The 326057-nt window shown below is 68.1% G+C and carries 268 protein-coding genes, 1 tRNA gene and 13 pseudogenes; 112 read left to right on the plus strand and 170 right to left on the minus strand.

Annotated elements, in window-relative coordinates; genetic code table 11:
- Nucleotides 1-446 precede the first annotated feature (446 nt).
- Nucleotides 447-1790, plus strand: a complete 1344-nt coding sequence (gabT, locus tag ACWEQQ_RS11460) for a 4-aminobutyrate--2-oxoglutarate transaminase (RefSeq protein ID WP_452348137.1) — start codon at nt 447-449, stop codon at nt 1788-1790.
- A gap of 24 nt (nt 1791-1814) precedes the next feature.
- Here gabT and ACWEQQ_RS11465 read toward each other — a convergent pair whose 3' ends face one another.
- A complete protein-coding gene (locus ACWEQQ_RS11465; RefSeq protein WP_452348138.1) occupies nt 1815-2792 on the minus strand; it encodes a zinc-binding dehydrogenase in 978 nt (325 codons plus the stop codon).
- Nucleotides 2793-2882: 90 nt separating this feature from the next.
- Nucleotides 2883-3473 carry a TetR/AcrR family transcriptional regulator gene (locus tag ACWEQQ_RS11470; protein ID WP_452348139.1) on the minus strand — a complete coding sequence of 197 codons (591 nt, stop codon included), beginning with the start codon at nt 3471-3473 and terminating at the stop codon, nt 2883-2885.
- 232 nt (nt 3474-3705) lie between these two features.
- On the opposite strand from ACWEQQ_RS11470, the gene ACWEQQ_RS11475 reads away from it, so the two are divergent.
- A complete protein-coding gene (locus ACWEQQ_RS11475; RefSeq protein ID WP_452348140.1) occupies nt 3706-5142 on the plus strand; it encodes a cytochrome P450 in 1437 nt (478 codons plus the stop codon).
- Here ACWEQQ_RS11475 and ACWEQQ_RS11480 read toward each other — a convergent pair whose 3' ends face one another.
- From ACWEQQ_RS11480 to ACWEQQ_RS11495, 4 genes are all read right to left on the minus strand, one after another.
- A complete protein-coding gene (locus ACWEQQ_RS11480; RefSeq protein WP_452348141.1) occupies nt 5143-6057 on the minus strand; it encodes an AraC-like ligand-binding domain-containing protein in 915 nt (304 codons plus the stop codon). It lies immediately after the preceding gene.
- Nucleotides 6058-6275: 218 nt separating this feature from the next.
- Nucleotides 6276-7211: a hypothetical protein gene (locus ACWEQQ_RS11485; protein WP_452348142.1), complete on the minus strand. Its 936-nt coding sequence runs from the start codon at nt 7209-7211 to the stop codon at nt 6276-6278.
- Nucleotides 7212-7519: 308 nt separating this feature from the next.
- On the minus strand, nt 7520-8536 hold the full coding sequence (locus ACWEQQ_RS11490; protein WP_452348143.1) for a GAF domain-containing protein: 1017 nt from the start codon (nt 8534-8536) through the stop codon (nt 7520-7522).
- 14 nt (nt 8537-8550) lie between these two features.
- Nucleotides 8551-9366, minus strand: a complete 816-nt coding sequence (locus ACWEQQ_RS11495) for an SDR family NAD(P)-dependent oxidoreductase (protein ID WP_452348144.1) — start codon at nt 9364-9366, stop codon at nt 8551-8553.
- A 155-nt stretch (nt 9367-9521) separates the two neighbouring features.
- Between ACWEQQ_RS11495 and ACWEQQ_RS11500 the strand changes: the two genes are divergently transcribed.
- The 3 genes from ACWEQQ_RS11500 (at nt 9522) to ACWEQQ_RS11510 (ending at nt 13698) form a co-directional block, all read left to right on the plus strand.
- Nucleotides 9522-9986: a cupin domain-containing protein gene (locus ACWEQQ_RS11500; protein ID WP_452346312.1), complete on the plus strand. Its 465-nt coding sequence runs from the start codon at nt 9522-9524 to the stop codon at nt 9984-9986.
- A 133-nt stretch (nt 9987-10119) separates the two neighbouring features.
- A complete protein-coding gene (locus ACWEQQ_RS11505) occupies nt 10120-10863 on the plus strand; it encodes an SDR family NAD(P)-dependent oxidoreductase (RefSeq protein ID WP_452348145.1) in 744 nt (247 codons plus the stop codon).
- 1032 nt (nt 10864-11895) lie between these two features.
- A complete protein-coding gene (locus ACWEQQ_RS11510; RefSeq protein ID WP_452348316.1) occupies nt 11896-13698 on the plus strand; it encodes a serine/threonine-protein kinase PknD in 1803 nt (600 codons plus the stop codon).
- Nucleotides 13699-13781: 83 nt separating this feature from the next.
- On the opposite strand, the gene ACWEQQ_RS11515 is transcribed toward ACWEQQ_RS11510, so the two are convergent.
- Both ACWEQQ_RS11515 and ACWEQQ_RS11520 read right to left on the minus strand, forming a co-directional pair.
- The gene (locus ACWEQQ_RS11515) at nt 13782-13976 is read right to left on the minus strand and encodes a hypothetical protein (RefSeq protein ID WP_452348146.1); all 195 of its coding nucleotides are present in this window, start codon (nt 13974-13976) and stop codon (nt 13782-13784) included.
- Between the two features lie 281 nt (nt 13977-14257).
- Nucleotides 14258-14330, minus strand: a tRNA-Asn gene (locus ACWEQQ_RS11520).
- Nucleotides 14331-14506: 176 nt separating this feature from the next.
- Between ACWEQQ_RS11520 and ACWEQQ_RS11525 the strand changes: the two genes are divergently transcribed.
- Nucleotides 14507-14752 carry a hypothetical protein gene (locus ACWEQQ_RS11525; protein WP_354835413.1) on the plus strand — a complete coding sequence of 82 codons (246 nt, stop codon included), beginning with the start codon at nt 14507-14509 and terminating at the stop codon, nt 14750-14752.
- 124 nt (nt 14753-14876) lie between these two features.
- Here ACWEQQ_RS11525 and dnaG read toward each other — a convergent pair whose 3' ends face one another.
- Nucleotides 14877-16790, minus strand: a complete 1914-nt coding sequence (gene dnaG / locus ACWEQQ_RS11530) for a DNA primase (RefSeq protein ID WP_452348147.1) — start codon at nt 16788-16790, stop codon at nt 14877-14879.
- Nucleotides 16791-17072: 282 nt separating this feature from the next.
- Here dnaG and ACWEQQ_RS11535 point away from each other — a divergent pair, with 282 nt between their 5' ends.
- The 3 genes from ACWEQQ_RS11535 to ACWEQQ_RS11545 are packed head-to-tail and all read left to right on the plus strand — an operon-like array spanning nt 17073 to nt 18922.
- Nucleotides 17073-17663, plus strand: coding sequence for an energy-coupling factor transporter transmembrane component T family protein (locus ACWEQQ_RS11535; RefSeq protein WP_452348148.1), 591 nt, complete (start codon nt 17073-17075; stop codon nt 17661-17663).
- A 33-nt stretch (nt 17664-17696) separates the two neighbouring features.
- Nucleotides 17697-18245 carry a biotin transporter BioY gene (locus tag ACWEQQ_RS11540; RefSeq protein WP_452341359.1) on the plus strand — a complete coding sequence of 183 codons (549 nt, stop codon included), beginning with the start codon at nt 17697-17699 and terminating at the stop codon, nt 18243-18245.
- Entirely contained in the window at nt 18242-18922 is a 681-nt protein-coding gene (locus tag ACWEQQ_RS11545) for an energy-coupling factor ABC transporter ATP-binding protein (RefSeq protein ID WP_452348149.1), read from the plus strand. Before ACWEQQ_RS11540 ends, ACWEQQ_RS11545 begins: the two co-directional genes overlap by 4 nt.
- Before the next feature lie 58 nt (nt 18923-18980).
- On the opposite strand, the gene ACWEQQ_RS11550 is transcribed toward ACWEQQ_RS11545, so the two are convergent.
- From ACWEQQ_RS11550 to ACWEQQ_RS11565, 4 genes are all read right to left on the minus strand, one after another.
- On the minus strand, nt 18981-19709 hold the full coding sequence (locus ACWEQQ_RS11550; protein ID WP_452348150.1) for a HalD/BesD family halogenase: 729 nt from the start codon (nt 19707-19709) through the stop codon (nt 18981-18983).
- 5 nt (nt 19710-19714) lie between these two features.
- The gene (locus tag ACWEQQ_RS11555) at nt 19715-20983 is read right to left on the minus strand and encodes a deoxyguanosinetriphosphate triphosphohydrolase (protein ID WP_452341357.1); all 1269 of its coding nucleotides are present in this window, start codon (nt 20981-20983) and stop codon (nt 19715-19717) included.
- A gap of 3 nt (nt 20984-20986) precedes the next feature.
- Nucleotides 20987-21565 (minus strand): YdcF family protein, encoded by a 579-nt coding sequence (locus ACWEQQ_RS11560; RefSeq protein WP_452348317.1) that lies wholly within the window; start codon nt 21563-21565, stop codon nt 20987-20989.
- Between the two features lie 119 nt (nt 21566-21684).
- Nucleotides 21685-22362, minus strand: coding sequence for an MBL fold metallo-hydrolase (locus ACWEQQ_RS11565; protein WP_452348151.1), 678 nt, complete (start codon nt 22360-22362; stop codon nt 21685-21687).
- A 78-nt stretch (nt 22363-22440) separates the two neighbouring features.
- Here ACWEQQ_RS11565 and ACWEQQ_RS11570 point away from each other — a divergent pair, with 78 nt between their 5' ends.
- Nucleotides 22441-24450 (plus strand): TPM domain-containing protein, encoded by a 2010-nt coding sequence (locus ACWEQQ_RS11570; protein ID WP_452348152.1) that lies wholly within the window; start codon nt 22441-22443, stop codon nt 24448-24450.
- 255 nt (nt 24451-24705) lie between these two features.
- Here the strand turns inward: ACWEQQ_RS11570 and ACWEQQ_RS11575 are convergent, their stop codons facing one another.
- The 7 genes from ACWEQQ_RS11575 to ACWEQQ_RS11605 form a co-directional block, all read right to left on the minus strand.
- Nucleotides 24706-25311, minus strand: coding sequence for a response regulator (locus ACWEQQ_RS11575; protein WP_379378751.1), 606 nt, complete (start codon nt 25309-25311; stop codon nt 24706-24708).
- A complete protein-coding gene (locus ACWEQQ_RS11580) occupies nt 25308-26444 on the minus strand; it encodes a sensor histidine kinase (RefSeq protein ID WP_452348153.1) in 1137 nt (378 codons plus the stop codon). The genes ACWEQQ_RS11575 and ACWEQQ_RS11580 overlap by 4 nt, the downstream gene beginning before the upstream one ends.
- Nucleotides 26445-26625: 181 nt before the next feature.
- Nucleotides 26626-26946: a hypothetical protein gene (locus ACWEQQ_RS11585; RefSeq protein ID WP_452348154.1), complete on the minus strand. Its 321-nt coding sequence runs from the start codon at nt 26944-26946 to the stop codon at nt 26626-26628.
- A gap of 91 nt (nt 26947-27037) precedes the next feature.
- Complete coding sequence (locus tag ACWEQQ_RS11590; RefSeq protein WP_452348155.1) at nt 27038-28477, minus strand: molybdopterin-dependent oxidoreductase; 1440 nt, start codon at nt 28475-28477, stop codon at nt 27038-27040.
- 84 nt (nt 28478-28561) lie between these two features.
- A complete protein-coding gene (locus tag ACWEQQ_RS11595; RefSeq protein WP_452348156.1) occupies nt 28562-41968 on the minus strand; it encodes an amino acid adenylation domain-containing protein in 13407 nt (4468 codons plus the stop codon).
- Nucleotides 41969-41977: 9 nt separating this feature from the next.
- Nucleotides 41978-42688, minus strand: coding sequence for a DUF6875 domain-containing protein (locus ACWEQQ_RS11600; RefSeq protein WP_452348157.1), 711 nt, complete (start codon nt 42686-42688; stop codon nt 41978-41980).
- Between the two features lie 190 nt (nt 42689-42878).
- Nucleotides 42879-44270: a glycine--tRNA ligase gene (locus ACWEQQ_RS11605; RefSeq protein ID WP_452341349.1), complete on the minus strand. Its 1392-nt coding sequence runs from the start codon at nt 44268-44270 to the stop codon at nt 42879-42881.
- A gap of 148 nt (nt 44271-44418) precedes the next feature.
- Here ACWEQQ_RS11605 and ACWEQQ_RS11610 point away from each other — a divergent pair, with 148 nt between their 5' ends.
- Both ACWEQQ_RS11610 and ACWEQQ_RS11615 read left to right on the plus strand, forming a co-directional pair.
- Nucleotides 44419-44814, plus strand: a complete 396-nt coding sequence (locus ACWEQQ_RS11610) for an ArsR/SmtB family transcription factor (RefSeq protein ID WP_040861788.1) — start codon at nt 44419-44421, stop codon at nt 44812-44814.
- 3 nt (nt 44815-44817) lie between these two features.
- The gene (locus ACWEQQ_RS11615) at nt 44818-45228 is read left to right on the plus strand and encodes a Fur family transcriptional regulator (protein ID WP_354835448.1); all 411 of its coding nucleotides are present in this window, start codon (nt 44818-44820) and stop codon (nt 45226-45228) included.
- Nucleotides 45229-45298: 70 nt separating this feature from the next.
- Here ACWEQQ_RS11615 and ACWEQQ_RS11620 read toward each other — a convergent pair whose 3' ends face one another.
- Nucleotides 45299-46264, minus strand: coding sequence for a hypothetical protein (locus ACWEQQ_RS11620; protein WP_452348158.1), 966 nt, complete (start codon nt 46262-46264; stop codon nt 45299-45301).
- Between the two features lie 101 nt (nt 46265-46365).
- Between ACWEQQ_RS11620 and ACWEQQ_RS11625 the strand changes: the two genes are divergently transcribed.
- Entirely contained in the window at nt 46366-46998 is a 633-nt protein-coding gene (locus ACWEQQ_RS11625; RefSeq protein WP_452348159.1) for a TetR/AcrR family transcriptional regulator, read from the plus strand.
- A 30-nt stretch (nt 46999-47028) separates the two neighbouring features.
- Here ACWEQQ_RS11625 and ACWEQQ_RS11630 read toward each other — a convergent pair whose 3' ends face one another.
- From ACWEQQ_RS11630 to recO, 4 genes are all read right to left on the minus strand, one after another.
- Nucleotides 47029-47436, minus strand: coding sequence for a hypothetical protein (locus tag ACWEQQ_RS11630; protein ID WP_364617732.1), 408 nt, complete (start codon nt 47434-47436; stop codon nt 47029-47031).
- Nucleotides 47433-48236, minus strand: a complete 804-nt coding sequence (locus ACWEQQ_RS11635) for an isoprenyl transferase (RefSeq protein WP_364617730.1) — start codon at nt 48234-48236, stop codon at nt 47433-47435. The genes ACWEQQ_RS11630 and ACWEQQ_RS11635 overlap by 4 nt, the downstream gene beginning before the upstream one ends.
- Nucleotides 48237-48363: 127 nt before the next feature.
- Nucleotides 48364-49590 (minus strand): arylsulfotransferase family protein, encoded by a 1227-nt coding sequence (locus ACWEQQ_RS11640; protein ID WP_452348160.1) that lies wholly within the window; start codon nt 49588-49590, stop codon nt 48364-48366.
- A 112-nt stretch (nt 49591-49702) separates the two neighbouring features.
- On the minus strand, nt 49703-50494 hold the full coding sequence (gene recO, locus ACWEQQ_RS11645) for a DNA repair protein RecO (RefSeq protein ID WP_452341344.1): 792 nt from the start codon (nt 50492-50494) through the stop codon (nt 49703-49705).
- 301 nt (nt 50495-50795) lie between these two features.
- Here recO and ACWEQQ_RS11650 point away from each other — a divergent pair, with 301 nt between their 5' ends.
- The gene (locus ACWEQQ_RS11650; protein ID WP_452348161.1) at nt 50796-52211 is read left to right on the plus strand and encodes an amidase; all 1416 of its coding nucleotides are present in this window, start codon (nt 50796-50798) and stop codon (nt 52209-52211) included.
- 190 nt (nt 52212-52401) lie between these two features.
- On the opposite strand, the gene era is transcribed toward ACWEQQ_RS11650, so the two are convergent.
- The 10 genes and pseudogenes from era to hemW all read right to left on the minus strand — a co-directional run bounded on the left by era (nt 52402) and on the right by hemW (nt 62507).
- Nucleotides 52402-53355, minus strand: a complete 954-nt coding sequence (gene era / locus ACWEQQ_RS11655) for a GTPase Era (RefSeq protein WP_452341342.1) — start codon at nt 53353-53355, stop codon at nt 52402-52404.
- A gap of 149 nt (nt 53356-53504) precedes the next feature.
- Nucleotides 53505-53810, minus strand: a pseudogene (locus ACWEQQ_RS11660) (cytidine deaminase); the annotation flags it as partial.
- On the minus strand, nt 53803-55128 hold the full coding sequence (locus tag ACWEQQ_RS11665) for a hemolysin family protein (protein WP_452348162.1): 1326 nt from the start codon (nt 55126-55128) through the stop codon (nt 53803-53805). The pseudogene ACWEQQ_RS11660 and the gene ACWEQQ_RS11665, both read right to left, overlap by 8 nt.
- Nucleotides 55125-55682 (minus strand): rRNA maturation RNase YbeY, encoded by a 558-nt coding sequence (gene ybeY, locus ACWEQQ_RS11670; RefSeq protein ID WP_357004316.1) that lies wholly within the window; start codon nt 55680-55682, stop codon nt 55125-55127. Before ybeY ends, ACWEQQ_RS11665 begins: the two co-directional genes overlap by 4 nt.
- A 22-nt stretch (nt 55683-55704) precedes the next feature.
- Nucleotides 55705-56775, minus strand: a complete 1071-nt coding sequence (locus ACWEQQ_RS11675) for a PhoH family protein (protein ID WP_379380332.1) — start codon at nt 56773-56775, stop codon at nt 55705-55707.
- A 209-nt stretch (nt 56776-56984) separates the two neighbouring features.
- Nucleotides 56985-57725 (minus strand): 16S rRNA (uracil(1498)-N(3))-methyltransferase, encoded by a 741-nt coding sequence (locus ACWEQQ_RS11680; RefSeq protein WP_452348163.1) that lies wholly within the window; start codon nt 57723-57725, stop codon nt 56985-56987.
- 4 nt (nt 57726-57729) lie between these two features.
- Nucleotides 57730-58884: a molecular chaperone DnaJ gene (gene dnaJ / locus ACWEQQ_RS11685; RefSeq protein WP_452341339.1), complete on the minus strand. Its 1155-nt coding sequence runs from the start codon at nt 58882-58884 to the stop codon at nt 57730-57732.
- Between the two features lie 37 nt (nt 58885-58921).
- Nucleotides 58922-59965, minus strand: coding sequence for a heat-inducible transcriptional repressor HrcA (gene hrcA, locus ACWEQQ_RS11690; RefSeq protein WP_379399297.1), 1044 nt, complete (start codon nt 59963-59965; stop codon nt 58922-58924).
- 219 nt (nt 59966-60184) lie between these two features.
- The gene (locus ACWEQQ_RS11695) at nt 60185-61042 is read right to left on the minus strand and encodes an alpha/beta fold hydrolase (RefSeq protein WP_452348164.1); all 858 of its coding nucleotides are present in this window, start codon (nt 61040-61042) and stop codon (nt 60185-60187) included.
- Nucleotides 61043-61283: 241 nt separating this feature from the next.
- On the minus strand, nt 61284-62507 hold the full coding sequence (hemW, locus tag ACWEQQ_RS11700) for a radical SAM family heme chaperone HemW (RefSeq protein ID WP_452348165.1): 1224 nt from the start codon (nt 62505-62507) through the stop codon (nt 61284-61286).
- Between the two features lie 148 nt (nt 62508-62655).
- Between hemW and ACWEQQ_RS11705 the strand changes: the two genes are divergently transcribed.
- The 7 genes from ACWEQQ_RS11705 (at nt 62656) to ACWEQQ_RS11735 (ending at nt 69534) form a co-directional block, all read left to right on the plus strand.
- The gene (locus ACWEQQ_RS11705; protein ID WP_452348166.1) at nt 62656-63519 is read left to right on the plus strand and encodes an immunity 49 family protein; all 864 of its coding nucleotides are present in this window, start codon (nt 62656-62658) and stop codon (nt 63517-63519) included.
- A 165-nt stretch (nt 63520-63684) separates the two neighbouring features.
- Entirely contained in the window at nt 63685-63777 is a 93-nt protein-coding gene (locus ACWEQQ_RS11710) for an Ms4527A family Cys-rich leader peptide (RefSeq protein WP_354835468.1), read from the plus strand.
- A gap of 121 nt (nt 63778-63898) precedes the next feature.
- Entirely contained in the window at nt 63899-65689 is a 1791-nt protein-coding gene (locus tag ACWEQQ_RS11715; RefSeq protein ID WP_452348167.1) for a nitrite/sulfite reductase, read from the plus strand.
- Nucleotides 65690-65704: 15 nt separating this feature from the next.
- Complete coding sequence (locus ACWEQQ_RS11720; protein WP_452348168.1) at nt 65705-66415, plus strand: phosphoadenylyl-sulfate reductase; 711 nt, start codon at nt 65705-65707, stop codon at nt 66413-66415.
- Nucleotides 66412-67347: a sulfate adenylyltransferase subunit CysD gene (gene cysD, locus ACWEQQ_RS11725; protein ID WP_452348169.1), complete on the plus strand. Its 936-nt coding sequence runs from the start codon at nt 66412-66414 to the stop codon at nt 67345-67347. Before ACWEQQ_RS11720 ends, cysD begins: the two co-directional genes overlap by 4 nt.
- Complete coding sequence (locus tag ACWEQQ_RS11730) at nt 67347-68636, plus strand: sulfate adenylyltransferase subunit 1 (RefSeq protein WP_452341334.1); 1290 nt, start codon at nt 67347-67349, stop codon at nt 68634-68636. Before cysD ends, ACWEQQ_RS11730 begins: the two co-directional genes overlap by 1 nt.
- 181 nt (nt 68637-68817) lie before the next feature.
- On the plus strand, nt 68818-69534 hold the full coding sequence (locus ACWEQQ_RS11735) for a sirohydrochlorin chelatase (protein ID WP_452348318.1): 717 nt from the start codon (nt 68818-68820) through the stop codon (nt 69532-69534).
- Between the two features lie 5 nt (nt 69535-69539).
- Here ACWEQQ_RS11735 and ACWEQQ_RS11740 read toward each other — a convergent pair whose 3' ends face one another.
- Nucleotides 69540-70247, minus strand: coding sequence for a TIGR00266 family protein (locus ACWEQQ_RS11740; protein WP_452341332.1), 708 nt, complete (start codon nt 70245-70247; stop codon nt 69540-69542).
- Between the two features lie 136 nt (nt 70248-70383).
- Between ACWEQQ_RS11740 and ACWEQQ_RS11745 the strand changes: the two genes are divergently transcribed.
- The 3 genes from ACWEQQ_RS11745 to ACWEQQ_RS11755 all read left to right on the plus strand — a co-directional run bounded on the left by ACWEQQ_RS11745 (nt 70384) and on the right by ACWEQQ_RS11755 (nt 72503).
- The gene (locus ACWEQQ_RS11745; RefSeq protein ID WP_452348170.1) at nt 70384-70950 is read left to right on the plus strand and encodes a hypothetical protein; all 567 of its coding nucleotides are present in this window, start codon (nt 70384-70386) and stop codon (nt 70948-70950) included.
- A gap of 24 nt (nt 70951-70974) precedes the next feature.
- The gene (locus tag ACWEQQ_RS11750; RefSeq protein WP_452348171.1) at nt 70975-71622 is read left to right on the plus strand and encodes an HAD family hydrolase; all 648 of its coding nucleotides are present in this window, start codon (nt 70975-70977) and stop codon (nt 71620-71622) included.
- Nucleotides 71623-71738: 116 nt separating this feature from the next.
- Nucleotides 71739-72503, plus strand: coding sequence for an SDR family NAD(P)-dependent oxidoreductase (locus ACWEQQ_RS11755; RefSeq protein WP_452348172.1), 765 nt, complete (start codon nt 71739-71741; stop codon nt 72501-72503).
- 580 nt (nt 72504-73083) lie between these two features.
- On the opposite strand, the gene ACWEQQ_RS11760 is transcribed toward ACWEQQ_RS11755, so the two are convergent.
- The 7 genes from ACWEQQ_RS11760 to ACWEQQ_RS11790 form a co-directional block, all read right to left on the minus strand.
- Nucleotides 73084-75327, minus strand: coding sequence for an Hsp70 family protein (locus ACWEQQ_RS11760; RefSeq protein WP_452348173.1), 2244 nt, complete (start codon nt 75325-75327; stop codon nt 73084-73086).
- 690 nt (nt 75328-76017) lie between these two features.
- On the minus strand, nt 76018-77601 hold the full coding sequence (locus ACWEQQ_RS11765) for an FAD-dependent oxidoreductase (RefSeq protein WP_452348174.1): 1584 nt from the start codon (nt 77599-77601) through the stop codon (nt 76018-76020).
- A gap of 16 nt (nt 77602-77617) precedes the next feature.
- Nucleotides 77618-78622 (minus strand): AurF N-oxygenase family protein, encoded by a 1005-nt coding sequence (locus tag ACWEQQ_RS11770; protein ID WP_452348175.1) that lies wholly within the window; start codon nt 78620-78622, stop codon nt 77618-77620.
- A 157-nt stretch (nt 78623-78779) separates the two neighbouring features.
- Nucleotides 78780-79802 carry an Hsp70 family protein gene (locus ACWEQQ_RS11775; protein ID WP_452348176.1) on the minus strand — a complete coding sequence of 341 codons (1023 nt, stop codon included), beginning with the start codon at nt 79800-79802 and terminating at the stop codon, nt 78780-78782.
- 321 nt (nt 79803-80123) lie between these two features.
- Nucleotides 80124-81896: an N-acetylmuramoyl-L-alanine amidase gene (locus ACWEQQ_RS11780; RefSeq protein WP_452348177.1), complete on the minus strand. Its 1773-nt coding sequence runs from the start codon at nt 81894-81896 to the stop codon at nt 80124-80126.
- A 364-nt stretch (nt 81897-82260) separates the two neighbouring features.
- Nucleotides 82261-82722, minus strand: coding sequence for a QcrA and Rieske domain-containing protein (locus tag ACWEQQ_RS11785; RefSeq protein ID WP_452348178.1), 462 nt, complete (start codon nt 82720-82722; stop codon nt 82261-82263).
- 132 nt (nt 82723-82854) lie between these two features.
- The gene (locus ACWEQQ_RS11790; RefSeq protein ID WP_452341322.1) at nt 82855-83412 is read right to left on the minus strand and encodes a sigma-70 family RNA polymerase sigma factor; all 558 of its coding nucleotides are present in this window, start codon (nt 83410-83412) and stop codon (nt 82855-82857) included.
- 184 nt (nt 83413-83596) lie between these two features.
- Here ACWEQQ_RS11790 and ACWEQQ_RS11795 point away from each other — a divergent pair, with 184 nt between their 5' ends.
- Nucleotides 83597-83977 carry a hypothetical protein gene (locus ACWEQQ_RS11795; RefSeq protein WP_452348179.1) on the plus strand — a complete coding sequence of 127 codons (381 nt, stop codon included), beginning with the start codon at nt 83597-83599 and terminating at the stop codon, nt 83975-83977.
- A 136-nt stretch (nt 83978-84113) separates the two neighbouring features.
- Nucleotides 84114-84866 (plus strand): alpha/beta fold hydrolase, encoded by a 753-nt coding sequence (locus tag ACWEQQ_RS11800; RefSeq protein WP_452348180.1) that lies wholly within the window; start codon nt 84114-84116, stop codon nt 84864-84866.
- Nucleotides 84867-84960: 94 nt separating this feature from the next.
- On the opposite strand, the gene ACWEQQ_RS11805 is transcribed toward ACWEQQ_RS11800, so the two are convergent.
- The 4 genes from ACWEQQ_RS11805 to ACWEQQ_RS11820 all read right to left on the minus strand — a co-directional run bounded on the left by ACWEQQ_RS11805 (nt 84961) and on the right by ACWEQQ_RS11820 (nt 89260).
- The gene (locus ACWEQQ_RS11805) at nt 84961-86334 is read right to left on the minus strand and encodes a bifunctional lysylphosphatidylglycerol flippase/synthetase MprF (protein ID WP_452348181.1); all 1374 of its coding nucleotides are present in this window, start codon (nt 86332-86334) and stop codon (nt 84961-84963) included.
- 112 nt (nt 86335-86446) lie between these two features.
- On the minus strand, nt 86447-87409 hold the full coding sequence (locus tag ACWEQQ_RS11810; protein WP_452341318.1) for a DUF5996 family protein: 963 nt from the start codon (nt 87407-87409) through the stop codon (nt 86447-86449).
- 52 nt (nt 87410-87461) lie between these two features.
- A complete protein-coding gene (locus tag ACWEQQ_RS11815; protein ID WP_452348182.1) occupies nt 87462-88118 on the minus strand; it encodes an FMN reductase in 657 nt (218 codons plus the stop codon).
- An 8-nt stretch (nt 88119-88126) separates the two neighbouring features.
- Nucleotides 88127-89260 carry an LLM class flavin-dependent oxidoreductase gene (locus ACWEQQ_RS11820; RefSeq protein ID WP_452348183.1) on the minus strand — a complete coding sequence of 378 codons (1134 nt, stop codon included), beginning with the start codon at nt 89258-89260 and terminating at the stop codon, nt 88127-88129.
- A gap of 306 nt (nt 89261-89566) precedes the next feature.
- Between ACWEQQ_RS11820 and ACWEQQ_RS11825 the strand changes: the two genes are divergently transcribed.
- A complete protein-coding gene (locus ACWEQQ_RS11825; protein ID WP_452341315.1) occupies nt 89567-89929 on the plus strand; it encodes a hypothetical protein in 363 nt (120 codons plus the stop codon).
- Between the two features lie 180 nt (nt 89930-90109).
- Nucleotides 90110-91174 carry an AraC family transcriptional regulator ligand-binding domain-containing protein gene (locus ACWEQQ_RS11830; RefSeq protein WP_452348319.1) on the plus strand — a complete coding sequence of 355 codons (1065 nt, stop codon included), beginning with the start codon at nt 90110-90112 and terminating at the stop codon, nt 91172-91174.
- Here the strand turns inward: ACWEQQ_RS11830 and ACWEQQ_RS11835 are convergent.
- Nucleotides 91101-91832: a DUF998 domain-containing protein gene (locus ACWEQQ_RS11835; RefSeq protein WP_452348184.1), complete on the minus strand. Its 732-nt coding sequence runs from the start codon at nt 91830-91832 to the stop codon at nt 91101-91103. The two genes, ACWEQQ_RS11830 and ACWEQQ_RS11835, sit on opposite strands and share 74 nt — an antisense overlap.
- Before the next feature lie 2 nt (nt 91833-91834).
- Nucleotides 91835-92587: an SDR family oxidoreductase gene (locus ACWEQQ_RS11840; RefSeq protein WP_452348185.1), complete on the minus strand. Its 753-nt coding sequence runs from the start codon at nt 92585-92587 to the stop codon at nt 91835-91837.
- 331 nt (nt 92588-92918) lie between these two features.
- Between ACWEQQ_RS11840 and ACWEQQ_RS11845 the strand changes: the two genes are divergently transcribed.
- Complete coding sequence (locus tag ACWEQQ_RS11845) at nt 92919-94370, plus strand: DUF1254 domain-containing protein (RefSeq protein ID WP_452348186.1); 1452 nt, start codon at nt 92919-92921, stop codon at nt 94368-94370.
- A gap of 89 nt (nt 94371-94459) precedes the next feature.
- Here ACWEQQ_RS11845 and ACWEQQ_RS11850 read toward each other — a convergent pair whose 3' ends face one another.
- The 3 genes from ACWEQQ_RS11850 to ACWEQQ_RS11860 are packed head-to-tail and all read right to left on the minus strand — an operon-like array spanning nt 94460 to nt 97872.
- Nucleotides 94460-95572, minus strand: a complete 1113-nt coding sequence (locus ACWEQQ_RS11850; protein WP_452348187.1) for a zinc-binding dehydrogenase — start codon at nt 95570-95572, stop codon at nt 94460-94462.
- Nucleotides 95572-96696: an acyl-CoA dehydrogenase family protein gene (locus tag ACWEQQ_RS11855; protein WP_452341309.1), complete on the minus strand. Its 1125-nt coding sequence runs from the start codon at nt 96694-96696 to the stop codon at nt 95572-95574. Before ACWEQQ_RS11855 ends, ACWEQQ_RS11850 begins: the two co-directional genes overlap by 1 nt.
- 9 nt (nt 96697-96705) lie before the next feature.
- On the minus strand, nt 96706-97872 hold the full coding sequence (locus ACWEQQ_RS11860) for an acyl-CoA dehydrogenase family protein (protein ID WP_357004228.1): 1167 nt from the start codon (nt 97870-97872) through the stop codon (nt 96706-96708).
- Between the two features lie 127 nt (nt 97873-97999).
- Here ACWEQQ_RS11860 and ACWEQQ_RS11865 point away from each other — a divergent pair, with 127 nt between their 5' ends.
- Both ACWEQQ_RS11865 and ACWEQQ_RS11870 read left to right on the plus strand, forming a co-directional pair.
- Nucleotides 98000-98953 (plus strand): patatin-like phospholipase family protein, encoded by a 954-nt coding sequence (locus ACWEQQ_RS11865; RefSeq protein ID WP_452348188.1) that lies wholly within the window; start codon nt 98000-98002, stop codon nt 98951-98953.
- Nucleotides 98950-99534 carry a QsdR family transcriptional regulator gene (locus ACWEQQ_RS11870; protein WP_452341306.1) on the plus strand — a complete coding sequence of 195 codons (585 nt, stop codon included), beginning with the start codon at nt 98950-98952 and terminating at the stop codon, nt 99532-99534. The genes ACWEQQ_RS11865 and ACWEQQ_RS11870 overlap by 4 nt, the downstream gene beginning before the upstream one ends.
- 31 nt (nt 99535-99565) lie before the next feature.
- Here the strand turns inward: ACWEQQ_RS11870 and ACWEQQ_RS11875 are convergent, their stop codons facing one another.
- Complete coding sequence (locus ACWEQQ_RS11875; RefSeq protein ID WP_452348189.1) at nt 99566-100720, minus strand: alkaline phosphatase family protein; 1155 nt, start codon at nt 100718-100720, stop codon at nt 99566-99568.
- A gap of 37 nt (nt 100721-100757) precedes the next feature.
- On the opposite strand from ACWEQQ_RS11875, the gene ACWEQQ_RS11880 reads away from it, so the two are divergent.
- The gene (locus ACWEQQ_RS11880) at nt 100758-101360 is read left to right on the plus strand and encodes a GNAT family N-acetyltransferase (protein ID WP_452348190.1); all 603 of its coding nucleotides are present in this window, start codon (nt 100758-100760) and stop codon (nt 101358-101360) included.
- Nucleotides 101361-101653: 293 nt separating this feature from the next.
- Here ACWEQQ_RS11880 and ACWEQQ_RS11885 read toward each other — a convergent pair whose 3' ends face one another.
- Together ACWEQQ_RS11885 and ACWEQQ_RS11890 are read right to left on the minus strand one after the other, a co-directional pair.
- A complete protein-coding gene (locus ACWEQQ_RS11885; protein WP_452348191.1) occupies nt 101654-103993 on the minus strand; it encodes a heavy metal translocating P-type ATPase in 2340 nt (779 codons plus the stop codon).
- A 134-nt stretch (nt 103994-104127) separates the two neighbouring features.
- On the minus strand, nt 104128-104421 hold the full coding sequence (locus tag ACWEQQ_RS11890; protein ID WP_452348192.1) for a hypothetical protein: 294 nt from the start codon (nt 104419-104421) through the stop codon (nt 104128-104130).
- A 209-nt stretch (nt 104422-104630) separates the two neighbouring features.
- Here ACWEQQ_RS11890 and ACWEQQ_RS11895 point away from each other — a divergent pair, with 209 nt between their 5' ends.
- Genes ACWEQQ_RS11895 through ACWEQQ_RS11905 form a run of 3 tightly spaced genes read left to right on the plus strand, consistent with a single transcriptional unit; the run spans nt 104631 to nt 107371 of the window.
- Nucleotides 104631-104984 (plus strand): YciI family protein, encoded by a 354-nt coding sequence (locus ACWEQQ_RS11895; protein WP_452348193.1) that lies wholly within the window; start codon nt 104631-104633, stop codon nt 104982-104984.
- Nucleotides 104981-106213 (plus strand): RNA polymerase sigma factor, encoded by a 1233-nt coding sequence (locus tag ACWEQQ_RS11900; protein WP_452341300.1) that lies wholly within the window; start codon nt 104981-104983, stop codon nt 106211-106213. Before ACWEQQ_RS11895 ends, ACWEQQ_RS11900 begins: the two co-directional genes overlap by 4 nt.
- Before the next feature lie 42 nt (nt 106214-106255).
- Nucleotides 106256-107371, plus strand: a complete 1116-nt coding sequence (locus tag ACWEQQ_RS11905) for an alpha/beta hydrolase family protein (RefSeq protein WP_452348194.1) — start codon at nt 106256-106258, stop codon at nt 107369-107371.
- Nucleotides 107372-107482: 111 nt separating this feature from the next.
- Here ACWEQQ_RS11905 and ACWEQQ_RS11910 read toward each other — a convergent pair whose 3' ends face one another.
- A complete protein-coding gene (locus tag ACWEQQ_RS11910) occupies nt 107483-108931 on the minus strand; it encodes a DHA2 family efflux MFS transporter permease subunit (RefSeq protein WP_452348195.1) in 1449 nt (482 codons plus the stop codon).
- Nucleotides 108932-109045: 114 nt separating this feature from the next.
- Here ACWEQQ_RS11910 and ACWEQQ_RS11915 point away from each other — a divergent pair, with 114 nt between their 5' ends.
- Nucleotides 109046-109705 (plus strand): TetR/AcrR family transcriptional regulator, encoded by a 660-nt coding sequence (locus tag ACWEQQ_RS11915; protein WP_452341297.1) that lies wholly within the window; start codon nt 109046-109048, stop codon nt 109703-109705.
- 79 nt (nt 109706-109784) lie between these two features.
- On the opposite strand, the gene ACWEQQ_RS11920 is transcribed toward ACWEQQ_RS11915, so the two are convergent.
- The 4 genes from ACWEQQ_RS11920 to ACWEQQ_RS11935 all read right to left on the minus strand — a co-directional run bounded on the left by ACWEQQ_RS11920 (nt 109785) and on the right by ACWEQQ_RS11935 (nt 111847).
- Complete coding sequence (locus ACWEQQ_RS11920) at nt 109785-110156, minus strand: hypothetical protein (RefSeq protein ID WP_452348196.1); 372 nt, start codon at nt 110154-110156, stop codon at nt 109785-109787.
- Between the two features lie 95 nt (nt 110157-110251).
- Nucleotides 110252-110719: a hypothetical protein gene (locus tag ACWEQQ_RS11925; protein ID WP_452348197.1), complete on the minus strand. Its 468-nt coding sequence runs from the start codon at nt 110717-110719 to the stop codon at nt 110252-110254.
- An 82-nt stretch (nt 110720-110801) separates the two neighbouring features.
- Entirely contained in the window at nt 110802-111113 is a 312-nt protein-coding gene (locus ACWEQQ_RS11930) for a hypothetical protein (RefSeq protein WP_354835563.1), read from the minus strand.
- Nucleotides 111114-111205: 92 nt separating this feature from the next.
- Nucleotides 111206-111847, minus strand: coding sequence for a TetR/AcrR family transcriptional regulator (locus ACWEQQ_RS11935; RefSeq protein ID WP_452341294.1), 642 nt, complete (start codon nt 111845-111847; stop codon nt 111206-111208).
- A gap of 109 nt (nt 111848-111956) precedes the next feature.
- Here ACWEQQ_RS11935 and ACWEQQ_RS11940 point away from each other — a divergent pair, with 109 nt between their 5' ends.
- Together ACWEQQ_RS11940 and ACWEQQ_RS11945 are read left to right on the plus strand one after the other, a co-directional pair.
- Entirely contained in the window at nt 111957-112679 is a 723-nt protein-coding gene (locus ACWEQQ_RS11940; protein WP_452348198.1) for an SDR family NAD(P)-dependent oxidoreductase, read from the plus strand.
- A gap of 145 nt (nt 112680-112824) precedes the next feature.
- Complete coding sequence (locus ACWEQQ_RS11945; RefSeq protein ID WP_452341292.1) at nt 112825-113475, plus strand: double zinc ribbon domain-containing protein; 651 nt, start codon at nt 112825-112827, stop codon at nt 113473-113475.
- 7 nt (nt 113476-113482) lie between these two features.
- Here ACWEQQ_RS11945 and ACWEQQ_RS11950 read toward each other — a convergent pair whose 3' ends face one another.
- The 5 genes from ACWEQQ_RS11950 to ACWEQQ_RS11970 form a co-directional block, all read right to left on the minus strand.
- Nucleotides 113483-114805 (minus strand): serine hydrolase domain-containing protein, encoded by a 1323-nt coding sequence (locus ACWEQQ_RS11950; RefSeq protein ID WP_452348199.1) that lies wholly within the window; start codon nt 114803-114805, stop codon nt 113483-113485.
- 120 nt (nt 114806-114925) lie between these two features.
- Nucleotides 114926-116227, minus strand: coding sequence for a CHAT domain-containing protein (locus tag ACWEQQ_RS11955; protein ID WP_452341290.1), 1302 nt, complete (start codon nt 116225-116227; stop codon nt 114926-114928).
- Nucleotides 116224-117738, minus strand: a complete 1515-nt coding sequence (locus tag ACWEQQ_RS11960; RefSeq protein ID WP_452348200.1) for a tetratricopeptide repeat protein — start codon at nt 117736-117738, stop codon at nt 116224-116226. Before ACWEQQ_RS11960 ends, ACWEQQ_RS11955 begins: the two co-directional genes overlap by 4 nt.
- A 1-nt stretch (nt 117739) precedes the next feature.
- Nucleotides 117740-118858, minus strand: coding sequence for a hypothetical protein (locus ACWEQQ_RS11965; protein ID WP_452348201.1), 1119 nt, complete (start codon nt 118856-118858; stop codon nt 117740-117742).
- Entirely contained in the window at nt 118855-120375 is a 1521-nt protein-coding gene (locus ACWEQQ_RS11970) for a hypothetical protein (protein WP_452348320.1), read from the minus strand. Before ACWEQQ_RS11970 ends, ACWEQQ_RS11965 begins: the two co-directional genes overlap by 4 nt.
- Before the next feature lie 148 nt (nt 120376-120523).
- On the opposite strand from ACWEQQ_RS11970, the gene ACWEQQ_RS11975 reads away from it, so the two are divergent.
- Nucleotides 120524-121090, plus strand: a complete 567-nt coding sequence (locus ACWEQQ_RS11975) for a lipoprotein LpqH (protein ID WP_452341287.1) — start codon at nt 120524-120526, stop codon at nt 121088-121090.
- 105 nt (nt 121091-121195) lie between these two features.
- Nucleotides 121196-121984: a hypothetical protein gene (locus ACWEQQ_RS11980; protein ID WP_452341286.1), complete on the plus strand. Its 789-nt coding sequence runs from the start codon at nt 121196-121198 to the stop codon at nt 121982-121984.
- An 83-nt stretch (nt 121985-122067) separates the two neighbouring features.
- On the opposite strand, the gene ACWEQQ_RS11985 is transcribed toward ACWEQQ_RS11980, so the two are convergent.
- Together ACWEQQ_RS11985 and ACWEQQ_RS11990 are read right to left on the minus strand one after the other, a co-directional pair.
- Nucleotides 122068-122634, minus strand: a complete 567-nt coding sequence (locus ACWEQQ_RS11985) for a YbhB/YbcL family Raf kinase inhibitor-like protein (RefSeq protein WP_452348202.1) — start codon at nt 122632-122634, stop codon at nt 122068-122070.
- A gap of 28 nt (nt 122635-122662) precedes the next feature.
- The gene (locus ACWEQQ_RS11990; protein WP_452348203.1) at nt 122663-123532 is read right to left on the minus strand and encodes an alpha/beta hydrolase family esterase; all 870 of its coding nucleotides are present in this window, start codon (nt 123530-123532) and stop codon (nt 122663-122665) included.
- A 280-nt stretch (nt 123533-123812) separates the two neighbouring features.
- Here ACWEQQ_RS11990 and ACWEQQ_RS11995 point away from each other — a divergent pair, with 280 nt between their 5' ends.
- Entirely contained in the window at nt 123813-124637 is an 825-nt protein-coding gene (locus ACWEQQ_RS11995; RefSeq protein WP_452348204.1) for an SAM-dependent methyltransferase, read from the plus strand.
- A gap of 115 nt (nt 124638-124752) precedes the next feature.
- On the opposite strand, the gene ACWEQQ_RS12000 is transcribed toward ACWEQQ_RS11995, so the two are convergent.
- Together ACWEQQ_RS12000 and ACWEQQ_RS12005 are read right to left on the minus strand one after the other, a co-directional pair.
- Nucleotides 124753-125571, minus strand: a complete 819-nt coding sequence (locus ACWEQQ_RS12000; protein ID WP_452348205.1) for a GNAT family N-acetyltransferase — start codon at nt 125569-125571, stop codon at nt 124753-124755.
- Between the two features lie 174 nt (nt 125572-125745).
- On the minus strand, nt 125746-126573 hold the full coding sequence (locus ACWEQQ_RS12005) for a helix-turn-helix domain-containing protein (RefSeq protein ID WP_452348206.1): 828 nt from the start codon (nt 126571-126573) through the stop codon (nt 125746-125748).
- A 162-nt stretch (nt 126574-126735) separates the two neighbouring features.
- On the opposite strand from ACWEQQ_RS12005, the gene ACWEQQ_RS12010 reads away from it, so the two are divergent.
- Entirely contained in the window at nt 126736-127170 is a 435-nt protein-coding gene (locus ACWEQQ_RS12010; RefSeq protein ID WP_452348207.1) for a DoxX family protein, read from the plus strand.
- 18 nt (nt 127171-127188) lie between these two features.
- Here the strand turns inward: ACWEQQ_RS12010 and ACWEQQ_RS12015 are convergent, their stop codons facing one another.
- Complete coding sequence (locus tag ACWEQQ_RS12015; RefSeq protein ID WP_452341279.1) at nt 127189-128178, minus strand: cyclase family protein; 990 nt, start codon at nt 128176-128178, stop codon at nt 127189-127191.
- A 90-nt stretch (nt 128179-128268) separates the two neighbouring features.
- Here ACWEQQ_RS12015 and ACWEQQ_RS12020 point away from each other — a divergent pair, with 90 nt between their 5' ends.
- The 4 genes from ACWEQQ_RS12020 to ACWEQQ_RS12035 all read left to right on the plus strand — a co-directional run bounded on the left by ACWEQQ_RS12020 (nt 128269) and on the right by ACWEQQ_RS12035 (nt 130760).
- Nucleotides 128269-128703, plus strand: coding sequence for a T6SS immunity protein Tdi1 domain-containing protein (locus ACWEQQ_RS12020; RefSeq protein ID WP_354835595.1), 435 nt, complete (start codon nt 128269-128271; stop codon nt 128701-128703).
- Nucleotides 128704-128748: 45 nt separating this feature from the next.
- Entirely contained in the window at nt 128749-129918 is a 1170-nt protein-coding gene (locus ACWEQQ_RS12025) for an alpha/beta hydrolase family protein (protein WP_452348208.1), read from the plus strand.
- A 75-nt stretch (nt 129919-129993) separates the two neighbouring features.
- Complete coding sequence (locus tag ACWEQQ_RS12030) at nt 129994-130341, plus strand: DoxX family protein (protein WP_452341277.1); 348 nt, start codon at nt 129994-129996, stop codon at nt 130339-130341.
- Nucleotides 130342-130367: 26 nt separating this feature from the next.
- The gene (locus ACWEQQ_RS12035) at nt 130368-130760 is read left to right on the plus strand and encodes a nitroreductase/quinone reductase family protein (RefSeq protein WP_452341276.1); all 393 of its coding nucleotides are present in this window, start codon (nt 130368-130370) and stop codon (nt 130758-130760) included.
- Between the two features lie 9 nt (nt 130761-130769).
- Here ACWEQQ_RS12035 and hutU read toward each other — a convergent pair whose 3' ends face one another.
- Together hutU and hutH are read right to left on the minus strand one after the other, a co-directional pair.
- Nucleotides 130770-132419 (minus strand): urocanate hydratase, encoded by a 1650-nt coding sequence (gene hutU / locus ACWEQQ_RS12040; RefSeq protein WP_452348209.1) that lies wholly within the window; start codon nt 132417-132419, stop codon nt 130770-130772.
- Nucleotides 132416-133960, minus strand: a complete 1545-nt coding sequence (hutH, locus tag ACWEQQ_RS12045; RefSeq protein WP_452348210.1) for a histidine ammonia-lyase — start codon at nt 133958-133960, stop codon at nt 132416-132418. Before hutH ends, hutU begins: the two co-directional genes overlap by 4 nt.
- 158 nt (nt 133961-134118) lie before the next feature.
- Here hutH and ACWEQQ_RS12050 point away from each other — a divergent pair, with 158 nt between their 5' ends.
- Nucleotides 134119-134910 carry an SAM-dependent methyltransferase gene (locus ACWEQQ_RS12050; RefSeq protein ID WP_452348211.1) on the plus strand — a complete coding sequence of 264 codons (792 nt, stop codon included), beginning with the start codon at nt 134119-134121 and terminating at the stop codon, nt 134908-134910.
- Between the two features lie 50 nt (nt 134911-134960).
- Here the strand turns inward: ACWEQQ_RS12050 and ACWEQQ_RS12055 are convergent, their stop codons facing one another.
- Nucleotides 134961-136001 (minus strand): hypothetical protein, encoded by a 1041-nt coding sequence (locus ACWEQQ_RS12055; protein ID WP_452348212.1) that lies wholly within the window; start codon nt 135999-136001, stop codon nt 134961-134963.
- Nucleotides 136002-136123: 122 nt separating this feature from the next.
- Here ACWEQQ_RS12055 and ACWEQQ_RS12060 point away from each other — a divergent pair, with 122 nt between their 5' ends.
- Complete coding sequence (locus ACWEQQ_RS12060) at nt 136124-136477, plus strand: hypothetical protein (RefSeq protein WP_452341271.1); 354 nt, start codon at nt 136124-136126, stop codon at nt 136475-136477.
- Nucleotide 136478: 1 nt separating this feature from the next.
- On the plus strand, nt 136479-137495 hold the full coding sequence (locus ACWEQQ_RS12065; RefSeq protein ID WP_452348213.1) for an alpha/beta hydrolase: 1017 nt from the start codon (nt 136479-136481) through the stop codon (nt 137493-137495).
- Between the two features lie 23 nt (nt 137496-137518).
- On the opposite strand, the gene ACWEQQ_RS12070 is transcribed toward ACWEQQ_RS12065, so the two are convergent.
- A complete protein-coding gene (locus ACWEQQ_RS12070; RefSeq protein ID WP_452348214.1) occupies nt 137519-139024 on the minus strand; it encodes an MFS transporter in 1506 nt (501 codons plus the stop codon).
- A gap of 182 nt (nt 139025-139206) precedes the next feature.
- Here ACWEQQ_RS12070 and ACWEQQ_RS12075 point away from each other — a divergent pair, with 182 nt between their 5' ends.
- A complete protein-coding gene (locus ACWEQQ_RS12075; protein ID WP_452348215.1) occupies nt 139207-143094 on the plus strand; it encodes an arabinosyltransferase domain-containing protein in 3888 nt (1295 codons plus the stop codon).
- A 197-nt stretch (nt 143095-143291) separates the two neighbouring features.
- Here ACWEQQ_RS12075 and ACWEQQ_RS12080 read toward each other — a convergent pair whose 3' ends face one another.
- The 7 genes from ACWEQQ_RS12080 to ACWEQQ_RS12110 form a co-directional block, all read right to left on the minus strand.
- Nucleotides 143292-144422, minus strand: coding sequence for an alpha/beta hydrolase (locus ACWEQQ_RS12080; RefSeq protein ID WP_379399372.1), 1131 nt, complete (start codon nt 144420-144422; stop codon nt 143292-143294).
- 163 nt (nt 144423-144585) lie between these two features.
- A complete protein-coding gene (locus tag ACWEQQ_RS12085; RefSeq protein ID WP_452348216.1) occupies nt 144586-144966 on the minus strand; it encodes a cyclophilin-like fold protein in 381 nt (126 codons plus the stop codon).
- A gap of 84 nt (nt 144967-145050) precedes the next feature.
- Nucleotides 145051-145416 carry a hypothetical protein gene (locus tag ACWEQQ_RS12090; RefSeq protein ID WP_452348217.1) on the minus strand — a complete coding sequence of 122 codons (366 nt, stop codon included), beginning with the start codon at nt 145414-145416 and terminating at the stop codon, nt 145051-145053.
- A gap of 118 nt (nt 145417-145534) precedes the next feature.
- Nucleotides 145535-146074 carry an LOG family protein gene (locus tag ACWEQQ_RS12095; protein WP_452341265.1) on the minus strand — a complete coding sequence of 180 codons (540 nt, stop codon included), beginning with the start codon at nt 146072-146074 and terminating at the stop codon, nt 145535-145537.
- Between the two features lie 48 nt (nt 146075-146122).
- The gene (locus tag ACWEQQ_RS12100; protein ID WP_452348218.1) at nt 146123-146473 is read right to left on the minus strand and encodes a nitroreductase/quinone reductase family protein; all 351 of its coding nucleotides are present in this window, start codon (nt 146471-146473) and stop codon (nt 146123-146125) included.
- Between the two features lie 476 nt (nt 146474-146949).
- The gene (locus ACWEQQ_RS12105; RefSeq protein WP_452341263.1) at nt 146950-148146 is read right to left on the minus strand and encodes a glycosyltransferase 87 family protein; all 1197 of its coding nucleotides are present in this window, start codon (nt 148144-148146) and stop codon (nt 146950-146952) included.
- 83 nt (nt 148147-148229) lie between these two features.
- Entirely contained in the window at nt 148230-148865 is a 636-nt protein-coding gene (locus ACWEQQ_RS12110; protein ID WP_452341262.1) for a TetR/AcrR family transcriptional regulator, read from the minus strand.
- Between the two features lie 174 nt (nt 148866-149039).
- On the opposite strand from ACWEQQ_RS12110, the gene ACWEQQ_RS12115 reads away from it, so the two are divergent.
- Together ACWEQQ_RS12115 and ACWEQQ_RS12120 are read left to right on the plus strand one after the other, a co-directional pair.
- On the plus strand, nt 149040-149975 hold the full coding sequence (locus ACWEQQ_RS12115; protein WP_452348219.1) for a metal-dependent hydrolase: 936 nt from the start codon (nt 149040-149042) through the stop codon (nt 149973-149975).
- Nucleotides 149975-151114: a hypothetical protein gene (locus ACWEQQ_RS12120; RefSeq protein ID WP_452348220.1), complete on the plus strand. Its 1140-nt coding sequence runs from the start codon at nt 149975-149977 to the stop codon at nt 151112-151114. Before ACWEQQ_RS12115 ends, ACWEQQ_RS12120 begins: the two co-directional genes overlap by 1 nt.
- Nucleotides 151115-151148: 34 nt before the next feature.
- On the opposite strand, the gene ACWEQQ_RS12125 is transcribed toward ACWEQQ_RS12120, so the two are convergent.
- From ACWEQQ_RS12125 to ACWEQQ_RS12135, 3 genes are all read right to left on the minus strand, one after another.
- Complete coding sequence (locus tag ACWEQQ_RS12125; protein ID WP_452348221.1) at nt 151149-152864, minus strand: BTAD domain-containing putative transcriptional regulator; 1716 nt, start codon at nt 152862-152864, stop codon at nt 151149-151151.
- Nucleotides 152865-153024: 160 nt separating this feature from the next.
- On the minus strand, nt 153025-154050 hold the full coding sequence (locus ACWEQQ_RS12130) for an AraC family transcriptional regulator ligand-binding domain-containing protein (RefSeq protein ID WP_452341258.1): 1026 nt from the start codon (nt 154048-154050) through the stop codon (nt 153025-153027).
- Nucleotides 154051-154172: 122 nt separating this feature from the next.
- The gene (locus ACWEQQ_RS12135; protein ID WP_452348222.1) at nt 154173-154574 is read right to left on the minus strand and encodes a hypothetical protein; all 402 of its coding nucleotides are present in this window, start codon (nt 154572-154574) and stop codon (nt 154173-154175) included.
- 345 nt (nt 154575-154919) lie between these two features.
- Here ACWEQQ_RS12135 and ACWEQQ_RS12140 point away from each other — a divergent pair, with 345 nt between their 5' ends.
- The 3 genes from ACWEQQ_RS12140 (at nt 154920) to ACWEQQ_RS12150 (ending at nt 158770) form a co-directional block, all read left to right on the plus strand.
- Nucleotides 154920-155771, plus strand: a complete 852-nt coding sequence (locus tag ACWEQQ_RS12140) for an SDR family oxidoreductase (RefSeq protein WP_452348223.1) — start codon at nt 154920-154922, stop codon at nt 155769-155771.
- A gap of 12 nt (nt 155772-155783) precedes the next feature.
- Nucleotides 155784-157049: an MFS transporter gene (locus ACWEQQ_RS12145; protein WP_452348224.1), complete on the plus strand. Its 1266-nt coding sequence runs from the start codon at nt 155784-155786 to the stop codon at nt 157047-157049.
- A gap of 92 nt (nt 157050-157141) precedes the next feature.
- Nucleotides 157142-158770, plus strand: coding sequence for an MFS transporter (locus tag ACWEQQ_RS12150; protein WP_452348225.1), 1629 nt, complete (start codon nt 157142-157144; stop codon nt 158768-158770).
- Between the two features lie 65 nt (nt 158771-158835).
- Here the strand turns inward: ACWEQQ_RS12150 and ACWEQQ_RS12155 are convergent, their stop codons facing one another.
- Together ACWEQQ_RS12155 and ACWEQQ_RS12160 are read right to left on the minus strand one after the other, a co-directional pair.
- The gene (locus ACWEQQ_RS12155) at nt 158836-159444 is read right to left on the minus strand and encodes a GDSL-type esterase/lipase family protein (RefSeq protein ID WP_452348226.1); all 609 of its coding nucleotides are present in this window, start codon (nt 159442-159444) and stop codon (nt 158836-158838) included.
- The gene (locus tag ACWEQQ_RS12160; RefSeq protein ID WP_452348227.1) at nt 159438-160655 is read right to left on the minus strand and encodes a glycoside hydrolase family 1 protein; all 1218 of its coding nucleotides are present in this window, start codon (nt 160653-160655) and stop codon (nt 159438-159440) included. The genes ACWEQQ_RS12155 and ACWEQQ_RS12160 overlap by 7 nt, the downstream gene beginning before the upstream one ends.
- 148 nt (nt 160656-160803) lie before the next feature.
- On the opposite strand from ACWEQQ_RS12160, the gene ACWEQQ_RS12165 reads away from it, so the two are divergent.
- From ACWEQQ_RS12165 to ACWEQQ_RS12175, 3 genes are all read left to right on the plus strand, one after another.
- On the plus strand, nt 160804-161541 hold the full coding sequence (locus tag ACWEQQ_RS12165; protein ID WP_452348228.1) for a hypothetical protein: 738 nt from the start codon (nt 160804-160806) through the stop codon (nt 161539-161541).
- A 26-nt stretch (nt 161542-161567) separates the two neighbouring features.
- The gene (locus tag ACWEQQ_RS12170; protein WP_452348229.1) at nt 161568-162329 is read left to right on the plus strand and encodes a hypothetical protein; all 762 of its coding nucleotides are present in this window, start codon (nt 161568-161570) and stop codon (nt 162327-162329) included.
- A 66-nt stretch (nt 162330-162395) separates the two neighbouring features.
- A complete protein-coding gene (locus ACWEQQ_RS12175) occupies nt 162396-163625 on the plus strand; it encodes a lipase family protein (protein WP_452348230.1) in 1230 nt (409 codons plus the stop codon).
- Nucleotides 163626-163630: 5 nt separating this feature from the next.
- On the opposite strand, the gene ACWEQQ_RS12180 is transcribed toward ACWEQQ_RS12175, so the two are convergent.
- The gene (locus tag ACWEQQ_RS12180; protein WP_452348231.1) at nt 163631-164248 is read right to left on the minus strand and encodes a TetR family transcriptional regulator; all 618 of its coding nucleotides are present in this window, start codon (nt 164246-164248) and stop codon (nt 163631-163633) included.
- 128 nt (nt 164249-164376) lie between these two features.
- On the opposite strand from ACWEQQ_RS12180, the gene ACWEQQ_RS12185 reads away from it, so the two are divergent.
- Nucleotides 164377-165708 carry a family 1 glycosylhydrolase gene (locus tag ACWEQQ_RS12185; protein WP_452348232.1) on the plus strand — a complete coding sequence of 444 codons (1332 nt, stop codon included), beginning with the start codon at nt 164377-164379 and terminating at the stop codon, nt 165706-165708.
- Nucleotides 165709-165738: 30 nt separating this feature from the next.
- Here the strand turns inward: ACWEQQ_RS12185 and ACWEQQ_RS12190 are convergent, their stop codons facing one another.
- Nucleotides 165739-166548, minus strand: coding sequence for an SAM-dependent methyltransferase (locus ACWEQQ_RS12190; RefSeq protein WP_452348233.1), 810 nt, complete (start codon nt 166546-166548; stop codon nt 165739-165741).
- Between the two features lie 172 nt (nt 166549-166720).
- Between ACWEQQ_RS12190 and ACWEQQ_RS12195 the strand changes: the two genes are divergently transcribed.
- Nucleotides 166721-167287, plus strand: a complete 567-nt coding sequence (locus ACWEQQ_RS12195; protein ID WP_452341245.1) for a hypothetical protein — start codon at nt 166721-166723, stop codon at nt 167285-167287.
- A gap of 321 nt (nt 167288-167608) precedes the next feature.
- Here the strand turns inward: ACWEQQ_RS12195 and ACWEQQ_RS12200 are convergent, their stop codons facing one another.
- Nucleotides 167609-168364: a Mut7-C RNAse domain-containing protein gene (locus ACWEQQ_RS12200; protein WP_452341244.1), complete on the minus strand. Its 756-nt coding sequence runs from the start codon at nt 168362-168364 to the stop codon at nt 167609-167611.
- A 161-nt stretch (nt 168365-168525) separates the two neighbouring features.
- On the opposite strand from ACWEQQ_RS12200, the gene ACWEQQ_RS12205 reads away from it, so the two are divergent.
- Together ACWEQQ_RS12205 and bfr are read left to right on the plus strand one after the other, a co-directional pair.
- A complete protein-coding gene (locus tag ACWEQQ_RS12205) occupies nt 168526-168717 on the plus strand; it encodes a (2Fe-2S)-binding protein (protein ID WP_379427007.1) in 192 nt (63 codons plus the stop codon).
- 57 nt (nt 168718-168774) lie between these two features.
- Nucleotides 168775-169254, plus strand: a complete 480-nt coding sequence (gene bfr / locus ACWEQQ_RS12210; protein WP_379399429.1) for a bacterioferritin — start codon at nt 168775-168777, stop codon at nt 169252-169254.
- Nucleotides 169255-169283: 29 nt separating this feature from the next.
- On the opposite strand, the pseudogene ACWEQQ_RS12215 reads toward bfr, so the two are convergent.
- Nucleotides 169284-172025, minus strand: a pseudogene (locus ACWEQQ_RS12215) (aminotransferase class I/II-fold pyridoxal phosphate-dependent enzyme); the annotation flags it as partial.
- A 290-nt stretch (nt 172026-172315) separates the two neighbouring features.
- On the opposite strand from ACWEQQ_RS12215, the gene ACWEQQ_RS12220 reads away from it, so the two are divergent.
- Entirely contained in the window at nt 172316-172798 is a 483-nt protein-coding gene (locus ACWEQQ_RS12220) for a hypothetical protein (protein ID WP_452348234.1), read from the plus strand.
- Between the two features lie 34 nt (nt 172799-172832).
- Here ACWEQQ_RS12220 and ACWEQQ_RS12225 read toward each other — a convergent pair whose 3' ends face one another.
- From ACWEQQ_RS12225 to ACWEQQ_RS12305, 17 genes are all read right to left on the minus strand, one after another.
- A complete protein-coding gene (locus ACWEQQ_RS12225; protein WP_452341241.1) occupies nt 172833-173294 on the minus strand; it encodes an anthrone oxygenase family protein in 462 nt (153 codons plus the stop codon).
- A gap of 24 nt (nt 173295-173318) precedes the next feature.
- Entirely contained in the window at nt 173319-178805 is a 5487-nt protein-coding gene (locus ACWEQQ_RS12230; RefSeq protein ID WP_452348235.1) for an ATP-binding protein, read from the minus strand.
- A gap of 47 nt (nt 178806-178852) precedes the next feature.
- Entirely contained in the window at nt 178853-179302 is a 450-nt protein-coding gene (locus ACWEQQ_RS12235) for a hypothetical protein (protein ID WP_452341239.1), read from the minus strand.
- A gap of 14 nt (nt 179303-179316) precedes the next feature.
- Nucleotides 179317-180477 (minus strand): FAD-dependent monooxygenase, encoded by a 1161-nt coding sequence (locus ACWEQQ_RS12240; protein ID WP_452341238.1) that lies wholly within the window; start codon nt 180475-180477, stop codon nt 179317-179319.
- Complete coding sequence (locus tag ACWEQQ_RS12245) at nt 180474-180920, minus strand: nitroreductase/quinone reductase family protein (protein ID WP_452341237.1); 447 nt, start codon at nt 180918-180920, stop codon at nt 180474-180476. Before ACWEQQ_RS12245 ends, ACWEQQ_RS12240 begins: the two co-directional genes overlap by 4 nt.
- A 2-nt stretch (nt 180921-180922) precedes the next feature.
- Complete coding sequence (locus ACWEQQ_RS12250) at nt 180923-181684, minus strand: alpha/beta fold hydrolase (RefSeq protein ID WP_452341236.1); 762 nt, start codon at nt 181682-181684, stop codon at nt 180923-180925.
- Complete coding sequence (locus tag ACWEQQ_RS12255) at nt 181681-184005, minus strand: beta-ketoacyl synthase N-terminal-like domain-containing protein (RefSeq protein ID WP_452348236.1); 2325 nt, start codon at nt 184003-184005, stop codon at nt 181681-181683. Before ACWEQQ_RS12255 ends, ACWEQQ_RS12250 begins: the two co-directional genes overlap by 4 nt.
- Nucleotides 184002-185294 (minus strand): beta-ketoacyl-[acyl-carrier-protein] synthase family protein, encoded by a 1293-nt coding sequence (locus ACWEQQ_RS12260; protein ID WP_452348237.1) that lies wholly within the window; start codon nt 185292-185294, stop codon nt 184002-184004. Before ACWEQQ_RS12260 ends, ACWEQQ_RS12255 begins: the two co-directional genes overlap by 4 nt.
- Nucleotides 185291-185695, minus strand: coding sequence for a 3-hydroxyacyl-ACP dehydratase FabZ family protein (locus ACWEQQ_RS12265; protein ID WP_452341233.1), 405 nt, complete (start codon nt 185693-185695; stop codon nt 185291-185293). Before ACWEQQ_RS12265 ends, ACWEQQ_RS12260 begins: the two co-directional genes overlap by 4 nt.
- On the minus strand, nt 185692-186948 hold the full coding sequence (locus ACWEQQ_RS12270; protein ID WP_452341232.1) for a beta-ketoacyl-[acyl-carrier-protein] synthase family protein: 1257 nt from the start codon (nt 186946-186948) through the stop codon (nt 185692-185694). Before ACWEQQ_RS12270 ends, ACWEQQ_RS12265 begins: the two co-directional genes overlap by 4 nt.
- A complete protein-coding gene (locus ACWEQQ_RS12275) occupies nt 186945-187385 on the minus strand; it encodes a hypothetical protein (protein WP_452348238.1) in 441 nt (146 codons plus the stop codon). The genes ACWEQQ_RS12270 and ACWEQQ_RS12275 overlap by 4 nt, the downstream gene beginning before the upstream one ends.
- Nucleotides 187386-187390: 5 nt before the next feature.
- The gene (locus ACWEQQ_RS12280; RefSeq protein WP_452341230.1) at nt 187391-187789 is read right to left on the minus strand and encodes an acyl carrier protein; all 399 of its coding nucleotides are present in this window, start codon (nt 187787-187789) and stop codon (nt 187391-187393) included.
- 45 nt (nt 187790-187834) lie between these two features.
- Nucleotides 187835-188605: a 3-oxoacyl-ACP reductase family protein gene (locus ACWEQQ_RS12285; protein WP_452348239.1), complete on the minus strand. Its 771-nt coding sequence runs from the start codon at nt 188603-188605 to the stop codon at nt 187835-187837.
- A complete protein-coding gene (locus tag ACWEQQ_RS12290; protein ID WP_452345552.1) occupies nt 188602-189114 on the minus strand; it encodes an ester cyclase in 513 nt (170 codons plus the stop codon). Before ACWEQQ_RS12290 ends, ACWEQQ_RS12285 begins: the two co-directional genes overlap by 4 nt.
- Complete coding sequence (locus tag ACWEQQ_RS12295; RefSeq protein WP_452345553.1) at nt 189104-190291, minus strand: FAD-dependent oxidoreductase; 1188 nt, start codon at nt 190289-190291, stop codon at nt 189104-189106. The genes ACWEQQ_RS12290 and ACWEQQ_RS12295 overlap by 11 nt, the downstream gene beginning before the upstream one ends.
- 240 nt (nt 190292-190531) lie before the next feature.
- Nucleotides 190532-190894, minus strand: coding sequence for a transposase (locus tag ACWEQQ_RS12300; RefSeq protein ID WP_452345554.1), 363 nt, complete (start codon nt 190892-190894; stop codon nt 190532-190534).
- 5 nt (nt 190895-190899) lie between these two features.
- Nucleotides 190900-192468 carry a DHA2 family efflux MFS transporter permease subunit gene (locus ACWEQQ_RS12305; RefSeq protein WP_452345555.1) on the minus strand — a complete coding sequence of 523 codons (1569 nt, stop codon included), beginning with the start codon at nt 192466-192468 and terminating at the stop codon, nt 190900-190902.
- 130 nt (nt 192469-192598) lie between these two features.
- Between ACWEQQ_RS12305 and ACWEQQ_RS12310 the strand changes: the two genes are divergently transcribed.
- Nucleotides 192599-193186: a TetR-like C-terminal domain-containing protein gene (locus tag ACWEQQ_RS12310; RefSeq protein WP_452345556.1), complete on the plus strand. Its 588-nt coding sequence runs from the start codon at nt 192599-192601 to the stop codon at nt 193184-193186.
- Nucleotides 193187-193199: 13 nt separating this feature from the next.
- Here ACWEQQ_RS12310 and ACWEQQ_RS12315 read toward each other — a convergent pair whose 3' ends face one another.
- The 4 genes from ACWEQQ_RS12315 to ACWEQQ_RS12330 form a co-directional block, all read right to left on the minus strand.
- Complete coding sequence (locus tag ACWEQQ_RS12315; protein ID WP_452348240.1) at nt 193200-194735, minus strand: phytoene desaturase family protein; 1536 nt, start codon at nt 194733-194735, stop codon at nt 193200-193202.
- On the minus strand, nt 194735-195832 hold the full coding sequence (locus ACWEQQ_RS12320) for a 3-oxoacyl-ACP synthase III family protein (protein WP_452348241.1): 1098 nt from the start codon (nt 195830-195832) through the stop codon (nt 194735-194737). Before ACWEQQ_RS12320 ends, ACWEQQ_RS12315 begins: the two co-directional genes overlap by 1 nt.
- Nucleotides 195833-195895: 63 nt before the next feature.
- Nucleotides 195896-196873, minus strand: coding sequence for an ACP S-malonyltransferase (gene fabD / locus ACWEQQ_RS12325; RefSeq protein ID WP_452348242.1), 978 nt, complete (start codon nt 196871-196873; stop codon nt 195896-195898).
- 123 nt (nt 196874-196996) lie between these two features.
- Complete coding sequence (locus ACWEQQ_RS12330) at nt 196997-198061, minus strand: transcriptional regulator (protein WP_452348243.1); 1065 nt, start codon at nt 198059-198061, stop codon at nt 196997-196999.
- A gap of 609 nt (nt 198062-198670) precedes the next feature.
- On the opposite strand from ACWEQQ_RS12330, the gene ACWEQQ_RS12335 reads away from it, so the two are divergent.
- Genes ACWEQQ_RS12335 through ACWEQQ_RS12345 form a run of 3 tightly spaced genes read left to right on the plus strand, consistent with a single transcriptional unit; the run spans nt 198671 to nt 201238 of the window.
- Complete coding sequence (locus ACWEQQ_RS12335; protein WP_452345561.1) at nt 198671-199333, plus strand: winged helix-turn-helix domain-containing protein; 663 nt, start codon at nt 198671-198673, stop codon at nt 199331-199333.
- Nucleotides 199330-200658: a sensor histidine kinase gene (locus ACWEQQ_RS12340; protein ID WP_452348244.1), complete on the plus strand. Its 1329-nt coding sequence runs from the start codon at nt 199330-199332 to the stop codon at nt 200656-200658. The genes ACWEQQ_RS12335 and ACWEQQ_RS12340 overlap by 4 nt, the downstream gene beginning before the upstream one ends.
- A gap of 31 nt (nt 200659-200689) precedes the next feature.
- Nucleotides 200690-201238 carry a TetR/AcrR family transcriptional regulator gene (locus ACWEQQ_RS12345; RefSeq protein WP_452348321.1) on the plus strand — a complete coding sequence of 183 codons (549 nt, stop codon included), beginning with the start codon at nt 200690-200692 and terminating at the stop codon, nt 201236-201238.
- Here the strand turns inward: ACWEQQ_RS12345 and ACWEQQ_RS12350 are convergent.
- The 14 genes from ACWEQQ_RS12350 to ACWEQQ_RS12415 all read right to left on the minus strand — a co-directional run bounded on the left by ACWEQQ_RS12350 (nt 201189) and on the right by ACWEQQ_RS12415 (nt 219299).
- A complete protein-coding gene (locus tag ACWEQQ_RS12350) occupies nt 201189-203012 on the minus strand; it encodes an acyl-CoA dehydrogenase (protein WP_452348245.1) in 1824 nt (607 codons plus the stop codon). The two genes, ACWEQQ_RS12345 and ACWEQQ_RS12350, sit on opposite strands and share 50 nt — an antisense overlap.
- A gap of 34 nt (nt 203013-203046) precedes the next feature.
- Nucleotides 203047-205206 (minus strand): 3-hydroxyacyl-CoA dehydrogenase NAD-binding domain-containing protein, encoded by a 2160-nt coding sequence (locus tag ACWEQQ_RS12355; protein ID WP_452348246.1) that lies wholly within the window; start codon nt 205204-205206, stop codon nt 203047-203049.
- Between the two features lie 4 nt (nt 205207-205210).
- Complete coding sequence (locus ACWEQQ_RS12360; protein ID WP_452345565.1) at nt 205211-206422, minus strand: acetyl-CoA C-acetyltransferase; 1212 nt, start codon at nt 206420-206422, stop codon at nt 205211-205213.
- A gap of 82 nt (nt 206423-206504) precedes the next feature.
- Nucleotides 206505-207029, minus strand: a complete 525-nt coding sequence (locus ACWEQQ_RS12365; RefSeq protein ID WP_452345566.1) for a hypothetical protein — start codon at nt 207027-207029, stop codon at nt 206505-206507.
- Between the two features lie 162 nt (nt 207030-207191).
- Complete coding sequence (locus ACWEQQ_RS12370; RefSeq protein WP_452348247.1) at nt 207192-208244, minus strand: zinc-binding dehydrogenase; 1053 nt, start codon at nt 208242-208244, stop codon at nt 207192-207194.
- Between the two features lie 11 nt (nt 208245-208255).
- Entirely contained in the window at nt 208256-209347 is a 1092-nt protein-coding gene (locus ACWEQQ_RS12375; protein WP_452345568.1) for a hypothetical protein, read from the minus strand.
- A gap of 30 nt (nt 209348-209377) precedes the next feature.
- A complete protein-coding gene (locus ACWEQQ_RS12380; RefSeq protein WP_452348248.1) occupies nt 209378-210232 on the minus strand; it encodes an enoyl-CoA hydratase in 855 nt (284 codons plus the stop codon).
- Complete coding sequence (locus ACWEQQ_RS12385) at nt 210229-211731, minus strand: aldehyde dehydrogenase family protein (RefSeq protein WP_452348249.1); 1503 nt, start codon at nt 211729-211731, stop codon at nt 210229-210231. The genes ACWEQQ_RS12380 and ACWEQQ_RS12385 overlap by 4 nt, the downstream gene beginning before the upstream one ends.
- Nucleotides 211728-213398, minus strand: coding sequence for an acyl-CoA synthetase (locus tag ACWEQQ_RS12390; RefSeq protein ID WP_452345571.1), 1671 nt, complete (start codon nt 213396-213398; stop codon nt 211728-211730). Before ACWEQQ_RS12390 ends, ACWEQQ_RS12385 begins: the two co-directional genes overlap by 4 nt.
- Nucleotides 213399-213483: 85 nt before the next feature.
- A complete protein-coding gene (locus ACWEQQ_RS12395) occupies nt 213484-215181 on the minus strand; it encodes a thiamine pyrophosphate-requiring protein (RefSeq protein WP_452348250.1) in 1698 nt (565 codons plus the stop codon).
- Between the two features lie 32 nt (nt 215182-215213).
- Nucleotides 215214-216146 carry a TIGR03620 family F420-dependent LLM class oxidoreductase gene (locus tag ACWEQQ_RS12400; protein WP_452348251.1) on the minus strand — a complete coding sequence of 311 codons (933 nt, stop codon included), beginning with the start codon at nt 216144-216146 and terminating at the stop codon, nt 215214-215216.
- Nucleotides 216143-217396, minus strand: coding sequence for an amidohydrolase family protein (locus ACWEQQ_RS12405; RefSeq protein ID WP_452348322.1), 1254 nt, complete (start codon nt 217394-217396; stop codon nt 216143-216145). The genes ACWEQQ_RS12400 and ACWEQQ_RS12405 overlap by 4 nt, the downstream gene beginning before the upstream one ends.
- A gap of 36 nt (nt 217397-217432) precedes the next feature.
- Nucleotides 217433-217927, minus strand: a complete 495-nt coding sequence (locus tag ACWEQQ_RS12410) for a VOC family protein (RefSeq protein ID WP_452345574.1) — start codon at nt 217925-217927, stop codon at nt 217433-217435.
- Between the two features lie 730 nt (nt 217928-218657).
- Nucleotides 218658-219299 carry a TetR/AcrR family transcriptional regulator gene (locus ACWEQQ_RS12415; RefSeq protein WP_452345575.1) on the minus strand — a complete coding sequence of 214 codons (642 nt, stop codon included), beginning with the start codon at nt 219297-219299 and terminating at the stop codon, nt 218658-218660.
- A 287-nt stretch (nt 219300-219586) separates the two neighbouring features.
- Between ACWEQQ_RS12415 and ACWEQQ_RS12420 the strand changes: the two genes are divergently transcribed.
- Both ACWEQQ_RS12420 and ACWEQQ_RS12425 read left to right on the plus strand, forming a co-directional pair.
- Nucleotides 219587-219925, plus strand: a complete 339-nt coding sequence (locus ACWEQQ_RS12420; protein ID WP_452345576.1) for an NIPSNAP family protein — start codon at nt 219587-219589, stop codon at nt 219923-219925.
- 30 nt (nt 219926-219955) lie between these two features.
- A complete protein-coding gene (locus ACWEQQ_RS12425) occupies nt 219956-220723 on the plus strand; it encodes an SDR family NAD(P)-dependent oxidoreductase (RefSeq protein ID WP_452345577.1) in 768 nt (255 codons plus the stop codon).
- Nucleotides 220724-220786: 63 nt separating this feature from the next.
- Here the strand turns inward: ACWEQQ_RS12425 and ACWEQQ_RS12430 are convergent, their stop codons facing one another.
- Entirely contained in the window at nt 220787-221236 is a 450-nt protein-coding gene (locus ACWEQQ_RS12430) for a hypothetical protein (RefSeq protein WP_452348252.1), read from the minus strand.
- A 105-nt stretch (nt 221237-221341) separates the two neighbouring features.
- Entirely contained in the window at nt 221342-221839 is a 498-nt protein-coding gene (locus ACWEQQ_RS12435) for a flavin reductase family protein (RefSeq protein WP_452346254.1), read from the minus strand.
- 388 nt (nt 221840-222227) lie between these two features.
- On the opposite strand from ACWEQQ_RS12435, the gene ACWEQQ_RS12440 reads away from it, so the two are divergent.
- From ACWEQQ_RS12440 to ACWEQQ_RS12490, 11 genes are all read left to right on the plus strand, one after another.
- Nucleotides 222228-223220 (plus strand): alpha/beta hydrolase, encoded by a 993-nt coding sequence (locus ACWEQQ_RS12440; RefSeq protein WP_452348253.1) that lies wholly within the window; start codon nt 222228-222230, stop codon nt 223218-223220.
- A gap of 29 nt (nt 223221-223249) precedes the next feature.
- Nucleotides 223250-225208 (plus strand): acetate--CoA ligase, encoded by a 1959-nt coding sequence (gene acs / locus ACWEQQ_RS12445; RefSeq protein WP_452348254.1) that lies wholly within the window; start codon nt 223250-223252, stop codon nt 225206-225208.
- Nucleotides 225209-225530: 322 nt separating this feature from the next.
- The gene (locus tag ACWEQQ_RS12450; RefSeq protein ID WP_452348255.1) at nt 225531-226724 is read left to right on the plus strand and encodes an acyl-CoA dehydrogenase family protein; all 1194 of its coding nucleotides are present in this window, start codon (nt 225531-225533) and stop codon (nt 226722-226724) included.
- A complete protein-coding gene (locus ACWEQQ_RS12455) occupies nt 226717-227898 on the plus strand; it encodes an acyl-CoA dehydrogenase family protein (protein ID WP_452348256.1) in 1182 nt (393 codons plus the stop codon). The genes ACWEQQ_RS12450 and ACWEQQ_RS12455 overlap by 8 nt, the downstream gene beginning before the upstream one ends.
- A 190-nt stretch (nt 227899-228088) precedes the next feature.
- Nucleotides 228089-229078: an oxidoreductase gene (locus ACWEQQ_RS12460; RefSeq protein ID WP_452346259.1), complete on the plus strand. Its 990-nt coding sequence runs from the start codon at nt 228089-228091 to the stop codon at nt 229076-229078.
- Nucleotides 229079-229207: 129 nt separating this feature from the next.
- A complete protein-coding gene (locus ACWEQQ_RS12465; protein ID WP_452346260.1) occupies nt 229208-229714 on the plus strand; it encodes a hypothetical protein in 507 nt (168 codons plus the stop codon).
- Between the two features lie 164 nt (nt 229715-229878).
- A complete protein-coding gene (locus ACWEQQ_RS12470) occupies nt 229879-230562 on the plus strand; it encodes a TetR family transcriptional regulator (RefSeq protein WP_452348257.1) in 684 nt (227 codons plus the stop codon).
- Nucleotides 230547-231599, plus strand: coding sequence for a hypothetical protein (locus ACWEQQ_RS12475; protein WP_452348258.1), 1053 nt, complete (start codon nt 230547-230549; stop codon nt 231597-231599). Before ACWEQQ_RS12470 ends, ACWEQQ_RS12475 begins: the two co-directional genes overlap by 16 nt.
- 78 nt (nt 231600-231677) lie before the next feature.
- Entirely contained in the window at nt 231678-232667 is a 990-nt protein-coding gene (locus ACWEQQ_RS12480) for an alpha/beta hydrolase (protein ID WP_452348259.1), read from the plus strand.
- Between the two features lie 175 nt (nt 232668-232842).
- Nucleotides 232843-234003, plus strand: a complete 1161-nt coding sequence (locus ACWEQQ_RS12485) for a zinc-binding dehydrogenase (protein WP_452346592.1) — start codon at nt 232843-232845, stop codon at nt 234001-234003.
- A gap of 93 nt (nt 234004-234096) precedes the next feature.
- The gene (locus ACWEQQ_RS12490; RefSeq protein ID WP_452348260.1) at nt 234097-237336 is read left to right on the plus strand and encodes a protein kinase domain-containing protein; all 3240 of its coding nucleotides are present in this window, start codon (nt 234097-234099) and stop codon (nt 237334-237336) included.
- Between the two features lie 5 nt (nt 237337-237341).
- Here ACWEQQ_RS12490 and ACWEQQ_RS12495 read toward each other — a convergent pair whose 3' ends face one another.
- From ACWEQQ_RS12495 to ACWEQQ_RS12510, 4 genes are all read right to left on the minus strand, one after another.
- Complete coding sequence (locus ACWEQQ_RS12495; protein WP_452348261.1) at nt 237342-237596, minus strand: hypothetical protein; 255 nt, start codon at nt 237594-237596, stop codon at nt 237342-237344.
- Entirely contained in the window at nt 237590-237820 is a 231-nt protein-coding gene (locus tag ACWEQQ_RS12500; protein WP_452348262.1) for a hypothetical protein, read from the minus strand. The genes ACWEQQ_RS12495 and ACWEQQ_RS12500 overlap by 7 nt, the downstream gene beginning before the upstream one ends.
- 266 nt (nt 237821-238086) lie before the next feature.
- On the minus strand, nt 238087-239619 hold the full coding sequence (locus tag ACWEQQ_RS12505; RefSeq protein WP_452348263.1) for a GAF domain-containing protein: 1533 nt from the start codon (nt 239617-239619) through the stop codon (nt 238087-238089).
- 255 nt (nt 239620-239874) lie between these two features.
- Nucleotides 239875-241200: an amidase family protein gene (locus ACWEQQ_RS12510; RefSeq protein ID WP_452348264.1), complete on the minus strand. Its 1326-nt coding sequence runs from the start codon at nt 241198-241200 to the stop codon at nt 239875-239877.
- A gap of 119 nt (nt 241201-241319) precedes the next feature.
- Between ACWEQQ_RS12510 and ACWEQQ_RS12515 the strand changes: the two genes are divergently transcribed.
- From ACWEQQ_RS12515 to ACWEQQ_RS12525, 3 genes are read left to right on the plus strand one after another with little or no spacing between them, the layout of a single operon-like run.
- Nucleotides 241320-241952, plus strand: coding sequence for a DUF1989 domain-containing protein (locus ACWEQQ_RS12515; protein WP_452339235.1), 633 nt, complete (start codon nt 241320-241322; stop codon nt 241950-241952).
- Nucleotides 241949-243070, plus strand: coding sequence for an oxidoreductase (locus ACWEQQ_RS12520; RefSeq protein ID WP_452348265.1), 1122 nt, complete (start codon nt 241949-241951; stop codon nt 243068-243070). The genes ACWEQQ_RS12515 and ACWEQQ_RS12520 overlap by 4 nt, the downstream gene beginning before the upstream one ends.
- Nucleotides 243067-243936, plus strand: coding sequence for a polysaccharide deacetylase family protein (locus ACWEQQ_RS12525; protein ID WP_452348266.1), 870 nt, complete (start codon nt 243067-243069; stop codon nt 243934-243936). Before ACWEQQ_RS12520 ends, ACWEQQ_RS12525 begins: the two co-directional genes overlap by 4 nt.
- 60 nt (nt 243937-243996) lie before the next feature.
- Here ACWEQQ_RS12525 and ACWEQQ_RS12530 read toward each other — a convergent pair whose 3' ends face one another.
- The 3 genes from ACWEQQ_RS12530 to ACWEQQ_RS12540 all read right to left on the minus strand — a co-directional run bounded on the left by ACWEQQ_RS12530 (nt 243997) and on the right by ACWEQQ_RS12540 (nt 247477).
- Nucleotides 243997-245571 carry a PucR family transcriptional regulator ligand-binding domain-containing protein gene (locus tag ACWEQQ_RS12530; RefSeq protein WP_452348267.1) on the minus strand — a complete coding sequence of 525 codons (1575 nt, stop codon included), beginning with the start codon at nt 245569-245571 and terminating at the stop codon, nt 243997-243999.
- 90 nt (nt 245572-245661) lie between these two features.
- Nucleotides 245662-246636: an aldo/keto reductase gene (locus ACWEQQ_RS12535; RefSeq protein WP_452348268.1), complete on the minus strand. Its 975-nt coding sequence runs from the start codon at nt 246634-246636 to the stop codon at nt 245662-245664.
- Between the two features lie 184 nt (nt 246637-246820).
- On the minus strand, nt 246821-247477 hold the full coding sequence (locus ACWEQQ_RS12540) for a response regulator (RefSeq protein WP_452348269.1): 657 nt from the start codon (nt 247475-247477) through the stop codon (nt 246821-246823).
- Between the two features lie 193 nt (nt 247478-247670).
- Between ACWEQQ_RS12540 and ACWEQQ_RS12545 the strand changes: the two genes are divergently transcribed.
- The 5 genes and pseudogenes from ACWEQQ_RS12545 to ACWEQQ_RS12565 all read left to right on the plus strand — a co-directional run bounded on the left by ACWEQQ_RS12545 (nt 247671) and on the right by ACWEQQ_RS12565 (nt 250567).
- Nucleotides 247671-248381 carry an MIP/aquaporin family protein gene (locus ACWEQQ_RS12545; protein ID WP_452348270.1) on the plus strand — a complete coding sequence of 237 codons (711 nt, stop codon included), beginning with the start codon at nt 247671-247673 and terminating at the stop codon, nt 248379-248381.
- A gap of 31 nt (nt 248382-248412) precedes the next feature.
- Nucleotides 248413-248604: pseudogene (locus tag ACWEQQ_RS12550) on the plus strand (catalase); the annotation flags it as partial.
- A gap of 119 nt (nt 248605-248723) precedes the next feature.
- Nucleotides 248724-249206 carry a Dps family protein gene (locus ACWEQQ_RS12555; protein WP_452348271.1) on the plus strand — a complete coding sequence of 161 codons (483 nt, stop codon included), beginning with the start codon at nt 248724-248726 and terminating at the stop codon, nt 249204-249206.
- A gap of 154 nt (nt 249207-249360) precedes the next feature.
- Nucleotides 249361-250236, plus strand: coding sequence for an NAD(P)-dependent oxidoreductase (locus ACWEQQ_RS12560; RefSeq protein ID WP_452348323.1), 876 nt, complete (start codon nt 249361-249363; stop codon nt 250234-250236).
- A 202-nt stretch (nt 250237-250438) separates the two neighbouring features.
- A complete protein-coding gene (locus ACWEQQ_RS12565; RefSeq protein ID WP_379439127.1) occupies nt 250439-250567 on the plus strand; it encodes a hypothetical protein in 129 nt (42 codons plus the stop codon).
- A 77-nt stretch (nt 250568-250644) separates the two neighbouring features.
- Here the strand turns inward: ACWEQQ_RS12565 and ACWEQQ_RS12570 are convergent, their stop codons facing one another.
- Entirely contained in the window at nt 250645-251103 is a 459-nt protein-coding gene (locus ACWEQQ_RS12570) for an anthrone oxygenase family protein (protein WP_452348272.1), read from the minus strand.
- A 15-nt stretch (nt 251104-251118) separates the two neighbouring features.
- A complete protein-coding gene (locus ACWEQQ_RS12575) occupies nt 251119-252363 on the minus strand; it encodes a M24 family metallopeptidase (RefSeq protein ID WP_452348273.1) in 1245 nt (414 codons plus the stop codon).
- Nucleotides 252364-252482: 119 nt separating this feature from the next.
- Between ACWEQQ_RS12575 and ACWEQQ_RS12580 the strand changes: the two genes are divergently transcribed.
- Nucleotides 252483-255212 (plus strand): helix-turn-helix transcriptional regulator, encoded by a 2730-nt coding sequence (locus tag ACWEQQ_RS12580; protein WP_452348274.1) that lies wholly within the window; start codon nt 252483-252485, stop codon nt 255210-255212.
- Here the strand turns inward: ACWEQQ_RS12580 and ACWEQQ_RS12585 are convergent.
- Both ACWEQQ_RS12585 and ACWEQQ_RS12590 read right to left on the minus strand, forming a co-directional pair.
- Nucleotides 255204-256202, minus strand: coding sequence for an MBL fold metallo-hydrolase (locus ACWEQQ_RS12585; RefSeq protein ID WP_452348275.1), 999 nt, complete (start codon nt 256200-256202; stop codon nt 255204-255206). The genes ACWEQQ_RS12580 and ACWEQQ_RS12585 overlap by 9 nt on opposite strands.
- A gap of 161 nt (nt 256203-256363) precedes the next feature.
- Nucleotides 256364-257686, minus strand: coding sequence for a family 1 glycosylhydrolase (locus ACWEQQ_RS12590; RefSeq protein ID WP_452348276.1), 1323 nt, complete (start codon nt 257684-257686; stop codon nt 256364-256366).
- Nucleotides 257687-258109: 423 nt separating this feature from the next.
- Here ACWEQQ_RS12590 and ACWEQQ_RS12595 point away from each other — a divergent pair, with 423 nt between their 5' ends.
- Nucleotides 258110-258973: an Ig-like domain-containing protein gene (locus ACWEQQ_RS12595; protein WP_452339220.1), complete on the plus strand. Its 864-nt coding sequence runs from the start codon at nt 258110-258112 to the stop codon at nt 258971-258973.
- A gap of 110 nt (nt 258974-259083) precedes the next feature.
- On the opposite strand, the gene ACWEQQ_RS12600 is transcribed toward ACWEQQ_RS12595, so the two are convergent.
- The 3 genes from ACWEQQ_RS12600 to ACWEQQ_RS12610 form a co-directional block, all read right to left on the minus strand.
- Nucleotides 259084-263040, minus strand: a complete 3957-nt coding sequence (locus tag ACWEQQ_RS12600; protein ID WP_452348277.1) for a patatin-like protein — start codon at nt 263038-263040, stop codon at nt 259084-259086.
- 311 nt (nt 263041-263351) lie between these two features.
- Nucleotides 263352-264650 carry an acyltransferase family protein gene (locus ACWEQQ_RS12605; protein WP_452348278.1) on the minus strand — a complete coding sequence of 433 codons (1299 nt, stop codon included), beginning with the start codon at nt 264648-264650 and terminating at the stop codon, nt 263352-263354.
- A gap of 114 nt (nt 264651-264764) precedes the next feature.
- A complete protein-coding gene (locus tag ACWEQQ_RS12610; protein WP_452348279.1) occupies nt 264765-265388 on the minus strand; it encodes an alpha/beta hydrolase in 624 nt (207 codons plus the stop codon).
- 261 nt (nt 265389-265649) lie between these two features.
- On the opposite strand from ACWEQQ_RS12610, the gene ACWEQQ_RS12615 reads away from it, so the two are divergent.
- Both ACWEQQ_RS12615 and ACWEQQ_RS12620 read left to right on the plus strand, forming a co-directional pair.
- On the plus strand, nt 265650-266063 hold the full coding sequence (locus ACWEQQ_RS12615; RefSeq protein ID WP_452348280.1) for a hypothetical protein: 414 nt from the start codon (nt 265650-265652) through the stop codon (nt 266061-266063).
- On the plus strand, nt 266020-266553 hold the full coding sequence (locus ACWEQQ_RS12620; RefSeq protein WP_452348281.1) for a hypothetical protein: 534 nt from the start codon (nt 266020-266022) through the stop codon (nt 266551-266553). Before ACWEQQ_RS12615 ends, ACWEQQ_RS12620 begins: the two co-directional genes overlap by 44 nt.
- 152 nt (nt 266554-266705) lie before the next feature.
- On the opposite strand, the gene ACWEQQ_RS12625 is transcribed toward ACWEQQ_RS12620, so the two are convergent.
- Together ACWEQQ_RS12625 and ACWEQQ_RS12630 are read right to left on the minus strand one after the other, a co-directional pair.
- A complete protein-coding gene (locus ACWEQQ_RS12625; RefSeq protein WP_452339216.1) occupies nt 266706-267149 on the minus strand; it encodes a PIN domain-containing protein in 444 nt (147 codons plus the stop codon).
- Nucleotides 267146-267376 carry a ribbon-helix-helix domain-containing protein gene (locus ACWEQQ_RS12630; protein WP_452348282.1) on the minus strand — a complete coding sequence of 77 codons (231 nt, stop codon included), beginning with the start codon at nt 267374-267376 and terminating at the stop codon, nt 267146-267148. The genes ACWEQQ_RS12625 and ACWEQQ_RS12630 overlap by 4 nt, the downstream gene beginning before the upstream one ends.
- Before the next feature lie 458 nt (nt 267377-267834).
- On the opposite strand from ACWEQQ_RS12630, the gene ACWEQQ_RS12635 reads away from it, so the two are divergent.
- The gene (locus ACWEQQ_RS12635; RefSeq protein ID WP_452348283.1) at nt 267835-268743 is read left to right on the plus strand and encodes a replication-relaxation family protein; all 909 of its coding nucleotides are present in this window, start codon (nt 267835-267837) and stop codon (nt 268741-268743) included.
- A 374-nt stretch (nt 268744-269117) separates the two neighbouring features.
- A pseudogene (locus ACWEQQ_RS12640) lies at nt 269118-270250 on the plus strand (IS3 family transposase).
- A 696-nt stretch (nt 270251-270946) separates the two neighbouring features.
- On the opposite strand, the gene ACWEQQ_RS12645 reads toward ACWEQQ_RS12640, so the two are convergent.
- From ACWEQQ_RS12645 to ACWEQQ_RS12660, 4 genes and pseudogenes are all read right to left on the minus strand, one after another.
- Nucleotides 270947-272809, minus strand: a complete 1863-nt coding sequence (locus tag ACWEQQ_RS12645; RefSeq protein ID WP_452348284.1) for an LppP/LprE family lipoprotein — start codon at nt 272807-272809, stop codon at nt 270947-270949.
- Between the two features lie 17 nt (nt 272810-272826).
- Complete coding sequence (locus ACWEQQ_RS12650) at nt 272827-274098, minus strand: hypothetical protein (protein ID WP_452348285.1); 1272 nt, start codon at nt 274096-274098, stop codon at nt 272827-272829.
- A gap of 579 nt (nt 274099-274677) precedes the next feature.
- A complete protein-coding gene (locus ACWEQQ_RS12655) occupies nt 274678-274824 on the minus strand; it encodes a hypothetical protein (RefSeq protein ID WP_452348324.1) in 147 nt (48 codons plus the stop codon).
- Between the two features lie 30 nt (nt 274825-274854).
- Nucleotides 274855-275498 (minus strand): annotated as a pseudogene (locus tag ACWEQQ_RS12660) (IS5 family transposase); the annotation flags it as partial.
- A 278-nt stretch (nt 275499-275776) separates the two neighbouring features.
- Between ACWEQQ_RS12660 and ACWEQQ_RS12665 the strand changes: the two are divergent.
- A pseudogene (locus tag ACWEQQ_RS12665) lies at nt 275777-277164 on the plus strand (IS1380 family transposase).
- On the opposite strand, the pseudogene ACWEQQ_RS12670 reads toward ACWEQQ_RS12665, so the two are convergent.
- Nucleotides 277150-277464: pseudogene (locus ACWEQQ_RS12670) on the minus strand (transposase); the annotation flags it as partial. The pseudogenes ACWEQQ_RS12665 and ACWEQQ_RS12670 sit on opposite strands and share 15 nt — an antisense overlap.
- 156 nt (nt 277465-277620) lie before the next feature.
- A pseudogene (locus ACWEQQ_RS12675) lies at nt 277621-278598 on the minus strand (IS256 family transposase); the annotation flags it as partial.
- Between the two features lie 108 nt (nt 278599-278706).
- Between ACWEQQ_RS12675 and ACWEQQ_RS12680 the strand changes: the two are divergent.
- The gene (locus ACWEQQ_RS12680) at nt 278707-279024 is read left to right on the plus strand and encodes a DUF3310 domain-containing protein (RefSeq protein WP_452348286.1); all 318 of its coding nucleotides are present in this window, start codon (nt 278707-278709) and stop codon (nt 279022-279024) included.
- A gap of 171 nt (nt 279025-279195) precedes the next feature.
- Here ACWEQQ_RS12680 and ACWEQQ_RS12685 read toward each other — a convergent pair whose 3' ends face one another.
- The gene (locus ACWEQQ_RS12685) at nt 279196-279714 is read right to left on the minus strand and encodes an ATP-binding protein (protein ID WP_452348287.1); all 519 of its coding nucleotides are present in this window, start codon (nt 279712-279714) and stop codon (nt 279196-279198) included.
- Nucleotides 279715-279798: 84 nt separating this feature from the next.
- Here ACWEQQ_RS12685 and ACWEQQ_RS12690 point away from each other — a divergent pair, with 84 nt between their 5' ends.
- Nucleotides 279799-280443: a GNAT family N-acetyltransferase gene (locus tag ACWEQQ_RS12690; protein ID WP_452348288.1), complete on the plus strand. Its 645-nt coding sequence runs from the start codon at nt 279799-279801 to the stop codon at nt 280441-280443.
- Here the strand turns inward: ACWEQQ_RS12690 and ACWEQQ_RS12695 are convergent.
- The 3 genes from ACWEQQ_RS12695 to ACWEQQ_RS12705 form a co-directional block, all read right to left on the minus strand.
- Nucleotides 280357-281031 carry a hypothetical protein gene (locus ACWEQQ_RS12695; protein ID WP_452348289.1) on the minus strand — a complete coding sequence of 225 codons (675 nt, stop codon included), beginning with the start codon at nt 281029-281031 and terminating at the stop codon, nt 280357-280359. The two genes, ACWEQQ_RS12690 and ACWEQQ_RS12695, sit on opposite strands and share 87 nt — an antisense overlap.
- Nucleotides 281032-281095: 64 nt before the next feature.
- Complete coding sequence (locus ACWEQQ_RS12700) at nt 281096-281377, minus strand: hypothetical protein (RefSeq protein ID WP_452348290.1); 282 nt, start codon at nt 281375-281377, stop codon at nt 281096-281098.
- An 84-nt stretch (nt 281378-281461) separates the two neighbouring features.
- Nucleotides 281462-282742, minus strand: a complete 1281-nt coding sequence (locus tag ACWEQQ_RS12705; RefSeq protein WP_452348291.1) for a hypothetical protein — start codon at nt 282740-282742, stop codon at nt 281462-281464.
- Between the two features lie 197 nt (nt 282743-282939).
- Between ACWEQQ_RS12705 and ACWEQQ_RS12710 the strand changes: the two are divergent.
- Nucleotides 282940-283737, plus strand: a pseudogene (locus ACWEQQ_RS12710) (IS5 family transposase); the annotation flags it as partial.
- A gap of 618 nt (nt 283738-284355) precedes the next feature.
- Here ACWEQQ_RS12710 and ACWEQQ_RS12715 read toward each other — a convergent pair.
- Nucleotides 284356-285783, minus strand: a complete 1428-nt coding sequence (locus ACWEQQ_RS12715; protein WP_452348292.1) for an alpha/beta hydrolase — start codon at nt 285781-285783, stop codon at nt 284356-284358.
- 921 nt (nt 285784-286704) lie between these two features.
- Here ACWEQQ_RS12715 and ACWEQQ_RS12720 point away from each other — a divergent pair.
- From ACWEQQ_RS12720 to ACWEQQ_RS12735, 4 genes and pseudogenes are all read left to right on the plus strand, one after another.
- Nucleotides 286705-287130 carry a hypothetical protein gene (locus ACWEQQ_RS12720; RefSeq protein WP_452348293.1) on the plus strand — a complete coding sequence of 142 codons (426 nt, stop codon included), beginning with the start codon at nt 286705-286707 and terminating at the stop codon, nt 287128-287130.
- Nucleotides 287131-287449: 319 nt separating this feature from the next.
- Entirely contained in the window at nt 287450-287671 is a 222-nt protein-coding gene (locus tag ACWEQQ_RS12725) for a hypothetical protein (protein WP_452348294.1), read from the plus strand.
- 328 nt (nt 287672-287999) lie between these two features.
- Nucleotides 288000-288281 (plus strand): annotated as a pseudogene (locus tag ACWEQQ_RS12730) (acyl-ACP desaturase); the annotation flags it as partial.
- 178 nt (nt 288282-288459) lie between these two features.
- A complete protein-coding gene (locus ACWEQQ_RS12735; protein WP_452348295.1) occupies nt 288460-288687 on the plus strand; it encodes a hypothetical protein in 228 nt (75 codons plus the stop codon).
- Nucleotides 288688-288842: 155 nt separating this feature from the next.
- Here the strand turns inward: ACWEQQ_RS12735 and ACWEQQ_RS12740 are convergent.
- Nucleotides 288843-289073: pseudogene (locus ACWEQQ_RS12740) on the minus strand (cytochrome ubiquinol oxidase subunit I); the annotation flags it as partial.
- 330 nt (nt 289074-289403) lie between these two features.
- Between ACWEQQ_RS12740 and ACWEQQ_RS12745 the strand changes: the two are divergent.
- Together ACWEQQ_RS12745 and ACWEQQ_RS12750 are read left to right on the plus strand one after the other, a co-directional pair.
- Nucleotides 289404-289952 carry a flavodoxin domain-containing protein gene (locus tag ACWEQQ_RS12745; RefSeq protein ID WP_452348296.1) on the plus strand — a complete coding sequence of 183 codons (549 nt, stop codon included), beginning with the start codon at nt 289404-289406 and terminating at the stop codon, nt 289950-289952.
- A 72-nt stretch (nt 289953-290024) separates the two neighbouring features.
- Nucleotides 290025-290669 (plus strand): PAS domain S-box protein, encoded by a 645-nt coding sequence (locus ACWEQQ_RS12750; RefSeq protein ID WP_452348297.1) that lies wholly within the window; start codon nt 290025-290027, stop codon nt 290667-290669.
- Here ACWEQQ_RS12750 and ACWEQQ_RS12755 read toward each other — a convergent pair.
- Genes ACWEQQ_RS12755 through ACWEQQ_RS12790 form a run of 8 tightly spaced genes read right to left on the minus strand, consistent with a single transcriptional unit; the run spans nt 290615 to nt 298184 of the window.
- The gene (locus ACWEQQ_RS12755) at nt 290615-291739 is read right to left on the minus strand and encodes an MSMEG_0565 family glycosyltransferase (RefSeq protein ID WP_452348298.1); all 1125 of its coding nucleotides are present in this window, start codon (nt 291737-291739) and stop codon (nt 290615-290617) included. The two genes, ACWEQQ_RS12750 and ACWEQQ_RS12755, sit on opposite strands and share 55 nt — an antisense overlap.
- Nucleotides 291739-292590 (minus strand): carbon-nitrogen hydrolase family protein, encoded by an 852-nt coding sequence (locus ACWEQQ_RS12760; RefSeq protein ID WP_379390080.1) that lies wholly within the window; start codon nt 292588-292590, stop codon nt 291739-291741. Before ACWEQQ_RS12760 ends, ACWEQQ_RS12755 begins: the two co-directional genes overlap by 1 nt.
- Nucleotides 292591-292600: 10 nt before the next feature.
- The gene (locus tag ACWEQQ_RS12765; RefSeq protein WP_452348299.1) at nt 292601-293872 is read right to left on the minus strand and encodes an MSMEG_0569 family flavin-dependent oxidoreductase; all 1272 of its coding nucleotides are present in this window, start codon (nt 293870-293872) and stop codon (nt 292601-292603) included.
- Nucleotides 293869-294189: an MSMEG_0570 family nitrogen starvation response protein gene (locus ACWEQQ_RS12770; RefSeq protein WP_379390076.1), complete on the minus strand. Its 321-nt coding sequence runs from the start codon at nt 294187-294189 to the stop codon at nt 293869-293871. The genes ACWEQQ_RS12765 and ACWEQQ_RS12770 overlap by 4 nt, the downstream gene beginning before the upstream one ends.
- Nucleotides 294182-295105 carry a carbon-nitrogen hydrolase family protein gene (locus tag ACWEQQ_RS12775; protein ID WP_452348300.1) on the minus strand — a complete coding sequence of 308 codons (924 nt, stop codon included), beginning with the start codon at nt 295103-295105 and terminating at the stop codon, nt 294182-294184. The genes ACWEQQ_RS12770 and ACWEQQ_RS12775 overlap by 8 nt, the downstream gene beginning before the upstream one ends.
- Nucleotides 295102-296568: an MSMEG_0567/sll0787 family protein gene (locus ACWEQQ_RS12780; RefSeq protein ID WP_452348301.1), complete on the minus strand. Its 1467-nt coding sequence runs from the start codon at nt 296566-296568 to the stop codon at nt 295102-295104. Before ACWEQQ_RS12780 ends, ACWEQQ_RS12775 begins: the two co-directional genes overlap by 4 nt.
- A gap of 1 nt (nt 296569) precedes the next feature.
- Nucleotides 296570-297628: an MSMEG_0568 family radical SAM protein gene (locus tag ACWEQQ_RS12785; protein ID WP_452348302.1), complete on the minus strand. Its 1059-nt coding sequence runs from the start codon at nt 297626-297628 to the stop codon at nt 296570-296572.
- A gap of 10 nt (nt 297629-297638) precedes the next feature.
- Nucleotides 297639-298184 (minus strand): MSMEG_0572/Sll0783 family nitrogen starvation response protein, encoded by a 546-nt coding sequence (locus ACWEQQ_RS12790; protein WP_452348325.1) that lies wholly within the window; start codon nt 298182-298184, stop codon nt 297639-297641.
- A gap of 603 nt (nt 298185-298787) precedes the next feature.
- On the opposite strand from ACWEQQ_RS12790, the gene ACWEQQ_RS12795 reads away from it, so the two are divergent.
- The 4 genes and pseudogenes from ACWEQQ_RS12795 to ACWEQQ_RS12810 all read left to right on the plus strand — a co-directional run bounded on the left by ACWEQQ_RS12795 (nt 298788) and on the right by ACWEQQ_RS12810 (nt 317546).
- Entirely contained in the window at nt 298788-299468 is a 681-nt protein-coding gene (locus tag ACWEQQ_RS12795) for a hypothetical protein (RefSeq protein WP_452348303.1), read from the plus strand.
- A gap of 140 nt (nt 299469-299608) precedes the next feature.
- A pseudogene (locus ACWEQQ_RS12800) lies at nt 299609-300355 on the plus strand (IS3 family transposase); the annotation flags it as partial.
- A 295-nt stretch (nt 300356-300650) separates the two neighbouring features.
- Nucleotides 300651-317003 carry an amino acid adenylation domain-containing protein gene (locus ACWEQQ_RS12805; protein ID WP_452348304.1) on the plus strand — a complete coding sequence of 5451 codons (16353 nt, stop codon included), beginning with the start codon at nt 300651-300653 and terminating at the stop codon, nt 317001-317003.
- Nucleotides 317004-317414: 411 nt separating this feature from the next.
- Entirely contained in the window at nt 317415-317546 is a 132-nt protein-coding gene (locus ACWEQQ_RS12810; protein WP_452348305.1) for a hypothetical protein, read from the plus strand.
- A gap of 125 nt (nt 317547-317671) precedes the next feature.
- Here ACWEQQ_RS12810 and ACWEQQ_RS12815 read toward each other — a convergent pair whose 3' ends face one another.
- From ACWEQQ_RS12815 to ACWEQQ_RS12840, 6 genes and pseudogenes are all read right to left on the minus strand, one after another.
- Nucleotides 317672-318094, minus strand: a complete 423-nt coding sequence (locus tag ACWEQQ_RS12815; protein WP_452348306.1) for a hypothetical protein — start codon at nt 318092-318094, stop codon at nt 317672-317674.
- 549 nt (nt 318095-318643) lie between these two features.
- Nucleotides 318644-319309, minus strand: a complete 666-nt coding sequence (locus ACWEQQ_RS12820; protein WP_452348307.1) for an anti-sigma factor family protein — start codon at nt 319307-319309, stop codon at nt 318644-318646.
- Nucleotides 319306-319854, minus strand: a complete 549-nt coding sequence (locus ACWEQQ_RS12825; protein ID WP_452348308.1) for a sigma-70 family RNA polymerase sigma factor — start codon at nt 319852-319854, stop codon at nt 319306-319308. The genes ACWEQQ_RS12820 and ACWEQQ_RS12825 overlap by 4 nt, the downstream gene beginning before the upstream one ends.
- On the minus strand, nt 319854-320336 hold the full coding sequence (locus ACWEQQ_RS12830) for a COG4315 family predicted lipoprotein (RefSeq protein WP_452348309.1): 483 nt from the start codon (nt 320334-320336) through the stop codon (nt 319854-319856). The genes ACWEQQ_RS12825 and ACWEQQ_RS12830 overlap by 1 nt, the downstream gene beginning before the upstream one ends.
- A 524-nt stretch (nt 320337-320860) precedes the next feature.
- A pseudogene (locus tag ACWEQQ_RS12835) lies at nt 320861-321076 on the minus strand (methyltransferase); the annotation flags it as partial.
- A 519-nt stretch (nt 321077-321595) separates the two neighbouring features.
- Nucleotides 321596-322066 carry a DUF2269 family protein gene (locus tag ACWEQQ_RS12840; RefSeq protein ID WP_452348310.1) on the minus strand — a complete coding sequence of 157 codons (471 nt, stop codon included), beginning with the start codon at nt 322064-322066 and terminating at the stop codon, nt 321596-321598.
- Between the two features lie 278 nt (nt 322067-322344).
- On the opposite strand from ACWEQQ_RS12840, the gene ACWEQQ_RS12845 reads away from it, so the two are divergent.
- From ACWEQQ_RS12845 to ACWEQQ_RS12860, 4 genes are all read left to right on the plus strand, one after another.
- Nucleotides 322345-323298: a GlxA family transcriptional regulator gene (locus ACWEQQ_RS12845; protein WP_452348311.1), complete on the plus strand. Its 954-nt coding sequence runs from the start codon at nt 322345-322347 to the stop codon at nt 323296-323298.
- A gap of 543 nt (nt 323299-323841) precedes the next feature.
- Complete coding sequence (locus tag ACWEQQ_RS12850; RefSeq protein ID WP_452348312.1) at nt 323842-324522, plus strand: DJ-1/PfpI family protein; 681 nt, start codon at nt 323842-323844, stop codon at nt 324520-324522.
- 36 nt (nt 324523-324558) lie between these two features.
- Nucleotides 324559-324888: a hypothetical protein gene (locus ACWEQQ_RS12855; protein WP_452348313.1), complete on the plus strand. Its 330-nt coding sequence runs from the start codon at nt 324559-324561 to the stop codon at nt 324886-324888.
- Nucleotides 324885-325676, plus strand: a complete 792-nt coding sequence (locus ACWEQQ_RS12860; protein WP_452348314.1) for a DUF3159 domain-containing protein — start codon at nt 324885-324887, stop codon at nt 325674-325676. The genes ACWEQQ_RS12855 and ACWEQQ_RS12860 overlap by 4 nt, the downstream gene beginning before the upstream one ends.
- Before the next feature lie 66 nt (nt 325677-325742).
- Here the strand turns inward: ACWEQQ_RS12860 and ACWEQQ_RS12865 are convergent.
- Nucleotides 325743-326057 (minus strand): MarR family winged helix-turn-helix transcriptional regulator (locus tag ACWEQQ_RS12865; protein WP_452348315.1); only part of this gene is annotated, 315 nt, incomplete at its 5' end.

The raw sequence follows: 326057 nt of genomic DNA on the forward strand, positions 1-326057 counted from the left end.
GGCCTTTTTTTTTGGGGTTTTCTTAACTTTGTTCCTCGGCCCCGGGGACGCCCCCCCCCCAAACCCTACCGCCGGGGGGGGGGGGGCCGCTCCCCCCCCCCCCCCGCCCCTCGTGTGCCGACAGCCTTGCGCGTGATGAGGGGTCCGCACAATCCTGCCGCCACGACGCCGTCCCCACGGCGCCCTCAGCCGCAGGTGGTCTACGGCCCGAGCTCTTTCTACGTATCTACTAAGTAGATACGTAGAAAGATAGCAGCCCTTGCCCCGCCGATCAATCGGCTTCGGCGAGCAGGACGAGGAGGAGTTCGGCCCGGGTTCGGGCATTGTCGAGGTCGCGGTCCAATTAATTCCTGCCCGGCGTGTTGTCAATTCGGCACGGGTGATCGCGGGTGCCGTGGCGCAGACTGAGGACCGGCGCCACCGACCCTCGACCGGGAGAATTCCGCATGCCCTCGATCGACTACCGCCTGCCCCAGCGTCGCGACCTCGTCACCGCGCTGCCGGGCCCGCGTTCCCGGGCGCTCACCGCGCGCCGGACAGCGGCCGTGGCGGCCGGGGTCGGATCGTCGGTGCCCGTCTACGCGGCCGACGCCGACGGCGGCGTCATTCTCGATGTGGACGGCAATTCGCTGATCGATCTGGGCTCGGGCATCGCGGTCACCACGGTCGGCGCGTCCCATCCGGAGGTGGCGGCCGCGGTCGCCGAGCAGGCCGCGCGGTTCACCCACACCTGCTTCATGGTCACCCCCTACGAGGAGTACATCCGCGTGGCCGAGGTACTGGCCGCGCTCACGCCCGGCGCCTTCGACAAGCGGACGGTGCTGTTCAACTCGGGCGCGGAGGCGGTGGAGAACGCCGTTAAGGTGGCGCGGCTGGCGACCGGCCGGCCGGCGGTGGTCGCGTTCGATCACGCGTATCACGGCCGCACCAACCTGACCATGGCGCTGACCGCGAAATCCATGCCGTACAAGGCGCATTTCGGCCCGTTCGCACCGGACATCCATCGCATGCCCATGTCCTACCCGTACCGCGACCAGCCTGGGCTGACCGGGGAACAGGCTGCGCGCCGGGTCATTTCGCGGATCGAGGTGCAGATCGGGGCCGATTCGCTGGCCGCGATCGTCATCGAGCCGATCCAGGGCGAGGGCGGATTCATCGTGCCCGCCCCGGGATTCCTTCTCACGCTGGCGAACTGGGCCCGTGAGCACGGGGTGGTGTTCATCGCCGACGAGGTGCAGACCGGATTCGCCCGCACCGGAGCATGGTTCGCGAGCGAGCACGAGGGCATCGAGCCGGACATCGTCACCATGGCCAAGGGCATTGCGGGGGGCATGCCGCTGTCGGCCGTCACCGGCCGGGCCGAGCTACTGGACGCGGTGCACCCGGGCGGGCTGGGCGGCACCTACGGCGGCAACCCGGTGGCGTGCGCGGCGGCCCTGGCCGGCATCGAGGTGATGCGGTCGCTGGACCTGCCGGCCCGGGCGCGGGCCATCGAGGCGGTCGCCGCGCCGCGGCTGCGGGAGCTGGCCGCCGCGACCGGCGTGATCGGTGACGTACGCGGCCGGGGCGCGATGCTCGCCATCGAACTGGTCCGGCCGGGTACCGACACCCCCGATCCAGACCTCACCAAAGCCATTGCCGCCGAGGCGCTCTCACGAGGCGTGGTGCTGCTCACCTGCGGCACCTACGGAAACGTCATCCGGCTGCTGCCCCCGCTGGTGATCGGTGACGACCTGCTCGCCGACGGCCTCGGGGTATTGTCCGAGACGGTGCGGGATCTGACCCGCTGAGTTCGCGGCGCGAAGCAGTCCGGACTAGCCGACGGCAACCGTCATCTTGCCGCCGGCGGTCCCGGACTCCATCACCTCGTGCGCCCGCACGATCTCGCCGAAGGTGAAGGTGCGCACCGGTTTCGCGTGGTACACACCAGCTTCGGCCTTGGCGACGAAGTCCGCGAGCGGGACCGCCGAGAGCGGGAATCCGGGCGTACCGAAGACGAAGCTGCCGAAGAAGGACAGCTGGACTCCACTGGGCAGGTCGGCGATCGGGTTGAACTCGGGCACGGGGGCCAGGCCGCCGAGGAATCCGGCCTGGCAGACGCGCCCGCGCGGTCGCACGGTCGCGACCGAATCACGTAGGACGGAGTTTCCGACCAGGTCCAGCAGGGCGTCGACGACGAATCCGGCCGCGCGCACGCGCTCCGACAGATTGCCGTCCTCGGTGAGAACCACTGCGGCACCGATCTTTTCGAGCATCGCCGCATTGGCCTGCGATCGGGTGGTGGCGATGACCGTGGCCCCGAGGTCGGCGGCGATGTTCACCGCCGCCTGTCCCAGTGCCGAGGTCGCGCCGCGCACCAGCACCGTCTCACCGTCCGTGACGGCGAGATTGTCGTGCAGGGTGGTCCACACGGTGGCGTAGACCTCCGGGACGGCGGCGAGATCGGTCCAGGCCAGAGCGGTGTCGACCGCCACGACATTGTCCGCGGGCACGGTGACCAGCTCGGCGTAGGAGCCATTGCGGGTGCGGCCCATGCCACCCATGATCGCCACGACCGAGGTCCCAGGGGCCAGCTTGCCCGAAGGGTCGGCAGCGACGACGCCCGCGGCTTCGATACCGGTCACCTGGGCGACATCGCCCCACTGCCCCGACCGCATGTAGGTTTCCGCATGGTTGAGCCCGAAAGCCTTGACCTCGACCAGGATTTCACCCGCGGCCGGTACCGGATCGGGCAGTTCGGTCACGGTGAGCACCTCGGGCGCACCGTAGTGGGAGATGGTGATCGCCTTCATGACATACCTTCATTCTTGAGTGAGTGTTCAAATATTGGTGGGAAAAGGGGGCCGTCCACAAGGACGGCCCTGCAAAGGTTTTCGCCGCGCCTAACCGGGCGACAGCCCGGCGAAGGCATTGTCGACGATCGCGCGCAACACCGGCTCGTCGGGATTGGCCTTGCCGACCACCATCAGCCCCTGCGATGTGGCCACCAAGCCCTTCGCAACGGTGACGGGATCGACGTTCGATCGAACCTCCTTGCGACGCACGGCATTCCGCAATGCATCCCGCATCCGATCCTCCAGCCGCGCCAGATGCCCGCGCACCACGGCAGCGGCCGCGTCATCGGTGGCGGCGTTCTCGATGGCGGTGTTCACCAGCAGGCAACCCATCCGCCCCTCCGGTGAGAGCAGGTCGGCCACCAGTCCGTCGAAGTAGCCGCGCACCTGCGCCAGGGACGCGTTCGGATCATCGAGTTCGCCCAATTTCTGGGGCACGATCAGGTCCGAGTAGCGCCGCAGCGAGGCCAGGAACAGCGCGTGCTTGCCGCCCGGGAAGGCGCTGTACAGGCTGCCGGGTTTCACGCCGGTCGCCTTGACCAGGTCCTCCACCGAGGTCGCCCGATACCCGCGCTCCCAGAAGCGGCGCATGGCCGCATCCACCACGTCATCGGGTTCGAATTCGCGAGTGCGGGCCATAGGCGCACAGTACTTGAATGGTTGCTCAAGAATCAAGGGCGCAGCCGTGACCGATCCCGCGACCCGGCGGACACGGATACACCACATCGCCTGCGCGAACTCCTACTCCCCAGTAGCATTCGAGCGTAAGCCCCACGGGGCGAACGACTTTCGATCGCACGGGATGGTCCCCATGACAGCACCGGCCACAGGAAGCACAGAACTCCACCCGCCGCGGTGGCAGCCCGCACCCATGCGCTGGCACAACACGCCGGTCACCTGGGGGCAGTCCTGGCGGCTGGCGCTGGGACTGCCCGGGCGGATCCGGGAGCGCACCATCATGCAGTACCTGGCGGCCGAGCTGCCGGGTCAGGACGATGTGCTGATCGCCCGCCTGCCGATGGCGAAGTACGTCGTCGTGCGCAGTCCGGAGCTGGTCCGGCACGTGCTGATCGCCAATCACGAGAACTATGTGCGCGGCGCCGAATTCGACATGCTCGCCGTGGTTTTCGGCCAGGGCCTGGTGACCCAGCGCGACGATCGCCTCTACTACCGCAACAAACGCCTGGTGCAGCCGATCTTCGCGCGCAACGCCATCGACCAGTTCGATGTGCCCATGGTCGAGGCGGCCCAGGAGACGGCCCGGCGGCTGCGGGCGGCCGGGGCACCGGTCGACGTCGGCGTGGAGATGACCCGCCTCATGCTGGATATCGTGGCGCGCACCATGTTCGGCACCGACCTGGACGGGCCCATCTCCAAGATCAAGCTCGAGCGGCTGCTCAAGTTCTTCGGCGTGGGCGTGGTCACCAATGTGAGCCGGACGCTGCGGCCGCTGTCCATGTGGCTGGTGCGCCGCACCGAGAAGCCCGAGAAGCAGGCGGGCTCACGGATTCCGATCCGGGCTCTCCGCGCCGCCTCCTGGATGGTGGCCCCGCACATCATGTTCGAGCTACGCGGCATCGAGAAGGCCGTGGCCGGAATCATTTCCGATCATCGCGAGGGCCGCCTCACCCGCAAGGACAATCTGCTCGGCCTGCTGATGGCGGCCACCGATCCCGAGACCGGGCACAGCTACACCGATCTCGAAATCCGGGACGAGCTCATGACATTCATCGGGGCGGGCATGGAGACCTCGGCCACCGCGCTGACCTGGGTGTGGAAGCTGCTCGCCGACCACCCCGAGGTACGGCAGCGCCTCCACGAGGAGCTCGACACCGTGCTCGGCGGGCGCGCCCCCACCGCCGCCGACGTGGACAAGCTGGTGTGGACCAGGGCCGTCTTCCTGGAGACGATGCGGCTGTACCCGCCGATCATGGCCTTCAGCAAGGTGGCGCTGGGCGAGGACGTGCTGGCGGGCTATCGCATCAAGCGCGGCACCACCATCATGATCAGCATGCACGGGGTGCACGGCAATCCGCGGGTCTGGGATCGAGCGGGCGAGTTCGATCCGACGCGCTATCTGCCGGAGAACATGACCCGGCCGCATCGGGAGGCGTCGCTGGCGTTCGGGGCGGGCAAGCGGATCTGCATCGCGCAGAACTTCGCGACCATGGAGGTGGTGCTGTCGATCGCCACCATCGCTCAGCAGCTGGATCTGCGGATCGCCACCAGCGAGCCCATCCGGCCGCAGCTTTCGTTCATCGGCGCGCCGGACAAGCCGCTGCTCATGCAGGCCGTGACCCGGGACTGATCAGCGGGTGCGGGCGGCGCCTCCGGTCGCCCGGTAGGCGGCCGGGGTCATGCCCAGCTCGATGCGGAAGGCGCGGTAGAACTGCCGTTCGGTGGCGAAGCCGGAGTTGCGGGCGACGGCGGTGACGGGGAGATCCGGTCGGGCGGTGAGCAATCCGCAGGAATACTCGATTCGCATCCGGCGCAGCAGGGTCGCCGGGCCCTCCTCGAATTGTTCGAGGACGCGGTACAGGGTCCGGCGTGACACCCCGCAACCGGCCGCGATGCCGTCGACCGTGAGGCGCGGATCGCGGCAGTGCCGTCGCATGAATTCCATGACCTGCCTTCGGCTCAGCGTCTCCGCCGGCTCTCCCCGGACCGTCCGACCGATGGTCAGGGAGATGGCCGAGGCCAGCAGGTCCACCGCCGAACCGGCCAGGACGGCTGCCTGTTCGGGTGCGGTGTTCTGCAAATCGGTCAGGTCGCGGAGGAAGCCGGTGACCACGCCGGCCGGACTGCGCTGCGCCACGGCGGTCGCGGTCGGGATCTCGCGCGGGGTGATCGCGGCCCGCTGCCGCAACCGGCTCAGCGGCACCTGTACCGCCGCCATCTCCCAATCCCCCTCGAACTCCCAGTGATACGGCCGCGTGCTGTCGTAGAAGACCATCTCTCCCGGCCCGACCTCGGCGACCCGGCCGTCCTGATGCAGCCAGCCGCGGCCGGTGAGCTGAATGCTGGTGTGCAGGAACTCGTCATCGGTGCGGGCGATCAGGGTCCGGGTGCGGTCCACCCGCTGCCGGGTGGCCCCCAGTTGCGACAACTCCACATCGCCGTAGGTTCCGTGCACGATCCACCCCGTGAACCGCTCCGAAGTTCGCGGCGAAACCGCAAGCGGCACATAGGCTTCGCTGAGCCCCGCCTCCCACTGCTCGAACACCCGGCCCGAGTATTCCCCGTCCCCTCCCCGGACCTCGATCCGCCGAACCCCCGACAACCCGACCACTCCGAACTCACCCGACACCACGATCAGTACCCACCCAGTCTTTCACGTCCCACATAGGCAGGTATGAAGCGAGCCAACGCCTTCGACCGCATCGGCACCTGTACGCGGCGCCGGCTGTCACCGACCCGATCGAACGCGATCGGATCGAGCTGTCACGCGGCAGTGGTCTTCTCGGCCGCGGCGATCCGGCTGGCGGATCGAGCCAGTGCGGCCCAGTGCCGGGCCTGCTGGGAGGCCAGTTCGGCGACCAGGGCGGCGCAGTACGGCGGGAGATCATCGGCCAGGTCCGCCCAGGCCACGGGATCCGCGGGCAGCTCGTCGAACAGGCGTAGTAGTTGCCTGCCGGATTCGGTGCGGGTCAGCGCCGGGTCCGAGCGCAGATTCCACAGTGCGCGAGCGGGATACGACAGGTCTTTCGCGGCAGCCCCGGGACCGGCCTGGGGACGCTCGTCGCGGATTCGCTCGGGGTGACACCGGCGCGGCGGTGGCGCGGGAGCCGCGAGTGCGCGCCGGGTGAAGTGGCGGCCGGGGCGCGCCGCCGACCGCTTCCGGACCGCGGCGATGGTCCGTTCCGGCAAGCCGATCACCTCGGCCAGCTTGCGGTCGGACCAGTCGGGGTAGAACGAGAGCGCCTGTTCGGCCGCGGCTTTGCGGTCGGCCGCGGACAGGGGCAGGCCGTGCCTGCTGTTCAGGCGGACCGCGAGCAGCAGGGCCTGCCCGTCGTCACCGTCGAAGTAGACCGCGTCGATCCACTGGGACCCGCTGCAGATTGCCGCGCGCACGCGATGGGCGCCGTCGATGACCGTCATGCGCGATCGGTGCACGACGATCGGCGGCAGGGCCGCGGCGACCTCCGACAGCGCCGTGACATGCCGGGAGTTCTCGCCGGATTGCCGGATCGTGGTGTCGATGTGCAAGCGGTCCAGCGGAATTCGTACGATCTCCGTGGGATTGGGCTCCAGCAGTGGAAAATTCACGTCCAGGCGTGGCCGCGCGTAGTTCTCCCCCACTCGGACCGCCCGGGTGACGATCCACTGCCAGATGCGGCCGCGCGGGTGCACCCACCACGCGTATGTCGGTCCGAGCACTGCGTCGCCTCCCAACGCCGAGCAGCCCCGATTCCCGGAGCACTCCACGAGCGTTCCCGGGCAGGGCTTTCCTACGACGCGACAAGCGGCATCACAGGGATCACCGGCAAGATTCCCGCTCACGCGGGTGCGTGTACGCGGCAGTGTATCGAGGCTCACACAGTGTGATCAATTGAGCAAATCGTGTGCCTGCCTGCGTATTTACTGGCGAAACACGCTGACCTGGAGCAGCAGCCCGGGACTGATTCGGACGGTGTTAGATACACAACAAACATTGCCACTGGTCTGTTTGCTGGCGGTCGGGCGACCTAGTCCACGTCCGGCATATCCGGATCCCGGACGGTGACCAGCGCGGCCGTCGTGTGCTGGTCCAGCGCCATGAGCACGGCCCGGGCACGCACCGATTTCCAGCCCCCGTCGAGCGTCCGGAGCCGCAGCCGCCCGGCGGTGCGGGAGTGAGCGAGGTTGCGGCTCATGGTCTTCGCCGTCTCGATATCGTCCGGGTGGATGGCCGGCTCCGGTTCGCCCGCCAGCGACTGCCAGGCGATGCCCGGCATGGGCGGACCCATCCAGCGCAGCAGCCGCAGGGTGCGCAGGTCGACAATGGCCCGGAAATCACCCTCCGCGGCGGCCGCGTCGAGCACCCGGTGTTCGAGGATCACCGGCGGCGGTGCCGCGCTGACGTCGGTGGCATCACCGATGTCATGGGTGACCCCGCGCATGAACACCTCGGAATTCCCGGCGGCGTCGGTCTCTTCGATGATGCGGCACGAGAAGTGCGCCGCCCGCAGAGCGCCGTCGTCGCGGCGGACCGTCCACACCGCCTGATGCTCGGTGCCCGGCGCCGACCGGACCACCTTGGCCAGGGCGTCGGACTCGTCGCTATTGGTGATGACGCGGGCGAACACGCCGGCGATGGCGTGCTCGCGCGCCCGATTCTCGGGCGCGACACCGTAGAGGTCCAGCAGATCGTCCGAGCGCGTGGACTTCGAGGTGGACAGGTTGAAGTACCACGCCCCCACCGGATCTCGCGGCGGCACCGTCTCCTCCATCGGCCCCGACCACACCAGCACGGCGTGCATGCGCTCCGGGGTGATCAGCAGCGGCGCGGTGAGAGTCCGACGGCGGCCGCCGTCGCTCATGACCTCCACCGGCGCGAGCGCCTCCGCGGTCGCCGCCACCGCCCCGCGGATGGTCGCCAGCGTCTCACGCTGCCGGAAGATCTGCGTCAGCGGCACGAACTTCCTTGGCGCACTGCCCAGTCCGATGACGGTCGGCTCCCCGCCGCCGAACGTCTCTATCAACAGCCATCGTGTACCGGCCATCGTGTCTTCCCCTTTTATCCCCTGATCACGAGCCGAATCAGCTTCTCGTACTGCCCGCCTGCCACCCTGGCGGCGACTTCGGCAAGGATCGCGTCGGGTCCTATCAGTACACGACTCTTCCCCCGCGCGACACCACGCAGAATCACCTGCGCCGCAACGTCGGGATCGGTGCGGGCCACATACCGGTCGAACCGCTGCGCCGCCCGCTCCGCGTCCACCCCCGCCGCCGCCAACGCCGACCAGGCGATCCCGGTCTTCACCCCACCCGGAAACACGCAGCTGACAGCAACATTCGGCTGTCCACGCAACTCCGACCGGAGCGACTCGGTGAAGCCGCGAATCGCGAATTTGGCCGCCGTGTAGGGCGCGGACCCGCCGAGCCCGATCAACCCGTACGCCGAGGAGAGATTCGCGATCCGCCCCGCGGGCGACTTCACCACATACGGCAGGAAGGCTTTCGTACTCACCACGGTCGCACCGAAATTCGCCCGCATCACCGCCTCGAAGTCGCCCGGCTCGGACTCGGCCACCCCACCATAGAAAAGCTTCCCCGCATTGTTGATCAACACATCCACTCCTCCGAGCCGCCCGACCACCTCGGCCGCAACCTCCCCCATCCGCTCCGGATCCGCGACATCGGCCACCATCCCCACCACCTCCCCATCCCCACCCCTGACCATCCCCGCCGTCTCCCCCAGCGCCCCTTCATTCGTGTCCAACAGCACCACCGACGCCCCCTCCCGCCCCAGCCGCACCGCCAGCTCCCGCCCGATCCCGGCCCCCGCCCCGGTAACCACAGCAACCCGACCCGCATAGAAACTACGATCCATACCCGTGAGTCTGCACAGACCACTGGCATCCCGCGAGACATGTTCCGCGCCAACCCATCCGATCTCCACGCCGGTCCATCGACATGTCGTAACGTCGGGACAAGATCGCAGCAGAGACGTCAACGCTGCCCTGCGGCAACCGCTCGAGTCGAAAGATGGTGCTGAACATGGCAATACCCGGCGACGTGCTCACTATCCCCGGAACCGATTTCACGTTGCGGTTCATTACCACCGGGGAGGAAACGGGCGGTCAGCTGCTCGTGACCGAGTGGTCCACGCCGATCTGGAGCGGTCCACCGGCACACTGGCACAAGTCGATGACCGAGTCCTTTCACGTGCTGGCCGGAGTCATGACCTTCACCCTCAACGGCGTCACCCGATCCCTGAGAGCCGGCGACAGCGTCACCATCAACCCGGGCGAGCACCACGACTTCAGCAACGACGGACCCGGCATCCTGCGCTGGCGCCAGGAGAACCGGCCCGCGCTCCAGCATGAGGAACTGTTCGAGCTGTTCCACGCCATCATGTTGCGCGAGGGCATATCCGGTGCGCCGCAGATGGGAGAAGCCGTTCGCTTGTTCCGGTATCTGGACGGAGGAATCAGTAGAAGTCAGAGCTGACTGCCCCAGCGCCCTCGTCCCCCACTGTCACGAGCTCTCCGGCAAATACCTCCGCGCCTTGCCGGACTCCGATGGCTCGCGCCACATGAAGTAGTTTCAGCCCGAATACGATTCATCAATCAGGGGAGGAACGATGACGCGACGCGCGATCGTCACCGGCGGTGGTACCGGAATCGGGAAGGCAGTGGCACGACGCCTGGCCAGCGACGGTGTGTCGGTGACCATCATCGGACGCCGGCCAACCGTGCTGGAAGCCACCGCCAAGGAGATCAACACCGGCATCGGGGCCGACCGCGTCACCACCGCGACCGCCGACCTCACCGCACCCGATCAGGTCAAGTCCCTTGCCGGACAGATCGCGGCAGACGGGCTTGTCGACATTCTGGTCAACAACGCGGGCGGTAACCCCGCGCACACACCCGGCGACCTGGACGGCCTCGCGGCCGCCTACACCAACGCTTTCCAGCTGAACGTGCTCACCGCGGTACTGCTGACCGAAGCGCTGATCCCACACTTGACCCGCCCCGGCGGCCGAATCGTGTCGGTGAGCTCGATCGCCGCACTACGCGGAGCAGGCCCCTACGGGGCCGCGAAAGCCGCCCTCCACGGCTGGGCATTGGGCCTCGCACAACAGCTCGCCCCACAAGGCATCACCGTCAACACTGTCGCCCCCGGCTTCGTCCCCGCCACCGAATTCTGGACCGACCGGCTCACACCGGAACTCGAAGCCGACCGAATCTCCCAAATCCCCCTCGGCCGCGCCGGCACACCCGACGAAATCGCCGCAGGCATCGCCCACCTCACCTCCCCCGAGGCCGGCTGGACCACCGGCCAGATCCTCCAGATCAACGGCGGAGCACTCCTCGGCCGCGGCTGAAAGGCGCTGCCACACCCCCCGATCGCGGCTGGGGATCGTCAGCGGGCGGCGGGGCTACGCCGAGTTATAGCGGGAGCGCGAGACCACGGTGGCTCGGCGCGGCCTTCGCCAGATCAAGTCGAAGCGGTCGCAGACCTGTGCCTATCTGCATCAGGAATGGTCCCCACCTCCGTACTTCTAATAAGTACGCTTCTATAGCTGATCGCCGCGGCGAGATTGCCCGCGATGCAACCGGTGAACTGCACGGCATTTCGGAAGTGGTTGCAGACCAACCTACTTGCGGGCCGCTAGGCTCATCGAATAAACAAAAACCCTCGATCGGAAGACAATCGAGGGTTTTCAAGCTCTCCCATCTGGATGCGAACCCGAAACTTACCGAGTTACTAAGCCGTTCGCTACCAAATACAACCAGGAGTGCGCGAAGCTACGCCAAATCCGCTATCTCCCTTGGGCATAGAATCAAAGGTTCGCAACTGCACACGGCTGAAGGCGATCACGCGCAACGACCACGCGGCGGGAATTCCTGGACAGTTCCAGGACATGCAAGCCCGATCCTGCGGCGGCCACTTCCCACGACTAGGTTGTACCGCCCCGTCCGTCCCATCCAGGTCAGGGGCGGTATCCCGTCAGCCCGTACCGCTCCGTCCAGTTCGCGCCTGCCTCAGCAAGCTCTTGGCAAGATGGCGGAGACAGGAAACCACACTCTTTATTCGAGATGGACCGGCCTCCGAGTGGTGCTGGACTGCCGGATTCTTCACGAAGTTGGCCGTATGGCTCAGGGGTACGCTGAATTTGCGACAGGTTTGTTCGCGGATTTCTGGGCACGATCCGCGTACTCGCACCGGTGGCGGGGCAGTGCCTGGCCGCGTACTTGCCAGCATGAGCATCGCTGGGAAATTCGCGCGCCGACGATAGCGCCGACTCTCGACTGTCTGGCCTGGCTAAATCAACTAGTGTGGGCCCGCTCGCGGGCGGGGATTGGAATGCAAGCAAGTACACCGTTTGCCAGTCGGGTGGTTACGGGACGGCGCAATGGATGACAAGTCAGTGCGTGGCGTGGACGCCACTTGGGGGCCAGCGCAGACGTTCGGACGCTATCGGCTGCTGTCGCTGCTGGGTCAGGGCGGCATGGGCCAGGTGTGGCGGGCGCATGATTCGCTGACCAACCGGGTGGTGGCGGTCAAGGTGTTGCCCGAGCGCTTCGCCGATGACGAGCGGCTGCGCGAGCGCTTCCGCCGGGAGTGCCGGGCGGTGGCACAGTTGACCGAGCCGCATGTGATCCCCATCCACGACTTCGGCGACATCGACGGTCGGCTCTATCTGAATATGCGGTTGATCGAGGGCACCGATCTGCGCAAGATGATCACGCGAGAAGGGGCCTTGTCGCCGCAGCGGGCAGTGGCGATCATCACACAGGTGGCCGGCGCGCTGCAGGCGGCCCACGACGCCGGGCTGGTCCACCGCGATGTCAAACCCACCAACATCCTGCTAGCGGCCGATGAGTTCGCCTACCTGATCGACTTCGGGATCGCTCACGCCGCCGACGACCGTACGCTGACCGCGATCGGCGAGGCCGTTGGCACCGTCGCCTACATGGCGCCGGAGGAGATCGGCGCGGAGGTCAAGGCCGATGCCCGAGTGGACGTGTACGCGTTGACGTGCGTGCTGCATGAATGCCTGACCGGCCGGCCGCCGTTTGCGAGCTCATTGGGCATGGAGGGTGTGATCGCCCATCATCTGCACACCCCACCCCCGCGTCCCAGCACCACTACACCCGATGTACCGACTGCGTTCGATGCGGTCATCGCCAAGGGAATGGCCAAAAACCCCGACGATCGTTACCAGACCATGCGCGAGCTGGCCGCAGCGGCCCGCGCCGCGGTGGGCGATTCCGCGGTCAGCACCACCGAGGGCGTGGCTGCGCGCCATGGGCGGCGAATCAGATTGTCGCCCAAGACCGCCGGGCTGCTCGCGGCCGCGGTCGCGGTTACGGTGGTGGCCGCCGTGGCTGTCGTCATCAGTGTCGAACGAGGATCAGGCGGCGGTGGCAACTCGCCCACACCCATCGCCCCGGCCTACTCGTCACAGACTCCACTGCCGTTCACCGGCGTCAGCCTGCCCACCGACGTGGCGGTCGACGCGGCGGGCACCGTATACGTGACTGACATGGGTAACGATCGGGTGGTGAAATTGGCGGCGGATGCGTCGACGCCGAGCCCGTTGCCGTTCACCGGCCTGAAGAATCCCCAGGGTGTGGCGGTCGACCCGGCGGGCAACATATACGTCACCGACACGAGTAACAATCGGGTGGTGCGGTTGGCGACGGGCTCGGCGGCACCGACCACGTTGCCGTTCACCGGGCTCAAAGATCCCCGGGGCGTGGCAGTCGATACGGCGGGAGACGTGTACGTCGCCGACCGGGCTAACGATCGGGTGGTGCGGTTGGCAGCGGGCGCGCCGGCACCGACGACGCTGCCGTTCACGGGGCTCCAAGATCCCCAGGGCGTGGCGGTCGACACGGCGGGCAACGTATACGTCACCGAATTGGGTACCGAGCGGGTGTTGAGGTTGGCGGCGGGCGCGTCGGCACCGACCACGTTGCCGTTCACCGGGCTCAAAGATCCGCGGGGCGTGGCAGTCGACACGACGGGAGACGTATACGTCGTCGACTGGGGTAACGAATCGGTGGCGAGGTTGGCGGCGGGCGCGACGACGCCGACCACGTTGCCGTTCACCGGGCTCAAAGATCCCCAGGGTTTGGCGGTCGACAAGGCGGACAACGTATACGTCACCGACCGGGGCCCCAATGCGGTGGTGAAACTCCCGGTCGGCTGAAACCCCTTCCGCGGCAGATACGCCGTCATGTTCCCCCTCGTCGGACGAAGGCCGCGTCCAGCCACCGCCGTCTCGCGCTCCCGCTACATCTCGGCGTAGACAGTGTTCAGATCGACCATCATCGGGGCGTCCGCATCCCAGGACCGCTGCTCGGGGGCGATACCGGCGGTCTGGAGGTTCTCCTCGAATCCCGCCCGGCTGTAGCAGGTCAAAATCGTTTCGCTGGTGTCGTATCCCTTGGCCGACAACAATTCTCGTACATGGCGCAGTCGGTCCACATGCCCGATGGTGCGGCCCCACTTGACCTCACCCAGTCCCGGCAGGTCCCTCGAAATGCGGGCCCACCACCTGTGAGAGGAAGGCGGCGCGCGAATTGCGCCATGCCGCTTCGGGATTCCTACGCCTCAATCGGGTCCACTCCCTGCGCATGATCGCGCAGCTGGTCGTCCGTGAAGCGGACCCGTTCAATCAGCCAAGGCGTCCAACAACCTATTTGCGGGCCGCTGAGCTCATCGAACAAACAAAAAACCCTCGATCGGAAACCGATCGAGGGTTTGAGCTCCCCCATCTGGACTCGAACCAGAAACCTGCCGATTAACAGTCGGCTGCTCTGCCAATTGAGCTATAGGGGATTGTTTCCCTGGCTGACCCTCTCGGACCGGCCGGGGAAAACTTTAGCGTATCGGTTGTACAGTTCCCAAATCGCGGCTCTACCTGCGGGGATGTAGGTGGGGTGCCGGATCGACAGGTGGGGGTGGGGTCGGGCAGGATGTGGGGGCAGGCTGGTCTATGGGAGGAGCTTCTCGGGATGCTGCGGTTGATCATCGGTGTTGCGGCCGGGTATGTGCTGGGCGCTAAGGCCGGGCGGGCTCGGTATGAGCAGATCAGTAAGACGACCCGCGCGATCAGCGAGAGCCCTGTCACACGGAAGGTCGTGATGATGGGGCGGCAGAAGCTCGCGGACAAGCTGAGCACCCAGCCGAAGCTGGAACCGATGGTGCCGCTGGACGAGCGGACCACCATCCTCGTGCCGCAGGATCAACTGCGGCGCTGAGGGATTGGGGCGTTGCCCCACCCCAGCCGAGATTCGAACCGGAAGCCTGCCGATCCAGCGTCGGCAGGCTTGTCAGCGCACCCTGAAGGGCACCGGCGGCGGGCTCCGCCGCCCGCCACCGGGGTCAGCTACTTACGAAGTCGCCCGAGTTGCCCATGGCCTGGGTCAGCAGGCTCTTCCGGTACTGCTCCAGGGCGACCAGGTCGCCGAACAGGGCCATGTAGCCGTCGGGCTGCTCGGTCGAGGAGATGCGCTGGAGTTTGGACTTCAGTTCGGCGATCTGGCGGCCGACCCAGGACTCCTGTGTGCGGGCCAGGACGCCGGTGACGAAGCGGGGGATGTCCTCGGCGGACTTCACCGGGAGGGGCTCGGCGGCCAGTTCGGAGACCAGGGCCCGCAGGGTGAGGTCTTCGGTGTTGTCGGCGACCGTGGCGACCCATTCCGCGCCGGTCAGACCGCTGGCGGTGCCACCGGCCTCGGCGATGGCGGCGCGGACCGCGATGTAGGCGGGCTGGGTGAAGGCTTCCGGCTCCAGGGCATCGAAGACGGGGCCCGCGAAGGCGGGGTATTGCAGTGCGGCGGCCAGGGTTTGACGCTGCGGGAGCAAAGTCGGGTCGTGGGGGTTGGGGCGGGCGGCGGGGTGCTCGGTGACCTCTTGGCGCGCTTGGCGTTCGGGGATGCCGGGTTTGGCGCCGGTGCGGGCGCCCTTGCGGGCTTCATCGCCGACGCGGCGTACGACCTGCTGGATGTCGTCCCAGCCGACCCAGCCGGCCAGTTTGGTGGCGTACGCCTTGCGGAGGGCGAAGTCCTTGATCTGGGAGACGACGGGGACGGCGCGGCGCAGCGCCTCGACCTGTCCCTCGGGGGAATCCAGATCGTGTTCGGCGAGCAGGCCGCGGATGACGAACTCGTACAACGGGACTCGGCGGGCGACCAGGTCGCGGACCGCGCCGTCGCCATTGCGCTGGCGGAGCTCGCAGGGGTCGAGGCCGTCGGGGGCCACGGCGATGTAGGTCTGGCCGGCCAGTTTCTGGTCGCCGGAGAAGGCCTTCAGGGCGGCGGCCTGGCCCGCCTCGTCGCCGTCGAAGGTGTAGATGATCTCGCCGCGCCAGAAGTTGTCGTCCATGAGCAGGCGGCGCAGGATGGCGAGGTGCTCGTCGCCGAAGGCGGTGCCGCAGGAGGCGACAGCGGTCTTGACGCCCGCCATGTGCATGGCCATGACGTCGGTGTAGCCCTCGACGACAACGGCCTGGTGGCCTTTGGCGATCTCGCGCTTGGCGTGGTCGAGGCCGAACAGCACCTGAGACTTCTTGTACAGCAACGTTTCCGAGGTGTTGATGTACTTGGCGGTCATGGTGTCGTCGTCGTACAGCCGGCGCGCGCCGAAGCCGATGACCTCGCCGCCGAGATTGCGGATGGGCCACAGCAGGCGGCGGTTGAAGCGGTCCATGGGGCCGCGCTGGCCCTGTTTGGACAGGCCCGCGGCCTCCAGCTCCTTGAAGTCGAAACCCTTGCGCAGCAGATGTTTCGTGAGCGTGTCCCAGCCGCCGGGGGCGTAGCCGCAGCCGAACTGGCGGGCGGCGTTGTGGTCGAAGTTGCGGTCGGTGAGGTACTTGCGGGCCGCTTCCGCACCGGGCTCGCCGAGCTGGGAGACGTAGAACTCGTGCGCGGCGGCATTGGCGGCGACCAGGCGGGAGCGGGTGCCGCGGTCGCGCTGCACGGAGGTGCCGCCACCCTCGTAGTTGATCTTGTAGCCGATGCGGTCGGCCAGCTGCTCGACCGCCTCGACGAAACCGACGTGCTCGATCTTCTGCAGGAAGGCGAAGGCGTCGCCACCCTCACCGCAGCCGAAGCAGTGGAAGACGCCGTGATTGGGGCGCACGTGGAAGGACGGGGACTTCTCGTCGTGGAAGGGGCACAGGCCCTTCATGGAGTCGGCGCCGGCGCGTTTGAGAGTGACGTACTCACCCACGACATCCTCGATCCGGACACGTTCACGAATCGCCGCGATATCGCGGTCAGGAAGTCGGCCTGCCACGGAGCGAGTCTAGCGCTCCCCCACCTCTCCGCGATTCGGCGCACAATCCCGCCTCCCCGAAACTTCAGCGCACAATCCCGCCTCCCCGAAACTTCAGCGCACAATCCCGCCTCCCCGAAACTTCAGCGCACAACTAGGAGCCGTTGCCGGTTCCACACGCGTGCCGGCGGTCAGATACTACGAAAATTTCGGACGTACCCGACGAGTTACCCCACTCGCAGCGAGATCAGTTGTCCCGTCCCCAACGACCAACTATAGAACCGGGGTGCGAGGATCTACCGGGTGCTCAGCCTCTATCACGACGCCCGGACGCCGGTGCACGACGTGCCCGCCGGGGTGAAAGTGCTGGTGCTGGCGGTCGCGGGGACGGCGTTGTTCTTCGTGCCGTCGATCGTCTGGGTGGGGGTCGCGCTGGCGGTGGTGCTGGGTTTGTATGCGGTCGCGCGGATTCCGTGGCGGACGACCGGGCGGCAGGTACTCGGGCTGGCACCGTTTCTGGCGTTGATCGTGGTCGCGCAGGTGATCTTCACCGGCCGGCACACCGCGATCCTGGTCGGCGAGCGACTGCTCACGCTGGTCCTGCTGGCCAATCTGGTGACGCTCACCACACGCACCTCGGCCATGGTCGAGACCATCGAGCGGGCGCTCGGTCCGCTGCGGCCGCTGGGCGTCCGTCCCGAGCGCGTGGGCCTGCTGGTCGCCATGACCATCCGATTCATCCCCGTCATCCGTGACCAGGCCGAACTCGTCCGCTCGGCGCAGCGCGCCCGTGGCATCGAGCGCAGCACGGTGTTCCTGGTTCCGCTACTGATCCGCACACTCCGCATGGCCGACGGGGTCGGCGAGGCGCTGGACGCCCGCGGCCTGGACTGAAGAGTCCGAACCGGGGCCATTTAGGATGCCTCGGTGCGTAGTAGGGATTTGGCGCAGATCGCGCTGTTCGCGGCAATCATGGTGGTGTTGGGATTCTTCCCGCTCGTTCAGCTGCCGGGAGCCTTCGCGCCCTTCACTTCGCAAACCCTGGGCGTCATTCTGGCGGGGTCGATTCTGGGCGCCAAGCGCGGTGCGCTGGCCATCCTACTGTTCGATGTGCTGGTCTTCGCCGGCCTGCCGGTGCTGCCGGGCGGACGCGGCGGGCTGTCGGTGATCATGGGCCCGACGGGTGGCTTCGTGATCGCCTATCCGATCGGCGCACTGGTGATCGGGCTGCTCACCGAACGCCTGTGGCGGTACTACAACCTGCCCATCGCCCTGCTGATCAACTTCCTGGGCGGCGCGATCGTGCTGTACGTCATCGGCATTCCGTGGATGGCCGCCGCCGCGCACATCGCCCTGGGCAAGGCGATCACCACCTCGGTGGCGTTCCTGCCCGGCGACGTGTTCAAGACCGTGGTCGGCTCGCTGGCCGCGGTGGCGGTCCGCAAGGCGTATCCGATGATTCCGGCGCGGGCATGATCGAACTCGACGGCGTCTCGCATCGGTTCGGGGAGCGCGCGGTGCTGCGCGACCTCCATCTGCGCCTGGGCGAGAACCGGATTGCCGTCATCGGTTCCAACGGGTCCGGCAAGTCCACGTTCGCGCGGCTGCTCAACGGGCTGCAGGTGCCCACCGACGGCCGCGTGCGGGTCGACGGGCTCGATACCCGCAAGCAGGGCAGGGCCGTTCGCAAACTGGTCGGATTCGTCTTCCAGGATCCGGATGTGCAGATCGTCATGCCGACCGTCGCCGAGGATCTGGCCTTCGGGCTCAAGCACCACGGCGTCGCCAAATCCGAGATCCAGGACCGCGTCGCCGCGACCCTCGCCGAATACGGTCTCACCGAATTCCGCGACCACCCGGCGCATTTGCTCAGCGGCGGGCAGAAGCAGCTGCTCGCGATCGCCGCGGTGCTGTCGGTGGGACCGAAGTACGTGGTGTTCGACGAGCCCACCACGCTGCTCGACCTGCGCAACACCCGCCGCATCTCCCGTCTGCTGCACGAACTTCCGCAGCAGCTGATCGTGGTCTCACACGATCTGGACCTGCTCGCCGACTTCGACCGCGTGCTGGTCTTCGACGAGGGCCGCATCGTGGCCGACGGCCCGCCGGGCGAATGCATCGCGCACTATGTGGCCATGCACGCCGCGAACTGATCAGCGGGACCACCCGATTCGGAGCCGGCGCGGACGCGCGCCCCACGATGGGTCGGTATCACTCTTCGCGCCCGAACAGATGCCGCCGCACATGGGCATTGAGCCGTTGCCCCGGCCGCGAATTGAACGCCATGTGCACACTCACCCGCGGAATCTCCCCCTGCACCGGTGTCACCCGATGCCGTGATCGCCGCCCGGCGTGCAGCACCAGCGTCCCCGGCACGGTCGGCAGCATCTTCACCATGTGCCGGTGCCGCATGGGCAGCCCGCCCCCGCGCTCGATGAAAGCCCCGGGCAGCGGAATGTATTCGAGCGCCCCGCCCCGCTCCGGCGCGACGATGTGCAGCATCACCGTGTAATCGGACATGTCGTAGTGCCAGTCCTGCACATCCCCGTTCTCGTGGATCTGCACCGTCATGGCCCCCAGCTCGTCGGCCGAGCGGTAGGCCTGCTCCCCCACCAGGTGGGACACGAACTCCCGCAGTGGTTCCCAGTGGTAGAGCGCCTTCAGCGGCGAGGAATCCGGAATCCGGTCGCATGCGACCGTGTACTCGAACCGCATGGCGTCGCCCAGCCCGTCGGAGAGCACATCCGCGGCCATCTCGGTCACCGCGGCGGGGCGCAGGAATTCGGGCAGCACGGTGACACCGCTGACCAGGAAGTCCGCCTGCGCCCGCTCGATCACCTCGCGCAGCCGTGCCATCGACCTCCGGTCCAGCGGGTACCGATCCAGGTCGACTATGCCGTCCACCTCGCGGGTCATCGCGCCCCCTGCCGCCGGTTCCACCGGATTCAGGGTATCGCGGCGGCGACCCGTTCCAGGCGGCTCTCGGTGTAGGACGCGATCTGGTCGACGATCACCCGCACCCGTGCGGTGTCGTCGCCGGCCGCCTCCCACCACGGCAGCAGCAGCCGGTCCAGCCCGTGCGGGGCGGCTTCCAGCAGCCGGTTGGCGACCAGCAGGATGCGTTCGCGCTGCCCGGCCTGGCGCACCCGGTGGATGGGGTCGGAGAGCACGTAGCGCAGCGCCATGGTCTTGAGCACCGCGACCTCGGCGGCGGCGATGCGCGGCACCTCCAGATCGGCGGTGTAGCGCGACAATTGGCGGCCGCCCCAGGCGGCACGGGTGGCCTCGACCGCGGCGGTGGCGAAACGGCCCACCAGGTCGCTGGTGAGTCGTTTCAGGGCCACGGAGGCACGCAGGGAGCCGTCGTATTCGGCGGCGGCGGCGACCACCGGCATCTCCGAGAGCCGCTGCGCGGCGGCGACCAGCTCCTCCAGCGCCAGCGAAGGATGCTGGCGCGCACCGAGTTCCGCGAGCGCGACCTGTTCGACCGGGTCGGCCAGCGCCCGCAGGTCGATGCGGCCCACGATCACCCCGTCCTCGACATCGTGCACGGAGTACGCGACATCGTCGGACCAGTCCATGATCTGCGATTCCAGGCACTGGCGGCGATCCGGCGCACCCTTGCGGACCCAGTCCAGGCGGTCCATGTCGATGCCGTACGCGCCGAACTTGGAGCGGGGACCCGTTCTGCCCCAGGGATATTTGATGACGGCGTCCAGTGCGGCCCGGGTCGGGTTGAGCCCGAAGCTGACGCCCTGATCGTCGATGACCTTCGGCTCCAGCCGGGTGAGGATGCGCAGGTTCTGCGCATTGCCCTCGAAACCGCCGTGCGCGTCGGCGAATTGGTCGAGCGCCTGCTCGCCATTGTGGCCGTAGGGCGGATGCCCGATGTCGTGCGCCATCCCGGCCAGATCCACCAGATCGGGATCACAGCCCAGGCTGTCGGCGATACTGCGGCCGATCTGGGCGACCTCCAGCGAATGGGTCAGCCGCGTGCGCGGGGTGTCCCCGTCACGCGGCCCCATCACCTGCGTCTTGTCCGCCAGCCGTCGCAGCGCCGCGGAATGCAGCACCCGCGCCCGATCCCGCGCGAATTCACTGCGCCGGGCCGGGCACGGCGACCAGCTCAGTCCCGCGGTCCGCTCGGTTTCGGGCACCATGCGCTCCCGATCGGCCTCGGAGTACACACCGTCATAGTCGATACGTGCGTTCATCGCTCACTGATCCGCCGTGTATTTGAAATCCGCCGAGAAATGGGTCAGCTGGTACCAGAGCAGGGCGAAGGTCTCCCGGAAGATGCCGTGCGCCTGCGATTCCCGGGTGTACACCGCCGGGCCGGTGCGGGTGGGCGCGGTCCAGGCGGACAGCCCGGCATCACGCATCATGGTGCGGGTGCGCAGCGAATGCCACGGGTCGCTGACCAGCACCACCGACGACTTGCCGCGCGCCCGTAGCGCTCTCGACACCGCCTCCACGCTCTGCAGGGTGTCGGAACCGGTTTCGACGGCCAGGATCCGATCCTCCGGCACGCCACGGTCTTTCAGGTAGTTCTTGCCCGACGCGGCCTCGGTGTAGTTGTCACCGACCTGCTTGCCGCCCACGGTGACGATCATGGGCGCGATCTGCTTGCGGAACAGCTTGTACGCCTGGTCGAGTCGCGCCTCGAACACCGAGGACGGCGTGCCGTCGTATTGAGCCGCGCCCAGCACCACGATGGCGTCGGCCGGGGAGTAGTCGTCGATGCGGGCCACCTGCCAGACCCGCACGGCGGTACCGCCCACCACCAGGACGCCCATGAGCAGCGAGCCGATCAGCAGTCGCCGGGCCCAGCGCAGCACACCGTGTCCGCCCGGGGGGTTGACGGAGGTGGTGTCCCGGACCGGACAGTCCGGTTCGGTTGGGCGGTTCCGGAGTTTCACCAACCGCGTCGCCGCCACTCGGGCAACTGCGGGCGCTCCACTCCGAGGGTGGTGTCGGCGCCGTGGCCCGGGTACACCGCGGTGTCGTCCGGGTAGCGGCCGAAGAGTTTGGTCTCGACATCGCCGAGCAGCGAGGTGAACTGCTCGGGCGAGAGGGTGCGGCCCACGCCGCCCGGGAACAGCGAGTCGCCGGTGAAGAGGTGCGTGCGGCCGGCCCCGTCGGTGAGCGCCAGCGCGACCGAGCCGGGCGTGTGCCCGCGCAGGTGGATGGCCTCCAACTCCAGCTCACCGACCTGGACACGGTCGCCGTCCGCGAGCAGCCGGGCCGGGGTGACGGGCAGCGGGTCGGCGTCCAGCGCGTGGGCGGCGGTGGGAGTCTCGATCGCCTTCACGACATCCGGCAGCGCGATCCAGTGGTCCCGGTGCTGATGCGTGGTGACGATGAGTTCCACCCGGCCCGGCGCCTCCTGACCGATGAGCTCGAGAATCCGGTCCGCCTCATTGGCGGCATCGATGAGCAGCGTCGCGCCGGTGGCGGCGCACTGCACCAGATAGGTGTTGTTGTCCATCGCGCCCACCGACATTTTCACGATGCGCGCACCCGGCACCTCACGCTGCTGCGGGTTGGAGCCGGGCGAGACGTGTCCCGTGTAGGGCGAATCGATCGTGATCACTCCCCGATCGTAGTCATGGCCCTCGACACAGTGTGCAGAAGAAACCGACCCTCAGCGTTCCGGAGTTAGATTCGGAGCATGCGGCTATCGAAGCAGCTGTTCCTCCTCGTGATCGGCTTGCTCCTGGCCTCGGCCCTCGTCGGCGGGTGGGCCGCACCGGCCACGGCCGACGCGCCGCTGCGGTTGCCCGGCTATGTGACCGACAATGCCGGCGCGCTCGATCCGGGGCAGACCGCGGAACTGCAGCAGGCCATCGACTCGCTGTACTCGCGCGACCGCGAGCGGCTGTGGGTCGTCTACGTGCGCAATTTCAATGGGATGGACTCACATTCGTGGGGTGAGCAGACCGCGGGGCTGTCCGGGTTCGGGGATCGGGACGTGCTGCTGTCGGTGGCCGTGGACGATCGGGCCTACGCGTTCACGGGCACGCTGCCCAAGTCGGTCAGCGACAAGGACCTGGACAAGCTGCTGATCGACCAGGTCGAACCCAAACTGCGGGCCGGGGATTGGGCCGGGGCCGGGCTGGCCACGGCGAGCGGGCTGTCGCACGCCATGAGCGGGTCCGGCGGTGTCGGTCTCGGGCCGCTGCTGATCCTGGCGCTGGTGGTGGTGCTGGCGATGCTGGGTGTGTGGCTGTGGTCACGGCGGCGCAAGACGCGGCGCGAACGCGCGGTGATGGAGTCGGCTCGCAAGACCGATCCGACCGATACCGCGGCCTTGGAAGCCCTCCCCCTCGTGGTCCTGGACGCGCTGTCCAAGGAAACCCTCGTCGACACCGACAACGCCATTCGCACCAGCACCGAGGAATTGCGGCTGGCCACCGACGAATTCGGGACCACCGCCACCGCGCCGTTCACCGCCGCGCTCACGGGCGCGAAGAACGCGCTGGCCAAGGCCTTCTCGATCCGCCAGCAACTCGACGACGACATTCCCGAGACGCCCGACCAGCAGCAGCGCATGCTGGTCGAGCTGATCAGCAGCTGCGGCAGCGCGAATCGGGAACTCGACGCCAAGGTCGGTGAATTCGACGCCATGCGCGATCTGCTCATCAATGCCGGGGAGCGGCTGGACGCGCTGACCCGGGCCATGGTGGAGCTGACCGCGCGGCTGCCGAAATCGCAGGCCACGCTCGCTCAGCTGGTGGCCGGCCACCCGGCCTCGGTGCTCGCGCCCATCCGCGACAACGTGAGCATGGCGCAGGAGCGAATCGGGTTCGCGGAGAAGACGATCGAGGACGGCCGGGCCGCGGTCGCCAAACCCGTCGGCCAGCAGGGCGCGGCGGTCGCGGACATCCGCACCGCCGAATCCGCCGTGGACGCCGCGCGCACACTGCTCGACGCGGTCGACACCGCCGCCACCGATATCGACCAGGCCCGCGCCGGATTGCCCGCGATCATCGAGGAACTGCGCCGCGACCTCGTCACCGCGTCCGGGCTCTCCGAACACGGCGGGACCGAATTGCCCAGCGCCACAGCGGCTGCCCGCACCGCGCTGGACCAGGCCACCGCCGACGCCGCCACCAACCCGCTCGGCGTCTTCCGGCAGGCCATCGCCGCCGACACCGCCCTCGATCAGGCCATCGCGTCCGCCACCGACCGCAAGCGGGCCGCCGACGACCTACGCCGCCGCCTCGACCAGACCCTCACGGCCGCCCGCGGCCAGATCAACGCCGCGGCCGACTTCATCAGCACCCGCCGCGGCGGCGTGGACGCCGAACCCCGTACCCGCCTCGCCGAGGCCCAGCGCAGCCTCGAGCAGGCCGAGCAGCTCGCGCCCGCCGATCCGGAGCGCGCACTGCAATCCGCCCAGCGCGCAGCCGAACTCGGCGCCCGCGCCCTCCACACCGCCCAGGCCGCCGTCCGCGACTGGCAGGCCCAGCAGCAGCGCGTCAGCTCCGGCTCCCAAACCGGCGCCATCCTCGGCGGCATCCTCATCGACGGCATGCTCCGCGGCATGGGCAACGAATACCGCCGCGGCGGAGGGGGTTTCGGAGGAGGAGGTTTCGACGGCGGGGGCAGCAGCTACGGCCCGGGCTCCTTCGGCGGCTCCGATGGCTCCCGCCGCATCAGCCGCGGCGGGAGGTTCTGAGGTCTGGCAGTACGCCACCACAAAGCGCGGACCGCTGGCCCGGCTTCCACTCGACCGCCCGCATGCGCGTGAATCGGCTGCGCGCAGCATCGCCCGCGCAGCCAGCTTGATCGACGCACCGTCGAAGATACCGAACCTGTCCCGCCATAGGGAGATTCATCTAGTGGGCATACGGCTCGATCGGTCCGGGCGCGGACGCCAATGGCGCCGACTGATGCGCCCGTACGCCGGTCTTCAACGCGGGGCGAGCGCGAGTCAGAGCCAGCCGAGGCGTTCGGCGGCGCGGACTGCTTCGGCGCGGGTTCGGGTGCCGGTTTTGCCTATTGCGGAGGAGAGGTGGTTGCGGACCGTGCCTTCGGACAGGTGGAGTTGTTTGGCTATCGCGCCGGCGGTTGCGCCGTTGGCAGCAGCGGCGAGGACTTCGCGTTCGCGGGCGGTCAGGGGTGAGGTTCCGGCGGTGAGGGTTTCGGTGGCGAGAGCGGGGTCGACGACGCGCAGGCCCATGTGGACGCGGCGCACGGCATCGGCCAATTCCCGGGCGGGCGTGTCCTTGACGACGAAGCCCGAGGCTCCGGCGTCGATGGCGCGGCGGAGGTAGCCGGGCCGGCCGAAGGTGGTGACCATGAGGATACGGACTTCGGGGTGGGCCGCGTGCACCTGCGCCGCGGCCGAAATGCCGTCCTGGCCCGGCATTTCCACGTCCAGCAGGGCCACGTCCGGGGCGGTGCGCGCGACGGCCGCGAGGACCTCGTCGCCCCTGCCCACCTCGGCGACCACCTCGAGGTCGGGCTCGAGGCTGAGCAGGGCGGCGAGGGCGCCGCGCACCAGGGCCTGGTCGTCGGCGAGCAGCAGTTTGATCATTCCGGCTCCTTGATGGTCGCCGGAAAGCTTGCCAGCACCCGCAATCCGCCCTCCGGCCGGTTGGCGAGGGTGAGCGTGCCGCCGGTGGCCTGCACCCGCTCGCGCAGGCCGGCCAGGCCGGAGCCGGTGCGCGCCGAATCGCGCATGCCGACACCGTCGTCGGACACCTCGATACTGGTGGGGGTGACCCGCACCCGGCAGTGGGCGGCGCCGCTGTGCCGCACCACGTTGGTGACGGATTCGCGCAGCACCCAGCCGAACACCACGCTGTGGCGGATCGGCAGATCGTCGGAATCCGGTAGCTCGGCCTCGATCTCGGCGGCGCGCAGCGCGGTGCGGGCATTGGCCAGCTCACCCGCCAGCGACATCTCACGCAGGCCGCCGACGGTGGTGCGCACCCCGGCCAGCGCCTCCCGGGCCAGCCGCTCCACATCGGCCATCTCGGCTTTCGCCCGGTCCGGGTCGAGATCGACGAGTCGTTGCGCCAGTTCGGTTTTCACCGTGATGACGGTCAGCGAGTGGCCGAGGATGTCGTGCACGTCGCGCCCGACCCGCAGCCGCTCCTCCGCCACGGCCAGCTCGGTGAGCTGCTTGCGGGCCAGGTACAGCTGGTGATTGCGCACCAGGATCACGCGAATCCCGCCGACCGCGAAGCCCGCCAGCGCGATCGACTGGATGAGCCCCCAGTCCGGTGGCCGGCCGGTGGCCAGCTGCGGTGCCACCCCGAACGCCACGATCAGCGCCAGCTCCAGCGGGATCGCCAACCGGACCGGCGCGCTGAAGCCGATGTAGGAGGCGAGGTAGACGCTCATGCTCAGCACTGAGGAGTGCAGCATGACCGCGGCCGCCAGGATCAGCGCCGTCTGTGCGACCAGGGGAATCAGGACCGTCCGCAGCTCGGGGTCGGGCGGCCACGCCCCGCCGACCGGCCGGCTGCCCCGCACCAGCGTCCAGTAGGACCAGATGTAGCAGGCGCCGAAGGCCACGATCACCGCGAGCGTGTACGCCCGGGCCACCGGATTCTCGAGCTCCCAGCCCCGGCGCAGCGGCTCGATCAGATACACCGCCCACACCGCCGCGAACAGCGACCCGAACCGCCGCCGTCGCCGAATGCCCTCTTCCTCCGCGTCCACAGAGCCGGACGCTACACCGAACAGGACCGGTCGCGGCGACAGTCGCGGACCGCCTGTGCCGTGGACGGATCGGTCCGTGTCCGGGCCGCCGTGATCCGGGGAGCCGCTCCACGCCGCGCGGACAGATGCGCCGAGGCCCGGCCGGGCGGTGCGCTCGGCCGGACCGGCGGGGCCGAATCGTTCAGCGGGCGGTGTCACGGCGGAAGAGGTAGGCGGAGCCGAGGGTGAAGACGGCCGCCCAGGTCAGGACGTTCACGATGGCCAGGACGATGCCCGCGGCGCTGGGCTGGGCGAAGGGGGCGCGGGCGAGGACGGCAATTCCGTTGGTGGGCACCAGTTTCGAGACGATCTCCCCCGGCCGCACCGTCAGATCCAATGCGTCCACGGCGCGCACCGTCCCACCGGGCGCGGCGAAAGTCTTGACCAGTCCGCGTATCTCGATGGCCGGGGCAGTCCCGTGCCCGCGCCGCTGGACCGCGATGCCATCAGCAGTAGCGTTCATAGCTCTACTGTCGGCAGCCGGGGTCCACGGCACCTCCGTCGTCCGTCACGACTCGGCCATGACAGATGTCATGGCCGGTGCCCGTGGTGGACTACGAGGTGACCGTGACCGTGTGCAGGCCGCCCGGGCCGAACGGGAAGGGCGGACGTTCGGCCGAGTCCTGGACCTCGCCGGAGCGGCTGATCACGCGGGCCTGCAGGGTGTGGGTGCCCGATGGGAGATCGACGAGGGTGCGCCAGCGCCGCCAGGCGGCCGGCGCCAGCTCGGAGCCGAGTTCGACCGGGAGCCATTCGGTTTCGTCGATGCGGATCTCGACGCCCGCGACCCCGTGGGGCGGGGCCCAGGCCACGCCCGCGACCGTGAACTTGCCGGAATGCGTGCCGCCGCAGGTCGCCACATCGATGCGGGCCTGCGGGCGCACCCACAGCGGCTCGACCGGCCAGCCGCGCTTGCACCAGTAGTCGACATGGGTGTCGTCGGCGAGTTCGAGCTCGGTGATCCACTTCGCCCCGGAGTACTGCCCGTAGATGCCGGGCACGAAAACCCGTGCGGGGAAGCCGTGTTCGGGCGGCAGCGGTTCGCCGTTCATGCCGATGACCAGGTAGCCGGGCCATTCGCCGGTGCGCAGCGGTCCCAGCGGCAGCGAGATGGTGTAGCCGTCGGCGGCGCGGGTGACCAGCCGGGTCGCCCCGGCTTCGGGGACGGCGTGGTCGAGCAGCGCGGTCAGCGGGACACCGAACCAGCGGGCATTGCCGCAGCGGCCCGAGCCGGCCGTATTGTGCACGCACACCATGACGGCATCGAATTCCACGGCCTGCTCGGCCAGATCGGCCAGCGACAGCCGCAGGTGATGGGCCACCCGGCCCCCGATGGCCAGCCGCCACTGGGCGGGATCGATGCGCGGCGGCCGCGAATTCACGTCCGCCACATAGAATTTGCCCACGGTTGTGATCAGGGGCGACAGTCCCGGTTCCAGTCCGAGGCCGTCCTCGGGGACAGGCGCGTGCGCACCCCACGACCCGGCCCGCCGCGCCACCTCGCGGTACCGCAGGTCCTCGCGGCGCACCAGCACCTCGGCGGCGGCGAGCATGCCGGTTCCCGCTGCCGCCCACAGCAATCCGTGACGGGGCGCGGTGGAGCGGCGCAGTCCCGCGCGCAGTAGCGCCGCCGCGGCCACGCCACCGGCCGCGCCGGGCACCGACCGGTTGGCGCTGCGCAGTGCCGCGGCCGCCGTTCCCGCGCCGAAGGCCACCGCCGCGGGGGTCCGCAGCCGCGGCGGCAGCAGGGCCATCCCGGCGGCCGCGGCGACCCCGCCGAGGGCCACCCCGAGCCGGGTCATCTCCTTGTCGTGCTCCCCGGCCTGCGCCACCATGGTCTCGACCACCGGCACGGGCGCGTAGTCGGCGGCCAGCCGCCCGATTCCGTCGAGCACGGACCCGCCCCTGGCCGCGGCGAGCAGCTCACCCGCGCCGAGCGCACCCAGCCCCACCGCCGCCGCGCCCAGCAGCCGCCGTTTCCCGTTCACCGACACTTGCCCGAACCTTCCGTAGCCGACCGGGTTTCCAGCGCCCATTCTTCCCCAGCGGCGGCGCGAGATCGCGCGCTTTGTGCGGCATCACCGCCGCAGGTAGGTGTCCACGAGGGGTCCGATGACGGCCAGCGCCTCGGCGGTGATCATCTCGTTGTGGCCGTGCGGGAGCGGCCGGTCCTCGATGCTGCCGCCGATGTAGGGCCGCCAGGTGGTGACGTTCGGTTCGGGGTCCGGGTTGTGGGCGGCGGTGAAGAAGAGCAGGTCGCCGTCGAAGACCTCGTGCTCGTGGGCCGCGATCTGGCGCAGCAGGTGTTGCAGATCGCTGTAGAAGTTCTCCAGATCGGTTGCGGTGAAGGTGATTCCGGACGCGGCCAGCAGATCCGCCGCCTGGGCGGGCGTGAGGTGCTCGAGCTCCGGCGGGATGTCGATCCCACCGAATTCGGCCAGCAGCATCGACAGCGGCGGGAGGGCGCTGTCGTCGGGCACCGCGACGTCGGCGCGCGCGTCGATCATGACCAGGGACGGCACCTCCGCACCGCGGCGGCGCAACTCGACGGCCATGGCGTGCGCCAGCGGTCCGCCCGCCGAGTACCCGAGCAGGTGGTACGGGCCCTCGGGCTGGACGTGGAGGATCTCCTCGACGTACCGCACGGCCAGTTCGCGCACGGTGCGGTCGGCGGTGCCGCCGTCGGTGACGCCCGGCGACTGGATGCCGTAGATGGGGCGGTCACCGTCGATGTACTGCACCAGTCCGCCGTAGCACCAGGCCAGTCCGATGGCCGGGTGCACGCAGAACAGGGCCGGCGCGTCGCCCTGCGGGCGCATGGGCAGCAGCACCCGCATGGACGCCTCCACCCCCGGCTGGTCGGCGGCCGCGACCAGGCGCTCCGCCAGCGCGGCGGGCGTCGGGTCGAGGAACATCCACTGCAGGGGCATGGGGATGCCGCTGTGTTCGCGCACCAGGGTGACCAGGCGGACGGCGCCCATGGAGTTGCCGCCGATATCGAAGAAGTTGTCGTCCACGCCGATTCGCGGGGATTCCAGCACGCTCTCGAAGGCGTCGACGAGCGTGCGTTCGGCGTCGGTCCGCGGGGCGCGGTAGGCCCGGCGGGCAGGGGCGGGCTGCGGATTCACCACGACGGTGGCTTCGTCGTGGGGATGCGCGGTGAGCGCGGGCAGCGGGGTGCCCCCGGCGGGCGTCACGACAAGTGTGCCGATCGCCGCCGCCGGGGCACCGGTTGCCGCGTCCAGCAGCGCGAGGAAGCCGTCCACCATGGTGGCGGCGGTGCCGCGGTCGAACAGGTCGGTGGTGAAGGTGAGGGACGCGGTGATGCCCGCCGGTTCCCCGGCCGCCCCGAACTGTTCGGCCAGCATCCATTCCAGATCGAACTTGGAACCGGGCGCGGGCGCTTCCAGGGGTCGAATCTCCAAGCCGGGCAGCGTGGTTGCCTCGGTCTGCAGGTTCTGGAAGGCGAGCAGCACCTGGAACAGCGGGTGGTGCGCGGTGGAGCGGGCCGGCGCCAGCGCCTCCACCAGCCGCTCGAACGGCAGGTCCATATTGCCGTAGACGGCCAGGTCGGCCTGCCGCACGGCGTCGAGGGTGTCGGCGAAACCGGCGGCGGGATCGAGCTGCGAGCGCAGCACCACGGTATTGACGAACATGCCGACCAGGTCGTCGAATTCGCCGTCACCGCGGCCCGCGACCACCGAGCCGATGGCGATGTCGGTGTGGCCGGACAGCCGCCCCAGCAGGACGGCCAGCGCGGTGTGCACCACCATGAACGGGCTGGCGCCGTGGCGGCGGGCGAGTACCTGGATGCGGTCGTGAACCGGTGCGGGAATGGTGAATTCGATGCGGTCGCCGGACCCGGAGGGAGCCTCCGGGCGCGGGCGGTCGGCTGGCAGCGCGTGGACCTCGGGCATACCGGCCAGGGTGGTGCGCCAGAACTCCAGCTGACGGCCGGCCAGGCTGTCGGGATCGCGGTCGGAGCCGAGCAGTTCGTGCTGCCACAGCGCGTAGTCGGCGTATTGCAGCGGGAGCGGAATCCACTCGGGCGCCACCCCGGTCGAGCAAGCGACGAAGGCGTACATGACATCCCGGGCCAGCGGGGCCATGGACCAGCCGTCCGCCGCGATGTGGTGCACGGCCATGGCCAGCACCGTGCGGTCCGGTGCGACGCGGAGCACGCAGACCCGCAGCGGCGTCTCGCGGGTGATGTCGAAGCCGCGGGACAGCTGGGCGATCAGCGCCGCCGCGATGTCCGCCTCCGCCACCTCGAGTTCGGTGATCGGCAGCGAACCCGCTGTCGCGGGCAGGATCTGCTGGTACGGACGCCCGTCCGGCCCCACCGGGTAGATGGTGCGCAGTGTCTCGTGCCGGGCGATGACATCGTCGAGCGCCTCATGCAGCACCGAAATATCCAGTGCACCAGTGATTTCGAAGGCGCCGGGGATGTTGTAGAGCGGCGAGGCGGGGTCGTAGCGGTTGAGGAACCACATGCGCTGCTGTGCCGCCGACAACGGGACGCGCTCCGGGCGCGGGCGCGGTCCCGGGCGCGGACGATCCGACGCGCCACCGGAGGCGACCAGCGCCGCCAGCTCGGCCACCGTCGGGGCGTCGAACAGGGCGCGCACCGGGACGGCCGTGTCGAGCGCCGCTCCGAGCCGCGCTACCACCCGGGTGGCGATGAGCGAATTGCCGCCGAGGGCGAAGAAATCGTCGTCACGCCAGACCTGGTCGACGCCGAGGACCTCGGCGAAGGCCGCCGCCACCGCGGTTTCGACGGACCCCTCGGGCGGTCGCTGCTCCCCTGCCACCAGCTGCGGTGCGGGCAGGGCATCGAGGTCCAGTTTGCCGTTGGCGGTGCGCGGCAGGTCGGGCAGCACCGTGATGGCGGCCGGCACCATGTAGGACGGGAGTCGTTGCGCGGCCGCCTTCTTCAGAGCCGGCGGTTCGGGTTGCGTGCCGTCCGCGGCGACCACGTAGGCGGCGAGCATGCCGCCGCGCCCGTCGTCGCGGACCACCGCGACCGCGCGCGCGACCGTGGGCTCCGCGGTCAGCGCCGCCTCGACATCGCCCAGCTCGATGCGCAGGCCGCGCAGTTTGACCTGGGTGTCGGTGCGGCCCAGGTATTCCAGGTTCCCGTCGCGTCGCCGCACCAGGTCGCCGGTGCGGTACATGCGCCGGCCGACCGGGCCGTGCGGGTCGGCCACGAATCGGGCGGCGGTCAGGTCATAGCGGTCGAAATAGCCTCGCGCCAGGCCGATTCCGGCGAGGTACAGTTCGCCGACCACGCCGTCCGGAACCGGGCGCAGCCGGTCGTCGAGGACGAGGGCTCGCATGCCGGGCGCGGCCCGGCCGATGGTGATCGGCGCACCGGGATGCACGGGCGCGCCGGCGGCCGTCACCGTGGCCTCGGTCGGCCCGTAGTCGTTGAAGTGGTTGCGGCCCTCGGCCGCCCACGCGGCCACCAGCTCCGGCGGGCAGGGTTCGCCGCCGGTGACGATCAGGCGCAGATCGTCCAGGCCGGACGGATCCACGGTCGACAGCGCCGAGGGTGTGAGTGCGATGTGTGAAACCCGTTCGCGTGACAGCAGTTCGCCCAGCTCGGGTCCGGCGAAGACGGTGGGGGGCGCGATCACCAGAGTGGCGGCCGCGCCCACCGCCATCAGCAGTTCCACGACAGAGGCGTCGAAACTCGGTGACGCCACGTGCAAGACCCGGGAATCCGAGGTGAGTGCGTCCCGGTCCCGCTGCGCGGCAGCGAGATTCGCCAGACCCGCGTGGGAGACCACAACCCCCTTGGGTGCGCCCGTCGATCCCGAGGTGAAGATGACGTACGCCGGATGGGCTGTGTTCCTGCTGATTTCATGAACCGCGACCGGATACTCCTCCGCGTCGCGGTCGTCCAGGCACCACCATTCCACCGTGCCCGGAAGTCGGTCCCACTGCGAGCGCACGGTGAGACCGAGACATACCCCCGAAACGTCGATGATCCGGGCGATCCGATCCGGCGGATAGGCCGGATCCACCGGGACGAAGGCCGCCCCGGCCCGCGCGACGGCCCAGACCGCCAACACCGATTCGATGGACCGCGGAATGCCCACGGCCACCAGTGTTTCCGGTCCGGCACCGGCCGCGATCAGCCGCCGCGCCAGCTGCCCGGCCCGGGCGTCGAGCTCACGGTAGGTGAGCCGGCGGTCCCCGCAGATGACGGCGAGGCCGTCCGGATTCGCCGCGACCGCGTCGGCCATGAGGTCGGCCAGCAGGCGCGGGGACGCGACGGGTTCGGCGTCCGCGTGCAGCCGCTCGTGTTCCGCCGCGGTGAGCAGGTCGAGATCGCCGACCGGGCGGGCGGGTTCGGCCGTGATCTCGGCCAGCACACGCACCAGCCGGCCGGTGAAGTCCGCCATGGTCGGCGCATCGAAGAGGTCGGTGGCGTAGCAGCACCGCAGTTCCATGCCGTCGGCGTCGCCGATGACCGTGAGACTCAGGTCGAAACGGCTGTTCGTCTGCGGCAATTCGAGCGGGGACACGGTCAGCCCGGGCAGCTGGAGCTCCGGCATCGCCAGGTTCTGGAACACCAGCATGACCTGGACGAGCGGGTGCCGCGACTCCGACCGGGCCGGGGCCAGCACCTCCACGAGCCGCTCGAACGGCACGTCCGCGTGTTCGAAGGCGGCGAGATCGGTGTCCCGCACCCGATCGAGCAGCTCGGCGAAACCCTCCTCCGGGCGAATGCCGGTGCGCAGCACCAGCGTGTTCACGAACATGCCGACCAGGTCGTCGAGTTCGCGCACGCCACGCCCCGCGACCGGGGTGCCGACCACCACGTCCGCGGTGCCGCTGAGGCGGGACAGCAGCACGGCCAGAGCGGCGTGCACCACCATGAACGGGGTCGCCCGATGCGCGCGGGCGCAGCGGTCGATCGCGGCGGTCAGATCCCGGTCCACGCGGGCGGCGCATTCGGCCGCCCGATGCGAGGCGCGGGCCGGACGCGGCCGATCCGTCGGCAGCTCCAGGTGATCCGGCACCCCGGCGAGGGTGTCCGACCAGTACCCGAGCTGCCGGGCGGCCAGCGAGTCCGCGTCCGCCTCGGCGCCGAGCCGATCCCGCTGCCACAGTGTGTAATCCGTGTACTGGACCGGCAGCGGCTCCCACGCCGGCGCCTGCCCGGCGGCCCGCACCGCATAGGCGGCGGCCACATCGCGGGTCAGCGGGGCCATCGAGAAACCGTCCGTCGCAATGTGATGCGCGACCAGCACGACCACGTGCTCTTCGAACCGGCCGTCCATCGTGGCGCGCGGGCCATAACTCCGTGCGGCCGAGCTGATTTCGCGGTCGTCGACGACGAAGACCCGGACCCGGAGCGGGACCGCCGCGGTGACGTCGAACCCGCGGCCGATGGTGTCCGCGACGACCTCGGGTAGCCGGTCGAGGGACACCGGCACCGGGTCCAGGTCGAGCGGGACGTCCTCGGCGGGGAGCACCCGCTGCATGCCGACGCCGTCGACATCGGGGTAGACCGTGCGCAATGTCTCGTGGCGGGCCAGCACATCCCGCAGCGCGGTACGCAGGGCGTCCTGGTCCAGGTGGCCCGAAAGACGCAGCGCCACCGGCACGTTGTAGGCCGGGGAGGCGGGGTCGTAGCGGTTGACGAACCACATGCGCTGCTGGGCCGGGGAGTGCGGGACCAGGTCGGGACGCTCGGTCCGAGTGAGAGCGGGTGCGGCGGTGCCGATCTCGGCGGCCGACAGCCGCACGGCGAGGTCGGCGACCACCGGAGCCTCGAAGAGCAGACGGACCGGAACGGTGCGGCCCAGGTGCGCGGTGAGACGGGCGGCGACGCGGGTCGCGATGAGCGAATCGCCGCCGAGCGCGAAGAAGTCGTCGCGGGCACCGACGCGATCCAGCCCCAGTACCTCGGCGTAGGTCTCGGCGATGGCCACCTCGGCACCGGCCGGAATGACGTATTCGGCCTGTACCAGCTGGGGTTCGGGCAGGGCACGCAGGTCCACCTTGCCGCTCGCCGTCAGCGGCAGCTCCGGCAGCACCTGCAGGCCGGCGGGCATCAGGTAGCGCGGCAGCCGGCCGGAAGCCCAGGCCAGTAGCTCCGGCACCGAAGCCGGATCCGACAGTGCGACATACGAGCACAGCGTCATCGCGCCGGCGGGATTGCGCCGGGCGACGGTCACCGCCGCCTCGATGCCCGGATGCGTCAGCAGGACGGCGTCGACCTCACCCGGCTCCACCCGGATGCCGCGGATCTTCACCTGGAAGTCGCTGCGACCGGCGTACTCGAAACCGTCCGCGGTGCAGCGCATCAGATCGCCGGTACGGTACATGCGCTGCCCGGCGGTGAACGGGTCGGCGACGAACCGGCTCGCGGAAAGCGCTGCGCGACCGGCATAGCCGCGCGCCAGCCCCGCACCGCGCACATACAGTTCGCCGACCGCGCCCAGCGGTACCGGGCGCAGCCAGGCGTCCAGCACGAGCAGGGTCGTCCCCGGCACCGGGTCGCCGAGCAGGGTCGAGGTACCGGCCGTCATCGGGTCGCCGAAGCTCGCGGCGATCGTGGTCTCCGCCGGGCCATAGGAATTCACGAACGCGCGACCCTGGCCCAGGCGTGTCACCAGCGCGGGCGGGCAGGGTTCGCCACCCATGACGACCGTCCGCACACCGTGCAGGTCCGCGGCATCGAGGGTCGCGAGCACGCTCGGCGTACAGGTCAGGTGGGTGGCAGCGCCTGCGCGGACGGCGGCCGCCAGCTCCGCACCCGCACTCGCCTCCGGCGGTGCGACGACCAGCGTCGCGCCGGCGGCGAACGCGGACATCCACACCAGCATGGCCGCGTCGAAAGCCGGGTTGAGGCAGTGCATCACGCGCGAATCGCGATCGATGCCACCGCGTTCCGCCATGGCCGCCGCCATATTGGCCAGCCCGGTGTGCGAGACCACGACACCCTTCGGCGTGCCCGTGGACCCCGAGGTGAACACCACGTAGGCCGCATGCTCCGGGCGCAGGGGCGCGAGCCGGTCGGCATCGGTGACCGGCTCGGCGGACATCGCCGCGCGCTCGGCGACCAACGCGTCGCTGTCCAGCCGCAGCCATGCCACGTCGCCGGGCAGATCCGTCACCTGATCCGAGGTGATCCCCAGCACCGCACCGCATTCCGAGGCGATGGCGCTCGTCCGCGCCGCCGGCTGCGTGACATCCACCGGCACGAACGCCGCCCCGGTCTTCGCCACGGCCCATACCGCGACCATCGACATCACCGATCGCGGCAGAGCCACCAGCACCGCCCGCTCGGGCCCGGCACCGGCTTCGATCAGCCTACGGGCCAACCGATTCGACACGGCCGCCAGCTCGGCGTAGGTCAGCTCGGCAGCGCGGTCGGCCGGTGAGGCGGCGCTGACGATCGCCGGTGTGCCCGGGTATCCGTTGGCGGACAGGAGATCCGGGAGGAGCTGTACCTCACGGGACTCGGCCCCGGGCCGGATCGCGACCAGCGCATCGGGGTCCGTGCCGCGCAGCCCGGCGGCGCGGCGGCGCGAGTCGCCGGTGAGGTCGGTCAGCAGGCGGGACAGCGCCGCTGCCAGCGCATCAGCCTCGGAGGCACCGAAATAGTGTGGGGAGCGGGTCAGTTCGAGGCGAAGGCCGTTGTTGGCGTAGGCGGCCAGCGAGAGGGGGTAGTGGGTGCCGTCCTGGGCGCGCAGGGACGTGACGGTGAGATCGGCCTGGCGGGTTGCGGCGGTGAGGGTCGCGGCGTCCACCGGGTAGGACTCGAAGACGGTGGCGGTGTCGAAGAGCGGGCCCAGGCCGGTGGCGGCCTGGATCTCGTCGAGGCCCAGGTGCTGGTGGTCGGCGAGGGCGGCCTGCTCGCGCTGCACGCGGGTGAGCAGGTCGGCGATCGATTCGGCCGGGTCCAGAGCAATGCGGACCGGGACGGTGTTGACCAGCATGCCGACCATGCGCTCGGCGCCGGCCAGTTCCGGCGGGCGGCCGGACACCGTGGCGCCGAAGACGATGTCGGAGCCGCCGGTCTGCTCGGCCAGCAGCAGCGCCCAGGCCACCTGCACGAGGGTGTTGACGGTGACCTGGCAGGCCGCGGCCGTGCGGCGCAGGGCGTCCGGCAGACCCTCGGGCAGGGGCACCTCGTGGGCGACCGGGGCGGTCGCGGCGTCGGCGCGCGGCGCGGTCGGGGCGATCAGGGTCGGGCCGTCGAGGCCGGACAGGGACCGCGCCCAGGCTTCCCGGGCCAGGTTGTCGTCGCGGGCGGCCAGCCACTCCAGGTGCGTGCGGAAGGGGGCCGGGGTCGCGAATCCGGTATCGTCGCCGGAGGTTTCGTAGAGGGCGATGAGTTCCGCGAACAGCATCGGCATGGACCAGCCGTCGAGGATCAGGTGGTGGTTGGTGATGACCAGCCGGAAGCGCCGCTCCCCCGCCGCGATGCACAGGAATCGGATCAGGGGCGGGTGGTCGACCGAGAACGGCTCACGCAGTTCGGCCGCCGCGATCTCGTCGAGCTCCGCCGGCGTGGCGCCGACCGCCTCCCGATAGGCGCACGGCACCGCGACCTCGGCCGGAATCACCTGCACCGCATAGATATCCGAGGCCAGGAAGCCGGCGCGCAGCACATCGTGCCGGCGGACCAGCGCCTCGGCGGCCGCCGTCAGCCGGTCGCGATCGAGGTCGGCCTCGACATCGATGATCGCCTGCACCGAGTAGCCGTCCGGGCCGCCCGCGGCCAGTTGTGCCTGGAACAGCAGGCCGCGCTGCAGCGGCGTCAGCGGCCAGGCATCGGCCAGACGGCCGAAAGCCCGCTCCCACGACTCGATCTCCGGCTGCGCGACGGTCAGCAGCGGCAGATCGGCGGGGGTGAGGCCACCGGCGTCGGGCCGCCGCACCAGCTCGGCGATCTCACCGACGGCCGAAAGCCATTCCCGCGCGATCGCTTCCACGTCCCCGGCCGCGATCGCGTGGCCGGCGAACTGCCACACCGCCCGGATCCGCGGCCCGCTTCCCGACTCCAGCGTGACCGCGTCCACCGAGATGACCGCTGCCAGCGGCATATCCGGATCCGCGTGCCCGCCCAGCCGATCCCCCATCGCGACCGGCAGCCAATCGCCCGCGGCGAGCTCGGGAATCTGCCCGAGGTAGTTGAATCCGATCTGTGGATCCGGCAGTGCCGCAAGTTCCGGGGCCGTCCGTGTGTTCAGGTAGCGCAGCAGCCCGTAGCCGAAGCCGCCGCGCGGCACGGCCCGCAGCTGTTCCTTGACCGTCTTCAACGCGCAGTCCACGTCGACCGCACCCGAATCTCCATCCACGGCAACGGGTCCCAGCCGCACCGGCACCTGCGTGGTGAACCAGCCGACCGTCCGCGAGAGGTCCGCCCCCGGCACCGCGGCCTCGTCGCGGCCGTGCCGCTCGACCGTGACCACCGTGCCGGCGGCCACCGCCTCTTGCCCGTCCAGCCAGCGCGCCAGGGCCAGCGCCAGCGCCGCCAGCAGCGCGTCCTCGACGCCGCAGCGGTAGGTGCCCGCGAGCCGGGCGATGAGCGCCGCCGACACCTCGCCCGGCACCTCGATATCGATCCGCCGGGCGGTCCGATGGGTGTCCACCGCCACGTCCAGCCGGCGCCGCCCGATCAGGGCATCCGGGGCCAGCACGTCCCGCCAGTACCCGAGTTCGCTGACCGGCCAGGGTGATTCGACGGCGGCCGAGTCATCGGCCGGCACGCTCGGGATGTCCGGTGACGCCAGCGCCTCCAGCGCATACGCCCAGGTGCGCATCGAGGTCCCGGTCTCCCGCAGCTCGGGTTTCGTCCCCGCCGCGGCCTGCGTCCAGGCGGACATCAAGTCGGGCAGCAGAATTCGCCATGAGACCGCATCACAGGCCAGGTGGTGCACCGCGATCGCCAACCGGCCCGGCCGCGCCGGTCCGGCGTCCAGCCAGTTCAGTGCGATCATCACGCCCACACGCGGATCCAACCGACCGGCGGCATCCGTCAGCGCTCGGTCGACCGCCGCCCCGGACACATCGGCCGCCGTCCACTCGAAGTGTGTCAGCAGCGTCGCCGCCTCGGTGTCATCGGCCGGCGGAACGTCCAAGCGGAGCCCGTCGTCGGTGTCGACCAGGCGGGCGCGCAGCACATCGTGGCGGTCGAGCAGCGCCTGTACCGCGCGCAGCAGCACCGGGAGTTCGACCCCGGCCGGCACCTGGACCACCATCGACTGGGCGAAATGCCGCCAGCCGGGACGGTCGAGCAGCCAGGCCGCGATCGGCGTCAGCGGCAGGCGGCCGACGCCACCGCCCGCCAGTTCGGGCAGCCGCTGCGGACGGTCCTCCAGCCGGGTGACCACGGCCGCCAGGGCGGCCGGGGTGCGGTGCTCGAAAACCTCACGGGCGGAGAAGACCAGGCCCGCGGCGCGAGCGCGCGACACCAGCGTGATCGCCATGATCGAATCGCCGCCCAGGGCGAAGAACGAGGTGTCCGGACCGGCCTCGGTCCCGAGAACCTCCGCGAACAGGCTGCAGAGCAAGCGTTCGGTGGCGGTGGCGGGCGCGCGCCCGGATATCGATTGCGCGACCACGGGTTCCGGCAGCGCCCGGCGATCCACCTTGCCATTGGCGGTGAGCGGCAACGCGCCCAGCACCGTGACGGTCGCGGGCACCATGTACGGCGGCAGGCGGTGGGTGGCGTGGTCGAGCAGCTCGGGCTCGGTGATCACCTGACCGGCGTGCGGAACCACATACGCGGCCAACACGGTGCCGCCGCCGGGACCGGGCCGCGCCACCGTGACCGCGATCTCCACCGACGAGTGCGCGTTGAGCACGGCGTCGATCTCACCCAGCTCGATCCGCATACCGCGCAGCTTCACCTGGAAGTCGCTGCGACCCACGTACTCGAGCACGCCGCTCTCGGTCCAGCGCACCAGATCTCCGGTGCGGTACATGCGGGCCCCGGCCGGACCCGAGAGGGCGGGCACGAAGCTCTCGGCGGTCAGCCCGGGACGGCCGACGTACCCGCGCGCCACCCCGGGCCCGGTCACGTACAGCTCCCCGGCCGCCCCGATCGGCACCGGCCGCAGCCAGCGATCCAGCACCAGCATCCCGGCGCCCGGAATGGGGTCGCCGAGCCCGGCATTCACGCCCGGCACCAGCCCCCGGGTGTAGGTGACGGCCACCGTGGTCTCGCTGGGACCGTACGAATTCAGCAGCTCCCGCCCGATCCCGAAGCGCGCCACGATATCCGGCGGCGTCGGCTCCCCGCCCGACGACACCGCGCGCACCCCGTCGAGCGCGTCCGGCTCCAGCGTGGACAGCACCGCGGGCGTCGAACAGACCTGAGTGATGCCGAAGTCCCGGACCAGTCCGGCCAATTCGGCGCCCACCACCGGATCCGATTCGGCCACCACCAGGGTCGTGCCCGACGCGAACGCCATCAGCCATTCCAGCACCGACGCATCGAAACTCGGGTTCAGGCACTGCAGGACCCGCGCACCCGGCGCGACCCGGTACGCCGCCACGATCGCCGCGGCCAGTCCGGCCAATCCGGCGTGGGGCACCGCCACACCCTTGGGCACCCCGGTCGATCCGGAGGTGAACACCACGTACGCCGGATTGCCGGCCCGCGGCCGCCCCCGCACCTCCTCCGGGGTGAGCGGCGGATCGGCCGGCGCCACGTCCTCGTCGAGCAGGTCGTCGAGGGTGATCCAGTGGACCGAATCCGGCAGCGCGGCAGTCGATTCCGCGAGGGTCAGGCCGATCGTCGCGCCCGCGTCCGCGGCAATGCGCGCCATGCGGTCGGCGGGCAGCGCGGTACCCAGCGGCACGAACGCCGCGCCGGTCTTGGCCACCGCCCACAGCGCGACCATCGCCTCGATCGAACGGGGAAGTGCCAGCAGCACGGTCGATTCCGGTCCGACGGCCGCGGCCTCCGATATCCCGGAACCGGATTCGGCAGCTGTCGCCCGCACGATCCGGCGCGCCAGCCGATTCGACAGCGCGTCCAACTCGCCGTAGGTCAGCCGCCGGTCGCGGCCCATGACGGCGACCGTCTCGGGTCCAACGCGGCGCAGGCCGTCCGCCAGGATCTCCGGCAGCAGCCGCGGCCGCGGCGCCGCCGGCCCGTGCGCGCCCAAAAGCACCGGCTGCTCGTCCGGCACCGTGTAATCCAGTGCCGCGACCGGTGTTCCGGCCCCCGCCTCCAGCAGCGAATCCAGCACGGCGAGGAATCGCCGGTGATGCCGGTTCAGCGAATCCGCGTCGTACAGGCGCGGATTCGCGGCGAAGTCGACATGGATCGGCGCGCCCGCACCGTGCTGGTAGAAGTTGACGAACAGGTCCTCGATCGGGCCCGAGGTGACCACGTGCAGGCTCGACTCCAGGCCCTCGAAGTCGATCCCGGCCGGGAACATCATGATGTTGATGACCGGCCCGGTCATGCCGCGCCCGAACTCGTCCTGGTCGCCCTCGTCCCGCATGTCCTCGTGGCGGAAGCGCTGATGCCGCAAGGCCCCCGACGCCGCCACCCGCACGGCATCCAGGACCTCCCCGACCCGTCCCGCGCGCGGCACCGGCACCCGCAGCGGCACCACATTGGCGATCATGCCGCCGGAACGCCGCAGCACCGCGGTGGTGCGGCCGGACACGGGCAGGCTCAGGACCACGTCCTCGGTGGCCGTGAGCCGGGCGTAGTACAGCGCGACCGCGGCCATCACCACGCCCGCCGCACTGGTGTCGAAACGGCGGGCCGCGCTCGCCAGCCGCTCGGCCGTCCGCGCCCCCAGCTGGGCGCGCGCCTCGCGGGCCAGCGCGCTCGCGGGCGCGGTGGCCCCGACCAGGCTGCACCGGTCGGGCATGCCCGCGGTGACCTCGCGCCAGTAGCGCTCGTCGGTGGCGTACCGGCTCGATTCCCGGTACGCCATCTCCGACTCGTGCACGTCCAGCAGCGAGGCCGCGGTGCCGGGAGGCGCCGTTTGCCCGCGCACCGCGGCGTTGTACAGCTCGGCGACCCGATACAGCATGGTCATCGAGCCGAATCCATCGATGAGAAGGTGGTGTGCTCTGGTGTACCACAGGTGATGGGACTCGCCGACCCGGATCACGGTGGAAATCCCGGCCTGTGCACCGAACAGCTCGATCGGCGCCGCCACATCCGCGCGCATCCACTCCAACGCGTCCGCAACCGGGTCCGGTCGGTCCTGGAAGTCCAGGAAGCCGACCGTGGCGTCCAGTTCGGTATCGACCACCTGATACGGCCGATCCTCGATCTCGACGAATCGCAGGACACCGGAACCGAATTCCCGCGCTGCCTGTGCGCCCACGAGCCGCAGCACCGCGATATCCAGCGGTCCGTGCATCTCGATGTACTGGGCCTCCGACAGCGGTACCGCCGGATCCAGTTGCTGCGCATAGAACATCCCCAGCTGAGCCGGGGAGAGCGGGAAGACGGTGGCGGTGCGATCCGCCGCGATCTCACGCGTCATAAGAACTACCTAACTGCCGGCCGAGCAGGATGCGTCGTCGTCGGCGCCCAACTCGTAGGCGGGCACCAAGGCGGGATGAGATGTCAAGCGCTCCACCATGACCGAGCGCACGTGCGCGGGCAGCCCCGGCGCGAACTTGCGCACGAAGGCGTCGGCCCACTCCGGCCTGTCGAGCAGGAACGGAAAATCGGTCGTCATCATGCTGCGCACCACCAACATCGGCATCGGTGCGTCCAACGGCCGAAAATCCTTGTTCCACAGGCCCGCTTGGTCACAGCCCGGATAGAATTGCCCGAGCATGATGCCGCGTTCCACGAATTTGGTCTTGAATTCATCGTGGATCTCATCGATCAGCGAACAATCCGTCAAATTCGGGAATACGGTGATCAATGCGCGCAGCACGGAGGTGGAACTGCCGTTCCCCGTGGGCAGTCCGGAATAGACCTCCAGCGCGTCACGGATGATCGCGCGCACCGACGTCGGCCGCGGCTCCACCGCTGGAACCTGCGCCAGCCACATCAGGTCTCGCCGCATGGCCGGTCGGACATACGGGCAGACCGGCCCGTCGCGGCCCAGTTCGTCACTGGGTCGGGTCAGATAGGACTCGGCCCATGATCGAAATGCCGCCACCGTGGATCGGGCGGCAGGGCACGATGATCCGGTGTCCCCCAATGAGACCCATTGCAGCCCCGAGCGGGGGCCGATAACACGCTCGCTCATGACTCACCTCGGATGATCGAGCTACGGCAGAGATGCGCCGTTGCCCACATCCTTAAATAGTGCTCCGGTCATGGGCCGTTAACGTGAGTAGTCGGTTACCCAATTTCGTGACACCGCCCCGGATTTCGGGGGCAATGGAATAAAGAAAAGACCGGTCAGGCATTGACCGGTCTTTCCTGTGAACCTGGGATCAGGCGCCGATGAGGCGCGCCGCCAGGTAGCCCTCCACCTGGTCGAGAGCGATGCGCTGCTGGGCCATCGAGTCCCGCTCGCGCACGGTGACGGCCTGGTCCTCCAGCGTGTCGAAGTCGACCGTGATGCAGAACGGGGTGCCGATCTCGTCCTGACGACGGTAGCGGCGGCCGATCGCCCCGGCGTCGTCGAAGTCCACGTTCCAGTTCCGGCGCAACTGCGCGGCCAGGTCCTTGGCCTTCGGCGACAGGTCCGCATTACGCGACAACGGCAGGACAGCCGCCTTGACGGGCGCCAGGCGCGAGTCCAGGCGCAGGGTGGTGCGAGTCTCCATGGTGCCCTTGGCCGTCGGCACCTGCTCCTCGTGGTACGCGTCGACCAGGAAGGCCATCAGCGAGCGGGTCAGGCCGGCCGCCGGCTCGATCACGAACGGGATGAAGCGCTCGTTGGTGTTCTGATCGAAGAAGCTCAGATCCGTGCCGGAATGCTCGGAATGGGTCTTCAGGTCGAAGTCGGTCCGGTTGGCGACGCCCTCGAGCTCACCCCACTCGGAGCCCTGGAAGCGGAAGCGGTACTCGATGTCCACCGTGCGGGTGGAGTAGTGCGAGAGCTTGTCCTTCGGGTGCTCGAACAGCCGCAGGTTCTCCGGGTCGATGCCCAGGTCGGTGTACCAGGCCAGGCGGGTGTCGATCCAGTACTGGTGCCACTGCTCGTCCTCGCCCGGCTTGACGAAGAACTCCATCTCCATCTGCTCGAACTCGCGGGTGCGGAAGATGAAGTTGCCCGGGGTGATCTCGTTGCGGAACGACTTACCGATCTGCGCGATGCCGAACGGCGGCTTCTTGCGCGCGGTGGTCTCGACGTTCTTGTAGTTCACGAAGATGCCCTGCGCGGTCTCCGGGCGCAGGTAGTGCATGCCTTCTTCGGATTCGACCGGGCCCAGGTAGGTCTTCAGCATCATGTTGAAGTCCTTGGGCTCGGTCCACTTGCCCACGGTGCCGCAGTCGGGGCACACGACGAGCTCCATGGACACCGAGTCCGGGTCGTCGATCTTGTTCTTCTCGGCGTACGCCTCCTGCAGGTGGTCCTGCCGGTGCCGCTTGTGGCAGTTGAGGCATTCCACCAGCGGGTCGTTGAACACCGCGACGTGGCCCGAGGCCACCCACACCGGACGCGGCAGGATGATCGACGAGTCCAGGCCGACCACGTCATCGCGGCTGGTCACCATGGACCGCCACCACTGCCGCTTGATGTTCTCCTTGAGTTCGACGCCCAGCGGACCGTAGTCCCAGGCCGACCTCGTTCCGCCGTAAATCTCACCGCTCGGGTACACGAGACCCCGACGCTTGGCGAGATTGGCGACGGTGTCCACCTTCGACTTGGGTGCCACTGAACAGTTCTCCATCCGTGTCCGGAAGATTGCAAAGGATTCGGTCCAGACTATCTGCCGCGTGCTACGGGTTTAACACCGTGTCGCGTTTGACATGCATACACATGCATATAAGAATGGCATCGGTTTCCAATAAGGAGTTGGTTCGATGACCACGGACAGCGGCGCGCCCCTGCGGCGCTCCCACGTCGCGACGGAGACCCCGGCCGCGATCCCCCACGACCCGTACCCCTACCGGTCGCCCCAGCCGCCGGCCGTGCCGTCGCGCACCATTCTGGACTCCGCCGGAGAACTGTTGCGCGCACTGGCGGCGCCCGTCCGCATTGCCATTGTGCTCCAGCTCCGGGAGTCGCCGCGCTGCGTGCACGAACTGGTCGATACCCTCGGAGTGACCCAGCCGCTGATCAGCCAGCACCTGCGCATCCTCAAGTCCGCCGGGGTGGTGCGCGGTGAGCGCACCGGCCGCGAGGTCATCTACGAACTGGTCGACGAACATCTCGCGCACATAGTCATCGACGCGGTCGCACACGCCGAGGAAGGGTGATCCGTGGGAACAAGCGAGAAGACCGTTGGGGTCCGCAGCACCCGTCAGCGCAGTGCCATCGCCGCCCTGCTCGCGGACATCGACGAATTCCGCTCCGCACAGGAGCTGCACGACGAACTTCGCAAGCGCGGTGAGGGCATCGGGCTGACCACGGTGTACCGCACCCTGCAGTCGCTCGCCGACGCCGGGATGGTCGACGTGCTGCGCACCGACACCGGGGAATCGGTGTACCGGCAGTGCTCCACCGGGCACCATCATCACCTGGTCTGCCGCCAGTGCGGCCGGACCGTCGAGGTGGAGGGGCCGACCGTGGAGGCCTGGGCGGACTCGATCGCCACCGAGCACGGGTTCACCGATATCAGCCACACCATGGAGATCTTCGGCACCTGCCAGAACTGCTGCCACAAGAGCTGACAGCGAGAAGCCGCGCGCCCCTTGCCCATTGGGCGGGAGGCGCGCGGCTTTTGCTGTCCGGATGCCGAGTTCAGGCCGCGGGCACCAGGTCCGGGGTGAGCGCCGGGACGGTCCGCCGAGTGCGGGCGATCCCCGCACCGAGGAGAGCGAGACCGGCCGCGGCCCAGCACAGCAGGACCGTCAGCGGGCCCGCGATGGCGGCGTCACCGAAGAAGGCCGTCGAGCGGAGCAGGGTGGCGGCGGCGCCGGGCGGCAGCAGCTGGCCGATCTCGCCCCACGGCTTGGGCAGCAGTTCGGGCGCGGAGGTGGCTCCGGAGAAGGGGTTTCCGACCAGCAGCATGGTGAGCGCGCCCAAGCCGATGCCGGCCTGACCCAGCACGGCGGCCAGACCGACCACGGTGCCGGCGACGGCGAGAGACACCAGTCCGCTGATCGAGGCCATGGTCAGGTACGCGCCGGGCAGCAGATGCAGCCAGCCCTGGACGATCGACATGCTCAGCAGCCCACCGGCGATCGCGAAGACGGCCAGGCCGAGAGCACGGGCGCGCAGCGACGGCACCAGCAGGGTCAGCAGCACGCCACCGGCCAGGCCGGACATGACCAGCGGGAGAACCATTGCGCCGAAACCGCTTCCGCGTGGATCGTGGACGTCGGCGGCGACCACGTCCTGCACCGGTGCCGCCTGCGTGCCATTCAGCTGTTGCGCGAAAGCCGAGAGCTGCTGGGCCACAACCGGACTCGCGGCCGAGGCGATCAGCACCCGCGGCTGCCCACCGGTCAGGATGGCCCCGTACACATCTCGATGCTCGATGGCGGCGCGAGCGGTGGATTCGTCTGCGACGGTGCGGATGTCGAAGCCGCCGGGCTCGCGATCGGTCAGCTGCCGGGCAACCGCGGCGGCCTGCGGGCCGGTGATGGCGATGGGTAGATCCCGCGGCGCGACCCGGGCGGCGGGCCAGGCGAAGGCGATGAGCATCAGGGCCTGAATGGCGGCCGCGGCGAGACCGAGGGCGAGGGAGCGCTGGACTGTGTTCATGACCCATCCAAAGAAAGCGAAGGTTCGTTCTTTTATTGGGGACAAGGCTGACATCCCAATGTCCCCTTGTCAAGAACGGATATTCGTTTTACTTTGGGCCCATGCCCAGAGTCAGCGAGGAACACCTGCAACGCCGCCGGCAGCAGATTCTCGACGCCGCGCAGTCGTGCTTCGCCCGCAAGGGCCTGCACGCCACCACCATGCAGGACGTCTTCGCCGAATCCGGACTGTCGGCCGGGGCGGTCTACCGGTACTTCAAGTCCAAAGACGACATCATCAAGGACCTCGCCACCGACGCCACCGTCGACCTGCGCGCGGCCCTCAGCGAAGCCGTCTACAGCGACCCGCTCCCCACGCCCCCGGACCTGGTCCGCATCATGTGCGAGGCCATCGTCCGGCTCAGCGTCCCCGGCGGGCCGGTCCGCATCATCCCGCAGGCCTGGTCGCTGGCCCTGACCGACGCCAATATCGCCGACTACGTCCGCACCAATATCCTCGGCATCCGCCGCCTCTGCTTCGACTACGCCGAGCGCATGCGCGACGTCGGCTGGCTCCCCCCGGACGCCGACACCGACGCGGTGGCCAAGATCTTCCTCGGCCTACTACCCGGCTTCATCCTGCAGCACCTCATCCTCGGCGACGTCGACCCCGACACCTTCGCGCGCGGCATCACCGAGATCCTCCCCGACCACCGTCGCGCCGCCGAGGCCGCGACCGAATCCGCCCGAGCCTGAACCGATCCCGGGCGGCACCGGGTACCAGTGTCAAGGCAGCAGGCCCTGGCGGGCACGGCCCGCCCCGGAGAGGGTCAGCAGCAGGATGGTGGCCAGGGGCTCGTCCTCAAGCCCCGCGGCCGGGAAGGTGTAGCGCAGGATGACATCCGCGAGCTTCTCGCGGGACACCACGGTGAGCGTGCCGAACTGCAGCGCGGCATTGCGTTCGGCGACCCGCTTGTGCAGCTGCGGTTTCACCGGGCGATCCCAGGCCAGGATGCACATGAGCGCCAGCACATCCAGGCCGGGCGAGAGGTTGACGCCGCGCAGCGAGCACAGCGCGCCCTCGTACTCGAAGCCGAGGCCGCCGTCCTCCTCGCGAACCTCCACGCCGTAGCGCAGCAGCAGCGCGCGGGCGCGGTCCTGGAGCGCCTCGGCGGGGGTGAGCTGGTCGGTCATTTCACGCCTCCGAAGCGACGGTCACGCTTGGCGTACTCCAGGCAGGCGTCCCAGAGGTTGCGGCGGTCGAAATCGGGGAAAAGCGTTTCCTGGAACACGAATTCGGCGTACGCGGCCTGCCAGATCAGGAAGTTGGAGGTGCGCAGTTCACCCGAGGGACGCAGGAACAGGTCCACGTCCGGCATATCGGGTTCGTCGAGGTAGCGGGCCACGGTGGCCTCGGTGATCTTCTCCGGGTCGAGTTCCCCGGCGGCCACCCGGCGCGCGATTTCCCGTGCGGCGTCGGCGATCTCGGCACGACCGCCGTAGTTGACGCACATGGTGAGGGTCATCACCGTATTGTCCCGGGTGAGCTCCTCCGCGATCTCCAATTCCTTGATCACGCTGCGCCACAGGCGCGGTCGGCGGCCGGCCCAGCGCACCCGCACCCCCATCTCGTGCATCTCGTCGCGACGGCGGCGGATCACATCGCGATTGAAGCCCATCAGGAAGCGCACCTCGTCGGGGCTGCGCCGCCAGTTCTCGGTGGAGAAGGCGTAGGCCGACAGCCACTTCACGCCCATCTCGATACAGCCCTCGACGGTGTCCATGAGCACCGCCTCGCCGCGCTCGTGGCCCGCGGTGCGGGGCAGCCCGCGCTCCTGGGCCCAGCGGCCGTTGCCGTCCATCACCAGCGCCACATGCCTGGGCACGAATTCCGCCGGAATCGCCGGCGGCTTCGCCCCCGACGGATGCGGCGACGGCGGCCGCACAACACGCTGCTCAGTCGATGACTTCCGGTTCCCGATCACGACCACCATCCTGCCCGACGCTCCGCGAGGCCGGACGGCGCCCACACCATTGCCACCGGACCTCCACATTTCCTCCACCGGACGGCGTACGGCGGCGGGGAAACCGGCATTTCCCCGCCGCCGAGCGCCCGGCCGGTCAGCTGGGGAGACTATCGAGGTAGGCGCGGTAGCTGCCGAAGGGCAGGACGGCGTCGTAGACCAACTCGCCGCTCGGGGTGAACTCCGAGATGCGGGGCGTCATACCCCAGCTGACCAGGGTATTGCCGTTCGGCAGGGCCTGGGCGTTGCCCATGGCGGGGGCGACCAGACCGTCCGGGTGCTCCTGATTGCGCACCAGGGTGGCGCGCCCCGCGGCCGGGTCGAGGTGGATCCACTCCACGCTCGACTTCCCGCGCGATTCCACACCGCTGGAGTTGTTGTCGAACAGCCGCAGCGTCGAGGCGTCGGCGAACTCGGCGTCGTGCTGGAAGGCGAACTGCACGTCCGGATCGGCGATCAGGGTCGGATGCTTGCCGCCGAGCTGCCACCGGATATCGCCGGTGTTCGGGTCGACATCGTAGACAGCGGACGTATTGCGCAGGGACACAACCAGATTCCCGGACGGATCCTGGCTGATCGAGTTCATGTGATAAGGGTCGTAGACGTCGCCGGACAGCTTGCCCGAGGTCTCCGAATCACTCAGCGGCACGTGCTCGGCCGCGCTCCAGCGGAACAGCTGCCGGCCCGAGGCGACATCGATCACCAGGGCGACGGTGTCGAACATCTTCCCGTTCGCCGGGCCGCCGATGGCGGTGAGATCGGCATCGACCTGCGGGTACGAGGTGAGCAGCGCGTGACCGTCGGGGGTCAGCCGGAATTCGTGCACATCAGCGCCCGCCCCACCCGGGTCGACGGTCGCCAGCACGTTGAAGTCCTCGTCCGCGATGATTCCCACACCCGAGCCGTGGCCGGCGACCGTGCTGCCCTGCCACCAGGTGAGCACCTTGCGCCCCTGGTAGATCTGCGTCCGGAAGTTCGAGACATCCTGTCCCGCAGGCGGTTCGTAGCGTTTGATCTCCTTGCCGGACCGGTCGGCAATGACGTTCGCGGGCTTCCCGCCCGGCAACACCTGGGCCACGGTACCCAGCCCCGGCACCAGCGCGGCGGCGCTCACGCCGGTGGTGTAGTAGATGAATCCGTCGCTCTCGCCGGGCTTTTCGACCTTCACCGTGTACGCGAGCCCGCCGAACGGCGAACTCGGCAGCACCGGCTGGGCCGCGGCGGTCGCGGTCGCCGAGGCGGCAAGCACGGCGGCGACGGCCAGCGACACCGGCAGGCGGCGGACGGCCGCGGGCGAGGACTTTCGATGAGGAGAACCCGACACGCCGTGAACTTTAGGCTCCCTAACGTTCGATGGCTCTGTATCGAATCTCACTGATCCGGACCCGCTTTCCCGCGCCCGCTCACCGGGACTCCCAGGGTGATTCGCCCAGGCGTCAGCCGATGGCGGCACGGGGACGCTCGGCCACCGCGTCGCGCTCGACGGCCTCGTGCGGGCGGGTGCGCTCGATGAGCGGCAGCGTGCGCAGCTGCCGTTCCAGGTGCCACTGCAGATGCGCGGCAATGAGACCGCTGGCCTGGCGGCGCATGGCGTCGGAGACGGCGTCGACGCCGGACCAGTCGCCCCGATTGAGAGCGCTCATGTGGTCGAGAACGCCGACCATGGGCGTGGCCGCGCCGGGCGGACGGCAGTGCACGCACACCGCGCCGCCCGCGGCCACATGGAAGGCGCGGTGCGGGCCGGGGGTGGCGCAGCGGGCGCAGTCGTCGAGGGCGGGCGCCCAACCGGCGAAAGCCATGGCGCGCAACAGGTATGCGTCCAGGATCAGTTCGTGGGGGCGGCGGCCCAGCGCGATGGCGCGCAGCGCGCCGGCGGTGAGGGTGTGCAGGCGGGCGGCGGGTGCGCCTTCCTCGCCGGCCAGGCGCTCGGCGGTCTCGAGCACGGCACAGGCGGTGGTGTAGCGGCCGTAGTCGGCGACGATGTCGGCGGCGAAGGTCTCGACCGTGTGCACCTGGGTGACGGTGTCGAGATTGCGGCCCGGATACAGCTGTATATCCACGTAGGCGAACGGTTCCAGCCGCGCCCCGAATTTGGAGCGGGTGCGCCGCACACCCTTGGCGACCGCGCGCACCAGGCCGTGCTGGCGGGTCAGCAGCGTGACGATGCGGTCCGCCTCGCCCAGCTTGTGCTGGCGCAGCACCACCGCCTGATCCCGATACAACCGCACCGCAACAGTCTCGCACGCGCGACCGACCGGACCACGACGAGTCACCGGGTGTGTGCCGATTAGAAGTTCGTTGGCCGGCGATTGGCCGCGCGGCGCACGCTGAGCGCGACCCTCGGACCGAGGATTCGGATGCGCTGCACCGGTACGCCGCCGGTGTGGATCGCCGTGGGACACATCGGCCGCGCCCTCGCCGCCGATGAGGCGTGATCGGCCACTGCCCGGTCGATCACGCCGCCACACGTTGGACGTGTGACCAGAATCGCGCTAGGTTACTCCCGAGTACGGGAGAGACGGGATTCACATGACACTGGCGTCGGTTGGCGAGCTCGGGCTGGCGGAACTCGCGGCGGCACTGGCGGCAGGCACACTCACCTCGGTCGAGGCGACCAGCGCGGCGCTCGACCGGATCGAGGCCAGCCAGGGGGCGCTCAATGCCTTCCGGATCGTGCGACGGGCCGAAGCGCTCGCCGAGGCCGCCGACGCCGACCGCAAACTCGCCGCCGGGCACCGCGAGCCCCTGCTCGGAGTGCCACTGGCCATCAAGGACGACACCGACTTGACCGGCACCCCAACGGCTTTCGGCTGCGGTGGCGAATTCCCCGCCAAGACCGAGGACGCGGAGTCGGTGCGGCGGCTGCGTGCGGCCGGGGCGGTCATCGTCGGCAAGACCAATACCTGCGAGCTCGGGCAGCTGCCGTTCACCAGCGGAGACGCCTTCGGGCACACCACGAATCCCTGGAGCGCCGGGCACACGCCGGGCGGGTCGTCCGGCGGATCCGGCGCGGCGGTGGCGGCCGGATTGGTGCCCGCCGCACTGGGATCCGACGGCGCGGGCTCGGTGCGCATCCCGGCCGCCTGGAACAACCTGGTCGGCATCAAGCCGCAGCGCGGCCGCATCTCCACCTGGCCGCTGCCGGAAGCCTTCTACGGGCTCACCGTGAACGGCCCGCTGGCCCGCACCGTCGCCGATGCGGCGCTCCTGCTGGACGCCGCCGCCGGACCTCATCCGGGCGACCGGCACACCCCGCCCGCCCTGCGCGTCTCCGACGCCGTCGGCCGCGATCCCGGCCGCCTGCGCATCGCGCTCTCCCTGCGAATCCCGTTCACCGCCACCAGGACCACGCTCGACCGCGAGGTGGAGGCCCGGGTGCACGCCACCGCCGCCACGCTGCGCCGCCTCGGTCACGAGGTCACCATCGCCGACGTCCACTACGGCGTGCTGATGGGTGCGACCTTCCTCCCGCGCTCCATGGTCGGCATCCGTGAGGCGCTGGACCGCCTCCCCGGCGCGCAGGTGGATCCGCGCACCACCCACAATGCCGCCGTCGGCCGCATCCTCTCGCCGCTGCTGTCCGCCGCCCGCCGCGCAGAACCCCTGCTGCGCATGCGAACCGGCCGCATCTTCGACGACTTCGACCTGGTGCTGGCCCCGACCACGGCCACCCCGCCCCCGGGCGTCCACGAGATCGACGACATCGGCAGCTGGGCCACCGACGAACTCATCACCGCGGCCTGCCCCTACACCTGGCCCTGGAACGTCCTCGGCTGGCCCGCGGTCAACATCCCCTCCGGTTTCACCGCCGCCGGCCTCCCCGTCGGCTCCCAGCTCATGGGCCCCGCCAACTCCGAACCGCTCCTGGTTTCCGTTGCGGCCCAATTGGAATCGGAGCTGGAATGGCACAAGCACCGCCCGACACCCTGGTGGCCCCAGCCCTGACCCGCGGCCAGGAGGCGACCCGTCCGATGCGCTGACAGCCTGGACTACGCGCCGACGCGTCCGTGCCACAGGGACTTACGCCCAGCCGACACCTGGCCCCGAGCCGCGGCGATGGCGAAATCGCCGACAGCACAGGGTGATCCGCTGAATCTGCCCGCGGCCGCTCAGGTGGCCGCGGGCAGGTAGCAGGTCAGAAGCCGAGCTTGCCGAGCTGCTTCGGGTCGCGCTGCCAGTCCTTGGCGACCTTCACGTGCAGGTGGAGGTAGATGCGGGTGCCGAGGATGTGCTCGATCTGCTTGCGGGCGTTGGTGCCGACTTCCTTGAGGCGGGCGCCGCCCTTGCCGATGACGATGGCCTTCTGGCTGGGGCGTTCGACGTAGAGCAGGGCGTGGACGTCGAGCATGCCCTCGGCGGAGCGGCGGCCGTCGGTCTCCTGGTCCTCGTTCTCCTCGCGCTCGAGGACCTCCTCGATCACCACCGCCAGCGAGTGCGGGAGCTCGTCGCGGACGCCCTCGAGGGCCGCCTCGCGAATGAGCTCGGCCATCAGGACTTCCTCGGGCTCATCGGTGAGTTCGCCGTCGGGGTAGAAGGCCGGGCCCTCGGGCATCTGGGAGGCGATCACGTCGACGAGCACCTCGACCTGCTCGCCCTTGACCGCGGAGACCGGGACCACCTCGGCCTCGGGGCCGAGCAGCTGGGACACCGCCATGAGCTGGTGGGCGACCTGGTCGCGACTCACCTTGTCGATCTTGGTGACCACACCGAGCAGGGTCGTCTTGGGCGCCATGGTCTTGATCTGATCGACGATCCAGCGGTCACCCGGGCCGATCTTCTCGTCCGCCGGAATGCAGACGGCGATGACGTCGACTTCCGAATACGTATCGCGCACCAGGTCGTTGAGGCGCTGGCCGAGCAGCGTGCGCGGCCGGTGCAGACCGGGGGTGTCCACCAGGATCAGCTGCGCGTGATCCCGGTGCACGATGCCGCGAATGGTGTGCCGCGTGGTCTGCGGCCGCGAGGAGGTGATGGCGATCTTCTGCCCCACCATGGCATTGGTGAGCGTGGACTTGCCGGTGTTCGGCCGGCCCACGAAACATACGAAGCCGGACCGGAATTCACCGCTGTCCTGACCCTGGCCGCTCACTCGAAGACCTCCGATTCGGTGTCCAGATCGAAGCCCGCCGGAATCTCGCGCTCGCCGGCCGCGTCGCCCTCCGTGGACCGCTGTGCCGCAATGGGATTCTCGACGCCGTAGTCCGCGGGCGTACCGGCCTCCAGTACCTCGAACACCGCGCCCTTGGCATCGGTGAAAATGATGCGCGCCGATGGCGAAACCTCACGCACCGCCGACACCCCCGGATCCGACAGCTTGCCCGCGACCACCACGGCCGCCTCGAAACCGCCTGCGCCACTGGAGATCGCGGCCGCCACCGCCGACTGCAACGCGGTCAGCTTCAGCGCGGTCAGCTCCACGGTACCGGCCGCGTAGGTGCGGCCGTCCGAATCACGCACGGCCGCACCGCCATTGCCGCCGGTGCGGCCCATGGCGCCACGGGCGAGGACCAACAGCTTGTTGTCCTCCGCATCCAACTCAATCATCGGCCTCTCCATCCTCGTGTGTGTCATCGGCCGGTTCGTGTTCCGCCGGTTCGGTTCTCGTCTGCTCCGGGCTCTTGCGCACCACCACGGTGTGGATCCGCATGCGGCCGCGCGCGTCGGCCGCGCCCTCCCCCTTCAGTTGCAGGCCGTGGATGACGGCCTTGGAGCCGGGCAGCGGGACGCGGCCCAGGGCGTGGGCGAGCAGACCGCCGACGGTGTCGACGTCCTCGTCCTCGATCACCGTGTCGAACAGCTCGCCCAGGTCGTCCACCGGCAGTCGCGCCGAGACCCGGAACTTGCCCGGGCCGATCTTCTCGATCGGCGCGATCTCGTCCTTGTCGTACTCGTCGGCGATCTCGCCCACGATCTCCTCGAGGATGTCCTCGATGGTGACCAGCCCGGCGATGCCGCCGTACTCGTCCACCAGCACCGCCATATGGTTTCTGCGCCGCTGCATTTCGTCCAGCAGCGCGTCCAGCGGCTTGGAGTCCGGCATGAACACGGCGGACCGCATGACCTGCCGCACCTTCACCTTCCGGCTCCGATCCGCGTACGGCACCAGGTCTTTCAGATAGACGACGCCCAGAATGTCGTCGACGTTCTCGCCCACCACCGGAATTCGCGAGTGCCCCGACCGCACCGCCAGCGACATGGCCTGCGCCGCGGTCTTCTCCGCCTCGATCCACACCATCTCGGTGCGCGGCACCATCACCTCGCGGGCCGGGGTGGTGTCGAGCTCGAAGACCGACTGGATCATGCGGCGCTCGTCGGCGTCCACCACGCCGCGCTCCCCCGCCAGATCCACCACCTCGCGCAGCTCGATCTCGGAGGCGAAGGGGCCGTTGCGGAAACCCTTACCGGGGGTGATCGCATTACCGATCAGAATCAGCAGCCGGCTGATCGGGCCCAGCAGCGAGCCGATGGCCTGCAACGGCAGCGACGCGCCCAGCGCCAGCGAATACGCGTGCTGGCGGCCCAGCGTGCGCGGCCCGACACCGATCACCAGATAGTCGACCAGCACCATGATCGCCGCGGTGATCAGCAGCGCCGGGCCCTCGTCCAGCCAGTCCATGAGCACCGCCGCCAGCAGCACCGTCGCGGTGATCTCGCACGTGAGACGCAGCAGCACCATGAGATTCACATAGCGCGGCCGATCCGCGATGATGCGCGCCAGCCGCGCCGCCCCGGTCCGGTCGGCACGCACCAGATCCTCCACGCGCGCAGGCGAAATCGTGTTCAGCGCCGAATCCAGCGCCGCGAACACGCCACCGGCGGGGACCAGGACGATCGCCAGCAGGAGCAGAACGAATGAATTCACGCCGGGCCCAGCGGATCACCGGTGGTATCGGTGAATCCGGTCTTGCCCAGCAGCCGCTGGTCGCGCTCGGCGAGCTCCGCGCGGCGCATTTCCTGGCGCACGTTCTCGTACCAGCCCTCCAGCAGGGAGGCCTGCAGCGCGAACATCTCCTTCTCCTCCTCCGGCTCGGCATGGTCGTAGCCGAGGAGGTGCAGGACGCCGTGCACGGTCAGCAGCGCCAGCTCGTGATCCATGGAGTGCCCGGCCTTCTCGGCCTGCTGGGCCGCGAACTCGGGGCAGAGCACGATGTCGCCGAGCATGGAGGGGCCGGGCTCGGCGGCATCGGGCCGCCCGCCCGGCTCCAGCTCGTCCATGGGGAAGGACATGACATCGGTGGGACCCGGTAGGTCCATCCAGCGCATGTGCAGATCCGCCATGGTGTCGAGATCGACCAGCACCATCGACAGCTCGGCCGCCGGATGCACATCCATCTGACCGATGACGAACCGCGCGACGCTGACCAGTTCTTCTTCGGATACCTCGATACCCGATTCGTTGGCGATCTCGATACTCACCCGATCAGCCTAGAGGGAGAGGTCAGTGTCGCTCTCCTCGGCTCGCGGCACGTCGCTGTGCCCGATTGCCGGGATAGTGGACCGCGGCCGGGGGCCGCGACTCCGCCTCGAACCGGTCGTAGGCGTCGACGATCTCCCCGACCAGCCGGTGACGGACCACATCGGCGCTGGTGAGCTCGGCGATATGGATGTCGTCGATGCCGTGCAGGATCTCCGTCGCCGCGCGCAGACCCGAGCGCGCGCCGTGCGGCAGATCGACCTGGGTGATGTCACCGGTCACCACGATCTTGGACCCGAAGCCCAGGCGGGTGAGGAACATCTTCATCTGCTCGGCCGTCGTGTTCTGCGCCTCGTCCAGAATGATGAACGAGTCGTTGAGCGTGCGACCGCGCATGTAGGCCAGCGGGGCGACCTCGATGACACCGGCCTGCATGAGCTTCGGGATCGCCTCCGGATCCATCATGTCGTGCAGGGCGTCGTAGAGCGGGCGTAGGTACGGGTCGATCTTCTCGTTCAGCGTGCCCGGCAGGAAGCCCAGCCGCTCGCCCGCCTCGACCGCGGGCCGGGTCAGGATGATGCGGTTGACCTGCTTGGTCTGCAACGCCTGCACGGCCTTGGCCATGGCCAGATACGTCTTGCCGGTACCGGCCGGGCCCACCCCGAACACGATGGTGTGCGCGTCGATGGCATCGACATAGCGCTTCTGATTGAGCGTCTTGGGCCGGATGGTCCTGCCGCGCCGGGACAGGATGTCCAGGCTCAGCACCTCTGCCGGAGAATCCGAGGAGCCCTCGGTGAGCATGGAGTAGGTGTGCCGCACGGCCTCGGGCGAGACCACCCGATTGCGCGCGGTGAGCGCGACCAGCTGCGCCACCACTCGTTCCGCCAGCGCGACATCGGCCGGTTTGCCGGTCAGCGTGACGGAATTGCCGCGAACGTGGATGTCGGCATCGAGGAGGCGCTCGAGCTCACGCAGGTTCTCGTCAGCCGAACCCAGGAAACCGAACACCGATTCCGGTGCCAATTCGATGCTGGAACGAACGGTCCGCCCCGCCGGTCCGGAACCGTTGACGCCGGCGCCGATGCCGGCAATGGGTGTGCTCTGATCGCCGATTTCGCCTGGTGTTCTCAAAAGTGGCTATGGCCTGCTTTCCGGTCTCGATGCCGTTTTCGTTGACAGAAGTTTACCGCCGCCCACCGACACCGCCCAGTGAATAGACGGCTACCAGCAGGGGCAACACACCGGTGTCATCCAACTGCCGCACCCCCGAATCCATTCCGTGGCGAACCGGCGCGGGCGGCCTACCAGCGCGGGGTGAGCGCGCCCAGCGCGCCGAGGGCGACGGCGGCCGCGGTGGAGGTGCGCAGCACGGTCGGACCGAGCAGGACCACGTCGGCGCCGGCGTCGGCGAGGGCCTTCAGTTCCGAGTCGTCGAGGCCGCCTTCGGGGCCGACGATCAGGACCACTTCGGGGACGCCGGCGAAAGAAAGGTCGGTCAGGCGGGATTCGCCGGACTCGTGGAGGGCGGCGACGATCGCGCCGTTCGCCTTCGCGGTGCGGACCAGGTCCATGAGGTCGCGGGTGGTGTGGAGGTCGGCGACGTCCGGGATGTAGGCGCGGCGGGATTGGCGGGCGGCCTGTCTGGCGGCGGCACGCCACTTCTCGACGCCCTTGCGGGCCTTGGCTTCCCAGTTGGAGACGCAGCGCAGGGCCTGCCAGGGGACGATGGCGTCGGCGCCCGCCTCCGTCATGAGTTCGACCGCCAGTTCCGAACGGTCGGACTTGGGCAGGGCCTGGACCACCGTCACCTGCGGGGTCCAGGGCGCGGCCACCCGTTTGGCCAGCACCTTCAGTTCGAGGCGATCCTTCTGGGCCGCAACCACTTCCGAGTCGGCGAGGATCCCGTGCCCGTCGGAGAGGGTGATGGGTTCCCCGACCCGGATGCGGCGCACCGTGGCGGCGTGGCGGCCCTCGGGGCCGTCCAGCACCGCGGTCGCACCCGGTTCGGGAATGTCGTCGAGGTAGAAGACGGTGGCGGCCAACGGATCAGCGTCCGCTGAAGGAGGCGCGCAGGCGCGCGAACAGGCCCGAGTTGTGCTCGGACTGCGCCGAGAGGACCTCCGTGTGCTCGTTCGCCCGCATGCCCTTGTACTTGCGCAGCAGGTCGGCCTGCTTGGAGTCGAGCTTGCTCGGCACCACGATGTCGAGGTGCGCGATCAGGTCGCCGCGCGAGTTGGCGCGCAGCTTGGGCATGCCGTGGCCGCGCAGCACCGACGCCTCGCCGGGCTGGGTGCCCGCCGGGATGGTCAACTCCACCGGGCCGTCGAGGATGGTGTCGATGACGACGGTCGTGCCGAGCGCGGCGTCCACCATGGGGACGCGGATGGTGCAGTGCAGGTCGTCGGCGTCGCGCACGAAGGTGTCGTGCGGCTGCTCGACGATCTCCACGTACAGGTCGCCGGCCGGGCCGCCGCCGGGGCCGACCTCGCCCTGCGCGGCCAGCCGCACCCGCATGCCGTTGGCGACACCGGCCGGGATGGGCGCGGCGATCTCGCGGCGCGAGCGCACGCGGCCGTCGCCGCCGCACTTGCGGCAGGGGTCGGGGATGGTCTCGCCCGCGCCCCGGCAGGTGGGGCAGGGGCGGGAGGTCATGACCTGGCCGAGGAAGGACCGCTGCACGGTCTGTACCTCGCCCGCGCCGCCACAGGTCTCACAGCGCACCGGCTTCGAATTGCCGTTGGTGCCGGAGCCCTGGCACAGGTCGCAGAGGATGGCGGTGTCGACGGTCAGGTGCTTGGTGACACCAACCGCGCACTCCTGCAACGACAGTCGCGTGCGCAGCAGCGAATCGGCGCCCGGCTGCACGCGGCCGCGCGGCTTGCGGGTGCCGCCGGAGGCGTTCATGCCGCCGAAGAACGCCTCGAATACGTCGCCGAGGCCACCGAATCCGGCGCCGGAGAAGCCGCCGCCCATGCCGCCGGCGGATTCCAGCGGGTCACCACCGAGGTCGACGATGCGCCGCTTCTCCGCGTCGGACAGCACCTCGTAGGCCGTGGAGACCTCGCGGAACTTCTCCTGGGCCTCCGGGTCCGGATTGACGTCGGGATGCAGTTCACGCGCCAGCTTCCGGTAGGCGCGCTTGATCTCCTGGTCGGTCGCACCGCGTGCGACTCCGAGCAGTGCGTAATAGTCCCGTGCCACGTGCGCTCTCTAGTCCTGTTTCGTCTTCTGGGCCTGCTCACCGTTCGGCGAGCACCTCACCGATGTATCGGGCGACAGCCGCCACCGAGGCAATGGTCCCCGGGTAGTCCATGCGGGTCGGTCCGAGCACCCCCATACCTCCCAGCACCGTACCGGTCAGCCCGTAACCGGTGGACACCACGGCCGTCCCGCGCATCTGCTCGACCTTGGTCTCCTCGCCGATCTGCACCGTCACGGTACCCGGGACCTGTGCCGCGGCCAGCAGCTTCAGCACGATCACCTGTTCCTCGAGGGCCTCCAGGACCGAACGCAGCGAACCCGGGAAACCGTTCCCGGCGAAGTCGGAGGCATTGCGGGTGAGGTTGGCGGTGCCGCCCAGCACCAGGCGCTCCTCCGGATGCTCGACCAGCGTCTCGACCAGCACGGTGGAGACGCGGATGAGCACATCGCGGAGCTTGGGCGACGGGGAATGCTCGGGGAGTTCGGCTACCGACACGGACGCGGCGGCCAGGCGCTTGCCGTCCATGGCCTTGCCGAGCATGCCGCGCAGGGCGGCCAGATCGTCCTCGCTGACGACGGTGCCCAGATCGACCAGGCGCTGATCGACGCGGCCGGTGTCGGTGATCACGACCAGTAGCAAGCGGGCCGGGTTGAGCGCGACGACCTCGATATGGCGCACGGTGGACGCGGACACGGTCGGGTACTGGACCATGGCGACCTGCCGGGTCAGCTGGGCCAGCAGGCGGACGCCGCGGCGCAGCACGTCGTCGAGATCGACGCCGCTCTCCAGGAATTCCATGATCGCGCGGCGTTCCGCGCCGGACAGCGGCTTGACCTCGGAGATGTGGTCGACGAACTGCCGGTAGCCCTTGTCGGTGGGGATGCGGCCGGAGGAGGTGTGCGGCTGGGCGATGTAGCCCTCGGCCTCGAGCACCGCCATGTCATTGCGGACAGTGGCGCTGGAGACTCCCAGATTGTGCCGCTCGACCAGGGTCTTGGACCCGATGGGCTCCTTCGTCGCGATGTAGTCCGCGACGATGGCCCGCAGGACCTCGAGCCGTCGTTGCTCGGTGCTCGACATGATGGCCCCACCTCCTTGCTCGCCCTCGGGTACGCCTCGTGCACGCCCGAGCCCTCCGCGGCAGGAAGCAGCCGATCATTCGGCACCGGCCACGCGGATTTCCCGGATTATCTCCTCCAGTTTAGTGTCCCCGACGCAAGTCGCTGTGCCACCGCCCGCCACCTGGGCGGAGTCGGCGCACGTGCGGTGCCGGGTGTCCGCACGTGCCGTGTCCCGGTGTCACTGACCGGCGGCGGCCTCCACGACTGCGGCCACGTCGGCCGGGTGGGAAACGAGGCCGGCGTGGGAGGCGTCGATCGAGGAGGTGTGGGCGTTCATGCGCTTGGCCATATCCCATTGGGACGCAGGGGGAATCACACGGTCGGCGGTGCTGACCAGATACCAGCTCGGCGTGGCGGCCCAGGCGGGCGAGCCCGAGGGTTCGAGGTTGGCGGACAGGGCCAGGGAGTGCTGGCGGGCGGCCATGGCGGCGGCGGTGGCCGGATCGACGTCCTGGGCGAAGACGTCGGGGAAACTGGCGGGGTCGATGTAGGCGTCCACATTCCTGTCCGCGATCCCCTGCTCGTCGGTCACCACCTTCAGCCGCAGGGCGAGGGTGAGTTGCGAGCCGGGGTACTGGATCGGATTCAGTTCCAGCAGTGCGGCTTCCCCCTGGGTCGGCGCGAAAGCCGAGATGTAGACCAGGGATTCGATCTTCGAGTCGTGCACGTTGCTGATCACGGTGCCGCCGTAGGAGTGGCCGACCAGCACGATCGGACCCGCGAGGCCGTCGATGGTGTGCTGGATCGCCGCCGCGTCGTAGGCGGGACCGCGCAATGGATTCTCCGGCGTCACAACGGAATAGCCGTCGGCGCGCAGCTGGGCAGCGACCCCGTCCCAGCTGGAGGAGTCGGCGAAGGCGCCGTGCACCAGCACGATCGTGGGCAGGGCCGCGGCCGTGACCGGTGCGGCGGCGAGCGGGGTCACGGCCAGCGCCAGGGCCACCCCCGCCGCGCACACGGTTCGGGAGGCCGCGCGACCGGCACGGATACGGAGGCGATTCAGAAGCTCGACGTGTCGCACAGGTGGCTTCACCATGAGATGTCCTCGGGCCGAAGGTTGTTCGGGGCGCTGCCGTAGGTTGCTCCGGGGCGCTACGGGCCGCGGCCGAGGCTCCGACCGCGATACAGACCGGCTGTACGAAATCTCCGTCCGTCAATCTAGTCCGGACCGACCGGTTCTACCCGTTGTTCGCCGATCTCCGCAGGTCACAGCCCGAGTCCGACCGTCGGAACGCAAACGATCAGTCCGGCCGGCCCCATCGGGCGACGGCGCCGAATCAGCCCAGGAGGGTGCGGACAACACCGTCCGCGAGCAGCCGGCCGCGGTCGGTGAGAATCAGGTGGTCACCCACCCGCTCGGCCAGGCCATCGGCGATCACGCCGTCAGCGGCGGCGCGGCCGTCGACATCGAGATCGGCCAGAGGGAGGCCCGTCCGGAGCCGGACGGTGAGCATCACGCGCTCGGTGTAGCGCTCCTCGGGCGTGAGGGACTCCCAGCCCGCGGCGGGGAGGGCGCCGGTGGTCACCCGATCCGCGTAGCGCGCCGGGTGTTTGACGTTCCACCAGCGGACGCCGCCGATGTGACTGTGCGCGCCCGGCCCCGCGCCGAGCCAGTCGCCGCCGTCCCAGTAGCCGAGGTTGTGGCGACAGCGGGCCGCGTCGGAGGCGGCCCAGTTGGAAACCTCGTACCACTGCAGGCCGGCCGCGCCCAAGCGGGTGTCGATGCGCTCGTAGCGGGCGGCGAGCACGTCGTCGTCGGGGGCGGGAAGTTCGCCACGCCGCACCCGGCGGGCCAGGGCGGTGCCGTCCTCGACGATGAGGGAGTAGGCCGACACGTGGTCGACCCCCGCGGACAGCACGGCATCGAGGCTGGCGTCGAGGTCGGCGTCGGTTTCCCCGGGCGTGCCGTAGATGAGGTCCAGATTGACGTGCTCGATGCCCGCGGCACGAGCTTCCTTGGCGGCGGCCACGGCCCGGCCGGGCGTGTGGGTCCGGTCCAGGATCTTCAGCACGTGCTGGGCGGCGGACTGCATGCCCAGCGAGACACGGTTGTACCCGGCCGCGCGGATGCGATCGAAGAATTCGGGCGAGGTGGATTCCGGATTGGACTCGGTCGTCACCTCGGCCCCGGGCGCGAGCGTGAAGTTCTCGCGAATGGCGTCGAGCACCCCCGCGAGCCCGTCCCCACCGAGCAGCGACGGTGTGCCACCGCCCACGAACACCGTCTCCACCGCCGGCGTGGCGGACGGCAGCCCGTCGAATTCCCGTGCCGCCGTGGCAAGTTCACCCTTCAGCGCCTCGAACCACGACTGCGGTGACGACGAGCTCCCCAGCTCCCCCGCCGTATAGGTGTTGAAGTCGCAGTACCCGCACCGCGTCGCGCAGAACGGCACGTGGATGTAGATCCCGAACGGCCCGCCCCCGAAATCGCGCAGCACCGGCACGTCGGCGGCGGCCGCCGCGGCAGTGCCGGAGGTCTGTTGGGGAGCAGTCGAGGTCACCCATCCAGTGTGACCGGTTGCCCCGGTCACAGCGCACCCGCCCGCGCGGGGACGCTGCTCGGACTGCGGGGCACGTCGAATCCGGATACATTCCAAGGGATTTCGGCGAGCCGCGCGATCGGCTCCAGGTGCGGACGGGGACGGGCCGATGATCGAGGTACCGCGGCACGGGGTCGATGCCAGGTCGATCAGAGAGGTCGACGAGGGCTCCGTGGCCCCGGTGGTCCATCGGTCGCGGATGCCGGTGCGGCCGGAGGGCCCGAACTTCTCGCGTTCGATGGACGGTGTGCTGCTGGCCACCATGCTGATGTCGGATCCGCCGGCGTTCCGGGCACGGACCTGGTATTTCGCGCATTCGACCGAGCAGACGGTGACGCGGCGGTTCCGGGCGAGCGGCATCGAATCCGGCTTCGACAAGTACGACCGGGTGGCGGGCTGGCGGGCGGCGTTCTGGTGGACGCTCATCGCCCGCGACGCCGAGGCCATGGGTGAGCTGGTCGAGTATCCGATCGAGCGGCTGCGCGAGTTCGGCGACGGCGCCTTCGACGACTTCCAGTACGAGTGGGTGAGGTTGCTGCAGACGGCCTGGCGGTTCGGCCCGAAGAGCGTGTACGAGGCGGCCTGGGCGCTGGACACCACCAGCCGGGTGGGTGCGCAGCGGGTGACGGACCTGCTGTTCCGGCCGACCGTGGAGGTGTTCCTGCGCCTGGCGGACGGCGATTCCGAGGGCTTCGACTGGGAGATGACGAACGCGCTGCGGCTGCATCGCGCCTTCTTCGACAACGACACCTGGCGCAACGATCCCGAGGGCGTCCTGGCGCTGCCGCTGCTGGCTCTGGCCTGCTGGGCGCGGGATCTGGGCTATCGGACGGCCATTCGTTCGCCGTACCTACCGGCCGGATTCATCGATCGCCCGGATTGGGCGATCTCCCCCGAACTGGCCGATGAGCTGGGCCGGCTGGCGGCGGCCAAGGCCCGCCTCGCGGCATCCGATGCCGATCGGATGACGTAGCCTCACCGGCACAACTGTTCAGGTCAACCGCCCAAAGGTATGCCGGGCGTTGATCTATGATGCCCGTCACAAATCGGACAATATATCCAGGGGATTTCCCGGGAAACTGCGGAAAATTCGATCCGGCAGTCGGAACGACCCTGCTGACGTGGCACAATAAGCCCCATGACTGGACTTGGAGTGCGACTCGTGGCGCGTCGCCATGTCGACTTCAAGCGTGTCTGCAGCGCGAGCTGTCTGCCGGGAAGCCTCCGGTAGATCGGCTCCCATTCTCCCGGAATCCGGCGTCCGTCTGACGCCGTAAGAGCCGGTTCTCTGATATCGGAGGCGTGAGCCAGCCCCTCCCGCCTGCCCGCAAGACCCTTCAGGAGCGACCCCCATGACGTCGAGCACCGACGCCACCAGTTCCGATAACGCTCGATCCGCCCGGCCCGACAAGCCCGCCGCGGAGCGACGCGTGCGTCCGGATCGCCCGCGGTCGGAAGCGCCCGTCGCGCCGCGGGAGCGCACCGCGCGACCGGTGAAGCGCAAGTCCGAGGGACAGTGGGCGCTCGGGTACCGCGAGCCGCTCAATGCCAACGAGCAGAGCAAGAAGGACGACAACCCGCTCAACGTGCGGGCGCGCATCGAGAACATCTACGCCAAGGGCGGATTCGACTCGATCGACAAGAGCGATCTGCGCGGCCGCATGCGCTGGTGGGGTCTGTACACCCAGCGCGAGCAGGGCTACGACGGCACCTGGACCGGCGACGAGAACATCGACATCCTCGAGGCCCGCTACTTCATGATGCGGGTGCGCTGCGACGCCGGCGCGCTGAACCTGAAGCAGCTGCGCACCCTCGCGCAGATCTCCACCGAGTTCGCGCGCGACACCGCGGATCTGTCCGACCGCGAGAACGTCCAGTACCACTGGATCGAGATCGAGAACGTGCCGGAGATCTGGCGGCGGCTCGAAGCGGTCGGCCTGCAGACCACCGAGGCGTGCGGCGACTGCCCGCGCGTGGTGCTGGGCTCGCCGCTGGCGGGTGAATCCCTCACCGAGATCATCGATCCCACCTGGGCCATCGACGAGATCGTCAAGCGCTACATCGGCAAGAAGGAATACTCCAACCTGCCGCGCAAGTTCAAGACCGCCATCTCCGGTCAGCAGGATGTGGTGCACGAGATCAACGACGTCGCCTTCGTCGGCGTCGTGCACCCCGAGCACGGACCGGGCCTGGACCTGTGGGTCGGCGGCGGCCTGTCGACCAACCCGATGCTGGCCCAGCGCGTCGGTGTGTGGGTGCCGCTGAACGAGGTGCCCGATGTGTGGGAGGCGGTCGTGTCGCTGTTCCGCGACTACGGCTACCGCCGCCTGCGCACCAAGGCCCGCCTCAAGTTCCTCGTGAAGGACTGGGGCATCGAGAAGTTCCGTGAGGTGCTCGAGACCGAGTACCTGAAGCGGAAGCTCATCGACGGCCCGGCTCCGGAGCAGCCGAAGCGCCCCATCGACCACATCGGGGTGCAGAAGCTGCGCAACGGGCTGAACGCGATCGGCTTCTCCCCCATCGCCGGCCGCGTCTCGGGCACCATCCTGAGCCGGGCGGCCGACGCGATCGAGCGTGCGGGCTCCGATCGGGTCCGTTTCACCCCGTACCAGAAGCTCATCGTGCTCGACGTCCCCGACGACAAGGTCGAGCAGCTGATCGAGGAGCTGGAACCGCTGGGCCTGCACGGCCGCCCGTCGCACTGGCGGCGGAACCTGCTGGCGTGCAGTGGTATCGAGTTCTGCAAGCTGTCGTTCACCGAGACCCGCAAGCGGTCGCAGGTGCTGGCGCCCGAGCTGGAGACCCGGCTCGCGGATATCAATGCCGACCTGGACGTGCCGATCACGGTGAACATCAACGGCTGCCCCAACTCCTGCGGCCGGTCCCAGATCGCAGACATCGGTTTCAAGGGCCAGCTGGTCGACGACGGCGACGGGAATCAAGTGGAGGGTTTCCAGGTTCACCTGGGCGGCTCCCTTGGCCTCGACTCCGGCTTCGGCCGAAAGCTCCGGCAGCACAAGGTGACCAGCGAAGAGCTGGGTGACTACATCGAGCGCGTGGTGCGCAACTTCATCAAGAACCGTGATGAGGGTGAGCGTTTCGCGCAGTGGGCGGTCCGAGCCGATGAAGCAGACCTGCGGTAGTTGGGAGAAACATCAATGACCACAACGAAACTCGCGGAATCCGAGCTGCGCGCCCTGGTCGAGAAGGGCAATGCCGAGCTCGGCCCGAACGCGACCGCGCAGGAACTGCTGCAGTGGACCGAGGACACCTTCGGCGCGAATTACATCGTGGCGTCCAACATGCAGGACGCCGTGCTGGTGCAGCTGGCCGCCCAGGTGCGCCCGGGTGTGGACGTGCTGTTCCTCGACACCGGCTACCACTTCGCCGAGACCATCGGCACCCGTGACGCGGTCGAGCTGGTGTACGGCGTGAACATCGTCAATGTGCAGCCGGAACACAGTGTGGCCGAACAGGATCAGCTGCTCGGCAAGGACCTGTTCGCGCGGGACGCCGCCGAATGCTGCCGCCTGCGCAAGGTGGTGCCGCTGAAGAAGTCGCTGACCGGGTACAACGCCTGGGTCACCGGCATCCGCCGGGTGGAGGCGCCCACCCGCGCCAATGCGCCCTTGATCTCCTTCGACGAGGGCTTCGGCCTGGTGAAGATCAACCCGATCGCCGCCTGGTCCGACGAGCAGATGGCCGCCTACATCGAGGCGAACGGCATCCTCGTGAATCCCCTTGTCGAAGAGGGATATCCGTCCATCGGTTGCGCTCCGTGCACGCGGAAGCCGGAACCTGGATCCGATCCGCGATCCGGCCGCTGGGCCGGGCTCGCCAAGACCGAATGCGGGTTGCACGCATCATGACTTCCATCGCTGCATCTGATCTTCTCGCTCCGCTCGGGGCAGAATTCGACACTCTGGCCGCCCTGGAGTCCGAGTCCATCCATATCTTCCGTGAGGTAGCGGGCGAGTTCGAACGCCCGGTGATCCTCTTCTCGGGCGGTAAGGACTCCACGGTGCTGCTGCACCTGGCGATCAAGGCCTTCTGGCCCGCACCGCTGCCGTTCGCGCTGTTGCACGTGGACACCGGGCACAACCTGCCCGAGGTTCTCGACTTCCGCGACAAGGTGGTCGAGAAGTACGGCCTGCGACTGCATGTCGCGTCGGTGGAGGACTACCTCGCCGACGGCCGCCTGCAGGAGCGCCCGGACGGGATCCGCAACCCGCTGCAGACCGTGCCGCTGCTGGACGCCATCAACGAGAACCGCTTCGACGCGGTCTTCGGTGGCGGCCGCCGCGACGAGGAGCGGTCGCGCGCCAAGGAGCGCATCTTCTCGCTGCGCGACGCCTTCGGCCGCTGGGACCCGAAGCGGCAGCGGCCCGAGCTCTGGAACCTGTACAACGGCCGGCACGCTCCGGGCGAGCACGTGCGCGTGTTCCCGATCTCGAACTGGACCGAGCTCGACATCTGGCGCTACATCGCCCGCGAGGACGTGGAGCTGGCCAGCATCTACTACGCCCACGAGCGCCCGGTGTACCAGCGCGACGGCATGTGGATGACCCCCGGCGTGTGGGGCGGCCCGGCCGACAACGAGGAGCTGCTGATCAAGTCGGTGCGCTACCGCACCGTCGGCGACGGATCCACCACCGGCGCAATCATTTCCGATGCCGCCGACAATGACGCGATTCTGGCCGAGGTCGCCGCGTCCCGGCTCACCGAACGTGGCGCGACCCGAGGCGACGACCGCGTCTCCGAAGCCGCCATGGAAGACCGCAAGCGAGAGGGTTACTTCTGATGTCCGACCTATTGAGACTGGCCACCGCCGGATCGGTCGACGACGGCAAGTCCACCCTGGTCGGACGGCTGCTGTACGACACCAAGTCCGTACTGGCGGACCAGATCGACGCGGTCACCCGCGCCTCGGTCGACAAGGGTCTGTCCACGCCGGACCTGTCGCTGCTGGTGGACGGCCTGCGCGCCGAGCGCGAGCAGGGCATCACCATCGACGTGGCGTACCGCTACTTCGCCACGCCCAAGCGGTCTTTCGTGCTCGCCGACACCCCGGGGCACGTGCAGTACACCCGCAACACGGTGTCCGGCGCGTCCACCGCGCAGCTGGTGATCCTGCTCGTCGACGCCCGCAAGGGTGTCATCGAGCAGACCCGCCGGCACGCCGCGGTCATGGCGCTGCTGGGGGTGCCGAAGCTGGTGCTGGCCGTCAACAAGATCGACCTGGTGGACGATCCGGCCGGCGTGTTCGACAAGATCACCTCCGAATTCGCCGAGCTGACCGCCAAACTCGGCTGGTCGGCCGACGATGTGCAGGAGATCCCGGTCTCCGCGCTGCACGGTGACAATGTCGCCTCGCGCTCGGAGAACACCCCGTACTACGACGGGCCCTCGCTCATCGAGCACCTGGAGTCGGTGCCGGTGGACGCGGACGTGCACGGCCGCCACGAGGTGGGGCTGCGTTTCCCGGTGCAGTACGTGATCCGGCCGCGCACCGCCGAGTACCCGGACTACCGCGGCTACGCGGGTCAGGTCGCGGCGGGCGTGGTGTCAAAGGGCGACGAGGTCGTGGTGCTGCCGTCCGGCACCCGCACCACGGTCGAGCGCATCGACACCCCGAACGGGGAACTGGGTTCGGCCCAGCCCGGCCGCAGCGTGACCCTGATCCTGGCCGACGACGTGGACGTCTCGCGCGGTGACGTGATCGCCGCCGCCACCGGCGCTCCCGAACCGATCGAGGCCTTCGACGCCACCGTCTGCTGGCTCGGCGACAAGCCGCTGCGCCCGGGCGCGCGCCTGCTGCTCAAGCACGGCACCCGCACCACGCAGGCCATTGTCGGCGCGCTGCTGGAGCGTTTCGACGAGCAGCATCTGGCCGCCGATCCGGCCCCGGAGTCGCTGTCGCTCAACGACATCGGCCGCATCTCGGTGCGCGTGGCCGACCCGATCGTGGCCGACGACTACAGCGTCAACCGCCACACCGGTTCGTTCCTGCTGATCGACCCCGCGGGTGGCAACACCCTGGCCGCGGGCCTGGTCGGCGACGCGCTGACCGCGGTCGAGGTCGGGGCCTGAGATGAATCCGCCCGGCAACGGCGCCGTTCCGGCCGTCCCGCCGGGCGGAGCGGCCGCTCACCGCGCACCCGGGACACTGTCCACGGTGCGCGGCGGCCCGGCCCGCCCCTTGCGGATCGAGGACGCGCCCGCGCTCATCGCCGTGGCGCACGGCAGCCGGGATCCGCGCTCGGCCGCGACCATGCGGGCCGTGGTCGCGCGGATCGCGGCCCAGCGGCCGGATCTCGATGTGCGCCTGGCGTTTCTGGATCTGAGCACGCCCTCGGTGGATCAGGTCGTGGATGCGGTTGCGGCCGACGGGCATTCGCATGCCATCGTCGTTCCATTGCTGCTGGGCAGTGCCTTTCATGCCCGGGTGGACCTGCCCGGGATGCTGGAGGCCGCTCGCGCCCGGCATCCCCGGCTGCGGCTGACCCAGGCCGAAGTGCTCGGCCCCGATCCGCATCTGATCATCGCCCTGCGCGATCGCATCGTGGCGGCCATGAGCGCGGACGCCCCGCCCGCGACGTTGACCGACGTCGCGCCCAGCACGAGCCGGCCCGCCGGTCCACGCTGGGGCATTGCCGTTGCCGCCGTGGGCTCCTCGTCCGCGGCCGCCAATACCCGCACCGGTGACGTGGCACGGCTGCTGACCGCGATGACCGGCTGGGACACCGAAATCTGCTTCGCCACCACCGAACCCACGGTGCAACGGGCGTTCGCCCGGCTCCGGGCCCGCGGCGCGGACCGCGTCCTGGTCGCGCCCTGGTTCCTGGCCCCGGGCCTGCTCACCGACCGGCTGCACGACGCCCTGCCGCAACTGCCGCACGCCGAAACCATCGGCGCACACCCGCTCCTGGCCGAAGTGGCCCTGGACCGCTACGCCACCGCCGCCCTCCCCCTCGAACTCTCGGCCTGACGTCGTCAGCGCTGCGGGGCGCCGACGTCCGGGATGGGCAGGTACGGGATGAGGGAGTGGGCGAGGTTGGTGATGGTCAAGGACTGCAACCAGACTCGGCCGGGGCCGGTGAGGGCGGCGAGGAAGAGGCCGTCACCGCCGAAGAGCACATTGCGGATGCCCTTGACCATGGTGATGTCGAAATCCACCGAGGCATCGAACAATCCGATGTGGCCGGGGTGGACGCGGAGGGTTTCGCCGGGGGCCAGATCGTATTGGACCACCTCGCCGGAGAGCTCGACCCAGGCGTAGCCGTCGCCGCTGAGTCGCTGCAGCGTGAATCCGGTGCCCCCGAAGATGCCCGCGCCCAGGCGGCGCTGGAAGCTCAGAGCGACGCGGACATCGCCTGCGGCGCAGAGGAATCCGTGCCGGTGCACCAGGTATTCGCGCCCCTTGCCGATCTGTACGGGCAGGATCTGGCCGGGGAGTTTGGCGGCGAAGGCGACCCGGCCGGGATCGCGGTGGGCGGTGTACTCGGTCATGAACAGGCCCGCGCCCGCCATGGCGCGGCGGACCGCGCCGAAGACGCCGCCCGCGGCGCCGCGGGTGGAGGTGCTGAGGCGGATGGAGTCGGTCATCCAGGAGAGCTGGCCGGCCTCGGCGATGAGCCGGTCACCGGGGTCCAGTGCGACCTCGAGCACCGGCATGACGGTTCCGCGAATCCTGGCGTCCATCAGGTTCTCCCCTCCCGCGCACGACAACTCACACCAGTGTGCCTCGATGCGAGCCGCCGCGGGATCGTTGCCGACTTGCCACCGGGACGACCTTCTTAGTAGTTTAGGATTCCCTTACCTAACAGAAGGCTCGGCCATGCTCCAGACCAGTGACGCCCGGTATCACACCGGGACCGCGGGACTCCCGCACGATTCGTGGCGGATCGTGTCCGCCGCGGCGCTACTGGCCACCGGCGCCTTCGCGGCCGCCGTCTGGATCGCCGCCCACGTCACCACCAGCCCGGCCGTGCACACCGGCGGGCTGTTCGTCCATCTGGCCTCGCTGGTGGTGGGTTTCGGCGGGGTGCTCATGGCCGATTCCTTCGTTCTGCGGTGGGCCGCAGGAGGTCTCGGACTGGCCGAGACCCTGCGGGCGGTCGGCCGCCTGCACGTGCCGATCTGGCTGGGCCTGGCCGGGCTGATGGCCAGCGGCTGCGTGCTGGAACCGAATCTCGCCTCCACCATGACCCGCACCAAGCTGGCGCTGGTACTCGTGCTGACGCTCAACGGGATTCAGGCATGCGCGCTCAACCGCCGCCTGCAGGCCCGCGGCGAGCACCCGCTGACGCCACGGCTGCTGGCCTGGGGCGCGGCCACCGGACTGGTGTCGCAGCTGTGCTGGTGGGGCGCGACCGTCATCGGCTTCCTCAACGCACAACGCTGAACCACCGCCCGATACGCTGGGCGAATGATCAAGGCTGCGGTATTCGATGTGGGCGAGACGCTGATCGACGAGACGCGCATCTGGTGCCGATGGGCCGACCGGCTCGGCGTGCCACGCTTCGCGTTCCTGGGCGTGATCGGCGGCATGGCGGCCACCGGGCGGCCGCTCACCGACGCCTTCGAATTGGTGCGGCCGGGCATCGATATCGAGGCCGAGCAGGTCGCGTGGGCCGCCGAAGAGCCGGAGAGCCTGCGCAACAACTTCGACGCCGACGACCTGTACCCGGATGTGCGGCGGGCGCTGGGCGAGCTGCGGGCGCGCGGCATCAGCGTGATCATCGCGGGAAACCAACCGCCGCAGGCGAAATCGGCACTGGAGCGGATGGAGCTGCCGCTGGACGCGGTGTACACCTCGGCCGAATGGGCGCTGGAGAAGCCGGATCCCGAGTTCTTCGCGCGGGTCGCGGAGGTGGCGGGGGTCATGCCCGGCGAGATCTGCTATGTCGGGGATCGGGTCGACAATGACGTGCTGCCGGTCCTGGCGGCGGGCATGATGCCGGTGCTCATCCGGCGCGGGCCCTGGGGGTACCTGACCGCCGAGCAGCCCGACGCCGCGCGGGCGACGATCGTCGACGGACTCGACGAGCTGCCGGATCTCCTCGCCCCCGCCTGATTCCAGTTAGATGACATATCAAGTGTGACGGCTGTTTTCCGCCAGCAGCCACCCCCCTCGCGGCGTTGACTATGACATGTCAACGAAATCAGCTCTACCGCAAGGGGAATGCAGTCATGACGGATGCTCGATTCGAATCCAAGGTCGTTCTGATCACCGGCGCCACCTCGGGGGTCGGTGCGGCCGTGGCGCGGCGGATCGCGGCCGAGGGCGGGGCCGTGGCGCTCGGGGCACGCGGTAAGGACGCCGGTGACCGGATGGTGGAGGAGATCCGGGCCGCGGGCGGACGCGCGCTGTTCGTGCCCACCGACGTCACCGTCGAAGCCGACGTGGAACGGCTGACCGGGGCCGCCATCACCGAATTCGGCCGCCTGGACGCGGCTTTCAACAATGCGGGCGCGGTCAATGCCTTCGGTCCGGTGCAGGACATCGACGAGACCGGGTGGCGCGCGGATCTGGAACTCAACCTGACGGCCGTCTATTACGGCCTGCGCCATCAGGTTCCGGCGCTCGCGGCCGGCGGTGGCGGCGCGATCCTCAACAATGCCTCCAACCTCGGCGTCGTCGGGATGGCGCAGGTCGCGCCCTATGTCGCCGCCAAACACGGTGTGGTGGGCCTGACCCGGGCCGTCGCCATGGAAGCGGCCGACCGGTCCATCCGGGTCAACGCCCTGGTCTCCGGCGCGGTCGACACCCCCGCCTTCCGCGCCTCCATGGGCGCTACCCCGGAGGGCGAGGCCGCCATCGCCGCCCTGCACCCCCTCGGCCGCATCGCGCGCCCCGCGGAAATCGCCGCCTTCTGCGCCTACCTGCTCAGTGACGAGGCGAGCTTCATCACGGGCGCGGCCCTCGCCATCGACGGCGGCTTCACCGCACGCTGACCCGCGACTGGCCCACCACCGCGCCCGGGCACAGGAAACGCGAGGTGGGCCGGTCACTTTCGACGATGGGGACGCGGACGTCGCAGGTCCGCCACGCCCTCATCGCCGGTCCGTGCGGGCGAGCCGCCGCTCGCCCGAGCCCGGGGACGAGGTGGGGCGGGTTGGTCAGTCCCGCCGGCCACCTACGTCACCGTGGGGAACGGGCCGATGGTGGGACGCCACCGCCCGATCTCCCCCGCAACCCCCACCGGCGTACGGGAGCACACGCCCGATGGGGGATTCGCCGAAAGGCCCTCGCCCACAACGAATCGAGGCCACTACAGGTCCGGCATCCGAACGATGCGGGCGCCCGGCAAAGATCCATGCGACCAGGACCGTCGCGGCGGGATCCGCGGTGCGGCCGAACGACCCCGGCCGACGGGATGCACAGTGCCGCGGGGAATCAGTGGTGGCCACGACAGGTCCGGCGTCCGAACGATGCAGGCGCTCACCGAAGATCAGTGTCGCCTGGACCGCCGCGGCCGGATCGGCGGTACGGCCGGACGAGCCCGGCCGACGGGATGCGCAGTGCCGCAGGGGATCAGTGGTGGCCACCGCCGCCACCTCCGCCCTTGCCACCGCCACCCATACCGCCGCCCATGCCTCCGCCGCCACCCATACCGCCGCCCATGCCTCCGCCGCCACCCATACCGCCGCCCATGCCTCCGCCGCCGCCCATCCCGCCGCCACCCATACCGCCGTGGCTGCCGCCGGGGCTGCCCATGCCGCCGCCGAGGCCGCCACCCTTGGGGAAGCCGCCGCCTGAGGCGTTGCCGCCGGTGTTGGCGCCGCCGGTATGGGTGCCGCCGCCGATCGAGCCAGGGGAACCGCCACCGGGGGTCGAGCCTCCGGGAGAGGTTGCGCCCGTTCCGGTTCCGCCGGGCTTCGAGCCGCCGGGGTTGGAGCCGCCGGGGTTGGAGCCGCCCGGGTTCAAGCCGCCAAGGTTTGAACCACCCGGGTTCGAACCACCCGGGTGCGAGCCGCCAGGGTTGGAACCACCAGGGTTGGAACCGCCCGGAGAACTGCCCCTGTTTGCTCCCGCCGGGTCGCCGGTTGCGCCGCCCGGAGTGCTGCCGCCACCGCCTGCTGGGGTGCCGCTGCCGGGGGTCGAGGTGCCGGGATTTCCGCCGGTGTTGGTTCCGCCGGTGGAGGTGCCCGGGGTGGAACCGCCTGGGTTCGAACCGCCCGCGGTTCCGTCTCCGGGCGTTCCACCTGTGGTGCCGGGTTGGGTTCCGCCCGAAGTACTTCCGGGAGTTGTGCCACCAGGCTGGCCTGCGCCGGGTCGACCGGTGCCGGGTTGACCGGTGCCGGGCTGGCCACTGCCGGGTTGGCCCGCGCCGGGCTGACCGGTACCGGGCTGGCCCGTGCCGGGTTGGGTTCCGGGTTGCGTTGCGCCGGGGATGGTTCCGCCGGGGAGGGTGCCGGGGATGCTGACCTTGGGGACGTGGCCGGAGTACAAGCCGACGGTCCAGCCGCCGAGGGCGGGGTTCTGGAACGGGAGGGGGTTGGTGAACTGCGCCGGGTTGCCGTAGGTGCTGACCGTGCCTGTGACAGTGCGGGTTTCGCAGTGGGTGCCGCCGCCGGTGGAGTCGACGGGTTGGCCGGCGACCCAGGTGGGGGTGACGGTCGGGGCCAGCGGGGAGTGGGCACGGACGGCTGCCACGGTGGCGATGGCGTGGGTACCGGTGCCGGGGGGCGCGCCGGCATCGTCGAGGACGATGACATCGTGGGTGCCGAGGGGCGCGGTCCCGCCGGACGGCTCGGCGGGTTCGGGGGCGGCCTGGAGTCCGGGCGGTCCGGCGACGGGCCCGCCGAGCACGGTGGCGGCGGACATGGCGAGCGCGGAAGCCACTGCGGCGCCGGAGATCACGGCAGCGCGGGGGGCGTATCGGGCGATGGCCGAGCCGGTATCCGCGCTGTGAAAGGCCGCGATGGACGCACCCACCGCCACGGTATTGGCCGGATCGGGCGACATGACGACCGGGCGACCCAGGTCCGACAGCACGCGGGCCACCTCGGCGGGGCGGGCCGCGCCGCCGATCAGCAGGACCCGGTCGATCTCCTCCATGTGCAGCCCGGCCCGGTGCACGACCGAACGCACCAACCGTAGCGAATTGCGAATGTGCCAGCTGCGCAGGCGATTCGTGTCGGAGGCGGGTACCACGGCCGAGACCGGCTGCGTCGAGCCGGGCGCGATGCTGCGCGCGTAGCGGGCCAGCAGGGTGCCCAGCGGCCGTCCGCCGTAGTCATACGAACGTTCGGCCCGCCCGAGGATGCCGCGTTCGTCGCGATCGGACTCGGTGCGCACGACAGCGACGTCCAGGGCGTTCCCGCCGAGGTCGTAGACCAGGGTGAGCCCGGATTCGGAGAGGCCGTATTCCTCGTCGAGCCATTCGACCGCCGCCACCGGCTCGGGCATCAGCATGACGTCGGCGGCGCCGGACCAGTCCAGTGCCCGCCGCAATCGCGTGACGTGTTTGTCCGAATAGCAAGCGGGATAGGTGGTTACGGCGGGGGCCTCGGGGGCGTTGGTCTCGATGAGACCGTTCACCACGGCCGCCACCAGGTCCGCTGGGGACCAGATGCGACCGCCGATGACCACCGGGTCCGGCTCGCTGGTGAGATCGGCGAAGTCGGTGACCACCGGGACGAAGTGGGGAATGCCCCCGATCTGCGGGCCGCCGGCGCTGTCGAAGGTGACTGCGGTCCGGCGAACACGCACCGCGGGCCGGTTCCGATCACCGGCCGTGGTCGCCCAGACGGAGTTCACTGTGCCGATGCTCATGCCAAAGCCAACTGTCATTGCCATCCCGTCAACGCACCGAGACCACGGCCCACGGGCGTACCAACCATGTGGTCGCGGTCGTTTTCCAAACAGCGCGTTCAGGTTAGCTGTCGTTTGCGGTACTCGAATATCGGATTGGGAGAAAAGATTTCGCGTCCAGTAGCGAAGATAGCGAATCTACTGGTCATGCAACCGTCCGAACAAGATCGAATCCAACTGCGCAATGAAAGCAACCGAACAGTCTTCCTCAACAGCTACAACTCAGCGAACAAATAATTCATACCGACCGGTAGGCGAAGAGTGTCCGAAAAATCAGACCGCAGTCTCAGTACGGGCGTGTGGACTACCGATCACTGGCCGGTAGCTGCCTCGGATTACCCCACGCGAGCCGCTTCACCGTCCGTGATTCGCACTGAAATCTTCTCTACTACCGCAGACGTCGCAGCGAGCAAACACAGCATTACAACTCGCACAACAACATCGGTACAGTGCCTCCGCACCGCCCCCGAAAATTCGCAGCCGAAGCGCGACCGAATACGGTGCCCAGCACAAAAAGTCATCAACCGTCATACGAGAAGCCCACCGAGGCAGGGAAAGACCGGCCACAAAAGGGACGAAACGGCGAAAGCCGCCGCACGCGCAGGGGGTTGGCATGCGACGGCTTTCATGGGCGGCGCTGACAGAGGTGGGTCAGCGGCGCACCATCAGGGAAAGCCTGCGACGGGGGCGGTTGACCGCGCCGCCACGGATGGCGTGCGGTTGACGATCACCGACCAATCGGTCGAAATCGCCTGCGCTGTACGCCGGTTGCGCCAGGCGGCCGGCATTGAAGTCGTCCACCAGCTGACGCACGGTCTGCTGCGCGCAGGACTTGTTGGTGCCGATGAACCCGGTCGGACCACGCTTGATCCAGCCGGTGACATAGGCACCCGGCACCACCGAGCCGCCGGACTCCTCGAGCACCCGGCCGTCCAGATTCGGGATGACCCCGGCCCGCTCGTCGAACGGCACGCCCGGCAGGGCCACACCCCGGTAGCCCACCGAGGTCAGCACCAGTCCGGCGTCGAGGGTTTCGATCTCCCCGGTCGGGACCGCGTGCACCGCACCGTCATCGCCGGTGACGAGCTCGTTGCACACCACCTCGACCCCGGTCACGCGGTCCATGCCCGCGATCGCGACCGGCGCCGACAGGTACCGGAAGACGATACGCTTGCGACCGCCCACGGGCCGATCGGGCAAGTCGCGCAACAGCTTCAGCTTGTGCTCTACCTTCTGCGACATGCCCTCGACGATCTCGGGAATCTCACCCTCGACCACGATGTCGACGTCCGCGCCCAGCAGGCCCACGAATTCCGGTACGGTGAAGGCGGATTCGGCCGGACCGCGTCGCCCGAGGATCACTACCTCCTCGATAGTGCTGCGCCGCAGGGCATTCAGCGCCCGCTGCGAGACATCGGTGCCGACCAGCAGTTCCGGATCGGCGGTCAGAATCCGCGCAACGTCCAGCGCCACATTGCCGTTGCCCACGATCACCGCGCGCCGGTGCGACAGGTCGAAGAACCGGCCCGCCTGATCCGGGTGCCCGTTGTACCAGGCCACGAAGTCGGTGGCGGAGGTACTGCCCGGCAGCCCCTCCCCCGGAATCCCGAGCTTGCGGTCCGAGGACGCACCGACCGCATAGATCACCGCGTGGTGGTGCGCCAGCAGTTCCTCATGCGAGACATGCTGTCCCACATTCACATTCAGGTAGGACCCGAAGCCCGGCTGCGCCGAGATCACGTCGAAGAGGTCACCGACCCTGCGAGTCTTGGTGTGATCGGGCGCGACACCGAAGCGGGCCAGGCCGTAGGGCGTGGTCACCTTGTCGAACACGGTCACGGAAACACCTGGCTGCGTGAGCAGTTCGTCGGCCGCGTACATGGCCGAAGGCCCGGAGCCGATGACGGCCACCCGCAGCGGCTCCCGCCCGGGCTTGACCTCCGCGGCCGGAATCGGCTGCGCCAGCAGCGGCCGCGGCCGCTCCTGCCGGTAGAAGTCGGCATTGATCTCGATGAACGGCAGCTGCTCGGAAGTCAGCTTCTTCGACGATGTGATGGCGTCCACCGGGCACGCGGTGGCGCACGCCCCGCAGTCCACGCAGGCCTGCGGGTCGACGTAGAGCATTTCCGCGGTCAGGAAGTCCGGCTCGTCCGGGGTCGGGTGGATGCAGTTGACCGGGCAGGCGTAGACGCAGGACGCGTCGCTGCAACAGGATTGGGTGACAACGTACGGCACTGTACGTCCCCCTCCCCTACGCGGCCTTGCCGGAGCGGATCGGCTCCGAGCGGTAGCGCGAGGCCGCGCCGTCGATGCCGAGCAGCTTCCAGACCCGCTTGGAGATCGGGTTCATCAGGCCGATCTCGTGGGCCAGCGCGCGGACGTCGATGAAGTAGTCGCTGAAGACCTGCTTGGCCTCCTTGGAGCCGTAGAACAGCTCCTTGCGCACCTGCTCCGGAATGTCGAACTCCTGGAAGAACTTCTTCGGCGGGGTCGCGATGGAGCGGCCCAGGATGAACATGACGATCGGCATGGCGATCGAGAGGATGAAGCGGTTGGCCGCGTTCTGCTCCGGCACGTGGTGCTTGAGGAACTCGTGCGCGAAGGAGATGTGGCGCGCCTCCTCGGCGACGTGAATGCTCATGACGCCGCGCATGATCGGGTGCACCTCCTCACCCGAGCGGAGGATCTGCTTCTGGATGTGGTCGATCGGCTCCTCGCCGGCGAGCACGGCCATGAAGAACAGGTTGGGGAACGCGATGGCGACCGGCACGCCGAACAGGCGCAGCTGCCGGACGAGCGGGCCCATGCCCGGGACGTCCACGCCGATGCGGTTCACCATCTCCTGGAACATCAGGGTGTGGTTGAGTTCCTCGGCCATCTCGTGGGTGCAGTAGCGGAACTCCGCGTCACCGTTGGGCAGCGAGAAGGTGTGGTTCACCATGCCGCTGATCAGGATGGACTCGAACTGCAGGCCGACCTTGGCGATATTGGCCTGCCGGTACTTGCCCACCTCGATCTGTTGCTCCACCGGGAGCGACTGGTACCAGTCGTGGCGGCCGAGGGGGTCCGCGGACTCCGGCAGGATCCAGCGCTCGGGGCGGGCGTTGGCGTCGAAGTCGGGGTTGTCCCAGTCGATGTCCTCGTAGGGGTCGAAGTGCTTGTTCACCGACCCTTCCGAGAGCAGCAGCAGCTTGTTGGCATACTCCTGAGCTTCGGCAACCACGGGGTCGTCAAGGGGGGTCGTGGTCGGAGACATCGTCGTCACCTCTCCAGTCAGTGGCGTTATGTGTACCCCATAGTTACACCAAACAGGAGAGGCGTCAACAGCCCGTTCGCACGATGCTTGCACGAGTTAGCGCCGATCAGCAGGCGAGGCCGCGGCGAACCGGCGAGTAGCAGGACAAATGATCACTTCAGAGCGCTGCCACCCTGGTGACGCGCCGGAACAGACCCATCAGCGAACGAGGCCGATGGCTCCGCGAATCCTGGGCGATCAGCGCCTGCCGGGCCGCGATGGCAGCGCCATCGGCGATCGTGCGCTCCGGATCGGAGGCCACCGTCACCGGACGCGCCAGCTCCTCGGCGAGCACCTGCGCCACCTCCGGCGGGCGCGCCGCGCCGCCGACCACCAGGATCCGATCCACATCGGCCATGGTGACGTCCGCGATGCGCAGGCAGCGGTAGACCAGCGCCAGCGAACGGCGAATGTGCTCGCTGCGCAACTCGCCCGAATCGGCGTCCGAGAGCCCGCGCGGCACCACCTGCGATCCGGCCGTGCGCCGCAGCGTGCACGCCACCAGGTCCCCGAAGGCCCGGCCCCCGTATTCGACCGAGTGCAGCGACGATCCGACGATGGGATTGCTCGGCGCGCCGATGCCCACCCGCAGCAGCGTGACATCCAGCCCGGACCCGCCGAGGTCGTAGACCAGCGCCAAACCCGGTGTGAGCGGCCCCCGTTCGGCAGCCAGCCAGGACGCGGCGGCGATCGGCTCGGCCAGCAGGGTGGCCCGGGTGAGGCCGACGCCGTCGAGAGCGGTGCGCAGCTCGGCCACCAGGGCGGCGGGGTATCCGGCCGGATGGGTCACCGCGATTCCCGTGTCACCGGCGCCCAGCGGTCCCGCCGGCGCCTGCCCCAGCACCTCGGCCACCACGCTGTAGGCCACCGTCGCCACCAGATCCGCGGCCGACAGCGCCCGATGCCCGACCCGCGCGACCGGAGCCTCCCGCTGGGTGAGGTCCGCGAATTCGGTGATGACCCGCCCGTGCCGGGGAATGCGGCCGACCCGGGCGCTGCCCGAACTGTCGAAGGTGAGGGTGGTGCGCCAGGTGGCCGGAGGCGCACCCCGACGGCCGTGCGGAAGCTTTCCGGATCGATCCGCCGCCGTGGAGCAGACCGTATTCACCGTGCCGATACTCAAACCCACACCGAGCGCCATGATCCACCTCGATCGATGAGTCGACTACGCCGGCCGTCCGACCCGACCCGAATTCATGCAACTCCTGCGCCGGATGCTTGCCAACCACCGGACACGAGGTTGTCCGCTCGTGCGCCGGTGAGCTGCCACGACCACGCTGTCCAGGCAGTCGATGGCGAGGCGCCCACGCGCGTTCGGATCGCGGAATGTTTGCCCGATGTCGGCTGTCCGCCCGATACGGGAAACCGGATGCCGAGCGGTTCGAATGGGGCCGATGTGGACGAAATCGCCCCCGCTCCGGAGGATTCGGAGCGGGGGCGATTCGTACCGCACTGATGCGGACTACTTGGTGGCCGTGCTCAGCAACGTGCTGCTCAGCACCGAGACCAGGCTGTAGGCCAGGTTGACCGCGTCGGAAGCGAGACCGGAATCGCCCGTGAGCATCTTGGCGAGCGGGCCCAGGAACTTGACGGCCAGCTGCAGCAGCGAATTCACGGAAATCCCGTTCAGCCGAGTGGTTTTGGAATTCTTGTCGGTCGCCGGGGCCGGTGCGCCCGGAACCTGCGCACCCGGGGCCTGCACGCCCGGGGTCGACTGCGTACCCGGGACGGCCGGCGTGGCCGGAGTCCCCTGACCGCCCGTAGTGCCCGGCGATTGCCGTTGCGGCGCACGCTGATCCGCGATCGGCCGCGCGACGGGCTTGGTCTGCGCCGGCGGTGCGGGCTGCGCCGCCGGCGGCTGGGCGCCGGTCTGCGGCGGCGTGCCCGGCTGCGGCGCGGTCTGCGGCTGGGTACCCGGCGTCTGCGACTGCAGCCAGGTCTTCAGGAACTGATCGGCGAGCTGCTGGGCGACCTGCAGACTCCCCTCGAGCGCCGCTTCACCCGGCTGCTGCGCCGGAGCCGAATTCTGTGGCGCCGGAGCCGGATTCAGTTGCAACGGTGCGGGAGCCGCCGTATACCCGGGAAGCTGCGCCGGGAACGTCGATGTCTGCCCCTGCTGAGCAGGCGTCGGCTCCGGTTGCACCGGGGCCGGTCCCACCTGGGCCGGAGTCTGCCCAGGCTGGGCCGGCGTCGCCGGAACGGCGGCCTGGGGCGCCTGCGCCGGCACCACGGCCGGCTGCGCCTGCGGCACCGCCGCCTGCGGTGTCTGCGCCGCGGCAGGATTCTGGTGTGCCGCAGCCGGATTCGGATCGACAGGAGCGCCGGCCTGCGGCGCCGGGACGGGGGCCTGCGCGGGCTGCGGCTGCGGCTCGGCGGGCTGCGCCGGAACCTGTTGTCCCGGTTGTGTTCCCGGCTCGGACGCCAGCCCGGTGTCGGCAGGCACCGGCACGCCGAGCAGGTAGGACGCGATCCCGGTGGTGATGGTGACAGCGTGCTTGAGCTGCCCCTCGGGGGATTCCAGCTGCTGCGCGTCCTCGACATTGGCGCCGTTGCCCATTTCGAGGAATACGTCCGGCACGGCGGTCAGCGCGGGCCCGGCAATGTCGGAGCGGGTCTGGAGTCCGTCGACCGCCCCGTTGTAGGTGGCGACCTGATACCCGCTCTGCACGTAGGCATCTCGCATGGCCTTGCTCGCGGTCAGCCCGGCGCCGCCCTGCACCTCGCTGACCTTGGCGTCGGCGACGGGCAGCGCCGGCACGATGAGGTGGAAGCCGTGCCCGTCGGCGGGACCGCTGTCGGCGTGGATGCTGAGGGCGATATCGGCGCCGGAGGCATTGGCGGCCTTGGCCCGATCGTCGATGCAGCCGCCCCAGCCGGTGTCGTCGGGGCGACTCATCACGACGTGCGCGCCCAGGCCCTCGAGCGAGGTGCGCACCAGCTGCGCGACATTCCAGTTGATGGTGTGCTCGGCGATGCCGTGCAGGCTGGTCATGCCGGTGGTCTGGCACGCCTTGGTGCCACCGCGACCATCGCTGACCTGTTTGTTCTCATCCTGAGTGTGATTGTCGCCCTGATGGCCCGGGTCCAGGAAGATGGTCTTCCCGGCGAGCTTCTGGGGCAGCTCCGGCAGCGCGGGCGCGGCCAGGGCGGCGACCGGGACGATCCCGGCCACGGTGGTGATCGCCGCGGCGGTGACGGCGGTGCAGATTCCGGCCTTAGTGATGCTTGGCTTCATAAGCGGACGGCGCTCGGGGCGGAGCGCCCCTCCCTTCCCACTAGTAACACCAGACCCAGCTGTTCACTCTGGCAACACCAGTTACTTTCTGGCAAGCTTCGTGATGGAACCGTTACCAGTGGTCAGGCGTCCGAAATCGCCGTCCTGGGCGCAACCGGCCGCAATGGGCAAAAGACCACTGCGCCCACTATCCCGCACTTCGCAGCCCCCACCCGGGCGACGCGCCCGGACGGAATCCGCCCCCGCAGCGCGAGGCGTGCGGGGGCGGTCAGGTCGGCGCTGAGAGCAGGTGGCTCGACACGCCCGAGCCGAGCTCGGGGCGGCTCGACGCCCTCCCCGGGGTCCAGCTCGGTGACGGGTGGTGTCAGGCCGAGACGATCTGATCCCCGTCGACGCGGATGGCCCTGGGGTCCAGCGCGCGCGGCGCGGGACCACCGGCGACCGTGCCGTCCAGGTTGAATGTGCTGCCGTGGCACGGGCACTTGATCAGGCCGCCCTCGACGGCATTCACCTTGCAGCCCAGGTGGGTACAGGTGGACGAGAACCCGTCGAAGGTGCCGGCGACGGGCTGGGTGATCACGGTGTCACCGCTGATGATGCCGCCGCCGACCGGAACGTCGCTGGTACTGGCCAGGACATTGCCCTGTTTCTTGGCGGCGGCCGGATCGTTCTCGGCGGGGGCCGGATTGGGTGCCGCCGAGGCCGATTTGTCGGAGGTGCTGCTGCAACCGGCCACGGTGAGCGCGGTCGCGGCGACCGCGGTGGTGGCCAGGGCGGTCCGGCGGTCCATGCGGAACCCGCCGGGAGCCGGGGTGGTGTCGGTCATCGGTAACTCCTCGCTCGGGGCCGAGCCGATGTGGATCGGCCGCTGCTTGTTCGACGTGCGGAGGGGGTCTGTAGGTTCACCTATCCGCGACATGCCTGCGGCCCCCGGGAAACTACATCCTCCGGCGTCGGGTCACGCGCTGATCGGCAATCGGCGCAGCGAGCGCAGGGCGTAGTGCACCCGGGTCTTGACGGTGCCGACCGGTATGCCCAGGTCGGCGGCCACATCCTGGTAGGCACGATCACGCAGGATCACCTGCACAATGGCGTCGCGCTGCGGCGGCGGCAGCTGGTCCAGCAGGTCGGCGACCAGCAGCCCGTCGGCCAGCGCCTCGGTGAAGTCGGGGCGGGCGCAGCGGCTCTCCGCCTGCTCCCCGATCTGGTCCCAGCTGCTGTCACCGGGACGGGCAGCCCGGAAGCGGGCGGTATCGGTGAGCACATTGCGTTCGATGGTGAGCAGCCAGGTGCGCACGCTGCCCCGATCCGGGTCGTAGCTGGCGCAGGCGCGCCACGCCCGCAGCAGGGTCTCCTGCACGGCGTGTTCGGCGAGGCCCGGGTCGCCGAGGCGGCTCATGGCCCGCCAGTGCAGCAGGCCGCGGTCGGTGGCCAGGACGGCCGCCAGACCTGCGTCGGTGCACAGCCGGGCGCAGTGGTCGGCGCAGCCGGTACTGACCGGGCGAAGACTTCCCATGTTTGAATATCGTCGCGGGAGCCGAAAGAGCATCGCTCAAGTTTGTGAATTCCCCGAAACCAACCGATTTCCCGAAAACAGACCGGAATTTCTGATAGACCCTCCCCCGGGAGATGCGGGGATCTCTCCCGACACCGCACGCCGGGAACCGTGCGGTGCAGTGAGCTGCTCAGGGAGGAACACCGTGCGTGCAGGCGCGCTCGTGGTCGCGGGAGCATTCGCTTCCGCGCTGACAATTACCGCAACCGGAATTGCGGCGGCCGAACCGGCCACCGATATCACGGTGGACGGGACGTATCTGGTCAATGTGGATATCGAGCCGGGCACGTATATCGGCGACGGGACGCCGGATCCGGGCGCCGGCGCGTGCTTCTGGCGGCGGCTGTGGAAGGTCCAGCAGCCGGGCGACTACCCGGACCCGAACTACTACATCATCGCCAGCGACTTCACCCGGACGAAGCCGATCACAGTGGAGATCAAGGCGACCGATGTGGGGTTCTCGACCGAGAACTGCGGGGCCTGGCATCTGCAGCCCGCACGGCCCAGTACGGGCTCGTTCGGGTGACCGAATGGCCCTGGCGGGTACTGGGATTGGTGATGCCGCTGCTGTCGCGCGCGATCATGGCGCGGATTTGCCAGGACCGCGGGCAATCGGCGCGAAGACTGTCGCATGATCGAATCGCACCGATAGCATCGCGGCCATGGCGAAATTCACCACCTGGGACGGCTTGGAGCTCAACTACCGCGTGTGGGAGGGCGAGGGCGTTCCGGTGGTGCTGCAGCACGGAATCGTGGCCGACACCAATGCCAATTGGATGAGCGTGGGTGTGGTCTCGGCGCTGCAGCGGGCGGGCCGTCACGTCATCTCGCTGGACGCGCGCGGCCACGGCCGCTCCGAGAAGCCGCACGACCCGGCCCGCTACTCGTGGCAGGCCATGGCCGACGACCTGCGCGCACTGTTCGACGAGCTCGGGCTGGATCGCGTCGCGCTGGCCGGCTATTCGATGGGCGCGATCATCTCGCTGCTGGTCGCGGGCGCCGACAAGCGGGTGGAGCGGCTGGCCATCGGCGGCATCGGCAGCGGCGTGGTGGACTGCGGCGGAATCGATTGGCGCGTCATCGATGCCACGGACCTCACGACCGCCATGTCCGGCGACGGCTCCGGTGCGGTCCCCCAGGCTGGCATGTTCCGCATCCTGGCCGACGCCCTGGGCGCGGACCGCGAGGCCATCGCGATGCTCGCCGCCGGATTGCGTGAAGCCCCGATCGAATCCCTGTCCGGCATCACCATTCCCACCCTGGTGCTGGCGGGCGACAACGATCCGTTCGCGGCCGAACCGGAACGCCTCGCCGCCGCCCTGCCCGATGCCACCTGTGTGGTGGTCCCCGGCGATCACCTCGCCGCCGTCGCCAACCCGGCCTTCTCCGCCACCCTGGTCGACTTCCTGCGGTGAGAATTGCGCTGGCGACGCCGCCCCCGACTTCCAGGGGTTTCAGGGGCTTGCCCCGCCGCGGGGAGGCGGAGGCGCGAGTTACGAGAGTTGACGGCTAATACTGCTTGCGGTGGGGGACGAACTCCAGGGTGAGTAGTGCCAGCGCCGCGATCAGGACCTCGCGCCAGCGGATCAGGACGTAGCGCTGATCGCCGAAGGCGTTGAACTTGCGCAGGAATCGGTACAGCGATTCCAGCCGGATGAGCGGATCGCCCAGCCGCACCGCGAGATACACCGTCTGCATGGTCCGCGACCGGTGCTTGTCGGCGAAGATCTCCGGAAACGCCGCGAAGGCCAGCGAGATTCGCTTGATCCCGTGTTCACGCGCGTACTCCACCAGGTCCACGATCATGCGCTCGTCGAGCCCGTTGGGTGCGTCGCGCCGCCGCCACGGCACGTCCAGGCTGAGGTCCTGGCCGTTGCCGGAGGCGCCGTAGCGCTGGAATCCCATCACCTGGCCGTCGGCGTCGCGGGCGATCACCACCAGCATGCCGGGGTGCCGGCCGTCGAGCAGGTGGTCGAGGATCATGGAGAAGCCGCGGGTCTGCCGCCCGCTCCCCCACTCGTCGACGATGGCCAGCAGCGTCTCGCGCTGGGGTTCGGTGAGTGCGACCTCGGGGAGGATCTCGGTGGTGACGCCGAAGTTCTTGGTGCGGCTCACCGCCTGCCGCAGGTTGCGGTACTTGCGGCCGACCATGTCGAAGCGGTCGACGTCGACGATCACGTCCCGCCCGACGGCGATGGCGCGCAGCCCACGATGGTCCACCGCCCGCCGCTGCCAGATCTCGGTGACCTCCGGGCTGGCGCCCAGGACCGCGATGCGCCAGCCGTGGCTGCCCGCGAAGAGCGAGAATTCGGTGAGCAATTCGGGGAACCGGCCAGGGTCGCCGATCGGATCGCCGGAGACGACCGCCATTCCGAGCCGGGCCCGGTAGGCGATAGCGGCGGAGCCGTTCTCGTTGAAGAAGTAGGTCTTGGACGAGTGCAGCGCGAAGGGGGCCAGCGGATCCCCCTGGCTGCGCCGGACCAGTTCGGCCACCCGGGGCAGCTGCTCGGGCTGCGGTTTGCTGCCCTGCGGCAGTACCAGGATGGCGCCGCTGGCGGCGAGGAAGACGAAGCCGACCACCGGGTGGTCGGTGCGATAGCTGAAGTTCGAGACCACCAGGGTCAATGCCGCGTAGGTGAGGTGCGGCAGGGTGATGGGCCGGCGCAGGTACAGCCCGCGGGCCACGAACAGCCCGGCGAACGACACCGCCACGAACCAGCCGTGGTCATTGCCCTCGCGGGAGGCCCGTTCGGCTGCCCAGACCAGGATCACGCTGCCCAGGACCAGCGCGCCCATCAGACCGACGCGAGTACTGGGCCCGGCGGTGAAGGTGGTTTCCCGATACGCGGTCAACGTCGGATTCGGTATGCGTTGCTCACGCATCTGGACCCCTTTTCTCCACATGCGAAGGTCTCACGGGCCCTCTCCCCATGGTGAGTCCTCCGCATCTCCCTCTTCAACACACTATGTCGGAGAGACGATTCGAGGCACCGAGTTATTCCGGCCAACCCAGCCGGGGCGAGGTGAGCACGGGGTCGGTGATGCCATTGTTGCAGGCCAGACCGACCGCGTCCCAGCCCGCGAGACTCGATCCGGCCGCGTATTGGGATTGGAAGAAGTCCAGGGCGGTGCCGACGGGGTCGGCGCTGGTACGGACGTCGTCGTAGGGCAGGTAGGCGTTGTGGCCGGACCCGGAGACCACCCAGTGGGCCTCGGCCGGTCGGAGCGGCCGATCGCTGAGTCCGGCGGGCTCGGGCGCGGTGTAGGAGTAGAAGGTCGGGGCGGGGGTCTTGTCGTCGCCGAACCAGAATCCGGCGCTGATCACCTCCCGGGAATACGCCTCGCGGGTGACCGGATCGACACTGTCGGGCATCGGGATCTTGCGGTCGGAGAAGCGCTGCACGGACAGGTCGAAGGTGTGCCAGAACAGCTGGACCGGGCTGATCTTGCCGGAGTAGGTGGCGCTGAATTCTTCCAGGATGCGCCCGACCTGACTGTGTACGTGGAACGCGTGCCGGGCGGCGGCCGGGTCGTAGGTGCGGTGTTCTTCGTCCTCGTCGAAGGGCCGGCCGTGGTCGGGCAGGTCGAAGGGGGTGGGGTGGGCCAGGACCACCTCGACGCCGAGGTTGCGCAGCGCGTTCATGGCCTCGACGTAGAAGCTCGCCACCGACTGGCCCGCGAGCGGGACCTCTTCCTCCGTGCCGCGGTCGTTGCAGATCCGCAGCACGTGGTCGAAGAAGTCGAAGGAGCAGGTGAAGACCGGGCCCTCGGTGGCGGTGCCGAGCGGGACGGTGGTCCAGCCGCGGGCGGTCAGCCGGTAGGTCAGGTGCCACCAGTGGTTGCGTCTGATGCCCTTGGCCAGCGCCACCTTTCCGATGATCTGGGCGTAGCGGTGCAGGAGTTCCTTGGTGGGCCGCCACGAGTCGAGCGGGATGGCGGGCAGTATTTCCTCGGCCATTCGCTCATGCTACCCAGCGACCGATCGACTACCGCCCGTCTCGGGCGTGCGACTACCGCCCGTCTCCGGCGTGCCCGGCCAGCAGCTCGCTGAACGGGCGCACCGCGCCGACGCCATTGCCGGAGCTGCGTCGATGGACCGGCGCGTCCTGCAGAAAGCCCTGCACGCCTGCGGGTTCGGCGACCACGAGCTGGGCCAGTTCGGCGGCCGCGCGCTGGATGCGCTCGGCCAGTCCGGTGGAGCCGAAGTCCTCGGTCGCGGCGAAGACGCCGGTCGGCACCACCACGGACCGCAGGTAGGTGAACAGCGGACGCATGGCGTGATCGAGCACCAGCGAATGCCGGGCGGTGCCCGCGGTGGCGGCGATCAGGACCGGCATGCCATTGAGCGCATCGGTGTCGAGGACGTCGATGAACATCTTGAACAGGCCGCTGTAGCTCGCGGTGAACACCGGTGTCACCGCGATGATGCCGTCGGCGTCGGAGACCTGCTGCCGGGCCGCGGCCACCGCGGGCGTGGGCAGCCCGCCGGTGGTCATGGTGGTGGCGAGATCGCTTGCCAGTTCCCGCAGTTCGATGACCTCGACCTCGAGGCTCTCCCCGCGCCCGCCCACCGCCGCGGTGACCGCGGCGGCGAGCTGGTCGGCGAGCAGCCGGGTGGAGGAGGGCTGTGAGAGCCCGGCGGTCAGCACTACGAGTTTGCGACTCATGCTCGTCCTCAGTTCTTTTCGGCGAGCGCGCGCTCGCGGGCGGGCTCGACCAGGTGGTGCGGGGCGTCCGGTCCGGCGGCGACCAGCGACGCGTGGGTGGGCGGATCGCTGGGCACTCCGGCGGGGCGGCGCGCCTCGAATTCCTTGCGCAGCACCGGGACGACCTCCTTGCCGAGGATCTCGAGCTGGTCGAGGACCATGTCCAGCGGGAGGCCGGCGTGGTCCATGAGGAACAGCTGCCGCTGGTAGTCGCCGACATTGTCGGCGAAGCCCAGGGTGCGCTCGATGACCTGTTCGGGCGTGCCGACGGTGAGCGGGGTCAGTTCGGTGAAGTCCTCCATCGACGGGCCGTGCCCGTACACCGGCGCATTGTCGAAGTAGGGGCGGAAGATCCGCTTGGCCTCGGCCTCGGTCTCGGCCATGAAGACCTGGCCGCCGAGTCCGACGATGGCCTGTTCGGCGGCGCCGTGCCCGTAGTGCTCGAAGCGGCGGCGGTACAGGTTCACCATCTGCCGGGTGTGCTGCTGGTCCCAGAAGATGTTGTTGTGGAAGAAGCCGTCACCGTAATAGGCGGCCTGCTCGGCGATTTCGGGCGAGCGGATGGAGCCGTGCCACACGAACGGCGGGGTGCCGTCGAGCGGGGCGGGGGTGGCGGTGAAGCCCTGCAGCGGGGTGCGGAACTTGCCTTCCCAGTCCACCCGCTGTTCGCGCCACAGCCGGCGCAGCAGGTGGTAGTTCTCCACCGCGAGCGGGATGCCGTCGCGAATGTCCTTGCCGAACCACGGGTAGACGGGTCCGGTGTTGCCGCGGCCCATCATGAGGTCCACCCGGCCGCCGGCCAGGTGCTGCAGCATGGCGAAGTCCTCGGCGATCTTCACCGGATCGTTGGTGGTGATGAGGGTGGTGGAGGTGGACAGCACGAGCTTCTCGGTCTGTGCCGCGATGTAGCCGAGCATGGTGGTCGGTGAGGACGGCACGAACGGCGGGTTGTGGTGCTCGCCGGTGGCGAAGACGTCGAGGCCGACCTCTTCCGCCTTGAGGGCGATGCGGACCATGGCCTGGATGCGCTCGGCCTCGGTCGGGGTACGGCCGGTGGTGGGGTCCATCGTCACGTCACCGACGCTGAAAATTCCGAACTGCACGGGTCCTCCTCGGGTCGCTGCCATTTTTGGTGGATATGGCAACCACTTGAACATAGGGGGTGGCGGGCGTATTCCGGGGCGTGAGCGCGGGGTGATTCGCGCCACTACCGCACCCGCGGAGCAACCGGAGCCACAACGCCGGAATTCCGCCGACACCTGGCCGATTCGGCCTATCGGAGACTGTGGAGTACCCGCAAACAACCTGTGGGTACAGCGAAAGACTCAGTAGTGCAAGATCTTTCGACGTATCCTGAACATTCCCCGCGCAACGCCGGAGATCTCGAGCATGGACAGGGGGTAGATCCAATGGCGGACAACACCGTCGGTACGGCATACGCCGTTGTCGTCACCGCGGTCGCCGATCCGATGCAGGTGGAGGGCCTGGAATGGGATCGTGCGGTGGAATACCTGCCCAGTATCGATTCCCGCACCATGCAGAAGTGGGTGCGCTCCCAGGAGGACGGCCCCGATCCCCGTCGCGGCGTGGTTATTCCGGGCCCGCAGCGCCGGGCCGGGCACCGACATCCCTATCGCGAGGTCTGCGTCCCCTCGGCCGAATACCAGCTCTTCAGCGCGGCGGTCCGCACCAACCGCCACCGCGCCCTCGCCACCACCTGCGCCGAGGACGAGGCTCGCCAGCGAGCCCGCCTACTGTCCACGGCACACTGACCGCCCTCTACATCCAGTGACCGTCCATATCCAATGACCGTCGCGCGGGCCGCTCGGGGGGTCGAGCGGAACTCGGAGACGGGGTTCGGCGGCGCGTCGGACTCGCCCTACAAGCGCGAATTCTCTCTCTGCGAACACTGATTCGACCGAACCGCACCGTGGCGCAGAATCGAGATGGTGATGGATATCGCGAATCCCGCGCTCGAGCGGACCGTCTCGGGGCATGTGGTGCGCATTGTGCTGGACACAGCGGTCAGGTCCGGTATCGACGAGGTGGAGGCCACGCGAATCGGAAGCTTCGATCGGAAGTTGCTGGCCGATGACCGGGTTCGCATTCCCTCGGAGAGCCAGTATCGACTGTGGGCGCTGATGGAGCACGTCGTCGGCAACGAGGCGGGCGTGCGGGCCGCGGATATGGCCGATCGCGGGCGGTTGCATATCTGGGACTATCTGTTCAGCAGTGCTCCGACACTGGCCGAAGGATTTCACGACGCATCGCGGTTCAGCGTCGTGATCTGCGATCCGGCGGCGCAGTTGGAGGTCACCGACAACGGGTCCGCGCTCACGGTCGGGTACCGCGGCACCACCTATGGCGAGACCCGCGGCATCATCAACGAGTTCGCGGTGACGGTGGCCGTCCGGCGCGCCCGCGATGCCTTCGGCGACGCAGCGGTGCCCGTGCGAGTCGACTTCGCGCACCCTGCGCCCCGGCATCATCGATATCTCGAAGATGCCCTGGGCACCACGGTGATTCATTTCGGCCAACCGGCAGACCTGATCCACTATCGGATCACTGGAATTCGGACCGAGGCGCGGCCCTATGATTCCGAACTGCGCCGGATCCTGCACACCGCCGCCCAGCATGCCATCGGCGCGGCGCGTCCGATTCCCGGATGGATCGAATCCTTCCGCGCGGCGCTGCATTCGGAGATAGCGCAGAGCACCGGGCCGACGGACAGCTCGCCGAAACGGGGCCCGCGGGTCGCCGCCGTGGCCGCGCGGCTGTGGATCAGTGACCGCACCCTGCAGCGGCGGTTGTCCGAGGCGGGCACCTCCTGGAGCGAGGAGCTGGCCGCGGTGCGGTGTGAGCAGGCCACCCGACTGCTGCGTCACACCTCGCTCACCGTGCAGGCCATCGCGCTGCGTGTCGGCTACAGCGATGCTCGCGCGCTCAGCCGTGCCTTCGACGGTTGGACCGGTCTGTCTCCGGATGCCTACCGCCGCGCCGACCGCCTTCGGGGGTGAGCAACAGAACGCATCCGACCTGCCCGCCCCACACGGTGAGCGTGTCGAACGCGATGCGTTCCGACACGCCCGCACCGAGACCGAAATGGTTTCTCGCGAACAGGAACACACCGCCGATCACCGAGATCGCCACGGCCAGTGCGGTGCCGACGGCCAGGCCGCGCCGCCTGCGCGCCGCCTCCGGCGTGATCAGGACCATGCCCGCCAACTGCGCGAACCACTGTGCCAATGCGATCGTGTCGTGCGCCTGTGGCCGAATATCCCAGGGCGCCAGCCCGATTCCCGTGATGCCGAGACCGGCGACAGCCACCAGCGCGCACCCGGCCCGGAATCGACGACCGCTCCACATCCGCGCCCAGCTCAGTGCCCCGGCGAAGGTCAGCAGGCCGGTCGACACGAACATCACGTTCTGCACCGCGTGATCGGGCGAGCACACCCATCGCGGGGCCCCATCGCGATCGACGTAGTCGCCACACCGCGTGATGCCCAGGTCGCTGATGTAGTTGCCCGACATGCTGTATCCCGTCGGCCACGCGTGGGCCACCACCAGCGAGACGGGAAAGTACGACAGCGTGAGCAACCAGCAGGCGGCGGTGGCCCATGGCAGCCAGGTGCGATTCGACCGCACCCGGCCGGTGTCCACGATTGAGGTGGGCACGCTCAGAACATCGCGCCGTTGGCCCGGATCGTCTGTCCCGAGACCCAACCTGCCTCGGCACTGACCAGCCACCCGACCAGCGGTGCGGTGTCGGTGGGGAGACCGAGACGCCCGTGCGGATTGTGCAGTGCCGCGGCCGCAATGGATTCGGGCGTCTCCGCGCCGCGGAAGAAGTCGTCGTCGACCGGACCGGGCGCGACGGCATTGACCGTGATACCGCGCTCACCCAGCTCCTTGGCCGCGGCGACCACCATCCGCTCGACGGCCGCCTTCGATCCCGAATACAGCCCGTAGGTGCCGGTCATGATCGAGGTGAGGGTGGTGGACAACACGACATAGCGACCATTGTCGGCAATGTGCCGGGCCGTGGCGCGCAGCGTATTGAACGCGGTCCGGGTATTGCGCACGATCAGCTGATCGAAGTCGTCGTCGGTGGTGTCCGCGATCGGCTTCTTGATGACCCGCCCCGGCACGTGCACGACGATATCCAGCTTGCCATGGCGCGCAACGATATCCGCGAACAGTGCGTCGACCTCCACGGCCGAGGTGGCGTCGGAGCGGACCGCTTCCACTGTCGCGCGGAACGTCTCGAGCGTCGCGAGCGTTGCCTTGGCGGCCTGCTCGTCCCCCTGATAGGTGACGATCGTGGTGGCACCGCGCCCAGCGATGTTCTTGGCGAATTCCGCACCCTGATTCCGGGTGCCGCCGATGATCAGAGCGACCTTGTCCTCGAGGTCCCGGATGACTTGCGACATCAGTCGAATCCCTTTTCTCTCTTCGGTTTCGAACCTCTGCCATTTTGTCGAGAATCCCACGCGGAGCCCAGGACCGATCGCGTCACCCAGGTAACCGACTACGCCAAGCGGACCGCGGTCGGCTCATCCCCGCAACGGATGATCGCTATCTGATTGCTGACCGCTGTTTAGGTCCAGTTAGAGAATGCCGGCTGGCAGGACAAAGGCTTGAAATGAGGTTTCGTCCTCTAAATTACGCACTTCTACCCCACCGCTCGATACTCTCGCTGAGAGTTTGCTGTCAATCAGTCGACTCGAGCTGCGTTCGAAAATTCCCAACCAGGAGGATGCGGTGATCAGTAGTTCGAAATCCCGGTGGGCCTGGGCGGCCATGGCGACGGGCCTCGTGGCCGCGGTCGCGGTGGCGTCCGCCGCCTGCTCGAAGAATTCGTCGGAGTCGTCATCGACGACGTCGCCCTCGTCCGCGCCGAGCGCCGATGATCTGGCGGTGCAGGCATATGCCTACACCTATCCGCTGGTGTCGGTCGAGGTGACACGGAGGCAGTCGACGAACGTTCCCACGGCGGATCCGTCGACAGGCACGGCGCCGATGAATCAGCTGGCGCCCCTGCACTTCCTGCCCGATGCGAAGTTCACCAGCGTGGTGCGCCCCAATGTCGACACCCTCTACACCTCGATGTTCTTCGACGTATCCCAGGAACCGCTCGTGGTGAGCGTGCCCGATATGGGCGGGCGGTATCACTTGTTCCCGATCCTGGACATGTGGAGCAATGTCGATGCTGCCCCGGGCCCCCGCACGCTGGGGGATGTGCACGGTTACCAGTTCGCGATCGTCGGCCCGAACTTCCATGGCAGCCTGCCCGAGGGCGTACACGAATACCGTCTCCCCACCGATTCCGGCTGGATGATCGGCCGCATCGAAGTCGACGGCCCCGAGGACGTTCCCAATGTGATCGCCATCCAGAATCAGATGACGGCGGCTCCGCTCAGTGCCAACGGCGCCGCGTACACGCCGCCGCAGAACATCGATCCGCACCCGGACTGGCCCAAGGATCAGGAGGTCGTCCAATACATTCACGATCTGACCCCGCAGCAGTACTGGGACCTGTACTACTCGGCCTTGTCGCACAACGAGACTCGCCCCGATGACAAGGCCCTGCTCGACAAGCTGGCCGCGATCGGCTGGACGCCGGACAAGAAGCTCGACCTGTCCACACTGTCCGAGACCGAGCGCACCCGCTGGGAGCAGGCCTGGCCCAGGGCGCTTTCACAGATCGAAACCATTCCGGACAAGAACGAGGTCAACGGCTGGAAGATCACGCGCAACGAGATCGGTGACTACGGCACCGACTACGCCACCCGCGCCATGATCGCCTACGCAGGTCTGGGCGCCAATCTGCCCCAGGACGCGATCTACCCGTCCGGTAGCGTCGACGACAGGAAGACCCAGTTGAATGCGGACAACACCTATGTTCTGCACTTCGCCGCCGACCAGATCCCACCGGTCAAGGGCTTCTGGTCGCTGACCATGTACGACCAGCGTGGCTTCTTCGTCGACAACCCGTTGAACCGCTACGCGGTGCGCGGCGAACGCCTGACCAAGAGCTCGGATGGGTCGGTCGACATCTACGTTCAGCGCGAGAACCCGGGCCCGGAAAAGGAAGCCAACTGGCTTCCGGCCCCCGCGTCGGGTGATTTCAACCTGATGCTGCGCACCTATTGGCCCGACCAGAAGATCGTCGACGGCGGCTGGAATCCGCCGGCGGTGACTCGGACCAACTGACATTCGACGTCGGAAGCGGGCGAAGACCCGGCGAGAGGTTGGCTCGCCGGGTCTTCGCTGTCTTTCACTGCGGTGCAACCACTCTCGATTCAGGAATGGTCGAACACGATGATCTGGCGGACCGCTGCTCCATCGGCCAGGAGATCCAACGCTTCATTGATCTCCTCCAGCCCGATTCGAGAGGTGATCAATTTCTCGACCGGCAGCCGCCCTTCCCGCCACATCTGTTCGTAGCGCGGAATATCCCGGGCCGGCACCGCGGAACCCAGGTAGCTGCCGACGATGGTGCGGGCCTCGGCGGTGATGCTCAGCGGCGGCAGGGTCACCGTCGAATTGGGCCCGGGCAGCCCGACGGTGATGGTCATGCCACCGGGTTCGGTTGCCGTATAGGCGGTTTCGAATGCGGCCGGATGCCCGGCGCACTCCACCACGTACCGCGCCCGGATCCCCTGGTCGGCGATCTGCTCCGGCGTGTACGTCTCGGTGGCCCCGAGCTCCTTCGCCAGGGCGAGTTTGTCCGCCAGCCGATCCACCGCGATGAGCCGTTGCACGCCAATGGCTTTCGCGGTCAGCAGGGCGGCCATCCCGACGCCGCCGAGCCCGACCACCATGAGGCTGTCCTGGGGACGCGGATCGGCCACGTTCAGTACCGCCCCGCCGCCGGTCAGCACCGCGCACCCGAACAGTGCCGCGATCTCCGGCGGCACCGAGTTGCCGACCGGCACCAGGGAGGCCCGGTCCACCACGGCGTGTGTGGCGAAGCCGGAGACGCCCAGGTGGTGCCGCACCCGGTCGCCGCCGCGCGACAGGTGCCCGGCATGGTGCAGCAGTTCACCGGCGGTATTGGCGCGGGTGCCCGCGGTGCAGGGCAGCTGCCCGTCCCGCGCGCACGCGTCGCACTCTTCGCAGCGCGGCAGGAAGGACATGACCACTCGCTGTCCGATGAGCAGATCGGCGACCCGCTCGCCGACCGCCAGCACGGTGCCCGCGGCCTCGTGGCCGAGCAGCATGGGCAGCGGGCGGGGCCGATTGCCGTCCACCACACTCAGATCCGAGTGGCACAGCCCGGCCGCCTCGATGGCGACCAGCACCTCGGTGGGCCCGGGATCGCCGAGTTCGAGCCGGCACACGGTGATCGGCCGCGACTGCGCGTAGGGCCGCGCCCGTCCGATCTCCTCCAGGACCGCGCCGCGAATGTGCATCAGATTTCGACCATCTGGTAATCGGCCACGTACCCGCCGAGGTAGCGCAGGTGGTCGGCGGAGTCACCGAGGGTGTGCTCGATGGCGGTGAGCCGCGCGGTGTAGTGGCCGACGGGGTATTCGTCGGTCATGCCGATGCCGCCGTGCATCTGGATGGCCTCCTGCCCGATGTGCCGGGCGGAGCGTCCGATCCGCAGTTTGGCGCGGGAGGCGACGACCGGATCGACGATGCCGTCGGCCAGCGACATGGACGCGTACATGCTCATGCCGCGGGCCAGTTCCAGCGACACGTACATATCGGCGGCGCGCTGGGTCAGGGTCTGGAAGGTGCGCAGCGGCACCCCGAACTGCTTGCGCGTCTTCAGGTATTCCGCGGTGAGCCGCAGGGACTCCTCCATCGCGCCGATGGCTTCGGCGCACAGCGCGGCCTGCGCCCCGGCCAGGGCGGCCTGGATGGCGGCGGCGGCATCGACCGGCTCGCCGAGCGGTTCGGCCACCGCGCCGTCGAATGCGATGTCCGCGCCGCGCAGCCCGTCGTGGGTGGCGTAGCGGGTGCGCCGCACGCCCGGGTCGGCGGGGTCGACGAGGAACAGCCCGATACCGTCGTCGAGCGCCGCGCTCACGATGAGCAGATCGGCGCAATCACCGTGGGAGACCGGGTGTTTGCGGCCGGTGATGCGCCAGCCGTCCGGCTGCCGCACCGCCTGGGTGGCGGTGTCGGTGGCGGGCCAGCGCAGCCCCGGCTCGCCGTGTGCGAAGGCGAGCTTGAGCTCCCCTTCGGCGACGCGCGGCAGCAGGTCCTTACGTTGTGCGTCGGCGCCGACGGCGGAGATGAGCCCGCCCGGCAGCAGTGCGCAGTCCAGCACGGGTTCGGGGGCCAGGGCGCGGCCGATCTCGGTCATGACCAGCATGGCCTCGATGGGCCCGGCGCCCATGCCGCCGTCCTCCTCGGCGAAAGTCAGCCCGAGCAGGCCGATTTCGGCGAAAGTGGCCCAGATCTCGGCATCCCAGCCGAGTTCGGTGCCGACGATGTCGTTGCGGCGCTCGGGGGTGTAGCCGCGGGACAGCACGTCACGCACGGTGTCGCGCAGCATGTCCTGTTCGGGGGTGAGATCGAAATCCATGGTGCTGCCTCACAGTCCGAGGATCGTCGAGGCGATGATGCCGCGCTGCACCTCGTTGGATCCTCCGTAGATCGATGTCTTGCGGTAGTTCAGGTAGGTGGCGGTGCTGCGGCGGGCCCAGTCCGGATCCGACTCGTCCTCGCGCGCAACGGAATCCGGTCCGGCGATGTCGACCAGCAGCTCGGTGACGGCCTGCTGGAGTTCGGTGCCGCGCAGCTTGAGAATCGAGGAGACCGGGTTGGGCTTGCCGTCGGCCGAGCCCGCGGCCACCCGCAGCTGCACCAGTTCCAGTGCCAGCAGCTCGTTTTCGAGCTCGGCGAGGCGAGTCGCGAAGAGCTGATCCTCGAGCAGGGTCTTCTCGCCCAGGCGGGTCTGCTTGGCGTGCTCCTTGGCCAGCCACAGTTTCACCTTGGTCTGGCCGACCGCGGCGATGCCGGTGCGCTCGTTGCCGAGCAGGAACTTGGCGTAGGTCCAGCCCTGATTCTCCTCGCCGACGAGCTGATTCGCGGGTACCCGGACGTTCTCCAGGAACACCTCGTTGACCTCGTGGCCGCCGTCGATGAGCTTGATCGGCCGCACGGTCACGCCGGGGGTGTCGAGCGGGAACAGCAACATCGAGATGCCGGCCTGCTTCTTGGGCGCGTCCGGGTTGGTGCGCGCCAGGCAGAACATCCAGTCGGCGGACTGGGCGGCGGTGGTCCAGGTCTTCTGGCCGTTGATCACGTAGCTGTCGCCGTCGCGGACCGCGACCGTGCGCAGTCCGGCCAGGTCGGAGCCCGCCTCGGGCTCGGAAAAGCCCTGGCACCACCAGATGTCGAGATTGGCGGTGGCCGGCAGGAAGCGTTCCTTGAGCTCCTGGGCACCGAAGTGCGCGATGACCGGGCCGATCATATTGGTGTTGAAGGTCAGCGGTTCGGGCACCGAGGCCAGCTGCATCTCGTCGTGCCAGAGGTGGCGCTGGATGGGGGTCCAGTCCTTGCCGCCCCATTCCACCGGCCAGTTCGGGGTGGCCAGCCCGTGCGCGTTGAGGATGCGCTGGGTGGTGACGATGTCGTCCTTGCTCAGTTCCTGCCCGTGCCGCTGCCGGTTGCGGATGTCGGCCGGGATCTCGCTCCGATAGAACGCGCGCAGCTCGTCGCGGAAGGCGAGCTCGTCGTCGGTGAGCGCTAGTTGCATGCGTTGACCTCCAGGTTCATGGCTACCCACGCCATCGCCGGATATGATACACAGAGACACGAGTGTCTCAAATAGGGTCGTATACTCGAACGGCCGCGCGCACCACCGAGATCCAAGGGAGCCATCCGTGCCCGACCACGACCGCACACTCGGCGTCGGCGAGCTCATCGCCCACCGGCATCGCGAGGGCAGCGCGCCCGGGCAGCGCACGGACTCGCATCGGCTGGCCCTCGTCATCGAGGGCGGCTCCTCGCGCGGCGCGTACTCGCACGGCATGGCCATGGCCATCGAGGAATTGGGCATCCTGCCCTGCTTCGACGCGGTGTACGGGGCGTCGGCGGGCGCGTTGAACGCCGCCTGGCTGCTCTGCGGGCGCGCGGTGGATTCGCGGCGGGCCTGGAATCCCGAAGTGATCAACCGCGTGATCAATCCGGCCCGGGCCCTGCGCGGCGGCCGCGTGGTCGATACCGAGTACCTGGTGCACACCGTGTACGAGCGCATCGTGCCCATGGATTTCCCTGCGATCCTGGCCAATTCGATCACCTTCCACCCCATCGCTACCGACGCCGACACCGGCGCGGCCGTCGATCTGCATCCGGAGCTCAGCGATGTGCGCTCGGTCCAGACGGCGCTGCGGGCCTCGACCTGTCTGCCGATCCTGGCCGGGCGGCCGGTGCGGATCGGCGCGCGCCGGTACGTCGATGCCGGGCTCTCCGAATCCGTCCCGGTGCGAACGGCATTGACGCAGGGCGCGACCCGCGTCCTGGTGCTGCGCACCCGCCGCGCCGGCGAAACCATGCGTCCTCCTTCGGGTCTGGAATCCCGGGTGGTGGCCCGCTTCCTGTCCCGGCACGCGCCCGGAACGGTCGGACCGTGGCTCGATCGGGTCCAGCGACACCACAGCGACGAGGGGGACTTCGACTCCGATCCGGCCGTGCTGCAGATCCGCCCGCCGCACAGCGCACCCGATATCGGGCGCATCGACCGCGATCCCGGGGTGCTCCAGCAGGCCCTCACCCTGGGGCGGGTGGCCACCGCCCGCACACTGTCGGCATACCTGGCCCCTAAGCTGTCCGCGTGACGCGCGCGGAGGGAACCAGAGCACCGGGCCGGCCCGCCTCGGCCAGCCGGGACGATGTGCTCGAAGCCGCCATCGCCGTGTTCCTGAGCGGAAAACGGGTGGACGTCAATGCCATTGCCGCCCAGCTGGGGGTGGGCCGCGCGAGCATCTACCGCTGGTTCGGATCCCGGGACGGCCTGCTGGGCGCGGCCGTGGCGCGGCAGCTGGAGCGAGTGGTGGCCCATGCCGATCGGCGCTCCCGCGGGGCGGGTGGTGAACGGCTCGTCGCGGCACTCAACCGGACCATCGATCTGCTGGTCGAGAACGACGCGCTGCGTTCGTATTTCGACAATGAATCGACCGCGGCCCTGCGCCTGATCACCCGCGGTGACGGAATCGTGCACCAGACCGCGGTGGCCCTGGTGGAGCGGTTCATCGCGCGCGCCGAATCCGAGGGCTACCAGCCTCCCATCGAGCGCGACACCCTGGCCTACGCCCTGGTCCGGCTGTGGGAGGCGTTCCTCTACAACGACGCCGTGGCCGGCTTCCGCGGCGATGTGGACCGCCTGCGCAAGGTCCAGACCGCGCTACTGCGCACCTGAGTGCTGCAGCGAGCGCCGCACCCACTTGCAATCAGGGTGTGACTATGAGGGGGACGAGTTGCTCGGCCGAGGTGCGGGCGCCGTGGTGGCCAACGAGGGCGGACTCCAAGGGCTCGAGGGCCGGGCGGACCAGGACCGCGGCGCCCTCGGCGACGGCGACGAGATCGCCGATGCGGGAGGCGATCACCGGTATGGGCGGTGTCGGGCCGAACCAGTGCTCGTCGAGCGCCTGCTCGCGGGTCACGACCGTGGCGTGCGTGGACAGTTCGGCGGTCCACACGGAGTGGGCGTCGGCCAGGGCTTCGGGGCGGTCGAGGTAGATGTGGCGGACCCGCGCCTCGCCGCCGATCAGCCGGACGTCGCGATGCAGCGCGGGCCGCGCGTCCAGATCGATGACGGTGTCCACGTGGATCATTCCGTGATCGCCGGTGATCAGCACCGTGCAGGTGGACGGGAGCTCGGCGAACAGGCCGGCGAGGCAGGCATCGATATCGCGGAGCACGGCCAGCCACTGCGGAGATTCGGGTCCGTACAGGTGACCGTTGGCATCGAGATCGGGGAAATAGGCGTAGGCGAAGCGGGAGTTCGTGCCGGAATGCCGTGCGACAGCGAGGATTCCGGCGCGCAGCTCGTCGAGGGTGGCGGCCGGGTGCAGGGCGCCCGGCGCGCGGAAGGCGGCCCGGGTCAGACCGGAGGTGCGCTGGTAGGCGGGGATCACGTAGTGCAACTCGACGCCGTGGGCGGCGAGCTCCTCCAGGCGGCTGGTGTGCGGCTGCACCGACTCCGGCGGGTACGCGTCGCGGGCGTCCTCGCCGGTCGCGCTGTCGAAACTCCAGCGCAGCGCATTCAGCAGGCGGAGACGGTCGCGGTCGGGCACGGCGAAGCTGTAGCCGATGATGCCGTGTGTCGCGCAGGGCGCGCCGAGGGCGAGACTGGCGAGACTGGTCGCGGTGGTGGCGGGGAAGCCCGCGGTGAGGGTGGTGCGGACGTGCGCGGCCAGGGTGGGCGCGCTGTCGGCGTGGCGGGCGAGGAGTTCCGCGCCGAGGCCGTCGATCAGCAGCACCACCACATCCCGGTTGGGCGCGAGGGCCAGCGGATTGCGCTGGTCGAGCCCGAAGGACGCGGCGACGGACGGCAGGACGTCGGCGAGCGTGGCCGGCGACGTCCCCGAGGGTGAACTGGCCATTCGCCGACTCTATTGATCTCGGCGCGATAATTCACCGGTGTTCGAATCCGCCGACTTCTCGATCAAGCCCACCCTGACCGGCGCGAAAGTTCTCCTGCGGCCGTTCATTCCCGAAGACCTCGACGCCATCCGCGCGGCCCTGCGCGATCCCGATGTCCGGCGGCTGACCGGCAGCGTCCACCAGGAGACCACCGAGCCCGTGCCGGAGGATCCGGCCGAGCACGAGCGCTTGCGCGACTGGTACGCCACGCGCGAAACCCAGCCGGACCGTCTCGATTTGGCCATTGCCGACATCGCGACCGGCCGCTGCGTCGGGGAGGCCGTCCTCAATCGGTGGGATCCCGGCAATGGCAGCTGCAACTTCCGCATCCTCATCGGCCCCGATGGCCAGGGCCGCGGGCTGGGCACCGAGGCGACGCGGCTGATCGTCGGCTACGGGTTCGAGAAGCTCGGCCTGCACCGAATCTCCCTGGAGGTCTATGCCTTCAACCCGCGCGCCCGCCGCGCCTACGAGAAGGCCGGCTTCCGTCCCGAGGGCGTCCTGCGTGAATCCCTGCGCTACGGCGACGAGTGGATCGACGCGACCGTCATGTCCGTCCTGGCCCGCGAATGGAACGAGCACCGCGGCCGTCCCGCGTAACCCTGCCCGCATACGCGAAAACCGCCTCCGAGGAGGCGGTTTCGCGCGTTGTGGGGCGGATCAGGCCAGGCCCCACGCCTTCAGGATGTAGGTGATGTTGGCGGCGATACCGGTGACGGTGTTGGCCAGGTTGATGGCGGCGGAACCGAGGTCGATGACGGGCATTTTTCAAGTCTTTCGGGCCGGGAACATGATGCAGTCCCACTGTATTAGCACCAGCTAACTCTCAGCATCATGAATCGACTCACCCCTCGGCCGAGGTGTAACCCAGCGCACAGCGGTACCGGTGCGGCTCATTCCCGTTCGGGCAGGCGCAAACGCTTCAGGGACAGGGCGTTCAGGGCCACGATGATGCTGGACCCCGACATGGACATGGCGGCGATCTCCGGTCGCAGCGTGAAACCGAAGGCAGGCTCGAAGACCCCGGCCGCGATGGGCAGGGCCAGGCTGTTGTAGCCGACCGCCCAGGCCAGGTTCTGGTGCATCTTGCGCAACGTGCCGCGGCCGATCCGCAGCGCGGTGGGGACGTCCAGCGGATCGGAGCGCATGAGCACCACGTCGGCGGTCTCGATGGCGACGTCGGTGCCCGCACCGATGGCGATGCCGAGATCGGCCTGGGCCAGGGCGGGGGCGTCGTTGACGCCGTCGCCGACCATGGCGATCTTCCGTCCGGCGGACTGCAATTCGATGATCTTGGCGGCCTTGTCACCGGGCAGCACCTCGGCGATGACGGTGTCGATGCCGAGTTCGGCGGCGATGCGCTCGGCGGTCGCCCGATTGTCGCCGGTCAGCATCACCACTTCGACGCCCATATCGTGCAGGTCCGCAACGGCCGCGGCGGAGCTCTCACGGGGCGCGTCGGCAATGCCGATGACCGCGGCGGGCTCGCCGTCGACGGCGGCCAGCACCGCGGTCCGGCCAGCGCCCGCCACCCGGTCGCGGGCTGCGGCCAGCTCGCCCAGGTCGACGCCCTCGCGGTCGAGCAGGCGGCGATTGCCGATGACCACGCGGCGGCCGTCCACGGTGGCGATCGCACCGTGACCGGGGATGTTCTCGAAGTCCACCGCGCGGGCGTCGGTGGGGCCGTGCTCCTTGGCGTAGCGCACCACGGCGTCGGCCAGCGGGTGCTCGGACTCGCGTTCGACGGCGGCCAGCAGGGGTAGCAGGTCGGCCTCGGAAAGCCCGGGGCCGGTGACGATTTCGGTGACCTCCGGCTCGCCCTTGGTGAGGGTGCCGGTCTTGTCCATCACCACCGTCCGGATGCGGGCCGAACTCTCCAGTGCCATCGCGTTCTTGAACAGCACGCCGCGTTTCGCGCCCAGGCCGGTGCCGACCATGATGGCGGTCGGGGTGGCCAGGCCGAGGGCGTCGGGGCAGGTGATGACCACGACCGTGATGGCGAACAGCATGGCCTTGGCGACGGTGGCCCCCGCCAGCAACCACACCGCCAGGGTCAGCGCACCGCCGATCAAGGCGACCAGCACCAGCCAGAAGGCGGCCCGGTCGGCCAGTCTCTGGCCCGGGGCCTTCGAATTCTGGGCCTGCTGCACCAGATTCACGATCTGAGCCAGCGCGGTGTCCGCGCCCACCCTGGTGGCGCGCACCCGCAGCGTGCCGTTCTCGTTGAGGGTCGCGCCGATGACCGCCGAGCCCGGCTCCTTGTGCACCGGCAGACTCTCGCCGGTCACCATGGACTCGTCGACCTCGCTGGTCCCGTCCTCCACGAGGCCGTCCACCGCGATCTTCGAGCCCGGGCGCACCAGCAGCAGATCGCCGACTTTCACCTCGGCCGTGGGGATTTCGACTTCGTTCCCGTCCCGGATCACCACCGCCTGCGGCGGCGCCAGATCCAGCAGCGTGCGAATCGCGTCATTGGCGCCGCCCCGCGCCCGCATCTCGAACCAGTGGCCGAGCAGCACGAAGGTGGCCAGCATGGTCGAGGCCTCGTAGAAGACCTCGCCGCCGCCGGTCAGCGTAATGCCGAGGGAGTACAGCCATCCCGCCCCGATGCCGACCGCGACCAGCACCATCATGTCCAGCGTCCGCGCCTTCAGCGCCGCCCACGCCCCGGTGCAGAAGATGGTCGAGGAGTAGAAGATCACCGGCAGGCTGAGGATCAATTCCCAGATGTCCGAACGCATTCCGAACGGCACCGGCAGATGCCACCCGAACATGTCGGTGGCCATCGGCGACCACAGCATCACCAGCACCGAGAACACGGCGGCCACCACGAACCGGTTCCGCATGTCAGCGGCCATGTCCTCCATGGACATCCCCGCATGCCCGGCATGCGCACCGTGCCCCATCGCGGCACGATCCATTCCCGCATGCGCTGCATGATCCATAGCGGCGGGTGCCGGGGCGGCGGGTTCGGCCATGGGGTCGCAGACATGGTTGGGGACGGATTGGCCGGCGCAGTGCAGGCCGCATTCCTGGATCCAGGCGCGGAGGTCGGCGACGGAGGTGTGGGCGGGGTCGAAGGTGACGGTGGCGGTTTGGGAGACGGGGTTGGGGTCGACGGCGAGGACGCCCGGCCGGCGGCCGAGGACCGCCTTCACCACGTTCTGCTGGCTGGCCCAGTGCAGGCCCCGGATGTCCAGGACCGTGGTCCGCTGGGCGCTCTGCCGATCCATCTCGCACTCCTCCGCCGACTCGCTCTCACCGTCCTCGACCATATACCCCATAGGGGTAATTGGCAGGGATCCGGCCGGAACGAGCCGTCAGGGCGGGCACCGGGCCCGGTGGGGTGCGGGCCCGGACGCTCAGGTCAGGACATGGGGACGGGTTCGCCGACCTCCACGCGGCCGCCGTAGGTCAGGCCCGGGCAGCCGGAAGCGAGTTTCACCGCCGAATCCAGGTCGTCGGCCTCGACGGCGACATAGCCGGAGAGCCGGTCCGGCGCGGCGGGGTTGTCGCCCAGCATGACGGTCTGGCCGACGCGACTACCGAAATCGGTGACGCGCTCGCCGATCTCGGCGAACCAGTCGGCCCACAGTTGCTCCTGCTCGGGCGTGGCTGCGCGGTCGGGGTCGTTGCGGAAGGCGAGGATGTAGGTGGACATTGTCGTTTCTCCTATCGGTTGGACGGCCCGGTCGGCCGACTCGTGAATCCGTCGCGCGGCTCCGGCCGGGAATCGACAATCTGATCGAGAATTTTTTCGCGACCGTGTCGATTTCTCCGCCATCCCGAACGACGGGTTGAGCGACAACGACGTCGGCAGTGACACGGCAACGGAGCCGTGCGATCCACCCCAGCGAAGGGAGCAGTGCCATGCCCGAGTACCTGCTGCTGATCCACCAGGACGAACAAACCTGGCTGGCCACGGATCCGGCCGTTCGCCAGCGCACCCTGAACGCGCATCTCGAGTTCATGGCCGCGCACGCCGACCGGCTGCGCGGCGGTAACCGCCTGCGCCCCACCTCGACCGCGACCACGGTCCGGCACGACGAGCACGGCCGCACGGTCATCACCGACGGCGTGTTCGCCGAGACCAAAGAGGTTCTGGGCGGCTACTACCTGGTCGAGGCGGCCGATCTGGACGAGGCCATCCGGATCGCCGTGGACGTGCCGTCGCCGTTCGGTTGTGTCGAGGTCCGGCCGATCCACCCGCACGACGAGCCGTGACCACGCCGGAGGTGGCCGCCGCGGTCGCCGACGCGCACCGGCGCGAGTGGGGCTTCGTGCTGGCGGCGACCGTGCGGGTGACCCGCGATATCGATCTCGCAGAAGAGGCTGTACAGGAGGCGTTCACACAGGCTCTGCAGGCCTGGCCGGAGTCGGGGATCCCGGATCGCCCCGGCGCCTGGCTGACCACGGTGGCCAGGCGGCGCGCCCTGGACGCCCTGCGCCGCGACATCGCGTTCGAGCGCTCGATTCCGCTGCTGGTGGAGGATCCGGCGCCCGACCCGGCCGCCCCGGACTCGGTGGCCGACGATCGGCTGCGGCTCATCTTCATCTGCTGCCACCCGGCCCTGTCGATGGAGGCGCGGGTGGCGCTGACCCTGCGCCTGCTGTGTGGTCTGTCCACGCCGGAGATCGCGCGCGCCTTCCTGGTCGCGGAACCGACCATGGCGGCGCGGATCACGCGGGCCAAGAAGAAGATCGCCGAGGCGCACATCCCCTATCGCCTCCCGTCCGACGAGGAACTGCCCGACCGCGTCGACGCGGTGCTGACCGTGCTGCACCTGCTGTTCACCACCGGCCACACCGCCCCGGCCGGCGCCGAACTGGTCCGCCCCGAGCTGGTGGAACGCGCCCTCGACCTGGCCCGCATGCTGCGCCTGCTGCTGCCCAACGACCCGGATGTGGCGGGCCTGTACGCGCTGCTGCTGCTCACCGACGCCCGCCGCGGCACCCGCACCGACGAGACCGGACGCTTCCTGCCGCTGGCCGAGCAGGACCGCGCGCACTGGGACCGCCGGGCCATCTCCGAGGGAATAGCCTTGGTGCGCAGGTCATTACGCGGCCGCGCGCCGGGCCGTTTCCCGCTCATGGCGGCCATTGCCGCCGTCCACGCCGAGGCCCCCGCCTTCGACGCCACCGACTGGCACGAGATCGCCGGTCTCTACGACCATCTCATCGCCGTCTGGCCCTCCCCCGTCGTCGCCCTCAATCGCGCCGTCGCCCTCGGCCACGCCCACGGCCCGCAGCGCGGCCTGGACGAACTCGACCGCCTGGCCACCGAACCCCAGCTCACCGCCTACCACTACCTCCCCGCCGCCCGCGCCGAATTCCTCACCCGCCTGGGCAGATTCGACGAGGCCCGCCTCGCCTACCAGGAGGCCCTGCTCCTCGCCGAGAACAAGATCGAAGCAGACTTCCTCACCTCCCGCCTACACGACCTCGACCGGTGAATCGGATTGCCGCATCGCGCACCGGAGGTTAGATTGCCGCTCATGGGGATCCGCGGGGCAGTGGCACTGGGGGCGATGGCGCTGGTACTGGGGACCGGCGGCGTGGCCGCGGCGGAGCCCACCGTCGAACGCGAGTCCTTCGCCTTCCAGTTCGGAGATTTCACCGGCTCGGGTGAGCTCGACTTTCCTGCGGGGGCGCACAATGCGCCTGTGGTGGTGCTGATTCCGGGGTCGGGCCCCGAGGATCTCAACGCCGACCAACCGTCCGGCTCCCATATCTTTCTCGATATCGCGGACGACCTGACCAGCCGCGGCTACGCCGTCATGCGGTACAACAAGCGCTATGTGCGCGGCCCCGGCGATGTCGACAATGCCGACTACTGGACCAAACTCGACCTGAACGACATGCGGAACGACGCCGATCAGGTCCTGCGCGCCGCCGAGCAGGATTCACATGTCGACCCGCACCGTGTCTTCGTCTACGGCTGGAGCGAGGGCAGCACCGTCGCGGCCGCCCTGGCGACGACCCATCCGGAATTGGCCGGAACCATCTTCCAGGGCCCGGTGGCACTGCCCTGGCGCGTGACCTTCGGTTATCAGGGCGAGCAGGTCTACGCGCCCTACCTCTCGCGGTTCGCGTCGAACGGCCTGCTCGGACCGGACGAGCTCGACCGCGCCTTCCACGGCGACGGCGGCCTCATGGCCAAGCTCGCGCTCCGCTTCGCCTGCGTGAACGCCGATGCCGGAGACTTCACCGTCCGCCCGACCTGGGATCTCAACCGAGACGGCAAGCTCGACGTTGACCTCGAGTTTCGCCCCGTCTACCAGTTCTACCTGGAGTCCGCGATGCGCCCCGGCGGCATCTACGACATCTACGACCCGGCCCGCGCCCTCCCCAGCCTCATCGAACAGGCCCCGAAACTGACTGCGCCCGTGCTCATCCTGCAGGGCGTGGACGACGCCAACGTCCCTCCCGCGGGTTCGTCCAGCCTCGACGCCGCCCTGGCCGCCGCCGGCAACCGCGACCACACCCTCCATCTCTTCCCCGGCCTCGGCCACTCCCTCGGCCCCACCACCGACGTCCTGCACGACAACTTCCAGCCCATCGACCAGTCGGCCCTGGACACCATGGCGCACTGGCTGGACAACCACCGGTGACCATCCCGCACGTCTACCGAACCAGCTGTGCCGAAACGGTTTTCCCGCCATACTCTCCGCCCCACCGGATTTCGCCGACCGCCACCGCCACGGCCGGGACCGCATCGCCGATCAACTCGCCACGGCGCTGACCGCCGGGCGCTTACGCGATCGACGCTCCAGCACCGCCAACAGCCCGGTCGGCAGGAGGGCGAGGGCGGAGCCCGCGAAAACCCAGGCGAAGGTCATCGCGAAGGCGTCCCCTCGGCCTGGCCGGCCGATCCCGCCAGGCAGGTGCCGTTGCAGGATCACTACGAAGGCGGCGGTGCCGATCGAGCCGCCGATACGCTGCATGACGGTGAGTTGTGGTGTGGCGTCGATGATCTGGGACGGAGTGAGCTCCCGCATGGCCGCCGTCATGGCGGGCATGGCGGCCAGTCCGATACCCAGGCCGCGCACGATCATGGCGAGGCAGAGCAGCCAGTAGGGGGTGTCGTCGGCGAGCAGCATGAACGGAACGGTGGCGACGCAGCAGACGAGGGCACCCAGCAGGCAGGTGAGGGCGCCGACGCGCTCATAGAGGCGCGCGGACAGGCCCATGGCAATGGCCGCGCCGACACCCTGCGGTGCCATCAGCAGGCCGGTATGCGCGGCGTCCTGATGGCGTATCAGCTGAAAGTACAAGGGCAGCAGCACCATTGCCCCGAACGTCACCGCGCCGATCACGAGGGTCGAGGCCGTCCCAGCGGCGAAGTAGCGGTCCCGCCACAGGCGCAGGTCCAGGATCGGATTCCGGACCCGCAGCGAATGCGCGACGAATACCGCGACCAGAATCACACCGCCGCACAGTGTTACGAGCACCTTCGGGTCGGTCAATCCACGTGACGCCGCCGCAGACAGTCCGTAGGTGATTCCGACCATGCCCGCCGAGACCAGGATCAGACCGAGCGCATCAAGCGCCTCGGCGGATTCGGCGCGCTCATCCCGCGGCAGCAGCCGCGCGGCCAGCACCAGCCCGATCGCGCCGACCGGCGCGTTGATCAGGAAAATCCATTGCCAGCCCGCGTATTCCAGCAGCAGCCCGCCGATCGTCGGTCCGATCACCGGGGTCAGCACCATCGGAATGCCCGCCGCCGCCATGGCTTTCGCCATCCCGTCCCGCCCTGCCGCGGTGACCAGGATCATCTGCCCGACCGGGATCATGATCCCGGCCCCCAGCCCCTGGGCCACCCGGGCCGCGATCAGCGTGCCGACGCTCCCCGCGGCGGCACAGGCCACCGAGGCGAGCGTGAACAGCAGCAACGCACCGAGATAGAGCCGTTTACGTCCGACGCGCCGTGCGGCCCAGCCGGTCACGGGTAGCACGGCCGCCTGCACCAGCAGGTAGACGGTGACGACCCACTGAATCGCGTCGAGCGTGCCGCCCAGATCGGCGGCCAGCGATTTCAGGGACACATTGACGACGGTCGCGTCGAGGAAGGCGAGTATCGCGCCGACCAGCACGACCGCGATGGCCCGGCGCGCCTGCGGAGTGAGCGCGGCCCGATCCTCGGCCGCGCCCGGCATGTTCGAGATAGTCACACGTCGAAGTGTCATCCGTTCGGATAAAAGTGTCAACCAAATGGATGACATATGGAGGTATGACACAGTCGGCTCGGTGGATGACACAGTCATCCGCCGCATTACGATGGTCGGATGGCAACCGCGCCCGACCCCGACACGGACCCCGGCCCGCCTGCCGCGGGCCGCCGGCCCCGGCGCGCGCCCAGCGCCGCCGATCGCCGGCGCGACGCCGAGCGCTCTCGCCAGGCCCTGCTGGACGCGGCCCTGGACGAGTTCGCCGCCAAGGGTTTCGACGGTGCCAGGGTGCAAGAGATCGCCGATCGTGCCGGGGTCAACAAGCAGCTGATCGCCTACTACTTCGGCGGCAAAGAGGGCCTGTACCAAGAGATTCAGCGTGGCTGGCCCGCGGCGGAAGCCGAGCGTGCGGATCCGGAACTGCCGCTCGACGAGGTCGCAGCCCGGTATCTGTCCGCGGTGCTCGCCGATCCACGCCCGGCCCGCCTGCTGGTGTGGCGGGGACTCACCGGAAGTGGTTCTGCCACCGACTATTTGGACGGGTCGGCCACTGTCGACGCCGATCTGGAGAACCTGACCCGAGCCCAGGAACGCGGGGAGATCTCCCCCGGGATCGACCCCGCCTTCATCAGAATGGCCATGATGGGCATCATCCTGGCACCCGTCATGCTTCCCGAGACTGCCCTGCAGGCGACTGGAAAGCAGCCCGGCTCACCGGAATTCGAAGAGTATTACAGCGCGCAGCTGCGCAGATTGATCCAGCTACTCGGCCGGTGAGATTTCGGAATTCACTGCGAGAGCGGCGGTTCGGAGCGATCCCGCCCAGGGCGAGTCAGGATTTTCGACTGCGGGGGGATTATCTGCAGACGGTGGAATAGGGGGTGCACACCGTCCAGCCGGTGCCATCGGGGCGGGCGACGGGCATCCAGGTGTGGTCCGAACCGCCGGTGCTGAGCCGGTTGGTGGTAGCCGGGTCGGGGGCGACGGGTTGTGGGGCGGGGTCGACGTATTCGTACTGGTAGGAGTAGCCGTAAGGGTCGGTCGAGTAGGTGATGACGGTGTGGTGGGATGTGCCGGGGGCGGTGGATCCGGCCCCGGAGCCGCCCGAGATCGTCGAGCCCGGCGGTTCGGCCGCGGCGATGCCGGCGGCGGTGGCGAACAGGGCTCCGGCCGCGACCAGGCAGGTCAGCGGTTTCCGGACGGCGATCAGGGCGTTGCTGGTGTGCATTGAATGAACCTCCTCGTTCGCCCTAGATACGACGCCGGGTTACGTGGTGGTTCGGTAGTTGATCGAACAGTGAAGCCCGACAGTGGATTACGAGATCAGAAGCCGGGTCCGGGCGGCGGCGACAAGCGGCGCTCGCGGGGGATCAGCAGGAGCAGTAGCGACAGCACCAGCCCGCCGCCGACCAGGTACAACCCCCAGGTCCCGCTGAGCAGATGCCGATAGTCGGTGCGCAACTCGTGATCGAAGCGCTGGTCGAGCCGCCAGGTCAGCACGCCGAGCCCGGCCAGGCCGACGAGGACGCCGATCCAGCCCAGGATCCGCGATCCGACCAGCGCGGCCACCAGCACCACGGCCGCCACCCCCAGCAGCCCGATGGCCAGGGAGGTCGTGAAGGACCCTGAATGCCCGCCGATCTGGTCCAGTGATCGGCCCGAGGCGAATCCGCTCCGCAGGTCGGAGAACTGGACATTCCGCGCGTCGACCGTGCCGACCAGCGGACCGAAAACCCCGACCGCCACCGCGATGGCGGCGGCGAACAGCAGCAGATGAACGAAAGTGCGCATACTCCACGGTATTGCGCTTCCGGTCCCCCGGCACGTACTCGAACCTTACGGTCCGAAACACGCCGGAGGACCGGCGGATGAATCAGGCGCGACGGTCCACCGCGGCCCACGCGGCCACCGCGACCACACCGGACACCACCGCGACCGACGGCCAGGCGCCGATCTTCTTGGCGAGCGGGTGCGAGGCGCCCATCGCGCCGACGGCGAGCCCGGTCAACGCGGCCGCACCACCGGTGCCGACCGTCTTGCGCCAGCGCGGGAAGGCGGCCGCCGTGCCCGCCGCGAACACCGCGCCACCGAGCTGACGCTTCTTGGTGGCCTGAGCGAGGGCGAAGCCACCGGTGAGCCCTCCGGCCACCAGCAGCGAGGTCGGTACCGCGGGAATCCCTGCCATTGTCACTACCTCCAACACACAAGCGAACGAATTATCCCCTCGACGGTAACCGGAGCCGATTCCGCCGTTTTCCCGGGGCGGCGAACCGCCGATCAGTCGCGGTCCGGATCGGCCAGCAGCGAGCGGTTCAGCTGCTGCTCGCTGATCGGCGGAACCGGCAGCGGGTGAGCGGCTTCCGCGCGCAGCCCATCGAGCATGAGCGCCAGATTGCGCCGCCAGGCCTCGGGTGCGATGCCCGCGGTCTGCTCCACCACCCGGGTGTGCGACCAGGTGATGAACGCGATGTCCTCGAGCGCCCAGTCCGCCCGCAGCACCCCGGCATCCTGTGCGCGCGTGATGATTTCGCGCATGATCGCATGCCCGCGATCGCGTTGCGCGGCGATCTCCGGGCTGGGCGCGGCCCGCAGCGCCAGCTCGTTGAGCAGCCGGTCGTAAGCCTGTAGCTCACAGATCTTTTCGACGAGATAGACGAACGACCCCCACGGATCATCAAGTGCCAGCGCCTCTTCCGCAATGCGACCGCCCGCCTCGATGCGATCCTCCACGGCCGCCGCGATCAGATCGTCCCGGGTCGGGAAGCGGTTGTACAGCGTGCCGATGGCCACGCCCGCGCGGGCGGCGATCTCCTTGAGCGGCGCGTCGAGCCCGCGTTCGGCGAAGACCTCGCGCGCCGCGGTCACCAGCGCGTCGCGATTGCGGCGGGCGTCGAGGCGGAGGGGTTTCTGCGCGGGCATTCGCCGATCCTACAAATCGGGCCGCGGATTTAAGTTGAGCATAGGTTCAACTTCATGCTAGCGTCGGTCACATAACTTGAACCATGGCTCAACTTAGTGAGGAACGAGCATGAGCAAGACCATCGCGATCTTCGGATTCGGCCCGGGCCTGGGCATGGGCGTCGCCCGGCGCTTCGGCCGGGAGGGCTTCCGGGTGGCCGTCATCGGCCGCAAACCCGGCAAGGCCGAGCAGCACGTCGTCGAGCTGAAGGCCGAAGGCATCGAGGCCGCCGCCTTCCCGGCCGATGTGACGGACGCGGCGCAGCTCACCGATGCCGTCGCGACCATCCGAAAGACCTTCGGCGACATCGATGTCGCCCTGCACGGCGCGGCCGGCGAGATGACCGATCGCATTTCCGCCACACTCGCCCTGGACCTTCCGGACCTGCGCGTCCCGATGGCGCTGAAACTCCACTCCCCCGTGCTCATGACCCGGGCCCTGGCGCCCGCCATGATCGAGCGCGGAGAGGGGGCACTGCTGTACTCCTCCGGGTCGTCCGCCCACACGGTGCTGCCGTACCTGGCCAATATCGGTGTCGCCCTGGCCGCCCAGCGCGGCTACCTGCTGCAGCTCGCCGAGGAGTTGCGCGGTACCGGCGTGTACGTCGGCCTGCTGAATATCGGCGTACTGATCGGCGACAGCCGGGCCGAGCAGATGGTCGACGAGCATCCCGAGCTGGTTCCGCCGGGCGTGAGCATCCCGCGCATGACCAATAACGAACTGGGTGATCGGTACTGGGACATGTACACCCGGCGCGACCGCACCGAGGTGGAGGTCGGCTTCACCGACTGACCCGCATCCCCGGCCGCGGGGGATTCGTGGGATGTGTTGCGGGCGAAGCGAGTCATACGATAAGAACCTGACGAAACACGGTCCGGGGGGCTCCGGGCGCGTCCGTTCACAGAGTTCCGCTCAGCCGCAAAGGAATAACTCGACCATGACCGGTCCGGTCGTCTTCACCAGCTACTACCACGACGAATCCAATGACGACGGATTCCAGTGGGAGTTCCGCTGTGATCGCTGCAGCACCGCCTACAAGTCGCCGTTCGAACAGAACTACTTCTCCCGCGGCCGGGGTGCGCTGCGTGTGCTGCGCGACCTCTTCGGCGATCAGGTGCGTGCCATCGACAAGATCTCCAATGCCGCGGAGAGCTACTCGAACCACTGGGGCGGCTCCTCCTCCAGCACCAAGGACAAGGCGTTCGCGCGCGCGGTCGAGCAGGTGCGCAACGACTTCCGGCTGTGCGGCGGCTGCGGCCGCTGGGTCTGCCACCGGGTGTGCTGGAACGAGCAGGTCGGTCAGTGCACCAACTGCTCGCCGCAGGTGGCGCACCAGATCGCCCAGGCACAGGCCGAGGCCCGCGGCTCGCAGATCCGCGAAGCCGCCTATCAGCAGGACTGGGTGTCCCAGCACGATGTGGCCACCCCGGCCCGGGTGTCCTGCCCGACCTGCGGCGCGCACACCACCGGCGGCAAGTTCTGCTCCACCTGCGGCACCGCCCTGTCCCTGCAATCGAATTGCCGCGGTTGCGGCCATCAGGTGCAGGTCGGGGCGGCCTTCTGCGCCAACTGCGGTCAGCCGCAGTAGCGTCCGGTCAGCGGATGCCGGGGGTCGCCGGGTCGGTCCCCACACAGCCGAGGATGAAGCAGCCCGGCGGCCAGTCGCCGAACGGCGGATACAGCGGCTTCCCGAGGCATTCCAGAATGCCGCAGCCCGGGTAGGCCATCGGGCCCAGGCCCAGAGCGGACAGCGTGGCGTCCGGGTTCATGAACATCGGGTCGGTGAGGCTGGTGTCCGGCCGTGGTACGTACGGACCCGGGTCGGGCAGGCTCGGGGTCCGGAACGCGGTGGTGAGCCCCCGCAGCACGTCGTGCGGAAAGCTCACCGCGCCACCGGGAACCGTGACACCGGTCCAGCTGACCAGCAGGCCCAGGCTGGGGACGATGAAGTTGTCCTGGCGCATCATCCCGGCCATCTGGATGGCGTCCTTGGGCAGTCCCGGGAACAGGTCCTCGCAATCCGGGCCGTTGACGGTGATCAGGAAGCCGTAGCAGGGATTGACATCGTTCGGCGTCGTGGCCTCGGCCAGGTAGCCGGTGGAGATCAGCTGCCGGCCATGCCAATTGCCGCGATTCACCAGTAGCAGGCCGAGTTTGGCGTAGTCGTCGGGCGGCAGCACCAGGTGGGCGTGCCCGTAGGTGTTGCCGCTGCGGTCCCGCGCCCAGAGATAGTCGGACTTCTCGATGCCCAAGGGGTCGAACAGGTTCCGCTGCGCGTACGTCTGGAAGTCCTCGCCGACGGCCTGCTGGACGACGTAGACCAGCAGGTCCACGGCCCGCTGACTGTACTGCCAGGTCTCGCCCTGCGGATGCTCGATGGGCATGGCCAGCGCCTGCGCCACCACGTTCGGGTCGAGCCGGGCCAGCCCGGTGACGCCCTCGGAGGCGATGGCGACCTCCATGCCGGAGGTCTCGGTCAGCAGGCTGCGCACGGTGATCGCGCGATGTTCGGCGTCGCCGAGCCCGGCGGGCAGGTAGACGTCGATCGGATCGTCCACGCGCAGTTCGTGTGCGTCCACGGCGATCCCGGCGACCATGGACACCACGCTCTTGGTGCCGCTCCACAGATTCCAGGCGACGCCGCCCGCGCGTTGATTGGTGGGCCCACCGCCGATCAGGCAGTTGTTGCGGAACACCTGGACGGTGAATCGGGTCGGGTCGGAGGCCAAGTCCACCGCCTGCCGCAGCGCGGCCGAATCCAGTCCCACCTCTTCGGGTTTCGCGGTCTCGGGCTGCCGGCCCGCGCTGACCTCGCAGTGGCGCAGGCCATCCGGCTCGGCGCGGCCGATCGGCCCCGCGATCAATGCCAGGGCGGCCGCCAGCGCCGCCACCACGATGCCTGTCACGATTCGCGCCATTCGCGCCCTCCGCTCCCGATCTTTCGTGAGGCTTCATCGGAAAGCTGGTGGGGCCGTTATCCTTCCGTGACCCGTGACTTCCTGGGGCGATAGTTCTGGGGGCTCAGCCGTTCCGGCGACTCAGCGGCGGGCGTCGACCGTGGCGAAGGCGGCCCAGATCAGCGGGGAGTGCTGAATCTCGCCGGTGCTGCGCCAGGCGGCCAGATGCGCGCGCTGCCACGCGTTGAGAGCGGCGACCGGATCGGGCGATTCGTGGGCGGCGTCGATGGCGCACACCGCTTCCTGGAAGGGGTGCGTGGTGGTGGGCGTGCCCGCGAAGCGATGGAAGGCGAGATCGGTGGGCAGTGGCCAGCGTCCGGCCGTCACCACTTCCGCGCCTCCGGTGAGCATGGCCGCGACCAGGCCGAGGGGCTCGGCGAAACGGAGGTCGCCGCCGCTCTCACAGGCGATCAGGGCGACCCGGCTCGGGATCGGCCAGATTTCGGGCCCGGTGCGCGGAACCGCCTCTCCGTGCCCGTTGCCCGAATAGTCATGGCCCGCACCGTCCGTGAGCGCGTGTGTGCCGAGCAACAGGTCGCGGGCCGAGAGCGGGCGATGGTCACGGTAGGCCGGTGCGCAGCCCGGACTGGCGGCGGTGCAGGACAGGTGCAGGGTGGCCGATTCGCTGCGGCCGGATTCGGGGGCCGCGGCGGTGACGTGACCGACGTACAGCAGGCGGGCCGCGCCCGCGTGCAGGGTGCGGCTCAGCCAGGCCCGGTCCAGATCGGTCCGGCGGAACGCCGCGAGGGGATCGCCGACGGCCGGGCTCAGCCGATCGGCCGCGGCGTGCGTGGCGACCAGGGCGGCGAGTGGCGCGTCCGCAGCCATCCGGCCGAGTACCGATCCCAGTGCGGAGTCGGCGCGGAAGCCGGGCACCCGCGGATCCAGGATGGCGACCACCGGCAGCGTCCGGGTGTCCGCCCACGACCGTGTCGCCCGGGCGGGCGCGTGCACGATGCCGGTGGGCGCGAGCACGCTCACGTCGGCGATCTCCACCAGTCGCACCTCCGGATCGGGGGCGATGAGCTCCCACGGCACCTGCGCGGTGCGCGGCGACGGCTGGATGCGGATGCGCGGCCGGATGCCCTGCGAATAGAGCTCGTGCAGCCGCACCGCCAGGTTGTAGGGCAGGAAGGTCGACGAGAGGTATTGGGCCAGCGTGTTTTCCGCCGGATAGGAGGCCAGTTCACCGGTGGTGAGCGCGGATTCGAGACCACCGGCCACGCCGGGCGCGGGCAGGGCCGCCGCGAACCGGGCCACGGCTCCCGCGACCTGGTCCTCCGGCACCACGCCGACGCCGCCGGGCGCGCTCTCGTCGGTCCAGCGCCAGGTCAGGTAGAGGTCGCCCGCATCGGCCATGCGGACGCAGACGGTCGGTGTCATACGGGTATCACCCGTTCGGCACGGACGCGACGGCCGTAGCGTTGCTCGGCGGCATCCAGCCAGGCGGACAGGGCGATATGGCCGTCCGGCGGCACGGAGACCCGTGGCGGCGGGCTGACGGGCAGGCCCGCGCCGGCCGCCACCACCGCGAGCGCGGTGCCGAGTTGCAGCGCGTCCTGAACGGCGGCCGACTCGGACGGCGGTTCGAACGGCTGGAACAGATCGAGCGGCGCGGGTGGTTCCGCTGACAGCCTGTCGATATCCACAATTGTTCCCGCACATTGATTTTCGATGAGATCGGCGACCAGCCGGGCATCACCGGCCAGATACGAGTACCGGAAGGCCAGGCGCAACGCGGGATTCACGATGCGACGGTTCCAGGTGTCGCGCTGGGCGCCGTCGGGTAGCTCGTAGCGGACGGCGTCCAGGGCCAGCGCCGCCGGAACCGCGAGATCCACTGCCCGCGCGAGCAATCCGGGCACCCGGGCGACGAGCGGCTCCAGCAGCCCCGCGTGCCAGTAGTCGAGCTGCGCGCAGTGCAGGCCCAGGCCGCGCACCGCGTAGATGGCGCGGGCGGCGGCCAGTTCGGATTCGCCCTCCTCGAACCGCCCGGCCGCGAATGCGGTGGTGGCCGAGCGGAGTCGCACATCCGCGGTGTCGATGACCGCCCCGGATTCCTCGAATCGGCGCAGAGCCTCGCGATACCGGGCTTGCGCCACCTCCGGCCGACCCCGGTGCTCGGCGATGAATCCCATGACCTTCAGCCCGATTCCGGCGCGATGCGCCGCGCCGGCCGCCTCGAAGTGCTCCTGGGCGGCGGCGAGCAGCGGTTCGGCCTCATCGAAAGATCCGGTACGCGTGTACATCAGCGCCAGGTTCTGCCGGGTCTGGGCCACCCCCGCGCTGTCGTTCACCGCCTCGAAGGCCGCCAGGGCTTGACCGGCGAAATCCTGTGCCAGCTCCCAGCGCCCGGTCTCGAAGTGGGCGGCGGCCAGATTCATGAGCGGGTGCCCGACCCGCTCGGGATCGAAACGCCGTGCCGCGTCCAGGGATTCGACCGCCAGATCGAGGGCCCGCCACCAGTGCTGCCGATGCAACGCCACCGCCGTGGACGACACCAGGCATGCCAGGCGCAGGTCCCCCGGCGCATCCGCGCGATCCAGGGCCGACCGAGCCCGCTCGAGCGCCTCCTGCGCCCCATCCAGATCCCCGAGGTTCTGCATGGCCTGCGACAACCCGATCAGCGCACCCGGATACATCCGCCGCGCGTCCGAAGACATCTCCCCCAACGCTTCCCGAAACCGCTCCACCGCCGCCGCGTGCTCCCCCAGCTGATCGGTCACCACCGCCACGTCCACCAGCGCGCACAGCCGCAGATCCCCGGTCTCGGTCTCCGCGGCCTGCTCGAAGACCCGCAGCGCCTCCCACAACTCGCCCCGCGCGACCGCCTCCGCCCCGGCCCGCAGCAATGGACTCTCCGCGGTGTCGCCCACCGACTCCACATGCGACATGTCAGTAGTCCGAATCCGCCTCTGCGGCCGCGATTTCGGCGAGCAACGGGGCGAGCGGGCCGGAGTCGTCGACGGCCGGGCCGGCCGCTGTGCGGAGCCGGGCGGTCGCGAAGTCGCGGATCTGCCGGCGCAGGGCGGCCGCGGTGTCGGTGGCCGGGCCATCGGCCGAGGCCGGGCCGGCCTCCGGATCCGGCCCGAAACCGGGGACGTGGATGGCGACCCGAACGGCGGAAGCCGGTGCGGACAGCACGGATTCGCCGATCCAGGTGTCGTCGGCGGCCCGCAGCTCGGTGTCGAGCTCGCCGCGGCCGGTATCGATGCGGGCCCAGGGCCGCAGGTGGGCCGGAACCGCATCGGGCAGGCCCGGATGCGCCGCCACCGCGATGGCCACGCTGGTCGCTCCGGCGTCGCGGACGAGTTCCCAGGACACCGCGGATTCGGAGGCGTCGACCAGCCCGGGCGGGCAGCGACGCCAGTCCCACCCGCCGCTACCGCGGGCCAGCACCAGGGGGCCGCCGGGCCTGGCCTCGTCACCGGCGGCAAGGGCGTAATCCGAAGCGCGCAAGGATGTTTCGAGATAGGCGGGAGCGGGCGGGGCGAGCGCGTCCACGCCGTCCACCAGGAGTTCGCACTCCTCGGTCAGCAGGGCGATATCGCGGTCCAGCAGCGCCGGGTCGAGGTCGGCGATGCCGTCCAGGGTGGACGCCGGCCACCACCGGGATGCCCAGTGCGCGTATGCGAGTCGGCGGGCGCTGACGGCCTGGGACCGGAGCGCGGGAGCGGCGGGCACCTCGACCGGGCGCGCGTCCGTGGCGACCGCCGGTACCGGCTGCTCGTCTGCTATCGCTACCGGCCCGCCCGGCCGGACGGAGTCGAGGGCCAGGGCGGCGGATTCGCCGTAGAGCGCCCACACCCATTCCTGCGCGGCATCCACATCGTCGATCAGCGCCGCCGGAAGTTCTTGTCCGGCAAGCACACTCCAGATGAGGTGGCCGCCGACGACCTCGAGCACCATGGAGTCGGGCCCCGGGGCGGCGTGCAGGGCGGCCGGGTCGCCGACCGGGACTATGCCGCGCAACCCGTCGGGGTAGCGGTGGATCGTGACCGCCGAGTTCGTCATCCCACCCTCGATTCCCGATCGCCGGGCTCGGCCGCCGCGCCGGCGGCCAGGGCCCGTTTCACCCGCATCCGGTGGTCCAGGATCACCGACCGGGCCACGCCGTCCAGTAGATCCCAGAGCTCGTCCACGGCGTACACGGGGAACTCACGGACGTCCCGCCCGTGCAGTCGCGCCCATAGTCTGCGCAGGTAGGGGCGCCACGGCACGCGCAGATCCGCCGCTATCGCCCCCAGTGGACCGTCGACCGCGTCCACCCGCACCGCCATGCGCCGGGCCTGCAGCACATAGGCCTCGCGCTGCCATCGCCCATTGATCAACCGCGCCGCCGCACCACCGCTCGCCGGCGCGCCCGGCCGGGTCGGACCGGCTGCGGCACTGGTCAATCCGGCGACGGCGCCCGTCACCCCGGCCGCGGTACCCGCCAGCCCGGTCGAGCCGGCGAGCAGCCCGGCGGCCGTGCCGGTCAGGCCGACGGCCGCGCCCAGCAGACCGGTGGCCGCGCCGGCCAGGGTGACAGTGGATCTGGGAGCGGGGGTGGCGTCGCCGTCCGGGGCGTAGCCGATGGGAAGCGGTGCGCCGAGGGGGCGGAGGTCGACCGCCAGGGTGGCACCGGCGGCAGCGGCCACCCGGAGGGATTCGTCCAGCAGGGCCCAGGGGGCACAGGCGCGGGCGATCTCGGCGGCGACCAGTTCGGGGATCGCAGGCAGGTCGGACCGTTCGCTGGAGGCTTGCAGAACGGTGAAGACGCGCTCGTGGATGGTGCGGTCCAGGGGCAGGCCGAGGGTGGCGGTGGAGGCCGAGAAACCGACCTGGGGCGGGAGCGGAAGGGGGTACAGCGTGAGTCCGAATTCCTGTGCGGTGCATCCTATTTCATTGAGCCACAGCCGGATTCCGGTGTGGGTGCCGACGTAGGCGTCGATGGCGGCGTCGAGATCGGCGGGGTCACCGGCGCTGTCGAATCTGGTTGCGGCGCAGTCCTCCAGGAGTCCGGCCAGCAGCTCGGAGTGGTCGGGCACCTCGGTCAGCGGGCGCCGCCGCCACGCCGTCTGGATCAGTTCGGTCAGCTCGCCGACCCGGGCGGGCTCGGACAGGTATTCCTTGAGCGCCTGGGTGGTGCGGCCGGCGGCGAGCCCGTGGATCTCGCGCAGCGCGGCTTCCGCGGCGGGGCGGTCGCCGACCGGGTCCGGCGGGCCCGAGACGGTGGCGAGTTCGAAGCAGCGCTGGAAGTACAGGTCCTGGGCATTGCCCTCGGTGATCCGCAGCGCCCGGCGCGTCTGCTTGAGCAGGGTGAACCAGGCCGCGGTGGCGCGCAGGACATCGGCGGCGGCGTGAATCCGGGTGGCCAGCAACACCGCTCCGTCGGCGGAGAGCATCGAGCCCGCGCACTGCGGGTGCTGAACCGGGCGGATGACCAGCGGATCCAGGATCAGCTTGACGGTCCGCCGCAGGGGCCCGCCGTGCGGTCCGCTCAAGGGTTCGACCCCGTCGAGGCGGCGCCACACCTCATCCAGCACCATGGCCCGCGGTCGTCGCATTCGCCCAGGTTAGCCCAGTTCCACCGCCTTTCGCGTGCCGGAAGTTGGGATCGGTAGGCCGGGTGCCGATTTCTACGGTTCTGGCATCGGTTCCACCACGGAGCCAACATCACGAGAACGAGGAATGACCATGAACTCCAAGCCCGTCCGCCTGACCACCGCCGTCCTCGCCGCCACCGCCGCGGCGGCCCTGCTGGTCACCGGTTGCTCCAGCAACTCGAGCAGCTCCAAGTCCACCCCGACCACCGCCCCCGCGGCCACCTCCGCCGCGGCCACCTCGGCCCCGGGCTCCGCGGCCCCCGCCGGCGGCGCGTCCTCGGCCTCGGTCGACGGCAAGGCGATCACCGCCAAGTTCGAGACCACCTGCGCCAAGCAGGGCGGCAATCTGGCGCTGGCACTGACCGACAGCGGCAACTCCACCTACGGCACGCTCGGCGCGAGCGCCACCATCACCGGCGACACCACCGTGCAGGCGGTCGGCATCACCGGAACCAAGGGCGGCGACAACGGCCAGCCCTACGCGCTCGGCTTCGGCAACGGCATGCCGGGCGGCAACGCCAAGGTGACCAAGAGCGGCAACACCTACACCGTCACCGGCGAGGGCGTCGGCACCCCCGATCTGTCCAACCCGATGGCCGGCCCGAAGACCGAGAAGTTCGAGATCGTCTTCGCCTGCAGCACCATCGTCGGCGGCTGAGCCGGTCCGTCCACCGGCCCCCGACGCGGGGGCCCTGTTCTCCCCGCTCGTGCCACCGGGCATGAGCGGGCTCTTCCTCCCCCACGTCTCCGATCCGGAAAGCTCATGAAGAACCAAATCCGCTACGCAGCACTCGCTCTCGGCGTCCTGGCCATCGGCTACTACCTGTGGCACGGCCTCACCTCCGACAGCGTCTTCGGCTGGGTCGGCCCGCAGATGGCCCTGCCGATCATCGCCCTGACCATCGTCCCCATCGCCTTCGCCTTCACCGGCGACGGCATCATGTCGGCCTTCACCGGCAACAACAGCTCCCAGTTCCGCAATGGCCTGGTGGGTCTGGGCACCGTCGAGGGTGTCCGCCAGACCGGCGTCTACCTCAACGAGCAGCCGCAGGTGCGCATCGACTTCCGGGTCGAGGGCGCCGACGGCAAGGTCTTCGCCTCGCACGCCAAGATGATCGTGCCGCTGACCCAGCTGGCGCTGTTGCGGCCCGGCGTGGTGCTGCCGGTCCGCTACCTGCCCGACCGGCTCGAGAAGGTCGAGGTGGACATGTCCGGAGATACCTCCGCGGCGCAGGAGGCCATGAACGCGGCCAACATCCGCAAGGGCTTCACCACCCCCGCCAAGCTCGATATCGCCCGGCGCGGGATCGCGGCCCAGGCCGTGGTGCGGTCGCTGTCGGTGCCCGGGGAGATCCGCGACGGCCACTCGCGACTGGATCTGGTGCTGGTGGTCACCCGCCCGGACGGCAGCGCCTTCGAGACGCGTACCGAGAAGTTCCTGCCCCCGGCGGCGGTCTCGATGGTCCAGGTCGGCCGCGTGGTGAACGTCCACTACCTGCCCGAGAACGAGCAGGAGGTGGTGCTGTCGCTACCGGTCAACACCGCCAACTGACAGTGGTATCGGAAAAGAACAGAGCCGCAGGCCTATCGGGCCGCGGCTCTTCGTCATTCCCAGGGGGTCTTTGCCGTATCCCGTCAGGGACGTTCGTAGAAGCCGTCGATACGGCCCCGGGCGTGCGCCCTGGCAGCGGCGAGTACCGCTCGCGGCTTGGCCGATTCAGGAGCGCCGCCGCCGGGGATGGCGACCGGCTCCGTCAGCGCGAAGACCTGGAAGACGTACCGGTGCGGCCCGTGCCCCGGGACCGGACCCGGACCCACGTATCCGCGCCCCCAGCTCGAGCGCAGCACCTCGACACCGTCGACGGTGCTGTCGGAAGCCAGTGCGCCACTGGGCAGTTCGCCGACCTTCGGATCGAGCAGTGCGAGCGCGTGCACGAACGGACCGCCGAACGGCGCGTCCTGATCCTCCACCACCAGCAGCAGCTGCGCGGTGCCCGCGGGGACTCCCGACCAGGCCAGTGCGGGCGACAGGTCCTGTCCCCCGACCCGTTTCATGGCGTGCCGGACATCGAGCGCCGCCTCGTGCTCGAAATCCGTGCTGGTCACCTCGAAGACGTCACCCACTGCCAGATTCGGCCGGCACCAGGCCAGGTCCTCGGGCGCGGCGCGCCGGTTACGCAGCAGCCTGCCGATGATCGCCATTCCGTTCTCCTTTGGCGGATAGAGCTTTTCAGAGCTTGCGGGCGTCCGCTGACAACAACAGCGGCTCGGCGAAGCGCCAGATCTGCTCGGCGGCATCGAATTCCAGCGACACGGCCGAGCCCGGGCTGCCGGCCCAGGGCTCCGGCACCGGTGTGCCTGGCCAGGTATGGCCGCCGCCGAAGACCGTCCACTCCGATACCACGGTGCCGCCCACGCCCTGGCTCACCGTGGTGCGGGTCGACCGGTCGGTGGTGACGATCTCACCGGGCCCGGCACAACCGTCGAGCACGCGCCAGTATCGCGCGGAGTCCGCCAATCCCTTGGTGCCGCCCCGCGATTCGCCGTTCGGACCGAGATTCCGCGAGTAGCCGCCGGTGATCGGCACCACCGGATCGGCGTCGCCGTTGATGAGCATGGCCGACACCGCGTGCCCGGGCCGGATCCCGGTCAGCGCCTCCGGCAGCCCGCCCGCGACGGCGGCGAAGACCGCCACCCGATCGCCGGCCTCGAGGGCCATCCGATGCGACATGAACGCACCGTTGGAGATGCCGGTGACGACCGCGCGATCGTCCTGGCTGTCGAATTGCGCAGCGCACCAGTCGATCACGGCCCGCAGGAAGGCGACATCGTCCACGCCCGCCTCGTCCGCCGTGGTGACCCCGCGACCGTCGGCCCAACAGCCTTCCCACCCGTCCGGGTAGACGACCCCGATCCCCCACTCGTCGGCGTGCCGGGCGAAGCTGGTCCAGTCGTACATCAGCCGCTCGGTCGCCGCCGGCCCCTGGTTTCCGTGCAGCACCAGCACCAGTGGCGCGTGCTGCCGCCGCGGTGGACGCACCCCGAAGGTCCGGCGCAATCCATCGATACTCAGTTCGCCTTCGACCAGGTCAGCAGCCACGGTCGTCCTTCCTGCCAGGACGGCGCGGCCTGATGTTCCGCGAACCCGAACCCATGGTCACTATGTGCGCCTGTCATGGTAGTTCAAGTCGAATGTCCGGCTGGACCGGATATTCCGGGCTGCGCGCGGTGGGACCGAATATGCAGATTCGGCTGATTATGGAAGTTGCTTTGGGGCAACATGTTCGGACTACTATACGGGCTGGGTTGCGCTTTGTAGCGTTGCAGGACGCCGGAGGTGCACGACCGGGTCGGGGCGGGCAGCATGGCTGGTGTGGGGCGTGTACATCGACGAAGGAATGGAATTCGACGTGAACGAGACCGGACCGGTGATCCGTACCGATATCCCGCATTCGGCGCGGATCTGGAATTTCTGGATGGGCGGCAAGGACAACTACGAGATCGACCGGGAGGTCGGTGAGCAGAGCCTGAAGATCGATCCCGACATCGCGACCATGGCGGTGCAATCGCGCGAGTTCCTCATCCGCGCGGTCAGCCACCTCGCCCGCGAAGCCGGGATTCGTCAGTTCCTCGATGTCGGCACCGGCCTGCCCACGATGCAGAACACCCATGAGGTCGCCCAATCCGTGGCGCCGGCAGCCAAGATCGTCTACGTCGACAACGACCCCCTGGTACTCGCCCACGCGCGCGCGTTGCTGACCGACACCACCGCCGAGGGTGTCACCACCTATATCGAGCGCGACTTCCACGATCCCGAGCAGATCATCGCCGAGGCCCGCACCGTGCTGAACTTCGAGCAGCCCATCGCGGTGATGTTCATGGGGGTGCTCGGGCACGCCCGCACCTACGACGACATGCTGCGGATCGTGCGCACGGTCATGCAGGCAGTACCGTCGGGCAGCTATCTGGTGCTGTGGGACGGCACCACCGACAGTCGGCCGTACGTGGAGTTGTGCGAGGAATACGCCAAATCCGGTGGCGTCCCGTACTACCCACGTACCCAGGAGCAGATCCGGGCAGCCTTCGACGGCCTGTCCTTCGACGAGCCGGGGTTCGTGCGCATCACCGAATGGCGCATCAACCCCGCGCGGATCGGCGAACCCGCCCCGATCGCCGCCTACGGCGGCCTCGCGCACAAGGCGTGACCGTCCTTCACTCGGAGCCGGAAAGGCAGTCGCAGCCGGCACGATGCGACACATCCGAGACCGGATCGCGGACGTGGCCAGCGTGGTGATCCGATAGAAGAAGGTGACACGACGCTCACTCGAAGGTGTAGTGCGCCTCGTCCATGACCGCCTCGAATCCGATGGCGCGGTAGATCTTGTTCGAGGTCGGATTGTCGATGTCGGCGTACAGGCAGACCTCGGCCCCGGTCTCGCGCAGCCGCCGGGAAACCTCCGCGACCAGTGCCGAGGCGTAGCCGTGGCCGCGTGCAGCCCGGGGCGTGAAGACCGGCCCGATCCGGACCCAGCCGTTGACCGGGACCTGGTGCGCCGTCAGGGACACCGGTTGTCCGTCGCCCTCCCACAGCCACCAGCGTCCGGCCTCGATGCGGGCGCGGATTCCTTTGTCGTTCATGGCCAGGTGCTTGTCGCCCAGTTCGCGGGCCATCTCGGCGAGCCAGCGCCCGCTGACATCGATATCCGCCGCGGTGGCGGGGCGAGCCCTGCCCGGGGGCACGAGCGGCGGGCGCAGCGGCCCGAGCCGGTACAGCCGCGCACCGTGGTCCGCGTGATACGCCCTGCCGCGCAGCGCACTCCACGCCGCCGCGAACGGCCCGGCCAGTGGTTCGGTGCCGTGCACGTCGTCGATCTGCGGCAGGAGCTCGGCGAATCGGGTCACCAGGAGCCGCACCGCGTCGATCGGCAACTGCCCCAGCCACACTCCGCGCCCGGCGCTCCGCATGGCAACGCCCACAACGTCATCCGCGTGCACAGACGCGAAATAGGACGGCTCACGGGCGATGGTGAGACCGGCGATCTCATTGGCGAGGACCGTCGACATCACCGTGTGCCGCAAGGGATCACGCCCGAGAAACCCGGCCACCCGCCGCTGGAATTCCACCGGATCGCTCGTCATCTCCACCCGCACCGGCCCAACTTAACGCGACGATCCGAGAGGTCACAGCCGAATCGCCCGGCAATCACAAATTTCCCCGAAACGATCTGTCGTCATGGCGGCGCCGATGCCCGCACCGTCGGATTCGAACAGCGTGCCGCCGGGATCGCGGTGATGCTTCGCCTCGGGCCGGATCTATTGCCCGGTGAGATCCAGGCGGAACTGGGTCGGGGTGGTGGCGGTGTTCGCGCGGAAGAACTTGGTGAAGTTGGCGGGGTCGTCGAAGCCGAGGCGGCGGGCGCATTCGGCGGTGGTGACCGGCTCGTGGGCGAGCAGGCGTTTGGCTTCGAGGGTGACGCGGGCGTTCAGGTACTGCTTGGCGGTGGCGCCGATGGCCGATTGGACGGCGCGCGAGAGGGTGCGGGGCGAGTAGCCGAGTTGGGCCGCGTACCAGGCGACTTCGCGGGTTTCGGCGTGGTACCGCTCGGCCAGGCAGGCGAAACGGTCGAAGAGGTCGGTGGGGTCGGGCAGGGCGGGCAGACCCGCGGCCAGCCGGAGCGTCACCGCGCTGAGCAGGTGGTGCAGGATGGCCGCGTTCGGCGGATCGACGGCGTATTCACTGATCAGATGTTCGAAGGCGGAGTCGGTCAGGGGATTCGCGGTCACCACCGGGGGTGTGGCCGGGGACGGCAGATGTCCGAGGGCCGCGGCGGGCACCAGTTCCGAGCGGCACAGGATGAGATCGCCCTTCAGCTCGGCGATATCGTCCCAGCGGTGGGTCCAGCCGGGCCGGATCCAGGCGACCGTGTCGGCGGCCAGGTCGTGCGCGACGAAGTCGATGGTCATGCGCCCGCTTCCGGCGGTGCAGCGGGCCAGGACGTGGAAGTCGCCGCGGATCACCTCGTGGCCGGCGGCCACCGGCATCCGGCGCAGCTGGTCGAAGGTCAGCAGTTCGAGACCGGTGGGGGAACCGGCCGTCGGCGCGTACTGCAGTGTCCGGATGGGCTGTCCAATTTTGACCATGAGCGGTGCCGAATCTACCGGGCCGGCCCGGGTTTCGGGCCCATACCGCCGAGCCTCGTCCCGACGTCCGGGGTGGTCTGCCATCGTGGATATCCGGAATAAATGGTCGCCGATGATCATTCATGTCCCCGTCAAGATTGATCTCCCCCAGAGGAGTCCGCGATGGCACCGCTCATCGTTCTCGTCGTCGTCTCCGGTCTGGCCCGCCTGGCCGGGTGGCTCGATCTCGCCGATTGGCTGAACTCCTGGCCGCACGCCGCCCGGATCGGCCTAGCCGCCATGTTCGCGCTGACCGCGTCGGCGCACTTCCTCCAGCCCCGCCGTGACGGCCTGATCGCCATGGTTCCGCCGCGCCTGCCCAATCCGGCGGGCCTGGTGACCCTGACCGGTGTCCTCGAATTGGCCGGAGCCATCGGCCTGCTCATCCCGTGGGCGGCGCCCCTGGCAGCCGTCTGCCTGGCCGTCATGCTGGTCTTCCTGTTCCCGGCCAACGTCCGGGCGGCCCGCGCCGACCTCGGCATCAAGTCGATGCCGCTGCCGCTGCGGGGCCTGGTGCAGGTGGTCTTCATCGCCGCCCTGGTGCTGGCGGCGTTCTGAAAGGTGTTCCCGGCCGGTCTATTTGATGGCGATGGGGCTGATCGGGCTCCCCACCGCACCCGGGATCCGCAGGGCGGGCGCGCACAGCAGGAAGTCGTGGACGCCGTCCTCGGCGCAGTCGCGGGCCAGGGCTTCGAGGTCCCAGATCTCGCCGAGCGGCAGCCCCATGTCGCGCAGCGCGAGCATGTGCAGCGGCATCATGACGCCGTCCTCGGGGCGCATGACCTCGACGGCCGGATTGTCCACCGCGACCGCGGCGATATCGTGCTCGTGCAGCCATTCCGCGCAGCGCCAGCTCAGGCCGGGGCTGCCGCCGAACCATTCTGCGGCCCTTCTGGTTTCGAGGAATCGGGTCCACCAGCCGGTGCGCACCAGCAGGATGTCGCCGGGGCGCAGCTCGACGTCCTGCGCGTCCGCCGTCGCCTGCAGGTCCTGCGGCGTGACGACGGTCCCGGCCTCGAGCCGATCCAGGTTGTGGTGCCGGGCCACGTCCAGCAGCACGCCGCGGCCCACCACGCCGCCGCGCTCGGCGACGTGTTCGATGCCGAGCTTGGCGGCGCCGAAGCTGGTGACGGCCGCGGCCGGATAGCCGTTGTAGAGCAGGCCGTCGTAGTACACGTGGGACAGCGCGTCCCACTGCGTGGCCGTCTGCAGCGGCATCATGATGTAGTCGTCGTTGTAGCGCATCGGGCCGGCGGCGTACATGCCCGCCACCTGTGCCTCGTTCCGGCCACCCCAGCCGTCCAGGGCGGTCGCGAGGTCGGCGTCGCCGCCGTCCACGGCCATGAGGTGGATGGGGTTGCGCCGGAAGCCGCTCGAGCCCTGCGGTCCGTACGCGTCGAACGGGATGCCCAGCTGGATGGTGCGGCCCGCGCGCGCCCGGGTGGCGGCAAAGGCGATGCGGTCCGGGGTCAGCAGGTTCAGGGTGCCGAGCTGGTCGTCCTCACCCCAGCGGCCCCAGTTGCGGACGCGCTCAGCGACTTTGCGCCATTCTTCGGTCACGGGCACCTCCACTACGACGGGTGATTCGATCTTCGTGCGGTACGGCCGGACCTGTCGAGGATCGGTCCCGGTCGCCGGTCTGGTTGGATGGGCGCAGTGACCAGCGTTCCCTTCCGCCTGATCGGCGACCAGCGTATGGACCGGGTGATGCCGGCCTGGGCCGAACACTATCCGCAGTTCGACACGGTGGTCGGTTACTCGGATCTGGGGTGCGCGTTCCTGATGAGCAGCCGGACCGGCGAGTACGGGATCCTCGATCCATACAGCCCCGGCGTGAAGCCGTACGGCGTCTTCACCGAGATCACCGAGTTCGTCAGCCGGGTCCTGTTCGACCCGAACGTCATCACCTATGTCCTCCAGCCGGGGCACGTCGCCGAGATCCGCCGGCGCCTTGGCCCGCTCGCCGACGACGAGGTGTACATCGCCACCCCGTACCCGTTCCTGGGCGGATCGGAGACACCGGACGCGTATCAGAAGGGCGGCGTCTGGGTGTTCTTCGATCTGGTGGCGCAGGCGCACGGGATGGAATGACGGCGGTATGGTCGGGGGGTTGCCCGCCGAAAGGGAGTGATGGCCATGCCGATTCGTCGCAGGTTCGCAGCCGCTGTCCGGCAGGCCGCACTGGCCGCGGGCACGATGAGCGCCTGCGCCGCGCTGACCGCCACCCTGGCCGTGACGGCGGCGCCGGCCACGGCCGACAGCAATGATCTCGGGCGGCTGAGCGGTATCGAATTGCTCAATGGCGCATGGTCTTTCGACAGGGCCGCGGAGTCGCTCGGCTTCACCTACACCACCGTCGATCAGCGGGAGAATCCGGCCCGGGCCGGCGCGGCGCTGTATCTGCCGTCCGGGCTGCCGCCGCAGGGTGGCTGGCCGCTGGTGGTGTGGGCGCACGGCACGACCGGGATCGGCAATGACTGCGCGCCCTCGCATCGGCCGCAGTCGGATCGAAATCGCAGCTATTTCAACCAGATTCTGGACCGGGGCTACGCCGTGCTGGCGCCCGACTATCAAGGTCTGGGCACCGGCGGCAATTTCAGCTACTACAACACCGCGGTCGAGGGCCGCTCCATTCTCGACTCGATCACGGCGGTCCGCGGTCTGCCCGTCCCGCTGTCGGCGCATTGGGTGCTCATCGGCCAGTCCGAGGGCGCGCACGCCGTCATGAGCGCGGCCGCCCTCTATGCCCGGAACCCGGCCGCTGTCAGGGGACTCACCGGCGTGATCGCCACCGGCCTGCGCACGAATCCGGCCAAGAGCCTGCGTGAGATGTTCCGCCGCGGCTCGACCGGCTCCGAGAACCAGGTCGGCTACGCGGGCTACTATCTCGCCGCGCTGGAGGAGCTCGCGCCCGGCACCGTGACCCCGTACCTGTCCGACTTCGGCAGGCAGTACGTGGAAAAGGCCGCCACCGCATGCCTTTCGGATCTGGTGGCCGCCGCCGGGGGCCGCCGCCCCGAGGCGCTCGTCGCCGATCCGGACAACCCCACCCCGACCTTCGAGACCGACATCAGATCGCTGGTCTCCTATCAGGAGGACCTGGTCCCCGCCGACCTCATGATCGGCTACGGCACCGCCGATATCGACGTCCCCCCGGCCGACACCCCCGCCTACGGTGCCGCCCTCCAGGACCACAACCCCTGGGTGCACGTCACCGTCACGGCCTACCCCGGCAAGGACCACAGCGGCGCGTTCCTCGCCTCCCTGCCCGACGCGCTCTCCTTCCTGCAATCCCACCTCCCCTGACCCCGATGTCACTCCTCGGGCTCCTGCTTCGTCATTCAGGTAAGAGCACAGCAAACCTGAAAGGACGTGGCTCCCATGAACCTCGCCTACCACATCGTCGGTGTCGTCTCGGCCCTCTGGATCGGCTTCTCCGGCTACTCCCTGTTCACCGGGCAGCAGTTCGTCGTGGACCCGCTGATCGACTATGGCGTCCCGCGCACCTGGTGGAACTGGCTGGCCCTGGCCAAATCGGCCGGCGCGCTGGGCCTGGTGGCCGGTTTCTTCCTCCCGCCCCTCGGCATCGCGGCCGCCATCGGCCTGATCCTCTACTTCACCGGGGCCGCGGCCACCACTATCCGCGCCCACTCCTACAAGACCACCCCCTTCCCCCTGCTCTACCTGGCCCCGGCCGCCGCCACGCTGGCCCTGCAACTGGCCCGGTGAGCCGCGGCCGGTGCTAGCGTCGGTCCATGCCGAGCCGACGCGATCTGCAACACGCCATGGTCACGACATTTCAGCGGAGGGTGGGCAACCCGATCCTGGGCCGCCTACCCATCCAAACCCTGCTGGAGACCACCGGCCGGGTCAGCGGCCGCCCACGCACAACCCCCATCGGCGGCCGCCGCTCCGGCGCGTCCTTCTGGCTGGTCTCCGAATTCGGCACCCGCTCCCAGTACATCCGCAATATCGAAGCCGACCCCCGCGTCCGCCTCCGCCTCCACGGCCGCTGGTACACCGGCACCGCCCACCTCCTGCCCGACGACGACCCCATCGCCCGTCTGCGCACCCTCCCGAAGGCCAACAGCGCAGCCGTCCGAGTGATGGGCACCGACCTCCTGAGTGTCCGCATCGACCTGGATTGAGGCACCGGATCAGCCCTCCCACAATGGAATTCGAATGTTCTTGGCGCGGGCGACCGATTCCGCCTCCAGGTATCCGGCGTCCACGTGGCGCAGCACGCCCGTGGCCGGGTCGTTGGTGAGGACCCGGTCGATCTTCTGGGCGGCCAGCGGGGTGCCGTCGGCGACCGTGACCTGACCGGCGTGGATGGAGCGGCCGATACCCACGCCGCCGCCGTGGTGGATGGAGACCCAGCTCGCGCCGGACGCGGTATTGACGAGGGCATTGAGCAGCGGCCAGTCCGCGATGGCGTCGGAGCCGTCGGCCATGGCTTCGGTTTCGCGGTACGGCGAGGCGACCGAGCCGCAGTCGAGGTGATCGCGGCCGATCACGATGGGGGCCGCGACCTGACCGCCGGCGACCAGCTCATTGAATCGGAGTCCGGCGGACCGGCGTTCGCCGTGGCCGAGCCAGCAGATGCGGGCGGGCAGGCCCTGGAACGCGACCCGGTCCCGCGCCAGGCGGATCCAGCGGGCGAGGGACTCGTTCTCGGGGAAGAGCTCGAGAATGGCGCGGTCGGTGGTGGCGATATCGGCCGGGTCTCCGGACAGGGCGACCCAGCGGAACGGCCCCTTGCCCGCGCAGAACAGGGGCCGGATATAGGCGGGCACGAAGCCCGGGAAGTCGAAGGCGCGCTCGTATCCGGCCAGCTTCGCCTCGCCGCGAATGGAATTGCCGTAGTCGAAGACCTCCGCGCCGCGGTCCAGGAAGCCGACCATGGCGCCGACGTGGATGGCCATGGAATCCCGTGCGCGCCGGGTGAATTCGTCGGGCTTGCGGCCCGCGTAGTCGTCCCAGTCCTCCAGTGCGACACCGATCGGCAGGTAGGTCAGCGGGTCGTGGGCCGAGGTCTGATCGGTGACGATGTCCACCTCGACCTCGCGGCGCAGCAGTTCCGGCAGCACCTCGGCGGCATTGCCGATGAGCCCCACCGACAGTGGCCGCCGTGCGGCCTTGGCGGCGAGCACCCGGGCCAGGGCGTCGCCGATGTCGTCCGCGATCTCGTCCAGGTACCGGGTCTCGACCCGGCGGCGGGCATGCCGCGGATTGCATTCGACGCACAGCGCCACGCCGCCGTTCATGGTGACCGCCAGCGGTTGCGCCCCGCCCATGCCGCCCAGACCCGCGGTGAGCGTGAGGGTTCCGGCCAGGGTGCCGCCGAATCGCTTGGCGGCCACGGCCGCGAAGGTCTCATAGGTGCCCTGCAGGATTCCCTGGGTGCCGATATAGATCCACGACCCGGCGGTCATCTGCCCGTACATGGTCAGCCCGGCCGCCTCCAGGCGGCGGAACTCCGGCCAGTTCGCCCAGTCCGGAACAAGATTCGAGTTGGCGATGAGCACCCGCGGCGCCCACTCGTGGGTGCGCAGCACGCCGACCGGCCTACCGGACTGGACCAGCAGGGTCTCGTCCTCGCGCAGGTCGAGCAGGGTCCGCGCAATGGCGTCGAAGCTGGGCCAGTCCCGGGCCGCCCGGCCGGTCCCGCCGTAGACGACGAGATCCTGTGGCCGCTCGGCCACCTCGGGATCCAGATTGTTGTGCAGCATGCGCCAGGCCGCTTCGGTCGGCCAGGTGCGGGCGGTGAGCGTGGCGCCGCGGGCGGCCCGGACGATTCGCGTCATGACGAAACCCCGCGGTCGAGAAGGTGATCCGCCGCACCCGACCGCACCAGTGCGGCCACGGTGGCGATATCCGGTGCGAGGTGGCGGTCGGGCCCGGGTCCCGGCACCCGTGCTCGCACCAGATCCCGCAGCGCCCCGGTCACCGGAGCGGGCCGCAGAGGTGCGCGGAGGTCCAATGCGCGTGCGGCGGTGAGCAATTCGATGGTGAGCACGGTGGTCAGCCCGTCCACCGCGCGCCGCAGCTTGCGGGCCGCGGTCCAGCCCATGGACGCGTGGTCCTCCTGCATGGCACTGGACGGGATGGAATCCACCGACGCCGGCACCGCAAACCGCTTCAGCTCGGTCACCACCCCGGCCTGGGTGTACTGGGCGATCATGTAGCCGGAGTCCACGCCCGGATCGGCGGCCAGGAATGCGGGCAGCCCGTGTGATCGGTGCACGTCCAGCATGCGGTCGGTGCGGCGTTCGGCCATGCCGGCCACGTCGGCGACCGCGATGGCCAGGAAATCCAGTACGTAGCCGACGGGAGCGCCGTGGAAGTTCCCGTTGGACTCCACCCGGCCGTCGGCGAGCACCACGGGATTGTCGATGGCGGACCGCAATTCGCGTGCGGCGACGGTCTCGGCGTGGTCCAGGGTGTCCCGCGCCGCGCCGTGCACCTGTGGCGCGCACCGCAGCGAATACGCGTCCTGTACCCGCGGGCAGTCCTCGCCCCGGTGACTGGCCACGATCTCGGACCCGGCCAGCGCCGCCAGCATGCGCGCCGCCGACACCGCCTGTCCGGGATGCGGGCGCAGCTCCTGCAGATCCGCCGCGAACACCCGATCGGTGCCCAGCTGCGCCTCCACGCTCATGGCCGCCGTCAGATCGGCCAGGTCGAACAGCCGCCGCAGGTCCTCGATGGCCAGCACCAGCATGCCCAGCATGCCGTCGGTGCCGTTGGTGAGAGCCAGGCCCTCTTTCTCCGCCAAGGTGATCGGCGTCAGTCCGTGCTCGGCCAGCGCGGGCCCGATCGGGCGCGGACCGCCGGGCCCGAGCACCGACCCCTCCCCCATGAGTGCCAGCGCCACCGCCGCCAGCGGTGCCAGGTCACCCGAGCAGCCCAGCGAACCGTATTCCGGCACAACCGGAATCAGCCCGCTGTCCAGCAGTCCGGCCAGCGCCCGCGCGGTCCCTGGCCGCACCCCGGTGTGCCCGGACAGCAGGGTGCGCAAGCGCAGCAGCATCATGGCCCGCACCACCTCCGCCTCGACCGGTGCACCGGCCCCGGCGGCGTGCGAACGAATCAGCGAGCGCTGCAGGTCGGTTCGCCGGGCCGCCGGTATGTGCCGCAGCGCCAGCGCCCCGAACCCGGTGGACACCCCGTAGACCGGCCGGTCGCTGTGTGCCAGCGCGTCGATGTGCTGCCGCACCCGCGCCAGCTCCGCCAGCGCATCCGCGTCCAATTCCACTCCCGCGCCGCGCCGGGCCACCGCCACCACGGCCGCCCGTGTCAGGGGTCCAGCTCCCACCGGCACCCGTTCGGCTCCGATTCGAGTCATGGGCACCATTCCAGCGCTTCCGGCCGCGCAGATCGAGCACCCTCGGCCCGGTTTCGCGAGCTTTTTCCGACGCCTGGCAGGTTGCCGAGAAGCTCCGCGTTTCTCTCTGGCGTGCGCCGCGAATTGTTACGATCGGCGGGGATGTCGAGGGAGGTGCGGTGTCTGAGTTCAATCGAGCACCGGTGGGCGTGGATCCATTCCGGCCCAACGCTGCTCGCGTGTACAACTACATGCTCGGTGGCAAGGACAATTACGACGCCGACCGCGCACTCGGCGACAAGATGCTGCAGGTCGCCCCGGACACCCGGGAGACCGCCTGGCACAGCAGGCAATTCCTGCTGCGGGCGGTGCGACGCGCGGCAGAGGAAGGCATCCGTCAGTTCGTGGACATCGGCGCGGGCATTCCGATCAGCCCGAATGTGCACGAGGTGGCACAGCAGGTCGACCCGTCCGCCATCGTCGCCTCCATCGATTACGACCCCGTGGTGTACGCCCACAGCAATGCGCTGCTCACCAGCGCACCGGGCGTCACGCCCATCCTCGCGGACGTTCGCGAACCGGACAAAATTCTCGAATTAGCGCGCACCGAGGGCGGAATCGACTTCTCCCTGCCGGTTGCCGTCGTGATCGTCGGCGTCCTGCACTTTGTCATGGACGACGAGAAGCCCCACGAGGCCGTGGCACGCCTGCGCGACGCCATGGCGCCGGGCAGCCTGCTGGTCATCCAGCACGCCTCCACCAATACCCACCCGTTCTTCCAGAACGCCTCCACCAGTGACACCGTCGGCAGCCCCTCCCAGGTCGACTTCCGGCCGCCGGAGCAGGTCGAGCGCTTCTTCGAGGGCTTGGAGATGCTGCCGCCCGGCCTCGCGCCCGCCAATGAATGGCTCGAAGGCGACCTCCAGCCCACCCGCCTGGTGGTCCTGTGCGGCATCGGCCGCAAGAACTGACCGCCGGGACGAAAACGGCTGCGGCGCAGGCCAACCCACTGCAGCACCGCTCAATCCACCGCCGCCAGCGTATCCGCCCGCGTGACCAGCGCATCGGCGATCGGGCGGGGACGCCGGCCCAGGCCGCAGGCGCCGGCGACGCCGTCGACCGGTCGGCCCAGCGCCGATTCGATGGTGCGCAGCGTCTGGATCTGCTGGGCTTCGGTCGGGGTCTCGTGCACGAAACCCGCATAGAAGCGGGTTGTCGGCGGTAGGTCCAGGCCCGCGAGCGGGGCATAGAACTCCGGGCGGGTGGAGGGCGGAATCTCACCGGCGGCGAGCGGGCCGTGGATGAACTCCAGGGATCGGCCCGAGGGCCATTGCCGGGCAATAGAATTGGCCAGTTCGACCAGCGGGCGGGTATCACGCAATGTGGTCCGGGCCTTGTTGCGCATGCTCCCGAGACACAGGTGCACGCCGATGCGGGTGCCCTTCGGGGTGGCCGCCGCGAGCTCGGCGATGCTACGGCCCAGGCCCAGCGCCGCATCGATACGCCGGTGCAGCGGCTGGGTTTTGGCCATCAACACCATTTCGGCGGTGGCCTCGAACTGCAGTACCACCTGGTCGCCGGCCCGTGCGCGAATGCCCTCGATATCGCGAATCATGGCGTCGCGGAAGGCTTTCCGATACCGTCGCACCCCGCCCGCCCCCATCGCGATGAAGGCCATCGTGAAATCGGTCGGCATGCCGATCTGGAGTGACAGCTCGGGTAGATCCCGTTCGGCGCGTAGGGTTTCGAAGGTCGGCAGCGCTTCTTCGGCCTCGCCGCGGTAGCCGAACTCCATCATGTCTCCGGTCAGCCCGGCGTCCCGGGCAGCGCGGTGGATGGTCCGCTCCCGGCTCGACGACCATGAACCGCTGCGTTTCACTTCCAGCGCACCCTGAGTAACCAGATCGTCGATGATCGGCTGGATGTACCACTCGTAGCGCCTGGTCTCCCCGGTCGGCAGCGTCCGCAATCGGGTGCCCGCACCGTCGAGCATCGCCCGCATCGCATCGCCGGTGCTCTCGGCCGGAAAGCTCCCGACGAAGTGCACATTTCGCGCGCCCATACCGTGCATAGTAGATCTCCGATCACGTTCCCGAATGCACCGTTCACGGATCATTGTGTGGAGTATCGTCATTCGCCAGAGAATGGCCGGACTCGGAACCGCTCCTGGGAAGAATTTCGGTGATGAAGAAGCTCTATGCCCGTCTGATGAAGGCCTCATGCCCCGTCGATCAGGAGTCGATGGCGGTCAATCTTCCCATCATCCAGGGCGAGGTCGTCCCGTACGCCATGTCGGATCCGGGTGCTCGCCAGATCTTCTTCTTCCTGGACGAGCAGGACGGGACCATGTTCTCGATCACGCTGTACGACACCGAAAAAGACCTCGAACACGCCATGCGAGACGCCGACAGCGAGCACCGCCACACGACGCTGGCGCGGCTGGGCTGCACGCCCATCGACGCGCGCACGCTCGAGGTGGTGGCGGGCGCGGTCGCCGACGACGCCGCGAAAGTCGACTTCAGCCAAGGGATTTCCTGACGTGCGCACCTCGTTGCGGGCGCTGGCCGTCTGCGCGGCCACGACCCTGCTCTCCCTCGCTCCGGCACTGGCGCAGGCCGATCCCGCGGCCCCTGCCGATCACTGCCAGGACGTGACGTTCCCGGTTCCGCAGGGCACCATCGCGGGCACCCTGTGCCTGCCGGAGGGGCCCACTGACACGGTGATGATCCTCATGTCGGGATCCAACTACAACCACCTGTACTGGGATTTCCCGTACCAGCCCGACACCTACAACTTCCGGCGCGCCATGAACGCGGCCGGTTACGCGACGCTGGTGGCGGACCGGCTCGGCAATGGCGCGAGCAGCCGGCCGCCGAGTCTCAGCCTGACGGCCTCCGAGACCGCGGAGGCCCTGCACACCATGGTGCAGGCGCTGCGCGGCGGCTTCGCGGGCAATGCCCCCTTCACCAAGGTGGTCACCGCCGGTCACTCGCTGACCTCCGGCACCTCGGTCATCGAGGCCACCAGTTACCACGATGTCGACGGCGTCCTGCTGACCGGCTATTCACACACGCTCAGCGTGCCGGACGTGCTCGGCGTGATCAGCACCTATTATCAGGCGGTCAATGATCCCGAATTCGCCGGGCGCGGTTACGATCCCGGCTATCTGGTCACCCGCCCGGGCACCCGCGCCGCCGATTTCTATGGCATAAACCCCGACCCCCGGGTCGTCGCGCTCGACGAGGCCAACAAGGAGACATTCTCCCTGACCGAGTACCCCGACGGCCTGCTCTCCACCCTGCCCGGCATGTCCAGCTTCATCACGGCGCCGGTGCTCATCGTCAACGGGAGCCGGGATCGCATGACCTGCGGCCCGGGTTTCGGCACCTGCACCGACACGGCCACCCTGGATGCGGCCGAGCGCCCGTACTTCTCCCCCGCGGCGAAGCTGCGCACCTTCGTGCTCCCCGACAGCGGCCATGCCATCAATCTCGCGCCGAATACGGGTGACTATCGCGCGGTGGTCCTCGACTGGATGAAGTCGCTCGCCAACTGAGTTCAGGTGCGGGCCTGCCGAACTCAGGTCGAGAAGGGCGAGCCCGCGCCCTCGGCCCGGGCCGTGCCCTCGCGCCGGGTGGCCGCCAGTGGCAGGGCGATGTCCTCGAGCGACCGGCCCTCGGCATCCACCGCGAGGAGCTGGGCCACCACACCGCCCGCGATCATGACCGCCGCGCCCAGCAGATAGCCGAGGAACAGCCGGACCGGATGTGAGCCGTCGCCGATCAGCGCACCGTAGATCACGGGCCCGAGCGCGCCGAAACACTGTGCGATGGCGAAGAATACGGCGATCGCCTTGGCCCGGACCTCGAGCGGGAAGATCTCGCTCACGGTGAGATAGGCCGAACTCGCGCCCGCCGAGGCGAAGAAGAAGATGACGCACCAGCACGCCGTCTGGGTGATCGCATTCAGGACCCCGGCGTAGAACAGCACCGCCGAGATCGCCAGCAGCACACCGGAGAGGATGTAGGTGCCCGCGATCATGCGACGGCGGCCGATGGTGTCGAAGAAGTGCCCGATGGTGAGCGGCCCGGCCAGGTTTCCGACCGCGAAGGCGATCAGATAGATGGGCGTGGAACCGGAGGGCACCCCGTAGAACTTGCCGAGCACCAGCGTGTAGGTGAAGAAGATCGCGTTGTACAGAAACGATTGGCTGATCATGAGACTCGCGCCCAGGATCGCGCGCTGCGGATACTCGCGGAACAGCACCCTGGTCAGTGCCAGGTAGCCGATGCGATCGGCGGGTTTCAACGCCATGGCCCGGGATTCGTCGACCGGCGGCAGCGACACCCCCGTCGCCTCCACCTCGCGCTCGATCTCCGCGATCGACTCCTCCGCGTCGCGGGCGTGGCCGTGCATGATCTGCCAGCGCGGGCTCTCCGGCAGATGGCGGCGCACGAACAGGATCACCAGGCCCAGCACCGGGCCGATGAGGAAGCCCAGTCGCCAACCCAGCGACAGGCTCAGGTGATTGAGCAGAATGTAGGTGCCGAGGGTGCCGATAATCGCTCCGGCCCAATAGGTTCCGTTCACCGCGATGTCGACACGGCCGCGGTAGCGGGCCGGAATCAGCTCGTCGATGGCGGAATTGATGGCCGCGTACTCGCCGCCGATGCCGGTGCCCGCGATGAAACGGGTGACGTACAGGAAGGCCACCCAGCCCGCGCCATTGCCGAGAGTCGCTGCGGTGAGCCCGCTTCCGAGCAGATAGATGCCCAGGGTGATCAGGAACAGCTTGCGCCGGCCCAGACGATCGGAGAGGTTGCCGAACACCAGCGCGCCGACCACCTCACCCACCAGGTACACCGTCGCGATCAGGCCGACCGCGGTCGAGGACAGGTGCAGGGTCTCGGGTTTGGTGAGAGTGTCGGCGACCGCACTGGCCACCGTGATCTCGAGGCCGTCGAGAATCCACGCCACTCCCAGCGCGACCACCAGCCGGGTGTGGAATCTCGACCACGGCAATCGATCGATGCGGGCGGGCACCAGGGTCCGCACCACGCCGCCGCCGTCGAGCGCCTCCGCCATCACGACTCCTGAGTCCGGTTACCGCGTCCTCTGTCCACCATCGAATGCCCCGACAAACGATAGGCCAATCCTCGAAGATCACCGCTCGAACTGCGAAGATGCGGGTCGATCGGAGCCGGAAACGTGCCGGTCCGAATATTCCGCGATGAGTTTCGCGGAGGCTATGGCTAGCATCGGCGTTCGTGCGTTCAGTTTCCGGGGGAGTTTTTCCAATTCGACTGATCGCCCTCGTGGCGGGGGTGCTCGGTGTTCTGCTGGCGGTGCTCACACCGCTGCTGCCGGTCCGGCAGGATCGGGCCGGCCTCGATTGGCCACAGGCACAAGCGGTTCAGATGACCGCGCCGCTGGTGGATTACGTGCCGCTGTCGGTGGATATGAGCGTGCCGTGCGCGGTGCTGCGTGACATGCCCAGCGGGACAGTGTTGTCCACGGTGCCCACGCAGGCCCCCGGCGCCGCCGCCACAGGTCTGATCGCCCGGGTCGAGGACCGGCCGGGCACCGGCCGCACCCTGTCGGTGACGCTGCGCAACGTCCCGCTGCTCACCGCCTCGATCTTCGAAATGACCGGCGTCGGAACAGCTTCCGACCCGGCCATCACCTCTCCGTCCAGCGTCACCCCGCAATCCGGCACCACACCGACCCCGACACCCGGAGCCACGCCGCCCGCGAACGCGAACCACACGCCCGGAGCCACGCCGCTGCCGAGCGCGAATCCCGCACCCGGAGCGGCACAACCGTCCGGCGCGAACCCTGCACCTGGAGCGGCACAACCCTCGGGCGTGAACCCTGCACCCGGCGCTGCACAACCCTCGGGCGCGAATCCGGCCGCGGGAGCGACACCGCCCCCAGGCGCGAATCCGCCTGCCGGAGCGACACCACCGCCAGGGGCCACGCCGCCGGCGGGAGCCGCGCCGGTAGCGGGCTCGAATCCGGCGCGAGGAGCAACCCCGCCGGCCGGTGCCACACCGCCGCCGGGAGCGACTCCGCCTGCCGGAGCGACTCCGCCGCCGGGTTCGACTCCGCCGTCGGGTTCGGCACCGCCGCCGGGAGCCACGCTGCCGGCGGATGCGCCGCTGCCGCCGGCCGGTAGCACCGATCCCGGTGCGGCTGCCGGGCCCGGGGCCGGGAGCGGGGCGAATCCGAATCTGGTGCCGCACGCCGGTTGCGGTGCGCTGGTCGTGCATTCGAGTGCGGAGGTCACCACCGCAGAGTTGACCGGGTTGACCAAGTCGGACGGTTCGCCGTTCCGGACCACGATCACGCGGGATGTGCGGCCCCAGATCGTCGGGGTGTACACCGATCTGGATCGGACCCGGCTGAGTGATGCCAAGTTGCACGCCGAGGTGGATTCGCGGTTCTCGTCGAGCCCGAGCGTGCTGAAGCTGGCGGCTATGGCGGGCGCGGTGCTGTGTACCCTCGTCGCGCTGGTCTGCCTGTATTTCATGGACGCGGCGGACGGCAGGCGCAGGCGGCGGTTCCTGCCGGCGCGCTGGTGGCGGTTCACGCTCACCGATGCGGTCGTGCTTGCGACGCTGGGTGTCTGGCATGTGATCGGGGCCAATACCTCCGACGACGGTTACATCCTCACCATGGCGCGGGTATCCGAGTACGCGGGATACACCGCCAACTACTACCGGTGGTACGGGGTGGCGGAAGCGCCCTTCGGATGGCCGTATGAACTGCTGGCGCAGATGACCCGGGTGACCGATGCCGGTGTCTGGATGCGGTTGCCGGCGCTGCTGGCCGCGGTGCTGTGCTGGTGGGTGATCAGCCGGGAGGTATTGCCGCGCCTGGGTTCCCGGGTGCGCGCCGCATCGGGTCCGCGCTGGGCGGCCGCGCTGGTGTTCCTGGCGCTGTGGCTGCCGTTCGACAACGGTCTGCGGCCGGAGCCGCTGATCGCACTGGGCGCGTTGCTCACCTGGTGCTCCATCGAACGTGCGATCGCCACCGGGCGCTTGCTGCCGGCCGCGGTCGCGGTGCTGATCGCCGCGTTCTCGCTGGCGGCGGGACCGTCCGGATTGATCTGCCTGGCAGCCCTTTTCGCCGGTTCACGACGGGTGCTGCGGATTCTCCTCACCCAGGTGCGCGCGGAAGCCGGCGGGCTCCCGAGCCTGCTCGCGCGCATCGCTCCGGCGCTGACGGCGGGCACCCTGGTCCTGACGGTGGTCTTCGCGGATCAGACCCTGGCGTCGGTCGCCGAGGCCACCCGGGTGCGAAAGCTGGTGGGCCCCAACCTGTCCTGGCCGGACGAACCCACCCGCTGGATCTCGCTGCTCTCCCTGACCCCGGACGGCTCCCTGTCGCGGCGCTTCGGCGTACTCGCCATGCTGCTGTGCCTGGCCGTGTGCGTCGCGGTGGCGCTGCGCAAGGGCGGCCGGATTCCGGAGACCGCCCGCGGGCCGGTGGCGCGGGTGCTCGGCATCGCCGTCATGTCGCCGCTGCTCATGGCCTTCACGCCGACCAAGTGGACCCATCACTTCGGCGTCTATGCCGGGCTGGCGGGTGCACTGGCCGCGGTGACCGCGGTCGCGGTGGGCGGCAAGGGAATCCGGCTGCCGTACCTGCGTTCGCTGTTCGCGGCGGCGGTGCTGATCCTGGTGGCGTTCTGCTTCACCGGTTCCAACGGCTGGTGGTACGTCTCCGGCTACGGCGTGCGCTGGCCGGATCGCGCACCCGTGGTGGGCGGTACCAGCGTCGCCTCGCTGATCCTCGGGCTGGGCGCGCTGTGCCTGCTGGTGGCGGCCTGGCAGTACTTCCGCGAGCCCTATCGACCGGCAGGAACCGGTGCGGCAACACGGGTTTTCGATCGGATCGCGATTCGGCCGCTCACGGTCGCCGCCGCTCTGGTGGTGCTGTTCGAGGTGGCGACCATGGCCTCGGCGGCGTGGACGCAGTACCCCGCGTACTCGGTCGCGCTGTCGAATCTGCGAGCCCTGCAAGGAAAACCGTGCTCCATGGCCGATGACGTGCTCGTGGAGACCAAGCCCGAGGAATCCCTGCTGACGCCCTACACCGGCACCGCAGCCGACGGACTCGCCGCGGACAACAGCGGATTCACCGCCAATGGCGTCGGAGACCTCGCGCCCGAGGGCGGTGGCCCCGGCGGCGGCAGCGGCCCCGGTGGCGGCAGCGGCGGCGGGAGCGGCGGCCCCGGCGGTGGCGGTCAGCAACAGGGCACTCCCCCGCCCGGCGGCGGCCCCGCGGACAAGCCCAAGGCCGACCCCGGCATCAACGGCAGTACCATCGCCCTGCCCTACGGCCTCGACCCTAAGCTCACGCCCATCCTGGGCAGCTACACCGCGGGCCAACCGCAGCCCGCGCATCTCACCACCCAGTGGTACCGCATGGATCTCGCTGCGGCACAGCAGGACTCCAGCTACCACATTCTGGTGCTGACCGTGGCCGGCCGCATCGCCGGTGAGGAGCAGGGCCACCGGATCGACGGCGCTCAACTGCGCCTCGAGTTCGCCCACCGAGCCGACGACGGCACCATCGAACCCCTCGGCACCCTGACGCCCCCGACAGTCGGCGGCGCCCCCGGCTGGCGCAACCTGCCCATCCCCCTGGACCGAATCCCCACCCACACCACCGCGATTCGCCTGGTGGCCACCACTGACGACCCGACCGGCAAGCAATGGCTCGCCCTCACCCCACCCCGCCTGCCCCACCTGGCCACCCTCGACACCGTCGTCGGCCACGACACCCCGGTCCTGACCGATTTCCATGTCGGCCTCGCCTTCCCGTGCCAGCACCCCTTCGACCACCGTGACGGCATCGCCCAGCTCCCGTCCTGGCGCATCCTCCCCGACAAGCTGAACGCCCAGGTCTCCGAAACCTGGCAGGGCGATACCGGCGGCGGCCCCCTCGGCTGGTCCAGCCTCCTACTCCGCTCCCAGCCCGTCCCCGCCTACCTCGACCACGACTGGACCCGAGACTGGGGCGAACTCCAGAAACTCACCCCCTATATCGACGCACCCCCCGCCACGGCCACCGTCCACCTCGAAACCCGCTGGGGCTGGACCGACGACACCCCCATCAAGGCCGCCCCCGACCCCACCCAAACCCACTAGAACTCGACCGAGCCGGGCCTTCGGGCCCGGACTCGGCCGTGTATCAACGGAATTCGTGAACGACTTCGATCGGGCCCACTATCGCCACACAATTCGCGCGCGCGGGGCCGAGCTGACGAGAAGAGACCCGCCGCCGTCCGAATGCTCGGACGGCGGCGGGTCTTTCGGTGCGGCCTTGTCGATTCGGTTGGGCCCGGTCAGTTTTGCGGGGCCGGGGCTCCGGCGGGCGGGGCGCCGTTCGGGGGCTGGCCGCCGCCCGGGGCGTCGGCCGGGGGTTGGGCGGGCTGAGCGCCCGGGGGGAGGGGCTTGCCGATGTGCTGGGCGATGTCGGGGAGCATGCGGTTGGCGACCTGCTCCCAGTTGCCCCAGTTGTGGACGCCGATGCTCGGGAAGTCGTAGCTGACGTTGTCATAGCCGAGGGACTGCAGGCGGGACTGGAAAGCCTTGGTGTTGGCCAGGGCGATGCCTTCCAGGGGCATGCCCTGGATGACCGCGTCCGCGGAGGACAGGTCCTGCTGGGCGGGGACGGCGCTGCCCGCGGCGATATAGAGGCGGGTGTTGTTGTCGATCAACTGCTGCACGAAGCCGTACGGGTCCATCCGCTGCCACTTGGCGCTGCCCGCGGCGGCCATGGAGTCGATGTTGTAGCCGCCGGCCGCGAGCAGGGCCAGGCGCAGGGCGTCACGCATGCCGGGCGCCGACATGTACAGGTAGCCCGACAGCGAACCGGCGTAGTTGAACTGGCCGGGGTGGTAGGCCGCCATCAGCAGGGCCGCGCTGCCGCCACTGGACAGTCCGAAGATGCCGTTGCGAGAGTCGCTGAACCCCAGTCGATCTCGCAGCGCATTACGCAGGTTCTGGGAGAGGAAGGTCTCCCACTGGTAGGTGTAGGACTTGCCGGAGGTCTCGTCCCAACCCGCGACCGCCGAACCGGAATCCCGGCTCGGGAACAGCGACGCATCGGGATTGGCGCCGCCGAAGCTGCTCGGGGCATCCCAGTCCTGATAGAAGCTGGATTCGCCGCCGACCGGCATCACCACATTGATATTGAACTTGGCCAGCGCGGCCGGGATGCTGGTGTGAATCTCCCAGCCGTTGTAGTCGTTCTGCGCGCGCTCGCCATCGAGCAGGTACACCACCCGGTCGGTATTTCCGTCGGCCGCGCGCACGATCCGGGACTTGATCGAACCCATGCTGGAGTCGACATAGAAGTCGAACGCATCCGGATTCGTATCCGCCGCAGCCGGTCCGGCCGTCAACGCCCCGAACGGCAGCAATACGGCCACCGCGGCTCCCGCCAGGCCCCGCTTGGCCCATCCACCCCGCATATCCTGTTGTGCCTTTCACTCCACGGCCGAACCCGGCCGCTCCCCTCGATCCTCCCCCGCTCCTCTGTTCCCGGCGCGGTGGTTCGCCGAGCAGCATAGCCGCTGCCGATGGATCGGGTCCCCCCGAATCAGATTGCGGCACTGGGCCGGATGGGAATGCGCGCTAGGCCAGTTCGACGCGGATGGGGTCGCCGCCGCGGACCGTGGCGAGTAGACGCGGGTCGCCGTCGATGCGGCCGAGGATATTGCACGGGCTGGCCAGACGGCATTCGCCGGCCCGGGACACCGGGGTGGGACCGAACGGGAGGGCCAGGGCATCGCCATCGGTCCAGAAGGCGACGGTTCCCGGGTCGACCACCTGTTGGGCGTCGGGTTCACGCGGGACGCTCACGTCGGTCTCGAAGTAGACCTCGTCACCCCAGGTGCTGGCGACAGCGGTGATCGGGAGAGCATCGAGCAGCGCCCGCACCGTCGGGGTGTCGTCGAGGGTGGCGGTCAGGCGGTTGCCGGGCCAGCTGATGCGGATGCGGGTCGAGTGCGTCACAAGTCACATTCAACAAGATGTTGAAGAGTTCTTCAACAAGATGTTGATACCTGTGCGGCGCACTGATCCACCCGACGCAACGCGCTAATCGACACCGGCGGATTCGGCGGCCTCGGGATCGACGGTGAAAACCGGGCTGCGGCCGCGGGCGTCCAGCCGGCCGTCGCCCCAGCTGGCACTGCCGTAGGCGTCGATATCGATGGCGTATGCGCCGGCGGGGAGCGCCTCGGGCAGCTGGATCGAGGTTCGATCCTGCCCGTCGACCAGCCCCAGATAGGTCCGGCAGGGCCGGGAACCGAGCGCCACCAGGAAGATTCGCGCTGATTCGAACCGCCGGTCGGCCGCCGCGTCCACCGACCAGCCCACCCCCAGCGACCGATGGGCCGCGTCGGCGAAATCGACGGTGACGCGCAGCGCCGAGTGCTCCCCGAGTCCTGCCCGGTCCTTCACGGCTGCCTCCTCGAGCACCCGGCCGGACGCACATCGACATGCCCGGGCAGATGTCCCACTGCAACCAGGCTGGCACGGACCCCGCGGCGCGGCAACGCGAATCCGCCCGGGGAGACGCTCAGCCGCGTCGTACCGCGTTCTCGAGATAGGCCATGGCGTGCGCACCGTCGGCGGCGAAGTACACGAGGTCGGCCAGCGGCACCGGCAGGAAGCCCTCCGCCTCCATGCGCTCGAACTGCTGCATCAGCCCGTCGTAGAACCCGGCGGTGTTCAGCAGGACCACCGGCTTCCGGTGCATCCTATGCTTTTTCATCTCGAGGATCTCGGTGGCCTCGTCGAGGGTCCCGGTGCCGCCGACCATGATGACCACACAGTCGGCGAGCTCGAGCAGCTTCGCCTTCCGCGCGGCCAGATCGGGGGCGATGATCATCTCGTCGGCGTTGGCACGCGCCTTGCCGCGCAGGAACTGCGCCGACACCCCGACCAGCCTGCCACCGCTGTCCTGGACCCCGTCGGCAACGACCTTCATCAACCCGGCTTCGGACCCGCCCCACACCAGCGTGTGCCCGCCCTTCCCGATCAGCTCCGCGAACTCGCGGGCGGGCCCGGTGTAGCGCTCGTCGAGGTCGGCGGCCGACAGAAACACGCAGATGTTCATGCAGCCACTGTATTGCCGAAATGGGCCGCGGCCCGGCCGCGGTGGCGCTCAGGCCTTGTCGTCGAGGGTGACCCGAACCGAGACGCTGCCGTTGTCGCGCTGGGTCACCGCGTGGCCCGTACGGTCGACGCCGTTCAGGTGCAACGAGATCGGCCCGCCCTCGCCCTGGAAGTTGCGCCACCAGCTCTTCTTGTCCGGCATGGCGACGCCGATGACGAGTTCGTCGCCCGAACGCCGATAGTTGACCGGCGTGGAGAAAGTCTTGCCCGAGCGGCGGCCGGTGTAGGTGATGACGACGAATCCGCGGCCCATGACCGAGCCGATCACCGGGAGCTTGGTCAGCGCCACGATACCGGCATTGACCCCGCCCACCACCTGCGCCACAACATTTTTCACCATGTGCACCCTCCTGTTCCGGGGGCACGGTAGCACGGGCGAGATCGGGGGCCCGGGGCGGCGGACCGCCCCGGGTCGGCGGCTCTACGGGAGGAACCACTTCGCGATGAGGGTGTTCACAGCGTCGATGAAGTCGCCGATGAAGTGCGGAATCATGGGCCTTTCCTCCTTTGTGGAAAATGCTGAACAAATAACCGTTACCAGTCGGTTCGTAGCTGAACCGACAACGGTGCTGGTCACCTATTCGTTGCCGGAGACTGGACGGATGGCAATCAAGTCCATTCCTGCCGGAATAGTCCGGGAAATGCCTTGGAAAGGAACAAAATTCGCTGCCCGACCGCACCTTTCACCCCGGCAGCGTGTTTGCTACGAATTTCCCAGACTATCTCGTCCCCGGTGCCGCATCGTCACGGCAAATCACGATGAATAATTCGGAGTATTCGATCATCGACCATGGCCCGCCACGAATCTCGTGTATGTCAGCCGACGCGGATCGGATCCGCGACCGCTGCCCGGGGCCGCTCGACCTCGGCGCGGCGCGCCACCGACAGGCCGTACAGCAGGGCGAACACGTACACGATCACGTGGGCGTTCTCCAGAATCGGTTCGGTGTGCCAGGGTTTGGGCAGGACGAAGACGCCGACCGAGGCGAAATCCGGAGTCCACCGGTACGTCCAGGCCCCGGTGGCCACGAACAGCAGCGCCGCCGCGAGCCACCACGGCGGCCGGGTCTGCGCCCGGTGCACGAGATGGACCAGCAGCGGGACGAACCACACCCAGTGGTGTCCCCACGAGAACGGCGACACCGCACAGGCCGTCATCCCACCCAGCGTGACCGCGAGCAACCGCTCGCCGCAGCGGTCCAGCACGGCGACGAGCGTCAGGCCCACACCCGCCACCACGCCCGCGAGGATCAGCCACGACCAGACGGGCGCGCCACCCCCGGTCAGATGCGCGAGCACGCCGCGGACCGACTGGTTGGCCGGCTCGGTGTCGGGCGCGATGCGCTCGGAGTGGAAGAAGGTCGAGAACCAGTACTCGCGGGAATCACCGGGCGAGACGAGCCAGGCCAGGGCGACCGTCGCCGCCAGCGTCACCGACGCCGTCGCGGCCGAACGCCATTGGCGCAGCACCAGATACTGCACGATGAAGAAGGCCGGCACCAGCTTGATCCCGGCGGCCACCCCGACGCCGAGGCCCCGCAGCCGCCCGCCCTCGGGCCGTGCGAAGTCCCACAGCACCAACAGCATGAGCACCAGGTTGATCTGCCCGTAGAACAGCGTGGTGCGCACCGGTTCGAGGAAGACGCACGTAATCGCCAGCAGCGCACCGATACTCGCTACGCGTGCGTTGATCCGGTAGCCGAGCATCCGCTGGCACAGTAGGACACAGGTATACAGCACAACGAGATTCACCAGCAGAAACGCATCGGTGATCCAGGCCGCGGGCACGGCGAGCCCCGGGATGAAGACCATGGCCGAGAACGGCGTGTAGGTGTAGAGCAGCCCGCCGACGGTCTCGTCCCGATACAGCGAATGCCCGTGCAGCAAACGCCAGGCGCCCTCGCGGTAGATGTGCACATCGAGCCCGCCCGCGAGAATTCCCGCCTTCTCCAGCCAGGGATCGACCGTCGTGAACACCAGCGCCAACGCCAGCAACGCACTCAGTGCGAGCACGAAAAGCGTTGTACCGGAGCGGGAAACCTCCATCGAGCGTGAATCCGACACAAGCGATCAGCCTAGTGAGTGACCTGGCGCGATCACGACCGCCCGTTCGGCGCACCCGGCACCGTGCTCGCCTGGGCGATGATCGCCGACCCCATCCAGCGGCGCAGGTATCGCCGCAACTCCGCGTCTCCGCGCGGCGGATTGCCCGGCGAGATGAAGAACGACTGCATGGTGCGCAGCAGGAATTCCACCAGCTCGCGCAGGGATTCGTCGTCGTAGCCGTAGTGCCGCCAGTCCACGTCGAAGCGTTTGATCATGGTGATGCCGAAGGCCTGCGCCTCCGCGGAGGTGATGCCGGCGGGGTCGGCATTGGAGTAGGTGGCGGCCAGCAGGATGCCCAGGTGCGGCGTCCGGCGCACCTCGGCGAGGGTGTAGACGACGCCCTCGGTCATGGCCTCGACCGGATCGGTCATGCCGCTGACCTGTGCGGCCAGCCGGTCCAGGAAGTCGTCCACCGAGGCGATGGCCGAGGCCCGCATGAGCGCGTCCGCACTGGGGAAGTACCGGTACACGGTCTGGCGGATCACCCCGAGCGATTCCGCGACGTCCGCGATGCTGATCTCCGCACCGGTGCGCGCGATCAATTCGACTGCGGCGGCGACGATTCGACGGGATGCCTCCTCGTCGTTCTCCGGCGGACTCCCGCCCCACCCGCGCCTTCGTGCCACGGCCCGACCGTAACACGCGGGATCGTCCCGTCCAGGACGGCATACGGTCTGAGCTGGGTTTTCCAATCATACACTTGTACGTGCCTGTGTATGTTTGTATGTTCACAGCGGCATCGGAGCGCGCGACCGGGCCACCGGACCCATCCACCTCCGGAAGACGAGGTATCGCCCGACATGACGGATTTGATTGTGCGGAAGCTGACTTTCGCGTTCGAGGAACACGAGGTGCCGTTCCTCTGGAATCCCGACAACCCGGCCTTCTCCAGCATGGCCAACGCGGTGTCGTTCCTGGCCATCGGTTTCGAGAAGATGATCGTGCAGATGATCACGCAGGCCAAGCCGCAATTCAGCGACCCCGCCGTCGCCGAGGAGGCCGACGCCTTCATGCGACAGGAAGGCCAGCATTCGACCGCGCACCGCCAGCACGTGCGCGGATTGATCCGCGCCTATCCGGGATTGCAGGAGACCCTCGACGAGGTGGTCGCCGAATTCGACCGGCTCACCGCCGAGACACCGCTCAGGTATCGGCTGGCCTACACCGCCGATCTGGAAGCCACCTTCACCTCGGTCTTCAAGCTCATGCTGGACAACGAGGCGTCGCTGTTCCGGCCCGGGGACGACCGGGTCGCGTCGCTGTTCATCTGGCATTTCGTCGAGGAGGTCGAGCACCGCAGTTCCGCGCTCATCATCTTCGATGCGCTGGTGGGCAGCGATTTCTATCGCATGCGGGTGGCGCCGTCCATCTTCCGGCATGTGCTGCGGGTCGTGCGCATCGCCTGTGCGGGGTTCAACAAGCATGTGCCACTGGAGGATCGGAAGATCGACGCCATGTCGATGTTCGCGACCTACCGCTACCAGCAGTTGCTGGGCAAGCTGCTGCCGCGCTTCGCGCTGCCCTACGCGGGCCCGGGGCCGCGGGCCTTCGACAGCCTGCCGCTGGGCGAGCAGCTCGCCGCGCTGCGCGGCATCATCCGCAGCCAGCTGCCCAACCATGATCCGGCACACGAGAACACGCCGGCACTGGCCGATGTGTGGTTCGAGCGCTACCGCGACGGGTACGACGTCACCCGCTGGTACACCGCGGCCGCGACCGGGGCGGAGGCGAACTGATGGCCGGTCACTGCGCACCCACCTTCGACCAGCTCGCCCGATCGCTCGGCTTCTCCTGCGATTCGGCGGGCGGGCTGGTCGAGGTGAGAAGCCCGCTGGCACTGGAGAACTGGACGCTGCCCGTCCTCGAGCTGACCGTGATCCTCGGCTCGGTGCTCGCGCTGGTGTGGGCCATCGTGCGGCTGCGCCGCCACGGCGATCCCACCAACCTGGTGCTGTGGTTCGGCGCCACCGCGTACCTGTTCATCATCGAGCCACCGCTGTATTTCCCCGCGGCGTTCGGTATTTCGGGGCAGGTGGACACGATGTTCGCGCACAACGTCTTCACGGTGGATTTCCTGTGGGGGCGGTTGCCGCTCTACATCGTGGCGATCTATCCGTTCATGGCGACGCTCGCGTACGAGATCGTGCGCATGCTGGGGGTCTTCCGGACCTACGGCGCGATCGCCGGGGCGGCCTGCGTCGGATTCGTGCACCACGCGTTCTACGAGATCTTCGATCAGATCGGGCCGCAGCTGCGCTGGTGGGAGTGGTCGACCTCGAACCCGCTCAACCAGCCCATGTTCGATTCGGTACCGCTGCCGAGCGTCGTGGTCTTCGCCGCGCTCTGGCCGATGTCCCTGGCGTTCTGCGTGTACTGGTTCGTCGGGCGCCGCGTCGACGGCGGCGAGCGCTTCACCGGCCTGCAACTGGTGTGGCGCACCATCGTGATCGGCCTGCTGGCCTCACTCGGGACCTTCATCCTCCCGCTGCCCGCCACCGTGCTCGGAGCCGGCAGCACGACCGTCCGCGGCATCATCTACGCGCTCGAACTGATAGTCCTCACCCTGGCGGCGATCGTGCTGATGTATCGCCAATGGACACAACGACGACAGCCCGGATCGACCGATCCCGGCTACGACAACCGGTTCGTCCGCGCCTACAGCATGGTCTACCTGCTCGTCATGGCCGTCCTGTGGGCCACCGCCCTCCCCGACTTCCTGGACGCCACCGGCGGAGTCACCCGCAACGGCGACCCCATCGGTAACCTCTGGTACACCCTCGCCTGCTTCGCCATCGGCATCCTCTGCGTCGCAGCCGTTTTCACCCTGCCCACCACCGCCGCTTCGGAGCAGGAGGATTCACCCGCGACCACTTGATCGAATGCGGTACCGGCGCACCCGATCCCGATGACTAGGCGACGCTCTGCTCGGAGCAGAGCGTGGAACCGACGAAAGCCCGGATGGTTTCCAGCATCCGGTAGCGGCGGCCGTCGAACTCGACCAGGGACTTGTTCACCAGGCGGCTCAGCGGGGCCAGGATGTCGCCGGGGCCGACCTCCTGGAGGGTGTCGAGGGTCGCGCCGTCCGGGAACAGCCAGAGGCGTTGGGCCAGGCGACGTTCCGGCGCGGCGAGGGTGTCCCAGCTCCATTCGATGGCGGTGTAGAGGGAGCGGTGCCGTTCCACGGCGGAGCGGGTGCCGGCCAGTAGGCGGAAACGGTCGTCGAGGCGGCGCAGGATCTGGGCGGGGGTCATGGTGTGGACGCGGGCGGCGGCCAGTTCCAGGGCCAGCGGGATGCCGTCCAGGCGGCGGCAGATGGCGGCGATCGTCTCGTAGTTCTCGTCGGTCAGCGTGAAGCCGGATCGGACGGCGCGGGCCCGGTCGAGGAACAGGTGTACCGCGGCGGAGCCGAGAGCCTCGGCGGGGGCCGATCCGGCTGGCGGCGACGCCAAAGGCCGCACCGGGAACAGGGTTTCGCCATTGATGCCGAGGGGCTCGCGGCTGGTGGCCAGCACCGTCAGGCCGGGGCAGCGGCTGAGCACGTCCGCGACCAGCTCGGCGATATCGAGCACGTGCTCGCAGTTGTCGAGGACGAGCAGCAGCTGCGCGCCGACGGCCGGGCGGTGCATCGGGCAGGCGTGCACCGAATTCGGCTCGGCGCGCAGCCCGAGCCCGGCCAGCAGGTGCTCGCCCGCGGTGGCGGCGTCGCCGATCGCGGCCAGCTCGACCAGGCGGCAGCCGTCCGGCCAGCGGGGGGCCAGACGGGTGGCGGCCTCCAAGGCGAGGCTGGTCTTGCCGATCCCGCCGGGACCGGTCAGGGTCAGCAGCCGGGTCGAGGGCAGCAGGGCCGCGAGTCGGTTCAGGTCGGGTTCACGGCCGATCAGGCTGGTCAGGCGGACCGGCAGGGCGGGCGTGGGAGCGGCTGCGGGGCTCTGGCCGCGGTCGAGGGCGAGGACCAGCTCGCGGGACGGCGGCACGCCGAGCTCGCGGCGCAGCTGCGTACGGGTGGCGTCGAAGACCTCCCGGGCCCGGCCGGACCGGCCGGCGGCGGTCAGCGCGTGAATCACCCGCACCGCCAAGGACTCTCGCAACGGCTCGTCGCGCAGTTCCGCCTCGAGGGAGGCGACCAGCTCCCGTGCCCGTCCCAATGCGAGGTAGGCGTCGGCGCGGGCCTCGACCGCGTGCAGGCGCAGCTGGTTCAGCCGGTCCGCGTGCCAGTACAGGTCCGGATGGTCGGCCAGGTCCGCGAAGGCCGCCCCGCGCCACAGGCCGAACGCGACATCGAGGGTCCGGGCGGCGGCGGCGACCTCGCCGGCCGCCGACCGGCCGATGCCCTCCTCGGCCAGGCGCGTGAAGCGGTGCATGTCGATGTCGTCGGCCGCGATACACAGCCGATACCCGCCGCCGTCCGATTCCACCGCCGTGTGCTCCGGCAGCACCGCGCGCAGCCGTTTCACCAGTGTCTGCAGGGCATTCGCCGGATCGGCCGGCCGGGTGTCACCCCAGATGGCGCCGATCAGCGCGTCACAGGCCGTCGCCCGGCCGGGCTGCAGGGCGAGCAGTGCCAGCAGTGTGCGCACCCGCGGGCCACCGACCCGCGTCACCTGCCCATCGGTCGAAATGCCCACTCCACCAAGGAGCGTTATCTGTCCCACACTTCCCTCGCTCGACATCAACCCACTCGATTCGGCCCCCCGCATCGTCAGTTTCATGGGACGACCGGTCGGTCGACCAGGGTTGATTGCGCCAATTACAAGGCAAAAACGTGCCAATCCGGACGAGAATGCGTCAGTCCTGCCACCGTTCCACCGCGCGGCGGGCCGACCGAAGATCCTTGTAACCGAGTAATTCCGCCTGTTCCGACCGGGTGAGCGGGCCGTCCATCGCGGCCCGCTCGTACCGCCGGCGCCGGGCACGCTCGAGCTCGGTGCGCCAGGTCGTGCCGTGCTCGGCCAGCCGTCGCTGCAGCGAGCGGCGGCTCAGGAACAGGCGGGCGGCGACCTGGTCGATGGTGACCGAATCCTGCTCCAGGGCAGCCGAAATGACCAGGCCCAGATGGTCGGTCCAGGTGGTGGCGCGCGGCGGCACCACGGGCTGGGTGGTGGCCGCGTATCGCTGCAGGATCTCGGCCAGCCGCGGGTCCGCGGTGCGCAGCGGGCGGGCCAGATCCGCGGTGCTGACCGTGATGCTGTCCGCGGGTGCGCCGAAATCGATGGCGTCGGTGCCGAACAACTCGACCAGCCGGTCGTGGTTTCGCGGTGCCGACTGGTGGAACGCGATACGGACCGGGCTCACCGGCCCGTCCATGACCAGCCTGCTGCGCGTGAAAATCGCGGCCAGGCCCCACTGCGCCGCCAGTTCCCGGCCCCGGCCCTCACCATTGATCATGCCGATCTCGAAGGTGACCTCCTCCTCGGTCTCGAGGCCCGGATCCATGCGGAAGTTCGTGGTGATGGCCCCCAGGTACGTTCCGCACAGTTCCAGCCCGGTCCCCAGCGTCGGCGCGGTGCTGAAAAGGTAGTCGTACAAACCCACTTGGCCCAGGACGTAACGCTCAGCGATCTCGAGCGCCACGTCCGGGTCGCCGAGCCCGTGCTCGACCACCTCCCAGGTGCGCAGGTATCCAGCGCTGGGGACGCGATACTCCTCGCCGTCGCTCAGCGACCAGGTGGGTACCCCCGAATCCCGGGTGAGCTGTCGCGGTTCCAGTCCCGCCGAAACCGCGTGCCGCAGTATCGATTGCGGCAGCCGGACATTGTCGGTCGCCTCGACCTGCACGCGGAGCTCCTCCTCCGCCGCCGAAAGCGCAACCATCGGCCTACCTCCCTACCTCGCGCACCCGCCAGGTTCAGCGCGTTCGCTCTCACCTAGCTTGTGGCGCGACGGGAGCCGGAACAAGAGCGATCGTTGAAAGAGCGGTTCAGCCAACCGCCGGCCTACTGGGCGAAGCAGGTGCTGCCCAGGTTGACCCCTGCGCCGCCGACCTGCACGGTCGTCGTCGCGGGCGCCTGGTCACCGGTGGTGAACAGGGCCGTGATGACGTGGGTGCCGGTGGTGGAGGGTGTCCAGGCCAGCGAGGCGGTGTTGCCGGAGACCTGGAGGTTCTGGTTGCCGCGGATCGGATAGTCGTTGTCCATGAAAGTGATTCGGTAGGCGTCCTCGTCCACGGTGGCGGACACCTGGTAGCTGCAGCCGGTGCCGTAGCCGCCGCCCAGGCCGGGCGCGACGGTGACCGCGGTGATGGTGTGCGCCGCGGCCTGTGGCGCGGTGACGACCAATCCGGCTGCGACGGAAGCGAAGACGGCGATCGGGGCGATGCGGTGCGCGGCATTCGGCACGGTTGACTCCTTCAGTTGATGCGGATGTCGGTGTGGTGGAACGGCTTTCATATAACAGGACGGCCACTGACGGTGATCGGGAACCTCCTCGCGCAGATCCCGATGCGCGGCGATGCGGTCGTGGGCGACGCGGAAGATGTCGACCACGGCGGTGCAGCGGTGGCCGTCATGCCCCGCAGTCTGCGGGACCGTCCTGGCAAGCCGCTGTCAGCGCGCCGGCATCCGCCGAGCGGCCTATCCTCGCGCTCTCGACGTGATCGGGGTAACAGGCTAAGCTGACCGACTTATGAGTCAGTCTGCTTGCTTCGGATGGCGGAGACGAGCGAAAACCCTGGAAGGAAACTCATGCCTGAATCAGATCTGCTCAGCGGCCGGACCGCCGTGGTCACCGGCGCGGCCGGCGGGATAGGCGCGGCGCTCGCGGCGGAGCTGGGCGCGCGCGGAATGTCGGTCGTACTCGCCGACATCGATGAGATCGGTGTCCGGAGGACCGCCGCGGAGCTGCGGGACCGTGGCGTGCGGGCGCTCGGCTACGGGGTCGATGTAGCGGATCCGGGGTCGGTGGCGGAGCTGGCCGCGGCGAGCTATGAGGAGTTCGGATCGGTCGAACTGCTGTGCAACAACGCGGGGGTGCTGCTGTTCGGGCCGGTCGCCGACGCGACGATCGGCGACTGGCGGTGGCTGTCGTCGGTGAACGTGGAGGGGATGCTGAACTGCCTGCACGCCTTTCTCCCCCGCATGAGCCGGGCCACCGGGTGGCGGCACGTCATGAATACCGCGTCCACGCACGCGTTCCTGCCGGACACCGCCACCAGCGCGCTGTACAGCGCCACCAAGCACGCGGTCGTCGGCGTCACCCTCGGACTGCGGAGCGAGCTGGCCGACGAAGGCATCGGCGTCACCATGCTGTGCCCGGGACAGGCGGCGACCCGCATCCTCGACGCGCAGCGCAATCGGCCCGACAGTTTCGGGCGGCGGGCGCGGGAACCGTTCGGCACCGGAGTGATTCCCCTGGCGATCGAACCGCACGAGGTGGCCCGCGCTGCCGTCGACGGAATCCTGCGTAACGAACCCCTGGTCTTCGCGTTGCCCGAGTTCACCCGCGACACCTTCCGCAGTCAGGTCGAGGAGATGTGGCGGATGGCCGATGACGCTCTCGCAGCTCCGGTCGAAACACCCTGCCCTTCCAGCGATTAGGGCGGGCACGAGATGGACGAAAAGCTCGCCGCCACCGCGATGCGTACCCCCGACAGCGCTCCCCCGGCCGACCGCGCGCTGAAACGACTGCTGGCCTCGGTGCCCTTCGCCAGCGCGAGCTCCGCATTGGGCTTCGCGGTGTCGGGATACTTTCTGGCACTACAGGTTCAGGCCGTCGACGCCGACGCCAAGGTCGGCAATCTGGCCCTGGTGCAGGCGGCCGGCGCGGTGGCCGCCATGGTCGCCCAGCCGCTGATCGGGGTGCTGTCCGATCGGACCCGCACCCGGGCGGGGGCCCGCTCCCCATGGATTCTGCTCGGCGCGCTGATCGGTGCGGCCGGGCTCATCACCGCGGGACTGTCGACCACCATCGCCTGGCTGGTGGTGGCCGCCATGACCATCCAATTCGGTTTCAATGCCCTGGCGGGACCACTGTCGGCCATCCTTCCCGACCGGATTCCAATTCCTTTGCGCGGCCGGTATTCCACGCTGTCCGGATTGGGATCGATCGCCTCGGCCATTGTCGGACCGGTGCTCGCCTCGCTGTTCGCCGACCGCATTCCGCTGGGGTACTTCAGCGCGACCGGCGTGATCCTGGTGATCGTCGTGGCCTTCCTCGCGGTGAATCCGGAGGCTGACAATCGCGGCATCCCACGACCCGGATTCTCGGTGCGGGACTTCCTCACCGCCCTGTGGGTCGATCCTCGCGAACATCCCGATTTCGGCTGGGCCTTCCTCGGACGCCTGTTCATTTTCGGCGGCTATTTCATGGTGCTCACCTATCAGCTGTATCTCGCGCAGGGCTACATCGGGCTCAGCACCGGCGAAGCCGCCAAGGTGGTGCCGCTGGTCGGCGTGGTGGGCCTGCCCGGGTTCCTGGTGGCCATCACGGTGGCGGGTCCGTACTCCGATCGCATCGGCCGCCGCAAACCCCTGGTGCTGGCGGGCGGGCTGACCGTTGCCGCCTCGACGCTCATCCCGCTCGCCATCCCGACGGTGGCCGGGCTGTTCGCCGCCGGCGCGGTGACGACCATCGGCTTCGGCATTTTCACCGCGGTCGATATCGCGCTGGTCTCCGAGGTGCTGCCCGCCAAGGACGACTTCGCCAAGGACCTCGGCATTCTCAATATCGCCACCACCCTGCCCAGCGTGCTGGCCCCGGCCATCGCCGCCGCCATCGTGCACCTGTCCGGCAGCTACGGCGCGGTCTATCCGACCGCAGCCATCGTCTCCGCCCTCGGCGCGCTCGCGGTGCTGCCGATCAAGAGCGTCCGCTGAGGACGCGGGGAACCCCTCCGAACACCGAAAACCCTTTCAGGGCAACGGCTTCACCCCTCTCCACTCACAATCCCTCGAAAGGACTACCTGTCGTGACCTCCTCTGCCTCCTTCGACGGCGCCGAACCCGCCCAGCAGGTCGAACCACCGGGGATACCGCAACCCGGCTGGAATCGGCGCGCGGTCTGCTCGCTGGCCGCGCTGGTCGCCGTCGTCGAGACGCTCGCCCTCAGTTATCCGCTGGTGCCGATGGCGGAACCCGCCATCACGGCGCACTTCCATACCACCCGGGCCGGCTGGGTGATGATGCCGTTCCTGCTGGTCGGCGCCGCCACGGCGCCCCTGCTCGGCAAGCTGGCCGATCTGCACGGCAAGCGGCGAGTCCTGCTGAGCTGCCTGGCATTGTCGGCGGCCGGTGCGTTGATGTCCGCGCTCGCACCGAGCTTCGCGATCCTCCTGGCCGGACGCTGCCTGTTCGGGCTGCTGGTGCCCTGCCTGTTCCTGAGCTACTCGCTGGTCCGGGATGTCTTCCCGCCCAGGACCATTGCGCTGGCGGTGTCGATCGTGACCTCGGCGGTGGGTCTGGCCGCCATCCCCGCGCCGTATCTCACCGAACGACTGCTCGACGATCACGGCTATCGCACCGTCTTCGGGTTCTTCTTCCTCGTCACCGCGCTCGCGGCGGTGGCGGTCGCGGTCACCACGCGGGAATCGACTGTGCGGCTACCGGTTCGGGTGGGCGTGCGCGGCGCGGCGCTGCTCGGTCTCGGACTGGTGATCGTGCTCGTCGGGGTGTCGCAGGGACCGGCGTGGGGTTGGGGCACGCCGTCCACCCTCGCCTGCCTCGGCGCCGGCGCCGCGCTGATCGTCGCCTGGCTCGTGACCGCGGCCCGGACCGGGGACGCCATGATCGACATCCGGCTGTGGCGGCGCCGCCCGGTGCTGCTCACCGCCCTCGCCGCCGGATGCGTCTATGCCGCAACGGGTTTGTACGCCATGGTGCTGCCGATGCTGATCCGGACCCCGGCCATGCTCGGGCTGGGCTACGGCTTCGGCGTGACGCCCATGGGCGTCGCCGAATATCTGGTGCCGATCGGACTGCTGAGCGTGGTCGGCGGGATCGCGGTCGGTGTTCTCGCCGGCCGTCGGCTGATCCGGCCCGGTCTGCTGCTGGCGCTCGGAATGCTCTCGACCGCACTGGGTTCCGTCCTCACGGCGTATTCCCACGACAGTAAGGACCTGCTGCTGGTCTTCGCCGGGCTCGTCGGCCTCGGCACCGGCCTGGCGTACGCGGCGACGCCGAATCTGCTGATCGCGGCGGTGCCGCCCGGTGTCCAGGCGTCGACGGCGGCGCTGGTCAGCGTGTGCCAGACCGTGATTCCGGCGATCGCGCCGATCATCGCGTTCTCCATCATGAACGGCTCCCATGTCGCCGAGCTGCCGCCGATGATCACGCGGATGCTCAATGGCGCGATCGTCTACACCGAAGAGGGCCTGAAAATCGGATTCCTGATCGCGGCCGCGATCGCCCTCGCGGGGCTGCTGTTCGCACTGCTGCTGCCTCGCACCATCGAGCAGGTGAGCATCGAGGCGATCGCGCCCGAACCCGCCACGCCCGAACCGGCGGCGGCCGAAGCGGCCTCACCGGAACAGGCGGCGGCCGAACCGGCCTCACCCGAACAGGCGGCGGCCGAACCGGCCTCACCGGAACAGGCGGGCTGACCTCCCTCGAAATGCCGCTGGCCGGAACGGATTCCGTTCCGGCCAGCGGCCTGTTGCGGGAGGGCTCAGCGTTCGAGGCGCAGGGCGGCGATGCGCGGCCGGAGCACCTCGATCCAGGCGGCATACCCGGCACCCGACAAATGCAGCCCGTCACGCGTGAATTCCTGCCGCAGCGCGCCATCGGCGTCGGCGAGGGCGGGCCACAGATCGATGTACACCGCATCGGCCTGCGCGGCGATGTCCGCAGCGACGGAATTCAATTCGCGAATCCGCTCGGCGAACTTCACCCGCCGGGGCATGACGCTCTGCACGAACAATGGCGCGTGCGGGGCCCGGTCGCGAATCTCGGCGACCAGCCCGCGCAGATTCTCGGCGACCTGACCGGGCGTCTGGCCCAGCCCGAGATCATTCGTGCCGACCAGCAGGAAGACGGCCGCCGGTGCGTCGATGGCGGTGTCCAGGCGGGCTCGCAGATCATCGACGGTATTGCCGCCGATCCCGCGATTGACCGGACGCACCTGCGGGAACCACTCGTCCCACAGGCCGCCCTCGGTGATGCTGTCGCCGAAGAACACCACCCGCCCGGTGGGCGCCGGCAGCTCGGCGAATTGCGAGGCGCGCATGGCGATGGAGGTCCGGAGCATGTAGCGGCGGCCCAGCTTGTAGATCAGCACGGTTGCGTCTCCTGGCAGGCGACGACGGGCAGTACGTTCTCGCGGGCGACCGAGCCCAGCCAGGCCAGGCTGGGTTTGGGTGCCCGGGCGAAGGTCTTGCGGTCCACCGCGATGAGCCCGAAAGTCGGCCGCCAGCTGCCCCATTCGTAATTGTCCAGCGCCGACCAGTGCAGGTAACCGCGCACCGCGACGCCGTCGGCCATGGCCAGGCGCAGGTGGTCGAGTGCCGCGGTGGTGTAGGCGATGCGCCGGGTGTCGTCGGCGGTGGCGATGCCGTTCTCGGTGACCAGCACCGGAGTGCCGCCGGTGACCCGCCAGGCATGACGCACCGCGATGCCCAGTGCGTCCGGCCGATAGGCCCAGCCGGTGAGGGTGTTGCCGGGATCCTCGGCGTGCGGGATGGGACCGTCGGGGCCCACCACCCGGCTGGTGTACGCCTGGGTGCCGATGAAATCGTCGTCGCGGGCGGCCTCCAGGTACGGGTCCTCCCACAGCCGATTCGCCTGTGCCAGTTGCTCTTCGCAGCCCGGAGCGGCGACGAACGCCTGCTGCGCGACACTCCACCCGACCGCGGCGTCGGTCTCGGTCTTCACGATCTCGGTGGCGATGTGGTGCGCCTCGATCAGGATGCGGGCGGCGTCCGGGTCCGGGTCGGGCAGCGCGCCGGAAGCGAAGGCCCGCACGGCTTCCGCGTCCGGAACCGCGCGCTGCACGCCCGCCATGGTGGCGACCATGTTCGGCTCGTTGATCGTGCACACCCAGGGCACGTCGCCCAGGATCGGCGCCACCGCGCTCACGAACCGGGCGAAATGTCCGACCGCGTGCGGGTTCGTCCAGCCGCCCAGTTCGGCGAACCAGCGCGGGCCGGTGAAGTGGTGCAGCGTGACGACCGGTGTGAGACCGCAGTCGAGCGCGGTGTCGATCATGCGGCGGTAATGGGCGAGCGCCGCGAGCGAGACCTGTCCCCGCTCGGGTTCGATACGCGCCCACTCGACGCCGAACCGGTAGGCGTTCAAGCCCGCTCCCGCGAGCAGGGCCATGTCCGCGGGATAGCGGTGATAGCTGTCGACAGCGTCCCCGCTGCGCTCCGGAATGACCGGGTGTTCGGCGTTTTCGAGGGCCCACCAATCGCTGCCGATGTTGTTTCCCTCGGTTTGATGCGGGGAGGTGGCCGCGCCCCACAGGAATTCGGCGGGCAGCTTCGCGGTCATGTGCCGGCTCCCTCATAGCGTCGATGCATTGTCGGAATCCTTTCCGCACGGAATGTGCCTATTTTCGTTTGGCGATTTTATAGCAGACTGACTCATCAGTCGGTACGCTCTCCGGCGGTAAGGCAGTACGAACAATCGAGGTATTCCCATGAAGAATCGTCGCGCGGGTCTGATCGCCGCCTGTGCCGTTGCCGGTGTGGCCGTCACCGCGGCCACCGCGAACGCGGCTCCCGAACAATCCGTCGCACCGGTCGGCTACCACGCCGGCCTGACCGACGGCACCGTGGTGGTCAGCCTGGACCACGGCACCTTCGCCCCGGCCGCCGCGGACGCCATCGGCATTCGCGATGACGCGGGCACCGTGCTGGACTCGCTGCCGCTGGCCTACACCGTCGACGGGCAGCGGCTCGCCATTCGCCAGCAGGTGTCCGACGACGGCCGCACGCTGCGCCTGACGCCCGACGCGGCGGCCGTCGACCGCTCGGCGCTGACTCCCATCGCGACGCCGCTGACCCCGGTCGCCTCGCCGCTGGAGAACCAGCTGGCCATGAACGACATGATCAACTCCGTCAGCATCGGCACCTCGGTGGGCAGCCTGATCGGCACCGCCATCGGCGCGGTCATCGGCATCGGCGTCGGGTTCACTGTGGCGGGCGCGTCCTGCCTGGTCCTGAGCCTGGGCTGCGTGATCGCCGTGCTGCCGATCGTGAGCCTGGTGGGCGGCGTCGGCGGCCTGGCCGGGTTGGTCATCGGCGGCGGGCCCGCGGCCGCCTACGCCGTCTACCAGTACATCACCGCGCTCAATGCGGCTCCGGGACAGAGCATTTACGCCAAGGACCTCCAGGGCAGGCCGGGCGTTCCGGCCGCGCCGGCCGAGGGCAACTGAGCCGGGAAGCACCGAGGAACTCCGAGATGAACCTTCGCGCAACGCTTTCCGTCGCGTCCCTGACCGTGTGCGCGGTCGCCGCCGGGACCGGCACCGCCCTCGCCGAACCCGCCGCCGAGCCCACTGCCCAGCCCACGGTCGCCGCCCGGGTGGTCGGCGACTCCGTGCTGGCCGTGCTGGATCACGCACTGTTCACCGCCACTGCCGACGGGCAGGGAGTCGAAATCCACACCCTGGACGGGCAATCCGCCCTCAGCCTGCCGGCCGGATTTCTGCTCGACGGCGTGCTGCACCCGATGCGGTACCGGGTCATGGACTCCGGGCGCGCTCTGACCCTGACACCGGACACCGGGCTGAAACCGGTCGCCTCGCCCATGGAGGAACAGCTGGCGGTCAACGACTTCGCCGCCAATATGGCCAAGGTGCCGCTGGGATCGATCGCGGGCGCGCTGCTGGGCGCGGCGGTCGGGGCGGTCATCGGTCTGGGCTCGTGCCTGGTGGTCGGGCCCGCGTGCCTGGCGACCGCACCCGCCGCCATCGGCGCCTTCGCGGGCGCGGGCGGGCTGCTGGGGACGCTCGTCGCCGGTGGCGCCGCGCTGGCCGACGGCGTGTGGCGTTACATCTCGACGGTGAATGCCGCACCCGGCGAGAGCATGTACGCCCACCAGGGCGGCGTGCTCGATCCGAACGGCACCGGCGTCCCCGACGCCGTGCTGCGCATGCCCCCGTCGATCGGGTCGGGCAGCAGCAGCGGCGGGTCCGGCAGCAGCAGCGGGTCCGGTAGCTAGACCCGGAACGGCCGGTGGGGCGGCGGGCCGACGACGATTCGACAATCAACCGAGAGAGTGCATTTCATGGTTTCGCGTCTTGTGGTCACTGCCGCACTGGCCGTCGCCGCGGCGGCGGCCACCGTGCCGATGTCCGCCACCGTCCCGGCATCCGCCGGGGAGCCTCCGGCCGTTTCCGTTGTGCCAAACCAGGATCCGTTCTACGCCCCGCCACCCGATATCGGCGCCCTGCGCAACGGCCAGGTGGTGGCGGGGCGGGAGATCGGCACCAAGCTGCCGGTCCCGGTGCGGGCCTGGCAGGTGTCGTATCGCACCAATGATTCGCTGGGGAACCCGGAGCTCGGCGTCACCACACTGCTGGTGCCGACCGCGCCATGGACCGGCCCGGGCTCCCGGCCCGCCGTGTCCGAACAGATTCCGGAGGACTCCACCGGCACCCGGTGCGCGCCCTCGTACGGAATAGCCACGGGCACTTTGCAATCCGGTGATCAGATCGCCGCCATGCTGGCCGAGGGCTGGGCGGTGGCGGTACCCGATTTCGAGGGGCCGAAGTCGGCCTTCCTCACCGGCCCGCAGTCCGGGCACGCCATCCTGGACGGGGTCCGGGCCGCCGGGGCATTCACGCCCGCCGGGCTCGGATCGGATACCCGCTGGGCGCTGGACGGTTACTCCGGCGGAGCGGCGGCCACCGGCTGGGCGGCGGAACTACAGCCCGCCTACGCGCCCGAGCTCACCTTCGCCGGAGCCGCCCTCGGCGGGGTGCCCGCCAATCTGCCGGCGGTCATGAAAAACGTTGACGGCGGGTTGTTCTCGGGCTTTCTGGTCGGCGTGCTGGTGTCGTATCAGCGCGAGTTCCCCGACGCTCGCATCGACGAGTTGCTCAACGAGCGCGGCCGGGCGGACACCGCGGCCGCCGCCGACGTGTGCGTCATCGAACTGCTGATTCGCTTCCCGTCCTGGCGGCTGGCCGCGGCCACCGCCGACGGTTACCACGACGACACCCGGCTGACCGAAGCGCTGCAACGGAATTCGCTCGGCGGCGGCGCACCGACGATGCCCATCCTCGACTACCAATCCGACTCGGACGAAGTCGTGCCGGTCGCCCAGGCCGACGATCTGGTCGCGGCCTGGCGACGCGGCGGCACGACCGTCGTCACCGTGCGCGACCCGATCGGCGAGCACGGCCTGGAGGCGTCGAATCGGCAGGCCACGGCGCAGCAGTTCCTGCGGGAACGATTCGCCGGTGGCCCGGTCGTCAATGCCGACCTGGATCGCCCGGTGGGACCGGGGCAGTGAGAAGGTCAGTCCTGATCCGGGGCCAGATCCCGGCGCAGCAGGCCGGTGAGCATCCGGACCGCGCCCACCATGTCCAGCGAGTCGTCGCGCAGCCAGAGTTCGGTAAGACCGGTCAGGGCGCCCACCAGCAGCAGCGCGGCGGCCTCGGCATCGACGTCGGCACGAATATCGCCGGCGGCGGCGCTCTGCTCGATCACCCGGGCCAGGTTGTCGCGGTAGGTCCGGATGCGCTGATTCGACCACTCGTGCGCCACATCCGGGGCATCGGCGGAGCCGAAGAGGGCCAGATGGCTCAACCGGGTGAGCTCCGGATCGGCCCGATTGCGCTCGGCCAGATCATCGACGATCTCGAGCGCGCGCAGCACCGCCGGACCCTGGTACTCGCGATCGACCTCGACCGCGTCGAACGCCTGCTGATCGCGTTCGGCCAGCACCGCCGACAGCAGCGCCTCCTTGCTGGAGAAATGGTGCAACACCCCGGACCGCGTGATGCCCGCCGCGGCCGCGACCGCCGCCAGCGAGGTGCCGCGGTACCCGTTCTCGGCGAACAGGGTCATCGCGGCGGCCAGGATCTGGCCGCGCCGCGCCGCGCCCGACTGTTCGGCGTCGCGTGTTCGCGCCATGCGTCCGACCTCCCACCCGCCGAACGGGTTTCGTTTGCACCGACATTGTCCTCGCCAGCCTACTGTCCAGTCATGCGGCCGGATCACGGGGGCAAGCGCCGCCGACTTCCCAGGAGAAGGAGCATCACATGATCACCTCGGGTGCGCGCCGCGCCACACGGGCCGGCCGCCGGGCGATCCTCGCCGTCGCGACGGCAGTGGCGGCCGGTGCGCTGGCTCCGGCCGCGGCGCAGGCGGATTCGCCGCCCGGACTCGGTGCTTCACCGTCCGGACTCGGTCCGGACTTTCTGTGGGGCGTCTCGTCGTCGGGATTTCAGAGCGAAGGCGCTGCGCCGGACAGCAATTGGAGCAGGCTGGCGGCCTCGGGCCGGATGTCCGACCCGTACGGCGATTCGGTCGACTTCTATCACCGCTACGCGCAGGACATCCGCCTCGCCGCGGACCTCGGCGTCAAGGTGTACCGGATCAGTGTCGAATGGGCGCGCGTGCAACCCGAGCCGGATCGCTGGGACGAGCAGGGATTCGCCTTCTACGACAGGGTGATCGCCGCGATTCGCGCCGCCGGCATGCGACCGATGATCACCCTCGACCACTGGGTGTATCCCGGCTGGGCGGACGATCGCGGCGGGTGGAGCGATCCCGGCATGCCCGACGCCTGGCTCGCCAATGCCCGGCGGGTGGTCGACCGGTATGCCGGCGCCGACCCGCTGTGGGTCACCATCAATGAGCCGACCGCCTACGCCGGACTCGCCGCGGCCTACGGCGGACTGCCGGTGACCGAGCTGCCCGCGATGTTCGATCGGCTGGCCACCGTCCACGAGGCGATCTACGACTACATCCACGCGCGCACCCCCGATGCCATGGTGACCAGCAATGTCGCCTATCTCAGCGGGCTGGAATCCCTGTCCGAGCGGCCCTTCGAGGATCGGATCGCGAATGCGCTCGACTACATCGGCATCGACTACTACTACGGCGACCCGCCGGGTCCCGAGATCGCGGCGGGCCGCCCGTGGGAGAGCGCGCTCCAACCCGAGGGCATCTACTACGCGCTCCGCCACTACGCCCGCGCCTTCCCCGGAAAGCCGCTCTACATAGTCGAAAACGGCATGCCCACGGAAAACGCCGAGCCCCGCGCCGACGGCTACACCCGCGCCGACAACCTGCGCGACTCCATCTACTGGGTCCAGCGCGCCAGGGCGGACGGCATGAACATCATCGGCTACAACTACTGGAGCCTCACCGACAACTACGAATGGGGTTCCTACACACCGCGATTCGGCCTCTACACGGTCGACGTCCGGACCGACCCCACCCTCACCCGCCACCCCACCGACGCCGTCCCCGCCTACCGCGCCATCATCACCGCCAACAGCGTCCCCGCCGACTACTACCCGACCCGTTCCCCACTCCCCTGCTCCATCGTCGACCCACCCACCAGCTGCACCGAACCGGTGCGCTGATCGGGGCCCGGCGCGGCAGGGTCGCGGCGCTCAGATCTTCTTGCCCACGGCGCCGTAGAGCGACACGACCTTGTCGTGGCCGGGTGGGTGGTCGATGCCCTCGCTGCGCCAGCGGTGGATCACCTCCACGCCGGGGGGCACCAGTTCCAGGCCGTCGAACAGGCGCTCGACCTCGGCGCGGGTGCGGGGGCGGACGGGAATTCCACGGTCGATGTAGACCTGTAGCAGGCGGGCCATACCGTCGGGATCCGAGTCGCCGTCGTCGAAGTCCGTTGTCACATGCGAGATCGCGAGGTAGGAACCCGGAGCCAGGGGCTGCATGAGAGTCTGGACGATCTCGTGGACGTCGCCGGGCACGAAATGGAGCAGCGCCATCAGGGAGACGGCCACCGGCTGCGAAAGATCCAGTGTTTCCCGCAGTTCCGGGGCTTCGAGGATATCCAGCGGGCGCGCGGCGTCGGCCTGGACGTAGGCGGTGCGGCCCTCCGGCGAACTGACCAGCAGTGCTCGTGCGTGCGCGAATACGAGCGGATCGTTGTCGACGTAGACAACCCGGGAGTCCGGCGCCAGTTCCTGCGCGACCTGATGCAGATTCGGCTCCGTCGGGATACCCGTGCCGATGTCGAGGAACTGCGTAATCCCCTGCCCGGCGAGATAGCGCGTGGCATGCCGCATGAACTCACGATTCGTGCGCGCGGTCACCCGAACCGCGGGAAACTCCTGCAATGCCTTTTCGGCGGCATCACGATCCGCCTCGTAATTGTCCTTGCCACCGAGGAAATAGTCGTACATCCGAGCCGAGTGCGGCACGTCGGTGTGCAGATCGATCTGACCGGACATCGGCAAGCCCCCTGTACGATGAGATCTGAAAACCCTTATACGGCAGGTATACCCCAGCCGGACATCCCACACGACACGATCACGAACAAGTGGCGCAACGGGTACGCCGCGTCGAGGGAGAATTCGGCATCCGCCACCGGCACCGCTGTTTCAAGGCTTTTAGAATCCCGGCGTGGCTCTTACTCTTGCCGACCTCGCCGGCTACACCGACCGTGATCTCGACGGCGATTTGGACCGCTGGTTCTCCGACGCCCCGGCGGTTCAGGTGCCGGAGGAAACCCGTACGGTGGCACCGTTTCTCGCGCGTCTCGCGGCGGGGGATGCCGCTGCGCTGGAGGCGTTCGATCGTCGAGTGCGGTCTGGCCGGATGCCGCAGTTCTTGGACATCTTCTTCTGGTCGTACGGCTTCGACTTCGCCGGAAACGATTGCGGTATTCGCGATTCGGACTACACCACCGAGCTCACCGACGACGATGTGTACTCGATCGGCGCGGACGGTGGCGGAAACCTGTACGTCGTACTGACCAATGGTCAGGTGGCCGTGTGGTTCCACGAGGAGGAGGTGCTCGAGGCCAACACCCGCTTCGACAACCTCGATGTCTTCCTCTGGTCGTTCGTGCGCTACCGCGCAGTGCGCGCGGGGAAGCTCCCGCTCTCGGCAGTCGAGGCCGACTTCCTCGCGCTCGGACAGGACGGTGCACTCGTTCCCGACCTCGGCCTGCTGAGGCTCATGAGGTAAATCGGGGCTCGGCTCGCACTGGAGAAACGACGGCGCGGCGACCATGGTGGTCGCCGCGCGGTTGTACGTTTGCCCCCGAACAGATCAGTCCCCGGTAGTCTCTACCGAAATCTCGAGTCTCAGTCGTCGCTGACCACTCGATTTTCCAATCGACTTGCCGGGGGCCTGGCCGAATCCTGTGGGCTCCACCGCTCATTTTGACGGACGTCTCCATCGCCATTGCGGCGTTCTCCGGTGTTTCGGTGTATACACAAGTGTCCTCCACCTTTGCCCGTAGTCAATACATGCGGGCACATCGGTGGCAATTTTTTTCTCGGCCGGCTACGGCGACCCGATCGCGGCGCGGATTCGGGCGACGAGGTTGTTCAGGCGGGGCTGGTGCGAGCCCTCCCAATAGATCCGGCCGCACTCCGGGCACTGGCGGAAGGTGTCGTAATAGCGGCGGGTGAGGGGTTGGAGCCGATCGATGATGTCCTGTTTGGGCACGTCGGTGAGCAGGCCGCCGCAGCGCAGGCAACGGGTGAAGGGGGCCAGCCGATCGGCCAGGTCGAGGCGGCGGATCACCTCCACCAGCTGTTCGAACGGGCGGTTCGAGCGGACGAAGACGCCGTGGGTCACGTTGCGCCGCTTCAGAAGTCCGCGGTCGCGGGTGAGCAGGATGCGATTCTCCGCGGCGGCCGTCGCGGCGAGAGTGGCGTCGTCGGCGTCCCATTCACAGCGAGCGTCGAGTCCCATCAGTCGCAGCAGTGGTCCGAGCCCGCCGAGATTGACGTCGACGACGAAACGCGGATCACGCAGCGGATGGGGACGTACCCGCGTCAGCGGGCCGATATCCAGCGTCTCGAACATCGGGTAGGCGACGAGCCGATCGCCCGGCTGCGGGTGGTGGCCGAAGCCGACGGATTCGCCGTTCACCAGGATCAGATCGACCTCGGTGTGCGGGATACCCGCAGCCTCGACGACGTCTTTCACGGTCTGATGGGGACGGATCGGCCGAGGCTGCGCCGTGTACCGGACGTCCTGGTGCAGGAAGTCGTTCAGCTCGGCGTACACGCGCAGTTGGACACTGCCGGTCATATGACCATTGTCGGCCCCGGCAGCGGCATCCGGCTGTCGAGCGGCGAGCCCCCGCGAGCGCGGCCTTCCCGATTCCCCCATCCGGTGCTATAAATTAGGGGAGGCTTACCTCTGAGTGGTGGGCCTCTTCGGAAAACAACTCCCGCCAGCGAGGCCCGCCCGTGTATGTCTGCATCTGCAACGCCGTCTCCGAAGACGATGTGCACGACTGCGTTTCGCGCGGCGCCCACTCCGTCCGGCAGGTGAAACGCGCTTGCGGCTGGCGACCGGGTTGCGGCAACTGCGCAAGGCGACTGGCGGAGGTTTTCAGCCAGGCTCAGGCGTCGTCCGGCGCCGAGTCGTCAGCGGCCTGATCCGACACGCGCGCTCGCACCTCGCCAGCCCGTGTGATCTGTGCCACGATCACGCCCATGAAGGGCGACAAGGACATCATTGCACTGCTCAATGACCAGCTGACGGCCGAACTCACCGCGATCAACCAGTACTTTCTGCATGCCAAGATGCAGGAGCACTGGGGCTTCCCGAAACTGGCCCAGCACACCCGTCACGAGTCGATCGACGAGATGCGGCACGCGGAAATCCTCACCGATCGAATCCTGTTTCTCGATGGGCTTCCCAACTATCAGAAACTCGGCCTGCTACGTATCGGACAGACCGTCGCCGAACAGCTGCAGGCCGATCTGCAGATCGAAATCGACGCCGTCGACCGGCTGCGCCCGGGCATCGAGCTGATGCGCTCGCGAGGCGACGCGACCTCGGCTCGCCTCTTCGAGCAGATCCTCGAGGACGAAGAGCAGCACGTCGACTACCTGCAGACGGAACTCGACCTCCTCGAGAAGCTCGGCGAAGCGCTCTATCTCCAGCGCTATACCGACGCCCCGGAGGACTGACCCTGCCTCGTCACAGTCGGCACACCGTCGACCGTGGCGACGCCCAGGCGCCGGGCCGTGAGCCGCGCGAGCGCGGCATCGGTGAAGACCGACAACCCGAGGTCGGGGTTGTAGCCGTGGATTTCCTTGACGTCGAGCTCGGCCAGGAAATAGAGGATCTCCCGCGAGATCACCTGACCCGGGACCAGCACCGGGAAGCCGGGCGGATAGGGGACGACGAAAGTCGTCGACACCAGGGTCTTTCCCTGGGCGATCCGGCGCCCGGCCTCGCCGAGCAGGACGTGCTCGCGGTCGGACTCCTCATATCCGGCGTAGAAGGCCGACCGCATGTCGCCGAACGAGCTGGCACCGTCGGGACGGAAGGCGGTGTCGAACTCGCTGAAGTCGGGTAGCGCGGGCAGATCCTTGGTGATGGCGTCGACCCGGCGCAGGTGCAGGGCGCGATCGGCCTTGCCGGCCGCGCTCTCGCTGCGCTCGAAGTCGGTGGCGATCCGCCGCAGCACGTCGAGCAGGTACTGCACGCTCGACCAGGTGACGCCGATCGTGAAGATCAACAGCACACTGTTGATCGAGGTCTTGTTGATCTGGATGCCGAACCGGTCCATCAGGATCTTCCCGCGGAACTCGTACCCGTTCATGCCGGTCTTGCCGATGAACAGGGTGACCCGTGTCGCGTCGAGCACGAACTGATCGGACCGCCACGCCTCGTTCCACTCCGCCAGCCCACCCTGCCTGACCTGCCGGTACGAGCTGACTTCGGAGGCCCGGAACTCCTCGGGCACCAGGTCGGCCTCGTCCAGGATGCGGAACCACTTGCCGATCAGCCGGTCCTTGCGGACCCGGTGCCGGAAGACCAGCGCCATGTCGTAGACGTTCCGGACCAGCTGAAAGCCCTCGATGTCGACCTGCCGGCGCGCCAGGTCCAACGACGCCAGCAGTTGCTGGTTCGGCGAGGTCGAGGTGTGGGTCAGAAACGCCTCGGTGAACATCTCGCGGACGCGGGCTGCGAAATCCTGGTCGCGGATATGGATCATCGACGCCTGCCGAAGCGCCGACAGCGACTTGTGGGTGGAATGCGTCGCGTATACGCGCACCCGCGCGCGCCCGGGGTCGGGAAGCAGCCGGCGGTCGGCCCACTCGGCACGGTCCACGCCCTCCATCGACGCCTGCCACCGGCGGTACTCCCGGGCGTAACCGGGTGAGGACAATGTCGATTCGAGTTGCTCGGCGGCGACCATCGCGGTCCGCTGCCGGGCCCACGGCACCGCGGTCGCGAACGCGTACCACGCCTCGTCCCACAGGAAGCAGATGTCCGGCTTGATCGCCAGCACCTCCTCCATCACCCGCCGGGGGTTGTAGACGATGCCGTCGAACGTGCAGTTGGTGAGCAGCAGCATGCGCACTCGGTCCAGCTGCCCGGCAGCCTCGAGGTCCAGCAACGCCTTCTTGATGGTGTGCAGGGACACCGCTCCGTAGATCGCGAACGGCGCGAGCGGGTAGGCGTCCAGGTACATCGGGTACGCGCCGGCGAGCACCAGGCCGTAATGGTGCGACTTGTGGCAATTGCGGTCGATCAGAACGATGTCACCCGGCCGGGTCAGAGCCTGCACGACGATCTTGTTCGCGGTGGATGTTCCGTTGGTGACGAAGTACGTCTGATCGGCGCACCACGTCGCGGCGGCCTTGTCCATGGCCGCCCGGATCGTGCCGTGCGGGTCCAGCAGCGAGTCCAGCCCGCCGGAGGTGGACGACGTCTCCGCCATGAAGATGTTGCGGCCGTAGAACTCGCCCATGTCCTGCAGCGACTTGGAGTTGAAGATGCTGGCGCCGCGCGCGACGGGAAGGGCGTGGAATTGGCCGACCGGTGCGGCCGCATAGGCCCGCAGCGCATCGAAAAACGGTGTGGCGAAACGGTTCCGGATGCCGGCGAGCACTGTGCTGTACAGGTCGGTGACATCGTTGAGCCGGTAGAACGTGCGGTCGTAGACGTCCAGCTCGCCCTCGGTCTCCGCGGCGATGGACTCGTCGGTCAGCAGATACAGGTCGATATGAGGCCGCAGTTTCCTGATCCACTCACCGCATTCGACCCAGTCGTGGGTGCGGTCGGTCACGACCACGTCCTCGTTGGCGCCGAGCAGCGTGTTCATCAACGGCACCCGGTCGCGGGAACGCAGCGGCAGGTCATGGCGGATGATCGCCGCCTGAATCTCGCCGTTCAACGCGACGGCGGTGATGGCGTCCTCGATGCTCGTGACGACGAGCAGCTCGAACTGCACATCGTCGGACGGGTCGCGCAGCGCCCGCAGGCTCTCCGCCAGGCTCTCGGGAGCCTCGGGCGGGGAATCGTCGCCGAGCACGACGGTATAGAACTGCTGCTGTTTGGTCCGGGCCACGAGCTCCTGATCGGCCAAGGGCGCGGAGGTGTCGAACAGGGCGGTGCGGTCGCCGTACTCGGAGAGCAGGCGCACGGCCAGCGACACCTCCTCGGTGAGCCGCGCCGTGGCCAGGTCGGCGACATATCTGTGAAACGCCGCCAGTCGCTCCGCTCCCGGATACAGCCAGTACCGCTCGTAGGCGCCGAGACGATCGAGGAGACGTCGCACCACGGCGGCTTCGTGTGTGGTGTCCTGACCGGCACGGTGGACATCGGCCAGCTGACGGCACGTGTCGTCGAGCAGATTCCACGTGTCGATGCGCGAGTACGACGGATTGGCGACCGCCGCCAGCGCGGAAACACTGAGCCGTTTCGGTCGCTCACCATCTCGGTGCATGTCGGTTCCGCCCCAATCAGTACAGACGAGGTGGGTCTGTCGAAAACGACAGATCGCTCTGGAACAGTCATCCCTGCAAGTATTGTGTCCCGTTGTCGAGCAAATTCCTAGCTCGCGTTCGGCGGCAGTATGCCGCCGCCGGGTTGCCCGGCGGCGACGCGCGGGGTGATGCCGTGAATATCGGATCTCGGGTTGTTTTACTGGCAGGGTGCTCGTTCAGGGCGGCCGTCAGCACGTCGCCGATCTCGATGCACGCAGGAATCAGCAGGAATCAACTGTGAGGAGGGCTAGTGACGAAGAACGTGATTCGCGGGGTTGCCGGCACGGTCGGCAAGCTGGGTTTCGCGGGTGCAATCGCAAGCGCGCTGGTTCTGGGGCAGCACGCCGTCGCTCACGCCGCGGAGACGACCACGTTCCAACTCCCATTGATGGAAGTATCCCAATCGATGGGAGGTCCGAAGCAATTCACGATCGCCTTGACGGCGACCGTCGGCGAGCAACGCGGCGTCACCACCTTCGGTATCGCCACCCCACCTCAGTTCGACGGTGGCAACATGCTCGACCCGACCGTCCAGATCCATTGGGCGAACCTGACGACCGGAAAAACTGGTGTGACCGACCTGCCCATTCGAGCAATTGCGCAGCAGCCCTGCGACTGCGCCCCGGCATCGGTGTCGGTGTTCACCGGAGCCGGCCGGATCGCCGCTGCCGCCACCGCCAACGGCGTAGCCGTCAACCTGTTCTCAGGGCTCGGTACGTTCACGGCTTCTTGAGCCCCGCGGTCTCCGCGAAACGCCTGAAGCTCGGTCAGCCGAGCTGGGTGGCGATCTCCGCGGAGAGGAGGACGAAGCCGATCAGCAGCAGCCATGAACGCAATCCCTGGAAGAACTCCCATTTGTTGCGGATCTGCTTCCAATGTTCCGGCGGCGCTTCCGCATTCCACCGTGCCGTGGACAGGTTGATGGGGACGTTGAAGATGACCGTCGAGATGATCGCCGCCGTGAAGGAGGCCGCCGAGGCCACGCCGAGTACGCGGGAGGCACCGCCGAGGTGCCAGACGTCGACCGCGTAGCTCACTCCGATGATCACGGTGATGATCATCAAGGGCGGCATGACCCGGCCGAATGTCCTCAGCAGGCCTTGCTCGACCTGGAGGTGCTCGGTCCGGGGCAGGCGTCGCACCACCGGGTGGACGAATGCGTAGGACCCGAATTCGGCGCAGGCGGTGAAGCCGGTGAGCACCAGGGCGGCGAATGCGAACCAATTCATGGCGGCCTCTCGGATCGGTGTCGGTTACTCGGGTCGGGTCGCGAGCGCGGCCGCGATACGCGGTCGCAACTCGGCGGCGGGGACGACGGCATCGACCGAGCCGACATCGACGGCCCGCTGAATGCTGTGGACCTCGTCGAACTCGGCGGCCACGGCCGACAGGTGTTCGGCCCGCACTCTGGTCCGCAGGTCGGCCAGTTCGGTGACCAGTTCGGCGCGCTTCCCGGCGTCATCGGTGGCATCGATGCGCTGCCGGAGTCCACGGACGCGGGGGTCGTCGGCGGTGCGGGCGTCGACGGTGCGGGCGAATACCACGGCGGCCGCGGGGGCGCCGCCGATCACCGAGGCGAAGGAGCCCGCGACGGCCAGGACCGTCATGTCGGGGTTGAGTGCCTTGGAGAAGACCACGAACGCGCCGCCGTGATAGCGGGAGATCACACAGAACACGATGCGTCCGTCGAAATTCACTATGGCGCGGCCGATTTCGGCGCCGTACTCCAGCTGCAATCGCCGCATCGATTCCGGGGAGCCGTCGAAACCGGACAGGTTCGCCAGCACCACCACCGGGCGGTTGCCGCTGGCGGCGTTGATGGCGCGAGCCACCTTCTTCGATGACAGCGGGAAGAGCGTTCCGGCGGTGAACGACTCGGGTCCGTCGGCGGGCGGGAAGCCGTGGCGGGCGACCTGCGCGGATTCGATGCCGATCAGGCAGACCGACCGGCCGGCGATGCGGGCGTCGGTCACCACCGCGGTGTCGGCCTCCGCCATGTCCGCCCACCGCTCCGAGATCGGATGGTCCTGGTCCGAAACCGCTTGCAGGACAGCGCGAATCGAGAACGGCTTCTTCCGGTCCGGGTTGGTGGCCGGACTGAAGATATGACCCACGGTGGTGAAATCGCTGTCGGGGTGGCGGTGCGGGAACTCGGTGACATCCCGGGTGACCGGGTCGGCGGTCGCGGCCCGGCGCGGGCCGGACTCGCCGGCGGCGACATACGAGTGCTCGTAGTGACCGATCAGAATCGCCTGTGCGGCAGCGATGTTGGGCGCGAAGTACTGGGATTGACCATTGGGGCCCATCACGCGGGCATACCCGCCGATGCCGAAGTTGTCCTCGGCGGATACTCCGCCGGAGAAGTCCAGCGACTGCTTACCGGTCAGCACCATGGCGCTCGCGGGGGTCATCACGAGAATTCCCCTGGTGTGCATCAGCATGGTGGCCTCGGCGTTCCAATATGGTTGCGCGCCCACATTGATGCCCGCCACGACGATATTGATCTCACCGCCGGCCTGGGTGAACTGGACGATGCGCCGCAGCACCCGGGCGACCCAATCCATGTTCTCGGTGCCGGAATCCATCGAGATGCGGGCGCCCGACGACAGGGCGTACCACTCCAACGGCACCCGTCGGCGTTGCGCCAACTCCAGCGCGGCGTCGATGCGGGCGCATTCGGGTTCACCGAGCGCGCCGAGTTCGCGGTAGGGGTCGCCGAGCAGCACGATCCGTTGCACCCCTTCCGGATGCAATTCGGTCGGCGTGGACACCGCGCCGACGACGATTCCGGCCCGGTTCCGGCCACGGGGCCGGTCGACCTCGATCAGCGCGGAGCCGTCGGAGTCGAGGTCGAGCTCGGTGAACCTCCCGCCCGCCCCGCGCACCAGGTCGACCAGCTCGTAGGGATAGATCGCCCCGCGGCGGCGCACGCGCAGCACCTTCTGGTCGTAATCCGTCAGCGGCGCCAGCGGTTCGGCGGGCGGCGCGTCGACGGTGACCTCGGTGCCGCCGGTCAGGTCGTAGCGGAATCGGGTGACCTGGAAGTCGTAGGAGCCGTCCGGCTGACGCACGCGGCCGTGGACGACCACCTCCTGGATGCCCGCTCGCACGATCTGGGGCGCGGTGGCGTGCAGCCAATCCGCCAGCGCCGCGATATCGACATCGATGACCGGCCGGATGTCGAGCCACACGTGGTTCAGTTCCAGACGGGTACCGACCGGATCGAGTTCCCGCTGTGCCTGTGCCACCACCTCCACGCAGGCATTGAGCACGGTCTCCGCACCGCGCACCGTGATGATCGCGCCGGCGCCATCGCGAACCGGCTCGAAGCGGCGCACCTGGGCCATGGCGACCAGCCGCTGGTCGGCCGGATTCTCCTTGGCCACCAGGTGATAGGCGGCCATGTCGGGCGGTGTGGGCAGGCGGTCGAGATGGAAATTGCGCAGTCGCCACAGGTGCAGTCGGCGGCCGACCAGCGGGTGCACACCGCGAATCACGGTGTCCTCCACCAGATCACCGGTGCGGCGGCGGAAGGTGAAATGCTCCAGCGGCGCGCCGTCCGGCGGCGCCAGCGCGACCGTGATCCGCCGCGTGTACGGCGCCAATCCGGTGCCGCGCAGTGCCGTGAGCAGATCGGCCGCCCGTTCGTCGATCGAGTCCGGTGCGTCGGGCCAGTACAGCAACAGATCGACGACATGGACATGGTCGGCGGGCGAGCCGTCGAGCAACCCGCACAGTGCGGTCACCAGCACGCCGGTCGGACCGTCGCGCAGATCGCTCATGCGGGCCACGGTGGCAACGCAGGTGGTCGGAACGGTGTTGCGGGGCCGCAGTTCCAGCCGGTAGTCGCACACCGCGAAGGCGCGTCCGGCGATCGTCACCGTGCGCACGCTCCGCAGGTGCTGTTCGCCGTAGCGGCGGCGGCACATCACTTCCAGGAGCGGATCCACGGGGGCGTGCGTGTCACGCCGCAACCGGGCCACCACGATGCGGTCCAGCGACTCCGGAATATCGGCGATGGCGGTGATCCGCCGCGTCCGCTCCGGCGAGTCTGGAATGCTCGCCAGGGCGCGCAGTTCGTCCGGGATGCCGGCCAGCATGGCGGCGCGAGCCGCCTCGGACTCGGGATGCAGGTACCAGCGGAACTGGACGCTGCGGGCCAGTTCGGCCAGCACCGGCATGCGTGCGCCCGCGATCCTGATCAGCCGTTCCAGTGCGTTCCGCACCGCCGGATCGGCGTCCGGGCGCGGCTCGGTCAGCCACACCTTGAGCAGTTCCTGCACCGCCCGGGTGGCGTCGTCGAATCGCTTGCCCGCGAGGACGATCCGATACACCGCCTGCTCCAGCTCGGGCGTGCGGTCGAAGTCGCCGACTCCGTAGCGGAGCAATCCGGCCGTCAAGGCCTGCCGGAATCCGGCGGACAGTGCCCCGCGCCGGACGTCCAGGCTCTGCAGGTAGATGTGCAGCTGCTCACGCCGGCTGCGGTGCGAGTCCTCTTCGGGCGCCGGGTCCGACAGTTCGGCCACATCGCAGAAGGCATCGATCACCTCGGCCTCGGCGACCAGCGGCGCGGAGTGGGCCGCCACGAGATCGTTGCGCCCGCGAAGATAGCGGGTCAGCGCGGAATCGGACTCGGTGACGTAGTCGAAACCCAGTATCGTGCAGGACAATTCCTGCAACGCGCCCAACGCGGTCGCGGACGGTGAGTGATCGTCGGTGAGGACCGGCAGCACCTGGCCCGCTGGTTCCTGCGGGGCCGCGTCGGATGCCTCGCCCATCGGCTCCAACTGAGCCATCAGCGTTCCGGTGGTCACCTGACTGCCGACGGAGACCAGCAGCGCGCGCACCCGCGCGTCGAACGGCGCCGGCAGCACCGTCTCCATCTTCATGCTCTCCAGCACCACCACCGGTGCTCCGGCCGCGATTTCGTCGCCGGCGGCGACCGGCGTGGCGACCACCAGCGCCGGGGCGGGCGCGCGCACGGCGCCGCCCTCGTCCCGGCTCACGCGATGGGCGACACCGTCGACCTCCACCACGTGCACGGTGCCGTGGACGGCCGTGACGATGCGGTAGGTGCGGTCGCCGACGGTCAATCGGCTCGAATAGCGATCACGCCGCTCCACGGAGGCGTCGAATCCGATGCCGTCGATGGTGATCCGGTAGCGGTCGGCGCCGGTCCGGGCCGCGACGGTGCGATGGGTGCGGCCGGAGAGCTTGACCTCCACCGCCCGCACGGCCTCGTCGAGGACCTGCGGGCGACCGCCGCGGCCGGTTTCCCACAGCCTGGCCCGGCGCGCCTGCTCGTCCTCCTCGTAGCCGGCGATCGCCGCCGCCGCCAACGCGATTCCGGCCTGCTGAGCAGGTACGAGGCCGCCTTCGCCGCGGACGCGGTCGACCCAGCGGGTGTCGGCGGTGGCGTCGATCACCTCGGCGGCTTCCAGGAGCGACATCAGCAGGCTCTTGTTGGTCGCGCCGCCCTCGATCACCACCGTGGTCTCCGCGACCGCGCGCCGCAGCCGCGCCAGCGCCTCGTCCCGATCCCGGCCGTAGGCAATGATCTTGGCGATCATCGAGTCGAAATCCGGTGGGATCTCATCGCCTTCGATCACGCCGGTATCGATGCGGATGCCCGGTCCGACCGGCCAGCGCAGCAGTTCGATCCGACCGGGGGCGGGGGCGAAATCGCGGTCGGCGTCCTCCGCATTGAGGCGAGCCTCGACCGCGTGGCCGCGCTCGGCCGGGCGCTCACCACGCAGCGGCAGTCCGGCGGCCACCTCGATCTGCGCCTTGACCAGGTCGATGCCGGTAGTCAGCTCGGTGACGGGGTGCTCGACCTGCAGCCGGGTGTTGACTTCCAGGAAGGCGAACAGCCGCTCCTGAGGCTGGTAGAGGAATTCCACCGTGGCCGCGCCGCAGTAGCCGACGGCAAGTGCCAGCTGCTCGGCCGAATTCTTCACTGTCGCAATTTGTTCCGAGTCCAGCAGCGGCGAGGCCGACTCCTCGATGATCTTCTGATTGCGGCGCTGAACGGAGCAGTCGCGCACGCCCAGCGCCCATGCCGTGCCGTGCGCGTCCGCGATGATCTGCACCTCGATGTGCCGGGCGCCGTTGACCAGCCGCTCGAGAAATACCGTCCCGTTGCCGAACGACCGGAGCGCCTCCTCGCTGGTGCGGGTGTAGGCCTCGCGGAGCTCCTGCGGCGAGGCGACGATCCGGATCCCGCGCCCGCCGCCGCCCGCGGTCGCCTTCAGCATCAGGGGATAGCCGATTTCCTCGGCCTTCTCCAGGGCGGCCGGCAGCGAGTCGACCGGCCCGCGGCTCCAGGCCGCGACCGGTACCCCGACCTGTTCGGCGAGCAGCTTGGCGCCGATCTTGTCGCCCAGCGCCCGCATGGCCGCGGCGCTGGGACCGAGGAATGTCACCCCGAGCCGGTCGCACAGCTCGACGAAGGCCGGGTCCTCGGCAACGAAACCCCAACCGGCCCAGGCGGCGTCGGCGCCGGTCTCGGTCAGCGCCCGCTCCAGGACAGTGAGGTCCAGGTACGGCCGCGCGGACGCGGGTCCGAGACAGTACGACTGATCCGCGTCGCGAACGAATCCCGCGTGGCGCTCGCCATCGGTGTACAGCGCGACGGTCCGTAGTGGTTCGCGATCTCGGTGCTCGGCATTGAACTCCCGGACCGCATGAATCAGGCGGCGAGCCGCCTCCCCACGGTTGACGATGGCGATGCGCGTGAACATGACTACTCCTGAAGCGGAACTTCTTCGAGACGAGGGATTCGAAACGGCTAGCGGCGCAGCAGCGCCACGCCGAGGCTGACCAGTCCGGCGGTCAGGCTGGCCACACCGAGCCAGAGCAACACCACCAGGGAGTTCGGCTGGGTACGCCCGTCGCCGATCGCCGACAGGAAGAATCCCGCCGAGATCAGCACGGCCGCGGCCGGGGTCGCCAGCCGGGTGACGAGGCCGAACCATCCGGTCAGCCGCACGGAGTCGGTGAGGATCAACGAGATCAGCGCGAGGATGAGCAGCACACCCGCGTGCGCGTGACCGGCGCGCTCGAAGCTCTCCTGGAATGTGGTCTGCGGCACCTTGCCGGTGTCGACCTGGGTGAGGAAGTATCCGCCGAATTCCACGCCGACCATGATCAGCAACAGGATTCCGGCGATGCGCCGCGTGGCCGGTGTGAAGACCGGCGCCTCGACTCCGGCCGGGCGGGTCTGGTTTTCGATCGACATGGACTGGTTCCTTTCTACAACTGCGGAATGAGATCGGCGCGGGCCCGGCCGGCGGATTGCATGGCGTAGACGGTGCGCAGCACGACGTTGTCCCGGACCGCGCGCAGTGGTGCGGCCTCGAGCAGGCTCATACGGCTCACGATGCGCGAGGTCTTGACGAACTCGTTGGCGCGGCCGATGCGACGCCGCTCGTATTCCCGCAGCGCGGCAACGGGATCGGTGGCCGAGACCAGGACGCGCGACAGGCACACCGCGTCCTCGATCGCCTGCCCGGCGCCCTGCGCCATGTCGGGCGTCATCGGGTGGGCGGCGTCCCCGAGCAGGGTCACGCGGTCGAATCCCCAGTGCGGCAGGGGATCCCGATCGACGATATCGGTGCGCAGAATCGCTTCCGGTGCGGTGGCGGCGAGCATGCGCTGAATGTGGGCGGGCCAGCCCCGGTAGACCTCCAGCACGGCGGCCTTGCGGCCCTCGGCCGGATCCGGCACCCGGGGTGGGGACTTCACGAGTGCGAGCCAGTACAGGCGCCCGCCGCTGACGTTGTAGTGGAGTATCCGAGCGCCCGGACCCCAGTAGATCCGCATCTCCCCCAGCGGCATCTCCGGATCGGTGTAATCGGTGATGCCGCGCCAGGCGGTTATCCCGGAGTAGTGCGGCTGGGCGGGCCCGTGCAGCTGGCGGCGAACGATCGATGATATGCCGTCCGCGCCGACCAGCACATCGCCCTCCACGCTGCTGCCGTCCGCGAGCCGGACCAGCACCCGCCGGGTGTTCTGTTCGAAGCCGATCACCTCGACACCCAGGCGCAACGCATCCGCGCCGGCGGATTCGAGCAGCAGGCGATGCAGCTCCGGGCGGCTCACACCGACCGAGGGGGCACCGATCTCGCCGCCCAGCGTCGCCAGGTCGAGCCCGCCGAGCCGGCGGCCCCGCCAGTCCAGGTAGCGATGTGCGGTGACCTCGGTACCGATCGCGGCCACGCGGCCGGCGAGGTCCACATGCTGAAGGGCCCGTAGGGCATTGGCCCACAGGTGCACTCCCGCGCCCTTGGCGAGATCCTCCGCCTTGCCGACCTTCTCGACGACCACGGCATCGATGCCGACCCTGCGCAGGGCAATGGCGGTGGTCAGTCCGCCGATTCCGGCGCCCGCGACGATGACCCGGCCGATCGTCATTGCCCCGCACCCAGTTCCACCGCGATGCTGACCCGGCCGCCGGTGGTGACCGCGCGGGCGATCTCGGCGTCCGGCACCCGGCCGTTCTCGGTGGCCAACTCCGCCGGACCCGCGTAGGAGGGAATGGCGTCGACGAGGGTGCGCAGGATGGCCGCGCCTTCGGCCGGGTCGGACACCGGGGTGGCCACACCCTCGACCGTGCGGCCGCGCAGCAGCAGCGTGACCGGCGCGCCGCCCGTCAGATTGCGGTGCCACGGCGAATCCGTGGACAGCAGAACGCGATTGCCCTCGCGCACATAGGCCATCGGCGTCGAATAGATTCGGCCCGACTTGCGTCCGGTGAAGGTCAGAATGCCGTATTTCGCGCTCATGAGGCTGTGCAACGGTGAGCGGATGATCAGCGACGGGAAGAAGTTCTTCGCACGGTCGACGAAGGTGGGCATGGTCAGCTCCTGATCGACGAGATGGTTCGATGGAATTCGCACAGGGTGTCGGCAATACCGGTGGTGTCCTCGATGTGCAGGCCGTGTCCGACGCCTTCGATATGCACGTGCCGGACGTCGGCGAGCGACGCGGTCGCGCGCCGGACATCGTTGTCCGACATGAACGCGCCGCGCGAGGCGTCGCCCTGGATCAGCAAGGCGGGACACCGGACTCGGACCAGCAGTTCGTCCGGGTCGTAGTCACGGGTCATCCGCCCGTCGTGGTACTGGGTGAGCACCTGCGCGTCGAACTGGTCCAGGGACTTCGCCAGCGAGCGCAGCGCCAGTGGCAGACCGGCCAGCCACAGCAGCGCCGTCTCCCGCGGGATGTCGGCGGGATAGATGCCGGAATCCGCGATGACCAGCGACCGGACCAGATCCGGCCGCCGGGCGGCCACGGTCAGTGCGACCCAGCCGCCGAGCGAGTGCCCGTAGAGGTGCGCGGGTTCACCGACGACGCTGTCGATGAAATGGATGACGTCATCGGCGAAATCACCGATGCCGTAGTCGGCGGACCGCCCCGAGACGCCGTGGCCGCGCAGATCGGGCGCGTACTGGGCGTAGTGGTCGGACAGGGCCACCATCAGTGGGCTGTACACCTGCCAGCGCGCGCCGACACCGTGCAGCAGCACCAGCGGTGGCCCGTCACCGGCCAGCTCGCCGTACCCCAATTGCACGCCGCCGAGTTCGACCTGCTGGGCGAGCGGTCGAGCCCTGCGCGTCATAGGACCGGCCCGACGACGAGAGCGATGTGCGTGCCACCCAGCGAGCTGCTGAGCACCAGCGTCGGCCCGTCCAGGCCGGGGCCCGCGGTGGCCAGGGCCAGCGCCAGCGGCGCACCCGCACCGATGGGCTCACCGAACAACCGTTTCGGATCGAACCGCGCGGGCGTTGGTGGCCCCGCGAATACCCTTGCCAGAGCCGCATTTTCGGGCTCGTCTGCGGCCGGGACACCAATGCTGTTGGTCCACACCGCGCGCACGCCGTGCGGCTCCACGCCGGCCTGCTCGAGGGCCGCGCGGATCGCCCGCTCGACGCCATCGCCGTCGCGGTCCCACCGACCGACTCCCCGTGCGTCCGAGGCGATTCCGTAGCCGAGCAGCTCGGCACAGGCGGTCGCACCGCGGGCCGCCGCAGCGCTCGCCCGTTCCAGCAGCACCGCGATGCCGGCCTCGGCGATCCCGAATCCCGCGGTGGCCATCGGCCCGATCGCGCGGTAGGCATCGACGACCGTGTCGGTGAGGGTGTCGGCCGCGATGGCCAGCATGCTGTCGGCCTCGTCGCGGGCGAGGATGTCGAAGGCGTAGGCGAGCGCGGCGGCTCCCGCGGCGTGGCCGGTGGTCACCGTGGTGGTGGGTCCGACCGCGCCCACATGCATGGTGACCTGTCCCGTGGCGGCGTTGTAGACGGTGTTCGGGAACAGCGCGGGGCTGGCGGCCCGGGGGCCGTTGTCGAACAGCGGCCGGGCGAAGGCCTCCATGGCGTCCATCGGCCCGATGCCCGTCCCGAGCACCGTGCCCACGCGCGTGCGGTTGCCGTCGTCGAGCGTCAATCGGCCGTCCTCGAGCGCGAGGCGCGAGGCGATCACGCTGAAGATGCCCAGCCGATCCATCCGGCGCCGCACCTTCGCCGAGAGGAACTCGCTCGCGTCGAGCGGAACCCGGCCGAGGCGAGTGCCGGATTCGTCCGTCGTGCACCGAAGCTGTTGCGCGAAGGCTTCTCTCAGTGATTTCGCCCCCACACCGGCACAGGTCAGCGCGCCGATCCCGGTGATCACCACGCGATCGGGAACCGGGGTGGCGGGCACCGCGGAGTCACAGGTCAGCACCAGCGACGCGTTCGCACCGCCGAAGGCGAAGTTGTTGGACATGGCGACCGGAATGTCCATGCTGCGTGGGATATTCGGCGTGTAGTCGAGATCGCAGTCAGGATCGCCCGGGGTGTAACTCGCGGTGGGCGGGGCGAGCTGTTCCTCGATCGCCTTCACGGTGACGATCGCCTCGACCGCGCCCGCGGCGCCGAGCAGATGGCCGATCATGGACTTGGTACTGCTGATCGAGACCGCGCTGCTGGCCTCGCCCAGGCCCACCTTCATGGCCATGGTCTCGGCCGGATCGTTCTTCGCGGTGCCGGTGCCGTGGCTGTTCACGTAGACGACATCCGCGGGCGCCAGGCCCGCCGCGCGCAGCGAGGCCTGGATCGCCCGGGCGGCGCCGGTGCCGTCCGGGCGGGGCGCGGTGGCGTGATAGCCGTCGGCCGACAGCCCGAGTCCCGCCACCTCCGCGAGGATCGGCCGCCCGAGCCGGGGCGCCAGGTCCGCGCGGACCAGCACCAGCATGCCGCTGCCCTCGCCGAGTGAAAGTCCCTGCCGGTCTTTGGAATACGGTGCGGCGGGGACCGGGGACAGGGACTCGAGCGAGTTGAATCCCGCCACCAGGACATCCGACAGCGCGTCGGTGCCGCCGGCGAGCACCGCATCGGCCCGCCCGGCTCGAATCAGATCCGCGGCGTAACCGACCGCGTTCGCGCCGGCCGCGCACGCCGTGTTGACCGACAGCACCGGGCCCCGCGCGCCGAACGCTCCGGCGACGGCCTCCGCCAGCGCCTGCGGCGGTGTGAAGAGCAGCACGCGCGGATCGACGGTCTCGCCGCGATCGCGGCCGCGGTACCAGTGCCGGGCGCTGAGCAGTCCGGCATTGCAGGTGCCGAGGACGACGCCGAACCGTTCGGCGGACACGACCTGCTCGATCTCCCCCACCGATTCCATGGCTTCCTCGGCGGCAACCAGAGCGAAATCCAGTGCGCGATCGACGAATCCCTCGGGATAGCCGACATCGTGCTTGGTGGTGTACGGACTGACGACCTCGCCGGCCAGCCGGGTGCGGAACCCGTCCATCGACATGAGCTCGACCGGGCGGATGGCCACCCGGCCCGCGCTCGCGCCGAGCCACAGGTCTGCCGCGGTGGGGCCCTGGGAGGTGATGGCGCCGACACCGACCACGGCGATGCGGCAGGGGGCAGGGGTAGTGGCGACTGCGGTGTTCATGACTGCGGAGTCCTTGCTGTGTGTGCACGGAGGACCAGAGCGACGTGCTGGCCCTGGAAGCCACGGGCCAGGGCCAGGGCGTGCCCGACCGGCTGCTCGTGACCCGGGTCGGTGACCCAGCGCGGACCGGCGCAGGCGGGGTCCGGATCGGTCAGCGTGGCGATCGGCGGCACCGCACCGTGCCGGACGATCAACGCGGCCACCGCCGCATTGAGGGCGCCCGCACCCGCCATCAGATGGCCGGCGGCCGCGGTGACCGCAGTCACCGGGAGCTGTTCCAGGCGGGGGCCGAAAACCGTACGCAGCGCCTCGATTTCGGCAGTGTCGACGCCGGGCACCGCCGCGCCCTCGGCGACGACGCAATCGATGGCGTCCGGTTCGATTCCGGCCTCGCGCAACGCGGAGCCGATCGCTCCTGCGGCGCCGGCCCCGGCAGCTGGATCGCCGGCGCCCGGCTGTGCGAATCCTCGCCCGAAGCCGATGATCTCGGCATAGATGGACGCTCCGCGCTCGACCGCCGCGTCGGCGTCCTCGAGCACGACGAACGCCGCGCCGTCACCGGGTGCGAAGCCGTCACGCGCGCTGTCGAAGGGCCGGACCGCCGCGGCGCCGAGTTCGTTCCGGGGACTGAGCACCCCCATCGGATCCAGCTTCGTCATGCTCCACCACGAGGTCGGGTCGTCGAAGCCACCCGCGACCGCCATGGTGGCCTCACCGCGGCGCATCGCGCGGAAGGCGCGGCCGATCGCGGTGGCGCCGGCCTCGGCGGTACCCGCGAAATACGTGTTGGTGCCCCGCAATCCGTGTGCCTGGGAGATGTAGAAGAGTGCCGCTGCCTGCAATCCCTCGACGTAGAACAGGGGGTAGAAGGCCGCCGCGCCGTCGGTGCCCATGCGTGCCAGATCTGCGCTGCCATCGGGGTTGCGGGCGAGCAGCACCGCGTCGAGTACCTTGGCGGGCTCGGAAATCTCCTTGTTGCCACCCAGGAACAGCCCGGCGCGATCCGGGTCGGCGATCGGCAGGTCCGCATCCGCGAGCGCCAAAGCGGCACCGGCGACACCGAATTGGTCGTTGCGCGTCATGTTCCGCAGCACTCGCCGGTTCGCCGCGAACTGTGCGGGCTCGAAGTCGGCCACTTCGGCGCCCAGCCGCGAGCGCAGCGAACTCGCGTCGAAGCCGCGGAGGTCGCCGACCGCGCTGCGGCCGTCCAGCAGCCCTTTCCAGGTCTCCGCGGTACCGACACCGAGGCCGGTGACCAGCCCGATACCCGTGATGACGACGCGTTTCATCGGACACCCCCGGCTTCCGCCGCCGAAAGCTCCAGGCGGCCGACGGTTGTCACACGCTTGCCGTCCACCAGGACCCGGCCGGCGCAGACACCGGGCTCCAGCAGGTCGACGTGCAGGTGCATGCTGTCCCCGGGCCGGACGAAGTGGCGGTACCGGATCGTGCGCGCTGCCGCCAATTCCCATGCGCCCCCGACTGTTTCCGACATCAGCAGGGCGGCGAGCTCGCCGAGCGAGCCGAGGATCAGCACGCCCGGCAGGACCGGGAAGCGCGGGAAGTGACTGTCGAAGAGGGCGAGCGTGCTGGGCACATTGCGCACCGCCGCGGCGGTGCGGCCCGCCGTGAGGTCGACGATGCGGTCCAGGCCGACGAGTGCCGGCGCGGCCGCCGTGCGGGCGATCATGGCGTGTCCTTCCGCAGGATCAGGCAGGCGTTGGTGCCGCCGAACGCGAATGCGTTGACCATCACCGTGTCCGTGTCGATCGCCTGCGCCGCGTTCGCGACGTAGTTCAGATCGAGCGCGGGATCGGGGCGGTCGAGATTGATGGTGGGTGGCGCGTATCCGGTGCGCAGCACACCGAGCGCGCCCAGCAGTCCGGCACCGGCGGCGGCCGCGGTGAGGTGGCCGATCATCGACTTCACCGAGCTGATGGCCACTCGCTGGGCGTGCTCACCGAACACGTCCTTGATGGCCTTCGTCTCGCAGATGTCGTTGCCCGGCGTCGAAGTGCCGTGCGCGGCAATGTATCCGACCTCCGAGGGCGGCAGGCCCGCGTCTTCCAGGGCCTGCGCCATCGCCAGGCTGACGCCGCCGCCGTCCGGCGGCGGGTCGGTCATCCGGTAGGCGTTCATGGTGGCCGCGTACCCGACGATCTCCGCATGGACGTGTGCGCCGCGGGCGCGTGCCGACTCGAGGTCCTCGAGCACGAACATCACCGCACCCTCACCGAGCACGAAGCCGGACCGGTCGTCGCTGAACGGTCGCGATGCCCGCTGGGGCTCGTCGTCGTGGTCGGTGGTGAGCGCACCCAGCAGGGAGAAGCCGAGCACGTCGAGCCAGGAGATCAGCGAGTCGTAACCGCCGGCCAGCATCATGCGGGCCTCGCCCTCCTGGACGATCCGATAGGCCTCGCCGAGGGCGTGACCGGAGGCGGTGCATGCGGTGGAGACACCGACCATCGGGCCGGCGCAGCCACCGGCCCGCGCGATAGCGGCCGCGGGCGTGTTCTGATCGCGTTCGAGCACATGCTCGATCGGCTGCCGGTACAGCGGCAGCGATTCGCGGAGCCGATGAAAGATCTCGGCCATCTCGTCGAGGGCCGGCCGGCCTACCGTGGCGCCGACGCTGACACCGCGCTCGGCCGGGTGGTAGTCGCCGCCGCCCGGCAGGCCCGCGTCGGCGAGGGCTTCCAGGGCGGCGGCGACTCCGAAGGCACCGGGACGCGACAGGTTGCGCCGCAGTGCCGGATCGGGGATGGCCGACTCGGCGTCGAAGTCCTTCACCATGCCCGCGATCTGTACCGCGAAGCTGGAGGCGTCGAAGACCGTGATCCGGCCGACTCCGGATCGGCCCTCCCGCAAAGCATTCCATGTGGTGCCGGCATCGTTGCCGACGGGCGTCACCGCCCCGATTCCGGTGATCGCGACTCGCCTCACGAGCGCACCAGTCCTTCCAGCAGGCGGACGGAGTCCGCGTCGTCGGCCAGGTCGACCGCGTCGATCAGGGCGCACATGACGTCGGTGGCGCGCATGATCAGCACGCCGCCGACGGTGGCCGTGCCCGAGAGCACGGCCATTTCGTCGGACATGGATTCGACGACGCCGTCGAGGACCACCTCATCGCCCGGCCGGGCGAAACCCAGGAACTCGACGCTGCCGATCTGCAGCAGCGCCGCGCGCTTGCGGCGCTCGGTGGAGAGCATGATCAGCCAGGTACCGGCCTGGCACAGCGCCTCGAGGACGAGCGGAGCCTCGAGCACCGGTCCGGCCGCCGTGTCGCGCAGACCCGGTTCCGCCGCGGAGACCAGCTTGCGGCCGCGGACCCGGGTACTCGGTTCGTAGTCGTCGATCCGGTCGATCAGGTGGAAACGCATGGCGCTCAGGCGGTGACAGCGGCGCGGGTCTCCACCAGCGCGACCAGGTTGGCGACGGTGAACAGGCTCATCACCCGTTCGGGCCGGAGCTTGCCGTCCAGATCCATCTCGGCCAGCTGCGGCATGACCTTCTTCAGCTGAGCCATGCCGGCCTCGGTGATGACGTTGGCTTCCTCATCGCCGAACTCCTCGTCCGGGATGCCGCCCTGCACGTAGTTGGACAGCTCGGCGACGGTGATCTTGGTGCCGGTGAGGCGTTCGATGCGGAACAGGATGTCGAGCAGATCGATGGACTCGGCGCCGAGCTCGTCGAGCAGGGACGCGTCGGCGGTCACCTCGTCCTCCTCGATGCCGAGAGCCTCGGCGACGGCGGTGCGGACCTGGGCGAACATGGTGTCGTTCATCGGAACTTCCTTACTTCTTCACAGGGTGGAAATGGGTTGTGCGGCTTACCATTCGGGGCGGCCGAGGCCGAGCTGCGCGCCGGCGCCGCCGTCGACGGCGATGGTCGCGCCGGTCGTGTAGGCGGCATCGGGCCCGGCCAGGTGGACGACCATCCCGGCGACGTCCTCGACCCGGGCGAAGCCACGCATCGGGACCTGCTTCTTGATGCCCTTGCCGCCCTTGTCGACCAGCTCCGCGACCAGGTCGGTGGGAGTGAACCCGGGCAACACCGCATTCACACGGATGCCGAAGCGGGCGAATTCGACTGCGGCGCAACGAGTGAAGGCGTTGACAGCACCCTTGGACGCGGAGTAGTTGGACTGCCCGACCCAGCCGCGCTCGCCCATCACCGACGAGATGTTGACGATGGAGCCCTCGCGCTGGGCCATGAAGTGCCCGAGCACCGACTTGGTGCCGTTGAACACCCCGCCGAAGTTCACGTCCATCACGGCGCGCCAGTCATCGGCGCTCATGTGGTAGATGAGCCTGTCGTTGGCGATGCCGGCATTGTTGACCAGGATGTGCAGTCCGCCCAGCTCCGAGATCGCGTGTGCCGCCATCTGTTCCGCGGCAGCCGGATCGGAGACGTCACCACCGACGGCAATGGCCCGGCGGCCGCGGCTCTCGATCTCCGCGGCGAGTTCCTTGGCCGCCGCGTCGCTCGCGCGGTAGTTCACCGCCACGTCCGCGCCTTCGTCGGCCAGCGCCAGGCAGATGGCGCGGCCGATGCCGCGCGCGCCGCCGGTGACCAGAGCGATCTTGCCGTCGAGTTTCATCGCGCACCCACCAGGCGATCGCGGGTACGGATGCCGAAGGCGAGCAGGCCGGCGAGCGGCCGCGGCATGTCGGACTTGGGGACCATGCCGAGTTCGCGGCCCATGCCCAGCTGGTCGGCCTCCTGCCAGCCCTCGACGATCCTGCCGTCCTCGAAGCGGACAATGCTGATCGCGTACAGCGACACCACCCGATTGGTGGCCGGCAGCCCGTTGAAAATGCCCGCGTGCGTGCCGGTCGCGCGCCAGCGGATCACCACCAGGTCGCGATCGGCGATGATCTCCTGCAGATCCATGACGAAATCGGGCATGCCGATGCGGATCATGTCCATGGCGGCTCGCACCCCCTCGCGTCCCGGGGGCAACTTGCCCTCGCGGACCTGGTCGTGGAAGACCGCGTTCGGATCGATGAGCTCTTCGGCGACACTCCAATCGCCTTCGTTCCAGGCTTTCTGGATGTAGCGCTCCATGAGCGCCCGGTTCTGTTCGGTGGTCGAGGTCTTATTCGGCATGAGCCGGCTCCGTTTCGAGTGCGAGATGGCTGCGGGCGTCCAGTTCGAGCAGGGCGGGGGTGATCCGGGCACCGACCGTGCGCAGGATGGCGTGGTTCAGACGCGGGCCGAGCGGCCCGCCCCAGGCGGTGCCGGCGCCGATCTGACGGGAGGCGACGGCCAGGGGCACGGTCACCGACCGCCGGACGCGCTCGTATTCACGCAGTCCCGCCAGGGGCGCCTGCGCCCGCGTCAGGTGATGGGCAAGGGTCACACCATCGGTGAGCGAGGTGCCCGCCCCCTGCCCGAGGTCGAAGGTCATGGCATGGGCGGCGTCACCGAGTAGGGTCACCCGGCCCCGGCCCCACTGCCGCAGCGGCGGACGGTCGAGGGTGTCGCGGCGGTGCAGCGTGGCCGGATCCGTGGCGGCGAGCAGTGCGCCGGCCAGCGGATGCCAGTCGCGGTAGGCCATTTCGAGGGCATGTCGCTCCCCCAGATGGTCGCCATCGGCCCCCGCGGGCGCCTTGCGGGTCGCCCACCAGCAGGCCTTTCCATCGCCGAGCTGGAAGAACGCGAACCGAGCAGCCCGGCCGTGCATGATGCGGAAGGTGTGTTTCGGTGCGCCGCAATCGGATTCGGCGATGCCCGACCAGTGGGCATAGCCCGGGTGGCGCGGCGTCGCCGAACCGTGCAGGTGGGCACGGACTCTCGACTGCAGTCCGTCCGCACCGACCAGCACCGATCCGTGCTCGACCCGGCCGTCGGTGAAGGTCGCCTGTACTCCGCGCGCCGACTCGCTGAATTCACGCATCGTCGAATTCAGCTGCAGCGCTTCGGATCCCAGCTCGTTGTGCAGCAGGTCGACGAGGTCGGCACGACGGATGGCCAGCGGCCGCAGCTCGGGATCCACGGACCGATGGTTCATATCGACGCGGTACAGCAGGCGGCCACGGTCGTCGCACATCTCGAACCGATCCATGCGGTGACCGGCGGCGGCGACCTTGTCGCCCAGGCCGAGCCGGCGCAGCGACCGACGGCCCGCGTACCAGAGCACATAGCAGCCGCCGTAGCGGGTGCCGCGCTGCGTACGCGCCTCGTACACGACGGCGTCGAGGCCGGCTTGCCGCAGTGCGACGCCGGCGGCCGCGCCGCCGATGCCACCGCCGATGATCAGAATGGGTTTGCTGGAGTTGAGCATGCCGCCCCTCGAGAAATATTCGACCGGGACACAAAGGGAAAGGCAGGGGAATCCGGCGCCGCACTGCGCCGTTCACGTTGCCTGCAGCGAGTATTGCACCGAATTAAGTCTTCCGCACTTGTCGGACGAGTTAATTCCGACCCAACATCAGCTCGTCGAACAGAAAAGAAAAACCATAGCGAAATGGCCGTAGCCCCTGTTCGGGACTACGGCTGCACTTTTCGCCGGACGAGCGTCCAACTATTCGTCGCGCATTTCTTCCTGCAGGTCTTCGATCGCCTCGACCCGCTCGCCGAGCGGATCGAAAGTGGCGGGACAGACCGATTCGGAGACCATCTCCTGCGCGAAATACGCCGAGGCCAGTTTCAGGATCGCATTGGCGTGCCGCAGCTCCCTGTTCTCGCGGCGCAACCGCGCGAGCTCCTCGCTTTCGTCCTCGGGCCCGCGCGCCGCGAGGATCCACTGGCGCAGGCTGGCCGGATGCACGCTCATCGTGGGTCCGATCGCCTGCGCGGCGGCGTACACCGACGGGTACTCGTCCAAGTGCTCGAGGGCGTAGGCCAATGCCCGCGCGCGGACTTCGGCCGGGTACCGCTTGGACACCGTCCTCATCCCCTCCGATTCGGCATCAGGATGCCCACCACGACCGCCGCGCCGGCCGTGGCTACCGCCGCGGCCGCGGCACCGGAGTGCAGCGCATCCATGAACGCGTTCCGAGTCGTCTCCCAGGCCTGACCGGCGACGGGTCCGTTCAGGCGGCCCACCACGCCCAGTGCGGACACCAGCGACTTCGATGCCGGTTCGGCCGGAATGCCCAGGGCCGCGAAGCCCGTGGTGATCCGGTCACCGAAGACCTGGTTCATCACCGACCCGATGACCGCGATGCCCAGCGCCGCACCGATTTCCCGCGTGGTGTCGTTGACCGCCGAACCCGCGCCGAACTTGTCGGCCGACAGCGAGCTCATGATCGATTCGGTGGCCGGCGCCGTACCCCAGGCCAGGCCCGCCGCCATCAGCGCCATCGACGCGACGACCGGCCCCCAGTAGTCCGACGTGGCGGTGACCTGGGTGGTCACCACGAAACCGGCGGTGAGCGAGAGCATTCCGAGACAGATGACGATCCGCGGACCGATCTTGACCGTCAAGGCCATGCCGAGGGGCGACATCACACCCATGACGGCGGCGAACGGCAGAATCGCCAAACCCGCTTTGAAACTGTCGTAGCCGCGGATCGCCTGGAAGTACTGGGTGATCAGGAAGACGAAGCCGAGCAGCCCGAGGAAGGCCATCATGATCGCCACGCAGGCCGCGGTGACGCGCCGGTCGCGGAAGATGCTCACATCCAGCAGCGGCTCGTCGGTGTGCGACTCCCACCACGCGAAGAGCGCGAAAAGCACAGCGGCTCCGGAGAATCCGGCCAGCGTGAGCACCGAGTACCAGCCTTCGTCCGGAGCCTCGATGACCGTGCGGACGAGCAGTCCCACACCGGCCATGGACAGCAGCGCGCCCAGGAAGTCGAATCGGCCGATGCGCACGGCACGCGAATTCGGCAGCAGCACCAGGCCACCGGCCAGCGCCACCGCGACCAGGGGCAGGTTGACCAGGAAGACCGAGTGCCACGAGAAATGCTTCAGCAGCAGCCCGCCCGCGACCGGCCCGACCGCCGCGCCGAGTCCCGACACCGCCGACCAGATGCCGATCGCGGCAGCCCGTTCCTTGCGATCGGTGAAGATCGTGGACAGCAGGGCCAGGGTGGCCGGATAGATCAGCGCCGCGGCCAATCCCAGCGCGGCCTGCGCCGCGATCAGCTGGCCGGTCGATGCCGCGTTCGCGGCGGCCAGCGAGAAGATCGCGAAGAGCACCAGGCCGATGTGCAGTGTGGTCTTGCGCCCGAAGCGATCACCGAGACCGCCGCCGGTGAGCAGCATGACGGCGAACACCAGGGTGTAAGCGTCGACGATCCACTGCATGGCGGTTGTCGAGGCGCCCAGCTCGCGCCCCAGCGTCGGCAGCGCGATGTTGACGACGGTGCTGTTCACCACGGCCAGCAGCACGCTGACGCAGATGAAGGCCAGAGCCACCCAGCGCCGGGGGCCGGCCGGTGCCGGCGATGTCGTAGGAGTCGGAACGGTCGAGGGCTGCCGCAGCAGCGACTGTTCGTCAGTGGGTGTGTTCACGCCGCCCTCCCATGGAACGGTGTACTGTAGTTACAGAACATTGTTCTACAACAGCTCGGGCAGACCGTCAACCAGGGCGAAAGCGCTAGGGTGACAGTCCGATACATCGAACAGAGGAGACCGAACCGCGATGGCCAATCGTGTCCGCACTCCCAGCAAGGACATCGAACGCATCCTGGTCGACGCGGCCGAAGCCGTCCTCGTCCGCGATGGACTGGACGGCGTGACGGTCCGCGCGGTGGCCGCGGAAGCGCGCGTCGCACTGGCGGGTGTGTACAACCGGTTCGGCGGCAAGGAGGGCCTGGAGCGCGAACTGCTGATCCGGGGTTTCGACGCGCTGCGAGCGGAGGTGGCCACGCCCGACGATCCCGACCCGATCGCCCGCCTGCGTGCCGCCGCGGACAGCTACCGCCGCTTCGCGATCGAGCATCCGCAGCACTACTCGATCATGTTCGCGGCATCCGTCGGCCGGCACTTCACCAATGAAGCCGTCCAGGACAGCGCCGGCCGGGCCTTCGGCGAACTGGTCGTGCACATCGGCTACGCCATCGGCCGCGGCACGATCACCGGCGGCGACCCCGCGGAACTGGCCCAGCAGGTCTGGTCCGCGTTGCATGGCGCCGTCTCACTCGAGCTCAACGGCGCCATGCGATCCCCCGATCCCGAAGGCAGTTACGCCAGGATGGTGGACCTGATCATCCGCGGACTGCGCGGGTAACCGAGTCCCGCGATCAGCCGGCGGCGGGCGTACCCGCCGCCAGTTCCGCCACGAATGACGGACCGCCGAAATCCGGTACCGCCGTGGGGTGTTCGAGATCCGCGACCACCAGCGCGGCGGTGGCGCGACCGGACGTCAGGGTCCGCAGCGACGACGTGCCCTCCTCCGCCCAGTGCCCCGACAGATACAGGCCCGGCAGCGGCGTTCGATGGCCCAGGCGCTTGCTCGCGGTCTGAGCCGGGGTGTTCTCCCAGCCGTAGGCCGCGCCGCGCGCATTGCGGCTGTAGCGGAAAAGCGTATCCGGCGTGGCGGTTTCGATGGTTTCGAAGGCGTCGCGGAAACCCGGCACACCATTCTCCACCGCTCCGAGCAGCTCTCGCGCGTGCTCTTCACGGATCTCGGGCCAGCGGCAATCGGAGTCCGCACGGACCAGGCTGGTCACCACCGCCAGATGCCCGCCCTCCGCGGCGAGTTCAGGATCGGCGAGGGTGGGCACGGTGACCCAGATGCCGCCCGGCCGTGCCGCCTGCACGTCGGCCCAGATCGCGTCGGTGTCCCACGACCCGAACACGAAACCCTCGTGCGACAAACCCAATTCACGCGGATCGGCGCGGAGCGCGCCATAGAGCGCAAAGGCCGACGGTGCCAGGCGGTACCGATCGAGACGGCGACGCAGGACCGCGGGCACGGCATTCCAGCCGACCAGCTCACCGAAGGTGTGACGCGCATCCGCGTTCGACACCACCGCCCGCGCCCGCAGCACCTCACCACCCGCCACGACCACGCCCGCGGCCCGGCCGTCCTCGATCAGGATGCGCTCGACCTCGCTACCGAGCCGCACCTCACCGCCGTTCGCGACCAGGGCAGCGGACAAAGCGTCGACGAGCGTCCCGAAACCGCCACGGGGGTAATAGGTTCCGTGATGCAGCGTTTCGAGCATCTGGTTGAACAGCGGGAACGACATGCGCGAGGGCGGCGATCCGATGTAGGGCCAGATGCTGCCCAGCGCCGCCGCACAGCGGGGATCGTCCACGAATTCGGCGAGCACGTCGGCCAGGGTCGACATGCGATACCGGAAGACCAGGGGCGCGGCGGCCATCGCGTCCTCCAGCCCGCCCGTGCCGACCTGCTGCGGCAGGGAAGCCAACTGCGTGAACATGTTTCGCCGCAGGTCGAACAGACGCTCGAGACCGTCCGCCTGCGTGGGGAACAACCGCTGATGCAGGTCCAGGAACGCGTCCCGGCCGGGCGGCGCGTCGATGACGAGCCCCGGGAACCGCGCCTGGTATGTCTGTGGCAATTCGAGGAATTCGACACCGGCGGCGACATCGAGATGGGCGAGCATGGCGGGGATGAATCCGCCGGGACCGGCGTCCATAGTGAAATGGATTGCCGGATCGAACAGATTCGGGCCCCGGCGGAACGGCTGCGCGTAACCGCCGGGGGCGGTGTTGCGCTCGACGACCACGACCTCGAGGCCGGCGCGGGCCAGCAGTGCCCCGGCGGACAGGCCGCCGAGGCCACTGCCGATGACGATCACATCAGCCATTACGCCGGCACTTTGCTCGATGCCGCGGGCGTGGGAGCGGTCCAGTCGCAGACGATTCCGGCATACATCCACTTGGTGGCCTCCACGCCGATGATGGCGACGCGGTGACCGGGCTGGATCTGGCCGTTGCGCCAGCCGTCGTCGAGGAACAGCGGTACCGCGGCACACCCGCACGCCCCGGTCATGGCCAGGTTGTCGAAGATGCGGCCCTCCAACGCCTCCCATTCGGCGGTCTGCACCCCGGCCTCGCGCATGGAGTCCAGCATCCAGCCGGCATTGCCCTCGGGAATGAGGCACCAGTCGGTGTCCGCGGCGGCCAGGCCGGCCGCCGCGAGGGTGTGGGTCAGCGCCTCCGACACCATCACCGGCGTGAAGTCGCCCGCACCGACCACATCGACCTTCAGGTCCACCAGCTTCTTCGAGCGTTGCTGCTGCAGCAGGGGCGCATGGGTACCGCCACCGATCGCCCAGATGCCGGGCTTGCGGCTGCCACCGATGGCCCGCGCCGCACCCCGCCGCAGCCCGCCGCTCTCGCCCGCGCGCAGCACGATCGCGCCGGCGCCGTCACCGAACATGTACAGCGGCATGCGATCTCGCATGCGGATCTTGTGCGGTTCGGTCTCCAGGAAGACCGGCGCGATGGCCGGGGAGATGGCCTCCACGCCGATCACCAGGGCCGTGGTGACGATGCCCTGTTCGATGTAGGTCCGGGCGAGGTCCAGTCCGTGCGCGGCGCCCGCCCCACCGGAGCGGATCTCCAGCGTGGTGACCGACTCGAGGCCGAGCCGCTCCTGCACCAGGTTCACCGACGGCGGCAGTGTGTAGTCGGGCGTGCCGGTGGCCAGGATCATCAGATCCACCTCCGCCGCCTCGATCCCCGCGGTCTCCAGCGCCCGCACGGCGGCCTTGTAGGCCATGCCGGAATTGCTGTCGTGGTGTTCGCCGGTTTCCGGGTCGATCATCCAGAAACGCTGCTCGATGGTGAGTCCGGACAGCACGTCCTCAGGCAGCGGGCCGACGTACTTCTCGATGGTGGCGTTGTCGATGGGATCACCGGGCTGGAATCCCCCGGTGCCGATGATTTGAGCGGAGGGCATGACAGTCCTAATCGTTTGGCGGGTAGGAAGTTTCGCAACGCGCGCGGGCCCGGCCGGGCCTTCTCACGCGATGTTGGGGAGCGTGTATTCGTCGAGGAGTGCGGTGATCCGACGGGCATCGGACGCGGAGTGACAGTCCATATCGGGATAGCTGCGCCGGCAGATCCCCGTCAGCACCTTGCCGGGACCGACCTCGACGAAGGTGCCGGCCCCGAAATCGACCAGCCTCGCCAAGGTGTCGGTCCACCGGACGGACCCGGCCAGCTGGCGGCACAGAGCCTCCCGCGCCTCGGATCCCGTGGTGACGAAATCACCGGAAACATTGACCACGACCGGGGTTTTCGGAGTACGGAACTCGACGGTTTCCAACTCGGCGGCGAACTCGGCTTCCACCGCCGACATCAGTGAGCAATGGAAGGGTGCGCCGACATCCAGCTTCTTGATCTTGCCGCCCTCGGGCAGTTCGGGCTTCGCGAGGCGCAGGAACTCCGCGACCGCCGCCACCGTCCCCGAGACCACCGTCTGCGTCGACTCGTTGTAGTTGGCCACTTCCACGATTTCGCCGGTGGCCGCGGTCGCGGCACCGCACAGGCGCTCCACCGCATCCGGGGCCAGGCCCAGGGCCACAGCCATTGCGCCGGGGGTGGTCTCATTGATCGCGGCCATCAGCTGACCGCGCCGCTGGACGAGCCGCAGCGCGTCGGTCCAGTCCAGCACGCCCGCCGCGACCAGCGCCGTGTACTCGCCCAGGCTGTGCCCGGCGACGACGGCCGGGGCGGGCAGGTGTTCGACGAGCACGCGATAGCTCGCGTAGCTCGCCAGAAATATCGCCGGCTGCGTGATATCGGTGCGTCGGAGAATTTCGTCGGGACCATTCCAGCATATCTGCGATATCGAAAACCCGAGCATATCGTCCGCGGTTTCGAAGATCTCCGCCACCGGCTGGTGGTATTTCAGATATAGATCTCGCCCCATGCCGACACGTTGCGAACCCTGACCCGGAAAAAGAAAGCACCATCGAGCTTGCACAAGCTTGTTCATAATCCGACCTAGCAAGAGCGGCTGTCATTACATTTCGAACGAGGACAATATGTCGAGAATATCGCCTCACCGGTAGTAGAACATCGTTCTACAAGAACTGTCAAAGAATAGACGCCCGCCCGATCACGAGATATCCATCGACCGCGTCGCACCCGCGCGCCGCTCCACCGACTCCGCCATCCGCAGCCAGGCCGCACTGCGCTGCCGGGCCAGCTGCGCCACCGTGTGCAGGTGATACTCGGGCAGTCCGGAGATCGCCCGCGCGCAGCCCTGCTGATCGAGCGCCGTGGCATCGAGCCAGCGCAGCAGCCAGCGCCCACCCTCCGTCAGGCGTACAGCGGGGTCGCGCCGCAAACGCTGCATCATCAATTCCGTTGCCGCCGTGTCCGGTTCACCGGCGTCCGATCCGGCTGTGGCGACGAGGTCGCCGGGCGCGCTGTCCACTTCCGCCGGCACTGCCTTCGGTCCGGTGATGGACCGCTGCCGCGCGGGCAGCGGGTGCTCACCCCGCCGCAGCCGGGTCCGCACATCTTTCGCGGTCGTCAGCGAGATGCCTGCCGCATCCGCGATATCCCGCAGGGGCAGCCGCGGCCGGGAGCGCAGCAGCTCCGCGGCGCGCAGGCGGCCATCGACCACCGGTCGGCGGCTGATCGTGCCGTTCCGCGCGAGCCGATCGGTCGGCTGCGGAATATCCGCGGCCGACCGCTTGCGGATGGCCCCGACGGTCTTGTCGGACAATCCGGCGACGGACGCGACGTACCGATCGGACCAGGACGGACACTCCCCCAGAATGCGAGCCGCCGCCGCCTTCCGCTCGGTCAGCGACAGCGGCAGACCGTGCCCGACATTCATCCGGACCGCGAGCGCGAACGCCTCCTGGTCGGTCACCTCCACGAACACCGCACGAATGACGTCTCGTCCACGGAGGACCTCCGCCCGCAGACGATGCACGCCGTCGATCACGCGCATCCCGTTGCGCTGCACCAGGATCGGCGGGAGATCGGCACCGGACTCCGCCAAGGCGTGCACATGGGCGGCATTGACACCCCCGGCCCGCACCCCGTCGATCACCCGGAGCTCCACGATGGCGACCGGCACCGCGTCCGCTGTCGACACCCCGCTCTCGTCACCCAACGACAGATACCGATCGAGCGGTCCACCGCGCACAACCGAACCCTGCTCCGACATCGGACTCCTCCTCGATCAGCCAAGCTCACAGATGAACGTGCGGCAGATTCGATATGGACTGCGCCACAACATACTTCGACCAACAGGGGCGTCGTTGCCGCTCGCACCATTCGATATCACGGTGCTGTTTCACGAAAAGCATTGCAAGACGAGCCAATTCACTCTCCCGAACCGCGCGCCGACATACCGATCGGCACGTCTCGATCCTGCCTGTAGCAACCTTTATCAAGCCTTAATTCGGGGGCGGGAACCAGGATTTCCGATTCCGGGCGGGAATCCGTAAGCCAGGCGACACCGCGGTAAACGACCAGTGGATCATCCGCAATCGGAGAGCAATCCGCGCGGATGCGACCGGCCTCCCGCGCGCACAGCCGCACACCGAAACACAACTAATCAAATGACCAGTCATTGGCCGAGATGACCTGCACAAACGACCAGTTCCACAGTGGCCAGCGCCACCACACTCGAGGGGCGCGGTCGGGGGCCAACTTGTACGATTCGCTCGAATAGGTCATGGCGCAACGAGCCGGCAGAACCGAAGCATCCGTCCGACAACTCGCGCAAGGGCATTCGCCCCCGCACCTGTTCGTGTTCGATGGAGGATCGCCCGTGCGTGTTTTGGTTGCCGAAGACGACGACGACCTGCGGCCCGTCATTGTGATCGCGCTGCGCGGCGCCTCCCTGACCGTCGACGCGGTCGCCGATATCCCGGCAGCCGACGAGGCGCTCGCTGTCACCAGCTACGACTGTGTGGTCTTCGACCGGATGCTGCCCAGCGGCGATGCCGTGAACTACCTTGCGAGTCAACGCAGAAGAGGCTGGTCGACGCCGGCGATGTTCCTCACCGCCCGCGATTCCGTCGACGATCGCATCCTCGGGCTCGAATATGCCGACGACTATCTCGGCAAACCCTTCGCCATCGCCGAACTGGTCGCCAGGGTCCGAAACCTGTGCCACCGCGGGGACACTCGACGCCCCTCGGTGCTGCGGTGCGGCGACCTCGAGATGGACCTCGGACGGCGCGAGGTCCGTCGCGACGGGGTGCTGCTCAGCCTCACGCTCAAGCAGTACTCGGTGCTGGAACAGCTCATGATCAACCTCGAGCACACCGTATCCCGCACCGACCTGTTCGAACACTGCTGGGACGAGCACGCGGCGGCCAACTCCAACGCGCTGGACGTGACGATCGCCATGCTCCGGCGCAAGCTCGGGCCACCCGAAATGATCAGGACGCTGCGCGGATACGGCTACCGGCTCGTCCCCGCCGAATGAAGCGCGCGAAACGTTGGCGACGCATCCCTCCCGCTCGGCGACTGCGATACGCACCGTGGATCGCGGTCGCGGTCCTGACCGGCTTCGCGACTGTCACGCTGTCCGGTTTCGCCGCCGTCGACCTGATCACACAGAAGCACGCCGACACCGCACGACTCGACGCAGAGCTGAACACCGTGGCGTCGGCGGCCGCGCACGAGGTGGCGAGCAGTCCGGCAGGCGCGGTGCCACAGGGATTCCCGGTATTCACCACGGTCGCCGGCGCGGTCACCTACCAGGGTCACGGACTGTCGCGGATCGACGACGACTGCCCACAGTTCGCCGTCGTCTTCGCGACGAGCGTCGGGACACAGGAATTCCGCAGCGCCAGGCACTGCGCCTACGACCTCGACGAGATCCGGCTGCAGGACATGCGGGCCCGCGCGATCCGTACCCGGGTGCCGGTGCAGGTGACCATCCCCTACCCCGGCGGCGCCGTCCGCGCGGTGGCGACACCGGTCGACGATTGGCGGTACGACCACTTCGGCGGGGCCGCCATCGCGTGGGCAGACCTGGGTCCCGACCACGCCCGGCAACGTCAGATCACCGCGCTCACCTGCGGTCTCACGGCCGCGCTCATCGCCTCGTTCGGCCTCATGACATACCTCCTCACCGCACAGCTGCTGCCGGCGCGGATTCGCGCGGTCGAGAGCCAGGAGGACATTCTCGCCGGAGTCGCGCACGACCTGCGCGCGCCGATCGCCGCGCTGTGCGCACTGGCCGAAACCGCCCGTGATCACCCCGACCAACGCACGGAACTGCTCGACCGCACCGTGCGCCTGTCGCGTCGCATGGGGGACATCGTGGAGGATCTGCTCTCCCGTGCCCGGCTCACCGCGGGGATCGAGGAGATGGAATCCGAGCCACTGCGCCTCGATCAGATCGTGCTCGATCTGATCGAGGAAATCGACTCCGACGCAGCGATATTCACCTCGACGACCGCCCCGACCGTCGTGAACGGCGCCCCCACCCTGCTGCGCCGGGCGATCCGGAATCTCCTCGACAACGCGGTCCGGCACGGCCATCTGCCGGGCGAACCCGCACGCGTACACGTGACGGTCGCCGGCGGCCGCGTAATAGTGGCCGACCGGGGACCGGGGCTCATAGACTCCGACCGCGACTCGATCTTCGAGGCCTTTCACAGCAATGCGGGTTCGACCGGACTCGGTCTGCCCATCGCCCGGTGGGTCGCCCACGCCCACGGCGGCACCCTCGACGTCCACAGCGCGGACGGCGGCGGTGCGATCTTCGAATTCGCGCTGCCCACACCGGCCCGCGAGCTCTGACAACCTGGCACAACGATCGGAAAGCACCGTGATGACCGGATCAGCCAAGAACCGGATGACCGCCGCCGAACGCAGTGAACAGATCATCCGGGTCGCGGTCGCCACCTTCGCCGAATCCGGGTACACCGCAACCCGGACCGATGTCATCGCCCGCCGCGCCAACGTTTCCCAGCCCTACGTGATCAGGCTCTTCGGCAGCAAGCAGCAGCTGTTCCTCGCCGCCCTGCACCACTCCTTCGACCGACTCGAGAACATCGTGGAATCCGCTGCGGCACGGCATGATTGCAGTCAACCATCGCAGCAGTCCGCGAGCGCCCTGGCCGATGTCTACCGCGCGGTCGCCGGCGAGCGCGATCTACTGCTGGTCGCCCTGCACGGCTTCGCGGCCACATCCGAACAACCCATCCGCCACGAGCTGCACCAACGCTACGACCGTCTCCGCAGCCTTCTCGCGGAGGTCACCCAAGCGTCGCCACACGACACCCGCCGGTTCCTGGCCGCCGGTGCGAGGCTCGCCATCGCCACCGCGCTCAGAACGCCGACTCGTCGAGATCCATCAGCCCGAGGTCGACGTCGGTGATGATGGTGCGCACTGTACCGAGTTGCGGGAGCACGTTTTTGGCGAAGAAAGAGGCGGCGGCGACCTTCCCCTCGTAGAACGGGGTGCTGCCCGACGTGTCGATGGCGGTGAGCGCGACGTCGGCCTGGCGCAGCAGCAGCCAGCCGATCAGCAGGTCGCCGACGGCGAGCAGAAATTGCACCGACACCAGCCCGATGCGGTACAGCTCGGTGGGTTCCTGCTGCGCGGCGGAGCGGAAGCCGGTGAGGGTCGCGACCATCGCCTCGACGTCCGCGAGTGCGGTGGCGAGGAGCGCACGCTCGAGCTCGAGGCGGCCGTCTCCGACGCTGCCGGCGAGGAACTTCGCGATCTGATCGGTCACGTGCGCGAACGCGGCACCGCGGTCACGCCCGATCTTGCGGAAGAAGAAATCCTGCGCCTGGATCGCGGTGGTGCCCTCGTAGATCGAATCGATCTTGGTATCGCGCACATACTGCTCGATCGGGTAGTCCTGCAGGAAACCGGAGCCGCCGAGGGTCTGCAGGGACTCGGTCAGGCACTGGTACGCGCGTTCCGATCCGACGCCTTTGACGACCGGCAACAGCAAGTGGTTGACGTGGAAGGCCAGCTCGGCGTCGGCGCCCGACACCACCCTGGCCAACTCGGCGTCCTGGTGCGCGGCCACGTACAGGTACAGCGCGCGCAGGCCCTCGGCGTACGCCTTCTGCAGCATCAGGCTGCGACGCACATCGGGGTGGTGCGTGATCGTCACCGGGGACGCCTGCTTGTCGGCCATTCTGGTCAGATCGATGCCCTGCACGCGGGTCTTCGCATACGCGAGCGCGTTCAGGTAGCCGGTGGACAACGTGGCAATTGCCTTGGTGCCGACCATCATTCGCGCGTACTCGATGACCTTGAACATCTGCGAGATCCCGCTGTGCGAGTCACCGACCAGCCAGCCGACCGCGGGAATACCGTGGCCGCCGAAGGTCAGCTCACAGGTCGCCGACGCCTTGAGTCCCATCTTGTGTTCCAGACCCGTGGCGAAGACGCCGTTGCGGGCGCCGAGTTCACCGGTGTCGGGGTCGAAGTGGAATTTCGGCACCACGAACAGCGACAGCCCCTTCGTCCCCGGTCCAGCGCCCTCCGGCCGTGCCAGCACCAGATGGAGGATGTTCTCCGAGATGTCGGAGTCGCCGCCGGTGATGAATCGCTTCACACCCTCGAGCCGCCAGCTGCCGTCGGCCTGCCGGATCGCGGTCGTGCGGCAGGCGCCGACATCGGAGCCGGCGTCGGCCTCGGTCAGCACCATGGTCCCGCTCCACTCGCGAGCGGCCGCGATCTCGGCCCACCGCCGCTGGGCGGCGGTGCCCAGGATGTGCAGGATCTCGGCGTTCTGCGGTCCGCTCGTGTAGACGAACGCCGCGGGCTGGGCGCCGAGGATCAGTTCCCAGATCGACCATTTGACGACCGACGGCGCCGCCGTACCACCGACCTCCTCCTTCAGCCCCACCTTGTGCCAGCCGGCCTGCTGCCAGGCCCGCGTGGAGCGAATGAACGACGCGGGCAGCGATACCGCGTGCGCGGCCGCGTCGAACGTCGGCGGGTTGCGGTCCGCCTCGGCGAACGACTCCGCCAGCGGGCCCTCGGCCAGCCGCGCCGCTTCGCCCAGCATGGCGCGGACCGTGGCGGCATCCAGGTCGCCGAACGCTCCCGAGTCGAGAACCCGGTCGATCGCCAGCACCTCGAACAGGTTGAACTCGAGGTCGCGGACATTGCTCTTGTAGTGGCCCACCCGGATGCCTTCCTGTACTCGTACCGATCGAGATCTACTCGTAGATCTCGCCCTTGCCGGCCTTCTCCACCAGGGACTGCGGCGGCCGGAAGTGGTCACCGTAGCGATCGGCCAACTCGCGGGCCCTGGCCACGAAGCCCGGCAAACCGCCCTCGTACTGGTTGATGAACTGGATGACGCCGCCGGTCCAGGCCGGAAAGCCGATGCCGAGCAGCGAACCGATATTGGCGTCCCGCACGGAGTTCAGCACGCCCTCGTCGAGGCACTTGACCGTCTCCAGCGCCTCGGCGAACAGCATGCGGTCGCGCAGGTCCTCGAACGGGATCTGCTCGCCGCCACTGCCGAAAGCCGTGCGCAGACCCGGCCAGATGCGGGTGCGCTTCCCGTCGACATAGTCGTAGAAGCCGGCGCCTGTGGAGCGGCCCTTGCGGTCGAACTCGTCGATCATGCGGTCGATGACGGCTTCCGAGCTGTGCGCGGTCCAGGTGCCGCCCGCGGCCTCGACCGCGGCACGCGACTCCTGCCGGACCTTGCGCGGCAGCGTCAATGTCAGCTCGTCCCACAACTGCAGCGGCGGAGCCGGATAGCCCGCCTGCGCGCCGGCCTGCTCGATCGACGCCGGCTCGACACCCTCACCGACCGCGGCCACGGCCTCGTTGAGGAAAGTGCCGATCACGCGCGAGGTGAAGAAACCACGGCTGTCATTGACGACGATGGGTGTCTTCTCGATCTGCAGGACGTAGTCGAAGACCTTCGCGAGCGTCGCGTCGGACGTCTTCTCGCCGCGAATGATCTCCACGAGCGGCATCTTGTCCACCGGTGAGAAGAAGTGGATGCCGATGAAGTCCTCCGGGCGCTGCACGCCCTGGGCGAGACCCGTGATCGGCAGCGTGGAGGTGTTCGAACCGAGGACGGCGTCCGGGTCGACGATGTGCTCGATCTCGCCGAACACCTTGTGCTTGAGCTCCGGGCTCTCGAACACGGCCTCGATCACGAAGTCCACGCCGGCGAAGTCCGCCGGGTCGGCCGTCGGCGTGATCCGCGCGAGCAGCGCATCCGACGCCTCCTGCGTGGTCTCGCCCCGCGACAGGGACTTTTGCTCGAGCTTGACCGCGTAGCCCTTGCCCTCGACGGCGTTCGCCAGCGACACGTCCTTCAGCACCACCTCGATGCCGGCCTTCGCCGACACATAGGCGATGGCAGCGCCCATCATCCCGGCGCCGAGCACACCGACCTTCCGCGCGGCGTACTTCTCGAAGCCAGCGGGACGCGAACCGCCCGCGTTGATCCGCCGCAGGTCGAAGAAGAACGCCTTGGTCATGTTCTTCGCGACCTGACCGGTGACGATGCTGACGAAGTAGCGCGCCTCGATCTTCGTGGCGGAGTCGAAGTCCACCTGCGCGCCCTCGATCGCGGCGGCCAGGATCGCCCGCGGGGCGGGCATCGGCGCGCCCTTGACCTGCTTGCGCAAGGTGGCCGTCAAGGCCTGCAGGTGGGCCGCGAACGCGGGGTCCGACGGCGACCCACCGGGTATCCGATAGCCCTCGGCATCCCACGGCTGCACGGCCCCGGGGTTGGCCTTGATCCACTCCTTGGCCTTCGGCAGCAGTTCGTCCACGGTGGACACCAGCTCGTCGATCAGGCCGAATTCTTTGGCCCGCACCGGATTATGCCGCTGGCCGCGCATCAGGACAGTGCGGAGCGCCTGCTGGATCCCGAGCAGCCGCGTGGTGCGGACGACGCCGCCCGCACCGGGCATCAGGCCGAAGGTGACCTCGGGTGATCCGACGACGACGCCCTCGACATTCGCCGCGATGCGGTGGTGCGTCGCGAGCACGATCTCGAAGCCGCCGCCCAGGCAGAGGCCGTTGATGGCCGCCACGACCGGCTTGCCCAGCGTCTCCAGCCGGCGCAGCCGCGCGTTCAGCGCAGTGGTCGACTCGGTGACGTGCTCGGTGTGCTCCGGCGTCGCCCGGATCAGGTCCCGCAGATCACCACCCGCGAAGAACGAGCTCTTCGCCGACGCGATCACCACGCCGGTGATCGAGTCCCGCTCGGCCTCCAGCCGGTCCACGACCTGACCGAAGGACTCCTGGAAGTCGGCGTTCATCGTGTTGGCGGGCTGGTTCGGGTCGTCCAGGGTCAGCACGACGATGCCGTCGGCGTCCTGGTCCCAGCGAATCGTGTTGGTCATGTCCTCACACCCGCTCGATGATCGTCGCGATACCCATGCCGCCGCCGACGCACAACGACAGCAGTGCGCGCCGGGCCTGCCGCCGCTCCAGCTCGTCCACCATGGTCCCGAGGATCATCGCGCCGGTGGCGCCCAGCGGGTGCCCCATCGCGATCGCGCCGCCATTGACGTTGACCTTCTCGTCCGGCAGTTCCAGATCCTTCATCCACTTCAGCACGACCGACGCGAACGCCTCGTTGAGCTCGAAGAGGTCGATGTCGTCGACGGTCAGCCCGGCCAGGTCGAGCACCTTCCGGGTGGCCGGCGTGGGACCGGTCAGCATGATCGTCGGATCCGACCCGGTGATCGCGGCGGCCACGATGCGGGCGCGCGGGGTGAGACCGAGATCCTTGCCGACCTGCTCGTTCCCGATCAGCACCAGGGCGGCGCCGTCGACGATGCCGGAAGAGTTCCCGCCGGTGTGCACGTGGTCGATCCGCTCGACCCAGTGATACTTCTGCAGCGCCACCGCGTCGAAACCGCCCACCTCACCGATGCCCGCGAAGGCGGGCTTCAGCTTGCCGAGGGTCTCGACGGTGCTGCCGGGACGGCGATGTTCGTCGTGGTCGAGGATCGTCACGCCGTTGATGTCCTTCACCGGCACAACGGATTTCGTGAAATACCCGCCGGACCACGCGGCCTCGGCGCGGTCCTGCGACCGCACGGCGAAGCGGTCGACGTCCGCACGCGAGAAGCCCTCGATGGTCGCGATCAGGTCGGCGCCGATGCCCTGCGGTGCGATGAAGTTGTCATACGTCAAAGCCGGGTCGTTGAAGATCGCGCCGCCATCGGCGCCCATCGGCACCCGCGACATCGACTCGACACCACCGGCGATGATCAGGTTCTCCCAGCCCGAACGCACGCGCGCCGCCGCCTGGTTGACCGACTCGAGTCCCGAGGAGCAGAACCGGTTCAACTGCACGCCGGCGACCGTGTCCGGCAGGCCGGCGCCCATCGCGGCGGCACGGGCGATATCGCCACCCTGGTCCCCGACCGGCGAAACGACGCCCAGAATGATGTCGTTGATCGCCGCGGGGTCCAGCCCCGGATTGCGTGCCTTCAGCTCGTCGATAAGGCCGACCACGAGGTCGATAGGCTTCGTCCCGTGCAGGGATCCGCCCTTGTTCTTGCCCCGAGGCGTGCGGATCGCCTCGTAGATATATGCCTCGCTGTTCAAAACGATGGTCCTTCTTCAGCCATAGGGTATGGACTCGGTGCGGCACGCAGTCCGGTTTTATGCGACTCGATGGTCGCAGGGCCTACTTCGGCGCATTGATGGTCAGCCCGCGAGCAGCAGCGTATTTGTACGCGTCATGCTTTTCGATGCTGGGCGCCGAATCACCGATTTTCGAAACGCCGGGCAGATCGCCGAAGTCGGGACCGAGCTGTTCGGACATCATCTTCGCGAAGTTGGGGTCCATGTACATCCGCTCGCCGGAGATCAGCTTCAGATCGGGATCGAAAGCCATCACCACCAGGTACAGGCCGGTGACCCGCTCGCCCTCGAGCGTGTTGAACGACATGAACGCCTCACGCAGCAGCGTATTATCGGCCACCGCGTGGACTCGCTTCTCGGCAGCGACATTCCGCCCCCGATTGGGCAGGATCCGCCGATACGTTTCGCGAACCGCATCGGTCCCGTCGACCGCCAATCCGAGGGATGCGAGCTCGTAATGCGGGTTGGGGGTCAGCGTCGCCATGGTGGCTTCGACATCCATTTCCAGCTCAGCGATCTCGTGAGCGAGGAGGATTTCTTCCATTTGTTTCTTGGACAATTGCGTCATGTATAAAAACCTAGAATGCCATCGAGACCGGCGTCAAGTATTAATTTGATTTCCTCTGCACAACATTAGCGCACAGAAAATATAGGCGATTGCCCTGGGCAAACACCTTTCATAAAACCATTTCAAGTTATCGAATAAGCCCGTATCAACGCTCGGGCACGGTCAATTCAGCTGGATGAGGATCTTCGCGTCGGTACCGCTACGCAGCGCGTGGATGGCGTCGACGACGCCCGTCAACGGGATCTCCCGCACCCATCCGGTGGTGTCGTAGATGCCGTTCGCCATTGCGGCGATGACGGCGTCGAACTCCTCCGGCAAATAGCCGACCGCTCCCACGATCTCGGTCTCGGCCATCATGAGCTGCGTGGGCTGGAGTTCCATCGGATGCTCGTGGAGCGCGACGACCACGACGCGCCCACCGGGGACGAGGCTCGCCAGGGCCGAGGTGATCGCGGGACCGGCTCCGGCCGCGTCCACGGCGGCGTCCACACCGCCGCCATCGGTCAACTCGGCAACCGCGGCGGCGAGGTCCTCGTGCACCGGATCGACGACGGTCGCACCCAGTGCGGCGATGATCGCGCGACGGTCCGCGCTCGGCTCGGAAACGAGCACCTTCTCCACTCCGCGCGCCTTGAACGCGAACCACGCGCCGATGCCGATCGGCCCCGCTCCCGCAATGAGCGCCGTACCGCCGGCCTCCACTCCGCTGCGCGCGACGGCATGCCAGCCGACCGCCATCGGCTCGACCAGCGCACCCATCCGCAGGTCCACATTCTCGGGCAGCAGGTGCAGCGCCGATACGTCGACCGTCGTGAACTCGGACAGGCCGCCGCCGTGCGCGCCCGCGCCGAGCGAGCCCATCATCCGGCAGGAGAAGCGAAGGCCCCGGCGGCACGCGGCGCACTCACCACAGGAGACCAGCAGCGGGTACACCGCGGCACGGTCGCCGATCTTCACGTCCGTCACGCCCTCGCCGATGTCGACCACGGTGCCGGCGAACTCATGGCCCAGGATCTGCGGCAGTGTGGCGCCGGTCAGGGGATGTGGGTGGTCGAGGTCCATCGGCAAGGCCTCTGGGAAGAAGTAGAAGTGGAGGTCGGAGCCGCAAATGCCCGCGAAGGCGTTGCGCAGCTTCACCTGGCCGGGACCGGGGCGGGAGTCCGGCACCTCCTCGACGCGGAGGTCTTCCTTGCCGTAGAACAGAGCGGCCTTCATTACTTCTCTCCTTACGAATGGTGGTCGGGGACGGTGAGGACGAAAGCGGTGGTTCGGTGGGCGTCGGAGGCGACCAGCGCACCGGCCCGGCCACCGGTGTCTTCCAGCGAGTTCAACATCGTGACCAGCGACCGCAGCCGGCCGGAACGGGGAAGGTGACCGAATGCGAGGTCCCCGCCGCGCGGGTTCACCAGGAACTCGCTGATTCCGGTCTCCTTCATCCACGCCACCGGCGTCACGGCGTACTGCTCCGGGACCTCGAGCTGGTCGAGACCGCCGAAGTCGAGGCCACAGGGGGCGAGGAGCTCGTCGACAGCGTGCGGACTGAGCGGGGCGATACCGAACTCGCTGGATGCGCGGATCGCACGCGTCGCCTGCAGGCGGGCGCGGTATCGCAGACCCAGCCTGATCGCGTTCTGCTCGCCGGCCAGGATGATCGCGCTCGCGCCGCGGGCCGGGTGGGCTGTGACGACCAGCCCGTCGTCGATGAAATCGTGCTCCGGCACCGTGCCCGCACCTGCCCAGCCGGTGAACGCGTCGCCCGCGACCGGCTTGTGGAAGCAGTCGGCGAGATATCCCGGTGTGCTGGAGACGATCTCGGCCGCGAAGTCCCCGGCTGCCGAGCACTCGGCGGATCGGGTGTACGACGAACGGGCCCAGCCCGCCATCTCGTCGGAGGCGACATCCCACCAGGCGGCGACCACCCGTGCCGTGTGCTGCCTCAGGTAGATCTCGGCACCGGTATGGCGGTGGCCGGAGCCCAGTCCGAAGTCGGTCGCCGCGACGACCGCGATCATCTCCGGGTTCTGCTCGATCGTTCTGACCGCCTGCGCCAGGCTCAACGCACTGTTCGTGCCGACCGTGGTCGTCAGGTCGAGCGGTGGCCGGTCGAAGACCCAGCCGGGCCGGCCGGCCGAGCGTCCCGTCGACAGGCAGCGGGGGTCGGCCAGGAACAGCTCGGTGAGTTCCGACTGGTCGAGGCAGGTCCGGCGCAGCAGCGCACGAATCACGTCCTCGGCCAGCCCGGTGGGCGTTTCGGGCAGGTCGGGATCATCCGGGATGATTGCCGACCGGCCCGCATCGATGAGCACAACGCTGGTCATCGTGGCCTCTTCAGCGCTCGGCGGGACAGTTCACGACCCCACCCCGGCCTTCGTCCCGAACGTCTGCCGCATGAAATCCGGATCGATCGGCAACCCGTGGACCTGCTGATTGTGGCTGTGGCACAACTGGTGGTACGCGAAGGACGTCTGCATCGCGTTGACGCGACCCTGGTTGTCCTGGGCGACGTTGACGGACTCCTTCGCCAGTTTGAGCGCGAACAGCGGCTTCTCGGCGATGCGCGACGCCAGCCGCAGCGTGAACGACTGCAGCTCGTCGAGGGGCACGACGTGATTCACCATGCCCAGCCGATGGACCTCGGCGGCCGTCAGGAAGTCGGAGGTGAACAGCATCTCCTTCGCCTTCCGGACGCCGACCTCGAACGGGTGGTTGAAGAACTCGGCGCCGGACACGCCCATCGACACGGTGTTGTCCTGGAACAGCGCGTCCTCGGCGGCGACGATCAGGTCGCAGGGCCACACCAGCATGAGGCCACCGGAGATGACCTTGCCCTGCACGGCGGCGATGGTCGGCTTCGGCAGATTGCGCCACCGCTCCGACAGCCCGATGTACATCTCTTTCTCGATCGCCATCCGCGATTCGGCGCCGGCGCAACCGAAGCCGCACCAGGTGCCGATCCGCCGGTGATCGGCCACCACCTGCGGGCCCGCATCGTCGCGTAGATCGTGTCCGGCCGAGAAGTGCGGACCGTTCGCGGCGAGGATGATCACGCTGATCGAATCATCTTGCGCGGCAAGGTCGAACGCGTCGTTGAGCTCGTACAGCAGCTGCATGCTCTGCGCGTTCCTGGCGTCGGCGCGGTCGAGCACGATCCGGGCGACCTTCTCGGCCGGGCGCTCGTAGCGGATCGTCTCGAACTCGCTCACAGCCGGCCTCGCTCGTCGGGTCGGCCCAGCCGGGCGACGGTGTCGGCTGTCGCGGCGGCGGCAACGGCGGCTACACCGGCGATCCGCTCGGGTGTCAGCGGCGGAACGAGCGCCCCGGCCAACCCGGTCGGCAGGTCGTGGTGGGCGATCGGACGCTGGTGGGAGAACGTGTCGAACCCGGCCTTGCCGTGATAGGCGCCCGAACCACTCATCCCGACACCGCCGAACGGCATGGCGTGGTTGCTGTACGCCAGGCCGAAGTCGTTGCGCGAGACCCCGCCCGACGTGGTGTTCAGCAAGAACCGCTGGAAATCGTCGGTGTCGCCGCCGTACCAATAGGCCGACAGCGGATGTTCGCCGGCCGCGACGAAGGCGATGGCCTCGTCGACATCGGAGTAGGTGTGCAACACCAGCACCGGGCCGAAGATCTCCTCGGTGTTGATCTCGGCGTCGGCCGGGGTGTCGAGCAGCAGCGTCGGCGGCAGGCGGCGAGAACCCGCGGCCGGCAGCCGGTCCTTCTCCGCCTCCGGCACGATCACGACCTCCACCGCACCCTTGGACTTGGCATCCGCGACCAGTCCGGTGACCCGCGCGTAGTTCGCGTCGTTGACCATCGACACCACGTCAGGGTTGTCGAGGAAGGTCGGGAAGTACGTCAGCACCGCCTTCCGGTACGCCTCGACGAAGGCGTCCTTCTTCGATGCGGGGACGAAGGCGTAGTCCGGCGACAGGCACACCTGGCCGTTGTTGAACAGGCGAGCGGCGGCCACGCGCGTCGCGGCCTCGGCGACATCGGCGTCGGGGGCGACGATCGCGGGGTTCTTGCCGCCCAGCTCGAGCGTCACCGGCACCAGGTTCCGGCCCGCGGCGACGGCGACGAGGCGGCCGACCTTCGGGGAACCGGTGAAGAAGATGTGGTCGAATCGCAGGTCGGAAAATGCGGTGGCGGTTGCCAATCCACCGTTGACGACCACGACCTCCTCGGGGCTCATCCGCGAGGCCACCGCACGAGCGAACACCGCCCCGGTCCGCGGGGCCATGTCGGAGAACTTGATCATCACCCGATTGCCGGCGGCGAGCGCTTCCACGGCCGGCACGAAGACGAGCACGATCGGGAAGTTCCACGGGCCGATGACGCCGACCACACCCTTGGGGCGATTCTGCACGGTGGCCGGGATGACCCCGCCCATCGCCGCGGGCACCTCGGTCGGGGCCATCCACTCCTCGAGGTGCGCCCGGGTGTTGGCGATCCCCTCCAGGCCGCCGAGGATGTCGACCTCCATCGAGGTGGTCACGGGACGACTGCCGAAGTCGGCGTTCAGCGCTTCAGCGAGTTCTGCACTGTGCTCGAGGACGGCGGCGACGAAGCGGTCGATGCGGTCGCGGCGGGTCGCGGCGTCGGGGATCGGGTCCAGGGCCTGGGCGGCCCGCTGGGCATCGAGGAGACGCTGCAGTTCCTGGGGCGCGACGTCGACGATCGGTTCGGTGGTCATGGTCATTTGCTTGTTTCCTTGTGTGCAGGTGAATCTTGTGCGGCGATGTCGCTGGCCCAGCGATAGTCGGCCTTCCCCGCCGGGCCGCGGACCACCGCGTCCACGCGGATGATGGCCTTCGGCAGCTTGTACCGGGCGAGTCGCTGCTCGGCGTCGGCCAGGAGTTCCTTGTCGGTCGGGTCGTGTCCGGGCAGCAGCTGCACGACCGCGACGGTCTCGTTGCCCCAGCGCTCGCTCGGCCGGCCCACGACGATGACGTCGCGGATGGCGGGATGGGCGATCAGCGCGTCCTCGACCTCCTCGGCGAAGATCTTCTCGCCGCCGGAGTTGATCGTCACCGAGTCGCGGCCGAGCAGCTCGATGCTGCCGTCGGCCCGGTGCCGCGCCCGATCCCCGGGCAGCGCCACGCGGCGTCCCGCGACGGTGGGGAACGTGCGCTCGGTCTTGTCGCGGTCACCGAGGTACCCGAACGGGATGGCGCCGTGCCGGGCCAGCCATCCGGTCGCCGGATCGCCCGGCTCGAGGATCCGGCGACGATCCTCGTCCACCACGCAGGTGCCGGGCGCCGGTGTGAAGACACCCGAGGTCGCCGGCGCCGCGCTCGTGCTCAGGTTCGACAGCTGAGAGCCGGTCTCCGAGGAGCCCGCGACGTCCGCGATCGCGACGTGCGGCAGCAGCCGCAGGATGCGGTCCTTCACCGATGCGCTGGTGACCGCGCCGCCGACACCGACCAGCTGCAGGGAACGCCCGTGGTGGCCGCCGCGCTCGAACTCGTCGCACAGCGGGGTCGCGAACGCGTTCCCGACCAGGTTCATGAGCTGCACGCCCTCACCGTCGATCACCTCCCACACCGATGCGGGGTCGAGCCGGTCCACGACGCCGGGGAAGACGACTTTGCCGCCGGTCAACACACCGGCCAGGGCGAGCCACTGGGCTGCGGCATGCATGAGCGGCGGCAGCGGCAGGACGACTCGCGGGTCAGCGGCGAGGACCAGTTCGACGCCCTCGGCGAGCGTCGTCACGTCGAACAGGCCCGCCGGAAGGAATGCGGCCAGGGCGCTTTCGAGGATGTCCGCCTGGGCCCACATCGTGCCCTTCGGCATCCCGGTCGTGCCGCCCGTGTAGACCAGGTACAGGTCGTCGGCGTCAGGCGCGGTCCGAGGAGCGTCGGGGCTGGAGGCCGCCAGGGCTTCCTCGTAGTCGAGGGCGCCGGGCAGCAATGCGTTACCGGATTCGTCCGCCACCTGGAGCAGCAGCACCGGCCGCTCGCGCAGCGAGTCGAGGACCGCGGCGAGCGTCGGCGCGAAACGGGCGTGGTAGATGATCGCGCGCGCCGAGGCGTCGTCGAGGAGGTAGGTGAGCTCGGCTTCGACGTACCGATAGTTGACATTGAATGACGCCGCGCGCGCGGTCGCGGCGCCCAGCATCCCCTCCAGGTACTCGTTGCCGTTGTACAGGTACAGCGCGACATGGTCCTGGCCCGACTCCCACAGCGGCAGGTCGGCGCGCGACCGGTGGATCGTGATCCCTTGCGACAGTAGAAGATTCGCCAGCCGATTGACTCGCCCCGCCACGTCGCGGTAGGTGAGCCGCCGTTCCCCGAACACGATGCACTCGCGCTCGGGTGTCGCCGCGGCGACGCCGGCGAACAGCTCGGCGTGGTTGTAACGCATCAGATCTCCATCGGGTGAACGGCGAGTCGCAGGCCCGGCGACGGGACCGGCCCGGGCCTGCGACTCGGCAATGGTGACGAGGGGGTCATTTACAGCGGATGTCGAGGAGGGCCTGACGTCCCTCTTCGCGCACGACGCGAAGCGCCTCCTTGAGCGCGCCCGCGAGCTCGCTGCGGTGGTGGACCGTCGCGCCGTAGCCGCCCGACGCGATGCAGTAGGACGCCAGGTCCGGCGAGGGCGACAGGTTGGAGAACCGGTCCTCGCCCGTGGTGGCCGCGGTGCCGTCGGGATAGACGAGGTACGTCGCCATGTCGACCGCGGTCCAGTTGCTGTTGTTGGCCACGATCGTCAGCACCGGCAGGTTGTGCTTGGCCGCGGCGTGGTGGCACGCCGCCGGATTGGCGAACATGTAGGCGCCGTCGCCGAGCGTGGCGACCACCGTGCGGTGCGGTGCGGCGTGCTTGGCGCCGAGCGCCGCGGGCAGGCCCCAGCCCAGACCACCGGACGCCGGAAGGAAGAAGTACGTGGCGGGCCGCGTCCGGCGCAGCAGGTCGGGGTACGCCACGTACTCGTTGAACACGATGTCGTCGTCGTCGAGCAGGTCGCCGAGGGCGGCCGAGATGGCCGCCGTCGTGATCGGCGCGTCGGCGTCGCGATCGGCCTCCTGCCGCCGGAGCTCGTCGATGGCGGCACGACTCGCCGCGGCGACCTCACGGATGCGTTCGGCCCGGGCCTGATCGATGCCGTCGGCGCGATCCTCGAGGGCGGCGATCAACCGGGTCAGGAACGCGGCGGGCGTGGCGCTGATGGTGAGGTCGGAGCGGTGCGTCCGCATCGGGTAGGCGGAGAACAGCGGATCGACGCCCACCTGGGCGACGAAGCAGTCGGCCGGCGGTGCCGTGCGCGCCTGGATCCACGGGACGTCGCACTCCACGAACACGACCACGTCGGCCCGCTCGAAGACGGCCGCCACGTCGGACCCGACGCGGTGCGGATGGTCGGAGGCGACATTCAGATAGCGGGCCCACGGATCGGCCACGCCGATCCCGAACCGGGCGCACAGATCGCCGAGCAGTTCGGCGGCGTCGGGCTCGGCTCCGGCCGCGGTCGCCACGATGACCGGGAACTCGGCGGTGGCGAGCCGGTCGGCGAGCACGTCGACGGCGTCGGGGTCGGGCTGCACGGTGGTCGGGACGGGCGTGCGCGGGCGCACGGCGTCCGCCGGTTCCTCCGCCGGTTCGGCGAGGACCTCGCGGGGCAGCGACAGGTACACGGGCCCGCGGGGGTGCGCGGTGGCGAGGCTCAGGGCGCGGTCCACGACGGCATCGGCCTGTCGTGGATCGCGCAGCTCGTAGTCCCACTTGACGAACTCGCGCACCATACTGGCCTGGTCGAACATCTCCTGGGACCAGTGGATCGGCAGGTCACGGGCCCCGGTGGCGCCGAACTCGAGGATCGGCGAGCGCCCGGCGGTGACGAGCAGCGGGATGCGATCGCGGGCGGCGTTGGCGACCGAGCACACGGCGTTCCCGGTGCCGACGTTGACGTGGAGCATCAGCGCCTGCGGTCGTCCCGACACCAGGGCGGCGCCGTGGGCCATGCCGCCGGCGAGGTTCTCGTGGGCGCAGAGGACGGGCGTCGGCAGCGGCGGACCGCCGGCCTCCTTGTTGTCGGCGTAGGCCTCGACAATGGGTGCGAAATCGGTCCCCGCATTGACGAAGAACGACTCGATGCCGTGCTCGGCGAGCGCGGTGAGATAGCGGGTAGCAGCGGTATGCGGCATAGAAAGCCTTCTGTTCGGTGCGTGGACAGGTGTCATGGGGTCGGCCGGGTGCGCAGCGAGGGGATGATCGACGCGAGCTCGCGCCACTCGGTCACCGGCAACCTCTGCAGGTCCGGGGTCAGTACCTGCACGCACACGTGGTCGGCGCCGGCGTCGAGGTGGGCCTGGACCCGGGCTGCGATCCGGTCGAGGGAACCCCAGGCGACGATCGCGTCGACCAGCCGGTCGCTGCCCCCGCCGCCCAGATCGTCGTCGCCCCAACCCAGGCGCCGGAGGTTGCTCGTGTAGTTGGGCAACGCGAGATACCGCTTCATGAACCGGCGGGCGAGCTCGCGCGCGACGGTCGGATCGGTCTCGAACACGACGGTCTGCGCGGGGGCGAGCAGTGCGTCACCGCCGAGCGCCGCGCGGGCGACCGCGGTGTGCTCGACCGGCACGAAGTACGTATGGGCACCCACGCCACGGGCGGCGGCCAGCCGCAGCATCCGCGGCCCGAGTGCCGCCAGCACCCGCTGGGGGGCGATCGGCGAGACCGCCCCCCAGAAGACGCCGCCATCCATCCGGTCGAGGTAGTCGACCATCGTGGTGTACGGCTTGTCGCCGTACCGGCCCTGATGAGCGCCGTCGACCATCGACTGATGACTCACCCCCACACCCAGCAGGAACCGCTCCGGGAACGCCTCGCTCAAGGTGCGCCAGCCCGCGTTCATCGTCATGGCGCTGCGGGCGTGCAGGCTGGCGATGCCCGTGGCCACCGTCATGCGAACGGTGGCCGACAGCAGCAGCGCGGCGTTGGCGAACGGCTCGCGAGCCACCGCCTCGGGCACCCAGAGCGCGCCGAAGCCCAGTTCGTCGAGCTCGGCAGCCGCCTCGCGGGCGAGGCTCATCGGCTGCACATCGAGCTGGTACGACCAGATTCCGAGCGGACCGGGGTGTGAGGCGGAGGCCTGGTCAGCGACTGTCACGGAAGTAGCCACTCGGCATTCGTCCGGAAGAACTTCGTGGTGATTTCCGCACCCAGCGGCTCGACCTTAGCGAGCATGTTCTTCATCGAGTCCTTCGTACCTTCGACGTGCGGATAGTCGGTCGAATAGCAGAACACGTCGGCCAGGTTCGGGTCGTCCTGGAAGTAGCGGTCGACGGGCTCGAAATTGAAGGGCGACACCCGCACGTTCCGTGCGATGTACTCCGAAGGCTTCAGCGGAAATTTGGCAGCGGCCGCTCCCGGGAACACGTCGATATACATATCCATTCGCCGGGCGGCGTTTCCGACCCAATGGGCACCGACTTCGAAAAGACCCAACCGCAGCCGCGGGAACCGCTCGAACACACCACCGAGCACCAAGGCGGACAGGTAGTTGTCGATGGCCATGTGCACGGTCGAGAACAGCTGGATATTGGTATTCGGGATCTCTGGAGATTGGAACAGATCCAGGAAGGTCTCGGCGATCATCCAACCGGGATCCAAGAAGGCGAATTCGGTACCGATGTGGAGCGTCACGGCGATGTCGTTGGCCTCGAGCAGACGCCACAGCGGGTCGAGCGCCGAGTGCGCCGGCGAAACCCCGCCGGGCGGCACGTCGGCCTGCAGATATACCGCGCGGACACCGGCATCGATCAGATCCTTTGCCGTGGAGATCATCTCGTTCACGTCGGGGCTGGTGTTGAGGATCCCGACCACCCGGATACGGCCGTCGGCCAGGACCGCGTTGGCCTTCACCCATTCGTTGTAGGACCGCACGTAGCTCTTCGCGAAGTCCGGCCTCGACACGCCCTCGAACACCGAAAGATCGCCGCCGAAGCGCATTTCGTAGGCGAGATCATTCATTTCCCCGATGATCATCGCCGCGATCGCCGTGGTCGGGAAGACCAGCTGACGATCGATCCCCATCACATCCAAGACCTCGGATCGCCGACCGAGATCGATCGCGCTCGGGGCCGACGGACCCTTGATCTTCCAGATCCCTTCGGGATCGATCTCTTTCGTGTCACCCAGCACGTCGAGCTGGTGCATATTGGTCGCGGTCGGATCCGGACGGAGCCGGTCTGCGGATTCGAAAATTTTGCCCATAATTCGGCCGGGCTGACCCAAGATATCCTCGAGCAGGTGACTGGGGATCATCTCGTGGCTATCGACGTCATGTGCAAGGAGCTTCATCGCAACCTCTCGGTGTGATTTCCCGGTACGAAAACCGGGCTGATGGAAAGCAAGCACCAAGAGGAGCTCGCTCGAAATGGCGTTCGATACGCCCTAGGAGGTGAGAGCCTCGACGTCGATCGGCTTGAGGTAGCCGACAAAGTCGTCATTTGTGCGCCAGTCGTATTCCGGCACCTCGCAATAGATCTCGATGGCATTGCCGTCGGGGTCATAGATGTACAGACTCCGGGTCATGCCGTGGTCGAACATCGCCTCGATCGTGACGCCCTGGTCCTTCAGGTGCTGATGCATCTGCACCAGCGCTTCCTGACTGTCGACCACCAGCGCGAAATGCAGCAGGCCGACCTGGTTCTCCTTCGGCAGCTCGGCGTCCTCGCTCACCTTGAAAACCCCGATGTCGTGGTGGTAATCGCCGAAGCGGAAAAAGATCGCGATAGGCGACTCCGACGAGATCTTCATACCGAGGATCCCGCCGTAAAACGCCTTGGCCACCTCCAGATCGCGCATTTTCAGCACCACGTGCCCAACGCGTTTAATGCCCATGCTTGCCTCCATTGGCTTCGGGCCCACCGGCATCACATCCGCCACGCCGGGCAAAGTTGTGGCCGCTGGCGTTACTGGTCGGTGGACTAGATAGATTGATCTAACACACTCAGCGTAAACGCATTTTTCCCACTCCGTCAACCCTTGGTCGGCAACTCGGAAACGCGGCATGTTGGCGCGCTCTCCGCTCGCCTCGCGGACGATGTCGAATGAGATGAGTCTCTGCGGCGGGGCGAGGGCCCAGTACCCGCCAACTGCCGCGCGGTTGCCGCTTCTTGCCCGCCGATTGCCGGGTCGACTACAGAGTGCTTGCCCGTCGGACGCCCACCGGCGGGTCTTCCGCAACGGCGTGGCGACAGGGGTGAAGAGGCCCGCCGGCGGTGGCGGAACACGGGAGGAGACGGCGAAAGCTGCCGGTCGAGAGCATTGGCGGCGCAGGACCCGCAAACCTCGCGGCGGATATCGCACGGGCCGAGGTGTCGATTCGGGCAGGTCGGCGCCCCAGGGGGTGGCAGCATCTCCGCGGACTGGTCTCGAGAACCATGCCCCGCGGTGGCGGAAGCTGACGAAAGTAATGTGGCCGGCGACTACGGGGGCACGGCGGCGCCGGGGTCGACGCATCGGCGGTGCGGGAGAAACGAACGCGCAGAATCGAATTCGTCAGTGGCGGCGCGCAGTGTGCACGCCGCCGGGCGCGGTGATGAGTCGCCGACCGCGGACCGGGGACGCTCGCCCGGTCGTCGCGGTCACCGCGCCGGCTTCGACATCGGAGTGATCAGCTCCCGACGTTGCTCCGACCGGTGCGGTCGTAGCGGCCGGCGGCGAGCCCGGCGGCAACGGAGTTGGTCGCCGCCCGCCCGGCGGTGTGCAGCGGTGCGGTCGATCGCGTGGTGCGAGCCAGCAGGACCGCTCCTTCGATCAGGCAGAAGACCTCGACGGCGACCTCGCGGGCGCGCTCGACGGTCATCCCGGCCGCCGTGAAGCGCTGCTCGAGCACCTCCAGCCAGGATTCGAAGGCGTTGGCGGCGGCGGTCCGCATCAGCTCGTCGCTGTTGGCCACCTCCAGGGCGATCGTCGCGATCGGGCAGGCGTAGGCGTAGTCGGTTTCTTCGAGCAGATCGGCCGTCTGAACGAAGGAGGCCGCCGTCGCCTCGACGACGTCGGCCCCGGGCGGGTACACCGACTCGAGCAGCTCCCGGTAGCGTGCGCCACCGTAGGTGAGCGCGGCCGCGCCGAGCTCCTGCTTGCCGCCGGGGAAGAAGTGGTACAGCGATCCATAGGGCGCGGCGGCGGCGGCGAGGACGGCCTTGATTCCGGTCGCCCCGAAGCCCTGTCGGCTGAACAGCTCTGCCGCGGACTCCACCAGACGGGTTCGGGTTTCGGGCTGTTTTCCGAGGGTTGACGAGGTGGGAGACATGTGTCTAGGGTACCGCGCTAGATCAATCTGTCGCGTGTGACCTTCGACCCAGCGATCTTGCGGCCGGCATGGGTTTCGACAGCGATCGTCGGCAATCCGAGCACCGATCTACGAGCGTCCCACATGGTCGACGCCGACGAAGCTACTTTCCGCGCAACTGTCGACGAACTACTGCCGTTCGCGGCCGACAATCGGGCAAGTTCGCACCCCGGTGGGCAGTCGGCTTCCACCGATTTCACAAGCCTTCTCCCGGTCGTAGCAGGTCAGCGATGTGATAGATTGATCTAGTGACTACCACTACCTCTATTTTCGAGCTCCGCACGTACGAGGCGGTACCCGGCAAGCTCGACGCGCTCCTGACTCGTTTTCGCGATCACGCCGCGGCGCTGTTCGAGAAGCATGGAATGACCAACATCGGTTTCTGGGTGGCCTCCGACGAGGCGGGCGAGCCCACCGAGACCCTGGTCTACCTGGTGTCCCACGCCAGCCGCGAGGCCGCCGCGAAATCGTGGGAGGCCTTCTGGGCGGACCCCGAGTGGATCGCCGCGCGATCCGACGGCGAACAGGTCACGGCCAGCGCGACCTCGAAGTTCCTCGACCCGACGGATTTCTCCCAGCTGCGCTGAAGCGCGCTGCAGACCACTCGAAGGACATGCATGACCTCGCTCTTCGACCTCACCGGACACGTCGCGCTGATCACCGGAGGTAATTCCGGAATCGGGCTGGGCATGGCGCACGGGCTCGCCCAGTGCGGCGCCGACGTCTGCATCTGGGGCACCAACGCCGAGCGCAACGACACCGCCGCACAGGAGCTCGCGAAACACGGCACCCGGGTGCGGGCGATCCGCTGCGACGTGGGCGACGAGGACGCCGTGACGGCGAGTTTCGCCGAGACGCTCGACTACTTCGGGCGGGTCGACTCCTGCTTCGCGAACGCCGGCACCCGCGCTCCCGACATCGCGTTCATCGAGACGAGTCTCGCGGACTTCCGATCGGCCACCCGGGTGAATCTGGAGGGCGCGTTCCTCACCCTGCGCGCCGCGGCGAGGCACATGGTGGAGCGCGGCGGCGGGGGCGTGCTCGTGGGCACGTCGAGTGTCTCGTCCCTGCACGGTACCCCCCGCGGTCAGGCCTACGCCGCGAGCAAGGCCGGCCTGTCGGCCCTGATCCGGGGGTGCGCCGTCGAGCTGGCGCGGCACCGGATCAACGCGCACTCGCTCGTGGTCGGCTGGACCGAGACACCGCTGATCTCCCGGGAGATGGAGAACGCGGTGTGGGGGCAGCACGTCATGAAGCGGATGCCGCAGCGCCGCTGGGGCGAGCCGGACGACTTCGCGCGGCTCGCCGTGTATCTGGCCGGCGGAATGGGCGGGTTCCAGACCGGCGACGAGATCGTGATCGATGGCGGATACTCCATCTTCTGACCACCCGCGCCGGCCTGTGGGGTGGTGACGAACCGGTCGTCACCACCCCACAGGCCGAATCATTTACGCCGCAAGCAGATCCACTCGGCGGTCGAGCCGCGTGAAGCGCAGCCGCTGGAAGCCCGCGAAAATCAGAGCCAGCATGGAGCCGAGAAACAGCACCGTGCCCAGCCGGGTATTCGGCAGGCTCGAGAAAAGAACAGACAGATCCGGCGCTGCTTTCACGGTCACGAACACGGTGATCAGCAGTTGCAGCACGCCGATCAGTGCGCATACCGCGCCCGTCACTCGCCGACCGGACCGGAAGGCGACGATGACCGCGACCGTCGTCAGTGCCGCGAAAGCCCATGCCACCCAGTCATAGAAGGCGGCCTGCAGGCCACTGGGGTTGGCGGCGTTCAACGCTGCCAGATCCGCGAAGTTCAAGGTGGTGGCGGGAGTCGTGGCGGTGGCCGGCAAATACGTCCACGCGGGCCCGAACAATGCCAGCCAGATCGCGGCGGCGCTGATCATCAGCAGCGCGTTCGTATTGCGCTGCACGTGCGAAAGCTGTTGCGAATCAATCATTGTGTACTCGCTTCTTCGAGAGCGGATGCGGGGAGCCGTGCGGTCCCCTGATCAGATGGCGGCGAGCCGGCGGAACCGGCTGCCGTGGAACACCAGCGGCGCGGCCTCGGGATCCGCCCACAGGCCGTGGATCTCGAGCAATGCGACGGCATGGTCGCCGGCCGGAACCTCGGCGTGCAGGGAACACTCCAGCCACGCGGTGGCGCCGTGCACGAAAACCCCGCCCCCGGAGGCGCGGTCCCAGCCGATGTCGGCGAAGCGGTCGGCGGATTTCCGGGCCAGGCTCATGCAGATCTCGTCGTGTCCCTCGGCCAGCACGCTGATACCCAGCCGGGGAACGTCCCGCAGTCTCGGCCAGGTGGACGAGGAGGCCTGGAAGCACACCGAGACCAGTGGGGGTGCGACCGACACCGACGTGAACGAGCTGGCGGCCATGCCGATCGGTTCGTCGTCGACCATCGCGCATACGGCGGTGACCCCGGAGGGGAAGCACCCGAACGCGCGGCGCAGCACGCTCGAGTCGGCGGTCATCGGTTCGAAAGCGATCATCGTTCCGGTGGACCTTTCGTCCAGGTTGGGCGCGGCACTCACTGGCTGTCGGACTGTGGGCGACATGGCGACAACGGGGGCGGGCTGGTTCACGGGATCTCCAAGACATTGGGGCCGCGAGCGGGCGCGGCGGTGCATCGCTCAGCTACGACGCCAGGGCCACGCAGCGGACCGCAACCGATGCTAGATTGATTGATCTATAACGAGACTAGGTGCGCGTCTCCCACCTCGTCAACAGTTGAAAGCCGGACCCGATGCGAGTTCGCCGGGTGGAGTCCACGGCGGCGAGAACGTCGCTTCCGGACACCGCCATATGGCGGATGTACCGCGCGGCAATCACGTCGTTTGGTGGCTACGACCGCACTCCGTCGGCGGATTGACTGAATCCATGACGCAGACCACCCCATTCACCGGCAGCATCCCCGCCCGGCCGCCGTTCGACGCCGAGTTGGCTCCCGTGTTGCAAGCCTTTCGTTCCGACATTCCGTGGCTCACCGCCGACACCCTTGCCGACGTTCGCGAACTGTCGACCACGGGCCTACCCGGCCGGCCCGCGCCCGACCTGACCGTCGGAGGCAAGGTACGCGTCGACGAGCGGACGATCCCCGGCCCGGATCAGGAGCTGAACCTGACGGTGCTCACCCCGGCGGCCGGGACGGGCCCGTGGCCACTGCTGTACTACATCCACGGCGGTGGCGTCGTGTCCGGCAACCGTTTCAGCGCGCTCGACGAGATGCTGCCCTACGTTGCCGAGGGCAGCGCGGTCGTGGCGTCGATCGAATATCGGCTCGCCCCCGAGCACCCCCACCCGGCGCCGGTCGAGGACTGCTACGCCGGCCTGCGCTGGGCCGCCGAGAACGCGAACCTGTTGCACATCGACGCCGATCACATCATCGCCATCGGGTTCAGCGGCGGCGGCAACCTCGCCGCGGGCGTCGCATTGCTGGCGCGTGACCGCGGCTTCCCGGCACTCACCCATCAGATCCTCGGCTGCCCGATGCTCGACGACCGCCTGCAGACCCACAGCGCGCAGATGCTCGACCGGGAAGGCGTGTGGGATCGCAACGAGAACCTCTGGGCGTGGACCGCCCTGCTCGGCGACCGCCGGGGCACCGACGACGTCAGCCCGTACGCGGCACCCGCGCGAGCGGAGAATCTGGCCGGCCTGCCGCGCACCTTCATCGATGTCGGCTCGGTCGAGGGCTTCCGCGATGAGGCCGTCGACTACGCCCAGCGCCTGTCCCAGGCCGGAGTCAACGTCGATCTCCACGTGTGGGGCGGCGGATTCCACGGATTCGACATCGGCATCCGGCAGCCGGCGGTCACCCAGGCGTCCCTCGCGGTCCGGGACGAATTCATCCGCCGGGCCTTGGAACGCTAGCAACCGGGACTGTGGAAGAGCATTCATCGATGACCAGCAATTCGTCACCGGCGGTGTACGCGCCGTCCGAAGCCTTTGCCGCGCAGGCGAATTCCGACGCGGCGCTGTACGACCGGGCCGCGGCCGATCGCCTCGCGTTCTGGGCCGAGCAGGCCCGGCGCCTGGACTGGGCAACCGACTTCACCGAGGTGTTGGACTGGTCGGACGCCCCGTTCGCGACATGGTTCGCCGACGGCACCCTGAACGTCGCGGTCAACTGCCTCGACCGGCACGTTGCCGCCGGCAAGGGTGATCGGGTGGCGATCCACTGGGTCGGCGAACCCGGCGACAGCCGCGACCTCACCTATCGGCAGCTGCTCAGCGAGGTGTGCCGGGCCGCCAACTACTTCACCTCGATCGGCCTGACGGCCGGCGATCGTGTCGCCATCTATATGCCGATGGTGCCCGAGGCGATCGTCGCCATGCTGGCGTGCGCCCGGCTGGGCCTGACCCACTCGGTGGTGTTCGCCGGCTTCTCGGCCGCCGCGCTGCGTTCGCGGATCGACGACGCCGCGGCCAAACTCGTCATCACCACCGACGGGCAGTACCGCCGCGGCCTGCCGGCCGCATTGAAGGCGAACGTCGACACCGCGCTCGGCAGCGGGCCGACCGCCGCCGCATCCGTCGACAAGGTCCTGATCGTGCGTCGCACCGGCCACGATCCGGATCTGAACTGGGTCGAGGGCCGCGACGTCTGGTGGGACGACACCGTCGGCGCGGCGCCCGACCGCCACGAACCCGTGGCCTTCGGCGCCGAGCATCCGCTGTTCCTGCTCTACACCTCCGGGACGACCGGCAGTCCCAAGGGCATCGTGCACTCCTCCGGCGGCTACCTGACCCAGGCCGCCTACACCTTTCATTACGTGTTCGACCACAAGGAGGGCCGCGACGTCTTCTGGTGCGGTGCGGACATCGGCTGGATCACCGGCCACTCCTACCTCGTGTACGGACCCCTGTCCAACGGCGCCACCACGGTTCTCTACGAGGGCACACCGAACACCCCGGACGAACACCGCCACTTCCAGATCATCGAAAAGTACGGCGTCACAACCTATTACATCGCGCCGACGCTGATCCGCACCTTCATGAAGTGGGGCCGCGAGATCCCCGACAGCCACGACCTGAGTTCGCTGCGCCTGCTCGGTTCGGTCGGCGAACCGATCAACCCCGAAGCCTGGAAGTGGTACCACGAGGTCATCGGCGGTGGCCGCTGCCCGATCGTCGACACCTGGTGGCAGACCGAGACCGGCGCCATCATGATCTCCCCGCTGCCCGGCGTCACCGCGACCAAACCGGGCGCGGCCATGGCACCGCTGCCCGGGATCAGCGCCGCCGTCGTCGACGACAACGGGGAACCGGTCGCCGCCGGCGAGGCGGGTTACCTGGTCCTCGACCAGCCGTGGCCGGCGATGCTGCGGGGAGTCTGGGGCGACGCCGAACGATACCGCGACACCTACTGGTCACGGTTCGCCGAACAGGGCTGGTATTTCGCCGGGGACGGCGCCCGCTACGACGCCGACCACGCACTGCACGTGCTGGGCCGCGTCGATGACGTCATGAACGTCTCCGGCCACCGGATCTCCACCGCCGAAGTCGAATCCGCGCTGGTCGGCCACCCAGCGGTCGCCGAAGCGGCGGTCGTCGGCACCGCCGACGAGACCACCGGGCAGGCGATCGTCGCGTTCGTCGTGCTCCGCACCGGCAGCGAGCACGCCGTCGGCGATCTCGTCACCGAACTGCGCAACCTGGTCACCCTGGAGATCTCACCCATCGCCAAACCGCGCGAGATCACCATCGTGCCGGAACTGCCCAAGACCCGCTCCGGCAAGATCATGCGCCGCCTGCTGCGGGACACCGCCGAAGGCCGCGAACTCGGCGACACCTCCACCCTCGTCGACCCCACCGTCCTCGAAACCGTCCGGCGCTCCGGCACTTTCGAACAGCGATAGGAGCAGATGATGGTTTGGCGGGCAGGGGCGGGAGCGCGGGCGCGAATGCTGGTCGGCGGGACGAAACCGATCGCGTCCTGACTCGAATCGCAGCGCGGGCCGAGGCTGGGGCATCCTCCCCACGGCCCGCGCTGCTGTGCACGGTTCTCACGTTGACAGGCGAGAGGGCACGCCTTTAGCGTGGTCGATTAGATCATTCTATCTACTGCAATCTCACCACGCCCCGGCCCATACCCGGATTGCCAGGGCGACAAGTTTTCCATCACGAAGGGGACACCCATGCGATTTCCTGGCAAGCGTGCCGTGATCACGGGAGCCGAAGTTGAGCATTGATGCCGAATCCGCACGGATAGCGGAAGCCGCGCGCCAGGTCGTGCAGGCGCACGACCCTCGCTCCGTTCCCCTCACCGAGTTCTTCGGGGCCTGCTTCGACGCCGGCCTGTCCTGGGTGCACTTCCCCGAGGGCCACGGCGGGCTCGGTGTCTCGCGCGGCCTGCAGGCCGTCGCGGACGCGATCTTCCAGGAGGCGGGCGCCCCAGCACCGTTCAGCCTGAACCCCATCGGCTACGGCATGGCCGCGCCGACCGTGCAGGAGCACGCGCAGACAGCAGAGCTGAAGCGAAAGTGGTTGCGCCCGCTCGCAACCAACGAGAACATCTGGTGCCAGCTGTTCTCCGAGCCGGGCGCCGGGTCCGACCTGGCCGGGCTCGCGACCTCGGCCGTCCGCGACGGTGACGACTGGGTGGTGAACGGGCAGAAGGTGTGGACCACCCTGGCCCACCACGCCAGCTGGGCACTGCTGATCGCCCGCACCGATCCGGACCTCCCGAAGCACAAGGGCCTCACCTATTTCGTGGTCGACATGCGCGCCCCGGGTGTCGAGACCCGCCCGCTGCGTCAGATGACCGGCCAGGCCGAGTTCAACGAGGTCTATCTCGAGAACGTCCGGATTCCGGACGCGCACCGGCTGGGCGCGGTCGGCGCGGGCTGGCAGGTCGCGATGACCACGCTGATGAACGAACGCAGCTCGATCGGCGCGAGTGGTACCCGTCGCGGTGACGGCACGATCGCGGACGCCGTCGCGCTGTGGGCGCAGCGTGCGGACCGCCACACCCCGGTGCGCCGCGACCACCTCACCCGGCTCTGGTTGCGCTCGGAAGCGCAGCGGCTCACCTCGGAGCGGTCCCGCGCCACCGCGACCCTCAGCGGCCCCGGCCCGGAGGGGTCGATCGGCAAGCTCGTCGGCGCCGAACTGAACAAGCAGATCTACGAGTTCTGCATGGACCTGCTCGGACCGGAGGGGCTCCTCTACGACGACTACACCATGCGCGACGTGGGCCCCGGCGAGGACGAACTCGGGCCGGTGCAGCAGCGCTTCCTGCGCTCACGCGCCAACACCATCGAGGGCGGCACCTCCGAGGTGCTGCGCAACATTCTCGGCGAGCGGATCCTGGGGCTGCCCGGCGATCTGCGTGCCGACTCCGGACGACCCTGGCGTGAGGTGCCCCGTGGCTGACCAGAACCCGACCCCGAGCGGGCAATTCGTGTTCACACCGGAGCAGGGGGAGCTGCGCACCGCGGTGCGCCGCTTCTGCGCCGAGCACTCCGACGAGGCGACCGTGCGGCGACTGATGGAGTCCACGCCACCGTTCGACCAGAAGGCTTGGGCCAGGCTCGGATCCGAGCTGGGCGTGCTCGGGCTCGGCGTGCCGGAGGAGCTCGACGGCTCGGGCGGCGGCATCGTCGACGCCGCGATCGCCGTCGAGGAGCTCGGCGCCGCCCTGTTCTGCGGACCGGTCTTCGGCACCCTCGCCCTGTCGATCCCCGCGCTAGTCGCGGCGCCGGACACGCCGGTGCGCGCCGAGACACTGGGCCGGCTCGTCGCGGGTGTCCGGACCGCCGCCTTCGCCGTCCCGGACCGGGCCGGGCGCTTCGCCGCCGACACCGTGACCGTGCAAGCCATCGGTTCGGGCGACCAGTGGACCGTCTCCGGGACCGTCGAGCGCGTCGTCGACGGGGGCGCCGCGGACGACCTGCTCGTGGCCGCGACCGGCCCGGACGGGGTGGCCCTGTTCGTCGTCGACGCCACCGGGTCCGGGATGGAACGCACCCCGCTGTCCACCATGGACCTGACTCGGCCGCAGGCCACGGTCCGCTTCGACGGCGCGCCGGCCCGGCTACTCGCAGGCCCGGCGGAGACGGCCCACGTCTGCGGGCACGCGCTGCGGGCCGGCGCGGTGCTGCTGGCCGCCGAGCAGGTCGGCGGCGCCCAGCACCTGCTGGACCTGAGCGTCGCGTACGCGAAGGAGCGGCTGCAGTTCGGCCGGCCCATCGGTTCGTTCCAGGCCGTCAAACACCGGCTCGCCGACATGCTCGTCGATCAGGAGCACGCCCGCACCGCGGCCTATTACGCCGCCTGGACGTTGCAGGACGGCACCGACGACCGGGAGCTCGCGGCGTCGATCGCGCAGGCGACCTGCTCGGCCGCCTTCACCCGCGTCGCGGCCGACACCGTCCAGGTACACGGCGGTATCGGATTCACCTGGGAACACCGGACGCACCTGTACTTCAAGCGCGCATTCACCGATGCCGTCCTCCTGGGCAGCGCCGAGGAACACCGGGACCGGATCGCCGAGCTCGTGCTCGACGCCGCCCCGGCCCGGTCCGAAGTCCCGGTCGCGACCGGCTAGGCCCCGGAGTGGGGCGGGGAAGACTTCCCGCCCCACTCCACAATCGCCGTCCGGCCGTTGACGAGGCGGGAGACCTGCGTCTACGCTCTCTATTAGATCAATCTATCAAATCGGTCGTATTGCCGGTTCGGGAGCTCGCCGCTGTCGAACAAGGTTTCTGAATGCGGGTGATCCGATCCAGGAAGGTGTCATGTCCAAGTCCTTCAACGCTTTCGTCGTCAACAAGAGCGACGCCGGCTTCAGCGCCGGCGTGCAGGAGCTCACGCTCGATGACCTGCCCGCGGGCGACGTCACCGTGCGTGTGCAGTACTCGAGCGTCAACTACAAGGACGGCCTCGCCTGCCTTCCCGAGAGCCCCGTCGTGGGCTCCTACCCGATGGTGCCGGGCATCGACCTGGCCGGCACTGTCGTCGAGTCGAGCGACCCGCGCTTCACGCCCGGCCAAGAGGTGGTCGCGATCGGCCGCGAGCTGGGCATCTCGCACTTCGGCGGCTTCGCCGAGTACGCGCGGCTGACCGGCGATTGGCTGGAGCCGCTCCCGTCGGGCCTCACCCTGAAGGAGGCGATGGCGCTGGGCACGGCCGGATTCACTGCGGCACTGTCGATTCAGCGGCTGGAGGAGAACGGCCTGAAGCCGGGCGACGGCCGCGTGCTCGTCACGGGCGCCACCGGCGGCGTGGGCAGCACGGCGGTGAACATGCTCGCCGGCCTCGGCTACGAGGTCTCCGCCAGCACCGGCAAGAGCGAGGAGCACGATTTTCTGCGCGGGCTGGGCGCGACCGAGATCCTCGGCCGCGATGAGGTTTCCGCGCAGGGCGCCCCGGTGGAGGCCGAGCGGTGGGCGGCCGGGGTGGATCCGGTGGGTGGCGACACCCTCGCCTACCTGCTGCGCACCACGCGCTACCGGGGCTCCGTGGCGAACTGCGGCCTCACCGGCGGTCCGATGCTGTCGACCACCGTGCTCCCCTTTATTCTGCGCGGCGTCAACCTGCTCGGAATCGACTCCGTCATGTGCCCGGCGGATGTGCGCGCCGCGGTGTGGCTGCGCCTGGGTACGGACCTGAAGCCGAAGAACCTGGCGGAGAGCATTTCTCACGAAATCGGCCTGGACGAGGTCCCGGCGGTCGCCGGCGCAATCCTCGCAGGTTCCGTCAAGGGCCGGACGATCGTGCGGCTGTAGCGACTCACACCCCCGTAACCACGGTGACAACTCCCCTCGGGTGGCTAACGCCGTCGGCTACGACGAATTCTCGCGGACCGGCCAGGTCGTCTCGGTCGGTGTCGAGCTCAGTTGAGAGGACTGAAATCAATGGAGAAATTCACCCTGCAACAGATGGAAGAGTTGCTCGCGGTTCATGAAATGGCCGAGTTCAATCTCGATCTCGATGCAACGATGGCGACGCTCGTCGATAATCCGGTGTACGAGCTCCCAACCCTCGGATGGCACATCGAGGGCCAGAGCGCTGTTCGCGAGACATATGCGCGCATGCTCCCCGGCAGTGACAAGCGGAATATCTGGGCCGACAAGCGAGTGCATGCGGTTTCCGAAAACGAGCTGTGCCGCGAAGCCTACGTGTACTTCGACACCGAAAGCGGTCGTGTCACCGGCCGATACTTTGTGGTGATGGCTTTCGAGGGCAATCGGATTTCCGGCGAGCGGATGTACATGGACACCGCTTTCGCCAAGGCGATGACCGAAATTCTCGGACCCGACTTCGGCGACGTCCCGGGAGTGTCGAGGCTGGAGGACATGAGTCCGCCGCCCGTGCCGCGGCTGGATCGAGCGGCGGAGCACGCCGCCAATCCGAACCACTGATCCGGCAGCTCTGACGGCTCCGCGCGCAGCCGGATATCGGCGCGCGGCCACGGAGTCGGTCTCTCGGGTCCATCACGGCTGGGTGGTGGACCCGAGAGCATCCTGCAGCGGATCTTCCACTGAATGGGACCGAACCAAACAGTTTGGTTTGGTATGATGTGAGCGTGACCACTCCCACCGGTGCCGATACCACCCTCGACCGCATCCTCACCGCCGCGACGGACGAGTTCGCCCAGTACGGCGTGGCGGGTGCGCGCATCGATCGGATCGCCCGCAGGGCGAAGTCGAGCAAGGAACGGCTGTACGCGTACTTCCGCAGCAAACAGGAGCTCTATCGGTTCGTCGCGGAACGCGAGCTGGCCGCGATGACCGCCGCCACCCGCCTCGACGCGACCGACCTGCCCGGCTATGCCGGGCGGGTGCACGACTACTTCATGGCCCATCCCGACCACCTGCGCCTGATGCATTGGGGCCGGTTGGACGTCGCCGGCAACGAGACTCCCGGCGATCCCTTCCAGGTGGCCGTGCGGCAGACCGTGCGACGCGGTGTCGAGCAGGTGCGGCAGGCACAGCTGGCCGGGCACCTGGATCCGGCGTGGGACCCGATCGACGTCATGGTCGTGGTCAATCAGATCGCCCTGTCCTGGGCCGAGCAGCCCGATCTCGTCGACCTCGCCGAGGGACAGGTTCGCGACCCTTCCGATGCGGCGCGGCGCGTCGCGATCGTCGCCGCGGTGGCGGGCCTGTTCCCGGCGGCGGCCGCGTCACCCACCAGCCCTGACACCGACGGCCGGAGCCCGACGGCTGTGCATGAGGATCGAGGAGTCCGTTCGTGCGGGAGTGGATAGTCAAACTCAATACAATCGACGGCGGCGCGGCGGAAGCCCTGCGGGTGATCGAGCATTTCGACACGCTGGTCGACCAGCGGTCCTCGGCGCTGGCCATGCTCCGGGCGGCCGCGGCGCTGGCCGATTGCCCGGTCGGGCTCGAGGATCCGGAACGCGGCCTCCGGGTCGGTGTGGACGCGGCCGGCCGGACCATCTCCGACCTCGGCCCCGGGACGGCGTCACGTCAGACGGAGCGATTCGAGGAGATCACCGTATGGCTGGACCGGGAGGGTCCGCTCTGGCCCCTGGACCACCTGATTCTCGAACGATTCGCCCGTAGCCTGCATGCGGTCAAGAAGACTCGCGACACCTCCCCGGCGGTGGCCGCGACCCGTATCGCCTGTGATCCGGACGTCGCCCCCGCCGATCGTCACAATGCGCTGCGGCAGCTGGGCCTGGGGTCGACGGTCATGGTGGTGGCCACTCATCTGTCCGATGCGCGGCGGATGCCCCCGGGGCTCGTCCTCGATGAGCACCAGATCCATCTCTTCCCCGCAGCACCGGCCCAGCACACGATCCCGCGCGACATCGCCGCCGGAATCCACGCCTGCGCCGGCGCCGAGGTCCACCAGGCGTGGCAGCACGCCCGCACCGCGCTGCGCATCGCCATCGATCTCACCACCGGCGAGCCCACGCATGTGCGCTACGACCAGCTCGGCTGCATCGCCACCGTCGTGGAGAGCGTCGATGCGGATACCGCCGCGCGCGCACCCGATGTCCGCCGGGTGGTCGAGCTGCAGGCCCAGCGGCCGTGGGTGGTTCCGACAATCGAGGCGGTACTGAGTCACAGCAGCATTCGCGAGGCCGCCCGCCTGCAGAATCTGCACCACTCCACCATGCGCCAGCGCATCGACTGGCTCGAACGTCAGCTCGGATACACCCCGCTCAGCAGCGGCGGATACACGCGCGCGAGCACCACGCTGATGCTGTGGCGGATCGCGATGGCCGCTGAACGGCCGCGCAATTCGCTGCTGCCGGTGCCCGCCGTTTGTCGGTGATCGGGGCGGTAGTCGCGTCGGGTTGGCGGCTGTGACCGGCCTCATAAGGCCGGTTCACTGAATGCCGAAGGAGGTCCCATGACCCAGAACGCATTCTCTTTCGGCCCCGCACCGGTGCGGCCGCCCTACGATCCCGAACTGGTCCCCGGACTCGCCGCGATTCGAGCCGCCACGCCGGCGCTCAGCGACGACACTCTGGAGCTCGTGCGCGAGATCACGAAGGCGGCGGTGCCCGGGCGCGACCCGATCGATCTGACCGCGGGCGGCCGAGTCCGGGTCGAAGAGCTGACCATCACGCCCGCGGAGGCCGAACTCCCGCTCGTCGTGCTCAGTCCGGCCGAGGGGCAGGGACCGTGGCCGTTGATCTATTACGTGCACGGCGGCGGAATGGTCGCGGGCGGGCGCCACCTGGGTCTGGACGACCTCATCTCGCACGTGGCGGACGGCAGTGCGGTCGTGGTGTCGATCGAATACCGGCTCGCGCCCGAACATCCCGATCCCGCGCCGATCACGGACTGCTATGACGGTCTGCGCTGGTGCGCCGAGAATGCCGGGCAGCTGCGGATCGACCCGTCGCACATCATCGTCACCGGGACCAGCGCCGGCGGCGGCCTGGCCGCGGGCGTCACGCTGATGGCGCGTGACTCGGGCTTCCCGGCGGTGAGCCACCAGGTGCTGGTCTGCCCGATGCTCGACGACCGGTTCGAAACCCACAGTTCCCGCATGCTCGACGACGACGGGACCTGGGACCGCAACGGCAACCTGTACGGCTGGACCGCACTGCTCGGTGACCGGCGCGGCACCGAGGACGTCTCCTACTATGCGGCGCCCGCGCGCGCGAAAGACCTGTCCGGGCTGCCGCGCACCTTCATCGACGTCGGGTCCGCCGAGGGCTTTCGCGACGAGGTCATCGTCTACGCGATGGGCCTGAGCCAGGCCGGGGTGAGCGTGGACCTGCACATGTGGGGCGGCGGTTTCCACGGCTTCGAGAACATCACGCCGGCGGCGATCGCCCAGTCCTCGTTCTCGACCCGTACCGAGTTCTTTCGCCGCGCGCTGAAACGCTGAACGCCCGCAACAATTCTCACCCGACCCGGCTGTGCCACCGGCGGATTCCGCCGGTGGCACAGCCGTGCCGTATTCAGGGGAATGTGACGGCACCCGCCAAACCCGGTGAGAACGGCGTCCATATCCCGCCGAATGGCGGGTTATCCGGTCGGCATGCAGGAAATACGCTGCGGATATGAAGGCAGTCGTATGTAGCGCTGGAAAACTCGAAGTCACCGATGTTCCCGATCCGCGGCCGGGGCCGGGCCAGGTATTGATCAATGTGTCCCGTTGCGGGATATGCGGTTCGGATCTGCACGCACGCGTCCACAGTGACGAACTCGCCGATATGGCCGCAACCGTCGGCTACCACCAGATGCCGCGCCACGAGGACAAAGTCGTTTTCGGTCACGAATTCTGCGGAGAGGTCGTCGAATACGGTCGCGACACCCGGCGCCGCTGGAAGCCGGGTACCCCGGTGGTGGCGATGCCCATGTGCCGCAACGGCAAGGACGTCCAGATAATCGGGACCTCGACCCAGGTGCCGGGCGGATACGCCGAGCAGATCGTCGTGCAGGAGTCGATGACGTTCGCGGTGCCGAACGGACTGCCGGCCGCGCACGCGGCCCTGACCGAACCGATGGCGGTCGCCTGGCATGCGGTGCGTCGCAGTCGAATCGGTAAGAAGCAGAACGCGTACGTCATCGGCTGCGGTCCGATCGGACTGGCCGTGATCGCGATGCTGAAGGCGGCGGGAGTGCGCTCCGTCGTGGCCTCGGACTACTCGCCGCGGCGCCGGGAGCTGGCCGCCCGCTGCGGCGCCGACGTGGTGGTCGATCCGCGCGATTCCGATCCGTTCTCCTCCTCCCCGTACCCGAATCGGCTCACCAATGTCCCGGATCTGCTCAACCTCGGCTTCGACACCATGGAGAAGTTGCGCCGGGTCCCGAATGTGCCGTGGTGGTACGCGTTTCGCGCGGCGCACACATTGAACATCACCCCCTCGGGCCCGATCGTGTTCGAATGCGTGGGCGTGCCGGGCATGATCGACAGACTGCTCACGAGCGTGCCCATGATGAGCCGGCTGATCGTCGTCGGCGCCTGCCTCGAGGCCGACACCTTCCACCCCGGGATGGCCATCAACAAGGAGATCGACATCCGTTTCTCCACCGGCTACGACCCGGGCGAATTCCGCGACACCCTGCACATGCTCGCCGACGGAGCGGTCGACCCGGCGCCCCTGATCACCGGAACGGTCGGACTCTCGGGTGTGGACGCGGCCTTCACCGCCCTCGGTAACCCCGAGGAACACGCCAAGATCCTCGTCGATCCCGCGAGCGCGGCCACCCTCCCCTGACCGGGGCGTGGCGGCAGCGTGCGAACATCCGGTCCGGACGAGCGCCGACGGGGATATTCTGGCTGGTGCCCGCTGGTAGATCCTGAGTAACCGATGGTCGAGAACGATCCCTGCAAGACCCAGCGTGATGTCGGCGTCGATGTCATCACGGAGCTGAGAACTGCCGGTTTCGAGGACGCGGAGGAGATCGGGCGGGGCGGGTTCGGCGCGGTGTACCGGTGTCGCCAGGTCGGTGTGGACCGCACGGTGGCGGTGAAGGTGCTGACCGAGGAATTCGACGAGAATCGTGAGCGATTCCTGCGCGAGCAGCGAGCGATGGGGCGGTTGACCGGACACCCGAACATCGTCGACATGCTGGAGGTCGGTACCACCGGCAGCGGTCACCCCTACCTGGTGATGCCGTACCACTCGTTCGGCTCGCTGCAGACGCGCATTCAACGCGACGGCCCGTTGCCGCTGCCGGAGGTCCTGCACCTCGGGGTGAAGATCGCCGGTGCGCTCGAAACGTCGCATCGCACCGGCGTTCTGCACCGCGATATCAAGCCGGGAAACATTCTGCTGACCGACTACGGCGAGCCGGCGTTGACGGATTTCGGGATCGCTCACATCACCGGCGGTTTCGAGACCACGACCGGCACGATCACCGCTTCTCCGGCTTTCACCGCACCCGAGGTGCTCAGTGGGGAAGCCCCGAGCCGGGCCTCGGATGTCTACGGGCTGGGAGCCACATTGTTCTGCGCGCTGACCGGTCACGCGGCCTTCGAGCGCCGTAGCGGTGAACAGGTGGTCGCTCAATTCCTGCGCATCACCCAGCAACCGATTCCGAATCTGCGCGACAAAGACATTCCCGAGGATGTGTGCACGCTGATCGAGGGTGCGATGGCGCGCAACCCGCTCGACCGTCCCACCGCCGCGGAGCTGGGAGACCAACTCCGGGAGCTCCAGCGCCGGTACGGTTTCCTGGTCGACCGCATGCCCCTGCGGGCCGAACCTGGAGCCGAGTCCTATTCGGTGCCGCCGTCGGCGGACACGGCACCGAACGGCGTCGGGAATCTGCCGCTCGAGTTGACCAGTTTCGTGGATCGCCGCATCCAGGTGACCGAGGTCAAGAACCTGCTCGCCGGTTCCCGTCTGGTGACGCTGACCGGGATCGGCGGGGTCGGTAAGTCGCGGCTCGCACTGCGGGTAGCGCACAAGGTGACGGGAGAGTTCACCGACGGCGTGTGGCTGGTCGAGCTGGGCGATATGCGGGATCCGGCCTTACTGGTCGACATCGTCGCCACTGCGCTCGGCCTGCGCAGCAGAGGGGGTGGACCGATGCTCGACGTGCTGGTCGGCTATCTGTCCACCCGCAACCTGCTGGTGGTGCTGGACAACTGCGAGCAGGTGATCGACGCGGTCACGACACTGACCGAATCGCTGCTGAGGGCCTGTCCGGACGTGCGGATTCTGGCGACCAGCCGTGAGGCTCTCAATGTCAGCGGAGAATCGGTGCTCGCGGTGCCCCCGTTGACGATTCCCGATCCAGCGATCAAGTCGGCATCGAGAGTTGCTCGTGAGGACGCCGTGGCCTTGTTCGCCGAACGAGCCGCCGCGGTGGTGCCCGGCTTCGAGGTCGACGACGGCAACAGAGCCTGCGTCACCCGGATCTGTGCTCGCTTGGACGGACTCCCGCTGGCGATCGAACTCGCGGCGGCCCGGCTGCGCACGATGTCGCTCGACCAGATTCTGACCCGGCTCGACGACCGCTATGGTCTGCTGACTCGCGGACGTCGCGGCGCCCCGATGCGACAGCAGACTCTGGCCTGGTGCATCGGCTGGAGCTATGACCTGTGCACACCGGACGAACAACGGTTGTGGACCCGATTATCGGTCTTCGCAGGCGGTTTCGAACTCGACGCCGCCGAGCAGATATGCGGTGGCGATCTGACGCAGTCGGAGTTGCTCGACTCCCTGTCCGCACTGGTCGACAAGTCGATTCTGATCCGCGAGGAAGTCGATCGAACTGTCCGCTTCCGGATGCTCGAGACCGTCCAGGAATACGGTAGGCACCAGGCCGAGGACGCCGACGAGTACATGGATTCCGTTCGGCGACACCAGGATTGGTGCTTCGGTCTGGCGCTCCAGGCAGAGGCCGAATGGATCGGACCGCACCAGATGCAGTGGGTTGCCAGACTGGAGCGGGAACTGCCGAACCTCCGCAAGGCACTGGAATTCGCCGTGTCCGAGGCGAACGAAGCAGCGTTGCGGATGACCATGGCCCTGTACCCGTTCTGGATAATGCGCGCGCGGTTGAGCGAGGGTCGCCGCTGGACTGCTCGTGCACTCACCCACACGACCGGAGCGCCGACCATCGATCGGGCCAAGGCGCTGCATGCCGCCGAGGCAATGGCCACGCTGCAAGGCGACTTCGCCGACGCCACCGACAAACTGACACAACTGAGGCACGTGGCCGAACAGACCAACGACCCCGTGGTCGGGGCTCTGCTCGCGCACTCTGCCGGAAACACCGTTCTGATGCGGGGCGACGCCGACGTGGATCGCGCGCACAAGCTCGTGGCCGACGCCGTCGAGATCTACGAAGCATCCGGTGAGCTCAGCCTGCAATTGGATGCGCTGATCTCCCTCGGATGGTCTTGCGCGGTCCTGGGTGACATGCCGCAGGCCATCGGATGCTTCGACCGGGTGCTCGCAATCACCGAATCCACCCACGAAACGATGCTCCGGTCCTGGGCATTGTGGGCAGCGGGGTACACCGCTTGGCGTGGGGGCGAGCCCGGCCGCGCTGTGCACTTGCTGCAGGAGGGCATTCGGCTGGCCCGGCTGGCGGCAGATCCGCTCGTTGCCGCGGCCTGTATGGAAGCACTGGCCTGGGTCACGGCCGAGCAACACCCTGATCGACGCCCAGCTGTGCTGATGGGTGCCGCCGATTCGCTGGTGAGCGTTGCCGGCAGTTCCGCATTCGTGTTTCCCGTTCTGCTCGTCCACCGCAACGACTGCGTGAGCACCACCCGGGAGGCGCTCGGTGCCAAAGCATTCGAGGCGGCCCGCCAGGAAGGCGCCGCCATGACGTTCGATTCCGCTGTGGCCTTCGCGCTCGGCGAGCAATCCAGCGCCGCCGCACCCGCCCAGGGTCCCGGCGCGACCCTGACGAAGCGGGAGCGCCAGGTCACCGAGCTCGTTGCCCGAGGTTTGTCCAACAGGGCGATCGCCGCTCAGCTCGTGATCTCACAGCGCACCGCGGAAGGTCACGTCGAACACATCCTGACCAAGCTCGGTTTCACCTCGCGCTTACAGATCGCGACATGGGCGGCCGAGCAGCCCGGCTCCTGAATCCGTTACCACCCAGCAGGCCCGGCAGGTTGCGGATCGAGGAACAATCGCTCATTCGGCAGGCGCGCTTCCGGCAGCGATTCCTCGATCTCCTGCATGATCAATTCGATTGCACACCAGCACTTTCGGCGACAATCATGAATCAGATTCCGGGCGGCGGCCAAGGTTGCGCGGTAGTCGAACACCGTTCCGCCCAACCAGATCCGCACGTGCACATCGCCCTGGGCCCGGAGCCGTGCTTCCTCGGCGCTGGTCAGCATCGAACATCACCGGCCCTGCTGCGGCCATCAACGCGCCACGCCGAGGTCAACGCGTCCGACAATTTCTGCTTGAACCACCGCTGCTCCGAGTTGTCGGATCGCCGAATCGACAACCCTTCCTCGAGCAGCGTCATGAACCGCCGCCGGTCGACACCGAATGCCACCAACAGCTCGCCCGCACTCGCACCGCCGTACGGCGCCCAGCGGATCGCGAATTCGATCACCGACCTCGTGTCCGGTTCGATCGATCTGCCGGACGCGAGGAACTCCAACTGACTCAGCGCCGACCGGACCCAGAACGCGTCGCGACCTCGCTGTTGATTCCGTCCATCCATGATGTTCCCGAGCGGTAGTGGCTGACCTGTCCTCCACCACCTTCTTCGGGAACCGCCGCTCGGACGACGGGATATCTACCTACCCACATACCTGTTTTCGGCGCGCCCACCTACCTGTTTTCTGCGCGCGAGCGGGCGATCGGATGACGACGAGGTTATTCCTCGGATATCGCAGCCGAGGTCGCGAACGGAATGCCGGCCTGCAGCAACGTCCCCTCGCCCGGATGGCTGGTCAGCTCCATCCGGCCGCCGAGGGCTTCGATGCGGTCTCGCAGACCGACCAGCCCGGAGCCCTTGGCCGGGTCGGCGCCGCCGATTCCGTCGTCCCGGATCGAAAGCTGGAGCTGCTGGCCGGCGGTGGTGATGTGCACGATCGCTTCGGTGGCCCGCGCGTGTTTGGCCGTGTTCGTCAGCGCCTCTGCCGCGATGTAATAGGCGGCGGTTTCGGTGGATTCGGGCATGGGCGTGTCGAGGTTCAGGTCGAGGTTCACCGGAACGGTGCAGCGGCGAGCGAGCGCCTTCAGCGCCGGGCCGAGTCCGCCCTTCGACAGGATCGCCGGATGGATCCCGCGGCAGATCTCGCGGAGTTCGTCCGAGACGCCGACCAGGCCCTGCACGACGTCGGAAAGTTGCGCTTCGAGCGTGGTCAGTTCGGGTGGCACCGATGCCTCGGCGGTGCGGAGCGCGAGTCCCAGCGAGACGAGGCGTTGTTGCGCGCCGTCGTGCAGATCACGTTCGATCCGGCGCCGGGCCTCGTCGGCGGCCGCGACGATGCGGGCGCGGGATGCGGTGAGTTCGGCCCGGGCCTCGGCATTCGCGATCGCGGTCGCGAATAGGTCCGCGAATTCGGCGAGGCGCTCCTCGGTGTCGGCCGGCAGGGGCTCGCGGCGCGACGATCCGGCGACGATCGCGCCCCACAGGTGGCCGTCGACGACGATCGGCGCCCCGACGCCCGAGCGCAGACCCAGCTCCCGGATGCGTGCCGCGGCGGAGCCGGTCGCCTGGTCGTGGCTGTCCATCCGGGCGGTGCCCCCGGTGCGCAGCACCATGGCCGCGATGTTCTCGCCCTCGAGCGTGAACCGCTCGCCGACCGGCATCCTGGGCAGTCCGGGTTCGTCGCGTGCCGCGACGAACGTGCCCGAGCCATCGGGTGCGTAGAGGAACAGGGACGCGTTGACCACGCCCAGGCACCTGGCCGACTCGTGCGCCACCGCGGAGAACACCTCCGACGATGTCGCACCGCGCGCGACCAGGGTGGCGACCCGCCGCAACGCGGCCTGCTGCTGGGCGACGAGGTCGGCCGCCCGGCGGCGGCGATTCGCCTCCGCGGCATACGATCGGGCCACTGCCGCAAGGGTATTGGCCAGTAGCGCCACGCAGAGGAAGACCGCGATGGTGACGCCGTTCTGGGCTGCGGTCGAGCTGGATTGCTCCGGCCGGTGCTGGAAATAGCCGAAGGCGATGGCGCTGGCGACCGATGTCGTCACCGCCAGACCGAGTCCCCACCCGGTCGACACCACCAGAACACCGAGCAGATAGACGACACCGAACGCATTGCCGGGAGCGATCCGCCCGAGCCAGAGGACGAGAACCGACTCCGCCGCAATGAAGAACGCGGCCACCGCGACACCCAATGGCAGCGGCGGGGTCGTCGGGCGCATCGACCACGACAGCACATGTGCCCGCATCGAGAAGAGCGGCCTATCGGACTGGTAGCGCGCGGATTCTGCACCTGGCGTCGAGGTTGGCCAGCTGTGCGCCTCAGACCGTTTCCACATCATCACCCAGCGTTCACGTCGAGCCGACGGGCTCGGACAAGGTCCTCGAATTGGATCTCGATCGTCACCCTGCAGCCTACGCACCGTTCGACACCTGTCCGGCGATGGACATCGGAGTGGCGGGTCAGCGGCCCGCGACGCGATCCGGGCCGGCACGCACGGCCGTCACGACGTCCGCGCATTCACGAAGATGCGCCGCGCCCACTCGGCGTGTGCCAGCAGGTCGCCGTCGCGCCCGGACGGCAGCGACAGCAGCAGCCCACACGCGGGCCCGCCTGCCGAAGTCCGGACAGGTAGCGTGATTCCGCAGGTGCCCAGGTAGCTGAGGACCATCGTGGTGCGCAGAGTGGCGGCATTCGCGCTGTCGTAGCCGGCCGGGTCGCGGAGATCGGCCAGGCGCGGCGGCGGGTGACGCACGGTAGGGCACAGCAGTGCCGCACCGTCGAGTTCAGCGGCGAATTCCGCGCGCAAGGCGCTCATCCTGGCGTACACCGGGGCGATGGAATCCGCTGTGTGCGAGTTGCTTTCGAGCCTGCGCCGAGTAGCGGGCTCGATCGGCAGGCCGGAGCCGAGACGGTGACGGTGCAGCCGGTATGCCTCCGCGCCCACGATGGTGCCGGCGCCGTCCATCAATTCCTGTGCAGCACTCAGCGATGCCATGTCGCGCCTGCGAACATCAGCTCCGGCGCGGCGGATTTCGGCAAGAGCGGCCTCGAATTCGGCGGCGATCCCGGGCGTGACGTCTGCTGTCCACTCGCCGCCGGGCACGACGAATCGCCGCAGCGGCGTGTGCTCGCCGCGTCGCATGGGCGCGAAGATCCGGTCGAGAGCGATGATGTCGTTCACGCTGGTGGCGAGGATGCCGATGCTGTCGAGTGTGCTGGACAGGGGCGCGAAGTCGTTCGCACCGTAGCGTCCCGGGCTGGCGCGATACCCGATGATTCCGCAGTAGGCGGCGGGCACCCGTACCGATCCCGAGGTGTCGGTGCCGACCGCCAGCGGGACGATGCCGCGCGCGACCGCCACCGCGGATCCGGATGAGGAGCCGCCCGGGACCAGCTCCGGGTCGACGGGATTGGCGGGGGTGCCGAAGTGCAGGTTGATCCCGAGACCGGAGAAGGCGAACTCGCTGAGGTTGGTCTTGCCGATGGTGACCAGCCCGCTGTCATGGGCGCGCCGGACGAGGCGGCTGTCCACCGCGGCGGGTTCGTCGTGCAGGTGGCTGGCCGAACCGCTGGTCGTGACCGTGCCCTGGATATCGAAGACGTCCTTCCACGCGATCGGGACTCCGTCGAGCGGACCGCGCCGGGTGCCGCGCAGTTGGCGGCGATCGGCAGCCCCGGCCTGGTATCCGGCGCGCTCGGCGGTGACGGTGACGAGTACCGCGGTCGAATCCGATTGCCGGGCCCGGTCTACGGCGACCTCGGCCAGGTGGGCCGAGGTCGTATCGCCCGCTGCGAGCGCCCGACCCATGGCGATGGCGGTGGTCATGGACAGGACGCTACCCAGCAGTATTTCCGCTTCGATATGGAGGAAGATCCACCGAATTCCAATGATGCTGTGGGATCATCCATTTCGACAGCGCCAGCTCGTTCGGTTGACTGACCTCCATGACAGTGCTGAGCCATCCGGAGCCGATTACCGTGCCGGCGAGGCGAGCCCGAGCGGTGACCCTGAGCGCCGGTGCGAGGTTGCGGATCACCGACGTCGATGGCGGCCAGGTGGGTGATGTGTTCGCCTACAACGCCCACGATCTCACCGAGCATCACAGCGCCTCGCACACGCGCACCCACACCGCGCGACTGTTCCCCGCGCTCGGCGAGTCATTCGTGACCAACCGGCGGCGACCGATCCTCACGTATACCGAGGACACCTCGCCGGGTGTGCACGACATGCTGATCGCCGCCTGTGATCCGGAACGCTATGCGGCGTACGGGGATCCGGAACACGCCAACTGCGCCGACAATCTGCGCCACACCGTGACCGAGCTGGGATACGGTGCGCCGCCGTTCATTCCGCAACCGATCAATGTGTTCATGCGCATTCCGGTAGCCGCGGACGAGAGCCTGACCTGGCTCGAGGCCGCCACCGCGCCCGGGGACGCCATCACCTTCCGCGCCGAAATGGACTGCCTGGTGGTGGTTTCCGCCTGTCCACAAGACCACAACCCGATCAACGGGGCTCGACCCACGCCACTGGCCCTGACCGTCCTTCCCCCGACCAGCGAGGAGAACCACCGATGACCACCACCGAACTCGCCCACCCCGCACTCGAGCCGTTCGGGCTGGACACCCTGAAACTACGCAACCGATTCGCCGTGGCGCCGATGACCCGGGTCTCGGCCACCCCTGACGGCACTCCCACCGAGCAGATGACCTCGTATTACCGCGAATACGCGCTGGGCGGATTCGGCCTGATCATCACCGAGGGCATCTATCCGGACGCCGCCCACAGCCAGGGTTACTTCAACCAGCCCGGCCTGGTCACCGAACAGCACGTCGCGGGCTGGCGCGCGGTGGTCGACGCCGTGCACGCGGCGGCGACTCCGATCGTCGCGCAGCTGATGCACGCCGGAGCCATTTCCCAGGGCAATGCGCACGGTTTCGCGACCATCGGGCCGTCCGCGGTGGCGCCGCGCGGGCAGATGATGGCCGATTACGGCGGGGTCGGTGGAGCGTGGAACGCGCCCCGGGAGATGACCGCGCACGACATCGACGATGTCGTGGCCGGTTTCGTCGCGGCGGCGGAGAACGCCCGTGCGGCTGGTTTCGACGGCGTCGAGATCCATGGGGCCAACGGCTATCTGCTCGATCAGTTCCTGACCGAATACACCAACGAGCGCACCGACGAATACGGCGGGCCGGTGCGGAATCGCATCCGGCTCACCGCGCGGGTGCTGCGTGCGATTCGTGACGCCCTCGGCGACTTCCCGATCGGCGTCCGGCTGTCGCAGACCAAGGTCAACGACTTCACCTATCGCTGGCCGGAGGGTGAGGCCGACGCGCGCGCCATCTTCGCGGCCCTGACCGAGGCGACGTATCTGCACATCGCCAGCGAGGGCCGTGACTTCCTCGAGACCGCGAAACTCCCCAGCGGCACGACCGTCACCCAGCTGGCTCGGGAGGTGTCGGGTCGCCCGGTCATCGCCAATGGGGGCATGCACAATCTGCCCCAGGCCGCCGATGTGCTGACCGGCGGGCACGCCGACGTCCTATCGCTGGGTACGGGCGCACTGGCCAATCCGGACCTGCCGCGCCGGGTCGAGACCGGCGCCGAACTCTCCTCGTTCGATCATGAGATGCTGCACCCCATGGCAACCCTGGACTGCGCCGCGGCCTGGCGCGAGCGCACCGGCGAATGAGCGCTCGGACCTGGACCCGCGGCGGGGCCGCGGTGGCGACGCTGACCTTCGACGTGGACGCCGAGACGCCGATCCTCGCCGAGGGCCGGCACTACGCCGAGCACCCCATGGTGATGTCACACCAGGCCTACGGACCGGATGTGGGGGTGCCGCGCATTCTCGACCTGCTCGACGAGATGGGTGTTCCCGCAACGTTCTTCGTACCCGGTTGGGTCGCCGAACAACGCCCGGGACTGGCCGCGTCGATCGTCGAGCGCGGGCACGAGGTCGCGCACCATTCCTACAGTCACCGGCCGCCCACCTCGCTGCCCGCCGGCGCCGAGCGCGCCGATTTCGAACGCGCCCTGCAGGTATTCACGTCCCAGGGCATCGAGATCGCCGGGCATCGCGCCGCGATGTGGAGCGCCAGTCGCGAAACCCTTTCCCTGATAGCGGAATACGGCCTGGCCTACGACTCCTCGCTGATGGGCGATGACCGGCCGTACCACGTGGACACCCCACAGGGCCCGGTAATCGAACTGCCCGTGCACTGGTCGTTGGACGACTGGGAGCAGTACGCGTACCTGCCCGCACCGCGCATCGGCTCGGTCATCGAGTCCCCGGTCAAGGTCGAGCAGATGTGGCGGGCCGAGCTCGACGGCATGCGTCACTACGGCTGCCTGTTCAACGTGTGCATGCATCCGTTCCTGACCGGTCGTCCGGGCCGAATGCTGGCCCTGCGCAACCTGATCGCCTACGCCCAGGAGTGCGGAGACGTCACCTTCGGCCGCTGCCGCGACGTGGCGGCCTGGGCACGGGAGGACACCCACACCCCGACCCGCCCCCTGCCCGCCTACGACGTGGACGAAGCCGTCTACCCGAAGTAGCACACCGCTCACACCGACGCGGGTGCGCGGCGAAGTGGAGGGCATCCGGATCGAGGCCGGTCAGTAGGTGGCCGGGCCCAGCGGTTCGGCCATCAGGGCCAGGTACAGGTCGATGGTGTCCTCGAGGCGATTGACATTGCGTCCGGTCAGCTCGGTGATGCGGGCCATGCGATTGCGCAGGGTGTTGACGTGGACGTGCAGGGCAGCGGCCGTGACCGCCCACTGGCCGTCGTGTGCGAGGAAGGTGCGCAGGGTGTGTTCGAGGTCGGTGTGGGTGCGGGCGTCGTGGTCACGGATGACGCCCAGCACCTGCTCCGAGAATCGTTGCCGCACCTGGTCGTCGAGCAGGCCGAGCAGCATCCGGAAGGTCGCGATATCGGCGAAGACAGCGGTGTCCGGGCCATGCTGCGCTCGCAAGATCTGGCAGACCTCGCGGGCGCGCACCAGCGATTCCCGCAGTCCACCCGCCGTGGCGATATCCCCTACGCCGATCACGACCCGTTCGGCGGAGACCCGTCTACCGACCTCCGCGGCCAGGTCTCGGGCGAAGCGCGCCAACTCGTCCGCCGAGCGCTCCCACAGGCAGATGGACACCACATCCCGGCTGCCCGCCGCGCTGAAGACCGGTATGCCATGGGTGGCGAAGAACGCGCCGACCGCGTGGGCGATATCGCCGGGCAGGGCATCGGCATCGGAGGCGGCGACCGGTGCGGACACGAGCACTCCCAGCGGCCGGTCCGGTGGCACGCCATAGGCGCGCAGGCGGCGAATCACCTCACCGCTGCTGCGCGGCCCGGAGAGGATCATCTCCAATAGCTCGGTGGCGAAACGCGCCTCGATGGCGTGGACGGCCTGCTGTTTGGTGACCTCCAAGCTCAGGAAGCGCGCCGCCTGGGCCAGCGCGTCCCGATCGGCGGCGGTGAGAGTCGCGGCCGGTTCCAGGCAGTAGAGCCCGGCGTCGATCTCCCCCATCGCGCCCTCCACGAGATACAGCACCGCCGGTCCGGGCCCGAGCAGATCGACCTCGATCGGCGGCGGGGTGCGATTGAGCGCGGCCGCGGCCATCCGCACCTGCTCATCGGTCGGCTCACAGCCGATACTGGCCAGGCGGCGACCTTTGCGGTCTACCACGAGCAGCGGCAATTCCGTTTCACCGCGCAGGATTTCGAGTACGCCCGCCGCACCGCTGCCGCGCGAGAGAGCGGTGGCGAGGGCGTCGCCACGATGGACAGTGGCGGTCAGTTCCGCCTGCAGCACCTCGTTCTGGATCCGAGCGGCCGCTCGGGTGAGCGCGGCGAACGGCACCCCGACACACAGCTCGATGAGCGGCAAACCGTGTGAAAGGCACAGCGCGGCAAGCCCTTCGGGCAGCGACGGGGTCTGCGCCGTGAGCCCGAACACCAACCCGGCCGCACCCGCCCGCGCGACGGCCGCCACGAACCGGTCCGCCGGAACATGTGACAGCCACAGGCCATTGGTGAGCACGAGTTCGCCGGACCGGACATAGGGCGACGGGTCGGCGAGCTCCGTCGTGTGCAGCCAGTGGATCTCCGTCCCCAAGGATTCGGTCAGTTCCGTCGTCACGACTCGCAGCCCCAGGGCGGGATCCGCGACGAGTCGGCCAATAGTCAACACCTGGCGGAATGTACACGGAGAGCCGGTAATTGGTGGATGAACATCCATCCCCTTCATGTGAACGTGCCGGCCCCGGTGCTGGTTACCAGCTCACACACTCTCCGGTGACGGCCCGGCGATCGGCATGGCCCATGCCATGATCTTGTCGATCTCGTCCAGGTCGGAATCGTCGAGCACGATGTCCGCGGCTCGGAGGCTGTCCTGGATATGGCCGGCCTGCCGGGCGCCGACGATCGCGACGTGCACGGCGGGATTGGCCAATGTCCAGGCGATTGCCAATTGACCGACCGTGATGTTGCGGTCGGCGGCAAAGGTCTCCAGCTCCCACAGGGCTGTCAGATTCTGCCGGTAGACGTCGCCGGTGAAGTCGGGGCTCGTGCTGCGCCAGTCGTCGTCGGCGAACGTCGTATCGCGATGCAGCGTTCCGGTCAGCAAGCCATGTGCCAGCGGCCCGTACACCAGCACGCCGATGTTCTGCACCCGGCAGTACGGCAGCAGGTCGTCCTCGATGTCCCGCCGGAACAGGTGGTACGGCGGTTGTACCGTCTCCACCGGCAGCACGGCGGAGAATTCCGCGATCTGCGCCGGGCTGTAGTTCGAGACCCCGACATGGCGGATCTTGCCCGCGGCGACGAGGTCGGCCAGTGCGCCCGCGGTCTCGGCGGCCGGCACGGCCGCATCCGGCCAGTGCACCTGATAGAGGTCGATGTGGTCGACGCCGAGCGCGGCCAGGCTGGCGTCCACTCCCTTGCGCAACCAGTCGGGGCTCGCGTCGCGGACCACGCCGGTGCCGGTCCTGCGCAGCCCGCCCTTCGTGGCGATCACGAGTTCGTCACGGGCGCTGGTGAGTTCGGGGCGCAGCGCCCGGCCCAGGATCCGTTCGGACGCACCGAAGCCGTAGGCCTGCGCGGTGTCGAAGAAGTTGACGCCGAGATCACGGGCACGCCGGATCGCCGTGATCGCGGCGTGCTCGTCGAACCGCCCCCAATCACCGCCGAGTTGCCACGTGCCGAAGGCAATTCGAGAAACGTGCAGTCCGCTTCTTCCCAAAATTGTTGTCTTCATGTCACTCTCCGAATCTCCGTAGGGGTCTTGCTGCCTACTGTCGCGCTCCGGAGGGCGCTTGTCGCCACGGCCAGCGCCCATCGACGATTCCTGCCAGCAGCAATCCCGGCCTTCCCGGCAGCTGCACCTGCCCTGCGTGTGCGCAGCACGGCGGCGCTGCTGCGGGGCGCAGGAGCGGATCGGGTCAGCGCGACTCGAGGAAGGTGATCACCGCCAGCACCCGGCGATGATCGTCGTGGGTCTCGGCGAGATTCAGTTTGGTCAGAATGCTGCGCACGTGCTTCTCGACGGTGCCTTCGGTGACCCACAACTGCCGGGCGATCCCGGCGTTGGAACGCCCCTGCGCCATCAGGGCCAGCACCTCGTGCTCGCGTGCGCTGAGCGCTGCGAGCGGATCGTTGCGCCGGCGGGCGGACACCAACTCCGTCACCAGCGCCGGATCGACGACCGACGCGCCCTTGGCGATTCGCTGGAGCGTGTCGATGAAATCCTCCACATCGGTGACCCGGCTCTTGAGGAGGTAGCCGATTCCCCGGCCGCTGGCCAGCAACTCCATCGCATGCTCGACATCGGAGTGGGCCGACAGCACGAGGATGCCGGTTTCCGGGAATTCGTCGCGGATCGCGCGGGCCGCGTCCAGCCCCTCGGTGGTGTGGGTCGGCGGCATTCGAATATCGACCACCACCAGATCGGGCCGCGTGTCCCGGACCAGCTCCAGCAAGTGCGAGGCGTCTGCGGCCTGCGCCACGACGTCGAACCCCGAACGCGTGAGCAGGCTCGCCAACCCCTCCCGGAGCAGTACATCGTCATCGGCCAGCAGCACCCGCAACGGAGTCGTCACTGAACTCTCGCCTTCCTTGGCTGCGCCGGACATGGATGGCCGATAGACGTCGAGCATAACCGGGCCGATTGCAGGTAGCCGCCATACCCACTGTGGTGCTGGCGGGGAGCACCGATGGATGTCAGCAGCGACGACACCGGCTCGCGTGACAGCGATTCTGGAAGTCCCAGAAGGCAAACCGAGGAGTCGCGACATGGTCACATTCGAAGAGGCCGCCACTGTCCGCGCAGCTGAACCGCACCGGGCGGCCGCTGCCCGCCGGACCGCGGCGAAGTACGCCGTCGAGCTGATCGGGACATTCTTCCTGGTGTTCACGGTCGGGACGGCCGTCCGGAGCGTCGGCCCGTTCGCACCACTGGCGATCGGCGCGGTGCTGATGGTGATGATCTACGCCGGTGGGCACATCTCCGGGGGGCATTACAACCCGGCGGTCACCCTGGCGGTGCTGGTGCGACATCGGATCGCGCTGCGCGATGCCGTCCGGTACTGGATCGCGCAGCTGATTGCCGGGCTACTGGCCGCGGTGGTGGCGCGTGCCGTCGTGGATCCCGCGCAGCCCGCAGCCCCGCCGCATCCGGCCCTCACCTATCACACCATCGCGGCCGCGTTCGTGGTCAAGCTGTTGTTCACGTTCGCGCTGTGCTACGTGATGCTCAACGTCGCCACGAGCAAGAGCCATCCGGACAACTCGTTCTACGGGCTGGCGATCGGATTCACCGTCGTGGCAGGCGGATTCGCGGTCGGCGCGATCTCCGGCGGAGCGTTCAATCCGGCGGTCACGATCGGCGCGGCCGTGCTGGGGATGTTCGCCTGGCCGACGCTGTGGGTGTATCTCGCGGCTCAGCTGATCGCCGGCGCCGCCGCGGGCGCCGTCTTCCTCGCACTCGATCCCGACGATCGCTGATCCGCTCCCTCCACCACCAGAAAGGCAAGCCATGACCAACCCGGCGCCCAGAGCGACGACGACCGATGCCGGCATCCCGGTACAGAGCGACGAGCACTCGCTGACCGTCGGCCCGGACGGACCGATCCTGCTGCACGATCACTATCTGATCGAGCAGATGGCCCAGTTCAACCGCGAACGTGTGCCCGAACGTCAGCCACACGCCAAGGGCGGCGGCGCCTTCGACAAGAAGCTCGGCGACCGCATCGAGCAGGGTGTCCGCACTCAGCAAAGCCTGATCGCCGGAACCACCGATCTCTGGTCCGAATAGTCCACCACCCCAACACATTCAGGAGCACCATCATGACCACTCACATGGAATCGGCAATCGCGTTTCGCGCGTCGTCACGACTGGCGGGCAATCTGCAGCAGGTCCTCGTCGAGCTCACCGCTCTCCACCTCAACGGCAAGCAGGCGCATTGGAACGTCGTCGGTCACAACTTCCGTGACCTGCACCTGCAGCTCGACGAAATCGTCGATGCCGCACGCGAAGCCGGTGACACCATCGCCGAACGGATGCGCGCCCTCGACGCGGTGCCGGACGGCCGGCCCCAGACGATCGCGGCGACCAGCCTCCTGCCGGAACTCCCGGCCGGTGAGCAGCACACCGCCGTCATCGTCGACCTGGTCACCACACAGATTCGCGATGTGGTGGCGACCCTGCGCGCCGTGCACGACGACACCGATGCCGAAGATCCGTCCACCGCGGACCTGCTCCATGCCGTCATCAATCAACTAGAGAAGCAGGCGTGGCTGCTCAGCAGCGAAAACCGCACTGCGGGATAGACAGCGGCGATGTCGGACGAGGCGATGCCGGACCAGGGGAGGACGATGAATCGGGCCCGGTCCGTCCGGCCCGGCCCACTGGCCTTCGGCCTGGAGACGGCCGCCGTTCAGCCGGTCGGCCGACGACGACAACGAGGAGTGTGTGATGACCGGAATGACAGTTGGTTTCATCGGGCTCGGCGCAATGGGACAGGGCATGGCCGCCAGCCTGCTGCGGGCCGGCCATCGGCTCCTGGTCTGGAACCGCTCCCCCGAGCCGGTCGCCGCGCTGGTCGCCCAGGGCGCCGACGCGGCCGGGAGCATCGCTGACGTGTTCGCCGCCGAGGCGGTCGTCTCCATGCTGGCCAACGACGACGCCGTCGAACAGCTGCTGCTCGACCCGGCGCTGCTGGCCGGGGCGAAGGCCGCCGTGCACGTCAACATGGCGACGGTCTCGATCGCGCTCGCCGACCGGGCCGCAGGCCTGCACGCCGAGCACGGCATCGGATACGTCGCCGCGCCCGTCCTCGGCAGGCCCCAGGTGGCCGCCGCCGGCGAACTGAACATCCTCGCCGCCGGCGGTGACACGGCGCTGGCGCAGGCCGCACCGTTGCTGTCCGCGATGGGCCGACGCACCTGGCCTTTCGGTACCCGCCCCAGTCAGGCCAACGCCGCGAAGATCAGCGCCAACTTCCTGATCGCCTGCGCCATCGAGTCCATGGCCGAGGCGTGCAGTCTGGCGGAGTCCCACGGTGTCCGGCCCACCGACCTGGTCGAAATGTTCAGCGGCACACTGTTTCCCGGTCCGATCTACACCGGCTACGGCGGAATGGTCGCCGACCGCCGCTACGAACCGGCCGGCTTCCGGCTGCCACTCGGCCTCAAGGACGTCAACCTGGCCCTGACCGCCGGCGCCGCGGCGAATGTCCCGCTGCCCTTCGGCAGCGTGCTGCGCGACGCCTTCCTCGACGCCCTCGCCCACGGCGACGGCGACAAGGACTGGGCCGCCGTTGCCGCCGTTGCCCGCCGCCGGGCCGGCCTGCCGGCGTAGCCGAGGCAGCCACCTCGGCACCGCAAACCGGCTGGTCAAAGGCCTATTAACCGGAACTTCGGACGCCGAACCGGTCCCACGGAGTAGCGTGCGATCCATGAGCGCATGCGAGGTTTGCGGTAACGATTACGCGATGCCGATCGTCGTCGAAGCTCAGGGAGTGCGGCACGTTTTCGACTGCTTCGAATGTGCGATCCACCGAATGGCACCCATCTGCGAGCACTGCAACTGCAAGATCATCGGTCACGGCGTGGAGGCGGACGGCAGGTTCTTCTGCTGTGCGCACTGCGCCCTGTCCGAGGGTGCGAGAGGCCTGGTCGACCACATCTGAATTCCCCAACCCGACAACGAGAACGAGGCCGAGGCCGCACAACCTGCGGCCTCGGTCTCGTCGCGATCATCAGGTGCTCAGATCGCCAGGAAGAACAGCACGCTCATGGCGAGCGCTGCGGTGAGGCGGCCGATGTTGGAGGCGTGGAAGCGGCCGATTTCGGTGCGGACATCGTCCGGTATGGCCTCGGTCAGGCCCCACTGTGCGACGGCTTTGTAGATCGGCAGGTTGAACACGGCGGTCCACACGAAGAAGCCGATCAGGAAGACGCCGCCGCCGGTCAGGGCGCACACCTTGGCGGTGGTGTCCGGTGCGTGGAGGAACGCCATCCAGACGGCGCTGATGATGGGGATGATCGTGAGTGTGGACAGCACGCGGTTGGTGGCCGCGTGTTGGAAGAAGTCCTGGAAGCCGCGTGCCGCGTCGGCGTCGCTCTGCTGATTCCACATGCCGCGCATGACGGTCAACAGCGTGGTCATCAGGCCGACCAGCATGGCAGCCGACAGAATCGCCAGAAAGGCAAGTGTCCGATACATTTTCGCGCCGTCGATTCAGGGTTGTGCGCGCAGTAGATCGGTGGTGAGCGAATTCAGTTCCACTGCACCGTCTGCCCCGACTACGACGGTACCGCCGATGTTCGCGAGCCTCCCGCCGATGACGCAGTTGGGTTCGAAGGCGAACACCATGCCTTCGGCCAATGGCAGATCGCTGCCGATGGTCGGCACCTCGGCCAGTAGTCCGTACTCGGCGGCCTCCGGCAGTTCGCGCATCCCGCTGCCGAAGCCGCAGACGGTGCCATAGGGATTCATCCCGTGCACCAGTGGATGCACGTTCCAGCCGCCCGCCGCGTCGAGGGGGGCCTTCATCGCGTCGACCACCTGACCGAAGGTATTGCCCGGCCGCAGCGCGGCCACGCCGGCTTCGTAGGAGGCGCGCGCCACCTTCGCCGCCACCTCGATGTCCGGATGCACCTCACCCACGGCGATGGCCACCTGATGCTGGGATTCGCGCATGCCGTACTGGCAGAACACTTCCGCGAGGATGACGTCGCCGTCCTCGATGGTCCGCGGCTCCTGCGGGCGGTAGGACCAGACCGGCGGTCCCCAGCAGGCGAAGCCGGGACCGGACTGGATGAGCATGCCGGGCGCGACCGTGCCCAGCCGGAACGACGTGGACATGGCGGCCGCGTACACCTCGGCCTCGCTCACGCCGGGCGCGGCGACGTCCAGCATGGCCTGCGCCATCGCCTCGCCGATCTCGGCCGAACGCCGCAGCACCGCAAGCTCTTCCGCCGACTGGGTCAGGGTGCGCAGCAGGAACGGAAACCACATCGGCTTGACATTCACCTGCGGCAACTGCTGCAGGACCGCCGTCCACAGCCCGTACGGCATGATCGGGTTGAAGTGGAACGGCGGATACGGCTCCAGGCCGATCACCCCGACCGCCGACCGCTCCAGCCCGTGCTCCTTCAACACATCGACGACGCCCTGGGCATGCTTGGCCACCCGCATGTTCTGCGGTTCGGTCCAGCAGGCCTCACCGCGGCGGCGGGCCTCGATGTGGTCGGCGATGTGCATGGGCGACCACACCAGCGAGATGGGGTCGGCGTCACGGGGGAAGACCACGATCGCGCCGGGACGCTCATTGGTGAAGTAGACGTCGGGCGCGAACGGTGCGGGGCCGCCGGTCTCGTGCTCGCCGTAGATCACCAAGGCGTCGACGCCCTGGTCGTCCATCAGCTCGCGGGCCAGCGCCCAGCGCCGATCACGTTCGCTCAGCGAGTAATTCGGATGCATACCAGCTCCTGATTTCGGTGGGTATCGACTGGTAGGAACGCTATGGCGGTGCGCTGCAGAAGAATTCAGTCAATCGACCGGTCCGTGATCTGTCATGTCCCTTAGGTAGGGTCCGTCGAGTGCTGTACGGGCGTGCCGAAGAGCTGGCGCTGATCGATCGACTGCTGGCGGATGCGGTCGCGGGCCGCAGCGGAGCGCTGGCGCTGACCGGACCCGCGGGCATCGGCAAGACGGCATTGCTCGACTACGCCGCGGCGCGCGCCGACGGACTGCGCGTCATCCGGGTCTCCGGTATCGAACTCGAGGCGGAATTGCCGTTCGCCGGACTGCATCTGCTGCTCCGACCGGCACTCGATCGGCTCCACGCCCTGCCCGAACCGCAGGCCGCCGCCTTGCGCGGCGCCTTCGGCCTGGCCGCCGCGGAGACCGGTGATCGTTTCCTGATCGGTCTGGCCGTGCTGTCGATGCTGGCCGAACTGGCCGAGGACGGGCCGGTACTGTGCCTCGTCGACGACGCCCAATGGCTGGACCGATCCTCTGCGGAGGCATTGACTTTCGCGGCCCGCCGACTGCATCACGAGGGCGTGCTGCTGCTGTTCGCCGTGCGCGGCGGCACCCACCCCGTGGCCGGGCTCAGCGCGCATGAACTGAGCGGACTCGACCGCGCGGCCGCCGCGGCCCTGCTGGACGAACGGTACCCCGAACTCGCACCGCAGGTACGCACCCGCATGCTCGCCGAAACCGAGGGAAACCCGCTGGCCCTGGTCGAGCTGCCGTCCGCGCTGAGCGCCGACCAGCGGACCGGAGCCGCCCCGGCCGTGCCCTACGACCTCGCCATGCTCCCGCTGTCCACCCGGGTACAGACCGCCTTCGGTGCCCGCGCCGCCCGCCTCGACGAAGCCGCGGCCACCCTGCTGCTGATCGCGGCGGCCGAGCAGACCGGGGAACTCTCGGTAGTGCTGGACACCGCCGCCACGTTCGGCGCGAGCCCCGCGGATCTGGCGGCGGCCGAACGCTCGGGACTGCTGGTGCGCCGGGGCGACCAGGTCAGCTTCCGGCATCCGCTGGTGCGCGCAGCCATCCTGCGCGATGCCCCGCTGCACCTCCGGCTGGCCGCACACCACGCACTCGCCGAAACGCTGCACCGCAGCGGTAGTACCGAGGCTGCCGACCGCGCAGTCTGGCATCGTGCGGCGGCGGCGACCGGTCCGGACGACACGCTCGCCGACGACCTGGAGGCCGCGGCCGGCCGCGCATACGAGCGCGCGGACCATGCCGCCGCGTCCGCGGCGATGGAACGCGCGGCCGAGCTGACCGTTGTCGCGGGGACCGGCACCCGGCGCCTGATCTGCGCCGCCAAGGCGGCTGCGGTCGCCGGTGATCTGCACCGAACCGGCGCCCTGCTACGCCGGGCCGGACGAGGACCGATCGGCGAAGCCGATGCCCCACGGCTGGCCGCGCTGCGGGCCGCGGTCGAGGCCGAATTCGGTTCCCGCCACACTGCTGCGCGCATCCTCGTCGACGCCGCCGCCGGGGCGCCGGACGATGCGGCGGGCCCGATGCTGGTCGACGCGGTGCGTAACGGTTTCTTCGTCGGCGATGCCGAACTCACCGAACGCGCGGCCACCCTGCTGGACCGTCGCTTCGGACCCAATGCACTGACCGAGGGGCTGATCGGGATGGCCCGAATGCTCAGCGGTGACGACGAATTCGCGCTACCCAGATTGCGCGCCTGCGCGGAATTCGTGCATACGCGGTCGGCGGAACTCACCCAGGACGAGCGAATGAACGGCGCCGCAATGGGTCTCATGACCGGATTCGACCTCGAAGCCTGTGAACTGCTCGAAACCCTCGTGACCGAGGCGCGCGAGCAGTCGATGCTCGGCGCGCTGCCCATGCGGCTCTACTATCTCGCGTCGGCCGAATTCGCCACCGGGCGCAACCGTGACGCCACCGTGCACGCCGAGGAGGGACTCGCGCTCGCGGACGCCATCGGGCAGCGCAACCAGATGGACGGCCTGCGTTGCACTCTCGCCTGGGCCGCCGCACTGGCCGGTGACGAGACTCGCTGCCGCGCGCTCGCCGAGTCGACCCTCACGGCCGCCCTCGACCGCGGGGAAACCGCCACCGCGGTGCTGGCCATCACCGCCCTCGCCCTGCTCGATCTGGGTGCGGGCCGCTACGACCTGGTAGCCGACCGGCTCGAATCCGCCGCCCGCGGACCGATATCCGGCCACTACATGGCCGTGTCCTTCATACCCCTGCGGGTGGAAGCCGCGGTACGCACCGGGCGGACCGACCACCTCGCCGAATCCCTCGACAAACTCCGCCGCTGGTCGGCCGCCAGTGGATCCCTCTGTACACGTGCGGTATACGAGCGCTGCCTGGCCCTGACCGGCCCCGCCGACGAGGCCGAGGGGCACTACGAGGCGGCCGAGCGCCTGCACGAGAAGGGCGGTCGCCCCTTCGAACGGGCTCGGACCGCCCTGCTCTACGGCGCATGGCTGCGCCGATACCAGCGTAAGGCGGAAGCCCGCACCCGGTTGCGCGCCGCCGCGGAGACCTTCGACCGGCTCGGCGCCCACCCTTGGGCCGAGCGCGCCCGCGCCGAACTCCGCGCCACCGGCGACACCGGCCGGCGGCCGCCCACCGCTTCGGTCCTGGATCTGCTGACACCCCAGGAACTTCAGGTCGTGCGCCTGGCCGCCGAGGGACTGTCCAATCGCGATATCGGCGGCCAGCTCTTCCTCAGCCCCCGCACCGTCGGCTACCACCTGTACAAGGCATTTCCGAAACTCGGTGTGGCGACGCGGGCCGAACTGGCGGCCCTCCTCCACGAATCACGCTGAGCGGGACTGGCTCCGGTAGGTCGCCAGCACATTGAGCCGGTGCAGATTCCGGCACAGCATCAGCAGGCCCTGGGTGGCGATCTCGGCCGGAACCGCGTAATCATGCAGCGCGGCAATCAGACTCGGCGCCAGCGTCTCCGCCCACGGATCGGTGACCTGCGACTGAACCTGCTCCAGGGTCTTTCCCTCGGCAACCGCCACGGCGACCTCGTCCCGGAGCTGCTCCAGGTATCCGATCAACCAGTCGACCGCCTCGAGCGCATTGCCCATCGGCCCGTGCCCCGGCACCACGATCGCCATGTCCGGCAGTGTTTCCCGCATCTTCCGCAAGGAGGCGAGATAGGGCTCGGGCCCGCCCTGCAGCAGCATCGGCGCGATGCCCGCATGGCAAACGTAGTTACCGGTCCATGCGGTGCGGGTATCCGGGACGTACACCACGGTGTCGCCCGGACCGTTGCCCGGCCCGAACTGCCACAGCTGCACGACGCGCCCGCCCAGATCGATCTCGGCGAAGTCGTCGAACACCACATCCGGTGTGCGCCAGCGGGTCACCGCGTCGAACTCCGCCTCCGCGCCGTACATGTTCCCGGTCCGCTGCCGCTTCTCGTTGTCCAGATCGGACATGTTCTCCTTGTTCAGCCGCGACGAGATCACCACCACCTCATCCGGGAACGCGGCATTGCCGAACGTGTGATCGCCGTGATAGGTCGTATTCACCAGGTATCGCACCGGCCGATCGGTCAATGTGGCCGCCTGCGCCTGAATCCGCGCCGAAATGGCCGGCGTAATTCCGGCATCCACCACGAGCGCCGCAGCGCTGCCCACGATAACCCCGTTGTTATCCTTCGGCGGCAGCGTCGCCATCAGCGCGACAACCCCATCCGCGAACCACTGTGCCCGATGTTCGAGCCCCACCGGTGACAGGTTCGGTCCCTGATATCCGTCCGGCCGCTCGGTGAGCTCCCGGTCCGGTATCGCTTGGGCGTTCATCTCATTGCCTTCCCTCGAGAACGGTGAACCCGCCCAACGCTAAGAACCGGCCGCGTCAACGGAATCCGTCGAACGACTGGGGTCGGTCGAGCACAAAGATGTCTTCCAGCCCGAGCGACCGGCCCCCCGACCAGAGATGCTCGAGCACGTCCATGTGGTGCTCAGGGTGCTGTGACCGGGGTGTTGCAGCTGGCGGGAGGATCGACCAGCTCGCAGTCGGCGGGGGCGCGGACCGGCAGGTACTCGGCGGCCACGCCGTTGTGGGCGATGATGTCGTGATAGGTGCCGACCGCGTCGGTGGGTACGCGGTTCCGGGCCGGGTCGGTGCGTACGTTCACGGTGTAGAGGCCGAATCGTGGTGTGTAGGAGCCCCATTCGTAGTTATCGGTCAGGCTCCAGTAGTTGTAGCCGATGAGGTTCATGCCGTCGGTCTTCGCGCGCTGCAGCCAGTAGACGGTGTCTCGCAGGTGTTCGGAACGGGTGTAACCGTCTGCGCGGGGTTGCCCGTTCTCGGTGGGCATGCCGTTCTCCACGATCCACAATGGCTTGCCGGGAAACTGTTGCGAATAGTGTTGCAGCGCAAAGTAGATGCCCTCGGGCCGGACCGGAAGATCCCACATTCCCACCGGGGCGGGCGCCGAACCGCCGGGCGTGTTCGCGGCGGCGAGGTCCGGTGGTTGGTAGCCGAAGTAGTAGTCGATGCCGATGAAATCGAGTCTGTCGCCGATGCGTTCCAGCAGAGGTCCGTTGACCTGTGACTCCGCCCCGGCAACGTAGCCGACATTGCTGGTCACCAATGCGTTCGGCTGCGCCTGATGGATGTAGTCGTAGATGCTGTTGTGCGCCTGCGCCACCTCGTTCAGCATCTGGCCGGCGTCGGTCCGGTTCTGACGTACCTCGTGCATGATGTAGGCGACCGGCTCGTTGATCGTCACCCAGATCGGGTTGCGAGCCGCGTAGCGGTCGACGACCTTCCGCATATTGGTGAGCCAGTCCGCCACCATACCGGGATTGCGCCAGCCGCCCCGGTTCGCCTCCCAGCCCGGATACACCCAGTGGTCCAGCGTCAGCATGGGGCGCATACCGGCTGCCACGATGGCGTCGATCACGTCGTCGTAGAAGGCGAAGGCGGCCGGATCCCATACTCCCGGTTGGGGTTCCAGCCGTGCCCATTCCACGCCGATCCGAAACACCTTGACGCCGAGGTTCTCGGCCAAGGCGATATCCGACCGGAACCGGGAATGGAAATCGACGGAATCGCCGAGGCGGTCCCAGCCCGGATTGTCTTCGATGTAACGAGTCCAATTGCTGTCGGGTGACTGGCCTTCGGATTGGAATCCGGAGGCCGCCACACCCCAGAGAAAATCGTCGCCGAGCACGCCGATGTGTCTTTCCGGTGCGGTGCGGGCGGCCCCGGGCACCAGGAGCAGGGTGGCGGCCATGACCAGCCCGGCCGCGACGAGACAGCGAAATCGAGTGCGCATCAGCACTTCCCCGGGACCAGTACTCGAAATGAGTGAACGCGGTTACTTACTCCTGGATAGCTGCGATTCGTCTCGGGAATATGCCGGGTCGATAGTGGTTTGGCACAACCACGGTCGAGATACGCGCCGGCGCCTCGTGGCGGCTGGGTCTGCGCCCGCGCGGGGCAAGCGTTCCAGCAATGGCGTGAAGATCCTGTGTCCCAACGTCTACAGTGCGTTCGCCCGCAGACGCGGGCTGACCGTGCGGCCGCGCCCAGCGGTCCATGACGACCTGGTCCGCCGTGACACTCACCAAAACTGAATCACGATCATTTCAGAAACTGGTCCATTGACCATTTCACCGTGATCTAATGCTGCCCAACTCGGGTGCGGCAACCCCTCGACGACCGTGTCGAGGGACACCCGATGTCTGTGGGAGAAACAATGATGGACAGCAGTACGCGGCGGGCGGCCGGTTCGATGGCCGCGTTCGCGGTGGCGGCCGGTTTCGCGGTCGCCGCGATCCCCGGCGCGGCCTCGGCCGCATCGGGAACGGTCACCTGGACCGACGGGAACAGCAAGTTCACCCGGACGGTCTCGGACACCAACCCGATCGCCGGCGAAACCATCACCGTCACGACGATGTTCGAGCGGACCGGCATCCCGGTCGAGTACATCTACTCGGTCAAGGACGCGCACCCCGCCTGCCTGACTCCGGTCGCGGGCTCGGGCAGGATGGGCGGCGACCAGGTCACGCTCGACACCTCGGCCCCGGACTCGGTCAGCGCCTCCTTCAGTATCGTCAAATACCCCGTGTACCCGAACATCTCACCGAAGTCCCAGACCTTCGAGGTGCAGTACACCGTGGGCGTCAACTGCGCCCGCGACACCCCGCTGCCGACCTCCATGAGCTACAACGGCTCCCTCGGCTCCGGCAACTACACCGACAAGGGCCCGGCCATCACCGTGTCCAGCGACGCCGTATCGACCACCACGCTCGCCCCGGTGAGCGGCGCCCAGGTCAACAATGCCGTCACCCTGCAGGCGACCGTCTCCCCGGCGGCAGCGGGCGGCACCATCCAGTTCAAGGCGGGCGACCAGGTTCTCGGCGACATCCCCGTCGCCGCGAACGGCACCGCCTCGATCGTCTGGACCCCGGGTGCCGCGGGCACCTACAACATCGCAGCCACCTTCTCCGGCCGCACCGGCGTAGCCGGTTCCACCACCACCCAGGCAGTAACCGTGGCCGACACCCCGACCCCCACCCCCACCCCGACCCCCAAGCCCAGCACCGGCTCCTTCGGCTGATAGCCGCACCCGGACGTACGTGCCCTCTTGCGGTCGGGGTTACCCAGACCGCAAGAGGGCACGTACATATCGAACTCCTTTGCAGGAGGGCAATTCCGGGACCTCGAGCGCTAGACACCCAGGACTGGGTGAGAGTGTTCAGGATGGCGGCTATCGAGGCGGGCTGCCAATCTGCGGCCCAGCCAGGCCAAATCGTAATCATCGCCGGTTCTGTTGCAGCGCACGACCAACCAGTACGTCGATCCTCGCGCTGTGAGATGGCGGATCAGCGGTTTCGAGTCTTCCGCGAGTTTCGCGTGGAAGTCGACCTCCAGCGCATTATTCCGGAGATCCAGCCACACGCCTACGGCACGCCAGGGCGGGACGATGAGCAGCAGGACAAGTCCGAGGACGGCACATGTGACTATCGCGGCCAAACCCCAGTCACCATTCCGTTTGTTGTAGACATGGGCGAGCCACAGGACGATCGTGACAGCAACGTACCCGAAGCCGTACACCAGTGCCCATTGCGATGTCACGGCCTGGGTCTCGTCCAACCCGCACGGCGTCCGTACCAGACAGCCAGGTCGAGTTCCGGCCTGCCGCAGCCCCGGCTTACTCACCGCATGGACGGACAGGAACGAAACAAGAAGGAGAAGAGCGCCGACGAACCCAACGACGGTCGTCCCCCAGACACCGATCGGGAACGATGGACTGCTGATCCACGTGCGAAGGTCGTCACACCAACGCGGTATGTGGTCGAAGTAGAAGAGCGCAATGACGCCGACTCCGATCACCGACCCGAACACCATGAGCGACATGACGATCCGACGCCATCCGCGCAGCAGGTAACGGAGTGTCGCCACCGGGCCACGAACGGGCACGGGCAGACTGCCGAGCACCACGAGCGCCGCCACGACCCCGATCAGTGCGATGATTGTCCATCCGGGAACGTTGTCGGCCGACGTGCGGTTCGTCGACGGAGCCTGGATCGAGTAAACGACAAGCGGCACGACCGGGGTCAACAGCACCAACCCGTGCAGCATCGTTCCGGTCCGAAGCGCGCTGTAGGCGAGCGCTGCGAGCAATGTGCCGGCGCCCAACGCGGCAGTCCAGGGCGGGAGCAGGTTCAGCAGCGACATGACGAGCAGGACACCCCCGACGCTGAGCCCGAGCACCGACAGTCCCCGAGCCGCGAGACCGGCCGACGTCAGCCCTGAGATCACCCAGTACGGCAGGAGCATGACACCGCGAAGCCCGCGTGTCACCGGACGGACGGCGGGCACGCCCAACTGGGGACTGTCCACGGCGGTCACCGCAACGGCAGCCGCCGCAGTGGCAGTCGAGATCATTTGGTCGCTCGACATCTCCTCGCTCAACGCCTCTCGCCCGATCCCCGCGCGGTCGAACGCGCGCAGGGCGTCGACACCGAGCGAAATCCGAATGCGAGCAACCCGGTCGCGCTCCTTCGACGGCGGCGCTTTCGGCAGTGCCGCAATGTGATTCAGTAGATCGGCATTCTCGGAAAGGAAGAGTTCACCGCGGGAACGTCGGTTGGCGCCGTCGCGTCGATCGGCTCTGACGCTCGACGCGAGCGCCGGCAGTTCCTCGAGGATGATGTCGATGTGCAGCGCCCACGCGGCAAGCCTGGCGAGGTTGTCCGCGGCCAGCGGCGGAGCCGTTGTGGTCTTGTCTTCGCCGAGAATCGCTTTCAGCTCGTCGAGGGCGGCTGCGTAGGCCTGCGTCAATTCCGGTTCATCGTCTCCGGGAAACCCACCGTGGAACGCCGTCTCGACAAATTCATCGAGCAGTTGCGCGGCCGTGGCCGTCCGCACCGCAAGGGTCTGACCCAGCCGAACCGGGTCGAGGACCGTACGGCACAGCATCGTGGCCGCGTCGACCCGTCCCCAGATCCAGTCGTTGATTCGCCAAGATTGCTTGAGGAACCCCGCGAATCGGTTGAGCGCCATGCTTGCCGACTTCTCGCGGGGAGTCACGCTCTGCTGCGCGAAGGCGTTGGCCGTGCTCAAGCTGAACTGCACGAGACGTATGAGCGACTCACCCTGTGACGAGCAGTCGAGCAGGCAAAACGACACGATCTCGAGATCGGTGAGCCGTTCGAGCACCTGTGTCGCGCGGAGGTCGGCAGGAACCCCGCTGGTATCGAACAGCTGGCACCATACCGCGACGGCGTCGCCGACAGGGTCTCTGCTGGCGATGTCGAGTGCCGAACAGAATTCACTGACGATGCCGGTGACCGCGTCCTTCATCGCCGCACCGAATGCGCCGGGTCCCGGTGGCCGGGCTTGCGCAGAAGTCCCGCGTGTGGGCGGTGTGAGCGCCTTGATCAGCTCGATCGCCTCGGCGAACTCGGCAGGGAGGTCGTCGAGCCGTCCGGGCTGTCCTCTCACGTGGTACGCGTACGCAGCCAGTCGCAACCGCCAGTAGTCCTGATCAGGTTCGAGGTCTATCAGCGTCGGCTCGGCCAGCCATGGCGTGTCGAGTGCCTCACCAAGCAGGCGCAGCGTCGCGCGGTGCTCATGGATCGCGGTCCGAACAGCGCTGAGTACGTTGCTCGGTGCGACGTTTTCCGCAAGGTGCCGAGCGAAGTCGAGCGCAGCGTCGGCGATTCCGCGGGCGGTCTCGTCACCCCATAGCCAGTGTTTCGAGTCGCTTCGCGGTGACCCGGTGGCGGCGCGCTCCGGTACGTAGGGCAGATCGGCGCCCCACGCGCAGTGCGCGCGCTTGCATTCCTCGAGGACCCGGTCGAATGACCAATGCGGGTGGGCTGGAATACGCGCAGCCAACGTTTGCGCCGCACGTTCGATCCGCACGTTGCGATGATGGGCATCGAGACTGCGTGCGAGGGAACGCAATGCTTCCGAGCGAGGGGGATCCTGAGGCGTCGGCCGCAGCGACTCGATGATGTTCATGCGGCCGTCGGCGCGTCCGCGTGCCATGCGATTATGCCTCTCGACCTCTTCGACGAACGTGCGGCTGCCCTGAGACGACAAGGCGCCGAGCAGCTTTCCGCCGACCTCCGCAATAGAGAGCACCTTGTCCGCATAGTCGGGTTTCGAGGTGACATCGGTCGAGGCGTGCGGATACACCAGCAACATCACGCGCCTCGTCGGTCTATCGGCCCGCAGTCGGTCCACCGCTGCCAGCGCGGCTTTGGTCGGCGTATTCACGAGCACACCACCGTCGATGACAAACCTGGACATGTCCGTCTCGTTCGAGTCGATCCGCGCCCACGACAGCCCCGCCGCGGGGCGGGCCCAGGAGGCGCACGTCGACATGTCGGGCCGCAACACCTCGGCCGATCCCGAATCCGGTTGCGCCACCGGCACGAACGACGGCTCGAACGCGACAGGGAAGCTCGAGCTGCATCGAGCCGCCAGCGCCAGTCGTGCCGCGGTTGATTCGATATTCGCCGCAGCGAATGAGTCGGTCGGCGTGGGATCGCCGAATTCGCGGATATCCCCGTCGGGATCCTGCAAGAACCGGAACTGCGCCTCATGCACATTCTGCGGCAGTTGCTGACCGATTCCGTCTACAACCAGCAGCGGTGCACCGGTGAGGAGGGTCGTCGTAATAGTGAGATCGATCGGTTGTGGCGGGCGCGCCTCGAACGGCTTGGCCATACGCTTCAACGCGTCGGCGAGGTTCGGCAGGTAGTACTCGTCACCGCGCAGCAACGAAGCCGGAGCCCCGCGGAAGGGTTGGCGCAGCAATGTGCGCATCCGGCCTTGCTCGGCCCACACATCCCGCAACGTGTGCATGCCGGCCTTTCCGTTCGCTTGCGCAAGAGCGAGCGCCGCTCCATTGATTCCGCCTGCGGACGTCCCGGTCAGCACATCGACTCGAGCCGAACTTCGAGTCAATTTCAGCATGGCTGAATATGTCGCATTGTCGCCTCTGGTGTCCGATACGCCGCCTGCTTTGGCGATACGATCGATTTCCATCGTGACGCCGCCCATCCACACGGCCAGGCTCACGCCGCCGTTCAACACGACCGCAAATCTGATCTCTTCGGGCGACACCTTGACGAGATCGACGTTGAGGTTGGCATCGACTGCGCCGGTCATACGTCACAGCCTGCATCGAAGGTTGACCGCTGCCACGCGTAACGGACTACCTGGTCAGCGGCTACCGGCTGGACCGAGGTGAATTCGCCACCGAACTCATCCACGTTGCCAGGGCGAACGTCGAGCAAATCGAGGGCGTCCCAATCGTGCGGATTCGAGTAGTTCACTACGCGAAACTCGCGCGCGCCTTCGTGAACCCGCAGTACAGCGTTGGCACACAGCTATTCCAAATCGCCATCGCACCGACGCTGCACTGCGGCAGCGGCACCTACGCCTGCTACTTCGAGCCGAAGGCGTCGACGCCGATTGTCTTATGCAGCGACGGGTCGGGGATCGCCGTCGGCACGCTTTCGTGCGTCCATTTTGGCGATCAGACGGTGGCCGAGGTTGTGACACGGCTTCTCGATCGTGCGGTATGTCACGGCCGCGATCACCAGCGCCGCGATCACCCACGTGCACAAGGTAAGCCAGGCCGCGGGAATGCCGAGGACAGATGTGGTCCAGCGGGGCCCGTCGAGCACGAGGGCGTGAACGAGATAGAGCGAGTAGCTGATCCGCCCCAGGAACAGCAACGGGCGCGGGAAGGAATAGCGGCGCAGCAACAGCGCCACCGCGAACAGCAGGTAGGCGGGGATGATGGTGACAGGCTGCTTCAGCCAGGTGACCCAGGCCCCCGTCAACTGGTCCACGGTGGGTTCCACGAAGAGGCTGATCCCGAAGATCACACATATGGCGAATCCGAACACCGCCCACCCTCGCCACACGCTGATCTCGCCCGACGTGATCCGGTAGAGCACCGTGCCGACGAACATGGTGGCGAAATAGCCGAAGGTCAACACCGATGCCCCGGGCTGGTTGAGAACCAAAGGGACGGTGATGAATGCGAGCAGGGTCGCGGCCAGGGCCGAGCGGCGGTCGGCTGCCGAGCAGGCGAACACCACCGCGACCAGGATCGTCGCGACCGCGACCACCGAACGCGTAACACTGTTCGCCTGGGAGCCATTGATCAGCGCGGGTGGCAGTAGTGCCCCGGGAACGATCAAAACGACCGCAAGAACCGCCAGGGGTACCGATCGACGGTTGAGCCGACCGATCAGCAGCAGCGACAAGAACAGATAGAACGCCAGCTCATATGACAGCGACCAGGAGGCGCCGATTATCTGGATGTCCGGGCCACCGATGAAAAAATGCACCATGGTGAGGTTCGTTATGAAGTTGAGTACGGGATGGGCCAGAAAACCCGCTTGCAGACCGAATCGGTTTATCGAGTGCAGGATCATCGCCGCGATCAGGCAGGCCCAGAACAACGGGTACAGCCGGAAGAACCGGCCCACCCAGAACGCGCCCAGTGACCGCCCTCGCTCCAGCGACGCGGGAATGATGAAGCCGCTGACGAGGAAGAAGACGAAGACGCCGAACTCTCCGAGCCCGAAGTGCGCTTGCGAGAACCGAAAATACGCCGGAAAGAGGCGCTCCGACGAGTGCTGAATCACGACCGCCAAGGCCGCCAAGCCTCGAATCGCATCGAGAAACTCGAACCGGCCGCCCCGGCCACGCACTACTCGTTCAACCGGCGCAACCGGAGCCGCCACAACACCATCGACAGTCACGACAAGTCCCCACCCCAGTACTCGAACACATTCATCGAACAGCCGCTCGGGCGGCGCACAGCTGAGATTTGTAGCAGATTCCATCCATCCCCAGCAACACGTTGTGTGACGACCTCAATACCCCTCCTGTGCAGGTTGATGGCTCGTTATCGGTCCGGTTGGCAGATGGTGTCGAGCTCCGGGAGTTGTCCGTGCACAAGGTATTCGATGACTGCGGAGGTGGCGCAGGCGCTGGTAGCGGGGATCGTGCCGGGGTAGGCCGCTGGGCATGGATTCCGGCAGAACCAGATGGCGTTGCGTGCCGGAGACTGTGACGAGCCGGGAGTCCGGGATAGCGGTGCGTACCGCTCGGGCTCCGGAGATCGGTGTTACCGGATCCTTCTCGTTGCTGATCAGCAGGGCGGACGCGATGCGATCGAGTGGAGCCGGGTTCGGGTCGTGGTGTGGTTCGGGCCAGAAGGCCCATGCTGCGGTGAAACCCATTCCGAGGTAGGTCACGGTGCCCGAGCCGCGAGTTGTTGTGCGGTGGTTACGATCTCGTCGAGGTCGTGGCTCCCGCCCGCGTTCGTTGCAGTTGCGGGCCGTCCACCAGCCGACACGGGAACCGGCCTCGATGAGGTCCTCACCAAGCTCTCGGGCCTCGTCCCACCAGCCGCGAAATCTCGAAACTCTCCGTTGGCCCTGCTGCAAGATCCGACCAATCCAGCGGCGTCTGCACGCTCGCGCACTCCAGCCCATCGAGCAACGCCGTGCGCGCTGCGGCTGCTACCCGGCCGGCCAGGAGATCCTGAACGCCGGTTGCAGCACACGGCTGCCAAGTCAGACTCTGATCCGCGATGACCGCGGGGACCGGTGGGGAGTCATTCGGATCTGCGCGACGGGTACCTGCGAGGCGGTGACGAGTCTTCACCCGAAGAGCTGAACTAATTCAGCAGTGCCAGCTACCATGGATGCATGAGGTCACTACCCTTCAGCGAGCTGATCAGGAAACAGACATCGGTGTTCCCGCTCCTGGAGGATGCCGACGTACTGCTCGAGCGGCGGGACGCGGAGAACGTCGTGCTGATGCGCGACGAACGGTATCGGGCGATGGATGGCGCGCTGCGCATCGCGGCCAGGTCGCTCGCTTTGGTAGCGAAGGCGAACCGGGTAATGGCGGAAGAGGTGCTGGCTGTCGAACTGCCCTGGCTGGTTTGGCTACCGCCGGAGCACCGCAGCGAAGCTGTGACTGAATTGCTCGACGATCTGCTCGCCGGTGTGGACACCGGCTATTACCTGCCGTTCATGCGGAACCTGATCGCGTGGAAGCACACTGCCGAGATCCACACCGATCCATCGCTGGTCGCGCAGCTCACCGGACCGTTCCAGCGTGCCGACTTCAGTGAGGTACAGCGACCTGGAAATACCGGATGAGCAAACGACAACCGTCGATCTCGTCGCGGGTTCGCCGACAGAGGACCACGTCGACGTCCTAATTTCCGACCATCCGGCACCTAGGGTTGTCGAACGACTCCGCGGCCGCGAAATGGTTCGCATCGAAGGTGGTACCCAAGCTCTGCGTCGAACCATCAACGCACGCATCGAGATAAGCGCAGGGCTGGTCGCCGATATCTCCGCGCCGCGCCCATTCGGGGCCGTGATTCTCGAGGCAGCGGCTTACCCGACGGATTCCCGAGATCGGGACCGGCACCTTCACGACGCCGCCGCGCTGCTGGCATGCGTCGAGGATCCGTTCGCGGAACGTGCCGACTTCGCCGGCTCTGACCGACGCCGGATCTCTAACCTGGCCACTCATCTCGTACCCGAACACTCCGCGTGGCGCGCGCTGCCACGCCAGCATCGAACTCAGGGCGAGACCGCCTCAGCCATCTTGGCCAACCAGGATCCGGCACTGGGGCTTTGACCGGAAGCAGAAAGAAGAACATCCGCAGGTCCTCTGACCTGCGGATCCTTGCGAGTGGACCTGACGGACCAGCATACGAACCGGGCGGTGCTGGTCGACGGGCCGGACATCATGATTCGGGCGATCGGTACCCGGCCACGGTTGTCTGCGGTTCAGTCGCCCTGGAGCAAAAGCCGGAATGACGGATGAGCGGGTGTCAGGGGTCGCACGGCGCGAAAGTCCTTCTCATCCAACGTCAGTATGTCGTTGGTGAGGTAGCGCTCGGCAAGCACGACAGTGACCGCATCAGCCAGGTCGAGCCGGAGGCCGCGATACTGCTCGATGATCTTCTGGGCAACTCGGAAATCGTCGCGGTCGACCTGCGGCACGAGCACCGCGCCCTCCTCGGCCGAGGTGAGCAGATCATCGAGGACGAGATCGGCTATGCGGCGGTCTTTTCCGAACCGTGCGATGAGCAGATGATCGATCTCGTCCAGCACCAGCGGCGAGACAACCGCGACCGAGGTGGCGAGGAATTCCCGGGCTTGTTCGTGCAGTTCCGCGGCGCGGTCGTAAGCGGCGATGATGGCCGAGGTGTCGGCAATGAAGAAGCTCACTCGCCGTATGCCTCGCCGAGCAATTCCTCACTATTGGCGGCGAACCCAGGATCGCCGGAATCGAACGACGGCCACGGACGGGTCCGGACGACCCGGTGCGACCGCAACAGCACCAGCTCGATCCCCTCGCGGATCAAATCAGCTTCCGATCGCCCCGAAGCTTCGGCCGCCTCCTTGAGACGGGCAGCCTGCTCGGGATCCAGGTACACGCTCGTTTTGGCCTTCATAAACGTAGGGTACTACGTAGGGCACTTCTCGGGTTCGTGCATTGACGGAAAAACAAAAGAGCCACAGGTCAACGACCTGCGGCTCTTTTACTCTGCGGACCTGACAGACCAGCATACGAACCGGGCGGTACTGGTCGACGGGCCGGACATCATGATCCGGGCGGTAGGTGCCCGGCAACCGGTCGGCGGCGATGCCCAATGAATGGCCAGGAGACAACCCGGTCGGGGGTGGGGCGGCGTTTGGTGGCGTGGATGGGTCGGCGGATGCTCGGCGTCCTATCGCCGCCACCCCAAACGCCGAACACGCCAACGACAAACGGGCCGGTCGGGCGCACATTCGAGGTGCGGGGGCGAAATCCAGAATGAATGTCAATAGTCATACATATTCCCCCGTAGGGCCGCGTAGCGGACGTTGCGTGCACCGTGGCAGGCACCCCGATGCAGGTCCCCTCCGTGAGATGGGCATGCTCTTCGCCTTCCGCGAATCCCTTTACGGCGGAGGCACCAGCCAAACCCGCCACGCCCTCGGCTATCCCGGCGCACGCCTCATCGCCGCCCAGCGCGCCCAGAAACCACCCACTCCAGCCGCCTACGCCCTCAGCCTGGAACGACTGGCCTGCTCCCCAACCCTCGACCACCGGCTTGGTGTCAACGGCTTCTTCTGCGATCTCGCCGCTCACCGCAATCCGGCCCGCCACCCGGACCTCGCGCCGAGGAACCCAGTACTGGGACTGACACAGTGGTGGTCGGAGAAACAATGCACCGACATATTCTGGACAGGGATCCCGCGTGACGATCAACTCCATCCCGACGGCTACGGCTGCTGGGAAGAACACGGTCACGCTGTGCGGTTCTTCCTCGAATACGACACCGGCACCGAGTCCTTGAGAACGGTCACCGCCAAACTTGCCGACTACCAGAGCTTCCCAACCGACAACTTCGGAATCCTGCTGTTTTCAGTTCACTCCGCCCGCCGCGAAACCGGATTGCGGACCGAACTACACCGCGCGCTCGGCAGCTTTGACCCCGGCCTGGTGATCGCCACGACCAACCGGGGCCTGCGCCACCCAGACGGCCCGGCAGGGCCGGTCTGGGCCCTTTGGATGGCCAACGGCAGCGACGCCATCACCGAACGGGTCCGACTCGCCGATCTGCCAGAGCGCGGTCCGCGAATCGACCACCGTCCCAGTGTGATCCAGCCCTACAACGAAGCCGCCTTCGAGATCGGCGACTCGCAGATCAATGCCCTCTTCACTCCCCGAACTCGGCCGCCCACGCCTCCCCCGACGAGGTGCTCGAACGGGAGATCCGATCCGGCACTTGAGGATGAAACCATGATCGAAATCCCACTACCCGATAACGACTGACATCAATCGGGTCGCCCGGCGGTTAAGCGGGCGATAGCCAGCCCGTTGTCCTACCCTCGGGCATGCCCAAGGTCATGTTTCACAAACCCATACTCCGACAAGAGTTTCACTGTATGGGTCGAGCCTTGGGCCAGGGACTACTGGCTCCTCCCGGGAGATGTGATCGCCCTCGAGTTCCACGAGGCAGACCACGCGAACCAGGTACCAGGGAATGTGGACTTCGATGTGGCATGGCACGAAGACGGCGTCGTGGTCTGGACAGGCTCTCGTACTGAGATCGTCGTTCAGGATCGTGACTGGAGCCCTTTGAGCAGGTCCAGCGGTTGTGAGAGTTCTGATGCACCAGAATGGGTGCAGGAGGACGGGATCACGACATGGCGCGACGACGACACACCCCCGAGCAGATCATCCGCAAGCTCCGTGAGGGCGAGAAGCTGCTCGGTGAAAAGTTCTCGATCGAGGAGGTGTGCAAACACCTCAAGATCTCCGAGGCATCCTGGCATCGCTGGCAGTCCCAGTACGGCGGCATGAAGTCCGACGACGCCAAACGGCTCAAGGAGCTCGAGCGCGAGAATGCCCGGCTGAAGAAGATGGTCGCCCAGCAGGCCCTCGACATCGACATGCTCAAGGAGCTGAACTGGGGAAACTACTGAACCCGGATCGTCGCCGCAGGGCCGTAGTGGTTCTGCAGCAACGGTTTCGGGTGTCACAACGCCGCGCATGCCGGGTGGCTGGACAGTCGCGGTCGGTGCAACGCCGCCCGCCGGCGGTCGCTGAGATCGAACGAACGCTGCGTGCTCGCCTGCGCGTGATCTCGCGCAAGCAGCCGCGGTGAGGTTGGCGCAAAGCACACGCGCTGTGTCGCGGCGAAGGGCTGGTCACCAACCATAAACGGACGCGACGACTCTGGCGCGAGGAGGGTTTGAAGAGGCCGAGCCGGGCGCGCAAGAAGCGGCGCGTCGGGACCGGCCGCAACCAGCGCATGAGGGCGTCGTTTCCGGATCAGATGTGGGCGTTGGACTTCCAAGTCGACGTCACCGTCGATGGCCGGCAGTTGCGGTTTCTCAACATCGTCGACGAGTTCACCCGAGAAGCCCTGGCTACCAGAGCATTTCGTTCGTGCACCGCCGACCGTCTGGTGGAGGTGCTCGACGAGATCATCGCGGCTACCGGCCGGAGACCGGTGCACATTCGGATGGACAACGGCACCGAGATGACGGCGCACGCGATGACCGACTGGTGCCGGTTCACCGGTGTCGACGCGTCGTTCATCGATCCGGGATCGCCCTGGCAGAACGGGGTCTGCGAGTCGTTCAACGGCCGATTCCGCGACGAGTTCCTCACCTGCGAGGTGTTCCACTCCCTGACCGAGGTGCATGTCCTTGCCGAGGACTGGCGCATCGAGTACAACAGTTACCGACCACACGGATCACTGGGTTTCCTTACCCCACAAGCATTCCGCGAGCAATGGTCACCGACCGAGTTCGAGCAACAACAACTCGCATAGCCGGTGGACCTGCCATCGGGGCCCAGTCAATCGGTCGGGCACCGAACTCGAATGCGGTCACCTACGGCCGCAGGAAAGCTGACGCCATGACATGTTCTTCTCACCCCAAACCGCATGGTCCGGGCGCGGTTCAGCCGAGGCTGCTGTGTTGAGTGATAGCGGATTGCGAGTTCTGGTCTTCGGGAGCGCGACGTTCATGGAGGTCTTGGAGCGCTTGGCCCAGCAAGAGCACCCCGAGCCGCTGAGACCCATGCGAGTCCTGTGGATCCTCCAGCAGGAGTGCGGAATATCGTTCGTCGAAACCAGGAAGCTCTTCGGCTGTTTCAAGCCCAACATGACACCCACGGTCGACACTAACCTGATCAACGAGCGCTGGCAGACGATCTTAAGCGGGCTACCCCGGACCTAGGTCTCCGCTGAGCGATTCAGAGTTCGGTAGGCCACCGGTCACAGCCTTGGCGCCGCCTCAGTGCCTCCACAGGTAGGCGTCTGGAACGGGTCCGACGTACTCCGATACCAATCGAAATGGGCCTCGATAGACACAGTCATGCCCGGAGGTCGGTCGCGCCGGAGACCGCGATGCCACTAGGCCCTGGCGAAAGGGCTCATTGCACGAACTGAGCCTGATGGGGTCGGCCTGTACCGCTTCGGCGGCACCGGCCCATCGCCGCGTCCGGCTTGCAAATACGGCCTCGGTCAGTTCGGCGGCGTTCCGGTCATCGTGAGTGCGTGGCCGTTCCAATGGATCTCAACGGGAAAGTAAGTCGCATCCGGACAGGCGTTGCAGCTGCCGGGGAGCTTGTAGGTGAGGGCGACAGTGTCGTCCGTCGTATTGCGGGTGTCCAGTGACGTGAATCCGTGTGCCTGGGAGGTCGCGGTGCCGATAAATACGCCCTTGTGGAAAATGAGGACCTGGTCGGGGGAACTGCCTGTGGCGCCATCGATCGTGATTACGACCGCAGAGAGCGTCTTACAGGGGTCATAGTTTCCCTCGAACGTGCGAGGATCTCTGGACCAGGGTACGTGGGTGATGGATTCAGTTGGGAGCGTTGTGATTGCGGCGTCGATGAGGGATGACCAGAGGTCGGTGCCGCAGGAGACGTCGACTACCTCAAAGAGCCAGTCGTAGGTATTAGCCGGTGGGCCTGTGCACGTGACAACGACCCCAGTGGACGTATGTTGACCCGCGGTGGGCGAGGAGCAGTGCCACTCAGCGGTGCCGGCGTGCTGGGCGTTGCCAGATTTGGGGAGACCGCCGTGTTCGTACTCGTCGTAGATATGTTTGGCCCGCTCGCATGTGATGTCACCTTGGCGGACAACGATATCGGCAATCCCCACCCCGGGGATCTCGACTAGGCACGAGTTGGATGTCGGAGCCAGGGCCGATGGCTGCGCCGAGATCGTCATGACGTCGGTGGCTACCAGTTGATCTCCAGTGCCGTCGTGGTGATACAGGTTGCCGTGCTGGCAGGCGTGAGCATCGGTCAGGCAGCTGGGGGAACGTAGCTGAATAGCCTGGCCTCGGCCGATATAGCGGGACATACGGGCGGAAGGCGCCCCCGGCTCCGGCAGCCAGCGAAGGGTCTTGCTGTCGAGCGTCCATAGAGTGGGTTCGCGGTAAGGTGCCCGCTCAAGGACTGGCATACGCGAAATCTGACCGTTCGCAAGTCTTTCGGTGACTTCACGGGTGCCTTCTGTACACCTCCAAGTGGTGAACGTGGCGTGGAGGCGTCCGTCGGATCCCCACCAAGCATCGTCCATCCAGATCTCGCCATGACCGTCGGTGCGGAAACCGGGAGGCTCGGCCGCGGAGGCGTCGGTCATGCGCACCGACCCATCGCCGGAGATTAGTGACAGCCACAAGTGGGTGTCGCACCCCCGGTTGGAAGTCGTAGCACCGCCGGATCGGACGGATAGGAAATACTCTGCCATCCGGTCGGAGGAAGGCGCTGCCGTGGTAGGGAGCGCGTGGCCGTTCGATTCCTTTTTGATCCAGCTTCTCGCATAGGTCGGTGGCGAAACGAAGACGAGACCGGACTCCTCTGTCTGTGGCTCGCGCTCTCGGACGAGTAGCCGGAAATTGCTGCCGGTTTCCAGCGTCACGTCGGCTCGATCGCCGAGATCGATCTCCAATCCCGGCGCGGGAGCCTTCAAGTCGAACCGCAGGAAGGCCTGCGTCCATCCCGGACTGGCGCGAGTTGCCACGATCGAATTGCGCTGGAAAGCAGTAATGTCTGAACACCCCGGGCAAGGAATCCGTTGTTCCGCACCAGAGTTCGCGTCGATGAAAACGAGTTCCCGGTATTCGTACTGTCCGCGAGGCGGGTTCGACAGGAACGCGACGAACTCGCCGCTGTTGGTCCAGGTGATCGGGTCGTCCTGACGGAAGACACCACGGGAGATGGCGAGTGGCGCGCCGTCTCGGATCACGACGAACTGGGTAGGCGTGGTATAGACAAACTCGCGGGAATCACCTTTCGGCAGGATCCATCCGGGAATCGGTTCGTCGGATGTCAGGCCAACCAGGGTGGCGAGCACGATCACGACGGACATCGCCATGCCGACCAGTCGAGGGATCATTTCACTGCGGTCCGAGGGTCTTCGCGCATCCACGTCCGTGACTGGTTGGGCACGTACATGGCCCCATACCCGGAGTAAGGGTTCTCTATGGCCACAGGACCTGCTAACCCTGTCACTTGAAAAGGCTTGCCGTGGAAGTCGATGTCCTGGAATACCGTCGAGTTCTTGTCAGCCACGAATGTTCGGATCTTGAATGTACAGCTGAAGTTCGTCACGAACGCCCCGATCGTGAAGGCCTGACTTTCCCCTGGCGCCAATGTGATCGTGTTCTTCTCGAAGTAGTCAGGTCCCGCGGGGTGGAATCCGTCAGCGGTGTAGTACATCTCCTGGAAGACACCGTCGGCGGCATCGAGATCGACGCCCAGCGAAATATTGCTTTCCACGCCACCCTCGGCGGGCGGTTGAAAGTACGTCCCGTGCAACGGTTTATCGCATTGCTTCACTGCCGACATTCGGATTATTCGGACCGGCTCGCTCCATGCGTTTGTGACCGTAAGATCGGTCGTCCCGCGTGAGACAGGCGTCGCGGCGTTGTCCTCCTGCCAGCGCTGGAAGATGTCGGAGTTGGTGATGACTTCGGCGTTGAACTTCGTGATAGCGGCGCCGTCCAGATCCAATACACCCGGCAGCGCGAACTTGCCCATACTTGCGCCGCTGTGCAGCGGCGTCGTCACGGCAACCGTTAAGGGCGGTGACCCAGCCTGCGCTGGATCTCCCGAGATCGTCCGGAACCCCGGTCCCGGGGGCGTTGAGTACAGGGCTGTGGACGCGGTTGACCTATTCGAGGTCATCTCGTGCACCCCCATGATGATCGCTGAGCACAGTACAGCCGCGGTGGCTCCTAACACGGCGTACGCAGCTCTCGGCCGCCTTGTCGCGCCGATGCCGATCGCTCCATCCGCCCGCGCGTCCGAAACACCGTGAGGTGTGCCCCCGGGGCCAGCGGGTTCGGTAACGCCAAACACCCGTCGGAACACATGCTGCCATTCGGTCAGCTCCTCCGCTGTTACACCGCATAGCGAGAGGTATAGGTCGAGCCGATCATCATCATCGACGGAATTAATCCTGTGGCCCTTCTCCATGTCTTCGATGAGGTTCTTACGGAATGGTGTTCTGCCGGAAGGGCGTTGCTCGGCGGCCCGCTGTACGAGGCCTCGGATCGAGAGCCCCGCTCCTTCACGCACCGAGCGCAGCGCGGCACCGAGTTGCTCCGGTCCGGTGATGCTGGACAGCTGTTCTCGTGTTGCCGCCGACCTGTCGTTGTCCATCGCCCCCGCACCCCGTCGGCCAATCAGATCTTGATACCGCAGTCACTATAGCGACCGGACAGCCTGTCCGACGTCTGTCCGGGGCCGGACAGCCACGCTCCGACCTGCGAGGAAGAAGCCATGTGTGTCCGTGTCTGTCGGACAATCGCCACCGCTTGCAAGCCTCGTTCCATCAGGCCTGTGTCACCTTGCACACCACGAACATTGGATGGAAATGAACGACTGGTTCGAATTCGCCTCGGACGGATCGGTGCGTCTTCTCGCAGCGGTCATCAACCTGATCGCAGCCGTCGTCCGCGCCACATCAGAGAGGCGGAAGTTGGCACCGGCACGCCAGGCTGACGTTCGATCACCTCGGCCATTGAACCGCCGAAAGTACGGTGGTCGGCGTTGATATCGTTGATACCTGCGGGCCTAGTGATTGGGTTTTGTCGCAGGGATCGTGGCCGGACGAAGCCGCGAATGTGGCAACGCGGCTGAATTTAATGCGCTCGATCCAAACGACGTAGGATCATCCAGCCAGCAATCCGGCACTGGCTGGTAGCGCAGCACTGTGACTAGTCGGGCTAAGACCATGTCTCACGTCGCTGATTTCGCCTTCGCCAGCTTCTTGTAGCAAGTGAGTGCAGCGGCCAGGGTGAGGAAGGCGCAGAAGTGGATGCCCTTGCGCTCGAACCGCAGGTTGAGCCGGTGGTAGCCGGTCAGCCACGAGATCGTGCGCTCGATGACCCAGCGGTGTTTTCCGAGATGCTGCTACGATTCGATGCCTTTGCGAGCGATCCGGACGGCGGTGCCCCGGCCGCGGACCCAGCGGCGCAGATCAGCGATGTCATAAGCCTTGTCCGCGTGCAGTTTCGCGGGTCTGCACCGCCGCGGTCCGCGCCGCGAACGCATCGCGGGTATCGCCTTGACGAGCGGTTTGAGCGCTTCGGCGTCGTTGGTGTTGGCTGCCGAAACGCCCACGGCCAGAGGGATTCCCGCACGGTCCGACAGGACGTGGATCTTCGAGCCGGATTTGCCGCGATCGACCGGATTCGGTCCGGTCAGATCGCCCCCTTTTTCGCTCGCACCGACGCCGCGTCGATCACCGCCCGTGACCAGTCGATCAAGCCCTGGCTGCCCAGCTCGTCGAGCACCGCCCGGTGCAAGCGCCGCCACAGACCCGCCCTGGTCCACACGGTGAACCGGCGATGCGCCGTCGGCACGGTGACCCCGAACGACGGTGGCAGCAGCCGCCATGCACAACCGCTGGTCAGCACGTAAACCACCGCGGTGAACACCGTCCGGTCGGTCGGCGCGGTACCGCCGCCCTGCTTGCGCGGGCCGAACCTCGGCAGCAGCGGCTCGGCCAGCTCCCACAACTCGTCCGGCACCAGCCGGCGCGACAACTCGTCAATCACGGCCGGACATCATGCCGCGCAACAGAATCCGACACGCCACAAACGAATCACGACGACGTGAGACACGGTCTAAGGGGACCGACACGTCACCGGCCTCGGATCGACAGGAAGAAAGTCCAGCCCAGAAAACTGAGCGCGGATTCGATCGACCGCTAAACCTCGATCCACCGACGGGCTTGTGTCCGTCGGTGTGCAATGAATGAGAAAAGTGCCCTTCGAGCTGGGATGATCGCTGTTGTCTAGGCAGTGATCGGTCCGGTTTCAGAAGGGCACGTCGGGTGCAAGTTTCGCATAGGTTCGCCGCGGAGTCAGCGGTGTTCGATGATCGGAATCTCGTGTCGCTGGCCGGTCTGGTGCCGGTGATGCGGCTGGCCGAGCAGACCGGGCTGGACGGGCTGCTGGCAGAGAGGGTGTCGATCGCCGCGCCGCGGATCAGGTCCGGGTCGGCGAACGCGGGCCCGAAGCTGGTGACACTGATCGCCGGGATGTGTGCCGGTGCGGACAGCATCGACGATATCGATGTGCTGCGCAGCGGCGGCATGAAGGCCGTTCGACCGGGTGTATGCGCCGTCGACGGTCGGAACCCTGTTGCGGGAGTTCAGCTTCGGGCATGCCCGTCAGCTCGAATCGGTGCTGGGCGCGCACCTGTCGCGGTTGTGTGCGCGGGCCGATCTGCTCCCCCGGCGCCGGCCAGCGGGCGTTCGTCGATATCGATTCGCTGTTGAGGCCGGTGTATGGGTATGCCAAGCAGGGCGCGTCCTACGGGTTCACCAAGATTTCGGGCAAACAGGTTCTGCGCAAAGGGCTTTCACCACTGGCGACCACGATCAGCACCGACCTGGCTGCGCCGGTGATCGCGGGAATGCGGTTGCGCGCCGGGAGAGCGGGATCGGCCAAAGGGGCCGGGCGGATGGTCGCCCAAGCCGTCACCACCGCCCGCGCGGCCGGGGTGACCGGTGAGATCCTGGTGCGCGGGGATTCCGCCTTCGGCGGCCGGGCCGTGATCAGCGCGTGTCACCGCCACGGAGCCCGGTTCTCGTTAGTGTTGACGAAAAACCGCGCCGTGGCGCGGGCGATCGCGTCGATCCCCGCTGATGCGTGGACACCGGTGAAATACCCCGGCGCGGTCCGCGATCCCGACAGCGGTGAATGGATCTCCGACGCCGAGGTCGCCGAAATCCCGTATACCGCTTTCGCTTCCAAACCCGACCGGGTCACCGCCCGGCTGATCGTGCGCCGCGTCAAAGACGCCGCCCGCCAGGACGAACTGTTCCCGGTCTGGCGGTTTCACCCCTTCTTCACCGATTCGACCGAACCCACCGTCGATGCCGACCTCACCCACCGCCGCCACGCCGTCATCGAGACCGTGTTCGCCGACCTGATCGACGGCCCACTGGCACACATGCCGTCCGGGCGCTTCGGCGCGAACTCCGCCTGGGTGTTGTGCGCGGCGATCGCGCACAACCTGCTGCGCGCCGCTGGCGCACTCGCTGACCCGCGACTGGGCAGAGCACGCGGAACCACGTTGCGCCGCAAGATCATCGCCGTCCCTGCTCGTCTCTCACGCCCACAGCGAAAACCTGTCCTGCACCTGCCCGCTCACTGGCCTTGGGCCACTACCTGGCGGCAGTTGTGGCACGCCACCACCATGCTATCGACCGCCTGAACACTCACAAACCACCCCACGACCAGGAACGACAGTGGAAGGCTGGAACTGGGCACCGTTGCGGACGAGCACGACGAGTTCGGGGGTGTTGACCTTGCGCCAGCGGGTCTGGGCAGCCTCGATCAGCTTGTAGGCCATGGCGATTCCTGCCGCGCGGGAGCCAGGTCCCTTGGTGACCTTGGTCCGCAACCGGACCGAGGCGAAGGTCGACTCGATCGGGTTCGTAGTGCGCAGATGGATCCAGTGTTCGGCTGGATATCTGTAGAATTCCAGCAGCACGTCGGCGTCGTCGACGATCTTCGGGCTGTTGCAAATTAGGCGCGGATTTCAGCCGTGACCTGAGTCACATGTCTACGTGGACCGCTGTCGACCGATCATGCAGGGCCGCAGGTCATTTGGCCCCCCAACATGACGTCACAATCGCCGACTCGGCGCATTTTGCAACAGCCCGATCTTCGCCACGGCTTTGGGATATTTTGCGCCATAATCGATTTCGAATGCCCTGATCGCGATCTGAGCGTGATCGATGTCCTCGGCGTTGTAGATCTCCTTCAACCCCGCGAGCGCCCCAGGATGCGCCGATTTTGACAGCGCGGCAAGAACATTCGCCGATTTGTGGAACCAGCAGCGCTGTTCGCCGGTTTGCGGGAACACATCGCGCCGCGCGTGCCAGAACCCGAGCGCGCCGTCCCCGATGGCCAGCACGGGCGCGGTCATGCCGCGGCGGCGGCAGTTCCACAGCTGATCGGCCCATTACTCGGTCGATTCCCGATAGCCGTCGCTGATCGCCACCAGCTCCTCGCGGCCGTCGGTACGGACCCCGAGCATCACCAGCAGGCACAATTTCTCCTGCTCCAGGCGCACTTTCGTGTGGATGCCATCGACCCACAGATACACATAGTCAGTGCCGGACAGATCGCGAGAGGCGAAGGCTTTCGCCTCGTCCTGCCACGACGCGGTCAGCCGGGTGATCGACGCCGCCGACAGTCCGGCTCCGGACCCGAGGAACTGCTTGAGCGCGGGACCGAAGTCGCCGGAGGACAGCCCGTGCAGATACAGCAGCGGCAACACTTCGCTCACCTGCGGGGAGCGGCGATACCAGGCTGGAAGGATCGCCGAGGAAAACCGTTGACGCTCACCGGTTTCTGGGTCCACACGCTTGTCGTTGACACGCGGTGCGGCCACGGTGACCGCGCCGGCGGCCGTCATAACCTGCCGTTCGGTGTGGTAGCCGTTGCGTATCACCGGCCGCGGGCCCGACTCGTCGACCTGGTCGGCGAAGCAGTCGATATAGGTGGCGACCTCTGCCCGCAACGCCGCGGCCAGCATCCGCCGCGCGCCCTCTCGCACGATCTCGTCGATCGCAGAACCCGACACCGGACCCGCCGCACCGTCCGGATTGGACTCGGCGCCGCCGTCGATTACCTTGAGCATGGGACGTACCTTCCCGTCCGGCGTTGGCGCGCCGAGCAGATCGAAACCCGTTGTCTTTCAGATCATCCGGGAAGGTGCTCCCGCCCGGTCATCCACAGGTTTCGATCATTGCTCGGTAATGCCTTCAAATACGTCTGGCGCCATGCGGAGAAGAACGGGAACGAGGACCTGCGCAAGGCCGCCGTCTACTTACGCTGGGCGCTCGAGGATGGTGACGTGGCCGTGTGCCAACACCCCGATGACGTTCGAGCACTGTTCGAGGTCCACGTCCTTCCATTCATTGATCCGTCGTCGGTGTACGGCGCACTTGGTGAGATTTGCACCAGTCAATACGGCAACGCGCTCGCACGCGTCGAAAACTGTCTATCGGTACCGGCTCTAGCCCTCCACGGTGCCCCGATCGCCGCCGTTCGAGGGCTGTCGTAAACCATATTCGGCATGAGCGCGCACTGTCGACGGTCCTACGGCGCTCTGCCCGTTGATCTTCCGATGCCCGCGTGACCGCGGTCACCGGCATTACTGCTGACACTCGTCTTCTACCGCCAGTCTGTGGAATGGCCTACCCGGATAACCACTGCCGCCAGGGCGGGAGGGGTCTCATCCCTTGATGGCCTCTGCGATCTGCAGTGCGGCCTGGGCGGGTGTGAGGTGCGTGGTGTCGACGACCTCGGCCTCACTGTGTAGCCACGTGCGGGCCGCCTCGGCGTAGGGCTCCAGATATTTGAGCCGGAACGCGGAGGGGACGGGGGTGGCTGCCTCGATACTGCTGCGGAGGGTGTCTTGGTCGGCGTGGAGGACGAAATTTCTGACCGGGATGGCGTGGTGGGCGAGGCCCGCGCTGATTTCGCGCCAGTACTGCTCGACCAGGACAGTCATGGGCATCACCACGGCGCCGCCGGTGTAGTCGAGTATCCGGCGGGCTGTCTCGACCACGAGCGGCCGCCACGGCGGCCAGTGCTGGAAGTTGTCGGTCTCGGGCAGCCCCGGCGTGATGTCCATGAGCGTTTCGCCGACTTTCTCGGCGTCGAACACCCGTGAGTCCGGGATGAGTTGCTGCACAAGTGCACTGATCGTTGTCTTGCCTGCGCCGTGGGTGCCATTAAGCCAAACGATCATCGGCCCAACGTAATGCTATGACGGCGGGATCCGACGTGCCGAGATGCCGGTTCGCCACCTCACGGCCAAGCACAGGGTTCAGCGGTGGTCGGTGCGGGCGGTGATCGATGGTGTGACCGGGCGACATGCTCTGATGGATCGACGTCGAGCAAGGGGATTGGCCTCATGAACCAGTTGTCGATGCTGTCCGCCGTCCGGATCGCAACGGACCGGGTCCTGCTGCGCAAGGCGCTCGACACCGATCGGGAAAGGCTCATCGAGCTACGAACAGACCCGCAGGTCGGGGCCTACATCGGCGGCCTGCTTCCGCGGAAGAGTGTTGAGCAGTACTTGGACAGGATCGGCGGCGCAGCCAACGCCACCGCCACTCCCGGCAGCTTCATCATCGCCGACAAAGCCACCGGCGACCTTCTGGAAACATTCGAGCTCAAGCGTCGCCCCGCCGACTGGCCCGGCCACGTCCTCGACGACGGGGAGGAACTGGAACTGGATTTCCTGATGCGGCCCGACGCCTGGGGCGCAGGACTGGCGAGCGAGGCCGCCACCGCCGTATTGCGCACGGCCGCAGACGAACTCCCTGACCAACCGGTCCTGATCTCGACACAGACGGCCAACGAACGCTCTCTCGGACTCGCGGCCCGCCTAGGATTCCAGCCGGTCAGCACCTTCGAATGGTTCGACGCCGAGCAGACACTCTGCCTGGCCAGCCTGTACTCGTTCAAAGCCTGATCGGCAGATCGAGGTCACGTCCGCCGCCATGCTGCTGGGTCGGTGCGGGCCTGCCAGGCCATCAATGTCTCCGCGGAGGGGCGGGCGTATTTGGCCAGTGACCGTACCGAGGTGTACCCGCTGATGCGCATCAGCATCGGCGTGGACGCTCCGTCCTCGGCGGCATGGGTCAGTTTCGAATGCCGCAGCTGATGCAATGTGACCGGACCCCGCGAACGTGGCGGTGTGGTCCTCGAAGACCTCGAGCGCCCGTCGGTACGACAACCGTGCGCGCCCGCTGTCGGAGTCGGTATCGGCTTTGGCGACACCGGATTTCGCCTTGCGGTCGGTCAGGTACAGCGGGCCAGTGTGGCGGCCGGCCAGCAGGCGCGGCAACAGCCGGGCGGTGCCAGTTTGCCAGGCCACGATGTCGGTCGCGCCGTCCTTGCGGATCACGGTGGCGCACCTGTTCGGCATGTCCAGGTCCGGGATGTCGAGCAACAGCAACTCCTCGGCGCGGGCCGCTGTCTCGTAGAGCATGTGCCAGAGCACCCGCTCGCGCAGCGGCGCATCCAAACCCAGCACCGCAGTCACTTCGTCGCGGGTCAAAGCGCGGGAGTGGTCCGGCGGCACCGCTCGCGATACCAACCGCGACAACGGATCTCCGCCCAACTCAACGAACGCGGTATCGATCTTCGTTGGTTTTCGTCCCCTTGGACGGTGTCTCACGTCGCTGATTTCGCCTTCGCCAGTTTCTTGTAGCAGGTGAGCGCGGCGGCGAGGGGTCGGGAACACCGGCCAGCATCCGGTCGCAGGCGTTGGCGATGCGTTCGCGCTGTTCCAGCCACAGCAGCCATGCGCGGAGATCGGCGGGTTCGAGACCCCGCAGCAGCTTGCGCCGTGCCGCCCGCCGAGCGTCTTGCTCGGAGTGGATGCCCTTGCGCTCGAACCGCAAGTTGAGTCGGTGATTAGCCGCTCAGCCACGAGATACCGCCGATATGACTGCCTGGCAACGACTATCGGGTGCGCCGCGCTCAGATCAGGAATCGAAACCGAGCCCGCTGCTGCGGTAGCCGACGTGGCGGTTGTCCAGTTGGGCTGCGCGTTGTTCAGGGGTAACCATCGTGATGCCCGCCGGGAGAACTGCGGGGAGCTGGGCGAGGTCGACGACCTGAGTGGTCAGTGGCGGAATGATCGGCAGAGGTCCGACCGGCAGGCCCTGCCATCGCATGAACATGGTTCCCTGCGACAGTCCGGTCGTGTCGATCCAGTTGTGCACGCCCGGATCTCGGCTGCTGATCACGAAAGTGTAAGACCCGTCAGGGTTTGCGGTGGCCTGCTTGCTGTTCATCGCCGTTTGGCGCTGCCAGTACGGCAGAGACACCGTCCAGGTGTCGCCCAGAGCGAGATTGATGGAGCTGCCACCGCCGGTCTGTGTCGTCACGATCAATGCTTGGTTGTCTGCGAGTTCGAAGTTCCCGAACGAGCGGTCTGTCGAGTATTGCGGCAGCGGCGGCAGAAGTGCGTTGGGCGGCAACGGGTACTGCAACGCCATGACGTACGTATAGATCCAATTCTGATTGCGCAGCATGCCGTGAGCGTCGCTGATGAGCTGGTCGAACGACTTCTCTGGTGCCGCCTCAGGGCCCGCCGTGCGGGTGATGGTCAGCTCGGCCGGGCTCTGAGTGCCCCAGTCGTCGATGACTTCGCGGATGATCATGTGGTTGGTGTCGGGAGTCGTCTGGATGTGGTTCGGTGCACCGGAAGCGAACGGATCGATCATGAGGGTGAAGCGGCCGTCGGGATCGACCGCCAGATCGCGACCATTGAATTCGGTGATGGTGCGGATGTCGTCGACGTCGCCAGAAAGCTGAAATCGGATGGTGGACGGCCGATCTGAGGCGAAGCTGCCGGTCAGGATGTAGGTGGAGGTGTTGTCGAGCGGGATGAAGCGGAGGGGCTGGTCGGGGACGTCGCCGGCGTAGCGGGCACCCGGCACACTGGTGCCGTGGACGGTGTGTGGCGGCCCGCTCCAGCTGATCTTGGGACGCTGTGGATCGGCGTTGGCGGCTTTCTGGGCGTAGGCGAACAGCAGTTCCTGAATGTCGGGGTCGAGCTGCGCTTGTGCTTGCGGGGTGAGCGACCCGAGCCGCGCCGTCATGACCTGTGACCACTGCTGTTTCAGCCGGTCACCTTCGGCTTGCACCTGGGGCGTTTGGGCCAAACGCACGGCCAGATCGTTGACCTGGTCCTGGTCTCTGGTCAGCAGCGCGTCCGCGATCCGCTGATCGGCGACCGCGGGTACGCCGATCACGGCCACCGACAACCCCATCACTGCGACCGCCAGAACGGCACGTCGATTCATTACAACCACCGAACCTCCTGGGAAGACTCGCATTTAGACGATCGTCTACAGTGCGTGACCATACACGGGGTTCCGATAGTAGGACCGTGTCTCATGTCGTCGTGGTTCGTTGGCCGCGTGTCGTATTCGGTTGTGCGGCATGATTTCCGGCCGTGGTCGATGAGTTGTCGCGCCGGCTGGTGCGGGACGAGTTGTGGGCGCTGGCCGAGCCGCTGTTGCCGAGGTTCACCGCGCGCAAGCCGGGTGGCGGCACCGCGCCGACCGACCAGCGGCGGGTGTTCACGGCCGTGGTGTATGTGCTGAGCAGCGGTTGTGCGTGGCGTCTGCTGCCACCGTTGTTCGGTGTGACCGTTCCGACGGTGCATCGGCGGTTCACCGTGTGGACCAAGGCCGGGCTGTGGCGGCGCCTACATCGTGCGGTGCTCGACGAGCTGGGCAGCCAAAGCTTGATCGACTGGTCGCGGGCGGTGATCGACGCGGCGAGCGCGCGAGCGAAAAAAAAGGGGGGCGATCCGACCGGCCCGAATCCGGTCGATCGCGGCAAATCCGGCTCCAAGATCCACGTCCTGTCCGACCGAGCGGGAATCCCTGTGGCAGTGGGTGTTTCGGCCGCCAACACCAACGACGCCGAAGCGTTGAAGCCGCTGGTGAAGGCGATACCCGCGGTGCGTTCGCCGTGCGGACTGCGGCGGCGCAGACCCGCGAAACGGCACGCGGACAAGGCTTACGACATCGCTGATCTGCGCCGCTGGGTCCGCGACCGGGGCATCGCCGTCCGCATCGCCCGCAAGGGGATCGAATCGTTCCAGCATCTCGGGCGCCACCGCTGGGTCATCGAGCGCGCGATCTCGTGGCTGAGCGGCTATCACCGACTCAACTTGCGGTTCGAACGCAAGGGCATCCACTTCTGTGCCTTCCTCACCCTTGCCGCCGCGCTCACCTGCTACCGGATCGGGTTGCTCATACGCGTGATCGCGTGCGGACTGGCCAACTGTCAGCGGATATCAGCAGATCCCGGCTGGTCGGTTCGATGCCGAGCCGGAGGACATCAGTCTTCCGTGCCGGCGGATGCGGCGTATTCGGGCAGCTGGGCGTTGCTGGGTTCGGTGTGTCGAACGTGGGGTGGGATGGCGAGCATTGTGGGCATCGTGTCCGAGATTCCGAGTGTAGATAGCGTGGTTGCGGCCACGGAGGCGACGGTGCCGAGTTCGATTGCGCTGGAATGACTTCGGCCACTTTTCGGGCCATTCCGGTGAATGCCCGCCGACGGGTTGTGGTCCCGCGCCGCGGTTGTGGGGAAATGAGGAAACCCCCTCCGACCCGGGTCGGAGGGGGTTTCGTACCTGTCGGGCTGACAGCAGGATTTGAACCTGCGACCACTTGACCCCCAGATTCGCATCCGGATCATTTGTGCATGTCACACACGTCAGGCATGTTCACCCAGCGTCCTTGCGACCAGGCATTGTTCGGTGGCGCGCACGCCGTGCGGCCACCAGATGGCCACCGCCGCGATTGTGATCGGCGCCGTTGGTCGTCAGCCTGTCGGGGTGGATCGGCTGGAGGTGGTGTCAAGTGAACGGTGGGACGTCCTGCTGGCAGACAGTGCCGGGTGGGGGCAGCGCGCCACGGATGACGTAGTCGCTCTCGTAGGCTTTCGCGCAGCTGCTCGGGTTGAACAGCGTGGTGTGCCCGTATCCAGCGACGGTAAGCAGCCTGGCGTTGTGCAGTTGGGCGGTCATGGCCAGGGCGTTGTGGTACGGGGTGGCGGGATCGAAGATGGCGTTGACGGTGAGGATCGGTGTCGCGGAGCGGCCCCACGGGCCGGTGTAGCGATGGGCGGCCTTGGCGGGCCAGGTGGAGCACGCCTCTGTCACCCACGGCCAGAAGGGCCCGACCGTACCGGCTCGAACGGTACTGAACTTCGCCAGGGCGCCGTAGATGTGCGGATCGCGCGGGTTGGGACTCTCGCCGCAAATGATCGCCAAGGGCTGCTCGACGCCCGTGTACTTCTGCTGTTGGGCCGAACCTTCCCGGGAGGAGTCGCTCAGCGCTGTCGAGGACCGGTCCACCAGGCGATTCTCGCCCGGGTCGGGCATCTGCGGCGTTGCGCCCAGCCACAGCTGCTGCAGCAGCTCGGCCAGCGCCGTCCAGTTCGCTGGGGAACCGGCGGTGGCATGGACGGTATACAGATTGGCGCGCACGGCGTTGGCGGTGGCGGCGTAGGTGAACCCGTCCTGCGGGTGGATGAGCAGGCGGTGCAGCAGTGCCTCGTACTTCGCTCGGGTCGCCACCGCACTGCCGGCCGAGAACGGGCAGCGGATCGGGCCTGCTTGGCTGCACAGGTTCAAGAACTGTTCCAGCGTCTTGGCCGTTCCCAGGTCGGATGCCTGCCGTAGGAAGGTCGACAACACCGGATTCCAGTCGTACCACGCAGACGGATCGATATTGCCGTCCAGCACCATCGCCCGGACCCGGTCGGGGAAAAGGTTGGCGTAGGTGGCGCCCAGCAGCGTCCCGTAGGAGACCCCGAAGTAGGTCACCAGCTGTTCGCCGAGGACTCTGCGCAGCAGATCGATGTCGTACGCCGAGTCGGTGGTGGAGACGAACCGCAACAAGGCCGGGTCACGCCGCTCGCAACCCCGGCCGAGTTCGGCGTACAGGTCGATCCACCGCTGCTCCTGCTCGTGGCCGACCGGAAACCCCACAGGCAACTGCGCGAACCAGGCATCGAACTCCGCCTTATCGTCGAAGCATTGGACCGAGGTCGATTCACCGACCCCGCGCGGATCCCAGCTGACGATGTCGAACCGTTCCTGGATCTGGAGTGGGAAGAGCGGATATGCGATCGGGAGGACTGTGGTGCCTGCTCCTGCCGGCCCGCCTGGGTTGAACAGCAGGCTGCCGATCCGATGCGCGGGGTCGGTTGCCCGGTGTCGGATGACCGCCAGCTCGATCGTGCGCCTGTCGGGATGCTGGTAGTCCAATGGTGACGGCACGGTGGTGCATTCGAAATCCGGGTGGTCGGGGCACGGGGTCCAGACCGCGGCAGGCGTTCCCCCAGGCGCCTCATCCGACGGCTGAGCCGCGGCGGGCGCGGCGCCGCAGGCCACAGCCGCGGCCACCATTATGGATGCCACTATGCATCGGGTGAAACGAGCGCGGTTCGTCACAGATCCTCGCTATCGTCACGGTGAAAATGCGTGGCTGTCTCACAAGGAACCCTCGACGCCGAACCGTAGCCGATCACGCGGCAAATGCCCGGTTAGGTCGATTCACCGGCGTGGTCCGATCGATAGCGCACACAAGCCGGTGACTAACCAAATGAGCCATCTCAGGTCCGAGGGTTGCGGCGTGTGCCCCGACATCGGGCTCGCCCGTCTGTCCTACGGCCGGACTCGGCAACTCCTGGACGCCACGACCTGCGGCGAGAACCCCGACGCGCACCGTTGACCCAGCTCGCGAGTGTCTTCTTCGGGATCTTGAGGCGCTCGGCGACTTCATCAGTGCTCAGCCACACCTCGTCAGGATCCATGTTGGGCCGTTCCGCAGTCTCGTAGACTGGAAAGCTTTGCAGCAGTGACGGTTCGGTCGTGCTGAGCCAGTAGCTGATGACTCATCGTGAGAAACCTCGATCAGATCGACGATCGGCAGCTGTCGGTCCATCGAAGCTGAGAGGTCGGGACTGCTCCAGACAGTTACCGAACTGTGGCCGTCGATAGGGCATTTCGGGTCACCGCCGCTGTTCGACGGTTGGTGAGCCGTGGTCCAGATTGGGGATGTCTGCAGATGGGCCACAGTCATCCCCGTCAAAGGACCACGCGACTCGTTTGACGATTACCCCGAGAATGCTCCGGGTTCCAACGCACTGGAACCCGGAGCAGAGGGAAGCCCATTCAGCCGGGTTCTCGTGCCCGCCCGTGCTCATCCTCCAGACCGCCACCCAGATCCCGCTTGCGCTGGCCGAACTGCTGCGCGCCTGCAAACTCGTCAACAGCGCCCTGCACGACCTGCGCACTGAACCGTCACGACGAGCCATGACCGGCGAGCTGATGACAACGAGTTCGGGTAGTGGCACCTCACAGGAAGGTGGCGACGCTGAGTGTTGTCGTGATATATCAGATTTCGACGGTATTTCAACTCCGGCGGCCCGGTACCTCGGCCCGATTCTGGAGACTCGCCACCGCACCCTGAAACGGCTTCTCACCGAACCAGAGCTTGAGAAAGCGGCGTTGAAGGAGATCGCCAAGGACGCTCGTATGGATGTCATGCCGGCGCTGGTGCGCGGAAATCGGCTCCTAGGGCTTGGGACGCCTCTGGCGCGAGATTTCGCTCGAGTCCCCTGAGTCAAGTCCACATGCTGTAAGTCGTTGTGCGGCGTGATGGTTGCTTGGGTCGTAGGGGGTGCCGTGGTGCCAGCAGGCCCAGATGACGCGGAGCCAGACGCGGGCAACGATGCGGGTGGCGGAGGATTGCGTTTGCCTCGTGCACGGGCGTTCGCGTAAAGCTGTGCGGCCCAAGGTGATTGCACTCGGCCGTGGTGGGCGAAAGCGGTGATGGCTTTGTGGGCCCGGGTGTTGGCTGCCCAGCGGAAAATAGACGCCACTGGTCTTGCCGGCGGCCTTGGTGACCGGGGTGACGCCGCATTCGGCGCCGGCTTGGTCGATGGGTGTCAACGCGGTCGAGGATCGGACCGACCTCGGCGAGCAACTGGGCCAGGTTGATCGTGCCCACGCCGGGCAGCTCGGCCAGCAGTCTGGCTCGGGGGTGCTGATCGACGCGATGTTTGATCAGGGCATCCTGATCAGCGATGGCGGCTTGGATGCCGCGCAAGAGCCGCACTTGGGTTCCGATCATCATCGCCAGAGTGTCGATGGGCATGGGTAGCCGGAACGGCGGCGGCGCGTAACCGGGCCAGCAGCTGTGAGGCGGGTTTGCCGCCGCGGTAGGAGTGCCGGCGTGAGAATGCGGCCATGCGGGCCTCGCCGAGCCGGGCAGCCGAATGGGGCGTGGGTAATCGGTGAGGAAGGCCGAAGCGATGGGTGAGGCCAGCGAGCGGAACAGGTCTTTGGGGCCTGGCCAGTAGGTGTCGAGCAGGGCTGCGAGCTGGGTGATCGCGGTGGTGCGGGCCTGGACTTGATCGTCGCGGAGTCGAATCAGTGCCTGCAGCTCGCGCAAGCCGGCATCGACCGGGTCGAGTTGGCGCAGCCGGTATCAGGCGATGGCCGCCATCGGTCTGATCGTGCAGAACTTCCGCATGCCCGGCGCCGGGATGCCGAATTTTCGCCGGCACGGCGTGACCTGTCAGCACTTCGAGGAAGTACTCCAGCCGGTGATGCGGCAATGGAACATCTTCGATCGCACCGACTTCGGACCCCGCGGGGAACAGGCTCGCGAACGCCTGGCGGGTTTCGCCGAGAACCTCGAGAAGATCCAGATCCCCCGCTTCGAAGAACAACGCGACCGCGCTCTCGCCTGCGAAGCTGCCCGGGTTTGACGTAGTCCCCGCGGTGGTGAGGCAGCGTTGATATCGAGGAATCGCACTGCCACACAAAGAAATGGCGTACACACGGATGATTCGCAACCTACCATCGAGTAGTCGGCCCGGTTCGCCACGCGTCGACGCGAGCGGCCGCATGAGGGACGTGGTATTCCTGGGTCTCGGGAGGAGATCGATGACAGGAGAGTTGGAACACCGTGTCCGCCAAGCATTCCTGGATGCCCGGCAAACGCTCGCGCTGGGCGAGGTCGGCACTCTCGGGGACCGCCTCGCGCGATTGCGATCTGACGTGGAGGACGCCCCCTACGTCGACGATGAGCGGCGACGACTGCTCGAACTGTGTGACGCGGCACTGAAAAGGGTGGCATGGGCGGAGAAGCAGCGTCGGGCGACGCGTGAGTGACGATATGGAACGAAAGCCCGGGTCCGAGAGCCGGACCCGGGCTTCGTGTACGTCGGCCGTGGGGTCGGAGACTGTCTCCGATTCGGTAACGGCGTGGTTTTACCCCAGCCGACGTAGCTTTCACGGGTGCGCCGATGGGACCGCGCGGGCAGGGTTTATGCGTGGTCCCACCGGCCCGGTGCGGACGCTGCCTGCCGCACCGGTGTACGGATGGCTGCGGGGGACAGCTCATCCGCGCGATCAGAGGAGATCCGGGCTAGCGCGGGCGGGCAGGTGGTGGCCCACTCGAGGGAGTTGCCGTAGCCCCACGGGTCGTCGACGGTCACGGTCTCGCCGTAGCGGTTGGAGTTGAAGACGTTCCACAGGAACGGCAGCATCGACGCGCCTGGTGTTCAGGTTTCGGGGAAACCGCCGTCACCAGCATCCCTCCTCACAACTTCGTACGGAACCTGCGTTCGTATCAGGAACGCTTAACTCGCACATGCCTTCTGGCTACCGCAAAGTAATCAACTACAGCGCGTCGGTGATAGGGCAGACGCGCAGCTCCTGACCTTCGGCTCGAGGATTGAGACCTTTGCCCCAGGGTGGCAATGACTTTCGACCAGGGCCCTCGAGTGTGAGATCGGTACTGGATAGCCAGTAAGGGACATTGGTCCCTTCGGTCGGGGCCTCGAGCCTCTGCTGGATGTTCGTGTTCGGTCCGCAGGCTGGCGCGCATGGGTTCGAGGGTGCGGCGTATTGCCGTGGTGTACGCGACGGGGCAAGGGACGACCAAGGAAATCGCCGAAGTGATCGGCAGGGAGTTGGAATCCTCCGGTGTGGTGGTGGAGGTGGTGCGGATCGGTCACCAGGTGCCCGACCTGGCCGAATTCGACATGGTGGTGCTGGGCAGTCCCGTGTATCACGAGGCCCTGATGAAATCATTCGTCGTCTTCGCCTACCAGCGGCTCGACCAACTCGCGACGCCGGATGTCTGGCTGTTCAGCGTCGGCATGGCACCGGCGCTGACGGGTCGTATCGGCCGGCGGCTGGCACGCGCGGTGCCGAAAGAGATTGCGACCGTGCGGGATGCGCTGGCGGTACGCGGTTACCGCGCCTTCGCCGGGCGCTACGAACGGGCCAAGCTACCGTTGCGCGCCCGGTTGCGGTACCGCCTGCTTGGCGGACGCCGCTACGGTGACCTGCGGGATTGGGACGCGATCACCTCGTGGGCCACCGGTATCGCCGCGGATTCCACGCGCCGCGCCGCGGGCGCGAGTATCTGACCGGGATGACGATCACCGACGACATCATCATCGGTTCCCCAGAGCTGCCAGCTCCCGCCGGCACTGTGCCCCTTGGGGCCGACCGAGCTGTTCTTCTCCACTACCGACCGCCACGGCGTAATCCGCCTCGGCAACTCGGTTTTCGCCCGTGTCTCGGGGTACGCGCCGGATGAGCTTGCGGGAGCACCGCACAATATCGTCCGCCACCCGGACATGCCCGCCGGTGTGTTCGAGCTGGCCTGGGAGCGACTGCTGTCCGGTCGGCCGGTGGGGGCGTTCGTGCAGAACCAGGATCGAGACGGCTCGCGCTACTGGGTGTTCGCCACCATGAGCTCGCTGTGTGACGGCTACCTCTCGGTCCGAATCGCGTCGCGCAGTGGCTTTTCCGAGCTGATCGAGCCCGTCTATGCGCACGCGCGGGCGATCGAGGACCGGGCTCGGCAGACCGGTGCCGGACGTCTCGGGCGGGCTGTCTCGGGCGCGCAGTGGTCGAAGAAGCCTTGCGTGATAGGGGTTTCGCGTCCTATGACGAGTTCATGGCAGGGGTTTGACAGGTATTTTCGCGCCGGTCTGTTCGACGAGCAGTGTGTCCCTGGGATTCGGTCCGAGTCGACCGACTGGATGTGCACGAGGTTAATGGGGATTTCCATGTTCTCTGCGGTTCACCGGTGTGTGGTGAGCATTCGGCGCGGTACTGCTGTGGAATGGGTGCGGTAGAACTCGAGGTGGGCTCGGGCCGTTCGGTCCCAGCTGAACCACGCGGCGAGGGCTTTGCCCTGCTCGGTGCGGCGCGGGTCGGGAACCAACGCTCGCGCTAGTTCCGTGGCCAGCTCGGCGGGAGTGGCCGCGTAGCTGATGGTGTCGCCGAATACCTCGCGCAGCACTGGGAGATCGCGTGCTACGACGGGGATTCCGGTGGATAGGGCTTCCATGGCGGCCAGTCCGAATCCCTCTTTGGTGGAGAAGAAGGGGAGGAGGGCCGACGCCGCCACGAGTGCGGGGAGTTCGGTGTGGGGGACGGTGCCGAGGATGGTGGGGCGGATGTCGAGTTCGGTTGCGCGAGTATCGAACTGGGTGCGGTAGTCGCGGTAGTCGAAGAGTGTTTCGCCGCCGGCGAAGACGAGGTGCAGGTCCGGATGATCGCGCCGTAGCAGGGCGAACGCCTCGAGCAGGTCGATACTGCCTTTGCGGGGTTCGATGCCGCCGACGGCGAGGATGTACCGTCCGAGCCGGCGTCGCCAGGCTGCGCGAGCATCCGTGGCGTCGGGAGAGTCGTCTGCGGCGGCGGCGAAGCGGTCGTATTCGACACCATTGGGAATCACGGTGGGGCGCAGGCCCCATCCGGCCTGGACCTCGGCCGCGACGGCGTCCGACACGCAGATGTGTGCGTAGGGCTCGACGATGGCGCGTTCATGGCAGCGGGCGAGTTCGGGGGTGGTGAAGTTGTCGAGGTGGTGGATGGTGCGGATGCGGCGGTCGACGGCGTTGGCGCTGATGCAGTCCTGTGCGTGCACGATGTCGTAGTCCTCGGGAGTGAACGCCTGCCGCAATGCGACTATGGAGCGCATGATCCGCGTCCCGACCTGTTCGCCGTCGGCACTGGTGAAGGGAACGACGCGCACGGTCACGGCGGGGTCCACGGGGCGGAAGAAGGCGGCGTCACCGCCACGTCCGAGCGTCCATACGGTGACATCCGCGCCGCGCCGGGCGAGCGCCTCGGCGAGATTGAGCGTATGCACCACCCCGCCACGGGGTTTGGTGGAGTAGGTGAGGAGTGCGATCCGCATCAGTAGCCGCTCTTTTCGGTCATCAGGTTGTGGTAGGCGTCGACGCGGCGTTCCTCCAGGTGCCGCAGGACGCGCCGGGCTCGCTCGACCTCGGCGTCGATGTCGAGCTCCGCCACCGCGAGGCCGCCCTTGGACCAGGTTTTGGCGAGGATGTCACCGCCGGGTCCGACCACTTTGGCCTGGCCGAGGAAGCGCAGGTTGCCGGTGATTCCGGTTTGATTGGATGATGCGAGCACCACCTGGTTCTCGGCGGCGCGGGCCTGGTCGTACAGGTCGAAGAGGCGGGATTGCCGGTCGTTGGGCATCCGGGAGGCGCGATCGGTGACGCTGGCGGGCCAGGCCGACAGCGCGGCGATGGTGCGGGCACCGTCGAGAGCGAGAGCGCGCGCGGATTCCGGGAACGTCTTGTCGTAGTCGATGAGCATGCCGATCCGGCCGACCGGGGTATCGAAGGCCGCGAAGCGATCTCCGGCCGCGTACGCCAGGTGTTCCCCGGCCGGCTGGTGTACTTTGCGGTGGCGGCCGAGCACCCCGTCGCCGGTGAGGCACACCGCGGCGTTGTAGCGCGCACCGTCCGCGTGTTCGGCATAGCCGACGCAGATCGTCATATCCCCGGCCAACCGGCACAACAGCCGGAACTCGGGTCCATCGGGGTCGATGGCCTCCGGCCCGGCGGCTGGATCCGGGTTGCGGAGGTCTCCGATGTAGCCGCCGAGGCTCGCATCGGGCAGCACGAGCAGGTCGACGCCGTCCTGGGTGAGCCGGTCGATGATACCGGCGATCTTCTCCAGGGCGCGGGCGATGTCTGCGCCGAAATGTGCTGCGACGGCGGCTATTCGGGTGACGGCCATGGGTTGCGCCTCATGCCGCCGCGGTGGTGCGGGCGATAGCGGTGATCTGCCCGGCGAGGTGCTCGGCGTCGCGGGCGATGGCGGCGAAGCGGCCCGAGCCCCAGGTGTGCAGCCAGGGCAGCCCGAGGAAGTACAGCCCGGGCGTGGTCGTGACGCCGCGGTTGTGGCACGGGTGGCCCTCACCGTCGAAGACGCCGACGCGCAGCCACCGGTAGTCGGTGCGGAACCCGACCGACCACACTATCGACGTGATATCGCTTGCCGACAAATCGATTTCGGTGATCTCGCGCTCGGGACGCCACACCGGGCGGTAGCGCGGTTCGGTGGGCGCGTCGATCCCCGCACGGGCGATATAGGCGTCGATGGAGTCCTTGATGCTCTCGGCGACAGCGTCGGCGGCATCGAGGTCCCGCTCCAGCGACGGCTCGAAATGCACTGTGCCGTCGGCAACGTCGACCATCCGGCCGTAGAGCGCCATACCCTCGACCGCGAATTGGCGCAGGTCGATATCGCGGCCGCCGTCTCGACCGGTGACGTAGTGGTTGGTGTTCTCCCGCTTGCCCAGCCCACCGGGCTGATCTTCGATCGGGATGTCGTAGTGGCCCATGTCCTCGAGCCACGCGACGCAATCGCGGCCCCGATAGAAGCGGGCGACGCGGGGCGCGGTCCCGACCGCGAGATGCACCTGCCGACCCTCCAAATGGAGGTCCTCGGCGATCTGTGCTCCCGATTGGCCGGTACCGACGATGAGGACGGCGCCGTCGGGCAGGTCCGCGGAGCTACGGTATTGGGCGGAGTGGAGTTGCCGGATCGAGCTCGGCAACCGCTCGGCGAAGCGGGGCACGGTCGGCGTGTGATAACCGCCTACTGCGACCACCACCTGATCGGAATGCAAGGGGCCCGATGTTGTCTGGATGTCGAAGCCGCCGTCGACCGCTACCGTGACCGCGGTGACGGCGACGTGTTCGCGAACCGGCGGATCGAAGGTGTCGGCATAGGCGCGCACCCATGTGTAGACCTCGTCGCGTTTCATGAAGCCGTGCGGGTCCGGTCCGTTGTAACTGTATCCGGGCAGCACGCACTGCCAGTTGGGGGTGACGAGAGTGAAGTTGTCCCAGCGGGTGTCGCGCCACTCGTGGGCGATGGTGTCGCGCTCGAGGACGACGTGGTCGATGCCGCGTGCGGTCAGATGCCAGCTGATCGAGAGCCCGGCCTGTCCGGCACCGATCACGACGACGTCGCGGTGTTCCAGGGCGGTACCCGAGTCTGCCTGGGGGGTCATGGTTTTCCTCCGGTGGTTGCCGCCTCGACCGACGGCGGAGTCATCGACAGGACGCGTACCGTGCCCGGTGATGTCCGGGCCTGCGCTGCGCTTGCTTCGATGGCGTCCAGGGTCTGCATGGCGGAGGTGCAGTAGAAGCCGAACTTCTCGCGCACCCGCTCGGCCGCGGTGTTCAAAGCGCTCGAGACACGGGTCAGGAAGTCGTCGATCGGATAGTCAACGCCGGTGGCCAGATGATCGTGGATCACCAGCGAGGGCGAATAGCAGGACTGGACATTGCCGTCCGGCCAGCGGATGTCGAATGTCATCTCAGGCATGGATCGCCTCCAGCTCTTCGGGCACCGCGGGCTGCCCGACCACGCCGTGGCGGGCGACGACGCTGTGGTAGAGCTCGGGGCGGCGGTCGCGCAGGTTGTACATGCCGCCGCCGCGCGCCAATTCGAGTGCGTGATCGACGTCGACGGTCGCGGTGGCGAGACCGGGTTCGGTACCGGTGGTGGCGAGCACGTCGCCGCCGGGGCCGACGATCTTGGCGCTGCACACGAAGCGCAACGAGCCGAAGGTCCCGGCCTGGTTCGACGCGACCCACACCACCTGGTTCTCGACTGCGCGAGCGCGGTCGAAGATATCGAAGCGCTGGGTCCAGCGGTCGTCCTCGAGTCGTTCGGTGGTGGCGGTGCGGGCGGTGGGCCAGGCCGAGAGCGAGGTGATGATCTCCGCGCCGTCCAGCGCCAGCGCTCGTGCGGCTTCGGGGAATGCCTTGTCGTAGCAGATCTGCATGCCCATGCGGCCGACCGGGGTGTCGAAGGCGCGGTATTCGGATCCGGCAGCGTAGCAAAGGTTTTCGCCGAGGGGCTGATGCACCTTGCGGTAGGAGCCGAGAACCCCGTCGCCGGTGACGGTCGCGGCGGCGTTGTAGCGGAGATCGCCATCGGCTTCGCAAAATCCGAGAGTGACGACGAGTTCACCTGCCATCGCCGCGATGCGGCGCAGTTCCGGGCCGTCGAGGGTGAGAGCCGGCGGCAGACTGCGCAGACGGCGCTGCTTGGCCTCCTCGCTCTCCCCGCCGCCGCCCAGGCTGGGCAGATAGCCGCCCAGGCAGGCCTCGGGCAGCACCAGCAGTCGGCTACCGCGTTCGCGCGCCTGTTCGATCAGTGAGCCGATGGTGGCGTAGCACGCCTCCATGTCGCGGCCGAATGCGGCGGCGGCCACGGCGATCGAAAGTTCGGTCATGAGTGTCCCAATCCGGTTACCGCGCTTTCGAGCGCGTGAGTGACTTCTCCGTCAGGCCAGCGCAGCCGCACGCCGGGAGTCGCGCTGAGCACGCCGCACACGGCGGTCGTCGCCGGGCCTACGGGATTGACGGGGGTGCCGGGGCGATCGGCGGTGAGCATCGCGAAGCCGGGAAAGCAGGTGATCCAGTCGGCCAACTCGGCGCCCGGCGGGCGCGGGATGCGCGCCACGTCCAGTTCGACCCCGACACCGCTGGCCTCGGCGAGCATGCCCGCGGTCCCGGCGATGCCGGCCATGCTGACATCCTTCGCGGCCTTCGGACCCGTGTCCGAGACGAACCGGCCCAGTGCCCGCAATTCCGCGCCGCTCCGGTGTGACGACGAATCCCATTGTCGCCCGGCATATCCGGACCTCCAGCCGCCGCCCAGATCAGCGGTGAGCCGGAGCTCGTCGCCGACTTCGCCGCCTCCTCCGGGCACCGGCCGGGCCGTACGGCCGAGCGCGGTGACCGACAGCGCCGCCGGGACACCCAACTGGGTGTGGCCACCCAGCACCGGCACCTCCCAGATGCGGCTGGCCGCACCCAGGCCCCGGAGCACCCGGGTCAGCAGCGACCGGGTGGGCGCGGCGACCGCGTCGAGAAGGCCGATCGGTTCTGCACCCATCGCGGCGAGATCGTTGAGGTTGACCAGGGCCGCACACCATCCGGCCCATTCCGGGTCCCGTTCGACCATGGACGGCAGGATCGCGTCGCACGCGGCGACCAGGTCGCAGCCCGGGACCGGTGCGCCGTCATCACCTCGGAATCCGGTGCCGCCCAGTGTCATCGGTGTATCGCCCAACTCGGACAGCGCTTGCCCGAGCATGGCCTTGGTGGAGCGCGCCAGCCGCTCGATGCGGTCGATCGGCCAGCGCATCCGCACATGTGGCGCACCGGCCACGGTGGTCTCGGCGAGCGCGACCCACCCGAGATGGGCGAAAAGCGACCGGTAGCGGGTCTGCACCGTGGCCTCGAACCGCAGCACGTTATGGGTTTCGGCGTACGCGCACGCCGCTCGCACGAGTGCGCCGCCCACACCGCGGGTGCGCCGCTCGCAGTCCACTACCAGGCGACTGCCGGTCCACCACCCGAGATCCTCGGCGGTGGCCGGTGCCAGGCGGACTCCGCCCAGCACGGCACCGTCCGGTGCGATCGCGACCAGGATCCGGGTCCGAGGGTCATCGTCGATGTCGTCGGTGTCGCTGCCGGCGAACAAGCCCTGCTCGACGACGAAATTCTTCCTACGCAAGGCGTGATACGCGGCGACCTGCCGGGGCTCGGCGAGCCGGATGAGTAATCCGTCCTCGGGCTCGGCCGGGGCCGTATGTCCGGACAGGACACAGTAATCCGGCGATGTGGCACGCGCCCCGGACAGTTCGTCGAGCCAGGATCGGGGTGTGGCAGTGGATTCGGTGGTCGTCATCTCAGCCTCCCGCGGTTTGCAGTACGCTGCACGCCCCGCAGGCCGCGCAGCCGGCCTTCTGGTCCGTGCCGAGCATGCCGGCCCGGCGCAGTTCCGCCGCCACTCGCCGGGTCACGTTCTCGAGGACCGCCGCGGTCGGCGGGCTCGCAGCGTCGACGTCGACGGCCAGGGTTCCCGCGAGCGGCCGGAACGGCACCACGAACGGGTACACGCCCATGGCGATGAGTTCCGCCGCACCCGAAACCAATTCGTCCGGGTCTTCGCCCAGACCGACGAGCAGATAGGTGGAGACCTGGTTACGGCCGAACACTCGCACCGCTTCGGCCCAGGCCGCCCGGTACTCGGACAGCGGCACGGTGGACTTTCCCGGCATCCATCGAGCACGCACTCGGTCGTCGAGCGACTCGACGTGGATGCCGATCGCATCGGCTCCCGCGTCACGGAGCTCGCTCAGAGTCGCCAGGTCGCCAGGAGGCTCGCACTGCACCTGGATCGGAAAGGTCGGCACCGCTTGCTTGACGGCTCGCACACAGCGGGCCAGATGCCTTGCGCCACGGTCTTTTCCCGCCGAGGTGCCGGTGGTCATCACCATCTGCCGCACCCCGTCCAGCCGCACTGCCGCCGCAGCGACCTCGGCGAGCTGATCCGGACGCTTGACCGCGATCGTGGTGCCGGCCGCGAGAGATGCCTCGATGGAACAGAATCGGCACCGTTGGTCTTCGCCGTAGCGGATGCAGGTCTGCACCACCGTGGTCGCCAGCACGTCCTTTCCGTGCAGCCTTGCGATCTGCTCGTACGCCACGCCGTCGGCCGTGCGCAGGTCGTAGAAACGGGGTCGGCGCACCGGTTCGACGGTCACGCCGAGATCGGTGCCCTCGTAGAGCAGCCGATCGGCACGAATCGTGTACGGGCTCTCGGCGCGGAGGGGGATGGCAGCGCCGGCACCCCCGAACAGCACATGACCGTCGTCGCTGGGGCCGGCACCGGAACGGCGCTGCACCGGCACATCGACGCGGATGCCCAAGAGTGCGAGATCTACTCGCGTGGATACCTCGGTCATGACGGTCGGCTTACAGCTGGTAGGTGGAGTTGATGATGGCGCCCTTGCGGGCGTAGTGGATCAGCGCGTCCTGCACGTCCAGGGGATGCGCCGGGATCACACCTTCGATGAGGTCCTCCTCGCGGGCACCGTGCAAGGCGAGGCCGAACCGGCAGGCGAACACCCTCCCGCCCTCCTTGATGAAGGTGGCGAGGGCCTCGTTGATGTTCTGCTCGCCGGGGAACCCGCTGTCGCCGGTGGTCGGAAAGCCGCGGGTGGCAAGGCAGTTGATCGCGCCGGGACCGTAGAAGTAGATGGCGGACTCGAAACCTTTACGGAGTGCGCGCGTCGCCTGCAGGATGGCCACGAAACTCACCGACGATTCATGGGCGATACCGTGAACCAGCGTGAAATAGGTTTCACCCGCCTCCGCCTGATAATCGGGAAAGATCTTGGTGCCGCCGTAGATACTGGTGCCCTTCGGCAGGGCCGGGTGCGGGATTTCGGCGAGCGATTTCACGATGTTCTCCTCGATCGCCTTGTCGATCTCGGAGGTCGATGTGGTGGGTGCCGACATGGTTCGTCTCCTGGGCGTGGTCGGTGTGAATTCGGTGATCGGCAGTGCGCCCGTTGGTGTCCGGGTGGTCACCGATGGACCAAGTTCACGCCCGGTGTGTTTCCGGTTGGTCGCCTGCGGAACAATTGAAGGTTTCCGGATGTTCACCACGCACGTATGTGGATCGGATCACGAATCATACTGTGGCACAACGTAATTAGTTGCGCCGCCAGCGCAGCGCGGGCTGCGTGGGTTAGTGCGAAGTCGATGCGGTGTAATCGTCGTCCTGGGCTTTTCGGTGTTCTGTTAATCGCCTCGACCCAGTACCTCCCTCGATCGGAAACATGGACGAAACCGCTACTGGGCGACACGGTGAGCGCGGCGGCGGGACTTGGCAGACCACCGCCTACGGCGACCAGTTCACCTTCTGAAACCGACCGGATCTGGTCGGGTGGGCGGGATCCGGCACCGTATGTGACCGAGTGGCCAGATGCGTTTGCAGGTATATCGGTGCAGGTAGCATGGGCTGCGCCCTCGCGCGTTGCGCACGATGTCGCGCTGCGGGGTGTCTGCTGCACGTCCGGCCCTTCTCCAGATCTTCCCGACCACGTGAGGAGTTCGACGATGACGACTGTGGCACCATCCAGTAACTGGCCTCTCATGCTCGGCAGCGCAGCGGTGTTTCCCGCCCAGGGCGGCGCCGTGCTGAGAGCACCGTTCATCCTGGTGGGCGACTCGGAAATGACGGCTGTCGATCTCGGCGCCTTCGCTCGGCAACTCGACGGCCCGAGGTACTCGTTCCGGGAAGCGCTGCGCGCCGCCGGCGCCGATTTGATCCTGGTGTCGCTGGGCATCAGTGACACCCTCGACGGCGGCGCCCATGCCAGTGTTCAGGAGGTCCTCTTCCGCGCGATCGCTGAGCGCCTGGGCTCGACTCCGCTCACGGTCTGCGGCATCGGGCGCGGAGCCCTGCAACTGCGCTACACCCTGGCAAGGTTCGAACTCGACCGCATCGACCACCAGGTCAGGGCCTTCGTGTCCTACGCCTGCACCACCCCGACGGCCGCGGAGGCCGGCGCGCTCGACAGGGTCGGCTCCTGGCCGGTCATGCCTCGCAAACTCGAGGTCGCAGGCCCCGGCATCAGCGCGGACTCGTTCGACTACGAGAACAGCGATTTCGACGACCTCGTTATCGGCGCGGTGGCCGACCGGGACCCGCTGTTCACCGAAGAACTGGGCGCCGACATCATCGAGCAGACCCTCGGCCTATATGACGTGAGCGGACGGGATGGGGAGAGCCGGTAACGACCTCATCAGAGGCGGACACGATCGGGGCACCGACCGGTAATGCCGCATACCGCGGGGTGCCGGAAGATCAACGAGCAGAGCGTCTCACGGCCGTCGGCAGTGCGCATGCCGAGTTGAGGGCGTTCAATCCGGCAACCGACGAGGCGTATCGAGCCGACGCGTTGTTCGACGCGCACCGCGATGACCCCGAGTTCGGCTATCGGTTTCTCGCCGACGAGGCCCGCGAAGTCGGCGAAACGATGAGCGAGCGGACCGCGTGGCGGATCTGCTCGGCCAATCGGTGGTGGAGCGCGTTCGGCAAGCCCCGCCGCGGCAAGAACAGCAAACCCGGGCCACCCGTTCATGACGATCTGGTGCGACGGAACTTCACCGCCGATGGACCGAATCATTTGTGGCTCAGTGACATTACCGAACATCGCACCAGCGAAGACAAGCTGTATCTGTGTGCGGTCAAGAACGTGTTCTCCAACAGGATCATCGGTTACTCGATCGATTCGCGCATGAAGTCCCGGCTGGCGGTGACCGCGGTGGACAATGCCGTCGCCCGGCGTGGTGAGGTGGCCGGTTGCGTTCTGCACACCGACCACGGAAGTCAGTTTCGCTCGAGGCGCTTCGTCCACGCGCTCAACCGTCATGGCGTGGCCGGATCCATGGGCCGCGTCGGCGCGGCCGGCGACAACGCCGCCATGGAGAGCTTCTTCAGCCTGCTCCAGCGCAACGTCCTGGACCGGCAGCGATGCGATACCCGCGGGCAATTGCGGATCGCGATCGTCACCTGGATCGAACGCACCTACCATCGCCGACGCCGACAGGCCCGGCTCGGCCGGTTGACCCCGATCGAATTCGAAACCATCATGTCCCCAGCAGCCCGACAGACTGCCTAACCACTGTCACCCAATTCTGCAGCAGCCCCGGTTCAATAAGTCCCGGCTGATGCACCGGCTCGGTCGCCGACCACCGGTCGAGTACGAAGCCGACTACTATTCGACCTCCTTCGAAAAAACCGGCCGGAGACAGATAACCCGGTGTGCACGGAACCCTGGGAGATTCACGGCAGCCGGTCCAGCCCGCGTGCGTGCTCCGCAGGCGTAGCTGGGTCCAAGGCATGTGGTCGGAAGTGTGCTCCGCTAGTGTCAGCGCACCCGTGGGTTCGAATGTGAGAGGAAATGCGTTACTCGGATGGATAAGGTTCGTCGTACTGTTCGAGGTCGCGTTCGTCGCCGGTCGGGTAGCCCGCTGTTCGTGCAGTTGCTGACCCGGGCGGTCGAATGCGCGGCCGAATCGATCGCCGTCAGCTATAACTCGACCGGCGAACCTGGAGATCAGCGCGAACTCACCTATCGGGAGTTGGACGAATCCTCGTCGCGGCTGGCGCGGGAATTGATTCATCGGGGAGTCGGGCCCGGCGATGTTGTCGCTGTCGGGTTCACGCGGTCCGTCGAGTCGATTGTGGCTGTGTGGGCCATTGCCAAGGCCGGCGCGGCCTATGTGCCTACCGATCCCACTCTTCCACCGGAACGCAGCGCGTACATCGTCACCGACTCGGGGGCGGTGCTGGGTCTTACCGAGTCGACGCATCGGGAGCGGCTCCGCAAGGGGATCGAATGGCTCGAACTCGATGATCCAGTCGTGGCGGCGCGGCTCTTGGCGTGGCCCGCGCATCCGGTCTCCTATGTCGACCGGCTGCGCGCGCTGACCGATGAGCATCCGGCGTACGTCATCTACACCTCGGGGTCGACCGGCCGGCCCAAGGGCGTCGTGGTGACCCATGCGGGTCTGGCGCCGCTGGTCGACGCCGCGCGGGAGCGCTATGCGGTGGATGGCGGTTCGCGGGTGCTACATGTCTGTTCACCGAACTTCGATGTGTCGGTGCTCGAATTGCTGCTGGCGTTCAGCTGTGGCGCGACGCTGGTGGTATCGCCGGCGACGGTATTCGGTGGAGTGGAGCTGGCCGAGCTGGTGCGGCGAGAGCGCGTGACACACATGCTCATTACGCCGGCGGCGTTGGAGACCGTGGACCCGGACGGGCTCGAGTCGCTGCGGGTTGTGGTCGTCGCAGGTGACTCGTTCGGGCCCGGGCTGGTCGAGCGGTGGGCGGCCGGGCGTTCGTTCTTCAATGGCTATGGGCCGACCGAGGCCACTATTCTCGCGACGAGTAGCGCGGAGATGACGCCTGGCGAGCCGATCACCATCGGCACCGCGGTTCCGGGCATCGGTGCGGTGGTACTGGATTCGCGATTGCGGCCGGTGCCCGCCGATGTGGTTGGTGAGCTTTATCTGTCCGGGCCCGCATTGGCGCAGGGCTATTTGGGTCGGCCCGGGCTCACCGCGGAACGGTTCGTGGCCAACCCCTTTGGTGGGACAGCGCGGATGTATCGGACGGGCGATTTGGTTCGCCGTCGGCCGGACGCTGCTCTCGAGTATGTGGGGCGCTCGGATTTTCAGGTGAAGATTCGTGGCTTCCGGATCGAGCTCGGAGAAATCGATGCCGCGCTGACTCGTCATTCCGATATCGAATTCGCGGCGACGATCGGTGCGGTCGCGCCTTCGGGTGCGACCGTGTTGGTCTCGTATGTCTTGCCGCGTAACGGGATAACTGTCGATTCGGGAAGCCTCGCACGGTTCGTCGGCGACTCGTTGCCGGCGCACATGGTGCCGTCCGCGATTGTCGCGATCGACTCGATTCCCTTGACCCCCAACGGAAAACTGGATCGGCGGTCCTTGCCCGATCCGCTGTTCGAGGCTGTGGTGACGAGGGATCCGGTGGGCCCCGTGGAGACCCAGCTCGCCGAGATCTTCACCCAGATTCTCGGAGTGCAGGTCGGCGCGGAGGACTCGTTCTTCGCCGCCGGTGGGGACAGCATTCTGTCGATTCAGCTGGTATCGCGGGCCAGAACCGCCGGTATCCTGTTCACCCCGAAGGATGTGTTCGAGCATCGCACGGTGGCTGCGTTGGCACGGGTCGCAGTGGTCGGGGCTGAGCCGGTGGCAAGGCTTGCGGAACTGCCGGGCGGTGGTGTCGGGGAGATTCCGTTGACGCCGGTGCTCGCGGCGCATCTGGCGGAGGGGCGGTCGTTCGGCCGGTTCACCCAGCAGATGGTGCTCGCGTTGCCCGAACACATCGACCGGGCGAGTCTGGTGGCCACGCTCGCCGCGGTAGTGGCCCAGCACGACATGCTGCGTGCACAGCTGCGGTTCATCGCCGGGAAATGGCAGCTTCTGGCGTTGCCGCCGGAGGCCGTGGATGTGGAGGCGTTGCTTACCCGCATCGAGGTGCCGGCAGGTCTCGGCATCGACCTCCTGTACGACAATGCCAGTGCCGCAATGAATTCCGCCCTCGACTCCCTGGCACCGGCCGAGGCGCGAATGGTCGCCTTCACCTGGCTGTCCCGCCCCGACGGCCGGGACGCGCTGATTATCGCCGCGAATCACTATGTGATCGACGGTGTTTCGTGGCGCATTCTGATCTCCGATCTGGTGAACGCCTGGGCGCAACACCGGAACGGGCAACGGATCGCCCTGCCCGGCGTCGGCACATCGTTCCGGCGTTGGGCACATGGTCTGGTCGAGGCTGCAGCGGACCGAGCCGACGAGCTGCCGTACTGGCGTCAGGTGCTGGCGGTTGCCGATCCTCCCTTGGGGGCCAGGGCTTTCGACCCGACCGCCGACACCGCGGAAACGGTGCGGCATTTCAGTATCCAGGTGCCGACCGATGTCACCTACGCGGTGCTCACCGAGTTGCAGACGCTATACCGGGGTGGAGTCAACGACGGCATGCTCGCCGCGTTGACGTTGGCGGTGCGGTCATGGCGTGCGAACCGAGGTATCGATATCCAGGCAACGCGGATCCGGCTCGAGGGGCACGGTCGCGAGGAGCCCGTCGTCCCCGGTGCCGATCTGAACCGCACTGTCGGTTGGTTCACCAGCATGTATCCGGTGGTGCTCGATCTGTCCGGTATCGATGCCGCCGCCGCATGGCAAGGCGGCGCGGTGACCACGGCAATGCTCAAGGCGGTCAAGGAACAGCTGATCGCGGTGCCGGACAACGGCATTGGTTTCGGCATGCTGCGGCATCTCGACGCGAACACGGCGGGCGAGCTCGATGGTGCGCTCGGCCAGATCGGATTCAACTACCTCGGCCGGATTTCCACGGGCGAGGTGCCGCAGGCGCTGACCGATGGGAGTTGGCTGCCGACCTCCGAGTGGGGTGAGCCGAGCGCCGGCCAGGATCCGGCGATGCCCGCACTCGCCGTGGTGGACATCAACGCCATTGTTACCGATACTGACTGCGGCGCACAGCTTTCCGCGTCGTTCGCCTACGCTTCCGAAATTCTCGATGAGGCGGCTGTCCGCGAACTGGCCGAATACTGGGTGGCCGCGCTGACCATGCTCGCCGAGCATGTGCACGATCCGGCGGCGGGTGGCCTGACGCCGGTGGATGTTCCGCTCGTGCGCATCACGCAGGAGGAACTCGATTTCTGCCACCGGGAGCACCCCGGTCTCGTCGATATTCTGCCGCTGTCGCCCTTGCAGCTCGGGCTGCTGTTCCTGACGCAGGTTTCGGAACACTCCGACCCTTACCTGTTGCAGTGGGCAATGGAATTGTCCGGCGCGATCGATCTCGATCGTCTGCGGCGAGCGGCTCAGGTGATGCTGAACCGCCACGCCGTCTTGCGAACCGCATTCGGATCCACGGCCGATGGTACTCCGATCCAGATCGTGTTCGAGCACGTGGACGTACCGTGGCGGGTCATCGATACAGAGGAATCCGATCCGTCCGCACTGCTGGCGGTCGAACAACGTCTCGGATTCGATCTCGCGGTCGCGCCCCTGCTGCGATTCGCGGTGTACCGCACCGAATCCGGCCGTGTCCATCTGTTGTTGACTGCGCATCACCTGCTGCTGGACGGCTGGTCTATGCCTTTGCTGATGAAGGAACTCCTGGTTTCCTATGCGGCAGGTGGCGATTCGGCGATCCTGCCCGGTGTCCGGCCGTATCGGGACTATATCGCTTGGTTGGCCCGGCGCGATCGGGACGCCGCGCTGAACACATGGCGCGAGGCTCTGGCTCGGGTCACGCCGACTTGTCTGGCGGCCAGTGTGGCGTCGCCCACCCAGTCGGGCTCCGGTCACGGGGTGTACGTGGCCGATCTGTCGACCAACGAGACAGCGCAGCTGCTGGCGTTCGCCGCGTCGAACGAGGTCACAGTCAATACTGTCGTCCAGGCAGCCTGGGGTCTGGTGCTCGCGGCCTGCCTCGAGCGCGCGGATGTCGTCTTCGGCACGGTGGTTTCCGGGCGTCCGCCGCAACTCGATGGTGTCGACGGTATGGTCGGCCTGTTCGCGAACACTATTCCGGTTCGAGTTCGGTTCGATGTCGATGAGCCGGTGTGGAAATTGCTGAGTCGGCTCCAGTCCGAGCAGGTTTCCCTGCTCGACTGCCATCACCTCGGACTCGCCGAGATCCAGCGTACGGCTGGTGCCGGTGAATTGTTCGACTCCCTGCTGGCGTTCGAGTCCTATCCCGTCGACGCCGACGGGCTGCGCCATGCCTACGGCACGATCGACGGCTTGGAGATCACCGATCTGCGAGCGGTCAACTTCACCCATTATCCGGTGGCTGTCGAGGTCCAGCTGGGCTCGCAACTGCGAATCGCGGTGCAGCACAGGCGCGATCTGGTGACCACCGCCATGGCGCGGGCGCTGGGGGACCGGCTGCGCCTACTGATCGGCGAATTCATCGCGGCCCCGGAGCGTACGCCAGCGGAATTGGACACTCTGTTCGACGCGCGTAACGACCTGATCGCGCAGACACGGTACTGGCGGACCGCGCTTGCGGGGCTGCCTGACGAATCAAACCTGCCCGCGGATCACCCGAGGCATAGGGAAGCCTCAACCGTGCCGACCGGTCGCGTCTCGTTCGAGATCGGCGCAGCATTGAACCGGCATGTGCGGGAACTCGTGCAGACTTGGGACACAACCGTTTTCGCTGTTGCACATGCGGCCTTCGCGCTGTTCCTCGCACGGCTGTCCGGTACGGATGATATCGCGATCGGCACCCCGGTCGCCGCCGATGGATCCGCGAATACGCTGGTATTGAGGACGAAGGTGCAGTGCGGGGCCTCCTTCGAGGACTTGCACGCGAACGCGAAAGAGATCGCCCTGCAGGCATTCGCGCGAGCAGACCTGCCTTTCGACGGACCGGCCCAGTCGATGCTTTCCGTCGGAAACCAGTTCCCTGTCGAGGTCCAGCCCTCCGACCTGCACCTCCATATCCAGGAGGACCTCGGTGCAGCGGAATTCGCGTTCGCTACCGATCTCTTCGATCGGCGCAGCATCGAGGTCTTCGCCGACCGATTCCGCCGACTACTGGCGGCCGCCGTCCAGCGACCCGAGCATCCCATCGGAGATCTGCCACTGCTCGCCGACGATGAGCTGGCATTGCTGACCAGCGTGCACCGCGACGACGTAATGGCCACGGGGCTGCTCCCCGACCTCCTGACCCGAGGCGTCGATCTGGGCCGTGATCGCGTGGCCGTCCGATACCGCGGCCGCTCGATCAGCTACGGCGAACTCGATACGCGCAGTTCGCAATTGGCCCGTGCGCTGATCGAACGGGGCATCGGCCCGGAGGACCTGGTGGCCGTCGCGCTGCCGCGCTCCTACGAGATGGTGCTCGCAGTGCTGGCCATCGCGAAAGCCGGTGGCGCTCATGTTCCGATCGATCCCGGATACCCCGCCGAACGAATGCGGCACATGGTGGCCGACTCGGGCGCCATGCTGGGCATCACCAACTCGGCATACACCGACCAACTGCCGGACGGGCCCGACTGGCTGCTGCTCGACGATTCCACGACCGAGAAGTGCTGCGATGCCCAACCCACCACGCCGCTTACCGACACGGATCGCCGTGCGCCGCTGCGGTTCCAGCACCCTGCGTACGTCATCTACACATCTGGTTCGACAGGCGTCCCGAAGGGCGTCACCGTAACCCACAGCGGCCTGGGCGGCCTCCTGGACGAAGCCGTCCGCCGCTACCGACTCGAACCGCACCACCGCTTCCTGCACATCTGTTCTCCCAGCTTCGATCCCTCGGTACTCGAATGGCTGTGCGCGTTCTCCGTCGGAGCGGCGCTGGTGATCACGCCGCCGTCGACCGTGGGCGGCGCGGAACTCGCCGACCTGCTGCGCACCGAAGCCGTCACGCACGCCATCATCACCCCGGCGGTGCTCGGCACCGTCGACCCGGCCGGGCTCGATGCGATCGAGGTCGTCTCCGTCGGCGGCGATGTGACGACCCCGGAACTGCTGGCCCGCTGGCAGCCGGGGCGCAGCTACTTCAATGCCTACGGGCCAACCGAGACGACCATCATCTCGTCGTATGCGGAATTGACTGCCGGGCAGCGTATTACGGTCGGGACGCCGGTGCATGGCATGTCCGCGCTCGTCTTGGACACACGGCTGAACCCGGTGCCGCCCGGTGTCGCGGGGGAGCTGTATCTGGCCGGTGGCGGGTTGGCCCGCGGCTACTGGAAGCGGTCCGGATTGACCGCCGGACGTTTTGTAGCCGATCCGTGGGGCGCACCGGGTTCGCGTATGTACCGCACCGGTGATGTCGTGCGCTGGTATGCCGCACCCGGTGAGCGGGACAGCAATGCGACTGTGCCGTCGACAGATTGGCAACTCGACTACGTGGGGCGCACCGACGCACAGGTGAAGGTGCGCGGCTTCCGCGTCGAGCTCGGGGAAATCGACGCGGTCCTGGGCGGACATGACGATGTCGACTTCGCGGTCACGCTCGGGCGAACGCTCTCGTCCGGATCGACGACCCTGGTTTCGTATGTGCTCGCGACACCGGGCAGTACCGTTGACACGGGCCGGCTCGCCGAGTACGCATCCGACATCCTGCCTGCGCATATGATGCCGTCGGCGATAGTCGTAGTCGATGAGCTGCCGCTCACCCCCAATGGCAAACTCGATCGAAAAGCCTTGCCGGCGCCGACTTTCGCGACCACGGTGACACGTGCCCCGCAGGGACCGGTCGAAGCGCGACTGGCCGAATTGTTCGCCCAGGTACTCGGGGTGGCAGCGGTCGGGGTCAGCGATTCGTTCTTCGCCATCGGCGGCGACAGCATTATGTCGATCCAGCTGGTGTCGCGAGCCAAGGCCGACGGGATTGTCTTCACCGCGCGCGATGTATTCGAGCAGCGGACGGTGGCCGCGCTGGCACGGGTAGCCGTCGTGGGCGGCGATGTGACGCCAATGATGCTGGCGGAGTTGCCTGGAGGTGGTGTCGGTGAGATTCCGCTGACGCCGGTGCTCGCCGAATTCCTCGCCGGGGGTTCCTCGGACAGGTTCGCCCAGGCCATGGTGTTGGCGTTGCCCGAGGGTCTCGATCGTCCGGGGTTGGTCGCGACGATCGCGGCTGTACTCGATCGGCACGAGGTGCTGCTTTCCCGAGTGTGGCAGGACACGGGTCGGTGGCGGTTCGAGGGGTTGTCGCGCGACGCGGTCGATGCCGGGGCGCTGGTGGCCGAGGTCGAGGTGCCTGCCGGAACAGGAGGCCTCGAGCTCGCTCTGATCGGTAGTGCCGCAGTCGATTCCACACTGGGTATGTTGGATCCTGCGGGTGGCAGGATGATCGCCTTCACGTGGTTGCGTCGGCCCGACGCGCGCGATGTGCTCGTTGCGACCGCACATCACTATGTGATCGATGGTGTGTCGTGGCGGATCCTGATTCCTGATCTGGCCGTGGCGTGGGCGCAACACTCTGCCGGGCAGCAGATCGTGCTGCCACCGGTCGGTACTTCCTTCCGGCGCTGGGCACACGGCCTCGCAGAAGCGGCCGCTGAGCGTTCCGATGAGGTCGGCTACTGGAAGCGCGTGCTGGCCACTCCTGATCCGCTGCTGGGTGCGCGTGCCCTGGACCGCGCCGTCGACACCCATTCGACCATGCGGTCGATCGCGGTTCCGGTGCCCGTCGAGGTCACCGAGGCAATGCTCACGACGCTGCCCGCGCTGTATCGCGGTGGTGTCAATGACGGACTGCTCGCGGCCCTAGCGCTGGCGGTGCGTGGCTGGCGGGCCCGGCGCGGTATCGATGCGGCGGTCACCCGGATACGGCTGGAGAGCCACGGACGCGAGGAAACCGTTGTGCCAGGGGCGGATCTGACGCGCACCCTGGGCTGGTTCACCAGCGTCCATCCTGTCGCGATCGATCTCTCCGGGACCTCGACCGATCTCTCCGATTCCGAAGCGTTGGCGACCGTGCTGAAGTCGGTCAAGGAGCAGCTACTCGCGGTGCCGGACAAGGGCATTGGGTTCGGCATGCTGCGCCACAACCCGGGAACGGCCGACCTGCTCACGGGCGATATCGGGCAGATCGGCTTCAACTATCTCGGTCGTGCGTCCGCGGGTGTGCCTGCCGACCTCGCCGACGAGAGCTGGTTGCCGACCGCCGATCTGGGCGAGCTCGATTTCGAATACGACCCGACCATGCCCGTCGGCACGGTCATCGACATCAACGCGATCGCCGCCGACACCGCTGAGGGTCCCCGGTTGGAGCTGAGCTTCGGCTACGCGAGCGAGATCCTCGACGAGGCGGCCGTCCAGGAACTGGCCGCCGACTTCTCGGCCGCGCTCACCGCGCTCGCCGATCACGCGGGCCATCCCGCGGCGGGCGGGTTGACCCCGTCGGATGTGCCGTTGGTCCGGGTCACCCAGACCGAGTTGGATCGCTGGCGGCGAGGCTATCCCGCGCTGTCCGACGTGCTGCCCCTCTCGCCGCTACAGGACTCGCTGCGCGTGCTCATGGAGCTGCTGGACGGGTCCGTCGACGCGTACATCATCCAGTTGGCCGCGCAACTGACGGGCGATCTGGACACCGAACGACTGCGCCGGGCCGCGCGGAGCATGCTGAACCGGCACGCGAATCTGCGCTCCGCCTTCGTCCCTGCGGCCGACGGAACCCCGGTGCAGCTGGTGATCGACGACGCCGAGATGCCGGTGCGAATCGTCGAGGGCGTATCCGAAGCGGAACTGCCGCGACTGCTGACCGCCGAGCAACATCTCGGATTCGATCCCACGGTGGCGCCGCTGCTGCGACTTACGGTGTACCACACCGATTCCGGACGTATCCATCTCGTCCTGACCGGCCACCACATTCTGCTCGATGGCTGGTCGATGCCGTTGCTGCTGAAGGAGCTGCTGGTCCTGTACACGACCGGTGGCGATGCTTCGGTACTGCCTCCCGTCCGACCGTATCGCGACTACCTGCGGTGGCTTTCGCGTCAGGACGAGGACGCCGCGACCCGGGCGTGGTCGACTGTCTTGGCGGACGCCGCACCGACCATGCTCGCGCCCGAACTCACCTGGCCCGCCGCATCCGGTCATGGATTCGGCCGCTGCGAGTTCGAGTTGTCCACGGCCGAGACCACAGCACTCACGGAGTACGCGGCCGCGGCCGAGGTGACCGCCAATACGGTGATCCAGGCGGCGTGGGGTCTGGCCATCGCGGGGAGTACCGGACGAGACGATGTCGTCTTCGGAGCGACGATTTCCGGCAGGCCCGCGCAACTCGACGGAATCGGCGAGATGATCGGTCTTTTCGTGGATGCCATCCCCGTGCGGATCCGATTCGGCCGGGATACAACGGTGCGAACACTCGTGGACCGACTGCAAGCCGAGCAGGCGTCGCTGCTGGATCATCACCACCTCGGACTCGGTGCCATCCAGCGCGTCGTGGGGCAGGGCGAGCTGTTCGACACCATGCTGGTGTTCGAGTCGTACCCGGTCGATGCCGAGGGACTACAGCGGGCCAGCGGTGCGCTCGACGGATTGCGGATCGACGGGGTGCGTGCCGACGACTTCACGCACTATCCGATCACGGTCATGGTTTTCCCGAACTCTCGCACACTGGTGCAGGTGAAGTACCGGCGGGACATGGTCGCCGAGCAGACGGCGCAGGCGGTCACCGATCGGCTGCGTAGGGTGCTCGGCGAAATCGTCACGGCACCGGACCATCTCGCGGCCGCGCTCGCGGTGCGGCTCGACGAAGAGTCCGATGACTCGATCGCCCGGTCCCGGTACTGGCGCACCGCATTGGCGGGGCTGCCCGACAGGCTGGAACTGCCGATGGATCGGACACGACCCGGTCCCGGGCTGCGGCCGGATTCGCGTGGACTAGTGGTGTTCTCGGTGCCCGACGATGTGCATCGGGGTCTGCGCGGAGTAGCGGACACAGCGGGCGTGACCTGGACCGCGTTGGTGCGTACGGCATTGGCGGTGCTGCTCGCTCGCCTGTCCGGCACCGGCGATATCGCGATCGGCACACCGGTGCCGGGGCGCCATCGGGCCGAGCTTGTGCTGCGGACCCGTACGGACCTCCGTGCGCGGTTCATCTCCCTTCTGCCCGAGGCCCATCAGATCGAACTACAGGGACTCGCGCACGCGGGTATTCCGTTCGAGGAACTGGTCGAGCTATTGGGAGCGCGGCCGTCGCCGGATCGGCACCCGCTGTTCCAAGTGGCGCTCTCGTTCGACAGCCCAGCGGATGCCGTCGGAGATGTGGCACTGGCCCTTTGGGCCACCGGTGGGAACTCTGCCGAACTACGTGGCGAGATGTCCTTCTCGAGTCGCCTTTTCGACGAGCGCGGCGCGACTCTCTTCGTCCAGCGGTTCGTTCGGGTGCTGGCGGCGGTGGCGGACCGTCCCGAAACGCGGGCCGGCGAGCTTCCGCTGCTGGCCGACGGCGAATACCAGCGCCTGACTCGAATGGGCGGCGGCGTCCCGGCTACCGTCGGTATGCTGCCGGATCTGCTCACCCGAGGAGTCGCCTTCGGACGGGACCGAGTTGCCATCCGTGACGCCGGGCGGAGTTACACCTACGGCGAACTCGACGAGCACTCCTCCAGACTGGCGCGGGTATTGATCGACCGCGGCGTCGCGCCCGAAACCGTGGTGGCACTGGCGATGCGACGTTCCTACTCGATGGTGGCGGCGATATGGGCGGTCGCCAAGGCAGGCGGCGCGTATCTACCGGTCGATCCGACCTATCCGGTGGATCGGGTGCGGTACATGCTGGACGATTCGGCTGCGGCGATTGGCATCACGGTTGCCGAGCAGATGGATAGCCTGCCCAACACGGTCGATTGGCTGGCATTGGACGATCCTGCGGTGTCGGCGCACTGCGCCGCTCAGCCGGTGGACCCCGTGACGGACCGGGATCGTCGTGGGCCACTGCATTTCTCGCATCAGGCTTATGTCATCTACACGTCCGGGTCGACAGGAATGCCCAAGGGCGTCACACTCACCCACGCCGGGCTCGGGGGGCTCGTGGGCCACTCGGTCGAAATCCTGCGGCTGGAACCAGAATCGCGCATGCTGCACGTGTGCTCGCCGAGTTTCGACCAATCGGTCGAGGAAATCACCACCGCTTGCTACAGCGGCGCCACCCTGGTCATCGTCGACCCGGAGATCGTCGGTGGCGACGAACTGCATGAACTGCTGCGGACAGAACGGGTCACACACACGATCATCACTCCCGCGCTGCTCGGCACCGTAGATCCATCCGGCCTGGACGACCTCGAGGTGGTCTCCGCGGGCGGCGAAGCCACAACGCCCGAACTCCTCGCCAGATGGCAGCCGGGGCGTCGGTTCATCAACGGCTATGGTCCGACCGAGGCGACTGTTGGCGCCACCTACACGACTCTGCTTGCGGGACAACGGGTATCGATCGGTTGCCCGGTGCCGGGCACATGGGCGGTGGTGCTCGACAGCATGTTGAATCCGGTTCCCTCGGGTGTCGTGGGTGAGCTGTATCTGTCGGGGCCGGCACTCGCGCGCGGCTATCACCGGCGTGTCGGCGCGACAGCGGAACGGTTCGTCGCGAATCCCTGGGGGCCGCCCGGGGATCGCATGTACCGCACCGGCGATCTGGTTCGGTGGGTCGGCGTGCCGGCCTCCGGGCCGCTCGGCGGCGAACTGGAGTATGTGGGCCGCATGGACTTCCAGGTGAAGATCCGCGGGTTCCGCATCGAACTCGGTGAGATCGACGCTGTGCTCTCCGCGTATCCCGGGGTCGACCATGCGGTCACAATCGGCCGCGAAAACCACAGCGGGGCAGCCATATTGGTGTCGTATGTGGTGGGTCGCGCGCTCGATTCCAATGAGTTGATCCAGTGGGCCGAACGGTCTCTGCCGTCGCATATGGTCCCCGTGTCGGTCGTGGTGCTCGACGAGGTTCCGCTGACTGCCGTCGGCAAGCTCGACCGGAACGCGCTCCCCGCACCCGAACTCGTGGCTCGCACGTATCGGGAACCGTCGACAGCGGCTGAACGGATCGTGGCAGCGGTCTACGCTGAGGTACTGGGTCTGGAACGGGTCGGCGCGGACGACAACTTCTTCGAGCTCGGCGGCAATTCTCTGCTCGCCACGCGGGTGACCGCTCGCCTCGGGATGGCGCTGGATACCCAGGTGCCCGTGCGTGCGTTGTTCACCGCCCCCGCCGTTGCGGGATTGGCCACGGCGCTAGCGAAACTCACCGGTGTGCCGACCCGTCCGGCTCTGATGGCGGGCGAACGACCTGAACGGATTCCGCTGTCGCCCGCCCAACAGCGGATGTGGTTCCTCAACCGGTTCGACACCGAGTCGGCCGCCTACAACATTCCCATCGCAATCCGACTGATTGGTGCGCCGGATGCCGAGGCGATGCAGCAGGCTTTCACCGATCTCGTTGTGCGACACGAGATCCTGCGTACGGTCTACCCGCAGCACGAAGCAGGTCCGGTGCAGGTGATCCTGCCACCCACGGACCCCGAAGTACCACGACTCCAGCTGGGAGTCGCCCACGCGGACGAGGTGGAATCGGCCGTCGCGGCACTGGCATCGACCAGGTTCGACGTCACCGCCGAGGTACCACTGCGGGCCGTGCTGTGGCAGGTCGCCGACGGCGAATTCGTCCTGGCCATGGTCGTCCATCACATCTGCGGTGACGGTTTCTCGGGTGGTCCGCTCACCCGAGATCTGGTGTCGGCATACGTCGCTCGCGTCGAGGGACTGGCTCCCGCCTGGTCGCCACTGCCCGTGCAATACGCGGACTACGCGCTGTGGCAGCGCGCCATGCTCGGCAGTGCGGACCAGCCGGGGTCGCTGGCGGCCGAGCAGATCGCCTACTGGCGTCATGCGCTCGCCGACCTGCCAGATCAGCTGGAACTGCCGCGCGACCGGCCGCGTCCAGCGGTCCAGTCGTTCACGGGCGGCCAAGTCGACCTGCACATCGATGCGCGTACCCATGCGGCGTTGGTGGAGTTGGCTCGGGCGCAGGGCGCGACCCTGTTCATGGTGGTGCACACCGCATTCGCGATCCTGTTGGCACGGTTGTCGGGAACCGGTGATATCGCTATCGGCACGCCGATAGCTGGTCGCGGTGCGGCCGAGCTGGACGATCTCATCGGCATGTTCGTCAATACGCTGGTGTTCCGCACCAGGGTCGATGCGGGTGCGGATTTCACCGATTTGCTCGCGCGGCAGCGTGATGCCGACATCCAGGCCTTCGCTCACGCCGACGTACCGTTCGAGCAGTTGGTCGAAGCGCTGAATCCGGCGCGTTCGACGGCGCGGCATCCGCTGTTCCAGGTGGGTCTGTCGTTCCAGAATCTGGCCCCGGTGAGCATGGAATTGCCTGGCCTCACCATGACGGGATTGTCGACAGATCGGCAGTTGTCGCAGTTTGATCTACATCTGATCGTGGCAGACGGCTATGACAGAGAGGGAATGCCGACGGGTATCGGCGGTGTCCTCACCTACGCCACGGATCTCTTCGACGAGTCGACGGTGCGGGGATTCGCGGACCGTTTCGTGCGCGTGCTGAATGCCGTGATCGCCGATCCCGAGGTACCGGTTGGAGCGATCGACCTGCTCGCGCCGGAGGAGAGTGCGCGAATTCTCCTGGAGTGGAACGACACCGGACACCCGCTCGCTGCTGCCACCTTAGTGTCGTTGCTCGACACGACGGTCGCCGCGACGCCCAACGCCGACGCCCTCGTCGCGGCCGATGGCACCCGCTGCACGTACGCGGATGTGGACGCACAGGTGAATCGCCTCGCACGACAGCTCATCGCCCTCGGCGTGGGTCCCGAATCCCGCGTGGCGGTTGCCCTTCGGCGTTCGGTGAACCTGGTTGTCGCCATGTACGCGGTGAGCAAGGCCGGTGGCGCGTACGTGCCGGTGGACCCCGATCAGCCCGCGCAGCGATCCGACCACATTCTGGAAACAGCGGCACCGATCTGCGTACTGACCGATACCGCTACGGATTTCGTCACCTCCGCCGTGTCGATCGTGCATGTGGACCGACTGCATCTGTCGGGTCTGAGCTCCGCCCCGATCACCGACGACGACCGCATCGTGCCATTGCATGCGGAGCATGCGGCGTACGTGATCTTCACGTCGGGGTCCACCGGCCGCCCGAAGGGTGTCACAATCTCGCACGGCGCGATCGTGAATCAGTTGCTTTGGAAGACAGCAGAATTCGGACTGTCCCGTGACGACTCGATATTGCTCAAAACAGCGGCGACCTTCGACCTGTCGGTGTGGGAATTCTGGTCCGCGGTGGCTTGCGGCGGCCGCCTGGTGATCGCCGCGCCGGACGGGCACCGCGACCCCGCGTATTTGAACGCGCTGATGTCCCGTGAGGGTGTGACCACCCTGCACGCGGTGCCGTCGATGCTCGACGCATTGCTGACCGACCGGCTACCGGACTCGCTGCGCCGCATTCTCGCCATCGGTGAAACACTGCCCGTGGCGCTGGCGCGCCGACTTGCCGAGGTGGCGCCGCAGACGGCACTGTTCAACCTGTACGGCCCGACCGAAGCCGCGGTATCGATTACCAGCCACCGGGTGGCCGACATCGATGCGACCTCTGTGCCGATCGGCGAACCGGTCTGGAACAGTCAGGTATTCGTCCTGGATTCGCGCCTGCGGCCGGTGCCGCTCGGCGTCCCGGGGGAGCTCTACCTGGCCGGTACCCAATTGGCACGCGGCTACTTCGGCCGTGCCGGCCTGACGGCCGAGCGTTTCGTCGCCAACCCATTCCACGCCGGCACCCGCATGTACCGCACCGGCGACGTCGTCGCATGGAATGCCAATGGCGAGCTCGACTATCGGGGCCGCACCGATTTCCAGGTGAAGATCCGCGGCTTCCGCATCGAACCCGGCGAGATCGACGCGGTCCTGGCCACCCACGCCGACGTGGAATTCGCTGTCACGGTCGGCCGGGAAAATCACACCGGTGCAACGGTTCTCGTGTCATATGTCGTGCCTGTCCACAACAGCGGGGTCGAACCTGACCGCCTGATCAAATGGGCCGCACGAGCTTTGCCTTCACACATGGTGCCCACCGACATCGTGATCCTCGACAACGTCCCCCTGACCCCGGTCGGCAAAGTGGACCGCGCAGCTCTCCCCGCACCAGAACTCGCACCCCGCACCTATCGCGCCCCCACCACTGCTCTCGAAACCGCAATCTGCGAGATCTTCGCCGCAGTCCTCGGCCTGGACCGAATCGGTCTGGACGACAACTTCTTCGAACTAGGCGGGAACTCCCTTCTGGCGACCAAACTGGTCGCCCAACTGACCGAAGCGGTAGCCGAACAAGTCCCCGTTATGTGGGCCTTCACCGCGCCCACCCCGGCAGCCATCCTTGCCGAGCTACGCACTCGCGGCTCCGAAACCGAAGGTCCCGACGCGGCGTTCGACATCCTCCTACCCCTGCGTCCCCACGACCCCAATGTCCCTGCCAACCCGCTCTTCTGCATCCACCCCATCGGTGGTATCGCCTGGTCCTTCGCTGGTCTGGCCGCTCACCTGCCCCCCAACCGCCCGATCTACGGCCTCCAATCCCCGGTTCTGAGTTCTTGTGCCCCACTGCCGGGTTCGATCGAGGACTGGGCCCGCCTCTACATCGAACAGATCCGCACGGTCCAACCGGAGGGCCCCTACCATCTCCTCGGTTGGTCCCTGGGTGGCGTGCTAGCCCACGCTATGGCCGTACAACTCCAAGACACAGGCGAGAAGGTCGCGCTACTTGCCATGCTCGACAGCCGCCTACGCAACTCCGCTGCCGGGCCCGTCGCCATCCCGGAGGTGACAGTGACAGACCTCATCGGCGGACTGCTGGGCGACCAGTCCGCCGAACTCGGCCCCGAAATATCCATCGACCTCACACGGCTCCCGCAGCAACTAGCCGCTCTTCCCGAGCCGTTCGCCTCCATCGGAACGGCTCGCATCGAACGAATCGTGAACGCCGCCGCCACCTCGGCATCCCTCGACGCGGTGTATCGCCCACGTTCGTTCGACGGCGACATTGTCTACTTCACTGCGGCCCAGGACGACCCGACGGGAAGCGCGAATGCAGACACCTGGCTACCCGCAGTGACAGGCTCCGTTCTCAACCACCTGGTGCCCGTCACCCACTGGCGGATGACCTCGGATATTGCCCTCGGATACATCGCGGAGGTGGTGGGCGAGTGGCTGTGATGGACGATCACCTCCATGTACGGATGTCGTGTCAGCCGGCTGAATCGTCGAGAAAGCCGCCGATCAGGTCGGCGACGGCCTCGGCGCCCGGCTCGCCCAGTTGGACATGGTCGGTCCAGTATGGCCAGGCCGTTGCGATACACGCTCTTGCTCTACCTCCGCCGCCGGATCCCATGGGCGAGAACGGCTTTGACCGTTGTCAGGGTTTTGAAGAGTACGCCCGAGGTCGCCGACGGAGGTGATCTTCATGTGGTAGGTGAAGGCTCCGTTCTCGTCCGGGACGATCGTCTCCTCTCCGTATCGCGGTGACCACGATCCCGGCGGTGGGGTCCATACCGGTCAGTGGGGCGGACACTTCTGGATTATTGCCGGATCCGATTGTCCGACACCCCGCATCTATGGGCCTCGACGTTGTTGAGCAAGCAGGGCGCGCTCGACTGGTACGAGCGCAGGATCGCCGATCAGGAGAAGTACGTCGGCAAGTTCCACGACACCGACCGGGCCCGGGCCGCCACCACTGACGACGCTCCGGGCGACCACTGATCGTTTTTCGAACGCGCCCGTCAGGTTCGGGCTTGGGGTGCAGGCCTGAGCTAACAGGGCGTGGCTGATGACCGCGGCGCCCCCGGGTTCGGTGCCGGGCTGGGCGTGGTTGTCCGCGGTGCCGGTTAGAAGTCGTCGTCGTGCCCGGCGAGCTGCCGCCCCAGCAGCCTGGCCGCATCGATGATGCAGCCCAATGGTTCTTCATACTTCCAAGAGTCGCCGTAGCGGTCGTCGCGCTCGACGGCCTCGGTCAGCCGGAGCGCGTGTCGCAGCATGATCTGCTCATCCATTACGACGAGCCCGCCTATAGTGCCCGTGCTGCCGACCTTGTTGAGTATGGCCAGGAGATCTACCTTGTCGGCCTCGGCGAAGGGCCTGTCGATCTGGATCCAGTCCTCGCCTGCCCGCCTGATCACGACGTCCGGGGCGGCCCAGTCCTCTTCGGCGTCGATGACCTTGACGCTGATCTTGTCGGGCTCGACATGCACGCCGTAACTGTTCTCAGAAATGCGGTCGACCAGAGTGTCCCACTCGTAGCTGTTTTCCACGTGTTTCCCTCCGTGATCGTCAGTGTCAGGCTGATGCGGAGCGTAACAGAATCCACTGTGGCCGAATGGAACTCGTGCGATCACTACGACACTGTGCGACTGGCCGGCACGCCAGCAGCGAGGTGTTCAGATCCCTGCTCAGGATCGATTGCGGCCGAGCGGAATTCGCTTGCCACGGTGTGGGCTCTGCCTCGGCCACCGCGGCAAACCGCGAGGTCTGCGCACGATCGCCGCCCTGGCCGCGAAGACTCCTGACCAGGTTTCGGCCTCGGCGGGATCGCCCCGCTCCTCGAGACACCGAGGTTGTTCATGGGTTGGCGGGCCTCCGGAAAGTAGGGACAATGTTGGGCGCTGTCCCTGGGCCGGGCGGTGGCGGTCGACATGGGCTAGCTGGAGACCCGAAGAGCCCACAGCTGCGCATACCCGAACTCCCGCTCGATGAAGGCATCTGCTGTAATCGCCCTGGACTGGTGTTTTGCACGGCCCTGAACAGCGGCTACCCGAACTTCGTTGTTCTGCGGGGTTACTACCGGAACCCCGATTCCGGCGTCAGCCGGTCGCGACGGCGACGGGAGTGCCGCTGTCGGTACGGATTTCGATGCGGTGCACGGTGTCGGCGCGGAACGAGACCGCGCCGGTCACCTTGATGGGGTTCACCGCGGGCGTGATCCAGGTGGCGGCGGGTTCGCTCTGGCCGTTCGCGCCGACCGCCACGGCCGTCAGGCGCAGCCCGGCGGGAAGGTCGCGCAGGGTGAGGTGCAGTTCGGTGCCCCACGGTTTGGGCGTGAGATCGATTGTGCTGCTGGATGTTCCGGAGCCGGTGGTGAACGCGATGACACGGTCGGTGGCCGATGTGCCCGGCGACTCGGCGGGGTGCAGGACGAATCCGAGTGCGACACCGGCGGCCAGCGCGGCGGCGGTGAGGCCCGCGGTCGCGAACACGCGGCGCCTGCGCTGCGCGGCCCGGGCGGTGGATACCGCGCGCAGCGTCTCCCGCAACGCCACAAAGGACTGCTCCTGGATGGGTGAATCATCCTGCGGTGCTTCGGCTTTAGCCAGTAGTCCCGGTACGACGGCGAATTCGGCCAGTTCCCGGCGGCAGGCCGGGCAGTCGGCCGAATGAGCGTCCACAGCGGCCTTGTCGGCCGGGCCCAGCCCGCCCAGCACGTACGCGCCCAGCAGGTGCCGGTAGTGCTCGTGTCCGGCGTTGGTCACCGGGTCACCCCCAGTTCGTCGAAGATGGAACGTAGTGCGCGCACCGCGTAGTAGCTGCGGGATTTGACTGTGCCCTCGGCGATGCCAAGCCGCCGCGCGGTCTCGGCCACGCTGCGATCGCGGAAGTAGAGCTCGACTACGACGGCCCGATGCTCGGGCGAGAGGCGAGCCAGGGCGTCGGAGACCAGCCAGCCGTCGATAGCCCGATCCAGCGGCTGATCGACGGCGGCCAGATCGGCCAGATCGGCATGCTCGACCGATGCGACAGGTCGGCGCTGTTCGGCGCGCCACCGGTCCACCAGAACCCGGTGTGCGGTGGTGAGCAGCCAGCCGCGAATCTCCGGCTCGGTGATGTCCTTGCGGCGCAAGGTTTCCACCGAGCGCCAGGCCCGCAGCAACACTTCCTGGGTGAGATCCTCGACCTGGTGCGGATCGCGCCATCGCCCGTGCAGGTAGTTGCGTACGGCCCGGCCGTGGGCGGCGTCGATCGCGGTCAGGAACTCCTCGTCCGAGACCGTTCGGTTTGCCGCCCACGGCAGCCGCATCAGCGAATCGCCTCGCCCTGGGCGTCGAGCAGGAACCAGACATCCATGACGCCCTGACCGGCGGTATCGCCCGGATTCTTGTCGCCCGCAAAGTAATACAGCGGTTTGCCCGCATAGCTGGCCTGCGCCGACCCGTCGGCACGCGTGACCGTGCCGAGTTTAGCGGCGTCGATACCCGTGCCCGCGGTGACGGCCGCGGTCACGGCGGGCCACTTCACCAGACACTCACCCGCGCACGCGGAGTGGCCGGGCGTGTCCTTGGTGAACAGGTACAGCGCGCGCCCGGAACCGTCCGCCAGCGCCTGCCGTCCGCCGAGGGTCTGCACCCCGACGGTCGCGGCGGCCTGGGCGTTGGTGACCGATGCCGTGGTGGTGCCGGAGGCGGTGCTGCCCGCCTCGTCCTTCGCGCCCGATCCACACGCGGTCAGCGCAACCGTTCCGGCCACCACCGCGGTGGCCACCATCCAGCGTCGCAATGTCATCGGTGAGCTCCCATCCTCGGTTTTCCAGTGCGTACGGGGGACGCCGCTCATTCCGGGCAGGTTCGATTCCACGCTGAACTGTGACGCAGCCCACTTGCGAAGGGCCTTCCCGATCGGGTGCACACCGTGGGCGTCGAACATCGGGCGTCGCGGGCCACCCAGATCGGCCGGAACACCGTCAATCTCGACTTCGATCGGCCCGAGACCCGGCAGAACGGTACGGGCTCTGTCGGCTCCGCGTGACGGAGCCGGGAAACTACAACAAGATCGGGCGTCCCGCCACCGCGTCGACCGGCTGTGTCGCGTGGCCTGTCCTCCATGGGAAACACGTTGGGTACAGGGTCGGCTGGTGGTGACGGGGCGTCCGGGTGAGATCGCGAATTCGTACCTCACCGAAGTGGCGCTCCGGGCCCAGCTCACGAGTGGTTGCTGCGGTCAACAGTGGCTCTCAGGGGATGAGATCGGGCGGGAGTGAGTTCCGGGACGTAGAGTCCGCCGCTTGACGGCCTCTGCCCGGACTCCTTCTACCGCTGGGGCAGATCGAGCGCCTGACCGTGCAGTTGCGGGTCGGCGTGCACCAACCCCAGCACGAAATCGCCGTCCGCACCCTCGATGTCGACGACCCTCGTCACCCCGGCGGTGTCGACCGCAGCCAGAGCGCCCGGAGTAACCAGACCGGAAAGCTCACCCATCGCGCTCGCGAACTGGGTCACCTCCTCGACGTCGGTCATGGCATCGAAATCCTTTACTCCTCGATTCGAGCTTCCACCGCCGCAGCCGACGTCCGGCGATCAGCGCTCTCGGTCCCAAGTCGAAGTCCGCTTCGGGGCCCGCTGTTCGAGCACGTCCTGGGCCCGAACTCCTCAGCGCTGGAGCAGGCCAGGTTCGTCGTCCCGCCCCGAGGTCGTCCCCGGCGCCTCCCTGCGAACAGGCGGCACCGACCGAGAGGTCAGGGCTCGGCCGACTCGCCATGTAGGGGCGGTCAGGACTGGGGTTTTGGGCGCCCGCGCGGTCCAGGCTTCGCAGTGCCAGCATGCCGCCGACGCCGGGTATGGCCGACAGCAGGATGCGCTGCCCGGTGGAGTGGGCGTCGCGCCAGGTGGCGATGACGCCGTAGAGCCAGGCGAAACCGTGGATCGGGCCGGTCAGTGCGGCGACGGTGTGCGCATCGAAGGTGGTCATGTTCGTCAAGAGCGTGGCGAGTGTGATCAGCTCGATCGTTGCGCAGATGCGCAGCGGTTTACGGGTGGTCATGGCGTTCAAGCTCCGGTGGTCGAGCCGGGACGGACGATCATCAGTACCGTGACCGTGGCCCACAGCAGGTTGAAGACTCCGGTGAGAATCGCCAGCCGAGCTGTGACTGCTCGATCGAGACGGGGCTCGGCCGTCGTTTCGGCAAGGGCGGTGAGGATGGAGTGTTGGCGGGGCAGCACCAACAGGCCCAGCACCAAGGCGGCGACGCCTGTCAGGGCGATGGAGATGATCAGCCAGGGGCTGCCCAAGACATGCATCAGGCTTGCGGTGGCGAATCCGAACACCGGAACAGCGATTGCGATCTGCGCGTAGACGCGGCAGATCCGGTTCAGGACTCGCACACCCGCGAGGGTCTCATCGCCTGGGGCTGAGGCAGCTCGCCGGACTGCCGCGGGGAACATGCTGGCAGCGACCGTCACGGGGCCGATGGTGATGATGGCCGCCAAGACGTGGACAGCGAGCACGAGCTTGGTCATCGAGCCGCGCCCTCACCGCGGTGCGGGTGGACATCGGGCAAGGAACAAAGGGGCAGGGTGGGCATGTTGGTACGCCTTCTCACGTGCTTGGGCCGGAAGCGGTGAAGTCCTGATAGAGGGACTACCGACATCGGAGCCTAGGAACGAAGAACCACCGACTCCCAGTAGCTGGAATGACAGAATCCAACGGATTCTCGCCAATCCTTTGACCTGCGCCATCGTGAACCGTAGGACGGAGACGGTGATCGCGGTTTTGTCCGGAAATTGAGGAGTCGTAAGTGCACACCGTTGCGGTTCTGGCACTCGATCAGGTCATCCCCTTCGACCTGTCCACGCCCTTGGAGGTGTTCGCACGAGTCCGGCTGCCGGACGGGCGCCGCCCTTACCAGGTGCGTGTTTGCGGGCCGGGTGCACAGATCCCGGCAGCCGGATTCATGATCATCGCCCCCTGGGGCCTGGACGGGCTTGCCGATGCCGACACCGTGATCGTTCCCGGTCGTGCGGAGGGTGCGCCTCCGCCAGGCGAGGAGGTGCTGGAGGCGTTGCGCGCGGCGGCGGCCCGAGGCACCAGGATTGCCTCGATCTGCGTCGGCGCCTTCGACCTCGCCCTGACCGGACTGCTCGACGGACTGGCAGCAACCACGCACTGGGTTGCCGCCCCCGATCTAGCCCGATGCTTCCCCTCGGTCGAGGTGCGCCCCGACGTCCTCTATGTCGACAACGGGCAGCTGCTCACCTCCGCAGGCGCCTCGGCGGGGCTCGACCTGTGCCTGCACATGATCCGCCGCGACTTCGGCTCCGCGGTGGCCGCCGATGCGGCCCGACTGGCGGTCACCCCGCTGGAACGCGAAGGGGGCCAGGCCCAGTTCATCGTCCTTCCCCAGCCACCGGTTCCGCAGGGTTCCACGCTCGAACCGGTGCTCGCCTGGATGGAGGAGCACCTCGGTGAGGAGCTGACGCTCGACCTCATGGCTCAACGCAGCAGCATGAGCGCGCGCACCTTCAGCCGTCGGTTCCGCGAGCAGACCGGCACCACACCGCTGCAGTGGCTGCTGCGGGCCCGGGTGCGGCGGGCGCAGTTCCTCCTGGAGAACACCGACCACACCATCGAGCGCATCGCTGACCAAGCCGGCTTCGGTTCCCCGACTGCCTTCCGCGAGCGGTTCAAGCGGGTCGCCGGCACCACGCCGCAAAGCTACCGCGCCACCTTCCGCAGCAGCGAGCACGCCTGAGGAGCTCCGCCTCGAAGGGAGATGGATCGCGACCAACGCCTCCGTCCGATGCTCTCCGGAGATCGAACCGGGCCCCGACATGCTCCGCGTCGACAGCGGGCAGCTGCTACTTCCGCCGGTGCGTCGACCCCGCAGTGCGGGAAGTGCGAGCGCAGGTTGGGCTGTTGCCTCGGCAGCAGACCGGCACCACACTGCACCGGCTCTGCAGTGGGCCCTGTATCCAGCGACCGTAGCGCCTGCTGGAGCCCCGCAACCGTGTCGCGGAGCGTATTTCCAGGTCGGGCACCGGCTCCGGTTCGCCCATCGTCTTCTGCGAGCTGTCCACGTGCGTCAGCGGGACAACCCCGTATGGCTGCGAGGTCAAAGGGACAGAGCGAGTGAGCTCGGACGCCACCGGCGCACAGCTCCGAGCGACGGCAAACGACGTGTGGCGAGATCCCGTTGGAACGTGTCATTCGAGCCCACCCTTGCTGTGCACACCGGCTCCTAGCATCGATGCGAAGTCGGTGACCGCCGACTCCCGGACTAACGAAAGGCACCCATATGCACGCCCAGATCGTGTTGTTCGACGGGTTCGACCCGCTTGACGCCATCGCGCCGTTCGAGGTCCTCCATGCCGGCGGCACTGCCTCCGGGGGCACCGTCAGCGTGGAGCTGGTCAGCGCCGAAGGTCCGCGGGAGGTCGTCAGCGGGACCGGCGGCCTGTCGCTGCGCGCCACTGGCACTCTCGACCCGCATCGGCCCGGCGTCGTCGTTGTTCCTGGTGTCTCCGGGCGCGTCGGCGAACCCGGCGACGCCGCAGAGTTCGAAGACACCGGTGCTCAGGAGGACGCCATCCCAGTGCGGCTGGGCCGCACGCTGGACACCGAGCTGCCGGTGCTGCTCGAGGCCGCCATGGAGGACGCGCGGATCACCGTGGCGACGGTCTGCGGCGGCTCGCTCGTCCTGGCCATGGCCGGCCTCCTCCAAGGTCGCCACGCCACCACCCATCACCTGGGCCTGGACCTGCTCGACGCGACCGGCGTCCACGCCGTGCGCGCACGCGTCGTCGACGACGGCGACCTGGTCACCGCCGCCGGGGTCACCTCTGGCCTCGACCTCGGCCTGTACCTGCTGGAGCGCGAAGTGGGTCCGCGGATCGCCCATGCCGTGGAGGAGTTGTTCGCCCACGAGCGCCGCGGCACCACCTGGCGCCCCGACGGACCCGAGCCCGCCACTTTCTGAGCGCCCCGCACGTGACGAGCTAGGAAACGCTACTTCATGTCCACTGAAATCGAAGGTGTTTGGGACCTGACCATCATCACGCCCATCGGGCGGATGCGACCCGTCGTCGAACTTCGCACGGAAGGCGGGCTGCTGGTCGGCACCGTCCACGGCGCGGGCGAGAACCTGCCCCTGCAAGACATCGCCCTCAACGGTGACCGGTTGACCTGGAAACAGTCCATCACCCGCCCGATGCGCCTCGACCTGACCTTCGCCGTCACCGTCGACGGCGACACGCTCACCGGTACCTCCAAGGCCGGTCGTCTCCCCTCCTCGAAAGTCACCGGCCGACGCCGCCCCGACGACGCCGCAGAGCCGACGCGATGACGACACTCCGCGCCACGTCCACGTCCACAGTCACTGCTGCGGCTGCGGCAGGCGCACCCACCCTGGCGTTCCTGGCCGCCAACGGGATCGGCGGGCTACGACCCGCCTCAGCCGCCGCCACGGTGACCGCCGTGCTCGTTCTCGCGTGGCGGTTGCGCGCCCGGCAGCAGGTCGGGCACGCAGTCGTCGGATCCCTACTGGCGACGGCGTGCGCCGCCGTCGCAGCCTGGACAGGACAGGCGCGGGGGTTCTTCCTGCTCCCGATGGCGATCCCGGCTGCGGCAACGGCAACATGCCTGCTGTCTCTCTCGGCCGACCGCCCCTTGGCCGGTCTGGTCGCGAACAGGATCGTGGGCGGCCCACCCGGGTGGCGCTCGAACCGGGTGCTGCACCGCTTCTACGCGGTATCAACGGTAGTGATCGCGCTCGTGAGTTTCGTGAGCTTGGCCGCGCAGGTGGCACTCTATTGCTGGAGCAACGTCGCCTGGCTGGGGCTCCTACACATCCTCATGGGCCCGTTATGGGCTGCCGTCACAGCGCTCTCCATACTGTTGGCCCGCAGAACGGTCACCCGCGAGCGGAACGCCGTTGAGGCCGACTACTGGCCTGATGAACTGGCCCGGGCACCCCGGACTGCGACCACCGTCGGTACATGCCAGTCCCTTGGCTTTCCCCTTCCCGCCGCACCGCCCCTTCCTTCCGACATCCAGAAACGGTTCCGGCACTGGCTTCTGACTCACGGCCCCGCCGAACCGAATATCGCAGTCGATGACATAGACAGCTTGTGAAACCTGAGCAGAAGGCAATAGTGCGATAGTTGCGGCCCTGCCCACTCCCGTCCGGCGTGAGACGGTTCAGCCAGAATCGCGGTTGCGGAGCAGACACAGGGAGTCGGCGAAGCGGGGGGTGCGGTCGCCGAGGGGGGCGAAGAAGTCGCGGTCGCAGGTTTCGACGGCGCCGATGGCCCGATTGACCAGGGCCGCACCGGATTCGGTGGGAACGAGGGATTTGGCGCGGCGGTCGGTGGGGTGATCGCGCCGTTCCAGCAGGCCCTTCTGTTCCAGGGTGCGTAGTACCTGGGAGGTCATCATGGGGTCGGTGGCGGCGTGGTCGGCGAGGTCGCGCTGGGTGACGGGGTCGCCGCCCGACCGGCTGGTGAGCCAGGTCAG

The sequence above is a fragment of the Nocardia sp. NPDC004123 genome, assembly GCF_053603795.1.

Bases quoted from the DNA above. Each gene is read 5' to 3' on its own strand.
- gabT (WP_452348137.1), top strand. From the start codon at position 447: ATGCCCTCGATCGACTACCGCCTGCCCCAGCGTCGCGACCTCGTCACC.
- ACWEQQ_RS11465 (WP_452348138.1), bottom strand. From the start codon at position 2,792: ATGAAGGCGATCACCATCTCCCACTACGGTGCGCCCGAGGTGCTCACC.
- ACWEQQ_RS11470 (WP_452348139.1), bottom strand. From the start codon at position 3,473: ATGGCCCGCACTCGCGAATTCGAACCCGATGACGTGGTGGATGCGGCC.
- ACWEQQ_RS11475 (WP_452348140.1), top strand. From the start codon at position 3,706: ATGCGCTGGCACAACACGCCGGTCACCTGGGGGCAGTCCTGGCGGCTG.
- ACWEQQ_RS11490 (WP_452348143.1), bottom strand. From the start codon at position 8,536: ATGGCCGGTACACGATGGCTGTTGATAGAGACGTTCGGCGGCGGGGAG.
- ACWEQQ_RS11495 (WP_452348144.1), bottom strand. From the start codon at position 9,366: ATGGATCGTAGTTTCTATGCGGGTCGGGTTGCTGTGGTTACCGGGGCG.
- ACWEQQ_RS11500 (WP_452346312.1), top strand. From the start codon at position 9,522: ATGGTGCTGAACATGGCAATACCCGGCGACGTGCTCACTATCCCCGGA.
- ACWEQQ_RS11505 (WP_452348145.1), top strand. From the start codon at position 10,120: ATGACGCGACGCGCGATCGTCACCGGCGGTGGTACCGGAATCGGGAAG.
- ACWEQQ_RS11510 (WP_452348316.1), top strand. From the start codon at position 11,896: ATGGATGACAAGTCAGTGCGTGGCGTGGACGCCACTTGGGGGCCAGCG.
- ACWEQQ_RS11525 (WP_354835413.1), top strand. From the start codon at position 14,507: ATGCTGCGGTTGATCATCGGTGTTGCGGCCGGGTATGTGCTGGGCGCT.
- ACWEQQ_RS11545 (WP_452348149.1), top strand. From the start codon at position 18,242: ATGATCGAACTCGACGGCGTCTCGCATCGGTTCGGGGAGCGCGCGGTG.
- ACWEQQ_RS11555 (WP_452341357.1), bottom strand. From the start codon at position 20,983: ATGAACGCACGTATCGACTATGACGGTGTGTACTCCGAGGCCGATCGG.
- ACWEQQ_RS11560 (WP_452348317.1), bottom strand. From the start codon at position 21,565: ATGGGCGTCCTGGTGGTGGGCGGTACCGCCGTGCGGGTCTGGCAGGTG.
- ACWEQQ_RS11570 (WP_452348152.1), top strand. From the start codon at position 22,441: ATGCGGCTATCGAAGCAGCTGTTCCTCCTCGTGATCGGCTTGCTCCTG.
- ACWEQQ_RS11575 (WP_379378751.1), bottom strand. From the start codon at position 25,311: ATGATCAAACTGCTGCTCGCCGACGACCAGGCCCTGGTGCGCGGCGCC.
- ACWEQQ_RS11585 (WP_452348154.1), bottom strand. From the start codon at position 26,946: ATGAACGCTACTGCTGATGGCATCGCGGTCCAGCGGCGCGGGCACGGG.
- ACWEQQ_RS11595 (WP_452348156.1), bottom strand. From the start codon at position 41,968: ATGACGCGTGAGATCGCGGCGGATCGCACCGCCACCGTCTTCCCGCTC.
- ACWEQQ_RS11600 (WP_452348157.1), bottom strand. From the start codon at position 42,688: ATGAGCGAGCGTGTTATCGGCCCCCGCTCGGGGCTGCAATGGGTCTCA.
- ACWEQQ_RS11610 (WP_040861788.1), top strand. From the start codon at position 44,419: ATGACCACGGACAGCGGCGCGCCCCTGCGGCGCTCCCACGTCGCGACG.
- ACWEQQ_RS11620 (WP_452348158.1), bottom strand. From the start codon at position 46,264: ATGAACACAGTCCAGCGCTCCCTCGCCCTCGGTCTCGCCGCGGCCGCC.
- ACWEQQ_RS11625 (WP_452348159.1), top strand. From the start codon at position 46,366: ATGCCCAGAGTCAGCGAGGAACACCTGCAACGCCGCCGGCAGCAGATT.
- ACWEQQ_RS11630 (WP_364617732.1), bottom strand. From the start codon at position 47,436: ATGACCGACCAGCTCACCCCCGCCGAGGCGCTCCAGGACCGCGCCCGC.
- ACWEQQ_RS11635 (WP_364617730.1), bottom strand. From the start codon at position 48,236: ATGGTGGTCGTGATCGGGAACCGGAAGTCATCGACTGAGCAGCGTGTT.
- ACWEQQ_RS11650 (WP_452348161.1), top strand. From the start codon at position 50,796: ATGACACTGGCGTCGGTTGGCGAGCTCGGGCTGGCGGAACTCGCGGCG.
- hrcA (WP_379399297.1), bottom strand. From the start codon at position 59,965: ATGTCGAGCACCGAGCAACGACGGCTCGAGGTCCTGCGGGCCATCGTC.
- ACWEQQ_RS11695 (WP_452348164.1), bottom strand. From the start codon at position 61,042: ATGGTGAAGCCACCTGTGCGACACGTCGAGCTTCTGAATCGCCTCCGT.
- ACWEQQ_RS11705 (WP_452348166.1), top strand. From the start codon at position 62,656: ATGATCGAGGTACCGCGGCACGGGGTCGATGCCAGGTCGATCAGAGAG.
- ACWEQQ_RS11710 (WP_354835468.1), top strand. From the start codon at position 63,685: ATGACTGGACTTGGAGTGCGACTCGTGGCGCGTCGCCATGTCGACTTC.
- ACWEQQ_RS11715 (WP_452348167.1), top strand. From the start codon at position 63,899: ATGACGTCGAGCACCGACGCCACCAGTTCCGATAACGCTCGATCCGCC.
- ACWEQQ_RS11720 (WP_452348168.1), top strand. From the start codon at position 65,705: ATGACCACAACGAAACTCGCGGAATCCGAGCTGCGCGCCCTGGTCGAG.
- cysD (WP_452348169.1), top strand. From the start codon at position 66,412: ATGACTTCCATCGCTGCATCTGATCTTCTCGCTCCGCTCGGGGCAGAA.
- ACWEQQ_RS11730 (WP_452341334.1), top strand. From the start codon at position 67,347: ATGTCCGACCTATTGAGACTGGCCACCGCCGGATCGGTCGACGACGGC.
- ACWEQQ_RS11735 (WP_452348318.1), top strand. From the start codon at position 68,818: ATGCGGGCCGTGGTCGCGCGGATCGCGGCCCAGCGGCCGGATCTCGAT.
- ACWEQQ_RS11740 (WP_452341332.1), bottom strand. From the start codon at position 70,247: ATGGACGCCAGGATTCGCGGAACCGTCATGCCGGTGCTCGAGGTCGCA.
- ACWEQQ_RS11745 (WP_452348170.1), top strand. From the start codon at position 70,384: ATGCTCCAGACCAGTGACGCCCGGTATCACACCGGGACCGCGGGACTC.
- ACWEQQ_RS11750 (WP_452348171.1), top strand. From the start codon at position 70,975: ATGATCAAGGCTGCGGTATTCGATGTGGGCGAGACGCTGATCGACGAG.
- ACWEQQ_RS11755 (WP_452348172.1), top strand. From the start codon at position 71,739: ATGACGGATGCTCGATTCGAATCCAAGGTCGTTCTGATCACCGGCGCC.
- ACWEQQ_RS11760 (WP_452348173.1), bottom strand. From the start codon at position 75,327: ATGAGCATCGGCACAGTGAACTCCGTCTGGGCGACCACGGCCGGTGAT.
- ACWEQQ_RS11770 (WP_452348175.1), bottom strand. From the start codon at position 78,622: ATGTCTCCGACCACGACCCCCCTTGACGACCCCGTGGTTGCCGAAGCT.
- ACWEQQ_RS11775 (WP_452348176.1), bottom strand. From the start codon at position 79,802: ATGGCGCTCGGTGTGGGTTTGAGTATCGGCACGGTGAATACGGTCTGC.
- ACWEQQ_RS11780 (WP_452348177.1), bottom strand. From the start codon at position 81,896: ATGAAGCCAAGCATCACTAAGGCCGGAATCTGCACCGCCGTCACCGCC.
- ACWEQQ_RS11785 (WP_452348178.1), bottom strand. From the start codon at position 82,722: ATGACCGACACCACCCCGGCTCCCGGCGGGTTCCGCATGGACCGCCGG.
- ACWEQQ_RS11790 (WP_452341322.1), bottom strand. From the start codon at position 83,412: ATGGGAAGTCTTCGCCCGGTCAGTACCGGCTGCGCCGACCACTGCGCC.
- ACWEQQ_RS11800 (WP_452348180.1), top strand. From the start codon at position 84,114: ATGGCGAAATTCACCACCTGGGACGGCTTGGAGCTCAACTACCGCGTG.
- ACWEQQ_RS11805 (WP_452348181.1), bottom strand. From the start codon at position 86,334: ATGCGTGAGCAACGCATACCGAATCCGACGTTGACCGCGTATCGGGAA.
- ACWEQQ_RS11810 (WP_452341318.1), bottom strand. From the start codon at position 87,409: ATGGCCGAGGAAATACTGCCCGCCATCCCGCTCGACTCGTGGCGGCCC.
- ACWEQQ_RS11815 (WP_452348182.1), bottom strand. From the start codon at position 88,118: ATGAGTCGCAAACTCGTAGTGCTGACCGCCGGGCTCTCACAGCCCTCC.
- ACWEQQ_RS11825 (WP_452341315.1), top strand. From the start codon at position 89,567: ATGGCGGACAACACCGTCGGTACGGCATACGCCGTTGTCGTCACCGCG.
- ACWEQQ_RS11830 (WP_452348319.1), top strand. From the start codon at position 90,110: ATGGATATCGCGAATCCCGCGCTCGAGCGGACCGTCTCGGGGCATGTG.
- ACWEQQ_RS11840 (WP_452348185.1), bottom strand. From the start codon at position 92,587: ATGTCGCAAGTCATCCGGGACCTCGAGGACAAGGTCGCTCTGATCATC.
- ACWEQQ_RS11850 (WP_452348187.1), bottom strand. From the start codon at position 95,572: ATGCACATTCGCGGCGCGGTCCTGGAGGAGATCGGACGGGCGCGGCCC.
- ACWEQQ_RS11855 (WP_452341309.1), bottom strand. From the start codon at position 96,696: ATGGATTTCGATCTCACCCCCGAACAGGACATGCTGCGCGACACCGTG.
- ACWEQQ_RS11860 (WP_357004228.1), bottom strand. From the start codon at position 97,872: ATGCAACTAGCGCTCACCGACGACGAGCTCGCCTTCCGCGACGAGCTG.
- ACWEQQ_RS11875 (WP_452348189.1), bottom strand. From the start codon at position 100,720: ATGGCCAGTTCACCCTCGGGGACGTCGCCGGCCACGCTCGCCGACGTC.
- ACWEQQ_RS11885 (WP_452348191.1), bottom strand. From the start codon at position 103,993: ATGGATCGGCAGAGCGCCCAGCGGACCACGGTCCTGGACATCCGGGGC.
- ACWEQQ_RS11890 (WP_452348192.1), bottom strand. From the start codon at position 104,421: ATGTCCACCTACATCCTCGCCTTCCGCAACGACCCCGACCGCGCAGCC.
- ACWEQQ_RS11895 (WP_452348193.1), top strand. From the start codon at position 104,631: ATGCCCGAGTACCTGCTGCTGATCCACCAGGACGAACAAACCTGGCTG.
- ACWEQQ_RS11905 (WP_452348194.1), top strand. From the start codon at position 106,256: ATGGGGATCCGCGGGGCAGTGGCACTGGGGGCGATGGCGCTGGTACTG.
- ACWEQQ_RS11915 (WP_452341297.1), top strand. From the start codon at position 109,046: ATGGCAACCGCGCCCGACCCCGACACGGACCCCGGCCCGCCTGCCGCG.
- ACWEQQ_RS11920 (WP_452348196.1), bottom strand. From the start codon at position 110,156: ATGCACACCAGCAACGCCCTGATCGCCGTCCGGAAACCGCTGACCTGC.
- ACWEQQ_RS11925 (WP_452348197.1), bottom strand. From the start codon at position 110,719: ATGCGCACTTTCGTTCATCTGCTGCTGTTCGCCGCCGCCATCGCGGTG.
- ACWEQQ_RS11930 (WP_354835563.1), bottom strand. From the start codon at position 111,113: ATGGCAGGGATTCCCGCGGTACCGACCTCGCTGCTGGTGGCCGGAGGG.
- ACWEQQ_RS11935 (WP_452341294.1), bottom strand. From the start codon at position 111,847: ATGCCCGCGCAGAAACCCCTCCGCCTCGACGCCCGCCGCAATCGCGAC.
- ACWEQQ_RS11940 (WP_452348198.1), top strand. From the start codon at position 111,957: ATGAGCAAGACCATCGCGATCTTCGGATTCGGCCCGGGCCTGGGCATG.
- ACWEQQ_RS11945 (WP_452341292.1), top strand. From the start codon at position 112,825: ATGACCGGTCCGGTCGTCTTCACCAGCTACTACCACGACGAATCCAAT.
- ACWEQQ_RS11950 (WP_452348199.1), bottom strand. From the start codon at position 114,805: ATGGCGCGAATCGTGACAGGCATCGTGGTGGCGGCGCTGGCGGCCGCC.
- ACWEQQ_RS11955 (WP_452341290.1), bottom strand. From the start codon at position 116,227: ATGACACCGACCGTCTGCGTCCGCATGGCCGATGCGGGCGACCTCTAC.
- ACWEQQ_RS11960 (WP_452348200.1), bottom strand. From the start codon at position 117,738: ATGTCGCATGTGGAGTCGGTGGGCGACACCGCGGAGAGTCCATTGCTG.
- ACWEQQ_RS11965 (WP_452348201.1), bottom strand. From the start codon at position 118,858: ATGACGAACTCGGCGGTCACGATCCACCGCTACCCCGACGGGTTGCGC.
- ACWEQQ_RS11970 (WP_452348320.1), bottom strand. From the start codon at position 120,375: ATGGTGCTGGATGAGGTGTGGCGCCGCCTCGACGGGGTCGAACCCTTG.
- ACWEQQ_RS11975 (WP_452341287.1), top strand. From the start codon at position 120,524: ATGAACTCCAAGCCCGTCCGCCTGACCACCGCCGTCCTCGCCGCCACC.
- ACWEQQ_RS11980 (WP_452341286.1), top strand. From the start codon at position 121,196: ATGAAGAACCAAATCCGCTACGCAGCACTCGCTCTCGGCGTCCTGGCC.
- ACWEQQ_RS11985 (WP_452348202.1), bottom strand. From the start codon at position 122,634: ATGGCGATCATCGGCAGGCTGCTGCGTAACCGGCGCGCCGCGCCCGAG.
- ACWEQQ_RS12000 (WP_452348205.1), bottom strand. From the start codon at position 125,571: ATGACGAGCGATCCGGTGGAATTCCAGCGGCGGGTGGCCGGGTTTCTC.
- ACWEQQ_RS12005 (WP_452348206.1), bottom strand. From the start codon at position 126,573: ATGGTCAAAATTGGACAGCCCATCCGGACACTGCAGTACGCGCCGACG.
- ACWEQQ_RS12010 (WP_452348207.1), top strand. From the start codon at position 126,736: ATGGCACCGCTCATCGTTCTCGTCGTCGTCTCCGGTCTGGCCCGCCTG.
- ACWEQQ_RS12025 (WP_452348208.1), top strand. From the start codon at position 128,749: ATGCCGATTCGTCGCAGGTTCGCAGCCGCTGTCCGGCAGGCCGCACTG.
- ACWEQQ_RS12030 (WP_452341277.1), top strand. From the start codon at position 129,994: ATGAACCTCGCCTACCACATCGTCGGTGTCGTCTCGGCCCTCTGGATC.
- ACWEQQ_RS12035 (WP_452341276.1), top strand. From the start codon at position 130,368: ATGCCGAGCCGACGCGATCTGCAACACGCCATGGTCACGACATTTCAG.
- hutU (WP_452348209.1), bottom strand. From the start codon at position 132,419: ATGACGCGAATCGTCCGGGCCGCCCGCGGCGCCACGCTCACCGCCCGC.
- hutH (WP_452348210.1), bottom strand. From the start codon at position 133,960: ATGACTCGAATCGGAGCCGAACGGGTGCCGGTGGGAGCTGGACCCCTG.
- ACWEQQ_RS12055 (WP_452348212.1), bottom strand. From the start codon at position 136,001: ATGGGCGCGCGAAATGTGCACTTCGTCGGGAGCTTTCCGGCCGAGAGC.
- ACWEQQ_RS12060 (WP_452341271.1), top strand. From the start codon at position 136,124: ATGAAGAAGCTCTATGCCCGTCTGATGAAGGCCTCATGCCCCGTCGAT.
- ACWEQQ_RS12070 (WP_452348214.1), bottom strand. From the start codon at position 139,024: ATGGCGGAGGCGCTCGACGGCGGCGGCGTGGTGCGGACCCTGGTGCCC.
- ACWEQQ_RS12080 (WP_379399372.1), bottom strand. From the start codon at position 144,422: ATGCGGGGTGGATGGGCCAAGCGGGGCCTGGCGGGAGCCGCGGTGGCC.
- ACWEQQ_RS12095 (WP_452341265.1), bottom strand. From the start codon at position 146,074: ATGAACATCTGCGTGTTTCTGTCGGCCGCCGACCTCGACGAGCGCTAC.
- ACWEQQ_RS12100 (WP_452348218.1), bottom strand. From the start codon at position 146,473: ATGGTGAAAAATGTTGTGGCGCAGGTGGTGGGCGGGGTCAATGCCGGT.
- ACWEQQ_RS12115 (WP_452348219.1), top strand. From the start codon at position 149,040: ATGACGGATTTGATTGTGCGGAAGCTGACTTTCGCGTTCGAGGAACAC.
- ACWEQQ_RS12120 (WP_452348220.1), top strand. From the start codon at position 149,975: ATGGCCGGTCACTGCGCACCCACCTTCGACCAGCTCGCCCGATCGCTC.
- ACWEQQ_RS12130 (WP_452341258.1), bottom strand. From the start codon at position 154,050: ATGGTTGCGCTTTCGGCGGCGGAGGAGGAGCTCCGCGTGCAGGTCGAG.
- ACWEQQ_RS12140 (WP_452348223.1), top strand. From the start codon at position 154,920: ATGCCTGAATCAGATCTGCTCAGCGGCCGGACCGCCGTGGTCACCGGC.
- ACWEQQ_RS12145 (WP_452348224.1), top strand. From the start codon at position 155,784: ATGGACGAAAAGCTCGCCGCCACCGCGATGCGTACCCCCGACAGCGCT.
- ACWEQQ_RS12160 (WP_452348227.1), bottom strand. From the start codon at position 160,655: ATGACCGCGAAGCTGCCCGCCGAATTCCTGTGGGGCGCGGCCACCTCC.
- ACWEQQ_RS12165 (WP_452348228.1), top strand. From the start codon at position 160,804: ATGAAGAATCGTCGCGCGGGTCTGATCGCCGCCTGTGCCGTTGCCGGT.
- ACWEQQ_RS12170 (WP_452348229.1), top strand. From the start codon at position 161,568: ATGAACCTTCGCGCAACGCTTTCCGTCGCGTCCCTGACCGTGTGCGCG.
- ACWEQQ_RS12175 (WP_452348230.1), top strand. From the start codon at position 162,396: ATGGTTTCGCGTCTTGTGGTCACTGCCGCACTGGCCGTCGCCGCGGCG.
- ACWEQQ_RS12180 (WP_452348231.1), bottom strand. From the start codon at position 164,248: ATGGCGCGAACACGCGACGCCGAACAGTCGGGCGCGGCGCGGCGCGGC.
- ACWEQQ_RS12185 (WP_452348232.1), top strand. From the start codon at position 164,377: ATGATCACCTCGGGTGCGCGCCGCGCCACACGGGCCGGCCGCCGGGCG.
- ACWEQQ_RS12190 (WP_452348233.1), bottom strand. From the start codon at position 166,548: ATGTCCGGTCAGATCGATCTGCACACCGACGTGCCGCACTCGGCTCGG.
- ACWEQQ_RS12200 (WP_452341244.1), bottom strand. From the start codon at position 168,364: ATGACCGGCAGTGTCCAACTGCGCGTGTACGCCGAGCTGAACGACTTC.
- bfr (WP_379399429.1), top strand. From the start codon at position 168,775: ATGAAGGGCGACAAGGACATCATTGCACTGCTCAATGACCAGCTGACG.
- ACWEQQ_RS12225 (WP_452341241.1), bottom strand. From the start codon at position 173,294: ATGAATTGGTTCGCATTCGCCGCCCTGGTGCTCACCGGCTTCACCGCC.
- ACWEQQ_RS12230 (WP_452348235.1), bottom strand. From the start codon at position 178,805: ATGTTCACGCGCATCGCCATCGTCAACCGTGGGGAGGCGGCTCGCCGC.
- ACWEQQ_RS12235 (WP_452341239.1), bottom strand. From the start codon at position 179,302: ATGTCGATCGAAAACCAGACCCGCCCGGCCGGAGTCGAGGCGCCGGTC.
- ACWEQQ_RS12240 (WP_452341238.1), bottom strand. From the start codon at position 180,477: ATGACGATCGGCCGGGTCATCGTCGCGGGCGCCGGAATCGGCGGACTG.
- ACWEQQ_RS12245 (WP_452341237.1), bottom strand. From the start codon at position 180,920: ATGCCCACCTTCGTCGACCGTGCGAAGAACTTCTTCCCGTCGCTGATC.
- ACWEQQ_RS12250 (WP_452341236.1), bottom strand. From the start codon at position 181,684: ATGACGCGCAGGGCTCGACCGCTCGCCCAGCAGGTCGAACTCGGCGGC.
- ACWEQQ_RS12255 (WP_452348236.1), bottom strand. From the start codon at position 184,005: ATGAACACCGCAGTCGCCACTACCCCTGCCCCCTGCCGCATCGCCGTG.
- ACWEQQ_RS12260 (WP_452348237.1), bottom strand. From the start codon at position 185,294: ATGAAACGCGTCGTCATCACGGGTATCGGGCTGGTCACCGGCCTCGGT.
- ACWEQQ_RS12265 (WP_452341233.1), bottom strand. From the start codon at position 185,695: ATGATCGCCCGCACGGCGGCCGCGCCGGCACTCGTCGGCCTGGACCGC.
- ACWEQQ_RS12275 (WP_452348238.1), bottom strand. From the start codon at position 187,385: ATGCGTTTCCACCTGATCGACCGGATCGACGACTACGAACCGAGTACC.
- ACWEQQ_RS12280 (WP_452341230.1), bottom strand. From the start codon at position 187,789: ATGAACGACACCATGTTCGCCCAGGTCCGCACCGCCGTCGCCGAGGCT.
- ACWEQQ_RS12285 (WP_452348239.1), bottom strand. From the start codon at position 188,605: ATGAAACTCGACGGCAAGATCGCTCTGGTCACCGGCGGCGCGCGCGGC.
- ACWEQQ_RS12290 (WP_452345552.1), bottom strand. From the start codon at position 189,114: ATGCCGAATAAGACCTCGACCACCGAACAGAACCGGGCGCTCATGGAG.
- ACWEQQ_RS12295 (WP_452345553.1), bottom strand. From the start codon at position 190,291: ATGCTCAACTCCAGCAAACCCATTCTGATCATCGGCGGTGGCATCGGC.
- ACWEQQ_RS12310 (WP_452345556.1), top strand. From the start codon at position 192,599: ATGGCCAATCGTGTCCGCACTCCCAGCAAGGACATCGAACGCATCCTG.
- ACWEQQ_RS12315 (WP_452348240.1), bottom strand. From the start codon at position 194,735: ATGGCTGATGTGATCGTCATCGGCAGTGGCCTCGGCGGCCTGTCCGCC.
- ACWEQQ_RS12320 (WP_452348241.1), bottom strand. From the start codon at position 195,832: ATGCCCTCCGCTCAAATCATCGGCACCGGGGGATTCCAGCCCGGTGAT.
- fabD (WP_452348242.1), bottom strand. From the start codon at position 196,873: ATGAACAAGCTTGTGCAAGCTCGATGGTGCTTTCTTTTTCCGGGTCAG.
- ACWEQQ_RS12330 (WP_452348243.1), bottom strand. From the start codon at position 198,061: ATGTCGGAGCAGGGTTCGGTTGTGCGCGGTGGACCGCTCGATCGGTAT.
- ACWEQQ_RS12340 (WP_452348244.1), top strand. From the start codon at position 199,330: ATGAAGCGCGCGAAACGTTGGCGACGCATCCCTCCCGCTCGGCGACTG.
- ACWEQQ_RS12345 (WP_452348321.1), top strand. From the start codon at position 200,690: ATGACCGGATCAGCCAAGAACCGGATGACCGCCGCCGAACGCAGTGAA.
- ACWEQQ_RS12355 (WP_452348246.1), bottom strand. From the start codon at position 205,206: ATGACCAACACGATTCGCTGGGACCAGGACGCCGACGGCATCGTCGTG.
- ACWEQQ_RS12365 (WP_452345566.1), bottom strand. From the start codon at position 207,029: ATGACGCAATTGTCCAAGAAACAAATGGAAGAAATCCTCCTCGCTCAC.
- ACWEQQ_RS12370 (WP_452348247.1), bottom strand. From the start codon at position 208,244: ATGAAGGCCGCTCTGTTCTACGGCAAGGAAGACCTCCGCGTCGAGGAG.
- ACWEQQ_RS12375 (WP_452345568.1), bottom strand. From the start codon at position 209,347: ATGACCAGCGTTGTGCTCATCGATGCGGGCCGGTCGGCAATCATCCCG.
- ACWEQQ_RS12385 (WP_452348249.1), bottom strand. From the start codon at position 211,731: ATGACCATGACCACCGAACCGATCGTCGACGTCGCGCCCCAGGAACTG.
- ACWEQQ_RS12390 (WP_452345571.1), bottom strand. From the start codon at position 213,398: ATGCGTTACAACCACGCCGAGCTGTTCGCCGGCGTCGCCGCGGCGACA.
- ACWEQQ_RS12395 (WP_452348250.1), bottom strand. From the start codon at position 215,181: ATGCCGCATACCGCTGCTACCCGCTATCTCACCGCGCTCGCCGAGCAC.
- ACWEQQ_RS12415 (WP_452345575.1), bottom strand. From the start codon at position 219,299: ATGTCTCCCACCTCGTCAACCCTCGGAAAACAGCCCGAAACCCGAACC.
- ACWEQQ_RS12425 (WP_452345577.1), top strand. From the start codon at position 219,956: ATGACCTCGCTCTTCGACCTCACCGGACACGTCGCGCTGATCACCGGA.
- ACWEQQ_RS12430 (WP_452348252.1), bottom strand. From the start codon at position 221,236: ATGATCAGCGCCGCCGCGATCTGGCTGGCATTGTTCGGGCCCGCGTGG.
- ACWEQQ_RS12435 (WP_452346254.1), bottom strand. From the start codon at position 221,839: ATGATCGCTTTCGAACCGATGACCGCCGACTCGAGCGTGCTGCGCCGC.
- ACWEQQ_RS12440 (WP_452348253.1), top strand. From the start codon at position 222,228: ATGACGCAGACCACCCCATTCACCGGCAGCATCCCCGCCCGGCCGCCG.
- acs (WP_452348254.1), top strand. From the start codon at position 223,250: ATGACCAGCAATTCGTCACCGGCGGTGTACGCGCCGTCCGAAGCCTTT.
- ACWEQQ_RS12460 (WP_452346259.1), top strand. From the start codon at position 228,089: ATGTCCAAGTCCTTCAACGCTTTCGTCGTCAACAAGAGCGACGCCGGC.
- ACWEQQ_RS12465 (WP_452346260.1), top strand. From the start codon at position 229,208: ATGGAGAAATTCACCCTGCAACAGATGGAAGAGTTGCTCGCGGTTCAT.
- ACWEQQ_RS12480 (WP_452348259.1), top strand. From the start codon at position 231,678: ATGACCCAGAACGCATTCTCTTTCGGCCCCGCACCGGTGCGGCCGCCC.
- ACWEQQ_RS12485 (WP_452346592.1), top strand. From the start codon at position 232,843: ATGAAGGCAGTCGTATGTAGCGCTGGAAAACTCGAAGTCACCGATGTT.
- ACWEQQ_RS12490 (WP_452348260.1), top strand. From the start codon at position 234,097: ATGGTCGAGAACGATCCCTGCAAGACCCAGCGTGATGTCGGCGTCGAT.
- ACWEQQ_RS12495 (WP_452348261.1), bottom strand. From the start codon at position 237,596: ATGCTGACCAGCGCCGAGGAAGCACGGCTCCGGGCCCAGGGCGATGTG.
- ACWEQQ_RS12505 (WP_452348263.1), bottom strand. From the start codon at position 239,619: ATGCGGGCACATGTGCTGTCGTGGTCGATGCGCCCGACGACCCCGCCG.
- ACWEQQ_RS12510 (WP_452348264.1), bottom strand. From the start codon at position 241,200: ATGACCACCGCCATCGCCATGGGTCGGGCGCTCGCAGCGGGCGATACG.
- ACWEQQ_RS12515 (WP_452339235.1), top strand. From the start codon at position 241,320: ATGACAGTGCTGAGCCATCCGGAGCCGATTACCGTGCCGGCGAGGCGA.
- ACWEQQ_RS12520 (WP_452348265.1), top strand. From the start codon at position 241,949: ATGACCACCACCGAACTCGCCCACCCCGCACTCGAGCCGTTCGGGCTG.
- ACWEQQ_RS12525 (WP_452348266.1), top strand. From the start codon at position 243,067: ATGAGCGCTCGGACCTGGACCCGCGGCGGGGCCGCGGTGGCGACGCTG.
- ACWEQQ_RS12535 (WP_452348268.1), bottom strand. From the start codon at position 246,636: ATGAAGACAACAATTTTGGGAAGAAGCGGACTGCACGTTTCTCGAATT.
- ACWEQQ_RS12545 (WP_452348270.1), top strand. From the start codon at position 247,671: ATGGTCACATTCGAAGAGGCCGCCACTGTCCGCGCAGCTGAACCGCAC.
- ACWEQQ_RS12555 (WP_452348271.1), top strand. From the start codon at position 248,724: ATGACCACTCACATGGAATCGGCAATCGCGTTTCGCGCGTCGTCACGA.
- ACWEQQ_RS12560 (WP_452348323.1), top strand. From the start codon at position 249,361: ATGACAGTTGGTTTCATCGGGCTCGGCGCAATGGGACAGGGCATGGCC.
- ACWEQQ_RS12565 (WP_379439127.1), top strand. From the start codon at position 250,439: ATGGCACCCATCTGCGAGCACTGCAACTGCAAGATCATCGGTCACGGC.
- ACWEQQ_RS12570 (WP_452348272.1), bottom strand. From the start codon at position 251,103: ATGTATCGGACACTTGCCTTTCTGGCGATTCTGTCGGCTGCCATGCTG.
- ACWEQQ_RS12575 (WP_452348273.1), bottom strand. From the start codon at position 252,363: ATGCATCCGAATTACTCGCTGAGCGAACGTGATCGGCGCTGGGCGCTG.
- ACWEQQ_RS12585 (WP_452348275.1), bottom strand. From the start codon at position 256,202: ATGAACGCCCAAGCGATACCGGACCGGGAGCTCACCGAGCGGCCGGAC.
- ACWEQQ_RS12590 (WP_452348276.1), bottom strand. From the start codon at position 257,686: ATGCGCACTCGATTTCGCTGTCTCGTCGCGGCCGGGCTGGTCATGGCC.
- ACWEQQ_RS12595 (WP_452339220.1), top strand. From the start codon at position 258,110: ATGATGGACAGCAGTACGCGGCGGGCGGCCGGTTCGATGGCCGCGTTC.
- ACWEQQ_RS12600 (WP_452348277.1), bottom strand. From the start codon at position 263,040: ATGACCGGCGCAGTCGATGCCAACCTCAACGTCGATCTCGTCAAGGTG.
- ACWEQQ_RS12610 (WP_452348279.1), bottom strand. From the start codon at position 265,388: ATGGGCTGGAGTGCGCGAGCGTGCAGACGCCGCTGGATTGGTCGGATC.
- ACWEQQ_RS12630 (WP_452348282.1), bottom strand. From the start codon at position 267,376: ATGAAGGCCAAAACGAGCGTGTACCTGGATCCCGAGCAGGCTGCCCGT.
- ACWEQQ_RS12635 (WP_452348283.1), top strand. From the start codon at position 267,835: ATGGGCATGCTCTTCGCCTTCCGCGAATCCCTTTACGGCGGAGGCACC.
- ACWEQQ_RS12645 (WP_452348284.1), bottom strand. From the start codon at position 272,809: ATGGCGATGTCCGTCGTGATCGTGCTCGCCACCCTGGTTGGCCTGACA.
- ACWEQQ_RS12650 (WP_452348285.1), bottom strand. From the start codon at position 274,098: ATGGACAACGACAGGTCGGCGGCAACACGAGAACAGCTGTCCAGCATC.
- ACWEQQ_RS12685 (WP_452348287.1), bottom strand. From the start codon at position 279,714: ATGATCGTTTGGCTTAATGGCACCCACGGCGCAGGCAAGACAACGATC.
- ACWEQQ_RS12725 (WP_452348294.1), top strand. From the start codon at position 287,450: ATGGGTGTCAACGCGGTCGAGGATCGGACCGACCTCGGCGAGCAACTG.
- ACWEQQ_RS12735 (WP_452348295.1), top strand. From the start codon at position 288,460: ATGACAGGAGAGTTGGAACACCGTGTCCGCCAAGCATTCCTGGATGCC.
- ACWEQQ_RS12745 (WP_452348296.1), top strand. From the start codon at position 289,404: ATGGGTTCGAGGGTGCGGCGTATTGCCGTGGTGTACGCGACGGGGCAA.
- ACWEQQ_RS12755 (WP_452348298.1), bottom strand. From the start codon at position 291,739: ATGCGGATCGCACTCCTCACCTACTCCACCAAACCCCGTGGCGGGGTG.
- ACWEQQ_RS12760 (WP_379390080.1), bottom strand. From the start codon at position 292,590: ATGGCCGTCACCCGAATAGCCGCCGTCGCAGCACATTTCGGCGCAGAC.
- ACWEQQ_RS12765 (WP_452348299.1), bottom strand. From the start codon at position 293,872: ATGACCCCCCAGGCAGACTCGGGTACCGCCCTGGAACACCGCGACGTC.
- ACWEQQ_RS12770 (WP_379390076.1), bottom strand. From the start codon at position 294,189: ATGCCTGAGATGACATTCGACATCCGCTGGCCGGACGGCAATGTCCAG.
- ACWEQQ_RS12775 (WP_452348300.1), bottom strand. From the start codon at position 295,105: ATGACCGAACTTTCGATCGCCGTGGCCGCCGCCGCATTCGGCCGCGAC.
- ACWEQQ_RS12780 (WP_452348301.1), bottom strand. From the start codon at position 296,568: ATGACGACCACCGAATCCACTGCCACACCCCGATCCTGGCTCGACGAA.
- ACWEQQ_RS12785 (WP_452348302.1), bottom strand. From the start codon at position 297,628: ATGACCGAGGTATCCACGCGAGTAGATCTCGCACTCTTGGGCATCCGC.
- ACWEQQ_RS12790 (WP_452348325.1), bottom strand. From the start codon at position 298,184: ATGTCGGCACCCACCACATCGACCTCCGAGATCGACAAGGCGATCGAG.
- ACWEQQ_RS12795 (WP_452348303.1), top strand. From the start codon at position 298,788: ATGACGACTGTGGCACCATCCAGTAACTGGCCTCTCATGCTCGGCAGC.
- ACWEQQ_RS12805 (WP_452348304.1), top strand. From the start codon at position 300,651: ATGGATAAGGTTCGTCGTACTGTTCGAGGTCGCGTTCGTCGCCGGTCG.
- ACWEQQ_RS12825 (WP_452348308.1), bottom strand. From the start codon at position 319,854: ATGCGGCTGCCGTGGGCGGCAAACCGAACGGTCTCGGACGAGGAGTTC.
- ACWEQQ_RS12830 (WP_452348309.1), bottom strand. From the start codon at position 320,336: ATGACATTGCGACGCTGGATGGTGGCCACCGCGGTGGTGGCCGGAACG.
- ACWEQQ_RS12840 (WP_452348310.1), bottom strand. From the start codon at position 322,066: ATGACCAAGCTCGTGCTCGCTGTCCACGTCTTGGCGGCCATCATCACC.
- ACWEQQ_RS12850 (WP_452348312.1), top strand. From the start codon at position 323,842: ATGCACGCCCAGATCGTGTTGTTCGACGGGTTCGACCCGCTTGACGCC.
- ACWEQQ_RS12855 (WP_452348313.1), top strand. From the start codon at position 324,559: ATGTCCACTGAAATCGAAGGTGTTTGGGACCTGACCATCATCACGCCC.
- ACWEQQ_RS12860 (WP_452348314.1), top strand. From the start codon at position 324,885: ATGACGACACTCCGCGCCACGTCCACGTCCACAGTCACTGCTGCGGCT.